The organism is Frondihabitans sp. PAMC 28766, from assembly GCF_001577365.1.
Taxonomy (GTDB): domain Bacteria; phylum Actinomycetota; class Actinomycetes; order Actinomycetales; family Microbacteriaceae; genus Frondihabitans.
In genome coordinates this window covers 2141415-2598291 of the sequence record NZ_CP014513.1, presented here as the reverse complement: position 1 = coordinate 2598291, position 456877 = coordinate 2141415, and the positions used below count along the sequence as shown (strand labels likewise).

Sequence of the window (456877 nt, the reverse complement as noted above, 5' to 3'; positions counted from 1 at the left end):
TCGCGCCCGGCCACGAAGTTCGTGACCCAACCGGTCAGGATGCGCCACTTGCGCGTGTAGGTGGGCATCGCGAGCAGGTGGTACCCGCGGTGTGCCAGCCACGCGAAGAGGTTCTTGAGGTGCACGCCCTGAATGAGCGCGGCGCCCTTGCCGATGCCGTAGCTGGCCACGGTCCCGACCGACTCGTGACGGTACTCGGCGAGCGGCTCACCGGCCATCGAGGCGAGGATGTTCTCGGCGACCGTCACGGCCTGGCGGACGGCGTTCTGAGCGTTCGGCGGGTAGTAGGCCGGCTGCTTGGCGGCGGTGAGGTCGGGCACCTGGGCGTTGTCGCCGAGGGCCCACACGCCGTCGACGCGCTTGCCGTCGTCGGTGACGACCTCGAGCTTCGCGTTCGCGTTGACGTGGCCCTTCGGGCCACGGGGGAGGCTCGTCTTGTCGAGCACGGGGTTGGGCTTCACGCCGGCCGTCCAGACGATGATCCCCGCGGGGACCGTCTCGCCGTCGCTCAGCACGCAGTCGGAGTTCTCGCACGACGGCATCGTGGTCTTCAGGCGGATGTCGATGCCGCGGGCGCGGAGAGCGCCGAGCGTCCACTTGGACAGCTCGGGGCCGACCTCGGGGGCGACGCGGTCGAGGGCCTCGACGAGCACGAATCGGAGCTCGTGGCGGGACAGCACGGGGTACTGGTCGACGGCGGCGTTGGCGGTGTCGAGCAGCTCGCCCATCGCCTCGACGCCGGTGTAGCCGCCGCCCACGAAGAGCACGGTCAGAAGCTTGGCGCGCTCGGCCGGGTCGAGGGTGTTCGACGCCTTCTCGATGTTCTCGAGCACCTTGTTGCGCACGTAGGTGGCCTCTTCGACGCTCTTGAAGCCGACGCCGTTCTCGGCGAGCCCGGGGGTCGGGAAGGTGCGGGTGACGGCACCCATGGCGACGACGAGGTGGTCGTAGCCGACCTCGGTCGTCTTGCCGTCGGCCAGGTCGACCGTGACCTTCTTGGCGTCGGTGTCGATGCCGGTCATGGCGCCCTGCACGAACTTCGAGCGGCGCAGCGTCTTGCGCAGCGGAACCGTCACGTCTTTCGGGTCGATGTGACCGCCGACGACCTCCGGAAGGAAGGGCTGGTAGGTCATGTACGGGCTCGGGTCGATCACCGTGATGCTGGCACTCTGCGGAGGCCGCTTCTTCTGCAGAGCGAGCGCCGTCTGGAGGCCCGCCGAACCACCACCCAGAATAACGATTCGTGTTGTCATGACAACGACGCTACTCCCGCCGCGGGCCTGCTTTTCACCGAACGGGCGAAATCATCCCTCAGGGCGGGCAACACGTGTCGTCGACTAGAATCCGATGGGCTCGTGCGGCACGTACGGCGCCTCCAGAGCGTCGATCTCCTCGCCGGTCAGCACGAGGTCGACCGAGGCGATGGCGTCGTCCAGGTGGAGCTGTTTGGTGGCCCCGACGATGGGGGAGGAGACCGCGTCCTGCTGGCGCACCCAGGCCAGCGCGACCTGCGCCCGCGAGACACCTCGGGCATCGGCGACGGTCGCGACCGCCTCGGCGATCCTGCGGTCCCCGTCCTCCTGCTGCCGGTAGAGGGTCTTGCCGAACGCGTCGGTCTCGGAGCGGTTCGTGGTGTCGTCCCAATCGCGGGTGAGCTTGCCGCGGGCCAGAGGCGACCACGGCAGGACGCCGACGCCCTGGTCGAGGCAGAACGGCAGCATCTCGCGCTCCTCCTCGCGCTGGATCAGGTTGTACTGGTCCTGCATCGAGATGAAACGGCTCCAGCCGCCGAGGTCGGCGGTGTATTGCATCTGGGCGAACTGCCAGGCCCACATCGACGAGGCGCCGATGTAGCGCACCTTGCCTGACTTCACGACGTCGTGGAGGGCCTCCATCGTCTCCTCGACCGGCGTGCTCGGGTCGAAGCGATGGATCTGGTAGAGGTCGATGTAGTCGGTGCCGAGACGGCGCAGGCTGTTGTCGACCTCGGTCATGACGGCGAGCCGCGAGAGACCGGCGCCGTTCGGGCCCGGGCGCATCCGGCCGTTGAGCTTGGTGGCGATGACGACCTCGTCGCGCTGGGCGAAGTCGTTCAGGGCGCGGCCGGTGAACTCCTCGCTGGAGCCTGCGCTGTAGACGTTGGCGGTGTCGAACGTGGTGATCCCGCCCTCGAGCGCCTTCTTGATGAGGGGGCGGGCCTCGTCTTCGGGCAGCGCCCACGGGTGGCCGCCGCGGGCGGCGTCGCCGTAGCTCATCATGCCGAGGGTGACGGCGGAGATCTCGAGGCCGGAGTTTCCAAGTCGCACGTAGTCCATGGGTCCGACCCTACTCAGATGACACCGGCTCGCCTCAGAAGATCCGCGCGCCGACCTCGGCGTGAGCTGCGAGCAACCCCTCGATCTCGTCGTCGAGTCGCACGAGCGTCACCGACATGCCGGCCATGTCGAGCGACGTGCAGTACTCGCCGACGTAGTTGCGACCGACCGTGAGACCCGCGGCGACGAGCTTCTTGTGCACGATCCCGTACAGCAGGTAGAGCTCGGAGATCGGAGTGCCGCCGAGCCCGTTGACCATGACGGCGACGCGGTCGCCCGATTCGAAGGGCAGATCCGGCAGGATCGCGGAGAGCACCTCGTCGACGATGTCGTCGGCCGACATCATCTTCGCGCGCCGACGCCCGGGCTCGCCGTGGATGCCGACGCCGATCTCGATCTCGTCGTCGCCGAGCTCGAAGAGCGGCTCGCCCTTCGACGGCGGCGTGCAGGCCGTGAGCGCCACGCCCATCGTGCGCGTCACGGAGTTGACCTTCTCGCCGATGCGGACGAGCTCGTCGAGGTCGACGCCGTTCTCGGCCGCAGCCCCGACCGCCTTCATCACGAAGAAGTTGCCGGCCACTCCGCGGCGGCCGACCGTGTACGTGCTGTCCTTGACCGAGACGTCGTCGTCGATGAAGAGCGTCTTGACGTTCACGCCGTCGGCCTCGGCGACCTCCTCGGCCATCTCGAACGCCATCCGATCGCCGGTGTAGTTGTTGACGAGCAGGAGGACGCCCTTCGGCGACGCGAGGCGCTTGACCGTCTCGGTGATGTAGTCGAGCGGCGGGGCGGCGAAGACGTCGCCGGGGCAGGCGGCCGAGAGCATCCCGGGCCCGACGGTCATGACGTGGGCGGGCTCGTGCCCCGAGCCGGAGCCCTGGATGATCGTGACGCGGTCGTCGCTCGGCGAATCGGCGCGATGGATCAGGTTGTACTCGGGCACGTACGTGAGGGTGTCGGGGTTCGCCAGAGCGAGACCCTCGAGCATGTCGGCCACGTAGGTCTTGGGGTCGTTCACGAACTTCTTCATTGCTGTCTCCACATCGTTGTGAGTGCTTCGGGTGACGTTCTGTCGGAAAGCTTCGGGGGCCGCGGAGCTGCGGGGGGGGCGTCAGCTGCTCGGCCAGTGGTCGGCCACGCGCTCGGCGAGGACGGCGAGGCCGACGGCCCCGGCATCCGGTGAGCCGATGGAGCGCTCGCCCGAGTAGCTGGCACGACCGCGCTTCGCCTCGAGCGAGCTGGTCGCGTCGGCGGCCTCGCGGGCGGCGGTCGCGAAGACGCGAGCCGACTCGGCCGCGGCATCGCCGGCGGCCGCGCTCTTCTCGAGGGCGTCGATCGCCGGCACGAGGGCGTCGAGCAGGGTCTTGTCGCCGAGGTCGGCCTGGCCGCGCTTCTTGATGCCCTCGACCGCTGCGCGCAGGGCGTCGGCGACGTCCTGGCCGGTGACCGCATCGAGCCCCTTCAGCCGGGCGCCGGCGCGGAGGAAACCCGTGCCCCAGATCGGCCCCGAGGTGCCGCCGATGTGACCGGTGATCATCACGGCGACGCGGCTGAGGAAGGTGCCGGCGTCGGCGCGGTCGATGGTGTCCCACTCGGCCAGCACGAACTCGAAGCCGCGGGCGAGCGAGAAGCCGAAGTCGCCGTCGCCGACGACGGCATCGAGTTCGCCGAAGTACTTCTCGTTCTCGACCGCACCCTCCGAGACGGTGCGGACGACGTAGTCGGTGAGGTCGAGCGGGTCGGTCATCGGGGCTCCTCTTCGAGCAGAGTGGGGGAGGGGGTGGGGGCGCGCAGGATCGCGAGGACGTCGTCGACGGTCACGGCGACGTCGGGCACGACGCCCACGACCGCACCGAGGATCTCGGCGGTCGGGCCGTCAGGATCGCCGAGACTCGAGACGACGAGGGACGCCCCGGTGAAGTCCTCGTCGCGGGTGTAGCCCGAGACGGTGACGATGGTGCGGAGACCGGCGGCGAGCGCCGCGCGCAGCCCGTTCGCGCTGTCCTCGACGACCACCGCGTCGTCCGGGCCGATGCCGAGAGCGGCGAGCGCCGCGAGGTAGATGTCGGGCGCCGGCTTCTTGTTCGGCACGATGTCGCCGGCGAAGACCTGGAACCGCTCTGCCAACGCGTCGCCGACCGCGTGCACGAGAACGGCGCGGACCGACGCCTCGGCCGAGGTGGAGGCGACGGCGAGTACCAGGCCCCGGGCGTCGGCCTCGGCGACGAGGCGGTGGATGCCCGGGCGGGGCGGCACCGACCCCTGTGCGATGAGCTCGGTGTAGATCGCGGTCTTGCGGCGGTGCCAGGAGGCGATGGCATCCTGCTGCCCCGCGGGGTCGCTCGGGAGACCGGCCTCCTCGACGAACGAGGGGGTGAGCAGGCTCGCGAGGCGCTCTTTGCCGCCGCCGATCAGCACCTTCTCGGCGTAGTCGGCGTCGCTCCAGTGCACGGGCAGCCCGAACTCGTCGAACGTGCGGTTGAACGCGACGAGGTGGCCACAGCGCTCGGTGTCAGCGAGCACGCCGTCGCAGTCGAAGATCAGAGCGGGCATCGGTCACCAGGCCTTGCCGGCCGAGCCGAAGGTGTCGGTGAGGCCCGTGACGAGAGCCTCGACGTCGGTCGTGACGGCGTTGAAGAGCGTGGGCGGGTCCCACTTGCCGCTTTCTTCGGCGGTCTTCAGATGTGCGAGGGACGACTGCATGTAGGTCATCTTCATCGAGGTCGAGATGTTGACCTTGGCGCAACCGCGGGCGATGAGGTCGCGGAACTGCGAATCGGTCATGCCGCTGCCGCCGTGCAGGGCGATCGGTATGGGGTGCGCCGAGACGAGGTCGCTGACCCGGTCGAAGTCGAGCTGCGGCTCGGACTCGTAGGCGCCGTGGGCGTTGCCGATCGAGGGGGCGAACACGTCGATTCCCGTCGCCTCGATGAATTCGAGCGAGCGGTCGAGCGATTGCCGTTTCGCCTCGGTGTCGCTGCCGACGCCGTCCTCCACGCCGGTGATCGCCTCGATCTCGCCTTCGACGTGGGCTCCATGCCGACGGGCCTCGGCGACGACCTCGACGGTCTGCCGCTGGTTCTCGTCGACGGGCATCTCGCTGGCGTCGAAGAGCACCGAGTTCCAGCCGAGGTCGAGGCACTCGGTGATGACGTCGCGATAGGGGCAGTGGTCGAGGTGCAGGCTCACGGGCACCTCGATCTCGTCGGTCATGCTCGTCCACATCGAGAAGAGCACCTTGGCCCCCATCGACCGGACGGTCTTGACCGAGGTCTGGACGATCACGGGCGACTTGGCACGGCCGGCGGCGGTCAGCACGGCCTGAAGGGTGAGGTCGTTGACGATGTTGATCGCCGGGACCCCGTAGCGGTCGGCGAAGGCCCGATCGACGATCTCTTTCAGCGACACGACTGGCATGCGTCGAGTCTGGCGCGGCCGGGGCGCGCGGGCCAGGAGGGAAACCCCTACCGGGGGCGGGGGAGAACACGTAGGGGCGGCGTGCCCCGGGCGCCTGTCGTCAGTGCCCTCCGGCGAGCGCCGCCAGCTCGGTGCGGTTGTGCGCACCCGTCTTGCGGAGGATCGTGCCGACGTGCTTCTCGACGGTCTTCGGCGAGATTCCGAGCTCGATCGCGATCAGCTTGTCGGGCAGACCCCGCGCCACGAGATCGCGCACCTGGCGTTCTCGGGCGGTCAGGGCGTCGCGATCCTCGGCCGGTGCGCCCAGCCGCGAGATGAGGTCGCCCGACAGCACGGCGTCACCGTCGGCGGCCGCCATCACGGCGCGGCCGAGCGACACGGCGTCGGCCCCGCGCTCGACGAATCCGCGGGCCCCGGCGAGCGCCGCCTCGCTGATCCGGGCGTCGTCGCGCGACGAGACCAAGAACACGACGCGGGCCTCAGGATCGAGGGCGGCGAGCCGGTGCATCAGCTCGGGCGCCGACACTCCCGGGAGGTCGAGGTCGGCCACGACCACATCGGGCCGGACGACGGCGATCCCCTCGAGCGCGATGGCCGCGTCGGAGAACTCGGCCACGACGCGCAGGCCCGGCTCGGCGCGACCCAGGAGCCTCACCACGCCCGCGCGAACCAGGGCGTGCTCGTGGAGGACGACGACCCGGAGGCGAGGGGTCGTCGCATCGTCGGCGGCGCGCGCGGGGAGGCGGGGCAGGTCGACCCGGATCCTGGTGCCCCACTCGGGTGTCGAGTCGATCTGCACCGTGCCGCCGATCTGGCGGGCCCGAGCCGAGAGGCCGCTCAGACCCCAGCCGGTGACGCGGCTCGTGGCGTCGAAGCCCACGCCGTCGTCTTCGACGATCACGCCGACGCCGTCGGGGGAGTGCACGAGACCCAGCCGGACCGAAGTCGCGCGAGCGTGAGCGACGACGTTGGTCAGCGCCTCCTGCACGATGCGCAGCACCTCGCGCGACACCTCCCGCTGCACCGGGCGACGCTCGCCCACCACGACGAGCTGCGTGCGGACCCCGGCGGTCGTGGCGACCCAGTCGAGCTCGTGGCCGACGGCCTCTTCGAGAGAGATGACGTCGGGGGTGTCGGGGCCGAGGCGGTCGGCGCTCCGCTCGGTCTCGGCGAGGGACTGGCGGACGGCTTCGCGCGCTTTGACGATGTCGTCGTGAGTGTCGTCGCCCTGCTCGGCTTTCCGTGCCGCGGCGTCGAGGTGCACCACGACCTCGGCCATCGTGCGGGCGACGCTGTCGTGCACGTCGCGTACGGTTCGCTCACGCTCGGCCGCCACCGCGATGGCCTGCCTCCTCTCGCCCAGAAGGGTGTGCAGGCGCGAGTTGGCGATGGCCACCGACGCGTGCGTGGCGAACAGCTCGAGCAGCTCGGCGTCGGCCCGGGTGAAGCGGCGCTCCTCGCGGTCGGCGAAGACGATGCAGGCGCCGATCACGTGGGCGTCGAGGCGGATCGGCACGCCGATCACGGGCATCCGGTACCGGTCGTCGGTGGCGTCGACGTGCCCGCCCGGCACGGCCGAGTAGTCGTCGAAGACCACCGTGCCGCCAGCCCGCACCACCGCGCCGGTGACGCCCTCGTCGAGGGGGAAGACGCTGCCCGCGTGGCATCCGACACCGAGGTCGACCTCTTTGCGGTACGTGTGCGCGAGCTCGTCGATGGTGCAGAGCGAGCCGGAGTCGCACCCCAGCAGCTGAACGGCGTTGGTCAGGATGCGGGTCAGCAGCGGCTCGAGCCGGAACTGGCCGGCGAGATCGGCGGCGAGGCTGGAAAGGATGGCGAGCTCTTCGGAGCGCGTGGTGTCGGTGCCGGGTGCGTCGGGTGTGAGCGTCATCGCGGTCCTGTCTCTTCGTCGAGGGGATGCCCCGCTATTGTGCGCCTCCAGGTGCCGGGGTCGCGACCAGGATGAACAGGGTGACCGACGCGAAGAACGGGCGCGTGCCGAGACCGTGCAGCCAGGCGTGCGCCTGAGGGCCGGACAGGTAGCCGTACTCGACGGCGCGCATGGCCACCCGGTGGAAGCCGAGGACGGCGTCGGCCTCGCGCAGGCCGCGGTACACCGCGGTGATCGGTCGGACGGTTTCGACGTGCCAGCCGGTGCTCTCGGCGACGCCCGGCAGCTGCCGCCCGACGAACGAGTTGCGCACCACGCGCTCGGTGACGAACCTCCGGTAGTCGTGGAAGGTGTCGGAGTCGGCGGAGTCGATGACGAGGGTGTCCCAGTCGGGCTCGACGAAGACCGCGCGGCCATCGTCGGCGATGACCCGTCGCGCCTCGGTGAGGACGTCGAGGAGGCTTTCGACGTGCTGCAGGACGCGGTCGGTGTGGATCCGGTCGACGCTGCGGCCGCCGAGCGGTAGGGCGTGGATGTCGCCGTGATGGAGCTCGACCTGCGCGAGCTCGGCCGTCCGCGCCGCAGCCGTCGCGAGAGCCTCGGCGTCACGGTCGATGCCGACGACTCGGCCCTCGGGCCCCACCGCCGCGGCGAACTCCGGCAGGTCGGCGCCCGGCCCGCAGCCCAGGTCGAGCACCCGCAGCCCCGGCCTCAGCCGCAGCTCCTCGAGCGCCGCCGCCTTGAAACCGCGGCCCACGTCGGAGGCCGCGACCCGCAGCATGTAGTCGTCCGGTCGCGTCGTCTCGAAGGCGGTGTCGCTCATGGCGGCACTGTACCTCTGCGCGCTCGCCTCGCGCCTCGGCGTGCGGCTCCGGGCCGGTCAGCGCTGCGCGGCCAGGTGGCGAAGCGCTGCGACCGTGCTCTCTCGTACCGCGCTGGGCGGCGCCAGCTCGCCCGTCCATGGCCGCCCGTGGCTCACCCAGACCGTGCTGAAGCCCTGCAGCCGGCCGCCCTCGATGTCGTCGACCGGGTTGTCGCCGACCAGCCACACCGGTTCGGCGGGGCGCCCACCCATCTCGGCGAAGACCCGCTCGTAGAACTCCGGTGTCGGCTTGCGGTGGCCGACGCGCTCGGAGATGAACCAACCGTCGAGCAGCGGCGCGAGACCCGCTCGGTGCAGTTTGCCCGTCTGGTTGTCCGTCTTTCCGTTCGAGACGACGAACAGGCGCCAGCCCTCGAGCCGCAGGCGTTGGAGGGCGGCCGGCACCCCGGCGAACGGCCTCGTCAGGGCCGGCATCGCGCGGCGGTAGTCGTCCCAGAGGGCGGTGCCGGGCATACCCAGATTCCAGCGCTCTGCCACCTTCTCGAAGAACACGTCGCGCCGCGGAAAGCGGGTGTCGAGATCGCCGAGCGCAGCAGAGCTCCCGACACCGAGCTCGTGTTCTGCGACCAACGCTGCCGCCCACTCGTCGAAAGCACCCCGCCGATCGACGAGAGTCTCGTCGAGATCGAGCAGCGCCAGCATGACACCACCGTCTCATACGACCGCATTGCGGCGCTGCTCCGCCAGGCGAACGCGCCCAGCCGTCGCGCTGCGCGCCGAGGCACCTCCGATCCGACGCGATCTGCGCGAGGGGAGCCCTGTTTCTGTCTGACCGGAGGTGCCTCGGCGCTGGAGGGGGGCGGGCAGCTAGAGGGAGTGGGCGGCGAGCCAGGGCATGAGGACGGCGGCGAAGCGGGCCGGGTGCTCGATGCTGGGGGAGTGGGCGCTGTCGGCGAAGCGGATGAGCGTCGCGTCCGGCATCGTCGAGACGAGGTCGTCGGCCGCAGGATGCAGGGGCGAGAGGTCGTGCTCGCCGATCGTCACCAGAGCGGGAACGGTGATCTCGCCGGTGCGGCCGAAGGCGAGCGGGGCCGCAGGCACGCGGGTGCCCGCAGCGGAGGCGTGCGGGAGGTTCTCGAGGTTGAGCGCGTACGCCCTCTCGAGAAAGACGGGATCGAGGTCGCTCAGCTCGCGGGTGGTGCCCGCGGCCCAGAGCTCGGCCTCGAGGCGGTTGACGGCGAGGTGCTCGCCCTGCGCTTCGAGCTCGTCCAGGCGATCGGACGCCGCCTGCTCGCGGGCGGTGAGCTCGGGCTCGGGAAAACCGCTGGGGCTCGAGCCGATCGTCACGAGGCCCGACACTCGTGCGGGGTGGGCGAGCGCTGCGTCGAGGGCGATCCCGCCGCCGCGGGACGCACCGACGAGCGTCGCACGCTCGACGCCGGCGGCGTCCATCACCGCCAGCAGGTCGTCGACGTCCGAGAACGAGGCGTCGCCCGCCGTGGTGCGGCCGAACTGCCGGGCGTCGTACCGGACGACGCGGCGTGCGGCGGCCAGCTCGGGCAGGAGGGGATCCCACATGCGCGCAGTCGCGATGCCCGAGTGGATCAGCACCACGCCAGGCGCGCCCTCCGGCCCCGAGGTCTCGGCCCAGAGGTGTGCTCCGTTGTGATCGACGTCCATGCGCTCGAACCTACCGAAGGCCGCCGGCTTCGCACCATGCGATCCCGATCGAGCCACGGCATCCGGTGGCGCTAAGGGGATCGCGTGGTTCGACCCCGACCGGCCGGACCCGCGTCGCCCTGCTAGCGTCGGCCGCGATGATCCTGCAGACTCCGCGCCTGAACCTCCTCCCGCTGACCCGCGCCGCCATGACGCGGCGGCTCGAGAGCGACCGCTTCGAGCTGGAGTACCAGCTCTCGGACGGCCCCGCCACCGTCGAGTTCCCGCCGAGCTGGCCGGGCGACGCGCTCGGCATGTTCCGCGGTCAACTAGACCGCCTCGACGACGACCTCGACGAGGCAGCGGGTCACTTCACGGCCATCCTGCTCGAGACGAAGGTCGCTATCGGTCAGCTCGGCACGAAGGGCGCCCCGAACGACGTCGGCGAACAGGAGATCGGCTACGGCTTCAACCGCGAGATCTGGGGCCGGGGCCTCGCCACCGAGGCGGTCGGCGCGCTCACGGCGTTCGTGCTCACCCTGCCCGGTGTCGCCGCGGTGACGGCCGAGACTGCGGTCGACAATCTCGCGAGCGCCCGCGTCCTCGCGAAGGTCGGCTTCACGCAGACCGGCACGAGCTGGGATGCCGACGACGGCGACCTGCTCACGTGGCGTTTCGTCGCACGCGACTAGCGTGGGCGGATGCGCCACCTGATCCGGCTCGACGACTGGGCCCCGGCCGGCCTCGAAGCGGTCGTCGCCCTCGCCGACGCCTATGCGCGCGGCGCGGGCCCGACGACGAACGGGTGCGCGGCGATGTTCTTCCCGCCGACGAGCCTCCGCACCCGCGTCTCGTTCGAACGCGGGGCCGAGCTGATGGGGCTCCAGCCGATCGTCTTGCCGGCCGACACCCTCGACAAGCCGGAGGCGCTCGGCGATGTCGCCGGGTACCTCGCACCCTGGGTCGACGTGCTCGTGGTGCGGCACCCCGCCATCCGCGTGCTCGACGGGCTGGCCGAGTCCGGTGTGCTGCCGGTGATCAACGCGATGACCGACGAGAACCACCCGTGCGAGGTGCTCTCCGACCTGTACACGCTGGGGCAGGATCACGAGATCCGCGGCCTCCGATTCGTCTTCGTCGGCCCCGACGGCAACCTGTCGCGCGCCTGGGCGGAGGCGGCCCGGGCCTTCGATCTCGACCTGGTGCAGTGCTGTCCCGATGAGTTGGCCATGCCAGGCTGCCGCTGGAGCGGTGACGTGCGGTCGGCGGTTCGCGACGCCGACGTGATCCTGACGGATGGCCCCGGTGCGCATGCTGAGGCGATGGCGCCGTTCACGATCACCGCCGAGCTGCTGGCCCTGGCGCCTGCAGCTGTGAAGCTCGCGCCGGTGCCGCCGTTCGCGCGCGGGCGCGAAGTCAGCGCGGAGGCCGTGGCGGGGCCGGCGTTCGTCGGCTACGGCTTCAAGGCGTCGCTGCTGCCGGTGCAGCAGGCCGTCATGGCGTACGCGCTCGGGCTCGGGTAGCCCGCCGTGCCCGCTTCACCCGAACGGCCTGTCGGCAGCGTGCCGGCCGGCGACGCCGCGCCACCCGGCGACGCCGCCGACCTTCCAGACATCTCCGACCTCCGCGGCCGCGACCGCCGACGCGCCGCAGGCGTGCTCGCCGTCTTCAGCCGCGACGACGAGCCGCTCGCCGACGGCATCGACATGACTCTCTTCGACGCGGCCGGTGCCCCTGTCGGACGCTCGTCCTTCCGCTTCGTCGAGCCGCACACGCCGGCCCTCAGCGAGGTGATGTCCGACGTCGAAGACCACCTGCTGGGCGCCGCTCGACTCGTCGTGCACCCGGCCAGCTACGCCCTCGTGCAGCGCGGTCGCGCCCTGCGGGCCCGAGTCTCGCTCGCCCCGAAGCCCGGCGCACGCGACGCCCTCGACGTCTGAGAAGAGATCAGGGGGCAGGATGCCGGGCGGTCACCGTGATCCACCGCTCGGCCGACCCTCCCGTGGTCGACTCGACCGCGCTGAGCGTCTCCCAGCCCGACTGCTCGAGCACGCCCCGCAGCTCATTTTCGTGCCAGTAGGTGAAGTGCCTCGGCGAATCGAGTTTGCGGGTCGACCATTCGTCGCCGTCACCTTTCTTGAACGACGCCGCGAGAACGCCGCCGACACGCGTGGCCTGGCGCGCTACGCGGAACACCGGCGAGCCGATCGCGATCGACATGCAGCAGCACGGCGTTGGCGAAGACCGCGTCGTACGGCTCGCTGAAGTCGGCATCGTAGAAGGCCGTGTCGTAGAAGTTCAGGAGGCGCGCCTCGAAGCCTTTCCGCCGGAAACGCTCGACGAACGCCGCCGCCCCGTCGGTGCGGTCGACTACCAGCCCGGCCCGCTCGAGATCGGCCGCGTCGCGACCGGGGCCGCTGCCCAGCTCGAGCACCCGCGATCCTGCCGCCGTCAGGTCGACCAGCTCGGCCACCAGCGTGGAGCGGCCGCCCGAAGTCCGCTCGGCGTAGCGATCGGCGTGCGCCTCGTAGGTCGCGAGAGTCTCGTCACGCACGTCGGCGGGAGGGGGTAACGCGTCGTCAGCCACGGCGTCGGCGTCGGCGAATTCCGAACGGGATGGACACGACGACGAGACCGAGCAGGATGAGACCGCCGACCAGGATCACCGTGGCCATCGGGATCCGGTACACGTCCTCGGCAAGGAGAACGACGGCCCCGACAGCGATGTACACGGCCAGACCGAACACCGCCTTGCTCGGCGACGCCGCCCAGCGCGACTCGGGCACGACGTCGTCGGCGTGCACCGGTCGCATCGGCGACAGTTCGTTCAGCGAGTCCACCCGCCGAGCCTTGCACGGCTCTCCTACCGCGTCCAGGCCCCGCGGGGGTGATCCGGGTCGGTGTTGTCGATGACGAGGTCGGCGCGCTCCCAGAGCCGGCAGCTGGCGAAGTAGAGATTCTGCCCTCGATGTAGCGCCGCATCGACGGGTGCTCCGGGTCGGGGTTCGAGCCGTCTCGGGCGGCCATGCGCTGCGCCGTCTCGCTGAAGGGGACGTCGAGGAAGACCGAGCGGCCCCACGTGCCCACCAGCTCGTCGCGGTGCAGGAACATCCCCTCGACGATGACGAGCGCGTCGTCGGCGGCCCGCTCGACCGGCCCCGGCGCCGACGAGCCGGAGAAGGCGTCGAAGGAGGACGCCCGGTACACGCCACTCCCGCCGGCCCCGAGCGGCTCGAGCACGGACGACCGAAACGCGTCGTAGTCATAGGTGTCGAGCCAGAACCCTTCGGGCGAGCCGCGGCCGCACCGGTGACGGACCGCCGACGGGTTCAGGAAGTCGTCGACGTGGATGACGACCGCGGGCCGCCTCGACACCCGGCCGGCGAGCGCTGCCGCGAACGTGCTCTTACCGCTGCCGTCGACGCCGTCGATCGCCAGCAGCACTCGCCCGTCGGTCGGAAGCCCCGCCAGCAAAGCCGTGAGCATGTCGTCCAGGTCGTCGGTCACTGCCGTCACCGATCGCCGAGGCACCACCGATCGGACAGGATCAGCGGCCTCGAAGGCACGAATCGGTCTGATCCGAGGTGCGTCGACGCACGGCGCGGCGCGCGGCCGCGGGCCGGGATCAGCCGGCGGCGAGCGCGGCGTCGACCAGGGCGACGAGGCCATCGGGGAAGACCGGGAGGGTTGTTGCGCGCAGCTCGTCGAGAGGCCACCAGGCGACACCGCTGATGCTGGCGCGCTCGAGGTCCGTCCAGCCGGACGAGTCGATCGAGGTGTCGGTCACCCGGCAGAGGTAGTACTCCTCCGACTGCTCGAGTACGTCGCCGTTGAACGGGAACTCGATCTCGCGCCGCAGCACGACGGGCCCGAGGTCGACCGAAAGGCGCACACCCGCCTCCTCGAACGCCTCGCGCCTGGCTGCCTCGGCCGTGGTCTCGCCGGGCTCGCACCCGCCGCCGATCGTGAACAGCCACTCGCCGGCCTCCGGCCTGGCCGGGTCACCGCCCCGCATCAGCAGCACCGAATCGTCGTGCAGCAAGATGACGCGGCCCGCGATTCTCTTCATTCCTCCATCCTCGCCGACCACTCGCGCCGGGCGAGGGAGAACACGTACGAGTCGCGCCAGCCGTCGCGCAGCATTAGGCTGTGACTCTCGGTGCGCTCGAGCTGCATGCCGAGACCCCTCAGCACGTGCTCGGACGCGACGTTGCGTGGGTCGCAGGTGGCGGTGATCCTGCCGACGTCGAGGTTCTCGAGCGCCCACGCGACCAGCAGCCGCCCGATGCACGTCGCGATGCCACGGCCCCAGAGGTCGATGTGCACGGCGTACGAGATCTCGGCCGCGTCGACCTCCTTGCGCTGCACCTCGCCGATGCCGACGACCGTGTCAGCGGCGGCGGCGGCCCACACCCAGCGCATCTGAGGCCCCTGCTCCCAGGCCGCGACCGCGCCGTCGACGAACACCTCCGTCTCGGCGGGCGAGTTCGGCCCCCACGGCTGAAACCGGCACGCGGTCGGCTGCGACGCCCACTCGTGGATGCGCGCCGCGTCCTCCCGCAGGAGAGGCCGAAGCCGCACGGCGCCCGCCTGCGCTCCGTCGTCGCCACCGCCCATGTCTGCGAGGCTAGCCGCCGCAGGATCCCCGCGCGCGCCGGCCTGAACCTCCAACCGGACAGGATCTGCCCCGAATCCTGTCGGTTTCGAGGTTCACGATCGCCTACGGACGAGCAGTGCCGGGGCGACCGCCGCGAGCAGCACGCAGGCGCCGACGATGAGGGCCAGCCGCGGGTCGACATGGTCGACGGCGACTCCGGCGAGCGCCGCACCCGCAGCGACGCCCACGTTGGTGGCCGTGCCGATCCACGTGCTCGCCTCGGCCCGTCTGGCGTCGGGGACGAAGTGATCCGACGCGACGTACGCGACGACGATCGCCGGCGTCATCGCCGCCCCGAGCACCACCAGAACGGCGCCGAGAGACAGCAGCGTCGGCGCGAATGCCGCCGCGAGCTCGGCAGCGGCGGCCACGGCGACGAGAACGGCGAGCTGCACACCTGCAGAAGAGCGATGCGGTAGCCGACCCCAGCCGAGACCACCGGCGGCGCCGCCCACCGACACCGCGGCGAACAGGATCCCGACGGCGTCGCCCCGCCCCGCCTCCTGACTCACGGCGGTGACGGCGACCTCGACCGGGCCCGTTCCGAGCCCGAGAGCGAGCACCGAGGCGGCCAACAGGAGAAACGCCGGCGACCCGAGCACCCCCGATCCTGCCGCCCGTGAGAGGGAGGGAGCCGGGCCGCTCGCGCTGCGGGCCGCCGTCGAGAACGCCATTCCGACCGAGCCGACGAGGTTGACGCCCGCGCTCAGCAGCAGGGCCGTCGCCGGGCTCGAGATCGCGACGACGCCGCCGACGACGAGCGGCCCGACGGCGTAGAGCGCCTCCTCGACGATGCCGTCGAGGCTGTAGGCGCGCAGTCGAGCCGCAGGATCCGGGGTCAGCTCGGCCCACATCGCCCGCATGGAAGGCCCGAGCGGGGGAGCGCACAGGCCGGCCAGAGCCGACAGGGCGAGCAGGAGGGCCCCCTGATGCAGTCCTCCTCGGGCGACTGCTGCGAGCGCGGCGAACGCGACCGCGAACCCGGATCCGAAGAGCGGCAGCATGCGTCGCCGGCCGAAGCGGTCGATGAGTCGGGCCTTCGCGGGCATGGACAGACTGGCGAGGGCGTAGACCCCGAGCGCAGTGCCGGCGTCGGCGAACGAGTGGGTGGCGCGCTGCACGGTCAGCAGGAGCGCAAGGGAGACGGTCGCGTACGAGAGGCGACCGATGAGGGCGGCGGAGAACGTGCGCAGGGCTCCGGGCAGGCGGAGGACGGCGCTGTAACTCACCGCCCGGGTGGGGCGGGTCATGAAAGGCTCCAGGGTCAGGCGCCCCGAGAAGGTCTCGATCGGGGCGGCTGCGAAAAGGGGTCGACGACGAGCGCACGCACGCGGCGCGCGCTCGTCGGCCTATCCCCGGAGTTCGGACATCGCGGCCACGCTATCGGCCACGAGCGGCTCGCGGCAACCGCCGCACCTCGCGCCCTGGGTCAGTACGCCTGAGCCAACACGAACCCTTGGCCGTCCTTCTCCGAGGGGCGCGCGGCACGATCGAGGCGGGCCAGGATGCGGAAGCCCGACCTTTCCAGCCGCGTGGCTACGGCATCCGTCTCGTGCAGGTAACTGCGGAGGAGACCGACCTCGTGGCCGTAAGCGCCGCTGCGCTCGTGCACGCCAGTCCCCGCCTGGAACCCGAGAAGCACCACTCCGCCCGACCGCAGCACACGCCGGAACTCGCTGACGACCGGGCCGAGCTCGCCCGGCTGCGTGTGAATGATCGAGTACCAGGCGAGGATCCCGTCGAACTCCCCATCAGGGAAAGGGAGAGAGGCATTCGCGGCCTCGATCATCGCTACACCCGGATGCGAGGACCGGGCCTGCGCGACCATGCCCGGCGAGAGATCGGCCCCCGTCAGCACGAGGGACGGCTCGAGGTCGGCGAGGAGCGTGAGCATCCTGCCCGCCCCGCATCCTGCGTCCAGCACCTGGGCGCCCCGTGGCAACTCCTCGACGAAATCGGCGATCATGGCGAGGTCGAGGGGAGCCTCGAACGCCACGTCGGGCAACAGCTGCGCGTAGCTCGCGGCCACCGTGTCGTAGGCGGCCCTCGTCTGCGCCAGGTCGTCGTCGCTCACGCCTCGACGCTACCGCGCCGGCAGGCAGGATCCCTCGCCCGGACGCGCCGCGGACACGCCTGACCGCGGCATCGCCGAGGCACCTTTGATCCGACGGATCCCGCGGCCATCAGGGCTCAATCCGGTCTGGTCGGAGGTGCGTCGGCGAGGGAAGGGCGCCAGACGCACACGAAGGCCCCGGCGTGAACCGGGGCCTTCGCAACTGTCTCAACCAGTGTGTCCGAGGGGGGACTTGAACCCCCACGCCCTATACGGGCACTAGCACCTCAAGCTAGCGCGTCTGCCATTTCCGCCACCCGGACGAGTGTTGTGCGGCGTAACCGCCTGGAAGACATTAGCACGACTCGAGCCCCTGCTCAGACACGGGCAGCCCCCTCGGCGGTGCCGGGGCGACACCCTCGGTCCCGGCCAAGGCCCTTGCGCCGCGGCGCTGGAAGGTCGTCCGGAACGAGGGGTGTCGCGACGCCGAACCGAGGCCCGCGACGAGAGACCCAGCACCGAGCCGGTAGCGTGGTCGACATGACCGATCTCGACGAGACAGCACGGATCGCCCAGGAGCTCATCCGGTTCGACACGACCAACTACGGGGGCGGCAAGTCGAACGGCGAGACCGACGCGGCCGAGTACGTCGCGGCGAAGCTCGAAGACCTCGGGCTCGAGCCGCTGATGTTCGAGTCGGAGCCGGGCCGCCACAGCGTGCTGGCGAAGGTCGAGGGGCGCGACCCCGACAAGGCGGGGCTCGTCGTGCACGGCCACCTCGACGTGGTGCCCGCGGATCCTGCGAACTGGACTGTCGATCCGTTCGGCGGCGAGGTCAAAGACGGCATGCTGTGGGGTCGCGGCGCCGTCGACATGAAGAACATGGACGCCATGATGCTGACCAGCGTCGGCGACATCCTGCGCGCGGGTGAGAAGCCGGCCCGCAACCTCGTGCTCGGCTTCCTCGCCGACGAGGAGGCCGGGGGAGTGCTCGGCTCGCACTACCTGGTCAAGAACCACCCCGAGCTGTTCGACGGGATGGGCGAGGCGATCAGCGAGGTCGGCGGCTACTCGACCTTCATCGACGGCAAGCGCGCCTACCTCCTGCAGACGGGCGAGAAGGCCCTCATCTGGATCAAGCTCATCGCGCGCGGCACTGCGGGCCACGGTTCGCAGATGATCACGGACAACGCGGTGACGAAGCTCGCCGAAGCCGTCGCCACGCTCGGCCGCCAGGAGTGGCCGGTCGCCCTCACCGAGACGACCACCGGCCTCCTGCGCGAGGTCGCGAAGATCCTCGAGGTCGACCCCGAGCGCACGAGCCCCGACGAGCTGGTGCTCAAGACGGGCACCGCGTCCGGCTTCATCCGCGGCAGCCTCCGCGTCACCACCAACCCCACGCAGCTGGTCGCCGGCTACAAGCACAACGTCGTGCCCGACACGGCCGAGGCGCTCGTCGACATCCGGTGCATGCCGGGTGACGAGGCGACCGTTCTCGCGCAGGTGCAGGATCTGATCGCCGACGACATCGAGATCGTCACGATGCACACCGACATCGGGCTCGAGACCGAGTTCGGCGGCCCGCTCGTCGACTCGATCAAGAGCACGCTCGACCGGCACGACCCGGGCGCGCCCGTGCTGCCCTACCTCCTGAGCGGCGGCACCGACAACAAGGCGCTGAGCCTCCTCGGCATCAAGGGGTACGGCTTCGCGCCGCTGCGCCTGCCCGAAGAGATGGACTTCCCCGCCATGTTCCACGGGGTCGACGAGCGAGTGCCGCTCGACGCGCTAACCTTCGGCAGTCGCGTGCTCCGCGACCTGTTGAGCACCTACTGAGAGGCCCTTGACGCACGTGGAACATTTCCTCCAGGCACTCCTCCTCGGCCTCGTCCAGGGTCTGACCGAGTTCCTGCCGATCTCGTCGAGCGCGCACATCCGGCTCGTCGCCCTGTTCTTCCCGCACGCCGCGGGCAAGGAGTTCGACCCGGGTGCGGCCTTCACCGCGATCATCCAGCTCGGCACCGAGCTCGCGGTGCTGATCTACTTCTGGGGCGATGTCAAGCGCATCGTCGTGCGCTGGTTCCTGGCGCTGTTCGGGCGCTTCGACCGTCGTGATCCCGACGTGCGCATGGGCTGGCTGGTGATCATCGGCACCTTCCCGATCCTCATCGTCGGCGTGCTGACGCAAGACCTGATCGCCACCGACTTCCGGTCGCTGTGGCTGCTCGCCACCGTGTTCGTCGTGTTCGGCGTGATCCTGGGGGCCACCGACATCTACGGCCGCAAGGTCGCAGGATTCGAGAAGTTGACCTGGGGGCACGGCATCCTGATCGGCATCGCCCAGGTACTGGCTCTCGTCCCCGGTGTCTCTCGCTCGGGCGCCACCACCTCCGCCGGCCTCGCCCTCGGCTACACCCGCCCGGCCGCCGCACGCTTCTCGTTCCTGCTGGCGATCCCCGCGGTGTTCGGCTCGGGGCTCTTCGAGGCCTACCAGGCGATCCACTCGCACGCGCACAACCCGTACTCGTGGGCCGACACCGGAGCGGCGACCGTCGTCGCCTTCGTCGTCGGCTTCGTCGTGATCGCGTTCTTCATGAACTACATCTCGAAGCGCTCGTTCATGCCGTTCGTCGTCTACCGCATACTGCTCGGCATCGTGCTGTTCGTCCTGCTCGGAATCGGAGTGATCGGCTGATGCGATCGTGGGCCACACCATCCGTCCCGTCTCTCCCCGGCGTCGGCGCCATCCCCACCCTGTACGACACCGCCACGGGGGACGCTCGCCCGACCGACGTGACGAACGGCGCTCAGCTCTACGTCTGCGGCATCACCCCCTACGACGCGACCCACCTCGGCCACGCCAACACCTACCTCGCGTTCGACACGCTCAACCGCGTGTGGCGCGACGCCGGAGTCGAGGTCGCCTACGCGCAGAACACCACCGACGTCGACGACCCGCTGCTCGAACGGGCCGCGGCGACGAACGTCGACTGGCGCGAGCTCGCCGAGTCGCAGACCGACCTCTTCCGCTCGGACATGCAGCACCTGCGAGTGATCCCGCCCGACCACTACATCGCCGTCACCGACATGGTGTCGCCGATCGGCGAAGCCGTCGCGGTGCTCCTCGAGGCGGGCTTCGCGTATCGCGTCGAGACCCTCGACTCCTCGGCTGGCGACGACGTCTACTTCGACGTCGATCGCGCAGCCCGCGACACGTCGTGGCACCTCGGCATCGAGAGCCGCCTGGACGCCGCCACGATGATGCACTTCTTCAGCGAGCGCGGCGGCGACCCCGACCGCATCGGCAAGCGCAACGAGCTCGACCCGCTGCTCTGGCGCTCGGCTCGCGACGGCGAGCCCTCGTGGCCTGGGGCTGCAGGATCGGGTCGCCCCGGCTGGCACATCGAGTGCACCGTCATCGCGCGCGACCACCTGACCCTGCCCCTGTCCGTTCAGGGCGGCGGCAGCGACCTCGTCTTCCCTCACCACGAGATGAGCGCCGGGCACGCGACGGCTCTCACCGGCGAACCGTTCGCCTCGCACTATGCGCACGCCGGCATGGTCGCCTACCAGGGCGAGAAGATGTCGAAGTCGCTGGGCAACCTCGTGAAGGTCTCCGAGCTCATCGCCTCCGAAATCGATCCCCGCGCCATCCGGCTCGCGCTGCTGTCGCACCACTACCGCAGCGACTGGGAGTGGTTCGACGACGACGTGTACGGGGCCATCGCTCGGCTGTCGCACTGGGCGGAGTGGGCGGCGGGTGCAGTGGCCGGCACGGCTTCGACGTCACTGCTCGACGGGCTGCGAGCAGCTCTCGCCGACGACCTCGACACGCCTGCCGCGGTCGCACTCGTCGAGACCGCGGTGCAGTCGGGCGCGACGCCGACCACGGTCGACGTCGACGCCGTCGACGCCCTCCTCGGTATCCCTCTGCGCTGACAGCCTGTGCCCCCAGGTTTTGGGACAAACCCGCCGCGGCCATAGGCTGGCCGGATGCTCGGACCGCTCGACGCCCTCCCCATCACACCCCGTCGGATCGCGATCGCGGGTGTCTCCGGGGCCGGGAAGTCGACGCTCGCGAGGCGCCTGTCTCGCATCCTTCAGCTGCCCTACACCGAGATCGACTCGCTCTACCACGGGCCGAACTGGACGGAGCGCGAGGGGTTCGCCGCCGACGTCGACGCCGCCACGAGCGGCGACCGCTGGGTGATCGAGTGGCAGTACACCTCGCAGCGCGAGCTCATCGCCGAGCGCGCCGACACCCTCGTGTGGCTCGACCTGCCGTACCGGACGACGCTGGGCCGGGTCACCGGGCGCACGATCCGCCGACGCATCCGTCGCACGCCGCTGTGGAGCGGCAACGTCGAGGGCCCGCTGAAAGACTTCTTCACCGACCCCGACCAGATCATCCGGTGGTCGATCCGCCAGCGGCACTCGCTCGACGGCCTCGGCGAGCGACTCGAACGCGACCACCCGCATCTGCAGGTGGTGCACCTGACGACACCGCGCGAGGTCGAGCAGTTCGTGTTCGGCATCGGCACGCACCGCGGCGAGTAGGCGGCGGATCTCCCGGCGGGGCGATCCGCCCGGCAGTTCTGCCTTGGGCCGTACGATCGCGCGGGCAGGCCGCGAATGGGCGGCCAGGACAAATGGCGGCCGCCACCGTTGCCCGCCAGTTCCGCCGCCGCCCGCGCGATCACGCGGGCACATCACGAACTCGAGACGAAAGCCCGAGCGGCGGAAGGCCGCCACCGCTACGCCGAGGGCGGCCGCCAGGGATCGTCGCCCGACTTGCCGTCGCGGCGGCGCAGGTAGCGCTCGAACTCCTGCGCGATGGCTTCGCCGGAGGCCTCGGGCGAGTCGACGGTGTCGCGCGCCTGCTCGAGCTGCTCGATGTAGCCGGCCATGTCTTCGTCGTCGGCGGCGAGCGAGTCGATGCCCGACTCCCAGGCCGCAGCCTCTTCGACGAGGTCGCCGCGGGGGATCTCGATTCCGGTGAGCTCTTCGACCTTCTCGAGGATCGCGAGCGACGCCTTGGGCGACGGAGCGTTGTGCACGTAGTGCGGCACCGACGCCCAGATCGACAGGGTGGGGATGCCTGCGGACTCGAGGGCCTGCGAAAGCACCGACAGGATGCCGACGGGGCCCTCGTAGGACGAGCGCTCGACGTCGTATTCAGCGCGCAGGTCGGCGTTCTCGCTGCCGACGTACATCGAGATCGGCCGGGTGTGCGGCACGTCGGCGAGCATGGCGCCGAGGAAGATCGCGCCCGTGACGTCGTGCACATCGACGAGGTCGACGATCTCGCTGGCGAAGCTGCGCCAGCTGCGCGACGGCTCGGCACCGAGCAGCACGAGCAGGCCCCCGTCGGCGGGGCCGTCGTCGGCGACGATCGAGCCGTCGACGTCGGCGACTGGTGAGGCGACGGCCGGCGTGCCGTGCAGCAGGATGCGGGGCCATTCGAGGGTCGCGTTGCCCTCGTCGTCGTGCGCTGCCTGGGGCCGGTTGAACTGGAAGTCGATGTAGGCCTCGCCGTCGAGCTCGGCGAGCGTGGTCATCTCGAGCGAGTCGACGAGCGAGCGCGCTACATTGCTGGCCGCCTCGCCCGCGTCGTTCCAGCCCTCGAACGCGACGACGAGCAGCCGACCTTCAGCAAAACGTGACTGGGGCGACAAGCTGGCATCCTCACTGCGCGAGCGGCCTTTCGGCTCGCGCTGACCCTCAACGATAGACCGTGGCAAGGCGCGTGAGAGCCGCCTGCCATAGACTCGTGCGTCGTGACCGAATCCATTCCGGCCCCCGCATCGCCTTCGGAGCCCTCTGCCGCCCTGCCGCTCCCGGCGGCGGTGCTCTGGGACATGGACGGCACTCTCGTCGACACCGAGCCCTACTGGCAGGAGTCGCAGATCCGTCTCGTGGCCGAGTTCGGCGGCGAGTGGAGCCGCGAAGACGGCGACTCGCTGATCGGTTCGGGTCTCTGGCATTCGGCCGAGGTGCTGCAGAACCACGGCGTCAAGCTCTCCGGCCAGGAGATCATCGACCGGATGACCGACGACGTGCTGAAGGGCATCCGCGCCCACCTGCCCTGGCGCCCGGGCGCGCGCGAGCTGCTGCGCGAGGTGCGCGACGCCGGCGTCAAAACGGCGCTCGTCACGATGTCGTTCCGCCGCATGGCCGAGGAGATCGCCGCGTCGACCGGCTTCGAGGCATTCGACGTCATCGTCGCCGGCGACCAGGTCGAGCACGCCAAGCCGCACCCCGAGCCCTATCTCACCGGTGCCCGCCTGCTCGGCGTCGACATCTCCGACTCGATCGCCATCGAGGACAGCCCGACGGGCGTCGCCTCGGCCGTGGCGTCGGGTGCGGTGACGATCGGGGTGGAGCACCTCACGCCGCTCGACTCCGACTCCGGCTACCTCCGCCGCGACACGCTGGTGGGTCTGTCTCTCGACGATCTCCGTGGCATCCTGCGATCCGGTCGTGAGCTCCAGGCGCTGCCGGAGGCCGCCGAGTGAGCGGCTATCGGCGCCAGAGCGGCCCCTTCCTCTACGGCGACAAGGTGCAGCTGACCGGCCCGAAGGGCCGCATGCACACGATCACGCTGCAGCCCGGCGGAGAGTTCCACACGCACCGCGGCATCATCAGGCACGACGACGTCGTCGACCAGCCGGACGGCTCGGTGCTGATCGCGTCGACCGGCGACGAGTACCTCGCGCTGCGGCCGCTGCTGGCCGACTTCGTCATGTCGATGCCTCGCGGCGCCGCGATCGTCTACCCGAAGGACGCGGCGATGATCGTCACGTTCGCCGACATCTTCCCGGGTGCCACGGTCGTCGAGGCCGGCGTCGGCTCGGGTGCGCTCTCGCTGTCGCTGCTGCGCGGCGTCGGGCCCGAAGGGCGCCTGGCGTCGTTCGAGCGCCGGCAGGAGTTCGCCGACGTCGCCATCGGCAACGTCACGAGCTTCCTCGGCGCCGAGCCCTCCAACTGGACGGTCACGGTCGGCGACCTCGTCGACGAGCTGCCGAACGTGATCCCCGCGGGCGAAGCCGACCGTGTGGTGCTCGACATGCTCGCCCCGTGGGAGTGCGTCGACGCGACCGCCGAGGCCCTGAAGCCGGGCGGGCTCGTGGTCTGCTACATCGCCACCGTCACGCAGCTCTCGCGCACAGCCGAGGCCTTCCGCGACTCGGCCCTCTTCACCGAGCCCGACTCGTCCGAGACGCTCGTGCGCTCGTGGCACGTCGAGGGCCTCGCCGTGCGCCCGGACCACCGCATGATCGCCCATACCGGCTTCCTCATGACGGCTCGGCGCCTGGCCCCGAACGCCGTGCTGCCACAGTTGAAGCGCCGCGCCTCGAAGTCCGACTTCACTGACGAAGACGTCGAGCTCTGGACCCCGGGAGCCGTCGGCGACCGCCGCGCCAGCGACAAGAAGCTGCGGAAGACCGCGAGGCAGGCGCAGGATGCAGCGGCCAAGGCCGTGCGCGGAGACGCGCGCTTCGCAGACCCCGACCCGGCCCCACCAGCCGAGGCCATCGAGACAATCGACACGACCACCACCGAACAGGACTGACACGTGCCCAGAATGAAGTTGACCAAGGCCCTCGCGGTCGCCGCCGCCGTCGGCGCTCTCGTCTCGCTCTCGCTGGCGGGCTGCTCGTCGTCGTCGAACTCGGCCGAGGGCTGCACCAGCATGTCGTCCGGCTCGGCCTCGAACTCGATCAAGGCGACCGGCGCGGTCGGCAAGGCGCCGAAGGTGACCTTCGACAAGGGCCTGTCGACCAAGACGAGCGAGAAGACCACCCTCGTCAAGGGCAAGGGCAAGCTCATCACCAAGGGCGAGCCGGTGATCTTCCAGGTCAGCCTCTACGACGGCAAGACCGGCAAGAAGGCGACCGCCACCGACTACACCGGCTCGGGCACCTACCTCGTCGCCGGCCCCTCGGCGAACCTCTCGGCGCTCAGCAAGGGTCTGACCTGCTCTCACGTCGGCGACCGGATCGCGGTCGCGGGCAGCGCGAAGGACAGCACCAACGGCAAGGGCATCTCGAGCTACAAGATCGGTGCCACCGACAGCGTCGTCTTCGTCGCCGACATCCTGAAGGCCTTCCCGGGCCGCGCCACCGGCACGACCGAGAAGCCCGTCGCGGGCCAGCCGACCGTCAAGCTCGGCAAGAACGGCGCCCCCACGATCACCGTGCCGAAGGGCGCCAAGGCCCCCACCAAGCTCGAGTCGACGACTCTGATCAAGGGCACCGGAGCGAAGGTCAAGGCCGGCGACACTCTGATGATGGAGTACACCGGGGCGCTCTACTCGAACGGCAAGGTCTTCGACTCGTCGTGGACGCGTGGCCAGCCGTTCGTCGGCAGCCTGACGCAGGGCCAACTCATCAACGGCTGGGTCGACGGCCTCGCCGGCAAGACCGCCGGCAGCCAGGTGCTGCTCGTCGTGCCGCCGGCCGAGGGCTACGGCGCCACCGCGCAGACTGGCATCCCCGCGAACTCGAGCCTGGTGTTCGTCGTGGACATCCTCGGCAAGGTCGGCTGACCCGCATCCTGCCGCGGAGGCTCCGTGGAGTCCTGCCGCCCTCCCTCCAGCCAGTAGGCTGATCGGGCTCGTTGTTGTGAAGAAAAGAGGATTCGTGCGCAAGCTCCCCGCGCTGATCGTTGTCGCCGGGCTCCTGGCGTCGCTGACCGCCTGCTCGACGAGCTCCGCCCCCGGCGCTGCCGGTTGCACGGCTCCCGCTTCGGGCGACGCGTCGAACGTCGTGACTGCCAAGGGCGAGTTCGGCAAGAAGCCCACGAAGGTCTCGATCCCCACCCCGATCAACACGAAGAAGACCGAGGTGTCGACCCTGATCCAGGGCCACGGCCAGACCCTCACCGAGGGCACGCCGACCCTGATCAAGTACACGATCTACTCGGGCGCGACCGGCAAGGCGGTCTCGGCGTCGTCGTACGGCACACCGACCACCCCGATCACCATCGGCGCCACGCAGGGCGGCCCCCTCGTCGCCGCGCTCACCTGCGCGCAGGTCGGATCGCGCCTCGCCGTCGCCGTCAAGGCCAGCGAGCTCACCTCGACGTCGGGCACCGCGCCCAAGCCGAACGGCAAGTCGGGCCCGGCCTACGTCGCCGTCATCGACGTGGTCAAGGCGTTCCTGCCGAAATCCAACGGCCGCCTCGAGCCGGGCGTCAACAACATGCCCGCCGTCGTGACCGCCGCGAGCGGCGCCCCCGGCATCAGCGTGCCCGACACCGCGGCGCCCACCAGCGAGAAGATCCAGGTCATCCGCAAGGGGTCCGGCCACACGCTGACCGCCAAGGACCAGGCCATCGTCGAGTTCACGGCGGTCGACTGGGTCGCCAAGCCGACCGTCAAGGCCTCGACCTGGACGGACGGCAAGTCGGCCACGGTCGTGCCCCTCAACTCGACGCAGATCCCCGCGTCGGTCCGCAAGGGTCTCGTCGGCCAGCCCGTGGGCTCCCAGGTCATGGTGGTCCTGCCCGCGTCGAGCGCGACCGGCGGCTCGGCCCTGATCTACGTGTTCGACGTGCTGGGCTCGCTCTGACCGGCTCCGGCACCACCCGCCCCGTAGGCGCCCTGCGCGCCTCGACGGTCCTCTAGGATCGTCGTCGTGCCCGCTGCCCGCGCCCCGCGAATCCCCGTCGAAGAGAGGCTCTTCAGCCTCGTCCTCGCGCTGCTCGCGACCGACACCGGCCTGACCAAGACCGAGATCCTCTCGACGGTGCAGGGCTACCGCCAGCGCTGGTCGCAGGGCGACAACGCCGCCCTCGAGCGCCAGTTCGAGCGCGACAAAGACGACATCCGCGAGCTCGGCGTGCCGCTGGAGACGATCGAAGAGCCCGGCGCCTCGGGCAACAACCAGAATCTCCGCTACCGCATCCCGCGCGGCGCCTACGAGCTGCCCGACGACATCGCGTTCTCGTCCGAAGAGACGGCGCTGCTCACCCTCGCCGCGATGGTCTGGCGTGAGGGCACGCTGTCGGGCGAGTCTCGCCGCGCCCTGCTCAAGCTCCGCAGCCTCGGCGGCGCCACCCCGGTGCCCGAGCTCGACTACGCCCCGCGCATCCACTCGCGCGACGCCGCGTTCGAGCCCTTGCGCACCGCCCTCGACCGATCGGCCGTCGTCACCTTCGACTACCTCAAGCCCGGCGAAGACAGGCCCCGCGCGCGCACCGTCGTGCCCTACGCCCTGGTGCAGTTCCAGGGCCGGTGGATGTGCCCCGCCATCGACCCCGACACCGGCGGCTGGCGCACCTTCCTGCTCTCGCGCATCGTCTCGCCCGTCACCATCACGAACCGCATCGTCGAGACGCCGGCCGAGGCGACAGCCGACAGGTCGCTCGCCGACCTCGAGTCGCTGTGGGAGGGGCAGACGACCCGCGTCCAGGTCGTCGCGAACTCCGACGCCGAGACGCGGTTGCTCAAGAGACGAGGCACGGTCCGCACGAGCGACACCGAGCTCGAAATCCACTGGTCCGACCGGCACCTGCTGGCCGACGAGCTGGCCTCGTTCGGGCCGGAGGTCGTCGTCACGAGCCCGCCCGAGATCGTCTCGCTGGTGAGGGCGCGTCTGGCTGCGCTGGTCGACGACCATCAGGATCCTGCGCCCCTAGCCAGCGACATCGACGAAGGCAGGTCTCGTGGCTGACCGCACCCCCGCGCCGGGCGCCCAAGACAAACTGGCGTTCCTCCTCTCGCTCGTGCCCTACCTGATGGACCGCGGCAGCGTGAGCGTCGCCGAGGCGGCCGCACACTTCGGCGTGCTCGAGAAGCAGATCCGCGGCGCGGTCGAGCTGATCGCCGTCTCGGGCATCCCCGGCGAGACCACGCAGTATCAGCACGGTGACCTGTTCGACATCGCCTGGGACGACTTCGAGCAGAACGACGTGATCGTGCTCACCAATCTGGTCGCCATCGACGACTCACCGCGGTTCTCGGCCCGCGAGGCGGCCGCCCTCATCGCCGGCCTTCAGTACCTGTCGTCGCTGCCCGAGAACGCCGACCGGCAGGCCATCGCCTCGCTGCAGTCGAAGCTGTCACGGGGCGCGTCGTCAGCGCCGAGCCAGGTCGCCGTCGAGAACTCCGAGACGAACGAGCTGCTCTCGCTCGTCCGCCGCGCCGTCGAGGAGGGCGTGCAGATCGAGTTCGACTACTCGGGCGTGCGCGGGCAGTCCGAGCGCCGCCGCGTCGACCCGCTGCGCGTCGAGTCGGTCGACGCCGACTGGTACCTGCGCGGCTACGACCACCTGCGCGAGGCGGTCCGCACCTTCCGCCTCGACCGCATCTCGGGCGCCGCCGTGAGCGACGCCGCGATCACCCACCGTGCCTCGGACGTGAGCCTGCCCGAGAAGCTCTTCGAGGGCTCGCCCGACGACGTCGTCGTCACCGTCGAGATCGACCAGGCGGCCTCGTCGCTGCTCGCCGACTACGCGCCCGACGACGTCGAGCCGGCAGGCCCGGGGCGATGCAGGATGCGACTGCGCGTCAACCAGTTCGGCTCGCTCGCCCGGCTCGTGGCGGGTCTTCCCGGCCGCGCGGTCGTCGTCGAGCCGCCCAGTGCACGGGCCGCGGTCGCCGACTGGGCGTCTCGCGCATCCCGGCTCTACTCCTGACCTCTTCGGCCTTCCGTCGAGTTACACTTGACCATTCCCGATGAGCAAGGAGGCATCGATCGTGGCCACGACCGACCTGCCCGACGCTGCCGAGGCCCGAGGCTCTCGCAAACAGCGCGACCGCGAGGGGCGCATGTCGCTCGGCGCCCACTTCATCGAGTTGCGCAAGCGCCTCTTCATCGCCGCCCTCGCGATCCTGCTGGCCAGCGTCGCCGGCTGGTTCCTCTCGACGTACGTGCTCGACGCCCTGCGGGCCCCGGTGCTCGCGATCGCCGGGGGTGAGCGGCGCGCCTCGCTCAACTACTCGAACATCACCGGCGCCTTCGACCTCAAGCTGCAGATCACCATCACCGTCGGCGTCATCATCTCGTGCCCGGTGTGGCTCTACCAGATCTGGGCCTTCATCATCCCGGCGCTCCTTCGCAAAGAGAAGATCTACGCCCTCGGCTTCTTCCTCACCGCCGTCCCGCTCTTCCTGATCGGCTGCGCCGCCGGCTACTACGTGCTGCCGCACATCGTCGAGGTGATGACGTCGTTCATCTCGCGCCAAGACTCCAGCATCATCGACGCGAAGACGTACTACAACTTCGTCTTGAAGCTGGTGCTGGCCGTCGGCGTCGCGTTCGTCCTGCCGGTCTTCCTGGTGATGTTCAACTTCATCGGCTTCATCTCGGCCGCGGCGATCATCAAGGGCTGGCGCATCGCCGTCATCTTGATCTGCCTCTTCTCGGCGATCGTCACCCCGTCGGCCGACGTCATCTCGATGCTGATCCTGGCCGTGCCCATGACGTTCCTCTACGTGGTCGCCTGCGGCGTCACCTGGCTGCACGATCGGCGCGTCGCCAAGCGTGTCGCTGCCATGGATGCCGAGCTCGACGCCGAACTCGCGGGAGAATAGCTGAGTGAGCATTAGCGAACCGTCTCCCGCCGAGCGGTTCGCCGCCTCCCGCAATCGCAGCAGGACGCCGCAGCTGCAGTCGTTCCGGTCGCGCCTGGGGTTCGCCCTCGACCCGTTCCAGATCGCGGCGTGCGAGGTCGTCGAGCAGGGCCGCAGCGTGCTGGTCGCCGCCCCCACCGGGGCCGGCAAGACGCTCGTCGCCGAGTTCGCCATCCACCTCGCGATGCAGGACGCCCGCGACAAGGTCTTCTACACGGCGCCGATGAAGGCGCTCAGCAACCAGAAGTTCCAAGAGCTCGTCGCCGAGTACGGCGCCTCCGAGGTCGGCCTCCTCACCGGCGACACGAACGTCAACTCGCGGGCGCGCATCGTCGTGATGACCACCGAGGTGCTCCGCAACATGCTCTACGCGGGTTCCGACCTGCTCGAAGACCTGCGCTACGTCGTCCTGGACGAGGTGCACTTCTTGGGCGATCGCTTCCGCGGCGCCGTCTGGGAGGAAGTGATCATCCACCTGCCCCTCGACGTGCGGATGGTGTCGCTGTCGGCGACGGTGTCGAACGCCGAGGAGTTCGGCGACTGGCTGATGGCCGTGCGCGGCGAGACCGACGTGATCGTGTCGGAAGAGCGCCCGGTGCCGCTGCAGCAGCACGTGCTCGTCGGGTCGAAGTTCCTCGACCTGTTCGACTCGAGCGGCCAGGCCGCCACCAACCGGGTCAACCCCGAGCTGGTCCGAGCCGCGTCGCTCGGGCGCCGCCCTCAGGGGCGCAGCGGCGGCGGGCGGCCCGGCGCCGGATCGCACGGCTACAAGGGCCAGCGCGGAGGGTCGCGACCCACCCCGCACGCCCAGGGCAACCCCGGCCGGATGGACCGCTGGAAGATCGTCGACATGCTCGACGGCATGCAGCTGCTGCCCGCCATCTTCTTCGTCTTCAGCCGCGTCGGCTGCGATCAGGCTGTGCGGCAGGTGCTGCGGAGCGGCATCCGCCTCACGAGCGCGGCCGACCGCGCCGAGATCCGAGAGGTCGTCGACGAGCACTGTCGCACCCTCCGCGACGAGGATCTCGCCGTGCTCGGCTACTACGAGTGGGTCGAGGGCCTCGAGCGGGGCGTCGCCGCGCACCACGCAGGCCTCCTGCCGGCGTTCAAAGAAGTCGTCGAGATCCTGTTCCAGCGGAAGCTCGTGAAGGCTGTCTTCGCCACCGAGACGCTGGCGCTCGGAATCAACATGCCCGCTCGCTCGGTCGTGCTCGAGAAGCTCGAGAAGTTCAACGGCGAAGCGCGCGTGCCGATCACGCCGGGGGAGTACACCCAACTCACCGGGCGCGCCGGCCGTCGCGGCATCGACATCGAGGGCCACTCCGTCATCCAGTGGGCGCAGGGTCTCGACCCCCAGGCCGTGGCCGCGCTCGCGTCGCGCCGCACCTACCCGCTCAACTCCAGCTTCCGGCCCACTTACAACATGGCAGTCAACCTGATCGAGCAGTTCGGCCGGTCGCGCACCCGCGAGGTGCTCGAGACGTCGTTCGCGCAGTTCCAGGCCGACCGCGCCGTCGTCGACCTCGCCCGCAAGGTGCGCACCCAGCAGCAGTCGCTCGACGGCTACGCGAAGTCGATGCAGTGCCACCTCGGCGACTTCGGCGAGTACATCGAGCTGCGGCAGCAGATCACCGACCTCGAAAAGCAAGGGGCTTCGCGCGCCGAGCTGCAGAGCCGGGGCGAGCGCGACAAACGCCAGCAGAAGATCACCTCGCTGCGCCGCCAGCTGCGCTCCCACCCCTGCAACGAGTGCCCCGAGCGCGAGCAGCACGCCCGTTGGGCCGAGCGCTGGCTGAAGCTCAAGAAGCAGACCGACCAACTGTCGGCACAGATCCGCAGCCGCACGGGCGCTGTCGCCAAGATCTTCGACCGCGTCACCGACGTGCTGCTCGATCTCGGCTACCTCGTGCCCCGCGACGGCTCGAACGCCGCCGAAGAGGCCACCTACGACTCGTCGTCGGTGTCGCGCACGGCCGAGGTCGACGTCGCGACACCCGGTCGGGCTCTCCGCCGCATCTACGGCGACCGCGACCTCCTCGTCGCCGAGTGCCTGCGCCGCGGCGTCTGGAACCAGCTCGACGTCCCGTCGTTGGCCGCCATGGCCGCGACCCTCGTCTACGAGCCGCGGCGCGACGAGGGAATGCTCGCCGAACGCTACCTGCCGCGCGGCGAGTACCGCACGGCTCTCGACCGCACGCAGACGATCTGGAGCGAGCTCGACGACCTCGAGCAGTCGCACCGCCTGCCGGGCACCCTGCAGCCGTCGCCGGGCCTCGCCCTCGCGATGCACCGCTGGGCACGCGGGGCCGACCTCGACTCCGTGCTCGACGACGCCGATCTCGCCGCCGGCGACTTCGTGCGTTGGACGAAACAGACTATCGACCTCCTCGACCAGCTCTCCGTCGTGGCCGACCCGCCCGTCGGGCCGGTCGCACGCAGAGCTCTCGACGCGGTGCGGCGCGGCATCGTCGCGTACAGCGCGGTGTGACGCTCTCCGACGCCGGTGACAGGTCGCTCGCCTACAATTCGAGCGTGCTCCGCTCTGCCGCCCGAACCGGGCTCCACTCGCCTCTCGCGGCGCCTTGGGCTGCGTCGCGGGGTCTGAGCGTCCCGATCCTGCCGGCTGTGTTGATGGCGATCGTCGGCGGGGCCCTCCTGACGCTGTCCTTCCCGTCTGCCGACGTCTGGCCCGCGGCCTTCCCCGGCATCGCAGTCACGCTGATCGCCCTGCGCGGCCGCAGCGTCGGCGGCTCGATCCTCGTCGGGCTCGCCGGCGGGCTCACTTTCTTCCTCCTCCTGATCGAGTGGGTGAGCACCTACCTCGGCCCCGTGCCGTGGATCGCTCTCGCCACGTTCGAAGCGTTCTTCTTCGCGCTCGGCAGCGTCGCCATCGCCCTGGCCTACCGCTGGATGCCGCGAGTCTGGCCCGGCACCGTCGGTCGTTTACTGCTCGTCCCGGTCGCCGTCGGCGGGCTTTGGACAGGTCGCGAGTTCTTGGCCGGCCACTACCCCTACGGCGGCTTCGCCTGGGGCAGGATCGCCGAGAGCCAGTCCCAGAGCCCCATCGCCCCGCTCGTCGCGTGGTTCGGCATCTCCGGGCTGGGCTTCGTCATCGTGGCGGCCGTCGCCCTCGTCGTGCAGCTGCTCGCCGAGCTCGGTGTAGCCCCGTTCACGCGCGTGTTCGTCGGGGGAGTGACGATCTGCGCGATCCTGCTGGTGCCGGCCTGGCCGACGCACCCCGACGGCACCTCGACGATCGCCGCCGTGCAGGGCAACAGCAAGGCCGGGTTCTTCGAGCCGCACCAGTACGGCGACCTCACGAATGCTCAGGTCGAGGCGACCTACGACCACGTGAAGCCCGGCACAAAGGTCGACATGGTCGTCTGGCCCGAGGGCGCGAGCGACCGAGACCCGACCCGCGACGCGTTCGGGCGCTACGCCTTCGACGCGATCTCGAGCACCTACAAGGCTCCGCTGGTCTCGGGAGTCATCACCCAGAAGGGATCGAAGCTCTACAACTCGTCGATCGTCTGGGACGAAGGCCACGTGACCGGCCAGTACAACAAGCGCCACCTGGTGCCGTTCGGCGAGTACGTGCCCGACCGGCCCGTCTTCATGGCGATCGCCCCCAGCCTCGTCGGGCTGCTGACCCGCGACCTGACGCCGGGCACCGACGGCAACGTGCTGAACGTGCACGGCATCGCCGCAGGCATCTCGATCTGCTTCGACATCGTCGACGATGCTCTCACCACGAAGATGGTCGACGGAGGCGCGAAAGTGATCCTCGCACAGACGAACAACGCCGACTTCGGCAAGAGCGAAGAGAATACCCAGCAGCTCGCGATATCCCGGCTTCGTGCCATCGAGACGTCGCGCCCGCTCGTCAACATCTCGACCGTGGGCTCGAGCGCCGTCATCTCCGCCACCGGCGCGACGACCGCCAGCATCCCGGCCTACAAACCGGGCGCGATCGTCACCACCGTGACCCTCGGCAGCGGCATCACGCCGGCGATCCGCTTCGGCGGCGACATCGAGGCGCTCGTCGACCTGCTCGGCCTCGGGCTGATCGTGGGTGCGGGGCTGATCGTGCGCGGTGGCGGAGGGGCCGAGGGGGGTCGAGCCAAGGGCCGGGGCCACAACGCGAAAACGCGCCGGCCGGAGCCGACGCGTTCGGAGCACGACACGAACATCGAGGCTCTGGTGTAGGCGCTATGCGCCGATCTTCTGCTGACCCTTGCGGGCACGCAGGTAGTCGAGTCGCTCTTGCAGGAGCTCCTCCAACTCAGGGCGCGTCCGGCGCTCGAGCAGCATGTCCCAGTGCGTTCGCGGCGTCTTGACGTCGCCTCGGTCGATGACGACCGGCTTGCCGTCGGCGGAGAGCAGAAGGCCCTCCTGTCCGCTCTTCGGGGACTGCCACGAGTCGGGGATCTCGGCCTCGGCCGCGAACACGACGTCGAACGTCGATCCGTCCGCCGTCTGGTAGACGGCCTTCTTCCGGGGCGAGAACTCCACGCCCTCTTCGCTCTGGAGGCTCTGGCTGCCGAGCCTCATTCCGCGCAAACTGCGATCTGCCATTGTGTGGTCTCCTCTCGCGTTGCAATCTCCCTGTATAACGACTTACCATGGGAGATTGTTTCCGATCGTGCTCTTTAACAGGCCGCTCTCAGGCGATCGTGAGCGCGTGCGCCCCGTTCGGGGGTGAGAACCAGCGAGGCGGGAGGATATTCCGGCCGCAGAACCTCCCGAAGAGCACTCAGTCCGGGCGTTTTCCTCCCACGCCGAGGAGTGCGGCCAGTTTTCCTCCCCTGCCGTCAGCGCACCCTTCCGAAACTCTCCTTCCGGCACCATTCGAGATGCCCTGACTTCCACGCGTCCGACATCGACCGTCAGCGGTCGGCGGGGGAGCGGCGCGCCAGCACCTCGACGGCGAGGTCGGCCCGGTCGGTGATCAGGCCGTCGACGCCGAGCCCGAGCAGGCGCTCCATGTCGGCGGGGGCGTTGACCGTCCAGACGTGCACCTCGACGCCGGCCTCGTGCGCCTGGCTGATCAGGGCGGGCGTCAGGATCTTCACGCCGCGAAACGTCTCGGGGATTTGAAGCGCGTCGACCTCGTGCAGCACTCGGCGGCTGAGCGGCGGCAGGTGCAGCCGCCCGGCGAGCGCCGCTGTCAGCACCCCTCGCGACCCGGGGGAGGTGGCGACGCCCGGAAGGGCGGCCACGGCTCGACGACGACGATTGTCGTCGAATGACGTGACGAGCACGCGCTCGACGGCCTTCGCGGCCGTGATGGCCCGGACGGCCGGCTCGACGACGGCTTCGGCCTTCAGGTCGATGTTGAAGAACGCGTCGGGGAAGGCGTCGAGGGCGTCGGCCAGAGTCGCGACGTCCTGCCGCTCACTCGCAGGCGTGTCGGCGCGGCCGAGGTGGACGTGGCGGAGTTCGTCGCGCGTCCGGGACGCAATAGGCGTCGAGTCACCTGAGAGGCGCCCGAAGTCGGGGTCGTGGCTGATGATCGCGACACCGTCCCGGGACGCATGCACGTCCGTCTCGAGGTGCGTCACGCCGAGGGAAATCGCCTGCACGAACGCCAGGAGTGTGTTCTCGGGAGCCTGCGTGGCGAGTCCACGGTGGGCGATGACGCGCGGCGGCGCCGCCGTGAACCAGTCGCTCACGCGGCCGGAGGAGTGGGCGCGCCCGTAGAACCACCGGCCTGTGCCGCCGCTGTCGCAGCCGCACCCGCCGCAGCCATGCCAGCGGCCGTCGCTTCGGGCTTCAGCGCCTCGCGCGCCCCGAGGAACCCGGCGCCGACGCCCTTGAGGGCCTCGGTGAACTCCGACGGGATCATCCACACCTTGCTGGCGGTGCCGTCGGCGATCTTCGGCAGGGTCTGCAGATACTGATAGGCGAGCAGCTTGGGGTCGGGGTCGCCGTCGTGGATCGCCTTGAAGACGGTCTGGATGGCCTCGGCCTCACCCTGAGCCCGCAGCACCTGCGACTTGGCGGCACCTTCGGCTTCGAGGATCGACGCCTGCCGTGAGCCCTCGGCCTGGAGGATGGCCGCCTGCTTGGTGCCCTCGGCCCGCAGGATCTGGGCGCGACGGTCTCGCTCGGCGCGCATCTGCTGCTCCATGGAGTCTTGGATCGACAGCGGCGGCTCGATGGCCTTGAGCTCGACTCGGCCGACGCGGATGCCCCACTTGCCGGTCGCCTCGTCGAGCACGATGCGCAGCTGCCCGTTGATGTTGTCGCGGCTTGTCAGGGCCTCTTCGAGGTTGAGCCCACCCACCACGTTGCGGAGCGTGGTCGTCGTCAGCTGCTCGACGGCGCCGAGGTAGTTGGCGATCTCGTACGTGGCGGCACGCGCGTCCGTCACCTGGAAGTAGACGACCGTGTCGATCGAGACGACGAGGTTGTCTTCGGTGATGACCGGCTGCGGCGGGAAGGAGACGACCTGTTCGCGCATGTCGAGCAGCGGCCGCACGCGGTCGATGAACGGCACCAGGATGTTGAGCCCCGGTGAGAGCGTCTTGTGGTATTTGCCGAGGCGCTCGACCACCCCGGCAGTCGCCTGGGGGATGATGCGGATCGCCCGGAAGAGGATCACCAGCACGAAGATGATGACGATGACCAGGAAGACGGCGAGCACGACGCCGGCTGGGCTGACGGTCATGGGGTGGTCCTTTCGGCGGGGACGACGACAGCGGTCGACCCTTCGATGGCGGTCACGACGACTGTCGTGCCCGTGACCAGCGTGCGAGTGCCGTCGGGCGCGAGCATTCGCGCCGTCCAGGTCTCGCCGTTGGTCAGCTTGACCTGCCCGAGGGCACGAGGCCCCGGATCAGGGGTGATCGGCAACAGCACTTCACCGCGCAGCCCGAGCAGGGCCTCGACGTTGCTGAGGGCCGGGTCGCCGCCTCGCTTCAAGGCGCGCAGCAGCGGCGGCCGCACGGTGAACAGCAGCAGGATCGACACGACTGCCGCCACCAGGATCTGCAGCCAGAACGGCCCGCCGAACAGGCTCGTCAGCAGGCCGCCGACGCTGCCGATGGCCAGCATGAGGAAGGTGAACTCGACGGTCGCGACCTCGACGATGATGAACAGCAGGATCAGGGCGGCCCAGATGACCCACGAGAACTCGGTGAACAACTCCATGGGGGCTCCTTCGCCAGCAACGACGACTGCCGACCGCAGGGCCTTGAGGCATCGGTCGCGGCCGTCGTATTTCTTCCGCTGTTATTCCAGTCAGGCTAGCAGTCGGCGCCGACGTTCGACCGGATCGTCGACACACTCACAGTTGGTAGCCTGGCTCGGGCAATCGCCCGCAGAACGAAATGAGACACGCAGTGGAAAACCCTCTCGCCGCCGGATCCCTCCAGGGCAAGCGCGCCCTCGTCACGGGCTCGTCCCGCGGGGTCGGTGCCGACACCGCGAAGTACCTCGCCGAGGCCGGCGCGCGCGTCGTGATCAACTACCGCAACAAAGAGAAGCGGGCAGTGCAGCTCGTCAGCACGATCGAGGAGGCGGGTGGCTCGGCCCTCAGCGTCGGCGCCGACCTCACCGACCCCGCCTCGGTCGCCGAGATGCTCGGCACCATACAGCGCGAGTTCGGCGGCCTCGACATCCTCGTGCTCAACGCCTCCGGCGGCATGGAGTCGGGCATGGCCGAGAACTACGCCCTGCTGCTCAACCGCGACGCGCAGGTCGACGTGCTCACGCAGGCTCTGCCACTCATGGCGCCCGGCTCGCGCGTCGTGTTCGTGACCAGTCACCAAGCGCACTTCATCCGCACGACGGCGACGATGCCCGAATACCTGCCGGTGGCCCTGTCGAAACGCGCCGGCGAAGACGCCCTCCGCGACCTCATCCCGGCCCTCGCCGAGAAGGGCATCGACTTCGTGGTCGTCTCCGGCGACATGATCGAGGGCACGATCACCGCGACCCTGCTCGAGCGTTCGAACCCCGGCGCCATCTCGTCCCGACGCGAGTCGGCGGGAAAGCTCTACAACGTCGCCGAGTTCGCTGCCGAGGTCGCCAGCGCGGCCGTCGATGAGATCCCGACCGACAACGAGCGCCTGGTCGGCGACGTGTCCGACTTCGCGACGGCCTGATCATCGTGATCCTGCGCGCGACTTCCCGCCTGATCGTGGTCGACGACGACCGCAGGATCCTGCTCATGCTCACCAAGGCCCCCGACACGAAGGCCCCCGCTCGCTGGATCACGCCCGGCGGCGGGGTCGACCCGGGCGAGACCCACGTCCAGGCCGCGATCCGCGAGTTGCACGAGGAGACCGGCCAGACCATCTCGGATCCTGGCCCCGTCGTCTACGTCGAAGACTTCGAGGTGCCGTGGGATTCGGCCGACCACACCCACGGGCACGCCGAGTTCTACGTCGTGCACCTGCCGCACTTCGAGATCGTCGAGGACGACTGGACGGACGACGAGCGCATCGACATCCTCGAGTCGCGCTGGTGGAGCCTGGCCGAGCTCGAGTCGACCGACGAGCCGCTCGAGCCCGCCGTGCTCGTCGACCTCGTCAAGAAGGCGCTGTCGTAAGGCTCGGCGCCTGCCTCTCATCACATGTGATGAGGGCGTCTTTGGGCCGAGTGGCCGATTCGGATGGGCGGAAACGTCCGTAGGTTTGCTTGCATGGAGCTCTCCGTCATCGTCCCCACCTTCAACGAGGCACCGAACGTCGAGGAGCTGGTGCGGCGCGTGACCGCGGCCACGGCGGGGCTGGACGCCGAGATCGTGTTCGTCGACGACTCCCGTGACAACACTCCCGACGTGATCCGCGAAGTCGCCTCGCGTGCGGGTATGCCCGTTCGACTCATCCACCGCGACGAGCCCGTCGGCGGCCTCTCCGGTGCGGTCATCGAGGGCTTCCACTCGAGCGACGCCACCTGGCAGGTCGTGATGGACGGCGACCTGCAGCACCGCCCCGAGACCATCCCGGCACTCGTCACCAAGGGCACGGTCGACGGGGTCGACGTCGTCGTCGCCTCCCGCCACGTCGACGGCGGCTCGAGCGACGGCCTCAGCAACGGCTTCCGCCGCCTCGTCTCCGGCCTCTCCATCCAGGCGACGAAGGCCCTATTCCCCAAGCGCCTCGGTGAGACCACCGACCCGATGAGCGGCTTCTTCGCCATCCGCCGGTCGTCGATCGACCTCGAGGGTCTCCGCCCGCGCGGTTTCAAGATCCTGCTCGAGATCCTCGCGCGCCAGGACCTCCAGGTCGCCGAGGTGCCCCTCGTCTTCGACGCTCGTCAGGCAGGCACCTCCAAAGCCGACATGAAGCAGGGCATCGCTCTCGGCCGTCAGCTCTTCGACATCAAGTTCGGCCGCGTCTCCGGCTTCGCCGTGATCGGCCTCCTGGGTGCGATCGCCAACCTCGTGATCCTCTGGGGCCTCCAGAAGTTCGGCGTCGGCTACCTCGCGGCCGCCTGTATCGCCGCCATCGTCACGATCGTCGGCAACTTCCTGCTGCAAGAGCGCTTCATCTTCAACGATCTGAAGGCGGGGTCGCGCGGCGTGTGGACGCGCTGGTGGCACACCTTCGCCTTCAACGGCACCGAGTCGGCCGTGCGCACCGCTCTGCTCTGGGTGATCGTCGAAACGACGCACCTGCCCAGCGTGCCTGTGCAGGCCGTCCTGATCGTGTTCGGCTTCACCCTCCGCTACCTCTACCAGTCGAAGGTCGTCTACAAGCAGCACCCCGTCGAGACGGTCACGCTCGACGAGATCGTCGACCATGAGACGCTCGGCACCCCGCTGCCCGAAGAGGCGGCCGCCTAAGCCCCGCCCGCCCTTACCTTTTCGGCACGATCAGCCCTTCTCGACAGGAAGATCGAGCCGAAAAGGTAAGTGCTAGTGGTGCGCGGGCTTCTTTTCGGGCACAGGCGCCGTGCCCGACGCGCGCTGAGCGCGGTAGTACGCGGCGGCTTCGTCTTGCCGCGCCCTCTCGGCTCCTGACGCGATGGGCGCCCGCACGTGCTCGGGCGCGAAGCCGAACGCATCGACCAGGTCGACAGCGTGCGGCCGAAGCCGCGGCAGCAGCCGGTCGTCGATGTAGTCGGTGAGCGCGGTCGCCCGCTTCGTCGAGAGTCGCCCGTGGATGAGGTACCACGCGAGGTCCTTCTCGATCAGCCCGAGCCCGAACAGGTCGCGAAGCCAGGTCAGGATGCGACGGGTCGCGTCGTCCTCCACCCCCGGCAGCGCCTCGGTGAACGCCTCCCACTGCAGCAGCTCGGCGTGTGCGCGGGCCGCGTCGATCAGCTCGCTCTGGTTCTCGTCGAACAGTCGCGCAGCCGCCACCGGCGACAGGTGCGACGCCGGCCGCAGCCGCGCGGCGATCTGCGCGATCATCGTCTCGACGCGGCCTGTCAGCAACTGCCGCTGCGACTCCTCGTCGCGCACGTGCCCGACCGACCGGCCCGTCTGCCCGAGGTCGGTGACGGCCTGCGCGAGACGCCGCAGACCGCTGCGGTCGACCGAGGCCTGACCCACCTGCGACGCGACGGCTGCTGCCATCGCGCGCGGATCCGATCCGGCGAACTTCTTGCCGAAGTCCGTCAGCAGGCGCTTTGCGACGAGCTGCAGCAGCACGGTGTTGTCGCCCTCGAAGGTGGCGTAGACGTCGAGGTCGGCGCGCAGCTGCGTGTAGCGGTTCTCGGCGAGGAAGCCCGCCCCGCCGGACGCCTCGCGGCACTCCTGCAGAATGTCGAGGGCGGCCCACGTCGACAGGGGTTTGAGGGCGGCGGCCAGCGTCTCGAGATCCTGCCGGTCGCCGTCGGTCGCGTGCTCGCCCGAGAAGACGCCGTCGAAGGTGGCGAGGAGCTTCTCGTGCGCGAACGACATCGCGTAGGTCTGGGCGAGTCGGGGGAGGAGGCGCCGCTGGTGGCGCTGGTAGTCGAGGATCACCTCTTCGCGCTGCGGGTCGGCGGCCGTGAACTGCCGGCGCTCGGAGCCGTAAGTGACGGCGATGAAGAGCGCCAGCTTCGAGGCGACGACCGCCGAGCCGTCGAGTGACACGCGGCCCTGGACGAGCGTGCCGATCATGGTGAAGAAGCGGCGGCCCGGGCTCGCGATGGGCGACGTGTAGCTGCCGTCGGGGTCGACGTGGCCGTATTTGTCGAGGAGGCTCTCGCGGGGCACCCGCACGTGATCGAAGTGGAGGCGACCGTTGTCGATGCCGTTGAGGCCGCCCTTGAGGCCGTCGTCCTCGCCTCCGACGCCCGGCAGGAATCCGTCGTCGTCGCGGATCGGCACGTAGAACGCGTGCACGCCGTGGTTCACGCCCTGCGTGATCAGCTGCGCGAAGACGACCGCCGCGATGCCGTGCACGGCTGCATTGCCGAGGTAGTCCTTCCACGCGGCGCGGAACGGCGTGTCGATCACGAACTCTTCGGTTTCAGGATCGAAGGTGGCCGTCGTGCCGATGGACGCCACGTCCGACCCGTGGCCGGTCTCGGTCATCGCGAAGGCTCCGGGCACCGAGAGGTTCATGATGCCGGGCAGAAGCGTGTCGTGATGGTGCGCGGTGCCGAGATGCAGCACGGCCGAGCCGAAGAGGCCCCATTGCACGCCGGCCTTGATCTGCAGCGACGGGTCGGCCGTGACGATCTCTTCGAAGGCGGCGATGTTGCCGCCGTGGTCGTCGAGGCCGCCGAGGTGGGTCGGGAAGGCGCGCAGGACGGCGTCGCGGTCGAGCAGCAGGTGCATCTGCTCGAAGACCCGCTCACGTTGCTCGGCGAGGCTCAGGTCGGCCTGCCGGTGGAAGGCGCTGTCCCGCATCAGCTCGCGCGAGTGCTTGCGCGCGTCGGCCCAGCGCCCGAGAAGGTACTCGCCCAGCCAGGCGGTGTCGACACGGGCAGAATCCTGCACCGCGGCCGCTGCCCCCTCGGGCTCGGGCGGAGTCGCCGGACGGGTGGAGCGGGTGTCGTCGAGACGTGTCATCAGCGTTGATTCTTTCCGTCGAGCGCGGCCCCTAGTCGGGCCGCCGACTCGACGGTAGGACGGTCTCATCCGCTCGTGAAATCGGTCGTAGCCGTCGCACGAACGCCTGTCGCCGCCGCGCCCCGCCCTTTGTCGGAAACCTCCAGTCGGACGCCGGACGGCCCGCCCCGGCGCCCGCGGAGTGCGAGGCGACAGGACGGGCCGTGTCGGTGGAGCGGTGTGGCGGTGCTGCTACTTCTTCTTCTCGAGCTTGGCGATCGCCTGGAAGAACGACGGGCCGGCCGGCGTGCCGACGCCCGTCTCGTCGTCGTAGCCTCGGGTGTCGTGCAGGGTCGACGACTGGACGTCGATGGTCTGCAGCTCGTACGACTTGCCCTGGGTGTTGTCGACACCGTTGACGTAGTTCGTGCGCACCTGGGCGACCGGCTTCTTCGGGGCTGCGATGTCATGCAGCGCCGAGGTGCCCAGCAGCTTGTAGTACAGCGGGTTCACGAAGCCGAGCTTCGTGTGCGAGTACTGCGACGCCACGGCGAGCAGACCTGCGGTCAGAGGCGACGAGAGGCTCGTGCCGCCGATGCGGTACTGGTCGTAGTAGGTGCCGTCCGGGAAGGTCTGCGTCTCGCCCACCAGCATGCCGGTGTTCGGGTCGCCCACCATCGAGACGTCGGGGATCGTCCTCATCGGGGTGGAGCCGTTGGCCTCAGAAGCCGAGGTCGGCACGACGCCCTGCTGGTACCAGGGCTGAGCGAACAGTTGGCTGGTGCCACCGGTGCCGCCCGACGAGTAGACGCCTGGAAGAGCCGGCGTCCACGACTTGCCGTCGGTGCTGAGCTCCGAGTAGTCGGACTGCCACCCGTACTCGCCCATCCAATTGTTCTTCGAGCCGATCTGCACCGAGGTGCCGCCGACGCCGACGACGTACGGAAGGTCGGCGGGGAAGCCGATCGTCTTGTTCGCCAGGGTGGTGCCGCCGTTGGTGCCGTCGCCGTTGTCACCGGTCGAGAAGGTGACGGTGATGCCGGTGAGGGCTGCTTCGGTCGAGTACTGCGTGTAGAAGTCGACGTACGACTGGCCGAGGTCGGTCAGGTCGTCGACCCCGTCTGTCCACGAGTTGGTGATGATGTCGCCGTAGTGGTTGTCGATGGCCGACGCCCACGCGTTGTCGAGGCCGGACTCGCAGTCCTGCGCACCGACGTAGACGATCTTCGCCCGGGAGCCATGGCGTGCACGGCTTCGACGTCGAGGGTCTCCTCGCCGTACCACCCGCTCGCGTCGCACTCGTCGGCGGCGGTGTCGTCATAGCCGGTCGGGCCGGGCGTGATCTGGGTGTACTGGCCCTTGGCGTAGCCGGGCTGGTGCTGCTTCGCGCTGTACGTCGCAGCGTCCTGGGCCATGGTGGGCGACGCGTACGCGTCGGTGATGGCCACGGTCGTGCCCTTGCCGGTGACGCCGGCCTTGAGCAGCGACGACTCGCCGTAGGCACCCTGCAGCTGGCTGGGCACGTAGCCGCAGACCGCGTAGGGCTGCTTCTTGCCGTAAGCCGAGGGCAGCGTGGTGGCCGTCTTCTGGCCGTAGTAGGTCGAGCAGGGCTGGACGCCGTAGCGGCCGCCGGCGGGCGGCCCGGGGAGGGTGTCGGCCGGCTCCTTCAGCGTCGAGGCCTGGTCGAGACCGACGACACCGTTCACGACGCCGAGGACGGCGGCGGGGTGGTCGTCGGCAGCGACAGCGCCGTCGTGTTGGTCTGGACCGTCTTGCCCTGGTACGTGTACTTCTCGAGCGACGTGCCGAAGGTCTTCTCGACCTGCGCTGTGCTGCCGGAGGCCGTGACGTACATGCCGCTCGGCATGGTCTGGCTGATCGCGAAGCCCTGCGAGGTGAGCCACGACTTGACGGCCGAGACGCTTGCGCCGCTCGGCGCGTAGGTGGCGTCGAACTGCTTGTTGGTGAGCCACTTGCCGTAGGTGGGGCTGGAGGGGTCGGAGAGCGCCTTCACCTGCGCGTCGGCCTGAGCGGCGTTTCGCATGTTCAGCAGGATCCCGAAACTCACCTGCGACGCAGCGGCCGGAGTCGCGACGTGCTTCGCGTGACTCAGCCAGTGCGGCGAGCTGTCGGGGATGACGTGCCGCGCGGTCACAGCGCTCGCGGGCGACGCCGCGATGCTCGACAGAGCGACGACAGTCGCCGCTGCGGCAAGCGCGGCGACGACTGGACGGATACGTGGATGGGAAACGCGCACTTATGCCCCTTTGAAGGATGTGGTGGGAATCCGCCATGAAAAACGCGGTAGCCGTAGAAAACACCCCTCGAAGTGGGCACGTCAAGTCGGCATATACCCCCACATGCACATGTCACCCGCACTCTCACCCCTGCTACTCCTGCGTCACGAGGCCGTTCTCGTAGGCGTAGATGACGAGCTGGACGCGGTCGCGAAGGTCCAATTTGCCGAGAATCCGGCTCACGTGCGACTTCACGGTGGCGTCAGAGAGGTGACGCTCGTGGGCGATCTCGTTGTTGCTGAGCCCGGCCGCGAGAAGGCCGAAGATATCCCGTTCTCGAGCGGTCAGGTCGGAAAGCGCATCGGTGTCGATGCGAGTCGACTTGCGCGCGAAGCGTTCGACGAGCCCGTTCATCACCGACGGGGCGACGACAGCGGAGCCGGCATGGATCGTGCGGAGCGACGCGAGCAAGAACTCCGGGTCGGCGTTCTTCAGCAGGAATCCGCTGGCGCCCGCGCTGATGGCCTGAAAAGTGGTGTCGGTCAGCTCGAAGGTGGTGAGCACCACGATGCGAGTCGAGGAGGCGATGCTCTCGTCGTCACCGGGGCGCAGGATCCTGCGGGTCGCCTCGACCCCGCCGACGCCCGGCATCTCGAGATCCATCAGGATGAGATCGACCGGCTTCTCGCCCTGCAGGGCGACCGCCTCCGCGCCGTCGCCGGCCTCCCAGACGACGTCGAAGTCGTCTTGCGATTCGATGATCATGCGGATTCCGGCGCGGAAGAGCGGCTGGTCGTCGGCGAGGCCGATGCGGATGGTCACTCGGAGGCTCCTTGACTTCGGGGGATTCGGGCGACGACGGCGAAGCCGTGGACACCGTCGGTGCGAGGGCGTGCGACGACGCTGCCGCCGACGAGCCGGATGCGCTCGTGCATGCCGGCGATTCCGTAGCCGGTTCGTGTCGGGGCATCGACGTCGGTGTCGCTGCCGGAGAGCTCGATGGCGGCGGTGTCTTTGGGCTCGACGAGACCGGGGCCGTCCGACTCGACCGTGCACGAGTCGACGACGACCTCCCTCGCGCGCCAGGCGATGCCGAGGTCGACGCGGGTGCCCGGTCCACCGTGCTTCAGCGCGTTCGTCAGCGACTCCTGCACCACGCGGAAGACTGCCAGGTCGCCCGCCGTGCTGAGCGCGAAGGCCTCACCTGTTTCGGTGAACTGCACGTCGAGCCCTGCCGAGCGCATGCTGTCGAGCACCCCGGCGAGGTCGGCGACCCCGAGGGTGCCCTGGTGGTCCTCCGCGCCCTTCAGCACGCTCAGCAGCTCGCTGACGTCGTCGAGGGCGTCGCGGGCCGAACGGTTGATGACTCCGAGCGCCTCGGTGGCGGCCCCGGGGTTCTTCGCGACCGCGTAGCGCGCGCCGTCCGACTGCGCGATGATCACGGCGAGAGCGTGTCCGATGGCGTCGTGCATCTCGCGGGTGATGCGCGTTCGCTCGGTCTCCTGGGCGACGCGCAGCTCGGCGCGCAGCAGCTCCTGCTCGCGTTCGAGGCGTTCGACGCGCTCGGTGACGTAGGCGCGGCGCACCCGGGCGACGGCGCCGAGCAGCCAGAACACCGCAAGGGACGCCGCGATGATGCCGGCGATGCCGACGAAGTACAGGATGCGGGAGATCGCCTCCTGCCCCCAGCTCGTCGAGTCGCGGGGCAGGAAGGCGCCCGTGATCAGCACGAGCTTGACGCTGGCGATGATGCCGCCGGCGATCGCCGAGGCCAGGCCGAGCCGCCGCACGACCGGCTGCTGGGCCAGGCTCGTGGCGAAGATGACGCCGGCGACGACCACGTTGCCGTTGATGTACGACGGCAGGATCAGCAGCTGGGTGATCGCTCCGACCCAGGCGATCGCCAGCCCGAGGCCCTGGTTACGCCGGCGGAAGCCGATCGCGATCGCGTAGAGCGCGTCGACGGGGAGGGTCGCCCAGCCGGTGCGGCTCACATCGAGCGCACCGAAGAACAGCAGCACGACGACACCCACGAGCACGTCGACGACCACCGGGCGACGCTCGAGGGATGTCCACACGCCCACAACGGTAGCGTGGCGGGCTCAGGGCGTGACGGGGACCTGGCCCAAGAGCTGGTCGGCGACGAGCTCGAAGGGGTCGAGGCTCTGCTCGGCGCGGCTCATGACCACGGCGCCCTCCGTCGAGGCGATCAGCAGGGCGGCGAACCGGTCGGCGTCGGCCGGGGCGAGCCCGGCGGCAGCGAGGAGCTCGGCGAGGCGGGCCCGCCACGCCCGGAAGACGTTCGCCGCGTGCGCCAGGAGGTCGGGGGAGTCGGAGGCGACCGTGACGGCGACCACGCTGCATCCTGCCTGGAAGTCGGAGTGGACGAGCACCGCCCGCCACATCGCGATGAAGTCTCGGACGATCTCGACGGGCGCCTTGCCTGCGGACTGCTCGATGAGGCGGATCGCATGGGCGCCGGCGAGGTCGACGGCCTCGGCCACGAGCTGGTCTTTGCCGTCGGGGAAGTGATGGTAGATCGAGCCGCGGGGGGCGCCAGTGAGCTTCAGCACCTCGGAGAACGATGTCTCTTGCAGCCCGCGCTCGGCGAGGAGGCGCGCGGCGCCGATGACCATGCTGCGGCGGGGGTCGGTCGTCATTCAGTCATCCTACCGATTGACTGTGACGCTCGTCATAGGGCAGGATCTCATCGTTATGACGACCGTCATATGCGCCCGATCGAATTGCCCCAGGAGACCACCATGCCCATGATCGACGTCTACGCCATTGCCGGAACCTTCGCCGACCCGCACCAGCTCAGCCTCGATCTGGCCGCTGCCGTGATGACGATCGAGCAGGTGCCGGACATCCCCATGTTCCGTCAGAACACTGCCGGGATCGTCCACGAGCTCGGCGACGGCGCTCTGTCGAACGTCGACGGCGACTCGAACTACGTGCGTGTCCAGGTGCTCACCAACGCCGGCGCCCTCGACCGAAACAAGCAGCTGGCCGTCGTGACGCAGCTCACCGACATCGTCGCCGCCGCCGCGGCCGATCCGACACTCGTCGACCGCACCTGGGTGCTCCTCACCGAGGCCGTCGCCGGCGGCTGGGGCCTGAAGGGCCACGCCCACACCAACGACGAGCTCGTCAGCGCGGCCCGCGCGCAGATCGCCGAACTTCAGGCGGGCGCCTGAGCGACTGTCTCAGACCACCCAGTCGCTCGCGGCCGGGGTGGCCCGAGCCGCGCCATCCGCATCGAACGTGATGACGTCGACGTCGAAGTCGTGAGTGAACCGGTCGAGATCGCGCCCGTCGCCCGCGGCGATCGCCGTCGCGAGCACGTCGGCCGTCACGATGTCGTCGGCGATCACCGTCACCTGGGTGAAGACCTCCCCGCCCCGGCGCCAGATGTGCTGGCCCCGCTCGGACGAGCCGGAGGTGGCGACGGCCCGACGGGTGCCGGCGACGTCGACCACAGCAGCGAGTCGATCGCGGGCGGCAGGATCGACGACGCCGACACCCCACGGCTCCCCACCGTGGCTGCCGCGAGCGAGCACGTCGCCGCCGACCGCGAGCAGCCAGTCACCTGCGCGCGCGTCGAGGAATGCCCCGGCCTCCGCCATGGCGAGAGCCTTGACCACGCCGGAGAGGTCGACCACGCCGTCGGGCCGGTGAGGAGTGAACGCGCCGCTTGTCCGGTTCCGCCAGTCGACGGCGAGCGCGTAGACGTCGCGCACCTCGGCGTCGGCGGAGGCGAGAGGGAGGTCGCCCCGGGCGATCCTGCTGAGCGGCGAGTCGTCGCGGTAGAGGCTGAAGACACGGTCGTATCTGCCGAAGACGGCCTCGACGGATGCGAGGTCGGTGCGGTCGAGGGCGCCGTCGTCGGCCCGGAGGCTCACGACCGTGCCCATGGTGCCGAAGACGTGGACGGTCACAGCCCGGCCTTGTCGATCGCCGACTGCAGCGAGGTGATGTAGCCCTCGCTGGTGAAGGTCGCGCCGCTGACCGACTGGATCTTCGCCGACTGCGCGCTGAGGGCCTCGGTGCGGAGCACGGGGGCCGCGTCGTTGCTGATCTCGACGGAGCGGCCGCCCTGGTCGGTCAGCTGCAGGGCTTTCACATCGGTGATCTTCCCCGAGGCGACGACGATCGACACCTGGACGGGACCGTACTGCGTCTCGGCCGTCGTGCCGTCGAACGTGCCGGAGACGGACGACTTGGCTGTGCCCGCCGACGACGAAGCGCTGGAGGACGGCGTGGCACTCGCCGAGGGCGAAGCACTGGACGACGGCGTCGTGGTGGTTCCCGTGGATCCGGTCGATGTGCCGGAGCCTGTCGCGGCCCCCGAACCTGTGACCGCCGAGCCGGTCGCCGCCGACTCTGCGGCCACATGCGCCGCTCCGATCTGCCAGCCGAGCGAGACGATGGCCGCCGAGGCGACCACGCTGCCGGCGAGTGCACGTGCTCTCATGAGCTGAACCTCTCTTGGTGGATCTGGTGTTCGGGGACACCGGCGAGCCGGGCGTCGCGGGCGACGAGGTCGGCCCAGGCCTGCGGGCCGCAGATGTACAGGTCGGACTCCATCAAGTGGGGGAAGGTCGAGGTCAGCGTGACGCCACGCCCGAAGTCCTCGGCTGACTGCCACGCGTCGAAGCCGCTCGGCCGAGGCCCCACCATCGCAAAGAGCTCGCTCTTCGTCCGGCTGGACAACTCGGCCACCTCGTCCCACAGGTAGCGCTGATCCGCGTCCGACCCACGCAGCAGGATGGTCGCCTCCCCGACCCGCAGGTCGGAGTCCTCGAGCATGGCCCGCACCGGCGTGATGCCGATGCCCGAGGCGACCATGGCGAGGTAGGGGGCGGTGCGGGCGCGCGACGTGAACAGGCCGTAGGGGCCTTCGAGGGAGACGAACGCGCCTGGCTTGATGCGGCCGAGGCGTCGGGATCCTGCGCCCAGGTCACGCACCGTGATGCGGGCCCTATCGCGGCCGGGAACCGCGGAGAACGACACGGGGTGGGCGTGCCACCAGGTGCGGGCCGTCCAGAAGCGCCAGATGCCGTATTGCCCACCTTCGACGCCGAGCCGGTCGAGGTCGCGGCCCGAGAGATGGATCGACACCACGCCCGGAGCGATCTGCTCGACGTCGATGACCCGCAGGCGATGCGTGAAGGTGACGACCAGCGGCATCGCAAACCGGTAGACGACGACAGCGGCGAGGACGACGACGTAGAGCGTGATCCAGTAGATCCGCTGCCAGGTGCCTGACACGAGCACGCTGCCCACGCTGAGCTGGTGGGGGAGCGCGACGGCGACCGCCGCGTAGCTGAGAAGGTGGATCACGTGCCACGCCTCGTAGGGCAGCTTGCGGCGCACGGCCACGAGCGACGTGACGACGACCGCGACGAAGAGCCCCAGCGACAAATATGCGAGCGGCATGTCGTGCATCGTCGTGAACAGCGAGATCGTCTCGCCGACCGGGTTAGTGCGGTCGGAGAGCCCGTAGCCGATGGTCAGCAGGAGGGCGTGCACCAGGATCAGGTAGAGCACCGGCTTGCCGAGCGACCGGTGCACGGCGATGGCCCGGTCGGCCCCGAAGACGCGGTCGACGACCGGCAGTCGGGCTGCGAGCAGGATCATGACGAGGACGAGGTCGGTCGCGAGGAGACCGGCCCCAATGCCGACGGCGGTGACGAACGAGGCCGGGCCCGTGATGTCGTGCGCGCCGGGTGAGGCGAGGAACAACGCGAGGGCGACGGCGGCGGAAGCCCAGACCAGGATGGTCAGGAGGTCGACGACCACGGCACGCCGGCGGTGCTCACGGCGCCGTCGACGGGCGTCGGCGCTCACCACCTGAGCCGGGGGCCGACGCATCGGGTGCGGCGCCTGGGGCGGGGCAGTCGTCGTCATGGGGCTCCTTCACAACGGCGGTGCGCCGTCTTTCCCCAATTGTGAGTTTCACTCCTTTGCAACAACCGTTGAATCCGGGTCGGAATCCTTCGAGGTCTCACATCTGCCGGCACGGGCCGGGTGCTCAGACGGCGGGGATCTCGACGACGGCCATCGCGCCGCCCTCGGGCCGGTTGAGGAGGGTCGCGGTTCCCCCCGCCCGCTCGGCCAGACCCCTCACCAGCGCGAGCCCGAGACCCGTTCCGCCCTGCACGCGTCGGCGCGAATCATCCGCCCTCGTGAACCGGTCGAACGCCACCGGCAAGAACTCGCCCGGGGCGCCGGGGCCGTCGTCCGAGACCGTCAGCTTCAGGCGACGATCGCTCTCATGCGGTTCCTGTCGCAGGACCACCGTCACCAGGCTCCCCTCCGGGCTGAACGTCGCCGCATTCCCGATCAGATTGTCGGCGATCCGCCCGAAGGCGGCGGGGGAGAGAGCGTAACGGGCGCCCCCGTCCGAGACCGAGTCGACGTCGAACTCGATCTCCACGTCGACGCTGTGCGGGGCGATCCGCGCGCGATCGACCGACTGGAGCAGCTCGCCCACGAGCATTTCCGCAGTCGTGGTCGGCTGGGGTTCGCCGGGGGTCACGGACTCGTCGAGCCGTGACAGCTCGAGCAGAGTGGTGGTGAGATCGGTGAGCCGGGCGACGCTCAGCTGAGCGGCCGAGATCTCGGCCTCGAGGGCTTCAGCGTCGCCGGACGACCGGTGGGCCAGTTCGAGCCGTGCGGTGAGAGCCGCGAGTGGGGTTCGCAGCTCGTGGCTGGCGTCCGACACCATCTGGCGTTCGTGGTCGGCGCTCGCGCGGAGGCGCGCGATGAAGGCGTTGAGGGTGCGCGCGAGCCTCGACAGCTCGTCACCGGCGGGGGAGACGGGCAACGGCCCGCCGCTGTCGTCTCGCCCGAGCCGCTCGGCCGACTCGACGAGCCGACGCACGGGGCGGAGCGACAGACTGCTCAAGACCCAGGCGGCGGCCGCGAATGCCAAGAGCGCCGCGACCAGACCGATGCCGAGCGAGTGGTCGAGGGCGTGGACGGTGAGGTCGCCGGACGCGGTGCTTCGAGCACCCCAGAGCGTGAACTCGCCCTTGCTCGTCGACAGGTGCTGCTCGACGACGATGTACGTGGTCGAACCGCTGCTCACCCGCCGAGTCGGCGCCTCCGAGTTCATCTCGCCGGGCGGAACCCGTGCGAACTCCGCGTCGTGGAGATCCCGGTCGTTCAGGTTCTTCTTCAACCCGGCGGGGAGCGTGTCGAGAAGGAAGGCGCCGGTCTGCGCGCGGATGGCGACGAGGACCCCGGCTGCCGGCTTGTCCGGCGTCTCATCGGGGTTGTTCTGCAGATCGGACGCGTAGGGGGCGATGTCGCTCTGCGCCAGCGTCGTCTCGCTCGACGCGGTCGTCGCTCGGATCTGGTGCGACATCAGGATCGCGACGCCGGCCAGCACGATCCCCGCGACCAGCAGGCTGCCGAGCGTGATCCGCACCCGGATGGGCGTCGACCCGATGCGCCTCACGGCTGGGTCGGCATGTCGAGGCGGTAGCCGATGCCCCGCAGCGTGGTGATCGTCACGGACGATCCGAAAGCGGCGAGCTTCTTGCGCACGTAGCTCACGTACTGGTCGACGATGGTCGGGTCGAAGTGCTCGGGCGGCCCCCACACCTCGGCCAGGATCTCGCTCCGCGACCGGGGCCCGGGCGCGGATTGAAGCAGGTACCGCAGCAGCGAGAACTCCTTGACGCTGAAGGCGACCGGCCGACCGGCGATCCGGGCGCGCAAGGCGAGCGGGTCGAGCTCGAGGTCACCGCCGAAGAGCACCGCCGTCGCCGCTGATCCGGCGGGAGCAGCCTGCCGACGCAACTGCGCGCGGATCCTGGCATTCAACTCGGCCAACGAGAACGGCTTCGTCAGATAGTCGTCGGCACCCGAGTCCAGCCCGAAGATCCGGTCGTCGACGGCGTCGCGGGCGGTCACCAGGATCACCGGAAAGAGCCGGCCGGATTCGCGGAGGCGGCGACAGATTTCGAACCCGGTCATCTCGGGCAGCATCACGTCGATGGCGGCAGCATCGAACTCGTCGCCGGCCGCCGCGATCAGGGCTGCGACGCCGTCGCCGACTGCTGTGACGTCATAGCCTTCACCGCGAAGGCTCTCGGCGACCAGACCACGCATCTCGACGTCGTCCTCGACCACCAGGATCTTCGCCACGTGACCTCTTTCTCGCGGATCCGTCAGGCGACGCCACCGGTGTGCAGGAGCATACCGATCACGAATGTGGCGGCGAGGGCGAGTGCGCCGCCGATCACGACGCGGAGCGTGGCGCGGCGCTTCGAGCCGCCCCCGATCCGGGCGCCGATCGCGCCCGTCAGAGCGAGAGCGATGAGGACGGCGGCGAACGTCACGGGAATGCGGACGGAGGCAGGGGGAAGCAGCATGGCCAGCATCGGCAGGATCGCGCCGATCGTGAACGCGAGGGCGGAGGCGGCGGCCGCATGCCACGGGCTGACGACGTCATCCTGGTCGATGTTCAGCTCCATCGCCAGGTGAGCCTTCAGAGCGTTCTTCGCCGTGAGCTCTTTCGCGACCTGACCGGCGGTGTCGCGAGACAGGCCCCGCGCCTCGTAGAGCTGTGTGAGCTCTTCGAGTTCGCCGGCCGGGTCGTGGTGCAGTTCCTGCTGCTCCTTCTCGATGAGCGCGTTCTGGCTGTCGCGCTGGCTGCTGACCGAGACGTATTCGCCGAGGGCCATCGAGATCGCGCCTCCGACGAGCCCTGCCGCGCCGGCAGTGGCGATGGCGCCGGTCGACGTCGTGGCGCCGGCGACGCCGACCACGATCGCGGCGACCGAGACGATGCCGTCATTGGCGCCGAGCACTCCGGCGCGCAGCCAGTTGAGACGCTCGGCGAGGTTTCCGGCGTGCAGTTCGCCCTCGTGGGGAGTCACATCGGTTCGAGTCATGCCAGAAGCGTGGACCTCCGAGGCGACGAATTCCAGCCTGGTTAGCCTTGCCTGCCTCGATGTCCACGCGGATCGGGTCGCGAACATGTGAGCTTTCGAAGACGACGGGGGACGTTTCGAGGCGATCACGGGGCAGTGCCACCCGTACGGTCGACCGATGACGACCTCCGCCAGCCGCCCTGTCCCCGCCCGCCCCGCAGTCACTCCTTCCGCGCGGCGTGCCTACGCGATCCTGACGGGTCTCACCGTCCTGTTCATCTTCCTGCAGTCGATCACCGCCGGGAACTTGATCGAAGACGGCATCCCCGACAGCGCCAAGCAGACGTGGACCGACATCCACGGCGCCCTCGCCTATCCGATCATGCTGTTCGCCCTGCTGTCGGCCGTCGTGGCCGTCAGGAGTCTCGCCGCAGCCTCGCGCGTGCGCGCCTTCGCCGTCATCCTCTTCGTGGCCACCGTCGTCCAGTGGCTGTCGGGCCATGCCATCTCAGGGCTCGGCATGGACTGGATAACGCCGTACCACGTCGTGCTCGCGTTCGTCATCTACGGCCTCGCCGTGTGGCTCTCCGTTCAGTCGGCGAGACTCCGCCGCGATTTCGCCTGACGGGAGCTCAGGGTCTACCGGCCCAGCGATCGAGAGCGAGTGCGAGGCTCGACGCAGCCGCCTCGTGATCCTGCAGGCCCGCCCAGACGATGACGCCGTCGGGGCGCACGAGCAGGCTCGGCCGCGAGCTGTCGGGCGCAGGATCCGACACGATCGCCATCCGAGACGCCCACGGCTTCGTCCCCGCGGCGAAGCGGCCGTCGGGGGAGCGGTCGACCAGCACGAAGCGGCCGTCGTGCGCGTGGTCGGCGAGCCTCGAGCCGCCGGTAAGGGGCTCGTCTCCCACGATGGAGCCGACGCGCCGGCCGGCCCCGGCGTCTCCGGCGTCTCGGGCGTCTCGGGCGTCTCGGGCGTCTCCGTCGCCGACGTCGTAGTGCTGCGTGATGCCCGCGGTGAGCGCGACGACCTTGTTCATCGCGCCGGGCACGGTGAAGAGCTCGTCGCCGACGACACGCCGCAGCTGCTTCGTCCATTCGTCGCCCCGCATCAGGGCGACCTGTGCACGGGTCCAGTCGAGCACCCACGCGGCGATCGGGTGCCGCTCGGCCTCGTACGTGTCGAGCAGCCCCTCGGGTGCCCGACCCCGGATCGTCGCCGCGAGCTTCCAGCCGAGGTTGACGGCGTCGCCGAGGCCGAGGTTCAGGCCCTGGCCGCTGAAGGGGGAGTGCACGTGAGCGGCGTCCCCCGCCAGCAGGATACGACCGCGCCGATAGCTGCGCGCCTGGCGGGCGTTGTCCGACCAGCGTGTCGCCCGACCGTGCAGCCCCGTGAGCGTGACGTCGAGGCCGGTCACCTCGCGCACCGCCTGCTGCAGCTCGTCGAGCGTGACCTGCGCGTTGCGGTCGGCGGGTTGCGGGCCGAAGCGGGCCACCAGGATCCTGCCGGGAATGGGGCCGTACGAGTAGACGCCGTTCGGTGTCCAGTTCCAGCCCCGCCGGAGGCCCGTCGGGTCGTCGATGTCGGCGATGGCCTGGTAGCCGACGAGCTGCGGGTCGGTACCGTCGAACTCGATGCCGAGCTGCTTGCGGACGACACTGCGGCCGCCGTCGGCGGCGACCAGCCAGCCGGCCTCGATGTCGCCGGCACTGGTCTCGACGATCACGTCGTCGTCGACGCCGACATCGTTCGAATGGGCGCTGCGGACCCCGGTGACCTCGACGCCGCGTCGGATCTCGACGCCGAGACGCGCGCAGTGCTCTGCGAGCAACTGCTCGACCTCGCGCTGGGCGACCACCACGCCGTCCGCGACGGCCGTGTGCGCGCTGAGCACCGGGTCGGTCTGATCGACGAGATCGGGGCGGAAGAACATGCCAGCGAAGTGGCCCACGACGGGGAAGCGGTGCGAGGTCAGGGCACTGCTCGCCGAAGCGCCGGCGAATGCCCCGACCGACTCCATCATGCGTCGCTGCGCCGCCTGAGCCGCCGGCAGGAGGCCACGCCGATCGAGGATCTCGGCACTCGCCACGCTGATCGACCCCGCCTTGATCGTCGTGTCGGGCTCGTCGAGCCGCTCGAGCACCGTCACCCGCACGCCCTGCAGAGCCAGCTCGGACGCCAGCAGCAGCCCTGTCGGCCCCGCGCCGACGACGATCACGTCGGCGTTGGTGTTCTCCCTCATGGTCATGACGCGTCCTTATCCTTACTCGGTAAACTTACTTGATAAGCCTACGTCGGAAAGCTACGGTTATCACATGCCGAGCAGAGGAGACCGCGGGGGAGCAGCAACCAGGGCCAGGATCGCCGACGTGGCGACGGGCATGTTCCTCGAACGCGGTTTCGAGGACGTCACGATCGCCGAGGTGGCGGCCGCTGCGGGAGTGTCGAAGGTCACCGTGTTCGCGCACTTCGACCGCAAAGAGGATCTGCTGCTCGACCGACTGCCGGGCGCCGTCGACCTCGTGCGCTCGGCCATCCGGGATCGACCCGACGGCGTCGGGCCCGTCGAGGCGATCCGCCGAATGGTGGTCCGCCTTGCCGATGAGAAGCACGTACTTTCGGGTCTCGGCGACGGCGTCGAGCCGTTCTTGCGCATGGTCGTCGCGTCGCCGGCACTCATCGCGCGCCTGCGCGTCTTCGAGCACCAGATCGAGCGGGTGCTGGCCGACGAGCTCGCCGCCGACTCGCGGTTCGACGGAGACGCTGATCTGACCGCCGCGCTGATCGTCGCCGGCTACCGCAACGCCGCCACGTCGACGATGCGTCGCCGTCTCGCCGGCGACGCCCCGGCGGCCCTCGAGGCCGCGCATGGCGCTGCGCTCACCGCGGCTTTCGCTGCGCTCGCCGATGGCCTCTAGTCGCGTGCCCGGCGACGTCGCGAGCGCCGACGAGTCTGCACGACAGCACTCGCCGAAAAGAGGCCGATCAGAACGCCGCATAAGGCGTATGCGAGACGCGCGGCCTCGGCGTTCGAATACCCGTCCCGCTGCGCCATGGCAAAAACGACAAACCAGATGACGACGGGTACGAACGACAGCACTGTTCCCCAGATGCGGTTGAGGCATGCGGCCGGCAGACCGAAGGCGAGACCCGCGGCCAGGCCCACGGCGACGAACATGAACACCTTCTAGCACTTCGGGAACGTAGGCCACCACGTGGCTAAGGCTGGCGGAAAGCCCACGATGTGCACGACGAGACATTTTCCGCCGGCGAGTTGAACCGTACTGAAGGCGGCGAAGACACCGCAACCAACGCCGACGAGGGAGGCCGGGTAGGGAGCCCTCGCGAAGAGCGCTGCGCAGCCGGCTACGGTTCCGACTGCTGCCGCGCTCTCGGACTTGTTGAGGTTGACCGTGTAGTACCCGAAGTACCTGTGGACAGTTGGGTCTGCAACGACCGGGAATGCAGTATTCGGAGTGAACTGGACATGCTGAACGAGGCGCGTTCCCTCCACCGTGTAGTAGGTCTTCAGGGCTTTCCCAGTCGCGTCGACGGCCCACGGAGCTTCGACGCCCGCCTCCAAATCTCCGCCCTCGTCGGAGACACTCACACGCCCGTCCGGCAGTACAAGCAGCTGGTGGCCGCTTCCGAGATCCCACGTCGCAGTTGATGTCTCCGGGGAAGAGAAGACTGCTGCGAGGCGCGCGGTCGATGGGTCAATCGACTCGGCCGTGTAGGCCGGGCCCGCACCTGATGACCGATTTGAAGCCGAGCCGCTGACGATTCGCAGAGACCTGCCTGCCCCGAGATAGTCGTCGCGTGCCCAACAGGAACCTCCGAGACTTCTCCTGTCGCGGACGCTGGAATTCCTCGTGACTGCTCGGCTCTTTGGACAGCCGCGACGGCCGAACGACTGTCGGCGAAGGCCGGCGGTGCCAGGGCCGTGAGGCCCAGGACCGGGACGAGAGCGACAGCAGCACTTCCAATGAGCGACCCGCGAAAGCATTTCATGATCAAACCTCTTCGTTGAGTGGACGGGGCCTTCTGGCCTCGGATCAAAAGTTATCGTTCCACGTGTAAAATTTCAACTAAGAATTAGCGCCATTGCGAGAGACCCCCTTAGGAACACGAGTTGACTGCCGTCAGCAAATGTCTTAAGGCGCGAGACCTTTTCGAGGCACGAGTTCCTGCGTGGCGTCGACGACACTTGCGCGAGACTCAGCGATCGACCGCGCTAGCGGCCACCCGTCTTCGCAAGAATCAGGCCAATGAGGATCCTCCACACCTAGGCGGACAGCGAATTCAGAACGGTAGACAAATCGTGTTTCTGAGCGCTGATAATGCACATTATGTCAAGTAGTAATCACTCTGTTGGCAGAAAATGCAATCAGAGAAGAAACCGGTGACACTCGAGCCCCCCCCCCTCCCGTCTGACCGAGACCTTCTCCCAGAGCACGCCGACTGATCGCGACTACACAGTGTCGACCGGTTGCCTGGCCGTGCAGGCGGTTCACCCATCAAGGCTCGTCTCAGGCCGTCAGACTAGACGGGCAATTAGTTGAGCGGCTGGAGTGCTGTCATTGCGGCGTCGGTCAGCGCGCCAAGGGATACCGGGTTGTCAGTGTGACGCCATTCGTCCTGCGCTACGTTGAAGCACCCGAGACCGGCCGCGGCAATGGACGAAGCGACGAAAGCGGCGTTGCGGGTTCCCTCCGGTAGGCGCGTCGTCAATGCGTCAGCGATCGACGCTTGCCAGCGCACCATCTTGTTCTGGTGACTGGCCTCGATTGCCGGGCCATCGATCATTAGGCTTCCCATGTCGCGAGTTCGCGGGTACCTCTCGGCCTGGTCGATCAGAGAATCGAATCCGCGACGGAGTGCAGTCCACGGTGACTCGCTGTCAGGTCTGCTGGCCACGGAATCAGCGATCGCTCGACCGACCTCCGCGAGCCCTTCAGCGAGCACTTCGTCCTTACTGGCGAAATAGCGGAAGTAGCTGCGGCGGGACAGCCCCGCCGCAACGGCAATGTCTTCCACCGTCGTCGCTTCGAAGCCCTTGTGGAGGAAGAGGGCCATTGCCTCGGCGACGAGTTCGGCTCGGACGGCCCGGCGCGTACGTTCGCGGAGCCTGATCGTTTGTCCATCCACACCGTTCAATCTACACCCTGCAGACGATTGTGGCACAGCTGTGCCATAATTTACTCGGCAGTGACGTCTCGCTACTCAGCGTGACCCTCCGACACAGGAAGAAGGCAGACATGCCACAACGCACCTGGTTCATCACCGGCATCAATAGCGGCTTTGGTCGTGAACTTACGGAGCAGCTGCTCCACCACGGTGACCGGGTCGCCGGAACGGTCCGCACCCTTGGCTCGACCGACGACCTGTCGGCCGAATACAGCGACCGCCTCTGGGTCGCTCACCTCGACGTCACGGACACCGACGAGATCAAGGCGGTCGTCGCTCGCGCCTTCACGGAGCTCGGGTCCATCGATGTCGTCGTGAACAATGCGGGCTACGGCCTCTTCGGTGCAGCAGAAGAAGTCAGCGACGACCAGATCGCGCACGTTATCGACACGAACCTCATCGGCTCGATCCAGGTTGCGCGTGCAGCGCTGCCCCACCTTCGGATGCAAGGGCATGGCCGCATCATCCAGATGTCCAGCGTTGCCGGTCAGACAGCAATGCCCGGCGCATCTCTCTACCAAGCCAGCAAATGGGGCATTGAGGGATTCATGGATGCGTTGGCTCAAGAAGTCGCTGCATTCGGCATCGGGGTGTCCATCATCGAACCCGGTGGCGCCCGCACGAACTTCCGGCACGGCAGCCTCCAGCTCGCGGAGCCCATGTCGGCCTACGACGGAAGCCCTGCCGCGATGGTGCGAGCAATCCAGCAACCTGAACACGAATCCAGCGGAGACCCCGTGAAGATCGCCGCCGCCGTCATCCGGACCGTGGATCAGACACCTGCCCCGCGACGCGTTGTGCTGGGCAGCGACTCGTTCGGAGCCATAAAGGCAACGCTGACCGCTCGGCTCGCAGCACACGAACTGCAACGCGACCTCGCCTCTTCGACGGACTTTTCGAGCGCGGTGAATCTGTGAGTCAATCTGCATCATCGGCGGTCAGCACCCATGCGGCCTCCGCCGCGGGCAGGTCTGATCTCTCTTCTTTGGGCGCATTCGCTCGCGAAAATCGCCGCCCTCACGACTGACCGGTTCGGGCACCTTCCCGAGGGAATGACAATCAAGCTCGGGCTTGTCGCCGCTCATCGGTGAGGGCCGATCCGTCAGGCGTTCTCGATCTTGTCGATCAGGGCGGCCTTGTTCAAGCGCGCGATGTTCGTCAGGCCCTTCGATTTCGCCAGCTCACGCAGTGCGATGACGGTCTGAGCGTGAAGATCGGCCGACACGTCCGAACCGGTCGACGGCACCGGCAGTGGTGGCGTGTAGACATCGGCTGGTGACGTCACATCAGCCCCGAGCGTGGCTGCAGCCGTGGAGCGTGCGGATTTTTTCGACGATTTGAGGGACGCTTTGACGTTCTCGAGGTCTCGTGCCAGGTCGACGGAGGCGGGGCGCTTCTTCTTCGCGACCTTGGCCGCGGCTTTCTCGGCGGTCTTCACGGCGTCTTTGGCGTGGTCGTACGCCTTCCGTGCCGTCTTCTCGAGCTTCTTCTGCTTGGCCATGGTCGTTCCTTCCTTCGCGTGCGATGTGAACACGAAGTGGACAGTGTGGCATGCCAAGGTAAACACCCCTGCGCCTCACCTGTCGCCGACCCTCCCGTGTCAGTTCTTCGGCTTGCGCTGCCGAGCCTTGGCCGTCGATTGGATTCGCACCCACAGTTCGGCGAAGGCGTGTGCCGCCGCCGTGTTCGGGGCGTACACCCCGATGGGGCGACGTTCGATGCCCATCTTCTCGATGAGCACCGTCCCGGGCACGACGATGTTGGTCATGCCGGCGACCGCGCGTGGCAGAGAGATCACCGCGTCGCGGTGGAGTGCCTTGCGCCGGTCGACCATCGACAGGAACGCGAGGAGGGGCGGTTTGCCCTCCGACGAAGCGACGAACTCGTGCACCTGATCCACAGAACGGAGACTCAAGGGCGACGGGACTATGGGGAGGACCACGAGATCGGCGGCCGACACCGCGTTCTCCGCAACCAGCGATGAACCGGGAGGGCAGTCGAGGAGGACGACGTCGTAGTCGGAGCGCACGGTGTCGAGAGCTGCCCGGACTCGGCCCGTCGAGTTCTTCGCATGGTCGAGGACCAGGTCCAGTGCGCTGTAGCTGGCGTCAGCGGGAAGCACATCGAGCCGGGCAAAGGTCGTGCGCCGAATCGCGGAGCCGAGAGAAGCCTTCTTGGCGACCAGAGCCTCCACCCCGCCCTTCACCTTCGGTTTGACGTTGAGGAGGTAGGTTGCGGCTCCTTGCGGATCCAGGTCCCAGAGCAGCACTCGGAAGTCCCGCGAGGCCTCCCAGGCGAGGTTGACCGCTGCGGTCGTCTTGCCGACGCCGCCCTTCGTGCTGTAGACCGCGATGACTTTCACGTGTTCCCTGTTTCTCCAGTGGGGATCGATGACCGCGACTGTCAGCCGACCCGGCTGAGCCGCACCATGGCGTCGTAGAGCTGTTCGTCGGTCATCGGCGGCTCGGGGATCGAGTGCGCGCGCTCGGCCCGGTAGGCGTCGAGCATGAGATAGAGGTGACGGCGCCAGGCTCCCGGCGCGGTGACACTGGTGGCGTCGATCATCCGGCCGTTCGACCAGATGAGGTTCACGATGTCGGCCAGCGTGATGTCGGTGCGGACGACGCCGGCATCCTGCGCTCGAACGAGCACATCGCCGATCTGCTGGCACATCCGGTCATGGATGCGCTCGGTCTCCGCGCTACCGGGAAAGCGGCGCGAGAGGAAGTCGTTGAAGCCGCGGTCCCCCGCTTGCACGCGGAAGAGGTTCTCGAGATACGAGACGAAACCCTCCCACGGGTCGCCGATCTCCAGGGCCCGAGCGGCATCGTCGAGGAAGGCCTGCAACCGAGGCTCGAAGGCGGCGACGAGCAGATCCAACCGGGTCGGAAAGTGGCGGTAGAGCGTGCCGATGGCGACGCCCGCGTCTCGGGCGATCTTCTCCAGTGACGCGTCGACGCCCCGGACGGCGAACTCCTCTTGGGCTGCGGCGAGGAGCTTGTCGTGATGCTCCCGGGCGTCCCGACGCCGCGGCATCCGCGTCTGGGGAAGGTCGGTGGTGCTCATTCGGTCAACTTACCTCGGAACACTCGGGAATAACAGGAGGCACCCCTCCTGTTGCAACCCATAACCGGAGGGGTGCCTCATCTTGATGCTCCACTCCCCCGGCGAACCGATCCACTCACGAAGAGGGAAGAACCGCAATGACCACCATCAGCATCATCGGCTCGGGCAACATGGCCAGCGCCATCGGCACCCGGGCGGCGAAGCACGGCCACACCGTCGAGATCCTGAGCCGAGACCCCGCCAAGGCCCAGACTCTCGCCGACCAGATCGGCCACGGAGCCACCACCGCGGCGTTCGGCGCGACACCAGCGGGCGACATCGTCATCGTCGCGATCCTGTTCGCCGACGCCGTCGGAGTCGTCGAGCAGTTCGGTGACGCGCTCGCCGGCAAGACCCTCGTCGACATCTCGAACCCGTTCAACGCCGACGCCAGTGGGGTCGTCACGACGCCGGGCGACTCGGTCGCGCACCGGATCGCCGCCGTCGCCCCCGAGAACACCCACGTCGTGAAGGCGTTCAACACGATCTTCGGCGGCGTCATCGCCCGAGACGAACCACTCGACGCGCTCTTCGCGAGCAACAGCGCCGAGGCGAAAGCCCTCTTCGCCGACTTCGTCGAAAGTCTCGGCATGACCCCTCGAGACGCCGGAGGGCTCGACATGGCCTACGCCCTCGAATGGGCCGGCATCCTCCTCGTGGGACTGGCGAACAACGGCGCCGGCTTCGACAGCGCTCTGGCGGTGAAGTGATCATGGGCAAGCTCGAGGGCAAGGTCGCCGTGATCACGGGCGCGACGAGCGGGATGGCTCTGGCTGGCGCGAAGCTGTTCGTCGACGAGGGCGCGCACGTCTTCATCCAGGGTCGGCGGCAGGATGCCCTCGACGACGCCGTCGCCCTGGTCGGCCGCAACGTCACCGGAGTGCAGGGCGACTCGGCGAACCTCGCCGACCTCGACCGCCTGTTCGAGACCGTCCGGCGCGAGAGGGGCTCGATCGACGTGCTGTGGGCCAGTGCCGGCGCAGGAGCGCAGGGCAAGCTCGGCGAGATCACCGAGGAGCAGTTCGACGCAGCCTTCTCGCTGAACGCGAAGGGCACGCTGTTCACGGTGCAAAAGGCGCTGCCGCTGCTTGTCGACGGCGGCTCGATCATCATGACCGGGTCGAACGCTTCGCTTCGGGGCTACCCCGACTGGAGCGTTTACGCCGGCAGCAAGGCCGTGCTGCCCGCCTACGCACGCGTGTGGACCTCCGAGTTGAGAGACCGGAAAATCCGCGTGAACGTGCTGACCCCGGGCCAGGTCTCGTCGCCGATGATGGCGGCGGTGATGACCCCCGAGCTGAAAGCGCAGTTCGAGTCCGTGATCCCCCGTCGGTCGATGGGCCAGCCGGAGGAGATCGCATCGGTCGCGCTCTTCCTCGCCTCCGACGACTCGAGTTACGTCAACGGCCAGGAGCTGGTCGTCGACGGCGGCACCACGGTGATCTGATCGCGCTGCGGAGCCCGGTGCGACGCGGTCACCAGGGCACCACCTGGTCGCGGTAGTCGCGGAACTGCAGCCCCGGCTCCCCCGCGTGCGCCTCGAGCATGTTGACGATGCCGGGCGTGCTGTCGGCGACGGTGAGCTGCGCGCCGGCGCCGCCGAGCTCGGTCTGCACCCAGCCCGGGTGGACGAGCAGCAGCGTCTGCGCGCCGTCCGCGCGAGCGGCGTAGCTGCGCATGAGCTGGTTCAGCGCTGACTTGCTGGCGCGGTAGACCTCGTGGCCTCCCCGCTCGTTCATGCCGATGCTGCCCTGCCGCGACGACATCACGGCGATCGTTCCGCGAGGTGTGACGAGGGCGCCGAGGGTCTCGACGACCTGCATCGGAGCCCACGCGTTCGTCAGCAGCACTCGGCTGAAGACGTCGGCGGAGACCTCGCCCACGGGGATGTCGTCGTCGGTGATGCCGGCGTTGACGAAGAGCAGATCGAACGGCGCCGACTCCGCCGACGTCAGCCGGTCGCGAAGGCCGGCGATGCACGACGGGACGGTGATGTCGACGTGCTCGACCGTGATCCTGCGGCCGTCGTCGTCGCCCCGAGATGCGAGATCGTGCAGCCCGGTGCGTGCCGAGCCGCGGACGGTGCCGACGACGTGCCAGCCGCGGGAGGACAGCTCCTCCGCGAGCCCCAGGCCGAGGTTACGGGACGCGCCGATGACGAGGGCGTGCTTGGTGGCGGTGGTGGTGTCAGTCATGGAGGCCGAAGACCTTTCGTGCGGTGGCGGAGGTGAACTTCTCGCGATCCTGGTCGCTGGCGAACTCGCCGAGGAAGGCCTGGATCTCGGAGGCGGTGGGTTGCTGGAAGGGGTAGTCGGTCGAGAAGAGCAGTTGGTCGATCGACGAGACCTCGAGCGCGTGGTGCAGCAGGGCCGGGCTGAGCATGCCCGAGCTGGTGATGAAGACGTTGGTGCGCAGCACCTCGGAGACCGTGCGATCGAGGCCGGCGATGCGCGAGAGGCTGTCGACGCGATCCTGCCAGAACAGCAGCAGCTCGCCCCAGTGGCCGAGCACGAGCTTGAGGCCGGGGTGCCGGTCGAAGGTGCCGCGGGTGATCAGGCGCAGGGCGGCGGTCGCGGCCTCGATGTGCCAGCCCCAGCCGAACGTCGACAGCCCCAGGTTCGTCAGAGGGTCGAAGCCGGAGTAGAGCGCGTCGCGCACCGACGGCGCCGGCAGTTGCGGGTGGATGAAGATCGGTTGCCCGAGGGCCGCGGCCGTCGCGAAGAGGTCGTCGTGGGCCGGGTCGTCGAGCGCCCTCTCCCCTGTGCGCCCGTAGACCATGGCGCCGACGGCCCCGTTGCCGACCGCGCGGGTGAGCTCGGCCGCGACATCGCCGGGCGACGCCATCGGCAGCGTGGCCATCGCCTTCAGACGCGTCGGATGCTCGGCGACCGCGGCCGCAGCGATGTCGTTGAGGTCGCGACTGAACGCGAGGGCGTCAGCAGGATCGAGGGGCCCGGTCGCGGGCGGCGCCACCGAGAGGATCTGCACGTCGATACCCTGCTCGTCCATCGCGGCGATCCTCCCCTCCCCCACGTCGTGCAGCCGTTCGAGGCTGTCGCCCATCTGGTTGAGGGCGAGGCTGTCGTCCTGCCGCTCGGTCGGCAGCGCCTTCAGTGCTGAGGCGAGCTCCGGTGTCGTCCAGTGCTCTTCGATGGCGATGATCGTCACGGGTGTCTCCTCGGGATTTCGCTAAACAGATGTCTAGCGAGCACGGTAGCACTTTCGCTAAACGCTTGTAGAGTGAATCCCATGCCGGGCACCACGAGAGACGCACGCAGGGCCGAGACGTCGCAGAAGATCCTGCACGCCGCCCAGCAGGAGTTCGCGCAGCACGGCTTCGACGGCGCGACGATCCGCGGCATCGCCGAACGCGCCGGGGTGCACGCCTCGCTCGTCATGCAGCACTTCGGGTCGAAGGCGCAGCTCTTCGCGAACGCCGCCCAGTTGCCCGCCGACGACTCCGCGGCCGCATCCGATCACCTCGCCGACGTGCTGAGCATGCGCCTCGGCGACCTGCCGCCCGAGACCCGCGCGCTCGTCCGGTCGATGTTCACCGTGCCCGAGGCCGCGGCGTCGATGAGGGCCTTCCTCGACGAGCGCGTCGAGAACCTCGAGAAGTCGTTCGAGGGCGACGACGCCGACGTCCGCGCCACACTCGCCGTCAGCAGCATCCTGGGATTGACGATCGCGCGACACTTCTTGAAGCTCGACGCCTTCGACCGCATCGACATCGACGCCCTCGTCGAGGCCGCGAACGAGCTTCTCTCGCGCGGAACGAAGGGCTAGACCTCCGACACCAACCCGCGCAGCAGCGTGTCGAGCACGAAATCGAACCGGTCGTGCCCGGCGCCCGCGGTCAGCTCTCGCGCGTGCTCGACGGTGTTCGGGAAGCGCTTGGCCGGCAGCGACTCGAGCCGCGCGACGACCTCGGCGCGATCGAACGCCTGCCCCTCGACGCCGTCCGTGTGATCGACGCGCAGCGACGCCTCGAGCGTGTACGCGCAGACGTAGAGGAAGATCGCGTCGATCGCCCAGGCGGCTCGACGCGGCGCCACTCCCCCGGCCAGCAGGATTCCGAGCATGCCCTCGCTGATCCGCAGGGTGTCGAGGCTGTTCGGCACCGCCGCGAGGGCGGCGCGCGAGATGCCGGGAAATCGCAGGAACTCGTCGCGGAGACGACCGCAGACGGCCCCGATCTGCTCCTGCCAGTGCGCAGGATCCGGGGCGGGCAGCGGCACGCGCGAGCTGAGCTCTCCGATCAGCAGGTCGTCGAGCTCCGCCTTGTTCTTGACGTGCGCGTAGAGGGATGCCGGCCCGGTCTCGAGGGCTGCCGCCACGCGCCGCATGGTGAGCGCGTCGAACCCCTCCGCCTCGACGAGGGCGAAAGCCGTGGCCATGATGCGCTCGACCGTGATCGGGGCCTTGCGCGGTCGTGACGGTCGGCGTTCGTGCCATTCGGTCGTCTCGGGCATGCCCCTACTGTACTTGACACGAACACCGTACTTGACAAGAACGCCGTTCGTAAGTAGAACAGTGTTCGTGACTACATCGACTCCCCCGCAGCTGGTTCCCGCTGCCTCCGCCACGGCGAAGCGCTCGCCGCGCTCCCTTCGCGAGGCGTGGATCGCCCTCGCCGGCCTGTCAGCCGTCTTCCTCTTCGAGATGCTCGACAACTCGATCCTCAACGTCGCCCTCCCCACCATCGGCCGCGACCTCGACGCGACCACGACCTCCCTCCAGTGGGTGACCGGCGCCTACTCCGTCGTCTTCGGCGGCCTGATGCTCGCGTTCGGCGCCCTCGCCGACCGCTTCGGCCGCCGACGAGTCATGCTGATCGGCCTCGTGCTGCTCGGCGTCGCCAGCCTCGCGACCGCCTTCGTCTCGACCTCGGGTGAGCTCATCGCCGTCCGCGCCCTCATGGGCGTCGCCGCGGCGATGACCACCCCCGGCTCGATCGCCCTCGCCTTCCGCCTGTTCACCACCGATGCCCTGCGCGTCCGCGCCATGACCCTCGTCTCCACCGTCGGCCTGGTCGGTCTGGCCATCGGGCCGACCGCCGGCGGCTTCGTCCTCGCCGTCGCCCCGTGGCAGGTGCTGCTGCTCGTCAACGTGCCGATCGCGGCCCTCGCGTTCGTCGGCATCCGCACGGGCATCGCCCGCGACGAGCCCGCAGAGCTGCACCGCGACCCGATCGACGTGATCGGCGCCGTGCTCGGCACGGTCACGATCGTGCTCGCCCTCGTGGCTCCCAGCCTCTTCGTGAACGAGGGCGCAGGATCCTGGGCCCCCTGGCTCGCCGTCGTGGCCGCCGTCGCCGCAGCGGTCTCGTTCGTCTCACGAGAGCGCAGCGCCCGCCACCCGCTGATCGACCTGAAGCTCATCGCGCTTCCTCTCGTCTCAAGCGGCCTGGCATACAAGGCCGCGACCGGTCTCGCGGTGGCCGGCCTCGGCTACTTCGTCACGCTGCAGCTGCAGCTCGACTGGGGCTGGCCGCCCGCGCTCGCCTCGATCGGCATGCTGCCCCAGGTGATCGTGCTGATCGGCGCCGGACCCTTCGTCAACCGATTCGTCGAGAAGGTCGGCTATGACGCCGCCGCATGGCTCAGCTCGATCGCCGTCGTCGTCGGTCTCGCGGTGTTCGCCGTGCTCGGGTCGTACGGCTACGTCTGGGTTGCGATCGCGCTGGCGCTCGTCGCCGCAGCGATCCGTGTCAACGGCGTGATCGCCGGCATGAACGTGCTGCGCGGCCTGCCCGAGAACCGCACGTCGATCGGCTCGGCGCTCGTCGACACCGCTTCGGAGGTCGCCACCGGCGTCGCGATCGCCATCGCCGGCACGGTGATCACCGGGCTGTTCGTCGGCGACTTCGCCGCGGGTCACTGGTCTACCGTGCAAACGGGGCAGTTCCACGCGGCTGTGCTCGTCGGCGGGCTCGCGCTCACCGCCATCGCCGCGACGCTGGTGGCCTGGGGCATCGTCCGTGCCCGGCGCTCTTCGCCCGCCCCCGCCCCCGCCGGAGCCGGCGCCTGACGCACCGCGAGATCGCACTTCCGCCGACAGACGCCCACCCGAAGCAGCCTAGGAGTGACACCCCGCCTTTCGGCCAAGGTCCCAGCGCCGCGGCACGGGGACCACGGCCGGAACCCGGGGTCTTGCCGGCGAGGCGCACGCCCCGCGAGAGGTGCCGCGAGGCCCGGCGGAACGTGCCGGGGGGTCAGTCGGTGCCGGAGTCGAACGCGGCACCCTCGGACGCGGCATCGGTGGCACGTTCGAGCGCCGCGTCGGCGGCCGAGCCGGGCGCGGACTCCCCGAGGATCTGCTCGGACTCGCCCGCCTGGAGCTCGCCGACCAGCTCGGCGGTCGCGCCGCCGATGAGGCCGGCGGCGGCGTATTGCTCGAGCCGTGCGCGCGAGTCGGCGATGTCGAGGTTGCGCATCGTCAGCTGGCCGATGCGGTCGCCGGGGCCGAAGGCGGCGTCGCCGACGCGCTCCATCGAGAGCTTCTCGGGTGGTAGCTGAGGGCGGGGCCGGTGGTGTCGAGGATCGTGTAGTCGTCGCCGCGACGCAGGCGGAGTGTGACCTCGCCGGTGACGGCCGAGGCGACCCAGCGCTGCAAGGACTCGCGCAGCATCAGCGACTGCGGGTCGAGCCAGCGGCCCTCGTACATCAGGCGACCGAGACGGCGACCCTCGTTGTGGTAAGCCGCGATCGTGTCTTCGTTGTGGATCGCGTTGAGCAGGCGCTCGTAGGCGATGTGCAGCAGAGCCATGCCGGGGGCCTCGTAGATACCGCGGCTCTTGGCCTCGATGATCCTGTTCTCGATCTGGTCGGATGCGCCGAGGCCGTGGCGGCCGCCGATGGCGTTGGCCTCGTAGACGAGGGCGACGGCGTCGGCGAACTCGGCGCCGTTGATCGCGACCGGGCGGCCGGCTTCGAACCGCACCGACACGACCTCGGTCGCGACCTCGACGTCGTCGCGCCAGGCGGCCACACCCATGATCGGCTCGACGATGTCGAGGCCCGAGGAGAGCTCTTCGAGGCTCTTCGCCTCGTGGGTGGCGCCCCAGATGTTGGCGTCGGTCGAGTAGGCCTTCTCGGTGGCGTCGCGGTAGGGGAAGCCGCGGGCGACGAGCCACTCGCTCATCTCTTTGCGGCCGCCGAGCTCCTCGACGAACGAAGCGTCGAGCCACGGCTTGTAGACGCGGAGGCGCGGGTTGGCCATCAGGCCGTACCGGTAGAAACGCTCGATGTCGTTGCCCTTGTAGGTCGAGCCGTCGCCCCAGATGTCGACGCCGTCGTCTTTCATCGCTCGCACGAGCATGGTGCCGGTGACGGCGCGGCCGAGGGGCGTCGTGTTGAAGTACGTCTTGCCGCCCGATCGGATGTGGAAGGCGCCGGTCTGCAGCGCGACGAGGCCCTCCTCGACGAGAGCGCTCTTGGCGTCGACCAGGCGGGCGATCTCGGCGCCGTACTGGTGGGCGCGCTCGGCCACCGAGTCGATGTCGGGCTCGTCGTACTGGCCGATGTCGGCGGTGTACGTGCAGGGCACCGCGCCCTTCTCGCGCATCCACGCGACGGCGCAGGAGGTGTCGAGCCCCCCGGAGAACGCGATGCCGACTCGCTCGCCGACGGGGAGACTGCTCAAGACCTTGGACATGCCATCAAGCGTAGAGGCTGAGACCCCTCTCGCCGGACGCTGTCGGGCCCGCTCGAAGTGGGGACCCCGCCAGCGGCGCTCTCCTCGCTAGGATTTCAGCACGGGGTGACGATCACGCCCCCCTTTTTTTGCTTGCCGAGGCCACCCATGGACACCACCGCCGCCGACCTGAACCGCCTGCTCGGCCCCCTCCGCCGCGCCGCCCTGCGCACCACCCGCGCCGAGGCCGCCTTGCCAGACCTGCCCGAGGCGCACGTCGAGATCCTGCGCGCGTTGCATGCTCACAGCCCGCAGAGCCCTGGCGAACTCGCCGACAACCTGCGACTCGCGCGCTCGACCGTCAGCAACCTCATCAAGGCGATGCTCGCCGCAGGGCTGATCACGCGCGAAACCGATACGGTCGACTCGCGCAGCACGGCGATCTCGCCGTCGCCCGAGGCGCTCGCCAACCTCGTGCGCTACGACGAGGCCGGCACACAGGTGCTGCAGCGGGCGCTCGACGAGTTCACGGCCGACGAGCGCGATGCCCTGGCCGGTGCGATGCCGCTGCTCGATCGGCTCGTCGAGATCCTGACGGCGCGCCCCGCCGCGGGCGACCGCCACCCGGAGTAGGCCGCCGCGGGCGTCGCCCTGCGCGCGAGCGACCCTCGCGCCGCCAGGGCAGGAGGCAGCGGCTCACCAGGATCGGCCGCCGCTCGGGGAGGAAGCCGGGCCACGCCGCAGAAGAAACCTGCGACACGGGAGGATGTCGCGCTCCAACCGCCGTCTCTTCCCGTCAGGACGTCGCGTCGTGTCAGTCGCGAAGCTCGAGGATCTCGCTGCGGTGGGTTCGATACGTCGCCGAGACCCGGTAGCCCGCCTTCTCGAGGTCGGCGAGACCGTACGTGTCGGTGGTCTTCCCCGTCGAGTACTCGATCAGCCACACCTCTCTGTATCCGCGGAATCGCCCGTCCGCGAGCGCCTGCGGCACCGTCAGTTCGCGGTCGTACCAGGTCGGACTCCGCGTGTACGGCACCGACAGGGTGACGTCCGTGAGGCCGCGGAAGCCCGCCGGGTAGGTGTGGAGTGCGAGGCGGGGTCGCTTCGAGGGTCGGGTGGACTCGTCGAACACCACGGCGCCCCCGGGGCTCGCATGGGCCCCGACGGCGGTGCTGATCTCGGCCCAGTCGCTCTGGTTCTTGGCGTAGAGGGTTCGCTGGGACACCCAGCTCGGCAGAGCCGCAACGGACACGCCGACGACGAGGAGAACGGCGACGAGGCCGCGCACCCGGGCCGTCCGCCACGGTAGCGCGGCCAGCGCCCGGACGCCCGCCGCCATGAGCAGACCGGCGCCCGGCGCCGACATCGAGAGATACCGGCCGGTGAAGTCGGCGAACGGGATGTTCGAGAGCAGCAGGATCACCCCTGGCACGGCCAGCCACACCAGCCCGACGAGCTCGAGGCTCGGCACGCGCGCCGACCGCGCGGCATCCGACCCGGGGGCGACGCGAGCCGCACGGCGACGCGCCCGGATCAGACCGGCTGACCAGGAGGCGACGCCCCCGACGATCAGCGCCCACGCGATCAGCGCGTACCACCACGTCCAGAACCACAGCCCGACGGCCAGGGAGGTGAAGTCGGTGGTGGTCTCGGTCGAGAGGAACGCGATCTGGCTGCGCTCGAGCACGGAGAAGACGACGACGGGGCCGGCCGCTGAAACACCGACGACGGCGGCGATCAGCCAGGATCGCCAGGTGCGCCGGGGTGCCCTGACCGCCGCGAGCAGGATCGCGTGCGCGACGAGCAGCAGCGCCGTGTACATGAAGATGTAGACGCCCACGGCGATGAGCACGCCGTAGAGCACCCACCAGCGCCGGCCGCCGCGGCGACCGCTCACGAGATCGACGAGCAGCAGCATCGCCCAGGCGACGACCGCCGCCGAGAAGGCGTACGACCGCGTCTCCTCGCCCATGTACGTGAAACGCGGCAGCAGGATGCAGATCACCCCGCCGACCAGCGCCGTGCGGGGGTCGGCGAGGCGGCGAACCAGCAGCACCACCGCCACGACGGCGAGCCCGACGGCGATCGCCGGCGGCATCCGCACCGAGAACGGCGACGCGCCGAACACGGCGATCCACCAATGCAGCCCGAAGTAGTAAGTGCCGTGCACGGCATCGACGTGCGTCAGCATGGCGAAGAGGCTGCCGATCGGCCGCGTGGCCGACAGGACGCTCGCGGCCTCGTCGCCCCAGAGGGACGGGATCCACGAGCCGAGCGACGCGACGACGCTGGCGATCAGGCCGAGGACCCATGGGGCCAGGGATGACGAGCGAGCGACGTCGGTGGTGGGTCGCCCGACCGTCGACGGTGGCGCGATCCGGATCTCGGCGGTGCTCGTCATCCCGATCAGAGAGCCCTGACCGTCGGGGCAGTGGCAGTGGCAGTGGCAGTGGCAGGCGCAAGGGCAGGCGCAGGCGTCGACCGCGCGGCGACGGGAAGCCGCAACGCCTCGAGGAAGCTGGCGACAGCCCGCTCGTTGTAGGCGGTGCTGTCGAGGTGAGACCGCTCGACACGCCCGTCGAGGAAGGCGATCATGCCCTCGGCGAGCGCCTCGGCATCCTGCTCGACGATGTGGATGGTGTCTTCCGGCAGGGCGTCTTCAACTGTCGCGAATCGGGTCGAGACGATGGGCATGTCGAGGACCGAGGCTTCGAGCAGCACCATCGGCTGCCCCTCGTAGTCGCTCGAGAGCACGAAGCAGTCGGCGCGGCTCATCACCGAGAACGGGTTGGACAGCGCCCCGGTGATGTGCGCGACCGTGACGAGGCCGAGGCGCACGATCAGCCGGGCGAGCGACTCCTGAAGGGGCCCGTGGCCGACGATCAGCAGGCGCGCCTCCGGGTGCCGACGGTGGACGGAGGCGAACGCGGTGATGAGGCGCTCGTGGTTCTTCTCGTTGGTGTAGCGGCCGACCGTGACGAACCACTTCGGCGCGGGCGCTGTCGACGTCGGTGCGACCAGGTCGCGCACCCATTCGGGAGTGATCCGCTCGCTCTCGGGTCGGCGAGGTGCGGCGACTCCCCCGCGTACGGCTCGGCCGCGGCGAGGGTCTGGATGCGGTGCGCGTCGACGACGTTCGCGACCGGGTGGATGCGACGGCCTGTGACGACGGAGTCGGGAAGGCTCTTCTCGTTGATTCGGGCGAGGCGCGGCGAGACGGCGGCGAGGTCGTCATAGCTCGGGTAGGTGCCGAAGATGGCCGGCAGGCTGAGCTCGAGAGGGTGCTTGCCGTGCACCTCGCGGTGCACCTCGGCGGCCATGTCGTTGTGCAGCCAGATGGCGCGGGGTGCCTCGGGCGAGTGCAGCAGCAGCTGCGCCCAGAGCGGGCTGTAGCCGCTGAAGTCGACGATGCGGTCGAAGGTCACGTCGCCGAAGCAACGCGCCCACTCGTCGTCCCACAGCCGACGCTGGTCGGGGTCGAGGCGGTGTGCGTCGGGGCGACGGCCGCGGTAGGCCTGGTGACGCCGCAGCTGCTGCCATTTCGTCCCGTTCATACCGCCGATGCGTGGGAACTGCCGGACGTGCGCCGGCACGTGCTCGCTGTTGACGAGCTGCTGGGCGGCTTGCGACCGGGTGTAGGCGATCGACACGTCGAAGCGCTCGGGCGGCAGGGCTCGCAGCAGGCTGAGCAGCGAGGCCGTGATGCCGTTGGAGGCGAGGTTGCCGGCGTGGATCAGGATCGACGTGCGGTCGTCGTGTGTGACCCGGTGCACGTCGTAGCCGCGGGTGCGCTGCCGGAAGACGATGTCGACCACGCGGCGAGCGCTCTGCCCCGCGCCGTCGCTCGTGAAGCGCTGCTGCCAAGCGTCCCGCGTGCTCTCGCGCAGGAGAGGGTCGCCGGGGGCCGCCGTGAGGGCGTCCTCCACCTGGTCGACGCTCTCGCAGACCACCCCGGGCAGCTCGTCGTCGGTGAAGTAGCGGCCTCGGGCCGCATCGTACGAGTCGCGGTCGGGGTGAAGAAGACGATGCGGCGCCCGGTGGCGAGGAAGTCGAAGAAGATCGACGAGAAGTCGGTGATCAGGCTGTCGGCGACACCAAGAACGACGTTGGTCGGCATCGAGCCGGGCACCAGAATGCGAGCGAGGTCCGGTCGCCCACCGACGAATCGCTCGACGATCTGATGAGTCTTCAGCAGCACGACGTACTCGTCGCCGAGGCGCTGCTGCAGATCGGCGACCGTTCGCACGAGGGTTTCGACGTCGTCGGACGGATTGCCGAAGGAGTCGCCGCGCCAGGTCGGCGCGTACAACACGATGCGGCGGCTGCCGAGGCCCAGGCCGCGGGCGTCGAGAGCATCGCGCGTTCGCAGGACGTCGTCGGGCGCGAGCCGCTGGCGGTCGACCCGCGGTAACCCTCGCGGATCACGGTGCCGCGAAAGACGCCGTCGAGCTTGTAGGCCCGGCCGTACATCTGCTCGGCCATGAAGGCGTTCTGCGCCAGCAGGTAGTCGGCCTGCACGAAGTTGCGGATGGTGTTCGCCGACTCGCGGGCGCCGTCGGGCATGTCGTAGCCCATCGCCTTGAGGGGTGTGCCGTGCCACGTGTTGAGGTAGACCTGGCCGGGCCGCTTGCCGAACTGCACGGGGAACGTGGCGTTGTTGACCAGGGTTCCGCTGGTCGAGAGCGCCTTCCAGTAGTCGGCGCTCTCGCGCTCGACGAACCGCACGCGGCGGTCGCTCTGGAACTCGCGGCGCACGGCGTCGTGGGCGCTCGACTTGTCGAGGGCCCAGACGTGACGCAGGTGGGCGAGATCGGGCGACGCCAGGATCTCGCGGAAGATCGCCTCGGGATTGTCGAGCACCCCGCTGCCGGCGAACGACTCGTAGAGCACCGTGTCGGCCTCGACGGGCAGCCGCCGAGCTCGTGCGATCTGCTCGAACCGCAACGCCGTGCGCGCCCTCTTCATGGTTCTCTTCGCCTTCGATGCTGCGCTCATGCCACCTCTGCCTTCCGGAGTCGTCCGCGAACGCCAGTTCACGTGGCAACTCGCAGAAAGCTCTAAGAAAGGGTGACGGGCCCGGGTGTCGCAGAGGTGACCGAGACGGCACGGGCGAGTGGCGCCCAGAAGTCGGGGCTGCCCGAGAGGTCGACCACGCGGGTGAAACGGGCGCTGCCGAACAGCCTTGTCACCTCGGCCGACCACAGACCGGTGTGGCGGCCGAGGCCGAGGCGGCGCGCGATCTGGGCCACGGTCGATCCTGCGATCTCGCCCTGCCGCACCATGATGCGCACGCGGCTGTCGAGATCGACCTGCCAGGCCAGAAAGGCGGGTCGGCGGTCGTCGGAGACGATGACGCTCACGTCGACCTCGTCGAGGTCGATGCGGGCGAGCTCGGCCTCGACGCGGGTCGCCCTGTCGCCTGCCGGGAAGCCGCCGACCACCAGCAGGACGGCCGGTTGGCCCGGGGCAGTCAGTGTGAAGCCCTGGTCGCCGATGCCGCCGAAGACGGAGTCGACGACGCGCCGCGCCGCCCCGCCGTCGTCGTGCGGCACGAAGCGCCCGCGGGCGGCCGACGTGTCGACGACTTCTCCGTGCGCGATGACCTCGGCGACGCTCGCGACATCCGTCGACACGGAGCCCGGCCAGTCACTCGGCTCGATGTAGAGGCCGCGATACTGCGAGTAGTCGGCGAGGTCGGGCACAAGGAAGTGGATGCACCGGCCGCTGACGAGGTAGTCGAAGAAGATGCTCGAATAGTCGGTGACCAACCGGTCGGCGACGGCGAGCACCCGGTTGGTCGGTAGGTCGTTCGGCACCAGGACGCCCTCGAACTCGCCTCGCCCCCGGGCGAACGCGTGCACGACCTGGTGCGTCTTCACAAGCACCCGGTAGCGCTCGCCGAGCCGCCGCTGCAGCTCGTTCACCGTGGCGAGCAGTGCCGCCGCGTCGTCGTCGGGCTTCGAGAAGTTCGTGCCCCTCCACGTCGGCGCGTAGAGCACGAGCTCGCGCCCGTCGAGGTCGACACCGGCCTCTCGCAGGGCGGCGCGCGTCGCCTCGACGTCGGGGGCGGAGGCGAACTGGTGGTCGATGCGCGGATACCCGGTCTCGAGCACCCGAGCACCCGCGATCCTGCCGAGCTTGTGCGCGTCGCGGTAGAGCCGGTCGGTCATGTACGGGCCGGTCGAGAGCAGCACGTCGGCGTGGAGGAAGGTGCGCAGCACGTTCGCGACGCGTGACGCCGGGTCGCCGATGTCGAAGCCCATCGCCTTGAGCGGCACGCCGTGCCAGGTGCTGAGGTACGTCTGGCCGGGCCGCTTCGAGAACCAGCGGGGGAAGGTGGCGTTGCCGACAAGCCATCCGCTCGTCGAGAGGGCCGTGACCCAGGCTCGGGTGCCGCGGGTCACGAAGGTCACCCGCGAGTCGGCGGCGAACTCGGCGCGGATCCGGTCGGACTCGTGCCCGGGTTCGAGCGACCACACGTGCCGCAACCGCCGGTACCGGGGGTCGCTGACGAGCAGCCGGAAGATCGCCTCGGGGTTGCAGAGCGCGCCGTTGCCGTCGAACGACTCGTAGAAGACGGTGTCGGGGCGGATCCGCCGCCGACGCGCCCGGGCCATGCTCTCGCGCCGAGCCGTTCGAGCGAGACGTTCGGCGATGGTCGGCATGGCTCGCCGATCCTATCGGGCGCGCCTCTGGGTCGTTTCTGAGACTCGGGGCAGGAGACTGACGGCATGTCATGGATGAAAGACAGTGCCCCGGCCGGCGACCGAGTCGACGTCGCGCCCCACCTGCCCGGCATCCTGCATGTCGTGCGCCGGCAGTCCGACGCGATCTCGTTCGGGGCCGCAGCCCTGGTGATCGTCATCGTGTTCGGGTTCGTGCTGTCGCACACCTACGCAGTGACCCACGCCGACCTGTCCGTCGACAAGGCCTTCAGCCACGCTCACCGGCAGGTGCTGACAACGATCACGCACGCGGTCTACACGATCATCAGCCCGGCACCCGCGATCGTCATCACGGCGATTCTGACGGCGATCATCTGGGCGCGCACCCGCAACCTGCGCGCCGCCGTCACGTTCGCCGTGCTCGTGGCCGTCAGCTGGGTGCCCAGCGACATCGTCAAGATCCTGGTGCACCGGCACCGCCCCGACCCGACCGCACTCGCGCACCCCTTCCTGCCCACGCCGCCCGACCCGTCGTACCCGAGCGGCCATGTCGTCTTCGCTGCCAGCCTGGCGATGGCGTTCATCTTCCTGGCCCGGGGCACGCGCTTCCAGGGGCTCGCGATCACGCTCGGCATCGTCGGGGCGGCAGTCGTGGGCCTCAGTGTGATCTACCTCGGCGTGCACTATCCGACCGACGTCATCGCATCGCTGCTCTGGTCGGTGGCGGCCACCACGATCATCTTGACGCTGTGGAACCGCTATGTGATACCGCGGACGTATCGAGCGCTGGCGGCCGTCGATACTGCGCGGCGGTAGCGCCCCATCGGGTGAGGTAACCTCTCTCGACGGGCAGCAGAGCCGAAGCCCGAGCAGCCCGAGGAGCACGCATGATCGACGTCGATCCTGTCCCCGCTGACCATTCGTCGGCTGACGGCCCCCTCGCCGGCCTCACAGTCGCCGACTTCAGCCGGGTCCTCGCCGGCCCCTTCGCCACGATGACCCTTGCCGACCTCGGGGCCGACGTGATCAAGATCGAACGGCCGGGCACTGGCGACGAGACCCGCCACTGGGGCCCGCCCTGGTCGCCGAGCGGCACCAGCTCGTACTTCGACTCGGTCAACCGCGGCAAGCGCAGCATCGCCCTCGATCTCGCCGACCCCGACGACCGCCGCACGGCGCGCGCCATCGCCCTCCGGGCCGACGTCGTCGTCGAGAACTTCCGCCCCGGCCTCATGGACTCGTTCGGGCTCGGCCACGCTGCGCTCTCGGCCGCGAACCGGGGCGTCGTCGTGTGCTCGATCTCCGGCTTCGGGTCGGGGGCAGGGTCCGAGATCCCCGGCTACGACTTCGTGGTGCAGGCCGTCGGAGGGCTGATGAGCATCACCGGCGAACCGGGGGCCGCGCCCATGAAAGCCGGCGTCGCCCTCGTCGACGTGCTCACCGGCAAGGACGCCGTCATCGGCATCCTGGCGGCCCTCCGCGAACGCGAGACCTCCGGCCGCGGCCAGCACGTCGAGGTGAACCTGCTCTCGAGCCTGCTCGGCTCGCTCGTCAACCAGGCCGGCGGCTACCTCGCTACCGGCACCCCGCCCGGGCGGCTCGGCAACCGGCACCCCTCGATCGCACCGTACGAGACGCTGGAGTGCGCCGACGGCCCCCTCGCGGTCGCGGTCGGCAACGACGAGCAGTTCGGGCGGTTCGCCGTCGCGCTCGGCCTGCCGTCGCTCGCCGTCGACACGCGCTTCGCGACGAACGCCCTGCGGGTCGCGAATCGCGACGCGCTCGCCGCCGCCGCGGAGGAGATCCTGCGCACCGAGCCCGCCGCCGTGTGGCAGGCGCGCCTGCAGAGCGCGCGGATCGCCGCCGGGGCTGTGGGCACGATCGCCGACGCGTTCGCACTCGCTGACAGGCTCGGGCTCGACCCGACCTGGAGCCCGGGCGACGGCGAGCTGAGGCAGGTCCGCAACCCGGTGCGGCTCTCCCGCACTCCGGCCCGGCAGCCCGGCCCTCCCCCGCGGCTCGGCAACACCAGCGCCGCCGACCTGCTCGACGCCGCGACATCCTCTTCCCCCCGAAAGGCCTGAGTCATGACCACCACGTTCGACAGCACCACCGACCTCCTGGGCATCGACGGGCTGCTCTCGGCCGACGAGCTCGCCCTGCGCGCCTCGGTTCGCTCGTTCGTCGACGACGCCATCCGACCGCACGTCGCCGAGTGGTTCGAGACCGCCACCTTCCCTGCGTCGATCATGGCCGAGCTCGGCTCGCGAGGCCTTCTGGGCATGCACCTGGTGGGGTACGGCTGCCCCGGCCGCTCGGCCGTCGAGTACGGGCTTGCCGCAATGGAGCTCGAGGCCGGCGACTCCGGGCTCCGCACCGCGGTGAGCGTGCAGGGGTCGCTCGCGATGTCGGCGATCCACAAGCACGGCTCGGAAGAGCAGAAGCAGCACTACCTGCCCCTGATGGCTCAGGGGTCGCTGATCGGGTGCTTCGGGCTGACAGAGCCGACGGCAGGATCCGACCCGGCCACGATGGCGACCTTCGCCCGCCGCGACGGCGACGACTGGGTGATCTCAGGGTCGAAGCGCTGGATCGGTCTCGCCTCCATCGCCGACGTCGCCGTGATCTGGGCGCAGACCGACGACGGCATCCGCGGTTTCCTCGTGCCCACCTCGACACCGGGCTTCGCTGCCACACCCATCACCGGCAAGCTCTCGATGCGCGCCTCGATCCAGTGCGACATCGAGCTCGACTCGGTGCGAGTGCCGGCCGATGCGATCCTGCCGGGCGCCCGCGGTCTGCGCGGGCCGTTCGAGTGCCTCAACGAGGCCCGCTACGGCATCGTCTGGGGTGTGCTGGGCGCTGCGCGCGACAGCTACGAGGCAGCTCTCGCCTACGCGTCCGAACGCCTGCAGTTCGGCAAGCCGCTCACCTCGTATCAGCTCACCCAGCAGAAGCTCGTCGACATGCTGCTCGAGTTGCAGAAGGGGCAGCTGCTCGCCCTGCACCTCGGGCGCCTGAAAGACGCCGGATCGTTGGCGCCCCATCAGATCTCGATGGGCAAGCTCAACAACGTGCGGCAGGCCATCGCGATCTGCCGCCAGGCACGCACGATCTTCGGCGGCAACGGAATCACGCTCGAGCACGCGCCGTTCCGCCACGCCGACAACCTCGAGAGCGTCCGCACCTACGAGGGGACCGACGAGGTGCATACGCTTGTGATCGGGCAGGCGATCACGGGCGTCGCCGCCTTCCGATGACCCGACCTGCTAGAGCTTGGCGCGCTTGACCTTCGGCACCTTGGGCACGGAGACCTGACCCGGCTTCTGATGCGCAGCGTGCTCGACCGAGTGCAGGCGCCTTTCGAACTTGGCGTGCTTCTTCGCCTCGGAGGCCGAACGCCTCGACGACACGACGGCAGCGATGCTCGCCAGAGCAGCGACGATGAGCACGATGATCCGCATGGGTCGAGGCTACTCGCGATCACGATGCGAGAATCGCAGGATGCCATCTGCTCCTTCGCGCTCCTTCCCCACCATCGGCGACGGAGACCGCTGCCCGTGTCTGAGCGGCGAGACCTACGGCTCGTGCTGCGGGCCGCTGCACCGCGGGTCGCAGACGGCGCCCACCGCTACGCGGCTGATGAGATCGCGCTACTCGGCGTTCGTGGTGGGCGACGCGGCGTACCTGCTGGCCACGTGGGATCCTGCGACCCGGCCGGCCGGCCTCGAGCTCGACCCGGCCGTGAGGTGGTTCCGCCTCGAGATCCTCGGGGCGACCCGCGGCGGGCTGCTGGACACGACCGGCACGGTCGAGTTCGCGGCGCACTACCGCGCTGGCGGCTCTGCCGCGCAGCAGCGCGAGACCAGCCGCTTCGCGAAGCGCTCGGGCCGCTGGCTCTACGTCGACGCCCTCTGACCCGCGCGGGGCTGCCCTGCCACTTGATCTTCCGCTCAGCGCGCCTCGCGGTCGAGAATCCTCCCTGCCGCACAGGATGCCCCGGGAGGCACTTTATCGGGGAGGAAATCGCGACCTGCACTCCTCCGCGCGGCGTGGCGAGGCTAGGTTTTCCTCCCTAGCCGGCGGTCTCGGCCGACCTTCCTCCGCGGCCGTGACTAGTTCCTCCCGCGTGTGGAGATCCTCCCGAAACCGCGGCCGTTCGCGGGGTGCCGCGCATTGGCGAGGAAGCCGTGCCGGGCCATCCTCCCCGCACGTCTCGCCGGAACCGACTTTCCTCCCCGAAGCGCGCAAGTCGAGGGTTCCTCCTCCGTTGCGGACAATACTTCCTCGCGAACGAACGCCACCGCTGCGCCAGCGGCGGCCAGCCTCCTAGATCTCGCCGAAACCGCTCTCGACGAGACCGACGAGCTCGTCGACGGCCTTGTTCGCATCCGGCCCGGTCGCGACGATGCTGACCGTTGAGCTCTGAGCGAGCCCGAGCCCCATGATTCGCAACAGGCTCTTCGCGTCGACGCCGTTGATCTGCACGGTCGAGTCGAAGGTCGAGGCGTGCTTGACGAACTCGGCGGCCGGGCGCGCGTGGAGGCCCGACGGATTGACCAGCGTGGCCGAGCGTTCGACGGCGCCTGACACGTCCGCGTGCGAGAGCGTGTGCTCGTCGGCGTGCGGGTCGGCGACGCCGGTGGCGGTGCGCGCAGCTGCGACGACGTCGGCGAGGCTCCCACCCGTCTCGGAGGCGACGGCCGCGGCGACCGTGCCCTCGACGACCGGCGCGTCGGCGATGACCACGAGCGCTTTGTCAGCGTCGTCGAGGAAGTCGACCGCGGTCTCGGCGGTCAGGATGGCCGAGCCGAGATCGCACAGGATCACGACGCCCGTGCCCGACTGCGCCCGCGTGATGCCTTGAGAGATGCGGTCGAAGCTCGTGCCGATCCCGTCATCGTCGGTGCCGCCGGCGGCCACGATCGTGACGGTCGGGGCCATCTGCTTCGCGAGCTCGAGCGTGCCTTCGGCGATCTTCGCGCTGTGCGAGACGACCAGGATTCCTACGGTCTGGGCCATGGTCATTTCTCCGTTGCTGCAGCGGCGTCGGCCGCCGCTCTGATGATGAGGGAAGAGGATTCCGCCCCCGGGTCGCGGTGGCCGATGGCCCGGTCGCCGAGATAGCTGGCGCGGCCCTTGTGGGCGACGAGCGGCTCGGTCGACACGGCGCCCGCGGCGGCGGCGTCGGCGGCCGCCGCGAGCACCTCGCTGCAGGTCTTGCCGTCGGCCGCAGCGGCAGCCGCTGCATCCACCGCGGGGCTCCACGCGTCGATCATGGTCTTGTCCCCGACCACGGCCTTGCCGCGCATCACGACACCGTCGCGGGCCGCGGTCAAGAACGCCACGATCGCCTCAGGATCCAACTCGGTCGCGTCGCCCAGGGCCTGCGAGCCCTTGAGATACGCCGTCCCCAGCAGCGGGCCGGACGCACCGCCGACGGTGGAGATCAGCGTGGTCGCCACCAGCTTGAGCGCAGAGCCCGGGGTCGAGCCCTCCGGCAGCGCCTCGAACTTCGCCTTGACGGCCTGGAAGCCGCGGTCGAGGTTCTCGCCGTGGTCGCCGTCGCCGATCTCGCGGTCGAGGGCGATCAGGCGTATGCGGTTGTCGGCGACGACGTTCACGGTGTCGTCGATCCAGGCGGTCACCCAGGGCAGGCCGAGACTCATGGTGCGGTGTTCCTTTCGTGGCGGGCGGGGCGACGAGCGTGGGATTCGGCGAGGATCAGCGACCCCAGCGCAGGGCCGCAGTCTGAACGGGGGCGTCCCACAGCCCGGTCAGTTCGTCGTCGAGCTTCGTCACCGTGATGGAGACGCCTTGCATCTCGAGGCTGGTGACGAAGTTGCCCACGAGCGTACGCGTGACCTCGATGCCCTTCTCGGCGAGCACTCGGGCGGCGTGACGGAAGACGATGTACTGCTCGACGAGCGGCGTGCCGCCCATGCCGTTGACGAACAGCAGCACCTTGTCACCGCTGGTGAAGGGCAGGTCCTCCAAGATCGGGCCCAGCATCCGGTCGACGATCGCGTCGGCCGGCTCGAGCGTGATGCGCTCGCGCCCGGGCTCGCCGTGGATGCCGATGCCGATCTCGATCTCGTCCTCGGGCAGCACGAAACTCGGCTCGCCCGCGTGAGGCACGATGCCGGCAGTGAGGGCGACGCCCATCGTGCGGGTGTTCTGGTTGACCTTCGTCGCGACTGCCGCCACGGCGTCGAGGTCGTCGCCGCGCTCGGCGGCCGCGCCGGCGCACTTCTCGACGACGACGGTGCCGGCCACGCCGCGGCGGCCGGCCGTGTAGAGGCTGTCCTTCACCGCGACGTCGTCGTCGACGACGACCGACACCACGCGGATGCCCTCTGCGTCGGCCAGATCGGCCGCAGTCTCGAAGTTGAGCACGTCGCCGGTGTAGTTCTTGACGATGTGCAGCACCCCGGCGCCGCCGTCGCTCGCTACGGTCGCCGCGACGATCGGGTCAGGCGTCGGCGAGGTGAACACGGGGCCGGGGACGGCGGCCGACAGCATGCCGTAGCCGACGAATCCTGCGTGCAGGGGCTCGTGTCCCGAGCCGCCGCCCGAGACGATGCCCACCCGGCCCTGCGTCGCTCCACCGGCACGCGCGACGAAGAGGGGGTCGGGCGAGACTGTGACGAGGTCGGGATGCGCGAGGCCGAAGCCCTCCACGGATTCGTCGACGACGTCCTTCGGATCGTTGATGAGCTTCTTCATCGAAGTCCTCCCGTATGAGCGCTTCTGTCAACCTGACAGCACGTTTCTGACAACAAGGTAGCGCGTCCAGAACGGACACACATAGACACAAAACAAAGTCTGCCTCTGTTGGTATCGCAAAGTCCGACGCGGCGCTAATCTGATCCCGACATGACACCCGGGCAATGGTGCCCGGGTGGCACCTGCTGTGTGCAGGACGTGTCAGCGCACACCGGTTCCACCCCGCACCATCAACGACGAAGGAGCACCAACCGTGAGCGACGACTACATTCTCGCCATCGATCAGGGCACGACATCCAGCCGGGCCATCGTCTTCGACCACTCCGGGTCGATCGTCTCGACGGGCCAGCTCGAGCACGAGCAGATCTTCCCCCGCGCCGGCTGGGTCGAACACAACCCGAAGGAGATCTGGGAGAACACGCGCGAGGTGATCGGCCAGGCCCTCTCGCGCGCCAACATCACCCGGCACGACATCAAGGCGATCGGCATCACCAACCAGCGCGAGACTGCCGTGGTCTGGGACAAGAACACCGGTGAGCCCGTCTACAACGCCATCGTCTGGCAGGACACCCGCACGCAGGAGATCGTCGATCGGTTCGCGGCCGACGGCGGTGTCGAGCGCTTCAAGGACATCGTCGGCCTGCCGCTCAGCACCTACTTCGCAGGCACGAAGATCGTCTGGATCCTCGAGAACGTCGAGGGGGCGCGCGAGAAGGCCGAGGCCGGCGATCTGATCTTCGGCACGACCGACACCTGGGTGCTCTGGAACCTCACCGGCGGCGTCGACGGCGGCGTGCACGTCACCGACGTGACGAACGCCTCCCGCACCCTCTTCCTCGACCTCGAGACCCTCGAGTGGCGCCAGGACATCCTCGATGTGTTCGGCGTGCCGGCGTCGATGCTGCCCGAGGTCAAGTCGTCCAGCGAGATCTACGGCTACGCGTCGTCGTCCTCGCTGCTGCGAGAAGTGCCCATCGCGGGCATCCTGGGCGATCAGCAGGCCGCGACGTTCGGTCAGGCCGCGTTCGACAAGGGCGAGTCGAAGAACACCTACGGCACCGGCAACTTCCTGATCTTCAACACCGGCGAAGAGAAGGTGAAGAGCGAGAACGGCCTGCTCACGACCATCGGCTACAAGCTCGGCGACGGGCCGATCCACTACGCTCTCGAGGGGTCGATCGCCGTCACGGGTTCGCTGATCCAATGGCTTCGTGACAACCTCGGCATCATCAACTCGGCCCCCGAGGTCGAAGCTCTCGCGACGACCGTCGACGACAACGGCGGCGTGTACTTCGTGCCCGCGTTCTCCGGCCTGTTCGCGCCGTACTGGCGCTCCGACGCCCGCGGCGCCCTGGTGGGCATGACCCGCTACGTCAACAAGGGGCACATCGCCCGCGCCGCTCTCGAGGCGACCGCCTTCCAGACCCGCGAGGTGCTCGATGCCGTCAATGCCGACTCCGGCGTCGACCTCACCGAGTTGAAGGTCGACGGCGGCATGACCGGCAACGACGCGCTCATGCAGTTCCAGGCCGACATCCTGAACGTGCCCGTCGTCCGCCCGGTCGTCGCCGAGACCACCGCTCTCGGTGCCGCCTACGCCGCCGGTCTCGCCGTCGGCTTCTGGGCGAACCTCGACGACCTCCGCGCCAACTGGCAGCAGTCGAAGCGCTGGGAGCCGAACATGGACGAGAAGGAGCGCGAACGCCAGCTGCGCCTCTGGAAGAAAGCCGTCACCAAGACGTTCGACTGGGTCGACGACGACGTCCTCTAACCACCACCGTCATTTCTTTCAGAGTCGATAGGAACACATCATGGCAATCCTCCCCTTCCCCGCCGCCCCGAGGCGGGGCCTGGCCGCACAGCGCACCGCGCAGACCAACCGCGGCTTCTGGACCCTCCGCCGGGCCCACGAGACCAACGACCTCGCCGGCTCGGCCAACCCGCCGACGGGCACCACCCCCACCCTCCTCGGCGAGATGGTGGTCGAAGTGCTCGGCTCGATGATGATCGCCGTCTTCGGCTTCGGCGTGGTCGCCCAGGTGACCGTCGGCGCCGGCGCTCTCGGCGGCCACGACTCGATCGCCTGGTCGTGGGGCCTCGGCGTCACGTTCGGCATCTTCGTGGCAGGCACAGTGTCCGGCGCTCACCTGAACCCGGCCGTCACTCTCGCGGTCGCCACCTACAAGGGCTTCCCCTGGAAGAAGGTCGGGCCGTACATCCTGGCCCAGGTGATCGGCTTCTTCCTCGGGGCGCTGTTCATCTTCTTGAACTACATGTACTCGATCAACAAGATCGACCCGGGCCACACCATCAAGACGCAGGGCATCTTCTCGACGCTGCCCGGCAACGGCAACAACGCCTACGACGTCCACATCCCCCAGGCGTTCATGGACCAGGTGCTCGGCACGGCGATCCTGGTGTTCCTGATCTTCGCCATCACCGACGCGCTGGGCGCGAACCCCACCCCCGCGGTGTCGGCCATCGCCGTCGGCCTGGTGGTCGTGGGCATCGGCTTCGCGCTCGGCACGAACGACGGCTACGCGATCAACCCGGCTCGTGACTTCGGGCCGCGCCTCATGGAGTACATCGTCGGCTACCACAGCGCCTGGCAGGACCAGAGGGGCAACGTGTTCTTCTGGGTGCCGATCGTCGGCCCGATCGTCGGCGGTCTCGTCGGCGGCGGGGTCTACCAGGTAACGGTCGCCCGGGCGCTTCCCGCGGCTCTGGTCGGAACCGACACGACCGAGAAGTAGTCTCGGCGAACCATCGATGGCCCGGCAGGATCCCTTCCTGCCGGGCCTCTCGACGCCCGCCCGGTCAGCGCTGCGTCGCCTCCACCCACTGCTGGAGCTTCGCCGAGGCGCGCCCGTCGTCGACTGCTTCGGCCGCGACGGCCAGCTGCTCGCGGAACCGCGTGACGATCGGGCGGCCCTGTTCGGTGGGATCCTGCGCCAGGCGGTACGAGACGAGGCCGGCGGCCGCGTTGAGCAGCACGATGTCGCGCACGGCGCCGGTCTCACCGGCAAGCGTTCGCCGTGCGACCTCGGCGTTGTGCGCGCCGTCGCCGCCGAGCAGGGCGTCGATCGACACGCGGGGCAGACCGAGCTCGAGCGGGTCGAGGTCGTGCTCGGTGACCGAGCCGCCGGTGACCTCCCAGATGTGGCTGTGACCGGTGGTGGTCAGTTCGTCGAGGCCGTCGTCGCCGCGGAAGACGAGGGCGGTCGCGCCGCGCGTCTGGAACACGCCGACGATCAAGCCGACCTTCGAGGCGTTCGCCACGCCGACGGCACTGGCCTCGGGGCGAGCCGGGTTGGTGAGCGGGCCGAGGAAGTTGAATACGGTCGGCACGCCGATCTCGGCGCGGGTGGCAGCGGCGTGGCGGAAACCGGGGTGGAAGGCCGCTGCATACGCGAAGGTGATGCCCACCTCGCCGAGGATCTCGGCGACACGCCCAGGGTCCCGGGTCAGATCCACCCCGAGTGCTGCCAGAACGTCGGACGAGCCTGAGGCCGAACTGGCAGCGCGGTTGCCGTGCTTGATCACGGGAACCCCGGCGCTCGCGACCACGATCGAGGCCATCGTCGAGATGTTGACGGTGCCGAACCGGTCGCCGCCGGTGCCCACGATGTCGACGCCCATGCTGTCGACGGGCAGGGGAAGGGCGTGGGCCAGGATCGCGTCGCGGAAGCCCACGATCTCGTCGACCGTCTCGCCCTTCGACCGCAGTGCGACCAAGAACGCGGCCAGCTGGGCCGGGCTGCTCTCCCCCACCATCACGCGCTCCATCGCCCACGTGGCCTCGGCGATGGACAGGTCGGTGCCGTCCAGCAGGGAGTCGATGATTCGGGGCCAGGTGAGCTCGGCGTTCATGCTTCTCAGCCTACTAAGCACCTTCTTTCAGATATCTCGATGACGAGACTGGCAAGCTGTCAAGGCGAATCACTCGACGGTTTTTCGGCCATAATGGCTTTTGTGACAAGTACCCCTCTCTCGAGAACCTCAGGTGCTCCGGTCGTCAACCGGCCGAGCACCGCTGCCGTGGGCACCATCGTCTGGCTGGGCAGCGAGGTGATGTTCTTCGCCGGCCTGTTCGCGATCTACTTCACTCTTCGCAGCACGTCACCCGAGCTGTGGGCTTCGCAGTCGAGCAAACTCGACGTGCCCTTCGCCGCCTTCAACACCATCACCCTGGTGCTGTCGAGTGTCACCTGCCAGTTCGGCGTCTTCGCTGCCGAGCGGCTGCAGGGCAAGCGCACCGGCAAGCTCTTCCAGGTCTCCAAGTGGGGTCTCGTCGAGTGGTTCTTCCTGACCTATGCGATGGGCGCGACCTTCGTCTCGCTCCAGATGTACGAATACACGAACCTCGTTGCCGACCACGTGACGCTGCAGTCGAGTGCCTACGGCTCCGCCTTCTACCTCACGACCGGCTTCCACGCCGCCCACGTGACGGGTGGTCTCATCTGCTTCCTGTTCATCATCGGCCGCGCCTATGCGGCCAAGAACTTCGGGCACCGTGAGGCGACAAGCGCAATCGTCATCTCGTACTACTGGCACTTCGTCGACGTCGTGTGGATCGGCCTGTTCCTGGTCATCTACATCCTCAAATAGGCATTGGACTCCAATCACCACATGTTCTCTTCACAGAAATCCGGCTCCTCGGCCCAGGGGAAGAAGAAGCGCGGGCGTCGTTCGCCGCTTGCCACCTTCTCGCTCATCGTCGTCGGTCTCCTGACGACCGGCGGCGCGTACGCCCTGTTCACGTCGACGGCCAGCGCCGATTCAGGCACCACGGCGACCGCGACCGCCGCGACCTCGCAGTCGCAGGTCAACGAGGGCCAGAAGCTCTTCAACGCCAACTGCGCCAGCTGCCACAACATGGAGGGCTCGGGTACCAAGGCCGGCCCCAGCCTCATCGGCGTCGGTGCCGCGGCGGTCGACTTCCAGGTCGGCACGGGCCGTATGCCTGCCGCCGCCAACGGGCCTCAGGCGCTCCAGAAGCCCGTGCAGTTCAGCAACACCCAGATCCAGGCCATGGCCGCCTACGTGGCCTCGCTGGGCACCGGCCCCGCCGAGCCCTCGTCGAAGTACCTGCAGGCCAACGGCAATGCCGCCAAGGGCGCTGAGCTCTTCCGCGTCAACTGCGCCATGTGCCACAACGTCGCCGGCGCCGGCGGCGCCCTGACGGACGGCAAGTTCGCTCCCCCGCTCAAAGGCGTCACGTCCAAGCACATCTACGAGGCCATGCTGACCGGCCCGCAGAACATGCCCGTCTTCAACGACTTGAACATCAAGCCGCAGGAGAAGGCCGACATCATCACCTACCTGAAGTACCTCGAGAAGAACCCGTCCCCGGGCGGATTCGAGTTGGGCAACCTCGGACCCGTGTCGGAGGGTCTGTTCATCTGGATCTTCGGCCTCGGCGCGATCGTCGCCATCACCGTGTGGCTGACAGCCAAGTCGAACTGATCCGGTAACGCCGACCCCGCACTCTCTTCTCGCGAGTCACGAACTCCCGAGTCCTGCACTCACCGAAAGGCAGCATCATGGCAGATCACGACGACGAGACCCCCGCACCGGGGTCGGCTGTCGCTCAGAATGAGCCTCGTCCGATCTCGTCCGGCACCGCGGTCATCCCGACCGAGGCGTTCGAGAACCCCGGCGAGCCGCCGCACCGGCTTCGCGTCACCGACAAAGACCCTCGAGAAGAAAAGCTCGCCGAGCGCCAGGTCTCGGCTCTCTTCTTCCTGTCGGTCATCTTCAGCTGCCTCGCGGTCGCGGCTTACATCGCCTTCCCGATCAAGCCCGGCGACACGCACTCGATCCGCCTGAACAACCTTTTCCTCGGCCTGGGCATCGCCCTCGGTCTGCTCTCCATCGGCGTCGGCGCGGTCCACTGGTCCAAGACGCTTATGCCCGCCCGTGAGATCACCGAGATGCGGCACCTCACGAAGGGCTCCGCCCCGACGCGTGAGAAGGCCGCCGAGGTCTTCGCCCTCGGCAACAAGGAGTCCGGCTTCGGCCGACGCGCCCTGATCCGCAACAGCCTCTTCGGCGCCCTGGTCGCCTTCATCCTTCCGGGCGTCGTGATCTTCCGCGATCTCGCTCCGAGCGTCGACCCGAACGTGGTCCTGAAGCAGACCCTCTGGAAAAAGGGCATGCACCTGACGCTCGACCCCACGGGCACGCGCATCAAGGCAACCGACGTGACGATCGGCTCGGTGTTCCATGTGATCCCCGAGAACCTTCTCACCAGCGACGACATGCTCGAAGAGAAAGCCAAAGCCGCCGTTCTCCTCATGAGGTTGAACCCCGACGACCTGCACGAACCTGCAGGCCGCGAGAACTGGCAGTACAACGGAATCGTTGCCTATTCCAAGATCTGCACGCATGTCGGGTGCCCCGTGGCCCTCTACGAGCAGCAGACGCACCACCTTCTCTGCCCCTGCCACCAGTCGACGTTCGACGTCACCCAGAACTGCGCGGTCATCTTCGGGCCTGCGAGCCGGCCGCTGCCTCAGCTGCCGATCGAGGTCGACGCGGATGGCTACCTCGTAGCTCAGAGTGACTTCCACGAACCTGTGGGCCCGAGCTTCTGGGAGCGCGACAAATGATCACGACAACCCCCTCCACCAACGACGAGACGCACGAGTTCTCGTACGCAGAGCAGGGCAACCTGCCCCTCCGCCCCGCCAAGGGCATGAAGTTCATGGGCGCCGCGGCCAACTACGTCGACGAGCGCACATCGATCTCCGGCCTGGTCAAAGAGGTGGGTCGCAAGATCTTCCCCGACCACTGGTCGTTCATGCTCGGTGAGGTCGCGCTCTACTCGTTCGTCGTGATCCTGCTCTCGGGCACGTTCCTGACGTTCTTCTTCCAGCCGTCCATGGCCGAGGTGACCTACCAGGGCACGTACGTGCCCCTCAAGGGCATCAACATGTCGGCCGCGCTTCAGTCGACGCTGAACATCTCGTTCGACGTGCGCGGTGGCCTGCTGTTCCGTCAGATCCACCACTGGGCGGCCCTGCTCTTCATCGCGGCCATCGGCCTGCACATGCTGCGCATCTACTTCACCGGCGCCTTCCGCAAGCCTCGCGAGCTGAACTGGTTCATCGGCTTCGTCCTCTTCGTGCTGGCCCTCGCCGAGGGGTTCACCGGCTACTCGCTGCCCGACGACCTCCTGTCGGGCAACGGTCTGCGAATCATCGCCGGCATGGTCGAGGCGATACCGGTGGTCGGCGTCTGGATCTCGTATCTGCTCTTCGGCGGAGAGTTCCCGGGCACGGCGATCGTGGGCAGGTTGTTCTCGCTGCACATCATGCTCCTGCCGGCTCTCCTCATAGCCATGCTCGGCGCGCACTTGTTGCTGCTCGTCATCAACAAGCACACGCAGTGGGCAGGCCCGGGCAAGACGAACGACAATGTCGTGGGCGTGCCGGTCATGCCGGTGTTCGCCGCGAAGGCCGGTGGATTCTTCTTCATCGTCTTCGGTGTCATCGTCCTCATCGCGTCGCTGTTCACGATCAACCCGGTCTGGACGTACGGCCCCTACGACCCCTCACCGATCTCGGCGGGTACGCAGCCGGACTGGTACATCGGCTTTGCCGACGGAGCGCTTCGCCTCGTACCACCGCACTGGGAAGTCAGCTGGGGCGGCTATCTCGTCTCCTTCAACATCCTGGTTCCGATCGTCGTTCTGGTCGGCCTGCTCGGGACAGTTGCGCTGTACCCGTTCATCGAAGGTTGGGTCACGGGCGACAAGCGCGAGCACCACATCCTTGACCGACCGCGCAACGCTCCGACGCGCACCGGCTTCGGTGCGGCGTTCATGGTTCTCTACGCGGCACTCTGGGGTGCTGCCTCGTCCGACCTGATGGCGACGCACTTCAAGCTGTCGGTCGAGCAGGTCATCCACGTGATGCAGTTCTTCGCAGTGATCGGGCCGTTCATCGCCTTCTGGGTGACGAAGCGCGTCTGCCTCGCACTCCAGAAGAAAGACCGCGAGGTCGCCCTGCACGGGCACGAGTCGGGTCGCATCGTGCGTCTCCCCGGCGGCGAGTTCATCGAGGTGCACCAGCCTCTCGACGCGTACGAGCTGTGGAGCCTCACGAGCTTCAACGAGTACGAGCCGCTCATGGCACGCCCCAACGACAAGGGTGTCATCACCCCGATCGAGCGTGCGCGGGCCGCGATCTCCGGCTTCTTCTTCGAAGACCGCATCGCGCCCGTTACCCCGTCCGAACTCGAGGCCGCACACGCCCACTCCGAGCACGGCGAGATCGAGTCGGGCTCGCAGCACTAGGCTCCACTCCCCCGCGCCAGAAGGCCCGCCCACGATCGCGTGGGCGGGCCTTCTGCTTGTCGTCTGTCCCGGCGGTCAGGCCACGGTGTCGACGAGACCGTCGAGAGTCCCGAGATCGTCGCCGCTGATCTCGAAGTCGACATCGGCATTCTCGGCCATCCGCGACGGGGTCGTCGTCTTCGGCAAGGGCAGCACGTTGTTCTCGAGGAGATAGCGGATGCAGATCTGCGCCACCGAGCGGTGATACTTGTCGGCAATGCGGGTCACATCCGGGTTGTGGAGGATTGCCCCTGTCGCCAACGGCGAATACCCCTCCACGAGGATGCCATTGGCCTTGCAATACGCAGTGGTGTCGTGCTGCGTGTTGCCGATGAACCAGCGGATCTGGTTGGCGTGCGGCACGACGTCCGTGCTTTCGATCAGAGATTCGAGGTCGGCCACGTCGAAGTTGGACACGCCGATGGATCGTGAACGCCCCGCCTGGTAGATCTCTTCCATGGCCTTCCACGCCGCGACGTTGCCGTCCCGATGATCGGAACCCATGTCAGACCACGGCCACGGCGCGTGGATCAGGTAGAGGTCGACGCGGTCCAGCTCGAGGAGCGACATCGTCGTCTCGAAGCTGGCTTTGGCCTCGTCGTAGTCCTTGACCTCGGCCGGCAGCTTCGTGGTGATGAAGATGTCATCACGAGGGATGCCGCTGTCGCGGACGGCGCGGCCGACACTGGCCTCATTGCCATAGGCGCGGGCCGTGTCGATGTGCCGGTAGCCGATTTTCAGGGCCTCGGCCACAGACTCGTAGGCGGGCGCCCCGTCGGGGATCTGCCAGGTGCCGAACCCGATCTTCGGGATCTCGACACCGTTGGAAAGAGTGAACTTATCGGTCAGTGCAGTCATACTCCGAACGCTACTCGACCGCGTGGCTGGCAGAACAAAGCGGGGCGGCACCCGTAGGTGACGCCCCGCTCGGCAGAACGACAACAGCAGTCAGTGTTGGTGAATGCCCCGGTAGTTCTCGAAGACCCATCCGACGAGGGTGACCGCGACGATCGCCCCGCCGAAGAAGCAGATCCAGGTGCCGATGGCCAGACCGAGGAAGCACAGCGTCGCGCCAGCGGCCAGGGCGATGGGCCACCAGCTCCACGGGTTGAAGAAGCCGATCTCAGGGTCGCCGTCGTCGATGTTGGCGTCGAGGCGGTCTTCGGGCAACTCACCGCTCTGGGCGAAGTGCGACCGGTTCATGTAGAACCCGAGGAAGATCGCCATGACAGCGGCCAGGCCGATGCCGACCGTGCCCGTCCACTCGACCTTGTGGAACTCGGCGGAGATCAGGCTCCAGATCGTGTAGGCCGCGTCGGAAACGATGAAGAAGCCGGCGAGGACCCAGAAAATATTGGATTGAGCTCTCATGGCTGGCTATTTCACACTCTCTGACGATGCGTCGTAGGTTGGGGCGTCCGGCGCGTCTTTCAACGGCCCGATGCCGACGGGCAGGCCCGCCTCGGGGTGGTTGAGGTCGAACGCCGGTGACTCCGAACGGATACGTGGGATCGACGTGAAGTTGTGGCGCGGCGGCGGGCAGGATGTCGCCCACTCGAGCGAGCGGCCGTAACCCCAGGGGTCGTTCACCGCGACCTTCGGCGCGAGCCGAGCCGTGATGTAGACGTTGTAGACGAAGGGCAGCATCGAGACACCGAGCAGCATGGCCCCGGTGGTCGACAGCTGGTTCATCCACGTGAACCCGTCGCTCGGCTGGTAGGTCGCGTACCGACGCGGCATACCGAGCACACCCAGCCAGTGCTGGATCAGGAAGGTCGTGTGGAAGCCGATGAACAGCAACCAGAAGTGCACCTTGCCCAGACGCTCGTTGAGCATCTTGCCCGTCCACTTCGGCCACCAGAAGTAGAACCCGGAGAACATCGCGAAGACGACGGTGCCGAAGACCACGTAGTGGAAGTGCGCCACGACGAAGTACGAGTCGGAGACGTGGAAATCGAGCGGCGGCGAAGCCAGGATCACGCCGGTCAGGCCACCGAAGGTGAACGTGATGAGGAAGCCGATCGCCCACAGCATGGGCGTCTCGAAGGTGATCGAGCCCCGCCACATGGTGCCGACCCAGTTGAAGATCTTCACACCCGTCGGCACGGCGATGAGCATCGTCATCAGAGAGAAGAACGGCAGCAGCACTGATCCAGTCACGTACATGTGGTGAGCCCACACGGTGACCGAGAGGGCGGCAATGGCGATGGTCGCATAGATCAGCGTCTTGTAGCCGAAGATCGGCTTACGGCTGAAGACCGGGAACACCTCGGAGACGATGCCGAAGAACGGCAGCGCGATGATGTACACCTCGGGGTGCCCGAAGAACCAGAACAGATGCTGCCAGAGGATCGCCCCACCGTTCGCCGGATTGAAGACGTTGGCATCGAATACTCGGTCGAACCCTAAACCGAACAGTGCCGCAGCGAGCACCGGGAAGGCCATGATCACGAGGATCGAGGTGACGAGCGTGTTCCAAGTGAAGATCGGCATCCGGAACATCGTCATGCCGGGCGCACGCATGGTGATGATCGTGGTGATGAAGTTGACTGCACCGAGGATCGTCGAGAAGCCTGTCAGCGCCAGCCCGAAGACCCAGAGGTTTCCGCCTAACCCTGGAGTGAACGTCGTGTCTGACAGAGGCGCGTACGCGAACCATCCGAACGAGGCCGCACCCTGCGGGGTGAGGAAGCCGGCCATGACGACGAGCGCGCCGAAGAAGTAGAGCCAGAAGGCGAAGGCGTTCAGTCGCGGGAACGCGACGTCGGGCGCGCCGATCTGCAGCGGCATCACCGCGTTCGCGAACCCCGAGAACAACGGTGTCGCGAACAGCAGCAGCATGATCGTGCCGTGCATCGTGAACAGCTGGTTGTACTGCTCTTTCGTGGCCACGACCGACAGGCCCGGCTCGAAGAGCTGAGCGCGGATGACCAGGGCCATCACACCGCCCACGAGGAAGTACATGAACGACGTGATCAGGTAGAGGTAGCCGAGCACCTTGTGGTCGGTCGACGTGACCCACCTGACGACGACGTTGCCCTTGCGCCCGACACGTGTCGTGGTGAAGTTCTGACCGGAAGATTGCCCCCCTGTGGCGGGGCGGGTTGCGGTGGCTGAGCTCATCGAACGCTGCCTTACTTACTCGAGGTGCTCGTGGCGCCGGCGGCGACGGGAGCGGTGTTGGTGGGGTTGTTCGTGCCTTGGTCGTACGAGTTGCCGATGTCGCCGACGTTTCCGTCTTGGCGGAGCGTCGCGAGGTAGTCCTGGTACGCGGACGGCGAGACGACCTTCACGTTGAAGAGCATGAGCGAGTGGTACTCGCCGCACAGCTCGGCGCACTTGCCGGCGTACGTGCCCTCCTTCATCGGAGTGAAGTACTCGTAGTTGGTCTTGCCGGGAATCATGTCCTTCTTGTAGAGGAAGTCGATGACCCAGAAGTCGTGGATGACGTCGCGCGACTTGAGCTCGATCTCGACGCTCTTGCCCTTGGGCAGGTAGAGCACCGGCAGCTTCGACTCGTCGACGTTGCCGTTGCCGAGCTCTTGAGCCTGGATGCCCTGGGTGTAGACGCTGTTCTTGATGTCGGCGGTGTCGTTGTACTGGAAGTCCCACGCCCAGCGCTTGCCGTAGACCGTGATCTTCGCGTAGGGGTGAGCCGTCGGCTTCTCGATGTTGGCCTGGTCGCGGGCGGTGAAGAAGAAGAAGCCGAGGACGAGGAACAGCGGAACGATCGTGTAGAAGATCTCGATCGGCATGTTGTAGCGCAGCTGCACGGGGAGGCCGGTCTGGTTCTTCCGGCGGCGGTAGACGACGACGGCCCAGATGATGAGGGCCCAGGTGATCAGACCGACAGCGAGGAGAACGATCCAGGAAGTGACCCACAGGCCGATGGTGGCGCTGGTGTGGTTCGTCACATTGTCGGAGGTTCCGGGCAGCCAGCCGCGGAGCTCCTGCTGCGAACAGCCCGACAAGGCCAGGATCAGGCCGGCGGCCGCGGGAAGGGCTGCCAGACGAAGACGACGTTTTGAGCGCACTGTTACCTCTCGGATGACGCGAGTGTGGGGCGTGTCCAGGCTCCCAGAAAGAGACGGAACATGCTTAGCCTACTCGCAGGCAGGTGGTGCTTTTGTCGCAGGGCCGGGCGGGTCTGTCGACTCCGAGACGAAAAAACCGACACGCGGCTCGAGAATGCACGAAGGGGAACCACCCGCCTGGATGGTTCCCCTTCGATGGCTGAAAGCCGCCTCACGACGAGCCCCGTTTGCCCTTGAAAGCCTCTGAATCAGTGGAAGCTGTCGCCGCAGGCGCAGCTGCCCTGAGCGTTCGGGTTGTCGATGGTGAAGCCCTGCTTCTCGATGGTGTCTTCGAAGTCGATCGAGGCACCGTCGAGATAGGGAACGCTCATCTTGTCGACGACGACCTCGACGCCGTCGAAGTCGCGCGTCGCATCGTTCTCGAGCAGACGCTCGTCGAAGTAGAGCTGGTAGATGAGGCCCGAGCAGCCACCCGGCTGCACGGCGACACGCAGTCGGAGGTCGTCGCGACCCTCCTGCGTGAGAAGGCTCTTGACCTTGTCGGCGGCGGCGGCGCTGAGGCCGACCCCGTGGGTGGGGAGCTCGTCGAGCTTCGCGGCGTCGACAGGAGCGGTTGCGATGTCTGTCATGGTGCCTCCTTCGTGCGGGGTGCGCGAACGAGCGCACCATTCGAGTCTAAGCGGGTCGCCTGGGCGAGTCGAGCCCTCAGGCTCCGAAGCCCTCTCGCGTGTCGAGACGAGCCAGAAGGATGGCCTCACTCAGGATCGAGCGGTGTAGGACGCCCAGGTGCTGCGACTCGTTCGGGCTGTGGGCTCGCGTGTCGGGGTCCTCGACGCCGGTGACGAGGATCTGCGCCTCGGGGAACACCTCGGCGAGGTCCGAGATGAACGGGATCGAGCCGCCGATCCCGGTCTCGACCGGCGTGGTACCCCAGCCCTCCTCGAGCGCGGTCATGCCCTCGGCGAAGCCCCAGCCGGTCGTGTCGACGACGAACGGGTCGCCGCGGTCGACGTCCGAGATCTCGATCGTGGCGCCGAACGGAGCGTGCTCGACGAGGTGGGCGCGCAGCGCCTCGAACGCCTCGTCGGCGGTCTGGCCGGGGGCGACGCGAGCGCTGATGCGCACCGAAGTCGACGGGCTCAGCGTGTTCGACGCGTTCGCGACGGTCGGCGCGTCGATGCCGGTCACCGTGATCGACGGCTTCGACCAGAGGCGGCTGAGCACGTGCCCCGTGCCGATCGGCGTGACGCCCTCGAGCAGCGCAGCCTCGGCACGGAGCTTCGCCTCCGGGTAGTCGGGGTAGTCGTTGTCCTGCCCCGTCATGCCGGCGACCGCCACGGATCCTGCGTCGTCGTGGAGGGTGGCCAGCAGCTTGATCATGGCCATCATGCCGTCGGGCACCGCCCCACCGTACATACCCGAGTGCGAGGCGTGCTCGAGGGTCTTGACCGTGAGGCGGAAGGTCACGTTGCCGCGGAGGCCCACCGTGAGGGCCGGAACGTCGATGCTCCAGTTGTCCGCGTCGGCCACGATGATGAGGTCGGAGGCGAGCTCTGACCGGTGCTGCGCGAGGAAGTTCGTGAACGAGCGCGAGCCGAACTCCTCCTCGCCCTCGATGAAGACGACGATGCCGACCTGCAGGTCGTCGCCGATGACCTCGGCGGCGGCGCGGAGGGCGCCCACGTGCGTCATGACGCCGGCCTTGTCGTCAGAGGCGCCGCGGCCGTAGAGGCGGTCACCGCGCACGGTGGGCTCGAACGGCGGAGTCTCCCACAGGTCGTGGTCGCCCTCGGGCTGCACGTCGTGGTGCGCGTACAGGAGCACGGTCGGGCGGCCGTTCTTCGCCGTACGGGTAGCGAGGACGGCGGGATGCCCGAGCACGTCGCCCTCGATCGGCGCCCGGCTCGTCTTCACGGAGTCGAACAGGCCCGTGCTCTCGACCAGGGCCGCCACGGCGTCGGCACTGGCGGAGACGGTCGACGGGTCGAAGGCATCCCACGAGACCGACGGGATCCTGACCAGAGCGGACAGATCGGCGATCGCTTTCGGCAGGCCGCCCTGGACGGCTTCGCGCAGCTTGTCTGCGAGTTCGGGGTCGGTCGGCTCGACGGGGTGTGAGGTCACGGTCATGACAGGTAATCTTAGGTACTCCGACTCACACCAAGGATCTCCTCGTGGCCAAGGCACCCATCATCTCCCCGACAACTCGACCGACGACTCGGGCTCCCAGGTCGTCGGCAAGGGCCGCCCGACGCCGAGCAGGCGTGAGCGCGAGAAGGCGAACCTCCGGCCGCTGGTCGCGACGGGCAAGGAAGCGCAGAAGGCCCAGCGTGACCGCGTCGCCGAGCAGCGCAACCGCGCCCGCATCGGAATGGCGAACGGCGAAGAGAAGTTCATGCCGGCCCGCGACAAGGGGCCGCAGCGCCGCTTCGTGCGCGACTACGTCGACGCGCGGTACAGCGTCGGCGAGCTGCTGATCCCGATGATGGTGCTCATCCTCATCCTGACGGCGGTGCCCGCGGTCTCGCGCTACTCGACCTACATCATCTGGGCCTACCTCGTCATTGCGATCGTCGACTGCCTGCTCGCCGGGCAGCGCATCAACAAGAAGCTCGCCGAGAAGTTCGGGGCTGACAACGTCGAGCGCGGTCTGCGGCTGTACGTCGGCATGCGTGCCTGCCAGCTGCGCGTCATGCGTCAGCCCAAGCCGCAGGTGAAGCGCGGGCAGCACCCCGCTCTGTAGCGCGTCAACTGGTCGTGGTGACGGTTCTGCTCAGCCGCGACGCAGGGCGAGCAGGCCGCGGTTGATCGCGCGGGCCCACAGCGGCCCGAGATACAGGAATCCCGTGTAACCCTGCACCAGTGTGGCCCCGGCTTCGAGGCGCTCGTGCACGTCGGCCGCGGTGAACACTCCCCCGACCGAGATCACGCACAGCCCGGCCGGCGCCGAGTCGCGGATGATGCGCAGCACGTCGAGCGATCGCGGCGCCAACGGCGCCCCGGAGAGCCCCCCGGCGCCGGCCGTCTCGACGTCGCGCTTCGACGAGGCGAGGCCCGCCCGAGAGAGCGTGGTGTTCGTGGCGATGATGCCCGCCAGGCCGAGCTCGACGACCAGGTCGGTCACGCGGCGGATCGCGTCGTCGTCGAGATCCGGCGCGATCTTGACGAGCACCGGCGTGCGGCCTGCGGCGTCGCGCACCGCGGTCAGGAGGGGTGCCAGCTTGTCGATCTCCTGAAGGCCGCGAAGGCCCGGAGTGTTGGGCGACGACACGTTGACGGCGAGATAGTCGGCGAGCGGGGCCAGCAGCCGAGTCGAGATCAGGTAGTCGTCGACCGCGTCGTCGACGTCGACGACGCGGCTCTTGCCGATGTTGACGCCGATCACGGGACGGTGACGAATGTGACGCGCTCGCCCGACCTCGCCGGCCGCTTTGACGGCGCCCCCGTTGTTGAATCCCATGCGGTTCACCACCGCGTGATCGGCCGCCAGGCGGAACAGGCGCGGGCGGTCGTTGCCGGGCTGGGGTTTCGCCGTGATGGTGCCCACCTCGACGTGCCCGAAGCCGAGCACACCGAGGCCGGCGATCCCGCGGGCGTCTTTGTCGAATCCTGCCGCCACGCCGAAGGGCGACGGGAAGGTGAGACCCAACGTGTCGACGCGCAGCGACCGGTGCGGCTTGGTGAAGCGCCGCACGATGCCGCCGAGGTGCAACCGCGGGACGGCGCGGATGAATGAGAACGCGAAGTGATGCGCCCACTCGGGGTCCGTGCGCACGAAGAACTTCGCGAAGATGAAGTGGTAGAGGCCCTTGTCGCCGACGCCGGGCTCGGAGGTCATTCGGCGGCCGCCGACGCCTCGCGCGCAGGTTTGCCGGCGTGCTCGGCACGCAGCTGGCGGATCGAGTCTTCGAAGTCGTCGAGCGACTCGAACGCCTGATAGACGCTCGCGAATCGCAGGTAGGCCACCTCGTCGAGCTCACGGAGGGGCGGCAGGATCGCGAGCCCCACCTCGTTCGCATCGATCTGAGACGCGCCGCTGGCCCGGACGGCCTCCTCGACCTTCTGCGCCAGCACCGCCAGGTCGCCGTCGGTGACCGGTCGGCCCTGGCACGCCTTGCGCACGCCCGAGATGATCTTCTCGCGGCTGAAGGGCTCGAGCACGCCGTTGCGCTTGATCACCGCGAGGCTCGCGGTCTCGGTCGTCGAGAAGCGGCGACCGCAGTTCGGGCACTGCCTCCGGCGGCGGATCGAGGTGCCGTCGTCGCTGGTGCGGGAGTCGACTACGCGGGAATCGGGGTGACGGCAGAAGGGGCAGAACATCGTGCACCAAGGTTACCGCGAGGAGTCGGGCCCCAGGATGCCACGGGGCCGCGAGTCAGGGTCGTTCGAGGCGCGCCGAGACGGCCTCGCCGTGCGCCGGCAAGAGCTCGGCCTGCGACAGGGCGACGAGGCGTTCGGCCACCTCGGCCAGCGGCTCGGCCGTGTAGCGGACGATCTGCTGCGGGCGCAGGAAGGTGTAGGCGCCCAGCCCCGACGAGAACCGGGCCTGCCCGCCTGTCGGCAGCACGTGGTTCGACCCGGCGAGGTAGTCGCCGAGGCTCACCGGCGTGCTCGGCCCGACGAAGATCGCGCCGGCATTCAGGATCAGCGCGAGGACGGCCTCATCGTCGGCCGTCTGGATCTCGAGGTGCTCGGGCCCGTAGGCATTGCTGAAGGTTGCGGCAGTCGCCAGGTCGTCGACCAGCACGAGGGCCGACTGCGGCCCGGTCAGCGCAGTCGTCACGCGCTCGGCACTCCGGGTGCGCGGGGTCAGCCGGGCGACCTCGGCGTCGACGCGCTCGGCCAGGGCGGCCGAGTCGGTGACCAGCAGGGAAGAAGCCTGCTCGTCGTGTTCGGCCTGGCTGATGAGATCGACGGCGATGAGCGTGGCATCGGCCGATGCATCGGCGATGACCAGGATCTCGGTCGCCCCGGCCTCCGCGTCGATCCCGACTCGGCCCCGGACGAGGCGCTTCGCGGCCGCGACGAAGTTGTTGCCCGGGCCGGTGATCACCTGGACGGGCTCGAGCCCGAGGTCGTCGACACCGTAGGCGAGCGCGCCGATCGCCCCGGCACCGCCCATGGCGTAGACCTCGTCGATACCGAGCAGGCCGGCCGCGCCGAGGATCGCCGGGTGCACCGACCCGCCGAACTCGGCCTGCGCTGGAGACGCGAGAGCGATCGACTTGACGCCGGCGACCTGGGCGGGGACGACGTTCATCACGACGCTCGACGGGTAGACGGCCTTGCCGCCGGGTACGTAGAGGCCGGCGCGGGCGACGGGCTGCCACCGCTGCACGATGGTGGCGCCGGCTGCGGGGTGAGTGGTCTTCGACTCGGGCACTTGCGCGCGGCTCGACTCGGTCACGCGGGCGATCGACTCGGTGAGCGCGGCGCGGACGAGAGGGTCGAGCCCGGCGACGGCATCGGCGATGGCCGCGGCCGGTACACGAAGGGCGGCGGGGCGCACGCGGTCGAAGCGCTCGGCCTGTTCGAGCAGGGCAGCGGACCCGTGCTGGCGCACGTCGTCGATCAGAGTCGCGGCGGCCGCGGTCGCGTCGTTCACGTTGCCCGTGGCGCGGGGCACGATCGCAAGCAGCTGCGCCGAACTGAGGGTCTGACCGCGGAGGTCTGTGAGCGTCATCATGGCCCACCCAGCCTACCGGCCGCCCTCCGGCCTGACTCTGGCCGGCTGACTCACGCCCGCAGCCCTCACTACCGCCGCGAGATGGCCCGTCCGACGGATCAGAGCTCGCCGCGCGGTCGGACAGGCCATTTGACACCGTGCCGCGATGCGATCCCGGCCGCGACATCGCGACCACGGTCGCCCCTGGGCTCCGCGAGCGACGAACGTGGCGATTTCACGCAGACGCGAGCGCTGGCCGCGGCCGCCCGTCACTGGCAGTGGCCCCGGATCGCATCAGAGCAGACGCTAGAGCAGACAGCCGGGCCCGAGCAGGCTCTTGAGCTCGCCGTAGAGGTCGGCGGTGATGTCGACCGGCAGCGGGATCTCGAAGGTGCGGGCGTTGTCGCCCTTGAGCAGCCGCAGCCGCACCTCGGTGTCGCCGGCGTGGCGGCCGAGGACAGCGCCGAGCTCGGCGACGACGTCGGTGGTCGCCCGGAACTCGGGCATGCTCAGCACGAGTGGACCGTTGCTGGCGGCGACGCCGAGGTCGGGCATGAAGATGGTCACGGCGTGGAGGTTCTTGCCGTCGTCGCGCACACCGACCCGGCCCTTGAGCACGACCACCGAGTCACCCACGAGCGTCGGCCCGAACTCTTGATAGGTCTTGCCGAGGAACATGACGGAGATCTCGCCCGAGAAGTCTTCGACGGTGATGATGCCGTAGGGGTTGCCCGAATTGCGGGCGACGCGGTGCTGCACGCTCGTGATGAGGCCTGCGACCGTGACGGTCTCGCCGTCGATGGAGTCGTCGGCGGCCGTGATCGTCGAGATCGTCGTCGACGCGTGCTTGGCCAGCGCCAACTCGAGCCCGGCCAGCGGGTGGTCGGAGACGTAGAGGCCGAGCATGTCGCGCTCGAACGCCAACTTGTCGCGCTTCGACCACTCGGGCCGCGGCGGGACCTGCTGCACCTGGGCCGGTTCGTCCCACAGCGAGTCGAAGTCGAAGCCGACCTGGCCGTTGGCCTCGGCTCGTTTCTCGCTGACGGCCGCTTCGACGGCGCCCTCGTGGATCTCGACGAGGGCACGCCTCGTGTCGCCCATCGAGTCGAACGCGCCGGCCTTGACCAGCGACTCGACCGTGCGCTTGTTGGCGACGGGGATCGGCACCTTGCGCAGGAAGTCGTGGAAGGAGGTGAACGCGCTCTCTTTCTGACGGGCGGCGATGATGTGGTCGACGACGTTGAAGCCCACGTTGCGGATCGCGCCCATGCCGAAGCGGATGTCTTCGCCGACGGCGGCGAAGAAGCCGATCGACTCGTTGACGTCGGGCGGCAGCACCTTGATGCCCATGCGGCGGCACTCGTTGAGGTAGAGGCCGAGTTTGTCGCGCGAGTCGCCGACGCTCGTCAGCAGCGCTGCCATGTACTCGGCGGGGTAGTGCGCCTTGAGGTAGGCCGTCCAGTAGGAGACGACGCCGTAGGCGGCCGAGTGCGCCTTGTTGAAGGCGTAGTCGGAGAAGGGCAGCAGGATGTCCCAGATCTTCTGCACGGCGTCGGCCGAGTAGCCGTTGTCGAGCATGCCCTGCTGGAACCCGGCGAACTGCTTGTCGAGCTCGCTCTTCTTCTTCTTGCCCATGGCGCGGCGGAGGATGTCGGCCTGGCCGAGCGAGAAGCCGGCCAGCTTCTGTGCGACGCTCATCACCTGCTCTTGGTAGATGATCAGGCCGTAGGTGCCGCCGAGCACCTCGCGCAGCGGCTCTTCGAGCTCGGGGTGGATCGGCGTGATCTCTTGCAGGCCGTTCTTGCGCAGCGCGTAGTTCGTGTGCGAGTTCGCGCCCATGGGACCCGGGCGATACAGGGCGATGACGGCTGAAATGTCTTCGAAGTTGTCGGGCTTCATCAACCGGAGGAGCCCGCGCATGGGGCCGCCGTCGAGCTGGAAGACGCCCAGCGTGTCGCCGGAGGAGAGCAGATCGTACGCGCCCTTGTCGTCGAGCTCGAGGTCTTCGAGCACGAGGTCGAAGTCGCGGTTCGACTTGATGTTGTCGAGGGCGTCGTTGATGATCGTGAGGTTGCGGAGCCCCAGGAAGTCCATCTTGATCAGGCCGAGCGCCTCGCTGGCCGGATAGTCGAACTGGGTGACGATCTGGCCGTCCTGCTCGCGCTTCATGATCGGGATGATGTCGATCAGCGGGTCGCTCGACATGATCACGCCAGCGGCGTGCACGCCCCACTGGCGTTTCAGGCCTTCGAGCCCGAGCGCCGTGTCGAAGACGGTCTTCGCCTCGGGGTCGCCCTCGACGACGGCCCGGATGTCGCCGGCCTCTTTGTAGCGGGAGTGCTCGCGGTCGAAGATGCCGGTGAGCGGGATGTCCTTGCCCATGATCGCCGGCGGCATCGCCTTGGTCAGCTTCTCACCCATGCCGAACGGGAAGCCGAGCACGCGGGAGGAGTCTTTGAGCGCCTGCTTCGCCTTGATCGTGCCGTAGGTGACGATCTGGGCGACGCGCTCGGAGCCGTACTTGTCGGTCACGTAGTTGATGACCTCGGTGCGGCGGCGGTCGTCGAAGTCGACGTCGAAGTCGGGCATCGAGACGCGGTCGGGGTTGAGGAAGCGCTCGAAGATCAGCCCGTGGCGCAGCGGGTCGAGGTCGGTGATTCGCATGGCGTAGGCGGCCATCGACCCGGCGCCCGAGCCACGGCCCGGCCCCACGCGGATGCCGTTGTCTTTCGACCAGTTGATGAAGTCGGCGACCACCAGGAAGTAGCCGGGGAAGCCCATCTGGCGGATGACGCCGACCTCGTAATCGGCACGCTCGCGCACCTCGTTCGGGATGCCGTCGGGGTAGCGGTAGTCGAGGCCCTTCTCGACCTCTTTGACGAACCAGGTGTCTTCGGTCTCGCCCTCGGGCACGGGATACCGGGGCATGTAGTTGGCCTCGGTGTCGAACTTGACCTCGCAGCGCTCGGCGATCAGGAGCGTGTTGTCGCAGGCCTCGGGGTGGTCGCGGAAGAGATGGCGCATCTGCGCAGCCGTCTTGAGGTAGAACTCGTCGGCGTCGAACTTGAAGCGGTTGGGGTCGGACAGGGTGGAGCCCGACTGGACGCAGAGGAGGGCCGCGTGGCTCGTCGCGTCGTGCTCGTGCGTGTAGTGGAGGTCGTTCGTGGCGACGAGAGGCAGGTCGAGCTGCTTGGCGAGCTTCAGGAGGTCGCCCATGATGCGCTTCTCGATGCCGAGCCCGTGGTCCATGATCTCGGCGAAATAGTTCTCTTTGCCGAAGATGTCGCGGAAGTCGGAAGCCGCCTTCAGCGCCTCGTCGTACTGCCCGAGACGGAGGCGTGTCTGCACCTCGCCGCTGGGGCAACCGGTGGTGGCGATGAGGCCGGAGGAGTATTCGGAGAGCAGCTCGCGGTCCATGCGGGGCTTGAAGTAGTAGCCCTCGAGCGAGGCCTTCGACGACAGGCGGAAGAGGTTGTGCATGCCCTCGGTCGTCTCGGACAGGAGGGTCATGTGCGTGTACGAACCGGCGCCCGACACGTCGTCACGGCCTCCGTCGCCCCACTTGACGCGGGTCTTGTCGGAGCGGTGCGTGCCCGGCGTGATGTAGGCCTCGGTGCCGATGATCGGCTTGAGGCCGGCGGCGGTCGCGGTCTTGTAGAAGTCGAACGCGCCGAACATGTTGCCGTGGTCGGTGACCGCCACGGCGGGCATGCCCTGCTTGACGGCCTCGTCGACCATGGGCGCCACGCGGGCCGCGCCGTCGAGCATCGAGTATTCGCTGTGGACGTGCAGGTGCACGAAGGAATCGGTGCTTGTCGGCAACGGCTCTCCTGTGAAAATCGACCGCTCGAGTAGTGGACTTCTTAGAGACTAACGGCGACCGCCGACACGGCTCGGCGTGTCGCGCGGGTCGGTCGGGTCAGGCGGCCCGAAGCACTTCAAGTGCGAGTTGAAGGTCTGCGGGATACTCCGAGCGGAACGACACCCACTCTCCCGTCGCCGGGTGGTCGAAGCCGAGCTGGACGGCGTGCAGCCACTGCCTCGTGAGGCCGAGACGCGCCGACAGCGTCGGGTCGGCGCCGTACAGCGTGTCGCCGACGCAGGGGTGCCGCTGCGCGGCCATGTGCACCCGGATCTGATGGGTGCGGCCGGTCTCGAGGTGCACCTCGAGCAGAGACGCGGCACGGAACGCCTCGACGGTCTCGTAGTGCGTCACCGAGGGCTTCCCGTCGACCACGACGGCGAACTTCCACGACGACGAGGGGTGTCGGCCGAGGGGTGCGTCGATCGTGCCGACGAGCGGATCGGGGTGGCCCTGCACGACGGCGTTGTAGATCTTCTCGACCGTCCGCTCGCGGAAGGCCTGCTTGAGGATCGTGTAGGCGCGCTCGCTCTTGGCGACGACCATGAGGCCCGACGTGCCGACGTCGAGCCGGTGCACGATGCCGGCGCGCTCGGCGGCGCCGCTGGTGGCGATGGTGAAGCCCGCGGCGGCGAGTCCTCCGAGCACGGTGGGGCCCGTCCAGCCCACCGACGGGTGCGCGGCGACACCGACGGGCTTGTCGACGACCACGAGGTCGTCGTCGTCGTAGACGATGCCCATGCCCGGCACGTCGACCGCCACGACGGTCGGCCCCTGCTTGGGCTCCCAGGTGACCTCGAGCCAGGATCCGGCATCCAGGCGATCCGATTTGCCGACGGCCTTCTGGTCGACGGTCACACCGCCTGACGACGCCACTTCGGCGGCGAAGGTGCGACTGAACCCGAGCAGTTTGGCGAGGGCGGCGTCGACGCGTTCGCCGGCCAGCCCGTCGGGGACGGGCAGCGACCTGGTCTCGCTCACGAGGGCGACTCGGTTGGCCGGTCGGCGGCGGGCTCCGTCGGCTGCGAGACAGCGCGGTCGTCCGCGAGATCGGCCTCGATCGCTTCGACTTCGAGGGCCCGGTCTTCGGCGGCCTGCGCCTGCGCCACGGCGCCGTCGGCGTCGGCCGTCGTCGGTCGCTTGGACGCGCGGCGCCCGTCGAGCCCGACCCCGAGCAGAGTGAGCAGCAGCAGCAGGCCCATGCTCGAGACGATGAACGTGTCGGCGATGTTGAAGATGGCCGGCAGGATCCAGGGGAGGTAGATGAAGTCGACGACGTGGCCGACACCGAACCCCGGCTCGCGCAAGAGGCGGTCGGTGAGGTTGCCACAGGTGCCGCCGAGCAGCATGCCGAGCATGAGGGCCCAGCGGGTCGACTGGATGCGGCGGATCAGCACGACGATGGCCGCGACGACAGCTGCGGCGACGAGCGAGAAGATCCAGGTCTGGCCCGTGGCGAACGAGAAAGCGGCGCCCGGGTTCTTGACGAAGTGCAGGTGCAGAAGACCACCGAACAGCGATCTGTCTTGGCCCACCGTCATGCTCGAGACGATGAGGTGCTTCGTGCCCTGGTCGAGCAGATAGACGACGACAGCGACGAAGGCCAGTGTCAGCAGAACGCGGACACTGGCCTTCGGGGCTGCGGAGGTGCTCGACCGAGGGGACGAGCTAGTTGCTGCCAAAGCCCTGAGCGGACACGGGCTCGGGCGTCGACGAGGCGTCGCCCTCGAACTCGCGCAGTTGGCCCTCGATGTACGACTTGAGCTTCGAACGGTAGTCGCGCTCGAACGTGCGCAGGTCGTCGATGCGGTGCTCGAGGCCGATGCGCTCGTTATCGAGGCGCTCGACCTGGGCGCGCTGCTCGGTCTCGATCTTCTGCTGGCGGGCGGCGAAGTCGGCCTCGAAGGCGTCGTTCTTGGCCTTCTGCTCGGCCTCGACCTGGGCGACCTGGGCGCGGTGCTCGTTCTCGAACTGCTCGACCTGCGCCTTCTGCGCGGTCTCGGCCTCGGAGACGATCCGAGCGGCGGTGGCGTGACCCTCGGCAATGAGCGCGTCGCGCTTCTCGATGCCTTCGCGCACGTGCTCTTCATGCAGGCGGCGAGCGAGCTGCAGGAGGTTGTTGGTGCTGGTGGTCTCGTCGACGGACGGGGCGACGTAGGCCGGCGCCGCGGCGACAGCAGCCGGGGCGGCGGGCTCGGGCGCGGCGACCGGCTCGGGCGCGGCAGCGACGGGCTCGGGTTCGACGACCGGCTCGGGCTCGGGTGCCGGCGTGGCGGCAACGGGTGCCTCGACCGGCGCGGGCGCAGCCGAAGCGGTGCGCTGCATCTCTTCGGCCTTCGAATCGCTCGTCGCGAGGCGCTGCCGCAGGTCTTCGTTCTCTTGGCCGAGTCGGCGGAGTTCGACGACCACTTCGTCGAGGAAGTCGTCGACCTCGTCTTGGTCGTACCCCTCACGGAACTTGGTCGGCTGGAACCGCTTGTTGACTACGTCTTCAGGCGTCAAAGCCATTGCCGTCACCTCGTGAATCTTCTGGATCATGGTCTGGGTGATGCCCCGGATTGCCCGCCGGGTGAACGGCAGGGCGCACGCAGAGCACCGTGCGTTGACAGCCTACAACGACAACAGTCGACCTGACCTGAAGGCTGAAGGTCGTGCCGCGCGGAATGTCGCGAAGGGCATGGCGTCAATCACGACGCGCAGGGAGCCGGTCAGTACGAGTGGCTGAGGCTTGACGCGACGCTCATCAGGATCACGACGATCAGCATCACGATGCTCCAGCCGAAGTCGAGCGCCACCGAACCCAGGCGAATGGGCGGGAGGACACGCCGCAGGGCTTTGATGGGCGGGTCGGTCACCGTGTAGGTGACCTCGGCGAGGATGAGGAGCACCCCGCGGGGCCGATACGACCGGGCCACCGACCGCGTCAGATCGTAGATGAACCGCGCCCACATCAGCAGGAAGAAGATCAGAAGGGCGACGTAGACGATGGACGCGATCAGGTGGACGATCATGGGTGGGCCATCAACTCGCACGGCTCAGGCGCAGGGTGCCCTGCGGGGGTAGGACTCAGGAAAGGGGTGTCACGACTGGGCGAAGAACGACGCCTCGATGTCGGACTCTACCTCAGCCTGATCCCCGCTCACTGCGATGTGCGACGGCGAGAGCAGGAACACCTTATTGGTGACGCGCTCGATCTTGCCGTAGAGCCCCTGCGACAGACCGCTGGCGAAGTCGACCAGGCGGCGCGCGTCGCTCTCGCTCATCTGCGACAGGTTGATGATGACGGGGATCCCGTCGCGGAAGCTGGCGGCGATCGACTGCGCGTCCTTGTACTCGCGCGGGTGGACCGTAAGGATTTCGTTCATCTCGGTGGGGGCCGCAATCTTTGTCGACGTGGGGCGACGCAGAGGCGTCACGGGTGCGCGGGTGGGCGTGGGGGCGGCTGCGGCCTGCGCGGGCGAGGCCGGTGCGCGCTTCTGCGAGGCGCGGGCGGTGGCCGGGGCGTGCGACGACGAGGCGTGCGGCGCGGGAGCCTGCTGGGGCACGGGCTGCACGACGGGCTGCGGCACGGTCTCCTGCGCGTCGGCCGCGGCGCGGTCGTGCTGGTCGTCGTACTCGAGCTCTTCGTCGGCGAGGCCGAGGTAGATCAGGCTCTTCTTCAGCGGGTTCGCCATGGTGTCCTCCGTCTAGCAGTCCCGAACAAATCGTGTGCGGCCAGATTAACGAGCGTCCGGGCGGTTTCCCGTGATTGCCGTTCCGATTCGCAGGTGTGTCGCGCCTTCCGCGATCGCCTCGGCGAAGTCGTGCGACATCCCGGCGGAGATGGCGGTCGCCGCACGGTCGAGCGAGATCACGCGTTCGCTCATCCCCCGCAGCCGGGCGAAGGCCCGGCCGGGCTCCTCGTCGAGGGGCGCCACGGCCATCACACCGCGCAGCACGATGCCGGGGGCCTCGAGCACGCGCAAAGCCGCCTTCTCGAGATCCTGCTCTCGCACCCCGCCCCGCGCCGGGTCGTCGGTGAGGTTGACCTGCACGAACCCGTCGATCACCGAGCCGTCGTCCGAGGCGAGCGCGTCGATGACCGAGTCGCGGTCGAGCGAGTGCACGGACGACGCGTAGGCGCGCGCCTGTCGGGCCTTCTTCGACTGCAGCTGGCCGACGAAGTGCCAGCGGAGCCCGGAGAGGTCGGCGGTCTCGAGAGCCTTCGCCTGGGCCTCCTGGTGGCGGTTCTCGCCGACGTCGCGGAGCCCCAAAGCGTGGAGCTCGCGGACGAGCGACGCCGGGTGGAACTTCGTCACCACGATCGTCGTGAGCTCGGCGGGGTCGCGGGACGCCGAACGGGCCGCGTCGGCGATACGCCCGAAGACGTCGTCGACACGGCCCGCGAGTTCAGAGCTGTCAGCCGTGATACGACCCTCTATTTCAGGAAGTCGGGGACGTCGAGGTCGTCGTCACCGTCGTCGAACACCGGGTCGGGGCTCTGCGTCGCAGGCTCTTCGGCGCGCTGGTACGAGGGCACCGAGCCGCTGTCGGCGATCGCGCTGACGCCGGCGACCGTGGTGGTGGCGGGGCCGTCGGTCGCGACGAAGCTCTCGCGGCGCTCTTTCGACTTGGTAGTCGGCTCGCCGTTGTCGAAGCCGGCGGCGATCACTGTGACGCGGACCTCGTCGCCGAGGGTGTCGTCGATCACGGCGCCGAAGATGATGTTGGCCTCGGGGTGGACGGCCTCCTGCACCAGGCGGGCGGCGTCGTTGATCTCGAAGATGCCGAGGTTCGAGCCGCCCTGGATGGAGAGCAGCACTCCGTGGGCGCCGTCGATGGACGCCTCCAGCAGAGGCGATGCGACTGCCAGCTCGGCGGCCTTGATCGCGCGGTCGGCCCCGCGGGACGAGCCGATGCCCATCAGCGCGGATCCTGCGCCCTGCATCACGCTTTTGACGTCGGCGAAGTCGAGGTTGATGAGCCCCGGGGTCGTGATGAGGTCGGTGATGCCCTGCACACCGGCAAGCAGCACCTGGTCGGCCGTGCCGAAGGCCTCGACCATCGAGATGCCGCGCTCGGAGATCTCGAGGAGGCGGTCGTTCGGCACCACGATGAGGGTGTCGACCTCTTCTTTGAGCTGTGCCACGCCGGCCTCGGCCTGAGCCTGGCGGCGACGGCCCTCGAAGCCGAACGGCTTCGTGACGACACCGATCGTCAAGGCGCCGATCGACTTGGCGATTCGAGCCACGACCGGAGCACCGCCCGTGCCGGTGCCACCGCCCTCGCCCGCGGTGACGAAGACCATGTCGGCCCCGGCGAGGGCCTCCTCGATCTCTTCGGCGTGGTCTTCGGCGGCGCGACGGCCCACCTCGGGGTCGGCGCCGGCGCCGAGACCGCGGGTGAGCTCGCGGCCGACGTCGAGCTTGACGTCGGCGTCGCTGAGCAGCAGCGCCTGGGCATCGGTGTTGATGGCGATGAACTCGACTCCGCGGAGACCGAGTTCGATCATGCGGTTGACGGCGTTGACGCCACCGCCGCCGACACCGACGACCTTGATCACGGCGAGGTAGTTATGGTTCGTTGTCACGTCCGGCCTCCGGCTGAAAATACGGGAAAATCACAAGAGCTGACTCGCGCCTAACCCTAAACATCTACTTGAGGGTTAAAGTTATGCGGAGTATGCATATCGTGCAGTCACAAGGTAGGTGCGCGAACTGGCCCCCGCCTCGATGTGTTCCGCGTGTCGCGAAACACCGCGGCGAATCGGTCTCACTTGGTGCGGATGATGCCGTTGTCGGGCGCCGAGACGTCGTACTCGACCGACTGGTTCGGGTTCGTGGCCTTGTGGCTCTTGATCAGGCCGGTCAGCAGCTGAGCCTTCTGCGTCGACGAGTCGGCGCCGCCCCAGACGACCTGTTCGCCCGTCGTGAGCCCCAGCGTGACGTCGTTGGGAGTCGATGCCGAGACCGTCTTCACGGTCGCCCGGAGCTGGGCCGGCAGCGACAGCAGCACCTCGGCCGCTGCCCGATAGACGGTGCCGTCGACCGTCGCGCCCTTGATGTCGACCAGCGGCACGCCGGCCGGCTGCTTCGGAGACGTCGAGATGACGATGCCCGCCGGGTCGACGAGCTCGAAGGTCGTGCCGACTTTCACCGACGCGATCGGCTCGCGCTCGGTGATCCTGATCACCAGGGTGTGGGGCGGTCGGGTCTCGGTGACGTACGACTCGATCAGCGGGAAGTTCGACAGGTCGTGCTTGACGGTGGTGAAGTCGACGGTCGCGAGGGGCTTGCCGATCTGGCCGTCGAGCGACTTGAGCACGGCGGTGCGATCGACCCGGCTCGTGCCCTCGACGTCGATGTGCTGCAGCGACAGCAGCGGCGAGAAGACGCTGATCGTGACCGACCCCACGAGCACGACCGCGACGGCGCCCGCCGTGATCCAGGTGGCGCGCCGATGTCGGCTGCGGCGGGTGAAGCGGCGCACCTCGGCGCGCTCGACAGCGCGGCGGGCCGCGCGGGCTCGGCGCGCGAGGCGACGCGCGGCGACGGAGCGCTGGCGCGCCTCGGCCTTCGACGTGTCACGAGCGGGGAGGAACGCAGGATCGGCGGGCTCGGCTTCACGTGTCGGCCCCGGCGCCTCGGTCGGCCGCGCCTTCTCGGCGGGCCGTGTGGCGGTCGTGGTGCTGGTCGCGGTGCTGGTTGCGGCCCTGGTCTTCGAGCGCTCCGCCTGCGCCTGGTCTCCTGCCGCTGCACGTGTCGGCTCGGCCGTCGCCGACTCGGGCGACGCCTCCGCCTTCGGCCGCGGCGGCGGAACCCGGTCGAACCCCTCGGGACGCTTCATCGGGCCTCGGTCACTCCCCGCGCCCGGCGACGCGGCGGCCGCGACTTCGGTGCGCTCGAGGCTGCCGAGCAGCTGCGGCACGATGCGGTAGACGTCGCCGCAGCCGAGGGTGATCACGAAGTCGCCGTCGCGGGCGACCTCGGCGACGCGGTCGGCGGCCGCCTGCCAGTCGGGCACGTAGTCGACCTTCGACGCGTCGTGGAAGCGCTCGGAGACGAGAGCCCCGGTGACACCGGGCACCGGGTCTTCGCGCGCGCCGTAGACGTCGAGCACGACCGTGTGGTCGGCGAGGGTCTCGTAGGCGTCGGCGAACTCCCCCGCCATCATCTGCGTGCGGCTGTAGAGGTGCGGCTGGTGCACGGCGATGAGACGGCCGCCGCCGACGACCGAGCGCGCGGCCTGCAGGGCCGCCTGCACCTCGGTCGGGTGGTGCGCGTAGTCGTCGTAGACGCTGACGCCGCGCACGGTGCCGTGCAGTTCGAAGCGGCGCTGAGTGCCGCCGAAGATCTCGAGCCCCGAGATCGCCTCCTCGGGGGTGAGGCCGACGCCGACGAGCACGGCGTAGGCGCCGGCCGCGTTGAGGGCGTTGTGGTGCCCGGGCACGGCGAGCTGCACGCGCCGGTCGACGCCCTCGTGCGAGAGCGTGAAGGCGACGGGGCCGGAGGAGGTGACGTCGGAGACCTTCACGTCGGCATCCTGCGCCCGGCCGAACGTGACGACTCGCGAGGCATCGAGCGACTTCGTGACCTCGACGGCCCCGGTGTCGTCGCTCGAGATGACGACGAACTCGGCCGCAGCCGAGGCGAACTCGACGAACGCCTGGTCGAAGGCCTCGCGCGAGCCGTAGTGATCGAGGTGGTCGGCGTCGACGTTGGTGATGAGGGCGATCGAGGTGTCGTAGAGCAAGAAGGAGCCGTCCGACTCGTCGGCCTCGATCACGAAGAGGTCGTCGCCGCCGCCGCGTGCGCTGACGCCGAGCGACTGGATCACGCCGCCGTTGACGAAGTTCGGGTCGCGGCCGGCCTCGAGCAGCGCCGTGATGACCATGCCGGTCGACGTCGTCTTGCCGTGGGCGCCGGCGACCGAGACGAGACGGTGGCCGCCGATCAGCCAGGCGAGCGCCTGCGAGCGGTGCAGCACCGGGATGTCGTGGGCGAGGGCGTACTGGTATTCGGGGTTGTCCTGCCAGAGGGCACCGGTGACGACCAGCGTGTCGGCGTCGCCGACGTTGGCGGCGTCGTGCCCGACGGCGATCGTCGCGCCGAGGTCGCGGAGGGCCTGGACGTTGGCGCTCTCGCGCGAGTCGGAGCCGGTCACCCGGTGCCCCTGGGCGAGGAAGACGCGGGCGATGCCGCTCATGCCCGAGCCACCGACACCGACGAAGTGGACGCTGCCGATGGTCTCGGGCAGGGGTTGGTCGAGGTCGGGCTTGATCATCGCCCCTCCGATCGGGTCGCAGCAGCGGGGGGAACGTGAGGCGCCGGCGCAGAGCTCTGTGCTGACCGCGGCGTCGCCTCGAGCACGAGGTCGACCATTCGATCGGCGCCGTCGCGAACGCCGACGGACGCGGCGCGCGCCGCCATGTCGGCGATCCGGGCCCGATCGAGCAGAGTCGGCACCAGCTCTTTGCGCACCCACGCCGGAGTGAACTGCTCGTCGGCGACGATCTCGGCTCCGCCGGCGGCGACGACGTCAGTGGCGTTGAACCTCTGCTCGCCGTTGCCGACGGGGTACGGCACCAGGATCGAGGGCAGGCCGAGGGCGGTCAGTTCGCTGACCGTCGCCGAGCCCGAGCGCGAGACGACGAAGTCGGCGGCCGACAGTGCCAGGTCCATCCGGTCGCAGTACCTCAGCAGGTGGTAGTCGGCGAGCGAGGTCGACGTCAGATCGGACTTCTCGCCGGTGATGTGCAGGATCTGCCACCCGGCGCCGAGGATCGCCTCGGCCGAGCGCGAGATCGTGTCGTTGAGACGCCGAGCCCCGGTCGAGCCGCCGGTGACGAGCACGGTGGGCTTGGCGGGGTCGAGCCCGAAGTACTGCTGCGCCTCGGAGTGCGTCGCACGGCGGTCGAGCGTCTCGATCTCGTCGCGGAGAGGCATGCCGACCTGGCGCGAGTGGCGCAGCTTCGTCGAGGCGAAGACCACGCCGACGTGCGTGGTGACGTACGACCCGAGCACGTTCGCGATGCCGGGCTTGGCGTTGGCCTCGTGCACGACGATAGGCACCTTCGACCGCCACGCTGCGAGGTAGGCGGGGGCGGCCGCGTAGCCGCCGAACCCGACGACGACGTCGACGTGGTGCTCGCGCAGCAGACGTCGAACCCCCGCGATGGACGAGACGATGCGCTTCGGGAACCGCAGGGCTGCGCCGTTGAGACGGCGAGGGAAGGGCAGACGCGGCACTGTGAGCAGCTCGTAACCACGAGCGGGCACGAGGCGCGACTCGAGGCCCTCGGCCGTGCCGAGCACCAGGATCGTCGCATCGGCTTCGCGCCGCCGCAGCCGATCGGCCGTGGCGAGAAGCGGATTCACGTGGCCGGCAGTGCCGCCGCCGGCAAGCAGGTACGTCGTCACCGGAGAGACCCTACCGTCTCGCGCGCCGGGGCTGCTGGGATGCTGCTGGTCGGCGACTGCCGCACGAACGAGAGCACGACGCCGATCGCGAGCAGTGCGAAGATGAGCGATGATCCTCCCGCGGATATCAGGGGTAACGGGACGCCGAGGACGGGCAGGAGGCCGAGCACCACAGCGACGTTGACGAACGCCTGGCCGATCAGCCACATCATGATGGCGCCGGTCGTGATGCGGACGAAGGCGTCGTCCGAGCGGCGCACGACCTTGAAGAACGACACGGCGAGCACGATGAACAGGCCGAGCACGACGCACGCGCCGATCAACCCGAGCTCCTCGCCGATGATGGCGAAGATGAAGTCGTTGTCGGCCTCGGGCAGCCACGACCACTTGGCCTTGGAGTTGCCGAGCCCGACACCGAAGACGCCACCGGAGGCGAGGGCCCAGATGCCGTGGGTCGTCTGCCAGCAGGTCGACTGGTAGGCCTCGGCGGTGGAGCAGCCAGAGAGCCAGGCCGAGATGCGGCTGGTGCGCGAATTGCCGCCCAGCGTGACGACGGGGATCATCACCAGGATCGCGATCAGCGGCACGACGAGGAAGCGCAGGGGCACACCGGCCAGGAAGACCGCGACGCCGACCTCCATGAGGATGATGAGCGTCGTGCCCAGGTCGCCGCCGCGCATGACGAGGGCCACGGCGATCAGCACGACCGGCACCAGTGGCACGGCCACCTGCTTCCAGTCGGCTAGCTTGTTCTGCTTTCGCACCAGGATCGCCCCGATCCAGATGGCCAGGGCGAGCTTCAAGAACTCCGACGGCTGCGCGCTGAACGAACCGATATGGATCCAGTTGCGGTTGCCCTGGATGTCGACGCCGAGGGGCGTGAAGACGAGCAACTGCAAAAAGAGCGCCAGGCCGAGGAAGTGCCACGAGTACTTCTGCCAGAACGACACCGGGGCCCGCGTGGCGATCAGCATGAGCGGCACGCCGATCGCGGCGAAGATGCCCTGGCGCACAAAAGCGCCGAAGAAGTCGTGCGTGGCGACGTACTGCTCGACACTCGACGACGACAGCACCATGACCAGGCCGAAGACCGTGAGGAAGAGCGCGGTGCCGAGCACGACGAAGAACGTCGACCCCTCGGCGGCGAAGATCTTCTTGACCCGGACGACGGCCGCGCCGTTCGCGCTGAAAAGCGATGACTCGGCGAGTGTCGGATCCGCGGCCGGCGAAGCCCTAGGGGTTCGGCGTCGCGGGAGGCTCGATGGCGTGTCGGCCATCGGCGTCACCTCCCAGGTGTTCGTGGACTGCCCGGGCGAACGCGTCGCCGCGGGCGCCGTAGTCGGCGAATTGATCGAACGATGCCGCTGCCGGCGCGAGCAGGACGGTGTCTCCCGGCTCGGCGACCGACGCCGCGAAAGCCACGGCCCGCGTCATCACGAGTTCAGTGTCGGTCTCGTCGACCTCGAACAGCGGTATGCCGGGCGCGTGTCGCTCGAAGGCTTCCCTGAGTATCTGCCGGTCGGTGCCGATCAGCACGGCCGCCTTGACCCGGTCGGCGATGTCTTCGACCAGGGGCGCGACGTCGACGCCCTTGAACAGGCCGCCGACGATCCAGATCGGCGACTTCGCTGCGCGGAGCGACGCCGAGGCCGCGTGCGGGTTCGTCGCCTTCGAGTCGTCGATCCAGTCGATGCCGTCGCTGGCCGCGACGGGCTCGGACCGGTGGTGGTCGGCGTGGAAGACGCTGACCGCGAGCTGGATCGAGTCGGGCGCCACGTCGATCGCCCGGACGAGGGCGGCGGCGGCGAGCACGTCGGCGACCAGGTGGTCGGCGCCGAGCCCCGACGAACGCAGGGTCTCGAGCGTGGTGAGCTCGAGTGCCTTGTTCTGGCGGTCGGGCAGGAAGGCGCGGTCGACGAGCAGGTCTTCGGCGATGCCGAAGTCGCTGACGGGAGGGAGGTCGAGACCGAAGCCGACGGCGCGGCAGCCTTCTTCAACGTCGGCATCCTGCACCAGGCGCATCGTGGTCGCGTCGGCCCGGTTGTAGACGCAGGCGACGCGGGTGTTCGCGTAGACGCGACCCTTGGCCGCGCGGTAGGCGTCGGCACCGCCGTGCCACTCGAGGTGGTCGTCTTCGACGTTGAGGCAGACGCTGGCAGCAGGATGCAGGGCACCCGGGCCCTGGAGCGGCAGGTAGTGCAGTTGGTGGCTGGAGAGCTCGACCGCCAGCACGTCGAACCCGTTGGGCTCTCGCACGGCGTCGAGCACGGGCAGGCCGATGTTGCCGCAGGCGGCGACGCTCTTGCCGTCGGCTGCGACCATGGCCGCGACGAGCTGGGTGGTCGTCGTCTTGCCGTTCGTGCCGGTGACGAGCAGCCAGTCGGCCACGGGCGTGAACTTGTCGCGCACGCGCCAGGCGAGCTCGACGTCGCCCCAGACCGCGGCCGGTGACGCCGCCGCCCACAGCACGATCGGGTGGTGCGGTGCGAGGCCCGGGCTCACGACGACGACCTCGGGGTCGAACCCGACCAGCTCGGCGGGGGCCGCCTCGAGGTCGGAGGGCACGAAGCCGACGCCGATCACGCTCAGAAGGTCGGCCCTCTCGGCCGCGGGGCCCTCCTGGGCCTGCGGCGCGACCACGAGCACCTCGGCGCCCAGCTCGGCGAGAGTGTCGGCCGACGAGAAGCCGCTGACGCCGAGGCCGAGCACGGCGACGCGCAGACCCGTCCAGTCGGCGTGCCAGCTGACGAGCGTGTCGAGTCGGCGCTGCTCTGGAGTGCCGTCGCTCACGACTTGCTGATCCACTCGAGGTAGAACACGCCGATTCCGGCCGCGACGAAGAGCCCCGCGATGATCCAGAAGCGCACCACGACCGTCACCTCGGCCCAGCCCTTGAGCTCGAAGTGGTGATGCAAGGGGCTCATCAGGAAGATGCGCTTGCCGTGCGTCAGCTTGAAGTAGATCCGCTGCAGGATCACCGAGCCGGTCACGACGAGGAAGAGGCCGCCGATCAGCACGAGCAGCAGCTCGGTGCGGCTGAGGATCGCGAGGGCCGCCAGGGCACCGCCCAGGCCGAGCGAGCCGGTGTCGCCGAGGAAGATCTGCGCCGGCGACGTGTTCCACCACAGGAAACCGATCAGGCCGCCCGAGATGCAGGCCGCGACCACAGCGAGATCGAGCGGGTTCGTCGTGTTGTAGCAGGCGGCGTGCACGGCCCTGAGGCTGAAGCACGACTGGTTGGACTGCCAGAAGCCGATGAAGATGTACGAGCCGAGGGCCAGGATCGACGCACCGGTCGCGAGGCCGTCGAGCCCGTCGGCGACGTTGACGCCGTTCGAGGCCGACACCGTGATCAGCGTCACCCAGATCGCGAAGGCGATGCCGCCGACGATCGGCCCGAAGACGAACAGGTTGAGCCACGGGATGTCGCGCACGCCCGAGATGAAGTGCGAGGCCGCGCTCATCGCGTGCGGGCCGTTGTGGATCGACAGCGCGAGGGCCGCGAAGACGACGGCGACGATGACCTGGCCGAGGATCTTGGCCCAGCCGGTGAGCCCGAGGCTCCGCTGTCGGCGCACCTTGGTGAAATCGTCGAGGAAGCCGACGAAGCCGAGGCCCACCATCATGAGCAGCACGAGCATGCCCGAGAGGGTCAGCGGGTCGCCGCCGACGATGTGCCCCACGAAGTAGCCGAGCACCGTGCCGAGGATCAGCACCGTGCCCCCCATCGTGGCCGTGCCGCGCTTGGTGTGGTGCGACTGCGGGCCGTCGCTGCGGATGAACTGGCCCCAGCCGAGCCGGTGGAACAGCTTGATGAACAGCGGCGTCAGCAGCAGCGTGAAGACGAGCGACACGCCGCCGCCGATGAGGAGCGCGATCACGCGGTCACCCCGCCGAGGCGGTCGCCGAGGAACCGGAGCCCTGCCGACTTGGACGACTTCACGAGCACGACGTCTCCTTCACGCAGGTCGGGGTGCAGCGCCTCGTAGGCGGCCTCGATGTCGGGCACGAGCATCGACTCGCCGTCCCACGACCCTTCGAGGCCGGCCGCCATGTGGATGTGCCGGGCGCCGTCGCCGACGACCACGAGCTTCTGGATGTTGAGGCGCACGATGAGCCGGCCGATGCGGTCGTGCTCTTCGAGCGCGTACTCGCCGAGCTCGGCCATTTCGCCGAGCACCGCGATGGAGCGCTGCTCGGGGCCGACGATCGTGGCGAGGGTCTTGAGGGCCGCGGCGACCGAGTCGGGGCTGGCGTTGTACGCGTCGTTGATCACGGTGACGCCGCCCTCGACGGGCAGCACCTCCATGCGCCAGCGCTCGGCGCGCGTGACGCCCTCGAGCACGGTGGCGGCGCGATCGACGTCGAGACCCCACTCCCCCGTGACCGTCAACGCGGCGAGGGCGTTCATGACATGATGCTCGCCCAGGATGCGGAGTGCGACGCGGCGGGTGGCGCCGGGCGCGTGCAACGTGAACGAGGTGCCGTCGGCGGTCACGTCGATGTCGCTCGCGCGATAGGTCGCCTCGTCGCCGAGACCGAAGCCGACGACGCGGGCTCTGGTGATCTCGGCCATGCTCGCGACGCGGAAGTCGTCGACGTTCAGGATCGCGGTCGCCGTCTCGGGCAGATCGGTCACCATCTCCGACTTCGCCTTCTTGGTGGCCTCGATGCCGCCGAACTCGCCCGCGTGGGCGAGTCCGACCTTGAGCACGACGCCTGTGTCGGGCTGTGCGATCGACACCAGTCGAGCGATCTCGCCCGAGCCGGAGGCGCCCATCTCGACCACGAGGTACTTCGTGCCCTCGTCGATGCGGAGCATCGAGATCGGGGCTCCTACGTGGTTGTTGAACGACCCCTCGGGCGCGACGGTCGGGCCGAGGTCGGACAGGATCGCGCGGAGCATGTTCTTGGTGCTCGTCTTGCCGTTGGAGCCGGTGATGCCGACCACTCGCATCCTGCTGTCGTCGTCGGCCGCTGACTCGCGGACGCGGGCGACGACCTCACGGGCCAGGTCGGCGAGGGCTGTGACGCCGTTCTCGACGACGATCACCGGGGCGATCGTCGAGGCGGCGCTCTCGGCGACGATCAGGGCGGCGCCCTGCTCGACAGCCGCAGGCACGAACAGGATTCCGTCGGTCACCTCGCCGGGCAGCGCGAAGAAGATCGAACCAGGCGTGACGAGACGCGAGTCGGTCTCGACCGAGCCGTCGACCCGATCGGTGTCGACCGCGGGGGCGGCAAGGACGAGCCGGCCGCCGACGATCGAGGCGATCTCGGCGAGCGTGAGCGCGATCACTCGGCCCACCCGGCCTCGCGCAGCGCGGCGCGAGCCTCTTCGCGAGCGGAGTAGGGCGTGCGGATGCCGCGGATGTCGCGGTAGTCCTGATGCCCGGGGCCGGCCCACAGGATCGAGTCGCCCTCGTCGGCCAGCGAAACGGCCTTGCGGATGGCCGCCTCGGGCGGGCTCACCTCGTAGATCTCGTGATCCGGGTAGGCCTCGCGGGCGGCGTCGACCAGTGCCTTGCGGATCGAGTCGGGGTCTTCGAAGCGGGGGTGGTGGTCGGTGACGACCAGGATGTCGGACCCCGCTGCCCCGACTCGCGCCATCTCGGGGCGTTTCGTGGTGTCGCGGTCGCCATCGGCGCCGAACAGCATGATGACCTTGCCCGGCGTGAAGCGACGCACGGCCTTCAGCGTGTTGAGGAAGGCGTCGGGACTGTGGCCGAAATCGACGAACACGCTCGGCCCGCGCTCGCCCGAGACGCGCTCGGTGCGGCCGGGCAGGTAGGCGACGATGCCTCCGTCTTCGTCGAGCGCCTGACCGATCGCCTCGAGCTCGAAGCCGCCCTCGACCATCATCACGATGGCGAGAGCCGCATCGGCGGCCATGTGCCAGCCGATCATCGGCACGCGGGTGACGAGCGAGCGCCCCTCGGGGCCGGAGAGCCGGAACTCGGTGTAGGCCGCCTTCTCGTCGAGCAGCTCGACCTTCCAGTCGGGCTCGCTCTGACCCTCGGCGAGCGGAGGCACCATTGCGATCGTGGTGACCGGGATCCTGGAGGCCTCGACCACTCGCTGGCCGTAGGGCGAGTCGAGGGACACGACTGCGCGTTTCGCCCGGTCGGGCTGGAAGAGGGGCAGCTTCGCCTGGAAGTACTCCTCCATGTCGGCGTAGTCGTCGAGGTGGTCGTGGCTCAGGTTCGTGAAGCCTGCGACGTCGAAGACGAGGCCGTCGACGCGGTTGCGGCTGAGGGCCTGGGCGCTGACCTCGACAGCGACGGCGCGCACCTCGGACTCGCGCATGCGGGCGAGGAGGGCGTGCATCTCGCTGGCCTCGGGCGTGGTGAGGCGCGAGACGACGGTGAGGTCGCCGATGTGTCGCTCGGCCGTCGATGACAGGCCGGTGACGAGACCGAGCTGCTTCAAGACGCCCTCGAGAAGGTAGGACGTGGACGTCTTGCCGTTCGTGCCGGTGACGGCGAACAGCAGCGGGGCGTGCTCGTTCGTGCGATACACCCAGGCCGAGACGTCGCCGAGGGCCGCGCGCGGCGAGTCGACGAGCACGACGGGCAGGCCGCTGTCTTTCGCCAGTTCGGCGCCTTTCGCGTCGGTCAGGATCGCGACGGCGCCGCCGTCACGCGCCTCGGCGGCGAACTCGGCGCCGTGCCGGTGCGCGCCGGGCATGCCGACGTACAGGTCGCCGGGGTGCAGGTCGCCGGTCGAGAGAGTCACGCCGGTGATCTCGATGCCGTCGAGCGACGAGATGTGCTCGAGTCCGAATTCGCTGGCCAGCTGGCCGAGCGACCTCGCCGAGGGATGTTCCGGTCGCAGGACCGGGGGGATCCGGGCACTCAAAGAATCCTCATTTCTTGCCAGGCTGGCTGACGGAGCGGGACGCGTCACCACGTGTCGGGAAGGTCTGTCGCCGGGACGGTCGACGGCTTCACGCGGTACGTCTCCAGGACCTGGGACATTATCTCGCGGAAGGCGGGTGCCGCCGCGAACGAAGTCTTCAGCGTAGTCGGCTTCGTGAACGTCACGAGCACGACGTACTGCGGGTTCTCGCTCGGAGCGATGCCGGCGACCGAGATCACGAAGTCGTCGCCGTAGCCGCCGCCGTTGGGTAGAGCGATCTGCGCGGTGCCCGTCTTGGCCGAGACGTTGTAGCCTGAGATCGGCACCATGCCCTTGAGGGTGCCCTCGGGGATGGTGTTCTCGAGCATCTGGACGACATCGGTCGCGGCCTTCTGCGAGACGACTCGTGTGCCCGTCTCGCTCGGCGTGTCGATCACCGTGCCGTTGCTCAGCTTGCAGCCCTTGACGAGCTTGACCGGCATCCGGACGCCGCCGTTCGCGAGGGTCTGGAAGATGCTGGCCACCTGGATCGCGGTCGCCGAGACGCCTTGGCCGAACATCGAGTTGTAGTTGGTCTGTTTGTCCCACGACTTCGGGTTGCCGAGATAGCCCGATACCTCCTGCGGGAAGTTCACCTCGGACTTCTTGCCGAGGCCGAACTTGAGCATGTAGTCGTACCGCTCTTGAGCGGACATCTTCTCACCGAGGTACGAGATGCCGACGTTCGACGAGTCGGCCAGGATGCCGGCGAGGGTCAGGTGCTCGACCGGGTGCGACTCGGCGTCGCCGATGACGCCGCCCCACGAGAACGTGCGCCGATCGGCCACGATGGCCTGGCTGGCCGGGCTCGCGACCCCCGCGTCGATGAGCGAGGCGGCGGTCATCGCCTTGAACACCGACCCGGGCTCGTACTGCGCCTGGAAGGTCGGGGCTCCGGTCGACTTGCTGGCGCCGGGGTCGTTCGGGTCGACCGAGTCGGAGTCGGCGTCGGCGAGGATCGAGCCGTCCGACGACTTCAGCACGATGACCGACCCGGACGTCGCCCCGAGGGCCTTGACCTGCTCGTTGAGGTCTTGCTGCATCTGGTATTGCAGGTCTTCGTCGATCGTCGTCATCAGTGTGCCGCCATCGACGGCCTTCTTGGTGGTGACGGTGCTGCCGGGCAGCTTGACGCCGTCGAGCCCGCGCTCGTACGTCTCGGAGCCGTCCGACCCGGCGAGGCACTCGTTGTACTCGTACTCGAGACCGGCCTGGGCGCCCGAGCTGTTCAAGAACCCGGTGAGGTTGCCGGCCACTGCGCCGTTCGGATACGTGCGGGCGGTCTGGCGCACCGGGTAGAGCCACGAGATGCCGAGCTTCTCGATGGCGTCGTAGCCGTTGACGTCGACGCCCGGCTGCAGGTTCGCGTAGAGGCTGTCCTTGTTCGCGGTGAGTGCCTTGAGCATGGCGGCGGCATTGCCCCCGGTGGCCTTCGCGATCTGCTGAACGGCCTGGTCGATGGTGTAGTCGACGGTCTTGCCGGAGGCGTCGGTGGTCGAGTAGCCGTTCTGCGCGAACTTCGGCGCGGCCGTGATGTCGTAGCGGAGCACCGTGTCGGCAAGGACCTTGCCATTGGTGTCGACGATTTTGCCGCGGTCGCCGTAAACGGGTGTGGTGATCGATCGCTTGCCGACGGCGTCGGTGTTGAGCGCGTCCGCCTGCACGACCTGGATGTCGACGAGCCGCACGACGAACACGGCCACCACGACGAGGAGGGCGGCCGCGACGAACGAGACGCGACGCCGACGACTGCGCGTCGACGGTGCCAGGCCAGGCGTCCGTTGGCCGGTGCTTCTCACGAGAGGTTCCTCACCGCGGGCGACTGGTCAGCGTGCCCGCACTCGGCCGACGGACGTGAGCCCACCGGCTGTCGGAGCTAGCGGGTCTGAGGTGCGGTCAGCTGATTCGCGGACGACGCTACAGAAGAGCTGCCCGAATTCGCGGTTGCCGCGCCCGTGGCGCTCTTCGAGTCGGCTGTGGATGCCGCGGGAGTCGTCGCCTTCGGCGTGGCCTTCTTCGTCACCACGGGGACGCCCTTCAGCAGGCTGTTGGCCACCAGGTTGCCGCTCGCCGCCGCGTCTTTCGAGGCCGCGGTGGGCGTACCGTAGACGGCCTCGGTCTGCAGGTCGAGGTAGACGGGATCCTGGTTGCGCACCATTCCGAGAGCCGTGGCGTTGTTCGCGATGTTCTGCGGCGACGACAGCACCCCGAGCTTCTCGGTGTACTTCTGCTGCGACCGGCTGAGCACCGTCTGCTCGTTCTGCAGAGCGGAGACCTGGTAGGCGCCGTTGCTCAGCGCGATGCTGATCCCGAGCTGCGTGAGCAGCAGCACGAACAGCGCGGCGGTCGCGATGAGGGCGTAGACCATCCGGGGCCGCGCCGTCCGCTGTGCGCGGCTCGTGACGATCTCGATCGGGCTGCGACGACGCGTCGGTGCCTCGACGAAATCGTCGAAGGTGTCGTCGGGCTCGGCAAAGCTCGTGGCAAGGGCGTGGTCGGTGCTCATGCTGATCTCCGGATTCGCTCGGCGGCACGCAGGCGTACCGGCTTCGCACGGGGGTTGAGGTCTTTCTCGTCGTCGCTCGCGAGCTCGGCGCCGCGGACGAGCAGGCGGAACTCGGGGCGGTGCTCAGGCAGCTCGACCGGCAGGCCCGCGGGCGCCGTCGAGGTCGACCGGGCGGCGAACTCCCGCTTGACGAGTCGGTCTTCGAGCGACTGGTAAGCGAGCACGACGATGCGGCCGCCGATGGCGATCCGCTCGAGGGCCGCCGGCAGCGCGGCCTCGAGCGACGCGAGCTCGGCGTTCACCTCGATGCGGAGGGCCTGGAAGACACGCTTAGCGGGGTGGCCGGCTCGCGAGAGGGCTGCCGGGGTGGCCTCGCTCAGCAGGTCGACCAGCTGGCCGCTGCGCACGAGCGGAGTCGCGTCGCGGCGCTCGACGATGCGTCGGGCGTAGCGGGGCGCGAGCTTCTCTTCACCGTACTGGTAGAAGATGCGCCGCAGCTCGGCCTCCGAGTAGGTGGCGAGCACGGTCTCGGCGGTGATGCCGCGAGTCGTGTCCATCCGCATGTCGAGGGGTGCGTCTTTGGAGTACGAGAAGCCGCGCTCGACGCGGTCGAGCTGCAGCGACGAGACGCCGAGATCGAACAGGATGCCGTCGACCTCGTCGATGCCCCGCGAGTCGAGAGCGTCGGCAATGCCGGCGTACTCGGTGTGCACCAGCTTCACGCGGTCGCCGAACGAAGCGAGTCTCGCCCCGGCGATCTCGAGGGCCTCGGTGTCGCGGTCGAGCCCCACGAGCGACAGCTCGGGAAACCGCGCGAGCATCGCAATCGAGTGGCCGCCCATGCCGAGGGTCGCGTCGACGACGACCGCACCCGGCTTCTCGAGGGCCGGGGCGAGGAGGTCGAGCGAGCGCTCGAGCAGGACGGGGACATGGATCTCGTTGTCGTCGGTCATGATGACGGGGCCGGAGCCGCTGGCCCTGATCCCCATCCATCCCACCTGGCACCGGGGAAGGTGCGCCAGGGGTGGACGGCTGGGAGTCAGGGCCGACGGGTCAGAACAGGCCCGGGATCACCTCCTCCGTCGTCTCGGAGAAGTGCTCTTCCTGCTCGGAGTAGTAGGTGTTCCACGCCGCGGTGTCCCAGATCTCGGCCCGGTTGCCTGCGCCGATCACCGTGAGGTCGCGGCCGAGTCCGGCGTACTCGCGGAGGTTCGCCGGGATCGTGACGCGGTGCTGCTTGTCGGGCACCTCGTCGGAGGCACCGGAGAGGAACAGGCGCAGGTAGTCGCGCGCCTGCTTGTTGCTGACGGGCGCCTGGCGGATGCGACCGTGCAGGTCTTCGAACTCCCGCTGGCTGAAGACGTAGACGCAGCGCTCCTGCCCGCGCGTCATCACCAAGCCGCCGGCCAGTTCGTCGCGGTACTTCGCAGGAAGGATGATGCGGCCTTTCTCGTCGAGCCGAGGCGCGTAGGTACCGAGGAACACTGCACGTCACCCCCACTCGCCTGCTGTTTCCTCCACTTTACTCCACAGACAGCCACCAAACCGAGTAAAAGCCCCGAAAGGGGGGCTTTGGGGAATAAAAAACCCCGCCATCACAGGGATGAGCGGGGTGGAGGACTGTGGAGAGGATTTGACGGAAAAGAGGCAAAAAAGAAGGCCGCCCCAATGGGCGACCTTCTCAGAAGTGCATTGTGGTCAGCGACCGTCGCCGCCCTGACGGCGCTCCCAGCGCTCGTTGAGGCGATCCATCATGCTGCCCTTCGACTTCGACCGCGGGTGACGACCCGAGGTGGAGCCGTGGGGAGGGACGGGGGCCGGGCCGAGGAGACCCTTGCGGCGACGGGGCGGAGCGATCGCGAAGAGCGCACCCCCGAGAAGGACGATGAACCCGGCGACACCGATGAGCGGCTGGCGGAAGGCGACGCCGGCGACGACGATCGCGACGCCGATCAGAGCAGCGACGATACCGAGAACGACCATCGCATAGCTCGGTCGGCCTCGACGCGAGCCCATGGTGGTGACGAAATCGGAGTCGTTGTTGTAGAGGCTGCGCTCCATCTCTTCGAGCAGCCGCTGCTCCTGTTCGGAAAGTGGCATTTCAGTTCCCTTCAGGGACGACCGACCGGCGCTTGATCGTGCGCGGTCATTGGCTCTCAATTGTACGACCGCTCGGCAACGTTAGGCTAGCGGCGTGGCTGAGAGTACGCGGTTAGTAGACGTCGTTCAAGACCGGATCGACACCTTTCTGCGAGGCCAGCGCCCGCACCTCGACACCATCGCGGGCGACCTCGATCCTTTCGGCCGTTTCGCAGCCGACCTGCTGCACGGCGGCAAGCGCTTCCGAGCCCTGTTCTGCTATTGGGGCTGGCAGTCCGTCGCGGGCCTCGAAGCCGCGTCGGACCCCCTGGCGTCGGGCCCCTCACCCGAGAGCCTCGCCGGCGTCATCACCGCGGCCAGCGGGCTCGAGTTCTTCCACGCCGCGGCCCTCGTGCACGACGACATCATGGACAACTCCGACACCCGCCGCGGCTTGCCGGCGGCGCACCGCCGGTTCGAGGCGCTGCACACCGACGGAGCGTGGCTCGGCTCGGCCGAGTCGTTCGGCACCTCGGGCGGCCTCCTCTTCGGCGACCTGCTTCTCTCGTGGAGCGACGAGCTGATCTCGGAGGCCCTGGACGAGCTCACCGACCGTGACGCCGCCCGGGCTGCGCGGCGCGAGTTCAACCGGATGCGCACCGAGGTCACCGTCGGCCAGTATCTCGACATCCTGGAGGAGAGCGCCTGGCGCACCGTCGAGCCCGACGAGCAGCTGACCCGAGCGCAGCGCGTCATCGTCTTCAAGTCGGCGAAGTACTCGGTCGAGGCCCCGCTGACGATCGGCGCCGCGATGGCCGGCGGCACCCCCGAGCAGCTCGAGGCGCTGCGCCGCTTCGGCCTGCCCCTCGGCATCGCCTACCAGCTGCGCGACGACCTGCTCGGTGTGTTCGGCGACCCGTCTGTCACTGGCAAGCCGGCCGGTGACGACCTGCGCGAGGGCAAGCGCACCGTGCTGATCGCGACCGCCCGAGCGAACCTGCCGTCGACGGCGGTCAGCCTGCTCGACGAGCTGCTGGGCGATCCCGACCTCGACGACGATCAGGTGGCCATGCTTCAGGCGACGATTCGCGAGTCGGGTGCCGTCGAGGCGATGGAGGAGTCGATCGCCGACCAGGTGGGTCGCGCGACCGCCGCCGTCGAGGCGGCGCCGCTGGCTTCGGGGGCGAAGGCTCAGCTGTCGCAGCTGGCCGACACAGTCACGCGGCGCACGGCCTGACGCGGAAGGCGAGTAGGTCAGGCCAGCGACTGCGCCACGCGGCGCACTTCGGCCTTGCGGCCCGCGAGCAGCGCCGTGATCGGCGTCGTGCCGAGCGACTCCTCGTCAGAGAGAAGCCAGTCGAGCGCCTCGTCGTCGGTGAAGGCGTTGTCGTGCAGCACCGTCAGCGTGCCCCGCAGCTCGTGCATCGGCTCGCCGTCGACGATGAAGAGGGCGGGGATCTTGCGGACACCATCGATGTGCGTGGCAACCAGCATCCGCTCGTCGAGGAGGCGACGAACCCGGCTCGCCGTGGTGCCGAGGCGATCTGCAGCGTCGGGCAGCGTCAGCCAGTCGATGTCGCCGAACCAGGGCCGTGTAGAGAGGTCAGTCACCCGTCAACTGTGCCACGCATGACGGGGTCACCGCCTCACCCCCACTTCTGGGTGGCGAATCACACCAGTCACATGCGCCTCGTTAATTGACTTGCCTATACATCTGTGTCAGCGTGGACGAAGACGACACGCCGCACCTCACTGGTCGGCTAGCACGCACACGATCACCGCTGGGGACGCTCCATGAACGATTCGGATCAGCACGCGACGCAGGCCGACGAGCCTTCCGCCTCGCCGACACGCAGCACGGCCTACCGCATCGGCCGCGGCATGCTCGGCACGATGCCGATCGTGCTGGCGGGCACGATGGCCGTCACGATGAACACGACGGGCCCCCTGTTCGCCGCCGACCACGCGCAGCCTCAGCCGCACCGGCCCGGGGTCAGCCCCGAGACGCCGACGACGACCATCGACATCTCGGCCGCCTACCGCAACCGCACGACGGTGACCCTGACGAGCGACGTGACGAGCGACGCCGTCATCGAGACCGCTGCGGCGCCCACGACCTACAAGGTGAAGGCCGGCGACACCGTCGCCAGCATCGCCGAGCGCTACGGCCTCTCGACGGCCTCGGTGCTGGCGCTCAACGGCCTGAGCTGGAAGTCGACGATCTACCCCGACCAGACCCTGCACCTGACCAGCGCGCGGGTCACCGCCGCCGCTCCGACCCCCTCGGCGCCCGCGGCCACAAGCGCCTCGGTCTACACGATCGTGCGCGGCGACACGCTCTCGTCGATCGCCGCCACGCACCACGTCAGCACGCAGGCCCTCCTCGGCGCGAACGGGCTCGGCTGGTCGAGCATCATCTACCCGGGCCAGAAGCTGCGTATCCCCGGGGTTGCGACGGCTGCTCCGTCGGCTCCTGCCGCACCCGCGCACGCGACCTCAGCACCTGTGGCCACCAGCAACTCCGGCACCTACGTGATCCGCGCCGGCGACACCCTGTCGTCGATCGCGAAGGCGCACTCGACCACCGTCGAGAAGCTGCTCGCGGCGAACCACCTCAGCTGGTCGAGCGTCATCTACGCCGGCAAGAAGCTCACGATCCCCTCGGCCGCCGCGCCCGCCGCCACCACGACGACGACCGCGGCGTCGACCGGCTCGACCACGGCGCTCGGCAGCGTGCCGCTCTCCGCGACTCAGCGCGCCAACGCGCTGACCATCATCCGGGTCGGCCACTCCCTCGGCGTCAGCGACTACGGCATCGTCATCGCCCTCTCTGCCGCGGCCCAGGAGTCGGGCCTCCAGAACCTCACCTCGGGCGACCGCGACTCGGTCGGGCTCTTCCAGCAGCGCCCGAGCCAGGGCTGGGGCGCCCGGGGCGAGCTGCTCAACACGTCTTATGCGGCACAGCTCTTCTTCGGAGGCAGCAGCAACCCGAACGCCGGCAAGACGCGCGGCCTCCTCGACGTCCGAGGATGGTCGCGGATGACGGTGACGCAGGCCGCCCAGGCCGTGCAGAACTCCGCCTACCCGACCGCCTATGCGAAGTGGGAGCGCCCGGCGCGCGTCTGGCTCGCCACACTGTGATCCGGAAGCCGCGTGCTGCACCCCGATCGAGGTAACGGTTTGGGTGCCCGCGGTGAGTTGAGGCTTCCTTCAGCCACCCCTTCCGTAAAATCCGTGAGGTGAGTGCCAGCCAGAGCGACCCGATGATCGGTCGCCTCATCGACGGCCGGTACCAGGTGCGCTCACGCATCGCCCGCGGCGGCATGGCGACGGTCTACCTCGCCAGCGACCTCCGGCTCGAGCGGCCCGTCGCCGTCAAGATCATGCACGGCCACCTCGCCGACGACGAGAACTTCAAAGAGCGCTTCATCCAGGAGGCCCGCTCGGCCGCCCGCCTCGCGCACCCCAACGTCGTCAACGTCTTCGACCAGGGGCAGGACGACGAGTCGGCCTACCTGGTGATGGAGTACCTGCCCGGCATCACACTGCGCGAACTGCTGCAGGATCACAAGATGCTCACCCCGGAGCAGGCGACCGACATCCTCGAGGCGGTGCTGGCCGGGCTCGCGGCGGCGCACAAGTCGGGTATCGTGCACCGCGACCTGAAGCCCGAGAACGTGCTGCTCGCCGACGACGGCCGCATCAAGATCGGCGACTTCGGGCTCGCGCGCGCGGCCAGCGCGAACACGGCGACCGGCGCCGCCCTGCTCGGCACCATCGCCTACCTCTCTCCCGAGCTCGTCACCCGCGGCATCGCCGACACCCGCAGCGACATCTATGCGCTCGGCATCATGCTCTACGAGATGCTCACCGGCGAGCAGCCCTACAAGGGCGAGCAGCCGATGCAGATCGCCTACCAGCACGCGAACGACACCGTGCCGATGCCCTCGGCGGTGAATCCGCGCGTGCCGCCCGAGCTCGACGAGCTCGTGCTGTGGGCGACGGCACGCGACCCCGACCAGCGCCCTCGCGACGCCCGGGCCATGCTCGAGCACCTCTTCGAGCTGCAGCGCGGCGGCTCCGGCGGGTCGCCGCTCAACAAGACGATGGTGCTGCCACCCGCGATGGCCCCCGTGCCGCCGCTCCAGCGCTCTACCGGCCCCACCGGCCCCGTCGCCTCCGGAGGCACCGGCGACACGATGGTGCTGCAGAAGGCCCGCCACCGCACGGGCCCCGTCGCACCCGCCCTGTCGACCAACGCCGAGGCCTTGTCGCGCAAAGCCGGCTCGCGTCGCCGTCGCGGCTTGGTCTGGTTGATCGTCCTGATCGTGCTCGCCCTCCTGGCCGCGGGCACCGGCTGGTGGTTCAACGCCGGCCCGGGCGCCAACGCGACCGTGCCGCGCATCGCGAGCACGAGCATTCCGGATGCCACGGCTCGCCTGAAGTCGGCGGGCTTCACGGTCGCCGCGGCCCAGACCGGCGTGTACAGCGTGCAGATCCCGAGCGGGCAGGTGGCCGGCACGCGCCCCGCCGGCGGTGCGACGGTGCACAAGGGGTCGAGCGTGACGCTGATCGTATCGAAGGGCCCGCAGATCCTGCCGCTCCCGACCACTCTGGGGCAGCAGGAGACCGCGGCGAAGGCCCTGCTCAAGAACTTCACGGTCGAGGCGTCGCAGTACCAGTTCGGCACCCAAGCGTCGGGCGTCGTCATCGGCGTGACCGGCAAGGACTCGTCGGGTAAGGCCGTCGACATCGGCCAGGCGAAGACCTACCCCGACAAGCAGCCCGTCACGCTGACCGTGTCGCTCGGCCCGGTGCCCAACGTCGTCGGCCAGTCGCTGTCGAACGCGCAGGCGACGCTGTCGAACGTCAACCTCACCGGGGCCGACACGAGCGACGTGTTCAGCGACACAGTCGCCTCGGGCGTCGTCATCAGTCAGGCGCAGGCGAAGGCCGGGAGCGTGCACAAGGGCGACACGATCAACCTGACGGTGTCGAAGGGCCCGGCGCCGATCACCGTGCCCGACGAGACGGGCAAGAAGGTCTCAGCGGCCGAGGCGGCGCTCACGGCCCTCGGACTGAAGGTCACCTACGCCAACTGCACGACGGCGGAGTGCATCACGGCGAACGCCCTGGGATTCGACTGGCGCAAGCTCGTCAAGGTGTCGTCGCAGTCGCCCGCCGGCTCGGCGATCGCGCACAAAGGCGACACGATCACCCTGCAGTACGACGGTTCCAAGGTCAGCATCGGCTAGCCTCCTCCGCGGCAGAACACTGACGACCGGCGTGTGATCCAGCCCGCGGGCAGGATCAGACGCCGGTCGTCGGTGTGGAGCGGCTAGCTCTGAGCGCTGCTGAGCTCTTCTGCCACGAGGAACGCGAGCTCGAGCGACTGCATGTGGTTCAGTCGCGGGTCGCAGAGGCTCTCGTAGCGCGTCGCGAGGGTGGCCTCGTCGATGTGCTCCGAGCCGCCGAGGCACTCGGTGACGTCGTCGCCGGTCAGCTCGATGTGGATGCCGCCCGGGTGCGTGCCGGCGTCGCGGTGCGCCTCGAAGAAGCCCTTGACCTCGTCGACGATCTCTTCGAATCGACGCGTCTTGTAACCGGAGGGCGTCGTCATGCCGTTGCCGTGCATGGGGTCGGACACCCACAGCGGGGTCGCGTCGGCGCCCTTGATGGCCTCCAGCAGAGGCGGCAGGGCGTCGCGGATCTTGCCGGAGCCCATGCGCGTGATGAAGGTCAGGCGACCGGGCTCACGCTCGGGGTCGAGCTTGTCGATCAGCCGCAGCATGTCGTCGGGGCTCGTCGTCGGGCCGAGCTTCACGCCGATCGGGTTGCGGACACGCGACAGGAAGTCGACGTGCGCGCCATCGAGATCGCGGGTGCGCTCACCGATCCAGACGAAGTGCGACGACAGCGCGTACGGGGTGCCCGTCCGCGAGTCGATGCGCGTCATGGGGCGCTCGTAGTCCATCAGGAGCGCCTCGTGGCAGGTGTAGAACTCGGCGCGCTTCATCTCGTCGAAGTCGGCGCCCGCCGCCTCCATGAAGCGCACCGCCTTGTCGATCTCCTTGGCGAGATGCTCGTACATGACGTTCGCCGGGTTGGACGCGAACCCCTTGTTCCAGGAGTGCACCTGCCGAAGATCGGCGAAGCCGCCCTGCGTGAAGGCGCGAATCAGGTTCAGCGTCGATGCAGAGGTGTGGTAACCGCGTACCAGACGGGCAGGATCCGGCTGCCGCGACTCGGGCGTGAAGTCGTACCCGTTGATGATGTCGCCGCGGTAGGCCGGCAGGGTCACGCCGTCGCGGGTCTCCATGTCGCTCGAGCGCGGCTTGGCGAACTGGCCCGCCATGCGCCCCATCTTGATGACGGGCACGCTGGCGCCGTAGGTCAGCACGACGGCCATCTGGAGGATCGTCTTGACCCGGTTGCGGATGTTCTCGGCGGTGGCGTCGGCAAAGGTCTCGGCGCAGTCGCCGCCCTGCAGGAGGAACGCGTTGCCGGAGGCAGCCGTCGCGAGGCGCTCGCGCAGCGTGTCGACCTCGCCGGCGAACACCAGCGGAGGATACGTGGCGATCTCGGCCGAGGCGGCCGCGACGGCCGTCGGGTCGGGCCACTCGGGCTGCTGCTTGATGGGGAGCGTGCGCCAATAGTCCAGCCCGGCGATCACATCGGGATCGGCAGAGATGACTGGGAAATCGGTCTGGAGCACGTGTTCCTCATAGCGATTGCTGGCGAACAGGCGCCCGATCGGGCGCCACGATCAGCGAGCTTATCGCGAAAGAACCGCTCGCCTCTCCTTGACCGAAGACGCGTAGACGTCCGCATATTCCTGCCCGCCGAGCTTGTTGAGTTCGTGCATGATCTCGTCGGTGATCGAGCGGAGAATGAACCGGTCGCCCTCCAGGCCCTCGAAACGACTGAAGTCGAGGGGCTCGCCGAAGACGACTCCGATGCGGTGCAGGTGCGGCCTCTTCGACCCGGTGACCATCACCTTCTGAGTGTCGATCATGGCGACCGGCACGACGGGCACACGACCTTCGAGCACCATCCGGGCGATGCCGGTACGGCCGCGATAGAGCTTGCCGTCGGGGCTGCGTGTGCCCTCGGGGTAGATGCCGAGCTGCTCGCCGCGCGCGAGCACCGCAAGCCCGGTCAAGAGGGACGCTTCCGAGGCCTTGCCGCCCGAGCGGTCGATGGGCAGCTGGCCGGTGGCGTTGAAGAAGACGCGTGTCGCCCAGCCCTTGATGCCGCGGCCAGTGAAGTAGTCGCTCTTGGCGAGGAAGGAGAGCCGGCGCTCGAGTACGAGCGGCAGAAAGACGGAGTCGACGAACGAGAGGTGATTGCTGGCGAAGATCACGGCCCCGGTGTCGGGCACGTTCTGCTTGCCGATCACCCACGGTCGGAAGATCGACAGCAGGATCGGGCGGAACAGGAACGTCTTCATGATCCAGTAGAACAACGGCGTCTCCTTGGGTCAGCGCTCGGGAAGTCTAACCCGGGCTGCTACGACTACAGGGCGGCGACGTGGATGCGCGCCAGGTCGGCCGCGCCGACGACGCCGGCGTCGTTGACGAGCTCGGCGATGACGAAATCGGGCTCGGGGTGGAAGCCGCGCGCCGGGAGGTGCGTGAGGTACGCCTCGCGGATCGGCGCCAGCAGCAGCTCGCCCGACTGGGCGACGCCGCCGCCGAAGACGAACAGCTGCGGGTCGAGCACGACGCTGAGCGATGCGCAGGCCTCGCCGAGCCAGGTGCCGAGCTCGCGGAGGGCCTCGAGAGCACCCGGGTCGCCCGCGGCCATCAGCCCCGCGACATCCTGCCCGGTGAGCGTGCCCGCCTTGGCGCGGATGTCGGCGAGGGCCCTGCCGGTCGCGCCGCCGCGGTCGGCGACCTCGCCGGCCATGCGCAACAGGGCGCGGCCCGAACCGTACTGCTCGATGCAACCGCGGGCGCCGCAGCCGCAGGGGATTCCGTCGGGCACCAGTCGCACGTGACCGAGCTCTCCGCCGGTGCCGAAGCCGCCGCGCAGGAGCCGATCCTGCGCCACGATCGCGCCGCCGACGCCCGTGCCGATCGTGAGCATCGTCATGTCGCTGACGAGGCGGCCCGCGCCGAAGCGGAACTCGGCCCACCCGGCCGCGTTGGCGTCGTTGTCGATGGTGATGTGGAGGTCGAGCTTCTCGTTGAGGCGCGCTCGGAGGGGCTCGTTGCGCCACGGGATGTTCGGCGTGTAGTAGACGGTCGACTGTGCGGCGTCGATGAAGCCGGGGGCCGCGACGCCCGCGGCGACCACGTCGCCGCCAGAACTCGGCGCGTCGGCCTGGAGGTCGCGGATCATGTCGACGACCGCATCGACGATGGCCTCCGAGTCGCCGGCCGGGGTGGGGACGCGTCTTTCAGCGACGATCTCCCCGAGTTCGGTGACCACGCCGCCCGCGATCTTCGTTCCGCCGATGTCGATTCCGATGGCCTGCACGAGCATCCATCCTACTGCGACGCCGCGGCCGGCCCAGCGCCACGGGCGGCGCCCCGCACCGGGGCGCGACCCCGCACCTGGGTACAGTGGAGGGCATGGCCGACATGTCGACGACCGCCCTCCTCGAAGAGCGCGTGGCGCAGGATCCTGCGGGTCGGCTGATCGCGATCCCCGATTCGTTCGGCGGCTGGTTCGACCTCACCGCCCAGGAGTTCCTCGACCGCGTGCGCGGGCTCGCCAAAGGCCTCCTCAGCGCCGGCCTGCACACCGGCGACCGTATCGGAGTGCTCTGCTCGAACCGTTTCGAGGCGACCCTGGTCGACTTCGCCGCCGGCATGATCGGCGTCGCGACCGTGCCGGTCCGACGCGAGGCCGGGCAGTCCGAGATCCTGGCGGTGCTCGACGATTCCGGCGTCTCGGCGATGATCGTCGAGTCGGCCGGAGACTTCGCGCGCTTCGACGAGCTGCACGGCGACCTCCCCGGAGTCTTACACGTCTGGCAGATCGGCCTCAGCGACCTCGACAAGCTAGCCGACGCCGGCCGCGACGTGTCCGACGCCGACCTCGACGCTCGCGCAGCCGGCGTTCAGGCGTCGACGATGGCAGGGCTGCTCTACTCGGTCGGCTCGGACGGCGAGCCGATGCACGTCGTCGTCACCCACGGGTCCGTGACCGCCCGGGCCCGCGACCTGGCGGCAGCCCTCGGAGACGCGGTCGGCGTCGAGCGGTCGATCGTGCAGATCCTGCCAGCCGTCGACGTCAACGCCCGATTGATCGTGCTCGTCGCGGTACTGACGGGGACGCGGCTCGGGCATCTGCACGAGCGAGACGACCTGATCGAGATCCTGCGCTCGTTCCGCCCCACGCTGCTCGTGGGTGTTCCCGAGACGTTCGCCGCGATCGACGAGGCCGGCACGGCTCGGTCGGAGGCCTCCGGCCGAGGCACCGCCTTCCGGCAGGCGCACGACGTCGCCCTCGAGTACGCCACGGCTCTCGGGCGCGGACCGGTGCCGATGGGGGTGCGCACGCGCTTCGCCGTGGCCGACACGCTCGTGCTGCGGGGTCTCCGCAAATCGGTCGGCGGCCAGGTCTCGCACATCGTGAGCATCGCCGAATCGACGACGCTGCCCGATCGCCTCCGTCTGCTCATGCGGGCCCTCGACGTTCGGCCAGTGGAGGGCTACGGCGTCGCGTCGACCGGCGGGCTCGCCGTCATCGAGCGGCAGGGCGACCCGTTCGAGCTGCCGCTCGGCACGGTCGGCTCGCCCCTGCCCGGCATCGAGGTCGCCATCGAGCGCGACGACGAGGTCTCGCTGCGCGGCCCCGGCATCAGCGCTGACACTGCGGACGGCTGGCTGCGCACGGGCCTGTTCGGCCAGCTCGACGACGGTCGCCTGACGCTCTTCGACCGGGACCTCACGAGGTGCCCGCCAGGATCGCCACCGCCGACCTCTGACCGGCCACCCCACCCTTACCTTTTCGGCTCGTCCTCACCCTCAAGACGATGAGGGTGAGCCGAAAAGGTAAGGGTTCGGCGCGGGAGTGGGGTCAGAACCAGGTGGACTCGCGGATCTGTCTCATCGCGTCGCGCTTGATCTCGGGGTCGAGGCCCATCACGTAGAGGGTGCCGTCGAGGTGGTCGGTCTCGTGCTGCAGGGCTTGCGCCATGAGGCCGTCGCCCTCGAGCTCGACACGGTCGCCGTTGAGGTCGACGCCGACGACCCGCGCGAACGGATAGCGCCGGCGGGGGAAGTAGAAGCCGGGCACCGAGAGGCACCCCTCGTCGACCAGTTCGGGCTCGCCGCCGAGCCCGACGATTTCGGGGTTCAGCACGTAGCCGATGTCTCCGTCGACGTTGTAGCTGAAGGCACGCAGGCCCACGCCGATCTGGCACGCCGCGACGCCGGCGCGACCCGGCTGCGAGACGGTGTCGAGGAGATCCTGCACCAGGCCTTCGAGGCCGGGGTCGTCGAGCTTCACCGGGTCGGATTTCGAACGGAGGATCGGATCGCCGAAGAGGCGGATGGGGCGGTCGGTCACGATGCGGGTGCTCCTGGTGGGTGTGCGTGGGCTACTTGACGACGACGATGAGGTCGCCGGCGTCGACCTGCTGCGTGACGGGGATCGCGAGGCGCTCGACGGTGCCGTCGACGGGGCTGGTGATCGCAGCCTCCATCTTCATCGCCTCGATGGTCGCCACGGGGTCGCCGGCCGAGACACGATCGCCGACGGCGACCTTGACCGTGACGACACCCGAGAACGGCGCGGCGATCTCGCCGGGCACGGTGCGGTCGGCCTTCTCGGCGGACTTCTGTGACACCTCGATCGAGCGGTCGCGGATGAACACGGGGCGCAGCTGGCCGTTGAGCGTCGTCATGACGGTGCGCACCCCCTTCTCGTCGGCCTCGCCGATGGCCTCGAGCCCGATGTAGAGGTTGACGCCGCGCGACACCGGCACGGTGTGCTCGACGCCGGGCTTCAGGCCGTACAGGTAGTCGGGCGTGGCGACGACCGAGAGGTCGCCGTACGTCTCGACGACCTGCTCGTACTGCGTGGTCGGCCCGGCGAACAGCAGGCGGTTGAGCAGCTGCTGCCGCTCGCGGCCCGGCTTCTCGAGCTCTCGGGCGTCGGCAGGATCCAGAGGCGTCACCCCGATCTTCACGTCGCGCCCCGCAAGCACCTTGGTGCGGAACGGCTCGGGCCAGCCGCCGGGCAGGTCGCCGAGCTCGCCGGCCATGAAACCGATCACGCTGTCGGGGATGTCGAACTTCTGCGGGTTCGCCTCGAACTCGGCGGGGTCGGCGTCGGCTGCGGCGAGCTGCAGGGCGAGGTCGCCGACGACCTTCGACGACGGGGTGACCTTCGGCGGGCGGCCCAGGATCTGGTTCGCTGCGGCATACCAGTCCTCGACCTTCTCGAACCGGTCGCCGAGCCCGAGCGCGATGGCCTGCTGGCGCAGGTTGGAGAGCTGCCCCCCGGGGATCTCGTGCTTGTAGACGCGGCCGGTGGGGCCGGGCAGGCCCGACTCGAACGGCTTGTAGACGCGGCGCACGGCTTCCCAGTAGGGCTCGAGGTCGCTGACCGCGGTGAGCGAGAGGCCGGTGTCGCGCTCGGTGTGCGCGAGGGCGGCGACGAGAGCGGAGGCGGAGGGCTGCGACGTGGTGCCCGCCATCGGGGCGCTGGCGACGTCGACGGCATCGGCTCCTGCTCGGCTGGCCGCGAGGAGGGTGGCGAGCTGGCCGCCGGCCGTGTCATGGGTGTGCACGTGCACGGGCAGGTCGAAGCGTTCGCGCAGCGCCGTGACGAGCTTCTCGGCGGCGCCGGCGCGCAGGAGACCGGCCATGTCCTTGATGCCGATCACGTGGGCTCCCGCCTCGACGATCTGCTCCGCAAGCTTCAGGTAGTAGTCGAGGGTATAGAGCCGTTCGGCCGGGTCGAGCAGGTCGGCCGTGTAGCAGAGCGCCACTTCGGCGACGGTCGTGCCGGTGGCGAGAACGGCGTCGATCGCCGGGCGCATCTGCGAGACGTCGTTGAGGGCGTCGAAGATCCGGAAGATGTCGACGCCGGTGGCCGCGGCCTCCTCGACGAACGCCTGCGTGACCTCGCTCGGATACGGCGTGTAGCCGACCGTGTTGCGGCCGCGCAGCAGCATCTGGATCGCGACGTTGGGCAGCGCCTCGCGAAGGCTCGCCAGCCGTTGCCACGGGTCTTCGCCGAGGAAGCGCAGGGCGACGTCGTAGGTCGCGCCGCCCCAGGCCTCCATGCTCAGCAGCTCGGGGGTGAGACGGGCGACGTAGGGCGCCACCGCGAGGAGGTCTTTGCTGCGTACGCGGGTGGCGAGCAGCGACTGGTGCGCGTCACGCATCGTGGTCTCGGTGACCGCCAGGGCGGTCTGGGCGCGGAGGGCCTGGGCGAAACCGGCCGGGCCGAGCTCGAGAAGTCGTTGCCTTGATCCTGCAACCGGCTCGGTCGACAGATCGACCTTCGGCAGCTTGAGTGCCGGATCGATGGCCTGCTCGCCCGGGCCGTTCGGCTGGTTGACGGTGACGTCGGCCAGCCAGGTCAGGATCTTGGTGCCCCGGTCTTTCGAGACGTGGCCCTCGAACAGCTGCGGACGCTCTTCGATGAAGGCGGTGCTGAGATCCCCCGCCGCGAAGGCCGGGTCTTCGAGCACGGCCTGAAGGAACGGGATGTTGGTGGAGACGCCACGGATGCGGAACTCGGCGAGGCCGCGCTTGGCCCGCGTGACAGCGGCCGTGAAGTTGCGACCTCGCGCCGTCATCTTGACCAGCATCGAGTCGAAGTGCGGGCTGATCTGAGTGCCCGGGTTGATGGTGCCGCCGTCGAGGCGGATGCCCGAGCCGCCCGGCGAGCGGTAAGTGGTGATGCGGCCGGTATCGGGCCGGAACCCGGCGTTCGGGTCTTCGGTGGTGATGCGGGTCTGGAGGGCGGCGCCGTGCAGGTGGATGTCGCTCTGCTCGAGGTGCAGCTCGGCGAGCGTCATCCCGCTCGCGATGCGCATCTGCGAGAGCACGAGGTCGACGTCGGTGACTTCTTCGGTGACCGTGTGCTCGACCTGGATGCGGGGGTTCATCTCGATGAAGACGTGCTGGCCCTTTCGCTCGCCGGCCGTGTCGAGCAGGAACTCGACGGTGCCGGCGTTCACGTAGCCGATCGACTTCGCGAACGCGATCGCGTCGCGGTACATGGCCTGCCGGACGCCCTCGTCGAGGTTCGGGGCCGGAGCGATCTCGACCACCTTCTGGTGGCGACGCTGCACCGAGCAGTCGCGCTCGAACAGGTGCACGGTGTCGCCGGTGGCGTCGGCCAGGATCTGCACCTCGATGTGCCGGGGCCTGACCACCGCCTGCTCGATGAACATGGTCGGGTCGCCGAACGCGCTGTCGGCCTCGCGCATCGCGGCCTCGAGGGCCGAGCGGAGGTCGGCGGGGTCGTCGACGCGCCTCATGCCGCGACCGCCGCCACCCGCGACGGCTTTGGCGAAGACGGGGAAGCCGACGGCGTCGGCTCCTGCCATCAACTCGTCGATGTCGCGACTGGCCGGCGTCGACTTGAGCACCGGGACACCTGCCGCGATGGCGTGCTCTTTCGCCGTGACCTTGTTGCCGGCCATCTCGAGCACGTGCTGGCCCGGGCCGATGAAGGTGATGCCGGCACTCGCCGCGGCCTCGGCCAACTCGGGGTTCTCGGAGAGGAAGCCGTAGCCGGGGTAGATGGCGTCGGCCCCGGATTCGACCGCGACCCTGATGATCTCCTGCACATCGAGGTAGGCCCGGACGGGGTGCCCGACCTCGCCGATCTGGTACGCCTCGTCGGCCTTGAGGCGGTGCATCGAGTTGCGGTCTTCCCACGGGTACACCGCGACGGTGCGGGCCCCCAGCTCGAAAGCGGCCCGGAACGCCCGGATGGCGATCTCTCCGCGGTTGGCGACGAGGATCTTAGAGAACACGGCGGAGGCCTTTCTTCGGGCCCCTGCTGTTCAGGTGCCTTTAGGTGCTTTAACAGTAGTGAAGGTATCGTCTTCTTCGTGCATGTACTCAGCGTCAGCTCTCTCAAAGGCGGCGTCGGCAAGACGACCGTGACGCTCGGACTCACGTCGGCTGCCTTCGCCAAGGGTCTCCGCACGCTCGTGGTCGATCTCGACCCGCAGTCCGACGTCTCCACCGGCCTCGACATCACCGTCGCGGGCCATCTCAACGTCGCCGACGTGCTCGCCTCCCCGAAAGAGAAGACGGTGCGCGCCGCCATCGCTCCATCGGGCTGGACGAAGGGCCGCACCGGCAAGATCGACGTGATGATCGGCAGCCCGTCGGCCATCAACTTCGACGGCCCACACCCGTCCATCCGCGACATCTGGAAGTTGGAGGAGGCGCTCGCCACCGTCGAGGCCGACTACGACCTCGTGCTGATCGACTGCGCCCCCTCGCTCAACGCCCTCACGCGCACCGCGTGGGCCGCCTCCGACCGCGTCACCGTCGTCACCGAACCCGGTCTCTTCTCGGTCGCCGCCGCCGACCGCGCCCTACGTGCCATCGAAGAGATCCGTCGCGGGCTCTCGCCCCGCCTCCAGCCGCTCGGCATCATCGTCAACCGGGCTCGCGTGCAGTCGCTCGAGCACCAGTTCCGAATCAAAGAGCTGCGCGACATGTTCGGGCCGCTCGTGCTCTCGCCGCAGCTGCCCGAGCGCACCTCACTGCAGCAGGCCCAGGGCGCGGCCAAACCGCTGCACGTCTGGCCGGGCGAGAGCGCCCAGGAGATGGCGCGCAACTTCGATCAGCTGCTCGAGCGCATCATGCGCACCGCGAAGATCGGCGACTACGCCGAGCCCGCCGTCGGCTCGCGCTGACCCTGCCCCGGCCTTCATAGCTGGCCACCGCTCCCGTAACCGGCAGAAGCTCTAGTCCGCGGACTAGAGCTTCTGCCGGTTACGGGAGTTTTGCGAAAGTCAGGAGGCGCGGTTGGAGCGGCGGTTCGCCAGCTCGTCCGCAGGATCCTGCGCGGGGGTGGCGTCGAGCTCGACGAGGCTCGACTCGACCTCGCGCAGCACCTTGCCGACGGCGATGCCGAAAACGCCTTGCCCGCGCGAGACGAGGTCGATTACCTCGTCGTTGGACGTGCAGAGGTAGACGGAGGCTCCGTCGCTCATGAGCGTGGTCTGGGCCAGGTCGTTGACGCCCGACTCACGAAGTTGATTGACGGCGGTGCGGATCTGCTGCAGCGAGATGCCGGTGTCGAGCAGGCGCTTGACGAGCTTGAGCACCAGGATGTCGCGGAATCCGTAGAGACGCTGGGTGCCCGACCCTGACGCACCGCGCACCGTGGGCTCGACGAGACCCGTGCGGGCCCAGTAGTCGAGCTGGCGGTAGCTGATGCCGGCGGCGCGAGCGGCGGCGGTGCCGCGGTAGCCGTGGTCGTCTTCGAGCTCGATCATGCCGTCGGTGAAGAGGAGCCCCTCGCCGAAAGCCGGCGTCGCGGCCGGTGCCGGGGTTGCGCGAAGGCCGTCATCGCTGGACCCCTGAGGGGAGCCTGACTCGTTCATCGATTGCCTTCCGCGCTGTGAACCACGAATCACCGGGCCGACTCTCGAAAGCCTAACTTTCAAGAGGAGGTTGAGTGTTGTACCGAGGTCAACGGTACCCATAACGGGAGGGCTGACGAGCGACATTCGACTTTCGCCGTGCGGCGTGTCTCGAGATCACCCGAAGCCTTCCCGAGTCTAGGTGCAGGGGTCGTCCAACGCGAGGTCGCGGGAGAGCCGCACGGCCTCACCGGGATGCGTCGAGCCGGCCGAGGGCCGAGCGGATGAGGCTCGCGCGCACGACCTCGAGCTGCTCGGCGACCTCGCGCGCCAACTCGGCGGCACGGGCGCGACCCGCGGCGTCGCGGCGACGAACGACGGGGGCGACGGCGTTCTCGATGAGGCCCAACTCACGCTCGGCGGCAGCCCGGAGGGTGCGGAGGTGACGGGGCTCGATACCGGTCTTCTTGAGCTCGACGAGCGCCATCAGCACCTTGAGAGACTCGTCGCCGTAGAGTTCGGCGGCGGGAACCAGCGACGAGCCGATGGCGTCGTCGAGAAGTGGCGCGCTCGCGCCCGATTCGGCGAGCAGCTCGTCGCGGTTGAAGCGGCGGGCCCCGGTCAGCATCGAGGTGGGGGCCGCGCCGGTCGGAAGCGTCGAGGGGCGCCCGGCGTCGAGATCGTCGAGGTGCTGACGGATCACCTTGAGCGGCAGGTAGTGGTCGCGCTGGAGACCCAGGATGAAGCGGAGTCGCTCGACGTCGGCGGGCGAGAACTTGCGGTAGCCCGACTCGGTGCGAACGGGAGTCACGAGCTGGCGCTCTTCGAGGAACCGCAGCTTGGAGTTCGACAGATCGGGGAACTCGGGCTTCAGCCGAGCGAGCACCTGCCCGATGGTCAGCAGATCGGAGGAACCCGGGACATGTTCAGCCCGGGCCAGTGCGCGCGGCACTACTTGATCGCCAGGTTCGCGAGATCGACTCGTGACGCATAGAAGGTGAGACGGAACTTGCCCACCTGAACCTCGGCGCCATCGCTGAGAAGGGCTTCGTCGATGCGCACACCGTCGAAGTAGGTGCCGTTGAGCGAACCGAGGTCTTTGACACTGAACGTCGTGCCGTGCCGGCGGAACTCGGCGTGTTTGCGGCTGACGGTGACGTCGTCGAGGAAGATGCCCGCGTCTGGGTGGCGACCCGCGACGGTCACGTCGGCGTCGAGGAGGAATCGGGCACCGATGTTCGGCCCACGGCGCACGACGAGCAGCGCCGAACCGGAGGGGAGTGCGGAGACGGCCTCGCGCTCGTCGTTGGACACGCCGCCTTCGAGAGCGGCGAGCTGGGCCTGGAACTCCTCGTTGAAGCTGAGGGTCGTGTCGACCTCGTGACGGGCATCGTCTGCGCCGTTCGATGGGGTGGCTGGCTCTGCCATCGTGGACCTCCTGTGGCCCCAAGCGTAGCGGAATCGTTACCGTCCTCGAGGACGGATTTCGTCGTCCCGAAGGTGCAGGATCCTCACTCTCGGGTCTCGAGACCGGTCGCGTCCCCCGGTCGGGGGCCATCGCATCCTGCCCCCGTCATGCCAAGGCGCTTATTGTCGACTTCACCACAGCCGCTCAGAGTCGTCATAGGGATTTCCATGGGAAGCCGCTTTGGATGGTCTCAGTCACCAAGCAGCCCCAGGAAGGCAATCATGAACGACAGCAGCAACACTGACGGTGCCGCCGCCACCCCCGAGCACGACGGCTCGGCCGAGGAGCGCACGACGCCCACCTCTGCGGCGACGAACTCCGACGCTGCGACTTCGTCGAGCGACGGCGCCTCCGACGACACCAAGGCCTACGGCACAGGCGAGATCCGGGCGGCCTCCGACGGCCGCAACCAGGACGAGCAGCCGACCACCGAGCTTCCGACGGCGCACACGCTCCCCCACCGCACGGGCCCCACGCCCGCGCACTACGTGAACGCGGCCGACGACACCTACCAGGCCTACGACCCGGCGGCTGCCGCCGCAGCACAGCAGGCAGCGGCTCAACAGGTCGCTGCCGCTCAGGCCGCCGCCGCGCAGCAGGCTGCGGGCCAGCCGGCCTACGGCCAGCAGGTCGCGGGCCAGCCGACGTACGACCAGCGTCAGTACGCACAGCAGGCCGGCTACTACGGCCAGCAGGCGCCCGGCTACGGCCAGAACGGCTACGGCCAGTACCCCTACGCCGGCGGCCAGCCGCCCTACGGCTACGGCCAGGTGCCGCCCGCCTTCGCGCAGCCGAAGCGCCGCCCGAAGCGCTGGATGACCATCGCGGGCATCGCAGCGGCGGGCGTCATAATCGCCGGCGCCGCGGGCGGTGGGGCGTACGCGCTCGGCCACCAGACGGGCGAGAACGCGGCCAGCGCCGCCGGTCAGAACCAGACTCTGCAGATCCCCAACGGGTCGAGCGGGTCGTCGGGCTCGAGCGGCAACGACTACAACTCCCCCTTCGGCGGCGCCCAGGGCGGCTCGTCCTCCGGCGGCTCCTCGTCGCAGGGCAGCGGCACGGCGCCGAGCGACGCCACCGCAGCGACCGCCACCGAGAAGCAGGGCCTCGTCACGATCGTGTCGACCCTCGACTACGACGAGTCGTCGAAGTCGGCCGGCACGGGCATGATCATGACCGCGAGCGGCGAGATCCTGACCAACAACCACGTGGTGCAGGGTGCGACCAGCATCCAGGTCACCGTCGTGTCGACGGGTCAGACCTACACGGCCAACGTGGTCGGCACCGACGCGACGCACGACGTCGCCGTGCTCAAGCTCGAGGGGGCCTCCGGTCTCACGCCGGTGTCGTTCGGCAAGAACGCCACCGTCACGACAGGCGACGCCATCCACTCCACGGGCAACGCGGAGGGCACGGGCAGCCTGGTGACCGCCAAAGGCACCGTCGCGGCGACGAACCAGTCGATCACCGTGCAGAGCGAGTCCGGCTCGGGCACCGAGTCGCTGTCGAGCCTCATCGAGATCTCGGCCGACGTCGTCTCGGGCGACTCCGGCGGTCCCCTCCGCAACGCGAACGGCCAGGTGATCGGCATCGTCACCGCGGCCTCGTCGGGCACGACCGACGTGACCGGCTACGCCATCCCGATCAAGAACGCGCTCACCGTCGCTGACAACATCCTCGCCGGCAAGTCGAGCCAGTACATCACGATCGGCCTGCCCGCCTTCCTCGGCGCCCAGATCTCGAGCACGAACACGGGCGACGGCACCGGCACAGGCAGCGGCACCGGCACGACCGGGGCAGGCGTCACCATCGCCGGCACGGTCACCGGCAGCGCGGCCGCCAAGGCGGGCCTCGTCGCCGGCGACACCATCACGGCGGTCGCCGGCACGGCGGTCACCGACTCCACCTCGCTCACCGACGCGATCACGTCGCACAAGGTCGGCGACAGCGTCACCGTCACGTACACCGACACCGCGGGGGCCAGCCACACGGTGACCGTCACCCTCGGGTCGGGCCCGGCCGCGTAGCATCCTGCGACCCGCTCGTCGAACGGCCGCTCTCCTTCGGGAGGGCGGCCGTTCTGCGTGCCCGAGCGGGCCGGGCTAGGGCAGGAGGTCGAGGAGGGCGGCCGGGCCGATGGTGGCGGCACCGGCGGCCTCGACGCGCGACCTCAGCTCACGGTCGGCGGTCACCACGACGACGCGGGCCGACCCGACGAGCGAGACGACCTCGTCGACGACGGCCGAGTCGCCGTCCGCCGCGGCACGCACCAGGCGGACTCGAGAGAAGGCATCAGGATCTTGCGCGCCCGTCGCCCGGCCCTCGACCACGAGGCTGATCTCAGGCCACCACGTGTCGAGCCCCGCGTCGGGATCGGCCGCGACGGCTGCAGCCGGGACCCCGGCGAGCGCCAGAGCCTCGAGGCCGCTTCGGAGGCGGTCGGTGGCGCCGGCCCGGTCGCGCCACCAGCCGTCGGGGCGGGAGCCGACCACATTGGCCGAGTCGACCACGAGGTGCAGAGGCTGCCCGATGAGAGGCCGCAGCTTCGCCCACGACGACGCGAAGCCCGGGTGCAGGGGCAGCTCGTCGACCCCGTCGACGAGCACCCATTCGAGCGCCTCGCTCTCGCGGTCGGAGATCACGGGCTCGAACGGCGTCGTCGCACGCGCGACGACGGTGGTGTACGACCAGACGCCGAGGTCGACCACCGAGGTGAAGAGCAGGCGCAGCGCGTCGCGGGGCACAGCCGCCTCTTCGGCGCTCTCGCGGAGGGCGCCCTCGACGGCGGACTCGTCGAACTGGCGGGCCCCGCCGGGGATGCCCCAGGTGCCGCCGAAGTGGCTCCACTCGACGCGGTGCTGCAGCAGGATGCGCGACGAGGCGTCGACGACCAGCAAACCTGCGGCCCCGGCCTTGCCCCAGAACTTGCGGCCGTCGGGCAGGGCGACCCAGCCGTCGGCGGGTCCGTGGATGGTCACGTGTCGAGCTTGCCACGTTCGAGGCGTCGCGAACGACGTGTGTCGCCGGAGTCGAGCGAACGCGAGGGCGTCGCGGCGACGACCAGGTCAGCGGTGGAAGAGCGGCACGATGAACAGCCCGTAGCTGTACTGCGCGACGCCGAAGACCGCGAACCAGAAGGCCCAGATGGTGCGCCGCCGACCCCACGGCTGCTTGCCACGCTGCCGCAGCTCGCCCGCGCGCCGCCACGCGAAGAAGCACAGCACGAACGCCGCGACGCTCGCGATGTAGAACGTGCTGAGAAACAGCGCCACGATGCCGGCGACGAGGGCCCAGACGGCATAGCGGTTGGTGAGCTCGGGGTCGCGGGCCACCGGAGCCTTCGAGAGACCAGGATGCGACGCATCGACCTTCGCCCCCGCCGCCTTCGCCATCCTCAGGCGAAGCCGCTCGGCGCGCAGCGACATCGAGGTCACCGGCGCGGTCGCTCGCTCTTCGCTCTGCCCGTCGTCGCTCTGCCGGTCGTCGCTCACGCCGACAAGAGTAACGAACTGCGCGGTGAGCAGGATTAAGCTCGACAGCCCGAGTGTGCCGGGCCGCCCGAGTCAGCTGGACAGCACCGACAGGATGTTGCCCGACGGGTCGAGGAACCACGCGATGTCGGGCCCCATCCCCTTCGCCTTGCCGCGCATCACGCCCTTCTCGTCGGCGTAGCCGCCGTAGTTCTCGAGCGAGACGCCGTTTTCCGCCAGCTCGCCGACCGCGACGTCGATGTCGTCGACCTCGAGGTTGAGCACCGTGAACGCCGCGGGCACGTGGTCGTCCTTGGGGTAGAGGATCACGTGGCTGCCGCCCGGCAGGGCCACGTCGAGGATTCCCATGGCGTTGACTTCGGCGTGCAGCCCGAGCACCCCCTCGTAGAACTCCTTCGACGCCTCGACGTCTCGAACGCTGAACCCGCTGAACGCGTGGCCGGTGGTGAGCATTTCGGTCTCCTTGGATCGGTGTTGCGCCATCCTCTCACCGGTGCTTACATGTGCGAGCCCTCCTTTCTGCTGAAACGGGAACCACCATGATCCTCGACGACGTCGTCGCAGCCCCGCCCGCCCTCCAGCACGCGTTGGCGTCGGCGACGGTCGGCGGTGAACTGTGCACCTGGGTCTATCTGACCGTGCAGGGTGACCGGGCGAAGTCCGACCACTGGCTCGACGACCGACGCGAGAAGCTGCGATCGAGCCTGTGGGCCGTGGGCGCACCCGAGGCCGACGTGCTGGCCATCGACGACGCGCTGGCTCGGCCCCTCGACGCCGTCGGGCGCATCAACGTGTACCTGCTGGCTCGGCACGGCGTTGTCGTGCTGGACGAGGTGCTGCCCGGGGCGCGCCACGGTCGCGAGCGGCAGGGCACCGGCTTCGTCGCCGACGTCGTACCGGTGCTGCAGCACCTCGCGGTGACTCCCGGCCGTGGCGACGTGGCGCCGCGCGACGATCGGCCCTTCGCTGAGAGCGGAGTGCAGGCCGCGGTCGCCGCTCTGCGCACGGGCCGAATGTCGACGCTGGTGCTCGACCCCGACGGCTTCGGCGAGCAGTCGCTCTCGTGCCTTGCGGGGGCGCCCTGGGTGGCGCTCAGCGGCACGAACGCCGAGCCTCGGGATGCGACACCCGTCGTCACGGCCGCTGCCACCGCGTCGGCGCTGGTGCGAGCCGCTCTGCAGACCGGCGTCGAGGTCGCCTTCGCGCCGGCTGCCGCGCTACCCGGCGGCAGCCCTGTCGCTTACCTCACGACGTAACGCGTCGCTCAGACGAATGAGGCGGTCTGCTGGATTCGGGCGCGGATCTCGAAGACGTCGACCGACGCCGTCTGCCCTCCCCCGTTGAGGCCGCCGCGCAGCACGTGCGCGAGCACGGAGCGCCGCACGACGAACGCGGAGTTGCGGTGCCCCCGGCCGATCGGCACCACGGCCTCGTCGAGGGCGTCGTCGGGCACGACCATGAGCTCGGCGGTGAACGGCACGCGGCTGATCTTCTGGAAGGCGCGGGCGCTCCGCGCGAGAGTGCGCGCCGGCTGCTCGCCGTCGCGAAGTCCCTCCCCGACCACCTCGCCCTTCACGAGGCGGACGGGCGCACCCCAGTCTTCGGAGTTGATCGCGTAGAGGCCGGCCGGGCCGAGCACGATGTGGTCGAGCTCGGGTTCGCGGCCCGAGGCGACGTTGCTCCAGATCGTGTAGGCGATGCCGAGCTCCGACACGATCTTCACGGTCGACTCCTCGGCGACGGCCTTGGCCAGGATCCGACGGATCTCCGGTGGCGCCGACCGCACGAGGCTCGGCTCGTAGAGGTCGTCGACCTCCTCGCCCCGGCCGACCCACTCGCGGATCAGGTCGAGGAACAGCACGCGCTCTTGACCACCGGGGTGGCCGTAGGCGCGGGCGCGCGGCTTCGACTCGGGGCGGGCTCTCGGCGGGGTCGGAGCCCAGGCGTGGCCTGACGCCGCGCGGTCTGCGGAGCCGGAGGCGCTGGATCCTGAGGCCTGCGAGCGCGCCCCGCCGTCATAGCGGGAGCGGTCTGCAGGGGTGCCGATGCGCTCCCAGGCGAGCTGTACCTGACGGAACCGCTCGGGGGTGCCGCCGAGGTCGGGGTGGGTCTCGCGCGCGAGTCGCCGGTAGGCACGGCGGAGCTCGTCGTGGCTGGCGGTGGCGCTGACCCCGAGGATCTCGTAGGGGGTGGCGGCAAGAGGGCTGTCGGACATGTGTCCCGCGAGAATAGCGGCAGCCTGCTGGAAAGAGGTGGGGGCATTCCGATGAAGTCTCTCGACATCCGAGAAGCACCTCCTCGACATTCCATGCACGCGAATACAGTCGGGTGATGAGTACACCCATCAGAACAGTGATCAGCCCCGGCCGCTACGTGCAGGGCAAAGGCGCAATGACGCACCTCGGCGGTTACGTCAAGCAGATCGGCACCACCGCCCTCCTCGTCGCCGACGACTTCGTCTGGGGCGTGGTCGGCGACCAGATCACCACCGACTTCGGCGACAACGGCATCTCGTTCGAACGCGTCGGCTTCGGCCGGTTCGCCACCCCCGCCGCCGTCGACTCGCTCGTCGAGAAGATCCAGGCCGACGGCGTCGACGTGATCATCGGCCTCGGTGGCGGCAGCGCGATCGACGCCGCGAAGTCGGCGGGCCACCTGGCGGGGATCCGGTGGGTCAGCGTGCCGACGGTCGCCTCGACCGATGCTCCGACGTCAGCCCTTGCCGTGATCTACACGGAGGAGGGCGAGTTCATCGAGTACCGCTTCTTCCCCCACAACCCCGACCTGGTGCTGATCGACACGCAGCTCGTCGCCAATGCACCGGTCGCATTCCTCGTGGCCGGCATCGGCGACGCCCTCGCCACCTGGCTGGAGGCCCGCGCAACCTCGCGCTCGAACTCGCTCACCATGGCCGGCGGGCAGCCCACACAGACGGGCACCGCGCTGGCGAAGCTGTCGTGGGACATCATCCACGAGAACGCCTTCTCGGCTCTCGATGCCGTCCGTGACAACCTCGTCACCCCGGCTCTCGAGAACATCGTCGAGGCGAACACCCTCCTCTCGGGCCTGGGTTTCGAGTCGGGCGGCCTCGCTGCGGCCCACGCGATCCACAACGGTCTGACCGCCGCACCCCAGGCCCACGGCCTCGCCCACGGCCAGAAGGTCAACATCGGGTCGATCGCGCAGCTCGTGCTCGAAGGGGCGCCGCGCGAGGAGATCGAGGACTTCGTCGAGTTCACCACCCGCGTGGGCCTGCCCAACACGCTCACCGAGATCGGCCTGACCGTCGACGACGAGGACGAGCTGAAGGCCGTCGCCGAGGCCGCGTGCCTGCCGAGCGACACCATCCACAGCATGCCGTTCGAGGTCACGCCCGAATCGGTGGTCGACGCGCTCAAGGCGATCGAGAGGCTCTCGCGGTCGATCCGCGCCGAGAAGGGGCTGCCGGAGCCGGTGCTCTATCAGGCGCCTCACTGATCGCGGCCCCGATGACGAGCGCAGGATCGTGACTGCTCAGGATCCTGCGCCCGTTCCGTTCGTTACGCTCGGAGCGTGACTGACGACGATCTCACTCCCCGGCCAAGCGCAACGTCAAGGCGCTGACCGCCTTTCTCGCGGACCTCGAAGCCGACGACGCGGTCGTGGCGACGTTCACGACCGAGCGCTACGGCGTGTTCGCGGTCCGCGGCAAGGCGGTGCAATCGGCGATCCTCGGGGCTTTCACTCTCGGCAGCCACCCGCTCGACTCGAACAAGAAGCCGGCGAAGGCGCTGCAGCTGCTCCGCACCTTCCACTCGGCCGAGCGTTCAGAGGCGGAAGCCGATCTGCCTGCCGAGCCGCCGGCCGTGAGCGAGGCCGTGGCCCACGGGGCCCTGGTGCGCGTGTCGTTCGCCGAGGAGGCGTACGGCGAGTTCGACGTGGCAGGCGTGGCCGTCCACTCTGCTGTCGACGACAGTATCCTGGTCGGCTCGTGGATGGTGTCGACCGACGGTCTGGTGTCACCGCGCGTGCGCGCGGTCGAGGTGCTGGCACCCGCGGGCGGCCACGACCTCGCCGTGCCCCGCGAGATCTCCAGCTGGGGCAACGAGTCGGCGGCCGACGTCTAGCCAGGCGCTCCTAGCGCGGGGCGGAAGCGGACCGCTGCGCCCGGGCGGCAGCCCGACGCTGGCGCCGACGCTGGAACCACGCGACGACGGCCCGGAACTTCCCTTGCACCCACATGTTGAACCGGTGGGCGGCCGGGAACTCGGTGCCGAGGATCGCCAGCCCGATGAACACCACGAGCCAGCCGGGGCCGGGCAGCGGAATCAGGATGATGCCCGCGATCACGACCGCGATGCCGACCACCCCCAACACGATCTTGTAGGCCGTGCGTAGCCGAGGGTAGAGATTCAGCCGGGCGCGGAAGAGGCGCGCTCGCTTGGCGAACTTCGTGTTGCGCAGGCGATGGTGCAGAACGGAGTGATCGCCCGCCCCGGCATCCTGCGTCTCCGACATGCGTCGAGCCTACGCACGCTGCATCCACGACGACACGGAGCCGGGTGCCAACCTCCTGAGCGCGGACCGTGTACCGGACACGGATCGACCCTCAGGTGAGCGCTCACCCCAGGAAGGGGCTAGGCAGGAAGTCATGGAATATACACACTTGGGACGCACAGGGTTGTCCGTATCGCGCGCCATTCTCGGCACGATGAACTTCGGCCCCGAAACCAGCGAGGACGACTCGCACGCCATCATGGACAAGGCCCACGAATCGGGCGTCAACTTCTTCGACACTGCGAACGTCTACGGCCGGGCGATCGCCTATGGCACCACCGAGTCGATCATCGGTCGCTGGTTCGCCAAGGGCGGCGACCGCCGCGAGAAGACGGTGCTCGCCACGAAGCTGTACGGCGACATGGGCGAGTGGCCGAACTCGGGCAAGCTCTCGGCCTACAACATCCGCCACGCGATCGACGCGAGCCTCGAGCGGCTGCAGACCGACCACATCGACCTCATCCAGTTCCACCACATCGACCGCGCCACCCCGTGGGACGAGATCTGGGGTGCCATCGAGGTCGCCGTCACGCAGGGCAAGATCCTCTACGTCGGCTCGTCGAATTTCGCCGGCTGGCACATCGCCGAGGCGCAGGAGGCCGCAAAAGCGCGCCACTTCCTGGGCCTCGTCTCCGAGCAGTCGATCTACAACCTCATCAAGCGCGAGATCGAGCTCGAGGTGCTGCCGGCGGCGCAGAAATACGGTCTCGGCGTCATCCCGTGGTCGCCGCTCAACGGTGGCCTGCTCGGCGGCATCATCGGCAAGGAGCAGGAGGGCAAGCGCCGCCTCGAGGGCCGTTCGGCCGAGTACGTGAAGGATCACCGCGAGCAGCTCGAGGCGTTCGAGAACCTCGCGAAAGAGATCGGCCACGCTCCCGGCGAAGTCGCACTCGCGTGGCTCCTCCACCAGCCGGGTGTCACCGGCCCCATCACCGGGCCCCGCACCATGGCGCAGTTCGACTCCGCCGTGGCCGCCGTCGACGTCACGCTCGACGCCGACGCCCTCGCTAAGCTCGACGCGATCTTCCCCGGCCACAAGCCGGCTCCCGAGGACTACGCGTGGTGAGCACGATGGCCGTGACGCCGCGCGCCCTCTTCTAGAACAGGACCCCCATGAAGACACGAACAATCGGCGACGTCACCGTCTCGGCGATCGGCCTGGGCGCCATGCCCATGTCACTCGAAGGACGGCCCGACGAGAAGCGCTCGATCGCCACCATCCACGCCGCCCTCGAGGCCGGCATCACCTTCATCGACACTGCCGACGCCTACAGCCAGGCGGGCAAGCCCGACGACGAGGGCCACAACGAGATCCTCATCGCGAAGGCCCTGCGCGAGTGGCACGGCAACACCGACGAGGTGCTGGTCGCGACCAAGGGCGGGCACACGCGCGCCCACGCTCAGGCACCGGACGGCTGGGACCAGGACGGCTCGCCCTCGCACCTCAAGGAGGCGGCTCGTGCGTCGGCGAAGCGCCTCGGTGTCGAGGCCATCGGGCTCTACCAGTTCCACCGCCCCGACCCCCGCGTTCCCTACGCCGACTCGATCGGCGCCGTCAAAGAGCTGCTCGACGAGGGCGTGATCCGCATGGCCGGGATCTCGAACGCCTCGATCGCGCAGATCACCGAGGCGAACGACATCCTCGACGACCGCCTGGTGAGCGTGCAGAACCAGTTCTCGCCGGCATTCCTGTCATCGACGGCCGAGCTCGAGTTCTGCGACGACCAGAGCATCGCCTTCCTGCCGTGGAGCCCGCTCGGCGGCATCTCGAACGCAGGAGACCTCGGCAAGAACCACGCCGTCTTCGCCGAGATCGCGAACGCTCGTCGGCTCTCGCCACAGGTGGTCTGCCTCGCGTGGGAGCTTGCGAAATCGTCGGTCGTCGTCCCCATCCCCGGGGCGTCGCGACCGCAGTCGATCATGGACTCGGCGACGGCCGCGTCGATCAAGCTGAGCCCCGACGAGTTCGCTCGTCTCGAGGCGGCGACGCAGGCCCCGGCCGCGTAACCCGCCCCAGCTGCCGGCCCCTCCCTCTCGGCTGATCTCCCCCGTCTTGTCGGGGCGATCAGGCGGGAAAGGAGGGGCTGCGGTCGTTTCAGGGCATCGCGGTGGGAGGCGGCAGCGGCGCGGGCAGCGGGTAGCGCCACGACGTGCGCTCTGCTGAACCGGGGCCGACGGCCCAGCCGATCGTGATCGCGCTGTCGGCGGTCGACGGCAGGATGCGGGCTTCGAACGTCATCGAGGAGCCCGCGGCCACGCTCGGCGCACCGACCGCATCCCGGCCGCCGTCGACCGGGCGCGGGCCGTCGAGCGTGGCCGACCCGCTGACCGACACGTCGTGCGCGTCGGCCGTGCCGGTGTTGGCGAGGCGGTAGACGTCATCGTGGTCATGGGTCAGGCGCCAGGCCGGTGCGGAGGGCTCGGCGGTCTCAGCGGGCTCGGCGGTCTCAGCGGGCTCACCGGTCTCGGGGCGGACGCTCGGGGCCGCAGGGGTGCCGCCCGGCGCACCCGGGGCCGCGTGAGAGCCCTGCCGCGACAGCGACTCGACCCCGTCGGCGATCCTGGTCAGCTGGTCGATGGTCAGGGCCGCGGACGCGGCCGCGCGCTGGGCGGCGGCCTGCGCCTGCTTGTTCGACTCGGCAGCCGACACCGCAGCGGCCTGGGCCTGCTGGCGCTGCAGGATCTGCCCGCGCCACGAGAACCAGAACGACACCCCGAGACCGACGAGCGCGATCAGGGTGGCGATCGCCTCGATGAGGTTGGCGACGGTTTCAGCGGACATGGGACTCAGCGGTCATGTGTCGGATCCTGCCATGCGGTGATCGTGCCAGTGGCCTCCGACACCCGCGCTAGCGTGGACGCATGGAGCCGATCGTCGAGACCATCACCGCCCGCTTCGAGCTGACCCTGGCGGCTCCGTTCGACCTGCCCGGGGTCGAGGGCGGCTGGGTGCAGGGCCTCTCCATGCACAAGACCTTCACGGCGGGGCTCGTCGGGCAGAGCGACCTCGTCTTCCTGACCAGCGGCGAGGAGGAGACGGGGCGAGGCTACGTCGCCGTCGAGAGGATCGTCGGCACGCTCGACGACGGGCGCCGCGGGGCGATCACCGTGCACCACGGCGCGATGCAGACGCCGAGCGACTCCGGGCAGTTCGGCAACATCGTGCCCGGGTCGGGCGCGGGCGACTTCGTGCACTTCACCGGCAGCGCCGCGATCCAGCACGACAACGAGGGCCCCTTCTTCGTGCTCTCGCTGATGACGCACTGACGATCAGGCCCGAACGAACCACGCGATCCGGTTCGCACCACCGCATCGGGTGGCGCAAACCGGATCGCGTGGTTCGATCGAGGGGCCGACCGGGCGCTAGGCCTCGCGGCCGGCGGGCATCTGCGTCTTCGACGGGTCGGTCTCGGCGAGACCCTCGAAGACCTGCTCGATGCGCGCGACCACGTCGGCCTCGAGCTTCACGCCGGACGCGACCGCGTTCGAGGTGACCTGCTCGGGGCGGCTCGCTCCGATGATCGCCGACGCGACGTTGTCGTTGTTGAGCACCCACGCGAGCGAGAGCTGGGCCTGCGTGAGGCCGAGGTCGTTCGCGATGGGCTCGAGCGCGGCGACGGCCTCGAGCACGTCGTCCTTCAGCCAGCGCGAGATCATGCCCGCGCCGCCCTTCTCGTCGGTGGCCCGGGAGCCTTCCGGCAGATCCTGCCCCTTCTTGTACTTGCCGGTGAGCACGCCCTGCGCGATAGGCGACCAGACGATCTGCGAGATGCCGAGCTCTTTCGAGGCGGGCACCACCTCGCCTTCGATGACGCGCCAGAGGAGGGAGTATTCGGGCTGGTTCGAGACGAGCTGGATCTTCAACTCTTTCGCGAGCGCCGACGCTTCGCGGAGCTGCTGGGCGTTCCACTCGCTCACGCCGATGTAGAGCACCTTGCCCTGGCGGACCAGGTCGGCGAACGTCTGCATCGTCTCTTCGAGCGGTGTCTCGACGTCGTAACGGTGCGCCTGGTAGAGGTCGACGTAGTCGGTCTGGAGGCGCTTCAGCGAGCCGTTGATCGACTCGGTGATGTGCTTGCGGCTGAGGCCTGTGTCGTTGTGCTGCTTCGGGCCGGTCGGGCCGTAAACCTTCGTGAAGATCTCGAGCGACTCGCGGCGCTCGCCCTTCAGCGCCTCGCCGAGAACGGTCTCGGCCTGGGTGTTCGCGTAGACGTCGGCGGTGTCGAACGTCGAGATGCCGACGTCGAGGGCTGCGCGGACGCACTGCGTGGCGGTGTCGTTCTCGACCTGGCTGCCGTGGGTGAGCCAGTTGCCGAAGGTGAGCTCGGAGATCTTGAGCCCGGAGTTGCCGAGGTACCTGAATTCCATTGAGGGATTCTCCTTGTCGTGGGGCGGCTGCGGTGCCGCGCCGCTCAGCAGGCTACTCGCTCGGGTGAGCGCTCACACGGGGGTTGACGACAGAGCTCGGCGGCCATGCCGCTCCTGTCAGCCCAGCCCGGCGACCAGGTTGATCAGGGTCGCCAGGATCACGGTGCCGAAGAGATACGACAGCAGGCAGTGCCGCGTCACCAGATGCCGGATGTCGCGCGACGTGATCGTGGTGTCGCTCACCTGGTACGTCATGCCCAGATCGAAGGCGAGGTAGGCGAAGTCGTGGTAGTCGGGCGTCTCCTTCTGGTTGAAGTCGATGCCGCCCTCCTCGCCCGAGAAGTACAGCACGGCGTAACGCAGCATGTAGAGCGTGTGGATGAGGAACCACGACAGCGCCACACTCGCCACCGCGAGACTCGCGAGCACGACGGCACGGGATCCCTGTGCCTTACTCGCCTCGACCACGGTGAACGCCACGATCCCGAGACTCGCGAGGGCCGCCAGGGTCAGCAGGATCTCCATCGTGCTGTGGGCGGGATCCTCGGCCTGCGCGTGCGTCCGAGTCTCGTCGCCGGTGAAGCGGTAGACGACCACCCACACCCACACCAGGTAGATCAGGCAGGCGACGATCCAGCCGATCACGAGGGCCGTGCCCGCGAGCCCCAGGAGTGCCGCGACGCCCCCCGCCACGATGCCGCCCGCGACCATCACGATCAGCCGCAGCCGGGAGGCGGTGCGGCGGGCGTCGGCCTTCATCATGCTCATGCTCTGATGGTCGGGGCCCGCGCGCTGTGCCGCCCTCCGACACGCCGGGGTGTGCTCTGCGGTCTGCGGTCGGCGGTCTGCGGTCTGGGGTCTGCGGTCTTCTCGCGAGATGGCCTGTCCTACGGGCTCGGGCACCGTCAACCGTCGGACGGGCCATCTCGCGACCTCAGGCCGGGCCGGGGCCGGGGGCGACGCGCGTGCGAGCCCCGGCCTCGCCGCGGGAGAGGGCGCGGCGAAGGCGTCCGACGAAGGCCGCCCAGTGCTCGCCCGTCAGATCGTCGTCGGAGAGGTAGAGCGCGTGCCACCCGGCGTCGGCAAGCGCCTCACGTCGACGCTTGTCGTCTCGGTAGGTCTTGCGGTCGGTGCGGTGCTGATCGCCGTCGTACTCGACGACGACGTGCTCGCGCCCGAAGATGATGTCGGGGCGGGCCACGAAACGATCCTGCTCGTCGTGGATCTCGCAGTTCAGCAGCGGGAGACGGAAACCCTCGCGAAGCAACTGCAGGCGCAGGCGCGTCTCACGCGGCGACTCCGACCCGACTGCGACCAGCGAGAGCGCCTCGCGAAGGAGGCGGGTGCCCCGCAGGCCACACCGCCCCGCCACGACCCCAGCCAACTCGTCGATCGCATGGCGGCACTTCTTGCCGACCAGGAAGTCTCCGGCAATGACGAGCTGCTCGAGCGACAGCAACGTCGAGCACTCGGCCCAGCTCTGCACGCGATCGGAGACAGGGATGCCCCGGAGCAGCGTGACGCGCGCACGATCCGCCGAAATGCGGTGGCCGACGAAGCCCGGGCGTCGAGTCACTGTACCCTCGCCGACCGTCGTCGTATGGATCACGGACGTCGGCGGTACCGGTAATCCCCAAAGGCTTGCAGCCGTCAGATGGCTGAAGTGCTGGTGTCTGCCGAGCACGGGGACGAGGTCGTCGGGAACGACGCCGTTGTTGCGCCGGCATTCGACGCGCAGCCCACGGGCGAGCAACGCGACGTCTCGTCGACGAAGTCGCGAGTAGGGGACCAGATCGAGGGCATCCCGCACGAGGAAGGCCTCGCTGACGAGCAGCGGCGGAAGAGATTCGGAATTCATGCCGACAGGATCGCCGAGGAGCCGGATCCTGCGCAGAATCTCTCCACAGGGGTGGTGCCAGGCGCCGTCGGGCACGTGATGTGATGCCGCGAGATGGCCCGTCGTACGGTCTGAAAGGGGTCAACCCGTCGGACAGGCCATCTCGCGGCGGGCCGGGCGCGCGGGCCGGGCAGGCGGGCCGGGCAGGCGGGCCGGCGCGCGGGCCGGGCAGGCGGGCCGGCGCGCGGGCCGGGCAGGCGGGCCGGCGCGCGGGCCGGGCAGGCGGGCCGGCGCGCGGGCCGGGCAGGCGGGCCGGCGCGCGGGCCGGGCAGGCGGGCCGGGCGCGGGCCGGGCAGGCGGGCCGGGCGGGCCGGGCGGCGGCTACGGGAGGAAGGGAGCGAGGGTGGCGGCGAAGGCCTGGGGGGCCTCATAGGGCGGCGAGTGGCCGCAGTCGAGGAGCGTGAGCGCGGGGCGCGGCGGGGCGGCGGGTGAGCCCGCGACGGGAGGGCCCGCGGGGGCGCCCGCGGCAGTGAGCGCGGGGGCGGCGGCGGCGGCGAGAGCGGCTGCGAAGGCGGAGGCCTGGGCGACGGTGCGGACGGGGTCGAGGAGGCCGTGCACCACGGCGACGGGGCACTCGAGCGCCGCCAGCCGCGGCAGGAAGTCGAGGGCGCGCTGCGACGTCAGCACGTCGAGCGCCGCCCGCCGCGAGACCCCACGCGCGTAATCGAGGAACGAGGCGCGCACGTCGCCGGGCAACGGCGAGGCGAACGAGCGATCGAGGATCCCGGCCCAGAGCGGCTCGCCCCAGGCGTCGCGGATGGTGCGCAGGATGCCGTCGACATCGCCGTGGTCGTGCATGTTCGGCCCGGTGTCGACCAGCACCAGCCCCGAGACGAGGTCGGGCGCCGAGAGCGCGAGCTCGAGCGCGATGGCGCCGCCGGTCGAGTGACCGACGACGAGCGCCGGCCCCGCACCGCCGGCCGCACCGCCGGGCGCACCGTCGGCCGCACCGCCGGCAGAAGCGGCGCGCAGCGACGAGGCCAGCCGCGCGGCGACCGACGGGATGTCCCACGGCCCCAGCCCATCCATCCACGAGACGCCTCGGGCGGCGACATCAGGATGCGACGCATTGAGCGCCTGCCACGTCGGCTCGAACAGCGCCGGAGAACAGAGGGTGCCGGGGATTCCGAGCACCGTGGCCGCGATCACTCCCCCACCGTAGCGAAAGCCCCGCGATTCTCACGCCGTGAGAAGGCACCTGGAGCACCGAGCAGCCCGCGAGCACGATGGTCACACACGCACGAACCTCGATGAGGAGGACGAAGTGAAGGCAGTCCGACTGCACGAATACGACCAGACGCCCACGCTGGACAGCGTGGCCGAACCCACGGTGACGGGCCCCTGGGACGTCATCGTAAATGTGGGAGCCGCGGGCCTGTGCCGCACGGATCTGCACATCATCGAAGGCCAGTGGGAGGCGATCCAGCACCCGCAGCTGCCGTACATCCTCGGCCATGAGAACGCCGGCTGGGTGCGCGAGGTCGGCAGTGCGGTGACCAACGTCGCGGTGGGCGACACGGTGATCATGCATCCGCTCACGAGCTGCGGCCTCTGCCCGGCCTGCCGGGTCGGCCAGGACTCGCACTGCGAGAACGCCACCTTCCCCGGCCTGAACGTCGACGGCGGCATGGCCGAGCTCTTGAAGACCAACGCCCGGGCCGTCGTGAAGCTCGACAAGGGCCTCGAGCCGAAGGACGTCGCAGCGCTCGCGGACGCCGGCCTCACCGCCTACCACGCGGTGCGGAAGGCGGCGCCACAGCTGTTCCCGGGTCGCACGCGGTGGTTCAGGGCGCGGGCGGCCTCGGGCACATCGGCATCCAGTCGCTCGCGGCCATCACGAGCGCCGAGATCACGGTGGTCGACCGCAGCGAGAAGGCCCTCGCCCTCGCGAGGGAGCTCGGCGCGCACCACACGGTGCTCGCCACGAGCGACTCCGACAGCGACGAGCGCGTCGAACGCGAGGTGCTCGACATCACCTCGGGCGGCGCGCAGATCGCGTTCGACTTCGTCGGCGAGAAGGGGGCCGAGAAGCTCGCCCCGAAGCTGATCCACAACGGCGGGTCGCACTACGTGATCGGCTACGGCGGCCGGGTCGAGCTCGACACGATCGAGATCATCTCGCGCGAGATCAGTGTGGTCGGCAACCTCGTCGGCACCTACAACGACCTCGTCGAGCTCATGGCGCTGACGGCGCAGGGCCGCGTGAAGCTGCACACGCAGACCTACCCGCTCGACGCCTTCGACGACGCGATCGCCGACCTCGACGCCGGTCATCTCATCGGCCGCGGCATCCTGCTCCCCTGAGCCTCGCAACCGATCGACACCCGATGCGTCGCATCCTGGAACGGCAGGATCCGACATCATTCCGAGCAAAGGAGCTCACCATGGCGTTCCCCGCCAAATACCCGCAACTGAACGACACCGAGCTGACCGACGAGGCCCGCTCGACCCTGATCCGCGTGATCCGTGTCGCTTTCCCCCACGACTCGTTCCCGGACGGCCCGTACGAGCGCACGGCCGACACGATCCTCGCGGCCGCCGCGGAGTCGACCTGGTTCCGCGTCGCCCTGACGCAGGGCCTCCTGACCCTCGCGCACCTCGCCGGCGGCGACTTCCGCGATCTCGACGAGGAGGCCGCCACCAGCGTCCTCCGCCGCATCGAGACGACGGAGTTCTTCGGCTTCATCCGCCGCACCACCGTGCTGAACCTCTACGACGACCCCGAGGTGTGGGAGGCCGTGGGCTTCGAGGGCCCCTCCTTCGACAAAGGCGGCTACGTCAACCGCGGCTTCAACGACCTCGACTGGCTGCCCGACCCTCGCATCGAGACGTACGAGGGCGAGCCGCTGAAAGAGATCGCCGACTCGGTGCCGCTGGCGCCGCACCACTCGGCCACGCACGGCGTCAGCCAGAGCGCCGCCTCGACGACGGCCGACTCCAACACCCAGCCCGGCTCGACCGACGCCCGGCAGGGCGGCCTGCAGCACGCGGAGGCCTCGAAATGACGAACCTCGGCAACCAGGGCAAAGCGATCGCGCAGGACGAAGAGGCGGTCGTCATCGTCGGGTCGGGCGCCGGCGGCGGCACCCTCGCCTACGAGCTCACGAAGAAGGGCATCCCGTGCGTGGTGCTCGAGGCGGGGGCCTACCTCGTCAATGAGGACTACGTGAACAACGAGTGGGAGGCGTTCAACCAGATGGCCTGGCTCGACCCCCGCACCACCTCGGGATCCTGGCGCATCGCCCGCGACTTCCCCAACCTCCCGACCTGGATCGTGAAGGCGGTCGGCGGCACGACGACACACTGGTCGGGCGCGACCCCGCGGTTCAAGGCCCACGAGTTCGCCATCCGGTCGACCTACGGCCGCCTCGAGGGCGCGAACCTGATCGACTGGCCGATCACCCTCGCCGAGCTCGAGCCGTTCTACGACAAGGCCGAGATCGCGATGGGGTCCACTCACGTGCACGGCCGGAAGCCGCTGCCGGCGAACAACAATTACAAGGTGTTCGCGAACGGCGCCGAGCGGGTCGGCTACAAGCACTACTCGACGGGGCCGTACGCGACCAACGCCGAGGAGTACGACGGCCGCCCGGCGTCCATCCAGGACGGCTTCAACTTCCAGGGCGACAAGAACAAGTCGAAGTGGTCGACGCTGGTGCGCGAGCTCCCACGCGCGCTCGAGACCGGGCTGCTCGACCTGCGCCCGGATTCGCATGTGGTGCAGATCACGCACGACGCATCCGGGCGGGTCGACGCGGTGCTCTACCTCGACGCCGACGGCAACCTCCAGCGGCAGGCCGCCAGGCTCGTCGCAGTCGCCGGCAACTCGATCGAGACACCGCGCCTTCTCCTCCAGAGCGCCTCTCCGATGTTCCCCGACGGCCTCGCGAACTCCTCCGGCCAGGTCGGCCGAAACTACATGCGCCACACGACGGGCAGCGTCTACGCGCAGTTCGAGAACCCCGTGCGCATGTACCGGGGCGAGACCATGGCGGGCGTCATCGCCGACGAGTCGCGTCACGATCCTGACCGCGGGTTCGCCGGCGGCTACTACCTCGAGACCATCTCGCTGGGCCCGGCCTTCCTCGCCAGCTTCGCCGAGCCGGGATCCTGGGGGCGTGAGTTCACGAAGCTCATCGACGGGTATCTGCGCACCGCGGGCCTCTGGGTGGTTGGCGAGGACCTCCCGCAGGAGAGCAACCGGGTCACGCTGAACACGTCGGTGACCGACAAGAACGGCCTGCCGGTGCCCAATGTGCACTTCGACGACCACCCCAACGACATCGCGATGCGGAACCACGGCTACCAGCAGGCCGAGCTCCTCTACGACGCCGTCGGCGCGCAGTCGTCGCACCGCACGCCTCCCTACCCCTCGACGCACAACCTGGGCACCTCGCGGATGAGCGAGAAACCCGAAGACGGCGTCGTCGACAAGTGGGGTCGCGCCCACGACGTGCCGAACCTGTTCGTCTCGGACGGCTCGGTGTTCACCTCGTCGGCTGCGGCGAACCCGACGCTGACGATCGTGGCGCTGGCGATCCGGCAGGCGGAGTACATCGCCTCGCAGCTCGCGAGCGGCGACATCTGAACACTCGCATCTGAACCCCTCGTCTGCACCACACGTGTAGAACGAAACCGAACCTCGATCGAAGGAGACCCTCCATGAGCGACACCAAGACCACCAGCCCGTACGACGCCATCGCCGACGTGCCGACGTTCACCCTGACCTCGACCGACGTCACCGACGGCCAGGAGTTGCCGACACCCCAGGTATCCGGCATCTTCGGTGCCGGCGGCGACGACGTCAGCCCGCAGCTGACCTGGTCGGGCTTCCCGTCCGGCACGAAGAGCTTCGCCGTCACTGTGTACGACCCCGACGCCCCCACCGGCGCCGGTTTCTGGCACTGGGCCGTCGCCGACATCCCCGCCACGACGACCTCGCTGGCCACCGGCGCGGGCGATGCGGCTGGATCCGGGCTGCCCGCGGGCGCCTTCCAGCTGAAGAACGACGGAAGCCTCGCCCACTACCTCGGCGCTGCTCCCCCGGCGGGTCACGGCAAGCACACCTACTACGTCGCCGTGCACGCCCTCGACGTCGACTCGCTCGGCATCGACTCCGGCGCGACGCCCGCCTTCCTCGGCTTCACCATGTCGGGCCACACCCTCGCGCGCGCGGTCATCGCTCCGTGGTTCGAGGTGAAGTAGCGCAGGCTCCGGTCTTTCGCCCTGCCCCGCCCCTCTTTTCCGGCTCGATCCCCCCTTCCTGTCGAGGTGATCCTGCCGAAAAGGAGGGGCTTCGGCATGCAGCCGGCATCGACGGGTCGAGGCGCGCGTGCGATCCTGCGGATCGGTGCCTGCGAACACGGTGCAAGAGATTCGTGACGGGCGAGATTCTGCGGCAGCAACTCCTGCGATGGCTCTACGCGCAGAACTCGGTGGGGAACGAGCCCGACGTGGCGCAGCCGCTCACGAGCGCTACTGGTTCGAAGAGGAGCACTTTCTTGACGACGACACCGGACCCCGTCGCCGGTCCCGCCGCGAAGAAGCCTCGCGGCAAGCGGAGGCACTCGTCGAGACAGTGGATCTTGTGGCCGCAACCGAGCTCTGGCGCCGAGCGGACTACCCGGAGACTCCCCCGACCCCGACCCCGGCGGCGGCGGCTCAGCGGCGCGCTCGAGGGAGGCTGCCGCGTCGACGGAGGTCGGCGCGGTGAGTGGGCGGAAACGCACGGCCGACGGTCGACGGCGGTGTTTCTGCGCCCTCTCGGCGATCGGGAGGGAGCTAGAGGGTGGCGGTGGAGGCGCGACGGAGTTGGCCCGAGCGGTAGTAGCGCGAGACCTGGTTCGCGGCGTCGCGGAGGTTGCGCTCGATCACGTGGCGGCGGGGGCCGGTGAGCTCGGGCGAGGGGGCGCTGATGGCGACGGAGCCGACGATCATCCCGGCGCCGTTGCGCACGCCGACGGCGGCGCAGGTCATGCCGGGCACGAACTCCTCGTTCTCCCACGCGACGCCGGAGTTGCCGACGTCGACGAGCTCGGCGTAGAGCGCGTGCCGGTCGGTGGCGGTGGTCGCCGTGAGCTGACCGAGGCCGTGGACGTCGAGATACTGGTCTCGCTGTTCGCTCGACATGCCCGAGAGCATGATCTTGCCGAAGGCGGTGGCGTGGGCCGCCTCGTGGAAGCCGAAGTTGAGCGGCGTGAGGCGAGGGTGAGCCGGCGAGTCGACCACGTAGGCGACGACGACGTCGGCCCCGCGGTAGACGGCGAAGTAGGCGGCGGTGTCGCTCAGTTGGTGCAGGCGCGTGATCTCGCCGCGAACGATCGACGGGATGCCGATCTGCCGGTGCAGCGAGACCCCGAGACGGTCGAGCTTGTAGCCGAGCTCGAAACGGTGCTCGCCGATCAAGTGCACGAGGTAGTCGCTCTGCACGAGCGCCTGCAACAGGCGGTAGACCGTGGGCAGCGGGTAGCCGAGAGCGTCGGAGACCTCTCGAGCCGTCGCGCCGCCGCGTTCGGCGACGGCCTCGAGGATGGCCAGGGTCTTCTCGACGGTGGCGACGCCGCTCTCGCGCGCAGGCGCGATGGCCGGAGGAGGGGTCAGTTCGAGTGTCGAAGCGTCATCGATTCGCATGGTGCCATTGTGCTCGCGTCGGCCGCATCCGGCCGGCGTCGTCTCTCACAGGATGAGAACACGACACCTGTCGATTCTCTTACAGGCGTCCATGGCGACCTCCGCTCGCCCACCCCCATCGTGCTCGGCCGGCGCCACCCGCTTCGGCGGCAGCGTCGGCCTCGTGGGCGTGGGCAAGCCCGAGCCCTCGGTCACGATCAACGCGCTGGCCGGCCGCACCTTCTCCGGCCTGGTCGAGGGCGACACCGTGCCGCAGACGTTCATCCCGCAGCTGATCGCCTTGAACGCCAAGGGCGACTTCCCCTTCGACAGGCTGATCACGAAGTAGACACCAAGTCGGGCGCCGCCATCAAGGCCGTGCTGGTGATGGACCAGCAGTAAGAGCCAGCTCGCCCGCCCAGCTCGCGAGCAGGGGCAGCATTCGTGCGGTCGGCGAATCGACCTGCACCGTGTAGACGATGAGGCGCTGATCCGGCTCTCGGGTGCCCGAGACGATCTCGATGTCGAAGTCGAGATCGCCCGCCACCGGGTGCCGGATCCGTTTCGCGACGCTCGCGTAGTCGCGGACGCCCTGGTCGTCCCACCAGCGGGCGATGTCGGGGTCGGAGTGCCGCACCTCGTCGACGAGCCGCTCGAGCGTGCGGTCGTCAGGGCGCCGGGCCGACTCGCGCCGCAGGGCCCCGACCGAGGCCTGGGCGAAGACCTCCCAGTTGGCGATCCGCTCGCGCGCGAGAGGGTCGAGGAACAGCCAGCGCATGAGCGACGATCCCGGTTCGAGGCTCGCACCGAGCACCACGGGCAGCAGCGCGTTGCGCGCCAGGATCTCGCCCCGCCGGCCGATCAGCAGCACCGGCAGGTGGCCCATCGCGTCCATGATGCGAACGAGGCCGGGGTCGGGTCGCTGCGGAGCCTCGTGCCCGGTGACGCGCCGCACCAGGGGCCTCTGGGCGGCAGGATCCGCGAGGTCGTGCAGGTGCGCCGTCTCGACCTCGTCGAGGCGCAGCGCCCGTGCGAGGGCGCCCAGCACCTCGCGCGAGACGTGCGCCTGCCGGCCCTGCTCGACGCGGCTGTAGTAGTCGGCGCTCAGACCCGCGAGCATCGCGAGCTCCTCCTTGCGGAGGCCCGGCACCCGGCGCGGCCCGGGAAAGGCGTCCATCCCGGCACGGGCCGGGGTCAGGCGGTCGCGCCGAGAGCGGAGGAACGCGCCCAGCGCCGCGCGATCCTGCCCGCTGCTCGTGGTGGCCATGACCTCATCGTACGAGCGCGAGGCGCCGTCGCGACAGGTCACGGCATGCCTTGGTCTGCTCTCATCCGGCAGTGCCATGGCCACGATCGGCAGTGCCCGGGCGCATCCGTAGAACTCGGGGTTTACTCAGATCTGGTGCACGGTCGCATGACGGTGCATCCGCACGATCACCGCCCGGCTTCCCACGAGCCGGCCCGACCAGGAGGAACCCGAATGTCCACCTCGAACACCCTTACTCCGCCGCGATTCGTGAACATCGCCTTCTGGCTGTTCATGCTCACCGCCCTCGTCCATGTGGTCAGCCTCATCGTGAGCGCCGCCACGTACAACTCGAACACGAGCTCGGTCAAGGGTCAGCTGACCAAGCACGGCTCGGGCGTCTCCAGCTCGCAGGCCGACGCCTTCCTCGGCGCGGGACTGGTGACCTCGATCGTCATCGGCATCCTCTTCATCGTCGCGTTGGTGCTGTTTGCGGTCTTCATGAGGAGGGGCGCGAACTGGGCCAGGATCGTGCTGCTCATCCTCACGATCCTGTCGCTCACCGGCGTCGCGGGCCTCTACGGCCTCGGGGCGCTGGGCGTGGTCGCCGGCGTGGTGGCCACCATCCTGATGTTCCTGCGGCCCTCGAGCGAGTACTTCCGCGCTCGCAAGGCGGCGAAGCTGGGGCAGGCGCCCGGCGCGTACCCGCCGCCCGCGGCCTAGGGACACAGTCCGCCGGCGGTCTGAACCATTACAGGTCGCCCAGGATCCGGCGCTCGGATGCGTTCTCGCATCCTGCGCCCCGTAGCCTTTTCAGCGGGAGCCGACGACGGTCGGCCCCGCTGAAAGGTGCGTCGAGTGGTCACCCTGATCTTCCTGGGGCTGGTGGGCGGGCTCATCACGGGCATCAGCCCGTGCATCCTGCCGGTGCTGCCGGTGATCTTCCTGTCGGGCGGTGCGCAGAGCGTCCGCGCCTCCGACGGCAGTGTGGCGCCCCGCACCAGCGCGCGGCCGTTCCTGGTCGTGCTCGGTCTGGCGATCAGCTTCAGCGTCTTCACCCTGCTCGGCACCCTCGTGCTCTCGGCGCTGCCCGTGCCCGAAGACATCATCCGCTGGATCGGCCTCGTGCTCTTGGTGCTGCTCGGCATCGGCATGATCGTGCCGCGCTTCCAGCACCTCCTCGAAAAGCCGTTCTCGCGCATCCCCCAGCGCCAGGTCGGCACCGACCGCGGCGGCTTCGCGTTGGGCCTCATTCTCGGCACCGTCTACGTGCCGTGCGCGGGCCCTGTGCTCGCGGCCATCACGGTCGCCGGGGCCACCGGCAAGATCGGCGCCTCGACGATCGTGCTCACGATCGCCTTCGCCATCGGCACCGCCGCCCCGCTGTTGTTCTTCGCTCTCGCCGGGCGAGGCGTGGCCGAGCGGGTGCGCGCCTTCCGCACGCGCCAGCAGGCCATCCGGGTGGGCGCCGGCGTCGTCGTCCTCGGGCTCGCCGTGGCTCTCGCCTTCAACGCGACAGACGCGATCCAGCGCGCGATCCCCGACTACACCGCGTCGCTCAACCACGCGCTCGAGAACGCAGGATCCGACGCGGCCCTCGGCTCGGCGGCCGGCGGGGGGTCCTCGGCCTCGCAGTCCCTCGCCTCCTGCGAGCAGGAGGCGTCGTTCACCGTGGTGAAGACGCTCCGGTCGTGCGGAAAGGCGCCCGCCCTCGCCGGTATCCAGCAGTGGTTCAACACCTCCGACGACAAGCCCGTCACCCTCGCCTCGCTGAAGGGCAAGGTCGTGCTCGTCGACTTCTGGGCGTACTCGTGCATCAACTGCCAGCGGGCCATCGCGCACGTCGAGCAGTGGTACAAGACGTATTCGCCCGATGGCCTCGTCGTGGTCGGCGTGCACACCCCGGAGTACGCGTTCGAGCACGTTCCCGCCGACGTGAAGGCCGGCGCCGCACGGCTGGGCGTCACGTACCCGGTCGCTCTCGACAACGACTACAAGACCTGGAACGCCTACGGCAACACGTCGTGGCCGGCCGACTACCTGATCGACGCGAAGGGCGACATCCGCAACGTCTCGATCGGCGAGGGCGACTACTCGGGACTCGAGGGCATGATCCGGTCGTTGATCACCGCCGCCTCCCCCTCGGTCTCGCTGCCGGCGACGACGAAGGTCACCGACACGACGCCGACCGACGAGAACCAGACGCCCGAGACCTACCTCGGCGTCAAACGCGCGACGGCCGACCGGTCGACGCCCGCGCTGGTGTCGGGCACGCGCACCTACGCCCCGCAGTCGTCCGTCGCCCCGAACTCGTTCTCGCTCGGGGGGACGTGGAAGGGCTCTGCCGAAGCGATCTCCAGCGTCGCGGGTTCGTCGCCGTCGACCCTGTCGCTGGCGTACACCGCGAGCAAGGTCTATCTCGACGTCGCCGGCACGGGCACGATCACGGCGAAGGTCGGCGGCACGACGACGACCCTGAAGGTCTCGGGGGCGCCGAACATCTACACGGTGGCGTCGTCGTCCGGGGTGCGCACCGGCACCGTCACAGTGACTCTGTCACCGGGGCTCAGCGCGTACTCGTTCACCTTCGGGTAGGGCCGACGACCCGTGTAGCCGTGCCTGTCCTTACCTTTTCGGCGTGTCCTGAACTTTCGATCGGGCAGAGTGGGCCGAAAAGGTAAGGGTCGGTGGCCGGATCGCGGGCTAGAGCATCTCGAGCGGGGTACGACGGGTCGGCGCGGGGAAGGCTCCGTCGAGGGCGTTCAGCTCGCCGGCCGTGAAGCGGATGTCACGGGACGCAGCGTTCTCTGCGACATGCTCAGGCGTCGAGGCCTTCACTGCGACGAGGCCGTCCGGCAGCTGGTGCAGCACCCACGCGAGGGCGAGCTGAGCCGGTGTGACGCCCTTCGTCTCGGCGATCTCGTCGAGAGTGGTGTCGTCGAGCAGCTCGCCGTGGTCGACGGGCGAGTAGGCCATGAGCGGGACGCCGGCCGCGCGCTGCTGCGGCAGCAGGTCGAACTCGGGGCCGCGCCGGGCGAGGTTGTAGAGCACCTGGTTGACCTGCACGTGAGCGCCGGCTGACAGCGTGGCCAGCTCGTGGAGATCTTCGGTGTCGAAGTTACTGACGCCCCACCCACCGATGTCGCCCTGCTGGGCGAGCTCCTCGAACCCGGCGACCGTCTCGGCCAGGGGGTGGCCGCCGCGCCAGTGCAGCAGGTACAGGTCGATCCGCTCGACGCCGAGCCGCTTCAGGCTGGCGCGGCACGCGTCGACGACGCCCTGCCGCGAGGCGTGGCTCGGCAGCACCTTGTCGACGACGAGTACCTCGTCGCGCCGCCCCCGGATGGCCTCGCCGACCAGCAGCTCCGACCCCTCGCCGTACATCTCCGCGGTGTCGATCATCGTCAACCCCAGGTCGAGACCGCGTTGCAGGGCCTCGAGCTCGGTGTCGTGCCTCGCTGCGTCCTGGCCCAGCATCCACGTGCCCTGCCCCAGCCGGGCAGACGCGCTACCGTTCGGCAGCGTCACCGTCGCCGTGCTCGTGATGCCGGTCGGGTCGGCGCCGGTCGGGCCGGCGCCCGTCGAGTCGGCGCCCGTCTGGTCGGCGCCGGGTGCATCCTGGCTCATGCCCCGCATGGTAGTCGCGCCGTCCACCCGGCCGCCGGAAGTCGCTCGCACGACGACCGGGACCCGCCGGCACCGGCTTCGGCCGCCGCTGTTTCGGCCGCGGGCGCGGGCGCGGGCGGGCGTCGGGCCTCGGGGAAGGGATATCCCAGTTTTGGACTTACAGGTCCGCCTGAATTCAGAGCCCAGTCGCGTTCGCACCGCCGCCCCTGAATTCAGGCAGATCGTCCGCACCGCCGCCGCCACCTCGACTGAATTCAGGCAGAGCTGTACATGCAAAAAAGCAACATCGTCTCGGCGGACGTCACGCGCGGATGTCGGCGCGGGCCGTTCAGGCCGCGGGCTCGACGGTGATGCGCAGGATCATGACACGGTCGGGGAAGGACGCGGGCGCCTGCAGCCCCACCTCGGCGAGCGCGCGGCCCGACAGCACGACGCCGGGCGCAGCGCTGCCGGCAGCGCCGGCAGCGCCGGCAGCGCCGGCAGCGCCGGCAGCCCAGGCGGGCCACCCGAGCCCGGGCTCGGGCTCCGCCGCGACCACGACGGGGGTGACGCGGTAGAGCGCTGAGGGCGCGAGCCCCGGCAGAGTGAAGCGGCCCCGGGGCGAGACCTCGGCTCGGCCGGTGAACGCGAGGAAGAAGAGCGCGTCCGCCCGATCCTGCGCCACCGAGCCGTAGACGTGCAGCGAGTCGTCGACGGAATCCGCTCGCACGACGTCGCCCGTGTGCAGCAGGTGCCTGACGGAGCGGTAGAGCGCGACCCACGAGGCGAGGTCGCGCAGCTCGGCGTCGGTGGCACCGGCGAGGTCCCACTCGATGCCGAGATGCCCGAAGAGGGCCGTGCCGGCGCGGAACGACAGCGCGTGCGAGCGGCCGGTGGTGTGGTTGACGCCGGAGGCGATGTGGGCGCCGAGCAACTCGGGCGGCAGCAGCTGGGTCGTCCAGCGGACCATCTCCTGGCGCTCGAGCGGGTCGATGCAGTCGGACACCCAGACGCGGTCGGTGTGCTCGATCACGCCGAGGTCGACCCGGGCACCGCCGGACGCGCACGCCTCGATCTCGAGCCCGGGGAAGCGCTCTTTCAGGGTGGCCATCAGCCGGTAGGCGGCGAGAGTCTGTGCGTGGACCCCGGCGGCCCCGGTCGGCCAGGTGTCGGCGTCGACGAGGTCGCGGTTGTGATCCCACTTGATGTAGGCGATGTCGTACTCGTCGAGGATCGCGGTCATGCGCTCGAGCACGTAGTCGAAAGCCTCGGGCAGGCCGAGGTTCAGCACCTGCTGATGGCGGGCGCTCACGGGCAGGCGGCCGCCCGTCTGCAGGATCCACTCGGGGTGGGCCCGGGCGAGATCGCTGTCTTCGTTGACCATCTCGGGCTCGAACCACAGGCCGAACTCCATGCCGAGATCCGTCACCCGGTCGACCAAAGGGCCGAGACCCGAGGGCCAGACGTCTTCGTCGACGTACCAGTCGCCGAGGCCGGCTCGGGCGCCCCGGCGGTGGCGGAACCAGCCGTCGTCGAGCACGTACCGCTCGACTCCCACCGCTGCGGCGTGCTCGGCGAGGTCGACGAGGCGGGCAGGATCATGGTCGAAGTAGACGGCCTCCCACACGTTGAGCGTGACGGGCCGGGGGCGCACGGGGTGCCGGTCACGCCCGCGGAGATAGCGGTGGAAGCGGGCCGCCTGCTCGTCGAGCCCGTCGCCGTACGCGCCGTACAGCCACGGCGACGTGTAGCTCTCGCCCGCGTCGAGGCGAACCTCGCCCGGCAGCAGCAGCTCGCCGCCGCCGAGCACCTGCGCCCCGGTGAAGAGCCGCTCGGCGTAGTGCCGGTGATTGCCGCTCCACGCCACGTGCACGCCCCACACTTCGCCGCGACGGAAGCCGAACCCCGGCTCGCCCACGCTGAGAACGGTCGCGGCATCGGCGCCGGTGCGGCCCTTGCGGCCCTCCCGCTCGTGGATGCCGACACCGAGGGGGCGACGCTGCGGCGTCCGCTCCTTGCCCCAGCGGCCGGCGAAGTCCAGGATCTCCCGGGCGCGGCCAGGGGTGGGCAGAGCGAGTGCCAGGTCGGACACGTCGTAGAGGGCAGCGCCCGCACCCGCGGTGCTGGTCACGGTCGCGCGAGTGCGGACGAGTCCGCTCGCCAGCAGCTCGACCTCGAGGGTGAGGGCCAGCTGCGCCGTCGGATCCTGCGCCCGTGTCGTCAGGACGCCGGGGCCCGTCTCGACGAACGGGCCGGCGACAGGCACCCCATCGAACTCGAGGGAGACCACCTCGAACTTCGGCGACCAGTCGGCCCCGGCACGGTGCCCCGCAAGACCGGGCTTGCCCGACCATCCCGTGTGAGGCTCAGGCAGGATCGCGAGACGCACCGGCTCGTCCATCGTGTTCGGCACCGCAGGCGGCACGTCGGCCACCGCCAGAGCCCGCGCCTCGCGCTCGGTCAGCGCGCCGAGTGCCGCACCCCAGTGGATGACTGCGGGCAGTCGCCCCTCGGTGACGTCGAGCAGCAGGCTGACCCCCGCGGCACTCAGGTGGACGAAAGCGGAAGGAGGAAGCGGCGTCATCGAGGCTCCAGGGTCGAGGGTCTCCCCCACCCTAGAGCCGCGTCGCGGGGCGGCGCGGGGCGGCGTCGGACAATGGCCGCCGCGAACCACGCTTCGGGCGTCGAACCACGTTCAGACGCGGTTCGACGGCGGAAACGTGGTTCGGCCGGGCCGCTGCGTGGTTCGACGGCCGGATCGTGGCGCGGTGCCCGGATCGTGGGGCCGGGGTCTGGCCAGCGGCCGACCGCACGCTGATGCCCGCGGATCGGACGCCGAGCCGCGCTGCGGCACGGCGGCGAGTCCGACGCGCGGGCGAACGACGCGCGCCGGTGCAGCGGGGCGAGCGAGCGGGCCAATGCGGCGAGCCGAACCGGCGGGTCGGCCCGCGTCAGGCGCGGCGAGCGCGGAGCGCCGCGACCACGAGGGGGATCTGCAGCGGCAGCCGGGCCACCGCGATGGCCTTGCGTGGCGTCGACGCCTTCGAGCTCGCGACGGCGTCGCGCGCCATCTTGACGTTCGCGGGGAAGACGGCGACGAATAGCAGGGCTGCCAGGGTTCCGCCGAGACGGCGCGTCTTCGGCAGGGCCAGAGCCGCCGCGCACGCCAGCTCGGCAGCGCCCGAGACGTACGTCCACGTGCGCGCCTCGCCGGGCATCGCATCGGGCACGATGCCGTCGAACGTCTGCGGGCGGGCCAGGTGGAGCACCCCCGACGTGGCGAGTAGAGCGGTGAGTCGAGGTCGGGTGAGGATGCGAGGTGCCATGCGTTGCATCCTGCACCCCTCGTCTGAAGAGAAGGAGTCACTCGGCGCGGCTGACACCCCGCGACAGGATCGCCGAGGTGAGGGCCTCGACGGGCTCGCGCGCGGCCCCGGGGTTGGCGACCAGCACGTAGTCGACGTCGCCGAGGCCGGGCAGCGAGAACCGCTGGGAGACCTTCACGAGGTCGGCGGGGATCAGCGAGTACGGGAAGGCGGCGATGCCGATACCGGCGCGAACCGCCGCCAGGATGCCGTTGACGTCGCGGGTGTTGCAGGTGATCCGCCAGGTGCGCCCGGCCGCCTCCAGGGCGTCGATCGCCATCTGCCGCGACAGCGACGGCGCCTGGTAGGTGATGAGCGGCACGGGCTGGTCGGGGTCGAGCTGCAGCCGCTCCTGCGCCATCCAGACCATGGGATCGCCGGCGACGCGGGTGCCGTCTTCGTACTCGCCCGCGTTCTGCTTCACGAAGATGAGGTCGAGCTGCCCGGAGGCGAGTCGGCGGCGCAGAGGCATCGACTGATTGACGGTCAGCTCGAGGTTGATCTGGGGGTAGAGCTGGCGAAAGTGCCGCAGGATCCGCGGGAGCTGCGTGATCGCGAGGTCGTCGGCCGCCCCGAAGCGCAGCCGCCCCCGCATGGCCGATCCCGAGAAATAGCTCTCGGCGCTCGCGTGCGCGGCCAGGATCGTGCGCGCGAAGCCGGCCATCGCGTCGCCGTTGTCGGTGAGCGCAACCTCGCGGGTGTCGCGGGCGACGAGGGTGCGGCCGGCGGCCTTCTCGAGCTTCGAGACGTGCTGGCTGACGGTCGGCTGGCTGATGCCGAGGCGCATGGCCGCCTGCGTGAAGCTGTGCGTCTCGGCGACGACGAGGAAGGTGCGGAGCAGTGCGGGGTCGTACATGCGGACAGCCTCTCATTACAGAACCCAATGACCCTGATTATGTCCATGCGGGATCGAAATGACAACGATGACCGTACCGTTGAGGAAGCTTCTTTCTCGCCTTCGAACTCTGGACACTGTTTGACCACGTCGACGCCGACTGCTCCCATCCCCGTCTCTCTCACCGACCAATACCCCGCCACCGAGCCCATCTCCGTCGTCTCGGAGCGGCCGCCGTGGCGCCACACTTTCATCGCCCTCGCGGTGCCCAACTTCCGCATCTGGACGTCAGGCAACCTGATCGCGATGACGGCCACCTGGATGCAGAAGATCGCCCAGGACTGGCTCGTTCTCGAGCTCACGGGCAGCGCCACCCAGGTCGGGATCACCGTCGCGTGCCAGTTCGCGCCCATGCTGATCTTCGGACTGCTCGGCGGTGTGATCGTCGACCGCTTCTCGAAGCGCAAACTGATGATGATCACCCAGTCGCTCTTCGCGATCCTGTCGCTCGGCCTCGCCGTGCTGACCCTGACCGGCAACGTCGAAGCGTGGATGGTGTGGGGCATCGCCTTCGTAACGGGCCTGGTCACAGTGATCGACAATCCTGCCCGCCAGGTGATCGTCACCGAGCTGGTCGGCCAGAAGAACCTTCGCAACGCGATCAGCATCAACTCGTCGGTGTTTCAGCTCGGCGGCATGATCGGCCCGGCGATCGCCGGTGCGCTGCTGCTCGCCGTCGGCGCGGGCTGGGCCTTCGTCGTCAACGGCCTGGCCTGCCTGCTGGTGGTGTTCATGCTCACGCGGCTCAACAAGGCGACGATGACCCGCAACCCTCCGTCGCCCCGCGAGAAAGGCCAGCTCAAGGCGGGCCTCCGCTACGCGACCGGCAAGCCGACCATCATCTGGCCCGTCTTCCTCGTTGCGGTCTTCGCCGTCTTCGGCCTCACGATGCCCGTCCTTCTCGCCTCCTACGCCGACCACGTCTTCAAGGTCGGCGCCGCCGGCTACGGCCTCTTCAATTCGATGATCGCCGTGGGCGCGCTGACCGGGGCGCTGCTGTCGACCAGGCGTGCCAACATCCGGCTGCGCACTGTCGTGATCGGGGTCGGGATCACCGGCATCCTGCAGGCCACGACCGGCCTGATGCCCGGGATCGCACCGTTCGCCCTGCTGCTGATCACGGTCGGCATGTCGTCGCTGCTCTTCCAGACAGCCTCGAACTCGCTCGTGCAGATGTCGTCGAACCTCGCTGTGCGCGGGCGAGTGATGTCGCTCTACGTGCTCGTTCTGCTCGGCGGCCAGGCGATCGGCGGCCCGCTGATGGGCTGGATCGTGTCGACTTTCGGCGTGCACACCGGCATGCTCGTCTCGGGCGGGATGCCGGCCCTCGCGGCCCTGTTCGCCGGCGTGGTGCTCGCGCGCCGCGGCCAGCTCACGCTGCACGTGCGGATGCTGCACCACGTCCCGCTGCCGCACATCGAGCACCGCGTGGCCTGAACCCGACTCGGGTCTGAACCCGCTGCGGGTCGGTGAGGAGGTCGTGAGGCCCTGCAACCCGGCCAGCGGTGTTTCGGGGAGGAAGTCCAGCGCCCCGGGGAGGAAGAAACGCTGTCTGCATTCGCCGGGGAGGACAAACTGCCTGCCAGCACACGGACGGGAGGATGAGCTCCTGCGTTTCCCTCCCGTACGCCGCGATCCTCCCGGCGACGCGCAAGTCGGGGAGGAATCCAGAGTGACCCCCTGTCCACGGGGGGGAAATGACCGCCGGCCCCACTGCCGAAGCGACCTCGAGAGCGGCGGGCAGGTCGGGCTACTCCGAGGCGCCGGGCGACACGGCGGGCCCGCCAGCCGCGGCAGCTGCGGCCTCGCCAGTCGCATCGGGGGTGGCGCGGTGAGCGTGGTGCAGCTGACCGTCCTCCTCGGCGACCGTGCGGATCACTGAGGTGCGCACGTGAGACTCGGGAGGGCGGTTTCCGGCGCCGCCATCGCGGGGTGACGCGTCGACTCCTGCGCCGATCGCACTGTTCGCGGCCTCTTCGGTCGCCTTGCGGCCGGCCGCGATGGCCATTCCCTGTGCGACGGCCATCATCGTCGGGCGTTTGCCGACGATCGCGGCGTGACGCATCCGGCGGACGAACAGCGCCCGCCCGAACCCGGTCAGGATCGCCCCGGCGCCGATGTAGCAGACGAGCAGCAGCAGGGGTTGCCACACGGCTGGCCCCACGCCGTACTCCGCCTGCCGCAAGAGCTCGATCGTGCCGGTGCCGGCGACGTACGGGTGGATCCAGAGGAAGAACTTCGGCACGAGTTCGATTGGGATCGCACCGCCCGACGACGGCACCATCAAGAAGACGAAGAGCAGCAGGGCGCCTCCGGCGATGAACCGCCCGAGGAAGTACGACAGCCCGTTCGTGACGACGCCGACCGCGATCACGGTGACGAAGCCAATCCCCAGAGCTCGAAGAAGTTGGCCAGCACGGCGCCGAGCACCACATGCGTCAGGATCGTGACGATCAGCGGGATGATGACGGCCACGCCGGCGATGATGCCGAGTCGCACGCGATGCCGCAGCGGGCCGCCCATGAGGCCGACGAACATGCCGGTCATGTAGCCCCCGATCATGAAGACGAGGGTCACGTAGAACAGCGTCGTTCCGAACGAGTCGCTCGCCGGCAGCGGCGCCACGTCGTCGACGGCCAGGGTGCTGCCCGAGGCGGTCGCGGCGGCGGTGAACACGGACTTCGATATCGTCGCGAGCTGATACTGGGCCCCGCTGGCGATCACGAGGGTCGATGTCTTCGCGCCGGGCAGGTAGGCCGCGGCGAGGTCGCCGCTCTTCACATCGGCACGCGCCTGCGCCAGTGTCGGGACGGTCGAGACCGCGAACTCGCCTTTCGTCTGCGTGGCGAGGCCGTCGGCCACCCGCGTCGTCTGGCTCGACGAGCCGATCACCGCGACCGGCACGTCTTTCGGAGCCGGCGCGTGGAAGGCCAGCACGTAGCAGAAGCAGAACGCGATGACGAAGAAGAACGGCAGCCACAGCTGCAGGCCGATCAGCTGGACCCCGGGCGGCAGCTTCTCGTAGGTGTCGCGGAAGCGGGAATACGCCCCGGCGCGAGGGGCCGCGTGGCGGTGCTCGTGCTCGCCCTGCGGGGCGTCCGGGCCACCGATCGTCGAGCTGTCAGCGGTCGTCGTCATCGGCTGCGGGCCACCTCTCGTCTGCTCGTGTCGGCTGGCCGACTCGAGCATCCTATCGACGACGAGTGTCGGATAGAGCGTCGGTGGCCTCGGGGCCAGTCAACACCGGAGACACGGCCTCTGCATCCCTTTCACGCTGCGACCTCGCGGTGTGCCGCCTGTACTCGACGTAGGTGAGCACGATGATGACGACGTCGAAGAGCGAGAGCACGAACAGGCCCGTCGACCACGACAGCGTCAGCTCGACCACCTGGTAGATCACGAAGGCGACCAGCACCCCGATCATCCACGGGTAGAGCCGGTAGCGCTGCCTCGCGACTGCCCACCAGAGCACGAGCTTGACCAGGCCGTGCACGAGCAGATACCCGCCGGCGAAGAGGGTCGACCCCGTCGACAGGTGCGACAGGCTGAGCTGGGCCGACTGGGCGAGCTGGTTGTCGGAGTCGATCTCCAGCACCTTCGTCGCAAGCTCCGTGCCCCAGGATCCGAGCACGGTCGGCCCGATGATCCACAGAGCGGCCCCGGCGATGAGCTCTGCCGCCCCGTCGATCCCCTTGATCACGACGATCCAGAGGAAGACCCGGTCGAGCAGGGGCCTGCGTGCGGACGTCATGCGTTGAGTCTCGTCCGCGTCGACTCAGAAACGCCCCAGAAGCCGAGACCGATCAGATCCGCGGGGCGCGGCGGCCCCCGAAGGCGAGCGAGACCTCGATCTGCAGCGGCCGGCCGCCGGGCAGCGTCGCTTCGCCGACGAAACGGAGGCGGTCGCCGGCGTGGTGGGTGAGGCGGCCGTCGGCATCGACGCGCGAACCCGCGTGAAGCTGGATGCCGGGGTCGGAGGTCGGGGCGTCGTCGAGGTCGGACGCCGTCGGATCCTGCCCGGTCGCATCCTCGTCGGTTGCATCGTGGTCGTCGCTGAGCGCGTCGACGAACAGCTGATCGCGCACCTCGGCGTCGACCACCGCGCCGAACAGCTCGCCGTCGAAGCGGAGAGGGATGCGCGCGATGACGAGAGCCGGGGGCGGGCCCGCGGCGCCGTCGAGGGCCCGACCGGCGCGGATCGTGCCGGATGCGACGCCCGCGGCGTCGACCACGGCGAACGAGCGCCGCCGGTCGACGCCGAGCTCGACGCCGGCGATGCGGAAGCGATCGTCCATGCCGTCACGCTAGCGGGAAGCAGAGCCCGACCGGAGCCCGACCGGAGCCCGCTCGCTCAGCGGACGATGCCGAAGCCGCCGGTCTTCGACGAAAGGCCGCGGCACTTTAGTTGTAGCGACAACCTTGTGCGAGAATCGCTCCATGACGTCGCAGACTTCTCCCCAACCTCGGTGGCTGAGCGACGACGAGCGCACGGCCTGGGTGCGGTTCGCCGCGGTGCTCGAGCTGCTGCCCGGCGTGCTCGACCAGCAGCTCGAACGCGACGAGGCGCTCACTCACTTCGAGTACTTCGTGCTGGCCATGCTCTCCGAGGCGCCGGCCCGCACCCTGCGGATGACGGGGCTCGCCGCCCGCACCAACGCCACGCTCCCCCGCCTCTCGCGCGTCGCCTCGCGCCTGGAGGCGCGGGGCCTAGTCGAACGGAGCCCCTGCGCCGAAGACCGCCGCGCGACCAACGCGACCCTCACCGAGGGCGGCTGGCAGAGGGTCGTCCACGCGGCCCCGGGGCACGTCGAGAACGTGCGGCGCTCGGTGATCGACGCGCTCACCCCGCAGCAGGTGGCTCAGCTCTCCGAGATCAGCGCGGCACTGCTGACCCGGCTCGACCCGGACAGCAGGATGTTCGCTTCGGAGCGCTGACCGGCTCGCCCCCCTGCCTCTCGGTGCGTTCGCAGTGCACCACTCGCCGCTCACTTTTGCCGTCGGCCGTCATTTGTGCACTCTCAATGGCCCGATCGGAATCCCTGCCGGAGGCGGGGAGTTGGATCGAGACATGAAGTCGATCCGCTACACGCACACCGGTTCTCCTGACGTCCTCCAGTTGGTCGATCGCGACGTGCCCGACCCCGGCCCCGGCGAGGTGCGCGTGCGCGTCGTGGTGTCGGCCGTCAACCCGACCGACTGGAAGTCGCGCTCGCAGGGTGAGCTCGCCTTCCCCGAGGTCACCCCGAACCAGGACGGCGCAGGCGTCGTCGACGCTGTCGGCGACGGCGTGACGACGCTCGACGTCGGCGACCGGGTGTGGCTCTACCTCGCCGCCCGCGACCGGCCGACCGGCACCGCGCAGGAGTTCACTGTCGTCCCCGCCGAGCGCGCCGTGAAGCTGCCCGTCGGAACCAGCTTCGACATCGGCGCCACCATGGGCGTGCCCGCGCTCACCGCCCACCGCGCGCTCACCGTTCTCGAGGGCGGCCCGTCCCGCCTCGCACCCGGCTCTCTCGGCGGCAGAGTCGTGCTCGTCGCCGGCGGAGCCGGGGCCGTCGGCCACGCCGCGATCCAGCTCGCCCGCTGGGCGGGGGCCACCGTCATCACCACCATCTCGAGCGACGAGAAGGCAGCCCTCGCCACTGCCGCCGGCGCCCACCACGTCGTCAACTACCGCACCGAAGACACCGCGGCGGTCGTGAAGCAGATCGCGCCCGACGGCGTCGACATCGTGGTCGAGGTCTCGATCGTGCAGAACGCTTCGCTGGACGCCGACGTCGTCGGCGACCGAGCGGTGATCTCGATGTACGCCGACGACGCGGGCGCCACCGCCGAGCTCGCCGTCCGCCCGAACATGGCCAAGAACACGCGCTACCAGTTCGTCCTGCTCTACACGATCGGCGACGTCGCCATGAAGGCCGGCGTCGAAGACGTCACGGAGGCCCTGATCGCGGGCGCACTGCCGGTGGGGCAGGATGCGGGTCTCCCGGTGGTCCGCTTCGCCCTCGCCGACACCGCGGCGGCACACCAGGCCGTGCAGGACAACGTCGTGGGCAAGGTGCTCATCGACGTCCCGATGGTGGAGCGAGGAGAGGGAGAGTCCAGAGGGGCTATTTAGCTCTGGTGCTATAGTGCACACATGGCCGATTCCACCAGCGACGTGTTCACCGCTCTTGCGCACCCCACGCGACGGCAGATCCTGCAAGACCTCAAGGGCGGCGAGGTCGCCGCGGGTGACATCGCCTCGCGCTTCGACGCGTCGGGGCCGACGATCTCCCGCCACCTCGGCGTCCTGCGCGCTGCAGGTCTGGTCACCGAGCGTCGCGACGCCAATCGCATCCTGTACTCGCTCGTCGGCGACACCCTCGCGCTCTCGGTCGGCGACTTCCTCTCGAGCGTGTGCCCCGAGCAGATCGTGATGCGCACCGTGCGCGAGGTGAAGGCCAAGAATGGCTCCGCTGCGAAGAAGGCCGCCGCGAAGGACGCCGCGAAGGGCACGTCGGGCAAAGCCGGCGCGAAGACGGCCCGCGCGTGAGCGTCGCGATCACCGGAGGCACCGGATTCGTCGGCCGGCATATGTCCGCTCGTCTCGACGCGGCGGGTGTTGCGACGGTCCAGGTCTCGCGCCGAACCGGCGTCGAGATCGACGACGTCGAGGCCCTCACCCGAGCCTTTGCCGGGTGCGACACGGTGGTGCACTGCGCCGGCATCAACCGCGAGATCGGCGACCAGACGTATCAGCGGGTGCACATCGAGGGCACGGCTGGCGTGCTGGCCGCAGCGACGCGCGCCGGCGTGACGAAGATCGTCATGCTGAGCTTCCTCCGGGCCCGCCCCGATTGCGGCTCGGCCTATCACGAGTCGAAGTGGGCCGCCGAAGAGTTGATCCGCTCCTCAGGCCTCGACTACACGATCCTCAAGGCCGGCATGATCTACGGCCACGGCGACCACCTCGTCGACCACCTGAGCCGCACCGTTCAGACGATTCCGCTGTTCGCGACGGTGGGCTTTGTCGAGCGGCCGATCCGGCCCATCCCCGTCGACGACCTGACCCGCATCCTGCAGGCCGCGACCGACGGCAGGATGCCACGCCAGACGGTGGCCGTGACAGGTGCCGAAGAGCTGCTGCTGAGCGATGCGGTGCGTCGTGTCGCTCGGGTCGTGGAGCGGCGGGTCGTGGTGGTTCCGGCCCCGGTCTGGGCGCTGCGGGCCCTCGGCCGGCTCACCGAGTGGACGATGCGAGTGCCTCTCGTCGCACTGGCCCAGGTGCGCATGCTCGCCGAGGGCGTCAGCACGGCAGCGCCGTGGGCGGACGAGCTGCCCGCCGATCTGCGGCCGACGATACCGTTCAGCGACGAGTCGATCCGCCGCGCCCTGCCGCCGAAGGGCGGCTTCACTCCGCGCGACCTGCGCTGCGCCCGGCTGTCGTCGTCGGTATGAGTCCGATTTCAGGTAAAACGCTCGGACTAGGCGTGGCGATTTGCGTGAAATCCGGCTCATTCTCGTGGCGGCGGGAGTGAGGGCAGCGGCACCGGCCCACGACTAGGTTGTCGCTGGCCCGCACCATGGCGGATCCTGCGCCCACCGTCGACTGGGTCGAGACGCGCCGCATGGCTCGCCGCGCGCTACTTCGAGGCGCAGGGCATCGAGGCGCAGGATCCGACGTGGTACGTCACGCTCGCCGCGTGGAAGCTCGCGGTGCTCTACGAGTACAGCCAGCCTCGCCTGACCCGCGCGCCGCAAGACCCCGGATTCCGGCCGACCTCCCAGCGCCGCGGCGCTGGCACCTCGGCCGAAAGACGGGGCGTCACCTCGTCACTAGCCCGAGGTGCCGCGCCTACTACTGCTGCTGCTGCTGCTGCTGCTGCTGCCGCGCCTTCGTCGCGGCGGCGGCGGCCTTGCCCCGCTCGCGGATGGCAGCCCAGTCGTCGACAGTGAGCGCCGTGAGCCCGGCGAACGTCGACGGGCCGGCCAGGTGCTGCCCGCCGTCCATCGCGACCGTCTCGCCGGTGAGGTAGTCGCAGGCGTCCGACAGCAGGAACATGACCAGGTTGGCCACCTCGGCGGGCGTGCCGTGCCGCCCGGCCGGGATGCCCCGCACGTCGGTCGCGCCGATCACGTCAGGAGCCCCGGCGGCCGCGCCCGGGTCGAGCACTTCCCACGCGAAGTCCGTGGGGATCGGCCCCGGCGCCACCGCGTTCAGGCGGATGCCGTAACGCGCCCATTCGACCGCGAGCGACATGGTCATGGCGTTGACGGCCGCCTTGGCCATCGCCGAGGGCACCACGAACGCCGAGCCGGTATCGACCCACGTCGTCAACAGCGACACGACGGATCCTGACGCCGCTTGCGCGATCCAGCGCTTGCCGAGGGCGTGCGTGGTGAAGAACGAGCCGTCCATCACCGTCGAGGCGACGGCCCGGTAGGCGCGCGGCGACAACGACTCGGTGGGGGCGATGAAGTTGGCCGCGGCACTGTTGACGAGCCCGGTCAGCGGCGCGTCGTCGAAAGCTCGCTCGGCTGCCGCGTCGACGGCTTCAGGATCGCGGACGTCCACGACGTCGAAGGCGGCCTGCGCCCCGATCCCGGAGGCAGCCTCCTCGAGCACCGCCGGCCGACGCCCCCAGAGCAGCACACGCGCCCCGTGCCCGGCGAGAGCCGTCGCGATGGCGAGGCCCAGCCCCGACCCGCCCCCGGTCACGAGGACTCGTTGACCGTCGAGGAGATGAGGAGTGAACGGGTCTCGACGCGAAGATGACGACACGCTGGTAATTTAACACTCAGTGAAGATGTGCCGGGCTCTCAGCAGCCCGATCACCCCGGTCTCGAGGCGCCCGACCTTCTCCCCTCCCAGACCCTGAGGACGTGGAGCACCATGACGCAGTCGACGGCCACCGAAACCGCCACCATCGAACCGTTCGGCCCCTACACGGCCGGCGACATCGCCGCCTACTACGACTCCGGCGACTGGCAGGATCGGGTGCTCTATCAACTCGTCGCCGAGAAGGCCGCCGAACGCCCCGACCAGGTCTTCGTCTCGGACGGCGACATCTCGCTCACCTACTCGCAGATGTACGAGGGTGGCGTGCGTCTCGCCGCGGGCCTTGCCGACCTGGGGGTCGGCCACGGCGATCGTGTCGCCGTGCAGCTGCCCAACTGGGCCGAGTTCACCGAGGTCGTCGTCGCGCTATCGCGACTCGGCGCCATCCTGCTGCCCATCATGCCGATCTTCCGCCACGACGAAGTCGGCTTCGACCTGGCCGACTCGGGCGCGAAGGTGCTGATCGGGCCCGACTTCTTCCACAAGTTCAGCCATCGCGAGCTGTACCTCGATCTGCTCGACGAGATCCCGACGCTCGAGCACGTCGTCGTCGTGCGGCCCGACGAGGGCAGCGACCTCGGCGCGGCCCACGCGCTGCCCGACCTCGTGAAGAGCGGCGACCTCGACGACCTCGAAGAGGAGCTCGGAGACGGCGTCGGCCCGGACGAGGGCTTCGTGATCGTCTACACCTCGGGCACGACATCGAGGCCCAAGGGCTGCTATCACACGTTCAACACGTACTACGCGGGCTCGAAGGCCCTGGTCGACCGGCTGCACGTCACCGAAGACGACATCTTCTTCAACCCGTCGCCCGTGAGCCACACCACCGGCCTCGTGACCGGCTTCATCGTGCCGCTGCTGGTCGGCGGCGGGACGCACTTCATGGCCTCCTGGAACCCCGACGAGGGCATGGCCCGCATCCGCGACAACAGGTGCACGATGACGTTCACGTCGACCACCTTCCTCGCGACGGTGATGCAGAGCTACCACCCCGGCGACCACGACATGTCCGGCATGAAGTACTGGGTCTGCGCGGGGTCGCCGATCCCCGGCTCGATCGTGCAGGGCGCTCGCACGATGTTCAGCGGTCTGAGCGTGCTGAGCCTCTACGGCCGGTCCGAGAACCTCACGACGGCGATGTGTGCACCGGAGGACGCCCCCGAGAAGTCCGTGCTGTCGGACGGTCGCGCCCTGCCCGGCGCGACGATCATGGTCGTCGACCCGACCTCGGGCCTCGAGTTGCCCCGCGGCGAGGAGGGAGACGTGACGTATCGCGGCCCGTCGCACATGGTCGCGTACTTCCACAACGAGGCGCAGACCGAGGAGCTCTACACCCCCGAGCGCTACTCGCGGTCCGGCGACCTCGGCTACATGGACGCCGACGGCTTCGTGCGCATCACCGGCCGGACCAAGGACATCATCATCCGCGGAGGCGTCAACATCGGCTCGCGCGAAGTCGAAGACCTGCTGATCACGCATCCCGACATCCGCGACGTGGCCGTGGTCGCGATGCCCGACCCGCGCCTCGGCGAGCGCGCGTGCGCCTTCGTCGTCGTCGAGCCGGGCCACGAGGCGCCGACGCTCGCCACGACGCAGGAGTTCCTCCGCACGAAGAAGATCGCCGTGCAGAAGATGCCCGAGCGCGTTGAGGTCACCGACGGGCTGCCGATGACGCCGACCGGGAAGGTGCAGAAGCAGCTGCTGCGCGAGCGGATCGCTGCGATCCTCGCCGACGGCGCCCCCTCCGCTGGCGGCTGATCCCCCGCCCCGCCCCCCTCCGTTTCCCCCTCCGTTCTACCTATAGGCAAGCATTTGCCCCATAGATGTTTCTGTGCGGCAACCACTTACCTATAGGTAGAACGGGAGACGAGACGGCAGGATCCGAGGGCTAGGGCCGCACCTCGACCACGACCTTGCCGAAGGTCGAGCGCTGCTCCAGGGCGTGCAGGGCGTCGTCCGCCTGCGCCATCGGGTAGGTCGCGCCGACGATCGGGTGGATCCGGCCCTCGTCGAGCAGTGCCTGCACGCTGTCGCGCACGAGTCGAAGGGTGCCGGGGTACTCGGCGTCCATGGTGTCCATCGAGATGCCCGTGACACGGAGGTTGCGGAGCAGCAGCCGATTGACCTTCACCGTCGGGATCAACCCGCCGACGAACCCGATCACCACGAGGGTGCCGCCGGTGCGGAGGGCCCGCAGCGAGTCGGTGAATCGGTCGCCGCCGACCGGGTCGAACACGACGTCGACGCCGTGGCCGCCGGTGAGTTCCTTGACCTCGGCGAGCCAGTCCCCGTCGCTGCGAACGACCTCGGCGGCTCCGGCGCGCCGAGCGATCGCCTCTTTCTCGTCGGTGGAGACGACTGCGATCGCGCGGGCGCCGAACGCGGCGGCGAGGTCGAGGACGGCCGAGCCGACTCCTCCGGCGGCGCCCTGCACGAGGACCGTCTGGCCGGGTTCGACGCCCGCTCGGTGGTACGCGAACCAGGCCGTCGAGTAGTTGAGGTAGACCGCGGCGCCGTCGGCGAAGCTCATACTCGGGGGCAAACGCACCGCATACTCGGGCGCGATCAGACACTCGTCGGCGACCCCGCCCCAGAAGACGATCCCACCGACGCGGTCGCCGACTGCGAACTCGCTCGACTCGGACGACGTGACCACACCGGCCACCTCGCTGCCGAGCACGTAGGGCACCGCTGTGCCGTACTGGTACTGCCCGCGCGCCTGCAGGTTGTCGATCACGCTGAGCCCTGCCGCGTGCACCTCGACGACAACTCGCTCGCCCTTCGCGCGCTCGTGGCTGCCTTCCGGCGCCGGGAACTCGGTCAGTCGGGCCGCGTCGGGCCCTTCCAGGGTCTCGATGACGACGGCTCTCACGCCCTTCAGGCTATCCCCCCTCCGTTCTACCTATAGGTGGGCCGTTCCCGCACAGAAATTTCCTGTCGGGAGGGACGCACCTATAGGTAAAACGGAAGGTCTATGTGCGGACAAAGGCAGGGGTGCGGCAGGATGTCGGTATGGCCACCCCGAGATCCTGCCCGTGTTCACCCTCGACGACATCGACGCCCAGCTGGACGAGCTCCAGTTCGAGACGTTCGATCAGGAGGCCGCGTACGCGCTCGGCACCCTCGCCGCCGAGATCGTCCGCGAGCGCGAGCTCGCCCTCGCCGTGCAGATCGTGATCGGCGACCACATCGTCTACAAGGCGGCGCTCGGCGGGGTCGAAGAGCAGACGACGTCGTGGCTGCGCCGCAAGTCGAACGTCGCGAAGCGCGAGAAGACGGCGTCGCTCGCCGTGCGCCTCCGCGAAGAGGCCGCCGGCAACGAGCTCGAGATCAACGACGAGTTCGCGGTGTCGGGCGGGTCGTTCCCGCTCATCGTCGGTGGCGAGATCATCGGCACGATCACCGGCTCGGGCGAACCCGACGTCGTCGACCACGACGTCGTCACCAGCGCGCTGCGCAGCTACCTCGCGAACTAGCCGGACGCGCCGCCGCTGCAGCCCGGCTGTCCGGGAGTATTTTCGAGCCGCTCAGACCCTTGCGAGCCCATCAGCTCGCACCTTCTCCTCCCGAGCTGCCGAGCGCGTCAGACACGCCGCGTCACACAGCGGCGGACGACCGCGCGGCGACCTCGATCGCGGCAGGACGGCGCTGGACGGCGGCGATCCGCTCGATGTCGAACTTGTCGCTGCGATCGAAGTCGTAGACGCCGTTCTGCTCTTGGAAGACGGCGGTCAGTTGCGTGTAGCAGTAGCCGAACATGTGCTCGTTGTCGAGCAGCGCCGTGACGAGCCCCTCGAAGCGCTCGTAGAACTCCTCGATGGTGTGCACCCGCTCGCCGTAGCCCCACGACGTCGTGCCCGACTGGGCCGGCGCGTCGGCGGCAGCCGAAGCGACAGCCGAAGCGACCGCCGCGTTCCACCAGATCCCGCCGAACTCGCTGCAGAAGTACGGCTGCGCGTTGTACGGCAGGCTCCACTGCCGCAGATCGGGCCGCGGCATACCGTCGTCGTCTTCGGTGCTGATGTACGCCGTGCGCGCGACAGGGTCGAGCAGGTCCATCGTGGCGCCGAACGACACGGGATCCTGGTCGTAGCTGTGGTTGTCGTAGACGTCGGTCTCGTAGACGCGGTGCGCGTAGCCCGAGGCGTCGAGCACCGGGCGCGTGGTGTCCATCGCCTTCGTCGCGAGGAACATCGCCCGGGTGACGTCGTCGAGCACGGTGATCCGGTCGGACAGGTGTTGGCGGGTCTCGTTGAGAGGGCACCAGCCGACGATCGCAGGATGCGAGTAGTCGCGCTCCAGTGCCTCCAGCCACTCTGCGACGAATGAGGCGTCGGGCTGCTGCCGGTCGTCGGAGGGCCCGGTGGTCTTGGCGCCCCAGTCGCCGAACTCGCCCCAGACGAGGTAGCCGAGGCGATCGGCGTGATACAGGAACCGCTCTTCGAAGACCTTCTGGTGCAGGCGCGCCCCGTTGAACCCGGCGCGCATCGACAGCTCGATGTCGCGGACCAGGTCGGCGTCGCTCGGTGCCGTCAGCAGCCCGTCAGAGTAAAGGCCCTGGTCGAGCACGAGCCGCTGGAAGACCCGCTCGCCGTTGATGAGGATCGCTTGACCGTCGATCGCGATGCTGCGGAGGCCCGCGTAGCTGCCGACGGTGTCGACGACGTCGCCGTGGGCCGACAGCAGCTCGATGCGGAGCCCGTAGAGGTACGGGTCGCCGATCGACCAGGGCCGCACGCGGGCGTCGGGGATCTCGATGGTGAGGCGAGGCGTCAGGGTCAGATCGGCCCTGGCATCCTGCGACTCGATCTCGCCCTCGTCGTCGCTCACGGTGACGCGCACGCGGCCACCGCGCAGCCCGTTCGCGTGCCCGGCGCCGATCGGCACCTCGACCGTGAACGTGCCGCTCTCGAGGTCGGGCGTGATGCGGGGGCGCAGGATCGCGACGGTCGGCACCGGCTCGAGCCAGACCGTCTGCCAGATGCCCGTGGTGCGCGTGTAGTCGGCGTCGTGGTTGGCGTATTCGGTGGACTGCTTGCCGCGAGCCTGCGGCGCGTCCTTCGAGTCGCGGGCGCGCACGATCAGGTCGATCGTGTCGCCGGCCTCGACGCCTGCCCTCGCGGTGAGGTCGAAGGTGAAGCTGGTGAAGCCGCCACGGTGGCGGCCGACCTCCTGCGCCTCCTGGCCCTCTGCCAGCATCCACACGGTGGTGTCGTGGTCGACCGCCCCGAAATGCACCAGGATGCGATCATCCGCCCAGTCGGCTGGCACCGTCACGCTCCGGCGATACCAGACCGCGGGGTGGAAGTCGACGTCGCCGATTCCGCTCAGCTCGCTCTCCGGTGCGAACGGCACCGTGATCTGCCTCTGCAGCTCGCGGTCGCCCTGCAGCAGCCCGCGCTCGAGCCCGGAATCGCCCGGATCGAACTCGAACCCCCACTGCCCGTTGAGGTTCAGCCACCGTTCGCGGGTGAACTGGGGGCGGGGATAGTCGGCGCGCGGGGTCGCGGTGCTGTCGGTCATGACGTCGTCCTTGAGGTCGTTGTGGTCGTGGCTCGTACCACGCTACAACGTTGTAACGTCTCGTCGCCACCGCCCCCTCCTCGAGAGTGCGCAACTCGCGGCTCATCTTCGAACATGAGCCGCGAGTTGCGCACTCGCGGGACGCCGGGGTGAGTTCAGGTGGCCGCCGGCACGTACAGCGTTAACGTGTCGACGACGAGAGCCGGCTTGTCCGAGCCGTCGATCTCGACGGTGAGGCGGTAGCCCAGCTTGACCCCGCCGGATCCTGCGTCTGCCGAGGTGATCTCGCCGACCGCGCGCACCCGGCTGCCGACGCGGACCGGCTGCACGAACCGCAACCGATCGGCGCCGTAGTTGATCGCCGCCGCGACACCCTGCACGTCGAGCAGGTCGGCCGTCATCAGCGGCAGCAGCGACAGGGTGAGATAGCCGTGGGCGATCGTGGCGCCGAACGGGCCGGTGGCTGCCCTGGCGGGGTCGGTGTGGATCCACTGCTGGTCGCCGGTGGCGTCGGCGAACGCCTGAACACGTGGCTGGTCGATCGCGATCCACGACGACGGGCCGAGCGATGTGCCGACGGCGTCGACGAGGGCGGCGGGAGATGCAACCGTGAAAACACTCAATCGAGCGGCCCTCCCGCCACATACAGCACCTGGCCCGACACGAACCCGGCGCCCTCCGACGCGAAGAACGACGCGACCGCCGCGATGTCGTCAGGCTGGCCGACGCGTCGGACCGGGATCCCCTTCGACGCCTCCGCCAGGAAGTCGTCGAACGGCATCTTGAGCCGCGCCGCGGTCGTCTCCGTCATCGCCGTCTGGATCAGGCCGGGTGCGATCGCGTTCGCCGTCACTCCGAACGGCCCGAGCTCGATCGCGAGGGTCTTGGTGAAGCCCTGCATGCCGGCTTTCGCCGCCGCATAGTTCACCTGGCCGCGGTTGCCGAGCGCCGACGACGACGAGAGGTTGACGATCCTGCCCCACTTCGCCTCGACCATGTGCTTCTGCACCTCGCGGCTCATGAGGAACGCTCCGCGGAGGTGCACGCCGAGCACCATGTCCCAGTCGTCGACGCTCATCTTGAAGAGCAGGTTGTCGCGCAGGATGCCGGCGTTGTTCACCAGCACGGTGGGCGCGCCGAGCTGCTCGGTGACGGCGGCGACGGCCGACGCGACACTCTGCTCGTCGGCGACGTCCACCTTCAGGCCGATGGCCTTGCCGCCCGCCTCCGTGATCGAGGCGGCGGTGGAGGTCGCGTCGTCGTCGTTGAGGTCGAGCAGGGCGACGGCGAGGCCGTCGGCGGCGAGACGCTTGCCGATCGCGGCTCCGATGCCGCGGCCTCCGCCGGTCACGATTGCTGTCTTCTGGTCAGCCATGGTGGTTCCTTTCGTTGAAGTTCGGGTTCGCCACCCCTTCCCTATTCGGCACGTCCTCACCGTTCAGACGGGGAGGGTGAGCCGAAAAGGTAAGGGTGGGGAGTGGTTCAGTCGAAGACGATGAGCTGCCGGAGGGCTTCGCCCGAGGCCAGCGCGTCCATCGCCTCGTTCAGGTCGCCGAGCCCGACCCGTGCCGAGACGAGCTTCTCGACCGGCAGCAGCCCCTGGCGCCAGAGCTCGACGTAGCGCGGGATGTCCCGCGCGGGCACGGACGAGCCGAGGTAGCTGCCCACGACGGTGCGCGCCTCCGACGTCAGAGTGAGGGGCGCGATCGACGAGCGCGCGTCGGGCCGCGGCAGCCCCACCGTCACGGTCGTGCCGCCCGGTGCGGTCAGCGCGAACGCCGTCTCGAAGGCGGCAGGATGCCCAGCAGCTTCGATCACGACCGGCGCACGCACGCCTGCCGCGATGGCATCGGCCGGTGAGTACACATCGGACGCCCCGAGATCACGGGCGAGCGTCAGCTTCGACGGCAGCGCGTCGACGCCGATGACCCGATGGCCGGTCGCCTTCGCCACGAGCACCGCGGCCATGCCGACGCCGCCGAGGCCGACCACGAGCACGTCCTGCCCAGAACCGGGCCGGCCGGCGTTCAGCACTGCTCCCCCGCCGGTCAGCACCGCGCAGCCGAGCAGCGCGGCGACCTCCGCCGGCACGTCGGGGTCGACGCGCACGACAGAGGTGGCCGAGACGACTGCATACGTGGCAAATCCGGAGACTCCCAGATGGTGCGCAACCGGCACGCCGTCGCGGTGCAGGCGATCGCCGCCACCCACGAGCGTCCCGGCGTTGTTCGCCGCGCTTCCGACGCGGCACGGCAGCCGCCCGTCCGTCTGGCACTCGGGGCACTCGCCGCAGCGGGGGAGGAAGGTCATGACGACACGGTCGCCGACGACGAGCGCCGGATCGGGCCCGGAGCCGACCGCCTCGACTATGCCCGCGGCCTCGTGCCCGAGCAGCATCGGCGTCGGCCGCACGCGGTTGCCGTCGACCACCGAGAGGTCGCTGTGGCAGACCCCCGCCGCTTCGATGCGGACCAGGATCTCGCCGGGGCCGGGCTCGTCGAGCGAGAGCTCGGACAGCGTCAGCGGCCGCGAGTCGGCGAAAGGCCGCTGCGCGTCCGTCCGCTCCAACACCGCTCCACGGATCAGCACGTCCTGCCTCCGAACCGTTGCCTTTCCGGCAGGGCCGCCCCGCCTCGACGGTCAGGATGAGCCGAAAAGGTAAGGGTGGGGGCCCCACCTCGGCCGAGGCGGGTCACGAGAGCCGCTCGATCACCATCGCCATGCCCTGGCCTCCGCCGACGCACATGGTCTCGAGCCCGAACTGGGCGTCGCGCGTCTTCAAGCCATTGATGAGAGTTCCGGTGATGCGCGCGCCGGTCATGCCGAACGGGTGACCGACGGCGATCGCGCCGCCGTGCACGTTGAGCTTGTCGTACGACACGCCGAGCTCGCGAGCCGACGGGATCACCTGGGCAGCGAACGCCTCGTTGATCTCGACGAGGTCGATGTCGTCGATGGTGAGCCCCGCCCTCGACAGAGCCTGCCGCGACGCCTCGACCGGGCCGAGACCCATGATCTCGGGAGACAGACCGGTGACGCCGGTCGACACGATCCGCGCGAGCGGCGTCAACCCGAGCTCACGCGCTCGCGCGTCGCTCATGATCACGAGCGCCGCAGCGCCGTCGTTGAGCGGGCACGCATTGCCTGCGGTGACCGTGCCGTCTGGCCGGAACACCGGCTTCAAACCACTCAGAGCCGAAACGGTCGTGCCCGCACGAGGCCCGTCGTCGACGGACATGACCGAGCCGTCCGGCAGAGTGACCGGCGTGATCTCCCTCGCCCAGAACCCGTCGGCGATCGCCTGCTCGGCTCGGTTCTGCGACAGCGCGGCGAACTCGTCCTGCTCGTCGCGCGACACGCTCATCAGCGACGCGACGTTCTCGGCCGTCTGGCCCATCGCGATGTACGCGTCGGGCAGCTCGCCGTCTTCGCGCGGATCGCGCCACGGCGTCGACCCGGCCTCGGCTCGCGACGCCGTCCGCGACACCGCCGGCGCGAAGAGCGGGTTCTCGACGTTCTCGCCCGGGATGTAGTCCGCCGAGCCTCGAGCCGATCGCGACACCGACTCGACGCCGGCGCTCAGGAAGACAGAGCCTTCGCCGGCCTTGATCGCGTGGAACGCCATCCGCGAGGTCTGCAGGCTCGACGAACAGTACCGATTGACGGTGGTGCCGGGCAGGTGGTCGTAGCCGAGCGCCACCGCGACGATCCGGGCGATGTTCATGCCCTGCTCGCCGCCGGGCATGCCGCAGCCCATCATCAGGTCGTCGATGGTTTCAGGATCGAGGGCGGGCACTTTCGAGAGCACGTCGCGCACGATCATGGTCGCCAGGTCGTCGGCCCGCACGTCGCGCAGGGAGCCCTTGAACGCTCGCCCGATCGGGGTGCGCGAGGCCGCGACGATTACTGCTTCTGTCATGAGAGGTCTTTCTGAGCTGGTCGGTGGGACTAGGAGACGAACGCGCTCTTGCCGGTGATGGCGCGGCCGACGATCAGCGAGTTCATCTCACGCGTGCCCTCGAACGAGTAGATCGCCTCAGCGTCGGCGAACCGACGGGCGACTCCGTAGTCGAGCACGATGCCGTTGCCACCCATGACCTCGCGGCACCAGCCGACGGTCTCGCGCATGCGGGAGGTCGCCCACTGCTTGGCCATCGATGCGTGTGCGTCGGTCTGGCGGCCCTGGTCGAGGAGGTCGGAGGTCTGCATGCACAGCGCGATCGACGACGAGATGTTGCCGAGGGCTCGCGAGAGCAGGTCTTGCACGAGCTGGAACGACGACAGCGTCTTGCCGAACTGTTCGCGCTCCTTCACGTAGGCGACGGCGGCCTCGTACGCGCCGATCGAGTTGCCGATGGCCTGCCAGGCGACGTCGGCGCGAGTGAGCAGCAGCACCTTCGCGGTGTCCTTGAAGGAGTTGACCAGCTGCAGGCGACGCTCTTCGGGCACCTTCACGTCGGTGAGGGTGATGTCGGCGTTCTGCACCATGCGGAGGCTCTGCTTGCGCTCGATCTTCGTGGCTGTGAAGCCGGGGCTGTCGCTCGTGACGAGGAAGCCCTTGACCTGGTTGTCCGCGGTGTCGCGTGCCCAGATGACGATGACGTCGGCGAACGTGGCGTTGCCGATCCAGCGCTTCGCGCCGTTGAGGGTCCAAGAGTCTCCGTGGCGGGTGGCCGTCGTGCGGAGGCCGCCGGCCGAGTCGGATCCTGAAAGGGGTTCGGTCAGCCCGAAGGCGCCGACCAGCTCGCCGGTGGCGAGCTTCGGCAGCCACTCGGCGCGCTGCTCGGGGCTGCCGCCGACGCCGATCGAGCCCATGGCGAGGCCCGAGGTGACGCCGATGAACGTCGAGACCGACGCGTCGACGCGGCCCGACTCCAGGGCGGCCCAGCCGCGATACTTCGCCGAATTCTCGAACTGCCGCGACTCCTCCCACAGAGCGCCGTAGGCACCGATGTCGGCGAGCGGCTTGATGAGGTGCATCGGGAATTCGGCGCGCTCCCAGTAGTCGTCGGCGATGGGCGCGACTTCTGCCTCGAGGAACGAGCGCAGCTCGTGGATGGACTCGTTCTCGCGGGCGGTGAGGGCGTCCTGAGCGAAGTAGAAGTCGCTCGAGAGATACGAGATGGTGGGCGTGGTGAGTGTCATGTGATGAGCTCCGTTGATCGACATCTGACTACCGATGAGAACATCCTGCATCATTTTCGAGAATGTTGCGCGCCCTTGCGGGAAACGCCTAGAGTGCAACACATGTCGATGCAGACCACGAGCGCTCCCGTCGCGTGGGCACCCGTGGCGACGCAGCGGGTGCCGAGCGATCTCGCCCGGCGTCTCGAGGCCGGCAGCCACACCGACACGGTTCGCGCGTACGTGCTGGCTCGACGCACCTTCCTGGCCGGCGAACGCGTCGACATGAACGTGCTGGCCGCCGCTCTGGGCGTCGACCGCACCTCCCTCTTCCGCTGGCTCGGCAACCGCGACGCCCTGCTCAGCGAAGTGCTGTGGTCACTCGCCGAGCCGACGCTGACCCGCATCGAGCGCTCGACCGACACCCTCGGCAGCGCCCGGCTGACCACGGTGCTCGGCGACTTCGTGGCCACTCTGATCGAGGCGCCCTCCTTTCAGGGCTTCCTCAAGCGGGAGCCGGCGCGAGCGCTCAAGATCCTGACGACCAAGGAGAGCCAGGTGCAGCAGCGCTACCTCGCCGTCGTCGAGGCGATGCTCGAGGCCGAGACGGCCGCAGGGCGCATGCACTTCTCGCTGAGCGTGCACGACCTCGCCTACCTGCTGGTGCGCATCTCGGAGTCGTTCACCTATGCCGACCTGATCACCGGCGAGCAGCCGAGCGCCGAGCGCGCCCGGGCCGCCTTCGAGTATGTGCTGAGGGAGCCATGATTTCAGAGAGCACGGCGCCTAACCTCTTCACCCTCGTCGTCCCCACCCGCTGGAACGACAACGACATGTACGGCCACCTCAACAACACCGTCTACTACGCCGCGATGGACACCACCATCAACACCTGGATGATCCGCGTGGCCGGCCTCGACCCGCTGAACGCCGACTACAGCGGCTACTGCGTCGCCTCGTCGTGCGAGTTCAAGGCCTCGGCGGCCTTCCCCGACGAGATCGCCGTCGAGCTGGCCGTCTCGCGAATCGGCACGTCCAGCGTCACCTGGGCCCCCAGGATCCTGAAGGCGCAGGATTCGACGCTCCTCGCCGACGGCACCTTCACCACCGTCTTCGTCGACCGGCAGTCCCGCCGGCCGACGCCCATCCCCACCGCCATCCGGCACGCCATCGAGGCTGCCTTCGCGGTGCCGACCCCGTAGCCCCTTCTCTGAAAGGACCGAACAATGACGTTCACTTCAACCGACCTGGATGGAACCCAGGCCCTGCTCGACGGGCCCGGCCTCGGCACGCTGTCGATCGCCGCGATCCTGTCGGAGAGCGCGACGCGGCACCGCGACCGGCCGGCGCTGCACTTCATGGGTCAGACCACGACCTACGGGCAGCTCTGGGACGAGACGCGCGCCTACGCCGGAGCGCTTCGCGCGCGCGGCGTCGGCCGGGGCGACCGCGTCGCGCTGATCATCCCGAACGTGCCGGACTTCTGCCGCGCCTACTACGCGGTGCTCTCGCTCGGCGCCATCGTCGTGCCGATCCACCTGCTGTTCAAGTCGGAGGAGATCGAGTACGTGCTGCGCGACTCCGGGGCTCGGCTCGCGATCGTGGCGGCGCCCCAGCTCGGCGAGGCGATCCCGGCGGCCGGGCGTGCCGGCGTCCCGATCCTGTCGGTCCTGCTGCCGTTGGGCGCGGAGACCCCTGTGCCGATCGACCGTCTCGAGGTCGAGGCCGCCGCGGCCACCCCGATCGACCGCTACGAGTCGGTGAACCCCCTCGCCGCGGCCACCATCCTGTACACCTCGGGCACCACCGGGCACCCCAAGGGCGCCGTCGGATCGCACCTCGCCATGGTCGAGCAGGTCTCGGCCGAGCTGCTCGACTGCACCGACATGACCGTCGACGACGTGGTCTTCGGCGGGCTTCCGTTCTTCCACGCGTTCGGGCAGACCTCGGTGATGAACACCGTCTTCCGCCGCGGTGCGTCGATCGTGCTGCTGCCGAAGTTCGACCCGGCGGAGGCGCTTCAGCTGATGGTTGCGACTCGCACGACTATTTTCACGGCGGTCCCGACGATGTACATCGGGCTGCTCGGCGCGGCGTCCGCCGCGGGCTATGCGGCACCCAAGCCGCCGCTCCGCTACTGCGTCTCGGGTGGCTCCGCGCTGCCCGTGTCGGTGCTCGAGCGGTTCCAGGACACCTTCGGCGCCGTCGTGCAAGAGGGCTACGGCCTCACCGAGACCAGCCCTGTCGCGACCGTGAACGACATCAGCGACCCGCGACCCGGCACGATCGGCAAGCCGATCTGGGGTGTCGACGTCGAGATCGCGCAGCAGGATGTCGACGACCGGGTTTCGTTCGTGGCACCCGGCGAGCTCGGCGAGATCGTCATCCGCGGGCACAACCTCATGAAGGGCTACCTCGGCAACCCCGAAGCGACGAAGGCCGTGATGATCGACGGCTGGTTCCACACCGGCGACCTCGGCACGAAGTCGGACGAGGGCATCGTCACGATCGTCGACCGCAAGAAGGACATGATCGTGCGCAACGGCTACAACGTCTACCCGTCCGAGGTCGAGGACATCATCATGCGGCACCCCGGCGTCGCGAACGCCGCCGTCTTCGGCGTGCCCGACGAGGTACACGGCCAGGAGGTCCACGCAGCCGTCATCGCCCGCCCCGGCGCGCACCTCGACTGCGACGAAATCGTCACCTTCGTCAAGGACCACCTCGCCGCCTACAAGTTCCCGCGCCAGGTGCACGTGCTCGACGCCTTCCCCATCGGCGCCAGCGGCAAGGTGCTGAAGCGCGAGCTCGTCGCCCAGTTCTCGGAGCCCGCGCGCGCCTAGGCGCCGCGCCGCGCCGCCGCGCGCCGCGCGCCGCGCCGCCGCGCGCCGCGCGCCGCGCGCCGCGCCACCGCGGCGTTGCCGAGGCACCACCGATCAGACGCAAAACGAGCCCGATCGGCTCGATTCCTGTCGGATCAGTGGTGCCTCGACGCCGCTTATCGCCGCTGGGTCAGACCCGACCCGTGCAGGATGCGAGAGAGCACGCGCGGGTTTCGGGCCGCCGCGTACTTCCACCGCACCAGGTTTCGCACCTCCGGGCGCGCGAGGATGTCGTCGGCCCTCCGCTTCTCGTCGAGCATCACCTGCTCGATCGTGCGGCCGCTGCGCATCGCCTCGTCGAGGTACTTCTGGTCGCCATCGAACTCCCCCACGATGCCGAAGTCCTCCCACCAGAAGTCGACGAAGTACTCTCCGCCCCACGGGTTCGGGAAGCTCTTCTGCTGCTCGGCGAGGGGGAACCCGAGCTCGAACGCCACGCCTTTGCTGATCGACTCGCCGGCTGATCCCGATCCCGGGCCCGCGATCGCAAGTGCCTGCCGAGCGGCTCGGATGCCTCGGGCGGATCCCCGACGCATGAGGGCTGCCTCGACCTCTTCGTGCGAGAACAGTCCCCGCCGGAGGCCGTGATCGAAGCACAGGAGGCCGCTGAGGAACCCGTCCAGCAGGGCGACATCGACCGCCGTCCGGGTCGCCGAAGTGCAACGAAGACCGTGCCGTCGTGCCACGTCATCATCTCGGAGGGCGCCCTGCCCCGGATGCCGCACCAGAGTGGAGGATCGCTGGCCGACGCTCCGCGAGCGATCGATCACGTGCACGATGGCCGGCCACGAGTCGAGCACGGGAAATCCCCAGAGCGCTGCCGCGGAAGCGTGGCTGGTCACGACATGCGGCTGGAGGCGCTCGAGCGCGGCGGTCACGAGGGCGATGTGCCGCCAGCGGGCGTCGAGCCCCTCCCAGCAGCTCGAGTCCAGGAAGACGCCGGACCGCACACGGACGAGCTCGCCCGCGTCGGCCGCTCGGCACTGGGCGCGGTCAGGAGTAGGGGCGGTGGTTCGCAGGAATCGGCCGTTCATGTCGGCCGATCGTGCCAGGCGTGAAGCATCCGCAGGGCGGCGCGAACCGATCTGTGGAGAACTGCGCGGCTGTGGACAACTCGGCCCGGCCATCACAGGCCGCCGAGGCACCACGGATCAGACCGTTTCAGCCCTGAATGAGAGCCCATCCTGTCTGATCGGAGGTGCCTCGGCGGCGCGCGGGGGGCTACTTGCAGTAGCTCCCGATCTTCGTGAAGTCGGACTCGAGGGTCGGCAGCAGCTTCTGCACGGCGGCGGCACCGGTGATCGGGTGGTTGACGGCGTTCTGCACGTCGGAGATCAGGGTCTGCAGGTCGCCCTCGGCCTTCGTGGCGAGGGCGGTGGCACCGGGTTCGGTGACCTTCGCGACGCTCGACTGGAACGTGGCCGACACCTTCTGCAGCGCGGTGACCGCCGCCTTGGGGTCGGTGGCGTACTTCGAATAGGCCGACTGCAGGCTGTTCGACAGGTCTTGAAGGGACGAGCCCAGGATCGTGCAGGCGGTCGCCTTGGTCTGCGACGACGCCGTCCCCGAGGCGGCCGGCGCCGCAGGGGCCGCCGCAGTGGCCGGCGCAGCCGCCGACGACGACGCCCCGGCCTCCGGGCCGACCGCGGTGCAGCCGCTCACGGCGAGCAGGGACGCGCCGACGACGACGAGCGGCAGGAGACGAGCGAACCGGGTGGAAGACGACATGGCCGACACTCTAAACGACACCACCCGGGATCCTGAGGTGAACCGAACCAGGGCGCGAATAAGCTCCACCCATGACCGATGCCTCCACCGCTTCCTCCCGCCGCGCCGTCGTCCTCGGAGGCGGTGGTATCGCCGGCATCGCCTGGCACCTCGGGGTGCTCGCCGAGCTGCTCGCGCAGGGCGTCGACCTCGGCGCGGCCGACCTCGTCGTCGGCACGAGCGCCGGCAGTGTCGCGGGCACGATCCTCCGCTTCGGCCAGGTGCCGCTCGTCTACTCGCTGCAGGCCGCCGCCCCCGGTGCCGTCCCCGCCGAAGACGCCGAAGACGAGAACGCCCCGGGCATCACGGCGGGCGACGCCGACATCGCCGTCCTCTGGGAGCGGCTGCAGAGCATCCTCGCGGGCGCCACGGGCGAGCAGGATGCGAGGGCCCGGCTGGGCCGCGCGGCCGTCGAGCATTCGAACGGTGCCGAGTCGCCCCTCCTGGCGACGATCGGCGCGCAGTTCCCGGCCGCGTTCGGCTGGCCCGCCGGTGCCCTCGGCATCACGGTGGTCGAGGCCGAGACAGGTGAGTTCCGTGTGCTCGACTCGTCGTCGGGGGTGTCGCTCACGCAGGCCGTCGCCGCCAGCTGCTCGGTGCCGCTGGTCTTCCCGCCCGTCGAGATCGACGGCTCGTATTACGTCGACGGCGGTGTGCGCTCGGGGACGAACGCCGATGTCGCGAGCGGCTACGACAGCATCCTGGTGCTCGCCTGCGGCCCCGAAGACCCGCGGAGCCCGATGGGCCCGCAGCTCGACGCCGCCGTCGCGACGCTGCGCGGCGAAGGTTCGAGCGTGCACGTGATCGTCGCCGACGACGAGAGCCTCGCCGCCTTCGGCACCAACTCGCTCTCGGACGCGTCGCGGGTGCCCTCGGCTCTCGCCGGCCGCCGACAGGGCGCCCTGGTCGCCGACGCCGTCGCGGGGTTCTGGGGCTGATGCCCTCCGACGCCCCGGCCGGAGGCGACGACGACGCCCCGGCCCGCCTCCGCGAGCTGCTGCTGGCCACTGCCGGAGAGCTGGCGGCGTCCGGCATCGCCGACGAAGCGCTCGGGGTCCGCAAAGACGGCCGCGGGCTCGGCCCGTTCAAGTCGGCCGCGTCGATGACCCCGGTCGGCCGGGCCTGGCGCCTCGGGGTGCTCCTGCTCGACCGTGACGGCAACCTCGCCGCCACCGGCAAGCTCACCCGCGCCGTGACGCCGACCCGCCCGCAGAACCTCAACTCGGGGGTCGAGGTGCGGCGCGCCGACCGTCTCGCGGCCAGCCGCGGGCACTTCGTCGAGGGCGAGGTCGTCAACTTCGACTACAGCGAGGTGCCGCACGGTGCGACGGCCCTCACGGCGGGCACCGGCCTGATCTCGGTCGACGCGACGACCGGCACCCTGCTCGTGCGCTGGGGCGGCCCCGGCGAGCGCCGCCCGTTGGCCGACTACCTCCGCGACCGCATCGAGATGCTGCAGCAGGGCTGGTAGCAGCGGGGCTGCAAGCACCAGCCCCGGGGCGCTGCCAGGCGCCCGAGCTACTCTTTGCGGGCCCGGCTCGGCTGCACGCGCGGCGGCTCGCCCGGCATCTTCGGGAAGTCGGGCGGGAAGGGCAGCTCGCCCAACCCGTTCGAGACGTCCGTCTCCCACTGCGCGAGCAGCGAGTCCAGCGGGGCGGCGTCGCCCGAGTGCAGGCCCTCCCACGGGTCGCCCGTCGTCTTCAGCCGGCCCGGGACCGTAAGCACCGTGAACGCGGCAGGATCGACGCCCGGCAACTCCTCCCACGACACCGGCGTCGAGACGGTCGCCCCGGCGAGCGCCCGAGGGCTGTAGGCACCGGCCATGGTGCGGTCGCGGTTGGCCTGGTTGAAGTCGACGAAGATGCGCTCTCCGCGCTCCTCCTTCCACCAGTGCGTGGTGACCTGCTCGGGCATCCTGCGCTCCAACTCGCGGGCGGCTGCGATGACCGCGTGCCGCACCTCGAGGAACTCCCACGACGGCTCGATCGGCGCGAACACGTGCAGCCCGCGGTTGCCCGAGGTCTTGACGAAGGCGGTCAGCCCGAAGTCGGCGAGCACGGTGCGCAGGGCGAGCGCCGCGGTGATGGCGTCGCCGAAGTCGGTGCCGGGCTGCGGGTCGAGGTCGATGCGCAGCTCGTCGGGGAAGTCGGGGGCCGACGCCCGCGACGCCCAGGGGTGGAAGACGACGGTGTTCATCTGCGCGCCCCAGACGGCGGCGGCGGGCTCGTCGATGACGAGCTGCGGGTGCACGCGCTTGCTCGGGTAGGTCACGTCGACCGCGCGGACGTAGTCGGGTGCCCCGCGCGGAGGGTTCTTCGAGAAGAACTGCTCGCCGTCGACGCCGTCGGGGAAGCGCTGCAGCGAGACCGGCCGATCGCCGTTGGCCCGCACGAAGGCGGCGCCGACGTCGACGAGGTAGTTCGCGAGGTCGAGCTTGGTGACCCCCAGGGACGGCCACAGGATGCGCGAGGGCGACGAGATGCGCACCTCTTGGTCGCCGGAGGGGCCCGGAACGGTCAGAACCACTGCGTCGCTAGCCATGCGCCGAGCGTAGGCCTGTCCGCGCGCAAAGGAGCAGACTCGGCCCATGATCCCGAGTGCCGCCAACCCGATCTCGCCGATGCTCGCCAAGGCGGTGCCGACGGTGCCCGACCCCGACAGTGTCGAGGGCGGCCTCGTCTACGAGCCGAAGTGGGACGGCTTCCGCGGCCTCGTCTACGTCTCGGACGGCGAGGTCGAGATCGGCAGTCGGGGGTCGAAGATGCTGACCCGGTACTTTCCCGAGCTGGTCGAATCTCTGAAACGCGTGACGAGTGGATCCTGCGTCCTCGACGGTGAAATCGTGCTGCGCCAGGGCACGCCAGGAGGCGAGCGGGTCGACTGGGAGGCCCTCTCGGCCCGCATCCACCCCGCCGCCTCGCGCATCGCGAAGCTCAGCGCCGAGACCCCCGCCTCGTTCGTCGCCTTCGACCTGCTGGCCTCGGACGACCTCGACCTCACCCCGCTGCCGTTCTCCGAGCGCCGGGCTGCGCTCGAAGAGATGGCTGCGTCGTTCGACGCCCCCGTGCACCTCAGCCGCACCACCGCCGATGTCGACGAGGCGAGACGCTGGCTCGTGGAGTTCGAAGGCGCGGGCCTCGACGGCGTCGTCGCGAAATCTCTCGCAGCCCCCTACGACGAGGGCAAGCGCAGGATGCTGAAGATCAAGCACCACCGGACGGCCGACGTCATCGCGCTCGGCTACTGCATCCACACGAGCGGCTCGGGCGTCGGCTCGCTGCTCGTCGGCCTCTACGACGCCGACGGCGAGTTGACGAACGTCGGCGGCGTCTCGGCCTTCACCGACAAACGCCGTCAGGAGCTCGTCGACGAGCTCGAGCCACTCGTCACCCGGGACGCGTCGGGTGCAGCGGAGAAGGGCGAGACGGAGCGCAGCCGCTTCTCGTCGGGGAAGGACGTCTCGTTCGTCAAGCTCGAGCCGACCCGGGTGCTCGAGGTGCGCTACGACCAGATGGAGGGCGATCGCTTCAGGCACACCGTGCAGTTCGAGCGGTGGCGGCCCGACCGGGAGGCACGCTCGTGCACCTACGAGCAGCTCGAGATCCCGGCGGCCTACGACCTCGAGAGGGTGTTGGACTGACGCAGAAGCATGCCTGGGTATAGAACTGATTCATGAGCCTCGGGACAACCCTTCTTCGCGTCACTGTCGGCGGCTTCTTCGTGGGCCACGGCCTGCAGAAGCTCAACGGATCGTTCGGCGGCCCCGGCCTCGACGGTGTGGAGGGGATGATGAAGAGCCTCGACATGCATCCCGCTCGTCGGAACGCGTTCCTCGCCGCAGCCACCGAGACGTTCGGCGGTGCGGCCGTCGCCGCGGGCGCCCTCACCCCGCTGGCTGCGGCGGGTCTCATCGGCACGATGGTCACCGCGATCCGCAAGGTGCACCTGGCCAACGGGCCGTGGAACAGCAACGGCGGCTATGAGTACAACGCCGTGCTCATCGCCGCTCTCGGCGTCATCGCCGCAGGGCCCGGCAAGCTCTCGTTCGACGCGATCATCAAGCGCAAGAAGTGGGGCGTCGGCGGCACGGTCTTCGCACTGCTCGGCGGTTTCGCGGCCTCGGCTGCGGTGATCGAGCTGGGGCAGCGCAACGCCCCCGCCGATCCGGTGAACCCGGACGCCCCGGCGGCCTGAGCCGCGACACCGCGCGCGGCGTCACCAGCCGAGCGTGCCCGGCGCGCCCTTGAACGGGCCGACGACGCGAGACGTGATCCAGCCGCCGTAGAAGTCGCCCTCCTGGGCCGTGACGGTCTCACCGTCGACGGTGCACGAGTCCATCGCGCCCGGGTACAGCGCGACGTGGTCGGCGAGCACCTCGAATCCTGCCCACGGCGTGCGATAGAACCACGCGGCGGCGGCGGCGACGACTCCCCCGGCCGACACGTCGGCGTAGGCCGCCTGCCCCTTGAACTCGCAGAGGCTCGCACCGGGCGCAGGATGCAGCGCCCCCGCCGCGAACGACGACCGCGGCAGGTAGTACACCGGCGGGTGGCTCGTCTCGAGCACCCTCAGCGCATGGCTCGTCTCGGCGACAACGGCCCCGCCGAGCGTGACGACGACGTGCTCGCCGGTCTCTTCGACGCGCGGCGGCCGCGGGTAGTCCCAGACGGACTCCTGGCCGGGGCCCGGCTCGATGCGGGCCGTCGAGGGTGTCTTCGGCGTGTGGCTTCGGCTCATCGCACGATCCTCCTCCCGGCGGAGGGGAATTCCCTCCGAGTGACGAGGCATCGCAAAAGGGTTCGCCTAGTCTCGTACGGTGCCATCCAGTTCTCGTCGGCGTGCGCCCTCGCGCCGCAGGTCTCGTCGCCCCGCCCGACGGGCCCCGGGGATGCCGTCGCGCGTGCTCGGCTTCGCCATCGCCCTGGGCGGCGCAGGCCTCATCGCGCTCGTCGTTGCGATCGCGGTCGCAGCCTCCAGCGGGGCGATCGGCAAGAGCCTCACCGCGCTGACGGGGTCGTCGGGGTCGAGTTCGGTCGGCACGAGCGTGACGTGCCCGAAGGCTGCGCCTCTGCAGGTCGGCACCGTGCTGGTGCCTGAGGGGCCGGTCGACGGCTACTGCCAGGATCGCCTCGTCAACGCCGCGCACATCATCAACGCCGCCCGCGCGCTCGGTATCGGCACGCGCACGCAGGAGGTCGGCGTGATGACGGCCATGGGCGAGTCGAGCCTCGTCAACATCGACCACGGCGATGCCGCCGGGCCCGACAGCCGCGGCCTCTTCCAGCAGCGCGACAACGGCGCCTGGGGCACCTACAGCGACCGCATGACGCCGTACGTCGCGGCGACCCACTTCTTCGACAAGCTCGTGAGGGTGCCGGGCTGGCAGACGATGCAGCCGACGCTGCTGGCGCACACGGTGCAGGTCAACTCCGACCCGTACCACTACGCGTCCTACTGGCCGCAGGCAGTCGCCGTCGTGCAGGCGCTCACCGGCACCTCGGTGGCCCAGCCTTAGCGGCCCGGCCTTAGCGGCCCACACTTAGCGGCCCGGCCAGAGCGGTCCGGCCCCAGCGGCCCGGCCTCGACCGCCAGGCGCCGGGGCCTCAGCCGAAGACGGGCGAGGGCGCGGCGACCGGCGACGGCACCTTGATCGGCGGGGCGAAGGCCTTCTTGACGCCCTTCCAGATCTTCTTCATGCGCCCGTTGAACCAGTCGTCGTCGTCCTTGTGGTTCTTGATCTCCTGGTAGCTGAGGTAGACCGCGAAGACGAGGCTGAGCAGCGAGAGCGGCTGGCCGATCACGAGGCCGACGATGCCCTGCGCCGCGAAGCCGATGTTGACGATCCAGCTGAGGATGCGGCGCTGGGTCAGAGCTACGTAGCGCTCGCGCGATCCGCGCACGGCTCGCCGAGCTCGGAGGCTCACGAACGTCTCGACCAAGATCACGCCGAACAGCGTCATCGACACCGTGTAGCTGAGCGTTTCCATCTCTCCTCGACCCTGCCGCCGACAAGCGGCACACCCCATTGTCGTCCTCCTGGGCGCTCGGCGGCAGAAGTGAAGCTGTGCAACGTCTCTGGAGTCACCGTGGGGCGGCAGCGCGCTCTCGGAAGGCGAGTGTGTTCATCCGGTTGCCGCAGCGCACGCTGCAGAACCGCTTCGACCCGTTCCGCGACAGGTCGGCCAAGACGCCCTCGCAGTCGGAGGCCTCGCACACCCGCAGCCGGCCCCATTCGGCGGTGCGCAGCACGTCGACGAACGCCAGGCCGACCTCGACGCGGATGCGCTCGTCCAGCGGGGCATCGGGGCTCGTCGCATGCAGGTGCCAGTCGTACGCGTCGTGACGGACGAGCTGGGGCAGGGCCTTGGCATCCTGCAGCATCCGGTTCGTGGCGTCGACGGCGTCGTCGCGCGCCATCGTCCAGATCGAGCGCAGGAGGGCCCGGGTCGAGAGCACGGCGGCGAGCTCGGCGGCGTCTTCGTCGAAGCGGCCGGTGTAGCGGAAGCGGCGCAAGAGGTCGGTGAGGGCGGCAGGATCCGGCAGCTCGTCACCGCCCGATCGGCTCGCCTCGGGCACGGTGTTGGCCAGCGCGACGACGAACTCGAGCGACTCTTCACTGTCAGGGGCAAAATGCAATTTGACTCCTTACTGAAGACGACTCTATCGTCAGAGCAAGGCTCATCTCAAGGGTTTCAGGAGGCATTGTGAACACCGTCGCACAGCGTTCGTCGACCACCACCGGTCTGGTCATCGCGGTGATCGCGGCGGCGACGTTCGGCTCGTCGGGCGCGATCGTCAAGCCGATGCTCGACGCCGGCTGGAGCCCCGCCGCGGCGGTCACCGCTCGCGCCCTCGTCGGCGGCGTGCTGCTCGCCCCGGTCGCCGCGCACAGCCTCCGGGGCCGGTGGCGCGCCCTGTGGACGAGCCGCTGGCGCATCCTCGCCATGGGCGTGATCGGTGTCGCAGGATGCCAGCTCGCGTACTTCGCCGCCATCGAACGCCTGCCGGTGGGCACCGCCATCCTGCTCGAGTACATGGCCCCGCTGCTGCTCGTCGGTTTTGCGTGGGCTCGGTCGCGGCGGGTGCCCCAGGCGGTGGTGCTCGTCGGTAGCCTGATCGCCCTCGCCGGGCTCGTGCTCGTCGTGGCGCCGACCGCGGGCAGCGCCGGGCTCGACGGCCTCGGCCTGCTGTTCGGTGTGGCGGCGATGGTCGGCTGCGCGATCTACTACGTCGTCGCAGCCCAGCCGTCGGGCGACCTGCCGCCCGTCGCCCTCGCCGGCTCGGGCCTGCTGCTCGGCGGCATCGCGCTCGGGCTGGTCGGGCTGACGGGGCTCGTGCCGTTCACGATGTCGGTCTCGCCCCTGCCGATGTTCGGCGGAACGGTCGCCTGGTGGGTGCCGGTGCTGGCGGTCGGCCTCGTCTCGACGGCGATCGCCTACACCGCCAACATCACGGCGTCAGAGCTGCTCGGCTCGCGCCTCGCCTCCTTCGCAGGTCTCCTCGAGGTCGTGGCCGCCACCGTCTACGCCTGGATCCTGCTCGGCCAGGACCTCACCTGGCTGAAGCTCGTCGGCGGCGTGCTGATCCTCGCCGGCATCGCCTTCGTGCGCAGCGAGCGGGCGCCAGTGCTCCCGCCAGCTGTGGCCGCCGGCGCCGGCGCCGGTGCCGGTGCCGGTGCCGGTGCCGCACCCGCGTCCGCGGAGCCCGAGCCGGCGCCGGCGCCGGCGCCGCTCGGCTGAAGTCGGCGATCGGCCGACGAGGTGATCCGCGGGCCACCTCGGCGGCCGTTCCCACCTCGTTCGTGTCGCCAGCCTCCGTCGCCCAGCACTTTCTCCCCCGGCCGCTCAACTACGTAGTTGAGCCACCCCAGCTCGAGACGTTCGTTCGACGGGACGCCGCTCAACTACGTAGTTGAGCGGCCCCAGCAGAAAGTGCTTCTCTCGGGGACAGGTCCAGGGCAGCACCGGGCCGGGGCTGTCCCGTCGGGAGGAGAAACCGACCCGTCAGGGCGCCGCACGAGCTAACGCGCTCGTTTCTCCTCCCGAACGAACGGCGGCCGAGCCCGCCCGGTCAGGCGAGGGCGGCGGGCAGGAAGCGCAGCAGCGCGTGCAAGAGCGCGCGCCGCGACTCGAGCCGGCGGTACTCGTGACCCTCGCCAGCGAGCTCCAGATAGTCGACGACGCCACCGCGAGACGACAGCGCCGCCACGATCTGCTGCGCCTCGCCGATCGGCACGTTCGTGTCGAGCTCGCCGTGCACGACGAGCAGCGGCGCGGTGATGTCCTCGGCGCGGCCCAGCGGCGACAGCGCCTCGAGCAGCACGGCGTCTTCGTCGGGGTGGCCGTACTTCGTGACGGCGGCGGCCGCGATCCACGGCTCGGTGTCGCGATAGAACGTGCCGAAGTCGCTCATTCCGCAGATGTCGACCCCGGCGGCGAACACGTCGGGCGTGAACGCCAGCGAGGCCAATGTCGCATACCCGCCGTACGACCGGCCGGTGACGCCGATGCGAGCGGGGTCGGCAACCCCGGACGACCCCAAGAACGCAGCACTGTCGACCACATCGGCCAGCGCGTTCCACCGCAGCTCGCGGTCGTCGGCGTGCACGAATGCGGTGCCGAAGCCGGACGATCCCCGGATGTTCGGCGCGAACACTGTGATGCCCGCGGCGACAAGCGCCTGGTGCTGGGCCGAGAACGTGGGCCGCTCCTGCGATTCGGGCCCGCCGTGCAGGTGCACCATCGCGGGGCCGGGAGAGGGGCGGCGCTCTCATCCGACGAGGTCGAAGCTCCCGCGCCGACCGCAGCCGGCACTCGGGGCGCCGCATCCGAAGCAGCCAGGTACAGCCACCCGGTGATCTCCAGCCCGTCCCTCGCGGCGAACCGTTCGAGCGTCGGCTCGACCAGCCCGCCCGGAAGCGCCGGCCCCGACGTCACCTGCGACCAGGTGTGCCGCGCCGTGTCGAGCCGCCAGAGCTCTCGCGGCCGAGTCGGCCCCTCGACGCTGAGGATCACACTGCGGCCGTCCCGCGACAGCACCGGGTCGGTCACGACCGCGCCGGGCAGACCCGGCACCGGGGTGCGCGCCCCCGAGGCGGTGTCGAGCAGCTCCAGCTCGCTGCGGCCGGCCACGTTCCAGACGAGGAGGAGAACGCGCCCGGCGTCGTCGGCGTCGAGGTGCTCGAGCTCGCCGGCGGGGTGCGACGCGAGCACCTGCGAGGTGCCGCGCCACCCGTGCGGGCCGACGGGCATCGCGACGAGCTGCCGCCGGGGCAGGCCGGCCTCGGTCGAGAGGTAGGCGATCAGCGGGCTGGACTCGCTCTCGGGTGACGGGCGGATGAACGCCGTTTCAGCGGATCCTGCCCAGGGCTCGATCAAGAGCGGGTGATCGTCGTCGGTCAGCCGGTCGACGACGACCACGAACTCGTGGCCGCGCTGGCCGTCGCGCAAGACGACGAGGCGCTCTTCGACCGAGAGGTCGAGGATGTGGATCAGCTCGCCGACCGCGAGGTCGTCGCGCGCGCCGGTCTCGGGGTCGACGAGGTACGACCGGGCCGGCTGCTCGGGCTCGACACTGGGCAGGGTGACGACGACACGGTGCCCCGACCGCGACCAGGGGCCGAGCTCGGCGTGCTGGTCCTTCGATCCTGCGATCCTCTGCGCCTCGGAGCCGTCGGGCCGCACCACCCAGACCTGCTGCCGCACGCCGCCGTCGGTGGCGAGGGCGACGGCGAGCCAGGCGCTGTCGGCCGACCACGAGACGGCCACGACCGGGTCCTCTCCGACCTCGATCAGGACGGGCGCCGGCAGCGGGCCGTCGACGACGACGTCTTGCACGAAGACCTGCGGCGTGCCGAACCGGTCGCTCACGAAGGCGACGCGGCGGGCGTTGCGGGTCATCGTGGGCCCCCAGGATCCCCACGCCTCGACCAGGCGGTCGGCCAGATTCAGAGCATGGTCAGTTGCAGAAGGCACCGAAGAAGTCTGCACTACGAGACGCCGTTCGCCTGCAGCCACATCTCGATGAGGGCGAGCTGCCACAGCGCGTTCGACCCGAGCGTCGTGCGGGCCGTGTTGGGGTCGGCGAGCAGCGACTCGACGGCGGCCGGATGGAAGAGGCCTCGGTCGCGGGCGGCAGGATCGAGCAGGGCTTCGCGCACGCGGGCGAGGTACGGCCCCTCGAGCTGGCGGATCGCCGGCACCGGGAAGTATCCCTTGGTGCGGTCGATGACGGCGTCGGGCACGATGCCGCGGGCCGCCCGCTTGAGCACGCCCTTGCCGCCGTCCTGCAGCTTGAGCGCCGGCGGAATGCTGCCCGCCAGCTCGACGAACTCGTGATCGAGGAACGGCACGCGCGCTTCGAGCCCCCACGCCATCGTCATGTTGTCGACGCGCTTGACGGGGTCGTCGACGAGCATCACCGTGGTGTCCATCCGAAGGGCTGCGTCGACGCTCGTCTCGGCGCCGGGCCGCGCGAAGTGCTCGTCGACGAAGAGCGACGGCGAGTCGATCTCGGGCATCCACTCGGGCCGCAGCAGTTTCGACAGGTCGCGCCAGCGGCGGTCGAAGAACACCGACGCGTAAGCCTCAGAGGCGCGAGCCCGAGGCACGCCGTTCAGCGGCGGGTACCAGTCGTAGCCGGCGAGGATCTCGTCGGCGCCCTGCCCCGACTGCACCACCTTGATCGTCTTCGAGACCTCTTCGGCCAACAGGTAGAACGCCACGCAGTCGTGGCTCACCATCGGCTCGCTCATCGCCTCGATGGTGCCGTCGATGCCGGGCAGCAGCTTGTCGCTGGAGATCGGGATCCGATGGTGGTTCGTGCCGAACGCTTTCGCGACGATCGACGAGTACTCGAACTCGTCGCCCGACTCGCCGCCGGCCGACTCGAAGCCGATGCTGTAGGTCGCGAGGTCCTTCTGGCCGGCCTCGGCGAGCAGCGCCACGACGAGGCTGGAGTCGATGCCTCCCGAGAGCAGCACGCCGACCGGCACGTCGGAGACCATGCGTCGCTCGACCGCGGTGCGGAGCGAGTCGATGACCGCGTCCTCCCAGTCCTTCTCGGTCCAGTCGGCACGCGAGCCGTCGCGCGTGAACGACGGCTCCCAGTACACGACGTCGCGTGATTCGCCCGAGGGCTCGATCACGCGCACGGTCGCCGGCGGCAGCTTCTTGACCCCGGAAAGGATCGTGCGGGGTGCGGGCACGACCGAGTGGAACGTCATGTAGGCGGCCAGCGCGTCGAGGTCGAGCGAGGTGTCGACCCCGCCGCCCTTCAGCAGCGCGGGCAGCGTCGACGCGAACCGGACGCGCTCGGGCGTGGTGTCGACGTAGAGCGGCTTGATGCCGAGACGATCGCGGGCGAGCACGAGACGGCCGGTGCGGTGCTCCCAGATGGCGATGGCGAACATGCCCAAGAAGTGCTCGACGAACGACGTGCCCCACTCGGAGTACGCCTTGACGATCACCTCCGTGTCGGAGGTCGAGAAGAAGTGGTGCCCCTTGTGCCTCAGCTCGTCTCGCAGCGACTCGTAGTTGTAGATCATCCCGTTGTAGGCGATGGTGAGGCCGAGTTCGGCGTCGACCATCGGCTGCGCGCCGGCGCTCGTGAGGTCGATGATGGACAGGCGCCGATGGGCGAGGCCGACCGGCCCGCGCGTCCAGAGCCCGTCACCGTCGGGGCCGCGGTGCACCTGGCACAGCGACATCCGCGCGATGTCGCCCGGGTCGGCCGCGCGCCCGTCGAACCGGAGTTCTCCAGCGAGTCCGCACATGCGTCAGCCCTACCCTTCCGGCCCGATGATCCAGGTGTCTTTCGCGCCGCCGCCCTGCGACGAGTTGACGACCATGCTGCCCTCGGGCGCGACCCGCGTCAGCGCGAAGTCGGCCAGGCGGCTCTCGAACGGCCCGGTGCCCGTCAGGTAGACGAACGCCCGCAGGTCGACGTGTCGCGGCTCGAGGCCGTGCTCGGTCATGGTCGGGTGGAGCGACAGGGTGACGACCTCCTGGGCGACCCAGTGGTCGGGATCCTGCGCGATGGCGGCCCGCCGATCGGCCACCGACGCGGCGTTGGCACTCGGCCCGATCAACACCCCGTGGCCTCCTTCCCCGTCGACCGGCTTCGTGACGAGCTCGCCCACTCGGTCGAGCACGGCGAGGCGCTCGGCCTCGTCGCGCAGGCGGTAGGTCGGCACGGATTCGAGCGTCGGCTTCTCGCCGAGGTAGTACTCGATGAGGTCGGGCACGGCCACGTACATCGCCTTGTCGTCGGCCAGGCCGTTGCCCGGCGCGTTGGCGAGGAAGACGTCGCCGGTGGCCGCGACGTCCATGATGCGAACGCCGAGGTCGGGGCTGTCGTCGGTCGCCACGTCGAGCAGCTCGTCGTCGAGACGCAGGTAGAGGGCGTCGATGACGCGGCCCGTGGTTTTCTCGACCACGCGGTGACCGTGCACGGCGAGATCGCCGGCGGTGACCAGCAGGAGGCCCGCGCCCTCGGCCAGCGACCGGTGCTCGAACCACGCGCCGCTCTCGGGGCCGCCCGAGAAGACGGCCGCCGTGCCCTCGCCTTTGGCGTGGGCCAGCAGAGTGTCGCGCAGCAGGGGCAGAACCGTCGCAGGATCCAGCAGCCCACCGGGGCGCGGAATCTCGGGCACGACCTCGTCGAGCAGTCGGCGGACGGCGACTGCGTAGGCCGCACCGGAGGGCGAGCGCACGTTGTCTTCGAGCACCCGCCAGCCGCCGAACTCGTTGCGGATCAGATCGAAGCCCTGGATCGGAGCCCGCACCGTGCCCGGCGGGAGGAGCGCCGCTTCGGCCCGCCAGCCCATCGCGTCGACGACGTCCTCTTCGCGCAGGATGCCGTCCGTCACGATCCTGCGCTCGCCGTAGGCGTCTTCCAGAAAACATTCGATCGCTCGCGCGCGCTGCGTGAGACCTTTCGCGAGCTGCTTCCACTCGTGCTGCGTGACAATGCGGGGCACGAGGTCGACGTCGAAGCCGCGCTTCTCGTCGCCGACCACGAAGCTGAGGCCGGCCGTCCTCGACCAGATGTCGCGGCGCTCGGTGCGGCTCATCGACTCGGTGGCGCTCAGGGTGTGGAAGAACGGCGCGATGTCGACGTACGACGGGCGCGGGTGGAGGCCCGGCCCGATCGCCTCGTCGCCGGCGCGGAAGCGATAGCCGGTGAGGACGGGCAGCGTGGCGACGGCGCCGCCCGCGGGGCCGTGGGTCTCTTTGACGACCAGGTCGACGACGTCGTCGAGCTCGCCGCGTTCGGCGTAGGCCGCACGCTGACGGTCGGCGGAGTTGCCGCGGGCGAGGGTCTGCTCGACAAGGAAGGAGACGTCGGCCCAGTCGCCGAGCTCCTCCAGCTGCGGACGGAGGCGGCTGACGAGCTGGCGGATCGCCATCGGCGCGGGCAGCCGCACGGGGTGCGCCTCGAGGTCGAGCAGCTCACCCGTGAGCCCCGCGCGGGCCGCCTGCCACATCGCGGCACGGTGCAGCGGGGCGGCGCGGGTCTCGACGAAGCGGTCCTCCTCGATGCTCTGCTCTGCGGCCCGAACAGCGGCGCGGAAGAGGCCGGCGATCAGCACGGCATCGTCGACGAGCGGGCACGCGTCGCAGGTGCGCAGCTCGAGAGTCGGAGCGTGGGAGGACGGGCGCACGTCGAAGTACGCCATCTTCGCGTCGGCGATGACGCCCGAGCCGATGAGATCCTGCACCATGCGGTCGTATTCGGCAGCGCTCGACATGGGGCCCGTCGCGCCGGCGCTCGGCCAGCGCTGCCAGATGATCGAGCGGATGCTCGCGTAGCCGGTGTCCTGCCCGTTCCAGTACGGGCTGCTCGCGCTCAGGGCGAGGAGGGCCGGCAGCACCGGCGCGACGCGGCCGGCGATCTTCACGGCGAGGTCGCGGTCGCTCACCCCGACGTGGATCTGCAGCCCGCAGATCAGCTGCTCGTCGACGAGCATGCGGTACTGCTCTTGCATGCGGCCGTAGCGGCCCGTGGTGGTCAGCTCGAAGTCGGCGAACTCGCTGCGCGGTGCGGTTCCCGCCGCTGCGATGGCGAGGCGCTCGCCGCTGGTGACGTCGATCAGGTCTTTGCGAAGCGCCAGGATCTCACGGCGCAGATCGGTCAGATTCGTCACGACCGGCACGTTGGTCTCGACCGTCGTGCGCTGCAGCTCGGCGCCGTAGCGGTCGCCCGGCAGCTTGGAGAGCAGCTGCGGCGCCTTCGCCGACAGACGCTTCGTCTCGAGGTCGATGAGGTGGAGCTCTTCTTCTGCGCCCAGCGTGAGCTCTGCCGTCATCTGTGCACCCTATTGCGTTCGCCGCGCCACCGGGCAGGTTCGGGTGACATCGCTTGGCAAAGCCACAGGTGTCGGTGTGGGGTGTGGCCCGGCCGGCTCGGGCTGCGGCTCTCCCGTCATGCGCGGCGGCTCGCCCGGCTCCGGCAGTTCGGGCGTGGGCCGCGCACATGCGCGGTCCTCGTGAATTGTGCCGGGCACCACTACGGCGGGGGCCTGGCCCGGTGGCCACACGCTTGCAGCCTGCCCGCCTGATCGCGCGGGCCCCGTGTCATCCGGCGGGCGCCTCGGCGCGAACCCGCGCCGACAGGCGGACACTCACGCCATGCCCGCACATCTGGGCGGACCCGGCGCGAACTGCCGGGGCTCGCTACCGGCGCGCTGACTGCTGGGCGTCACACCGGCGGCCGCACGCCAGTAGGCTCGCGAGATGCTGACCGTCGTGCTGCCGTGGCGCCCCCAGCCGTCGCGGGTGGCGGCCTTCGACGAGGTGCACGCCTGGTACACGGCCAATCTGCCCGAGGCCGAGATCGTCACCGTCGACTCCGGCGACGAGCCGTTTAACTTGGCGCGGTGCCGCAACCTCGGCGTGGCCCAGGCCGCCGAGCGTTCCGAAACCGAACGCGTCGGGGTCGGGAGCCGCTCGGCCGGCCGCGCCGATGCTGATCCTGGCGCCGACGTCGTCGTCATCGGCGACGCCGACACAATGCCGCAGCAGGGCCCCCTGCGCGAGGCGATCGTCGCCGCGCGTACCTCCGGCCGAGTGCACCTGCCCTACACGGAGTACCACTGGCTTGGCCGCACCGGCACCGCCGAGTTCCGGGCCGGCACTGCGCTCGAGGCGTGCGACTTCGAGCTGATCGCCGGAGCATGCTCGGGCGTGTACGTCACGACGCCCGAGACCTGGTGGCGGCACGGCGGCCAGGACGAGCGCTTCCGTGGCTGGGGCTTCGAAGACGCCGCCTGGTATGTGGCCCACGAGACCCTCCTCGGCGCTCCCCCGCAGCGCCACGACGGCTCGGTGTTCGCTCTGCACCACGAGACACAGCTGCGCGAAGGCCCTCAGTACGACCTCAACGCCGCCCTCATGCAGCGCTACCGCGATGCGGCCGCGTCACCCGACGCGATGCGCGCCCTCGTCGCCCCGCGCTGACGCCCCGGCGCCGCCCTGGACGCCGGCCCTGGCAGGCCGGCCCTGACCGCTCTGCGGGCATGAGTCCGTTTTCACGCAACCCACGGCGACTAGTTCGGACTTCTTGCGTAAAACCGGACTCATGCGTCCGGACGGAGGGCAGCACTCCGGCGGAGTCCGGGGAGGCCGCGCGCAGCCGACGGGTCGGCGAGCCGTGCGCCCGGCACGGAGGCGGCCTCCGCGGCCGTGGCTCAGCCGATCCGCGCGGGCGGCACGGCCGGCTCGGCGAGCGCCGCCCAGGCCCGCTCCCGGCCGGGCACGGCCTGCAGTGAATCAGCGAGCGCGGCGAGCCGCACCGCTGCCGACGAACCGGAGTCGCGGAGGGACAGAGCCCACGCGAGCGCAGCCGACACCTCGTCGACCGTGGCGGTGTTCGGGGGCAGCACCACGCCGGATCCTGCCGCCTCGATCGCGGCTGCACCGGCGAACTGGTCGGTCGAGAACGGCAGCACGACCAACGGCACACCGAACGTCATCGCCTCGGTCACGCTGTTGTTGCCACCGTGCGTGACTGCGGCTGCAGCGTCGCGCAGCAGCCGCACCTGCGGTAAGAACTCGCGTACCAGCCATGACGAAGGCAGCGGCCCGCCCACAGCCGCCGTGAGTTCGTCGAGCGACGCCGAGCCGAGAGCGATGGCGGCGCGGAGGCCGGGGCGCGAGCGTAAGAGCGAGGTCAGCGCGGCCGCCACCCGACCCAGCACGTCGGAGCGCACCGACAGGAAGCTTCCGAAACTCACGTAGACGAACGGCTCGGGCGATGCGAGCCAGGCCTCCACGTCGGGATCCTGCACCTCGTCGCGCGCCGCCGACCCGACGAACGCGTGCGGCGGCAGCTCTCGATCGGATGCTGCGAGCTCGCCCGGATAGTTGTAGAGCAGCAGGTCGCCGTGCTCCTCGAACGCCGAGGCGGACGGCTCGGCCCCGGGGTCGAGCGACAGCAGGGCGGCGTTCCACTCGGCCGTGAACGAGGCGCTGACCCGATCGCACAGGTCGCGGAGGGACGCGAGGGCGGCAGGATCCGACGTGAATGCTTCGGGCCACGCCGGAGGGAACCCGTAGAGCTCGCCGGCGACCGGCAGCGCCGAAGGGTGCCCGAGCACGACGTCGGCATGCGGCACCCGGCCGGCGGTCAAAGCGAGGCGCGCGCTGAACGCGAGGTGGTCGACCATGATCTGGTCAGGCCGGACGGCCTCGACGACTTCGAGCACCCGGCGGGCTGTCTCGACGGGCTGCCACATGAGGTCGGTCAGGCGTTCGCGAGCCTGGTACGCCAGCGTCTCGACCATGCCCTCGCGGGTGGCGTCGAAGAAGCCGCGCAGCGAGTCGTCTTCGCCCTCGGGCTGATCGTCGGCGCGGATCACGCCGCCGTTCGAGCCCCGTGCCAGCGACAGTTCGACCCGTTCGAACCCGAAGCTTTCAACGATCGCCGCGGTCGCGGGGCCGGTGGCGACGACGACGCGCTCGCCCCGGTCGCGCCACGCCGTGCCGAAGGTCGCCAGCGGCAGAAGGTGCGAGGCGTAGTCGGGGCTGATGATCAGAAGGGTCATCGCAGGGCGGCCGTCCACGCTCGGGTCTCGGCCTCGTCGCGCGCGACGTCGGCATAGACGCCGGTGAGCTTGCGAGCCATGGCCTGGATCGTGAAGCTGCGCTCGACGGTCGTGCGCGACAGTGCGGAGCGAGCGTCGCCGGCCTCTGCCGCTATTTCGGCGGCGACGAGGTCGAGGGCGGACCCGATGCCGAGGCGCAGCTGGTCGACATCCCAGGTGCGCGTCAGGATCCCGGTCACCCCGTTCTCGACGTACGTCGCCGGCCCCCCGCCGTCGGGCGCCACCACCATGAGGCCTGCGCCCATGGCCTCGAGCAGCGCGATGCCGAACTCCTCTTTCAGGCTGCCGCAGACGTACACGCCGCCCGGCGCGGCGAGGCCGGGCACACCAAAGCGCGCGGCGGCGACCCAGCGGGCCACGACGTCGTTGGGGCGGTGGCCCGGCAGCAGCAGGCCGCTCTCGACCTCCAGCGGACGCGACACGACGGCGGCGATCGCGTCGAGCTGCTGGCGCTCGTCGGCCGAGGGGTTTTCGAGGTCGCCACCGATCAGCAGGAGGTTCGCGCGGTCGCGAAGCGCTGTGCCGTCGGGCCCGGGCGGCGCGGCCCACGCCTCGACGATCGATGCCATGCCCTTCACTCGGTGGAAGCGGCCGACGCTGATCAGCAGCGGCAGCCCGCGGCGCTCGGCCGGGAGTGTCGCAAGCAGGTCGCGCAGCTCGGCGAGGCCCACGCCCGCCGGGGAGGGGGTGCTCAGCCTCACCTTTTCGGCAGAATCAGACTCCCCCGCCGACCCGGCCGAGCCGAAAAGGTGAGGCCCCGCCGCAGCGCCCGCCGCAGCGAAGGCCGCCGCATCCGCGACCGCACGATCGACCACCTCGAGATCGATGCCCTCGGGCACCACGGTGTGCCGCTCGGGGTGCGCCGTCAGGTCGATTCCGACGAGCGACTTCATCGACTCGGCGAGCTTCGGCCGAGGGAAGAGCACCGTGTGCGACGCGTTCGCGGCCAGCTGCTGCACGAGCCGGGTGCGGAACCAGTAGTGCTCGACCGCGTCGGCCTCGCCGAAGTTCTCGCGGGTGAGGCGGCCCGAGAGGTCGAGCGAGTCGATGACCGCGTGCGGGTCGGGCGCGACCGTGAACACCACGGGGATGTCCAGCTCGCGGGCGACGTCGGCGGCGGCGAGGCTGCCCACGTCGGCCATCCGCAGGTGCAACACGTCTACGTGCCCGGCCGCCCGGAGGATCCGCCGGATGCCCCGCCGGGCAGCCACCCGCAGCGGCCACGCGTTGGCCGACTGCACGGGTTCGCTCAGCAGTGGCACACGCCCGTACGTGTGGCCGGTCTCGCGGCCGGCGATCTCGGCGACGCTCTCGACGGCACCGGAGATCGACCCCCTCGAGAGCGTGATGACTCGATCGACGCGGGCGCCGGCTCCTGCGCCCGTCGTGCCGTCGGGCACGATCGCGAGCTGGTCGCCGAGCCTCACGAGCAGTGTCGCGATGCCGCCGTTGTCGCCACTGCCCGCCTGCGTGAGGTCGGCGTCGATGTCGGCGTGGAGGAAGAGCTGGGCGACGGTGAGGCCCGCGCCCTCGACGGGCTCGCGAGACGCTTCGCCGGCCGACAGGTCGACGATTGCCAGGCGTGCCGCGTCGGCCACGAAACCCTCACCGCCCGACAGCTCTTCGAGGAAGGGCACGATGCCCGGCTCGCCGCGCCGCTGGCCCAGGGCTGCGACGGCCGCGATGCGCACCCGCGGCGCCTCGGTTTCGTTGCCGGCGATCGAGAGGAGCGGGCGCCTCGCGATCCTGCCGCGCACGAGGCCCAGCGTCTCGACGAGGCGGTAGCGGGCGTCGGTCTCGCGCGTGCTCACCAGCGCGCCCTCGACCCCGATGCCCACGTGGTCGGGGATCTGCGGGGCCCACTGCTCGAGCACTCGCTGCGCGACCATGCCGGCGAACCCACCCTGGGCGATCAATCCGATCAATCGGCCGATCGTGTCGAATCGCGGGAGCCGAGAGCTGAGCGCCAGAGCGGCATGCTCACGCAGGAACCCCCTGTCGCTCGACAGCAGCCCCGACAGCACTACGTCCGCCTGCTCGTCGAACACCTGAGCCAGAGCATGTGTCGCGGCGATCGCCGTCAACTGGTCGCCGTCGGCCGCCCCGATCGCGCCGCTCAGAATGCGGATCGTGCGGACGCCGCCGGTTCGGGCGGCCTCGAACGCGAGGTCGTCGGCGAGACGCAGCGCGTCGGCGAGGCGTTCGGCCTTCTGAACGGCGTCGAGTGCTGTCTGGATGCCCATGGGCGGCTTCTTTCACGATCGGGGTACACGGTCGCTGAAGCGGGTCCGCGCGTGAACTGTAGACGTCTCGGGTGTCCGCCGTCCGAAGCGCTCATCGGTAACATCGAGCGACCATCCGCCCCCACAGTTCGGAGCCCTCGTGAGAATCGTCGCCATCGGAGACATCGGCGTCGTCGACGACATGATCCACATCGGAGACGAGGCCATGTTCGAGGAGTTCGCGACGCAGGTCTCGCGGCGCGGGGTCGCGGGAATCACCGCCCTCTCGGTGAACCCTCGGGAGACGCAGGCGCGCTACGGTGTCGCCGCCCTGCAGAACCTCGGCTTCTCGCCCGCGGCCGTCGGCGACCGCGCCGGCATGGTGTCGCGATTCGACCGGGTGCTGCGGACCGCCGGCGGCGCGACCGGGCTGCTGTCGGCCGACGACTCGGCGCACGTCGTGATCGCCGCGGTGCGCGACGCCGACGGTGTCGCCATCACCGGCGGCGGCAACATGGCCTCGATCTGGCCGATGCACGTCTTCGAGCGGGCCTGCCTCGGGCGCCTCGCGGCGCTGTTCGGCAAGCCCCTCGTGGTCAGCGGGCAGACGATCGGGCCCGAGCTCGACGGCGACGACCGCTCGCTCGTGGGTTCGCTTCTCTCGTCGGCGCGGCTCGTCGGGCTGCGCGAGAGCGCGTCCGCGCGCCTGGTGCAGGATCTCGGGGTGCCGGCCGGTATCACGCAGGGCACGATCGACGATGCGAGCTTCGTCGGGGCGGGCGCGCCCGCGTCCGGAGCGGTCGGCGGCGGCCCCGCGTCCGGAGCGGTTGGCGTGCCCGCGTCGGGCCCGGTGGGCGACGGCGGGGCTCCCGAGGCGATGCGGCCGTACCTTCTCGTCACGCTCGCTCGGCACCTCAACGGAGTCGACCCAGCCGCTTTTGCGACGTCACTGGCCGCCCTGCTCGACCGCGTCGCATCCCCGGCCGGGCTGGAGATCGTCTTTCTCGCGCACTTCGCCTCCCTCGTCGCCGGTGACGAGCGCGGCGACTCGGTCGAGCACCGCCGCGTGATCGACGCCCTCGTCGCGCTCGGCTCGGACGTGCCGTGGCGCATCGAGCCCACGACGACCTCGACCGCCGCCGCTTCGGTGGCGCGTGAGGCTTCGCTCGTCATCACGAGCCGCTACCACCCCGCGGTCTTCGCCGTGGCAGCAGGCGTACCGACCGTCGGCATCGCCGTCGACGACTACACCACCGTGAAGCTGACCGGGGCACTCGGCAATTTCGGCCAGGATGCCGTCGTCACGGCGACCGGGATCGTCGACGGCTCGGCCGCGACAACGGTGCTCGACGCGTGGGGTGCCCGGGTTGCGATCCAGTCGTCGTGGGAGTCTCGCATCGACGCCGCACGCACGGCCTCCGATGCCTGGTGGGATCGCGTGGCGGCGGCTCTCGCCCGCTGAGGGCTGCTCGCCCGGGGCGGGCCGCTTCGTCGGCGCTCCAGCGTGGCCCGGCAGCTTCATCCGTGCCCGCACGTTCGCGCGGCCCGCCCGCGAACTGCCGGGCACACCCGTGCCCTCCCGGCGCCTGCCCCGCGATTCGCTTCGCGCCCGCACGTTCGCGCGGCCCGCCCGCGAACTGCCGGGCACACCCGTGCCCTCCCGGCGCCCGCCCCGCGATTCGCTTCCCGCCCGCACGTTCGCGCGGCCCGCCCGCGAACTGCCGGGCACACCCGTGCCCTCCTGGCGCCCGCCCCGCGATTCGCTTCGCGCCCGCACGTTCGCGCGGCCCGCCCGCGAACTGCCGGGCACACCCGTGCCCTCCCGGCGCCCGCCCCGCGATTCGCTTCGCGCCCGCACGTTCGCGCGGCCCGCCCGCGAACTGCCGGGCACACCCGTGCCCTCCCGGCGCCCGCCCCGCGATTCGCTTCGCGCCCGCACGTTCGCGCGGCCCGCCCGCGACCGAGCAGCCCGCACTCTGCGTCCCGGCCCACCCTCGGCCTCGCCAGGAGCATGGAACAAAAGGAGGTCCTTCGGCGTTTAGTTCGAACGAGAAAGGGAGACCGGAATGAGCGTGACTGAGGCTGGAAAGCGAACGAGACGGCCCCGGATCCTGACACGACGGACAGCCCTCGATCAGATGCCCCTGGCTCAGCCCCGCACCCCGACCGACTCCCGCATCGCCCCGGAGCTCGTCTCCCCCGACCTCATCGCGGAGGTGACCGGCGGTTCGATCCGCGGTCTGCGCGAGGGCGTGTTGCGGTCGTGGCGCGGAGTTCCGTACGCGGCGGCGCCCGTCGGCTCGCTGCGGTTCCGTGCGCCCGCCCCGGTCGTGCCGTGGGAGGATCTTCGCGACGCCACCGATTTCGGCCCGATCGCCCCGCAGTCTGTGCGTCGACGCGTGCAGGCCGGCCCAGCCTTCACCCCGATCGACGAGGACTGCCTCACCCTCAACGTCCAGACCCCGCTCTCGGCGTCAGAGGTCGCCGCGGGCACGACCCTGCCGGTCATGATCTTCATCCACGGCGGCGGCTACATGGCCGGGTCGTCGCGCGACTTCTCGGGCCAGGGCGAGAGCTTCACGCTCACGGGACGCACGGTCTACGTGAGCTTCAACTACCGGCTCGGGCCGTTGGGCTACCTCGACTTCACCCGCTATGCCACCGACGAGCACCCGATCGACTCGAACCTCGGCCTGCGCGACCAGGTCGCCGTGCTCGACTGGGTGCGGCAGAACATCGCGCAGTTCGGCGGCGACCCGGCGAATGTGACCATCTTCGGCGAGTCGGCGGGCGGCAACGCCGTCACGACGCTGCTCGGGGTGCCGGCAGCGCGGGGCCTGTTCGCCCGGGCCATCGCCCAGTCGTCGCCCCCGTCGGCGGTGTTCCCGGCGAGGCTCGCCGCCGAGTGGGCCGGCGAGTACCTGGACTTGTTGCGAGAGCACGTCGCCACAGTTCCCTCCCGTTCCCCTTCCTCCTCCTCGTCTTCCTCCTCCCAATTGCGAGGAGATTCTGCCGCCGCGCCCTCTTCTGGCGCATCAGACCGCGGCTCGAGCGACGATGTCCTCGATGCTGCACCGGAAGCGCCCCGGGATCCTGCCGACCTGCTCTTCGCAGCGGATGTCGCCGAGCTGCTCGCCGCGTCGCACGGCCTGCAGCGCACCGTGCCCGACCTGTACCCCGGCACGTTCTGCCTGGCGCCGACGGTCGACGGCGACTTCCTCCCCGAGCACCCGATGCGCGCCGTGCGGGAGGGCCGGGGGGCGAAGGTGCCGCTCATCGTCGGCACGAACGCTCGGGAGGGCGCCGTCTTCCGGGGCCCGCTCGACATCCTGCCCACCACCGCGCCCCGCATCGGCGGGATGTTCGGCCGAGCCCCGTCGCGTTCGAAGCGCCCGATGCACGACGTGTATCCCGGCCTGCCGAAGCGCCACGACTCGCTCGACTTCGGCGGCGACTACGCGTTCTGGTATCCGAGCACGCTGCTCGCCGACTGGCACTCCCGCCATGCCCCGACCCACGCCTATCGCTTCGATTTCGCGCCGCGGCTGCTCAAGCTGACGGGCATCGACGCCACCCACGGGGTCGAGCTCTTCACCCTCTTCGACGCGTTCGACCTGCCACTCGTCCGAGCCATGACCGCCCTCGGCGGCCGCGAGGTCTATGCCGCCGCCGGCCAGCGCATGCGCTCTGCCTGGCTGCAGTTCGCCAGCGACGGCTCGCTGCCGTCGCGCTGGCCGGCCTACGACGAGTCGGCCCGGGCGACCCTCATCATCGACGAGCACGACCGCGTCGAGCAGGATCCCCGCCGCGAGCGTCGCCTCGCCTGGAAAGCCTTCCTGCCGATCTTCGAGAACCTCTGGTGAGCCCGGCGCGGTGACCTTTCGCGCCCTTGGCTGTGCCCGGCGGCGCGGCCGGGTGCGGGGCAGGCGGCCGGGTGCGGGGCAGGCGGCCGGGTGCGGCGCCGACTCGCGGCATCTCGTCTTGCCCTGGGGTCGCTCAACTTCGTAGTTGAGCGGCCCCAGCAAAAAGTGCTCCCCTCGGCGCCGCGCCCAGAACCACTTCCGCCCGATCGCACCATGGGTTCCCGTGGTTCGAACGGAACCGCGTGTTGCCACCTACCGCTCAGCCCGCCAGCACCTGCTCCATCTGCGCGTAAAACGCCGCCGGGTCGCCGGCGAGCGACGCCTTGACCATGGCCGTCCAGTCGTCGACGATGACCTCGATCGATCCGATCGCCAGCCCGTCGAGCACCTTCCGCGGCACGTCGCGCGGGTCGATCTTCGGCCCGTCGTAGCCGGCCGCGATGTCGGTGTCCGCCGCGCCCAGCAGCACGCCCTGCACCAGAGTGCCCTGCGAGGCGAGTTCAAGGCGGACGCCGTTCGTCATGTTCCACTCGGCCGCTTTCGCCGCCGAGTAGCCGCCGCTGCCGTTGGCCGCGAACCACGAGAGCGCCGACAGCACGTTCACGATCGCCCCGCCACCGTTCGCCGCGAGCACGGGCGCGAACTCACGGATCACGTCGAGCGTGCCCCAGAAATGCGTGTCCATCTCGCGCCGGATGGCGCCGAGGTCGCCGGTCACCAGACCCGCGCCCGTCGAGATCCCGGCGTTGTTGACCAGGATCGTGACATCCTGCGCCGATTTCGCGACCGCCACGACCGACGCGTGATCGGTGAGGTCGAGCTGCACGGGCACGACTCGCGCGTCGTCGAATTCGAGGGTCTCGGGCCGGCGGGCCGCCGCGTAGACCTTGTCGACGCCGCGCTCGAGCAGTTCGAGCACGAACTGGCGGCCGATGCCGCGATTGGCACCGGTGACGAGGGCCGTCTGGGTCGTGAGGTCGGTGATTGCAGAGGAGGTCATCAGGATCCTGATTTCTTAAGTCGATTCAGTCGGCCCGGTTCGGGCCCGACCTGAACTACGCTAAGAGTTGACGTTGACGTCAGGGTCAAGTGTTTTTTCGAGAGAGGTCAGCAATGCGAATCGGCGATGTCGCGCACCGTGCCGGGGTCAGCGCCCGCGCTCTGCGGTATTACGAGGAGCAGGGGCTGCTGACCTCGGAGCGCACCGCCTCGGGCCAACGCACGTATGCCGAGTCGGCTGTCGAGAAGGTGCAGCTGATCCAGCAATTCTTCGCCGCCGGCCTTGCCAGTCGCACCATTGCGCAGCTGCTGCCGTGCGTCGACACCGGCACATCGTCGCCCGAGGTCTTCGACCTGCTCGGGCAGAACGCGCCCGGATCACCGAGACGATGGCGTCGCTGGCCGCCGCGCGCGACGCCCTCGATCGAATGATCGACATCGCGCACCACCCGAACGCCGAGTATTGCCCCGCGCTGCGTGACCCGGCGTGGGCGCCGGTCGGCGCCGCTGCTGCCCCTGCCGTCTGACCCAGCCGTCTGACCCGGCGGCCTGGCGCGGCGGCCGCCCGCATGCCGGCCTGCCATTCGCGGTGCGATGTCAGCGTCTGACATCGCCACGCTACTCCCCTGCACTCCGGGCGCCCTGTCCCGGATCATTTACGAGAATGAACGTCGCGAAAGCGATCGCGAGCACCAGTCCCGCGACGGGTAACAGAATCACGGCGGGCTCGGCCACCGACGATTGCGCGGCGAACCCGACGGCGCCCACCCATGTCATGGCGCTGTCGATGCGCACGCCGGGCTCTCGGGGAAGTGCGAACTCATCAGCGCAGCCCACCCCGCGATCGTGCAGGCCATCATGGCCCACCACGCTCCGGTCGTGAGCGGCACGTGATTCTCGTCGACGGCCACCCGACTGACACAACAGACCACCACGAGCACGATGAAGCCGACGAGACGCAGCCGTCGATACGTCATACCCGGTCGGTGCGTCACGCAAGGTCGAATCGACGCCCGGCGAGCACGGGGCGCCGACACGTCCACGCGATCAGCACGATCCAGCCGTAGACGGGCACCAAACCGATCAGGATCCAGGCACCGCTGCGGTTCACATCGTGCAACCGCCGCCAGGTGAGAGCGAGTTGGGGCACCAGCACGGCCAGACCGAAGATCGAGCTCAGCAGGTTGATCGCGTCGCCGGGGCCTTGGAAGCCGCCGACATGCTGCCAGGCGGTCGACGTGTCATAGCCGAAAGCCTCGGTGACGATCGATAACACGAGCTGGACGACGCCCGTCGCGAGCACCCACCACCAGAACTCGCTGCGACTGGCGCGGCCCGAGAAGGTCGCGTACTTGCGGAATCCACGCTTCACGGCAGCCGCGAAGGGAGCGTCGTAGAAAGGCCGATCGAGGGGCGGCTCAGGTTTCTCGGCAGGCAGAGCGGGTGCAGATGGAAACGACATTCCAACATCGTACAGACATTTCGGGCTACTCGTCGAGACCCAGAACAGCTTCCACCACGGGTTCGTGTCGGCGGGCGAAGGCCTCGTCCCAGCGCCCGGCCAGGTGCTGCGTTGCGATGCGGTAGGCGAGCGCCCGCACCAGCAGCTGGCGCCACTCGGCGACCCCGCGACTCTCGGCGAGCGCCACGGTCGGCAGACCATGCCAGCAGGCTGCATCGGCGACCGCGACCGCCGCGCCGAACCCGGTCGGCCTCCAGTAGGGAGCCCAATCGATCACGGCCGGCGGTCGCCCCGGGGCGAACAGCACGTTGCCGAGCAGGTCGCCGTGGATGACCTGCGCCGGCGACGCGACCGGGCGGGTCGTGGCCATCAACGCCACAAGCAGCGGGTCGCCGAACAGAGCCCCGTCGCTCGGCCGCGTCTCACCCCACGCCATCCGGTCGGCGATGCTCCACCGGTCGGTCGATGCCGCGATGAAATCGGGTCGAGGCAGGTGCGCGATCGCGCGATGAAAAGCCTGCCCGGCCCGGACGACATCGTCGACGCGCGACTGGTCGGCGGCGCCCGGCACCCACTCGAGCGCTTCCCACTCGTCGAGCACCCACTCGCCGCCGGACGCACGGAGAGGTCTGGGCACTGTGAATCCGTCGTGCGGGCCCGACGAGAGCAGCTCGCCCAGCGCCTCGGATTTCCACGCCGCCTCGCGCGGGTCGCCGGCGGGCCGCAGCACCACCCGACCCGCGCGCCAGGTGAGACCGCGCCCGCCGGCCAGCCGCTCTGCATCCTGCGACGCCCCGAAAGCGGTGAGCACGGCGGGGCTCGGTGTACCCACGTCGTCTGAGGCGACCACTGCTCAGCCGACGTGCTCTGCGACGGCCGCTTGCGCGAGCTCGGCGAGACGGTGCTCGCCCGACTCTTCGTGAGCCGTGACGGTGATGACGGCGTCACGCCCCTGGTCGACGACGACGTACTGGCCGTAGCGGCCGTCGAGTCGCCAGGCGTCTCCGGGGCCGCCCCAGACGGCGAGCCCGTAGCGCGCGGAGTCTCCGGTGCCGCGGGTGGCGACGGTGGCCTCGTGCATCTGGTCGATCCAGGCGCCGTCGACGAGCGCCTGCCCATTCCACTGCCCCCGGTCGCGCAGCAGCCGCCCGATGCGGGCGAGCTCTTCGGTGCGCAGTTCGAGCCCGGTGCCGCCCATGATGGAGCCGAGCGGGCATCGGTGCCACTGCGGGTTGTCGATGCCGAGCGGCTCGAACAGCCGCGGGATGAGCCAGTCGCGGACGTCGCCGACGACCGTCTCGAGCATGCGCATGGCCACGTACGGGCTGGAGTCGGTGTAGAGGAACGCCGTGCCCGCCCCGTTGCTCGGCAGCCCGAGCATCACCTGGGCGAGATCGGGGGTGGAGGCCGGGCGCTCGGCGGTGGCGGCCCCGGGCACGGGCTGATCGCCGAACCATTGGAACTTGATGCCGCTCGTCATCGTCAGCAGGTGCCGCAGGGTGATGCCGTCCACGCCGGCACCGAGCTGCATCGAGGGGAAGAACTCCCCCACGGTCGAATCGAGCCCGATCAGCCCGTCGCCGACGGCGATCCCCGCCGCGAGCGCACACACGCCTTTGCTCACCGAGTAGACGTTCTCGCGGTCGTCGCTGCGCCACCGATGCTCGGCGACGTCGTCACCGATCAGCACGTGCACGCCGTACGCACCCAGCCCCTCGGCATCGACGTTGCGAACGAACTGGTCGAGCACCCTCTGCGCTGAAGTCATGCCTCGAGTCTGGCACCGGCCGGCCTCACAACGAGCCCCTTCCAGCGGCCGGGTCTACCGTGCACTCCATGACTGTCTTCCTGCCGGAGCCCGCCCGCGTCGACGACCACACCATCGTGATCACGGGGGCCAGCTCGGGCGTCGGCCGTGCGGCCGCCCGCGCCCTGTCGCGGTTGGGCGCCACCGTCGCGGTCGTGGGCCGCAACCCCGAGCGGACGAGAGCGGTCGCGTCGGAGATCGGCGCGAAACCGTACATCGCCGACTTCACCGACCTCGGCGCCGTCCGCTCGCTCGCCGACGAGCTCCTCACCGACCTGCCGAAGATTCACGTTCTCGCCAACAACGCCGGCGGCACGTTCACGACCCGCACACCCACGAAGGACGGCTACGACGTCACCTTCCAGAGCAACCATCTCTCTCCCTTCCTGCTGACCACGCTCTTGCTGCCTCGCCTCCTCGAAACGGCGCAGGATGCCACGCCCGGCACGGTGCGCATCATCCAGACCTCGAGTGGTGCCAACGCCTTCGGCAAGGTCGTGCTCGACGACCTCGACAACCACCGCGGCCCGTGGGTGAACGGTTTTCGCGCCTACTGCGCGAGCAAGCTCGAGAACGTCCTCTTCACCCGTGAACTGGCGCGCCGACTCCGCGGCACGAACGTCAGCGCCTATGCCTTCCACCCGGGCTTCGTCGCCTCCGCTTTCGGCGGCGGCAGCGCCTTCGTCGAGCTCGGCCAGAAGCTCGCCGCCATCACGCCCGAGGAGGGTGCCGAGCCGCTGGTGCGCCTCGCCGCGGCCACGACCGTCCCGGCGCCGAGCGGCAACTACTTCGACCGTCTGAAGGCACCGGGCCGCGTCGCCCGGCAGGCGAACGACGGCCGGCTCGCCGCCGAGCTGTGGGCGGGCAGTGAGTTGCGCGCCGGGGTCCGCAGCCCCGTCTGAGCTCTCCGCGCCGAACGTCACCGCACTTCGCGACGGAGTTGGCGCCACCAGCCGACGGCGAGCGGCACGATGATCCACAAGACGAGTGACGACGCGGCCTGACCGATCCCCGGCACACCGTCGGGAAGTGCCTCCCATCCCCAGTTCGGTTGGCTGAGCCAGGTCGTGAACGCCAGACTCGAGACCCACGGGGCCACGCTCGGCGCGTTCAACCCGAGAACGATGTCGTAGGTGATCGGCACGACCAGAGTCACGGCGATCGCGGCGGGCGTGTTCAACAGCAGCGACCCGATCGCCGCGCCTGAGAGTGCAGCGCACAGCGCGAGCGCCGTGACACCCCAGAGATTTCGGCCGACGAGCCCGGGGTCGGCGTGGGCGATGGCGCCGGGGTGGAGGATCAGCGACGACAGGGCACCGAGGGCCGCGACGACGAAAGCCGTGACGAGCACCAGGGCGACACACGCGATCAAGCGAGCCATCAGGATCCTGCGGCGTCGCGGCACCAGGGCGAACGTCGTGAGGGCCACGCGCTGGGTCCAGTCTCCGGTCACCGCGAGGACGGCGACGATGGGAAGCAGCGCGGTGAGAGGCAGCAGGGGCGCGCTGATCGACTCGGCGAAGCTGGGCTCGTCTCGGGCGGTCAGGAGCGCCGCACCGAGCCCGAGTGCGACGATGATCGCGAAGACTGCGCGCGCGGCTCGGGTGTCCGTCGCCTTGCGAAGTTCGACGATGACAAGCGTGCGGAGGGGAATCATCACGGCACCTCCGGTGCTTTCGACAGGGCCATGAGGTCGTCGTGACGCCCCTGGAATTCGCCGCTCGTGGTGTCGAGGAAGTACTGCTGGAGACTCGGTGCGATGCGGGCCAGCGATGTCAGAGCGACGCCGGTTTCGACGGACAGGCGGCCGAGCACCTCGGGCTCGACATCCGCGACGACTCCCCCGCCGGCCGCCGCCTCGACGGGAATGCCGCGTTCGGCCGCAGCAGCGAGCAGGGCCTCGTCGTTGACGGAGCTCGCCCGGCATCCTCTGGTGTCATTCGCCCCGCCAAAGTCGCGTGCCGGCCCCGCGTACTTCGCCTGACCTCGGTCGAGCACGACCAGATCGTCGGCGATTGCTTCGATCTCGGCGAGGTGGTGGCTGGAGACCAGGACGGTCCCCCCGGCACGAGCGAACCTCGAGAGGAACTCGTTGAGCCAGGCCAGCCCTTCGGGGTCGAGGCCGTTGCCCGGCTCGTCGAGCAGGAGGATCTTCGGCGCGCCGAGCAGGGCTATCGCCAGCCCGAGCCGCTGCCGCATGCCCAACGACAGAGCACCCACTTTGCGACTCGACACGTCGGCGAGCCCGACGGTGGCCAGACATTGCCGCACCCGCTGTCTCGATGCGCCGCACATCAAGCCGGCAAGCTCGACGCTCTCTCGGACACTGCGACCGGTGTGCTGAGCGCTGGCATCGAGCAGGATCCCGACGTCGGCCGCGGGGTTCACCAACTCGTCGTAGGTCGAACTGCCGAAGAGCACCTCCCCGCTGTCGGCCCGCGCCAGCCCCAGCATGAGTCGCATCGTCGTCGACTTACCCGAGCCGTTGGGCCCCAGCAGGGCCGTCACGGCGCCCGGCCTGGCGGTGAAGGACACATCGTCGACCGCAGCGTGTGCGCCGTACGTCTTGGTGAGCCGCCGAACTGTGATCGCCGCCTCGGGAGCTGCGGTCATCTCCACTCCAGTACGGCGAGTGACACGGCGGTCGCAAGGAGGAGCGACGTGAGCGCCATTCGAGGTTCGCGCCGGTGCGGCGCCAGCCACCCCGTCACCGCGGCGACAACGATTCCCGGGCCCAACGGGGCGAACCGAAGAGGGCTGTCGAAGAATAGAAAGACGACGGTGAGAACGAGGCAGACTGTCGCGAACAGTGACGAGATGGTGATGGCATCGGCGGTTCTGGTGGGTGTCTCGTCGGTGGTGATGATCGAGCCTTTCGTGGTGGAGCGGTGGGCGAGGAGAGCGTGCGAGGGTGCGACGGGTCGTGCCCGGCCCGTCGCACCGGCTGCGATCAGTGGAAGTAGTTCCAGATGTCCAGGGCACTCACGAGCGTGCCGATACCTCCGAGCACGGCCTTGATGCCGTTCCATAGCGGTGTGAACGCCGCGTAGGCCTTCTTCACCGCCGCGCTGAACGTCGCCCAGAGGCCAGGGATCTTCTTGATCGCACTCACGACCGTGGCGACGCTCACGCGAGCCGAGGCTGGGCCGCCCGCGCGATCCGGAGCCACCTCGGCAGACGACGTGCCGCTCGCCGCCAGGGTGGTGGCCGGCGAGGCGGACGTCATCGTCGTCGATCCGGCCACAGGCGCCGACACGGACGCCGTTGCGTTCGCTGTCGCGCCCGCATGAGCCGGAACGGCTGCGTTGGCGGCCCCTCCCACGCCCACGATCGCCGGTGCGGTCAGAGCGATGATTGCGACGGTCTTCCGCCAGGTCAGCCAGCGCTTGTCAGATTTCATGGAGTACGGTCCGATCTGCTTCTCGACGAGGGCGTTTCCCTTGTCGTGAGGTCTCTGGCACCGCTGCAACGGTGCCGGAGAGAGCCGGGGTGAACCCTTCTGTTCATCTCGGCTCTGCCACCTTGCCCGACCTCGCCTCACCATGTCAAATTAATCACGTGACATTCCATGGCGTTAGGATCTCTGTCACGCACCTAATCCGGTGCGCAGCAGGATCGAGCGATCGGATGGCGAATGAGTCTCCTCAGGTGGAACCTCCTTGTTGCGCTGCCTCCCCTTCTCGGTGCCGCCGCGGTCATGCTCGGCACGTACTGGATCCGGCGAAGGGTCCGCGCCGATCCCGACTCGCGCGCACCGCTGGTCGGCCGCAACATCCTGTTGGCGACTCTCGGTGCCGCGGTCCTGCTTCCGCTGCTCGTGGTCGTCGGGCTGGTCGGCCTGACCGCTGTCGTCTGGTCGACCCACCTGCCCGTGTCGGTGCCCCTGCTCATCGAAACGACCCACCTGACCGACGAGCCAGGTGGCGGTGTCGACATTCAGGCAGGCCCTCTCTTCGCCGTCCTCGCGGCCGTGCTCTTCGTCGGCTTGGCACTCGGCCTCTACTTCGTGCTGAATCGACAGCCCCTCGTGCAGAAAACAAGCACGCCGCGATCTCGACCCCGAGGACGGACGCGGATATGACCACACTGGAACGCGCAGCTTGCCCACGTCGAGCTCGGGTGGTCCGCCCTCTGGGTGGTCGCGGCCGTCCCGATCGGTGCGATGCAACTTGCGTTGACGCATGCCCCACATGGGAGAAGTTCGCGAACAGCTTGATTGGCTCCAGAGCCAATCGACGCCTCCGCGAACACAGTTCTGCGAGCACCTGCACGAAACTCGCCTCACACACGCACGCCTGACCCGCAATTGCGCACCACCGCGTAAATTGTTCCCGTGCCCACCTACCGCGACTCGCATCACAAGACGCTCGCCGACTACCCGCGCCCCTCGGTCGCGGTCGACACGGCCGTGCTGACGGTCACGCCCGAGCGACAGCTCGCCGTCCTGCTGGTCGAGGCGGGCGCGACCGCCGGGGCGGGCACCACAGCCAGCTCGAGCGCCGGCCCGGGCACAAGCGCCGGCCCGGCGAAGAGCCCGACGAGCCGTCGTCTGCCCGGCACATTCCTCCACGAGGGCGAGCGCCTCGCCGACGCCGTCCTCCGCTCGCTTCGCGACAAGGCGGGCATCGAGGGGCTCGCGCCGCGCCAATTGCACGTGTTCGACGAGCCCGAACGCGACGATCGTGGCTGGGTCTTGTCGGTAGCGCATCTGGTCGCGGTCCCGTTCGATCGGGTGTCGCAGGATCGGGCGAAAGCCGCGTTCGTGCCGGTGTCCGAGGTCGAGCCCCTGCCCTACGGCCACAACGAGATCGTGGCTCGGGCTGTCGCGACGCTCCGCGCGGACTATGCCGAGCACCCGGATCCTGCCGCCCTTGTCGCGGGGCCGTTCACGTTGACGCAGCTGCGGCAGACGCACGAGGTGCTGGCGGGCGAGGCGTTGCAGCGCGACGCCTTCCGTCGGGCGATGGAGCCGCAGCTGCGCAAGGTCGACGCGCGCAGCGAGGGCTCGGTCGGCAAGCCCGCGCAGCTCTACACGCGCGCCTGACCGTCGCGCGGGCCCCCAACCCCGGGGCCCGCGCCCAGCGCCGCGCCTGGCTAGATCGCAGCCTCGGCCAACTCGACGAGGTCACCGAACCGCAGCCCTGGCCACCCGTGCACGATCTCGCGCCACTCCGGTGGCACGGCACTCGCGCCGTAGAACGCCCCGGCCAGGCCGCCCGCGATCGCAGCGACCGTGTCGGTGTCGTTGCCGCCGCGCACTGCGCGCTCGAGCATGTCGACGAGCGTCGTGCCGTGCGTGATCGCCGACCAGGCTCCCTGCACCGCTTCGACAACCCATCCGTTGCTCGTGAAGTCGCGCGGCTGCGACGCCTCGGCGACGTCGAGGAGGTCGTGCCACCGCTGCCGCCGGTCGGAGGGCAGCGCGTCGATGCCACTGCGCACGTCGAGCTCGCCGTCGACGATCGCCCTCCGGATCGCGAGGCACCAGATCACGCAGGCATCCCCCGCATCCTCGTCGAAGTGCGTCAGGTCGCTCACCCGCCGAGCCGTTGCAACGAGGCCCTCGGGGTCGGACAGGTGGCCGAGCGCGACCGGCGCCGTCCGCATCAGCGACCCGTTGCCTCCTGACTGCCCGTATCGCTCGTGCTCGGCTCGCGCGGCGACTCGGGCGCTCGCCTCCGTCGCATCCTGCAGCTGCCCCAGCACGGCCCGCGTCTGGTTGCCGACGTCGGGCGCCGTGTCGGCCCAGGTCGCCCACTCACTGACGACACGGTCGAGGGTTTCGGCATCGTCGAGCCGATCCCCGCGCGCCAGCGCCTGGGCAAGGGGGATGGCCATCGAGGTGTCGTCCGTCCACTCGCCGGGCTCCCACATGAAGCCGCCGCCGCCCTTCATGCGCACGACGCGGTCGTCGGGCAGCGCCGGGCCGAACTCGTAGCCGGCGCCGAGGGCGTCGCCGCAGGCCATGCCGACCAGGGCGCCGGTGGCGCGGTCCGTTGTGCTCATGAGACCCTCACTTCGTCGATTCGTTTGCGCATTTCTGCGTAAACCCATCTTACGACAAGCTGCCGACATTTGCGCGTATCCGCGCTAAGCGGTGCCTACGCGTCGGCGACAACCGGAGCTGGCTCGTCACGCCCCTCGATCAGCGTCAAGTAGCGACTGAGCAGCCGCAGCTCACCGACCGATTGCGGCAGCCCAAGCGCGAGCCCCGGCGACGCCACGAGGAAGGCCGCCCACTGCGCCCGCGAGATGGCCACGTTGAGCCGGTTCGGCATCAGCAAGAACTCGAGCCCGCGGGGGATGTCGGCGGCCGAGGAGGCCGCGAGCGAGATGATCGCGACAGCGGCCTCCCGCCCCTGGAACATGTCGACGGTGCCGACCTGCGTGCCGGCCAGACCGGCCGCATCCAGAGCGTCGCGCAGCAGCCCGACCTGCGCGTTGTACGGCGCGACCACGATGATGTCCGTGTCGGCGAGCGGCTCGCCGGCCTTGGCGGGGTCGGACACCCACGTGCGCCCAAGGAGCCCCACCGCGAGAGAGACGACCCGGTCGACCTCTTCGGGCGACGACGTCGTGTTGCGCCGGTGCGTCACGGGCACCACGTGCAGCCCCGGATCCACCCCGTCGAGCGACCGAGGCGGCGCGATCGAGGTGAGCTCGCCCGCATACGACAGCTCGGACACGGGAGCACACACCTCGGGCGCCATCCGCCGCGTGTGCGCGAGGAAGTAGCCGAACCGTGCCGGCAGCACGTCATTGCCCTGGGCCAGCCAGCCGAGCGCCGACTGGTCGACGGGCTCGGGGTGAATGCCCTGGCTGACCTGCGGCAACTGTTGCGGGTCTCCGAGCAGCAGGATCCGGCGCGCGGCCACCGACGCGGCGATCGTCGGCGCGAGCGAGAACTGCCCTGCTTCCTCCACGACCAGCAGGTCGAGTGAGCGCCGCCCCACCTTGTTCGCCCCCGCGAACGTCCACGCTGTCCCGCCGACCACGAACCCGCCGTCCCGGCTCGCGAAGTCAGCCGTCTTGCCCTTCTTCACGGCCGTCCACGCCACATCGTCCGTGACGCCGTCTTTCCGCTCCTTGCCGACGAGCTCGGGTGCGAGCCCGGCCTCGACGACCGCGGTGAGCACGTTCTCGACCGCCGCGTGCGACTGCGCGACGACGCCGATTTTCCAGCCGTGTTCCACGACCAGCCGCGCGATGACGCGGCTGCCGACGTACGTCTTGCCTGTGCCGGGCGGCCCCTGGATCGCGAGCGCCGACTGGTCCATGCCGAGCAGTGTCGTCACGACTGGCGTGACGGCATCCTCGTCGTCGACGATCGGCGCGATGGGTCCGCGTGGCGGCAGCCGCCGCAGCAGGTCGAGGGCCGGGTCGGCCGGGAGGTCGTCGATGTGGTCGAGCACGTGGCCGCCCCACTCCGAGATCGCGGCTGGCTGTGGCGCAGCGCGCGGCGGGGCCGCCGGCCCGAGCACGACGGGCAGAGCGTCGTAGGCGTCGGCCTCGGTGGCAGCACGTTCGACGACGACGGCTTCGAGCCCGTCGGGCGTGGCCTGCACCGAGGCCAGGGCGACGCTCTGGGTGTAGCCGCGTGATCCCGATCCTGCGTCGCGAAGCCCCAGAGGGTGGGGGAAGTCGTAGAGCAGCGGGCCGATGGGCGAGCCCTCGCGCAGCTTGCTGCCCGGCGCCGGGCGCAGCGACAGACGCAGCTCGCGCGACCAGCTCTTGCCGCGGCCGACGGGCGGCGCCCAGTCGCGGTAGACCGAGGCACGTTCGACGACGAACACGTCGCGGGTGTCGGCGAACTCGTCGATGGGGTCGCGGAGGCGGGCGAAGTGCTCTTGCCAGTAGGTCTTCTCTTCGCGGCGGTGGTAGTCGATCGCGGCCGCAGCGAGCGCGATGGCGGTCTGGTCGGGGGTGCGGTCGAGCGGGTCGACTCCGTCGAGGTGCGCCATGAGGCCGAGGTAGACGGGGTCTGGCTCGCGGACGATGCGCTCGAGCTCGCTCTCGACGTCGTCGAGCGGCGCCTGGCCGAACGGCGCCCCGGCACCGGCGCCCTCCGCAGTGGCCGAAGCAGCGGCGGCAGTGGCAAGCCCCAGCAGCCAATCGCGCAGCTTCAGCGTCGACACGCAGTCGTATTCGTTGTAGGCGCCGACCTGGTCGAGCATCCGCTGGCCGGTCACGGTGTTGGTGCGCATGACCTCCATCGCGTCGACGTACGCCTGGATGCTGTCGGCCGCGTTGGTGACGTCGTAGTCCGAGCGGTCGCCCGGCATGTAGAGCGGTTCGAGCTTCTTGAGCGAGTAGCTGTGCGACCCGACCACGAGCGCCTGCCGCACCACCGGGTAGAGGTCGACGAGCACGTTGTCGCGCAGGAGGTCGTCGACCTGCTGCTCGCCCACCCCGTGCCGGGCGGCCAGCGACAGCAGGTGCGTCCGCTCGTACGAGGCGTAGTGGTAGATGTGCATGTTCGGGTAGGCCGCCCGCCGCTCGGCGACGTACTCGAGAAACGCGACCAGTGCTGCACGCTCGTCGGCGAACGTGTGCGCCCAGAACGGCACGAACCGCTCGTCGGCTTCGACCAGCCCGAAGAGGTAGTCGAGCCCCCACACGTCGTTGTCTTCGCTGTAGAGCGGGTCGCCTTCGAAGTCGAAGAAGATGTCACCGGCATCAGGATCAGGAATGGCTGCGAACGCGCGCGCGTCCAGCACCTCCACCTGCGGCACCCCGTCGCTGGCGACCTGTGCGGCGGCCTGCCGTCGCAGCTTGGCCAGCACCTTCGCCGAGAGCCCGTCGACCGGCCCCGTCGACGTCGCGAGGTCGTCGATCGTCGTGATGCCGGCATCCTGCAGCCTGCTGCGCTGGTCGAGGCGCATGCCCGCGACGAGGACAAGGTCGCGGTGCGCTTCGACCTCGGTCTCGCAGGCGCTGCATCGCCCGCAGGCTGCGTAGAGAGGGTCGCCCCACTCGACTGCTGCCTCGGCGAGAAACCGCTCCGCAAGCGTCGCCCGGAGTCGCGCAAGCTGCACCCTGTAGACCGGCAGCAGGTCGGCGAGCTCGTGCGAGCTGACGGAGTTGTCGCCCAGAACGAGGCGAACGCGATCGCCCACGGGCAGACCGAGCGCTGCGATCTGCTCGGCGTAACCGGCGAGCTGCAGCAGTGCCGTGATCTTCGCGTGGCGGGCGAGCTTGGTGTCGTAGACCTCGTAGGCCCCGGCATCGTTCAGGATGAGGAAGTCGGAGAACCCCAGGAACCACCCGTCGAAAAACGTTGCCTGGTAGAGCACCTTCGCGCCCGCGGCCATCGCGGCTCGCGCTGCCTCTGCGGCACTCGCGTACTCGGCCGGGGCAGGCCTGTCGGCGAACTCGACGACGTTCTCGGCCCCGTGCTCGGTGCGGAGCCGCTCGAGGTAGCGCTCTTCGTGCTCGATGCCGAGCGTCGCCGTGCGCTCGAGCATCGCGTCGGCCTTGTCTTCGGCCTTGTCGATGCGCCCCAGCTTCGCGTCGAGCCGCCGCAAGAAGGCCCACTCGCACGCCGCCCACGTGCTCAGGTCGGACGGGCTGGTGACGACGTGGTCTCCGTCTACGTACATGCGGTGCTCCCCCGGTGGCGGTCGATCGGTGTGAGTCGACTGTAGGGGTGGCCGCCGACATTCCTCATGCCGATGGGATTGCTTCAGGCCGATGCGGCGAAGAAGCGCAGCGCGCTCGCCAGCTCTGGCACGGCGGTCTCTCCGATGGCGGCCTCGATCATGAGCTCGTAAGCCGCATCCACATCGAAGTCGACGCGAAGACTCACGCCATTGCATCCCAAGAAAACCCAGGCGGCGGCCCACGCGGTGCGCTTGTTCCCATCGACCAAAGCGTGATTGCGAGCGATCGAATGAAGCAGCGCGGCTGCCTTCTGCCACACGTCTGGGTACGCGTCTAGCCCGAAGACCGAGCTCTGAGGCCGAGCCACCGCCGCATCGAGCAGGCCGAAGTCTCGGACCGCGAGAGCAGAGCCGAACGCCGCGCTCCCCGCAATCAGCACATCCTCGCGGTCGAGGAAGTAAGTGCTCACGCCAGCCGAGCGTTGAGTTCAGCGGACGTTTCCGCGATCTGTCGGGCGAGTTGTGCCACCAGGTCTTTTCGCGAGCGCGCGGACGCGAGCGCCGCGTCATGAACGTACGACTTCAGAGAGAGGTCGGTCGCTGCGTTACGAATCTCATTGAGCTCGTCGTCCGAGAAGCTGATGTTGAGCGAGGGCATGGTCAAAGAATAAGGCATTAGCACCAGAACTGGTACCACAACTGGCACTCATCCTACGCCGGTCCGACTCGAGGGATGGAACGGCATGACAGGGGTCTGCGAAGACATTCGTCGCCAGAAGATCTCGTGACAGGCTGAACTGCATCTAGAGACAGTCGGGCTTGTTCGACAGGAGAAATCTCTAAGCGGCGAACGGAACCGGCGGCGCGTACGTCGGCACGCTGACGCGTGCGTTGATGCGAGCCTGCACGATGGCCTGACCGAGCTGGCCCAGCAGCAGAAGGAGTGCATAGTCGCCACCAGTGCCGAGCCCCGTGACGGCGTCGATTCCCTTCGCGAGCGACCAGAAATACCAGAAGAAGCCGAACGGGCAGAGGATCCACCACGTCGTCATGGCGTGAGCACCACTGCGGTTGACCTCGCCCCGCGTCTTGGCCAGCCACACGATCGAGTAGATCCCGAACGTGATTATCGGCAGGAAGAACACGGCCACGGCGGACCGCTGCTGAAGCTGAAGATCAATCGTCATTGACGAACCGTAGCGTTCGGTGGAACTGCCGCTGACACCCCAGTTCGGGTGGTCGCGTGCCCCCACGCCTGGGGATGGCGGCAGGGTCGTCTCCTCGTCCACGATGGACACAGGGGTCCGACCGTCGCGGCCGGGGGAGGATTGATCCATGGCATTGGCAGGTAGAGGGCCTCGCGACTGGACACCGATTTCGGGAGGCCGAAAATCCAGAGACGTTGACTCAGTGCACCGGGTTGGCAACGGAACCGCGGGGCCGATCCCCCCGCCGCCGGCGCCTTACGGTCACCCGCCGGTGACGTCGTATAGCTCTGGGCCGGGCTTCAGCGCATCGGCGTCGGCCTCGCTCAGCGTGAACTTCGCTCCACGACCGGTGACGAACGGCCTCGCCGTCGCGGCCCTCGCCCTCGGAATCGTGAGCGCAGCGTTGGCCCTCATCCCGTTCGCCGGCCCGTTCCTCTGCTGGTTGCCGGCTCTGCTCGCCATCATCTTCGGCATCATCGGCATCGGCACGGCCAGCAGGATCGGCGGCTACCGCAAGACGACGGCGATCTGGGGCCTGATCTGTGGGCTCATCCCGATCCCGATCATTCTCATCGAGGTCTTCACCGTCCTCGGGGTCGCCTCGTCGAGCTCTGGCCACTGACTCGAATAACCGATGATGGTCTCAACGACATCAGCACGCCAGACCCGGGGGAAGCCATGAGCCACGAGATCGAGATCATCCGCGACGACAAGGGGATCGCTGTCATCGGCGATCCTGACACCGTCGAGCGGTTCCTGACGAAGCAGGGCGTCACAAAATCTCGGGACCTCCGTCTGAGCCGCCTCGCCTCGGCTTTCAGCGTCGGCGCCGCTGCCACGCAGTCAGGCGCCGAAATCGCCTCGATGTCCGGCCGATGGATCCTACTTACCCAGTCCTCCGCTGCGGCCCTCAGCGCCGGCATAACCATGACCGGATCCACCGCCGGCGTCGCCCGCGCAATCGTCACGCACAACGGCAAGATCAGCAACATCCTCGAGTACGTCCGCGGGCCGGGCGCGGTACTCGCCAACCCCGCGATCCTGGCAGGCGCCGCCGGAATCATGGCGCAGCTCGCGATGAAGCAGTCGATGGACGAGATCACCGACTACCTCGCCACGATCGACGCCAAGGTCGACGATGTGCTTCGCGCCCAGAAGGACGAGGCCGTGGCGGGCATGATCGGGGCCGAGCTCGAGATCGACGAGGCGATGATCCTGCGCGACGAGGTCGGCCATGTGTCGGAGGTGACCTGGTCGAAGGTTCAGGGCTCGTCGTCGACGCTCAAGACGACCCAGGCCTACGCCCTGCGTCAGCTCGATGCGCTGGCCGACAAGATGGAGAAGAACGCGCGGGTCGGCGATCTGGCCGAAACCTTCGACGATGCCGAGGGCACCGTCGAGGAGTGGCTCGCCGTCATCGCTCGATGCTTCCAGCTGCAGGATGCCCTCGCAGTGATCGAGCTCGATCGCGTGCTCGACTCTGCGCCTGATGACCTCGACGCCCACCGCCGCGGCATCGCGATCGCCCGTCAGAAGCGCCTCGACGTGATCAGCCAGACGACCCGTGGGCTCCTGAGCCGCATGGACGGCGCTGCCACCTCGGCGAATGCGAAGGTGCTGTTTCATCCGTTCGCTCCTGGTGCCATCGTGCATTCGAGCAACGATGTCGCGACGGACGTCGTGATGTTCCACCAGCGGCTTGGCATCGACGGCGAGCGCGAGTCGATCGAGGCTCGGCGGTGGACCGAGGCCGCCACGGACGCCAAAGACAAGGCACTCGAGAAGGGCACAGAGGGCGTCGAGGCTGCAAGCCACCTCGGTGCCGAGGGCGTGAAGGTTGCCAGCCGCCTCGGCGCTGAGGGCGCGAGGGTCGCCGGCAAGTTCGGGGCTGCTGCCCTGACCCGGGGGCTGTCGCTGCGCGAGAAGCTCGCGGAGGCGAAAGGCAGGAAGTCGCTCGGTCAGGGCCGCGAGCGCCGGGAGCTCGAGGAGAGCTAGCGATTCGTCGATCGTACCTGTCACGTACGAGGTGCTAATTCCTCAGGCGTAGTTCCTGACCGACTGTCGGATCGCCTCGGAGTGCTGATAGATCTCGTCGAGCGACTCGAGGGCGTGACGAGTCTCGTTCTTCGCCTCGTCGAAGAGACCGAGGTATTTCGTCGACTTGCCGTTGAAATGCAGGCGTGCGATCGGCTTGCGATTGTTGTCGTCGAGCAGGATCGCGAAGTACGACTTGGAATCGCGCTGAGCGACGCGCTCGGGCTTGACCTCGCTGCATGCGATGGCCTTGACGATCTGGTAGCCCATGAGCTCCTCGGCCGTCGTGACGATCTCGGTGTCACGATCGAGATCTTCGGCGACGACGTCTTGGCTGTTGACCGACTTGGGCTCGACCTCGCTGGTCATAGACGCGAATCCGGGTGTGCCCAATGCCGTCTTGAGTCGGTCGTTGACCTGGTCGTTGAGGAACTGCTTCGCGGCCTTCGTGACCAGACCGGTGAACTGCTCGCGCACCTTCTGCGTGATCGAGCCTTCGTAGACGCGAGTGGTGAACAGCTTGATGAAGTCGTCGGCCGGCTCGCGGAACTCGGTTGCGATGGCTCGCTTGATAGAGCCCACGTACTTGAGCTCTTCAGCCTCGTTGATTACCGAGTCGAGATCGAAGACCTCTTTGCTCAACTTGATCAACGACGGGATGAGTGACTCATCGATGTCACCGAGGTCGAGGACGAGGAACGGCTTCGCGTCCATCCGGTTGGGGGCGTCGAGGTCTGTGTAGAACTGGTAGATCTCGCCGTTGGTCAGGACCGCGATGCGCGCGTTCGTCACGGCGAAGTAGCGGAAGAGCTGCGAGGCGTGCTCGATTTTGAGCCCCTCTGCCGACTTCTTGCATTCGATCAGCATCTGGACTTCGCCCCCGCGCATGATCGCGTAATCGATCTTCTCGCCCTTCTTCACGCCGACGTCGGCAGTGAACTCAGGCACGACCTCGAGGGGGTTGAACACGTCGTATCCGAGGATGGTCGAAATGAACGGCATGATGAATGCGTTCTTCGTGGCCTCTTCGGTCTGGATTGCCTCACGTTGGTTGCGGACCTTCGTGGCCAACGCGTTCAGTCGTTCTTCGAACTCCATTGTTTCCCCCGTAGTGGTCGTGGTTTTCTCAAGTTAGTGGGCGAACGAGACAGTTCGCCAGGCCTATTCCGGGGGCCCTGACGGGACTCGCAGAGTTGACCCCATTACAGAATGTCAATACTTTCTATCCATGCTAGTCAATTCCATCGGCGATGCCGTATCTTGCCTTTGTTCGATCGGGGCTCTAGGTGCCGCAATCTGGGCGGGCACCGTCGCCAAGCGCTGCTATGACCTCGAGACCTGCCGCGACCGTGAGCGGCGCGCCGAAGAAGCCCGGAGCCAAGCCGTCGGCATAAGCGCTTGGATCGGTCTGGCCAATGGGCTCTGGCAGCGTCCTGGCGTCGTCATCCGCAACGGCTCCCGAGAACCGATCTACGCCGTCACCGCGATGGTCTCTGGTTTCGAGGGCAAGACCGAAATCGATGCCCAGGTCTTCATTCCGCCAGGGCAGTTCTTCATTGAATGGAAGCCAGACCCCAAAGAGAAAGGCGACGAGAAGAAGACATTCGTCTGGGACTTCGCCAAACCCGTCTCGGATGTGGAGGGCGGAGTCCGCGCGGCAGCCCAGGCAAAGAGGTGGACCCTCGGGTCCATCCAGTTCCGCGACTGTCGCGGAGCCTATTGGCGTCGAGACGCCTCCGGACTCCTGATGAAAGCGGACAAACGCGAGCAAGGGATCGCAGCCCGGTCTCGCGAGACGTCACCGGTCCGTTGACTGGTCACTCTGATGGGGAACTGTCGCTCGTGTCATCCGGACGGTCATGGCGCTTCTTGCGAGCGAATCGATCAGCGATGCCCTTCGCCGCGCCCACTACGCCGCCTGCGGCTTTGCCGGTGACTCCAGAGATCGCGTGACCAGTTGCGGCGGCCGCACTCTCGAGGCCCGCCACCGCGCGGCTGGCGCTTGAATCGGGGCCCTTGCCGACGACCTGAATTCCCTCGCGCAGCGCGAGGTGAGCCGGGAACTCCCTTGGCGCCGCCGCGAAAGCAACACGCGACGACTGGATGACATCACGCCCGAACACGAAACGTGCTACACCCCCGGTCAAAGCCCCCACCCCGTAGTCGACGGCTGCCTGCTTCTTGGTGCCGAGGTTCGTGCGCACGGCGTTCAGCTGGCCGGTCTCGATCGTCCGGACGAAACTCTGTGCGGCACCTGCGGGGAGCCCGTCGGCGAGGGTGTTCGCCCAGTGAGACCAGTCAGTGCGGCCTTCGGCGATCCTGTGGCCGACGCCGACGACACCCTCGGCGGAGGAGTTCGCGACATCCTGCGCCATGGTCGCGATCTTCTGCTGGCTGACGCGCTCGTTCGTCAGCCCGTAGACGAGCGCTTGTGCTTGGTCTTTGTCGAGGTTCATCCCGTGGATGTCGGCGATCGCCAGCCCGAAGATCGCCGTGAGCTCGAACTGCAGTTGCTTGTCGCCCGCGGGCAGCAGCTTCACGGCCCGCTGGGCGCCGTTCTTGGCAGCACTGCGGGCGACGACTTTGGCAGCGCCCTTCGCAGCTTCTTTGCCGACCTGCTTCACTGCGGCCCGGCCCGCGCTCTTCGCGCCGCCCGCAGCCGCTCCGCCGCCGGGGATGAACCCGATGCCGATGTCGGCCGCGATGGCGCCTACTGAGACGAGGGCCCCGGCTGCGCTGATCGCGGTGCCGTAATGCCGCTCCAGCATGTGGATCAGTTCGGCGGGCGTCGCATCAGGATGCCGGCGTCGGAGCCGCATGACGTACTTCCGCGCGACCGAGTGGCGGGCGCTGACCGCCTTCGCGATCTCCCGCTGCGCGTCAGTCTCGGCGAGCTCTGCTTCGAGCGTGACGTCGTCGTCGGACATGTCTACCTCCGGTCCTAGCAGGCGCTGACGCCCGCGAGATGGACGGTACCCGCGGCTGCCGTGCGCTCTCCTTACACAGAGGCCGAGCTCGGTGTTTGAGATCTCTTGCTCTCCACATCCATCAAGGTGAGGAAAATGACGGTATCTAGCCGCTCGACGGGACGTGGGCTCAAAGGCTCGCTTGATGGAGAAGACTCAAGATACGCTTGCCCCTTTTCGCCTATTGCACGGCCCACAAAGTACCTGGAGATTGTCGACGGTCGTCGCTCCGCCATAGGCGACCGGAATGATGTGGTCCAACTGTAATTCTGTATTGCTGCCACACGAACGGCACTTCCCACCATCTCGTTTCCAAACGAGCTGACGCACGTCAGCCTCGGCGGGCCGCCGGCGGCTAGAGACGGGGACCTGATCCATTGCAACCATCGTTTCCGCTCGGGAGATCGTTGCTTCCTGGCGTTGTGCGCGCGTGACTAACAGAGCATGAACCTGTTCGGGCTTCAGCCCGTCGTTCTCCCAATGCCACCTGCCATTAAACAGCCAGTAAGCCCGCCCTTTGGCGTGCCCAAAACAAATTGGGTACCCATTCGACGCTTCCACCCATTTCGCGAACGCCTCCTTCGGGAGCTTGGGTACCGTAATAAATCCCTGGGTCCCGATTCGAAGCGTCACGGGGCCTCTGCCCGTGAAGATTCCCGGCTTGTGACTCACCCTGACGTTGTCAACTCGCCGCAACATGTCGAGCCTTTCCTCAATTTCAGCTAACTCAAAGCTAGGGGCCGGGCCGCGCATCCTCTAGAGCCCCATTCGCGGGTCGTATGGCGTCCGACGTGAGTCATGGATCTAAAACGGATCAGTTTTTCCGAGCTTCCTAAGCACTCCTCTCATTACGCCCGTAGCCTCCTTGCCCGAGCCAACTGTTTGTAACTCGGAATCATAATCTGAATTTTTCTCGTTTTATGATGTCGGCGGCTGGGACTACCTCGTGCAAACGCCCGGAAACCTTACTTTCGAGCTAGGCCTTCAGACGTTTGTGTGACAAATGCGCGTATTGCCAGCCAGAGGTCACGTCCCGCTGTGTGGTGGAGTTTCTCGACACCGTGCGGTCGGTTCGGTTTGATTATGCAGCGTTGAGTTCGGGGAGAGCAACCACCTCCTCGATGACGCTGCTGTCGGCCGGTTCGACGGCGTAGAGGGCGGCCATGGAGGTCTCGGAGAGGTAGCGGCGGTCGCCGGCTTCCCACTCGTCGTGCTGCTCGACGAGGACCGCGCCAGCGAGCCGCAAAAGGGCTGCCGGGTTCGGGAACACGCCGACGACATCGGTGCGCCGTTTGATCTCTTTGTTCACTCGTTCCATCGGGTTCGTGGACCAGATCTGCCGCCAATGCTTCACCGGGAACCCCGCGAAGGCGAGGATGTCGACTCGGGCGTCGTCGAGCATGACGGCGACTTTCGGATGGGACTGCTGCAGCGTTCGGGTGACCTCGTCGAACTGGGTGTTCACATGCTCCCGGTCGGGCTGGGCAAAGATCGTGCGGATGATCGACGCGACGACTTCACCGGAGGCCTTCGGGACAATCGCGAGGACATTGCGCATGAAATGGACCCGGCAGCGCTGCCACGACGCACCCTGGAACACGGTCCCGATCGCTTTCTTCAACCCCGAGTGGGCGTCGGAGATGACGAGCTTCACCCCGGCAAGGCCCCGCGCCTTCAGGCCACGGAGGAACCCGGTCCAGAAGACCTCGTTCTCGCTGTCTCCGACGTCGAACCCGAGCACTTCCCGGCGCCCGTCGGCCGCGACGCCAAACGCGACGACGACAGCCTGGGACACCACTCGGTGCCCGACCCGGGCTTTGCAGTAGGTCGCGTCAAGGAAGACGTAGGGGTATTCGAGATCGGCCAAGGATCGGTCCCGGAACGCACCGACTTCCTGGTCGAGGTCCGCGCAGATCCGGGACACCTCCGATTTCGAGATGCCGCTGTCGGCGCCGAGGCTCTTCACGAGATCGTCGACCTTCCTCGTTGATACCCCATGGAGGTAGGCCTCCATCACGACCGCATACAGGGCCTGATCGACGCGGCGGCGGCGCTCGAGCAGGGCGGGGAAGAACGATCCCTGCCGCAGCTTCGGGATCTCCAACTGCAGATCCCCAGCCGTTGTCGTGAGCACTCTCGGGCGGGTCCCGTTGCGGTGGGTGGTGCGGGTGTCGACGCGTTCGAACGGGGCGGCGCCGATGAACGCGGCCGCCTCCGCATCGATGAGCTGCTGATACAGCTGTTCCGTCGCGGATCGGATCCTGTCGGACACGTCGGTGAGTTTCAATTGGGCGAGGAGTTCGAGCAGGGCAGACTGGTCAAGAGCCATCGTGTGATGTCCTTCTGTGTGAATTTTGAACGGTTCTCACCGACCATCACACGGTGGCTTCCCACGTCGCGGCAGCAACGCTCACCACGCCTCAAAATCCCACCACCCCACGGGACGTGACCGGCTAAGCGTCCAGGGGCCGAGCGTTGCACCCTCAGGTGGTGATGACCACCTCAACTTCCGTCCAGGATGAGGCGTCTTCGGGCGCAAGACATCATTATTCGTTCCGTTATGCCTCCGGGCCAGATTGGGTTGCTACAAGGGTCGGTCCGACTTCGGCACCGAATAAAAACGTGCGTTTTCAGCTTGCTCACCTGACTGCAAAAATCCTCGGAGCGAGCCCTGCTGGGAAAAGCGGCGCGCTTTCCGGCGACTCACGAGCCACACGCTAAGTAGCCCCTGCAGTCCGCTTACGAGTTGAACTTTCTCTAGATCGCGAGTCTCTGCTATCTCATTGACGGTGCTTCTCACGCGATCCCAAATAACTCGGTCACGAGCTCGACAGACCAGAATCAGGCGGTTGGCCTGAGTTGCCACGTCAAGCTGTGTTTGACCGCGAACTCGACCTATGTGTGGCTTTAACTCGTCCGACATGATTCGGTCCAAACTGCCCATGAGACGCGTTACTGCAGGGCTGCGACGCTCGGACGCCATGCTCGCCGCGCGGATTACTTGCCCCGCGATGAACGTCGCGGCAGCGGCAAAAGCCGGAATGCCCGCTGCGAGCATCGCAAGCTGAGAAGAATCCATGCGGGCAGGTCATCTGAGATTCGCTACCCAACGCGGCGCTTCGAGTGGCCTCCTCAATCGCCGATTATCTGTTCCGTTCGCGGTGCCAAGCGAAGAAGGGCGCGGAAGCCTCGGAGAAAGCCGTACACAGGAGGCCTGTTCGTTCCCTCACTGCGGCGGCGAGGTCGGGTCCGGCTCCGGAAGCTGCCTTACCCGGCTCAATTCTACCGACATGATTTACAGTCAGGAAGCCTCGCTCGTATAGGTCATCGCAGCCGAGAGCGCAGGCCCTCATGGCGATGCTGCGATCTAATTTTTCATCGTCACTGGCGTGCGATCTTCTTTTAATGTGCGCCAGAACCAGAAGGGAGATGGGCAATTGTCGGCCGCAGAGATCGCATCGGTGTTCTTTGCGCCCCTCAAACACAATCCGATGAAGCTGAGCATGTTCGCCGCGAGTAACAACGACCGCCTCCCCATCTTGTTTGTAGGCGATTGCGAATTCACTTCCCGGCTCGCCGCTGTTGCCAATCTCTACATCGTCGTCATCCAGCGCAGCCGCAAGCCCGAGACGAGACACGATATCGCGGTGGACTACTGATTCGAGTTCAAAGAGGTACCCCTGCTTAACCTGGCCCCGGCGATCAAATGGGGAGGTTGAGTACTGGAGAGACCACCGCTGTCTCAATAGCAGTGGAATCGAACTCAGCAGAATGGGAGGGTCCAGTTCGTGGATATCGAGAGCGACTTCACGGCCCATATCCGACCAGGCATTCTGAGCACCCCGCTGAATTGACACAGTTGCTGGCCGTGCTGGGGATCTGACTACGCTAACTGCCCGAATCTTGTTGACCGAGTAGTGCATCACGACATCGCCGGGCCGCACGTCATCCATTCGACGCCAGTGCTCCTGATCACGACCTGTTTTATCAGAGCTGTAGGGCGCCCAGAGCGTCCTCTGATCCGCCGCACGGCGGTAGCTATCACCCTGATTCACCCACCAAAATCGGGCCGTCATACGCGCCGCTCCCAGCCCTCCCCTGGGTTTTGGGTTCAGGAGGGGCATACGTCACGAGCACCCTAGGCTCGCGCAGACCTAGCCTCACTCAAAATATGACAGCGCCGTCAGCCCCCGTTCGGGCCACGCCACAAACGAGACGTCCCAACCGTTGCTTAATCGCTAAAGAACAAATCGGCGCAGAAAGTCGTCTCCGCGCTGCTCCGCCTACGTCGGACGGAACCGTTATGGCAACGACGTGAGTGGCCCATCCTCCGGCCCCGGCAACAGATCGATCCGCTCCTCCCCCGTCTGCAGCATCCGCAGGATGACCGCGGCGACGTACGAAGCGCTGTGCGGCTTCCCGCCCGCCACCTGCACGTCCGGGCCCTGGAACATGCCGCCGCCGAACTCCGTCGCCGTGATGAACGGCACGAGCAGTGACACGTCGATGCCGTCGTCGGCGAGCTCGGCGCGGGAGGCGAGGGTGAGCATGTTGAGCGCGGACTTCGTCGACGCGTAGGGCGAGAGGCCCACGGCGACGCGGCGAGTTGTGCCCGAGCTCACGTTGACGATGGTGCCGTGACCGGCAGCGCGCATGCTCGGCACGACAGCCTGCGTGAGGGCGACGGGTGCCACGACGTTGAGCTCGAGCACCCCGCGGAACTCGTCGAGGTCGACGTCGGCCACGGTGCCCGAGAGGGAGGCTCCTGCGTTGTTGACCAGCCCGTCGATCCTGCCGTAATGAGCCAGCGTGCCGTCGACCAGGCGCGAGACATGGCCGGGATGCGTCACGTCCATCGCGAAAGAGAGGGCGTCGCCGAGCTCGGCCGAGAGGGCCTCGAGGCGGTCGGCGCGGCGGGCGGCGAGGACGGGGTGGGCTCCGGCGGCGTGGAGGGCGCGGGCCGTCGCCTCGCCCATGCCGGAGGAGGCGCCGGTGACGATGACGACGGAGTCGTGGAGGTTCGGGAGGGCCATGTAGCGATCTTGCTCCCGCGAGCTGAGGAAGCGTGAAGTGGCGGTGACCCCCGAACTAGCGGTTTCGGATCTCGAGCCACCCTGTTGTACTAACTGATACCTGCTCACCTTGATCAAACGTGCTGTCAGTGCCCCGGGGGCGCCGCTGACGAGCGCGAAGGCGAGCCGACTTCTTGCGCGCTCTCGCATTCACGAATCCGAACCCGAATCGAGAAATCACATGGCCGACACCGCCTACCAAGCACCCCAGGCGCCGTACCCTCCCCTTCCCCCGTACGCGCCGCCGGTCGGCGTCTCGAACAAGTCGTTCACGGCGACCTGGTTGCTCGCGTTGTTCCTCGGCGGCATCGGGGTCGACCGATTCTATCTCGGGAAGGTGGGCACCGGCATCCTGAAGCTCATCACGCTCGGTGGGTTCGGCGTCTGGGCCCTGATCGACTTGATCCTCGTGCTCACCGGCGTCACCCGCGACAAGCAGGGCCGCCCACTGGCCGGACGCGAGCAGACCAAGAAGGTGGCCTGGATCGTCACCGGCGTGCTGCTGGCACTGTCGATCGTGCTGGGCGCCGTGGACGGAGCCAACACGAGTTCACAGTCCGTGTCGCAGTCGTTCAACGAAGGCGTCAACAGTGCGCAGAATCAGAGCGCCGCCGCACCGGCCAAGGTCGCTGCTCCCGCCAAGAAAGCTGCCGCACCGGCCGCACCGAAGAAGTCGACCGCTCCGGTCAACACCGGCGGCACGTGGGCCGCGAAGACCTACGGAACGTTCTCCCCGATCACCAAGAGCGGCACCGGAGACGACGTGATCACGCTGCCTGCCGGCATCAAGGCCGGGCTGGTCACGGCGAAGTACACCGGCACCGGCAACTTCTCGATGTCGGTGCTCGACGCTTCGAACCAGTCGACCGGCGAGCTGCTCGTCGATACCATCGGCAGCTACAGCGGCGTGACCGGCTGGGGCTTCTCGACGCTCGGCAAGGACACCACGATCCAGGTCAGCGCCGACGCAGCCTGGTCGGTCACTCTCACCCCGGTGTCGTCGGCGCCGAAGCTCACGACATCCGGAGCAGGCGACGGGGTCTTTCTCTACTCCGGCGGCTCGGGCACGCTGACCGCGACCCACGCCGGCACGAGCAACTTCACAGTCGAGGAGAACACCAACGCGGCCTTCTCCGACCCGCTGCTCATCGACACGATCGGCACCTACAGCGGCACAGTCCCGCTGACCGCGGGCCCCGCCGTGATCGTCATCGGCGCTGACGGCACCTGGACGATGCTGACGAAGTAGCAGTCCCAGCGCAGCCTGCGTTGCGTCGCTTCGCGGCGGCCGCCGCATCCGACATGGATGCGGCGGCCGTTGTTTTTATCGATGGAATTTCTCGCTATCTCGCATTGTGCGGGCTGACGCTTTCTCAGTTGGTGAGGCCGGACCGAAAGGTCTATGTTTAACCCAGAATTTCAGAGAAAGGATTCTGGATGAGCACTTACCGCATGGACTACGACGAGGTCGCGGGTGCGGCGAACCAGCTCAGTTCGGCAGCGGATTCCGGCCCGGCGAGTGAGGTGCCGACAGTCTCGAGCTGCGGTAGCAGGGCGGCGGAATCGCTCTTGAGCGACGACGGGCACACCTTCAAGCGGGCATGGCACGCGGCCTGCGACGGCACCCAGCAACTCGCCACCGACGCCATCACGGCGGCTGACACGTACAGGGCGACCGAAGCGGCCGTCTCGGCAGCAGCTCAGTCGGCAGCCGCCACAGCCGAAGTCATCGCCGAGAGCATCCCGAGCCATGGCTGACTGGTCTCACGCCGATCCGGGAGCCGGAGAGACCGACGAACTCGAGCATCGTCTGATCACGATGCTCGAGCTCCAAGAGCACGCCGCCGACATGCAACAGCTCGTCGCACATCGTGCGGATCAGGTGGCCGAATCCTGGTCAGGGACGGCCCACACCGCCTGGTCTCGCAATGCGGCCGAAGTCGTCGTCGCCTGGGCCCGTCTCCACACGTGGGCCGACAACGAGCGCGACGCCCTCCGGCGATACGTCGATGCCATCCAGTCGATCAAAGAACGTGCTCGGCGTCAGCAGATGCTGATGACCGCCGCGCACGAGGCCGCCTCGCAGCCCCTCGACTTCCTCGACCCTGAAACGCTGACAAGGCGACGGCAGGATCTCGACGACGACCTGCTTGCCACAACGGCCTCAACGACCGCTGCATTGAATGCCCTGGCCCTCGAACGACAGCAGGCCGAGGACGACCTCGCCCGAAGCCTGCACTCCGTCCACCTCGAGCTCGACCGATCCGGTCACGCGATCCTGCCCGCCGGCATGTCGCTCGCCAAGCTCGCGTCGCTCGACACGGCCTCGCTGCTCGGCGTGATGGGATCGCTGTCGGCCACCGAACTGGACGAACTCGTCTCAGCTGACCCCAGCCTCACGCAGGACTTCTGGAACGACCCGCCTCCGGCTGACGATGTCGCCGCATGGTGGGCGTCGCTGAGCGAGCAGCAGCAGGCCGAACTCATCACGGGCGCCCCGGCGATCATCGGCAACCTCGGTGGCGTTCCTTTCTCCACTCGGATCGATGCGAACCGGCAGCAGCTGGATGTGGCTGGTCTGCGGGACGACTTGACGAAGGAGCAGCGCGCGACTGTCGATGAGGCGATGCGCGCCGTCGCCAGTGCCGACGGGCCCGCAGGGCGAGGGCTTCTAGACCTCAACCTCGAAAATGCGCCGCCGTTGGCAGCGGTCGCCATCGGCAACATGGACACCGCCCAGAAGGTCACGTGGGCGGTACCCGGGATGAATACGTGGGCAAGCAGCCTGAGCGGCTGGCTAGGGCCCTGCGCGGCCCTTTACAACGAGCAGATTAAGATTGACCCGTCGACGCACGCCGTTGTTGCCTGGATCGGATACGCAACGCCCGATCTAACTGCCTCCGAGCAGCACCCGACCTCATCCAGCAGCGTTCTGATGAACACTCGCGCGATCAACGGTGCCGAACGACTTGCCAGCGAACTGGATGGTATCCGGTTCACGCGTAGAGCTTCGCCGCCCGATGTAAGTGTCGTGGCGCATTCGTACGGCACCACGACGGCCGCATATGCACTGACGAGAACACGCTTCGACGTCAAAACGGTGACGCTGGTGGCATCGGCGGGAATCGATGCCTCGGCTGTGCCGAATGCGCGCGCGCTGCATGTCGATGTCGAACACGGTCAGCCGCAAGTCTTCTCGACGCAGGCCAAGCGAGATTTCATCGCAACGATCGGCCGGACGGTTCGACCCGACGTCATCGACGATGTCGTCAGCTACCTGTCCAAGAAACAGCCCACGGTCGCTCCCAACCACCGCATCGCACCCGATAATCATTTCGGAGCCCTTCCGTTCAGCGTCGAAGGCGGGCCTGAGGGAAGCGAGAGCTCCATCGCTACGGCGGGTCACGACGCTTTTGGATCCGGTGGGCTGCCGATCGTGTCCGCTCCTACCGGCCAGGGGTATTTCGATTCGGGCACTCAATCCCTCCACAACATCGCCGCAACGAGCACGGGCACGAGGCCGCTCATTGCTTCACCAGTTCGACCGTTCGTCTGGCCCATCGGATGAAATCCCACGGAGAACAATTCTCGCCGGTCGGGTCACCGCCTCCCTCACACGTCTCTGCCCGACGCCTCTCATACCTCGTTCTCTTCCTGATTGGACTCTTCTTGACGTCGTGCACACACACACCTGCGGAGCCCCTCGAAAAGCAGCGGCAGCAGTTGATTCACGAGCTCGAAACGACTCTGGCGGGCCTACAGGGCGCGTGGACCTTCGAAGACGGAACGACGCCCTGGTCGAGCGACATTGCGCAGCGCTACCCCACTACCCCGTGCGACGACGTCACCACTCTCAGCCGAGGCGGCCAAGAACGAGTCGACATCTCGCTTTTCGGGCCCCCGTTCGCGGACCTCGATTCGGCAGTGGAAAACGTGGGCGGCAACTGGCATGCCCGGGGTTTCACGGTAAAAGTCGTCATTCCCATTGAGAGCGGCCACCCCGAAATCACGACCAACACGCCGGACGGAATTTCGTTGGCGTTCACTGCGAATGCGAGCGGCTCAAGTCTCTCCGCCAAGACCGGATGCGCCGATCCTGCGACCGCGTGATGCCGTTCAGGATTCACCCACTGGTACCGGCAGACCGTAGTGAGAGGTCGTGATGTCGGTCGCGACGGCACTTCCGACCTCGGTAGGTGACCTCGACGGGGCGTTCGACCGATCAACTACGAAAGAGCACGATGCTCCCGGCCTTAGTGGAGAGCTAGTACGAGACCCGATCGATCTCAATCTTGTGAACAGACCTCCGCCTTCCGTCATGTGGCTCCGCCCGTGAACCCGAACGAGTCCGGGCACTCAGTCGGCATCCGTCTCGCTAGGGGACGAACGCGCTGGCGATTCCTCCCGCACGTCCTTCTCGTCATCGTCGTCATCATGATCATCACTGGAGTGGCCCTGAGCGCATCCCAACGCACTTCCCCCGTCTCGCCGCAACTCCAGCGCGTCCAGCTTCTTCGCGATATCAGCGCAACCCTGGATATGACGGACGGATCTTGGAAGTTTTCCGGAGACGCGACGCCATGGGCTGTCGAGGTCGCTGAGCGGCAAAGTGCGGAGCTTTGCGTCGACGGTGTCTCCTTCACCTCGGAGGGCTCCGAACGTTACGAAGTCGCTCTCCTCGGGCCGACGGTCGGCAGCCTCGAGTCGGCAATCGACGCCGTGCGAGATGCTTGGCGAGAGCGCGGCTATGAGGTTCGTGACGCCATTCCGCTAAGCAGCGGCTACCCCGAGATCGTCGCGCAGACCCCCGAAGGAATCACTCTGGCCTACAGCGCTAACTCCAGCGGGACCAGCCTCTCGGGTCGCACACAGTGCTTCATAGCCAGCGACGAGTGAGGCTCGGCGCGAACCCCGCGCCCGGCAAACGACCAGGGCGAAACTGTCGCCCGAAACCCCTTCTAAACGAGCAGCCCGGCGGGGTCGGCCAGCAGTCGCGAGCGGCCCTGAAGTCAGTCGACACGTCGGCTTAAGGAAAGGTACGTGATGGTGCTGAAGCGATCGAGCCTCCGCCGCGGTAAGCCGTTGCCGCTCCTCGCAGTCGTCGTCTGCGCAGCAATCGTGGCCGTCGTCATAACCAAAGGAGCCCTGAGAATGACCCGGTCAGATCATTCAGTCTCGAACTCTCCAAACCAGCAGAAGAGCGAAGTCGTGACGGAGGTCGACCGGCTCGTTGAGGCTGATCCCGGGGCGTGGATGTTCGGCGACAGGGCGACTCCGTGGTCCGCAGATGTCGCCCGACGTCAGGATCCAGTCATCTGTACAGGGTCGGCCGATCGAGTCCAATTCTCAGAAGTGCTCTACGCATCCGGTGTCGACCGCGTTGGTGACTCGATTGCGGCCGTGCTCAAGGAGTGGCATTCAGCGGGCTATTCAACTCAGGTCGTCGTACCGAGTGATCAATCGAATGATGACTTCACCGAGGTCGCGGCGACGACAGAGCTGGGGACTGTTCTGACGTACTCGGCTTCGCGAACTATTCGGTCGATCACCGCAGATAGTTCGTGCTTCCCAGCACCCGATCATGAGCAGTGACAATGCAGCCGAGCGACATCGCCTCATAGGGCCTCCGAACCCTGCACGATCGTCGCATCCCCGGCAGCCGCGCCAACATCGACCATCTCGCCGTGACCGGCGCCGGGGTATGGGTGATCGACGCCAAGCGCTACAAAGACCAGCGGCCGTCGCTCGTCGTCGAGGGCGGCTTCATTCGGCCGCGTGTCGAGAAACTGATAGTCGGGCGGCGTGAGCAGACGAAGCTCGTCGACGGGATGCTGCGGCAGATCGACATCGTGCAGCAGGTCGTGCCAGAGGTCGAGGTGCGCGGGGTGCTCTGCTTCATCAAAGCGGACCTTCCGCTGTTCGGAGGCTGGTTCGAGGTGCGGAGGGGGCGGGTGTGCTGGCCGAAGCGACTCGCGGCGAAGATCAGCACGGCATCCTCTGGACGCCTCATCGATGTCGACACGACTGTTCGAGCCCTGGAGGAGCGTCTTTTCTCCGCCTGACAACACCCCGGCCGGTCGAAAGGGTGACCGACACGACACCGACCAGAATCCCACGACCCCCTACACTTCAATCACCCGCCAGCCGGGCGGGCTGATCACACCCATTCCTTCCCGAAAAGGAACCGCATGTCTCGCACCATGTCGTCGCCCGCGCGCGCCGCAAAGCCTCTCTCCTCCAGGCGCACCGTCGCCCTGGTCGTATCCCTCGCCTTGGCCACCGCCTCGCTCGTCGCCGTCGACGCCGCGAGCGCCCGGGCCGACACCGACCCGGTGACCATCTCGGATCCTGCGCTCGCCGCTTGCACCGACCAAGCGCTCGGGCTCGCCGCTACGCAGACTTTCACCGCCGACCAACTCGCTTCGATCAGCTCACTGACGTGCCCCGACGTCGGCGACATCTCGTCGCTGGGGTCGTTCACAGGGCTCACGACCCTGAACCTCGACGGTGGCCAGATCGGCGAGATCAACCCGCTGAGCAGCCTCACCAGCCTCTCGTCGGTCAGCGTCGACAACAACCGCATCACCGACCTCTCACCCCTCGGCGGCCTCACGGCGACGATCTCTGCGGTCGGCGAGAAGGTCTCTCAGACTGGGCAGGTCGTCGGCGTGCCGTTCGCCCTGCCTGTCGTCACCGGACTCGACGGGGCCACGATCGCCCCCTCGTCCCTCACGAACCTCACGCCGAGCGGCGACGGCGCAACCGTGACGGCCACCGCCGTGTCGGGCACGGCCGATTGGGGAGACCCCCAGACCAGCGGCTTCACCGTTGTCGACGCTGTCACCGCCGCGCTAGGCACTATCAGCCCGGCTCCGGCGGCGACCTACAGCGCCGACAGAGCACAGGTCGGCGTGCCGGTGTCCGCACTCCCCGGGGCCTGGGGCGACGGCGTCGAGCTGAGCTACCAGTGGTACAGCGGAAATGCAGCCATCGCCGGCGCAACGCTTGCCACCTACACGCCGACGGCGCACGACTTCGGTAGCCCGCTCACCGTGAAGACCACCGGATCTGAGACCGGTTACCTTTCCGCCACCGTGGCGAGCCCTGCTCTCGTGATCGCTCCCGGCGATCTGACCTCCGCGGCCCCCACCGTGTCGGGCACCCCGACCGTCTTTCAGACCCTCAGGGCTGCACCCGGCAACTGGCTCCCCGCGGGCGTCACCTTCGGATACCAGTGGCTGCGCAACGGGTCGGCGATCTCCAAGGCCACGGCATCGAGCTACACCCTCACTGCGGCGGACGCCGGCAAGTCGATCAGTGTGACCGTGACCGGCCGTCTGAGCGCGTACGCGACGGCGACGCGAACCTCCTCAGCCGAAACTGTGCACCTGGCGTCGATCACGACGGCACCCACTCCGAAGATCTCCGGCTCGGCCCAGCTCGGCGGCAGGCTCACGGCGACCGCCGGCACTTGGAAGCCGGCGGGCATCACGCTCGCCTACCAGTGGTACCGCGGCAGCAGCGCCATCGGCGGCGCGAGCCACTCGACCTACACCGTCTCGGCGTCTGACGTGGGCAAAAGCGTCTCGGTGCACGTCATCGGGTCGAAGTCGGGTTACGCCACGGCTGCGAAAGCCAGCTCATCGGTCATCCCTCGCCCCGGCACGCTGCCCAAGGTCGGCACCCCGTCGATCCGCGGTACCGCCAAGGCTGGGGCCACCCTGACCGTGAACGTCGGCTCGTGGACCTCGGGCACCGTCGTCAGCGTGCAGTGGCGCCGCAACGGTGTCGCCATTTCCGGCAAAACGGGGCCTACGTATGTGGTTCGCACCACGGACGTCGGCGCGGGCATCACCGTTGTCGCGACTGGCCGCAAAGCCGGATATACGCCCGCCGGCCACAGCTCGGCGATCAAGTCGGTGCCCGTCGTGGTCTATCAGAACTGCAAAGCGTTGAACGCCGTCTACCCCCACGGTGTTGCTCGCGACGGCACCAAGTACGACCTCGTCTCGGGGCGCCACGAGACAGTCGCTTCCGGCACCTACTTCAACACGCCGCTGTACAACGCGAACCCTAAGCGTGACGCCGACAAAGACGGGATCGCCTGCGAGGTGCGGTAGTTCCGCACCATGTGCGGCCGGCCGGTCTCACTCGTCGGTTTTATTGCCCGCTCAGTGGCGGCCTGTGAAACCGCAACACCGGCCGCTCCGCGTCACGGTCCACCTGCCGCACCGGCCGGGCAGAGCGCTGGGCGAGGAGGGCCGCCAGCGAATCGCGGGTGGAGTCGGTGCCGAGCTGGTCGGGCGCGAGCTGAAGTTTGACGGCGACGTCCATTGGCGCTGCCCCTGGCGGTCTCCCCCGAAACGGAAGTGATCCTTCCGTTTCGGCTATGCTGAGCGGAATCACCCATTCCGCTTCGCAAGCCCCGCCCCGCACCGCCCACCCCGCCCCTCCCCGCAGGAGACACGCTTGAAAATCATCGTCTACGGAGCCGGCGTCATCGGCACCGTCCTCGCCGCCCGCCTGCATGAGGCCAGGCACGACGTGACGCTCGTCGCGCGGGGTGGGCGGCTGGCCGCGCTGCAGCAGCACGGCATCATGCTCGCCGAGGGCGACAACGGGGCCGTCCGCAGCGTGGCCGTGCCGGTGGTCGAGCACCCCGCGGGCCACTTCGACCTGATCGTCGTCGCGGTGCGAACGCACCAGGTCGACTCCGTGCTCGAATCGATCGCGCGACTCGAGGCCGAGGGCGAGGTGCTGTTCCTCCTGAATTGGGCGGCAGGATCCGAGGCGCCCGGCACCGCCATCGGCCGCGAGCGGGTGCTGCTCGGCTTCCCGACCATCGGAGGTGTCATGGACGGCGACGTGGTCCGCTACCGCTCCGAGTCGGCGCTGACGCGGCTCGTCACGATGCCGATCGGGGAAGTCGACGGCACGGTCACGGGGCGGGTGCGGCGCACCGTGCAGGTGTTCCGCTCGGCAGGCGTCACCGCGAAGCCAGAGGCCCACATGCTCGCCTGGCTGGCCACGCATGCCGCGTTCGAGGTACCGCTCGGGCTCGCGGTGCACGCGGCGGGTGGGCCCACTTCTCTGGCGTCCAACCCGGGTGCGATCCGCGAGATGCTGGTGCGGATGCGCGCGAATCTCGGCGCTCTGCCGGGCAAGCCGGTGCCGCGGGCGTTCGGTGCGTTGCGGATCGTGCCGATCCCGATCCTGGTGACGGTGTTGCGGTTGTTCCTTCGGAGTGATGCGGCGGGGCCGCTGCGGACGGACTCCCCCGCGGTGCAGGGCGAGCTCGAGTTCTTGGACGCGCAGTTGCAGGCCGAACGGGCACGGTCGTGAGCCCGGCCGCCGGCCCCGCGCGGCCCAAGCGCCGCGACGCCGCTGCCAATGCCGACCGCCTCGTGCAAGCGGCTCGCGAGGTGTTCGCGCAGCGCGGCCTGTCGGCGACGCTGGAGGACATCGCCCAGCACGCCGGAGTCGGCGTGGGCACGGTCTACCGCAACTTCGCCAGCAAACGCGAGATCGTCGCGCGCCTCTACGACGACACTCTGCGCGACGTGATGGCAGAGGTACGGCCGGCCCTGCAGATCGACGACCCGTGGCTCGCGCTCGTGACGTTCTTCGAGATCGCGGCGACGCATCAGGCGCAGGATCGAGGGTTGTGCGAGACGCTCCTCGGCCAGAACGACCTCGGAGGCCCGGCCGGCATCCACCCCGAGGCCGCCACCGCCCTCCTCGCCGAGCTGACCCCGCTGTTCGACCGCGCCCGCGGCGCCGGCGTGCTGCGCGATGGGGTGACCGCCACCGACGTCGGCCCGATCTTCATGATGCTCGAGCCGCTGTATCGGCTCGGAGCCGGGCGGTCGGAGCTGTGGCGGCGGTACCTCGCGGTGGTGCTCGACGGGTTGCGGGCTGAGGGGCGTCGGGCGCTGCCCGTGGCCGGGCTCGATGCGGAGGGGTTTGCGGCGGTTGTGAGCGGCGAGGGCGCGCCTTAACTGCGCCGAACGCAGCGGTGGCCATGGCCGAAAGTTGACGTCACGACCAACGGACAAGTCTGAACCTCAACGAGGTGAATCCCAGGCGTCTCCGACCCGGCCGTTGCCCACGAGGCACTTCTGAAGGCCCGAGTTTCTCGGGGCTGGAGCAGGCGCCCACTATTGCAACCACAGCGGGCAGAGCAACGATTGGCAGACCGAGCCGGAGTCGACCCGGCATCACTCTTCGCCTGTGCCATAACGGGCCTCGTCGACGGCGCAGCGCGTCCGACTGTCCACGGTGCTTCCCGTCGTCGCGACCATGAGTTCGAGGTAGATCTCGTCGTGATCACGACCCACGTTTGAGTAGTGAAGCCTCGTTACCTGGACACCCCTGATAACGGGAAGGACGGTCCGCACAGGCCGGTGGCCGTGTCGACCCCATTCTTCCGCGACCCTGTCGAGGAGTGCGGATTGGTCTGCTGCTGGTACACCTGGCCCGAGACGCCCTGCTGCTTGCATGGTTCCGGTTTTGCCGGAGGGCAGCGCGCAGCCCTGTGCGCCGAGATCGATCTTCTCCCAGTCACCTCCAATGGCGTGCTCCGCGAATTCGATCAGGGGGAGCGTTTCGGATAGGGCCTGTTCTTTAGACATTCTCGGATCTCTCGTGGTTCGGGGATGAGAGCAACCTGCCACGAGACAACTCAAGGCGAGGACGACGGCTAGAAGCCCATGGCCCGGTGGGATGCGGAAATGACGAGTGCATAACGACATGAAGTAGATCAGCCCCTAATCGGTGGCTCAGGTGCTGGCTCGTTTCGTTCATCCTCAGCAGCATCGTCGTCAGCGGTATCGACAACACAACGCGTTCGCGAGTCGACCGACGTGGCCGTGTCGGCGATCTGAAACTCGAGATAGACATCGTCATCTTCCTGAGCGCCGCCGGGGTATCGCAGCCGAGTCACTTCGACGCCTCGGATGACGGGCAACTTCGAGCGGATGGGTGGGCGGCCGGCTCGCGTCCAATCTTTCGCGATCGACTCAAGAATGGCTTCCTGGTCGGCTTTCGGAACGCCCGGCCCGAGACGCGTCGCTGCCTGCATGGAGCCGACAGCGCCGGAGGGGAGCGTGCAAGATTGAGAACCGAGATCGAGGTTCTGCCATTTGCCGCCAACGGTGCGTTGAGCGAATTCGAGTCGCGGCAGTGTTTCGATCAACGCTTCGTCCTGAGAGATTCGCGGATCATCGGGGACAATCGCGCGACTGCAACCAGGGAGGAGAAGCATGACGGCACTAACCACGCCGAACGCGGCGCGGACGCCGACTGAGCGCCCATGTCGCGACCGAATCACGGACCCTCTTCGCCGTCAGGCTGCTTGGCTCGCGCTATACAGCTGGCAACGGATTCGAGGGTTGAGCCCGTCGTCGCCACCTGCACCTCAAGATAAAGCCCGTCCGGCCCTCGGCCAGCCGCTGGGTATCGGAGCTGGGTCACCTCGACTCCGTTGATCACCGGAAGGGTGCCGATGCCCGGTTCATAGCCAGCCTCGCTCCAGGCGGCCCTGATCTTCTCCAGGGCCGTCGTCTGCCCTTCCTTCGGCAGGCCCGGGCCCAAACGAAGAGCAGCCCATGAATCTCCGACCCGACCGTCGTCCATGAAGCACTCCTGAAGTCCCGTGTCCTCAGTGCGCCAGTCACCCCCAATGATGTTTTGGGCGGCCTCCAAGAGCGGAGCGGTCTTCATCAGCGGTTTTCCAGAAGGCACTGTTGGATCTTTCTCAGGCGTAGAGCAGGCGGATAGGCACAGCAGCAAGCTCGCCATGAGGACGAACGCCCGACGGCGGCCACGGGCAACAACGGCTGTCATTGCCTGACCACATGACCGCTGTGGCCGAGCCCAAGACTGGTCAGGCTCGTATTGAAAAGGGGCGTCGTGCCTGCATCGAGGTAGCCGTGTTCGGATGTTGTCTTGCCGCTCAGTGCTGCATCGACCTGAGGCGTCGCTGAGTGGCCGTCGGACCGAAAGAGGGTCTGCCCTGCGATCGTGGCTTCTTCAGAGCTAAAGGTGTTTGCGCCGAAGCCAGGGTCTCAGGATCTATCTTGTGCATTGAAGGCAACCGGAAGAATGGAACATGCCCCCAGGTGGGCTGCCCCCGACCGACGTTGGCGACTTGATCACCCCACGCTTGAGTCGCCCAGACGTTCGCGGAATCGACTTTGAGATCTTTCACCGAGGTCGCCTCGAGCCCGGCTGACGCCAGCATCGTGAAGCTCTCGACTCTTGTGCTCTCGAGAGCCGAAGCTGCCGTCGTGGTTCCGTAGGAATGCGCCACCACCGAGAGGTTCTCGCCGTCCTTCCAGCCTCGCGCGGCCGAGACGCCGTCGAGAAATCGCGACAGCCGCATGCCACCCTCACGGGCCTTCTGGTTGCCCAAGACTTGTGCGCTCGGCGGCATGTTGGGAGCGTCGTAACCTATCCAGGCGACTGCAGCAAGGCCAGATTCTCTTCCGCCATTGAAGAGAAGATTTGCCTTCTTCTGCGACCGCTGCAGGTTGGCCGCCGCGGTCGTCCACGACTCCATCGAGCCGCCCACCGTCGTCCCCATTCCCGGCACGGTGACCGTGACTTGCGAGGCCGTGTCCGGATTCCCGACGGCGACCGCAGCCTTCGGCCGACCGGTCAGATCGAGCGTGACGACGAAGCGATTCTGGTTGTCGGGGCCGGGCCGCGCCGCCCTGCCGACGGCCTGGAGCGCCCGCACCTGCTCACGCAGCACGTCGGTATCCCACCGGTAGGTCGGGGCCACGTGCTCGTTGTGCTCCTCCGCCGCCGTCAGATCCGCCTTGGTTCGCACCAGCTCGGAAGCCAGCGACAAGCGATTGGCCTGGTCGCGAGCGGCGAAGGCGACGCCGTCGATGTTGCCGATCAACGCCGGTGCCGCCTCGATCAGGTCTTCCTGCTTGGTGGGCGACAGGCTTTCCCACCAGGATGCGACTGCTGCGGGTTGCGCCCCCTCCAGACGAGTCACGAGGTCGGGATGCTCGTTCAGGACAGCCTCGAGCTGCGCCTCGTTCAGACGAGAGAACTGTTTCAGCAAGGCTTCGGGCGCCAGCGACTTCAGTGCGGAGCCATTGAACGCTGAGACCGGTGCAGATCGCCGAACGGCGTCTGAAGCCGAGCGGAGACGACTGCAGAGAACGTGATCGGCGTCGCGCCGCTCGTCGGCGAGGCAGGCGAGAGCGCGCTGGGCCGCGCTGGCATCGTCGGCGGCGGCGTCGAGTTGGGGCTGCAGTTGGGGCGATGGCTCGTCTTGCTGTCTCGTCAGCTTGGCCGTGGCATCCTGCGCCTCGACGAGACGGCTGCGCGCCGAAGCGACCCGGCGTTTGATGCCCTGGAGCGTGTCGACGTAGACGAGCACCGCTGAGCACGTGGATTCGGCGACCTCGTTGAGCTGAGAGTAGGCGCGGAGGTCGTCGCGGATGCGGTCGGCCCACTCATCGGCCGCGTCACCGGACCAGTACTCGGCCATCCCCATGCCGGAGCGACTGAGCATCGCGACCATCTCGGCCGCGTGCTCCTCTCGCTCGCGCATTTGTCGCCCGAGGTGCTCGAGGCCGTCGACTTCGCCGAGCCCGGGATCATCGCCTGTCCACTGCACGCCCTCACCGCCTCTGTCGCATCGCGCCCTGGTAGACGCGGTTCTCGCTCTCCTGGTAACCCATAGCGGCCTCGACGGCGCCCGCGACTCGGCTGTCGAGGCCTTCGAAAGCTGAGCTCCAATTGCGTTCGAATTCAGCGTTGGCTGCGTCGACAGCGGTCTCGACGTCGAGGCTGCCGCAGGCGTGCGCGGATGCGAGGTGGCCGTCGGGCGCGTAGTCGGAACTCAGGCGAAGGTTCTTCGCGACGTGTTCGACGCCTTCGGGGTCAACGGCGTACTTGGGCATGATCGATTCGACTCGAACGTGACATGTCAAGTAAGGTACAGACGTTTTCGTGTGTTGCCAAGTCGACAGCGAACGAGAGGAATCAGACGACCGTGACCTTGCTTCAAGCCCTCGTAGCCCCGGTGCTGAGCATCGTCATCGTGCTGTGGGTGGCTCAGCATCTGACCTCTCCGCAACCGAGGCGCACAGTAGTGGGCCTCGTGCTGCGAAAGAGGGCGCTGCGCCCCCCTAACCGATTGCCCCTCGACCTGCGCTACGGCCCGGGCACGACCCTCGGGGTCGTAGCCATGACGGTGAGCGCTGCCTACTTCTTCGTGTGGCTCTTGTCCGTCGTCGAGACGCCGCGCCCCGGCCCGGCGGCTGACGCCGACTCCTGGTTGCTCGTCATGCTCGCCATGACCGTCGCATGGGTGCCTCCGGCCATCGCCCTCAACATCCTCGCGGGCACACGCGGGCCAGGTGGATGGCTGTTCGGCGCCTTCGGCGGGCTCCTCCTGCTGTTGCCTCTGATACTCACGCTGAGCGGGGTCGGTGCGAGCCGCTTCTCACTGGCCTTCTGATCCCCTTCCGACCACTTGATCGAGAGCGAGCTGCCCGCGACATGACCCTGATGGCCACTGTCATTCTCTTTGTTCCCGCAGCACTCGGAGCCGCAGCCGTGTCGCTCCTCACCATCGCGTGCGGTCGAGTTCGACTTCGGTCACGCAATACCCGCCGACTGACGAACCTGATTCCTAGCCCACGCCAGAACAGGCCCGTCCGCCAGCTCGATTCGCTCCTCGGCTCGGGAGCCGGATCGGGTGCTGTGGCCGTCGGGCTCGGCATCGCGACGGTCCTGGTCGGGGTGCTCGTCGACCTGCCTGCGCTGAGCCTGACTGACTCCGAGCCCACGCCCGTGGCCACTGGGGGGCACATCGTCACTCTCTTCGCCTATCCCTTTCTGGTGCCGGTCACCCTTGCCGGAGCTGTTATCGCGTCTTTGCGAGGCTTTTACGGGCGCATATTCGGGCTCGTCGCCGGGCTGCTGACGGCGGCATCGTTTGTTATGTGACACCGACGAGCAGCTACGTGCGAAGCGATACCGGTCGAGAGATGTGAAGTCGTCAGGCGGAGCCGATGTAGCCCCTCGGCCTAGCCGAGTCGCGCGCGCCGGACCTCTTCGAGCAGCCGCGGTCGCCGGGCGTACCGCTCACAGAGCTCGGCCACGAAAGCAAGGCCAACCTCGCTGACACCGATTGAGGCGCAAAGCGTGCAGTAGTCAGTGAGCATGGCGACTGCCCCGCGATAGCGCGCGCTGTCGGCGACCCGAAGCTCCGACTCGATGAGCCGCCGAACCACGGGCAGCACGTCCATAGGCCGCGCCGTTCGATGCGCACGCACCAGCCGCGCCCAGAGACGCTCGGAGACTTGGACGCCGCGGGCCTCGAGATCCTGTGCCTCGGACCACGCTCGGGTCGAGTCTCCGAGGGTGTCGAGAACGAACGGAAGGATTTCACGGGGAGACTCCCGCAGACGGCCGAGCACTTCCCTCTCCAGTTGGCTCCAGCCGTCACCGGCCACACCGTGGAGCACTGTCGCGTTTTTCGCCGTCGGCCAGGCCTCGAACACCTCGCGAGCAACCGCTGTGGCTTCGGAGGGCCGGAATCGTGCAATGAGGTCACGCCAGAGACGGCCCGACGACTCCGCTTGGTGACCCTTTTCGACCAGGGCACCACGATGCGCGTACTCGATCGCGAGGCCGAGTTCGTCGATCTCCGCCAGCGCCTTCGCTGCCATCTCGAAGCGGTACGACCGCTCGCTCGAACCCACGTGCGTGCGAATGACAGCCTGAGCGTCGCGATCGATCACCGCCAGGCGCTGCTGGTTGCGCACGAGAATCGGACGTTCGCCGAGGAAGTCGAGGGGCTCCGTCTCCGCACTCTCCGCGAGTTGCTCGCGATACCGGCGCAGCCCGGCGCCACCGAGCGCCGTCGCATACTGGACGATGTCGAGCGCGAAATAGCCGCCGCTCTCGCCGAACTGCCAGGCGAGCAGCCAGTCGACGAGAGACTTCGCCGGCGGCGGATCAGCCGCGCAGAGTTCTGGGTGCAGGTCGAGCAGCTCATCGACGACACCCTGGATCTCGCCATTGGAGTCGTCGGCCTTCATCAACGTGCGAAAGAGCGTGTCGGACGCACGCTGCACGACCGGGACCACGGGCGCCGCCCCGAGACGAGAGGAAGCTGCCCGCAGCAGATCGACGCCGTGCGCGGCGTCGCGACTGAACTGAGTCACTGTCCGCCAGTCCAACAGTTCGCGCCGGGTGCGGAACAGCGGCAATACCTGCGCCCGCAGTTCGCTGACAGACTCCACACGCTCATTTTCCCTCCCGTCACACGACTGAGTGGCAACTTTCTGCGGAAAAAGGGCTGTTTTTCCGCACGAAGTTGCCACTCAGCGACCGGGGCGGGGCAGGGCGGGGCGGGGCGGGGCAGGGCAGGCGGGGCGGGGCGGGGCAGGCGGGCGGGGCAGGGCAGGGCAGGCGGGGCGGGCGGGGCGGGGCGAGCTACGCCCCGAGCAGACCCCGCCCATCGGGCACGGTGAAAGCGAGGCCGGGCAGCCACTCGGCGGGGGCAGCCCAGCCGGGGCCGGTCGGCAGCTGGCGTAGGAGCTTGCGCACCGAGCCGGCGGCGGCGGGCTGAGGCAGCACGCGACGCGGGGCGCGTGACGCGACGGCCCCGAACCACCAGTGCCGCCAAGTCGGGTCGAGCGACTCCGGCTCGAGCACGACGTAGTAGTCGGGCATTACACGCTCGCCGGCAGCGAAGGCCGCGAGCGCGGTCGACACCTCGAGGTCGAGGGTGCCGCCGGTCGAGCGATCGTCGAAGAACTCCACCCAGGCGTGCGCCACGTGGCCGAGCGGGTCGGCGTCGTGCACCACGTAGGGAGCCTGCGACGCGCTGATGCGGCGGGTGCTGTCGGCATCGGGCTCGCCGATCTGCAGGGCGTCGACACCTCGGAGGAGCGACAAGCCCTCGATGACTTCGGTTGCGCCATAACCCACGACAGCGACGATGGTTGCGTTCGATGCGGCCATGATCCACTCTAAGTCGCCGTGGCATCCTGCGGTCCGTCAAGAAAGATGGCGCGCCGGGCAATCCGATCGGACAGAAGCTCCGAATCACCTGTGAAACTACGGCGACACCAGGTTCAGGACCGAGAGACCGAGGCACCCCATGAGCACCGCAACCGCAGCCACACCCGGCTTCACCACCGTCGCGGCGCCCATCGACCTGCCCGAGTCGTTCGAGGCCGGCCTGCAGCGCAGCCGTCGTCTCGCGATCGCCACCGAGCGCCGTCGTCAGCGACTCACCACCGCTGTGTCGACGACGCTCGTCGGCGTCGGCGGCGCTGGCATGCTGGCCTTCGCCGCGCTGATGGTGACGTTGCACTGATGGTGACGTTGCACTGAGGCGTCAGCGCGCGATGAACTCCGACGCCAGCGCGCCCCACTCCCGCAGCTGAGCCGGTGTCTCGGCGACGCGCATCTCGGCGTCCTGCAGATATTCGGCCAGAAGCGCCGCCGTGCTGACGGGGTGCCCGGGGTCGCCGGCCCAGGCGAGGATCAGCGTCGGCACCTCGATCGAGCGCAGGGCGTCCGGCGACGGCAGATCGGACTTCGCTGCCCCGCGGAAGACGATGGGCATCGACTCGTCGGTCAGCCCGATCGTCATCTCGTCGCTCAACTCGGCGAACACGGGAGGCTGCGCGGGCGCATCGACCATCATCGCCTGGAACGCCACCACGCCCTGTTGTTCGACGAGCCCGGCGATCTGCTCGTACATCGCCGACTGGGCGGCCCTGGTCTGCCAGGCGGTGGGCGGGCTGGTCAGCACGAGCTTCGAGAAGCGCGCAGGATCCAGCGCGGCGGCATATAACAGCGTGGCCGTCCCCATCGACGAGCCGATTCCGACCACGGGCTCACCGGGCGCCACCTGGTCGAGCAGCGCGAGCAGATCCTGCCCCAGGTTCGCCCACGCGTAGTCGCCAGGCTCGGGAGTGGCGTTCGAGTCGCCGTGGCCGCGAGCGTCGTAGCGGATGAGGCGGTGCCTCTCGGCGATCGGAGCCCAGTCGAACATGCCGCTCTCCTCCTGGGCGTCGCGGGTGCTGCTGAGGCCGTGCGCCCAGATGGCGGTCGGCGGCTGCCCGGCGGCGGCCGCGGCCGGGCCGGTCGGGCCCTCCTCCGTCCAGGCGAGGGTGGCCCCACGCACGTCGGCATGGCGGACGGGGAGCTCGGCGCGGGTCATGCGTGCCACGGTAGCCCGGGAGTGCTGGGCGGGAGTAGTGGCGGTGCGACATTCTGCCCCGACGCCGGCGTGGCGTGGCGGGGCGGGGCAGGGCGGCGGCATGGCGGGGCGGCAGGGCGGCGGGGCGAGGCCCTGGGAAAGCGCGGAGAGAAGGCGCAGGTCAGCGCACGGTGACGCTGACCGAGTCCCAGCCCTCGGCGCCGTTCGGGGCGGGTGCGACGTAGGTGGAGGGCTGCGTCTTGCCCTTCTTGTCGGTGGCCCGCACCTCGATCTTGTGGGTGCCGGCGGGGGCGTCCCAGCGGTAGACCCATTGGCGCCAGGTGTCGTCCGAGACGGAGTCGGCCAGTGTCGCCTCGAGCCAGGGCCCGCCGTCGATGCGGACGTGCACCGCGGAGATGCCGGTGTGCGGCTCCCACGCCACTCCGGCGACAGGCACGGTGCCGACGGAGACCGACGACGAGTTCGAGGGAGCGTCGATCCGCGACTCCACTTTGACGGGGCCGCGGGCGGAGTAGCCGCGGGTGGTCCAGTAGGCCTTCTCGTCGGCGAAGCGCGTCACGTGCAGCGACGTGACCCACTTCGTGGCCGAGACGTACCCGTAGAGGCCGGGCACCACCATCCTGACCGGGAAGCCGTGCTCGAGTGGCAGGGGCTGACCGTTCATGCCGATGGCGAGAAGCGCCTGGGTGCCGGGATCCTGCAGCACCGACAGCGGTGTGCCGGCCGTGAAGCCGTCGATGCTGCGCGAGAGAACCATGTCGGCGTCGGCGTGCGGGGCGGCCTGCGCGAGGAGGTCGCGCAGCGGGTAGCCGAGCCAGAGGGCCGTGCCGATGAGGTTGCCGCCGACGTCGTTCGAGACGCAGCTGAGGGTGGCGAGGTGTTCGACGAGGGGCTTGTCGAGCAGCTGCTGCCACGACAGCGTGACGGGGTGGTCGACGAGACCGGTGATCTCCAGCTTCCAGGTGGTCGGATCGACCTGCGGCACGCTCAAAGCCGTGTCGATGCGGTAGAAGTCGGCGTTCGACGTGACGTACGGGGTGAGGCCGGTGACCTTCAGGTCGGAGCCGGCCGGGATCGGCGGGGCCTTCACGGCAGCGCGCGGCAGATGCACCTTGGCGCGGAGGGCCGCGGCATTCACGGCCCCGGCGTTGATCACCCGGGCGCCCGCGCCGACCACGATGCTCGCGGCAGCCGTGACGGCAGCGAACCGCAGGAATGCGCGGCGCTCGATGGGTGCCGTGCGAAGTCCGGGTGAGAGCTGCGGCTTCGACTCCAGGGCGCCGGAGTCGTAGGCCGAGGCCGCCTCCCAGCGGAACCGCCCGGTCGACAGCCGTGCCAGCACGAGGAGAGCGACAATCGTGCCGACCGCGGCCGGGACGACGTCGAAGTCGCTGGCATCGGCTCTCGTCCGAACGGCGATGACGGCGAGGATGCCGCCGACGGCGAAGATCACTCGGCCCCATGGGATCCTGGGGCGCCGTGCCATGCCGGCCCGTTCGGCGATGCCGGCGAGAGCGGTGATGATCACGAGCAGGATCGCCATCAGGGCGAGCAACGCGGCTTTGTCTCCGGTGCCGAACAACCCGACCATGATCTGCTTCGCCCCCGGCGGGGCGAGATCGATGACCGCAGAACCCACTCCGACGAGCGGGCTCGACTGAGCGCCGATCACGACGGCCACGGCCTCCGCGCTGGCGAGGAAGGCGGCGAGCGCGATGACGCCCGACAGCGCCGACCAGCCGAGGCTGCGACGGCCCGGGGTCGTGCCGGCCGGGCGAGTGCGCGTGTCGTCGCCGCGGGGCGGAGCTTCGCGGACGGCCATGGTGCGAACGCTATGCCTTCAGGCCTCGGATCTGCTGGAGAGCGCTGCGCGTCGGCAGGCAGGGCACGATGGTCGCATGACCCCCACGTTCGACCAGCCCTTCTGGGACGACCTCTATTCCGCCTCCGACCGCATCTGGTCGGGGCGCCCCAACCCGCACCTGGTCACGGAGGCGTCGGCGCTGACGCCGGGCACCGCCCTCGACATCGGCAGCGGCGAGGGCGGCGACGCAGTCTGGCTCGCGTCGCACGGGTGGCAGGTGACCGCGGTCGACCTCTCGGAGGTCGCTCTCGCGCGGGCCGATGCTCACTGGCAGCAGGGGCTCACGGCGCAGGATGCCACGGGCACAGGATCCGAGACACCGAGCCGGGTCTCGTGGCAGCACCGCGACATCCTTCAGTGGTCGCCGCTGGCCGGTGCCTTCGACCTGGTGTCGTCGCAGTACTCGCACTTCCCCACCGCCGTGATGCACGAGCTCGTGGGGCGGCTGGCCGCGGCGGTCGCGCCCGGTGGCACGCTGCTCGTGGTCGGGCACGAGGACCACGGCCACCGGCACGCCGACGACTCCTCGCACGCCGAGCATGCTCACACCGAGGGCGCTGAGGCCGCTCAGCCGAAGGCCGAGCCCTTCGGCCCGGAGTTCTTCTACACGCCGGACGAGCTCGCGGGGCTGTTGGCGCCTGCGGAGTGGGAAATCCTCGTCCGAGAGTTCCGCCCGCACCCTGCGCGCGAGGGCCGCGACGCGGTGCTCCGCGCCCGCCGCCGCCCCTGACCGCGAGTTCGCACGATGGCCGCGTGATCGCGCGGCCCTCCCGCGAGCTGCCGGGCACGCGCCGCCCCTGCCCCGCCGCCGACCGGGAGCTCGCACGATGCCCGCGTGATCGCGCGGCCCTCCCGCGAGCTGCCGGGCACGCGCCGCCCCTGCCCCGCCGCCGACCGGGAGCTCGCACGATGCCCGCGTGATCGCGCGGCCCTCCCGTGAGCTGCCGGGCACGCGGCAGGCCACACAAAGCCGACGGGCCCCGGGCAACGAGTGTCGGAGGCGCGTGAGAGGCTGGACGCATGCCTGAGGCGGTTCCCCTGGTCGACGCCACCGACATCCTGCGGCTCGTCGGCCCGGCGGCGTTCGAGCGCGCCAAAGAATACGTGCGGCGCCTCCGCGTCGTCGACACGGAGTGGGACGCCGACCGGCACATGATGCTGGGCCACGTGCTCGGCAGCGACACGGTGCCCTACGAGTCGACGGCTCGTCTGACGCAGTCGCACGGGCAGTACTCCCGCCCGGGGCTCTCGACGTGCACCTGCCCGGTCGCGACCGACTGCAAGCACGTGGCCGCGATGCTGCTCGCGGCCAATGCTGCGAGCGCCCGCGAGCAGCTCGTGCAGGCGGGCCTCGCCGGGCCGCTCGGTGCGGCAGGCCAGGCCGGCTCGGGCGGGTCGGACGATGCCGGCGGCACGATGGCTTTCGGCAGCGACGACGACGGATGGGCCGATGGTTCCGAGCCGGGAGACGACGAAAGCGCGGCTGCCCCGACGGGCCGCGGCGCTGCGAGCCGCGGCGCTGCGGGCCGCGGCGCTGCGGGCCGCGGCGCTGCGAGCCGCGGCCGGAGCACGGCAGGGCCGTCGGCGAGCGCCGCCGCGGCCCTCCCGGCGTGGAAGGCCGCGCTCTCCGGCTTTGCAGCACCGCCGGTCGCAGCGCCGCCGCAGCTCACCCCGATGGGGCTGCACTTCGAGCTGCGTGAGCGCACCCGCGCGCAGAGCGGCCGCTGGGGCGCCCCGAAGAGCCGCACGGCCACCGCGAGCACGGCCGCCCGCGCTGAGGCCGCCGCCCAGCGCAGCGGCAGCAACGCCGGCGGCAGCAACGCTGGCGGCAGCAACGTCGGCGGCAGCAACAACGGCGGCGGCAACGTCGGCGCCAGCTCCGGCACTGGCACAGGCACCGGCTCGACGACTCCCCCGTTCCGCCTCGCCGTCCGCCCCGTCACGCAGAGCTCCACGGGCAACTGGGTGCGCGGCAGCCTGACCTGGACGTCGCTCCCCTACTCGCTGAACCGCCTCGCGGTCAGCCCCGAGCAGCACCGCTGGTTCGGCCAGTTCGCGGCCCTCCACCGCTCCGCTCGTGATGTCTACGTGCCGGGCGAAGCCGACTGGCTCTTCCTCGACGACTTCGCGAGCCCTCTGCTCTGGCCTCTGCTCGACGAGGGGCGACGGCTCGGCATCGCGTTCGTCACCGGCAAGGTCGAGCACGGCATCCAGGTCGAGGCGACCGCTCGGCTCGAGGTGGGCGCCACCCGCGACGACGCGGGGCTGCGACTCGACGTGACCGGCGTTGTCGGCGAGACCTCGCATCCTGCGTTCCACACCGGAGTGATCGCCGACCACGGGCTGTACGCGTGGGAGTTCGCGCCCGCGCTGCAGGTCACCCTGGGGCCGGCGCGCCTGAGCGACGACGAGCGGCGCCTCCTCACCGAGACGCCTGTCATCGAGGTGCCGGGCGACGAGGCCGACGAGTTCTTGAGCGACTTCTACCCGCGACTGGCCGGCGCCGTCGAGGTGGTGAGCCGTGATGAGAAGCTCGTGCTGCCCGCGATCCTGCCGCCCGTGCTGCGCCTGACCGCGACGTTCGACGAAGAGAACGGCGACGAGCTGAAGCTGGTCTGGTCGTGGGACGACAACGGGCACTGGCTGCCGCTCGACGCCTACCCCGCCCCCGACGACGTCCAGGTGGTCAACGCAACGCTGAAGGGCCTGGGGGCTGCGCAGTTCGCGGCCGAGGTGCTGCCACTGCTCGAAGAACGCGACGACCTGCGCGTGGTGATCGTCGGCGCCCGGCCCGACTACCGCGAGCTGAAAGAGGCGCCGCAGCTGACCGTCACCACGGTCGAGACCGAGAAGCGCGACTGGTTCGACCTCGGCGTGATGGTCACCGTCGAGGGGCGCGCAATCCCGTTCGCGCCGCTGTTCACAGCCCTGAGCAAGCGGCAAGACAAGATGCTGCTGCTCGACAAGACCTACCTCTCACTCAAGCAGCCGGTGTTCGACGAGCTGCGGCGGCTGATCTCGGAGGCCGAAGAGCTCGACGAGTGGGACACGACCGGCCCCGGCGAGCTGCACATCAACCGGCTGCAGATGTCGCTCTGGGCCGAGCTCGAAGAGCTCGCCGACCACACCGAGCAGGACGCCCGCTGGAAGGAGACCGTGGGCGGCCTCATGGCGCTCGACGGGGTGCCATCGACCCCCGTGCCCGCCGCGGTCGAGGCGACGCTGCGGCCCTACCAGGCCGAGGGGTTCTCGTGGCTGGCCTTCCTCTACGAGCACGAGCTCGGCGGGGTGCTCGCCGACGACATGGGGCTCGGCAAGACGCTGCAGACGTTGGCCCTCGTCGCGCACACGCGGTCCAGTTCGACCTCGCCACGGCCCTTCCTCGTCGTCGCCCCGACCTCGGTCGTGGGCAACTGGGTCGCCGAAGCCGCGAAGTTCACGCCGTCCCTGCGCGTGAAAGAGATCACGGCGACCGCCCAGAAGAGCCGCCTCGACCTCGCCGCTCTCGTCGGCGAAAGAGACGGCGTCGACATCGTCGTCACCTCGTATGCCCTCTTCCGCCTCGACTTCGCTCACTATCAGAAGGTGCAGTGGGCAGGGCTCATCCTCGACGAAGCGCAGATGATCAAGAACCGCACCTCGAAGGGCCACCGGGCCGCGGTCGAGCTGAACGCCCCGTTCAAGCTGGCGATCACGGGCACTCCGATGGAGAACGACCTGATGGACATCTGGTCGCTCTTCCACGTCACCGCCCCGGGCTTGCTGATGACGGGGCTTCGCTTCACCGAGGAGTACCTCAAGCCCGTCTCCCTCGGCGACGGCCCCGACCTGCTTGCGAGGCTGCGGCGGCGCATCAAGCCCCTGATGCTCAGGCGCACCAAAGAGCTCGTCGCCCCCGACCTGCCCGAAAAGCAAGAGCAGCTGCTGCGAGTCGACCTCGCCCCCGCCCACCGCAAGCTCTACGAGCTGTTCCTCCAGCGCGAGCGCCAGAAGCTGCTCGGGCTCGTCGACGACCTCGACAAGAACCGCTTCATCGTCTTCCGGTCGCTCACGCTGCTGCGGATGCTCGCGCTCGATGCCAGCCTCGTCGATCCTGACGCCTACGCAGACATGCCGTCGTCGAAGCTCGACGTGCTGCTCGACGAGCTGCGCGACGTCATCGCGGGCGGCCACCGAGCGCTGGTGTTCAGCCAGTTCACCTCGTACCTGTCGGTCGTCGCGCGCCGGCTCGGCAAAGAGCAGATCGACTTCGAATACCTCGACGGGGCGACGACCAAGCGCTCCGATGTGGTGGCGCGCTTCCGCGAGGGCACCGCCCCCGTCTTCCTCATCAGCCTCAAAGCGGGTGGGTTCGGGCTCAACCTCACCGAGGCCGACTACGTCTTCCTCCTCGACCCGTGGTGGAATCCCGCCTCCGAGGCGCAGGCCGTCGACCGCACCCACCGCATCGGCCAGACCAACAACGTCATGGTCTACCGGCTCATCGCCAACGGCACCATCGAAGAGAAGGTGATGGCGCTCAAAGAACAGAAGGCCAAGCTGTTCGACGCCGTCATGCACGACAACGACGCGGCGTTCGGTGCGGCACTCACCGCCGACGACATCAGGGGTCTGCTCGCGCCATAGTCGTTGCCACGCAGGTCTGCCGCATCGAGCGCTCTGCTCCGGCGACACCCTCGTCACCCGGCCCCGCGGTCTCGGCCCCCGTCCCACGACGCCAGACTTCCCCCGCGATCGCGTGCGCGAACCCTGCCAGCTGAGTCGGTTCGAGCGACCCGACGTCCCGCGCCGACGGATCGAACACGCACAGCACCCCGATGCGGTGCCCCGACGGGCTCTCCACCGCCTGGCCCGCGAAGAATCCGACCCCGGGATCCTGACCGTCTCCCGGCTGAGCGCCAAAGCGCGCGTCGCTCGCGACGTCGGCGATGACGAGCACGCTGCCCTGCTGCACGGTCAGCACGCACAGGTCGTCGACCCGATGGCCCTCGGTGCCGTCGAAGCCGACGCGGCTCTTGATCCACTGCCGGTCGTGGTCGATCAGGGTGAAGGCCGCGAATCGCGTGCCGAAAGCCGCGCGCGCGGCGCCCACGATGTCGTCGAGGCTTGTCTCAGGGGTCGTGTCGAGGAGGCGGAGGGCGTCGAGCGCGGCCTGCCTCTCGTCCTCCTGCTGCGGCCCTTCGCGGCGCACGCGGGCGGTCTCGGGGGCCAGGCGCGACATCACGGTCATGTCGACGAGGTCGTCCGCCCGGTCGACGGGGGCGGTGCCGCGCGGGCCGTCCGCACCCACCGTCTTGTCGAGGAGCGGGTCGGCGCGGGCCATGTCGCGCGCCAGCGGTGCAGCGAGGAGGCCGGCCCACGCGAGGTAGTCGTCGGCCGTCCGGTAGCGGTGAGAACCGGGACGCTGGGCGGGCAGCGCCACGAACGTCGCCTCACCCCTCGCGCAGGCCTCCTCGCTCGAGGCGTCGAGGCGCATCGCCTGCCGGTCGCCCAGGCGGCCGACCACTCGGCCGAACCCCGCGACGCCGGCCAGCGGGGGATGCCCGCGACGACGAGCGAGGTGGCCGACGAGCTCTCGAGCCGCAGCACCTCGAGCAGCATGGCGAGTTCGCGTCGCCAGACCGCGACGGCCGTGTACAGCAGCGCGTCGGCGCCGCCGAGCACGACGACGATCGCGTCATAGCGCCACAGCGAGAGCCCGACCGCCGCCGGGACGGCGGTCTCGACGGTGAGCGCCGAGGTGGCATGAACGTCGACGTCGACCCCGCGGCCGGTGTGCCGCGACAGCTCACGGGCGAGTTGCCCGGGCAGACCGAGATCGAAGCTCAACACCCCTGCGGCGATCGTCGCCGAGGTGCCGAAAACCAGGATGCGATCGGTGTCGGCGCCCGGAGCGTGACACGTCGGCGCGTCGGTCGGGACGGGCACGTTCGACGAGGCCCGCGCGCTGTGGCGGAACATGGCGCGCATGACGGGCCGGACGATTGGCGAGACGACATCGAACACGGGGCCCCTGACGGTGGGGGGGCGTGGCGGCGATCGCGGTGTCGAGCGTCGTCCAGGCCTCCGCCGACGGGGTCCGGGTCTGCGAATCCTGTCTAGCCCTCGGGGCCGGGCGGCGTCAAACACGCCGCCTGTGGAGGGGCCCGAGTTATCCACAGATCGGGGGTCGGACGGCCGGAAGGTCGGCGGCTCCTGCGATCATTGCGGGGATGTCAGACACCCCCGCCTCCCTCGCTCACGGCGACGCCGCCCCTCCTGCCCTCGACCTCGACCTCGACCTCGAGGCGACCGAGCTGCTGCGCGCGCTCACCGGCCGCCCTGACGCCGTGTTTCACGACGGCCAGCTCGAGGCCATCCGAGCCCTCGTCAGCGATGACCGCCGCGCGCTGGTCGTGCAGCGCACGGGCTGGGGAAAGTCCGCCGTCTACTTCATCGCGACCCTTCTGCTGCGCCGCCGCGGCTCCGGCCCCACGTTGCTCGTCTCCCCGCTGCTCGCCCTCATGCGCGACCAGGTCGCGGCCGCCGCCCGAGCCGGGGTCCGCGCCGTCGCGGTCAACTCGGCCAACGCCCACGAGTGGGGCGACGTGCGGGAGGCCCTCGCCCGCGACGAGATCGACGTGCTGCTCGTCAGCCCCGAGCGCCTCAACAACCCGCGCTTCCGCGATGAGCAGCTGCCACTGCTGCTCGACCGGCTCGGCCTCCTCGTGGTTGACGAGGCGCACTGCATCTCCGACTGGGGCCACGACTTCCGCCCCGACTATCGCCGCCTCGCCGAGCTGATCCGCACACTCCCTCCGGGCGTGCCCGTGCTGGCGACGACGGCGACCGCCAACGCCCGCGTCGTGCGCGATGTCGAAGAGCAGCTCGCCTCCGGCACCGACGTGCTCACGATCCGCGGCTCGCTGGCCCGCGCGTCGCTGCGTCTCGGTGTCCTCCAGCTGCCGTCGAGCCGCGACCGGCTCGCCTGGCTCGTCGCGCATCTGGCCGAGCTGCCCGGCTCGGGCATCATCTACACGCTCACGATCTCGGCCGCCGACGACACCGCGCGTCTCTTGCGCGACGCCGGCTTCGACGTGCAGTCTTACTCGGGCCGCACCGACCCCGACGAGCGCGAGCGCCTCGAGCAGCGCCTCAAGACGAACGACCTCAAGGCCCTCGTCGCGACGAGTGCTCTAGGCATGGGCTTCGACAAACCCGACCTCGGCTTCGTCGTGCACCTCGGCGCCCCCTCGTCGCCGGTGGCCTACTACCAGCAGATCGGTCGCGCCGGGCGCGCCACCGACAACGCCGACGTGCTGCTCTTGCCCGGCACCGAAGACGCCGACATCTGGCAGTACTTCGCCACCGCCTCGATGCCGTCCCAGTCGCGAGCTTCCGCAGTTCTCGCCGAGCTCTCGACCACGCCGCTGTCGACGCCCGCCCTCGAGGCCCGCGTCGACGTGAAACGCTCCCCGCTCGAGCTCATGCTGAAGGTGCTCGACGTCGACGGCGCCGTCCAACGCGTGCAGGGCGGGTGGGTGACGACCGGCCTCCCGTGGACATACGACGGCGAACGCTATGACCGCATCGCGGCCGCCCGCCAACACGAGCAGCAGTCGATGATCCGCTACGAGCAGGCCACCACCTGTCGGATGCAGCTGCTGCAGAACGACCTCGACGACCCCTCCGCCGAGCCCTGCGGGCGCTGTGACGTCTGCGCCGGCGTGTGGTTCCCCACCTCCGTGCCCTCTTCGGCCACCGAGTCGTCGGCGGCCGCGCTCGACCGCGTCGGCGTCGAGATCGAGCCTCGGGCGCAGTGGCCCACCGGCGCCGATCGGGTGGGAGTCAACCTCAAAGGCAAGATCAGCCCGGACGAGCGTGCAGAGCCAGGGCGCGCCCTCGCGAGGCTGACCGACCTCGGGTGGGGCGGCATCCTGCGCTCCGTCTTCGCCGCAGGCACCCCCGACGCCCCGCTGACGAAGGCGCTGCTCGACGGATGCGTGCGGGTGCTCGCCGACTGGCCGTGGGCGGCGCGCCCGACGGCGATCGTCGCCATGCCGTCGCGCTCGCACCCCGCCCTCGTCGGTTCGTTGGCCGCCGCGCTGAGCGACGTGGGGCGGCTGCCGGTGCTGGGCTCGCTCTCCGGGCCGGGCGGCGGCCCCGTCGAGCGCTCGGGCAACAGCGTCTATCGGCTGGCCGAGCTGCACGGGGCCCTGACCGTGGGGCCCGAGCTCGCGGCGGTACTCGCTGCGCACCAGGGACCCGTTCTGCTCGTCGACGACTTTGTCGACAGCCGCTGGTCGATGACCGTCGCCGCGCGCGAACTCCGCCGTGCCGGTGCTGCCGCCGTGCTGCCGTTCGCCCTCGCCGTCGTCGCGTAAGGCGCCTCGCGGCGCGGGCGTGCGGCTTGGCGGTTCCTCCCGCGGCGTGGCTGACCAGAGCTTTGCCCTCCCCGGGGGCTGCGGTCGCCCGATGCCTGGGGAGAGAGCTGTATTCCAGGAGGAATTCCCGAGGGGCGATCCTCCCTGGGGCGCGAGGAGAGACCGTTTTCCCTCCGGGACAAGCCCAGTAGCAGGCTTTCCCTCCCCGGAGCGCAAGACATCCTCCCTGGCATCACATCCTCCCGAGCCGCAGCCTGCCGCGACCGCCACTTCCTCCCGGCGGCGCGACGCCGGCCGCCAGTCCTCCCTGCCCCGCGACCCGCCCGCACCCAGCGCTGAGAACATCCTCGCGAACGAGGCGATCCCACGGCGCCCCAGTGAACAGCTGGCCCCGCCACCGCAGTTCCCGCAGCAGCCCCGCGCCGCCCCACCCCGGCAGCGCCGCGCCCGGCTGAGCAGCTAGCGCACGCTCCCACCGCCGCGCCGCGCCCGCCGTCGCAGCTGCGCGATCGGCCCGGTGCGCGGGTCGCGCGCAGCCGGCACCTCGACCTCGGCCTCGTAGTGCGCCGCGAGCTCGTCGAGCAACACGGCGCGCTCGGCCGCGCGGTACGCCCGTTTCTCGCGGGTCAACGCGATGACCGTCGACCAGCACATCAGGATGATCACCACACTGAACGGCAGAGCCGTCGTGATCGCGGCGGTCTTGAGCGCGGTGAGGCCGCCCGACAGCAGCAGTGCGATCGCGACCAGGGCGGTGATCACGGCGAAGAAGATCCGGATCAGCTTGCGCGGCTCGAGCTGCCCGCCGGTGGCGATCATCGCCATCACCAGCGCACCCGAGTCGGCCGAGGTCACGAAGAACACCGCGATCAGCAGGATCGCCCCGGCGATGAGCACCGTTCCCGCGGGCAGAGAGCCGAGCAGCTGGAAGAGCGCGCCCTCGACGTCGACGTGGCCGCCCGGGCCGACGAGGGTGCCACCCCGATAGAGCTGCTCGTAGAGGGCCGCGCCGCCGAGCACGGCGAACCACAGGAAGGTCAGGAGCGTCGGCACGAGCATCACGCCGAAGACGAACTGCCGCACCGTGCGCCCCTTCGAGATGCGCGCGATGAAGATGCCGACGAACGGCGCCCACGACATCCACCAGCCCCAGTAGAACGTCGTCCAGGCGCCCTGCCACTTCTCACCGGCCGTGCCGCTGAACGCGCTGACGTTGAGCGAGAGCCCGACGAAGTTCTGAAGGTAGTCGCCGATCGTCTGCACGAACTCCCGCAGCAAGAACTGGGTCGGCCCCACGCACAGGACGAACAGAAGCAGAAGGGCGGCGAGCAGGAGGTTGAAGTTCGACAGGATCTTCATCCCCTTGCCGACCCCGGTCACGAGCGACACGATCGCGATGCCGGTCACGATCACGATCAGCACGATTTCGACGAGGCGCGAGCTCTGCAGCAGCCCGATCGCGTCAAGACCCGAGCTGATCTGCAGGACGCCGAGGCCCAGCGAGGTCGCGACCCCGAAGAGGGTTCCGACCAGCGCGATCACGTCGATGAGGTTGCCCCAGCCCCCGCGCACGCGCCGGCCGAGCAGCGGCTCCAACGCCCACCGGATCGAGACGGGGCGGCCGCGGCGGTGGATGGCGTAGGCGAGGGCGAGGCCGACGACCACGTAGATGCCCCACGCGTGCAGCCCCCAGTGCAGGAAGGTCTGCGTCAGCGCCTGCTGCGCCAGCACGGCGGGGCCGCCGGTCACCCCGGGGCGCGGCGAGGCGAAGTGGCTGAGCGGCTCGGAGACGCCGTAGAAGACGAGGCCGATGCCCATCCCGGCGGCGAACAGCAGGGCGAACCACGAGACGGTCGAGAACTCCGGCTTGTCGGCGTCCTTGCCCAGCACGATGTCGCCGAACCCACTGAACCCGATGAAGATCGCGAAGCCGACGAACGCGGCGGCGACGAGCACGTAATACCAGCTGAAGTCGCGCACGATGCCGCTCTGCAGGGCGGCGAACGCGTGCTCAGTCGCAGACGGAGCCACGAGCGCCAGCACGACGAACGCGACAACGATCACCGCCGCCGGCCAGAACACCCACGGCGCCACGATGCCTCGAGCCACCCCCGGCTTTGTCGATTCGCTCATCTGATCCCGCCCACCCGCGACTGGTCGTGTCGCCGAAATGGAGTATACGACGAGCCCGGTGATCTCGCCGTCGTCACGGTCGGTTCAGTGTCATGCCCACCGCGTCCGGCCCCACCCAGCGGAAGCCGAGCTTCTCGTACAGTGGCTGCCCGGGCGGGTCGGCAATGAGGTTGACCAGCGCCCCCGCCGGCGCCCGCTCGTCGACCTGCGCCAGCAGCCACTCCAGCACGCGTCGGCCGAGACCGCGCCTCTGATGATCGGGCAGCGTCGCCATGTCGGCGACGTGGAAGTACCAGCCGCCGTCGCCGATGATCCTGCCCATGGCCGCGACCTCGCCGGAGGTCGACACCACGTGGCAGAACGCCCAGCTGTTCTCGAGTGCGGGCCCCGCCTGCTCGGGCGACCTGACCGACAGCCCGGCGGCGCGGCGCAGACGCAAATAGTCGACGAGAGGAGGCGCTGTGGGGACGAGCAGGTAGGCGTCTGTCATGCGACGATCCTGCCGGGAACCCCTGACATCCTGTATCGGTCCGTGGGTGACCCCCAGAGCGACTAGCCTTCTCTGCATGACTGCCGACACGACCGCCCCGATCGAGGCAGACACTGCTGACGACGCTCCCGCTATCACGTTCGCCGATCTCGGCTTGAGCGACGCCGTCCTGAAGGCGGTCCGAGACATCGGCTACGAGACGCCTTCGGCCATTCAGGCGGCGACGATCCCGACCCTGCTCGCCGGGCGCGACGTCGTCGGGCTCGCGCAGACGGGCACCGGCAAGACGGCGGCCTTCGCGCTCCCGATCCTGAGCCGCCTCGACGTCAGCGCGAAGACCCCGCAGGCCCTCGTGCTCTCCCCCACGCGCGAGCTCGCGCTGCAGGTGTGCGAGGCGTTCGAGCAGTTCGCCTCGGGCATGCGCGGCGTGCACGTGCTGCCGGTCTACGGCGGCCAGGCGTACGGCGTGCAGCTGAGCGCGCTCCGCCGCGGTGTGCACGTCGTCGTCGGCACGCCGGGCCGCATCATGGACCACCTCGCCAAGGGCACTCTCGACCTGTCGCAGCTCAAATACCTGGTGCTCGACGAGGCCGACGAGATGCTCAAGATGGGCTTCGCCGAAGACGTCGAGACGATCCTCGCCGACACTCCCGACGACAAGCAGGTCGCGCTCTTCTCGGCGACGATGCCGTCGCAGATCCGTCGCATCTCCAAGCAGTACCTCAACGACGCCGAAGAGATCACGGTCAAGCAGAAGACCACCACGTCGGTCAACACGACGCAGCGCTATCTGATGGTGTCGTACCCGCAGAAGGTCGACGCTCTCACCCGCATCCTCGAGGTCGAGAACTTCGAGGGCATGATCGTCTTCGTCCGCACCAAGAGCGAGACCGAGACGCTCGCCGAGAAGCTGCGCGCCCGCGGATACTCGGCCGCGGCCATCTCGGGCGACGTCGCTCAGGCCCAGCGCGAGCGCACCGTCAACCAGCTGAAGTCGGGCAAGCTCGACATCCTGGTCGCCACCGACGTCGCCGCCCGCGGCCTCGACGTCGACAGGATCTCGCACGTCGTCAACTACGACATCCCGATCGACACCGAGTCGTATGTCCACCGCATCGGGCGCACCGGCCGCGCCGGCCGCTCGGGTGCCGCCATCAGCTTCGTCACGCCGCGCGAGCGCCGCCTCCTCGGCGCCATCGAGAAGGCCACCCGCCAGCCGCTCACCGAGATGCAGCTGCCCAGCGTCGAAGACGTCAACAGCACCCGCCTCACCCGCTTCGACGACGCCATCACGGCGGCCCTCGACCAGCAGGATCGGATCGCCGCGTTCCGCGACATCGTGGGCCACTACGTCGAGCATCACGATGTCCCCGAGGCCGATGTGGCTGCGGCTCTCGCCGTCGTCGCCCAGGGCGACGACCCGCTGCTGCTCGACCCCGCCGCCGAGCGCGCGCGACGCCCCGTCCGCGAAGAGCGTTCGGTGCGCGAGATGCGCGACGGCGACCGCAGCGACCGCTTCTCGCGCGACGACCGCGGCGAGCGCCCCGAGCGCCGCCCCCGTGCGACGGGCCCGATGACGGCCTACAGGATCGAGGTGGGGCGCCGACAGCGCGTCGAGCCTCGTCAGATCGTCGGGGCCCTGGCGAACGAGGGCGGTCTCAGCCGCGAAGACTTCGGGGCGATCCAGATCCGCCCCGACTTCTCGATCGTCGAGCTCTCGGCCGCCGTCGGCGACGATGTGCTCGACAAGCTCGCCGACACGCGCATCAGCGGCAAGCTGATCGAGATCCGCCCGGATCGTCGCAGCGGCGGAGCGCCCACGCGTGCTCCGCGCGGCGACCGCGACCGCTCGGCCGACGACCGCCCGCCACGCAAGCCGCGCTCGCACTAGAAGTCGCTCGTCGGTCGTCGAGCTGGTCTGCAGACCACCTCGACGGCCGCTTGCCTGCTCGTGTGCGCCGCGGCTCAGCCGGCGGTAACCGCCTCGTTCTGCTCGACGAGCCGATCGCGCAGTGAATCGAACGCGGCAAGCGCCTCGGGCTCGTCGAGCCGCCCGGCGTCGACGTCGCTTGAGGCGTTCAACAGCTCGAGGTGCAGGCGAGCCCGCTCGGCGGCGGGAAGGTGAGTGGCTCGGCCGAGCTGGGTGTCGGCGGCGAGACGGGCGGCGAGGACAGACCTCGTCCAGAGGGTGGTGAGCATGGTGCCTTCTTGGTTCTGCGGCGGCGTCGTTGCGGCCACCTGCACAGACTAGGTCAGCGCACCTGAATTCTCCCGGAGCACCGCCGCCGAGCGCAGCCGGAGGAGCCCTCGCGACACGACGTCGTCGACGTCGAGCACCTGGTACCCCTCGCTCTCGAAGAAGATGGTCACCCGCCCGTGCTCCGTGCTCATGACCATGCGGGCTTGTCGATGCCCATGCCGAAGGCGCTCGTGACGACGACGACGCGTTGCTTCTCAGCGGCCTCCTCGTGCCGCACGACCTCGAGCCGCAGCCCCGGCCGATCGAACCCGTGGCTCAGGAGGAGCGGCTGGTCGAGACGCAGGCGCTCGACGATCTCGTCGCGGATGGGGCCGGATCCTGTCGCCGTCAGCGCCAGCACCGGAGGCCGACCGAGCCTCTCGACGACGAACAGCGACGGCCGCCGGCGCCTCGGGTCGACCCACCAAGCCTGTCACCGGGTCGGCCTGCAGATCGATCAGCGGCGACACCACGACGGTGATGCCGGCGCGCACTGCGCCGGCCGGCTGGTAGATCGCCGACTTGCCGAAGCCGATGGGCATGATCGCCAGCACGTCGCGGCCCGAAACGGGGGCCTCGATGGCTTCGAGCTGGGCAGGATGCAGGTCGCTCCAGCCGAGCGCGTCGGCTGCGGTCTGGCGGATCCGGGTTGTGGGGCTGGTCACGATGTCCTTCGTTCGGACGGGTCGATCTGCTGTTCAATCACGCCTGACGCGACACGCGCACGTCGCCGCCTCGGCCCGCAGAGTAGAGGCACGGATGTCCCCCGATCGGCATGAATCCGGGGTATACGCCTCGTCGCGGAGGATCGTCAACCCCCTGTCGAACGGCTACGACCGTTCGGAGCGCAGCCGCTTTGCGAGGCGTACGGTCCGGTCCATGCCGAAGGACGACCGCTCCGATGCCCGCCACGAATGCGACGACGCCGTGAACATGACGGCGTCGGAGATCGAGAAGTGGCTCGACACCGGCGAGTCGAAAGAAGTCGCTCAGAAGACCGACGGCCGCGAGTCGGTCGGCCACCGGAGCGGGCGCCACATCGTCCGCATCCTGCAGAAGAAGCCGGCCGACGTCACCGACGCCGACTACGTTCACAGGCGAAAGGTCGTCGGATACGTGGCGCGGCCCTCGAAGCAGCGCCCCTCCGGTGACATCACCGACACGCCCTGGCGCTGGTCGCTGATGAACTGGGGCCACGACCCTGGGATGAACGGCTAGCCCGTGGATGCCGAGAAAGCGTCGTCGCCGGTGAAGCGCGAGGACGACCACTGGCTCGTGATCAGTGGCCGCCGGTGGCGGAAGACCGACCCGTCGCTACCCCCGGACGTCGTCGCAAAGTTGCAACGCTCTCTGGGTCGAGCGCGCTCGGAGGTCGGCCGAGCCAAGCGCCAGGGCGACACCGATGCCGAAGGAGCTGCCCGCCAGCGCGTCGACCTGGCCAAGCACGGTCTCGGCGAACGAGGGGCCTACTGGTGGGACGAGCCCATCGAGGCGAGGATCGCTCGGGCCCGCGAGAAGCTGAACCGGTTGCGCGAGCTGGAGTGACGGCGCAGGGACTCGCAACCGCGACCACGCCGCCGACAGGCCAGGCAACCCGAATGCCCGAACGGGCGGCGGCGGAGTCCGGGCCTCCCCGAGTCCTGATCCAGCCTTGGGTGGTCTGACCTGAGGCGCGTATCAGCCCAGCGCCCAGTGACAGCGACGAATCGTGACCGTGACCTTCGGCTTGAGTCCGGGAGTGAGCCCGCGCCGGTCGATCATTCGACGTGATGAGCCGGTCTTCTGGTCGGGCTGACAGGATTTGAACCTGCGACCCCTTGACCCCCAGTCAAGTGCGCTACCAAGCTGCGCCACAGCCCGTCAGCGCTAGCCAGGCTTCGCGCTGAGGTCGTTGCCCCGACCGAGGCAACCTGAACAGCATACCCGAAGCCGACCCCTTCCCCGAACCACTCCTCACCCGGTGAGTGGCAAATCTGCGCGGAAATCCGGCCTGATTGCCGCGCGGATTTGCCACTCACCATCCGAGAGAGCGGCGCCCTTAGTTGCAACGCGCAAGTTAGACTCCCCAGTATGACGGCAGCTCAGCAGACCGGCGAGCACCACCACCACGCGGCTCCGCGCCGCCGAGTGCCGCTCAGCTGGTTCGGCGTGCCCCTCGGAATCACGGGTCTCGCCGGTGGCTGGGCGGCGGCGCAGGCAGACCTCCAGGCTCCGCAGTGGCCGGCCGAGGTGCTGTATGGCATCGCGACCGCCATCTGGGTGGTGCTCAGCGTGGCGTACGTGGTGACCGGCCTGCGGGGCGAGAGGCGCGCGTTCCGCGGTGACCGCGAGCATCCCGTGACCGGGCCGTTCTCGGCGTACATCCCGTTGATCGCGATCCTGCTGGCCGGCCACTACTCGATGGACTTTGCGACCGCGAACAACACCGCAGGAGCCGACGCCTCGCGCTGGGTCACCGCCGCCGCCGTCCTCGCGCTGGGCATAGTCGCGAGCCAGCTGGTGGCGCACTGGCTCACCGGCGGGGTGGCGATCTCCGACATCCACCTCGGCTATTTCGTGCCCGTGGTCGCCGGCGCCAACGTCGCGAGCATCGGCCTCTCGCAGATCGGCCAGCACGACCCGGCGATGGGCGCGTTCGCCGTCGGGCTCTTCTTCTGGCTGGTGATCGGCACTGCGGCGATCATCCGGCTGACGTCCAACGGCCCTGACGGCAACCGCAGGCCGCTGCCCGAGCCCCTCAAACCGGCTCTGTCCGCCTTCCTCGCGGCCTCGGCGACGTCGAGCCTGGCGTGGATCATCTCGCACCCGGGGCCGATCGGCGACGTGCAGTCCGGGCTGACCGGCATCCTGGTTCTGATGCTGCTGGTGCAGTTCGCGCTGCTGCCGACGTACGCGAAGCTGCGACCCGGCTTCTCGTTCTGGATCTTCACCTTCCCCGTCGCATCGACCACGAACTACGCCGTGCGCTTCTTCAGCACGACGCAGCTTGCCGGCTGGCGCTCGTGGGCGTGGGGCGTATTGGCGTTCGGCACAGCGTTCCTCATGTTCGTCGCGCTGGCGAGCATCCCGAGACGGCGGCAGGATCCGACGGCCACGTCGAGCGCTCCGGCGACAGCCCCGGACGGTGAGACTGCGACGCGGAGCTAGGCTTGCCCCGAGAAGAAAGCCGCCCTGTGACCACACGCCTCACCCTCGTCCGCTCTGCCGCCGCAGCCGGTGTCGCCCTCGCCGCGACCTTTGCGCTCAGTGGCTGCTCGGCGCAGTTCCCGAACATCGCCGGTGTCTGGAAAACCTCCGACGGCACCCCGACCAAGACGATCAGCGACGACGGCAACTGTACGAACCTGCTCTACTCGAAGGGCGCCGACGGCCAGATGTACGGTACCGACGACCCGGGGATGTGCCACATCATCCGCACCTCACCGGGTGGCAAGTACGTCTTCCAGGTGCATCAGGCGTCGTATTGGCGCAACTACGTCGCGTCGTTCTCGAAGAAGGACACCGTCATCTCGCTGAGCTACCACGGCAAGCACTTCACGACCCTGACGCGCGAGCCCGGCTCGCACTGAGCGCGCACTGAGCGCGCCTGGGGGCGCCCTGGAGGCGCGACGTCCGGCGTTGTCGTCGCCGGCCATAGTCCGCTAGAGGGCGGCTTCTCCGCCCTGCATCTCACGCCTCCAGGTCGAGCTCTCGAGCGGTCAGTGCGAATGTGCCTCGTGCGCGCCGGCTGCATCCTCCCCGTGGTGGGAACAGTGATCGCCCATCGGCTCGGGCGGCAGATCGAGCATGGGGTTGCCGTCGAAGAAGCCGACCGGCTTCAGGTGGAAGCCCGCCCGTGCGACCGGCATCACCGGCCAGTCTTCGGGCCGCACGATGTGGTGCACGCCGACGGTGTACCAGCAGACGACGTCTTCGTCGACGAGCGGCCGATCGGCCTTCACGTACTGCGAGAGCCCCTGGTCGACGGGCTGCTGGGCGATGTAGTCGCCGGCGGCGTAGCGCTCGCGCGGTGCGAACTTGGTCACCCAGAGCTGCTTCGTCGCGAAGGCCCCTCGCTCGCGCTGCTGCGACCCGGGCATGGCGAAGAACGGTGCCGCTGCCCCCGGGTCGATGAGATAGCCGGGGCGCCCGCCGACGCCGTTGACGGTGTCGCTCGAGGTGACGAGCCACGAGCGCGCGGTCTGCGGTGACGCCTCGCGGGCACCCTCGGCCTCCGAGGTCAGTCGCGTGCGCTGCACCTGCCACGCGCTCCCCCACGGGTTGTCGGGCCCCGCCGGCACCGCAGCCGAGTTGAGTTCGTCGACGTTGTTGCGCTGCCCGTCGACCTGCATGTCGAGTCGTACCGAGAAGAAGTGCTGGTGGTGCGGGCCGTAGAGCTGCGGCGCGACGAGCGTGCCGAAGCCGGGCTCGTCGCCGGGGGCGATCGCACCGGGCATCAGAGCGCCGGTCGAGATGATGCCTGTCAGCTTCACCTCGAGCTCGATCGAGCCGTCGAGGTGCAGGTGCCAGTAGAAGCCGTAGTCGTAGTTGCCGACGGTCACGAAGAACGAGATCACGAGGCGGCGGTTGCGCCGCACCTCGCCGCGGCCGTCGCGGTACTCGGTGTGCTTCCAACCGATGCCCGCGTCTTCTTCGTGGATGCAGATACCGTTCGGGATGGTGACCGCATGGCCGTCCTGGTCGTTGACGACCGCGTCGAGATACAGGATCTCACCCACGCAGTCGCACCCGAGCTCGAGCGAGTTGGCCAGCACGCCGAGGCCGTACTCGCCCTCGTCGAAGACGTTCTTGTTCCAGTGAGTTGCAGCCGGGTCGCCGTACGGCACGTACATCTCGGCGACGGAGCCGCGGTAGAGGATCGGGCGGAGCCGCCCGCGGTCGAGGTATCGGACATCCTGCAGCACCACGCCCTCACGCGGCGTATAGCCCACCTGGAGATGCCACGGACCCCAGGTGAGCGAGTGCCCGTCGAGCTCGACGCTGGAGCCCTTGGGCTGCGAGATCTCGATCGGCTTCATCGGCTCGCGCTGCTTCTCGACGAAGGGGTAGGCGTCGAGTGTGGAGTTGAGCGGGAACTCGTAGTTGCCGTTCGTCGGCGGCAGCGGGACGACCCCGTGGTCTGTGACCTCGAGCACCTCCCACGTGTCCATGTCGATCGTGACGATGAGGCCCTCGACCGGGTGCGCGTAGGCGTTGTCGTAGGCGGCCAACTCGCCCGAGCCGCGCTTCACGAACGTCAGCAGCCGCGCCAGTCGCCGCGTGGCGACGTCGCCGGGGCCGGTGTAGCCCGACGACCACTTGTCGACCATGGCGTCGTCGAAGTCCTCGACGCCGCGCTTCCGCATCGCCTCCTGCCAGCGAGGGTCGGCCCGCACGAGCTCCTCCGACTTGTCGAACTCCTCGACCGAGATCGGCGGTTGCACGTCGGGTACGACCTCGTACGACACGACGCGGTCGTCGGTCAACGACACGACGCCCTCGTAGGTCGCGTGCTCGGCGACCTCGCGGATCACGACAGAGCCGTGCCTCTCGAAGGGCTCGCCCGGCTGCCACGCTGTCACCACACTCTTCGGCGGCTCGAGCAGCTCGACGAACACGAAGCGCGCGGTGGGCGCGAGCGCCTTGTCGCGGGCCAGGATCGACGAGAACTGAGCGATCTCGGCGGCGGACAGGGGCTCGAGGGGGTGCGGTGACATGTGGCTCTCCTAGCGGGGCTGTCACCCGACCGTACCGACTGCCGCCGACATCCGCGTAGTGCCACAACGGCGTGCTTGACTGCCTTTATGTCACCTACGATCCAGCTCGAGAACGACGGCCCCTTCGACGTCTACACCGCGACCCCTCCCGACGGCACACCGATCAAGGGAGGCCTCATCGTGATCCACGAGATCTGGGGGCTCGTCGCACACATCCGCGACGTCGCCGACCGTTTCGCCGCCGAGGGCTGGGTCGTGGCCGCACCCGACATCCTGAGCCGCGGCGGAATCACGCCCGCGCTCGGCGAAGAGCTGCTGGCGATCCGTGCGGGCGACGACGAGGAGGCGAAGAACGCCGCGCAGACCCGCATGCGTGAGGCCTCCGCCCCGCGCAACTCTCCCGAGTACGCCGGCTGGGCCGTCGCCTCACTGACGAAGGTGCTCGACTGGCTGGACGAGCAGCCCGGATGCACGGGCCACCTCGCCGTCACCGGCTTCTGCTTCGGCGGCACGTACAGCTTCGCGCTGGCCGCTGCCGACTCGCGCGTCCGGGCCGCCGTACCCTTCTACGGCGCTCCGCCGGAGGCCACCCAGCTCGTCGCGATCGAGGCGCCCATCCTGGCCTTCTACGGCGATGAGGACGAGCGCCTCATCACCGGCCTGCCCGAGGTGACGAAGAACATGGCCGACGCGGGTGTCGACTTCTCGGCCACGGTCTTCCAGGGCACCGGCCACGCATTCTTCAACGACCGCAACCCGCACTCCTACAACGCCGCCTATGCCGCTCAGGCGTGGTCGTCGGCGTTGCGCTTCCTGGGCGAGCACGCCGCAGCCTGACGAAAGCGTCGGGCCGCCGGGTGCAACGCGACGGGCGTCAGGATCCGGCGCCCTCCGCCACGAGACTCGTCGCGGCCCGTCGCGGCCGAGCCAGCAGTACGACGAAGATCAGCGCCAGGAGGGCCAGCCCGACTATCACCGGCGCCCCCAGGTCGACCGCGTGCACGAGCCCGCCGGTCGTCGCCTCTTCGCCGAGCCACAGTGCGACCGAGCCCTGCACGAGATACGCGACCAGGTAGCCGGCCGACAGCGTGCCGGCCCGGTGGTGAGCCGGCGCGAACTTGCCGATGATCTGCAGCCCCGCGGCGAACAGCAGGCTGTAGCCGACGCCGCCGAGCACGCAGAACGCGAGGAAGAGCCCCAGCGACTGCGTGGCCGAGGCCGCTATGAGCGCGGCGAAGCCGAGGGCCGTCGCGACCAGGGCGATCGGCGTCGCGACGACGAGCGGAATGCGGCGAGACGCGAGGGCGACCGCCCCGATGACGACCATTGACACGGCGATGATGGCGCCGATCAGGAAGGCGTTGTCGGTGTGGACCAGTTGCTTGCCGATCGACGCGCCGAGCGAGAGGATGACCGCGCCCACGGCATACGACGCACTGAGGCACACGGCTGCCGCGGCCACCGCACCCCAGAGCGATCGGGGCACGTGGATGCCGCGCGGGCGCCACCGGCCGGAACTCGCATCACGGTCGCGGTCGAGCCGCCAGACCAGGCCGAACACGATGACCTCGACGGCGAGGAGCACCCAGTAGGTGAGATGCAGCGGGAACGGTGCGTACTGGACGAGCGCGCCGCCCAGCAGGCTCGCGAAGACCAGGCCGACGGCGGTGGATGCCGTGCTGATCGCTCCCGTCCGAGCCGAGTTCGCCGAGCCGGCGACGTCGATCATCTTCGCTGTCGCAGGGCTGAGCGAAAGGCCGACGCCGATGCCCATGAACACGCGGCCGACGAGCAGCCAGCCGACGTCGGGAGCCACGGCGAACAGCAGCACGCCGACCATCGACGACACGACACCGAGCAGGATGCTGGCGCGGCGCCCGATCGTGTCGCTCAGGTCACCGAAGACCAGCAGCACCACCACGAGGACTAGCGGGTAGATGGCGAAGATGCTCGTGGTGAGAATGGGCGTGAGGTGCCAGTCGGCTTCGTAGAGCGGGTAGATCGGCGTCGCCGCACCGCTTGTCCACAGCGCGAGGGCCAGGACGGCGGCACACGTCCAGAACGAGAGGCGGTTCGAGGAAGGCATGCGGCGACCATAGCAGGCTGGATACGAAAAGCCAATCGAGGTACACTGGAGGCATGCCACCTCGTACATTGCCCGACCCCACCTGCGGCATCGCCCGCAGTCTCGAGGTCCTCGGCGAGCGCTGGGCGCTGTTGATCGTGCGCGATGCGTTCTACGGCGTCACTCGCTTCTCCGAATTCCGCTCATCGCTCGGGGTCTCCCCCGACATCCTGACGGCGCGCCTGACCACGCTCGTCGAGGCAGGGGTGCTCGCGCGCCACACGTATCGCGAAGCCGGTTCGCGCGAGCGGGAAGAGTACCTCCTCACCGAAGCCGGCCGCGATCTGATGCCCGTGCTGGCGGCCCTCGGCCGCTGGGGTGCAGATCATCGGCCGGCCGCGCAGGTGCTCGGCGGGCGATACACCGAAGCCTCAAGTGGTGAGCGGCTGAGTATCGCCTTCGTCACCGGCGACGGGCGCGTCGTCGACACGCCAGACGTGTCGATGAGCCGCTCTCCCCGCTAAACCGAGCGACGTGGCGGCCGAGGGAAGACCGCGCGCAGGTGAGCGGTCGACAGCAGCACGGCGATCACGACCATGAGGCCGGAGAAGATCAGCTGCTCGACTACCATCCACTCGGGGTAGAGCCCCGGGATGAGCGCGATCACCACGGTCACGACCGGGAAGATGCGGCTGAACAGCTTCATCCGCGAATACGCCCAGTAGTAGCCGAGTTGGGCCCGCCACGCGAAGACGTAGATCGACAACGTGATCATCAGCACGACCGTCGCTCGAAACCAGACGGCCCAGCCGACGGTGACGCCGTGTGCGGTGAGGCTGACGGCGATGACGATCGCCGTGACGCCGACGAGCGTCTCGAGCAGCAGCAGCCAGCGGAGCGTCTTGAAGGCGCGAACCGTCATCGGGTGTCGACGCATGTCTTCTCTCACGATGTAGGCGCGCTGCCGACCACCAGCCAGGCGGTCGATCCGGAGGGTGCGCCACAGGCCGTCGGCGCGCGCCTCGATGCGGTGCGCCAGCGCAAAGCCGCCGGTCGGCGACGGGGTGGCCATGATCGGTCGTCCTCCATCAGAAAAGTGCTGACACCATCGTGCCTCATCGTGTCGGGAAAAAAGTTCTCCACAGCCTGGGAGATCGGGTTGTGTGACATTCCTCATGCCGATACGGTGGCCGCAGGATCCGCAGACGGGTTCGTTCATTGCACAGCAAGGGGTTTCCCATGGCACCGTTCCACCTCTCATCCGATGGTCAGCAGGCCACCATCCCCGGCGCCCTCCGCGCCTGACCCGACATGTCCGACTTTCGCGCGGCCGATACACGCGCGATCAACGACCGATTCGATTCGGAAGCCATTCTCGCTCTCGCTTTCGCTCTGGGCGGGCTCGCCCACTCGGGCCCGCCTGGCCGCCTCCGCCATGTCGACGGGTGCGGGCACCCCCGCGTGGCAGAGGCTCTCAGCGCCGACTCGACGGCCTTCTCCTCGCGGTGGGCGCACGCCGAGTTCGCTCTGGAAGCCCTCGGCGCAGCTGCCGCTCGGGCAGCCGACCGGTGACCGGCTGGACGCCTGCCGATCCGGGCGCGGGCGACCTCGACGGCCTGCTCGACCGCATGGCCACACTCGCCGGTGTGCGCGACCACGCAGAGGCCATTTATCTGACGGTCCGCCACACCACCATGCAGGTGCCAGACGTCTGGACGGGCGACGACGCTGACGCGTGGCGTGGCGACACCGACGCAGCGGCCGCTTCGTGGAGTTCGCTGCACACCTGGGCAGCCTGCGAGTTCCGGGCTCTCGGCGACTACGTCACAGCCGTCGAGAGCATTGCCGAACGAGCACGTCGGCCCCAGACGCTCTTCCTCGAGGCCACGGCACAGCTCTCCGGCCACGCAGAAGGCTCCGACGGTGCCCGGCCGTACCGTGAACTGCTCCGGGCGTCCGATGCGGCATCGAGGGATCTCGCGACCCTGGCTGCCGAGCGGCACGTCGCCGACGAACGCCTGATGGCGACGCTCCGGCGCTTCCACGACGAGGTGTAGAGGGTGCCGATCGAAACCGGAAGTGCGTTACGAGCGCTTGCGCTTCTCCCGCACTCGCATGTTGACATTGATCGGGGTGCCCTCGAAGCCGAAGATCTCGCGCAGACGCCGCGTGATGAATCGGCGGTACTGCGGGTCCAAAAAGCCTGTGGTGAAGAGCACGAACGTCGGCGGGCGGTTGGCCGCCTGGGTGCCGAAGAGGATGCGGGGCTGCTTGCCACCGCGCACCGGGTGCGGGTGCTCCTGCGTGAGCTCGGCAAGCAGCGCGTTGAACTTGCCCGTGGGGATGCGGGTGTCCCACGATTCGAGCGCGAGCTCGAGGGCCGGCACGAGGCGTTCGAGGTGCCGACCGGTCTTCGCCGAGATGTTGACGCGCGGGGCCCACGAGACGTGGTCGAGATCCTGCTCGATCTCGCGCTCGAGATAACGTCGACGGTCGTCGTCGAGGAGATCCCACTTGTTGAACGCGAGCACGAGCGCGCGGCCCGACTCGAGCACGAGGTCGATGATGCGCAGGTCCTGCGTCGAGATCGGCTCGGTGACGTCGAGCACGACGACCGCGACCTCGGCCTTCTCGAGCGCGGCCGAGGTGCGGAGAGACGCGTAGAAGTCGGCACCCTGCTGGAGGTGCACGCGCTTGCGGATCCCCGCGGTGTCGACGAACGTCCAGATGCGGCCGCCGATCTCGACCTGCTCGTCGACGGGGTCACGAGTCGTGCCGGCGAGCTCGTTGACGACGACACGCTCTTCGCCCGCTGCCCGGTTGAGCAGCGACGACTTGCCGACGTTCGGACGACCGAGAATGGCGACGCGGCGGGGCCCGCCGATCTCCTCCTTGGCCACGTTCGAGACAGCCGGCAGGGTGTTCATCGCCTTGTCGAGAAGGTCGGCGACGCCGCGGCCGTGCAGCGCCGAGACCGGGAAGGGCTCGCCGAGGCCGAGGCTCCACAGCTCCGAGGCCTCGATCGCCTTGCGGTCGTCGTCCGTCTTGTTCGCGACAAGAATGACCGGCTTGTGAGTCGCGCGAAGCATCTTCACCACGTGCTCGTCGGTCGAGGTCGCACCGACGTTGACGTCGACCACGAAGAGCACGGCGTCGGCGAGGTCGACGGCGACCTCGGCCTGCATGGCTACCGACGCGTCGATGCCGAGCGCGTCGGGCTCCCACCCGCCGGTGTCGACGAGGGTGAAGCGGCGGCCGGCCCATTCGGCCTTGTACGAGACGCGGTCGCGGGTCACGCCCGGCTTGTCTTCGACGACGGCCTCACGACGGCCGAGGATGCGGTTGACGAGTTGCGACTTGCCGACGTTCGGCCGGCCGACTATGGCCAGGACCGGCAGCGCCGGGGCGTAGGTGATCGCGTTCGGGTCCCAGTCGCCGGCCTCGAGCACATCGAGGTCTTCTTCGTCGAGCTCGTAGTCGGACAGCCCCTGTCGGAGAGCGGAGGCTCGTTGCTCGGCATCGGCCTCGTCGATGGTCTGCAGACGCTCGACCATCGAGTCGTCGAGCTCGGGCCCCTCGTCGGAGGTGAAATCAGTGTCTGCCATCGAGGGCTCCTTGAAGTATTGGTGCCGGACGGGCCCGGTTCAGCCCTGCTGGCTGGCCCCGGCCCGTACGAGCTCGACCACAGCCGAGACGGTCTGGTCGAAGTCGAGATCGGTGGAGTCGAGGGTCGTGACGCCGTCGGCGGCTGTCATGAAGTCGACTACCTTGCTGTCCTGCCGGTCGCGCGTGGCGAGCTGCCTGGCTGTCTCTTCGGCACTCTGCCCCGTGACCTCTGCGGAACGCCTCGCCATTCTAGCCTCTTCGCTGGCCGTCAGCAGGATCCGCACCGGCGCATCAGGCGCCACCACCGTCGTGATGTCCCTCCCCTCCGTGACGATGCCGGGCTTCGCGGTCGCCTGGATCACGCGACGGAACAGCTCGACCAAGAACGCCCGCACCTCGGGGATCTTCGAGACGTTCGCCACCGACGCGGTGACGCGGGGCGTCCGGATCGCGTCGGTCACGTCACGGTCACCGACTCTCACGAAGTAGTCGTCGGGGTCGGTACCGATCTCGTATTCGAACGAGTCGATCGACCCGATCACAGCGGTGGCGTCGGTCAGATCGACGCCCGACTCGACGGCGTGAAGTGCGAACGCCCGGTACGCGGCCCCGGTGTCCTGATAGTCGAAACCGAGCGCCCGCGCGGCGGCCCTGCTCACACTCGACTTCCCGCTGCCCGCCGGTCCGTCGACGGCGACGACGACGGGTCGAAATTCGGTCGAGCCGTAGAGCGACGACGACCGGAAGCGGTCGTACAGGTCGCCCTTCCACTCGCCGAGACCCTCCGAGGTGTTCGGGGCGTCGGGCAGGCTCGGGTCGGTGGGGCTCATGCGGTAAAGCTTTCTCTCGGTGGTGGTTCAGCGCCCGGCGACGGTCCAGCCACGCTTGGCCAAGTCGTCGATCAGGCGTTCTTCGTGCTCGGGCACCACGCTCACCTCGGCGAGGCCGAACTGAGCGCCGGGCGAGTGCTCGAGGCGCAGGTCTTCGAGGTTGACGTCGATCTCGCCCATCTCGGTGAAGAGTCGGCCGAGCTCGCCGGGCTTGTCGTCGACCATCACGACGACCTGGGTGAAGACGGTCGACTGCCCGTGCTTTCCCGGCAGACGGGCGACACCGGCGTTGCCAGAGCCGATGGTCTCGGCGATGGTCTTCAGCGCACCAGGATCCGACGGGGCCGCCAGCGCGTCGATCACGTCGTCGAGGTCGTCGCGCAGCTCGCGCAGCACCTCTTCGACTCGCTGCGAGTTCGCCCCCAGGATCTGCACCCACAGGGCGGGGTCGGAGGCGGCGATCCTGGTGACGTCGCGGACTCCCTGGCCCGCCAGGCCGAGCGACGCGTCCGACGCGTCGCGCAGACGCGCGGCCATCAGCGACGAGACCACCTGCGGGGCGTGCGAGACGACGGCGACCCCGGCGTCGTGCTCCTCCGGGGTCATCTCGATCGGAGTCGCACCAAGGTCGAGGATAAGGTCTTCGAGTGGCGCTGCCGCCCGATACGTGATGCCGTCGTGTCCGGCGACGACCCAGGGTCGCCCGACGAAGAGGTCGGCGCGAGCCGAGATCGGGCCGCCGCGCTCGCGGCCGGCCATCGGATGCGAACCGATGTACCTCGAGACGTCGGCGCCGCCCGCCACCAGGTCGCGCAGCGGGGCGACCTTCACGCTCGCGACGTCGGTGACAAGCGCCTCCGGGTACGCGACGAGTTCGCGAGCGACGATCTCGGCGGTGACGTCGGGCGGCACGCAGACGACGATCAGCACGGGTGCGTCACCGTCGCGAGCTGCACGCCCGGCGCCGTAGTCGATGGCGAGGTTGCGAGCGGCAGGCGACGCGTCATCGAGCACAACGTCGACGCCCTGCTGAGTCAGGCCGAGGCCGATGCTGGCGCCCAGCAGGCCGCTGCCGACGACGCGCACCGTGCCCTCGAGCCGGCGAGGCTCGGTCATCGCACGCTCCCGCCACCCCTGCGGCGGCGGTCCTGCTCGCGGCGGACTTCCGCGCGCCGGCTGGGCGCACCGCCGTGAGACGCACCGCCCCGGCGGGGGCACGACCACCGGTGACGTCACCGTTCACCGCTCGTCGGCGGTTGCCGTCGCTGTCGTACTGCTTCTTGGGCACTCTCCGCTCGGCGCCGGCACCTGCCGAGCCCGCAACCCCGACCCCGGCACCGGCACCGCGACGACGGCTCGCGTCGCGCGCATCCGTCTCGGGCTCGTACTCGTCGTCGTCTTCGTCGTAGTACTCCTTCTCCGACTCCGCGGCGTCGTCCTCGACGTCGGCGACGAGGTGCACCCCGGAGGCGTCGTCGGCCTCGGCCAGCGCCTCGGCCGCCACGGCGCTCGCAGATGAGACAGAGACAGAGTCAGAGGAGGCGGCATCGACCGACGCGGGAGCGACACCCGAGTCGCGCGCGATCGTCAAGATCTCGCCGAGCTCGTCGCGGGTGAGGTCGCGCACCTCGCCGACCCGCAGGCCACCGAGGTGCAACGGCCCGAATTGCCGTCGCACGAGGTCGACGACCGGATGGCCGACGGCGTCGAGCATCCGCCGCACGATGCGGTTGCGACCCGAGTGCAGCGTGATCTCGACGATGCTCGTGCCGCCCGCCTGGCCGGTGCCGCGATCGACGATTCGCGCCGAGTCGGCGGCGATCGGGCCGTCCTCCAGATCGATGCCGGCGATGAGCTTCTTCGCGGTCGCTGGGGTGATCGACCCCTGCACCTTCGCGATGTAGGTCTTCAGCACGCCGAACGACGGGTGCGCCAGGATGTGCGCGAGCTCGCCGTCGTTCGTCAGGATGAGGAGGCCGCTGGTCTCGGCGTCGAGCCGGCCGACGTTGAAGAGGCGCTCAGGGTAGTGCTTCGTGAAGTGTGTGAGGTCGGGGCGGCCCCGCTCGTCACGCAGCGACGACACGACTCCGACCGGCTTGTTCAGCATGAGATAGCGCCGCGAGGCGTCGAGCTGCACGGCCTGCCCGTCGACGACGACCTTGTCGACGGCGGCGTCGACTCGGCGCCCGGGCTCGGTGACGACCACTCCGTTGACGGTGACGCGCCCCGCGGCGATGAGGTCTTCGGAGACCCGACGGCTGGCGATGCCTGCGGCGGCCATGACCTTCTGCAGGCGCTCGCCCTGGCTGTCAGACGCCATCGTCGAACCCTCCCTGGCCGTCTGCGAGCAGAGGGGAGATGAGGGGCAGATCGTCGATCGAGTTGATGCCCAGGTGGGTCAACAGCAGCTCCGTCGTCTCGTAGTTGATCGCGCCGGTCTCGGCGTCGGTGAACGACTCGGTGATGAGCCCGCGGCCGAGCAGCGTGCGCACGACGGAGTCGACGTTGACGGCCCGGATCTGCGCGATCGCGCCGCGGGTGATCGGCTGCTTGTAGGCGATCACGGCGAGCGTCTCGAGAGCGGCCTGCGAGAGGCGGGTCGGGTTCTGGGTGAGCACGAAGTCGCGCACGATCGGGTCGAATTCTTCGCGCACGTAGAAGCGCCAGCCGCCACCCACCTCGCGCAGCTCGAAGCCGCGGCGCTGGGTCGGGGCACCGTCGGGGCCTGCGACCCCGTCGAAATCGGCGACGAGGGTCTCGATGGCCTGCCGCACAGCGGGGACCGGCGCACCAACAGCGGTGGCCAGCGCGACGAGGCTCTGCGGCTCGTCGGCCACCATCAGGATCGCTTCGAGCGTGCGCGCAATCGGGACACCGGGGGCTGGCATCGCGACGTCGGCGGCATCCGAAGAGGGGGTGGTCTCATCCGTCATAGTCGGCCCCCAGGTTGGCGAGGTTCTCTTCGGTCCAGTGCTCGGCCGTCCAGCGGATGGTGAGCTCACCCAGCGGTTCGACCTGCTCGAAGGTCAGCGACGCGTTGCGATACAGCTCGAGGATCGCGAGAAAACGGGCGATCACGACGCCCTTCACATCGATGCCGTCGATCAGTTCACGAAAGCTCATCACAGCACCGCGACGGAGCATCGACACGACGATCGCGGCCTGCTCGCGAATGCTCACGAGGGGCGCATGCAGGTGGTCGAGCCCCACGGTCGGGACCTCGCGAGGCATCAGCGCCATTGCGGCGAGCGCTGCGAAGTCGTCGGCCGAGAGCGTCCAGACGAGCTCGGGAGTCGAGACCCTGAACTTCTGCTCGAGTCGCACGCTGCGCGCGTGGCGCGACCCCTCGGTCTCGCCGCGGGTCGCGAACCACTCGGCGGCCTGCTTGAAGGCGCGGTATTGCAGCAGTCGCGCGAACAGCAGGTCGCGGGCTTCTAACAGGGCGACGTCTTCGGCATCGACGAGCTCGCCCTGCGGCAGCAGGCCGGCGACCTTGAGGTCGAGCAGAGTGGCGGCGACGACGAGGAACTCGCTCGCCTTGTCGAGCTCTTCATCGGAATCGAGCCCCTTGAGATACGACAGGAACTCGTCGGTGACGGCACTGAGAGCGATCTCGGTGATGTCCATCTCGCGCTTCGTGATCAGCGAGAGCAGCAGGTCGAAGGGGCCCGAGAAGTTGGACAGGCTGACCGCGAACGAGGTGTCCGTCGACGCCTCGACGTCGGCCGAGACGTCGCCCGAAAAATCGGTGGAGACGGCGATCTCAGGCGGCTGCGCCACGGGCGATCAACTCTCTCGCCAACTGGCGGTACGCCTCGGCGGCCGGGTGCGACGGCGCGAACTGGTTGATCGGCGAGGCCGCCACCGACGCGTCGGGGAACTTCACGGTGCGCGAGATGACGGTCTCGAGCACGCTGTCGCCGAAGGCGTCGACGACACGCTCGAGCACTTCGCGGCTGTGCAGGGTGCGGAGTCGTACATCGTGGCGAGGATGCCGTCGAGCTCGATGTCTTCGTTGAGGCGGTCGCGCACCTTGTCGATCGTCTCGACGAGCAGGGCGACGCCGCGCAGCGCGAAGAACTCGCATTCGAGCGGGATGAGCACCCCGTGCGCCGCGGTCAGCGCGTTGACGGTCAGGATGCCGAGCGACGGCTGGCAGTCGATCAGGATCACGTCGTAGTCGGCCTGCACCTTCCGCAACACTCGCGACAGGATCTGCTCGCGCGCCACCTCGTTGACCAGGTGCACTTCGGCAGCCGACAGGTCGATGTTCGCGGGGATCACGTCGAGGCCGGGCACGCCGGTCGACTGGATCACCTCGCGAGGGTCTTTGACGGTGCCGATCAGCAGGTCGTAGATGGTCGGCACGTCGTGGGTCTGCACCCCGAGACCGGCGCTCAAGGCGCCCTGCGGGTCGAAGTCGACGGCCAGCACGCGGCGACCGTATTCGGCGAGCGAGGCCCCCAGGTTGATGCTGGTCGTCGTCTTGCCGACCCCGCCCTTCTGGTTGCAGAGCGAGATGATGCGGGCCGGGCCGTGGCTCGACAACGGTGCGGGCACAGCGAACTCGGTGCGCGGGCGCCCGGTCGGGCCGATGCCCTCGCCGACTGCGGGGACGGCGCTTCCGCGCGGGGCACTCGCTGACGCCGCTGTGCCGGTCGACGCGGTCACGGCGGCGTCGATCACACCGGATCGGTCGTCAGAGCTCGGGTTCGGCGTCGTACTCACGCCCCCGATCTTACCGGCGTGCCGCCGCGGGCCCCGTCGCCGACACCGTGTTCGGCCGAAGGCACCGGGCAACCCCCGAGTCAGGCGCCGATACCGGTCTCGGCTTGCCTGGCATCCTGCTCGCGCGCCTCGCGCTCGCCCGGGCGCCAGCGCGCCCGCGGGTGCGCCTGCCCGTAGACGTCGCGCAGGGCGTCGGCCGTGACGAGCGTGTAGATCTGCGTGGTCGCGACCGAGGCGTGCCCCAGCAGCTCCTGCACGACTCGCACGTCCGCCCCGCCCTCGAGCAGATGCGTTGCGAACGAGTGCCGCAGCGTGTGCGGCGAGACCTCCACCCCGAGCTGCGCCCGCTCTGCCGCTGCCTTGATGATCAGCCAGGCGTTCTGCCGCGAGACCCGCGCGCCCCGCACGCCGAGGAAGAGTGCAGGCGTCGCGCTCCCCCGCACTGAGAACAACGGCCGCGCCCGCACGAGGTAGGCGTCGAGCGCCCGCCGCGCGTAGCTCCCGACCGGCACGATCCGCTGCTTGCCGCCCTTGCCGAAGAGGCGCACCACGTCGCCGTCAGCGACCTCGACGTCATCGGCGTCCACGCCCGAGCCCCCGAGCGAGATCACGTCGTCGACGTTGAGCGACACCGCCTCCGACACGCGCGCGCCGGTCGCGTACATCAGCTCGAGCAGCGCCTTGTCGCGCAACCGCGTCGGTTCGTCGCCGTCGGTCGCCGCGAGCAGCGCCTCCATCTGCGCCACCGTGATCGCCTTCGGCAGGCGGGCCGGCAGCTTGGGCGGCCGCGTCGTCGTGGTGACGTCGTCGGCGACGATGCCCTCGGCGGCGATGAACCGATGAAAGCCTTTCACCGACGACACCACGCGGGCGATGGACGACGCTCCGAGCGGCAGGGCGCGAGTGGCCAGGGCGGCAGGGAACTCGGCGACGTCCGTGCTCGACACGAGCGCAGGATCCTGCACCCCCCGTTCGTCGAGAAAAGTCTGGTAGAGCGCCAGGTCGCGCCGATACGCCGCCACCGTGTTCGGCGACAGGCCCCGCTCGACGGTCACGTGCCGCAGATAGCGGCTGCGGGCGTCGTCGAAGGGGCTCATGCCGAGAAGGATAAGCGTGCCCAGAGGGATGGGCGTACTCGTGCGGCTAGCGGCCCTGCTTCGCGTGGAGCGCGAGCGCCGCGATCGAGAGGATCGAGTTGTGCAGACGGCCCGCGAGCACACCGTCGACGATGTCGGAGAGCTCGACCCAGCGCTTCTCGATGTCGGCCTCTTCGGCCTCGCGATCGAACGCCGCGTCGGTCGCCGAGGCTCCGGTCGCGTGGAAGACGAACAGGCGCTCGTCGCTGCCGCCGGGTGTCGTGTTGAACGTCACGAGGGGCTGCCACGAGGATGCTTGGAGGTCGGCCTCCTCGGCCAGCTCGCGCTTCGCCGCCACCAGCGGCTCTTCGCCGGGGATGTCGAGGAGGCCGGCTGGCAGCTCCCAGTCGCGTGAGCGCACGGGGTGGCGGTACTGCTTGATGATCAGCACGCGCCCCTCGTCGTCCTGCACGAGGACGGCGACCGCGCCGGTGTGCTCGACGTACTCGCGCTTGATGGTGGCCCCGTTGTAGTCGAAGGCGTCGCGGCGGATGTTCCAGACCGCGCCGACGAACGGCGTCTCGGTGGCCGTGATCGTGACGTCGAAGTGGTCATCCTGCAAGAGGCCGTCGGCGGCACCGGTCGCAGCGGCCACGGCATCACTGGGCACTGTCGGCCACCTCGAACAGTCGCGACGAGTTCTGACGCTCGAGCGACGCCGCCACGAGCCCGGCGAACAGCGGGTGCGCGTGGTTCGGGCGCGACCGCAGCTCGGGGTGGGCCTGCGTGCCGATGTAGTACGGGTGCTCCGAGCGGTCGAGCTCGACGTATTCGACGAGGTGGCCGTCGGGCGAAGTGCCCGAGAAGACGAGACCGGCGTCGGCGATCTGCTCGCGGTAGTGGTTGTTGACCTCGTAACGGTGGCGGTGGCGTTCGGAGGCGGTGTCGGCGCCGTACAGGTCGGCCGCGAGCGAACCCGGCAGGAGGGCCGCGGGGTAGAGCCCCAGGCGCATGGTGCCGCCGAGGTCTCCGTCGGCGATGATGTCGACCTGCTCGGCCATTGTCGCGATGACGGGGTACTGGGTGTCGGGGTCGAACTCCGACGACGAGGCGTTCGCCAGGCCCGCCTTGTTGCGGGCGTACTCGATGACCATGCACTGGAGGCCGAGGCACAAGCCGAGGGCGGGGATCGCGTTCTCGCGGGCGAAGCGCAGAGCGCCGAGCTTGCCCTCGATGCCGCGGATTCCGAAGCCGCCCGGCACACAGATGCCGTCGACCTCGTTCAAGGCCTTCGCTGCGCCGTCGGGCGTCTCGCAGTCGTCGGAGGGTATCCAGCGCAGGTTGACCTTGGTCTGGTGCGCGAACCCGCCGGCCTTGAGAGCCTCGGTGACGCTGAGGTAGGCGTCGGGCAGGTCGATGTACTTGCCGACCAGGCCGATGGTGACCTCGTGCTTGGGGTCGTGGACACTGGTCAGGATCGACTGCCACCCGCTCCAGTCGACCTCGCCGGCCTTCGATCCGAGGCCGAGGTGTTCGATGATGTAGCCGTCGAGCCCCTGCTCGTTGAGCATCTCGGGGATCTCGTAGATGCTCGGCACGTCGCGGGCGTTGACGACGGCCTGCTCGTCGACATCGCACATCAGCGCGATCTTGCGGCGGTTCGACTCGGTCACGGGGCGGTCGCTCCGCAGCACGAGGGCGTCGGGCTGGATGCCGATGGCGCGGAGCGCTGCGACGGAGTGCTGGGTGGGCTTGGTCTTCTGTTCGCCGGAGGCGCCCATGAACGGCACCAGCGACACGTGCACGAAGAAGACGTTCTGGCGGCCGAGCTCGTGGCGCACCTGGCGGGCCGACTCGAGGAAGGGCTGGCTCTCGATGTCGCCGACGGTGCCACCGACCTCGGTGATGATGACGTCGGGCTGCGGTTCGTCGCTCGCCTGCAGGCGCATGCGGCGCTTGATCTCGTCGGTGATGTGCGGGATCACCTGGACGGTGTCGCCGAGGTATTCGCCGCGGCGCTCTTTTGCGATGACGGTGGAGTAGATCTGGCCCGTCGTGACGTTGGCGCCCTGGTTGAGGTTGATGTCGAGGAAGCGCTCGTAGTGGCCGATGTCGAGGTCGGTCTCGGCACCGTCGTCGGTGACGAACACCTCGCCGTGCTGGAACGGGTTCATCGTGCCGGGGTCGACGTTCAAGTAGGGGTCGAGCTTCTGCATGACGACGCGGAGGCCGCGAGACGTGAGCAGATTGCCGAGACTGGCAGCCGTCAGGCCCTTGCCCAGGGAGGAGACGACGCCCCCTGTGACGAAGATGTGCTTCGTCGTTTTCGTACCGACCGAGTCCGAGTTCTGATTGACCACCACGGGCTTCCATCCTACGTCACTCATCGTTCACCGCCGAGCGTGTCACGTTACAAGCGTGTATCGGCCGAGCGACCGCTACTCTCGGCTCAGGCCGTCGACGGCGGCCGGCATCCGTCGGATCGAGGGCCGGTGACAGAAACACATTCCGCCCGGAGCGGCGAGTCGGGCCGTGCCCCGACGATCTACGACGTCGCCCGCGTCGCGGGCGTGTCGCACCAGACGGTGTCGCGTCACATCAAGGGTCACCACATCTCCGATCGCAGTCGCGAACTCGTCGAGAAGGCCATCGTCGACCTCGACTACCAGCCGAACTCGGCGGCCCGCGAGCTCGCGACGCGGCGCAGCATGCGCATCGGCGCGCTCGCGTACGAAATGACCCAGTACGGCCCCGTGACCACCCTGAGCGCTGCTGCGGCCGCCGCCCGCGAGGCGGGTTTCGTGCTCGACATCGTGACGATGGACCCTCTCGATCCGCGGTCGGCACGAGCCGCGATCGACCTCGTGAACCAGCGCGATCTCGCCGGCGTCATCGCCTTCACCCCGAACGACGACCTCCGGCTCGCGCTCGACCGCACACGCTTCCGCGTACCGGTCTACATCGAGAACGAGGGCGCCGAGGCGGTCGGCCCGGGCAACGCCAACTTCGAGTCCGGGGCGCTCACCGCGAAGCACCTGATCGAACTCGGCCACCGGTCGTTCGCGCACATCTCGGGTCCGTCCGACTGGCCGGCAGCGCGACTGAGGGCGGCCGGGTTCATCCGCGCCGTCGAGGCCGCAGGCCTCGCGCAGCCGACGACGGTGGCGGGCGATTGGGGGCCCGCCAGCGGGTTCGAGGCGATGAATCGGATCCTGCGCACAACTCCCGGCGTCACCGGCGTGTTCGCCGCGAACGACCTGATGGCGATCGGGGCCCTGTCGGCTCTGCACGGCGCAGGTCTCCGGGTGCCCGACGACGTCAGTCTGGCGGGCGTCGACGACCAGGCCGAGGCGGCCTTCCAGCAGCCGCCGCTGACGACGGTTCCGATGCACTTCGCCGAGCAGGGGCGGCTCGTCTTCGCCGGTCTTCTCGCCCGGATCAACGGCGAGACCCCTCTCGGCAACGAGCACGCCGTGCCCACCGAGATCCTTGTGCGCTCGTCGACCGGCCCGGCGCCGATTTCCGAATAGCGCTTGCAACACCCCTCCGAGCCGTGTATCTTCACTCAGCAGTTACCGGTAACAGCACATCTGTCGCCGATTGTTACCGCTAACGAATCCCACTCGACAATGGAGTCCCGCTGCAATGACGCACCCCGAAAACCCCGGCACGACGCCCGAGCGCTTCCTCTTCGGAGCCGCCTACTACCCGGAGTACCGCACCGAGCGGGACCCGGCCGACGACCTCGACCTGATGCAGCAGGCCGGCTTCACCGTGATCCGCGTCGGCGAGTCGGTCTGGTCGACCTGGGAGCCGAAAGACGGCGAGTTCGACCTCGAGTGGCTGCGCCCGACCCTCGACGCGGCACACGAGCGCGGCATCTCGGTGATCCTCGGAACCCCGACCTACGCCATTCCGCCGTGGCTGCAGACCCTGCACCCCGACCTGGCAGCCCACACGGCGACCGGTGTGCCGATGGGCTGGGGCGCGCGGCAGGAGATCGACTACGTCTCGCCCGTCTTCCGGCACTACGCCGAGCGGGTCATCCGCAAGGTCGTCGAGACGTACGCCTCGCATCCTGCCGTCGTCGGCTACCAGGTCGACAACGAGCCGGGTCTCGTGCTCTTCCACAACGACCACGTCTTCCACGGCTTCACAGATCGCCTGCGCGAGAAGTTCGGCACGCCCGAGGCGCTCACCGAGGAGTGGGGCCTGACCTACTGGTCGCACCGGCTCACCTCGTTCGACGACCTCTGGCGGCCCGACAACAATTCCTTCCCGCAGTACGACCTCGAATGGCGCCGCTACCAGGCCGACCTCACGAACGACTTCATCCACTGGCAGGCCGGGATCGTCCGCGAATACTCGACCCCCGACCAGTTCGTCACCACCTGCATCGCCTACCCGCGCCCCGCGCAGGACGACGTCAGCCTCGTCCGCGAGCTCGACGTCGTCGCCGGCAACCCGTACTACGACATGCAGGACGGCCTCGACCTGCTCGCCCCCGAGGTGGCACCGATCGGCTTCGCGGTCTCCGGCGTCGGCCGCTTCTTCCGTCAGGCCGACCGGATGTGGTCGGGCAAGCACGAGCGCTTCCTCGTCACCGAGACCGACGCGCAGTCGATCGGCGGTCACGCCTACAACCTGCCGCCCTACCCGGGGCAGCTCAAGCAGGCAGGGTTCGGCTTCGCCGCGCGCGGCGCGAAGATGGTCGAGTACTGGCACTGGCAGACGCTCAACCACGGCTTCGAGACGTACTGGGGTGGGGTGCTCCCCCACAGCGGCAAGCCCGGCCGCGTCTACGACGAGCTCAGCGGCCTCGGCCACGCCCTCGCCGCGGTGGGCCCGAGCCTTGCCGGCTACGTGCCCGACGCCGACGTCGCGCTGCTCTTCTCGAACGCCAGCAAGTGGGCGCTCGAGTACTTCCCTCCTCTCGCGTCGCCCGACGGCCACGGCGACCCGGCGTCGTACCAGCGCATCTTCGACGCCTTCCACTCCGGCGTCGTCGAGTCCGACCGCCAGTCCGTCATCGTCAACGACACCCAGCTCGGCGAGCTCGACCCCGCCGACTACGCCCGGCTGCACCCGGTGCTCGTCGTGCCGGCGCTCTACGTCTCGGAGGATGCGACGCTCGATTGGCTGCGCGACTACGTCGAATCGGGCGGCCACCTCGTGCTCGGCATCCGCTCGGCCTACGCCGACGAAAAGGCACGCGCGCGCAAAGAGGTCGCGCCGCCGCAGTTCACCGACCTCGCCGGCGTCTCCTACGCGGAATACACGAACCTCCGCACCCCACTGGCACTCGTCGGCGGCGCCGCAGGCTTCACGCTCTCGCCCGACGCCCACGCGACCGAGTGGGCCGACGGCCTGATCGTCGACGACGCCGAGGTGCTCGCCATCTACGACCACCCCGAGATCGGCCGTTTCCCGGCAATCACGACGAAGGCCTCAGGATCGGGACGCGTAACGTACGTGGGCACCGTGCCCAACGCCACCCTGGCCCGAGACCTGGCCGAGTGGCTCGTCCCCGACCCGAAGTCGGCCACCTGGGTCACGCACCCGGCCGGCCGTGTCACGACGGTCTCCGGTCTCGCCGACCGCGGCCGCATCCGGTTCGTCTTCAACTGGTCGCGCGACGAGGTGTCACTGACTGTCCCGACCGATGTGGTCGACCTCGAGTCGGGCGACGACGTCGCCGCCGGCACCGCCCTGACGCTCGGCGCACGCGACGTGCGCGTCTTCGCCGAGGCCCTCTGATCCTGCGATCCGCCCTTTCCGCTCCACCACCAACAGAAGGAAGTGAAATGCGTTCCACCACAGCAAGGCGCATCATGACGGCCGGCGCTGCTGCCGCCGCCATGTCGCTGCTCGTCGCGGGCTGCTCGTCGTCGTCGACGGGCGGCACGACCAGCACGAAGCCAGTGTCGGCTTCAGACGTCTCGAAGGCCATGAACACCCCCACCACCCTGAACTTCTGGACGTGGCTGCCGAACGTCACCACCGAAGTGGCGATGTTCGAGAAGAAGTACCCGAAGATCAAGGTCAACGTGAACAACGTCGGCCAGGGCGCCGCCCAGTACACGAAGCTCACCAATGCGATCTCGGCCGGCAAGGGCCAGCCGGACGTCGCCCAGGTCGAGTACCAGTACCTGCCGCAGTTCGAGCTCACGAAGAGCCTCCTCGACCTGTCGCCCTACGGCGCCTCGAAGCTGAAGTCGTCGTTCTCGCCGTCGACCTGGAACCAGGTCACGCAGGGCTCGGCCGTCTACGGCATCCCGCAGGACTCGGGCCCGATGGGCGACCTGTACCGCGCCGACATCCTGAAGAAGGCCGGCATCACGACCCCGCCCGCCACCTGGGACGACTTCGCGAAGGATGCCGTGACGGTCAAGGCCAAGACGGGCAGCTATCTCACCGACCTGCCGCCGAACGACGCCGGCGCCTACATCGGCCTCCTCTGGCAGGCCGGCGTCAAGCCGTTCGAGTACTCCGGCGGCAAGAACGTCACGGTGAACCTCGACACCGCCACCGCCCAGAAGGTCGGCACCTACTGGAACGACCTGCTGCAGAAGGACCTCGTCGCGGTCGACCCGAACTTCACCACGCAGTGGTACCAGGGCCTCGACAAAGGCACCTACGCGTCGTGGCTCACGGCCGCATGGGGCCCCGTCTTCCTCCAGGGCGAGGCGAAGGACACCGCGGGTCTCTGGAAGGCCGCGCCGTTGCCGCAGTACAGCACCACCTCGAACGTCTCGGCCAACCTCGGCGGCTCGACCGACGCGGTGCTGAACTCGACGAAGAACCCGATCGCCGCCTACGAGCTGGCCAAGTTCATCAACACCGATCAGCAGAGCATCGAGACGCTCAACACCAAGCAGTCGCTCTACCCGCCGCAGACGAGCCTCTTGAACAGCGCCTCGTTCAAGGCCCAGGCGGCCCCGTTCTACGGCGGCCAGAAGGTCAACGCCCTGTTCGCCGACATCACGAACACCGTCGACCCGAACTTCGAGTGGCCGCCCTTCATGGCCTACGTCTACTCGAGCTTCAACAACACGCTCGGCAAGGCCATCGCCGACAAGACCGACCTGAACGCCGGGCTCTCGGCCTGGCAGAAGTCGATCGTGTCGTACGCCAAGGGCCAGGGCTTCACCGTCAAGCAGTAGCGACCTCGGGCAGGAGGCCGCGCGCCGGCCTCCTGCCCACCCCTTCTTCTCCGTCACCTCACGAAAGGCCCCATCGTGACGACTCCAGCGACCACCGTCGCAGCCTCTCGACCGGCCCGGTCGGCCCGCCTCGGCCGGCCCACGCGCCGACCCTCGAGCGACAAGCGTCGGCAGCACATCGCCGCCTACGTGCTCATCGCCCCCTTCTTCGTCGTCTTCGCGGCGATGCTCGTCGTGCCGCTGTTCTATTCGGGCTACCTCAGCCTCTTCCAGACCAAGCTCGTCGGCGGCACCTCGTTCGTCGGCATCGCCAACTACGTCCGCGCCTTCACCGACAGCCAGTTCCTCGGCGGTCTCGGGCGGATGGGGCTCTTCCTCGTCATCCAGGTGCCGGTCATGGTGTGCCTCGCGCTCTTCGTGGCCCTCGCCATCGACTCGGGTCGCGCTCGAGCCTCCACGGGTGCCCGCCTGCTGATCTTCATCCCGTACGCCGTGCCGGGCGTCGTCGCGACGCTCCTCTGGGGCTACATCTACGGCGCCGACTTCGGGCCGATCACGCAGCTCTTCCAGTTCTTCCACATCCATGCGCCCAACCTGTTGAGCAACGCGAACGTGCTGGGCTCGCTGATGAACATCGTCACGTGGGAGTTCGTCGGCTACAACATGATCATCATGTACTCGGCCCTCCGGTCGATCCCGACCGAGCTCTACGAGGCCGCCGAGATCGACGGCGCCGGCCAGTTCCGGATCGCCTGGAGCATCAAGATCCCGTCCATCCGTCCGGCGATCATGCTGACCGTGATCTTCTCGATCATCGGCACCTTCCAGCTGTTCAACGAGCCGCAGTTGCTCTCGTCGATCGCCCCCAACGCGATCTCGTCGTCCTACACGCCGAACCTCTACGCCTACACGCTGGCGTTCGTCAACCACGACGTGAACTACGCCGCCACCATCGCCTTCGCCTTGGGATTCGTCATCATGATCATCTCGTTCATCGTCCAGATCGCGCAGCAGCGCCAGCAGCGCCGAGGAGCCTCCGAATGAGCGCCACCGCAACCGACCATCCTGTCGTCTCGACCCCGAGGGCCGCGCGACCGTCGCTGCGCCGCCACAGCAAGGGCCGGGCAGGATCCCAGCGCAGCAAGCTCCTCACCGTCATCCTCTGGGTGATCGCGGCCTACTTCCTGCTCCCCCTGATCTGGCTCGTCATCTCGGCGACGAAAGACAACAGCGACCTGTTCTCGACCTTCGGGTACTGGTTCGGCCACTTCAACCTGATCGCCAACGTCGAGTCGCTGTCGACCTACCAGGGCGGCATCTTCTGGCACTGGATGCTCAACACACTATTCTACGCGATCGTGAGCGCGGTGCTGGCGGCCTTCTTCGCGACGGCAGCCGGTTACGCCTTCGCGAAGTACGCCTTCCCCGGGTCACGGGCGCTCTTCTACAGCGTGCTCGGCGCCATCATGATCCCGACGACCGCTCTGGCGATCCCGACGTTCCTGCTCTTCTCTCGGGCCGGCCTGACCGACACCCCGCTCGCGGTGATCCTGCCGTCGCTCGTCAGCCCCTTCGGCGTCTTTCTGATGAGCGTCTACGCGGCCGACGCCGTCGACACGAGCCTGATGGAGGCTGCCAGGATCGACGGTGCGGGCGAGTTCCGGATCTTCTTCCAAGTCGCCCTGCGACTGCTCGGCCCCGGCATCGTCACCGTTCTGCTGTTCGCCCTGGTCGCGACGTGGAACAACTACTTCCTGCCGCTGATCATGCTGAACACGCAGACGCTGTTCCCGCTGACGGTCGGGCTCTCGCAGTGGGAGGCGGCGTCGTCGTCGGGTGGCGGCGGCTCGCAGGCGCTGTTCTCGAGCGTCATCACCGGGTCGCTGATCTCGATCCTGCCGCTCGTCATCGCCTTCCTCTACCTGCAGCGCTTCTGGCAGAGCGGCCTGTCGACCGGCGGCGTCAAGGGCTGAGCACTGCGGGTATATCGCGGCGCGGCGTCGGGCTCAGGCTCGGGCCGCGCCGCCGCCATGTCGAGCAGCTCGCGCGCGTGCTCGAGCCCGCTCTCGCTGTCGGGCAGGCCGGAGAGCAGCCGTGCCATCTCGGCGACGCGCTCGTCGCCCTGCAGCTGCTGGACGCTCGACGCGGTGACCGCGCCCGAAGCGTCTTTGACCACGCGGAGGTGGTTCGTCGCGAAGGCGGCGACCTGCGCGAGGTGCGTCACCACGATCACCTGAGCGCGCTCGGCCAGCAAGGCGAGGCGCCGCCCGATTTCGATCGCGGCCGAGCCGCCGACTCCCGCGTCGACCTCGTCGAAGACGAACGTGGGAACGTCGCTCGAGGCGGCCATGACGACCTCGATCGCGAGCATCACGCGCGAGAGCTCACCGCCCGAGGCACCGCGACCGAGGGGCCGGGGCTCGCTGCCGGAGTGCGGCCGCAGCAACAGCTCGACGCGGTCGGCCCCCGACGTGCCGAGCTCGTCGCGCGGCGTCACCTCGACGACGAGCTCGGCGCCCGACATCGCGAGAGCGGTCAGCTCGTCGCTCACGCGCCGGGACAGGTCGGCCCCGGATGCCACGCGCAGCTCGGTCACGGCCGCTGCGGCCCGAATCGCCTGGGCCTCGTGCTCGCCGACCTCGCGTTCGAGCTGCTCGACCCGGTCGTCGTCGCCGTCCAGTTCCATCAGGCGGCGTGAACCGTCGTCGAGCAGCCGCACGGCGTCGTCGAGCGTCGGCCCGTACTTGCGGACGAGTGCGCCGAGATCGGCGCGGCGGGCCTGGACGGCCTCGAGCTCGCGCGACGAGTCGGCGTCCAGCGACCCGAGATAGCTCGACAGGCGGGACGAGGTCTCGGAGACCTGCGCGCTGACCTCTGCCAGCAGGTCGGCGATGGCCCGCAGCTCGGGGTCGTGCTGCGAGACGTGCTCGACCTGGCGGCGGGCCTCTTCGACCATCGTCAGCACGTCGGGCGCGCCCTCGAGGGCCTCGCTCGACAGCACCTCGTGGGCGAGGCCGGCGGCCAGCCGGAGGTCTTCGGCGTTGCTCAGCCGCTCGGCCGAGGCGTCGAGCTCGACGTCTTCGGCGGGCTGCGGGGCGACGGCCTCGATCTCGTCGATGGCGGCCCGGAGGGTCGCCGCCTCGGCCAACCGCGCGTCGCGGTCACCGGTGATCTCGTCGAGCTCGGCCTGCGCGGCCTTCCAGGCGTCGAACGCCGCCCGGTAGGCGGCAAGCGCCGCGGCCAGAGGCACTCCGCCGTGCGCATCGACCGCCGAACGCTGCGCCGACTGTGACTTCAGGCGGATCTGCTCGGACTGCCCGTGCACCACGACGAGGTGGTCGGCGAGGTCGCCCAGCACGCCGACCGGGGCGCTCCGGCCCCCGACGACGGCGCGGCTTCGGCCTTCGCTCGACACGATGCGGCTGAGGAAGAGCTCACCGTCGTCGACGTCGCCGCCGGCATCGCGCACGCGCTCGGCGACCGGCCCGTCGTCTGGGATGCTCCAGCGCCCGTCGACGACGGCCTGCGGGCTGCCCGAGCGCACGGCGCCGCCGTCGGCACGTTGGCCGAGCAGCAGACCCAGCGCCGACACGACCATGGTCTTGCCTGCGCCCGTCTCGCCGGTGACGGCCGTGAAGCCGGGGCCGAGGGGCAGCGACGCCTGGCCGATCACGCCGAGGTCTCGGATGGAGATGTCTTCGATCATGCGGCGACCTGCGTCATAGGCCGTCCGTCCGCGGGCTCTGCGGGCCGCGCCAGCCGGTGACGGGCAGGTGGAACTTCGCGACGAGCCGGTCGGTGAACGGCGCACGCCGCAAACGCGCGAGACGCACGGGCTTCTTCGAGCGGCGGGCGACGACACGAGCGCCGGGCTCGAGCGTGTGAGCCCGGCGGCCGTCGCACCAGAGCACACCCGAGCCGTCGGTGCGGCTGAGCACCTCGACGGCGAACGACGACTCGGGGCCGACCACGAGCGGCCGCGCGAAGAGCGCGTGCGCGCTCAGCGGCACCAGGATCATCGCATCGACCTCAGGCCACACGACCGGGCCACCGGCCGAGAAGTTGTAAGCCGTCGACCCGGTCGGCGTCGACATGACCACGCCGTCGCAGCCGAACGACGACAGCGGCCGGCCGTCGACCTCGATCACGACCTCGAGCATCCGCTCGCGGGCGGCCTTCTCGACGGTGGCCTCGTTGAGGGCCCACGTGCTGAAGACCCGCTTGCCGTCGACCAGTACGTCGACGTCGAGCGCGAAACGCTCCTCGACCTCGTAGTCGAAGACCAGCACGCGCTGCACCGTGTCGTGAAGGTCTTCGCGCTCGCTCTCGGCGAGGAACCCCACGTGCCCGAGGTTGACGCCGACGATCGGCGCCCGCGTGCCGCGGACGAGTTCGGCTGCCCGCAGGATGGTGCCGTCGCCGCCCAGCACGATCACCGATTCGATGTCGTCGATCGACACGTCTTCCGACAGGATCTCGACGCCGTCGAACTCGGGCTCGGCCGCACGGATGTCGTCGTACTCGTCACGGGGCAGCACGGGTGCAACCGCGACGGCCGACAGGAGGGCGCATACCTCGAGGGCGGCGTCGATGGAGTCGCGCCGGCCGGTGTGGGACACGATCAGGATGTGCCGCTGCTTGCTGGTGGTGATGGCTCACCCTCCTGTCATGTCGTCGACCCGTGTGATCCATTCTGTCGGATTCACGCCCCGCCCGGCCGCGAGATGGATGCTGTACTCGCGGTTGCCGTTCGTACCGACGATCGGCGACGGCGAGACCCCGAGGGTGCCGAGCCCCAAGTCGTGCGCCGCCCAGAGCACACCGGTGACCGCGTCGGCCCGCAGCCGCTGGTCGTGCACGATGCCCTCGCGGATGCCCTGGCGACCCACCTCGAACTGCGGCTTGACGAGCAGCACGAAGTCGGCGCCGGCCGGCACGCTCGCGACCAGCGCCGGAAGCACCAGGGGCAGCGAGATGAACGAGAGGTCGCCGACGACCAGATCGATGTCGGCTCGGGCCGGCGCGAGCGAGGTGAGCTGCTCGGCCGTGAGATAGCGGGCGTTGACGCCTTCGACAGTCGTCACCCGCGAGTCGCTGCGGATCGCGGGGGCGAGCTGCGCGTGGCCCACGTCGAGGGCCACGACCGACGAGGCGCCGCGCTCGAGCAGCACCTGCGTGAAGCCGCCGGTCGAGGCGCCCACGTCGAGAGCGGCCCGGCCGCGCGGGTCGACCCCGAACTCGTCGAGCGCGCCCACGAGCTTATGGGCCGCGCGGCTGACGTAGTGGTCGAGCCCCGCGACCTCGATGGTCTGCGACGCGCGCGTCGGCGACGAGGCCTTGAGCACGGGCCGGCCGTCGACCGTCACGAGGCCGTCGGCCAGGATGCGATGGGCGTGGGTTCGCGATCGGGCCAGACCTCGCGAGGTGAGCGCGACGTCGAGCCGCTCTGCGCCACCGGCCGCCGGAGAGTCAGAACTCAACGCGCGGTGGACCCGGGGTCGTCGAGAGCGGCACGCAGCTCGTCGTGGATCTGCGCGAACGCGGTCGCACGCTGATCGAGCGGCTGCCCGTCGATGACGTTCAGCCGCGAGATCAGCCCGTCGACCGTGTCGTTGTCTTCTGCCATGATCAAGCCACACTAACGGAGGCCGCCGACAGCGGCGGTCGACTCTCCACAGGCTCGCGAGCCGACCTCCCTCGCGTGCAGCCCTACTTCTCGTACAGGCCCGAGTCGACGTCGAGCCCCCAGATCATCAGACCGCTCCCCCACACGGCAGCCGCCCCCGCTCGCAGCAGGTCGGTCGGCGAGGTGCCCGCCTCGACGATCACCACGCGGTTGCCACGCAGTGCGACGCTGGAGGCGCCGACCGTGAACACACGAGCGCCCTGTGATCCTGCGCTCTCGGTCGTCGCGGGGTACTCCTCGTGGAGCTGACGCAGGTCTTCCAGGACGAAGTCGGGTCGGCTGCCTTCGGGGGCCGCGAGCACCTGCTTGGCCTTGTCGATGCCCGTCAGCACGAGCACGGAGGGGATGCCGGCCTTGTTTGCTCCGACGACGTCGGTGTCGAGACGGTCGCCGATGAAGATCGGGTGCTTCGCACCGAAGCGCTCGACCGCGGCGTCGAAGATCGCCTTCTCGGGCTTGCCGGCGACGGTCGGCAGCTTGCCGACGGCAGTGTGCACGGCCGAGACCAGCGTGCCGTTGCCGGGGGCGATGCCGCGCTCCTGCGGGATCGTCCAGTCCTGGTTCGTCGCCACCCACGGGATGTCTTCGGCGAGGGCGAACGAGGCCTCCGCGAGGTCCTTCCAGCCGACCTCGGGTGCGAATCCCTGCACGACGGCGGCCGGCTTGTCGTCGGCCGACCGCACCACTTCGAATCCTGCCGACTCGACAACGCTCGTCAGCCCGTCGCCGCCGACCACGAGGATCGACGAGCCCTTCGGTACCAGGTCGACGAGAAGGCGGATCGCCGCCTGCGGAGACGTGACGACGTCGTCGCCCGAGACCGTCAGCCCGAAGCCGCTCAGCTGCGCGGCGACGGTCTCGGCCGTGCGCGAGGCGTTGTTGGTGATGTAGCCGATGCGGATGTGCTCGGCCGCCTGATTGAGGCTCTCGACGGCGTGCGGGACGGCGTTGCGCCCTGTGTAGACCACACCGTCCAGATCCGTCAAGATGACGTCGACGCCATCGAGCAGGCGGCGCGACTCACTCGCGGGGCTCGTCGCCTTCGTCGGACTCTTCGGGTTCTCCGGGCGCTGCGGGCTCGTCGGGCTCGTCGGGCTCGTCGGGCTCATCGCCGAGCTCGGCTGCGGGCTCGCCGTCTCCGCTGAGCTCGTCGTCGAGGGCGACGTCGTCTCCGTCGAACCCTTCGAGCTCTTCTTCCACGATCTCGACAGTTTCACGGTCCTCCTCGATGTCCAGGGTGTTCAGTGCCGCACGGGCCCGGCGGGCCAGGGCGAACCAGTCGGCCGCCTCGTCGGCGCGCTCGAGCTCTTCGAGCACGGTGCCGTAGGCGTCGAAGAGGTCGGGGCTGTAACCGTAGGCGCGGGTGCGATCCAGCTGCGGAATCTCGAGCTCGCGGAGAGCGACGTCCGTCTGGCCGAGGTCGAGCCGCGCACCCGACATGGCGATCGCGAGCGACACCCGCACCGGCACCTCGAGCGTCTCGATGTCGACCGAGCGGCCGAGCTCGAGAGCACGATCCGGGCGCTCGAGACCACGCTCACTGTCGACCATGAGAGGCAGTTGGTCGTTGCGGCCCGAGATGCGGCGGTAGGTGCGCAGTTCGCGCAGCGTCAACGCGTAGTCCTCGAGGGCGTAGGCAGTGATGGCTATCGTCTCGCGGACGACGGCGATGCGGCCGGCGCGACGACCGGCAGCCTGGGCGTGCTGGTGAGCGAGCGCAGGATCCTCGTCGATCACCTGCCCTGCCATCACGAGGTGACGCGCCACGAAGTCGGCGTTCTCTTTGCTCAGTGTCTTCAGCTCGGCGCGGGCCACCTTGTCGAGCTGCCGCGGTTCGATCTCGTCGGGCAGGTGCGGCTCGAACTGCCGGGGTCGGACGGAGCGCAGGCCCAGCGGGTCACGGTCCTCCCACTGCCCTCCGCCGTCGCGAGAGTCACGGCCCGAACGCGAGCCGCGATCGGAGCCGGGCCGGTCCGAGCCGGGCCGTTCGGAGCGGGGGCCGCCTGAGCGCGGGGAGCCGCTTCGCGGACGGTCGTAGCCGGGACGGTCGTAGCCGGGGCGGTCGCCGTCAGAGCGACCCGTCCCAGGGCGGTCGCCGTTGGGGCGGCCCGTTGAAGGTCGACCTGTGCCGGGGCGACTCGTCGGCGGACGCCCGCCGCTCGCGCGGTCGTCACGGGGACGGCTGCCAGACGGACGATCGGAAGCCGGCCGGCCGCGCTGCGGTCGACCCTCCTCGGGACGGTCACGGTAGCCACCGCGTGGCGCGCCCGAGGGGCCGTCTCCGCGGGGAGGGCGTGACGATGCCGGGCGGTCGCCGGAGGGACGGCCGTTGGCGGGGCGATCCTGCCACGGGCGCGCAGGTCGGTCGGACCCTCCCCTGGGCGGCCGAGGGCTCCATGTGCGCTCCCCCCCTCGGTCGTTGCGGTCGCCCGGGCGCCGGTCGTCGCCACCGCGGTTGTCGCCACCGCGGTTGTCGCCACCGCGGTTGTAGGGCGGTCGGCTGCCGCGTGCCGGCGAACCGTCGCGGCCGGGTCGACCACCGTCTGGTCTCTCACCACGGCCACGTGCGGGCCCGCTGTCACCCCTATTGCTGTCGGATCCGCCGTCGCGGTCGCGCGGACGCTTCTCGTTGTCGTCATCGCGATCGCTCACGGGGTGCTCCTCAAAATCTGTGGGCGCACGGTCGGCCGTGCGTCGATGTCTGCCGGGGTGCCGATGGTCGTCGGCGGGGCCTGCTGTGGTGTTGTCCCCACAGACTAACAGGCCGTCTCAACGGCGCTTAAACGCAGAAAAGGCCACCCGTGTGGGGTGGCCTTTGCTGGTGCTGCACCAGTTGGTGGAGCGAAGGTGAGTCCGGCGGTGTCCTACTCTCCCACAAGGTCCCCCTTGCAGTACCATCGGCGCTGAGAGTCTTAGCTTCCGGGTTCGGAATGTGACCGGGCGTTTCCCTCTCGCTATGGCCGCCGAAACACTAGGTCGTAACGTGCGCGGTGCGCCGGTACGAAGTCTGTGTTCCAGGCTGCGTCGTTCACACGACACATAGCTCTGTCTTCTGTTGTATTTTCTGATTCTGTTGTGTTTTCTGTTCCGTGCAACGGTCGGTCCGACCGTTTTCCGGGAACCACATAGTGGACGCGAACATCACCGCCCAACCCGCAGAACGAAGGGGTTGGGGTGTTGTCAAGTTATCGGCTTATTAGTACCGGTCAGCTCCACGAGTCGTTAGTCCTCGCTTCCACATCCGGCCTATCAACCCAGTAGTCTAGCTGGGAGCCTCTCCCCCCGAAGGGGATGGAAATCTCATCTCGAAGCCGGCTTCCCGCTTAGATGCTTTCAGCGGTTATCCGTTCCGAACGTAGCTAATCAGCGGTGCTCTTGGCAGAACAACTGACACACCAGAGGTTCGTCCATCCCGGTCCTCTCGTACTAGGGATAGATCTTCTCAAATTTCCTACGCGCGCAGCGGATAGGGACCGAACTGTCTCACGACGTTCTAAACCCAGCTCGCGTACCGCTTTAATGGGCGAACAGCCCAACCCTTGGGACCTACTCCAGCCCCAGGATGCGACGAGCCGACATCGAGGTGCCAAACCATGCCGTCGATATGGACTCTTGGGCAAGATCAGCCTGTTATCCCCGAGGTACCTTTTATCCGTTGAGCGACAGCGCTTCCACAAGCCACTGCCGGATCACTAGTCCCGACTTTCGTCCCTGCTCGACTTGTCAGTCTCACAGTCAAGCTCCCTTGTGCACTTACACTCGACACCTGATTGCCAACCAGGTTGAGGGAACCTTTGGGCGCCTCCGTTACTTTTTAGGAGGCAACCGCCCCAGTTAAACTACCCACCAGGCACTGTCCCAGAACCGGATCACGGTTCGTAGTTAGATATCCAAAGTGACCAGAGTGGTATTTCAACAATGACTCCACCCGAACTAGCGTCCGAGCTTCACCGTCTCCCACCTATCCTACACAAGCCACTCCGAACACCAATACCAAGCTGTAGTAAAGGTCACGGGGTCTTTCCGTCCTGCTGCGCGTAACGAGCATCTTTACTCGTAGTGCAATTTCGCCGAGTTCGCGGTTGAGACAGCTGGGAAGTCGTTACGCCATTCGTGCAGGTCGGAACTTACCCGACAAGGAATTTCGCTACCTTAGGATGGTTATAGTTACCACCGCCGTTTACTGGGGCTTAAATTCTCAGCTTCGCCTTGCGGCTAACCGTTCCTCTTAACCTTCCAGCACCGGGCAGGCGTCAGTCCGTATACATCGTCTTGCGACTTGGCACGGACCTGTGTTTTTAGTAAACAGTCGCTTCCCACTGGTCTCTGCGGCCTTTCCCGCTCCCGGAGTAAATCCGTTCACGGTTCCGGCCCCCCTTCTCCCGAAGTTACGGGGGCATTTTGCCGAGTTCCTTAACCACGATTCTCTCGATCTCCTTGGTATTCTCTACCTGACCACCTGAGTCGGTTTGGGGTACGGGCAGCTAGAACCTCGCGTCGATGCTTTTCTCGGCAGCATAGGATCACTGAATTCCCCCAATCGGGGTACGCATCGGATCTCAAGCATCATTGACGACGGATTTGCCTATCGTCAGCCCTACATCCTTACACCAGGTTCACCTTACGGATACCATCGCCTGGCTCAGCTACCTTCCTGCGTCACACCTGTTAATACGCTAAACGCACCAGCATGGGGTCGAGCGTTAGACCGGCCGGCATCACCCCGAAGGGATCCACTCAGCCGGGTTAGGACTCTTAGCACCACTGGATTATCTTGGGCGGTTCTTCGCCGGTACGGGAATATCAACCCGTTGTCCATCGACTACGCCTGTCGGCCTCGCCTTAGGTCCCGACTTACCCAGGGCGGATTAGCCTGGCCCTGGAACCCTTGGTCTTTCGGAGGACGGGTTTCTCACCCGTCTTTCGCTACTCATGCCTGCATTCTCACTCGTGTAGCGTCCACGGCTGGTTTCCACCGCCGCTTCACTCGCCACACGACGCTCTCCTACCACTCCGTACGACTGGACCACGAAGGCCTGTCAAAAATACGAAATCTACAACTTCGGTGGTGTGCTTGAGCCCCGTTACATTGTCGGCGCGGAATCACTTGACCAGTGAGCTATTACGCACTCTTTCAAGGGTGGCTGCTTCTAAGCCAACCTCCTGGTTGTCTCTGCAACTCCACATCCTTTCCCACTTAGCACACGCTTAGGGACCTTAGTTGGTAGTCTGGGTTGTTTCCCTCTCGACGATGAAGCTTATCCCCACCGTCTCACTGCTGCGCTCTCACTTACCGGCATTCGGAGTTTGGCTGACGTCAGTAAGCTTTTGGGCCCCATCGGCCATCCAGTAGCTCTACCTCCGGCAAGAAACACGCAACGCTGCACCTAAATGCATTTCGGAGAGAACCAGCTATCACGAAGTTTGATTGGCCTTTCACCCCTATCCACAGCTCATCCCCTCCATTTTCAACTGAAGTGGGTTCGGTCCTCCACGACGTCTTACCGTCGCTTCAACCTGGCCATGGATAGATCACTTCGCTTCGGGTCTAGGACATGCGACTGAATCGCCCTATTCAGACTCGCTTTCGCTACGGCTACCCCTCACGGGTTAACCTCGCCACATATCGCTAACTCGCAGGCTCATTCTTCAAAAGGCACGCTGTCACCCCTACTAAGGAGGCTCCAACGGTTTGTAAGCAAACGGTTTCAGGTACTATTTCACTCCCCTCCCGGGGTACTTTTCACCTTTCCCTCACGGTACTTGTCCGCTATCGGTCATCTGGGAGTATTTAGGCTTATCAGGTGGTCCTGACAGATTCACACGGGATTTCTCGGGCCCCGTGCTACTTGGGATCCACGTCCAGCCAGCAACACCATTTCGGCTACGGGGTTGGCACCCTCTATGACCCGGCTTTCAATCCGGTTCGCCTATAATGCGCTGTAACTGCTCCTGTCCGGCAGAACAGGACGACATGTCCCACAACCCCGACCATGCAACGACCGCCGTCTATCACACATGACCGGTTTAGCCTCTTCCGATTTCGCTCGCCACTACTCACGGAATCACTGTTGTTTTCTCTTCCTGTGGGTACTGAGATGTTTCACTTCCCCACGTTCCCTCTACCCGCCCTATATATTCAGGCGGGAGTCACCAGGTACGCACGCGCCCTAGCGGGGTTTCCCCATTCGGAGACCCTCGGATCACAGCTCGATTATCAGCTCCCCGAGGCTTATCGCAGATTTCTACGTCCTTCTTCGGCTCCAGATGCCAAGGCATCCACCGTTTGCTCTTAAAAACTTGACCACAAAGAACCACGCCACAACGCACCCCCGAAGAGGCCCGACATGACGCGGTAAATCAGTGTTATCTCGTTACCCCAACAGACACGCTGCTGGGGAAGAAATTGCACTCACATACTCACCTCACTCCAGACCCGAAAGCCTGTCGCCGGCAAGCACATAAGATGCTCGCGTCCACTGTGTAGTTCTCAAAAAACCGGCGGACCCAGGAACAACCGGCAATAAATGCCCTCGAACCTGGTCCGTCAGAGGAGTTCAACCAAACAACTGCTCTACGCAGCCGGCTGGTTCGGTCCCTCAGGACCCAACAACGTGCACGCCCCCAAACACCCAGCCTCACACCGTTCCAAACCCCCGAAGAAGCCGTACTAAGCACAAGACCTTCGCTTCGAAGGCCACTGTCAATGTTCCACCCATGAGCGCCACCCACAGACATTCGCTGCAGTGTGACTTGACCAGTTGATCCCCGTGACTGGATGTACGCAAAGTACAGTCCGCGGGGCTGGTGCATGCTCCTTAGAAAGGAGGTGATCCAGCCGCACCTTCCGGTACGGCTACCTTGTTACGACTTAGTCCTAATCACCGATCCCACCTTCGACAGCTCCCTCCCACAAGGGGTTGGGCCACCGGCTTCGGGTGTTACCGACTTTCATGACTTGACGGGCGGTGTGTACAAGGCCCGGGAACGTATTCACCGCAGCGTTGCTGATCTGCGATTACTAGCGACTCCGACTTCATGAGGTCGAGTTGCAGACCTCAATCCGAACTGAGACCGACTTTTTGGGATTCGCTCCACCTTACGGTATTGCAGCCCTTTGTATCGGCCATTGTAGCATGCGTGAAGCCCAAGACATAAGGGGCATGATGATTTGACGTCATCCCCACCTTCCTCCGAGTTGACCCCGGCAGTCTCCTATGAGTTCCCACCATAACGTGCTGGCAACATAGAACGAGGGTTGCGCTCGTTGCGGGACTTAACCCAACATCTCACGACACGAGCTGACGACAACCATGCACCACCTGTATACCGACCTTGCGGGGCGACCATCTCTGGACGTTTCCGGTATATGTCAAGCCTTGGTAAGGTTCTTCGCGTTGCATCGAATTAATCCGCATGCTCCGCCGCTTGTGCGGGCCCCCGTCAATTCCTTTGAGTTTTAGCCTTGCGGCCGTACTCCCCAGGCGGGGAACTTAATGCGTTAGCTGCGACACAGAAACCGTGGAATGGCCCCTACATCTAGTTCCCAACGTTTACGGCATGGACTACCAGGGTATCTAATCCTGTTCGCTCCCCATGCTTTCGCTCCTCAGCGTCAGTTACGGCCCAGAGATCTGCCTTCGCCATCGGTGTTCCTCCTGATATCTGCGCATTCCACCGCTACACCAGGAATTCCAATCTCCCCTACCGCACTCTAGTCTGCCCGTACCCACTGCAGGCTGGGGGTTGAGCCCCCAGATTTCACAGCAGACGCGACAAACCGCCTACGAGCTCTTTACGCCCAATAATTCCGGACAACGCTTGCACCCTACGTATTACCGCGGCTGCTGGCACGTAGTTAGCCGGTGCTTTTTCTGCAGGTACCGTCACTCAGAATAAATTCATTCGCTTCTTCCCTACTAAAAGAGGTTTACAACCCGAAGGCCGTCATCCCTCACGCGGCGTTGCTGCATCAGGCTTTCGCCCATTGTGCAATATTCCCCACTGCTGCCTCCCGTAGGAGTCTGGGCCGTGTCTCAGTCCCAGTGTGGCCGGTCACCCTCTCAGGCCGGCTACCCGTCGTCGGCTTGGTGAGCCATTACCTCACCAACTACCTGATAGGCCGCGAGTCCATCCTTGACCAAAAAATCTTTCCACCCCCAACCGATGCCGGTAGGGGTCATATCCGGTATTAGACGTCGTTTCCAACGCTTATCCCAGAGTCAAGGGCAGGTTACTCACGTGTTACTCACCCGTTCGCCACTAATCCCCCCAGCAAGCTGGGGATCATCGTTCGACTTGCATGTGTTAAGCACGCCGCCAGCGTTCGTCCTGAGCCAGGATCAAACTCTCCGTAAAAGAAAAACACCACCACCCACCCAAAAGCAGATGGCAGCAAGTTTGATGCTGACCAAAAGAACAAAACAATCTGACGATTGTTGTCCATTCAATCTCAAAGAAACCCAACACCCAGACACCACAACTCCAAAGGAGAAACAGTAAACCCAGATGCCGAGGTATAAATTGGCATTTGACAATGTGCACGCTGTTGAGTTCTCAAGGACCAAACGCACCCCAAACCCACCCTGACCAGCAGGACTTCGTCGGAGGCAACTTTGAAACCTTATCCACCCTGTCGGGCCCTGTCAAACCGTGTGAAACACGATGTCCGACTAGACTTCCGCTGGCCCAAAGGCCGTCAGCATCTGGTGTGAACCAGAGGGTGAAGACTTGCAATCCTACTCACAACCCCTTCGACTCACAAGTGAGGAAGAAGGGAGAGGATGTCCCCGCTTGAGGCCCGGGCTTGCCGTTCCTTTGGGGTGACAGGTAGAAACAATACGGGCGGCCCGGGGTCGGGGCAAATCCTGCTCGCATCCCGGGCGTGTCGCATCCTGACCGCCCGGAATCGCGCGGGTCAGGGGGCGAGGGTGACGCCGGCCAGGGTCTTCTTGCCTCGCCGCAGCACTGCGTGCCCACCACCGAGAACGAGACTAGAGATCGGAGTCGCCTCGTCAGATACTCGCTCGTTGTTGACGTAGACGCCGCCCTCGGCGGCGGCACGGCGAGCTGCGCCCAGGGACGCGACCAACCCCGTGGCCACCAGGGCCTGCGACACCGTCGTCGTCGCATCGATCGATGCGTGCGGCAACTCGGCGATCGCCGCTTCGAGCACGTCGACCGGCAGCACGGCGAGGTCGCCCTGCCCGAACAGCGCAGCCGAGGCATCGATGGCAGCCTGCGCCGCCTCGGCTCCGTGCACCAGTGCGGTCACCTCGAGGGCGAGTCGCTTCTGGGCTTCACGCGCGAACGGTCGTGACTCCACCGCCGAGGCGAGCTCGTCGATCTCGGCACGGCTCAAGAACGTGAAGATCTTGAGCCGCTCGATCACATCGGCATCGTCGGAGTTGAGCCAGAACTGGTAGAACGCGTACGGCGATGTCATCGACGGGTCGAGCCAGATGGCGTTGCCTTCGCTCTTGCCGAACTTCGTGCCGTCGGAGTTGGTGATCAGCGGCGTTCCGATGGCATGCACGGACACCCCCTCGGACCGCCGGATCAGCTCGGTGCCACTCGTGAGGTTGCCCCACTGGTCGCTGCCCCCGGTCTGCAGCACGCAGTCGTAGGCGCGGTAGAGCTCTCGGTAGTCGAGCCCCTGCAGGATCTGGTAGCTGAACTCGGTGTAGCTGATGCCCGCGTCCGAGTTCAGCCGCGCACTGACGGCGTCTTTCTTGATCATGGTGTTCACACGGAAGTTCTTGCCGATGTCACGTAAGAACTCGATGGCGCTGAGCGGTTCGGTCCAGTCGAGGTTGTTGACCACCCGGAGGCCGTTGTGGCCCGACGGTTCGAGGAACTTCGTCACGTGCACCCGGATGCGCTCGACCCATTCGGCCGTCTGCTCGCGAGTCTTCAACGTGCGCTCTGCCGTGGGCCGCGGATCGCCGATGAGGCCGGTCGAGCCGCCGACGAGACCCAACGGTTTGTGGCCGGCGAGTTGCAGGCGCCGCATCAGGAGCAGCTGCACGAGGTTGCCGAGGTGCAGGCTCGGCGCTGTCGGGTCGAATCCGCAGTAGAACGTGATCGGGTCGCCGCCGAGCAGCTCGCGCAGAGCCTCCGCATCGGTCGAGACGTGCACCAGCCCGCGATACACGATCTCGTCCCAGACGTTGTCGAAGGTCGGATCGTTCGCTTGGGAGGCCAGGATGTCGGCCGTCGTCTGACTCGTCACACCGTGAGTTTACCGGGGGCGACGGCGAACGGTGGCCGGGCGGTAGGGCGAGACCGTCGGGTCGTCGAGGAAGAATCGCCAGGAGTACGCGTCGGTGCCCGCGTGACCGGACACACCGACTCGCGGCCCTGTCAGAATCCTGTCGCTGGGACGCGTCGGGAACAGCAGCGAGAACGGGGGCGTCGACACCGACGAGCCGTCGTCGCCGAGCGAGACGCCGAGCACGGTGCCCAGGCGGCCGGGGCCCCGGGCCAGGTCGACGTCGCCGCGGGAGGCGGGCCGGCGCGAGCGCGCGACCTCCAGCCCGTCGACGACCTCGCCGGCTCGGAGCAGAACGCCAGAGGGCGAACCGACCGGCCCGCAGACGATGTTGACGCAGCGGTGGATGCCGTACGACAGGTAGACGTAGAGCGTGCCGGGAGGGCCCCACATGCTGCGCGTGCGCGGGGTCGGGCCTCGGTGCGCGTGCGACCCGGGATCCTGCCCCTCGCCCGCGTACGCCTCGACCTCGGTGAGCCGGATCGCGACCGGGCCCGCCCGGAAGACCGCCCCGAGCAGCGACGGGGCTGCCTCGGGGGCCGGGCGGGCCAGCGGGTCGATCATGAAGCTGCGGCTCTAGAAGAACTTCTGGCCGGTCGCGACCGTGTAGATGATCGCGCCGACCACCACGACGATGGCGACCACCAGGATCGTCCAGAACAGCCACGGGCGGTGCTGCGACTGCCGGCGCTCGCGAGCCATCAGCGCACCGCCTGCGGGTCGAGGGCGCTCACCAGGTCGCGCACTCGCGCCGTGAGAGCGGCCAGCTGCTCGGCGACTCGCACCGGCGCAGTGCCTCCGACACCGTCGCGGCTCGCCACGGCACCCTCGATCGTCAGGACCGCGCGGACACCCGGTGTCAGGTGCGGCGAGACCGACAGGTACTGGTCGTCGGTCGGCTCGTCGAGGTCGAGGTCGTTCTGCTCGCAGAACTGAACCAGCGACCCGCTGATCTCGTGGGCGTCCCGGAAGGGCACGCCCTGCTTGACCAGCCACTCGGCCACGTCTGTCGCGAGCGAGAAGCCCTGCGGGGCCAGCGCCGCCATGCGATCGACGTCGAACTCGAGGGTCGCCACCATGCCGGCGAAGGCGGGCAGCAGCACCTCGAGTTGCGTGACCGTGTCGAACACCGGCTCTTTGTCTTCTTGGAGATCCCGGTTGTACGCCAACGGCAACCCCTTGAAGGTGGCCAGGAGGCCGGTCAGGTTGCCGATGAGACGCCCCGACTTGCCGCGCGCGAGCTCGGCGATGTCGGGGTTCTTCTTCTGCGGCATGATCGACGACCCGGTCGAGAAACCGTCGTGCAACCGCACGAAGCCGAACTCGCGAGTGTTCCAGAGGATGATCTCTTCGGCCAGGCGCGACAGGTCGATGCCGATCGACGCGGTGACGAAGGCGAACTCGGCGACGACGTCGCGACTCGCGGTGGCGTCGATGGAGTTCTCGGTCGTGCGGGCGAAGCCGAGCTCGCGGGCGACGAGCGCAGGATCCAGACCCAGCGACGATCCGGCCAGCGCACCCGAGCCGTACGGCGAGGCGGCCGCGCGAGCCTGCCAGTCGCGCAGGCGCTCGAGGTCGCGCACCAGGGGCCAGGCGTGGGCTAGGAGGTGATGCGCCAGGAGGACCGGCTGGGCGTGCTGCAGGTGGGTGCGGCCGGGCATGATCGCGCGATCGTGTGTCGTCGCCTGGCTCACGATCGCGTCGATGACGCCGACGACGAGGTGCGCGATCACTCGGCCGTGATCGCGCAGATACATGCGCACGAGCGTGGCGATCTGGTCGTTACGGCTACGGCCGGCGCGGAGCTTGCCGCCGAGCTCGGGCCCGGCGATCGTGACCAGGTGCCGCTCGAGTGCCGAGTGCACGTCTTCGTCGGACTCGGCGGCGGAAATGCTGCCGTCGAGGACGCCCTGCTCGAGCGAGTCGAGCGCGGCGAGCATGCCCGCGAGCTCGTCGTCGGTCAGATAGCCGGCGGAGGCCAGGGCCTTCGCGTGGGCTCGGGAGCCCGCGATGTCGTAGGGCGCCAGCTGCCAGTCGAACTGCGTCGACTTCGAGAGGGCCTGCAGCTCGAGGCTGGGGCCGGAGGCGAACCGGCCGCCCCACAGGGCGCCAGCCTCGGCCGCGCGGGACGGAGTGTTGTCGGCCATGGCGCTACTGCTCGAGGATCCAGGCGAGGAGGGCCTTCTGGGCGTGCAGACGATTCTCGGCCTCGTCCCAGATGACGCTGCGCGGGCCGTCGATCACGTCGGCGTCGACCTCGTAGCCGCGGTCGGCCGGAAGGCAGTGCATGAAGATGGCGTCGGCGTCGGCCTGGTCCATCAGCGCCTGGTCGACCTTGTACGAGCCGAAGGTCGCGACGCGGTGCTCCTTCTCGCTCTCTTTGCCCATCGAGACCCACGTGTCGGTGACGACGACGTCGGCACCGGCGACTGCCTCGGCAGCAGACGTGAGCACGGTGATCGAGCCGCCGGTCGCGCTCGCCCTCGCCGTGGCATCCTGCACCACCTGGCTGTCGGGGGCGAACTCGGCGGGAGCTCCGATGCGGACGTGCATGCCCGCCGTCGCGCCGGCCAGTAGGTACGACTGCGCCATGTTGCATCGACCGTCGCCGACGAACGCGACGGTGAGGCCCTGGAGGGCACCCTTCGCCTCGCGGATCGTCAGCAGATCGGCGAGCAGCTGGCACGGGTGGAAGTCGTCGCTCAGCGCATTGACGACAGGCACCATGGCGCCGTTGGCCATCTCTTCGAGGCCGGCCTGCGCGTAGGTTCGCCAGACGATCGCGGCGACCTGACGCTCGAGCACGCGCGCCGTGTCGTTCGGAGTCTCTTTGCCGCCGAGCTGGCTCGACGCCGTCTCGAGGATCAGCGGCTGGCCGCCGAGATCGGCGATGCCGACGGCGAACGAGACACGTGTGCGGGTCGATGATTTGTCGAAGATGACGGCGACCGTCTGCGGCCCCGCGAGGGGGCGTTCGCTCCAGCGATCCGCCTTGAGCACGGCTGCGCGATCGAGGATCGCCGTCTGCTCGGCCTGGCTCAAATCGTCGTCGCGGAGGAAGTGCCGGGTCATTCGAGACCTTTCAGAACGGAGGCGAAGATCTCGGCGAACTCGGCGATCTCGTCGTCGCCGACGATCAGCGGCGGCGCGATGCGGATGCTGGAGTCGTTGGCGGCATTGATGATGAGGCCGGCTGCGAGAGCCGCGTCGGAGACCTCGTGAGCGATGGCTTCGTGCAGGCCCACGCCGATCAGGAGGCCCCGGCCGCGGATCTCCTTCACGTGCGGAGAGTCGATCGCGGCGATGGCGGCGCGGATCTGCTCGCCGCGCACCTTCGCGTTCTCGATGAGGCCGGCGCCCTCGATCTCGCCGAGCACCGCGTTGGCCGCAGTCGTCGCGAACGGGTTGCCGCCGAAGGTCGAGCCGTGCTGACCCGCCTCGAACAGGTCGGACGTGTCGCCGAAGGTCACCAGGGCGCCGATGGGCACGCCGCCGGCGATCCCCTTCGCGATGGTGATGGCATCCGGAACGATTCCGAGCTGCTGGAAGGTGAACCAGGTGCCCGTGCGGCCGACACCGGTCTGGATCTCGTCGAGGATCAGAAGCGAGCCGTGCTTGGCGGTGAGCTCGCGGGCTTTCTCGATGAAGCCCTCGGGGAGGTCGACGACGCCGGCCTCGCCCTTGATCGGCTCGATGATGATGCCGGCGACATGGTCGTCGAACGCGTGCTCGAGAGCCTCGATGGACGTCTCGATGTGCTCGACGCCCGGCACCATCGGCTCGAATGCCTCGCGGAGGGCCGGCTTGCCCGTGAGCGCCAGGGATCCCATGGTGCGACCGTGGAAGGCGTTCTGGAGCGCCAGGATGCGCGTCTTCTGGCCGTTGCCCTTGTTGAGGCGCAGGAGTTTGAAGGCCGCCTCGTTGGCCTCGGCGCCGGAGTTGCCGTAGTAGACCCGGCCGCGCTCGCCCGCACCGGTGATGCGCTTGAGGCGCTCGGCCAGCTCGACCTGCGACGGCGTGGCGAAGTAGTTGGAGACGTGGATCAGCGTCGCGGCCTGCTTCGACAGAGCCTCGACGACGACCGGGTGGGCGTGGCCGAGCGAGTTGACGGCGATGCCGGCGAGGAAGTCGAGGTACTTCTTGCCGTCGACGTCCCAGACGTAGCAGCCGTCGCCGCGCTCCAGCATGATCTTCGGAGTCGACAGGGACTTCATGATGCTGTCACCGAAACGGCGCTGCCACGTTCCTTCGATGGTCGGGGTGGTGGTGGTCATGACTGTCCCTTCTTCTGATCGTGCTGGATGGCAACGGGATTCTTGGGCTTCCCGTTGGGGATGACCTCGGTGCCCGCACCGCGCTGGGTGAAGATCTCGAGGAGGATGGAGTGCGGGATGCGACCGTCGATGATGGTGGCCCCGCCGACGCCCGCGACGACGGCGTCGAGGCAGGCGGTCATCTTGGGGATCATGCCGCTCTCGAGGCTCGGCAGCATCTCGGTGAGCTCGTCGACCGAGATCAGCGCGACGAGCGAGTCGCGGTTCGGCCAGTCGGCGTAAAGGCCGGGGACGTCGGTCAGCATGATGAGCTTCGACGCCTGCAGCGCGATGGCGAGGGCCGCGGCCGCCGCATCGGCGTTGACGTTGAGAGCGGAAGCAGGATCGGCGTCGTCCACGGCTATCGAGGAGACGACGGGGATGCGCCCCGCCTCGATCTCGGCGAGGACGCGGGTCGGGTCGACACGGGTGATGTCGCCGGCGTGACCGAGGTCGAAGAGCTCGCCGTCGACCTCGACGCCGCGGACGTGGCCTTCGAAGAGCCGCTTGCCGTCGGTGCCGTCGCTGAAGACGCCGCGCGCGAGGTCGCCGTGCTCGTTCATCATGTCGACGATCTCGGCGTTGACCTCGCCGGCGAGGACGTCCCGCACGACCGAGATCGCCTCGGTCGTCGTGACCCGGTAGCCGCCGCGGAACTCGCTCTCGATCCCGGCCCTCTTGAGAGCGGCCGAGATCTGCGGGCCGCCGCCGTGCACGACGACGGGGTGCAGACCCACGGTGCGCAGGTAGACCATGTCTTCGGCGAAGGCGCGCTTGAGGTCGTCGTTGATCATGGCGTTGCCGCCGAACTTCACGACGACGACCCGGTCGCGGTAGTTGAGAAGCCACGGTAGCGACTCGATGAGGGTGGCGGCTTTGACCGCGGCCAAACCTTGCTGTGGGCTCAGGGCCTGCTCGGTGTCCATCACGCCCCTCAGCTCGAGTACGCGCTGTTCTCATGCACGTAGTCGTGCGTGAGATCGTTGGTCAGGACGGTCGCGGTGGCATCGCCCGCGTGCAGGTCGAGCAGGATGTGGAGTGCTCGCGGAGTCATGTCGACCTCGGTCACGGGGCGATCGGGCGCACCCTTCGCGCAGAGCCGCACGCCGTTGAACGAGACGTCGACGTCGTAAGGGTCGAACTCGACCTGGGTCGTACCGATCGCCGCGAGCACCCGACCCCAGTTGGGGTCGTTGCCGAACACGGCGGCCATGAGCAGATTGCTCCGGGCCAGCGACCGGCCCACCTCGACGGCCCCGTCTTCGCTGACGGCGTTCACGACCTCGATCGTGATGTCGTGCGAAGCGCCCTCGGCGTCGCGCTGGAGCTGCTTCGCGAGGTTCGCGCAGAGGTCGGTGACGGCGGCGGCGAGCTCGTCGTGCGAGGGAGTGATGCCGGACTCGCCGCTCGCGAGGAGCACGACGGTGTCGTTGGTCGACATGCAGCCGTCGGAGTCGAGGCGGTCGAACGTGACGTGCGTCGCCTGGCGCAGCGCCGCGTCGAGATCCTGCGCCGTCGAGTCGGCGTCGGTCGTGAGAACGACCAGCATCGTGGCGAGGCCCGGTGCGAGCATGCCCGCGCCCTTGGCCATGCCGCCGACCTTCCAGCCGGCGCCCTCGACGACCGCCTCTTTGGGGTGGGTGTCGGTGGTCATGATCGCGGTTGCCGCGTCGATGCCGCCGGTCGGGCTGAGCTTGGCGGCCGCCTCGCGGGAGCCCGAAAGCACCTTGTCGCGGAACCCTTGGTCGCCCACGCCGATGAGGCCGGTCGAGCAGACGACGACGTCGCCGGCGCCGATTTCGAGTGCCTCGGCCACTGCCTCGGCGGTCTGGTGCGTGGTCTGGAAGCCGAATGCCCCCGTGAAGCAGTTCGCCCCGCCGGAATTCAGGATCACGGCGCGGGCAGTGCCGTCGGCGACCACCTGCTGCGACCACAGCACCGGGTTCGCCTTGGCGCGGTTGCTCGTGAAGACGGCGGCCACGGCGCTCGAGCGGCCCCGGTTCACGACGAGGGCGACGTCGGGCTTGCCAGTCGACTTGAGGCCGGCGACGACCCCGGCGGCCTCGAACCCTGCGGCTGCAGTGACGCTCACGGGGCGACTCCGTTCGCGGTCAGGCCGAGGCCCTCAGGGAGGCCGAGGGCGATGTTGGCGGATTGGACGGCCGCCCCGGCTGTGCCCTTGACGAGGTTGTCGAGGGCGCTGATCGCGACCAGGCGACCGGCGGCCTCGTCGACCGCGAGGCCGATCACGCAGGTGTTGGCGCCGAGGGTGTCGGCCACCCGCGGGTACTCCCCGCGGGCAGGACGTGCACGAAGGCTTCGTCGCCGTAGGCCCGCTCGTAGGCGCTGCGAATGTCGGCCTCGGACACGCCCGGGGCGAGCTTCGCCGTGGTGGTGGCCAGGATGCCGCGCGACATCGGCACGAGGACGGGCGTGAACGAGAGCTTCACGCCGGTGCCGCCGGCGATGTGGAGGTTCTGCTGAGTCTCGGGGATGTGCCGATGAGTGCCGCCGACGCTGTACGCGGATGCGGAACCCATGAGCTCGGAGGCCAGAAGGTGCGGCTTGAGCGACTTGCCGGCGCCCGAAGGGCCGACGGCGAGGACGGCGACGATATCGTCGACCTCGACCAGGCCCGCCGCGACTGCCGGGGCGAGACCGAGGGTCATCGCGGTGACGTTGCAGCCGGGGACGGCGATGCGCTTGGTGCTCTGGAGTTCGACCCGGTGCTTCGTGTCGTCGGCGTGCACGAGCTCGGGCATACCGTACGTCCAGGCCCCGTAGAACTCGCCGCCGTAGAACGCGGCCCAGTCTTTTTCGTCGGTCAGGCGGTGGTCGGCGCCACAGTCGACGACGAGCGTGCCCTCGGGCAGCTGCGCGGTGATCTCACCCGATTTACCGTGCGGAAGGGCGAGGAAGACGACGTCGTGACCGACGAGCTTCTCGGGGGTGGTCTCGACGAGAGTGAGGTGCGCGAGAGAGCGCAGGTGCGGCTGAGCCGCGATGAGTTCTTGCCCGGCATTCTTGAATGCCGTGACGGTCGTCACCTCGAATTCGGGATGCGCAGCGAGGAGCCTCAGGAGCTCCCCGCCGGCATAACCGCTGGCGCCTGCGACGGCGACGGATAAAGGCATGCTTCTAACCCTAATGTTCGGCTGGACGGGAACGGGGCGGCGGCGCGTCGCGACGGTCAGTCGCGGAGCGTCGCCCCGAATCGCTCGCCCGCAAGGCGCACAGCGCCCTGCTTGGCCTCGGACGCCTCGGCGGCCGTGAGGGTGCGGTCGGACGCGCGGAAGCGCAGTGCGAAGGTCAGAGACTTCGCCCCCTGCTCGAGCCCAGCGCCGCGGTAGTCGTCCACAAGGCGAGCATACTCGAGAAGCTCACCCGAGCCTTCCACCACGGTCTGCAGCACCTCACCGGCCGGGGCGTCGGCCCCGACGACCAGCGAGAGGTCTTGAGTCGCGACCGGGTAGCCCGAGATCGGAGCCGGGGTCGGGTCGGGTCGACCGAGCGCCATGAGGCGGTCGAGGTCGATCTCGGCGAGCACCACCTGGCGCGGCAGGTCGAGCTCGAGGGCGATCGCCGGCAGCAGCTCGCCGGCGAAGCCGACGACCTCGTCGCCGACCAGCACGTCGGCCGTGCGACCGGGATGCAGCGACGGGTGCGCGCTCTGCCGCACGGTGATCTCGGCCGCCACGGCGCGAGCGGCGACGCGGAGGTCGTCGAGCACGTCGGCGAGGTCGGTCGGCCGAGCGCCCACGCCGGGCTGACGGTCGACCGCGTTGCCGAGCGACAGGATCGCGAGGTGCCGCGGTTGCGCGGGCAAGCTCGCGTTGAGAGCGGCCAGGGTCTCGTCGCCGGGGTGAGCGGCGCCGACCGGGATGAAGTCGGTGCCCGGGTCGTCGCCTTCCGCCCGCCCCAAGTACACCGACCCCGTCTCGAACAGGTCGAGGTCGACGAGGCCGCGCGACAGGTTGCGGCGAGCGGTGTCGAGGAGGCCCGGGATCAGCGACATGCGCATCTCGGGCGCCGCCACATCGAGCGGGTTCGCCAAGGTGACCGGCCTCGTGCCGAGCGGTGCGAAGGCCGCATTGCGGGCGGGAGAGACGAACGGGTACGCGTAGACCTCGGTCAGACCGGCTGACGCGAGGCCGGAGGCGACCCCACGGCGGAGCGACTGCTCGCGCGTGAGGCCTCGGCCTGGAGGTGCGACCGGGAGGACCGACGGGATCCTGTCGTAGCCGGTGATGCGAGCGACCTCCTCGACGAGGTCGGCGTCGTGGCGGAGGTCGGTGCGCCAGGTCGGCGGCGTGACGAGCCAGCCACCGTCGGCGTTGGTGACGTCGGCGCCGATGGCGATGAGGCTTTCCTCGACCTCGTCGCGGGTGTAGTCGACGCCGATGAGGCTGCTCGCGCGGCCCTCGGGGAGGAAGACCGCGGCCGGAGCGACGGACACGTCGTAGACCGAGCCGAGGGTGTCGGCCGTGCCGCCGGCGAGCGCGACGAGCAGCTCGACGATGCGCTCGGCCGCAGCCCGGCTGACCGCCGGGTCCACGCCGCGCTCGAAGCGCCGGGACGCCTCGCTCGGCAGCTTGTGGCGGCGCGCCGAACGCGCGATCGAGACGGGCTCGAACGTTGCGGCCTCGATGACGACGTCGGTGGTCGACGCGCTGACCTCGGTGCGGGCGCCGCCCATCACGCCGGCGAGGCCGATCGGGCCGTCGTCGTCGGTGATCAGCAGGTCTTCCGGGTCGAGGGCACGGTCGACGTCGTCGAGTGTCGTGAGGTGCTCGCCCGGCTTCGCGCGACGGACGGTGATGCCGCCCGCGAGCGCGCCGAGGTCGTAGGCGTGGGTGGGCTGGCCGAACTCGAGCATCACGTAGTTGGTGATGTCGACGGGCAGAGAGATCGAGCGCATGCCGGCGAGACGCAGGCGCGACTGGATGTGCGGCGGCGTCGGCTTCGCGACGTCGATGCCCCGCACGACCGCGGTGATGAACGTGCTGACGCCGGCGCGATCGCGGATCGGCGCGTCGTCGGCGACGGTGAGGCGGAAGCCCTCCCGGGCGACCGGAGTGACCGAGGCGGCGGGGTCGCGGAAGGCGGCCCCGGTGGCGTGCGAGTATTCGCGAGCCACCCCGCGGATGCTGAACGCGTAGCCGCGGTCGGGCGTCACGTTGATTTCGACGGCTGCGTCGTCGAGGCCGAGCAGGCTGACGGCATCGGCACCGACGGGCGCGTCGTCGAGCCCGAGGTCTTTGAGCAGCAGGATGCCGTCGTGCTCGTCGCCGAGCCCGAGCTCACGTGTCGACGCCATCATGCCGTCCGACACGTGGCCGTACGTCTTGCGGGCCGCGATCGGGAACGGGCCGGGAAGGACAGCCCCGGGCAGCGTGACGACGACCTTGTCGCCGACCGCGAAGTTGTGCGCACCGCAGACGATGCCGCGCACGTCGAGCGGGTCGGTCTCGACGCTGTCGTCGACAGCGGTCGGCCCGACAGCGATCTGGCACCAGTTGATCGTCTTGCCGTTGGTCTGCGGCTCGGGCGTGAACTCGAGCACCTGGCCGACGACGAGCGGGCCGGTGACCTCGCTCGTGTGGACGTCTTCCTCTTCGAAGCCGACGCTCACCAGGGCGGCGTGAACATGCTCGAGGGTGACGTCTTCGGGCAGGTCGACCCATTCGCCGAGCCAACTGAGAGGAACCCGCATCAGACCACCATTCCGAACTGCTCGCTGAACCGCACGTCGCCCTCGACCATGTCCCGCATGTCGTTGAGGTCGTTGCGGAACTGCAGCGTGCGCTCGACGCCCATGCCGAAGGCGAAGCCCTGGTACTCGGCCGGGTCGATGCCCGCCGCCCGGAGGACGTTCGGGTTGACCATGCCGCAGCCGCCCCACTCGATCCAGCGCGCGCCGCCCTTGGCGTGAGGCTGCCAGACGTCCATCTCGGCGCTGGGTTCGGTGAACGGGAAGTAGTTGGGGCGCAGACGGATCTGCGCCTCGGCACCGAACATCTGGCGGGCGAGGTGCTCGAGCGTGCCGCGCAGGTGCGCCATCGTCAGGCCGCGGTCGATCGCAATGGCCTCGATCTGCGTGAAGACCGGGGTGTGCGTCGCATCGAGCTCGTCGGTGCGGAAGACGCGCCCGAGGGCGACGTTGTAGACCGGCAGCTCTTTCGAGAGCAGCGTGCGCACCTGCACGGGCGACGTGTGCGTGCGCAGCAGCAGGTGACGCTCGACCGGATCGACGAAGAAGGTGTCCTGCATAGCCCGCGCGGGGTGATCGGCGTCGAAGTTCAGGGCGTCGAAGTTGAACCACTCGTGCTCGAGCTCGGGGCCCTCAGAGAGCTCCCACCCCATGCCGATGAAGATGTCGGCCATCTTCTCTTGCAGGAGGCTGAGCGGATGGCGCGAGCCCTGGCGGCGGCGTGTCGGCAGAGCCGTGACGTCGATTCGCTCGTCGTCGAGGCGGGCCGCCTCTTCGGCAACGGCCAGTTCGCCCTCGCGCGCGGCGACAGCCTGGTTCACGCGGCCGCGGCCGGCGCCCATGAGCTTGCCAGCCGACGCCTTCTGATCGTTCGGTAGCGAGCGGAGGCCGGCGTTCATGCGAGCGAGCGTCGACGTCTCGCCGGTGTGCTCGCTTCGCACCGCCTTCAGCTCGGCGACGGTGGCGGCTGCCGCGACGGCCGCGAGGGCGGCCTCGACGGCGCTGGCGACCGATTCTTCGGTGATGGCTGGCGTGTCTGACACGGTAGTCAAGCCTACCGAACGTGGGGCCTCTCCCCTGCCCCCCTCCCTTCCCTCTCTCGAGAGTGCGCAACTCGCGGCTCATCTTCGCCGAAGGCCGCCATCTGAGCACTCACCTCTGTGGCCTCCGCTGCTCGAGCAATCGGCCCAAGCGCGCGAGGAACGAGTCGGCCCTGCGATGAAGGTCGTCGCCGCTCGCTCGGACCATCCTCCAGCCCGCATCCTCGAATCCCTCGCGCCGACGAAGGTCTCGTCGCCACTGCTCGGCATCGACGCGGTGATGGTCGCTCTCGTACTCGATGACGATGCGGTGATCCCAATAGACGAAGTCCCCTCGGCCGAGGTAGAGACCCGTAGCTGAGTAGACCTTCTCATTGAGAGAGGGCTCCGGAAGACCATGGCGCAGGATCGACAATCGAAGCAGGGTCTCTGCCGGAGAAGCAGATCCGACACGAACGAGAGCGAGGGCCTCCCGTGCACGCGCCAGTCCACGAACGCCAGGCGCCTTCGCCACTGCCGCGGCGAGCTCTTCGACGGTGCCGAGCGGACCGTCGTCTCGCCGATTCGAGACGATTGCATCGCCGAGGACTATCGACTCGTCGAGCGTCAAGGTCGACGCAAGGTCGAGCCACGTGCGGACGGGGCCCGTGACTCGCAAGCCGCAAACGTGGTGAAGGTGTGACAGCCTCTGGGTCCGGTGCCCTACCACACCCACTCCTCGCGACGAGCGCTGTCTTCCCGGCGTCGTGACGTGAATCTCTGTCGACTCCAGGCGTCGAGGCAGCGGCAACGACCAGAGCTCCACTGCGGTCTGGTGGCTGAAGAACTGGTCGGGTTTCATCCACGTCGCGAACGCTCGGGCCAAGTCGGCCACGGTGGTCGTATCTCGAACCGAGCGCACCCCGAAGAAGGGCCGGTTGAGATCCTGCGCTCGAAGCCGCGAGCCGGACACCTCGAGCCGAAGAGCGGCAGAGACGGCGAAAGGCGCCTGGCGCAAGGGGTCGGGGAGTTCTCGAGGCCTGGAACCGGGCATGCGTCGAGAATGCAGCTCGGTCAAACGCCCCGAGCGATGAATTCGTTATCTGTGGAGAACTGGCTCCCGTGGGGGCCCTGTGGAGGAGAGGACGCGTGATCGAGAGTGCACACTTTGCGGCATTCGCCGAAGGTGAGCCGCGAGTTGCGCACTCTCAGCACCGGGGGGCGGGGGCGGGGGCGGGCGGGGGGCGGGCCGGGTCAGGGGCGCTGGGCGAAGGCCGACTCGTAGAGGCAGACGCTGGCGGCGGTGGCGAGGTTCATGCTCTCGGCGTGGCCGTAGATGGGCACGACGACGGCGCGGTCGGCGAGGGCGAGGTTCTCGTCGGTGAGGCCGCGGGCCTCGTTGCCGAAGAGCCAGGCCGTGGGGGCCGCCAGGATGCCCTCGCGGCGGGCGTCGAGCAGGTCGCCGCCCTTGACGTCGGCGGCGAGCACCTGCACCCCCGCCTCGGAGCAGCGGCGGAGCACCGTGGCGAGTTCGATGCCCACGGCTACGGGCACGTGGAAGAGGGAGCCCGTGGTGGCCCGGACCACCTTGGGGTTGTACAGGTCGACACTGCGGCCGGTCATGACGACGGCATCGGCGCCGGCGGCGTCGGCCGCGCGGATGATGGTGCCGGCGTTGCCCGGGTCGCGCACCTCTTCGAGGATGGCGATCAGGCGAGGCCCCCCTCCGACGCGTCGGAGGAACCGAAGATGTCCTTCACGCTCGTCGGGAACTGGCGGCACACCGCGACGAGGCCCTGGGGCGTGACCGTGTCGGCCATCGCCGCAAGGACGTCTTCACTGACGAACTCGATATCGACGCCCGCGTCGACCGCCGCCTGGGCCAGCTCGGTGTAGCGCTCGAGGGCGGTGGGCGTAGCGAAGAGCTCGACGACCAGTTCGGGCCGGAAAGTGAGGGCCTCGGAGACCGACTGCGGGCCTTCCAACAGAAAGAGCCCGGTCTGCGACCGGGCGTCTCTCTTGGCCAGCTTGGCCACCGCGCGCACACGAGGCGAGCGCGGGTTGTCGATCATCTGGTTGCTGGGCACAGGACCATCATGCCGTCAGCGCTCAGAAGAACTACGCAGCTTCGACCTTCGGGGCCGACGTGTCGGCGGGAAGGGCGGCCTTCGCAGTGGCGACGAGGCCGGCAAAGGTGGCGGGCTCGTTGACCGCGAGGTCGGCGAGCAGACGGCGGTCGACCTCGACGCCGGCCAGGGCGAGACCCTGGATGAGCCGGTTGTAGGTCAGGCCGTTGGCACGCGAGGCGGCGTTGATGCGCTGGATCCAGAGGCGACGGAACTCGCCCTTCTTGGCGCGGCGGTCACGGTACGAATAGACGAAAGAGTGGATGCCCTGCTCTTTGGCCTTGCGGTACAGACGCGAACGCTGGCCGCGGTAGCCCTCGGCACGCTCGAGGATCACACGACGCTTCTTGGCGGCGTTGACCGCCCTTTTGACTCTTGCCATTTTTCTAGTTCCTTAAGGTGTCAGGGCTCAGCGGCCGAGAAGCTTCTTGATGACTTTGCTGTCGGCCTTGGACAGCACCTGGTCGGTGTTCAGGCGTGCCTTGCGCTTGGAAGACTTGACCTCGAGGTTGTGGCGCATGCCGGCCTGCTGCTTCATGATCTTGCCGGTGCCAGTGACCTTGAACCGCTTCTTCGAGCCGGAGTGGGTCTTCATCTTGGGCATAGTGTGTGCTTTCTTCTTCTGGCCGCCGCAGGAGTGCGGGGCCCGTGGGCGCAAGGCGCGGGCGGAGTTATTCGGCCGCGGCCTCGGTGGGCTGCGCCTCGGAGACGGGGGCCTCCGAGGCCGTGGGGTGCTTCGGCGGCTTGTTGGCCGCCTTGCGAGCTTCTGTTTCGGCTTTCGCCTCGGCCTTGTTCTTCAGCGGGCCGATGACCATGACCATGTTGCGGCCGTCGATCGTGGGGTTGTTCTCGACAGTGCCCCACTCGGCGACGTCTTCGGCGAAGCGCTGGAGGAGGCGTACGCCCTGCTCGGGGCGCGACTGCTCGCGGCCTCGGAACAGGATCATGGCCTTGACCTTGTCGCCCGACTGGAGGAAGCCCTCAGCACGCTTGAGCTTGGTCTGGTAGTCGTGGGTGTCGATCTTCAGGCGGAAACGGACCTCTTTGAGGATCGTGTTCGCCTGGTTGCGCCGGGCCTCTTTGGCCTTTTGCGCAGCCTCGTACTTGAACTTGCCGTAGTCCATGATCTTTGCGACGGGCGGCTTCGAGTTCGGTGCAACTTCGACCAGATCCAGGTCGGCCTCCTGCGCGAGACGCAGGGCCATGGCGATGGGGACGACGCCCACCTGTTCGCCGGCGGGCCCGACGAGTCGGACCTCAGGGACACGGATGCGGTCGTTGGTACGGGGATCGCTGATGCGGGGCTCCTCTTGGATTTACAGCAAACGCTGTTGTTGTCAACGCCAGGCGGGTGGCCTGGCGGGCTGAAAGAGGAGTTCACGCGCAAACGCGTTGCACGACACCCTTGATGCTGTCGATCGTGGCTGCGAGAGACACGGCTGACGGGGTGTGAACGACCCGGTAACCTGAGGTTGCGGGTGGGAGAGACTCCACTTTGCATGGGCGCGGACGCCCATAGCCATAGAGAACCTTAGCAGAAAGCCCGACGATGAGCGAGACAAGCCCCTACGACACCACCGGCGACGGGATCGACGAGGTCGGCGCGTCGCGCGACATCGCCGACGTGCCCGCTGTCGAGGTCATCAACACGGTGGCGGTGCACCTCCTCAGCGCGAGCGCCGTCAAGGTCGGGCTCGCCGACTCCCCCGAGACCCAGCTCGACCTCGACGAGGCGCGCAAGCTGATCACGGCCCTGGCAGGGCTGGTCACTGCTGCGGCCCCCGAGGTCGGCGACGTGCACGCTCGCGCGCTCCGCGACGGGCTGCGCAGCTTGCAGCTCGCCTTCCGCGAGGCCTCCCCCATCCCCGACGCCATCGGCCAGGGCCCGGGCGAGAAGTACACCGGGCCGGTCAACTGACACCGGGCCCGTCAACCAAGACCGGGCCCGTCGACTGACACCGGGCCCGTCAACTACGACCGGGCCCGTCGACTATCACTGGGCCCGTCAACCAGCGAGGCGGCCAGCCCGCCTCAAGTCGCCGCGACGACCTTGACGGTCATGCTGTCGACGCGCGTGGCGACGACTTCGCTGGCGGCCCAGCGCTGCTGCACGCGCTCGAGCAGGGCCGTGAGGGCCGAGCGATCGAGCCCCGGGCGCAGTGCGAGCTGCACGACGATCTCGGGCCCGTCCAGGCGCGCCGTCGTGGAGCCGGCCGCGATGCCCACCGAGGCGACCGACGGCTCGTCCTGCGCGCCGGCGAGGAAGGCGGCGCCCACCTCGTCGTCGGCGTACGACGGGACCCAGTCGTGATCCTGCGCCAATGCCCAGAGGGCCGGTCGGCGGAGGCCGAACTCGGTCGGCGACCCGGGGTCGAGCACCAGCAGCTCGGTCTGCTCGGAAGCTGCGGCGATCGCGATGCGGCGCGCGTCGGCGGGCACCGGGCGGGCGGCAGGATCCCAGGCGCGCAGCGTGTCGACGGACGAGAACGCGGGCAGCACGGCGCGGCCTCCGGGACCTGCGACTGTGACGATCGCGAGTTCCTGCGTCTTGTCGACGCGCACCCCGTGCTCGTTCAGACCCTCGTCGCCGGCGTGGGCCATGAGCGGGATCAGGAGGCGGGTGCCGCGGAGCGCGTCGACGACGGCGTCCGCCCCGACCTGAGCGTCGTGGAAGGCGGTCAGCGCAAAGACGAGGCCTGCGTCGGCCGAGCCGTCGTCGCCGGCGTAGGCGGTGTCGTGCGCCTGGAAGGTGCGGCCGGCCCAGGGGCGGCCGGCGCTGTCCACCGCCGGAGCGCCCGGCGGCGGTGTGTGCGCCGAGGCGTGCGAATGCTCGTCGTGGGCGTGCTGGTCGGCCATCAGCGGCCGGCGACGCCAAGCGCCTCGGGCAGCGTGAACGCGCCCGCGTAGAGCGCCTTGCCGACGATCGCCCCTTCGAGCCCGAGCGGTACCAGCTCGCGCAGCGCGACGAGGTCGTCGAGGCTCGAGATGCCGCCGGAGGCGACGACGGGTCGGTCGGTGCGCTCCATCACCTGTCGCAGCAGGTCGATGTTCGGGCCCTTGAGCGTGCCGTCTTTGGTGACGTCGGTGACGACGTAGCGCGAGCAGCCGGCCTCCTCGAGGCGGGCGAGCACCTCCCAGAGGTCGCCGCCCTCCTTCGTCCAGCCGCGAGCGGCGAGGGTGGTGCCGCGCACGTCGAGGCCGACGGCGATCGCCTCGCCGTGCTGCGAGATGACCTCTGCGGCCCATTCGGGGTTCTCGAGCGCGGCCGTGCCGAGATTGATGCGGGTGACGCCGGCGCCGAGCGCCTCGCCGAGCGAGGCGTCGTCGCGGATGCCGCCCGACAGCTCGATCTTCAGCCCGTCGACCTGGTCGATGACGCGCCGGATGACCTCGCGATTGCTGCCCCGCCCGAACGCGGCGTCGAGGTCGACGAGGTGCAGCCACTCGGCGCCCTGGTGCTGCCAGTCGAGGGCGGCGTCGACAGGATCGCCGTAGTCGGACTCGGTGCCCGCCTCGCCCTGGGTCAGGCGCACGGCCTTGCCGTCGGCGACGTCGACCGCGGGCAGAAGGGTGAGGGCGGGGAGAGTGGTGTTGTCGCTCATGTGGCTTTCTCGTTGCAATGGGGCGGAGAGCGGGCTACAGCGTCTGCAGCCAGTTGGTCAGCAGGCGGATGCCGGGCTGCCCGGACTTCTCGGGGTGGAACTGTGTCGCCCAGAGGGGGCCGTTCTCGACGGCGGCGACGAACGGGCCGCCGTGGTTCGCCCACGTGACTCGAGGCGGGCGGTGCCGACCCGTGACCTCGAGCGTCCACTCCTGCGCGGCGTATGAGTGCACGAAGTAGAACCGCTCGTCGCGAACGCCTTCGAACAGGACGCTGTCGGAAGGCGCCTCGACGGTGTTCCAGCCCATGTGCGGCAGCACGTCGGCCTTCAGCTCGTCGACGGTGCCGGGCCACTCGCCAAGCCCCTCCATCGTGGCGCCGCGTTCGACACCGCGATCGAACATGACCTGCATGCCGACGCAGATGCCCAGCACGGGGCGGCCTCCGGCCAGCCGACGGTCGATCTTCTCGGCGCCGCGGACGGACTGCAGCTGGGTCATCACCGCGGAGAAGGCGCCGACGCCCGGCACGAAGAGGCCGTCGGCCGCCTTCACCCGGTCGGGGTCGGCAGTCAGCTCGACGTCGGCGCCGGCCAGCTCGAGCGCCTTCAGCGCCGAGTGGACGTTGCCCGAGCCATAGTCGAGCACGACGACGTCGGGTCGTGCTGCTGTCACAGCGCGCCCTTCGTCGACGGGATACCGGTGACGCGAGGGTCGGGCTCGACGGCGGCACGCAGCGCGCGGGCGAACGCCTTGAACTCCGCCTCGGCGATGTGGTGCGGGTCGCGGCCGCCCTGGACGGTGACGTGGACCGTCAGCCCGGCGTTGAAGGTGATGGCCTCGAAGACGTGCCGCACCATCGACCCGGTGAAGTGGCCGCCGATGAGGTGGAACTCGAAGCCCGCGGGCTCGCCCGTGTGCACGAGATACGGGCGCCCCGACACGTCGACGACCGCCTGCACCAGCGCCTCGTCGAGCGGCACGAGCGCGTCGCCGTAGCGGCGGATGCCCGCCTTGTCGCCGAGCGCCTGCTTGAGAGCGGCCCCGAATGCGATTCCGATGTCTTCAACCGTGTGGTGGACGTCGATGTCGGTGTCGCCCGTCGCCTTGACAGTCAGGTCGATGAGCGAGTGCTTCGACAGCGCCGTCAGCAGGTGGTCGTAGAACGGTACCGACGAGTCGACGGACGATGAGCCCGTGCCGTCGAGGTCGATGGACAGTTCGATGCTCGACTCGCTTGTCGTGCGGCTGACGGCGGCGGTGCGGTGCGTGAGCGCTGCGCGACCGGTCGTCCCGCCGGCGATCGTCTCAGAAGCGATCGTCTGGGGGGCGATCGTGTCTGACGTGGTGCTCTGCTCGCTCATGCCCCGAGCCTAATGTCGCGCAAGGCGTCGAGGAACGCGCCGGTCTCGGCCTCGGTGCCCGCGCTCACGCGCAGGTGCCCCGGGATCGACAGGTCGCGCACGATGATGCCGCGCTCGAGCAGCTGCTCGAACACCGCGTGCGGGTCGTCGACCCCGCCGAAGAGCACGAAGTTCGACCACGTCTCGTACGGCTCGTAGCCGAGCTCAGTCAGCACGTGCACGATGCGATCGCGCTGGCCCTTGATGTCGTCGACCATTGCCAGCATCTCCGGCGCGTGACGGAGGGCTGCCACGGCGGCGGCCTGCGTCAGCGACGACAGGTGATACGGCAGACGGACGAGGCGCAGTGCGTCGATGACGGCCGGGTCGGCGGCGAGGTAGCCCACCCGGGCCCCCGCGAAGGCGAACGCCTTGCTCATCGTGCGCGAGACGAGCAGGCGCGGGCGCCCCTCGAGGAGCGTGAGCGCGGTCGGCTTGTCGGCCGGCATGAACTCGGCGTAGGCCTCGTCCACGAGCACGATGCCCCGGGCCGCGTTGTAGGCGGCCTCGATGGTCGCCAGCTCGAGCGGCGTGCCCGTCGGATTGTTGGGCCCGCACAGGATCACGATGTCGGGGTCGGCGCGCTCGATCTCTCGCACCACGGTCGCGGGCGAGATCTCGAAGTTCGCGTCGCGCTGCCCCGAGACCCACTCGGTGCCCGTGCCGCTCGCGATGATCGTGTGCATCGAGTAGGTGGGAGGGAAACCGAGGATCGTGCGCCCGGGGCCGCCGAAGGCCTGCAGGATCTGCTGGATCACCTCGTTCGACCCGTTCGCCGCCCAGACACCGGCGGCCTCGATGCCGTGGCCGAGGTAGCGGGCCAGTGACTCGCGCAGCTCGGTGAACTCGCGGTCGGGGTAGCGGTTGACCTCGAGCACGGCCTTGGCGACCGATTCGACAATGTCGCGGGCGACGTCTTCCGGGATCGGATGCGTGTTCTCGTTGACGTTCAGCGCGACGGGCACCTTGTCGGTCGGTGCGCCGTAGGGCGACCGACCACGGAGGTCGTCGCGAATGGGCAGGTCGTCGAGTGAGATAGCCACGCTCACATTTTATGGGGCGCAGGATGCGGGTTACTCCCCCGGTCGCGCTCGCGGCGTGCACCGCCGCCCGCAGTCCGCACCGCACGCCGCGTTTCCGGACCGCACCGCCCTTCGGCGGCGACACGGGCAGGCGCAGCCGGCGCGAAAAGGCCCGCACCACCCCCGAGGGTGGTGCGGGCCGCCGCGCGGGAGGACCGAGCCGGGCTCAGTGCTCGTACTGCGTGGGGATCGCGATGCTCTGGCCCGCCATGACCTCGGTGCTCGGCAGGTCGTTCAGCTGGACGATGTCGGCGATGACGTCGCGCGGGTCGGACTTCGGGGCGACCTGCTCGGCGACCTGCCAGAGCGTCTCGCCCGACGCGATCGTCACGTGCTCGAAGTGGATGTGCCCGGCTGATCCGGAGGCCGCTGCACCCCCGCCGCTGAGCATGAACACGGCGAGCACCGCGAAGAGCGGCACGGCGACGACGGTGCCGAGCACCGCGCGGCCGCGGCGCGTGATGTGGAGGCGCATGCGCGCCGGTCGCGTACCGGCACCGGTGCGGGCCTGCGTCTCGCGCACGACGGCGCCGATCTCAGCGGAGCGGTAGCCGGCGCGGTCCGACGTGCCGGAAGCACCGAAGGACGGGAAAGCGGTGATCGTTGCGCTCATGAGGGAATCCTTTCAACAAGGGAAGTGGTCGGGCTTCGCGAGAAGGCCTCTCGGCCGGGAGGGGCCTCTCACGAAGACCTGTTCCGAACATATCTTCGAATAGACACGATTTCAACCCCTCCTAGCCGAAAATCGTCAGAAAAACACGCGACACACTCGAACATGTGTTTGTTCTGCGACATTCGACCGGATACAGTTTCGATCGATGGCGTCAGTACACCAGGGGCCACCGACATTCGAAGAAGGAGACGCATGAGCGACGCCACGAAGGCCCAGACGGAGCCCGCCGACGTCCGAGCACGGCAGAACCTTCGAGAGAAAAAGCCGCTAACGGCCAAGCAGTCGCTCATCCTCGCGGCCATCCGCGACTCCATCGCCAGCCGCGGCTACCCGCCGAGCATGCGTGAGATCGGCGACGCCGTCGGCCTCGCCTCGCTGTCGAGTGTCACGCACCAGCTGAACCAGCTCGAGCTGGCCGGCGCCATTCGCCGCGACCCCAACCGGCCCCGCGCCCTCGAGGTGCTGCTCGCCGACCCGGCCACTCCCGATCCTGAGCCCCGCATCGTGCGGTACGACGACGATGACGACAACGTCACGGCCCACGTGCCGCTGGTCGGCCGCATCGCAGCGGGCATCCCCATCACAGCCGAGCAGCAGGTCGAAGACGTCATGCCGCTGCCGCGCACCCTGGTCGGCAAGGGCGAGCTGTTCATGCTGAAGGTCGTCGGCGAGTCGATGATCGACGCCGCGATCTGCGACGGCGACTGGGTGGTCGTGCGCCAGCAGGGCGACGCCGAGAACGGCGAGATCGTCGCGGCGATGCTCGACGACGAGGCGACGGTCAAGGTGTTCCGTCAGCGCGACGGCCACACCTGGCTGCTACCCCGCAACTCGAACTTCGAGCCGATCGTGGGCGACCACGCGCAGATCCTCGGCAAGGTCGTCGCGGTACTGCGCTCCATCTAGCAAGCTCGCGAAAGGCGAAGCCCACAAGGGGCGGACGTCGGTCGACATCCGCCCCTTCGATCAGAGAACGATTCCGGGTGGCATCGACAGGAGCAACTCGACGTTGCGATCGAGAGGGCCGCCCCGGAGGCCGTCGACGAGGCGGGCGTCGCGCATCGACTCCTGCGGATCGTTGGCAGCCAGCTCGCGCGACAGCGAGGCGAGGTCGAGCGGATCGCCGATGCGGCCGTTCCACTTCATCGGCGCCAGGCTGTCGACTACGGTCGCGAAGATCGAGAGGGTGCCGTCGCCGTTGTCGGCGAGCTCGACGGTGCGCACCTGCTGCGGCCAGTCGATGTGCGAAGCCGTGGTGACCTCCCAGAACCCGCCGCCGCGAGGGCCCTCGAGCGGCCGGATGATGTTCTCGTGCGTGTGGCCGTTCAGCCACAGCACTACCTGCGGGCGCCTGTGGAGCGCGGCCACCAGGCGGTCACCTGTCACTCGCCCACGGAACCCGTGACGCACGAACTGGGCCGGCGTCTGGATCCTGTTCTTCATCGTCGTCGCGGTGTGATGGCTCACCACCATCGTGAGACGCGTCGGCTCTGCGTCGAGAGTCGTCAGCAGCCACGCGAACTGGGCCGCGTCGAGGGAGCCGTTGGCCTCGCCGTTCTCGTTGACGGTGTCGAGCACGATCATGCGAAGCGGCGCCACCCCCTCGGCGGAGGGGACGTCGGCGACGTAGTAGGCGGTCTTCCGTCGCCGGTTGTCGTCGGTGTAGCCGTGGCCGATGGGCAGGCCGTGGCTCGCGAAATGCTCTTGCACGATCTCTTCACGATTCACGAGCCTCCGGCCCGGGTCGGAAGTCACCGTGCGGGCGAGCAGCGGGTGTTCGACGGGTCGTCGCAGGGCGATTCGCAGCCCGCGATAGATCAGCTGCCGGAAGCCGGGCAGCGCCACGCGCTTACGCCCACCGACCGCCGCTCGACGGAGGAACCGCCACCGAGGAAAGTTGCCCGCAGAGAGCAGATCGTGGTTGCCGTGAGCGGTGTACCAGGGCAGTTTCAGCCCGACGGCGACGAAGGGCGCGATGGCGGCCTCGAGCAGCCCGGGCACGACGGGAAAGCCCTGGGCACGCCGGTAGACGTCGTCACCGCCCACTGCGCCCTTCGGGGTGCCGTCAGGATGCCAGTAGTTCGGGTCGTATCGCGCCGGATCCTGGTCGGAGACCCCCTCGTACACGCCGATGCGCCCGCTGTCCGGCCGAACCTCGCCCCCGTCGAGCAGGTCGATCGCCCAGCGCAGCTCGTTGAGCTGCGAGTTGTCGGTCGCGTCGCCGGTTGACACCGCGAAGGCCAGAGGCTCGCCCGTGGCGGGCCCGACGGCCAGCGCGTTGATCGCGCGGACCGTGGCCTCGGCGACCTGCACGGACAGGATCTCGTGCGGTCGATACGCCGCCCGGAAGGGCGTCGACGGCAGCACGTCGAGGAACCGGTCGAGGTACTCGACCCTCTCGGGTGACTGGCTGTCCTGGATGTGGATGTCGGTGAAATGCGCGAACGAAGCGATCGGCCGCCGTGTCGACTCGCGATCGGCGCTCGGTGAGCCGCCCAGATCGGAGCGCAGGATGAAGGGCTCTCCGTCCGCGCGAACGTGCTTCCGGAAGCCCTTCGATCCCGTGCCGACACGGAGGAAGGTCGCGGTGAGGGTGGTTCCGGCGGGGTGAACGGGCCTCGCAGCCGGCTCACCCTCGCCGGAATCAGCTGACGAACTGCTGGAGACCACTGGCGTCCTGCGGGTAGACCCGCGCGGTGACGCGCGTTCCCTCGGGCAGGTACTCGACGTCGACGACGCGACCGATCTCGTGGATCCGGGCGATCACCTCGCCTCGGTCGTAGGGCACGAGCAGGTCGAGCTCGACCTCGGGCCGCGGCAGCAGCTCGGCGATGCGGGCCCGCAGCTCGTCGATTCCTTCGCCGGTGCGAGCCGACACGAAGATCGCATCCGGCACCATGCCCTGCAGCACGAGACGCTGGCTGTCGTCGACGAGGTCGCTCTTGTTGAACACGACGACCTCGGGGATGTCTCGCCCGTCGACCTCGGTGATCACGTCGCGCACCGTCGCGAGCTGAGCAGCCGGGTCGGGGTGCGAGCCGTCGACCACGTGCACGATGATGTCGGAGTCTTCGACCTCCTCCAGCGTCGAGCGGAACGCCTCGACCAGCTGGTGCGGCAGGTTGCGCACGAATCCGACGGTGTCGGAATAGGTGAACGGCCGGCCGTCGTCGGTCATGCTCTTGCGCACGGTTGCGTCGAGAGTCGCGAACAGGGCGTTCTCGACCAGCACGCCGGCCCGGGTGAGCCGGTTGAGCAGGCTCGACTTGCCCGCGTTGGTGTAGCCGGCGATCGCAACGCTCGGAACCGTGTTGCGCACGCGATTGGCGCGCTTCGCGACACGAGCCGGCTTCATCTCTTTGATCTTCTTGCGCAGGATCGCCATGCGGGTGTGGATGCGGCGACGGTCGAGTTCGATCTTCGTCTCACCGGGGCCGCGCGAGCCCATGCCGGCGCCCGCACCACCGACCTGGCCACCGGCCTGGCGGGACATCGACTCACCCCAGCCGCGAAGGCGAGGAAGAAGGTATTCGAGCTGCGCGAGTTCGACCTGAGCTTTGCCCTCCCGGCTCTTGGCGTGCTGGCTGAAGATGTCGAGGATCACGGCCGTGCGGTCGATCACCTTGACCTTCACCACGTCTTCGAGCGCGCGTCGCTGGCTCGGGGCCAGCTCGGTGTCGGCGATCACCGTGTCGGCGCCGAGCGCCATCACTGTCTGCTTGAGCTCGAGCGCCTTGCCCGAGCCGAGATAGGTGCTCGGGTCGGGGTGCGGACGACGCTGGAGGAGCCCGTCGAGCACCACGGCGCCGGCCGTCTCGGCAAGCGCGGCGAGCTCTCGAAGAGAGTTCTCGGCATCCTGCAGCGTGCCTTGCGAGTAGACGCCGATGAGCACGACGTTCTCGAGTCGAAGCTGCCGGTATTCGACCTCCGTGACGTCTTCGAGCTCGGTCGAGAGACCGGCGACGCGTCGCAGCGCCTGGCGGTCTTCGCGGTCGAACTGGTCGCCGTCGTCGCCGGGGGTGCCCTGGTAGTCGACGGGGCGTGTCAGCCCCTGGGTCTGGATCGCCTGGGCGGGCGAGAAGACGGACAGCCCGGCACGGGCCTCGGATCCGCGCAGGATGCGGTCGACGACGTCGTCCTGCTGCTCGCGCTCCGTGCTCGTGGTGCCGTCCTCTGTCATTGCAGTCACATTAGACCTTTCAGGTTCGATAATCTGTGGGGATGGCCAGCGAGCACTACTTCTCGTCGAAGCCCTCCAGCGAGCTGAAACCGCGTGAGATCACGGTCGAGCTCGCGGGGCGGACACTCTCTCTGGCGACCGCCGCGGGCGTCTTCTCGCCCGGGCGGATCGACCCGGGCACGCACGTGCTCCTGGCCGAGATGCCGCAACCACCGCGCGACGGCATCTTCTTGGATGTGGGTTGTGGATGGGGGCCGATCGCCCTGACCCTGGCTCTCCGATCGCCTGACGCCACCGTGTGGGCCGTCGACGTCAACGAGCGAGTGCTCGACCTGCTTCGCGAGAACGCTGCGCGGGCCGGCATCACCAACATCAATGCCGTGACACCCGACGGTGTTCCTGACGATGTGGTGTTCGACGGAATCTGGTCGAACCCGCCCATCAGGGTCGGCAAGACGGTGCTCCACGAGATCCTGCAACAGTGGCTGCCCCGGCTCGGCATCGACATGGAGGCGTACCTCGTGGTCGCGAAGAACCTGGGTGCCGACTCGCTGCAGAAGTGGCTAAACGAAGCACTGACCGGCGTGATCGAAGTCGAGCGAACGACGACTTCGAAGGGCTATCGAGTGCTCAGGGCGGCTCGACTGTAGGTGGGGTCTCAGATCTTCATAGTGCTGCCAGTTTAGCCGCGCGACGGCGCGACCGCCAGACCCCGCCTCAGATCACCAGGTCGCCGGTGAAGACGAGCTCGGCCGGGCCGCTGAGCGACACGTGCTCGCCGTCTTGGGTCGCGAACATCCGCACGTGCACAGTGCCGCCGGGCACGTCGACGCGCCACTGATCGGGCGCACCCTGGCCGGCCCAGTATCGCGTCGCCAGGGCCGCCGCCGCCGCGCCGGTGCCGCACGACAGGGTCTCGCCGCTGCCTCGCTCGTGCACGCGCATGCGGATCCGACCTACGCCATCGGCCACGAGGGGCTCTTCGGGCACGACGAACTCGACGTTGGCCCCGTCGACCGGCACGGGCTCGACGACCGGCGCGACGCCGAGGTCGATGCCGTCGAGCTCGTCGGCACCGGCCAGGGCCACGACGACGTGCGGGTTGCCGATGCTGAGCGCGAGACCCGGTCGGGCGACCGGCAGACTCCGCGCCGTCACCTCGGGTTCGCCCCCGGTCAGCGACCACCGGCCCAGGTCGACGAGGTAACCGCCGCGACTGAGCTGCACGTCTCGCACGCCGGCCCGAGTGCCGATGGCGAGGGTCTCGCCGGGCTCGAGCGTGGTCAGCCCCTGCTCGATCAGGTACTTCGTGAAGACGCGGATGCCGTTACCGCACATCTCGGCCACACTGCCGTCGGCGTTGTGATAATCCATGAACCACTCCGCGGCCTCGTCCTCGGCCAGAGCCGCAGCCCCTTCGGGGTGCTTCTCGCTGCGAACGGCTCGGATCACGCCGTCGCCGCCCACGCCGAAACGGCGATCGGCGAGGGCGCGGATGCGCTCGGGGGTGAGGTCGAACGAGGCGTCGGGGTCGGAGAACAGCACGAAGTCGTTGCCCGTGCCCTGGCCCTTGGTGAAGCGGACGGTGGTGGTCACCCGACGAGTGTATCGGCGGCCGCCCGCACGGCCTCGGGCTGGCCGGCGTGCGCCCACGTCACGCGCGGGTAACGGTGGAACCAGCTGACCTGCCGACGTGCGTAGCGTCTCGTGAGTGCCTTCGTGGCATCCTGCGCCTCGGTCGCGCTCAGCTCGCCGCGCACCTCGGCGATGGCCTGCGCGTAGCCGATCGCACGGCTCGCAGTCACGCCCTGCTCGAGACCCTTCGGCAGCAGAGCCTCGACCTCGGCGACGAGGCCGTCGTGCCACATGGTGTCGACGCGCTCGTCGAGTCGCTCGACGAGGATCGCCCGCTCTTCGGCGAGGCCGACCACCTGCGGGCTGCGCCAGGTGAGGGCGTCTTCGGGCAGGCCGACTGCGAACGGCTCGCCCGTGATCTCGCCGACCTCGAGCGCGCGCACCATGCGGCGGCCGTTGAAGGAGCCGATCGCCGCGGCGGCGGCAGGATCACGATCGCGGAGCAGCCGGTGCACGGCGCCGACGCCCTCCTCGGTGAGCATCGTCTCGTACCTCTCGCGCACATCCGCGTCGGTGCCCGGGAAGCGGAAGTCGAAGATCGCGCCCGACACGTACAGACCTGACCCGCCGACCAGGATCGGGACGCTCCCGTTCGCGAGGATCGCCGCCATCACCTCACGGGCACGACGCTGATACCACTCGACACTGGCCTCGTCGGTGACGTCGAGCTCGTCGAGGAGGTGGTGAGCCATCCCCCGACGTTCGGCGACCGGCAGCTTGGCCGTGCCGATGTCCATGCCGCGGTAGAGCTGCATGGCGTCGGCGTTCACGACCTCGGCCGCCCTGCCGCGTCGAGCGAGCTCGTCGGCGAGATCGAGGGCGAAGGCCGACTTGCCGGTGCCGGTGGCACCGACCACGACGGCATACCGGTCGCTGCCCGGGTGGCCCGGGTCGGGAGCCTCGCCGATGCTCGGGCCGGGCTCGCTCAGCGTTGACCGTCCGTCGGGTCGTAGATCGGGGTGGTGGCGACGCTCGGGCTCGTCTCCACGCGCACCGTGGGCAGCCCCAGCGAGACGCGGGCGGGCTGACCTCCTGCATCGGCGCTGCTCCCGTGAGCGGGGACAGCGCAGGATGCCGCCTCCGCGCGGTCCCACGCGTCGCCCGCCCGGGTGCGGCGCACCGTGAACGGCGTCGACTCGGTCTCGTCGGCGATGAGGTAGAACGGCTTGGCGTCGGTGATCTCGACAGTGACCACGTCGCCCGGCCTCGGCGCCTCGGCCCCCTCGGGCACGGCGAAGTGCACCAGGCGGCTGTCTTCGGCGCGACCCGAGAGACGGTGGGTCGCGCTGTCTTTGCGGCCTTCCCCGGTGGCGACGAGCAGCTCGACGCGACGGCCGACCTGCTTCTGGTTCTCTTCGAACGAGATGCGGTCTTGCAGCGCCATGAGGCGCTCGTAGCGCTCTTGCACCACCTCTTTGGCGATCTGGTCAGGGAGATCGGCCGCCGGCGTGCCGGGGCGGATCGAGTACTGGAAGGTGAAGGCGCTCGCGAAACGGGCGGCCTCGACCACTCGGAGAGTCTCTTGAAAGTCCTCTTCGGTCTCGCCGGGGAAGCCGACGATGATGTCGGTCGAGATGGCCGCGTTCGGCATCTTGGCGCGGACGCGGTCCAGGATGCCGAGGAACTTCTCGCTGCGGTAGCTGCGACGCATCGCCTTCAGGATGCGATCCGAGCCCGACTGCAGCGGCATGTGCAGCTGCGGCATGACGTTGGCCGTCTCGGCCATGGCGTCGATCACGTCGTCGGTGAAGGCAGCCGGGTGGGGGCTCGTGAACCGCACGCGTTCGAGGCCCTCGATGTCGCCGGCAGCCCGGAGGAGCTTCGCGAAGGCGCCGCGGTCGCCGAACTCGACGCCGTACGAGTTGACGTTCTGGCCAAGCAGCGTGACCTCGATGGCGCCGTCGTCGACGATCGCGTGGATCTCCGACAGGATCTCGCCGGGGCGACGATCTTTCTCCTTGCCGCGCAGAGACGGCACGATGCAGAACGTGCAGGTGTTGTTGCAGCCGACCGAGATCGACACCCAGCCGCTGTAGGTCGAGTCGCGCTTGGTCGGCAGAGTCGACGGGAAGACGTCGAGCGACTCGAGGATCTCGAGCTGCGCCTCATCGTTGTGCCGCGCCCGCTCGAGGAGCGTCGGCAGCGAGCCCATGTTGTGAGTGCCGAACACGACGTCGACCCAAGGGGCCTTGTCGAGGATGACGGATTTGTCCTTCTGGGCGAGGCAGCCGCCGACGGCGATCTGCATGCCCTCGTGGGTGCGCTTCGTCGACGCGAGGTGGCCGAGGGTGCCGTACAGCTTGTTGTCGGCGTTCTCTCGCACGGCGCAGGTGTTGATCACGACGATGTCGGCCTCGGCGCCGTCGGCGGGAACGTAGCCGGCGGCCTCGAGCGAGCCGCTGAGGCGCTCGGAGTCGTGGACGTTCATCTGGCACCCGAAAGTGCGCACCTCGTAGGTGCGCGGGGCACCGGTCGCGCCGACTCGCGGCTGGGCGTTCTCGAGAACGGTCGTCATGAGGCTCAAGTGTAAATCGTCGGCTCGCCGCTGCCGAACCCGACCGGAGACCTCGCACCCGCGGCCGGACTGCGACTCCGCGCCTAGGAGAGGTGCGACAGCCGGTCAGAGGTGCGACACGCGAAGCGGTGCTCGCTACTCGAAGCGCACGCCGCCTCCGCGCGAGCCGCCGCGCGGCAGAGCGCTCTCGACGGCGCGACGGATGACCTCGGAGCGATAGCCCCGCCGCATGAGGAAGGCGTTGAGGCGCCGCTCGGCGGTCGCCTGGTCGAGGCCGCGCAGCTGGCCGGCTCGCTTGTGCGCCCATTCGTCGGCACGCGCCTGCTCGTCGTCGTCGTCGATTTCGGCCACAGCGGCGTCGATCGCCTCCTGCGCGAGGCCGCGCTGACGCAGCTCCGAGCTGATCGCGCTCTTGCCGAGCCCTTTGCGAGACTGCTTGGTCTGCACGAGGTTCTCGGCCAACTCGGCATCGTTCAGGAGGCCGACGCGCTCGAGGCGCTCAATCTCGTGCTCGACGACCTCGTCGGGGAGGTCGCGCGAGCGCAGGGTCTTGGCCATCTCGGCCGACGAGACGCCGCGGCGCGAGAGCGCGTGCAGGCTGATGTTCTCGGCGCGAGTGCGTGCTGCCTCGACAGTCTCTTCCGGGCCTGCGCCGGGGCCGTCGTCGTCGTCGACCGCGCCGGTCGAGAAACCGTCGCGCCGAGCCACGGCCGCCTTCATTGCCGACAGGGGCTTCTTCGCTCGGGGTAGGCGGGCTGCCGCCTCGGGCTCGCTCTTCGCGGCGAACGCGGCATAGGTGGGCAGCGCCGCGACGGGAGCGGGCTCGCCGGCAGCGGGTTCGTGGGCACCGGACTCGCCCGCAGCGGGTTCGTCGGCACCGGGCTCGTCGGCGCCAGGCAGCGCCTCATCGGCCTCAGCCCATCCCTCGGCGCCGGACGCCGATCGCAGACCCGAGCGACGACCGCTCGCCCCAGCCCCGCGGCCTCGGCCGGCCGGGTGCGACGGTGATGCCGCAGGCTGCTGGCCGAAGAGAGGTGTGACGGGGGCGAGGCGGTCGTCGTCGCTGGTCATGCGCCCTTGCGCTCCGCCAGCTTGCGCTGGATGGGCTCGACCGGCGCTGCGTCTTTGGCGCCGGAAGCCGGAGCCGCCGCAGTGGCCGGGGCATCGTCGGCCGCGGCCGTAGCGCCACCGACACCCAGCTTGGCCAGGATCTTCTGCTCGATCTCGTCCGCGACGGCCGCGTTGGTGATGAGGAAGTTACGCGAGTTCTCTTTGCCCTGGCCGAGCTGGTCGCCCTCGTAGGTGTACCAGGCACCCGACTTGCGCACGATGCCGTGCTCGACACCGAAGTCGATCAGGCTGCCCTCGCGGGAGATGCCGACGCCGTAGAGGATGTCGAACTCGGCCTGCTTGAAGGGCGGCGCCATCTTGTTCTTGACGACCTTGACGCGGGTGCGGTTGCCTACCGCGTCGGTGCCGTCCTTCAGGGTCTCGATGCGGCGGATGTCGAGGCGCACCGACGCGTAGAACTTGAGTGCCTTGCCGCCGGCGGTCGTCTCGGGGCTGCCGAAGAACACACCGATCTTCTCGCGCAACTGATTGATGAAGATCATCGTGGTGCCGGTCTGGCTGAGACCACCAGTCAGCTTGCGAAGGGCCTGAGACATGAGGCGGGCCTGAAGGCCGACGTGCGAGTCGCCCATCTCGCCCTCGATCTCGGCGCGGGGCACGAGCGCCGCCACGGAGTCGATCACGACGAGGTCGATCGACCCGGAACGCACCAGCATGTCGGCGATTTCGAGGGCCTGCTCGCCGGTGTCGGGCTGCGAGACGAGCAGGGCGTCGATGTCGACGCCGAGCTTGCGGGCGTACTCGGGGTCGAGGGCGTGCTCGGCGTCGATGAAGGCGGCGATGCCGCCGGCGGCCTGCGCGTTGGCGATGGCGTGAAGCGTGAGGGTCGTCTTGCCCGACGACTCGGGGCCGTAGATCTCGACGATGCGGCCGCGGGGTAGCCCGCCGATGCCGAGCGCGACGTCGAGGGCGATCGAGCCGGTGGGGATCACGGCGACCGGTGCGCGCTCGTCGCTGCCGAGGCGCATGACGGCGCCCTTGCCGAACTGACGATCGATCTGGGCGAGGGCGGTCTCGAGGGCCTTCTCGCGGTCTGCAACTGAGGGCATGGTGTCTCCTTGGGGGATCGTCACCTCGACGAGGTGGGCTCGGTGCGCCTATAGGCTGTCGCGTTCCTTCGGGCCGATGGAGCAAGGCAGAAACAAGTACCGAAGGCTGACGACAAGGCTGAGAGAAGCGCTGTTGACCGGAACACTACGGAGGGCCACCGACACTGTGGGGCGTCGGCAGACATCTGTGGAGAACCGGAGCCCAGCGACTCCCTGTGGAGGAGAGGCTAGCACCGAACCGAACACATGTTCGAGTGACGAAAGGGGCGTGTCGCGCCCTGTCGACCCGTCGGATCCTGCGCCCCGGAAACCACGTCGGGCGGCGACGCTGCTAGCGGCGGGGCTTCGGCAGGCCGACGCCGTAGCGGCGCTCGGGCGGCACGTTCTCGACGTCGCAGAGGGCCAGCCAGACGTCGCGCGGGTCGTCGCCGCGGGTGATCGCGTCGTCGGCGGTGACGTTGCCGAGGGCGGGCAGGACGACGTCGCGGGTCACGACGCGACCGTAGCCCTCGCCGAACTCGTCGACGACCGCTCGGGCGAACTCACTCTTGCGCACCTGTCGAGAATAGCCACAGCCACCGACGATGGAGCGCCCGGACGCACGAACGCCCCGTCCACACCGGACGGGGCGTTCGCCTCTCGGCGGAGTCGAAGAGCTGCTGCCGCTTAGCGGACAGCGAGGTCGTCGAACTCGGCGACGAGGTCGTCGGGGAGCGTGTCGGGAACGGGGCTGAGCCCCTCAAGGACCGCCATGCGGTCCCCTACCTCACGCATGATGGTTGAGATGGGCGTCTCGAGAGCGTCCGCCACGGACGCGAGGATCTCGCTGCTGGCCTCTTTCTGGCCACGCTCGACCTCACTGAGGTAACCGAGCGCGACGCTGGCCTTGGAAGCGACCTGACGAAGCGTGCGGCCCTTTTGCAGGCGGAAGTCACGAAGGACGTCACCGATTTCTTGACGTACGAGAACCATAGGACCCTCCTCCTGAGGACGACCCACCGCGGCCGGAATGCCTGGGTGGGTGGTAACACTAGCTGACCCGCTGCCCCACTGCGAACAGTGGAGACTTCACTGTAGCCAGGGGATCGTGGGTGGAGCTTGTGAAGCTACGAGATGTAACGAGACCGAAACGCCCGCTATTCCCTCGGGCTGCTGAGCATCCGCTGGACTGCGGAGAGTGATTCGACGACCGTAGCCGATCGGATTGCCGCTCGGTCACCCTCCAGTAGGAGGGGCAGGACTTCCACATCTTCGCCCCAGGTGATTCCCACGTAGACGGTACCGACGGGCTGGCCGTCCTGCGGATCGGGCCCGGCGACCCCCGTCGTCGCGAGCCCGATGTCGGCCGGCGCGCCATCGAGGGTGAGCCGCTCGCGCACGCCGAGGGCCATCTCGACGGCGACGTCGGGGTACACCGCGCCGTGCGCGGCCAGGAGATCGGCCGAGACGCCGAGCAGCGAGTGCTTGAGCTCTGTCTGGTAGGCGACGACTCCCCCGGCCACGACAGCCGAGGCGCCGGGCACGGCGACGAGCGACGCCACGACCAGACCCCCAGTCAGCGACTCGGCGATTGCGATGGTGAGGCCTCGGTCTTTCAGGGCGGCGACGACATCCTGCGCCAGGGCGGTGGGACGAGCGGAGTCACTCACGCGTGCTCGGTGCCGCGCGACCCACGGAAGGCCACGCGCATGTAGTCGAGCCCCGAGAGCACGGTCGCGATGAACGCCAACGACATGACCACGATGTTGACGTAGTCGAACCAGTCGCCCAGCCAGTGAACGAACGGGAAGAGCGCGAGCGTCAGCGCGATCGCCTGCAGCACCGTCTTGAGCTTGCCGCCGCGCGAGGCCGCGATGACGCGGTTGCGGAGCGCGGCGAACCGGTAGACCGTGATACCGACCTCGCGAATCAGGATGATGACGGTCACCCACCAGGGCAGCTCGCCCAGCACGCTCAGCACGATGAACGCGCCGCCAGTGAGCACCTTGTCGGCCAGAGGGTCGACGATCTTGCCGAAATCGGAGACGAGGTTCTGACGCCTGGCCAGGAACCCGTCGAGGCTGTCGGTGAGGATCGCGACGACGAAGATGGCCGCGGCCCATACTCGCAGCGTCCCGTCGTGACCGTCGTCGACGCAGAGCAGCACGAAGAACAGCGGCGCCATGAGGATGCGCACGACCGTGATGATGTTCGCGATATTGGCCGTGTTCGCCGGGCCGTCGCCGCGGCTGACGATGCGCCCCGTGAACGGGAAGGTCTTGGCCGCGGGCGCGGGCGATGCAGCGCCGTCGGATCCGGTGGGTGTCGTCATGGACTCAGTCTCGTCCTGTCAGGCCCCAGGCGTCCTCCGAGTCGTCGGCAGAGCCGACCTCGTCATAGCCGCGGGTCATGTCGGCGACCGGGTCGGCGCTGTACGAGCCGCCGCCGGTCTGGCCGTTGGCCGCGACCTCGGGGCTGTACCGGCCGTCGTCGACCGTGGGTCGAGCGGGGGCCGCACCCGTCGGGCCCTGCTGGCCGCGGATATTCGCCAGCACTCCCGGCAGCTGCTCGACGGTGACGAGCACGTCGCGAGCCTTCGACCCCTCGGAGGGGCCGACGATGTCGCGCGACTCCATGAGGTCCATCAGGCGACCGGCCTTGGCGAACCCGACTCGCAGTTTGCGCTGCAGCATCGAGGTCGAGCCGAACTGCGACGAGACGACCAGCTCGGCCGCCGCGAGCAGAAGCTCGAGGTCGTCGCCGATGTCGCCGTCGATCTCTTTCTTCTCGGCCACGGCGGCCACGTCGGCGCGGTACTCGGGGCGAGCCTGCTCGGTGACGTGCTTGACGACCGCGTTGATCTCGCTCTCCTGCACCCAGGCGCCCTGGACGCGCATCGCCTTCGAGGCGCCCATCGGCAGGAAGAGGCCGTCGCCCTGGCCGATCAGTTTGTCGGCGCCCGGCTGGTCGAGGATGACGCGCGAGTCGGTGACGCTCGTCACGGCGAACGCGAGCCGTGACGGCACGTTGGCCTTGATGAGGCCTGTCACGACGTCGACCGAAGGGCGCTGGGTCGCGAGCACCAGGTGGATGCCCGACGCGCGGGCGAGCTGAGTGATCCGCACGATCGAGTCTTCGACGTCGCGCGGCGCGACCATCATGAGGTCGGCGAGCTCGTCGACGACGACCAGGAGGTAGGGGTAGGGCTTGAGCGATCGCTCGCTGCCCTGTGGCAGCACGATCTCGTTGTTCACCACGGCCTTGTTGAAGTCGTCGATGTGACGGAAGCCGAACGACGCGAGGTCGTCGTAGCGCATGTCCATCTCCTTGACGACCCACTGGAGCGCCTCGGCCGCCTTCTTGGCGTTCGTGATGATGGGCGTGATGAGGTGCGGCACACCCGCGTAGATCGAGAGCTCGACGCGCTTCGGGTCGATGAGCACCATGCGCACGTCGCTGGGTTTCGCACGCATCAGCAGCGAGGTGATCATGGAGTTGACGAAGCTCGACTTGCCCGACCCCGTTGATCCTGCGACCAAGAGGTGAGGCATCTTCGCGAGGTTGGCCACGACGTAGCCGCCCTCGACGTCTTTGCCGACGCCGATCGTCATCGGGTGCGTGCTCTTGGTGGCCGCCGACGAGCGCAGCACGTCGCCGAGCGACACGATCTCGCGGTCGGTGTTGGGGATCTCGACGCCGATCGCGCTCTTGCCGGGGATCGGCGACAGGATGCGCACTTCGTTCGACGCGACCGCGTAGCTGAGGTTCTTCGAGAGCTGGGTGACCTTCTCGACCTTCACGCCCGGGCCGAGCTCGATCTCGTAGCGGGTGACCGTCGGGCCGCGGCTGAAGCCGATGACGCGGGCGTCGACGTTGAACTGCGTCAGCACCTCGGTGATGGCCGCGACGATCGTGTCGTTGGCCTCGCTGCGCGTCTTGGCGGGGTCGCCGGGGCTCAGTGTCGAGACCGCCGGCAGGCGGTAGGGGGTGTCGGACGAGTGGTCGTCGGCCATAGCGAAGCTCGGCGTGGCGTCGGCCTCGTCGGGCTCGAAGAAGTCGGCCGCGGCGTCGGACGGCCCGAGCGCGACCGCGGGCGTGACGACAGGAAGCGACGGAGTCGGGATGACGGTCGTGGGGGCCGTACCGCCTTGATGAGCCAGCGCGTCTTCGGCGAAACCGAGTTCGTCGAGCAGACCGGTGCCGAACTCGTTCTCGTTCGCGTCTCCTTCGATGATGTCGGTGAACGACGGGGCCTCGCTCTTGCGCCCGCGACGCTTCTTCTTCGAGTCGAGAGCCTCGGTCGGCGCTGTCTCGGCGACCACCGGAGAGTCGTAGGCGGGGTCTTCTTCGCGGCCGCTCTTGTTGCGGCGCCACCAGGGCAGCTCGGCCTCGTCTTCGGCGTCGTCGCGCTCGGCCTGGTCAGCAACTGACACCTTCGCCGCGCTGCGCTCGGCCGCTTCGTCGGCGGCAGGGCCGGCGGTGCCGAACAGGTAGGCGTAGAGCTCGTGCACCCGACGCGCGATGTGGTTCGGCGGCGTCTTGGTGATGATCAGGATCGACAGCGCCAAGACGATGCAGACGATGGGCACGGCCACCCACACCGTGAGCAGATTGACCATCCAGGAGGCGACGACCCAGCCCAGGATCCCGCCCCCCGCGGCGAGCCCGGACATTCCGTCGGCGGCGACGGGGCGGCCTCCGAAGATGTGGCAGAGCCCCGAGATCGAGACCACGCCGAGGCCGACCCCGATGCCGATGCGTGTGTTGTCGTGCACGCTCGACGGGTGGCGGAAGAGCCAGCCGGCGAAGACCACCATGATGACCGGCAGCGCGTAGGCGACGCGGCCGAAGAGCCCGCCGAACGTGTAGTGGTCGAGAGCCGTGGCGATCGGATCGCCGGGGTTCAGCCACTCGACGACGGCACCCGCGATGGCCAGGAGGACGAGGAAGAACGGGACGCCGTCGCGACGCTCGGTCGCGTCCAGCGTCTCGCGCCCGAAGACACGGAAGGCGCCGCCGACGAGGTGCGCGAGCCCCAGCCAGGCACGAGTGCCGAGGTCGGGGCCGTGGTCGACGACGACGGTCTGCTTGGCCGCGGGCAGCCGCTTGGTGGGCGCCGTGCGCGCCGCACCACCGCGCGGGGCGCGGCCACCGGACTTCGGGGCGGCCGCGCGCGTTCGCGACGAAGGCTTCGTGCTCGTAGGCATGCCGTAAAGCTACCGTCTACGGCCGACACGCCCCCTGTATTTGAGGGCGTGTCAGTCACATGAGTAACAGCAGCAACACGCCCCGCTACGCCGAGATGACCACCGGCACGATCATCGGGCGGCGGCGGTGGTTCGAGTTCACCCAGCGCCCGACGGTGCGCCGCACGACCTGACTGAAGCCGTGCGTGTCGCGCATGCCGTTCTCGGCGGCCTCGGTGAGCGCCGCCAGGATCTTCGGCCGCACATCGTCGAACACCTTCTCGTCTTCGGCGAAGCCGCGCGACTGGATCTCCGGCCCGACGACGACACGACCGGTGGCGGGGTCCATCGCGATGAAGACGCTGATGAAGCCCTCCTCGGCGAGCACGCGGCGATCCTTGAGGTCGGCGTCGGTGATCTCGCCGACGCTCGATCCGTCGACGTACACGAAGCCGAGGTCGAGCTGGCCGACGACTGTCGCGACGCCGTCTTTGAGGTCGACCACGATGCCGTCCTGCCCCGTGATGATGTTCTTCGCGGGCACACCGGTTCGCTCTGCGAGCGCGGCGCTCGCGTAGAGGTGGCGGTGCTCGCCGTGCACCGGCAGCACGTTCTTGGGGCGCAGGATGTTGTAGCAGTACAGCAGCTCGCCGGCCGAGGCGTGCCCCGAGACGTGCACCTTCGCGTTGCCCTTGTGCACCACGTGCGCCCCGAGCTTGGTGAGCCCGTCGATCACGCGGTAGACAGCGTTCTCGTTGCCGGGGATCAGGCTCGAGGCGAGAATGACGGTGTCGCCCTCGCCGATCTCGATCTGGTGCTCGAGGTTGGCCATGCGTGCGAGCACCGCCATCGGCTCGCCCTGCGACCCGGTCGACATGTAGACGATGCGGTCGTCGGGAAGGTCTTTGGCCTTCTTCGAGTCGATGAGGACGTTCTCGGGCACCCGGAGGTAGCCGAGGTCGGCGGCGATCGTCATATTGCGGATCATCGACCGGCCCATGAAGGCGACGCGGCGCCCGTTGGCGTGCGCGGCGTCGAGCACCTGCTGCACGCGGTGCACGTGGCTCGAGAAGCTGGCGACGACGACGCGGCGCGGCGCGCGAGCGATGATGTCGTCGAGCACCGGCCCGATGTCGCGCTCGAGCGCGGTGAAGCCCGGCACGTCGGCGTTGGTCGAGTCGGGCAGGAAGAGATCGACGCCCTCTTCGCCGAGACGGGCGAAGGCGCGGAGGTCGGTGATGCGGTCGTCGAGCGGCAGCTGGTCCATCTTGAAGTCGCCGGTGTGCAGCACGAGACCCGCGGTGGTGCGGATCGCGACGGCCAGGGCGTCGGGGATGGAATGGTTGACGGCGACGAACTCGAGCTCGAACGGGCCGAGCTTCTCGATCTGGCCCTCTTTGACGGCCAGCGAATACGGCTGGATCCGGTGCTCTTTGAGCTTGGCCTCGACGAGGGCGAGGGTCAGCGTCGAGCCGAGCAGAGGGATGTCCTTGCGGAGGCGCAGGAGGTAGGGCACCGCGCCGATGTGGTCTTCGTGGCCGTGCGTGAGCACGACGCCGAGGATGTCGTCGAGGCGGTCCTTGATGGGCGAGAAGTCCGGCAGGATCAGGTCGACCCCGGGCTGGTGCTCTTCGGGGAAGAGCACGCCGGCGTCGACGATGAGCAGCTTGCCGTCGAGTTCGTAGACGGTCATGTTGCGGCCGATCTCGCCGAGGCCGCCGATCGGGATGACGCGGAGCGTGCCCTTTTCGAGCGCGCGCGGAGTGTGGATTGTCGTGGGCATCTGTTCCTTGGTGTGTTCAGTGTGAGGTCGTGAGCCTCCGGTGTAGGTCTGTGTGCCGGTCGACCACCCGCAGAGTGGTGCGGGCGGTGCACCTGTCAGCGCGTGGTGCCGTGCACCTTGGGCAGGGCGCCGCCGGCGGCCGCGTTGCGGTCGGGGCGGAACTTCGAGAAGTCGACGCCGGGGATCTGTCCCAGTCCGCCTACTTGGCCGACATGCGACAGCTCGTCTTCGATCAGAGCAGCCTCGGCGTCTTCGGGCCCGACGAGGGGCAGCCGGACGCGAGGGCTCGAGATGCGGCCGAGGCCGTGGAGGATGTATTTCGCGGCGACCGTGCCGGGCACGTGCGTCATGACGGCTCGCACCAGCGGCTCGAGCTGCTTGTGGGCGGCTGTCGCCGTGTGGAGGTCGCCCGCGTTCACGGCGTCGACGATGGTGCGGTAGGGTGCCGCGGCGATGTTCGCGGTGACCCCGATGAGGCCGGTGGCGCCGATCGCCAGGTGCGGCAGCACGTTGGTGTCGTCGCCCGAGAAGTAGAGCAGGTCGGTCTGGTTGAGCACGCGGCTGACCTCGGCGAAGTCGCCCTTGGCGTCTTTCACGCCGACGATGTTGGGGTGCTTCGCAGCCCGGAGGATCGTCTCGTACTTGATCGGGATTCCGGTGCGGCCGGGGATGTCGTAGAGCAGGACCGGGAGGTCGGTCGCGTCGGCGATCATGCGGAAGTGCGTGAGGACGCCGGCCTGGGTGGGCTTGTTGTAATAGGGCGTGACGATCATGACGCCGTCGGCCCCGGCCTTCTCGCTGGCCTTGTAGAGCTGGATCGCGTGTGCGGTCTCGTTCGAGCCGCCGCCGGTGATGATCTTGGCGCGGCCCGCGGCGACCGACTTGCCGACTTCGACGAGACGCAACTTCTCGGGGTCGGTGAGGGTCGAGGTCTCACCCGTCGTGCCGGTCACGACGATGCCGTCGGCACCCGCCGTGATGCAGTCGTCGATGTGCTTCTCGACCCCGGCCCAGTCGACTTCGCCGTCGGCGGTGAAGGGGGTGACCAGGGCCACGAGGACCTGCCCGAAGGGGTTTTCGATGTTCGACACCCTGACAGAGTATCGGCACCTGCCCGTCCCGAGCGACGGGTGCTAGGGGGCGACGCGGCCGTTCTTGCCGAAGGCCGCGTAAGTGAGCGGCATGAGCCCGGCCCAGCTGTCTTCCATCTTCTCGGCGCACATCTCGATCTCGCGCTGCGGGAAGGAGGGGAACTGCGAGCCCTCGCGCTTGGTGCGGAGGCTGAGGAAGTTCATCAGCGATCGAGCGTTCACGGTGACGTACATGGACGAGTAGATGTTGAGTGGCAGGACGATGCGTGCCACCTCGCGGGCGACACCGGCCTCGAGCATCTTCGTGTAGGCCTCGTAGGCGAGCGTGGTCGTCGCCTTCGTGGCTTCGACGACGAGCTCGTACTGCTCGGGGCTGCCGGGGATGAAGTCGTAGGCGCCGGGCTTGCCGACCTGCACGAGGTTGCGCTGCTCGCCGGGCACGTAGAAGACGGGATTGAGCTCGCGGTAGCGCCCGCTCTCTTCGTTGTACGAAGCCATGCGATGCCGCATGAACTCGCGGAACACGAAGATCGGCGCCTGCACGTAGAAGGTCATCGAGTTGTGCTCGAACGGCGAACCGTGTCGATCGCGCATCAGGTAGTTGATGAGACCGGCACCCTTGGTGGCCTGGTCGCCCTCCGCATCGGCCTGCGCGCCGGCCAGGGTCTGCTCGCCCATCGTCGACACGCGAGCGGCGAACAGCACGTCGGAGTCGTGAGCACTGGAGCGCACCAGCTCGACGGTGACGTCGGAGCGGAATTCGATCTGCGGGCGTGGGTTCTCAGCGGAGTCTTCAGGCACGACCCCGACCTTAGCGGGCCGCACCGACAATCCCGTGGCCGCCGTCCCGGTCGTGTCCCAGCGCTCGCGCCTACTGTGAGAGCCCGACGAAGGGGAAGGCACGAGACATGGCACAGACCGTACTGATCGCAGGAGCCTCGGGGCTGATCGGCACGGAGGTGACGACGCAGCTGCGCAAGGCGGGGCACGAGGTGCTGAGCCTCGTGCGCCGGCCGACGACCAACGCGAGCGAGTTCACCTGGTCGCCGCAGGCCGGCATCCTCGACTACAACCTCCTCGATCGGGCCGACGCCGTGATCAACCTCTCGGGCGCATCGCTCTCGAAGCTGCCGTGGACGTCGTCCTACAAGCACGAGATCCACGATTCGCGAGTCGACGCGACCCGCACCCTGGCGCAGGCGATGCACCACGCGGCCAATGCGCCCGCGACCTTCCTCAGCGGCTCGGCGGTCGGTTTCTACGGCGACCGCCCGTTCGACACGCTCACCGAAGAGTCCGCCAAGGGCGAGGGCTTCCTCGTCGACGTCGTGGTCGACTGGGAGGCCGAGGCGAACAAGGCTCCGGAGGCCACGCGCGTCGTCACCTTCCGCACCGGCGTCGTGATCGGCCCGGGGGGTGCCATGAAGCCGCTGCTCGCGCTCACCAAGGCCTTCCTCGGCTCGAGACTCGGTACCGGCGCGCAGATCTGGCCCTGGATCAGCCTCCACGACGAGGCCGCCGCGATCGTGCACCTTTTGACGAGCGACCTCGACGGGCCGGTCAATCTCGCCGGGCCCGTGGCCGCCACGAGCGACCGCCTCACAGCCCTCACGGCGAAAGATCTGCACCGCCCTTACAAGCTGGCCGTGCCCGAGTTCGCGATCCGCGCGCTGCTCGGCGACGCCGGCCAGGAGATGCTGCTCTCGAGCCAGCACGTCGTGCCCGCCAAGCTCGTGGCCGACGGCTTCGAGTTCAGAGACGACACCGTCGAGAAGGCTCTAGGCGCGCTGCTCGGCTCGTGACACGCGGCGCAGCCTGAACGAGCGCCGGATCGCGCCTCGCGCTCGGCGCCGGTCGCCGCACGCGTCGTAGGCGAGACCCAGCCGAAACCACGCGCGCCAGTCGTCGGGAGCCTCTTCGACGGCGTGCGCGTAGCCCGGGAAGGCCGCGTCGGCGTCTTCGCGCTGGTAGCGGCCGCTCGGGCGACGAGCCACGTCGTCCACCGGCAGCTCGTCCTCGCGCTCGAGCTGTCTGACGATCGTCTCGGTCAGGATGCCGAAGCGGATCTCGAAGAGGAGGGCGGCGACTCCGATGATCGGCAGCACGATCAGGGCGATGCCGAGCACGACGGCGATCGGCACGCCGGTCAGCACGAACTGCACGGCCCGAGTGCCCGTCAGCACGAGGTAGAGCGCGAGCAGAGCGCACATCACGATCGCGGCGATGCGACCCTTCACGAGGCGGCCCCCGTCATCGCGACGTCCCCAGAGGCAGCACCTGGTCGAGCCCCACGACGACGCCCGAGATGGTCGGCGCCGCGGCCAGCGCGACACGGATGCCCTGCTCGTAGGCGGTCTGCGAGGTGGTGTCGTGCGTGAGGGTGAGCGTCTCGCCCGAGCCGCCGAAGACGACCTCCTGGCGCGCCTCGATGCCCGGCAGCCGCAGGCTGTGCACGAGCACGCTCGCGACCTGCTGGCCGCGGGCCCGCTGGTCGGCGTGCGGGGCGATCACGGGCCCGAGGTCTCGCCGTGCGTCGGCGATGAGCTCGGCCGTGCGGATGGCGGTGCCCGAGGGCGAGTCGACCTTGCCGGGGTGGTGCGTCTCGATGATCTCGACCGACTCGTAGAAGCGCGCGGCCATCGTGGCGAAGGTGGTGGCCAGCACCGAGCCGATCGAGAAGTTGGGGACGACCAGGACGCCGGGGCCGTCGACCTCGGCGACGACGCGGCGAAGGCTCGCGAGGCGCGGCTCCGACCAGCCGGACGTGCCGACGAGCACGGGGATGCCGGCCCGCACCGCCTTCTCGACGATTCCGGGGCTGACCGCGGGCACGGTGACGTCGACGGCGAGGTCTGCGCCGACGACGCCCTCGAGGTCGTCACGGCTGCCGAGAGCGGCGTAGAGCTCGAGGTCGGGGCCCTCGTCGATCAGCCGGAGGAAGAGCTGCCCCATCCGACCGGTGGCTCCGACGACGGCGACGCGAGTTGACATGCGTCAAACCTACCGGCTCGCTACGATCGGATGCCGTGGTGCACTTCCGAGAGATCGCCGTCGACGAGCCCGAGGCGCACGCGCTTCTCGAGGCGTACTTCGCCGAGCGGATCGCGACCTTCCCCGATCCTGCGGGTTACACGACGACGTCCCCCTCTCCCGAGGCATTCGTGCCGCCCGCCGGAGTGTTCGTCGTGGTCGACCTCGACACCGGTGAGACCGGCGTCGCATGCGGCGGGATCCGACGCCTGACGCCGGGCCCGTCGGGCGGGCTCCGCTATGAGGTCAAGCACCTCTTCGTCGCGCCGGCCGGGCGCGGTCGCGGCCTCGGACGGAAGCTGCTCGCCGAGCTCGAACGGCGCGCGAAGGCGTTCGGCGCCGACGTCGCCGTGCTCGACACGAACGACAGCCTAACGGCCGCCGGCGGCCTGTACCGCACGTCGGGCTACGAGACGATCGAGCCGTACAACGACAACCCGAACGCGACCACCTGGTACGCGAAGGCGCTCTAGATCGGCTGCTCGACCGGCAGCCCCGTGCGCAACTCGACCGGCAGATGGCCGAGGTCGTTGTGGGTCACGAGTTCTGGCGGCTTCGCCGAGCGCACTCGGATGATGGTCAGGCCGCAGTTGGCCTGATTCACCCCCATCCAACGCCATGCCGGGGCGCCGAACACCTCGCGCACGAACCAGCCGATCACGAAGTTGTGGGTGATCAGCAGATCGTGACGGTCTTCGCGAGCCGGGGTGAGGTATTCGGCGACGGCGTCGGACATCTGGGCCTCGCCGGCCTCGATCTCCTGCTCGGTGATGCCACCGAAGAACGGCTTGAACGCGCTCGGCATGTCGGGTGTCGGCCCGGACGGGATGCAGTCGAACAGCAGAGTAGAGGGCCGCGGCGTCAGCGCGGGCATCATCTCGGTCATGATCGCCGCCGTCTCGGTGGCGCGCTCGAGCGGCGAGTGCCAGGCGGCGTCGAACGGCACGCCGCCGAGACGCTGGGCGATGGCCTTGGCCTGCCGCTTGCCGCGCTCTGAGAGGGGGCCGTCGGGCAGGCCGTACTCGGCGTCCTGCTGCTCGCCGTGACGGATGAGATAGAGGTAGTGCGACACTGTCGCCTCCTGATTCATTGCTACGCCGGAGGCGTCGTTGCGACCGGCTCGGCGACAACGGCATCGAACAGGGCAGGCTCGACGTCGCCGACGACCACAGTGGACAGTACTCTCGAGCGAAGTTCGCGGGCGAGCTCTTGCACACCCTCACTGGTGACTCGGGCCAGGCGCGCCAGCGACTCGTCGAGGTCGACGAACTCTCCGGTCGAGATCTCGGCTCGGCCGAGGCGGTTCATGCGCGTGTCGCTGTCTTCGAGGGCCAGCGCGGCGGCCCCGCCGAGCATGCCGAGCGACCGCTCGAACTCGTGCTCGGTGATGCCGTCGTCGGCCAGTCGGTCGAACTCGTCGAGCATGAGCTTCGACACCTCGACGGCGTTGCGCGGGGCACTGCCGGCGTACAGCCCGAAGAGCCCGGCGTCGGAGTAGCTCGGCGTGAACGAGTAGACCGAGTAGGCGAGTCCCCTCTTCTCGCGGATCTCCTGGAAGAGGCGCGACGACATCCCTCCCCCGAGAACGGCGTTCAGGATGCTGAGGGTCGGCCGCCGCGGGTCGGTCAGCGCGAGCCCCGGCACGGCCAGCATGACGGTGGCCTGTTCGAGCGGCCGCGGGATCACCACGGCCGGTGCGCCCTGCGAGAGCTCTGCGGTCGCCGTGGGGCGCCGGGGCACGGGGGTCGCTTCGGTGTCGGGCCAGCCCGCCGAGCGGAGCGCGGCCGTGATCCGACCGACGAGCGCCTCGTGGTCGACGGCGCCCGCGACCGTGACGACGAGGTCTTGCGGCCGATAGTTCTCGCGATAGTGCCGCACGACGTCGTCGCGACGGGCGGCGCGGATGCTGTCGGGCGAACCGCCGATCGGCCTGCCGAGCGGGTGGTCGCCGAGCACCGACTCGAAGAGACGCTCGCTGCCCACGTCGCCGGCGTCGTCGTCGGCCATGGCCAACTCGTCGAGGATCACGCCGCGCTCGACCTCGAACTCGTCGGGGTCGATCACCGACGAGGTCACCATGTCGGCCAGCACGTCGACGGCCATGTCGACGTCGACGTCACGCACCTTGGCGTAATAGCAGGTGTACTCCTTGGCCGTGGCGGCATTGTGCTCGCCGCCGACCGACTCGAAGCTCACCGAGATGTCGAACGCGCTGCGTGTCGGCGTGCCCTTGAAGAGCAGGTGCTCGAGGAAGTGCGTCGACCCGCGTTCGGCAGCCGTCTCGTCGCGCGAGCCCACCGCGACCCAGAAGCCGACGGTGGCGCTGCGGGCCCCGGCCATGCGCTCGGTGAGGATGCGGATGCCCGACGGAAGCACGCTGCGTCGCACCAGTTCGTCGCCGGACACGCGGAAGCTGAGCTCGAGGTCGTCGAGGGGAAGCGGGACAGGTCCGTTCATCGCCATCGAGCCTACGGGATGCGTGACACCCGAACTGGGGTACGACCGATGTGGACAGACGAACCCGTCTGTTTGTCCTCCTCTGTGATACACTGATTTCACCGGCCGGATCTGCGCCTAGCTTGATTCGGTCGGCGGCTAGCTCGGACGTTCGATGTCTGAACCCTCATTTCCCCTGATGACGGGTCCCCAGCCGAATCAGTCCCAAGGAGCCACGCTGTGACGGTCGAATTCCCCCCAACGGCCGTCCAGCGTTCCCTTGGAGGGGCCTCCTCAGAGGGTCGACGGGTCTTGCAACCGGGCCCAGGCGCGAAGAACCGCGTGCTCGTCACGGCCGATCGTCTCTTCTACGACGAAGGCATCCGCACCGTCGGCGTCGACCGGCTGATCGCCGAGTCGTCGGTCACCAAGGCCACGTTCTACAAGCACTTCGGCGCCAAAGACAATCTCGTCCTCGAGTACATCGGGCGGCGTCGCGACGAGGCCAAGGCACTCGCCGACTCGATCAGCGCTGCTGCCGACGGTTCTCTCGAGACGCTTCGCGGCATCCGCGACTCCATCGTCGACGACATCCAGAGCGACGGATTCCGCGGCTGCCCCTTCATCAACGCGGCCGCCGAGTTCGCCGACGCGGCCCACCCCGTTCGCCGCATCGTCGTACAGCACCGCGACTGGTACACCGAAACCATGGTCGAGCTGTTCCGCGGCGCCAAGCACCCGATGTCGGGTGACGCAGCCGACGAGTTCCTCCTCGCCCGCGACGGAGCCATGGTCGGCGGCTACGAGGGCGACGCCATCGCTGCCACGGCCGCCCTCATCCGGGTGACCGACCGGCTGTTCGCCGACTGCAAGTAGCAGTCGTCACGTCGAAGTCCGCTAGGCGCTGACGCGGTCCAGCTCGGCCATCTCGTGCCGGGTCAACTGCACGCGAGTGGCCTCGGCCAGCTCCAGAACCTGGTGCGGCGACGTCGCACTCGCGACCGGCGCCACCACGTTCGGCTTGGCGAGCAGCCACGCGAGCGCGACGGCAGCCACCGGGGCGGCGTGCAGCGAGGCGATGCGGTCGAGCTCGCTCACGATCCTGAGGTTGCGTTTCGTCAGCAGCTTCGCCACCTCGCTGCCGCGGCGATGCCCCTTGATGTCGGCCTTCGTGCGGTACTTGCCCGTCAAGAACCCGCTCGCCAGCGCGAAACGCGGCATGACCGCCAAGCGCTGCTGCGCCGCGACCTTCGCGAGATCACGTTCGTATTCGGTGCGGCGGACGAGGCTGTACTGGTTCTGAAGGGCCACCATCGGCGCGACACCGAGCATGCCGGCGGCGATCCTGGCTTCGTAGAGCCGGTTGCCCGAATGGTCGGAGCCCCCGAAGTACCGCACCTTGCCTGCTCGAATCAGGCGGTCGACGCCCAGAAGGGTCCGTTCGAAGGCCACCTCGCTGTCGTCGATGTGCAGATAGAGCAGGTCGATGCGGTCGGTGCCGAGACGAGCGAGCGAGGCGTCGACGGCTCGCTCCATGGCGCGGGGGGTGAGGCCCGGATTGTCTTCGCTCTTACCCACCTTCGTCGCGAGCACGATGTCGTCGCGGGCGACGCGCGACGCGAGCCACGAGCCGATCAGGGTCTCGCTGAGCCCATTCGTATACGAGTCGGCGGTGTCGATGAAGTTGCCGCCGACCTGGAGGTAGGTGTCGAGCACATCGAAGGTCTGCTGCTCGTCGGCGGTCCACCCGAAGACGTTGCCGCTGAGCGCCACCGGGAACACCCGCAGGTCGGAGACACCGAGGCGACGACGCGGCTGGATGATGCCGAGGTCGACCGGAACCGTCTTGATCGGGGCGAGCGGGTTCGTGTGACGGCCGTGGGCTCGAGGTTCGGACACGACTGGTGCGGCTTTCGGGAGGGTGCTGTGTGCAGGCAACGGTGCCGATTCGACTCGTGGGGTCGGTTCGGTCACTGGCCGCCTCCTGATCCTTGCTCTGAATTCGAGATTACGTCCGCTTTAAGCGGCGAGGCGGCGCAGCGAGTCCGAGTTTCCACAATCGTTACAAATCCGTTGCCAGGAGGAGCATAGGCGCCGCTCAGCAGACCCGAGGGCACAGCAAGTGCTGCGCACAGAGGGCGTCCGTAATGTCTGTCGTGTGCGGTTCCTGGGAGGGTTCCGGGGCAGCGTTCTCAGTGGTGGGGAGCGGTGCCGCCACATCAGCCGGCGGGTTCGCCGGTGTCAGAAGGGCCGTAGCGGTAGGGATCGCTCCGGCCCTTCGCCAAGTCTGCAGCCGAACGCGACGACGCCCGCCCTGCGTGAGCAGGACGGGCGCCGGGGTGCAGCAGGTGAGGCTAGACCTCGACGGAGGCGTCTTCCGAGACCTCGGTCGCGCCGGACGAGTCGGTGTCGGCCTCGTCGGCGATCACCGGGGCGAGCGAGAGCTTGCCGCGGTCGTCGATCTTGGTGATCTCGACCAGGATCTTCTGGCCCACACCGAGCACGTCTTCGACGTTTTCGACGCGCTTGCCACCGGCGAGCTTGCGCACCTCGCTGATGTGCAGGAGGCCGTCCTTGCCGGGGAGCAGCGAGACGAAGGCACCGAAGGTCGCGATCTTGACGACCGTGCCCAAGAACTGCTCGCCGATCTCGGGGTTGGTCGGGTTGGCGATGGCGTTGACCTGCGCCCGCGCAGCCTCGGCCGAGGGGCCGTCGACGGCGCCGATGTACACGGTGCCGTCTTCCTCGATCGAGATGTCGGCACCGGTCTCGTCCTGGATCGCGTTGATCGTCTTGCCCTTCGGGCCGATCAGCTCGCCGATCTTGTCCTGCGGGATCTGGACGCTGATGACGCGAGGAGCCGTGGGCGCCATCTCGTCGGGGGCGTCGATCGCGCTGTTCAGCACGTTCAGGATGGCCGTGCGGGCCTCCTTCGCCTGCTTGAGGGCGGCGTCGAGCACGGCCGACGGGATGCCGTCGAGCTTCGTGTCGAGCTGGATCGCGGTGACGAACTCCGACGTGCCGGCGACCTTGAAGTCCATGTCGCCGAGCGCGTCTTCGGCGCCCAGGATGTCGGTCAGGGCGGCGTAGCGCGTCTGGCCGTCGACCTCGTCGGAGACGAGACCCATGGCAATACCGGCGACGGGGGCCTTCAGCGGAACACCGGCGTTGAGGAGGGAGAGCGTCGAGGCGCAGACCGAACCCATCGAGGTGGAGCCGTTGGAGGACAGCGCCTCGGAGACCTGACGGATCGCGTAGGGGAACTCTTCACGCGACGGCAGGACCGGGACGAGGGCGCGCTCGGCCAGGAAGCCGTGGCCGATCTCGCGGCGCTTCGGCGAACCCACTCGGCCGGTCTCACCGGTCGAGTAGGGCGGGAAGTTGTAGTGGTGCAGGTAGCGTTTCTTGGTGATCGGGCTCAGCGAGTCGATCTGCTGCTCCATCTTGAGCATGTTGAGCGTGGTGACACCCAGGATCTGGGTCTCGCCGCGCTGGAAGATGGCGGAGCCGTGCACGCGCGGGATGACCTGCACTTCGGCGTCGAGCGGGCGGATGTCGGCGAGGCCGCGGCCGTCCATGCGGATCTGCTCGGTCAGGATGCGCGAGCGGACGACCTTCTTGGTGACCGACTTGTAGGCGCCCGAGACCTGGCCGGTGGCCGTGGCAGGCAACGTGCCGGCCTCGACCTGCTCGGCGATGGCGGCCTTGACGCGGCTCTTCAGGGCGTCGTCGGCATCCTGACGCTCGACCTTGGCGGCGATCTGATAGACGGCCTTGAGCTCTTCCTCCGCGACAGCGGCGACGGCCGAGTAGACCTCGTCGGTGTAGGGCGGGAAGACCGGGTAGTCGGCGATGGCCTTGGCGGACTGCGCCGCGAGCTTGGCCTGCGCCTCGACGAGCACCTTGAGGAACGGCTTGGCCGCCTCGAGGCCCTGTGCGACGACGGCCTCGTCGGGCTTGGTGTCGCCGCCCTGGATGAGGCCCCAGGCGTGCTCGGTGGCCTCGGCCTCGACCATCATGATCGCGACGTCTTCGTTGCCCGAGGCATCCGTGACGACGCGGCCGGCGACCGTCAGATCGAAGACGGCGTCGGCGAGCTGCGAGGCCTTCGGGAAGGCGACCCACTGGCCCCTGATGAGCGCGAGGCGCACACCGGCGACAGGGCCGGAGAAGGGTAGACCCGAGATCTGGGTCGAGGCGCTGGCCGCGTTGATGGCCAGAGCGTCGTAGAACTCGTCAGGAGCGATGCTGAGCACCGTGATGACGATCTGCACCTCGTTGCGGAGGCCCTCGACGAACGAGGGGCGCAGGGGCCGGTCGATCAGACGGCAGACCAGGATCGCCTCGGTCGAGGGGCGGCCCTCGCGGCGGAAGAACGAGCCGGGGATCTTGCCCGCGGCGTACGAGCGCTCTTCGACGTCGACGGTCAGCGGGAAGAAGTCGAAGTTGTCCTTCGGATTCTTCGAAGCGGAGGTGGCGGAGAGAAGCATGGTCTCTTCGTCGAGGTACGCGGCGACGGCTCCCTGAGCCTGCTGCGCGAGACGGCCGGTCTCGAACCGGACCGTCCTGGTGCCGAACTTGCCGTTGTCGATGACGGCTTCGGCGAATTTGATTTCTGGACCCTCCATATGGGGGTTTTCTCCTCTTTGTTTTGTATCGTCCGTCCCGTCTGGAGGGCGATGTCTTGCAGCAGGAGAAGTGGCCTTCAGGCACGTCAATGCGCCTACGAACGCGCGGCGCCATCGTGGCGCCTCCGCTGGGCGTATGCCTGGTCAACAGTAGAAACGGTCGAGACGCGTCACGCCTCGCACATCACCACCGGTGACCAGCTGCTGCCAGCCTGCTCCTGGGGCCCCAGGGTAGCACCCGGGGGTGACGGAGCCCCTCCGGGGTCGCACGGGGCGCGCCGCCCGTTACGCGTGTTACTGGTGTTACTCGTGAGATTGGCGTTAGAGTCGAGTTCATGCCTTCTGTCGCCCGACGCTCCCCCGTGCGCCGAAACGCTGTCATCGCCCTCTCGGGTGCCGCGGCAGTGGCTCTCGTCGTGGCCGGCGCAGTGCTCGCACCCCAGTCGGCCTCCGCCTATCCGTCGTGGAGCGACGTGCAGGCGGCCAAGGGCAACGCCCAGGCCACCAAGACCCAGGTCGACGCGATCACCTCGGCCCTGACCTCCCTCCGCACCGAAGCGGCCGCGAAGAGCACCGCCGCCATCAAGGCCGATGCCGCCAACGCGCAGGCGCAGGATCAGCTCGCTGCGGCCTCCAGCGCCGCCAGCGCTCTCGAGGCGCAGGTCGCCGCCCAGAAGAAGAAGGCCGACGAGGCCCACCAGGAGGCCGGTCAGCTCGCGGCCCACCTCTACCGCATCGGCAGCTCGTCACAGCTCGACAGCCAGCTGTTCGACGGCAAGACGGCCGACTCGACCCTCTACAAGCTCGGAGCCCTGTCGCAGCTCAGCACCCAGTGGAAGACGGTGCTCGACCAGGCCACCGTCGCCAGCAAGGCGGTGTCGTCGCTGAGCGCGCAAGCCACCGTCGCCGAGAAGCAGCGCAACCTTCTGGCCGGCAAAGCCAAGGTCACTCTCGCGGCAGCCCAGTCGGCCCAGGCCACCGCAGACGGCGCCGTCTCGAGCGCCACGACGCACCAGGCCACCCTCGACGCGCAGCTCGCCACCCTCGACAAGACGGCGGCGGTCGAGCTCGCGGGCTACAACCATGGCGTCGTGCTCGCCCGGGCCGCTGCGCTGGCTCAAGAGAAGGCTCGCGCGGCAGCCGCGGCCAAGCTCTTGGCAGAGCAGAAGGCGGCGACGCCTCCCCCCAGCGACAGCGGCGCCTCGATCCCGTCCAGCGGCTCCGGCGGCTCGCCGAGCGGCTCCGGCGGCTCGACCTCGACCGGCTCCGGCGGCAATCTCGGCACGGGCGTCGTCGACGACCCGGCCGGCGCGCAGTCCTACGCCTCGAGCCAGCTCGGAAGCCACGGCTGGGCGTCGTCGCAGATGTCGTGCCTCGTGTCGCTCTGGAACCAGGAGTCCGGCTGGCGCACCGACGCACTCAACGTCTCGAGCGGCGCCTACGGCATCCCGCAGTCGCTCCCTGCCAACAAGATGGCCGGCTACGGCCTGGACTGGCAGACGAACTACCGCACACAGATCAACTGGGGCCTCGCCTACATCGCCAGCGCCTACGGCAGCCCCTGCGGCGCCTGGGCCCACGAGGTCTCGCACAACTGGTACTGAGCCGGGCAGTCTCGTCCATAGGCGAGTCATAGCAGGCGCGCCTACGCTGATGGCCATGGATTCCCTGGCCTCGCTGATCGCAGCCCGCTCGAGCGATTCGCCGACGGCTCCCTATCTCGAAGACGCCCGCTCCGACCGCGTCGTCACGTTCGGCGACCTCGAAGCGCGTGCAGCGGAGTGGGCCGAGGCCTTCGCCGCGGGCGCGGTCTCCCCCGGCGCCACCGTCGTCATCGACGTGACCGACCCACTGAGCTTCGCCGTGGCCCATCTGTCGGTCGTCGCCTCCGGTCGCCGCAGCGTGCCCGTCAACCCGCAGGGCACCTGGGCCGAGACGCTCAAGTCGGCGGCCCTCGGCTCGTCGGAGGCGATCGTGACCGACCGGGCCGAGCCCGGAGAGACGGACGTGCAGGTCTTCCGCCCCGAGAGCGCGACCGGTGCCCCGCAGGCCGGTGAGCACCAGGATCCTGCGGCCCGCATCATCGAAGCGGCGTCGGCCGGCTCCGTGATCCTCTTCACCTCCGGGTCGACCGGGCAGCCGAAAGGGGTCGAGATCACCGAGGCGCAGCTGCTCTACGTCGCCCGGGCGATCGCCGACCACAACGCGCTGACCAGCGCCGACCGCGGTTTCAACTCGCTGCCGCTCTTCCATGTCAACGCCGAGGTCGTCGGCCTGCTGTCGACGCTCGTCGCCGGGGCCACGCTGGTGCTCGACAGGGGATTCCACAAGACCGGCTTCTGGGAGCTGCTCGCCGAACGCCGCATCACCTGGCTGAACGCGGTGCCGGCGATCCTGGCCGTGCTCGCCAAGTCGGGGCCGGCCGTGCCGCCCGAGAGCCTCCGCTTCGTGCGCAGCGCCTCGTCGGCTCTGCCCGAGGCCGTCCGCACGACCTTCCGCGGCATCCCGATGATCATCAGCTACGGCATGACCGAGGGCGCGAGCCAGATCACAGCCACTCCCCTGGGTCAGGATCCGCGCCCGGGCTCCGTCGGCCTCCCGGTCGGCGACGAGATCGAGCCGCGGGACACCGACGGCAATGCTCTGCCGGTCGGCGAGATCGGCGAGCTCTGGATCCGCGGGCCCGGAGTCGTCACCCATTACTTCCAGGGGCGCGCCGCCGACAGGTTCGACGCCGAGGGCTGGCTGCGCACCGGTGACCTCGGGCACCTCGACGCCGACGGCTGGGTGTATCTCGCGGGCCGCACCGACGACGTCATCAATCGCGGCGGCGAGAAGGTCTATCCCGCCGAGGTCGAGGACGTCCTGCTCGAGGACGCTCGCGTGCGCGAGGCGGTCGTCGTGGCCCGGCCCGACGCGATCCTGGGCTCCGTGCCCGTCGCCTACGTGATCCCCGCCGACCTCGACTCGCCCGCCGACGCCCGCGCCGCGCTGGCCGCCGACCTGACGGCTCGCTGCGAAGCCGAGCTGCCCCGATTCAAGCGGCCCCTCGACGTCACCGTCGTCGACGACCTCCCCCGGACGCCCACCGGCAAGGTGCAGCGCAACCGCACGCGCGACATGGTGGCGGAGGCGTCGAAGGCGTGAGCACGACGGCAAGCCGCGAAGGCGATCTCCCCGAGCAGATCGTCGAGGGCGACCCGAGCGCGTCGGTCGCCCCTCGACGCAAGCACCTCTACGAGGTCGACATCCTGCGGATCCTGACCTTCGCCTGCGTCATCGCGGTGCACGCGGTCAGCCATGCCGCAGGTCCCGACGACGTCGTGCAGAACGGGTTCCTGGTGCTGGTGCACTTCACCCGCGAGGTGTTCTTCGCGCTGACGGCGTTCGTGCTGGTCTACAGCTTCCAGATGAAGCCGCGGCCGCTCAAGGAGTTCTGGCCCCGGCGCTTCCTCCTGGTCGGTGTGCCCTACATTTCGTGGTCGGCGATCTACGTCTTCTCGAACTGGGTGCACGATTCGACGCGAATTGACGGCCTGCAGCTGCTCGACACCTTCTGGTACGACCTGTACACCGGCACCGCCTGGTACCACCTCTACTTCTTGCTCGTGACGATGCAGGTGTACCTGCTGCTGCCGGTGCTCGTCTGGCTCGTGGCGAAGACGCGTCGATTCCACGTGCTGGTCGTGGTCGTGGCGTTCGTGTTCCAGCTGCTCGTCACGGCGAGTTACTTGTACGACCGCTCGTTCACGGCGCCCTGGAACAAATACCAGAACATCGAGTTCTGGAGCTACCTGTTCATGATCGTGGTCGGCGCCGTCGCCGCCGACCACCGGGTGCAGCTGCTCTCGTGGGTGCGCGCGCACCGCATCCGCATCGCCTGGATCGCTCTGGCCGGCGCCGTCCTGTCGATCGGCGTCTACGCGTTCAATCTCTCGCTCGGGTACGGGCCCTCGAAGGCGGCGACGGCGCTGCAGCCGGTCACGATCGTCTGGAGCGTGCCCGTCATCCTGGGGTTCCTCGCTCTCGGCACGAAATGGGCGGATCAGAGAGTCGCCGGGTCGCGGATGGCTCGCCTGGTCGACACTGCCTCCGACCGCTCGTTCGGCATCTTCCTCGCCCATCCGTACATGATCTGGCTGCTGCTGGCCGGCGGCGGCTGGCTCGCGAAGACGATCCCGTCGCCGTGGCTGAGCCCGGTGCTCTACGTCCTGGTCGTCGTCACGACAGTCGCTCTGATCGAGATCGTGCGCCGGACGCCGCTCAGCCTGGCGCTGACGGGTCGCCCCTACCGCTCGCGGAAGACCAAGGCCGCGGCTGTCGAGGCCGCCGCCGCGAAGGCCCGCGCCTGACGCTTCCATGGCGCACTGGTGCGGCTTCGGCTGAACCACGGCCCGGCCATCCGCGTCTTCCGCACTAGTTTCGGCGCACCGCCCGGCATCGACCTTTTCCGCACCGGTGCTGCGGCGGCCAGGAGCCTAGGGCAAAGAAGGGGCCGGCGCGAGGCCGTCGGCGGAGGTGATGCGGCGCGGGTTCATGCGCCAGGCGACGACGGCCGCCACGAGCAGCAGCACGATCGACGCGAAGAACGGCCACTGCCATCCGGTGGCCGAGAGGACAGCAGCGAAGACGATGGGCGACAGGATGCCGGCAATGCCGAACCCGGTGTTCATCATCCCGCTCGCCGTGCCCGCCCACTCGGGCGCCGTGTCCATCGGGATCGCCCAGAGGGTGGCGTTGCAGAGCTCGAGGAAGAAGAACGAGATGGTCAGCGAGACGATCGCGACGACGAGATTGTGGATCGCGAAGACCGGCACGAGCCAGGCGGCCGAGCCGATGAGCCCGATCACGAGCGTGTTGCGCCGGGACTTCCGCATGTCGCGGGTGCGCCGGTAGAACGCGTCGCTGACCATGCCGCCGACGGTGTCGCCGAACACCCCGCCGATCAGCACCACCGAGGTGAAACCCGCGTACGACAGCAGCTTCAGCCCGTAGCTGTCGCCGAGGAAGGACGGCAGCCAGGTGAGGAAGACCCAGAGCGTCCAGCCGTAGCCGAAGTCGACGAAGGCGACCGGGACCATGCTCGGGATGAGACGACGCCACGGCACGGGCGGGCGCGCGGCGCTCTTCGGCCGGTCGGGCATCTCGTCGAGCTCGACCTGGGTGACACGCTTGTGCTCGTCGGGGCGGTTGCGGAAGTACGCGAACCAGATCACGCCCCAGACGATGCTGACGACGCCCAGCACGAGGAACGAGACGCGCCAGCCGGCCCACACGATCAGCCAGGCCACGACGAGGGGCGCGGCCGCGTTGCCGAGGCGCGACGCCGAGTGCACGACGCCCTGCACGAACCCGTTGCGGTCAGAAGGCACCCAGCGCGTCATCGCGCTCGTCGCCGTCGGGAAGGCAGCCGCCTCGGTGAGTCCGAGCAGCACGCGCGCACCGAACAGGGTCCAGAAGCCGATCGAGAGGCCGGTGGCGAGGGTGGCGACACCCCAGAGCAGGGCGATCCAGAACAGGGCCTTGCGCGCACCGAACCGCTCGCCGATGTTGCCGCCGAAGACCTGCAGCAGGGCGTACGGGATGGAGAACGCCGAGACGACCCAGCCGAGCTCGTTCGTCGTCAGGTGCAGGCTCGCCTGGATGGTCGGCAGCGCGGTGGAGATGTTGGTGCGGTCGATGTACGAGATCGCGTACATGACACAGAGGATGATCACGACGTTGCCGCGGACCCGCCCGCGCATCGGTGTCGCCGTGACGGCAGCAGTGGGCTTGTCTTCGAGCAGACTCATGGGTCGGGCGCCTTCGGGGTTGGTTCAGTCAGTTCTACGCTTTTGTATCGACTCTGGCCCTGCGGCCTATGCGCCCCCTATGGACAAACGAAGAACGGCCCGTCCTCCGTGGGGAGGACGAGCCGTTCAGTGAAGTACCGAGTGTCGTTATCGACGCAGTCCCAGGCGCTCGATGAGCGTGCGGTAGCGGTTGATGTCGACATCGCTGAGGTAGCCCAGCAGGCGACGACGCTGGCCAACGAGCAGAAGGAGGCCACGACGCGAGTGGTGGTCGTGCTTGTGCTCTTTGAGGTGCTCGGTCAGGTCTTTGATGCGCTGGGTCATGACGGCCACCTGGACTTCGGGGGATCCCGTGTCGCCCGGGTGGGTCGCGTACTCTTCGATGATCGCAGTCTTCACTTCGGGTGCAAGTGCCATAACTGGAACCCCTCTCTGTCGTTGCGCGGTGCTCGACGCCTGATGCGTGAGCTCTCTTTGTCCGCGGCCGTTGGACGGCAACCTGGCAACCCTACCAGGACTGCGAGGCGCGGGCGACCCGACGCCGGCCACGAGGGCCGCGCGGGGCAGCCAGCATGCGCAGGGCCGTCGCGATCAGCGCCCCGACGAGGCCGCCGAGGCCGTTGTGGACGACGTCGCCCATGTCTTCGACCCGGGTCGGCAGGTACGCGCCCTGATAGCTCTCGATACCGTACGAGGCGAGGACGCAGAGGAGGGCGGCCAGGATCCAGAGACGGCGGGGGAAGAACAACGCGAGGAAGAACCCGAGGGGCACGAACATCGCGACGTTGGCGAGGCTCTCGACCCTGTCGAACGTGAGCCAGCTCGTCGCCTGGTGCGCTGAGAAGGCGTGCAGCGCCCGAGAGAGCAGGCTCGCGGTGGCGCCGTCGTAGACGGACGTGCGCAGGGTCATCCACGCGATGAACCCCACGTAGAGGGCGGTGACGACGAGGAGCCAGGGGCGAAAGCGCATATTTCAATGCTGGCAGACGAGGCGGTGCACGCGCCCCACACAGCCTTGGGGTCAGCTGGGGAGCTGCTGGACAACCATCGGGGCGATGGCCGCCGCAGCGACGAGGACACCGCCCACCGAGGTCACCCAGGCGATTCGCACCCGGCGAGCGCGCTGCACCTCGGTGCGGAGCTTCGCGAACCAGAAGCCCAGCTCGGAAGCGGTGGGGTGGGCCCCGGATCCTGCGCCCTGCGTCGCGACGACGAGCGCGGACCGCCAGGTGCGCGGGTGAAGGGCCGTGCGGGTGATCTCGCGGACCTCGTCGACCGAGAGGACCGGCGGCAGAGCGCTGAGGTGACGCACCATGCGGTCGACGCCGACGACATCGGTGCCGGTCGCGGCGGCCGGGCGACGGGCGGGGTCGACGGCGATCACGATCGAGCGGACCACCACGTGGCGCCCGAGGGCTCGTGACAGCAGTTCGGAGGTTCGCGCCGCCTCGGCCTCGGGGCGGCGAGCCGCGACGTCGGGGGGCCTCTCGTCGCGCGACGCGGTGGAGAGCGCGACGACTCCCCCGGGCCCGATGACGAGGTGGTCGACCTCGGGCTCTCCGGGCAGCGCGGGGATCGCGTGCACAACGCGCCACGTCTCGCCCGAAGTGCTCAGGGTGCGGAGCCGCTCGGCCACGAGCACCTCGCCGAGTGCCGGCGCGAACCAGGCGCGGGCGTCTTTCGCCACTGGCGTGCGGCCCAGGATCCGAGACGCCAGGCCGCGCGGATCACCCGTGCCCTGCCGCTGCCAGAGTGCCTCGACGGCGGTGGGAGCAGTGACGCCGATAGCGGGTGCGGCGAGGATCGACGACGTGTCGTCGGATGGTGCGGGGAGCGTCAACTGCGGGCCTTTCACGTGGTCCTCGAACGGTACGCAGCGAACCCGACGGGCGGAATCGCCCGATCGGGGGTGAAAACCCGAACGGGGGTCGATGGCCCGGCGCGGGGTTGCTGTCAGACGCACTCCCTAGGCTTCGGTCGTGGATCTCGTCATGTCGCTCTGGTCGCGCGTCACCCAGACCTCCGAGCCCCTCGGCGTCCCCCTGCTGCTCGGGTCGCTGGCGCTCGGCGTGCTGCTCGTCGTGTTGCCCGGCACCTGGCACACCGTGCGGCACGCCGTCACGGTCGTGCACGAAGGTGGCCACGGTCTCGCCGCCGTGCTGACCGGGCGACGCCTGACGGGGATCCGCCTGCACTCCGACACCTCGGGGCTGACCGTCTCGAAAGGTCCGCGGACTGGCCTCGGCATGGTGATCACCCTGCTCGCCGGCTACACGGCGCCCGCACTCGCGGCGCTCGGCGCGTCGTGGATGCTCAGCCGCGGCTATTCCGCCGGCCTGCTCTGGGCGCTGCTGCTCGTGCTGGCGCTCATGCTGATCCAGATCCGCAATTGGTTCGGCCTCTGGGTGATCCTCGTCGGGGCTGCCGTGGTCGTCGCCGTCACCTGGCTCGCGGCACCCGAGTGGCAACTCGTCTTCGGCCATGTGCTCACCGTGGTGCTGGCGCTCGGCGCCCTGCGAGCGAGCCTCGAACTGCAGACGAGTCGGCGTCGCGCCCGTTCGGGGCAGTCGGACGCCGACCAGCTCGCCCGCTTGAGCCACGTGCCGGGGCTCTTCTGGGTCTTCGTCTTCGTTCTCGTGGCGCTCGCCTGCGCCATCGCCGACGCGTGGATGGTCGTGCCGCAGGGCCTCCTGACCCGGTGACCCTCCCTTTTGCCCCCTCCGTTTTACCTATAGGCGCGACTTTCCCGCACAGACGTTTCCTGTCGGGAGCGCTGCACCTATAGGTAAAACGGAGGGGAGGGGGTCAGGCGGGGGCGGAGCCGAGAGCGTGCACGGGCACGCGGGGGGCGATGCGGTCGCGGCCTCCGAGGCCGTCGAGCTCGAGCAGGACGGCGAGGCCGACCACCTCGTATCCTGCCCGCTCGAGCAGCGTGATCGAGGCGTCGGCGGTGCCTCCGGTCGCGAGGACGTCGTCGGCGACGAGCACGCGCGACCCCTTCGGCAGCTGACCCGGGCGCAGCTCGATCGAGGCTTCGCCGTATTCGAGCGAGTAGCTCTCGCTCAGCACCTCGCCGGGCAGCTTGCCGGCCTTCCGCACCGTGAGCACGCCGGTGCCGGTCTGGGCGGCGATCCCTCCGGCGAGCGCGAAGCCGCGCGCCTCGATGCCCGCGACGGCGACGAACGCGCCCTCGAACGGCTCGGCGAGCCCCGCGCACACCGCGCCGAAGGCCTCGGCGTCGGCGAAGACCGGAGTCACGTCACGGAAGAGGATGCCGGGCTTCGGGAAGTCGGGCACGACCGCGGTGAGGCGGTCGACGAGGTCTGCGGCATCCGAGGTGGTCATGCGGTCCACGCTACCGGCTCCGCTGTGCCCACCTCTGGGGTCGGGGTGGCCCCCCGACGGGTGCTTCTGCCCGGGGCCCCGACCTGGTGGGCTTGAGGCACGGTCGACGACGGGTGCACGGGGCGCCCCGAGACCGCACACTCAGGGGTTCGACCGCGCGCATGGCACGTCACCGCACCACCCTCATCGCCCGCACCGTCATCGTCGCGCTCGCCGCCTCGGTGATCGCCGCCGGCATCGTGCAGGGCCAGGTCTCCGACGCGGGCGCCGTGACGGCTGTGCCGAGCGCCGCCTCGATCCAGCGGGCCACACCGGCCGAGCTCTACTCCGGCGGCCTCGCCGTGCAGCCGGGCTCACAGCCGGCCATCGAGGTCGCGGCCCTGATGAAGCGGCACCAGACCGCCGAGGCGAAGTCGATCGAGCAGATCGCCTCGCAGCCCGTCGCGATCTGGCTCGGCGACTGGTACGGCCAGGCGCAGGTCGCCCGCGTGGTCGCCGCCCAGCTCTCCGTGGCGAAGAAGGCCCACCGGACGGCCACGTTCGTGACCTACGCGATCCCCGACCGCGACTGCGGTGGCTACTCGGCGGGCGGGCTCACCGCCTCGCAGTATCTCGCCTGGAACAAGACCATCGCGACGGCCCTCCGCGGTCAGCGAGCCGTCGTGCTCGTCGAGCCCGACTCGCTCGCCATGATCTCGAACTGCACGTCGGTGGCCGCGCAGCGGCTGCCGCTGATCAAGTCGGCGGTGCAGACCCTTGCGGCCAACGGCGCAACCGTCTACCTCGACGCCGGCAATTCGCACTGGGTCGACCCCGCCACCATGGCGTCACGCCTGAAAGCCGCCGGGATCGAGTCGGCCCGCGGGTTCTTCACGAACGTCTCGAACTTCTACCCCGTCGCCGACGAGGAGGCCTATGCGAACAAGGTCTCGGCCCTCACCGGCGGCTCCCACTACGTGATCGACACATCGCGCGACGGCCAGGGCTGGAAGGGCACCTGGTGCAACCCGATCGGTGCCGGCCTCGGCAAGAACCCCGCGGTGTCGAACGGCCGCACGAAGCTCGACGCGACCCTCTGGGTGAAGACGCCGGGCGCGAGCGACGGCACCTGCGACGGCGGGCCGACCGCGGGCACGTGGTGGGAGAAGTACGCGGTGGCCCTGGTCAAGAACCGGACGAAGTAGCACCGGTCTGGTGAGGCTGCGGGCTAGGTGATGACCAGCGACTTCACGAGGTCGCCCTCGACCGTGAAGGTCATCGTGCCGATGCCGTTGTAGCCCTCGCCGGTCACGTCCATCGTGACGACGTACTGCCCGTCGGCCGTGCCCGCGGCCACCTCGACGACGTCGAAGCGCGAGTGTTTGCCGATATTGTCGGTCTGGTTCCAGCTGGCGATGCCGTCGGGGCCGGTGAAGACGCGACCCCAGTCGTCGAGGGTCGCGTCGGGCGTGAACGAGGCGAGGAAGGCCTCGATGTCCTCTTCGTTGGTGGCATCGATGAAGGTGCGGATGGCGGCAGGGGTCTCGACGGGCATGCCTCATCGAACCACACGCCCGTGAGCGAGCGGCTAGGCCCTGTCTCTCAATTCACCACGGCCTAGGAGACGCTGACGACGGTGAGGCGCTGCGTGGGACGGGTCATGGCGACGTAGAGGCTCGCGTTGCCCCGCGACGACAGGCGCAGGATGCCGTCGGGGTCGACCACCACCACCGCATCGAACTCCAGGCCCTTCGCCGCCGCCGTGCTGAGCACGCTGATCGGCGTCGTCAGCGAGGCGGTACCGGGTGACACCGCACCGGGGAACACGTCGGCGAGTGCGCGCACGAGGGGCGCGACCAGGGCCTCGGGGGCGATGACGGCCAGCGTGCCGCCGGAGTCGATGGCGCGATCGAACGCGACCGCGTCGACGACGCTCGCGATCGCATCCTGCCCCGCCGACGGCGCCACCTCGCGCACCCGCCACTCGCTCGACCGCACCGAGCGGCTGGGCGTGATCTCGAGCCCGTTGCGCTTCGCGGTCGCCTCGGCGTAGTCGACGATCTGGCTGGGGGTGCGGTAGTTGACTGTGAGCTCTTCGAGGCGCCACGAGCCGCCGGGGCCCTCGGCACCGCGGCGGCGGGGCAGGAGGCCCTGCAGCGCGCGGTCCCAGGAGGTCGCGGAAGCGGGCGACGACGCCTGGGCGATGTCGCCGACCACGGTGAACGACCGCAGCGGGCAGCGCCGGGCGAGGAGGCGCCACTGCATCGGCGAGAGCTCTTGCGCCTCGTCGACGACCACGTGGCCGAAGGCCCAGGTGCGATCGCCGGCGGCGCGCTCGGCGGTGGTCATGCTGGCGGCGCGCTCGGCGAAGTTGCCGGCGATGTCGCCGGCCGAGACGAGCCCTTCGACCTGCATGTTCTCGATGGCGCGCTCGGCGTTCTCGATGTCGCGCTTCTGCTGCTGCTTGCGGGCCCGCCGGTCGGCGTCGACGGCGGTGTCGAACTCGCCGAGCAACTCGGCCGCCTCGTCGAGCAGGGGCACGTCGCTGATCGTGAACGCCTCGCCGCGGCCTCGGCGGAGCAGAGCGCGCTGCTCAGGTGACCAGCGCTGCGTGATCGACGCAAGCCAGTTGGGGCGCGCGTAGAGGTCTTCGAGGAGCTTCTGCGGGGTGAGCGGTATCCACGCCGTGTTGAGCAGCACGCGCACGTCGTACGACTGCCGCACGTCTTCGCGCAGCACGAGCTCGTCGGCGTCGTCGATGGTGGTGCCGCGGTCGCGCAATTGGCCGATGAGCTGCCGGGTGAGGGCCGAAAGGGCGTAGCGGTTGAAGAGCACGCGCCCGTCGTTGTGCGGCTTTCCGCGTTCTTGCGCGCGCCGGAGCGCGTCGGCGACGAGCTGCGGCTGCACCGCCATGCGCTCACCGTCGATGTCGACGACCGAGTCGGCCGCCGGGGCGACCTGGCGCGAGCGCACGGCGCGCTTCAGCAGGTCGGCCATCTGGCCGGACCCCTTGAGTGCGGCCACCTCGGGAGCGTCGTCGGTCGTCGCCTCGACGTCGGGGTAGAGCCCGCCGAGGCTCGAGAGCACCACGCCCGACTCGCCGAGCGACGGCAGCACCTGCTCGATGTACCGGAGGAATGACCGGCTCGGGCCGACGACCAGCACGCCCGACCCGCGCAGGCGCTCACGGTGCGAATAGAGCAGGTAGGCGGCACGGTGCAGTGCCACGGCCGTCTTGCCGGTGCCGGGGCCGCCCTGGACGACCAGGATGCCGTCGAGCTGAGACCGGATGATCCGGTCTTGCTCGGCCTGGATGGTCGCCACGATGTCGGACATGCGCCCGGTGCGCTGGGCGGTCAGGGCGGCCATGAGCGCGCCCTCGCCCTGCAGCTGTGCGTCACCGCGGTCGAGGAGGGTCGGGTCGAAGACCTCGTCTTCGATGCGGGTGACCGTGCGGCCCTCGAGCGTGAGATGCCGGCGCGCGCGGGCGCCCATCGGTGTCGCGGCGGTCGCCTGGTAGAAGGCGCTGGCGCCGGGCACACGCCAGTCGAGGAGGATCGGATGGTGGTCTCGGTCGCGGAGGCCGATGCGGCCGATATAGCGGTACGCGCCAGAATCAGGCACAGCGCGGTGGATCCCGTCGCCGCGCTGCGGGCTCGTGGTGTCGTCGGGCTCTTCGAGTTCGAGTCGGCCGAACGCGAGTCGGTCGTCGACCTCGCCGAGCTGCGCCAGCGTGTCCTCGTAGAGACGCGCGTAGGCATCGCGTTCGCTGCGGCTCTGATGGTTGCCGCCGACGGTCTCGCGGCGGGTGGCGGTCAGTCGCTCTCGTGCTTCGGCTTTCAGCTCGTCGAGGCGCTCGTAGAGCGTCGACACGTAATCGCGCTCGCGATCGAGTTCAGATGGCAACGGGTGGGGCCCCCTCGGGAAAGTCGGCTCACAATTCTAATCACTTCGTGCGATGTCGAAACTGCGAGCGAGCCCGAGGGGGCGTGGTGCTCGGAAGGGTCAGATGCAAGGCGGAGGAGGAGAGCCATGGCGGAGCCATTGCCGACGACGACAACGCCGCAGGTGGCCCTGCCGAGCGCCGCGCCTAGAACTCTTCGTGAGAGTTGGGGTCGGCGCCCCAGATACGGCCGCGCTCGAGCCCCGAGATGCGGGCCACCTCGTCGTCGCTCAGCTCGAAGCCGAAGACGTCGAGGTTCTCGCGCTGACGCCCGGCATCCTGCGATTTGGGTACAGGCACCGAGCCGATCTGCACGTGCCAGCGGATGACGACCTGGGTGGGCGTCACGCCGTGCGCGCTCGCGATCTCGGCGATGAGCCCTTCGGTGAGCAGCTCGCTCTTCTTGCCGATCGGGCTCCACGCCTCGGTGGCGATGCCGTGCGCCGCGTGGAAGGCGCGCAGCTCACCCTGCGGGAAGTACGGGTGCAGCTCGACCTGGTTGACGGCGGGGGTGACGCCGACCTCGTCGATCACCCGGGTGAGGTGTTCGATCGTGAAGTTCGAGACGCCGATCGAGGTGACCAGCCCGTCGTCCTGCAGCTTCGTGAAGGCTCTGAAGGATTCGACGTACTGGTCGATCCGCGGCAGCGGCCAGTGGATCAGGTAGAGATCGACGTGGTCGAGGCCCAGATTCTTCCGGGTCTCTTCGAAGCTCGCGAGCGCCTCGGCGTAGCCGTGGTGGCGGCCCGGCAGCTTCGACGTGACGATGATGTCGTCGCGGGGCACGTCGGTCTCGCGCACGGCACGCCCGACGGCGTCTTCGTTGCCGTAGTTGAGGGCGGTGTCGAGGATGCGATAGCCGGTCTCGAGTGCCGTCGTGACCGCTGCCGTGCCCTCGTCGCCGTTCAGGCCGTACGTGCCGAGACCGACGACCGGGAAGGCGGTGCCGTCGTTCAGCGGGCGGGTCGGAACCGTGATGGCGTCGAGCGCCATCAGCTCACGCCGAGGAGGTCGATCACGAAGATCAGGGTCTTGCCGCTGAGCGGGTGACCGGAGCCGGCGGGGCCGTAGGCGAGCTGCGGCGGCACGACGAGGGTGCGGCGACCGCCGACCCTCATGCCGGGGATGCCCTCCTGCCAGCCGCGCACCAGGGCTGCGAGCGGGAAGTTGATAGCCTCGCCGCGACCCCAGGACGAGTCGAACTCTTCGCCGGAGTCGTACTCGACACCGACGTAGTGGACGTTGACGGTGGAGCCGGCGACGGCCTCGGCACCGTCGCCGACGGTGATGTCGGTGGTCTGGAGGTCGGCCGGGGCCGGGCCCTCGGGGGCGTCGATTTCGGGCTTGGTCGAAGGATCGTGAGTCATGCGTCCCAGCGTAGACGTGACGATGGACCGACCGCTCGCGTCCTCCCTGCAGAGGAATCGAGTGGCCGGCCCATCGTCTGTTCGCGCCGAGAGATACGTCATCGATACGAACGTATGGAGGCTACGCCTGACACGTGTCGCTCTGCAAACCGGCAGAATGGAACCTTGACCTCACACCACGATCAGAAGCCGCGCCGCCGCGGCCTCCTCGTCGATCTCTCCCCCGCCCGCCAGAGCCCGGCCTTCGCGAGACTCTGGATCGGCTCGTCGATCTCGGGCATCGGCGCCCAGCTCACGCTCGTCGCCGTCGGCCTCGAGATCTACGACATCACCAAGTCGACCTTCGCCGTGGCGCTCGTCGGGGTGGTGTCGCTCGTGCCGATCATCGCCGCCGGCCTCTACGGCGGCATGCTGGCCGACGCCTTCGACCGCCGGCTGGTCGCCATCATCGCCGCGATCGTCGCGTGGGGCACCACCGCGTGCATCGCGCTGCACGCCTACCTCGGCCTCGACAACGTCGGGCTGCTCTACGGGCTCACGGCGCTCGACGCCGTCGCCTCGACGATCATCAACACGTCGCGCTCGGCCATCATCCCTCGCCTCCTGCCACCCGAGCTGCTGCCCGCGGCGAGCGCCCTCAACGGCATCGGCACGGGAGTGCAGTTGACGGTGGGGCCCGCCCTGGCCGGCATCCTCGTGGCCGTCGTCGGCTTCCCCGCCACGTACACGGTCGACGTGGTGCTCTTCACTGCGGCCTTCCTCGGCATCTTCTCGCTGCCGGCGATCCGGCCCGAGGGCGAGACGCAGCGGCCGGGGCTCGCGTCGCTGATGTTCGGCGTCCGCTTCCTGCGGCGCTCCCCCAACATCAGGATGACGTTCGTGGTCGACATCATCGCGATGACGTTCGGCCAGCCGCGAGTGCTCTACCCGGTGGTCGGCGCCGTGCTGATCGGAGGGGGCGCGATCACGGTGGGCGTGCTCACGGCGTCGTACGCGATCGGAGCGCTGCTGTGCAGCCTCTTCTCGGGGCGTCTCGGCAGCGTGCGAAAGCAGGGTGCGGCCGTCAACTGGGCGGTGTCGGCGTACGGCCTGTGCATCCTCGCCTTCGGCCTCGTCCTTCTGCTCGCACAGCTGCGCGGGCCCGGCGGAGTCGGCAGCCTGACGGCGGGTCTGGCGTCAGCCGACCTCCCGGCCCTTGCCGGTGCTGCCGTCACCCTGGCCGCAGCGGGCGCCGCCGACAACGTGTCGTCGATCTTCCGCAACACGATCCTCCAGGCGGCCGCCCCCGACGCCATGCGCGGCCGACTCCAGGGCATCTTCATCGTCGTCGTGACCGGCGGGCCGCGAGTGGGAGACCTGTTCGTCGGCCTCCTCGCCGCCGCCGGCACGGTGTGGCCGCCGCTCCTCGGCGGGGCACTGATCATCGCGCTCGTGGGGCTGCTGGCGCGACTGCAGCCGTCGTTCCGCAAGTACGACCGACTCAACCCCACGCCGTAGCCGGCCTCGGCCTCGGCCGGACCGGCGACCTACGTGGGCACCGGGGCGACGGGAGCCGCGGCGAGCGCGGCACGCGCAGCGGCGACCGAGGCGAGCAACTCCTGCTCGTCGGCCTCGGCAGCGGCGCGTGCCGCGGCCACGCCCCGATTCGACAGGATCTTCTGCCGGGTCGAGGCCAACCGCGTCGAATCCGACACGAAGGTGCGCATGAGCGGCTCCACCCCGTTGTGCCGGGCCCAGCGCAGGGCGCGCTGCCGCGAGCGGCCGTTCGACAGCATGCGCACCTCGTCGGCGTCGAACCATCCGGCCTCGGCGTAGTCGCCGAGCCGCAGCCGTGTAACGCGCCGCTCGAGCCGTCGCAGCACGAAGACGCCGACGACGCACGCCGCGAAGATCGGCACCTGCACGGCGGCGTAGTAGGCGACGAACGACCCGCCGACCACCACCAGGGCGCCGTTCCACAGGGCGTGGAGGGCGATCGCCGGGATGAGCCCCACCACGAAGTAGCCGATCGCGCCCAGGGCCCCGGTGCGCCGCGCGGCCAGGCCCAGCGCGAACCCGGTGCACGACGTGTAGATGATGTGCCCGAACGGCGCCATCAGGGCGCGCACGAGGAAGACGCCGGTGAGGTCTCCGCCGAAGCCTGTGGCCTCGCGCGCCGCCTGCACCGAGAAGTACTGCACGTTCTCGACGAAGGCGAAGCCGGCCGCGACGGTCGCGGCGTAGACGATGCCGTCGATCGGCCCGTCGAAGCTCTTGCGGAAGATCCAGAGCACGAGCAGCACGCCGAACCCCTTCGCGATCTCCTCGACGATCGGCGCCTGCACGACCGCGGCCAGCACATCGTCCCCGTCGCTGTGCCCGTGCCCGAGGGCGCTCTGCACCGTCTGCACGGCGAAGTCGAACGCGAGGGCCGCCCCGACCGAGACGGCTGCACCCCACAGGAAGGCGAACACCAGGATCAGACGCGGCTCCGGCTCCCACCGGTCGACGAGGTGAATCCCGACGAGCACGATCACCAGCGGCACGACCGCCAGCAGCACCCCGGCCAACAGCACATCGGGCGACAGGACGTCGAGGAAGTAGACGACGACGGCGACCGCGAAGCAGGCGATCACGACGAGAGACGTCGCGACGGCCGCGAACTGCCGGGCCGCCGGATCCTCGGGGCGTCGTCTCGGCATGAACCGAGCGTACCGGGGGCCGGTAGTCTCGGAGCATGACCGGCCGAGCTCTCGCCCTGCAGCGAGTCGGGGAGATCATCACGCCGACCGGGCATTTCTTCGTGCGGCTCGTGCAGCCGGCGTGGGCCGTGATCCTCGTGATCTGGCGGCCGATGTGGGTGTTCTTCCGTGCCGTGGCGAGCGTGGCCACGCGGCTGTTCTGGCCGACGTTCACGTTCGTCGGGCTGCTGGTCGCGTCACCGTTCGTGGCCGCCTGGAACAGGTGGCTCGTCGTCGGCAGCGCTGACCCCATCCCCTGGCGATACGCCCTGCGCCGCACGTACCACGGCTTCTACCGGCACAAGACGATCGACTCCGCCGCCGCCCTGGCGTTCTTCTCGACGCTCGCCGTCTTCCCCGGCGCGCTGAGCGTCATCTCGGCAGTCGCACTCGGCCAGAGCGACGGCGACGCGGTCGACGACATCCTGAACATCGCGACCATCGCCATCGGCCCGAGCGCGGCGCAGGCGGTGCGCACCCCGCTCGTGCAGCTGCTCAGCCTCTCGAGCCCCGGCGTCACGCTCGGGGCCGGCCTCGCGCTGACGCTCTGGTCGATGTCGGGCTACACGTCGGCGTTCGGTCGCGCCATGAACGTGATCTACGACGTGCAGGAGGGTCGCCGCTTCGTGCGCTTCCGCTCGTCGATGCTGCTGCTCGCCCTCGTGATCATGGTGCTGTTCGCAGCCATGGCGGCGATCCTGCTGATCACGCCGTCGATCGCCACGGCCATCGGCGACCAATTCCGGTTCGGCCAGCTCTTCGTGGTGCTCTGGAACGTGCTGAAGTGGCCGGTGCTCGTGGGTCTCGTCGTGCTGGCGATCGCGCTGCTCTACTACTTCACCCCGACGATCCAGCACCCGCAGGTGCGCTGGGTGTCGTACGGCGCGCTCTTCGCCATCGGCGGCTGGGGGCTTGCCACCGTCGGGTTCGCGATCTACGTGACGGAGTTCTCGCACTACGACCACGTCTACGGGTTCTTGGGCGGGGCGGTGGTGCTGCTCGTCTACGCCTACATCTCGAACTTCGTGCTGGTGCTCGGCGGCGAGCTCGACTCGCAGATCATCCGGGTGCGCTATCTGCAGTCGGGTGTCGAAGCCGAGGGCATGATCCCGCTGCCGCTGCGCTCGTCGAAGCGCAACCTCGCCCTCGCCCGTCACGCGTCGCTCGACATGGTCGACGGGCGCACGATGCGCCTCAAGGCGGTCAGGATCTACGGCGAGCCCGTGCTCGACGAGCACGGCCGGCCCGAGATCAGGCCGCGCTTCCAGACCATGTCGGGGCGCGAGAAGAAGAACGTGCCCGAGGGCGACTGAGCTGGCCTGTCCACAGAGCATGGCCTCGGAGGATCGGCGCAGCCGCCTCGCTCCGCGAGCCAGGAGGCGCTCTCCGCGCCTCCTGGCTCGCGGAGCGAGTATGAATTCAGCCGGTCGTCTCGTCGGCGTGCGCGGCGTCGAGCGACGCCAGGTGCGCCGTGATCTGCTCGGCCGTGACGACGGGGATCGACGAGGTGATCGCCTCGAGCCCCGAGAGGCGCGCGGGCGAGAGCACGTGCTCGACCTGCTCTTCGCTCATGAGACCCGCGGCGACTACCAGGGTGGCGATCGAGGTCTCCGTGGCGAGGGCCGTGTGCGCGATCGACGCCGCCGCAGCGTAGCCGATGTACGGCGTGAGGGCGGTCACGACGCCGATGTTCGTCTCGACCTGCTGCGCGAGGCGGGCGGTGTTGGCCTGGATGCCGTCGACGCAGTTGACGCGCAGGGTCTCGCAGGATCGCGTGAGCCACTGGATGCTCTGCAGCACTGAGTTCGCGATCACCGGCTCGAACGCGTTGAGCTGCAGCTGGCCCGCCTCGGCGGCCATGGTGACCGTCACGTCGGCGCCGGCGATTGCGAAGGCGACCTGGTTGACGACCTCGGGGATGACCGGGTTGACCTTGCCCGGCATGATCGACGAGCCGGCCTGCCGCGGCGGCAGCGTGATCTCGCCGAAGCCGGCCTGCGGGCCCGACGAGAGCAGCCGCAGATCGTTGCAGATCTTCGAGAGCTTGATGGCGCTGCGCTTGAGCGCACCCGACACGGTCATGTAGACGCCGGCGTCGCTGGTGGCCTCGATGAGGTCGGGTGCGGTGACCATCTCAATGCCCGACAGGTCGCTGAGGTGCCGCCTCACGGCCTCGGCGTACTTCGGGTCGGCCGTGATGCCGGTGCCGATGGCGGTCGCGCCGAGGTTGATCTCGGCGAGCAGCGGCAGGGTGTCGCGGAGGCGCTGCTGGTCTTCGCCGAGGGTGTGGGCGAAACCGGTGAACTCCTGGCCCAGGGTCATGGGCACGGCGTCCTGCAGCTGGGTGCGGCCCACCTTCAGCACGTCGCGGAACTCGAGGCCCTTGACCCCGAAGGCGTCGGCCAGGCGTCCCAGCTCGTCGACGAGCCGGGCCAGCGCGAGCGACATCGCGAGCTTGATGGCCGTCGGGTAGGTGTCGTTGGTCGACTGGCTGCGATTGACGTCGTCGATGGGGTGCAGGAACTCGTACTGCCCGCGCTCGTGGCCCAGGATCTCGAGAGCCCGGTTGGCGATGACCTCGTTGCTGTTCATGTTGGTGCTGGTGCCCGCACCGCCCTGCATCACCCCGACGCGGAACTCGTCGTGGAGCGCCCCGCCGCGGATCTCTTCGCAGGAGGCCTCGATGGCGTGAGCCTTGCGGGGGTCGAGCACGCCGATCTCGACGTTGGCCCGAGCCGCCGCCTGCTTGACCACGGCGAGCGCGATGACCAGGTCGGAGTAGACCGAGATGGGCCGGTTGGCGATCGGGAAGTTCTCGATCGCCCTCAGCGTGTGGATGCCCCAGTAGGCGTCGGATGGCACGTCGCGGGAGCCGAGCGAGTCGGTCTCCCGTCTCGTCGCCGGTCGGTCTGCGGTCGGGGTGACTGACGGGATCGCCGTCGTCTCTTCTGCCACGTGGGCCTCCTTGCTCGGTGTGGCACCGAGCATAGCGAGGGCCGGCACCGAGCTCGCCCAGCGCTGGTCTCGACGCATGTCTCCGCCCTCGGGAGCAGTGTCGCTCACCACCGATCGCCTCACCCTCGAGCCGTTGACGGCGGTCGACATTCCGGCGTTCGTCGCGGACCGGCAGGATGCCGAGGCGGCCCGCTGCCAGTCATGGTCCGCCGGCTACTCGACGGACGATGCCGAGCGGCTGCTCGCCGCGCAGGCCGACGGCCGTCTCCCCTCCCCCGGCGCGTGGCCGCAGCTGGCCCTGCACGAGACCAGCGCGGGTGACTCCACGGGCGCGCTCGTCGGCGTCGTGGCGCTGCACCGCCTCGACGACCAGCCGGACACCTTCGAGGTCGGCGTGACGCGGATACGCGCTGCTGTCTCGCGAACGGATGCACCCCACCGGTTAGAGTGAGGTCGAACCGGGCGGCCCCACCAGCCGCTCCGGTCACCACATCGCGATCAGGAGACTGGCGTGTCGGATCAGGAGACGACGCCGCACGGCACCGGAAGGCGCCCAGCGGGTTTTCGGCGAGCCCGTGGCCTCCTGCGACCCCGCTCCGTCCGGCTACCGGTCGGTCGGCGACGCGCCGCCTGGATCAGCGGCATCCTGCTGCTCGCCGCCATCGTCGTGACGGCTGCGGTCACGCCGGGAACCTCATCGGGTTTCAGCGCCGTGATCTCGAACAGCACGGACAAGGCGTCGACCGCGCCCAATTTCAGCCCGTCGCGCGGGTGCTGCCGTTCGACGACTCGTGGGCCGGCAGCGACCTCGGCTGGAACGACTACGGCGGCACCTGGACGACTGCTGCGGCCGCCTCGGGGGCGACGTACACCGAGTCGGCCGGCGGCGGCACCGGCAACAAGGCCGTCTCGGGGCAGACGAGCTGGACTGACTACACCCTGCAGGGCGACGTCAAGATCACGTCGGGCACGCAGGCCGGTCTCGTCTTCCGAGCGCAGAACCCCGGCGTCGGCGCCGACACGCTGAACGGCTACTACCTCGGCCTCTACACGTCGGGCACCTTGACTCTCGGCCGCGAGAACAACGGCTATGCGGCGCTGAAGAGCGCGACGTACCTGCCGGCGACGAACACCTGGTACCACCTCACCGTGCAGGTCGTGGGCTGCGTCATCACGGCGTCGGTCACCCAGGTCGGCGGCTTGATCACGACGACCCCGACCACACTGACCTACACCGACACCGGCTGCCCCACCTCGGGCGCCATCGGCGTGCGCGACTACGGGTCGACGGCGAGTTTCCGCAACGTCACCGCGACGGCCGGCGGCACGACGTCGACGGCCGTCGCGACCTACCTCGCGCCGTTCGCGAACATCGCGACGCCGACGAGCGGGCAGACCGTCTACGGCGGCACCTGGTCGGCCAACTCGACCAACGAGACCTACTCCGACACGACCGGCGGGCAGGGCGAGAAGTCGGTGATGGGGCTGTCGACCTGGGGCAACTATTCGCTGACCGGCGACGTCGAGCTGAACTCGTCGGCGACCACGACGACGAGCGCAGGCTTCATGGTGCGGGTCGCCAACCCGGCGACCGGTCTCAACGCAGGCACGGGCTATTACGCCGGGCTCTCGTCGACGACTCTGAGCCTCGTCGACATCAGCGGCGGCACGGCGAACGTCCTGGCCACGGCGCCGCTGCCCGCGACGCTCGACACGAACACCTGGTACCACCTCACGGTCGAGGCCGTCGGGTGCACGATCACCGCGACGGCCCAGCTGAAGACCGGCTCGACCCTGACGATCGCCTCGGGCACCGACACGACGTCCTGCCAGACGACCGGGGCCGTCGCCGCGCGCACTGTCGGCACCACTGCGACGTGGCGGGACATCGCGGTGACGCCGCGGTAGCTGTGCTGCAGGCTTCGAAGACCTAGGTGACGACCCTGCGCCCATCGCTCGTCACGTCGTGACCCTGCGCCCATCGCTCGTCACGTCGTGACCCTGCGCCCATCGCTCGTCACGTCGTGACCCTGCGCCCATCGCTCGTCACGTCGTGACGACGAGCTTGCCTGCCCCGCCCCCGTCGATCATGGCATCCTGCGCCGCATCGATCTCGTCGAGGGTGAAGACCTTCTGGATCGGCACCGCGGCACGGCCCGCGGCCACGGCGTCGAGGAAGCCCTGCAGCACGTCGGCCGGCAGGTCACTGGCGTCGCCCGCGTAGCCGGCGAGCCGCACTCCGCGCGGCAGGTAGCCGTTCGGGTAGAAGTCGGGGATCGTCCACTCGTTCGAGAGCATGCCGGTGAAGCAGACCGTGCCGTGATAGCCGGTGGCCCGCAGAGTGTCGGGCAGCGTGGGCGTGCCGATCAGCTCGAGGGCGCTTCCGACGCCGTCGGGCAGGATCCGGCGCACCTGCGAGGCCACGTCGCCGTCGTCGACGAGCACGTGGTCGACGCCGATCGCGGTGAGCGAGTCGGCCTTGGCGGGGTTGCGGGTCGTCGAGAACACCGTCATCCCCTGCTGTTTCGCGAGCACAGCCGCCGCCATGCCGATGCTCGACGTGCCTCCGCGGACGAGGATCGACGACCTGGGCTGCGCGTCCATCCCCACCGTGAGCGAACCGTAGGCCGTCTGCAGCATCTCGCCGACCGCCCCGAGCGTCGACCACGGCAGGTCGCTCGTGAAGGGGATCACCTGGCTCACCGGCACGGAGGTGTACTCGGCGTAGCCGCCGTCGTAGGTGCGACCCATGCCGCCCATCATCGCCACGACCTGCTGGCCCGGCTCGAACTCGCCGCCGGGAGCCTCGACGACCTCGCCCGTGGCCTCGATGCCCAGGATGCGAGGGAACGTCACGCCGTCGGCGAGCCCCATGCGCGTGTGCAGCTCGGAGCGGTTGAGCCCGAATGCGCGCACGCGGATCAGCACGCGCCCTCGTTCGGCATCCGGGACGGGCACGTCGCGCAGGGTGAGAGCCCCGGGTGCGTCTTCGGTGCCGGGGGCGTCGAGCACGGCGGCTCGCATGGTGTTCGTGGGCATGGTGTTCCTTTCGAGTTGGAGCGGGTCGTGCGGGGCGACCCTCGCGATCGGACACCGCGGTGGTCCTGGGTCCGTTGCGGTGTCGGGAGGCGAGGTCTAGCGCACGGACGGCGAGCGCAGGATGCGGAGCGCTCGCGCCAGCTGAGCGAGGGTGGCGGCGTCGAGGCGGTCGCCCAGTCGGCGCTGCAGGGCGTCGTCGAAAGCGCTTCCCGCCCGCACCAGCTCGGCGCGGCCCGCTTCGGTCAGTTCGACGAGAGACGAGCGCCGGTCGTCGGGATTAGCCCGGCGCGCGACGAGCCCGGCCGACTCGAGGCGGTCGACGATCTTGCTCGCGCCGCCGACCGTGATCACGAGGTCGGCCGCGATGTCGTTGACGCGGCACGTGCCGGCAACGCCGACGCCGGCAACGCCGACGCCGGCAGCGCCGGCACCGGCGCGGGCGCGCAGTCGCGTCTCGATGGCGCGCAGCGACTCGACGCTGGCGAGCGAGAGCCCCGCCCTCTCGCGGAGGTCGGCATCGATGCCGTTCCACAGCTCGATCTGCGCCCGCACGAGGTCGCTGAACACGGCCGGCAGATCGCCCTCATCGTTTTGCATTCCACAAATGTCTCTTCCACGGAATCTATTTGCAAACTCTGTGCAGGCGGGAGAAACCTTTGTCATGGAGTCGACTTCAGTTCTGCCTGAATTCAGGCGCACCTGAAGTCGAGCTCTCAGAAGAAACTCCCCCCTCGGCCCGGCAGGATGGGCGCATGCGCTACGTCGAGCCCGAGCCGCGAGCCGCCGAGACGCCGCTACTCGGCGGGGACGTCACGGAGGGGCTCGTGAGGCGCGGCGACACGGTGCGGCGGCCGCACGGCCCCGCCTCGGCCGGGGTCGAGCGACTGCTGCGACACCTCGCGGCGCAGGGGTTCGACGGCGCGCCGCGGCACCTCGGCATCGACGACGACGGGCGGGACGTGCTCACCTTCGTGCCGGGCGAGGTGGCCATCCGCCCCTGGCCGGCGTGGGTGGCCGATGACGAGCGGGCGGCGAGCGTGGCGCGACTCGTGCGGCGGTACGACGACGCCGTCGCGGGTCTCGGGGTGCCGGGCTGGGCCCACGAACTGACGCCGCAGGATCCTGCGGGTCAACCTCCCCGCACAGCCGGAGCCCCCGAGCTGGTGGGGCACCTCGACGTGACGCCCGAGAACGTCGTCTTCCGAGATGGCCGGGCCGCGTCGCTCATCGACTTCGATCTCGCGCGCCCCGCCACCCGGGCCGAAGAGGTCTCGAACGTGTTGCTCTGGTGGGCGCCGTGGATGCCGCCGGGCGATCGCGAGGAGGCGCTGCGCGATGCCGACCCCTGCGCCCGGGGCGCTCTGATCGTCGATGCCTACGGGCTTTACGCCGCGTCGCGAAGCCGGCTCGTGGGCACCTCGCAGAACATCGCCGACCGCTCATGGTGGTCGATGCGCCACCGCGCCGACACCCTCGGCGGCGGCTGGCGGCGGATGTGGGACGAGGGCGTCGGCGACAAGATCCTGCGCCGGCAGTGCTGGCTGGCCGAGAACGCCGACGAGCTGCACCGCGCCGTCACCCGACCTCCGCGCTAGATCGAGCGGGCGTACCCCGAATCGTGTCCGCACTTGTGCCGACACCCCCGTTGGGGACTGTGCCGTGTACCCCCGACGTGGAACTCTTGATGCTGAGGGAAGCACGCAGCGAGGCCTCCAGGGTGTTCGGGTCACCCCGGGAGCCTCACTGCACAAACGGGAAGAAGCAGTCACCGGAACCACCGATTCGGACGCCGCAAGGCGACGGTGGACACGGCAGACGTCGGCACGACGTCGGGGCGTTGCCCCTGCCATCCGGTGACCGCTTCTGCCTTCGCGTCCCTCGTGACGATCCACCTCTCGGGGAGGTGGACGCAGCTTGAGGGAGCACTAGTGAACGTCTCATTCCGTTCGACCGCAGCGGTCGTCGCCATCATCGCCGGGCTCGTCGTGGCCGGCCAGGCCGGGCCTGCCTCCGCGGCGCCCGCCCGCAGCGCGACGACCCATAGCATCCAGCTGACCGCGGCCCACCCGACTGCCGCGCAGGTCAAGGCCGCGGCTGCCGCTCGTGCTCGCGCCGCTGCCGCAGCGAAGGCCAAAGCCGTTGCCGCCGCGAAGGCCAAAGCCGCCGCCCAGGCCCGCGCCAAAGCCGCAGCGGCCGCCAAAGCGAAGGCCGCGGCCGCGGCGAAGGCCAAGGCCGAGGCAGCGGCCAAAGCAGCGGCCGCCGCGAAGGCGAAGGCCGCGGCCGCCGCAGCCGCGAAGGCGAAAGCCGCAGCGGCCGCGGCAGCAGCCGCCAAAGCCGCCGCCGAGAAGACAGCCGCCGCCAAGCAGGTCACGCCCGTCTCGGCCACGAACCTCCTCACCCCGACCACCCCTGACGCTGCGATGCCGGTCGGCGACGTCGTCTCCAACGGCCGTACATGGCACCAGACCTACGCGCAAAACTTCGACACCGACGCGCCTCTCGGCACCTTCACGCAGAAGTACCCGACCATGGCCACCTACAGTGGGTTCAAGGACACCTCCGGCCAGGGCCTCTACGCCCCCGACAAGGTGCTCAGCGTCTCGAACGGCAACCTCGACTTCTACCTGCACTCCGAGAACGACCAGCCGCTGGTGGCCGCCGTCATGCCCGACGACTACGCCCCGCACGTGACGGGCCGCGTCTCGATCCGGTTCAAGGCCGACTCGACCCTCGGCTACAAGTTCGTCGGCATGTTCTGGCCGGAGGACGACAACTGGAACGAGGGCGAGATCGACTGGCCCGAGGCCGACCTCGGCGCGACCCCGCGCCCGGCCTCGGCGATGCCCGGCACCTTCGCGAACGGCAGCATGCACTTCATGCCCGCCACCGAGATGTTCGCCGACAGCAACACCACCGGCTACCACGTCGCCACCACGGAGTGGGACAAGAACGCGGTGCGCTTCTACTGGGACGGCCAGCTCGTCTCGACCGTCACCAACGCGGTGCCCACGACGGCGATGCGCGTGACGCTGCAGGCCGAGACCTTCATCGGCGAGGGCACCGTGCCGAAGAACACCTCCGGCCACCTCGACATCGACTGGATCAGTATCTGGGACTAGCCGGTCAGACGGCAGGATCCCGACGCGTCCGCAGCGTCGGCAGCCGCCGCCGCGCGGTCAGCCAGGCGCCGCCCGCGATGAGCAGCGGCATGGCGACGGCGGTCAGGCCGAGCTGCAGCCACGGCGGAGCGAACGGGATGAAGCCGCTCGTCATGCCTGCGGTCTTCAGCCCGAGGGCGAACGCCGGGACCAGCCCCAGCACCACCCCGATGACAGCGCCGACGCCGGCGATCACGACGCCCTGCCAGAACCCGAACGCGCGCTGCACGCGGGGGGCCGCGCCGACCGCGACGAGCACGTCGCTGTCGCGCCGGCCGTCGGCCCGCGCCAGCGCCAGCGCGATGCTGGAGGCGCCGAGGGCGATGACGGTCGTCAGCACGAGGAGCGCCCACGACCACTGGGCGGCGAAGAGCGGCGGGCCATCTTCGAACGACAGATAGAGGTTCTGGTTCACGGCGAGGAGGTCGTTGGTCGCCGCGTCGAGCTGCGCCGTGGTCGGTGCCGCCGCAGGGGTCGCGATGACGGCGGACGGCACGACGTGGATACCGAGGCGCGCAGCGGTCGCCGGCAGCACGAACACGCCGTAGCTGAACGGATGCGCCGGCTTCTGCACGACGGCGACGACGGACGCCGTGCGGATCGGCTTGCCGGCGACGCCGCCGTTCTGCAGCGTCTTCTGCGAGATCGACTTGACAGTGTCGAACGTCACGCGGCCGTGGTCGACGTAGTCGGGGTAGAGAGAGACTGCTCCCCCGCGTGCGAGCGTGGCCTGCGACACGGGCGAGACCGACTCACCCAGGATCGCCCGCAGGTCGTCGAGCGACCCCACGGTGATGTGGTCCGAGCCCCCGCTGTCGTCGACGAATGTGCCGTACGCCACGCGGGCGGTCGCGCTGGCCGTCTTCTTCGCCACCCGCGGCGCCGTGTAGGTCGGCACTGCGTCGCCGAGCACGCCGAAGTCGGGGCTGCCGGAGAGCACGCGCGTGCGCGATCGCGGGAGGTCGCGGCCGATCGCTGCGACGACGCCCGTCGCCGGCACGAGCGTCGCAGTGCCGTCGGTCTGCTGATCGTAGAGGCTCACCGTAGCCGTGTGCAGCGGCGCCTGCCAGGCGTACTCGCGGATGCTCTGCTGTTGACCGCCCGAGACGAGGCACATCGCGAAAGCGGAAACGAAGACGCAGCTCATGATGGCGGCGAGCGCGGGCACTGCCCGGCCGGGGTTCCGCGAGGCGTCCCTCGACCCGAGGCGGGCCCCGGTGCCCCACCGTGACAGGATCGCGCTCGACCAGCGCAGCAGCAGCGGTGCGATCAGCACCATGCCGATCTGCATGATCACCGGCCCCGCGACCAAGAGCACGATGCCGCCGGTCGTCACGCTCGGGCGAGTGTTCGGCGACTGGTGCGCCGCCACCGTGACGATGCCGCCCAGCAGAGCGACAATCGACCCGAACGCGGCGACGAACACGCCGATCATCGGCCGGCGGATACTCGGCCGCGGCGGCCGGCGCGCGCCTCGGAGCGCGGAGACCACATCGACCCGAGACGCCGACCGTGCCGGCACCGCAGCGGCTGCCCAACCGGAGACTGCCGAGCCGAGGACGATCAGGGCCAGCGCACGGGGGTCGACGTGGAAGCCGGGGTAGGCCGCCCTCGACCCCTGCGCGAGGATCGGCTCGGCGATGCGGGCCGCGACGATGCCGAGGCCCGTGCCCAGGATGCCGCCGACGAGGCCCAGCAGGATGCCCTCGATCGACATCACCGCGAAGATCATGCGTCGTGTCGCGCCCACACTCGACAGGATGGCCAGGCCCCGCTGCCGGTGCCGCGCACCGACGGCGAAAGCCGCCCCGGCCAGCAGGCACACCTCGAAGAGACCGAAGGCGCCGAGGAGCGCGACGAAGAGCACGTCGAAGGAGGTGCTCTGCCCGGAGTCGATGCGGGAGCGACGGCGGCAGAGGGCGGGTCGAGCAGCACCGAGCGGGACAGCACCGTCATGCCCTGGTGGTTGAGGCGCTGCACCACGGGCCAGGGCAGCGCGAGGTCGGGCACGTAGTACTCGACGCTGCTCGCGTCGGCGCTGGCGTCCGTCGTGTCGGTCGGTGCCGGGGCGAAGGCGTGCGTCGCACCGTAGAGAGCGTCATCGGAGACGCGCGAGTGCGCGTCGTGCAGGGTGCCGACGACGGTGAAGGTGCGCTTGCCGGGCTGGAGCTCGGTGACGGTCCCGCCGAGGCCGATGCCCAGCCGGATGAGAGCGTGCGGTGACACGAGGATCTCGCCGGCCCTCTGCGGGCGACGCCCTGACTCGAGGTCGAACGCTCCGGCCAGCGACCTGTCCCACACCTCGCCTTCGATGGTGGTCAGCGATCCCACCCCGGTGGCGGTGCGGACGACCGCCGTCGACGGGAACGTCGGCAGGATGCGGGTGCCCGCGGGGAGCACCTCGGCCGGGGTGCGGAGCGCGTCGGTCGCAGTGCCGCCAGAGCCGGAGCCGCTGTCGTAGAAGAGGCGATTGAATGGATCCTGCCGCAGCTTCGGATCGGGCGGCGACACCACCTGCACGATGGCCTGCGTGTGCCCGAGCTCGATGGTCGCGGTCTCGATGGGCGTCGCGACATGGCTCGCCTCGATCGTGTCCATGCCCGCGAGCCCGAGGATCGGGATCGCGATCAGCACGACCACGAGGGCGCTGCGGCCCGCCGACTGCAGCGCCATCCGCCGCGCCATGCGCCACGCAAGCGACACTGCGCCGACCGCCCGCATCCGCGAAGCACCGCGGACCCCTCCGTCGCCGGTGGCTCGCCCAGTGGCGTTCATCGAGCCGCCCCCTCCCAGAGCGTCGAGACCGGGGCCGAGGCCGCCTGGTCGACGATTCGGCCGTCGCGGAGGAAGACGATGCGGTCGGCCCACGCGGCGTGCCGCGCATCGTGAGTCACCAGGATCCCGCCCGCCCCCGCGTCGATCCTGGTGCGGAGCATGCGCAGGACGATCTCTCCGGTCGTCGAGTCGAGCGCCCCGGTCGGTTCGTCGGCGAGGATGAGGGCGCGGCCGCCGACGACGGCTCGGGCAATAGCGACCCTCTGCTGCTGACCGCCCGACAGATCGGCCGGGAACCTCTCGGCACGATCGGCCAGTTCGACAGCGGCCAGTGCGTCGAGAGCCGGGCGGCGAGCGCGGCGCGACGGCAGGCCGTCGAGTTCGAGCGGCAGAGCCACGTTCTCGAGCGCGGTCAGCGACGGGATGAGGTTGAAGTCCTGGAAGACGAAGCCGAGGCTTCGACGGCGCAGCGCGGCGATGGCCGTGGCGCCCATCTGGCTCAGCCAGTGCCCCTCGACGATCACCTCACCGCTGGTGGGCTCGGTGAGGCCGCCGGCGACGGTCAGCAGAGTGGACTTGCCGGATCCGGACGCCCCCATCACCGCGACCAGCTCGCCTCGCGAGACGGTCAGGTCGACTCCCGACAGGGCGGTCACGCTCGTCTCGCCGCGGCCGTAATGCATCGACACCCCGTCGAGGCGCAGCAGCTCGTCGCGGGGGGTCTCGACGGCGGTCACGAGCGGGCTTCCTCGCCGTGCCCGGCTCGGGCCGGCCGACCACGGCGCACCGGTGCGTCGTCGAGGGGCAACGGGGCCGCAAAGCCGTCGGCCGCCGCACGCACGAGCCTCGTCTCGGAGTGGTCGAGCCAGCGGACCTCGGCCTCGGCCTGGAAGATGAGCGAGTCGACGACGAGTTGCCAGGCGAGGTCGTCGGCGCTGGTGGCCTCGCCGCTCAGGTGCTTCGACCGGGTGAGCTCTTGCAGCACGCGAAAGGTAGCGCTGCGCTGCGTCTGGATGAGCGCGACGATGTCGACGCCCGGCAGCGTCACGGCGATCGCCAACTTCATCGCCAGCTCGTCGCGGGGCGCGGTTGTCGTGCGCTCGACCGGCGACGACAGCCAGGCCGTCACCTCGGCGTGGCCGCCGGGCGTGATGCGGTAGTAGATGTGCTCGCCGTCGTCGCTGCGCTCGGGGTCGCGCTCGACGAGCCGATCGCGTTCGAGCCGGTCGAGCGTGGTGTAGATCTGGCCGATGTTGAGCGGCCAGGTGGCACCGGTGCGGCGTTCGAACTCGGCCCGCAGCTGGTAGCCGTAGCAGGCGCCCTGATCGAGGATGGCCAGAAAACTCTGACGGATGGACACGGTGGAACCCCCTTGTTCGGTGCCGTCGGGTGATCTCCGACGACGCTCGGCGTGAACCCCACCAGTATTACATACCCGGTACTGTCAAGCCCAACATGAACAAAAAAGGCCCCCGAACAGGGCATTTCGGATCGATGCATTTGCATGGGTGCACAGATGGTTCTGGCAGGAAGTTCGGTGGACCTGCCCAGAATGGCCCTGCATACTCGCCACTTCGCCTCCGTGCGGCCAGGCAGAGCCTCGGTCCGGAGTGCGGGAGGCCGACGATGCCTCCGATGTTCCGCCACCGACCCGGTGCTTGCCGCAGGTGTCGCAGCCCGAGCCCCCGCTCGTGCGGCGCCGCGGCACGGCTCGGCGCGCCTGCCACCCCGAGGAGGCGCGCGCGTGAGCTCGGCGTTGCCCTGACCTCGCCGAAGCGCCGACCAGCCGGTCGACCCATTGGACCGATTTGCCCTTCTCCACCACCGTCACAACGAACACCGGCACACGCCGCTCGATCACGGCGACCCGTCGTCGCCGCCGTCGCGTCCGTGCCATCTCGATCTCAGGCGTCGCCGTCGCGGCGATCGCCGCCGGCACCGCCTTCGCCGTGAACAGCGCGGCAGGATCCCCTCCCCTCGACACCGCCGTGCTCGGCACCTCCCTGGGTCTCCCGAGCGCCGCGCCCACCGTCCATGCCACGGTGAGCCACCAGCCCGGCGGCCGCCTGTCGGTGCACGCCGGCTCGGCCGTGACCCGCGCCGACGCGAACTCGGAGGCGGCGATGATGCTGTCGACCGGCCACCTCGTTGCGCAGAACGCCGCAGGCAAGGTGAACGCCGCGCCCCTCACCACCGCCATCGCGTCGCTCGCCGACTACCAGCACCTGAGCACCGACACCGTCATGCAGCGAGTGGCGACCACGCAGGACGTCGCCGAGACCGTCGGCGCCGCGACCACCGTGGCCGACCAGCGCCTCGCCGTGGTTCACGCCGCAGCCGTCGCGAAGGCGAAGGCCGCGGCTCAGGCAGAGGCCGACGCAGCCCGGCAAGCGGCCGAGAACACGCCCGCCGCAGCCCAAGCCACCGCCAAGGCCCTGATGGCGTCGCAGTACGGCTGGGACGCCGACCAGGACTCGTGCCTCGTCTCGCTCTGGAGCAAGGAGTCGGGCTGGAACTACAAGGCGTACAACCCGTCGGGCGCCACGGGCATCCCGCAGGCGCTGCCCGGCTCGAAGATGGCCTCGGTCGCCAGCGACTGGTCGACCAACGCCACCACGCAGATCATCTGGGCCTCCGCTACATCTCCGGCTCGTACGGCACCCCGTGCGCCGCCTGGGCGCACTCCGAGGCGAACAACTGGTACTGATCCAGGCCTGCACGGCTTCCCAGCGCTGCACGGCTTTCTAGGGCTGCACGGCTTTCTAGGGCTGCACGGTGTGCAGGAGCGGCGCGAATACCCGCAGTGCTCCGGGCACGAGCTCCACGTCGATCGGCAGCGGCCCCAGCCGTTCGCCGTCGCCGTAGGCGATGACGCCCTCGGCCGCGATCGACACCCGCGTCGCCCGCGACAGCCGCACTCGGGAGTCCGTCCCGTGCGTGCCCTTCGCCACCCGCGGGAAGAGCCGCAGGAAGGTGCGCCGCGACAGTCGATCGACCACGAGCAGGTCGAGCTCGCCGTCGTCGACCACGGCGTCGGGCAGCAGCGCGATACCACCGCCGACCGAGCGGGCGTTGCCGACCGAGACGAGGGTGCCGGCGACGCGGCTCGGCTCGCCGTCGACCACGAGGTCGTAGTCGACCTGCCGCAGACGCACCAGCTCGAGGGCCAGCGCGAGGTCGTAGCGGAGCCGGCCCCGTGGCCTCCTGAGGGCGTTGGCGCGCTCGTTGACGAAAGCGTCGAAACCGGCTGACACCGTGCCGGCAACCCAGGTGGTGCCACCGTCGGCACGGTGCACGCGCAGGGCGTCGATGACGCGAGCAGGATGCCGCAGCGCTTCGACGAGCTGGGCCGTCGCCGCGGCCGGGTCGTCGCGCGGGAGGCCGAGCGCCCGCGCCATGTCGTTGCCCGTGCCCGTCGGCACGATGCCAAGCGGCACCCCGGTCTCGGCCACGAGGTTCGCCCCGAGGCTGACCATGCCGTCGCCGCCGACCACGATCAGCGCGTCGACGCCGCCCTCGGCGAGCGCGGCCGATGCGGCGGCCAGAAGGTCGGCGTGCGACGACCGCGTCAACGACCGCACCTCGTGCCCGGCGGCTTCGAGAGCCGTCACGACGGCGCGCCCCGCGGGGCGACCCCGGCCGAAGGACGCCGACGGGTTGATGGCGACCGCGAGTCGCTGTGGCTTCGTCGTCGTCATGCGCCGATCCTGCCAGACCGGAGGTCACCGCGTCGGTCGGCCGCGCATCGCGGCCGGCTGTGCGCGTGTCCGTCGCAGGTCGCACATCGAGAGAGCTCCGAGCGACCTCCGACCGAATCAACACCATCAGCCGTCGTCCTCGGTGTCGAGATCCGGCCGTCGCCGTCGAATCGGGATCCCGCTGTTCGTAGGCTCGCCGCATGATCGACGACACCACTGCAGCAGGCCAGAGGGCTGAGGCTGCCGACACGACCGAGACGACCGACCGCGAATCCTCGTTCACCGCATGGGTGACGCACTTCCGCGACAACGTCGAACGTCAGCACCGGATCGAGCGCGAGGTCGACTGGTCGGCTCCCTGCGCTCTCACGCCCGGAGCGCGTCGTGCGTTCGCTCACTCGTTCCAGCGCTTCGAACTCGGCGAGGACGGCGATGGCGCGCACCTGCTGGCGCTGGCGCGAAAAGCCGGCGACCCCGTCTACACCGAGGCGCTCGCACTGCTCGTGGCAGAGGAGCAGCGGCACTCGAAGCTCTTCCGCCGTGGGCTCCTGCACCTCGGGGCGCCCTCCCTCTCGAGGCACTGGACGGACGTCGTCTTCACTCGCCTCCGGCGACTGCTCGGTCTCCGCACCGAGCTGGCCCTGTTCCTCATCGCCGAGACGGTCTCACTCGGATGGTTCGAGGCACTGGCGTCTCAGGCACCCGACCCCGTCCTCCGCGGCGTCGGGCGTCGCATCCTGACCGACGAGGTCGATCACGTGCGATTCCAGTGCGACCGTCTCGGCCTGGGCTTTCGCGCGACCCCGCTGCCCGCCCGGATCGTCGTCGGCGCCGGCTGGTCGGTCGTCGCCGTCGGCGCCACGGCAGTGTTGCTGATCGACCACCGAGCCGCGCTGGCCGCGTGCGGGCTGCATCCTGTCTCGTACGGATGCCGCGCGTTCACCGAGTTCGCGCGGGCGGCCTGGTCGGTGCTCGGTCGTCCTTCACCGGACCGCGATCAGAGCGAAACCCTCGATTCCGGCCGAGGTCCCAGCGCCGCGGCACCGGGAGGTCGGCCGAATCACGGGGTGTCACCGCAACAGGGACAGTTCAGCCGCCGTGGAACTGCGGAATGACCAGGTAGATGCCGTAGAGCGCGCCGAGCGCGCACACCACGAAGCAGGCGTACGCGCCGACCGTCGCCACCGCCGGGCGGGCGTCGATGGCGAGCAGCCGCAGGCCGAAGGCGAAGATGACGACGACCGCGGCAGCCGAGATCAGCGAGACCAGGGCGACGATGACGAAGGCGAGCCAGTCGATCATCGCGGAGCCCCGTCGACCTCGGCGCCGAGCTCGAAGAGCGACGACTCGTCGCTCAGGCGGCGGCGCGCCTCGAGCATCTCGTCGCTGCGCTTCTTGAGCAGGGCGCGGCGCTCTCTGCGGGTGAGCACGGAGTTCATGGCGACGTCGACCTCCAGGGCGTTCGACTGCTCGGCGGGCTTGCGCCGCGATGCGACGAAGATGCCCACGATGACGGCGGCGCCGAGCAGGGCGTCGATGACGAGGCCGATCACGCCGAGGCGCGCGATCAGCTCGCAGACGGCGCCGACGGCACCCGAGGCGGGAAGGGTGATGAACCAGGCGATGACGATCTTGCCGGCGGTGCCCCACTGGATCTTCGACCCGCGGCGGCCGAGCCCCGCGCCGATGATCGAGCCCGACGACACCTGAGTCGTCGAGAGCGCGAAGCCGAGGTGGCTGGAGGCGAGGACCGTCGCGGCGGTCGACGCCTCGGCCGAGAAGCCCTGTGTCGCCTTCACGTCGGTGAGACCGCCGCCGAGCGTCTGGATGATGCGCCAGCCGCCGGTGTACGTGCCCATCGCGATGGCGAAGGCGCAGACGATGATCACCCAGATGGGCGGCGACGCGTTCGACGACAGGAACCCGCCCGCGATCAAGGTCAGCGTGATCACGCCCATGGTCTTCTGCGCGTCGTTGGTGCCGTGCGCGAGCGCCACCATCGACGAGGTGAAGATCTGCCCGACGCGGAATCCGCCGCGCTGGTTCTTCGCGTTGGGGCGGCGGGTGATGAAGTAGGCGAGCCGCGTGCACGTGAAGGCGACGAGGCCGGCGACGAGCGGTGCGAGAACGGCCGGCAGCACGACCTTCGACAGGACGACGCCGAAGTCGACCGAGTCGAGGCCGGCGCCGACGACGGCGGCGCCGATGAGACCGCCGAAGAGAGCATGGGACGACGACGACGGCAGGCCGCGCAGCCAGGTGATCATGTTCCAGATCACGGCGCCGACGAGCCCGGCGAAGATCATGGTCGGCGTGATGTCGACGCCGCCCGGGCCCTCGCGGATGATGCCGCCCGAGATCGTCTTCGCGACCTCGGTCGAGAGGAACGCGCCGACGAGGTTGAGGCACGCGGCCACCGTCACCGCGACCCGTGGCCTCATCGCACCGGTGGCGATCGGTGTCGCCATCGCGTTGGCCGTGTCGTGGAAGCCGTTCGTGAAGTCGAAGAAGACGGCCAACACGATGACCAGGACGACGATGACTGTGAGATTCACTGCGGTCACTCTTCCAGCCCGAGTGAACGAGAGTCAACCTGAGCGTGAATGCAGTGTGAACGAGGGCTCGACGGCCGGCTCGTCAGAGATGCGGCACGAAGCTCTGCCAGACGCGCCGCCGCTCGCCCCTCGGGTCGAACTCGACCCGGTCGACGGTGTCGATGATGAGGGTGCGGCGACGGAAGGGGTCGTACGACGGCCAGTCCGCGATCGCCCCCGTGCGGACGAACTCCAGCCAGCGCCGCTGCATCCTGCCCGCCGTCCGGAGGAAGGCCCGTCGGCCGCCCAGCAGGCTCATCGTCCTCCCGAACGCGCCGTCCATCCGGTCGAACAGCGCGTAGAGGTCCAGCCCGTGGAAAGCGTCGACGCCGGCGACCCGCAGGATGCGAGGCGCGGCGTCGAACCGGTAGAAGTACACCTTCGCGAAGCGCGCGTGGCGCTCGGCGACCTTGACCGTCGGGAACCAGAACGAGAAGTCTCCGCCGAAGTCGAGGGCGGGGCGGCGGGCGGGGAGCCCCGGATACTGCGCTGTGATCGCCTTGCGCGCCTTCTTCTTGGTGTTGGCGAAGATCGACCGGATGCGCAGGGGCGTGGTCGCGAGGATGTCGCGGCGCCCGGTGAAGACGGAGCCCTCGCGGTCGTTGGTGCCGATGATGAGCGGCACGGGGTGCGCCCGCCCGGCCTTGAACGCGTCGAGCGGGCGTTCGGGCAGGAAGTCGCCGTCGATCACCGGTGACAAGAAGATCGAGCCGGGCTGGTCGTCGGGCGTGCGGTGGAAGAGTGCGGCTGTCGCCTTCACCATCGCGTGCGTCGAGGCAGCCCGCAGAAGGGAGCCGCCACCGTCGTGCGACGTCGACTCGAGGTCGGAGTCTCGGACGACACGGCTCAGGATCTCGAGGAAGTCGCCCGCCCAGCGCTCGGTCACCTCCGGCGGGTAGATCGCGTTCGCGGGCGACGACTGGGCGATCGCGCGGGCGAAGAGCCCGTTCGCCCGGGGCACCGCCATCAGCGTCGTCACCGCGTTGGCGCCGGAGCTCTCGCCGCAGATGGTGACCCGGTCAGGATCACCGCCGAACGAGGCGACGTTGTCGCGTACCCACTCGAGGGCGGCCACCTGGTCGCGGAGGCCTAGGTTCGACTCGATCGGCGCCTGGGCGGTGGACCAGGCGCTGAAGTCGACGTAGCCGAAGCCGCCGAGCCGATAGTTGAAGCTGACGTAGACGATGCCCCCGTCGCGGACGAAGTTCTCGCCCTGGCGCGGGAACTCGCGCGACGAACCCACCGCGTATGCGCCGCCGTGGATGTAGACCATGACCGGCCTCCGATCCTCGGCGGTCGATCCCTCCGGCGCGATGACGTTGATCGTCAGGCAGTCCTCGCTCTGCGGCGTCGTGGCGTCGATGCCGACGAACTGCGTGCGATCCTGCGGGGCGGCGGGGCCGAAGTGGGCGGCGTCGCGGACACCCGTCCAGGCCGGCGCAGGCGCGGGCGCACGAAAGCGGAGGTCGCCGATCGGGGCCGCAGCGTAGGGGATGCCCCGCCACGTCAGGATCCTGCGCTCGGAGACACCGCGGACGTCGCCGCCCGTGGTCGCCCTGATCGTCGCGCTGCCCGCCGTCGTGCTCGTCACGCGGGCGATGCTAGAGGCCGGGGGTGAACACCGCACTCAGGGCGAGCGTCGGCGGCACCTGACACAATGGGTACCCTGACCGCGACGGACGGATCCGCCATGGAACTTCTCGAACTGCTCCTTCTGCTTGCAGGGTCTCTCGCCGTGACGGCGTTCGCCCGCTGGCGGGGTCTGCCTGCACCGCTGCTGGTCGTGGCGGTGGCCCTGTTGGTGTCGTTCATCCCCGGGGTGCCGCCCATCCACATCGACTCCGAGGTCATCCTGACGGTGATCCTGCCGCCGCTGCTCTACTCGGCGTCGCTCGACGTGTCGTTCCAGAACTTCCGGCAGAGTCTCGTGCCGATCCGGCGCCTGGGCATCTTCCTCGTGCTCGTCACCGCTCTCGTCGTCGGGTTCGTCGCCTACAACCTCATCCCCGATATGACCCTGCCGGCCGCCATCCTGGTCGGGGCCGTCGTCGCACCGCCCGACGCCGTGTCGGCCGCGGCGATCGGCCGCAAACTCGGGCTGCCCCGCAAGGTGATGGCCGTGATCTCGGGCGAGAGCCTCATCAACGACGCCGCCTCGCTGACGCTTGTGAAGGTGTTCCTGTTGATCATCGGTGGCGCCGCGCTCTCGATCGGGCAGGATCTCGGCATCTTCGCCCTGGCGATCGGCGTCGGCGTGGGCGTCGGGCTGGTGCTCGGTGTCGTGGCGCACTTCATCCGCATGCGCGTCAAAGACCCGGTCGTCGAGACGGTGATCGGGCTGATCCTGCCCTTCCTCGCCTACATCGTGGCCGAGCAGCTCGAGGGTTCGGGTGTGCTCGCCGTCGTCGCAGCCGGGCTGTACGTCGGCTACAACTCGCCGAAGTCCGGCTACGCGGCGCGGCTGCAGGAGCGCCCCATCTGGGCGGCGGCCGACGTCACCCTCGAGGGGTTCGTGTTCGCGCTGATCGGGCTGCAGCTGAAGACCGTCGTCTCCGATGTCGGGGCGAGCGGCCGCAGCATCGGCGAGAGCGTCGGGGTCGCGTTCGTCGTGCTCGGGGTCGTGATCCTCGTCAGACCGGCGTTCATCTTCGCCACCTACTACTGGTCGAGGGTGATGCGGCGGTTCGTGTACTCGCGCCTGCGGCGGTTCCGAAGAGCCCGGGTGACCAGGATGATCTGGGGTCGGGCCGACCCCAAGCTGACCTGGCAGCAGCTCACGGTGATCTCGTGGACGGGCATGCGCGGCGTGGTCACGCTGGCGGCCGCGGTCTCCATCCCCGAGTCCGTCAAGGGGCATGTCGTCTCGGCGCGCGACACGATGTTCCTCATCGCGTTCGTCGTGACGACCGGCACGCTGCTGCTGCAAGGCCTGACGCTGCCCTCCGTGATCCGAAAGCTCAAGGTGCAAGACCTCCAGCAGGCCGAGCGCGACGTGCAGGCCGAGCTGCGGCTCGTCTCGAACAGCACGCAGGAGGCCGTCGGCTATCTCGACAAGCGCCGTGACGCGTGGGCGAAGGAGTGGGGCGACGAGCCGATCGACCGCGGCATCGTGATCCTGAAGGAGCGCCTGCAGCGCCAGGACGCCGCCTTCCGGCAGGGCATGCGCGAGGACCGCGACGAGGCCGAAGAGGTCGAGGCCGAGCAGGCGTCGGGCTCTTCGGAAGGCAGTGTCGGGGCCGAGGGGCGGTCGGGTGAGACGTCTCCTGGCGGCGAGGGGTCGGCTTCTGGCGGCGCCGAGTCGGCGGCCGAGGCAGAGTCGTCGGCCGCCGCTGAGTCGGAAGCCGAGGCGGTGGAGATGCCGTCGCTCGAGCGCGGCTCGGACCTCCGCAGCACCCCGCACGTGGCTGTGGCCGACATCACCCCCGACCCGACTCTCGTCAAGCCGTCGCGCAACAACGCGCGGGCGCTGGCCAGCATCCGGCGCGAGCTGCTGCAGAAGCGCCGCGAGGTCGTCCTCCGCGAGCGCGACGCCGGCAACCTCGACGAGGAGGTCATGCGCCGCGTGCTGCTCGGCCTCGACGCGGAGGAGCTCGCGATGGACACTTCGGCGGTTGCGCGGACGCGGTCGTAGGGAGTGAACTGCGGCTGCGGCGGCGCCGCGGCTCCGGGCCGCGCCTCAGTCGACCGGTGGCGTGGGCGACGGGCTCGCGCTTGCCGCCCGCTCGCGGTTCTGCACGACTTTCTCGTGCAGAGCTTCCTCGTCTCCGGCCGCGCATGCCGATTCAAGACTCAGTGACGCCCCCTCCTGACTCACCGTGTACTGAGCATCGACGGAGGAACTGATACCGTTCGCGATCATCATCGAATTCTTCGGATTGGACGGAACGGCTGCCTGCGACGTGAGTCCGACACTCTTCCAGAACGACGCGATGAACTTCGCAGCGGCTAACGGTTCGGCCTGACCTGGTCCCAGAAGAACAATCGAATATCGAACGCCACGGGAGCCGTCGGCAAGAACGCAGGGCTCTGGTATTTGGCCATCGACGTTGCCGTCCTCCGGAGCAGGATCCCAACCGTCCTGCTCGAGATGCGCGACTGTCTTCGCATAGAGCTCGTACATGCCGTCGATGGCCTGCGCGGGTGTCATGGTCGTCTCTCCTTTGGGTTGTCGAGCCGTCGGTTCCTTGACGCATGACGCGAGTCCAGCGGACAACAGTAAACACACGGCTATCGTTAAAATGCGTTGGCTCCATCGCTCCGGCGACCTCATGGCGTGCCAACGATGATTGGGTTTCGCAGTCTCTCCTGCAGAAGCGTCAGCGGTGGCGGCACGTAGGCCGAGACACGCGAACTTTGACCGGTCGACGCAAGGGCGGTGTTGTTCAACGCCTCGGTGCGATTATCGAAGTAGCCGTACCCAGACGCTGGGTCCGCCGTGTTGTGGACCAGCTGGTCGTGGGCGGTTACGCCGTGTAGTTCTTCATTGCCGAGTACGCCACTGGAGTTCGCGCGCTGAGCATCGAAAGACTCGCTGATCGGATTTCCGCGGCCGCTGCCGAGACGCCCGACGGCGGCCCACTCGTCCCCCTTGCCAGCCTCGAGCCCCGGTAGGACTTCGACCATCGACGTTGCCGTCCGACGGGGTTCTCGGCCAATCCTTCTCGCCGATTGCATTTGTCGTCTTGGCATAGAACGCAGAGATCGAATCGACCGCCTCGGCCAGCGTGCCGTCACTTGTCGCGGCGCGCGGTCACGCCGATCCGCCTTGAGCGCAACTGACAAGGCAGAGCGCACTGGCGACGAGAACGATGAACGCGGCTGCAACGCGAATGGGAGGCATGCATCACTCCGAGGGAGGAAGCGGGCTTGCGGATCGGTTCTGCACGACTTTCTCGTGGAGGCGCTTTTCGTCGCCGGCAACACAGGTCGTGATGAGTGTCATCGATGCGCGCACGCCGTCCACCATGTATTCCACGCCGATCGCATCGCTGTCTCCCTCTGCGATCATGAGGATTCTCCCGAACTTTCACTTCAGCTTTGTAGCCCATAGCCGACCAAATGGACTGCACTCGGCGAGCTGCTTCAAGCGGACTGGCTTGCCCGGGGCCGCCCAGCAGGATCGTGTATTTGACACCCGGGGAGCCGTCGGTCAGGCGGCATCCCTCGGGGATCTGTCCGTCGACATTCCCGTCGCTCGACCGCGATTGCCAACCGGCCTCTCCAAGGCTTTTGACCGTCTCTTCATAAAACGCGTAGGTCGATTCGACCGCCGCCGCCGGGGTGCTTTGGCCGGTCACGGTGCGCCGCTGCGGCGATTCGGATCGACAGCAACCCACGAGGAGGAGGGCCGCAACGGCGGACACAGCGACAGCTGAGGAGCGTGCGACGCGCATTGGAGGCATCGATCACTCCGAGGGCGGCGTCGGACGAGCCGATCTCTCGCGGTTCTGCACGACCTTGTCGTGGAGCGCTTTCTCGCTCCCCTTTGCGCAGCCCGAGACAAAACTCAAGGAAGCGCCCTCCTTCCTCACCATGTACTGCGCGTTGATCGATGAATTCACACCGTTGGCGATCATTCGGGGATTCTTCGGGTTGGCGGGAACGAGTGCCTCTGCCTTCAGCCCCAGGCCTTCCCAGTACGTTGCAAGCGCCTTGGCCGCTTCCAATGGATCCGCTTGGCCCGGCCCCAAGAATCCCGCCGAATACCGCACACCTTCCGAACCATCATCGAGTGCGCATGGTTCGGGGATTTGCCCCTCAACATTGCCGTCGGAAGGGATGGGTTCCCACCCGTCTTGTGCCAAATGCGCCACTGTCGCGTTATAAAACCGGTACATGCCGTCGACAGCCTGCTCTGGCGTCATAGTCCTCATCATCTCTCCGGTATCCCTGGGCGCCGCTTCGGTGCACGAGCCAAGACCGACCATAAGGAAGGCACAAACCACGACTCGCGTCCATGTGCAATCCTTTTTTTCTAGACGCCATCACAGGAGGCGCGCCGCGCGGCCGACTCCATGCGTGAGCGTCATCCTGCCGGGGATGAAACAGACGGGCTGGGATGTGCTCGCCGCTCGCGATTTTCGACGATCTTCCGGTGGAGTACCTCTTCGCTACCCGGCACGCACGCTGAAAGTATCTGAAGGGAAGATCCCGTGGCGTCCGCCGTGTACTGAGCGACGACCCACTCGTTGGACCCGCGCGTCTCTACCTGCGGATCCTCCCGGCCAACGGGAACCCTGTCGACAACAACGAGCCCGCGCTCTCGCCAAATCTCGGCCACGCGGTGGGCCGCCGCCTCGGCGTCAATGTGACCCGGGCCATCAAGCCACGTCGTGTAGCGCACCCCTTGCGAACCGTCGGACAATCGACACGGGTCTGGAATCTGTCCGTCGACGTTGCCGTCTGAGGGCGGATCTTGCCAGCCGTCTTCCCCGAGGGCCCTCACCGTCTCCGCGTAAAAGGCATAGAGCTCGTCGACCGCCTGCCTGGGTGTTTTGCCCATTGTATGAATCCCTTCGTTCAATGATGGGCCTGCCGAATTGGGCGCGGCCGGAAACGCCGAACACGCCGACAGGGACGCACTCAGCACGAACGCAATGACCATGGAAGTTGCACGCACTCTGGCCTGCGAGAAGACACTCACTTGCCGGCCCCTCCACCGGTTACTGGGTCGAGCAGCTCAATAACTGGATCCCTCTGCTGCGGGGCCAAGAAGGGAGGGGCCCGTGATCCTTGCCCGGTAGTAGCCAGGGCGACGTTCTTCAACGACTCCGTCATGTTGTCGAAATATCCATAGCCAGAACTCGAGTCGAGATCGTCATGAACGAGCTGATCGTGGGCAGTGATGCCGCGAAGCGACTCATCGCCGAGGACGCCGTTGACGTCCATTCGTACGGCACCAAACCCAGGATCCATGGGATTGTCCCGACGGCCGCCGGCTCGGCCAACCCACGCCCACTGATCGCCCTTGCCGTCCTCAAGAAGAGGCAGCGAGTCTCGAGCCTGCTCGGCGAAGACGTGTGAGGCATGAATGTCACTGGCCGTGCCTATAGACCGGTCGATTCCTGCGGACGCCACTGAGACGAACGAGTCAACGTGCAGACGATGCTGAGCAAGCGCCAGAGACGCGGTCGTCGTCCCGTAAGAATGGCCTACGACGTTCAGAGAGACTGTCGACCCACGTCTGGTCGCATTGAGACCCGACAGGTCGTCGGCCAATCGGTTAGCACCCTCTTGGGCTTTGCGACTCGAAAGAACACCAAGATCCGGATTGTCCGGTGACGGCTGTGCGGGGCTCTTATATCCGACCCAGGCGACGACAGCAAGATTGAGAATGCTGGTCGCGTGGAACTGCTGGTCGTAGAGGTTCTGCGAAGCCCGCGCCCAGCCCGTGATCTCGCGCGTCGACGAGCCCATGCCCGGAACCATGTAGGTGACGCTGGCGGCACGGTCGAGGTCACCGATCGAAACGGCAGCGAGAGGGGGCTCGTCGGACGTGAGCGAGACGAGCTGTCGTCGAGCGGCGCTTCCCCTGGGCGAGTCGAGGCTGTCCTGGATGTTCTCCAGCGATTCGAGGCGCCTCTGCAGGACCCCGAGATGGGTGTCGTACTCGTTCCGGAACCAGGGGACGATCGGCGCGCCCGACTCCTTCATGGCGGCGATCTCGGCTTCAGTCGAGGCGATCGACTTCGCGAGCACGGCGCGATTGGCAGAGTCGCGCGCCCCGTAGGCGACGCCGTTCAGGTTGCCGAGGGCCGAGGGCACAGCGGCGACGAGAGCCCGCTGCGGTGCCGAGCGGCTGAGGCCGGCAGCGGCTGAGCCGGGGTCGTCGAGGCCGCGCCACCACGCCGCGACGACGTTCGAGTCGACGTGGGTGAGGGCGGAGGCGAGGGCCGGATGCGATTCGAGCAGCGACAGGACGCGCTCGGGCGGGACGTCGCCGCGCTCGGCGAAGACGAGGAGGGCGGTGGCCTGCTCGGCCGAGACGGAGTTCGAGTCGCGCTGAAGACGGTGGACATAGTCGTCGACGAGACGGTCGATGTCACGGACGCTGACCCGGTCGGGGTGGGAGACACCGAGCGTCGCGAAGGCTGCCTTCTCGGCAGGCCAGGTCGCCGGGAGGACCGACCGGAGCGCCGAGACGAAGGTCGCATCGGCCTTCTCTCGCTGAGCCACCAGCCCGGAGAGCGCCTTCGCAGCGTACGCGGCGTCGTCGGCCGCATCGTCGCGCAGACGTTGCCGGCGCCGCACCTCGTCGTCATCGGGCAGAGCCGCGGGATCGTCGGCGTACGTGCGCCCGAGCGCGAGCCGAGCCTCCCCCAGCGCGGCGATCTGCACCCGGGCGAGGCGGGCGATGTCTTCGACCTCCGACGCGTACCGGCGCGCAGCGCGAGACGCCGACTCGCCCGCGTTCGACAGCAGAACCAGGTCGGCCTTCTGCCGACCCGCGGTGCGTGACCAGGTCTCGGCCCCGGATCCTGACCAGAACGACGGCACGGCCCCGAGCGCCCCCGCGAGCACCGACGAGATACCCGCAGCCGAGTGCTCGTCGTCGGCCAGTCGAGATGCGAGCAACTCGATCGCGGCCATGTCGCCGGCTCCAGGATCGTCGTCAGACCAGTCGGCCATCAGCCCACGCCCCCGCCGGCCCCGGCGCCCACACTCACGCCGGCAGACGCCGCAGCTCGCGAGACGCCCGAGTCGGTCGCCTCGTAGAGGTTCGCGGCCTCGGTCGCCCCTGAGCAGAGATCGCTCAGCGACGCCTCGGCCTGCTTCCACGTGACTCGGCGCCACACCCCCATCTCGTCGACCGCCCCCGCCACCTTCCGGCTGCCGCAGCCCTCGACATCCCCCAGGGCACCGAGCGGCACCGAGTCGATGCAGAGCCCGACGGCGTGCGCCATCGACCGCAGTGCATCGGGATCGACCGAATACGTGCTCACTTCCACTCCCCTCGCCGCCTCTGTCGGTTTCGAGAAAAATTAGCACATCACACGTCATCCAGGAGTATCGGACTATCTCGCTGTGGAGAGAGCGCGGCCTGACGACCGGTTCGCTGCGCGTAGCATCGCGGAGTGACTCGACTCGCGCTCCACCGACTGTTCATCGTCATCGTCGTTCTGTTCATCGTGGCGGCGCTCGTGATGTACGTGCTCTCGATCGCGCTCGCCTCGCACGGCGGTGACACGGCACGCCGGTTCGACAGCTACGCGGTCTTCGCCTTCATGGGCGCAGTGCTCTTCGGCATCATCGACTTCTTCATCCGCCCCGTGATGCGCGCGACGGCCGACGGCTCGCGCGACGTCGAGCACCCGCTCAACGGCTGAGCCGGGCGCAAAAGGAATCGACAGCGGAAACACGAACGCACCGCCCGGCAGGGTCCGGGGCGGTGCGTGCGTCGTGTCGGGATGGTAGTGCCGCCGAAGCGGCGGAGGTCACTCGCCGAAGCGAGCGGTGCCGGCCGGAGCCTGCGCGGCGAGGGTGTCGCGCTCGAGGCGCGACCCGGGGGCGTTGTCGATGACGGCGCCTGCGACACGCACGTTGCGGGCCATCAGCTTGACGCCCTGACGGAGGAACATGCCGAGCACGCCGACGACGCCGACCCAGAACAGCAGGCGCCCTTCGGAGCCGAGAAGCGAACCGGCGACGACAGCGGTCCACACGGCAGGCCAGACCAGAGCGGCGACCCAGCCGACCCGGTTGACGGACGAGTTCGGGGTACGGGCGACGTCCGCCACAAGGCGGTCACTGCCGCTCATACGGCTGTCGAAGACGGTCATGATGCTCCCTAGGCACTGCATCTTGTCACCCGGCGGGTGGCTGTAGATCGAATGTACCGAGTGGTGCACTTTCTCTGCGCCCCCCTCTCGTGGTGCCACCCGTTCGGGGGAGATCTGCGCAGCACCGGGGATCGGCGGGTCAGACCGGCCGATCGGACGACACAGTAGACAGGTCGGGCGCGAAAGTGAACTCGTGCGAGACGTGTCCCCCGATCAGAACACCGGGCAGCCAGTGCTTCGCGTCGTCCCACATCTCGTCGAGCGGCAGCGCTTCGACGTCGAACCAGACCGGGTCGAGCTCGTCGCTGGGGCGCGGCTCGCCGAGCCACGAGGTGACCACGAAGACGGTGGAACGCTGACTCCAGGCAGGGCGGTCGGGGAACAGGTAGTAGAGGTCGCCGCGGCGGTCGAGCGCGTCGCGGGAGACCGTGAGACCCGACTCTTCGTCGATCTCGCGCACCGTGGCATCCTGCGCGGTCTCGCCCTGTTCGAACTTGCCGCCGAGGCCGACGAAGAGACCCTCGCCGAGGCCCCGTTTCTTTCGGCCGAGCAGCACCTGCGTGCGTCCGTCGTGCTCGCGCAGGAGGTAGGCGACGCAGACGCGGCGGAGGGCGGCCTGCTGGCCGTGGGGCTCGTCTGACATGCGGTGCGCCTTCCCGTCGGGTTGCTCTGGCACCAAGCTTGCCAGGCGTAGCATCCTGCGAATGGACAACACCAGCCGCCCGGAGTTCCGCGGGGCCGGTCGCAGCCTGGAGGTGCTGCGGGCCGAAGCCCACGACGAGCTGCGCACCCTGATCGAGCTGCGGTGCCGCGCCGGTGAAGACCCCTGGGACGTCATCCCCGAGCTGCCCACCGTCGACGAACACGTCGTCATCAGCCTGCGAGCCGACAGTTTCGGGCACGCGGCCGCAGGATCATCGAGCGGGCTGGGCCTCGACGACGAGCTGGAGTTCTTGCGCGGCATCGCCCTCTGGCACCCCGAGTTGTCGCGTGCCGTCTGGTCGCTGATGGGGCGTCTCGAAGACGTCGGCCGTCGACCCTAGCGATGGGCTCTCGAGTGTCGGCGGCACTCCGTAGCCTGCTGGCATGACCCTCTGGACGACGCTCATCACCGTCGCCGTCGGCGCGTTCCTCGGCTCGGGGGCGGCGTTCGCGGCGAACCTCATCGCAGAGCGCATCAGCGACCGGCGGCGCGAGGCCGCGGCGCTCGACGAGCTCGTGCACGAGATCCACTTCCGTCGGGCGCTGCGGCGCATCGAGCCGCGGCTGAGCCCCCGAGCCGACGTGCTCGACCCCGAGTACGAGAAGGCGCGGCACTCCGCGGCGACGCTGCGGGGCGAGATCCGGCGGGCGCGGCGCCGACTCGGCACCGGGTCGAAGGCGATGCACGATCTCGACGTGATGACGATGGCCTGCAACACCTTCCTCGACGCCGCCGAGAGCGACCCCGCGGGCTACGAGCTGCAGCTGATGCAGCTGCAGTGGCGCCTCGCCGGGGCCGTGCACTCGATCGCCGCACGGTCGCCCCGCATTGGCGACCTCGAGCCGGGCGAAGCCGGGCTCTCCCCACCGCAGGCTACCGCCCGATGCCCGCGACCCTCGCCGATCCCGACCTGTAGCGCCCGGCCGGGAGGGCGCGGCCGGCCGGGCCCGTCCAGTAGCCTCAGGGCATGACGGAGCGCGACGAGACCGCCGCCGAGAAGCGGGCCAAGGGCAAGGACGTCGACGGGCTGAAGACGCTGCCCGGCGTGCACTCGGCCACGGGCGACGAGAAGGCCGGCACCGGCGACGACGAGACCGAGGGCGACGACCCGGCCGACGCGCACGTGGCGAGCGAGACGTACCCGTCGCATCCTGCGCCCGGCGGCCCGCCGAACCGGCACCACTGACGCCGCAGGCAGGCAGGGGCCTGACGGAGGGCGTCAGTAGGGTGGTGGCATGGCTCTCTCCGACGCACCGCACGCCCCAAGAAGCCCCTCGTCCGCTCGCACCACGGCCGGGACTTCGTCGACGACTACGAGTGGCTGCGCGAGAAGGAGAGCCCCGAGGTGCTCGCACACCTCGAAGCCGAGAACGCCTACGCCGAGCTGACGAACCGCCACCTCGAGGGCCTCCGCGAGACGGTCTTCGAGGAGATCAAGGGGCGGGTGCAAGAGACGGATCTCGGTGTGCCGACGCGCGAGGGCGGCTACTGGTACTACTCGCGCACGGCCGAGGGCAAGCAGTACGGCATCCAGTGCCGTCTGCCGATTACGGGGCCCGACGACTGGACTCCCCCGACCATCGAGGCCGGTCAGACCGCCGCGGGCGAGGAGGTGATCTTCGACGGCAACGTCGAGGCCGAGGGGCACGACTTCTTCTCGCTGGGCAGCTTCGACGTCACAGCCGACGGCACCCTGCTGGCCTATGCGGTCGACGTCGAGGGCGACGAGCGCTACACGCTGCGCATCCGCGACCTCCGCACCGGCGAGAACCTCCCTGACGAGATCGCCGAGACGGCACCGGGCGCGACCTTCGACGCCTCCGGCCACTACCTCTTCTACCCGACGGTCGACGAGGCCTGGCGCCCCGACACCATCTGGCGGCACGAGGTCGGCAGCCCGACCACTGGCTCCAGCGCCGCGCCGGACGTGAAGATCTTCGACGAGCCCGACGACCGCTTCTGGATCGGCGTCGGTCTGACGCGCAGTCGCCAATACCTGGTGATCGAGGCCGGATCGAAGATCACGAGCGAGGCGTGGCTGCTCGACGCGAACGACCCGACGGGCGAATTCCGCGTCGTCTGGCCGCGCGAGGAAGGCGTCGAGTACGACATCGACCACGCGATCGTCGACGGCAGCGACCGCCTGCTCATCACTCACAATGCAGGGGCCGAGAACTTCGAGCTGGTCGACGTCCCCGCCGACGACCCCACCTCGACGACCGACCGCCGCGTCGTCATCGCCCACAACGAGGCGCGCCGGCTCGAGTCGGTCGAGGCGTTCGCGGGGCACCTGCTCGTCGACTACCGCTCGGAGGGGCTGTCGCGCATCGCCCTGATCGCACTGCCGGGCGGCGGCGCCGGCTTCGGCGAGCTGACGACCCTCGAGTTCGACGAAGAGCTCTTCACGGCGGGCTGGAGCAGCAACCCCGAGTTCACCCAGGCCACCGCCCGCTTCGGCTACACGTCGTTCGTCACGCCGTCGACGGTGCTCGACCTCGACGTGGTCTCGGGCGAGCGCCGTCTGCTCAAGCAGCAGGTCGTGCTCGGCGACTACAGCGCGGCCGACTACGACGAGAGCCGCGAGTGGGCGACCGCCGACGACGGCACCCGCATCCCGATCTCCCTGGTGTGGCGCCGCGACGTGGTCGTCGAAGGGCGCCCGGCACCGTTGCACCTCTACGGCTACGGCTCGTACGAGCACAGCATCGATCCCGCATTCAGCGTCGCGCGGCTCAGCCTGCTCGACCGCGGTGTGGTCTTCGCCGTGGCTCACGTGCGCGGCGGCGGTGAGATGGGCCGGTCCTGGTACGAGAACGGCAAGACGCTCACCAAGCGCAACACGTTCACCGACTTCGCGGCTGTCGCCGACCACCTCATCGCCGAAGGCCGCACGACGCCGCAGACCCTCGTCGCCGAAGGCGGCAGCGCCGGGGGCCTGCTCATGGGCGCGATCGCCAACCTCGCCCCCGACCGCTTCGCCGGGGTGCTGGCAGCCGTGCCGTTCGTCGACGCGCTGACCAGCATCCTCGACCCCGACCTGCCGCTGACCGTGATCGAGTGGGACGAGTGGGGCGACCCCCTGCACGACCCGGAGGTCTACGACTACATGGCGTCGTACACCCCGTACGAGAACGTGCCGGCCGATGCGAGCGGCTACCCGAAGATCCTGGCGGTGACGAGTCTCAACGACACCCGGGTGCTCTACGTCGAGCCGGCGAAGTGGGTGGCGAAGCTGCGCGAGGCCGGCGCCCCTGTCACGATGAAGATCGAGATGCAGGCCGGGCACGGTGGTGTGAGCGGCCGCTACGAGTCGTGGCGCGAGCGGGCGTTCGAGATCGCGTGGATCCTCGACGTGCTCGGGCTCGCCGGCTAGGACGCGGTCGTGGGCGACTGGGTGGCGCTGCTGCGCGGCATCAACGTGGGCCGGGCCAAGAGGGTGCCCATGGCCGATCTGCGGGCGATCTATGCGGGTCTCGGCTTCACCGACGTCGCGACGATCCTGAACAGCGGCAACGCGGTCTTCGGGCACGACGAGACGACGGGCCCGGCCCCCGACGCGGCCATTCTGCGCAAGGCGGTGCAGGATGCCACGGGCGTCGACTCCGAGACGATCGTGCTGCCCGCAGACCGGTTCCGTCGCATCGCGGAGGCGAACCCGCTGCGACAGGGCGAGCGCGACCCGAGGCGCCTCGGGGTGTCGTTCGCGGCCGGCCCTCTCGACCCCGCCGCCGCCGACGTGCCCACCGGCATCGAGCCCGAAGAGCTGGTCGTGACGGCCGACGCCGTCTACCAGTGGCTGCCGAACGGCGTGCTCGCGAGCCCCGTGCCGCCAGGCTTCTGGAAGCGGCTCGGCAGCACGGTCACGTCCCGCAACGACGCCACGGTGCAGAAGGTGATCGCCCTCCTCGACGCGCGCCGCTGAGACCTCACAGAAGACCGATCCGAGGCGACGAACCCCGTCGATCCTGAAGTCTCGACTCAGAGGCGCTTCGAGAGACGCCTCAGATCGCGCAGCGAGTCCCGACGGTCGGCCGCCGCGACCATCGCGAGCACGCCGTAGCCGAACGTGTCCTCCTCGGCCCAGCGAGCAGTCTCGGTCGAGGCGACGATCCAGGCGCGGAAGTCGTCGGCGTCGAGAGCATCGCCGAGCGCGTCCTGCAGCGCGTGCGCGGTCTTCCGTGCATCGCCTGTCCCCTTCACCCCGGCGGCTTTCGCGGCCTCGAGGCCGTAGCGCAGGCGTCGTGCCGCCTTCCGGGCCGAGTGCAGGGTCTCGCGACGGGACGCGGACGCCTCCTCGTCGGTCGTCGGGACACCGGGACCCGTCGACGAACCCGGATCCGTCGACGAGCCCTGAACCATCGACGAACCCTGAACCATCGACGAACCCAGACCCGTCGACGAACCCAGACGGGTCGCCGCCCGAACGCGCCGCCGCGCCCGCTTCGCCTCTCGCATCAGGCTCTCCCGCACGAAGTCGTCCCGGTCGTCGTCGGCGTCGTCGCCGAGCGGCTCCGCCGTCGGCAGGGTCTCGAGCCGGTCGAGCAGCTCGAAGTAGGTCGGGTCGTCGAGGGCGCGCTCGAGGTCGCGCGCCGCATCGCGGGCCGATTCGCCGAGCGAGGCGCGCAGGCGCCCCAGGGTCTCGTGGGCGACGAAGCCCGCGGGGGCGGCGTCGGCGTAGTGGTCGAGCAATTCGCTCCGCACCTCGAGGTCGCGGCTCGCACCGGCGGCACGCCCGATCGACCTCAGTGCGTCGTCGAGCCAGCCCGCGTCGTCGTCGGCGACGACCCCGCGGTAGACGCGCAGCACGCTGCGCAAGCGGCGGATGGTGGTACGGAATCCGTGCACTGCATCCTGGTGACCCGATCGGGTCGCAGGATCGAGGGCCACCAGTTCGCGCGCAAGTCGCGTCACGGCCTCGACGACGAACGCTGCGGCCGAGTGCTTGCCCAGCGAGACCGGTTCGAGCGCCGTGGGCGCGGGCACCGACGAGCCGAGGCCGCGGGCGAGTTTCGACTTCGACGCCGACACCTCGGCACCCGACCTTTCGAGAGCGTCGGCGACAGCCTCCTGCAGGGCCTCGCCGTCGGTGCGGGCGATGCCGTCGGCGAGTTCGACCTCCCACTCGCGCCAGCTGCGCACGTCGGCGGTGTCGGGGTGGGCCGCGGTGACCTCGTCGTCGGCGAGCTCGGCCAGCTGCGCGCCGTCGGAGTCGAGCAAGCGCGTGACGGTGCGGATCGTCGTGAGCACCAGCACGGGGTGCACCGGGCGGCCTCGCAGCACGACCTCGATGACCCGGCGGAGCTCGGCGGGCAGGGGCTCGTCGGCATCCTGCCCCAGCGGCACGTGGATCTCGCGGCGAGAGCCCGCGTCGCTGCCCGGGAGCTTGGCGTGCCAGCCTGAGTCGTGGCCGCCTTCGCGGCGCCGCAGCGTGATGCGGCCTGCCAGCAGCAGGTGCTCGGCGGTGTCGAAGTACACGGCGCGCAGCGTGAACGGCTCGTCGACCTCGACCCGATCGACGGGGCCGACACCGGTGAGATCCGGCACTCTCACGAGGTCGCCCACGTCGTATTTGCGTTCGATCTCGAGCGATTCGGCTGTGGTCATCCCTCTGTTGTAGCGGGGTGCGGCAGGCGCCGATGGTTCGCAGGGCAAACGAGGGGACAATCGTCAGGCGGCGGGGTACGCGGCGGGCGTAGCCTGCGGGGATGAGCACCGTTGCCCCTTCCCTTCCCGGCTGGATGGCGCGTCAGCGCTGGTACGCGAGCAAGGGTCGGGCTCCGGTGCTGAGGGTGGTCGGCAGCATGGAGGCCGCCATCGACGACGGCCTCGTCATGACGCTGCTGATGATCGACGAGGCTCCGACCGTGCCGGTGCTCTACCAGGTGCCGCTCGTCGCCCGCACGACTCCGCTGCCCGGCGGCGACGCGGCTTTCATCGGCTCGAGCGACGGCCTGTACCTCTACGACGGCCCGCACGACCCGGTCTACGCCGCGGGCCTGCTCGACACTCTCGCGCGCCAGCGGCACGTCGACGGCTCCGACGTGGTCGCCGACGGGCACCTCGTGTCGGACCCGGGGCGTGTCGTGCGCTCGAAGGTGCTCGAGGGCGAGCAGTCGAACACCTCGATCATCTACGACGTCGTCGACTCCGATGGCGTCTCGTCGAAGGTGATCACGAAGGTCTTCCGGGTGCTGCACCACGGCGACAACCCCGACGTCACCTCGCAGGCGGCGCTGACGCAGGGCGGCTCGACTCGCGTGCCCGAGTCGTTCGGCTATCTCACGGCGTCGTGGCCCGACCCGGGCCGCTCCGAGGGGCAGGCTCACGGGCACCTCGCCTTCGCCCAGGAGTTTCTGGCCGGCAGCGAAGACGCCTGGCGGGTCGCCCTCGACGCCGCCCGCCACGGCATCGACTTCACGGCCGCCGCCCGCGACCTCGGCACCGCCACCGCCGAGGTGCACGCCACCCTCGCGGCCGAGCTCGGTACGGTCGAGGCCGGCCCCGACGAGATCGACTCGGCGCTCGAGAGCATGCGGCGCAGGATCACGACGGCCTCGCGCGAGGTGCCCGAGATCGCCGCGTTCGCCGACGCGGTGTCGCGGGTTTACGACGCCGCAGCCCTGGCGTCCTGGCCTCGCCTCCAGCGCATCCACGGCGACCTGCACCTCGGGCAGGCTCTCCAGTCGCCCGAACGCGGCTGGGTTCTGCTCGACTTCGAGGGCGAGCCGCTTCGGCCCATGCCCGAGCGGTCGCGGCCCGACGTCACCCTGCGCGACGTGGCGGGCATGCTGCGGTCGTTCGACTACGTCGCCGGGTCGCTGGCACAGGAGCGCCCGGCGGTCGACGCGGCGGCGTGGGCGCACGAAGCCCGGCGCGCCTTCGTCGACGGTTACGTCGCGTCGTCCGGTGTCGATGTGCGAGCCCAGCGGGCGCTGCTCGATGCGTTCGAGATCGACAAGGCGGTCTACGAGGCCATCTACGAGTCGCGCAACCGGCCCTCATGGGTGGGCATCCCGCTCGCCGCCGTCGGCCGTCTCGTCACCCGCTCGGCCGCCACCGCCTGACGCTCGCCGACCGTCCTGCGCCGTCGGGCAGGCCTAGGGGCGCGGCACGTTCCGCAGGTTCGACCGCGCCATGGCCACGGCCTCGCCTGCCCCGCCGTTCATCACGACCTTCGACATCGCGAGCGCGAAGCCCTTCACCTGCGCCCCGGTGATCGTCGGCGGCAGCGACAGCGCCCGCGGGTCGGTCGCGATGTCGAGCAGCGCCGGCCCGTCGTGCCCGAGCACCGACTGCATCGCGGCCTCCAGCTCGGCCGGGTCGTCGACGTGCACCGCGTGGATCCCGAGCGCCCGGGCCACGGCCGCATATTCGGTGTTCGGCACATCCACCCCGAAGTCGGGGAACCCGGCCACGAGCATCTCGACCTTCACGAGCCCGAGCGTCGAGTTGTTGAACACGATGATCTTCACGGGCACCTTGTACGTCGCCACCGTTATGAGTTCGCCGAGCAGCATCGACAGCCCGCCGTCGCCCGACATCGACACGATCTGCCGGCCGGGGTAGGCGAAGGCCGCACCGACAGCCTGCGGCAGGGCGTTCGCCATCGACCCGTGCAGATACGAGCCGATGATCCTGCGCCTGCCGTTCGGGGTGATGTAGCGGGCGCTCCACACGTTCGACATGCCGGTGTCGGCCGTGAACACCGCGTCGTCTGAGGCGTACTGGTCGAGCAGCGACGCCGCGTACTCCGGGTGGATCGGCCGGATCTTCGTGGCGTCCTTCGTGTACGACCCGACGACGCCGTTCATCAGCTTGTCGTGCTTCTTGAGGAGGCCGTCGAGAAAGCGCGTGCTCTTCTTCGGCTTCACCAGCGGCAGCAACGCTTCGATCGTGGCGGCCACGTCGCCGTGCACCGGCACGTGCACGTCGGCCCGCCGACCGATGTTCGCGGCGTTCGCGTCGATCTGCGCGATGACGACCTTCTTGCCGTCGGGCAAGAACTGGTCGTAGGGGAAGTCGGTGCCCACCATCAGCATGAGGTCGGCGTCGTGGATGCCGGCGTGGGCGGCGCCGTAGCCGAGCAGCCCGGTCATGCCGACGTCGAACGGATTGTCGTACTGGACGATGTCCTTGCCGCGCATCGAGTGCCCGACCGGGGCCTTCAGCGCCTCCGCCAGCGAGATCACGAGGTCGTGCGACCCGATCGCCCCGGCGCCGACGAACATCGCCACCGCCTTCGCCTGGTTCAGGGCGTCCGCGAGAGCCTCCAGGTCGTGAGGATCCGGCACCAGACGGGCCGGGCGCGTCGCCACGTACGCCGGAACATGCCCGCCCGCCTCGAACTCCGCGATGTCGCCGGGCAGCGTGATCACGCTCACCCCGTTGCCCGCGAGTGTGTGCCGGATGGCGCTCGCGACCACGCGAGGCGCCTGCTCGGCGGTCGAGATCATCTCGGAGTAGCCCGAGCACTCGGTGAAGAGCCGGTCGGGGTGCGTCTCTTGGAAGTACGACATGCCGATCTGCGACGCGGGGATGTGGCTGGCGATGGCGAGCACCGGCCCGCCCGAGCGGTGCGCGTCGTACAGGCCGTTGATCAGGTGGAGGTTGCCCGGCCCGCAGGATCCTGCGCACACCGCGAGCTCGCCCGTCAGCTGCGCGTCGGCGGAGGCCATGAACGCCGCTGCCTCCTCGTGCCGCACGTGGATCCAGTCGATGCCGCCCTTGGCGGAGCCCCCGGTACGTCGCACCGCGTCGACGACGGGGTTGAGGCTGTCGCCGACGATGCCGTAGATGCGCTTCACCCCCGCGGCCACGAGCTGGGCGATGAGCTGGTCGGCGATGGTCTCTGCCATGGGTGGGCCTTTCGGTCGGGCGGTCTGCGTGTCTTCCTCCTAGTGAACTCCGCATCTCGACGCGTACTCTGGAGTCATGCCTGCTCCCACTGAATACGTCCCCGCCGCCGGGACCATCACGATGTTCTCGACCGGCTGGTGCGGCTACTGCGCCCGCCTCAAGCAGCAGCTGACCAAAGACGGCATCGACTTCACCGAGGTCAACATCGAAGAGGTGCCCGGCACGGCCGAGATCGTCGAGAGCGTCAACGGCGGCAACCAGACGGTGCCGACCGTGATCTTCCCCGATGGCTCGAGCGCGACGAATCCGTCGCTCGCCGATGTGAAGGCCAAGCTCGCGGCGTAACCCGTTTGAGGGCTGCTACGTGTAGTCGTCCGGGTGATCCGTCCCCAGGATGCGACGCGGCTGAGACTTCCGACGGCCGTCGGCCTCGAGATGGTCGGGCACGTCGGGCGCCGTCTCGATTGCGGCTGTCGTGCGCCCGAGCGCCGCGAGCAGAGTGAACGGCGTCACGACGGTGGTGATCGCGCCGAACGCACCGGCGAAGACGCCGAGGTGAGGCAGCAGCGCGATGGCGGCCAGAACGAACGGCACGAACCACGTCGCCCCGGCGAGGGTGCCCACGATCGTCCGCGGCGCGATCGCCCGGTAGATCCGTGCGCGGTCCGCCGCGGCCAGTCGCTTGGCGATGGGCGTCTGCGGCTCGCGCCCCTCGGCCCACGCGCGACGGATCTCGTCGTCCGAGAAGTCGCCCGGCATGGATCCTGCGCCTTTCACGCGTTCGACCTCGCCGACAGGCGGTCGCCAGAGGCGCAGCAGCACCCATGAGACGATCTGAGCGGCGAAGACCCCGGTCGCCAAGGCCAGCAGGATGGCGCCCGCCTCGTTCGCGACATCCGTCCGGGCGTAGAGCAGGTGCGACGCCGCCGATACGACCACCCCCACCGCCGATGCGGAGCCGAGCAGAGCCCGTCGGCGGCGCGACGTCAGCACCTCGTCGGCGAACGGCCGGAAGAGACGCCAACCCTCCGCGATGTCGGCCCGTTTCGTGATCCTGCGCGGCTTCGTCGCCCCCTTCACGGTCATGGCCGCGACGCTAGCAGAGCTTCGATCGAGGCGGTATCGCCCGCGGGTCAGTCAGCGGATGGGCCGATGAACTCGACCGCGTTGCCGTCGGGGTCCTTGATGTTGAGCACCGTGCCGTAGGGAGCGTCCGTGAGGTCGCCGGCGATTCCCGCGGCCTCGAGCCGCTGTTGCAGCGCGAGGACCCCGACCCGGCTGGGCACCGTGAAGCTCACGTGGTCGAGGCCCGGCAGCAGGTAGTCGAAGCGACCCGGCTTCTTCTCGCCGTACTCGGTCACACCGAAGACCTGCCCGCCGCCGACGGCGAAGATCTTGCGGACGAAGCCGTCGGTGACGAGCTCGGTGACGGGGCTCGCCTCGAAAACCGTCTCGTAAAAGGGCACGCTCTGCGCGTGATCGGTGACGGTGAGCGCGACGTGGGCGTATCCGGTGAATTCGGGCATGCCTCGAGTGAACTCGCGTCGGCCTGGCGTTGTCCCCAAAAGCGCGTTTGCCGGACTTCTCTCCACAGGGCGCCTCTCGCGGCACCGCGCGTCGCTCGGGCACCGGGCAGGGTCGCAGGATGCCATCGCCTGCTCCCACCCCCGACCCCTCGCTGCTCGTGCGCTCGACGTTCGACGACACCACCGTGCGCCGCGCGCACCTCCGCGGCGACCTCGTCCGCTTGACGGCGGGGCGCTATCTGCGCCGCTCCGACTGGGACTCCTTCGACCCCGCCTCTCGCCACGCCATGACGGCGATCGCCGCCGTTTCGTGCCTGCGCTCCTCCCCTGTCGTCGTGTCCCACGCCTCGGCCGCGGCCTTCTGGGGCTTCCCGCGGCTCGGCCCCTGGCCCGCTCGCACCCACGTCCTCGACCCGGCCCTTTCGACCGGCAAGGTGGGCAGATATGTACAGCGTCACGCAGGCGCGCTCCCCGACGGGGACGTCGTCGAACGGTACGGCGTGCTCGTCACGTCACCAGAGCGGACGGCTCTCGATCTGGCGGTCTCCGCTACGTTCCGGCAGGCGGTCGTCTCACTCGACCACGCCTACCGCACGGGTTTGGCGTCGCCCGACGCCCTGCAGGACCGACTGGCTCGCCGGACGTCGACCCGTGGCCGAGCAAAGGCGGCGACCGCCATCGAGTTCGCTTCAGCGAAGGCGAACCGCCCCGGCGAATCCCTCAGCCGTGTCGTCATGCACGAGACGGGCGTCGCTGTTCCTTGTCTGCAGCGGTCGTTTCGTGGGCCTCTCGGGCAGAAGGCCGATGTCGATTTCTATTGGGACGACGTCCGCGTCGTGGGCGAGTTCGACGGGAACACGAAGTACCGCGACTCCGAGAGGTGGTCCGGGTTGCCGCCGGAGGAAGTCGTCATCCGAGAGAAGGACCGCGAGAACTGGCTCAGGGCCCACCCGGAAGTCGACGGGTTCGTGCGCTGGACGTGGCGTGACGTCGTCACGCCAGGAGCCCTGCCCAGCCTGCTCCGCCAGCACGGCGTGCCTGTGCGAGCATGAATCCGATCTCATGCAGAACACCGTGACTAGTTCGGGCATTTTGCGTGAAAGCGGATTCCTGCCCTGCGGGGCGGGGCGGGGCGGGCGGGGCGCGGGGCGGGGCGGGGCGGCGAGACGCGGGGCTAGCGGCGGCGCTGGGGGGCGGCGCGGCGCGCCGACGGCGACGCCTCGAGCGCCTCGGTGAGGAGGGCGACGAGCGCGCCCAGCTGCACGTCCGCCGAACTCGTGATCTCTTCGTCCGACCCGTCGAGGGCCCTTGCGGCGAGCCCGGCCTTCGAGTCGATCAGCTCGGCGATCTTCATGTCGATGGTCTGCGCGGCGATGACGCGCCACGCGGTCACGGGCTCCTCCTGGCCGATGCGGTGCACGCGGTCGATGGCCTGTGTCTGCTCGGCGTCCGTCCACGAGAGCTCGGCGAGCACCACGTTGGAGGCGACCTGCAGGTTGAGGCCGACGCCGGCGGCCGTCAGCGAGCAGACGACGACCTCGACCGAGGGGTCGTTCACGAAGGCGTCGATGTTTTTCTGGCGCACGGTCGGGGTCTGGTCGCCGCGGATCGACGCGTAGGAGATGCCGCGCTTCGCGAACACCTCTGAGGCTGTGTCCATGACGTCGATGTGCTTCGCGAAGAAGACGACCTTGCCGACGTTGCGAGCCAGTTGCGCGGTGTAGTCGGCTGCGAGACCGGCCTTGGCCTGGCCGATCCTGCGCACCATGCTGAACACGTTCTCGCCGGTCTTGGCGGTGTCGCCGTCTTCGAGCTCCCACTTGGCGACCTGGCGCACCAGGTCGTGGTCGATGCCCTCGACGCGGACACCCGAGGTGCGCGTGGCGAGCGCCTGCTGGTAGCGGGCCACGAGCTTCTTCGAGAGCTCGCGCTCGGCCTCGCGGATCGAGCGGCCGGCCTCGTCGTCGAGCTCGACGGGAAGATCGGCGATGCGGCGGGCGGGGATGTCTGCTGCGACGTCGACCTTGCGGCGGCGAACGATGCCGAGGTCGATGACGCTGGCGCGGGCGGAGGCGAAGAAGCCGGGCTCGGCCGGGGTGAGGCCGGTCTCTTCGAGGGCCTCCATGAGCGCAGGCCCGGGCTTCTTGTCGTCGATCCAGCCGAGGAACTGCCAGATGGCCCGGAAGTCTTCGATGTCGTTGATGAGCGGGGTGCCGGTGAGCGCCATGAGCAGCGGGTTCGCCAGGCGAGCCCGGATCTTCGCGGAGAGCGCCAGGACGTTGCGCGAACGCTGCGACTCTTTGTTCTTGATGAAGTGCGCCTCGTCGACGACCATGCCGCGGAAACCGAGGTCGCCGAGCCAGCCGACGTGGCGGTCGAGCACCTCGTAGTTGACGATGACGATGTCGGCGAAGCCGTCGATGTTGTGGCCGTCGCCGTGGATCACGGTGGCGGTGCGGGAGGGCGTCCACAGCCCGACCTCGCGGGCCCAGTTCGTCTTGACGACGTTGGGCACGACCACGAGAAGCGGGTAGGCGTCGGCGGCCTGAGCGGCGAGCAGCGACTGGGCGGTCTTGCCGAGGCCGGGCTCGTCGGCGAGGAGGAAGGTGCGGTGGCCCTCGCGGGCGGACTCGACGACCTGGGCCTGGTGGCGCATCAGCTGGACGCCGCCGGGGGCGCGGAGGGACGTGGGCTCGGGCAGGGCCATGCAGGCCGAGACGCCGCCGGCGCCGTATTCGAACGACTTGAAGAGGGGCCCGAAGAGCTCCCAGTTGGCGAGGCGTCGCGGGTGCGCCTCGCGGTGCTCGGCCAGCGAGAAGTCGGGGGCGAGGAAGGGGTTCGCGAGCTGGCGCGAGACGACCGACTGCGGCACGACCTGGCGCTCGGTGGCGACCGGGACGGGCGCGGCCTCGGTCGTGATGATGAGGTCGTCGGGGGTCAACTCGGCGCCTGCGGCCATGAGCATGTCGCGCTTCAGCGACTTCGCCGTGTCGGAGACGACGGCCTCTTCGGCCAGCAGGGCGATGAGCGAAGTATCGCGGGCGGCGGCCTTGGCGAGGATCGTCGCGACGCCGTCGAGGCGCTTCAGCTGCTCGGCGCGATCGGCGTCGGTGATGGTCTTGTCCGCTTTGACGCGGGCGCGCTCTTCGCGCATCAACAGCGCGACGACCTGGAACTTCGTGCGACCGGAGGGCTTGACCGGGCCGCGCTGGGCACCGGCCTCGACCTCTCGCACGGCCTTCGCGAGGACGGGGATGATGCCGTCGTTGTCGAGGTCGCGCACGCGGCGGTGGTTGCCGGAGCGGGTGGCGGTTCGAGTACCGCCGGACTGGCGCTGGCCTGGTCGAGCCAAGGCTCCTCCTCAGTGTTGCCTGGGATCAGGATCACGGCGACTCGCCTGCGAACCCGCGCCCGAAGCCGGGAATGACCGTGCCGGGCCGTGGGGCGACCGGGCACTCAGAGTGATGCAACTGGAAGACGCCAGCGATGGCGGCCCCAGGATGCGACGTGTCGGGATTCGATGACCCCGCCGCGCTCACGGCGACTGTCGCGAGAGCGGAATCCGCATGACACCCCACTCGAGACGAGCCTGTGAAAGGTGTGTCGGGTGATGGTGCTGTCAGCAGTTTACGCCCCTGCCCACCCCCGGCGCCACCACCCGAACGGGCGCGTCGCCCTCAGGAGTCGAGGCCGCGGAGGCCTCGCTTGGCGGGGCCCTCGAGGACGGCGCCGTCGGGCGCGAAGCGGCTGCCGTGCAGCGGGCAGTCCCAGGTGCGCTCGAGGTCGTTCCAGGTGACCACGCCGGCGAGGTGAGGGCACGCGCCGCTGACGGCGCAGGTGGCTCCGTCGACGGTCGAGCGCGCCACGGGGCGGAAGCCCTCGCTGCCGACGCGGCCGCGCCCTTCGGACGGAGTCTCGCCAGGCAGCAGCGGGTTCGTGAGGGCCTTGGCCCAGCCTTTGGCGAACCACCAGGCCACCGCGGCGTTCTCACCGAGCCCGGCTGCGATCGCGGGAGGGAGGGTCGCACGGTGGTGGATGGCCGTCATCCAGTCGGAGTTGTCGCCCATCACGTCGGAGACGAGCATGCGGGCGGCCGACACGGCGTTCGTCATGCCCCACGAGTCGTAGCCGGTGGCGAGGAAGATACGGCCGCGGCCACGGGGCAGATAGCCGACGAAGGGCACGCCGTGCGGCGTCGCGTAGTCCTGACCGCTCCAGGTGCGGCGGGCGCGGGCGTTCGGCCAGTGCGACTCCGTCCACTGGGCGAGGTCGTCGGCCAGCGCGCTCTCGGAGGCGGCTCGCCCGGTGCCGTGCGTGTTTCCTCCCACCACGAGCTGGTCGCGATAGCGGCGCACCGACCGACTGGGCTCGTCGACCGACTGGTACATCGCGCTCGGCAGGTTGGTCTCGTCGACGTCGGCGAACGCGATGCCGAAGCTGCGGCGCGGCGCGATCTTGGCGAAGTAGAGGCCCCGGTCGAGGATGGGTGCGCCGGTGGTGAGGTGAACGCGTTCGGAGCGGACGTCGCCGAGCGAAGTGTGCGTGACGGCCGGGTCGCCCGCGTCGACGCCCGTGACGTGGGCGTTCTCGACGATGACGCCGCCGAGGGCGCGTACGTCGGCGGCCAGCGCGGCCACGAGCTCGACCGGGTCGACCTGCGCCTGGTCAGCCAGCCGGACGGCGCCGATGGTGGCGAACGGCACGTCGACGTCGACGGTCTTGGCGAGGTCGAGGCCCGCGGCCCGGCCGATCTGATACTCGGCGTCGATGCGAGCGAGGCCGCGTCGCCCGACGGCGTAGCTGTAGGCGTCGCGGCGTTCGACGTCGACGCCGGCCGTCTCGGCGTAGTCGATCAGCCAGTCGAAGGCCTCGCGGTTGCCCTGCACGTAGGCGTCGACGATGCCCTGGTAGGTGCGGCGGCGGATCTTCTGCAGCTGCGCGCCCTGCAGGAGGCTCACCATCGCCGACGACGACGCGGTCGCGAGCCCGCCGACGTTCTGCGCCTCGAGCACGGCGACAGTGTGGCCGCGCCGGGCGAAGAGGAGGGCGGTGACGAGCCCGGTGAGACCGGCGCCGACGATCACGTCGTCGTAGGTCGCGAGCGGCTCGAACTCGTCGGTGGGGATCGTACGGGGCCTGTCCAGCCAGAGCGACGTCATTGCTCCACGCTAGGCCCGGGGGCTGAAACCTGACCGGGCGCGGAGGCCTGACCGGGCGCCGAGGCCTGACCGGGCGCCGAGGCCTGACCCGCCACCCGCGGCCACAGCGTGCCCTCGGCGGCGTCGATCAGCTGGTGCGCCTTCGCCCGGCCGATGTCGGTGCCGAGCGTCGCCTGCCCGCCGGCGTGGGCGAGCAGCTGCGAGGCGATGGTGGTCGGCAGCCGGTCGGCGATTGCGGGCAGGCGAGTCATCCACGAATCGACGACGTCGTCGGCGATGCGCTCACAGGCCCGAGCCGCAGCGGTCTCGCCGTTGCCGCGGTGCCACTGCGCCGTCACGACGAGGTGGGCGACGAGGGCCCCCGCGTCGCGTGCCGGGTGCCCCCAGCCGGCCGTGTCGATGTCGAGCAGCCCGGTCACCCGCGTGGGGTCGTCGGCGTCGACGAAGAGCTGCTCGAGGTGCAGGTCGCCGTGCACGACTTGGCGTTCGTCGGGCGACCAGGTCGCTCGGCGAGCCTCGATCTCGTCATAGAGGCGCAGGATGCGGGGCTGGTCGCCCGGCAGCGACGTCGCGAGCGATCGGCGGTGCCACGCCCCGTTGTCGAGGGCGTCGGCCTGGGCCCGCTGGGTCAGGTGCACCGACGCGACCGCCTGGCCCAGTTCGACGAGGTGTTCGACGAAGCCGGGGCGCTCGGCGATCTCGACGACGTGGAGGCCCGCGGGCACCCCGTGCACGCGCTCGAGCACGAGCAGCCCGTCGGGCCGGACTGCCAGCACGCCGGGCACGGGCAGCCCCTGCGCCGCGAACGCGGCGTGCTGCGCGGCGATGGGCTCGGCGCGCGACGGCCGCACGACCTTGACGAAGAGGGTCCGCTCGCGGGCGTCGACCCGGATGACGGCGCGTTTGCCGGGCCGGTAGGCGGCGACGGTCAGCTCGGGCTCCGAGACGGCGATGCCGACCTGGGCGAGCAACTCGACGACGCGCTCGGGGTAGGTGACGGCGGCGAGCGCGGGCAGCGCAGGATCCGACGGGTAGGACCACACGCGCACCGGCAGCCCGGTCGCCGGGTCGGTCACGACCGCTCCCCCGTCGGTCGGCCCGGGCGCGCCGTCGCGCACGCACGCCTCGACGGAGGCCTGGTCGGTGTCGACGTAGGTCAGGAGGGTGGAGGCGAGGCCGTCGGCGTCGAGCGTGTCGACCTCGTAGCCGAAGAGGTAGCCCCCGCCGGACGGCTCCACCGAGTGCGGTCGGAAGGCCACGACGGTGAGCCCGTCGTCGGCGAACGCCGCGGGGAGGATCTCGCCGGAGTCAGGCCACACACCTGCAGTCAACCCGAACCTCGACGATTCGTCACGATTGGCCGGGCGACTCGCCGGGGTGCCGACGCCCCCGGGGTCGCTACCCTCGTGAGGTGGCTGTTCCTCCCGCCGTCAATCCGGCACGTCTCGTGTCGCGACTGCGCCAGCCCAATCGGCTTCCCTTTCTCCAGGTGATCAAGACCTCGATCGCGGTCTGCGCGGCCTGGGCTCTCTCGTTCCTCGTCCTCCATCAGTCGCTGCCGACGTTCGCGGCCATCGCCGCCCTGCTGGTGGTGCAACCGAGCATCAACCAGTCGTTCGGTCGGGGTCTCGAGCGCAGCGCCGGGGTGGTCATGGGCGTCGCCCTCGCCTACGTGGTCGGGCTCGTGCTGGGCCACCGCTTCACCTGGATCGTGCTGGTCGCCATCGTGCTGGCGCTCCTGCTGGCCTGGGTCTTCCGGCTGACACCGACGTCGTCGACCCAGGTGCCGATCTCGGCGATGCTCGTGCTCGTCGTCGGCACCGTCACGCCCGGCTACGCGTTCGACCGGATCATCGAGACGATCATCGGCGCGGCGACGGCGCTCGCCGTGAACGCTCTCATCGTGCCGCCGGTGCTGGTCGCGCCGGCGCATCTGGCCCTGGGCCGCCTCGCCCGCGACACGGCGACCTCGCTCGACGACCTCGCCGGCGCCCTCGAGAGGCCCACCGAGGGCCCGAACCTCGACGCCATGCTGCTGCGGGCGCGCGAGCTGCGCACGCTTCAGGCGCGGGCGACCGCCGCCGTGAAGACCGGCGAGGAGAGCCTGACGCTCAATCCCCGCGCAACGCAGCAGCGTCGCATCCTGGAGGCCGACCGGGTGCAGCTCGGCGCGCTGTCGAATCTCGTGCACCGGGTCGTCGCGATGACTCGCACCCTTCGCGACAACTACGACCCCGAGCTGATCGACGACCCCGTCGTCGAGGGCATCGCCGACGAGCTGCGGCGAGCAGCGCACGACGTGAGGCTGCTGGTGCGCGAGCGCGAGGTGGAGGCGTCGCACGGCGAGCGGGTGAACCCCGCCCCGGTCGAGTTGCCGGCCCTCACCGCACCTCTCTCGGTGATGCGGCCGCCCGAGAACTGGATCCTGGTCGGGTCGCTGCTCGAAGACCTGCGCCGGGTGCGCGAAGAGCTCATCGACGAGTCGGAGTAGCCGGGGCGCTCGAGTCGGCACCGCGCAGAGCCGCCACGATCAGGGCGCGCCCCACCGGGTGCCCCAGCGGCCGGAAGTGCCCGTCGAGCGGCACCTGCACATTCGCCGCCCCCTCGAGGTGGCTGCCGTCGGGCACGTGGCCGTCGAAATCGGCGTGCACCGAGGTGATGCGGGCGTTGACGTCGACGAGCGAGCCCAGGCGGGTCAAGTGCGGATCGTCGGGTCGGAACACCCGGAAACCACGGGTGGGGACGTAACGCGCCATGCGCGACCCCTGGAACGGGCTGTTGACGGCGACCATCCTCGTGATCCTGCCGCCCGTGTCGGTGTCGAGCATCATGGTCTTGCCGACGACGCCGCCCTTCGAGTGCGCCAGGATCACGACGTCACGCAGGTCGTGGGCGTCGAGGATCGCCTGGGCCAGCTCGGCCGTCTCGGCGAACGGCCGGCGGTTGTGCGCCATCCCCGGCACCACGACGATCGGGTGGCCCTCGGCGTTCATGCGGTCGGCGAACCACCGGAGGCTCGTCCAGCGTTCGTAGACACCGGGAAGCAGGAGGATCGGGAAGCCGTCCCCCTCGCGATACGCCGCGGGCACCGAGCTGCCGAGCAGGCTGCGGGCGTGGATGCGCAGCGCGTACTGGTAGTCGAACGGCAGCATCCGGGCATAGTGCAGGACTCCACCGCGACGCATGCTTCGAGACTAGGCCGCGCGGGGCCGACGACTCTCAGTCGGTGACGACGACCGCGCCACGCGCCGCGTCGAGCAGCGTCGTCCAGTACTCGCCCCTGTAGTCGGCCCAGCGCGGGGGCCGGTCTTCGGCGGCGGCGATCACGTGCAGCGCCCAGTCGGCGTGTCCTTCGCGCGCGGCCGCGCTCGCGGCGTCGGTGACCATCCCCAGGACGTCATCGAAGACGCGCACCTTGTGCTCGAGGCTGAGGCCTTTCACCGCGTCTGCGGCGTGAAACGCACTCGTGAAGCCGCACTCGAGCCTCTTGATCGAGGTGGGCACCCGATCGTCGAATTCGACCTGCCCCGCCGCCCCGTCGCTCTGGATCGTCGGTCGTGCCATGGTCCGCCCCCCTCAAGGCCAGTGTGCGAGAACACTACACCGCCAGGGGTACATCCGCAGAGCGGTGATGGAGGGCACGCGCGTAGCGTCCGAGTCACGTCGGCGGCGAGAGTTCGCCCCGGCCCCCGATCGCAAAGGAGAAGCCATGTTCCAAGGCTCCGGAAAACTTCACGACAGCATGCAGGCCGTGCTCGTCGACCTCATCGAACTGCACATCCAGGGCAAGCAGGCGCACTGGAACCTGCTGGGCTCGAACTTCCGTGACCTGCACCTGCAGCTCGACGAGATAGTCGACGCCGCGCGCGGGTTCTCGGACGAGGTCGCCGAACGCATGCGCGCCGTCTATCTCGTGCCCGACGGCCGGTCCTCGACCGTGACCAAGCAGACCAGCCTCCCCGAGTTCCCCGAGGGTCCGGTGGAGACGACCGCGGTCGTCGACCTCATAGTCGAGCGGATGTACTCGGCCACCGACACGATGCGCAAGGTGCACGACGACGTCGACGACGAAGACCCGACCACCGCCGACGTGCTGCACTCCATCCTCGAGCGCCTCGAGCAGCTCGCCTGGATGACGGGCGCCGAGAACCGCCACCCCGAGAAGGACGCGAAGACTAAGGCGACCCGCGAGCGCGACGAGAAGGCCGACGAGGTCGGGCTCGACCGAGTCGGTGCGGTCGCGAACAGCTAGAGAGGATCCGTCATGGCAGAGAGCTACGAGTACGTCATCGTCGGTGGCGGCATGGTCGCCGACTCCGCGGCGAAAGGCATTCGCGAGAAAGACCCGGCAGGATCCATCGTGATCCTGAGCGAGGACGTCGACCAGCCCTACACCCGCCCGGCGCTCTCGAAGAAGCTGTGGACCGACCCCGACTACTCCCCCACTGACAACGACCTCGGGACCGCCGAGGCGACCGGTGCGGAGATCCGCTTGGAGACGACCGTGACCGGGATCGATCGGACGGCGCGCACCGTTTCGACATCGACCGGCGACACGATCGGCTACGGTCGGCTGTTGCTCGCCACCGGCGGGCGCCCGAAGACGCTCGACCTGCCGGACAGCGACCGTGTCATCTTCTTCCGCACGGCCGCCGACTATCGGCACCTGCGGGCGCTCTCGGGCTCGGGCAGGCACGTCGCCGTGATCGGGGGCGGCTACATCGGCTCGGAGATCGCGGCAGCCCTCGCACAGAACGACACGAAGGTCAGCATCGTCTTCCCCGACGCCGACCTCGGCGCCTCGACCTTCCCCGAGAAGGTCGACGAGAGGTTCGAGGCGCGCTTCCGTGAGCACGGCGTCGAGTTCTTCGCCGGGCGGCGGCTCGACAAGGGCGTGGCCCAGGGAGACGGCTTCCTGCTGACCCTCGACGACGGCTCCACGCTCGAGGCCGACGGCGTCGTCGTCGGCCTCGGCATCGCGCCGAACACCGACCTGGCCGAGGCTGCGGGCCTCACCGTCGACGACGGCATCGTGGTGGACTCGCGCCTGGCGACGATCGACCCGTTCGTCTACTCCGCGGGCGATGTCGCGAACTACCCCGACCCGATCCTGGGCCGTCGTCGCGTCGAGCACGTCGACAACGCGAACGAACAGGGCGCTGCCGTCGGCCGCATCATGGCGGGCTCCGACGAGAAGTACACGCACACGCCGATGTACTACTCCGACGTCTTCGACCTCGGCTACGAGGCGGTCGGCAAGCTGGATGCGTCGCTCGACACGGTCGAGGACTGGAAGGACGACGACTCGGTCGTCGTCTATTACCTCGACGAGGGTGTGCCTGTCGGCGTCCTGCTCTGGAACGTGTGGGACTCGACCGACAAGGCCCGTCAGGTGCTGGCCGAGGGGTCGGCCGTCACCGCTGACAACCTCGTCGGCCTCATCTAGTCGGCGAGCAAGTCGTCGGCGAGCAGGTCGTCGGCGAGCAAGTCGTCGGCGAGCAGGTCGTCGGCGAGCAAGTCGTCGGCGAGCAGGTCGTCGGCGCTCAGCCGAAGAAGCGTTGCGCCAGCCCCGGGCGGTCGAGTTCGTACGCGAACACGCCGCCCGAGGTGGGAGCCGCGTTCAGTTGATCCTCGGTGAGGTTCTCGCGGGCCGTGCCGATGAAGAGCGTGGTGAGGTCGGCGCCACCAATGGTGATGCCGGTGACGTTCGGCACGGGCACATCGATGTTCTCGATCAGCTGGCCGTCGGCCGACAGGTGCAGCACATGGCCCGAGCCGTAGTCGGCACCCCAGAACTCGCCGAGCGAGTCGCGCACGAGACCGTCGTGGCGGTGACCTGTCGACCAGGGCACCAGCTCGCCGAGCGGCCCGTCGGGGCCGTACGACGCTCGGTAGATCGTGCGTACGCGCGTGTCGGTCACCCACATCGTCGTGCCCTCGTCGTCGAACTCGATGCCGTTGACGGTGCCGAAGCCGCCACCGAGTTCGGTCACGTCGCCGTTCGGGCTCACTCGATAGAGCCCTGCGTCGGGCCCGTCCGCGTCTCTGTCCATGGCGCCGACGACGAAGTTGCCGAACGGGTCGCACTTGCCTTCGTTGAACCGGGTGCCGGGGTGCGCGTGCTCGACCCGGGCGACCGTGTCGAGGCTGCCGCCCTCGTCGTCGATCACCACGACGCGATCCTGCAGCGCGGCGACGAACCCGCCGCCCCGGCGCCGCTGGATCGACGCGAGCGGGGGCCCGACGGGCGTCGTGCGATCGGCGTCGCCGGTGGCCGAGGTGCGGTGCAGGATGCCCGGGGTGATGTCGGCCCAGACCAGCTCGCCCAGGTCGGCGTCCCAGACGGGGCTCTCGGCCAGGATGGCGCGGGCGTCGACGAACAGGCGGGCTTCGGGCATGGTGCTCACTTCGGTGGAGTCGAACGGGTGACGCTCTCAGCCTAAGAGGAGCACCGTGGACGGGTGACAGACACCGCTGAGGCTTTCACCGTGACCACGAACTTCCGGCCGCCGAGCGCGCGCGTGGACGGCTACGTGCCGCTGCGGTCGTACGCCGTGATCGGCGACGGGCGCACGGTCGCGCTCATCGCCGAAGACGGCCAGATCGACTGGCTGCCGATGCCCGAGATGTACACCGAGCCCGTCATCGCCGGCATCGTCGATGCGGGGCACGGCGGCCGGTTCGAACTGCGGCCCGTCGACGACGACTTCGAGGTCGACCGCTCGTACGTCGCAGGCAGCAACGTGCTCACCACCCGATTCCGCACGGCGACCGGCTCGGTCGAGATCACGGACGCGCTGGTCACCGGTGTCGCCGGCCGGCTCCCGTGGTCGGAGCTGGTGCGCCGGATCGACGGGCTCGAGGGGTCGGTCAAGCTCGCCTGGGCCGTCATCCCGGGCAACACCTTCGGCACGACGCCGATCCAGCGCATCGACACGGTTCACGGGCCGCTGTTGCGCGCCGGCGACATCAACCTGATCCTGATCGGCTCCGACCACGGTCGCACCGATCCGACCGAGGAGGGCGACGGCGAGGTCGTCGGCCCGCTGGAGTTCCGCGGAGCCTTCACGACGAGCCCCGGGTCGCACCACATCCTGTGCCTCTGCGGCACCGATGACGAGCCGATCCACATCCCGAACGCCCCGGTCGTCGATCAGGGCATCGACCGCACGATCGACAACTGGGCGCTGTGGTCGAAGAACTTCTCGTGGGACGGCCCCTGGGGTGAGGCGGTCACACGGTCCACGCTCGCCCTCAAGCTGCTCATCTACAGCCCGACGGGTGCTATCGCCGCCGCGCCGACCACGGGGCTGCCCGAGAACCTCGACGGCGGCAAGAACTGGGACTACCGGTTCTCCTGGGTGCGCGACCTCGCCTACACCGTGCAGGCGCTGCTGAACTTCGGGCTGCGGGAGGAGCCGCATGCCGCCGTGTCGTGGATCCTGAAGTCGTTGAAACAGAACGGCCGCGAGATGCACATCTTCTTCCGGCTCGACGGCAGCCTGCCCGACGGAGTGCACGAGACGCACTCGGAGGGGTGGCGCGGCATCGGCCCGGTCTATGCGGGCAACCCGGCGTCGGATCAGCTGCAGCTCGGCGTCTACGCCGACATCCTCGCGATCATGAGCCAGTACGCGTCGGGCGGCAACATCATCGACGCGTCGACCGACGACCTGCTCTGCGCCTTCGCCGACGACGCCTGCCGCAAGTGGCAGGAGAAGGACTCGGGCATGTGGGAGCTGGAAGACCTGCAGCACTACGTCTCGAGCAAGATGGGCTGCTGGCAGGCCATCGACGCGGCCTGCCACCTCGCCGACATCGGCCAGCTGCACCCCGACCCTGACGACCTCGCGCACTGGAAGAAGAACGCCGAAGCCATCAAGGAGTGGGTGGCTTCGAACGGCTGGAACGAGGAGCTCGGCGCCTACGTGATGTACCCGGGCAGCGACAAGCTCGACGCGTCGGTGCTGCTGCACGCCCCCACGGGCTTCGATCGGGGCACCAGGATGTCACGCACGATCGACGCGATCCGAGCCTCCCTCGGGCGCGGGCCCCTGCTCTACCGCTACACCGGCATGGACGCGGAGGAGGGCACGTTCGTCGCGTGCGCCTTCTGGGCCGCTGCTGCTCTCGCCTGCGTCGGTCGCCTCGACGAGGCGACCGCCCTGATGGACCAGCTCGTCGAGCAGGTCAACGACGTCGGCATGCTCGCCGAGATGATCGACGAGGACGGCGCCTTCATGGGCAACCTGCCCCAGGGCCTCTCGCATCTCGCCCTCGTCAACGCCGCCATCACGATCGACACCCTCACGCGCGCCGCCGCCGAGCGCTCGTCGTCGGACACCGGCGCCTCCGCCGACGCCGACGAGCTCGGCGCCTGACCCGGCTCCGGCTCCGGCTCCGGCTCCGGCTCCGGGCAAGGGGTACTGCTTCTCGCGGGGAGACGGACTTCCCGATGAAACCGGGTGATCCGAACCGCCTTCCAGCGGGCGATGCACAGCCACCGCGAGACGAGGCCGTACCCCGGCGAGTGACTGGGGCGTAGCTTCGCGGGATGGCGGCGAAAGCATCGAAAGCAGAAAAAGCGAACCCGAGCCTTAAGGATCCCGGCCTCTATGCCGAACTACGGCAGGAGGGCAACTCCGAGACGAAGTCGGCGCGCATCTCGAATGCGGTCGCAGCCCGCGGCAGCAAGAGCGTGAGCCACAAGGGCGGCGAGAGCGGCTCGTACGACGACTGGACCGTGGCCGACCTCAAGAAGCGGGCGAAAGAGCTCGGCCTCACGGGCTACTCGTCGAAGAAGAAGGCGGAACTCGTGAAGGCCCTGCGGAACAGCTAGCCGGCCTTCTTCTTCGCAGCCGGCTTCTTCGCGGCCGGCTTCTTCGCGGCGGGCACCGACGACGTCTTGCGCGTCGGCTTCTTGGCCGTCGAAGCACGGTTCTTCTCGACCGAGGCCCGCAGCGCGTCCATGAGGTCGATGACCTCGCCCGACCCCGACCCCGACCCCGAGCCGTCGTCGCCCTCCGACGAGGATTCGCCGAACGTCGCCTCGGTGTCGAGCGCCTCGCCCTCCTTCAGTTTCGCGTCGATCAGCTGCTGCAGCTCGCGCTGGTAGTCGTCGCTGAAGTCGGCGGGCTCGAAGTCGTCGGCCAGGCTGTCGACGAGGCTGGCCGACATGTCGAGCTCTTTGTCGGAGATCCTGGTGCTCTTCGAAAGCGACGGGAAGTCGGCCTCGCGCACCTCGTCGTCCCAGAGCAGCGACTGCAGCATCAGCACCTTGCCGCGCACGCGGAGGGCTCCGAGGCGCGTCTTCTGCCGCAGTGAGAAGTGCACGATCGCGGTGCGGTCGGTCTCTTCGAGGGTGCGGCGCAAGAGGACGTAGGCCTTGGGCGACGTGCCGTCGGGCTCTAAAAAGTACGAGCGGTCGAACATGATGGGGTCGAGCTGGTCGCTCGGCACGAACTCGAGCACGTCGATCTCGCGGCTCTTCTCCTCCGGCAGCGACTTGAGGTCGTCGTCGGTGAGCACCACGGTCTTGTCGCCGTCGTCGTAGGCCTTGTCGATGTGCTCGTAGTCGACGACCTTGCCGCACACCTCGCAGCGCCGCTGGTAGCGGATCCGGCCGCCGTCCTTGTCGTGCACCTGGTGCAGGGAGATGTCGTGGTCTTCGGTCGCCGAATACACCTTGACCGGCACGTTGACCAGGCCGAACGTGATTGCTCCTCGCCAGATGGATCGCATGCGGCCAGTGTCCACCCCGGCGCCGGGCACCGACCGGCGCGGGGTACAACCTGCTCCCTCGCCTCCTGCCCTCGGCGTTGCGTTGCCCCCATGAGCCAGCTCGACAAGAAAGACCCGATCAGCCTCTACCCGGCACCGCCGTACCCGACGCAGGACCAGTCGCTGCCGGGGCTCGCGAGCGCGATGGACCCGAAGCCCGACCACGGCGAGCAGAGCTACGTCGGCTCTGGCCGCCTGAAGGGCTTCCGGGGCATCGTGACCGGCGCCGACTCCGGCATCGGCCGGGCGGCGGCGATCGCCCTCTCGAGAGAGGGAGCCGATCTCGTGCTCAACTACCTTCCCGACGAGCAGCCGGACGCCGAGGAGGTGCGCGACCTGCTCGAGGGCGAGGGGCGCCGCGCGATCCTGGTGCCCGGCGACATCTCGAGCGAGCAGTTCTGCCACGACCTCGTCGAGCGGGCCGTCGCCGAGCTCGGCGGCCTGGACACCCTCGTGATGGTGGCCGCACACCAGGAAGTGCATCAGGACATCCTCGAGATGACCACAGAAAGCATCGACGAGACGTTCAAGACCAACGTCTACTCGCTGTTCTGGCTGTCTCAGGCGGTCATCCCGCACCTCGAGCCGGGCTCGTCAATCGTGACGACCGGGTCGATCCAGGGCAACACGCCCTCCCCCGACAAGCTCGACTACGCCACGTCGAAGGGCGCCATCGGCACCTTCACGGCGGGGCTCGCGCAGCAGCTCGCGAAGAAGGGCATCCGCGTGAACTCGATCGCGCCCGGCCCGATCTGGACCCCGCTGCAGCCCGCCTCGAGCGACCCGGAGACGGTGTCGCATTTCGGCGAAGACTCGCCGTACGGCCGCCCGGGCCAGCCTGCCGAGCTCGGCGCGGCGTACGTCCACCTCGTGAGCCCCGAGTCGAGCTACACGAGCGGCACCACCATCACCATCGCGGGCGCGACGCCCAACTACTGAGTTCGACGAGGAGCGCAGCATGGCGACGAAAGGGCGAGGCGAGCGCGTCAGCGTGGGCGGGCACACCCTCCAGCTGACGAACCTCGACAAGGTGCTCTACCAGGCGACCGGAACCACCAAGGGCGACGTCATCGCCTACTACGCGGCCGTCGCCGAGTGGATGCTGCCCCACACCGAGGATCGCCCGGCGACCCGCAAGCGCTGGGTCAACGGTGTCGACGGCGAGGTCTTCTTCGAGAAGAATCTGCCCGACTCCGCACCCGACTGGGTCGCCAGCCACACCATCGAGCACTCCGACCACTCGAACGTCTACCCGCTCGTCAACGACCTCGCCACGCTCACCTGGCTGGGGCAGGTCGCAGCGCTCGAGATCCACGTGCCGCAGTGGCGGTTCGGGCCGCGGGGCGCCCAGCGCAACCCCGATCGCCTGGTCTTGGACCTCGATCCTGGTGAGGGTGTCGGCCTGCCCGAGTGCGTCGCCGTCGCCCAAGAGCTCAAGAAGATCGTCGATGGCATGGGCCTCGGCCTCATGCCGGTGACCAGCGGCAGCAAGGGCATCCACCTCTATGCCGCGCTCGACGGCAAGCAGAGCCCGCAGCAGGTCAGCGACATCGCCCACGAGCTCGCCAAGGCCATGGAGGCCGACCACCCCGACCTCGTGCTGTCGACGATGGGCAAGCAGGATCGCCGCGGCAAGGTGTTCTTGGACTGGTCGCAGAACAACGGCAACAAGACGACCATCGCGCCGTACTCGCTGCGCGGGCGTGAGCACCCCACCGTGGCCATGCCGCGCACGTGGCGCGAGCTGGCGTCGAGGACGCTGCGGCAGATGGAATACCCCGACGTGCTGAAGGCGCTGAAGCGCCGCGGCGACCCGCTAGCCGACCTGTCGTCGGGCACGCCCGTGCCTCCTGGCGAGCTCGATCGCGAGACGATGCACAACAGCGAGACGCCCGTCTCGGCCCGTGAGGATCGCCTCGCGAAGTACCGCTCGATGCGCGACCCCTCGAAGACCCGCGAGCCCGTCCCGGCCGAGGCGCCCGAGCCGAGCGACAACCAGACCTTCGTGATCCAAGAGCACCACGCGACCCGTCTGCACTGGGACTTCCGCCTCGAGCACGACGGCGTGCTCGTCAGCTGGGCCCTGCCGAAGGGCGAGCCGCAGGATGTCAAGCAGAACCACCTCGCTGTCCAGACCGAAGACCACCCGCTCGAATACGGCACCTTCGAGGGCACGATCGCCAAGGGCGAGTACGGCGCGGGCGAGGTCACCATCTGGGACTCCGGAACGTACGACCTCGAGAAGTGGCGCGACGGCAAAGAGGTCATCGTCGTGCTGCACGGCGAGCAGCGCGGTTCGCGGCGCATCGCGCTCATCCACACGGGGCACGGCGGCGGCGCCGGTTCGTCGACCGCCAAGCAGGAGCACAACTGGCTGATCCACCGGATGAAAGACGACGACGCCGACGACGCGGGCTCTGGAGGGAAGGCCTCGCGACCCTCCTCGAAGGGCGGGCACCAGGATCCTGCGCCCCGCCCTCAAACGAAGCGCACGACCCGCAAGCGGCCGGTCGGCGACCCCGTGCAGCCGATGCTCGCGAGCCCGGGCGACGCCGCCGCCATCGGCGACGCCAGCGACTGGGCGTACGAGATGAAGTGGGACGGCGTGCGCGCGGTCGTCACCGTGCACGACGGCGCCGTCACGCTGACGAGCCGCAATGGTCACGACATGTCCGCGTCGTACCCGGAGTTCGACGGTCTGCCCGACCGCCTCGGCGACGTCGGCGACGCTGTGCTCGACGGCGAGATCGTTGCGGTCGACCGCAACGGCCGGCCTGACTTCGGGCTGCTGCAGACCCGGATGAAGCTGACCCGCCCGCGCGACGTTGAGCGTGTGCGCGAGACGGCCCCCGTGCGGCTGCTGCTCTTCGACGTGATGTCGCTCGACGGGCAGTCGCTCGAAGACGACGACTACGACACGCGCCGCGCGGCCCTCCAGAAGGCCGTCGAGCTGAAGCCCCGCGACAAGACGATCGACGTGCCGCCCGCGTTCGAGGGCTCGCTCGCCGAGGCGATGTCGTTCTCGAAGCGGTTGAAGCTCGAGGGCGTCGTGGCCAAGCGCCGCGACAGTGGCTATTCGGCCGGCCGCCGCAGCCGCGCCTGGATCAAGCTCAAGCACCACGCGACGCAGGAGGTCGTGATCGCCGGCTGGCGCCCCGGGGCCGGGCGTCGCGCGAACGGCGTCGGCTCGCTGCTGATGGGCCTGCCGACCGACGAGGGCCTGAAGTACGTCGGCCGCGTGGGCACCGGCTTCAGCGACAAGGAGCTCGACGAGTTGCTGCCGACCTTCGGGCGCGAGGCGCGCAAGACCTCGCCACTCGTCGACGTGCCGACGGCGGACGCCCGTGACGCGCACTGGATCACGGCGTCGCGCGTCGGTGAGGTCGAGTTCGCCGAGTGGACGTCGACCGGGCGCCTCCGCCAGCCGTCGTGGCGCGGCTGGCGCCCCGACAAAGACGTCGACCAGGTCGTCCGCGAGTCAGGAGACCCCTCGCGCGCATCGTAGGGTGAGGCCATGACCGACGCCGAGACTCCCCCGGGCGCGCGGCTCGTCCTGGTCGTCGCGATCCTGGCGTCCTTCGTGTCCTTCCTCGACGGCTCGATCGTCACCGTGGCTCTGCCCGCAATCGCCCGCGACCTCGGCGGCGGCGTCACACTGCAGCAGTGGGTCGTCGACGGCTACCTGCTCACCCTCGGCTCGCTGATGCTGGTGGCGGGCTCTCTCTCGGACATATTCGGCCGCGTCAGGATCCTGCGGGTCGGCCTGATCGCGTTCGCCCTGACCTCGCTGCTGGCCGCGTTCGCCCCCGACGCGGGCCTCCTCATCGCGGCGCGCGCCCTGCAGGGCGTCGCGGGGGCCCTGCTCGTGCCGTCGAGCCTCGCGCTCATCACCGCCACGTTCACCGGGCCGGCGATGGGGCGCGCGATCGGCACGTGGACGGCGTGGACCGGCGTCGCCTTCTTGATCGGGCCGCTGACCGGCGGCGGGCTCGTCGACACGCTCGGCTGGCGGTGGGTGTTCGGGCTCGTCGTGCTGCCGGTCGTCGTGACTCTGGTGATGATGGTCAAGCTGCCCGGGGATGCTCACCGCGGTGGTGCGCCCGCCGGCTCGGCGCCAGGGGCGGACGGAAGCGCGCACATCGACGTCGTGGGCGCCGTGCTGGCCGCGGTCGGCCTCGCCGGGCCCGTCTTCGCGCTGATCGAGGGCCAACGGATCGGGTTCGGCGACCCGTTCGTGATCGCGTCGCTCGTCGTCGGCGTGGCCTGCCTCGTCGCCTTCGTGCTCTGGGAGCGCCGCGCCGCGCACCCGATGATGCCGCTGCGCCTGTTCTCGGTGCGGTCGTTCTCGGTGGGCAACCTCGCCACGATCGGAATCTACGCGGCGACGAGCCTCGGCACCCTGCTCATTCCGCTGGTGGTGCAGGAGGTGGGGCATCTGCCGGCCACGGTCTCGGGGCTGATCACCCTGCCGACGACCGTGGTGTCGCTCGTGCTGTCGCGCTTCGTCGGCGGGCTCGCGGGGCGGTTCGGCCCGCGACCGTTCATGACGGTCGGGCCGCTGATCACAGCCTCCGGCTTCGCCTGGATGCTGCTGACGCGAGACCCTCTCGACGTGTGGTGGCAGATCCTGCCCGGCGTCGTGCTCTTCGGCCTCGGCATGACGATCACGGTGACGCCGCTGACCTCGACGGTGCTGTCGCAGGTGCGCCCCGACGAGGCCGGCATCGCCTCCGCCGTCAACAATGCGATCTCGCGCGTGGCGGGGCTCGTCGCCGTGGCGTTCGTCGGCGTGATCACGGGCGGGGTACTCGACATCGGCGGTTTCCACCGAGTGCTCGTCGTGACCGCCGCGCTGCTCGTGATCAGCGGCGGCGTGTCGTTCGCCGGGCTGCGCGGGGTGCCTGCCGTCAGGGCGCCGTCGGTCAGGGCGCCGTCAAGCAGGTCACCGGAGTGAGTGAGACCGTGCGGCGGTCAGTAGGGGGTGACCGCCGCACGGCGTCCGGGTGAGGCAGAAGCGGTCAGTCGTTGCCCATCAGGCGCACGTTCTCTTCGAGCCAGCCGTCGCTGACGAACACGGTGCCGAAGAATCGGGTGTCTCCGGCCTGTTCGAGCTGGCTGGTGCTGGTCTGATTGCGAAGCGGGTCGACGTCCATGGCTTCACCTCCTGAGGCGAAGCTATTCGAGCCGGGGCGGGCGCCACGAGTCCACCTTCGGGGCGCGCTCGAACGGGGCGCACCCGTGCGGGGGCCGCACCGCGCAGCGCGGCGCCGCCTAGCGCAACGTGATAGCGAGGGTCACGGTCGGGCGGCCGAAGAGCGGGTGGGCGAACTCCTCCCCCACGGGTGTCCAGCCGCGCGACAGGTACAGGCGCATCGCCGCGGTGTTGTCGGGGAGCGCGTGCAGCACGGCCGCGGGGTGCCCGGCCGCGCGGGCGTCGCCCAGAAGGGCGTTCAGCAGCGCCGAACCCCGGCCCGAGCCCTGCGCCGCGGGTGCGACGGCCAGCAGCGAAAGGTAGGCGGCGTCGGCCGGATCCTGCGGCCTGCCTGTGCCCGGCCCCGTGACCAGGCCGAAGCCCTGCACCTCGCCGTCGTCGCCCCGCAGCACGCGCCACGAGACGATCGGCAGCTCGAACTTGCCCCGGCAGCGGTCGGCGGTGCCGTCGGACGGAGCGAAGCCGTCGCGGGCCTCGAGGGCGACGAGCCAGAGCCCGACACACGCCTCGAGGTCGGCGGGCGCGCCGCGGTCGATGCTCAGGTCGGCGGGCAAAGCATCAGGCATGCGTCCACGCTAGCGCGGACCGCCAACACCCCGGGTTTCGGCCGACATCGCCACGCCGCGGCGCTGGGACCACGGCCGAAAGCCGGGGTGTCGCCGAGCGGGGAGTGGGCGCTAGGAGGCCGCGTCGAACTCGCGCTCGAGCTCGAGCTCGGTCGCGACGGACCCTCGGCCGAGGCCCACGGCCGGCAGCACGACGCCGTCGATGATCGAGATGAGGAACTCGCGGTCGACCGGCCGCTTCTGCACGAGAGTGCGGTACGCCACCATCGACGGGCTGATCATCGACAGGGTGTCGACGTCGCAGTCGCGCGAGATCTCGCCGCGCTCGATGGCTCGCTGGAGGAACTTGCGGTTGAGGGCTGCGCGAGGCTCGATGACGGTCGCGTTGACGGCGTCGGCGAGCTCGGGATTGCGCGAGATCAGCGACAGCAGGCCGCCCATCACGCGCACCTTCTTGTCGTTGTCTTCGATGGAGTGCGGGCGGATCAGCGCGACCAGATCGCCCCGCAGGGTGCCGGTGTCGGGGATGGTCATGCCCTCGAGATCGTTGCGCTTCATGCACGCCACGGCGTCGATGACGAGCTCTTCTTTGGAGGCCCAGCGGCGGTAGAGCGTCGCCTTGCCGGCCTTGGCGCGGGTGGCGACCATCTCGATGGTCATGCCCTCGTAGCCGACCTCGGCGAGCACGTCGACGGCGCACTGCAGGATCTCGGGGTCGCGGGTGTGATCGCGCTTGCGGCCGAGTTTGGGGGCAGGTTCGACGAGCGACATTGCCACGCCTCCCTTTTCTGATCGGAACGACCCGATTCTAGCTCGGCAACTTCTGAAACTCAACAGTTCCGAAACTCGCGAGAACCGGATATGCTCGTTCTCATGTCTCAGACCTCATCTCTCTCGGGCGCCGCTGGCACCCAAGCGTCGGGCACCCCCGCCCCCGACCCGCGGCGCTGGCTCACGCTCGCCGTCGTGGCGCTCGCGCAGCTCATGGTCGTCCTCGACGCGACCGTGGTGAACATCGCCCTTCCTGCCGCGCAGAAAGACCTCGGCTTCACCAACGGCGAGCGCCAGTGGATCGTCACGGCCTACTCGCTGGCCTTCGGCAGCCTGCTGCTGCTCGGTGGGCGCATGTCCGACCTGATCGGCCGCAAGCGCGCCTTCATCATCGGCCTCATCGGCTTCGCCGCCGCCTCCGCCCTCGGTGGTGCGGCCGGCAGCTTCGGCATGCTGGTCGGCGCCCGTGCCCTGCAGGGTGCCTTCGGCGCGCTGCTCGCCCCGACCGCCCTCTCCGTCCTGACGACGACGTTCACCATCGCCAAAGAGCGCGCTCGCGCCTTCGGCGTCTTCGGCGCGATCGCCGGTGCCGGCGGTGCGATCGGCCTCCTGCTCGGCGGGTTCTTGACGCAAGATCTGTCGTGGCGCTGGAACCTCTACATCAACGTCGTCATCGCGGTCGTCGCGGTCATCGGTGCGATCGTCTTCGTCCACACCCCGGTGCGCCAGGGCGCTCGCCCGAAGCTCGACGTTCCCGGCACCATCCTGGTGTCCGCCGCCCTCTTCTCGCTGGTCTACGGCTTCTCGAACGCCGAGACCGACGGCTGGAACAGCCCGCTCACGTGGGGCTTCCTCGCCGCGGCCGGCGTGCTGATCGTCGTCTTCGTGCTCTGGCAGCGTCGCGCCAGCCACCCGCTGCTGCCACTGCACATCGTGCTCGACCGCAACCGCGGCGCGGCGTACAGCTCGGTGACGATCGCCGGTGCCGGCATGTTCGGCATCTTCCTCTTCCTCACGTACTACCTCGAAGAGATCCTGCGCTTCGACCCGATCAAGACCGGTGTCTCGTTCCTGCCGATGATCGCGATGCTGGTGCTCGCGGCGCAGCTGTCGACGAACATCTTCGTGCCGCGCTTCGGGCCGAAGATCATGGTGCCGTTCGGCATGATCCTGGCCACGATCGGCATGTTCCTGCTCACCCGCCTCGGCGTCGACAGCCACTACGCCGGCAACATCCTGCCCGCGCTGCTCGTGATGGGCTTCGGCATGGGCTCGATCATGCCCGCGTCGATCCAGACGGCCACGCTCGGCGTCGACCGCGAGCACGCCGGTGTCGCCAGCGCCATGGTCAACACCAGCCAGCAGGTCGGCGGCTCGATCGGCACGGCGCTGCTCAACACGATCGCCGCCACGGCGGTCACGAGCTACCTCGCCGCCCACAAGCCGACCGGCACCAGCGCCGCGGCCATCGCGCAGCTGACGGCGAACGCGGCCGTGCACAGCTACACCACGGCGTACTGGTACGGCGCGGCGTTCTTCGCCTTCGGCGCGATCCTGTCGGCTCTGCTCTTCCGCCGTCGCGGTCACGGCGGGTCGCACACCGCGGCTCCCGGCGAGATCCAGCACGCGCACTCGGCCAAGACCCCTGTCGAGCCCGCCGAGCCGGTCATCGCGCACTAGCGGCACGAGTGCCACGAGTGCTCTGAGCAGAACCACCGCCCCAGCCTCACCTTGTCGGCCCAGCCGCCCCGCCCGTGCGGGAAGGCCCCGCCGACAAGGTGAAGCTGGGGTGTTTCTACGCCCCGACGGGCTCGTAGATCTCGCTCATCACCCGATCGGCGAGGCCGAGGCCGGTGGTCATGCCGATGCCGGTCGTGACCGAGACGACGTGCACGCCCTCGATCGGCTCGTCGATCAAGAAATCTTGCGGGGCGGTGGCATAGACGCCCTGCCAGCGCTCGACGACGCGGATCGCGCCGCGCGGCACCCCGAAGAACACCGCCGCCTCGGCGAGCATCTCGTCGAACGCGTTCTCCTGCTGGAAGGGCGTGACCACGTCGTCCTTGTAGTGCGTGTCCCCGACAATGACCGTGCCGTCGGGCAGCTGCGTGTACATCTGGTTGAGGTCGAGTGCGGCGAGCCCCGGATGCGAGGCGTGCAACCGGTCGCGCACGCCGGCGAGCGACGGCGCCGTCGCGAACCCCGAGTAGCGCAGCATCGACCACCCGGTCAGCACCGGCCCGGCCAGGGGCGCGCGGAGGCCGTCGATCGCGACGCGGGTCATGTCGAGCCCACAGCGCCGCACCTCGTAGTCGGCACCGAGGTCGGGGAAGAGCTGGTCGACGTCGTAATTGACGGCCACGACGATCCGGTCGGCGCCGATGCGGCCGCGCGTGGTGTGCAGGCGGCCTTCGCGGATGGTGCGGACGGCAGTGGAGAACTGGAACTCGACGCCGCGCGACCGGAGGTACTCCGTGACCTGGAAGAGGGCCTCGCGGGGGTTCACCTGCAGGTCGTCGAGGAGGTGGGCACCGCCGACCACGTGCGCCGGGTCGGCTCCTGAGGCGGCCGCGGTCTCGGCCGCGTCGAGGACGCGGGCCTGCAGCGGGCGGCGAGCGGCGAACTCGCCGAGCGCGGCCAGCTCGTCGTCGGCGCGGGCCACGACGTAGCCGCCCTCGCGCAGCCAGAGGCCGGCCTCGTCGCGCAGCCGCAACCAGAGCTGGCGCGAGCGGTCGGCGTGCACCTGGGCTGCGCCCGACTGCACCGAGATGCAGGCGTGCCCGAAGTTGCGGATCGACGAGCCGATCTGACGGCTGCCCCGGTCGATGACCACGACACTCAGCCCGCGATCGACGGCTGCGAGGGCGTGCCCCAGCCCGACGATCCCTGCCCCGACGATCGCCACGTCGACGATCTGGTCCACCTTCTTTGCCATCCGGCCACCGTAGGGGCGCCAGGCGAACGGGTGGTGAACGCCGCGGGCGGTGAACGCCGCGGCCGAGGCGCCCAGCAGCGACTTATAGGCTCGGGGGATGCCGCTGACCCCGCCCTCCTCGTCGTCGACCCCCAGCATCCTGCCGGCCTTCGTGCAGCGGCTCGACCGCCGGGTGGGGCGCAGGATCAACGCGTGGCCGGCCACGCCCCACATCGACACGGTGCTGCTGCGCCTGTCGACCGCCGCGAACAACGGCGTGCTCTGGTATTCGGTGGCCGCCGGGCTGGCTCTGACCGGGCCGCGCGGGCGCCGGGCCGCCGCACGGGGCCTCGTCTCGCTGGGCCTGTCGAGCGCCTTCGCCAATCTCGTCGCCAAGCCGGTGTTCGGCGGCGCCCGCCCACTCGCCGAAGACGTGCCCGTGGCGCGGCAGCTCGCGAAATTCCCGGCCTCGGCGTCGTTCCCGTCGGGTCACACGGCGAGCGCTGTCGCCTTCGCGACTGGCGCCGGGCTCGAGAGCCCGCTGGCCGCTGCGGTCGCGCTCCCCCTCGCCGCGGGTGTCGCCTACTCGCGCCTGCACGTCGGCGCGCACTGGCTCTCGGATGTGGCGGGCGGCGCGATCATCGGCGCCGGCATGGGCCTCGCGAGCGCCGGCGTGCTGCGGCTGATCCCGGGGCTGCGCCGGCCCCGCCGCTGACTCGCGGCGCGCCGCGCGCGACGCACCTCGCGTCTCGCACCTCGCGCCTCGCGGCGCGCCTGGCAGACTGGGCCGGTGCCTCACTACCTCGAAGACCTCGAAGCCGGCCAGACGTTCGTCACCCCCGGCCGCACCATCACCGAAGCCGATGTCATGTCGTTCGCGGCGTGGACGAACGACAACAACCAAGTGCACACCGACGTCGAGTTCGCGTCGCAGACGCGCTACGGCCAGCGCATCGTGCACGGCATGCTCGGTGCGTCGCTCTGCCTCGGCCTCATCGCCCGCACCGGCGTCTTCGAAGGCTCGGCGGTCGCGCTGCTCGGCATCGACGCATGGCGCTTTCCGCTGCCGACCTTCATCGGCGACACCGTGACCTGCACCGTCCGGATCCTGTCGACCCGGCTCACTTCACAGGGCACGACCGGCATCGTCGAGCGCGAGGTGACGCTGCGCAATCAGCGCGGCGAGATCGTGCAGCAGGGGCGCATGGACCTCATGGTGCTGACGAAGGCCGCGGCGCTGGCCTGAGCCGGTGGCCCGAGCCCATGGCCCGGGCCCGTGCCCCGAGGCGCCGCCGATCGGGAAGCACGGCAGGATCCGACGGGTTGACCACAGCGCACGAGCTCCCGTGCGCATTCGAAGGGAACCCCATGTCCATCATCGTCACCGCCGCCACCGGCCAGCTCGGCTCGCTCGTCGTCGAGAAGCTGCTCGAGCGCGGCGCCGCCCCCGAGACCGTCACAGCCACCGCCCGCGACGAGTCGCGATTGAAGGTGTTCGCCGACCGCGGTGTGAAGACAGCCACTCTCGACTACACGAAGCCGGACACGATCGCCAGCGCGATCCACCCGGGCGACGTCGTGATCCTGATCTCGGGCGATGCCGTCGGCCAGCGCGTGCCGCAGCACCAGGCCGTCATCGACGCCGCTGCCGCCGCCGGCGCCGCGCGCATCGTCTACACCAGCGCCCCGGCCGCGACCGACACGACGTTGATCCTCGCGCCCGAGCACAAGGCCACCGAAGAGCTCATCGCAGCCTCCGGGGTGCCGAGTGTGATCCTCCGCAACGGCTGGTACACCGAGAACTACGTGGCCGCCCTCGAGTCGGGCCGCGACCGCGGCGAGATCGTCGAGAGCGTCGGCGACGGCCGCGTGGCGAGCGCCAGCCGGGTCGACTACGCCGAGGCCGCGGCGGTGGCCGCCCTCGACGAGTCGCTCGCCGGGCAGGTGCTCGAGCTGTCGGGCGACTACGCCTGGAACTTCGACGAGCTCGCGGCCACAGTGGCCGGCATCGTCGGCAAGCGCGTCGTGTACCGGTCGGTGACGCCCGACGAGCACCTCGAGATCCTGAAGTCGGCGGGCCTCGACGAGGGCACAGCAGGCTTCCTCGTCGCGCTCGACGGCAACATCCGCGAGGGTCTGCTCGCCGTGACGACGGGCGACCTCGCGCGCATCATCGGCCGCCCGACGACGCCGCTGGCCGAGGGGCTTGCGGCTGCCGTCGCGTAACGGAGTCCCCGCCGGGGCCGGGCGCGCTACGCGCTGAGCGGCAGAGCGGTGATGGCGCGGATCTCGTCGAAGCGGGCCGTAGCGGCGTCCGGGTCGATGCGGCCCTCTTCGACGGCGCTCATCACGCGCAGCAGTTCGATACGGCGCTCGGCGCGCTCGCGGAGGGTCGAGACGGTGTCGTGGTCGATGGCCTCGGAAGCGGCCAGACGAGCGATGACGGCGTTCCTGGTCCAACGGTTGGTGACGGTGCTCATGTCGTGCCCCTTTCGTGCGAATCGTTACCTTTCCGCAACAGTAGGCATGTCTGGTGCACCGGCGCTCACCCCCGAACGGGTATTCGTGTGAACATCGTGTAACACGCTGGGATCCGCATGAATACGCGGATCTTCCGCTGACCCTCTGCCGGGGGTAGCGTGCACTCATCGACAAGGGAGACGACGATGCCTCGCTACTTCATCGGGATGTACCAGCCGCAGGGCGTAGTGCCCGGCCCTGAGATCCTGGAGCCGGTCATGCGACAGATGGGCGCCCTCATGAGCGAGCTCGACGGCGCCGGGCAACTCGTCTTCTCGAACGGCTTCGACCAGTCGACGCCACCCACGGTGGTCACGTCCGACGGAACCGCCATCGGCATGACGCCTGGCGCCTACCTCGCGTCCGAAGAGCAGCTGGGCGGCTTCACCGTCGCCGACCTGCCCGACGAGGCAAGTGCGCACGCGATCGCGACCCGGATGGCCGAGATCACCCGACTGCCGATCGAGGTCCGGCTGTTCGCCGAGCGGTCGTGACCGGTGACCGCCGCAGCGCTCGTCGTGGTCGACGCCCAGCGCAACATGCTCGAGGGCCCCGACGCCCTGCCGAACGCCGAGATCATGATCACGAGGCTGCGCTCGGCGATCGACGGTGCCCGGCATGACGGCCGCCTGATCGTCTTCGTGCAGAACGACGGCGACCCCGGCGACGTCGACGAGCCGCTCACCGTGGGCTGGGAGCTGTTCTTCGACCCGCGGCCGGACGACTGGATCGTGACGAAGCAGACGTTCGACGTCTTCGAGTCGAACCCCGCGCTCGCCGCCGAACTCGCCGCGACCGGCGTCGAGCGGCTCGTGTTCGTGGGCATGCAGTCGGAATACTGCCTGCAGGAGTCCTGCCTCGGCGCGGCCGACGCCGGCTTCGACGTGCAGGTGCCGTCGGCGCTGCACGCGACCTATGACGACGGTCGCCGGGCGGCCGAGATCGCGGCCGACGTCGAGCTGGTGCTGACGGCCGCGGGCGTCACGATCACGTGAGGCGCTGGGCTGTGAAGGGGCAGCGCCCTGAGGCGGTCAGGATCCTGACGGCGCAGGATCCCGACGCCCCGTTTGTCGGCGACGAGTCGCGCTAGCGACGCCCCGTCAGCGCCCCGCCGGCCGAGCGGTCCAGGCGCGCGGCCGGCACGAGCGACACGAGCAGGATGAGGGCAAGCACGGCGAACGCGAAGTCATAGCCGAAGGTGACCGACGCGTGGTGAGCCGACGCCACCGCGAGGCCGGCGGAGATCGCGACGGCGCCGAGCGCGATGCCCGAGCCGATGGCGATCTGCTGCACGGTCGAGTCGAGCACGTTCGCGCCGGTCATGCTGGGGGCGTCGATGTCGGCGTAGGTGATCGTGTTGTACGCCGTGAAGCCGGTCGAGCGCGCGGCGCCTGAGATGATCAGCACGACGACCATCAGCACGAAGGGCGTGTCGGCGCGGAAGAACCCCATGCCGACGAGGCAGGCGACCCCGACGAGGTGCGCCGTGACGAGCAGCCGCTTGAAGCCGAACGTCTTGAGCATCCACGTGGTGGCCGGCTTGACGCCGAGGTTGCCCGCGAAGAGGAAGAGCACGGCACTGCCGGCCTGCACCGGGGTCCAGCCGAAGGCGCGCTGGTAGAGCAGCGGCAGGACGAACGGGATGGCGCTGATCACGAACCGGTAGACCGAACCGCCGCCGAGGGCCACCCCGTAGGTGTGGACACGCAGCAGGCGCAGATCGACGAAAGGCTTCGATGTCGTCAGGAGGTGCCGTACGGCGAGCACGACCAGCACGATGCCGACGACGCCCGAGACGATCGCCTGCATCACGTCGATCGGCGTGATGGTCAGCAGCGTCGTCGCCCACACCAGCGCGGCGATGCCCGCGGAGGTCAGCGAGAGGCCGAGCCAGTCGGGCGGAGTGGGCCGGAACGCGGGTTGCCCCGTGGCCGCTGCCGCCTCGGCCACGGCCGCGGGCCCGGGCACGATGCGCATGGCGGCGATGAACCCGATCAGGCCGAGGGGCAGGTTGACCAGGAAGATCCAGTGCCACGAGAGGTAGGTGGTCAGCAGGCCGCCGACGAAGGGCGCCAGGATCGGGGCGACCAGCGCCGGCCAGGTGAGCACGGCAACCGCACGGATCAGGTTCTCTTTCGATGTGGCCCGCAGCACCGTCATCCGGCCGACGGGCACCATCATGGCGCCCCCGATGCCCTGCACGATGCGCGCGATCACGAGCACCGACAGCGACGGGCTGAGCGCACACGCGAGCGACGAGAGCGTGAACAGCGCGATGGCGACGAGCAGGATGCGACGGCTGCCGAACCGATCGGCCAGCCAGCCGCTCACCGGGATCAGGATCGCCACCGTCATCACGTACGCCGTGATGGCCACTCCCACGCTGGCTGCGTCGACGCCGAGGTCGCGGGCGATGCTCGGCACCGCGGTCGTCACGATCGTGGAGTCGAGGTTCTCCATGAAGAAGCACCCGGCCACGAGAAGGGCCAGTGCTTGCGAGCGGATGCCCGCCGCAGCGCGGAAGGAGGGCTGCGTCGTCATCCCCTCCAGTATGGCCCGCTGCCTGCCCCCGCCGCGCCCGGCCCGCCCCGGGATGCGGCTCCGGCTCCGGCTCCGGCTCCGGCTCCGGGGCACGGGTAGTGGTCACGGGGCACGGGTCGTGGTCCCGGGGCAGGGGTATTGCTTTTCGGCTTGTACAGGTTCGCCTGAATTCAGCGCCCTGCCGCGTACTCGCGCACGCGCCCCTGAATTCAGGCAGACCTGTAAGTCAGAAAAAGGGATACCCCTTCCCGGGCCCAGTGTCGATCGGGCCGCGCTCGGCCGCGCCTTGGCCGGCAGTTCGGCGCGAGGCCGCGCATCTGCGCGGGCACCCAGCAATGCCGAGGCCCGCCAATCCCTCGGTTTCGTTCGCACCGCGGCGCGCCCGGCAGTTCGGCGCGAGGCCGCGCATCTGCGCGGGCACCCAGCAATCCCGAGGCCCGGCAGGTTGCGCCGCGGCCTGGCCGGTGCGCCGATGCCTGGCCGGCTGTGGGTCGCGTGGCCACCAGCGTCCGCGGACACAGTGCCGTCCGGGGCTCGGGAGCGCTCGCGGAGACAAGCAGGGACGCGTGGTGGCTCCGACAGGGGTACCGGCGCCGGTTACGCGGGCACCAGGCAGCGCTGGGGCGAGGCGGGTGAGGGACGGGGCGCGGCAGGCGCAGGCCAGGCGGGGCGCGGCAGGCGCGGGCCAGGCCGGGCGCGGCAGGCGCGGGCCAGGCCGGGCGCGGCAGGCGCGGGCCAGGCCGGGCGCGGCAGGCGCGGGCCAGGCCGGGCGCGGCAGGCGCGGGGGCAACGCCGAGCGGCAGGACCGTGGCAAGGCCGGGCGCGGCGGGGCGGGGGCTACTCGGTGGCGCGGCCCGTGGGGTCGTCGGCGAGGTCGTCTTCGAGGGCGACGCCGCCCACGGGGTCGCGCAGCCACTCGACGAGGCGCCAGCGCCGCCCCGAGCCGGAGCCGGAGCCCGCCGCAACGCCGGCCCCGGCCGCGGCGGCCGCGGCGCCGGCCGGGACGCCGGCGCCGCCACGAGCCGCGGGGCCAGCGCCAGCCGCGCCAGCCGCGCCAGCAGCGCCCTCGTCGACGCTCTCGAGGTGCGCGAGACCGGTGTTGAGCAGCTGGTGCGTGCCGGCGAAGCCGCCCTCGACGTCGATGCAGCGGCCGGTCACCCAGGTGCGGATGGCGGCGCCGTGGCTGATCACGACCACGGGCCGGGCGGCCGCCACAGCCGCCGAGATCGCGGCGTCGTAGCGGGCGAAGAACTCGTGGCCGTTCTCGGCGCCTGGCATGCGCACGTCGAGGTCGCCTTCGGCCCAGGCGAAGCAGGTGGCGTTGTACTCGCCCTGCGACTTGCGGTCCGACAGCATCTCGAGCGAGCCGGCCTGGATCTCCTTCAGCCCGTCGAGCACCGTCGGGGTCAACCCGTGAGAGGCGGCGAGCGGCGCGGCGGTCTCCTGCGTGCGCACCAGCGTCGAGACGAACAGCGACCCGACCTCGTCGAGCCCGCGCTCGGCGAGACCCGCCGGGACGGCGGCAGCCTGGCGACGCCCGAGCGGGCTGAGCGGCAGCCCGGGCACCGCCGTGTCGAGCTGGCCTTTGATGTTCGCGGGGGTCTGGCCGTGGCGGATCAGCAGAAGTCGCAAGGTCGTGCTCTCAATCGATGGCGGCGGTCGGCGCGGCCAGGTGCTCCCAGTCGTGCTCGAAGATCTCGTCGAAATAGTGTGCCGCAGCGGTCGACTCGAGTACGACGCCGGCGTCACGATTCGTCGTCACACCGGCCGACGACCAGTTCTGGCTCGACACCAGCACTCGCGCCCCGTCGACCACGACGCCCTTGTTGTGCACGTTGTTCTGGATCTTCACGCTGGTCGTGACGGCGAGGCCGGCGGCCTGCAGCTTCTCGAGGAAGCCTGCCGTCTCGTACTCGCTCATGATGATCTTGACGTCGACGCCCGCCTTCTGGCGCGCCACGATCGCGGCCACGAGGGCTTCGAGGGGCGCCGACGCAACCGACGACACCTTGGGTAGCTCGATGTACTGGAACTGCATGTGCAGCGTCGACGTCGCGCTCTCGATGAGAGAGGTGACGGCACCGACGTAGACCCCGGCATCCGGTGTCAGCACCGGTGTCACGCGCGTGGTGTCGGTGACGACCGTCGACGCGAAGAACTGCGCGAACGGCGGCGTCTCGGCCAGCGGCAGCAGGGCGGGCTCGTCGATGAACTCCGAGACAGGGCCCGAGGTCGCATCGGCGTGCGCCGCGCCGGCCACGTCATGCGCCGACGCCACCGCGAGGTCGTTCAGCAGGAACGCCTCGAAGGTCGCCGCCAGCCCCGCATCGTCGATGACCACGTGCCAGTCGCGATCGCCCGAGCGGGCCGCTGTCGCGTCGCCGGGGGTCGTCACCGGGTCGATGTCAGGCTGGTTCGAGTTGTTCCAGTTGCCGCTCGACACCCAGACCGACGACGAATCCCGCACGGCGACCTTGATGTGGTACGCCGTGGGGAAGATCCATGCAGCGGCCTCAGGGTCCATCCGCTCGAGCGCCCACGCCTGCGACAGGTCGTCGCCGAACGCCGTCACGAGCGAGGCGACGGTCTGCTCGTCGGTCTGGTCGGCAGTGGGGTTCTTCGACGGGTGGTCGAGCACCATCGTGACCGTCTTGCCGACGAGCACCTTCTCGACGGTCTGCAGCACGTGCGCCGAGGTAAAGTCGTACATGCCGACGGTGAGCGACGTCTTCGTGTCCGTCAGGAAGGCCGAGAGCGTCGGCCACCCGGAGTCGGGGCTCGCGCTGAGCGTGATCGACGTCGACGGGGTCAACGTGACGGGTGCGAGCGAGGCGCCGGCGGGCGCCGTGTAGTCGAGCTCGGGCTTGGCGGCGAGGGGGCGGGCAATCGTCTGCAGGGGCACGAACCGGGCCACGGCACCTCGGTCGACGCGCCACTCGTCAGCGAACTCGGGCACTGCCCCGTAATCGGGAGCCGGGCCGACCTGGCGGGCGTACGCCGCTGGATCCTGCACCTGAAGCGTCTTGCGCGGCGACGCGACCCGCACGTCGACCGGCACGCCCTCGATCTCGTCAGGAAGACCGGAAACCGTGGTCGTGACGGTGACGACCACCGCGGGCGTGTCGGTGATCCACCCCTCGTGGAAGGCGTAACCGGGTCGGACGCTCAGCACCCCCGGCAGCGCCAGCTCGGTCTGGTGCGCGCGGATGAGATCGCTGATCGAAGAGAAGTCGGCTGCCATGGCCCCACGCTAGGCCCGGCCACCGACAGCCGGGCTGAACCCAGGGTGGACCGAGTAGGACGGAGAGGTGAAGAAGCCCCTCGCCGTCCTGTTCGACATCGATGAGACCCTCGTCCACACCGGCGGCGCCGGAGGCCGCTCGTGGACGGACGCCTTCGACGAGATCTACGGGGTGAAGGCCGACATCGGCCAGCACTCCTCTGCCGGCGAGACCGACCCGCAGGTCGGCCGCGCCACCTTCAAGGGCTACCTCGACCGCGACCCGAGCGACGAAGAGATGGCGCATCTCTACGCTCGCTACCTCTGGCACCTCGCCGACGAGATCCAGGGCCCCGGCTACAAGGTCTTCGACGGCGTCGACGACACGCTGAAGACCCTTCAGGATGCGGGCGTGGTCGTCGGCATCATCTCGGGCGCCATGGAGGGCGCGGCCCGCACCAAGCTGGAGCGCGGCCGCCTCGGCCGCTACTTCGTCTTCGGCGGCTATGGCAGCGACTCGCCCGACCGCGACGAGGCCACCCGCATCGCGATCCGCAAGGCGGCGCAGCTCGTCGGCCACGACCTCGCCCCCGACGAGGTCTTCGTCGTCGGCGACACCCCGCACGACATCACCTCGGCTCACGCGGCCGGGGCGACGGGTATCGGCTGCGCCACCGGCCACTACAGCGTGCAAGAGCTGCAGGACGCCGGGGCCGACGCTGTGCTCGCGAGCCTCACCGAACCGTTCCCGGGCGTCTAGCCCGCACGGCCCGCACTCCCCCACCCAGGGGATGAAATCCGGTGGGCCGCACGGACGAGCTTGGCCGGATCCGCCCCGTTACTCAGGTATCGTTCGGGTTCGCCACTGTTTCCGATGATTGGGTTCCGGAATGTCCGAAACGACCCGCAGCCGGCTCCGTGTGCGCCCGCGGCACGTGATCCGGTACGTGGCGATCGTGGTCGTGCTCGTGCTTCTCGCGG

431 protein-coding genes, 2 tRNA genes, 3 rRNA genes and 10 pseudogenes (2 of these 446 only partly in view) are annotated in these 456877 nt (G+C 69.1%); 162 read left to right on the top strand and 284 right to left on the bottom strand.

The window, feature by feature from the left end:
- From AX769_RS12520 to AX769_RS12475, 10 genes are all read right to left on the bottom strand, one after another.
- Positions 1–1253, bottom strand: the 5' portion of a protein-coding gene (locus tag AX769_RS12520; protein WP_066279803.1) for an NAD(P)/FAD-dependent oxidoreductase. 73 nt of this gene lie to the left of the window's left edge; 1253 of the gene's 1326 nt are visible here — the first part of the coding sequence; it begins with the start codon at positions 1251–1253; its stop codon lies off the left edge, out of view.
- An 84-nt stretch (positions 1254–1337) separates the two neighbouring features.
- Positions 1338–2315, bottom strand: a complete 978-nt coding sequence (locus tag AX769_RS12515; protein WP_066279801.1) for an aldo/keto reductase — start codon at positions 2313–2315, stop codon at positions 1338–1340.
- A 34-nt stretch (positions 2316–2349) separates the two neighbouring features.
- Positions 2350–3345, bottom strand: a complete 996-nt coding sequence (gene dhaK / locus AX769_RS12510) for a dihydroxyacetone kinase subunit DhaK (RefSeq protein ID WP_066279798.1) — start codon at positions 3343–3345, stop codon at positions 2350–2352.
- Between the two features lie 81 nt (positions 3346–3426).
- Positions 3427–4062, bottom strand: coding sequence for a dihydroxyacetone kinase subunit DhaL (gene dhaL, locus AX769_RS12505; RefSeq protein ID WP_066279794.1), 636 nt, complete (start codon positions 4060–4062; stop codon positions 3427–3429).
- Positions 4059–4868, bottom strand: coding sequence for an HAD-IA family hydrolase (locus AX769_RS12500; RefSeq protein WP_066279792.1), 810 nt, complete (start codon positions 4866–4868; stop codon positions 4059–4061). Before AX769_RS12500 ends, dhaL (AX769_RS12505) begins: the two co-directional genes overlap by 4 nt.
- Positions 4869–4871: 3 nt before the next feature.
- Positions 4872–5732, bottom strand: coding sequence for a class II fructose-bisphosphate aldolase (locus tag AX769_RS12495; RefSeq protein WP_066279787.1), 861 nt, complete (start codon positions 5730–5732; stop codon positions 4872–4874).
- 100 nt (positions 5733–5832) lie between these two features.
- On the bottom strand, positions 5833–7623 hold the full coding sequence (locus AX769_RS12490) for a LuxR C-terminal-related transcriptional regulator (RefSeq protein ID WP_066279783.1): 1791 nt from the start codon (positions 7621–7623) through the stop codon (positions 5833–5835).
- A 34-nt stretch (positions 7624–7657) separates the two neighbouring features.
- Positions 7658–8446 carry a methyltransferase domain-containing protein gene (locus AX769_RS12485; RefSeq protein WP_066279778.1) on the bottom strand — a complete coding sequence of 263 codons (789 nt, stop codon included), beginning with the start codon at positions 8444–8446 and terminating at the stop codon, positions 7658–7660.
- A 57-nt stretch (positions 8447–8503) separates the two neighbouring features.
- The gene (locus AX769_RS12480) at positions 8504–9148 is read right to left on the bottom strand and encodes an HAD family hydrolase (RefSeq protein WP_066279777.1); all 645 of its coding nucleotides are present in this window, start codon (positions 9146–9148) and stop codon (positions 8504–8506) included.
- A gap of 165 nt (positions 9149–9313) precedes the next feature.
- Positions 9314–10126 (bottom strand): alpha/beta fold hydrolase, encoded by an 813-nt coding sequence (locus AX769_RS12475; protein WP_066279775.1) that lies wholly within the window; start codon positions 10124–10126, stop codon positions 9314–9316.
- Between the two features lie 137 nt (positions 10127–10263).
- Here AX769_RS12475 and AX769_RS12470 point away from each other — a divergent pair, with 137 nt between their 5' ends.
- Genes AX769_RS12470 through AX769_RS12460 form a run of 3 tightly spaced genes read left to right on the top strand, consistent with a single transcriptional unit; the run spans position 10264 to position 12045 of the window.
- The gene (locus AX769_RS12470) at positions 10264–10797 is read left to right on the top strand and encodes a GNAT family N-acetyltransferase (protein WP_066279772.1); all 534 of its coding nucleotides are present in this window, start codon (positions 10264–10266) and stop codon (positions 10795–10797) included.
- Positions 10798–10806: 9 nt separating this feature from the next.
- The gene (locus tag AX769_RS12465) at positions 10807–11628 is read left to right on the top strand and encodes an ornithine carbamoyltransferase (RefSeq protein ID WP_066279771.1); all 822 of its coding nucleotides are present in this window, start codon (positions 10807–10809) and stop codon (positions 11626–11628) included.
- Positions 11629–11634: 6 nt separating this feature from the next.
- Positions 11635–12045, top strand: a complete 411-nt coding sequence (locus tag AX769_RS12460; protein ID WP_157887610.1) for a hypothetical protein — start codon at positions 11635–11637, stop codon at positions 12043–12045.
- Between the two features lie 188 nt (positions 12046–12233).
- Here the strand turns inward: AX769_RS12460 and AX769_RS12455 are convergent, their stop codons facing one another.
- Together AX769_RS12455 and AX769_RS12450 are read right to left on the bottom strand one after the other, a co-directional pair.
- A complete protein-coding gene (locus tag AX769_RS12455) occupies positions 12234–12692 on the bottom strand; it encodes a bifunctional 2-polyprenyl-6-hydroxyphenol methylase/3-demethylubiquinol 3-O-methyltransferase UbiG (protein ID WP_082763793.1) in 459 nt (152 codons plus the stop codon).
- The gene (locus AX769_RS12450; protein WP_066279763.1) at positions 12685–12945 is read right to left on the bottom strand and encodes a hypothetical protein; all 261 of its coding nucleotides are present in this window, start codon (positions 12943–12945) and stop codon (positions 12685–12687) included. The genes AX769_RS12455 and AX769_RS12450 overlap by 8 nt, the downstream gene beginning before the upstream one ends.
- Positions 12946–13184: 239 nt before the next feature.
- Here AX769_RS12450 and AX769_RS24010 point away from each other — a divergent pair, with 239 nt between their 5' ends.
- Positions 13185–13367: a hypothetical protein gene (locus AX769_RS24010; protein WP_157887609.1), complete on the top strand. Its 183-nt coding sequence runs from the start codon at positions 13185–13187 to the stop codon at positions 13365–13367.
- Positions 13368–13730: 363 nt separating this feature from the next.
- On the opposite strand, the gene AX769_RS12440 is transcribed toward AX769_RS24010, so the two are convergent.
- From AX769_RS12440 to AX769_RS12420, 5 genes are all read right to left on the bottom strand, one after another.
- Positions 13731–14174, bottom strand: coding sequence for an NUDIX hydrolase (locus tag AX769_RS12440; RefSeq protein ID WP_066279759.1), 444 nt, complete (start codon positions 14172–14174; stop codon positions 13731–13733).
- Positions 14171–14722, bottom strand: a complete 552-nt coding sequence (locus AX769_RS12435) for a GNAT family N-acetyltransferase (protein ID WP_204249211.1) — start codon at positions 14720–14722, stop codon at positions 14171–14173. Before AX769_RS12435 ends, AX769_RS12440 begins: the two co-directional genes overlap by 4 nt.
- A gap of 93 nt (positions 14723–14815) precedes the next feature.
- Complete coding sequence (locus AX769_RS12430) at positions 14816–16012, bottom strand: MFS transporter (protein ID WP_066279757.1); 1197 nt, start codon at positions 16010–16012, stop codon at positions 14816–14818.
- Between the two features lie 179 nt (positions 16013–16191).
- Positions 16192–16836 carry a class I SAM-dependent methyltransferase gene (locus AX769_RS12425; RefSeq protein ID WP_204249210.1) on the bottom strand — a complete coding sequence of 215 codons (645 nt, stop codon included), beginning with the start codon at positions 16834–16836 and terminating at the stop codon, positions 16192–16194.
- A 217-nt stretch (positions 16837–17053) separates the two neighbouring features.
- A tRNA-Leu gene (locus tag AX769_RS12420) sits at positions 17054–17138 on the bottom strand.
- A 217-nt stretch (positions 17139–17355) separates the two neighbouring features.
- Between AX769_RS12420 and AX769_RS12415 the strand changes: the two genes are divergently transcribed.
- The 4 genes from AX769_RS12415 to AX769_RS12400 are packed head-to-tail and all read left to right on the top strand — an operon-like array spanning position 17356 to position 21372.
- Positions 17356–18651 (top strand): M20/M25/M40 family metallo-hydrolase, encoded by a 1296-nt coding sequence (locus tag AX769_RS12415; protein ID WP_066283627.1) that lies wholly within the window; start codon positions 17356–17358, stop codon positions 18649–18651.
- Positions 18652–18667: 16 nt separating this feature from the next.
- Complete coding sequence (locus AX769_RS12410; RefSeq protein WP_066279751.1) at positions 18668–19510, top strand: undecaprenyl-diphosphate phosphatase; 843 nt, start codon at positions 18668–18670, stop codon at positions 19508–19510.
- On the top strand, positions 19510–20754 hold the full coding sequence (mshC, locus tag AX769_RS12405; protein ID WP_066279748.1) for a cysteine--1-D-myo-inosityl 2-amino-2-deoxy-alpha-D-glucopyranoside ligase: 1245 nt from the start codon (positions 19510–19512) through the stop codon (positions 20752–20754). The genes AX769_RS12410 and mshC overlap by 1 nt, the downstream gene beginning before the upstream one ends.
- A gap of 54 nt (positions 20755–20808) precedes the next feature.
- Positions 20809–21372 carry a (d)CMP kinase gene (locus tag AX769_RS12400; protein ID WP_066279745.1) on the top strand — a complete coding sequence of 188 codons (564 nt, stop codon included), beginning with the start codon at positions 20809–20811 and terminating at the stop codon, positions 21370–21372.
- A 197-nt stretch (positions 21373–21569) separates the two neighbouring features.
- On the opposite strand, the gene AX769_RS12395 is transcribed toward AX769_RS12400, so the two are convergent.
- Positions 21570–22490 (bottom strand): proteasome assembly chaperone family protein, encoded by a 921-nt coding sequence (locus AX769_RS12395; RefSeq protein ID WP_066279743.1) that lies wholly within the window; start codon positions 22488–22490, stop codon positions 21570–21572.
- Between the two features lie 102 nt (positions 22491–22592).
- Here AX769_RS12395 and AX769_RS12390 point away from each other — a divergent pair, with 102 nt between their 5' ends.
- The 9 genes from AX769_RS12390 to lnt all read left to right on the top strand — a co-directional run bounded on the left by AX769_RS12390 (position 22593) and on the right by lnt (position 33598).
- Positions 22593–23330 (top strand): HAD family phosphatase, encoded by a 738-nt coding sequence (locus AX769_RS12390; protein WP_066279741.1) that lies wholly within the window; start codon positions 22593–22595, stop codon positions 23328–23330.
- Positions 23327–24388, top strand: a complete 1062-nt coding sequence (locus tag AX769_RS12385) for a tRNA (adenine-N1)-methyltransferase (protein WP_066279738.1) — start codon at positions 23327–23329, stop codon at positions 24386–24388. The genes AX769_RS12390 and AX769_RS12385 overlap by 4 nt, the downstream gene beginning before the upstream one ends.
- Positions 24389–24400: 12 nt before the next feature.
- Positions 24401–25363 (top strand): FKBP-type peptidyl-prolyl cis-trans isomerase, encoded by a 963-nt coding sequence (locus AX769_RS12380; protein ID WP_066279736.1) that lies wholly within the window; start codon positions 24401–24403, stop codon positions 25361–25363.
- Between the two features lie 94 nt (positions 25364–25457).
- A complete protein-coding gene (locus AX769_RS12375) occupies positions 25458–26387 on the top strand; it encodes an FKBP-type peptidyl-prolyl cis-trans isomerase (RefSeq protein WP_066279731.1) in 930 nt (309 codons plus the stop codon).
- Between the two features lie 66 nt (positions 26388–26453).
- Complete coding sequence (locus AX769_RS12370) at positions 26454–27491, top strand: YafY family protein (protein ID WP_066279728.1); 1038 nt, start codon at positions 26454–26456, stop codon at positions 27489–27491.
- On the top strand, positions 27484–28455 hold the full coding sequence (locus tag AX769_RS12365; RefSeq protein ID WP_066279725.1) for a YafY family protein: 972 nt from the start codon (positions 27484–27486) through the stop codon (positions 28453–28455). The genes AX769_RS12370 and AX769_RS12365 overlap by 8 nt, the downstream gene beginning before the upstream one ends.
- Before the next feature lie 133 nt (positions 28456–28588).
- Positions 28589–29353, top strand: coding sequence for a twin-arginine translocase subunit TatC (tatC, locus tag AX769_RS12360; RefSeq protein ID WP_066283625.1), 765 nt, complete (start codon positions 28589–28591; stop codon positions 29351–29353).
- 10 nt (positions 29354–29363) lie between these two features.
- Complete coding sequence (locus tag AX769_RS12355; RefSeq protein WP_066283622.1) at positions 29364–31880, top strand: RNA helicase; 2517 nt, start codon at positions 29364–29366, stop codon at positions 31878–31880.
- Positions 31881–31924: 44 nt separating this feature from the next.
- Entirely contained in the window at positions 31925–33598 is a 1674-nt protein-coding gene (lnt, locus tag AX769_RS12350; protein WP_239451776.1) for an apolipoprotein N-acyltransferase, read from the top strand.
- 3 nt (positions 33599–33601) lie between these two features.
- Here the strand turns inward: lnt and AX769_RS12345 are convergent, their stop codons facing one another.
- The 4 genes from AX769_RS12345 to AX769_RS12330 form a co-directional block, all read right to left on the bottom strand.
- Positions 33602–33967 (bottom strand): RNA polymerase-binding protein RbpA, encoded by a 366-nt coding sequence (locus tag AX769_RS12345; protein WP_066279722.1) that lies wholly within the window; start codon positions 33965–33967, stop codon positions 33602–33604.
- 311 nt (positions 33968–34278) lie between these two features.
- Positions 34279–35064 carry a glycerophosphodiester phosphodiesterase gene (locus AX769_RS12340; protein WP_066279719.1) on the bottom strand — a complete coding sequence of 262 codons (786 nt, stop codon included), beginning with the start codon at positions 35062–35064 and terminating at the stop codon, positions 34279–34281.
- Positions 35061–36062 carry an SPFH domain-containing protein gene (locus AX769_RS12335; protein WP_066279712.1) on the bottom strand — a complete coding sequence of 334 codons (1002 nt, stop codon included), beginning with the start codon at positions 36060–36062 and terminating at the stop codon, positions 35061–35063. Before AX769_RS12335 ends, AX769_RS12340 begins: the two co-directional genes overlap by 4 nt.
- A complete protein-coding gene (locus tag AX769_RS12330; RefSeq protein WP_066279709.1) occupies positions 36059–36544 on the bottom strand; it encodes an NfeD family protein in 486 nt (161 codons plus the stop codon). Before AX769_RS12330 ends, AX769_RS12335 begins: the two co-directional genes overlap by 4 nt.
- 191 nt (positions 36545–36735) lie before the next feature.
- Between AX769_RS12330 and AX769_RS12325 the strand changes: the two genes are divergently transcribed.
- The 3 genes from AX769_RS12325 to AX769_RS12315 all read left to right on the top strand — a co-directional run bounded on the left by AX769_RS12325 (position 36736) and on the right by AX769_RS12315 (position 39185).
- Positions 36736–37500: an SDR family oxidoreductase gene (locus AX769_RS12325; protein ID WP_066279708.1), complete on the top strand. Its 765-nt coding sequence runs from the start codon at positions 36736–36738 to the stop codon at positions 37498–37500.
- Positions 37501–37505: 5 nt separating this feature from the next.
- Positions 37506–37946 (top strand): NUDIX hydrolase, encoded by a 441-nt coding sequence (locus tag AX769_RS12320; RefSeq protein ID WP_239451775.1) that lies wholly within the window; start codon positions 37506–37508, stop codon positions 37944–37946.
- Positions 37947–38039: 93 nt separating this feature from the next.
- Positions 38040–39185: a glycosyltransferase gene (locus tag AX769_RS12315; RefSeq protein ID WP_239451774.1), complete on the top strand. Its 1146-nt coding sequence runs from the start codon at positions 38040–38042 to the stop codon at positions 39183–39185.
- A gap of 72 nt (positions 39186–39257) precedes the next feature.
- On the opposite strand, the gene AX769_RS12310 is transcribed toward AX769_RS12315, so the two are convergent.
- From AX769_RS12310 to AX769_RS12285, 6 genes are all read right to left on the bottom strand, one after another.
- The gene (locus AX769_RS12310) at positions 39258–41345 is read right to left on the bottom strand and encodes an acyl-CoA dehydrogenase (protein ID WP_066279704.1); all 2088 of its coding nucleotides are present in this window, start codon (positions 41343–41345) and stop codon (positions 39258–39260) included.
- A gap of 231 nt (positions 41346–41576) precedes the next feature.
- On the bottom strand, positions 41577–42608 hold the full coding sequence (locus AX769_RS24725) for a S8 family serine peptidase (protein WP_066279702.1): 1032 nt from the start codon (positions 42606–42608) through the stop codon (positions 41577–41579).
- A 418-nt stretch (positions 42609–43026) separates the two neighbouring features.
- Entirely contained in the window at positions 43027–43581 is a 555-nt protein-coding gene (locus AX769_RS24720) for a protease pro-enzyme activation domain-containing protein (RefSeq protein ID WP_204249209.1), read from the bottom strand.
- Positions 43582–43714: 133 nt separating this feature from the next.
- Positions 43715–44383 carry a response regulator transcription factor gene (locus AX769_RS12295; protein WP_066279698.1) on the bottom strand — a complete coding sequence of 223 codons (669 nt, stop codon included), beginning with the start codon at positions 44381–44383 and terminating at the stop codon, positions 43715–43717.
- Positions 44380–45639, bottom strand: coding sequence for a sensor histidine kinase (locus tag AX769_RS12290; protein ID WP_157887607.1), 1260 nt, complete (start codon positions 45637–45639; stop codon positions 44380–44382). The genes AX769_RS12295 and AX769_RS12290 overlap by 4 nt, the downstream gene beginning before the upstream one ends.
- A gap of 24 nt (positions 45640–45663) precedes the next feature.
- Positions 45664–46221: a TetR/AcrR family transcriptional regulator gene (locus AX769_RS12285; RefSeq protein ID WP_066279693.1), complete on the bottom strand. Its 558-nt coding sequence runs from the start codon at positions 46219–46221 to the stop codon at positions 45664–45666.
- A gap of 102 nt (positions 46222–46323) precedes the next feature.
- On the opposite strand from AX769_RS12285, the gene AX769_RS12280 reads away from it, so the two are divergent.
- Positions 46324–46758 carry a hypothetical protein gene (locus tag AX769_RS12280; RefSeq protein ID WP_157887606.1) on the top strand — a complete coding sequence of 145 codons (435 nt, stop codon included), beginning with the start codon at positions 46324–46326 and terminating at the stop codon, positions 46756–46758.
- A gap of 9 nt (positions 46759–46767) precedes the next feature.
- Here AX769_RS12280 and AX769_RS12275 read toward each other — a convergent pair whose 3' ends face one another.
- The 6 genes from AX769_RS12275 to AX769_RS12250 all read right to left on the bottom strand — a co-directional run bounded on the left by AX769_RS12275 (position 46768) and on the right by AX769_RS12250 (position 52467).
- Entirely contained in the window at positions 46768–47499 is a 732-nt protein-coding gene (locus tag AX769_RS12275; protein ID WP_239451772.1) for an FAD:protein FMN transferase, read from the bottom strand.
- On the bottom strand, positions 47496–48035 hold the full coding sequence (locus AX769_RS12270) for an FMN-binding protein (protein WP_066279690.1): 540 nt from the start codon (positions 48033–48035) through the stop codon (positions 47496–47498). The genes AX769_RS12275 and AX769_RS12270 overlap by 4 nt, the downstream gene beginning before the upstream one ends.
- Positions 48032–49471, bottom strand: coding sequence for a ferric reductase-like transmembrane domain-containing protein (locus AX769_RS12265; protein ID WP_066279688.1), 1440 nt, complete (start codon positions 49469–49471; stop codon positions 48032–48034). The genes AX769_RS12270 and AX769_RS12265 overlap by 4 nt, the downstream gene beginning before the upstream one ends.
- A gap of 124 nt (positions 49472–49595) precedes the next feature.
- On the bottom strand, positions 49596–51026 hold the full coding sequence (locus AX769_RS12260; protein WP_066279686.1) for a HAMP domain-containing sensor histidine kinase: 1431 nt from the start codon (positions 51024–51026) through the stop codon (positions 49596–49598).
- Positions 51023–51718 (bottom strand): response regulator transcription factor, encoded by a 696-nt coding sequence (locus tag AX769_RS12255; RefSeq protein ID WP_157887605.1) that lies wholly within the window; start codon positions 51716–51718, stop codon positions 51023–51025. The genes AX769_RS12260 and AX769_RS12255 overlap by 4 nt, the downstream gene beginning before the upstream one ends.
- Positions 51719–51741: 23 nt before the next feature.
- Positions 51742–52467, bottom strand: coding sequence for a VIT family protein (locus AX769_RS12250; protein WP_066279684.1), 726 nt, complete (start codon positions 52465–52467; stop codon positions 51742–51744).
- Positions 52468–52624: 157 nt separating this feature from the next.
- Between AX769_RS12250 and AX769_RS12245 the strand changes: the two genes are divergently transcribed.
- Positions 52625–53071, top strand: coding sequence for a hypothetical protein (locus AX769_RS12245; protein WP_066279682.1), 447 nt, complete (start codon positions 52625–52627; stop codon positions 53069–53071).
- 7 nt (positions 53072–53078) lie between these two features.
- Here the strand turns inward: AX769_RS12245 and AX769_RS12240 are convergent, their stop codons facing one another.
- Positions 53079–54695 carry an FAD-dependent oxidoreductase gene (locus AX769_RS12240; protein WP_066279680.1) on the bottom strand — a complete coding sequence of 539 codons (1617 nt, stop codon included), beginning with the start codon at positions 54693–54695 and terminating at the stop codon, positions 53079–53081.
- 67 nt (positions 54696–54762) lie between these two features.
- Between AX769_RS12240 and AX769_RS12235 the strand changes: the two genes are divergently transcribed.
- A complete protein-coding gene (locus AX769_RS12235) occupies positions 54763–55365 on the top strand; it encodes a TetR/AcrR family transcriptional regulator (protein WP_066279677.1) in 603 nt (200 codons plus the stop codon).
- Here AX769_RS12235 and AX769_RS12230 read toward each other — a convergent pair.
- The 3 genes from AX769_RS12230 to AX769_RS12220 all read right to left on the bottom strand — a co-directional run bounded on the left by AX769_RS12230 (position 55362) and on the right by AX769_RS12220 (position 57595).
- Entirely contained in the window at positions 55362–55625 is a 264-nt protein-coding gene (locus AX769_RS12230) for a hypothetical protein (RefSeq protein ID WP_157887604.1), read from the bottom strand. The two genes, AX769_RS12235 and AX769_RS12230, sit on opposite strands and share 4 nt — an antisense overlap.
- Positions 55626–55634: 9 nt before the next feature.
- A complete protein-coding gene (locus AX769_RS12225; RefSeq protein WP_066279673.1) occupies positions 55635–56057 on the bottom strand; it encodes a hypothetical protein in 423 nt (140 codons plus the stop codon).
- Positions 56058–57001: 944 nt separating this feature from the next.
- On the bottom strand, positions 57002–57595 hold the full coding sequence (locus tag AX769_RS12220) for a TetR/AcrR family transcriptional regulator (RefSeq protein ID WP_157887603.1): 594 nt from the start codon (positions 57593–57595) through the stop codon (positions 57002–57004).
- A gap of 110 nt (positions 57596–57705) precedes the next feature.
- Between AX769_RS12220 and AX769_RS12215 the strand changes: the two genes are divergently transcribed.
- A complete protein-coding gene (locus tag AX769_RS12215; protein ID WP_066279668.1) occupies positions 57706–58551 on the top strand; it encodes an SDR family oxidoreductase in 846 nt (281 codons plus the stop codon).
- A 185-nt stretch (positions 58552–58736) separates the two neighbouring features.
- On the opposite strand, the gene AX769_RS12210 is transcribed toward AX769_RS12215, so the two are convergent.
- From AX769_RS12210 to AX769_RS12200, 3 genes are all read right to left on the bottom strand, one after another.
- Entirely contained in the window at positions 58737–59135 is a 399-nt protein-coding gene (locus tag AX769_RS12210) for a Rho termination factor N-terminal domain-containing protein (protein ID WP_066279666.1), read from the bottom strand.
- Positions 59136–59234: 99 nt separating this feature from the next.
- The gene (locus tag AX769_RS12205; RefSeq protein WP_066279663.1) at positions 59235–59996 is read right to left on the bottom strand and encodes a ParA family protein; all 762 of its coding nucleotides are present in this window, start codon (positions 59994–59996) and stop codon (positions 59235–59237) included.
- A 41-nt stretch (positions 59997–60037) separates the two neighbouring features.
- Positions 60038–60700, bottom strand: a complete 663-nt coding sequence (locus AX769_RS12200; RefSeq protein ID WP_066279661.1) for a TetR/AcrR family transcriptional regulator — start codon at positions 60698–60700, stop codon at positions 60038–60040.
- Positions 60701–60837: 137 nt separating this feature from the next.
- Between AX769_RS12200 and AX769_RS12195 the strand changes: the two genes are divergently transcribed.
- Together AX769_RS12195 and AX769_RS12190 are read left to right on the top strand one after the other, a co-directional pair.
- Positions 60838–61449 carry an NADPH-dependent F420 reductase gene (locus AX769_RS12195; protein ID WP_066279659.1) on the top strand — a complete coding sequence of 204 codons (612 nt, stop codon included), beginning with the start codon at positions 60838–60840 and terminating at the stop codon, positions 61447–61449.
- A 2-nt stretch (positions 61450–61451) separates the two neighbouring features.
- Positions 61452–62186 (top strand): SDR family NAD(P)-dependent oxidoreductase, encoded by a 735-nt coding sequence (locus AX769_RS12190; protein ID WP_066279657.1) that lies wholly within the window; start codon positions 61452–61454, stop codon positions 62184–62186.
- A gap of 28 nt (positions 62187–62214) precedes the next feature.
- Here AX769_RS12190 and AX769_RS12185 read toward each other — a convergent pair whose 3' ends face one another.
- Both AX769_RS12185 and AX769_RS12180 read right to left on the bottom strand, forming a co-directional pair.
- Positions 62215–62934, bottom strand: a complete 720-nt coding sequence (locus AX769_RS12185; protein ID WP_066279656.1) for an SDR family NAD(P)-dependent oxidoreductase — start codon at positions 62932–62934, stop codon at positions 62215–62217.
- Positions 62927–63907 carry an amidohydrolase family protein gene (locus AX769_RS12180; protein ID WP_066279655.1) on the bottom strand — a complete coding sequence of 327 codons (981 nt, stop codon included), beginning with the start codon at positions 63905–63907 and terminating at the stop codon, positions 62927–62929. Before AX769_RS12180 ends, AX769_RS12185 begins: the two co-directional genes overlap by 8 nt.
- 81 nt (positions 63908–63988) lie before the next feature.
- Between AX769_RS12180 and AX769_RS12175 the strand changes: the two genes are divergently transcribed.
- Positions 63989–64525 (top strand): TetR/AcrR family transcriptional regulator, encoded by a 537-nt coding sequence (locus AX769_RS12175; RefSeq protein WP_066279649.1) that lies wholly within the window; start codon positions 63989–63991, stop codon positions 64523–64525.
- On the opposite strand, the gene AX769_RS12170 is transcribed toward AX769_RS12175, so the two are convergent.
- On the bottom strand, positions 64522–65211 hold the full coding sequence (locus AX769_RS12170; RefSeq protein WP_066279646.1) for a TetR/AcrR family transcriptional regulator: 690 nt from the start codon (positions 65209–65211) through the stop codon (positions 64522–64524). The genes AX769_RS12175 and AX769_RS12170 overlap by 4 nt on opposite strands.
- 67 nt (positions 65212–65278) lie before the next feature.
- On the opposite strand from AX769_RS12170, the gene AX769_RS12165 reads away from it, so the two are divergent.
- Positions 65279–66769 carry an MFS transporter gene (locus tag AX769_RS12165; RefSeq protein ID WP_369824026.1) on the top strand — a complete coding sequence of 497 codons (1491 nt, stop codon included), beginning with the start codon at positions 65279–65281 and terminating at the stop codon, positions 66767–66769.
- A 184-nt stretch (positions 66770–66953) separates the two neighbouring features.
- Here AX769_RS12165 and argG read toward each other — a convergent pair.
- A pseudogene (gene argG / locus AX769_RS12160) lies at positions 66954–68395 on the bottom strand (argininosuccinate synthase).
- A gap of 147 nt (positions 68396–68542) precedes the next feature.
- On the opposite strand from argG, the gene AX769_RS12155 reads away from it, so the two are divergent.
- Positions 68543–69007, top strand: coding sequence for a MarR family winged helix-turn-helix transcriptional regulator (locus tag AX769_RS12155; RefSeq protein WP_066279643.1), 465 nt, complete (start codon positions 68543–68545; stop codon positions 69005–69007).
- Between the two features lie 181 nt (positions 69008–69188).
- Here AX769_RS12155 and AX769_RS12150 read toward each other — a convergent pair whose 3' ends face one another.
- The 5 genes and pseudogenes from AX769_RS12150 to AX769_RS12140 all read right to left on the bottom strand — a co-directional run bounded on the left by AX769_RS12150 (position 69189) and on the right by AX769_RS12140 (position 75039).
- Complete coding sequence (locus tag AX769_RS12150) at positions 69189–70775, bottom strand: glycosyltransferase family 39 protein (protein WP_066279640.1); 1587 nt, start codon at positions 70773–70775, stop codon at positions 69189–69191.
- A 5-nt stretch (positions 70776–70780) separates the two neighbouring features.
- The gene (locus AX769_RS25240; protein WP_239451771.1) at positions 70781–71404 is read right to left on the bottom strand and encodes a glycosyltransferase; all 624 of its coding nucleotides are present in this window, start codon (positions 71402–71404) and stop codon (positions 70781–70783) included.
- Positions 71405–72231: 827 nt separating this feature from the next.
- Positions 72232–72974: pseudogene (locus AX769_RS25235) on the bottom strand (CDP-glycerol glycerophosphotransferase family protein); the annotation flags it as partial.
- Positions 72878–73339 (bottom strand): annotated as a pseudogene (locus AX769_RS25715) (CDP-glycerol glycerophosphotransferase family protein); the annotation flags it as partial. The pseudogenes AX769_RS25715 and AX769_RS25235, both read right to left, overlap by 97 nt.
- A 92-nt stretch (positions 73340–73431) precedes the next feature.
- Positions 73432–75039, bottom strand: coding sequence for a CDP-glycerol glycerophosphotransferase family protein (locus AX769_RS12140; protein WP_066279638.1), 1608 nt, complete (start codon positions 75037–75039; stop codon positions 73432–73434).
- A 66-nt stretch (positions 75040–75105) separates the two neighbouring features.
- On the opposite strand from AX769_RS12140, the gene AX769_RS12135 reads away from it, so the two are divergent.
- The 3 genes from AX769_RS12135 (at position 75106) to AX769_RS12125 (ending at position 78299) form a co-directional block, all read left to right on the top strand.
- Positions 75106–75855: a phosphatase PAP2 family protein gene (locus AX769_RS12135; protein WP_082763790.1), complete on the top strand. Its 750-nt coding sequence runs from the start codon at positions 75106–75108 to the stop codon at positions 75853–75855.
- Positions 75856–75926: 71 nt separating this feature from the next.
- Positions 75927–77123 carry a CaiB/BaiF CoA-transferase family protein gene (locus AX769_RS12130; RefSeq protein WP_066279631.1) on the top strand — a complete coding sequence of 399 codons (1197 nt, stop codon included), beginning with the start codon at positions 75927–75929 and terminating at the stop codon, positions 77121–77123.
- Positions 77124–77126: 3 nt separating this feature from the next.
- Complete coding sequence (locus AX769_RS12125) at positions 77127–78299, top strand: acyl-CoA dehydrogenase family protein (RefSeq protein ID WP_066279628.1); 1173 nt, start codon at positions 77127–77129, stop codon at positions 78297–78299.
- Between the two features lie 9 nt (positions 78300–78308).
- Here AX769_RS12125 and AX769_RS12120 read toward each other — a convergent pair whose 3' ends face one another.
- The gene (locus AX769_RS12120; protein ID WP_066279626.1) at positions 78309–78503 is read right to left on the bottom strand and encodes a hypothetical protein; all 195 of its coding nucleotides are present in this window, start codon (positions 78501–78503) and stop codon (positions 78309–78311) included.
- A gap of 40 nt (positions 78504–78543) precedes the next feature.
- Here AX769_RS12120 and AX769_RS12115 point away from each other — a divergent pair, with 40 nt between their 5' ends.
- Positions 78544–78957: a YchJ family protein gene (locus AX769_RS12115; RefSeq protein ID WP_066279624.1), complete on the top strand. Its 414-nt coding sequence runs from the start codon at positions 78544–78546 to the stop codon at positions 78955–78957.
- Between the two features lie 411 nt (positions 78958–79368).
- Here AX769_RS12115 and dhaM read toward each other — a convergent pair whose 3' ends face one another.
- Genes dhaM through dhaK (AX769_RS12100) form a run of 3 tightly spaced genes read right to left on the bottom strand, consistent with a single transcriptional unit; the run spans position 79369 to position 81765 of the window.
- Positions 79369–80061 carry a dihydroxyacetone kinase phosphoryl donor subunit DhaM gene (gene dhaM / locus AX769_RS12110; RefSeq protein WP_066279622.1) on the bottom strand — a complete coding sequence of 231 codons (693 nt, stop codon included), beginning with the start codon at positions 80059–80061 and terminating at the stop codon, positions 79369–79371.
- A gap of 2 nt (positions 80062–80063) precedes the next feature.
- Positions 80064–80708, bottom strand: a complete 645-nt coding sequence (dhaL, locus tag AX769_RS12105; RefSeq protein WP_066279620.1) for a dihydroxyacetone kinase subunit DhaL — start codon at positions 80706–80708, stop codon at positions 80064–80066.
- Positions 80709–80763: 55 nt separating this feature from the next.
- A complete protein-coding gene (gene dhaK, locus AX769_RS12100; protein ID WP_066279618.1) occupies positions 80764–81765 on the bottom strand; it encodes a dihydroxyacetone kinase subunit DhaK in 1002 nt (333 codons plus the stop codon).
- Positions 81766–82018: 253 nt separating this feature from the next.
- Here dhaK (AX769_RS12100) and glpK point away from each other — a divergent pair, with 253 nt between their 5' ends.
- Positions 82019–83536 (top strand): glycerol kinase GlpK, encoded by a 1518-nt coding sequence (gene glpK, locus AX769_RS12095; protein WP_066279616.1) that lies wholly within the window; start codon positions 82019–82021, stop codon positions 83534–83536.
- A gap of 40 nt (positions 83537–83576) precedes the next feature.
- Positions 83577–84518, top strand: a complete 942-nt coding sequence (locus AX769_RS12090) for an MIP/aquaporin family protein (RefSeq protein WP_082763788.1) — start codon at positions 83577–83579, stop codon at positions 84516–84518.
- 64 nt (positions 84519–84582) lie between these two features.
- Here AX769_RS12090 and trpD read toward each other — a convergent pair whose 3' ends face one another.
- A complete protein-coding gene (gene trpD / locus AX769_RS12085; protein ID WP_066279614.1) occupies positions 84583–85635 on the bottom strand; it encodes an anthranilate phosphoribosyltransferase in 1053 nt (350 codons plus the stop codon).
- A 93-nt stretch (positions 85636–85728) separates the two neighbouring features.
- On the opposite strand from trpD, the gene AX769_RS12080 reads away from it, so the two are divergent.
- The 4 genes from AX769_RS12080 (at position 85729) to AX769_RS12065 (ending at position 90064) form a co-directional block, all read left to right on the top strand.
- Positions 85729–86373 carry a heme-copper oxidase subunit III gene (locus tag AX769_RS12080; RefSeq protein WP_066279612.1) on the top strand — a complete coding sequence of 215 codons (645 nt, stop codon included), beginning with the start codon at positions 85729–85731 and terminating at the stop codon, positions 86371–86373.
- A gap of 21 nt (positions 86374–86394) precedes the next feature.
- Positions 86395–87231: a c-type cytochrome gene (locus AX769_RS12075; protein WP_066279610.1), complete on the top strand. Its 837-nt coding sequence runs from the start codon at positions 86395–86397 to the stop codon at positions 87229–87231.
- A 77-nt stretch (positions 87232–87308) separates the two neighbouring features.
- Complete coding sequence (locus AX769_RS12070; protein WP_066279608.1) at positions 87309–88376, top strand: ubiquinol-cytochrome c reductase iron-sulfur subunit; 1068 nt, start codon at positions 87309–87311, stop codon at positions 88374–88376.
- A gap of 86 nt (positions 88377–88462) precedes the next feature.
- Complete coding sequence (locus AX769_RS12065) at positions 88463–90064, top strand: cytochrome bc complex cytochrome b subunit (protein ID WP_066283607.1); 1602 nt, start codon at positions 88463–88465, stop codon at positions 90062–90064.
- A 75-nt stretch (positions 90065–90139) separates the two neighbouring features.
- Here AX769_RS12065 and AX769_RS12060 read toward each other — a convergent pair whose 3' ends face one another.
- The 6 genes from AX769_RS12060 to AX769_RS12035 form a co-directional block, all read right to left on the bottom strand.
- Complete coding sequence (locus AX769_RS12060; RefSeq protein WP_066279606.1) at positions 90140–90961, bottom strand: aldo/keto reductase; 822 nt, start codon at positions 90959–90961, stop codon at positions 90140–90142.
- 90 nt (positions 90962–91051) lie between these two features.
- Positions 91052–91474 carry a cytochrome c oxidase subunit 4 gene (locus AX769_RS12055; RefSeq protein ID WP_066279604.1) on the bottom strand — a complete coding sequence of 141 codons (423 nt, stop codon included), beginning with the start codon at positions 91472–91474 and terminating at the stop codon, positions 91052–91054.
- A 6-nt stretch (positions 91475–91480) separates the two neighbouring features.
- Positions 91481–93226, bottom strand: a complete 1746-nt coding sequence (gene ctaD / locus AX769_RS12050) for a cytochrome c oxidase subunit I (RefSeq protein WP_082763786.1) — start codon at positions 93224–93226, stop codon at positions 91481–91483.
- Positions 93227–93237: 11 nt separating this feature from the next.
- Positions 93238–94137: a cytochrome c oxidase subunit II gene (coxB, locus tag AX769_RS12045; RefSeq protein WP_066279599.1), complete on the bottom strand. Its 900-nt coding sequence runs from the start codon at positions 94135–94137 to the stop codon at positions 93238–93240.
- 248 nt (positions 94138–94385) lie between these two features.
- Complete coding sequence (locus AX769_RS12040) at positions 94386–94766, bottom strand: iron-sulfur cluster assembly accessory protein (protein ID WP_066279597.1); 381 nt, start codon at positions 94764–94766, stop codon at positions 94386–94388.
- 76 nt (positions 94767–94842) lie between these two features.
- On the bottom strand, positions 94843–96267 hold the full coding sequence (locus AX769_RS12035) for a dipeptidase (protein WP_066279594.1): 1425 nt from the start codon (positions 96265–96267) through the stop codon (positions 94843–94845).
- Here AX769_RS12035 and AX769_RS12030 point away from each other — a divergent pair.
- On the top strand, positions 96266–96880 hold the full coding sequence (locus tag AX769_RS12030) for a DUF3043 domain-containing protein (RefSeq protein ID WP_082763785.1): 615 nt from the start codon (positions 96266–96268) through the stop codon (positions 96878–96880). The two genes, AX769_RS12035 and AX769_RS12030, sit on opposite strands and share 2 nt — an antisense overlap.
- 30 nt (positions 96881–96910) lie before the next feature.
- On the opposite strand, the gene AX769_RS12025 is transcribed toward AX769_RS12030, so the two are convergent.
- The 24 genes and pseudogenes from AX769_RS12025 to AX769_RS11915 form a co-directional block, all read right to left on the bottom strand.
- Positions 96911–97975 carry a quinone-dependent dihydroorotate dehydrogenase gene (locus AX769_RS12025; protein WP_082763783.1) on the bottom strand — a complete coding sequence of 355 codons (1065 nt, stop codon included), beginning with the start codon at positions 97973–97975 and terminating at the stop codon, positions 96911–96913.
- The gene (nrdR, locus tag AX769_RS12020; RefSeq protein ID WP_066279591.1) at positions 97972–98457 is read right to left on the bottom strand and encodes a transcriptional regulator NrdR; all 486 of its coding nucleotides are present in this window, start codon (positions 98455–98457) and stop codon (positions 97972–97974) included. Before nrdR ends, AX769_RS12025 begins: the two co-directional genes overlap by 4 nt.
- 55 nt (positions 98458–98512) lie before the next feature.
- Positions 98513–99823 carry a histidinol dehydrogenase gene (hisD, locus tag AX769_RS12015; protein ID WP_082763781.1) on the bottom strand — a complete coding sequence of 437 codons (1311 nt, stop codon included), beginning with the start codon at positions 99821–99823 and terminating at the stop codon, positions 98513–98515.
- 285 nt (positions 99824–100108) lie between these two features.
- Positions 100109–103570 carry a DNA polymerase III subunit alpha gene (gene dnaE, locus AX769_RS12010; protein WP_066283601.1) on the bottom strand — a complete coding sequence of 1154 codons (3462 nt, stop codon included), beginning with the start codon at positions 103568–103570 and terminating at the stop codon, positions 100109–100111.
- A 151-nt stretch (positions 103571–103721) separates the two neighbouring features.
- Complete coding sequence (locus tag AX769_RS12005) at positions 103722–104645, bottom strand: RluA family pseudouridine synthase (protein WP_066279588.1); 924 nt, start codon at positions 104643–104645, stop codon at positions 103722–103724.
- Positions 104642–105346 (bottom strand): signal peptidase II, encoded by a 705-nt coding sequence (gene lspA, locus AX769_RS24005; RefSeq protein WP_239451770.1) that lies wholly within the window; start codon positions 105344–105346, stop codon positions 104642–104644. The genes AX769_RS12005 and lspA overlap by 4 nt, the downstream gene beginning before the upstream one ends.
- Complete coding sequence (locus AX769_RS24000; RefSeq protein ID WP_066279586.1) at positions 105333–106172, bottom strand: DivIVA domain-containing protein; 840 nt, start codon at positions 106170–106172, stop codon at positions 105333–105335. Before AX769_RS24000 ends, lspA begins: the two co-directional genes overlap by 14 nt.
- Positions 106173–106372: 200 nt before the next feature.
- Positions 106373–106675, bottom strand: coding sequence for a YggT family protein (locus tag AX769_RS11990; RefSeq protein ID WP_066279583.1), 303 nt, complete (start codon positions 106673–106675; stop codon positions 106373–106375).
- Between the two features lie 69 nt (positions 106676–106744).
- Positions 106745–107338: a cell division protein SepF gene (locus AX769_RS11985; RefSeq protein ID WP_066279580.1), complete on the bottom strand. Its 594-nt coding sequence runs from the start codon at positions 107336–107338 to the stop codon at positions 106745–106747.
- Positions 107339–107383: 45 nt separating this feature from the next.
- The gene (locus tag AX769_RS11980) at positions 107384–108073 is read right to left on the bottom strand and encodes a YggS family pyridoxal phosphate-dependent enzyme (RefSeq protein WP_066279575.1); all 690 of its coding nucleotides are present in this window, start codon (positions 108071–108073) and stop codon (positions 107384–107386) included.
- An 8-nt stretch (positions 108074–108081) separates the two neighbouring features.
- On the bottom strand, positions 108082–109233 hold the full coding sequence (ftsZ, locus tag AX769_RS11975) for a cell division protein FtsZ (RefSeq protein ID WP_066279573.1): 1152 nt from the start codon (positions 109231–109233) through the stop codon (positions 108082–108084).
- 182 nt (positions 109234–109415) lie between these two features.
- Positions 109416–110489, bottom strand: a complete 1074-nt coding sequence (locus AX769_RS25230; RefSeq protein WP_239452034.1) for an FtsQ-type POTRA domain-containing protein — start codon at positions 110487–110489, stop codon at positions 109416–109418.
- Positions 110490–110501: 12 nt separating this feature from the next.
- Positions 110502–111926, bottom strand: a pseudogene (gene murC / locus AX769_RS25225) (UDP-N-acetylmuramate--L-alanine ligase); the annotation flags it as partial.
- A complete protein-coding gene (locus tag AX769_RS11965; protein ID WP_066279572.1) occupies positions 111923–113062 on the bottom strand; it encodes a glycosyltransferase in 1140 nt (379 codons plus the stop codon). The gene AX769_RS11965 and the pseudogene murC, both read right to left, overlap by 4 nt.
- Positions 113059–114339 carry a putative lipid II flippase FtsW gene (gene ftsW, locus AX769_RS11960; RefSeq protein ID WP_066283598.1) on the bottom strand — a complete coding sequence of 427 codons (1281 nt, stop codon included), beginning with the start codon at positions 114337–114339 and terminating at the stop codon, positions 113059–113061. The genes AX769_RS11965 and ftsW overlap by 4 nt, the downstream gene beginning before the upstream one ends.
- Positions 114296–115852: a UDP-N-acetylmuramoyl-L-alanine--D-glutamate ligase gene (murD, locus tag AX769_RS11955; RefSeq protein ID WP_066279569.1), complete on the bottom strand. Its 1557-nt coding sequence runs from the start codon at positions 115850–115852 to the stop codon at positions 114296–114298. The genes ftsW and murD overlap by 44 nt, the downstream gene beginning before the upstream one ends.
- Positions 115849–116943 carry a phospho-N-acetylmuramoyl-pentapeptide-transferase gene (gene mraY / locus AX769_RS11950; protein WP_066279565.1) on the bottom strand — a complete coding sequence of 365 codons (1095 nt, stop codon included), beginning with the start codon at positions 116941–116943 and terminating at the stop codon, positions 115849–115851. Before mraY ends, murD begins: the two co-directional genes overlap by 4 nt.
- The gene (gene murF / locus AX769_RS11945) at positions 116940–118361 is read right to left on the bottom strand and encodes a UDP-N-acetylmuramoyl-tripeptide--D-alanyl-D-alanine ligase (protein WP_066283597.1); all 1422 of its coding nucleotides are present in this window, start codon (positions 118359–118361) and stop codon (positions 116940–116942) included. The genes mraY and murF overlap by 4 nt, the downstream gene beginning before the upstream one ends.
- Complete coding sequence (locus AX769_RS11940) at positions 118358–119920, bottom strand: Mur ligase family protein (RefSeq protein ID WP_066279562.1); 1563 nt, start codon at positions 119918–119920, stop codon at positions 118358–118360. Before AX769_RS11940 ends, murF begins: the two co-directional genes overlap by 4 nt.
- Positions 119921–119964: 44 nt before the next feature.
- Positions 119965–121758, bottom strand: coding sequence for a penicillin-binding protein 2 (locus tag AX769_RS11935; RefSeq protein WP_066279559.1), 1794 nt, complete (start codon positions 121756–121758; stop codon positions 119965–119967).
- Positions 121759–121835: 77 nt separating this feature from the next.
- The gene (locus AX769_RS11930) at positions 121836–122465 is read right to left on the bottom strand and encodes a hypothetical protein (protein ID WP_066279553.1); all 630 of its coding nucleotides are present in this window, start codon (positions 122463–122465) and stop codon (positions 121836–121838) included.
- A complete protein-coding gene (gene rsmH, locus AX769_RS11925; RefSeq protein WP_066279550.1) occupies positions 122462–123454 on the bottom strand; it encodes a 16S rRNA (cytosine(1402)-N(4))-methyltransferase RsmH in 993 nt (330 codons plus the stop codon). The genes AX769_RS11930 and rsmH overlap by 4 nt, the downstream gene beginning before the upstream one ends.
- Positions 123455–123518: 64 nt before the next feature.
- The gene (gene mraZ / locus AX769_RS11920) at positions 123519–123950 is read right to left on the bottom strand and encodes a division/cell wall cluster transcriptional repressor MraZ (protein WP_066279549.1); all 432 of its coding nucleotides are present in this window, start codon (positions 123948–123950) and stop codon (positions 123519–123521) included.
- A 213-nt stretch (positions 123951–124163) separates the two neighbouring features.
- Positions 124164–124565 carry a DUF3040 domain-containing protein gene (locus AX769_RS11915; protein ID WP_066279546.1) on the bottom strand — a complete coding sequence of 134 codons (402 nt, stop codon included), beginning with the start codon at positions 124563–124565 and terminating at the stop codon, positions 124164–124166.
- Between the two features lie 94 nt (positions 124566–124659).
- Between AX769_RS11915 and AX769_RS11910 the strand changes: the two genes are divergently transcribed.
- Entirely contained in the window at positions 124660–125781 is a 1122-nt protein-coding gene (locus AX769_RS11910; RefSeq protein WP_066279540.1) for a polyprenyl synthetase family protein, read from the top strand.
- 17 nt (positions 125782–125798) lie between these two features.
- Here AX769_RS11910 and AX769_RS11905 read toward each other — a convergent pair whose 3' ends face one another.
- A complete protein-coding gene (locus AX769_RS11905) occupies positions 125799–126155 on the bottom strand; it encodes an Rv2175c family DNA-binding protein (RefSeq protein WP_082763775.1) in 357 nt (118 codons plus the stop codon).
- Between the two features lie 183 nt (positions 126156–126338).
- On the opposite strand from AX769_RS11905, the gene AX769_RS11900 reads away from it, so the two are divergent.
- On the top strand, positions 126339–127685 hold the full coding sequence (locus AX769_RS11900; protein ID WP_066279538.1) for a LysM peptidoglycan-binding domain-containing protein: 1347 nt from the start codon (positions 126339–126341) through the stop codon (positions 127683–127685).
- 122 nt (positions 127686–127807) lie between these two features.
- Positions 127808–129799: a Stk1 family PASTA domain-containing Ser/Thr kinase gene (pknB, locus tag AX769_RS11895; RefSeq protein ID WP_369824099.1), complete on the top strand. Its 1992-nt coding sequence runs from the start codon at positions 127808–127810 to the stop codon at positions 129797–129799.
- Between the two features lie 83 nt (positions 129800–129882).
- On the opposite strand, the gene AX769_RS11890 is transcribed toward pknB, so the two are convergent.
- The 3 genes from AX769_RS11890 to AX769_RS11880 all read right to left on the bottom strand — a co-directional run bounded on the left by AX769_RS11890 (position 129883) and on the right by AX769_RS11880 (position 133025).
- Positions 129883–131217 carry a class II 3-deoxy-7-phosphoheptulonate synthase gene (locus tag AX769_RS11890; RefSeq protein ID WP_066283594.1) on the bottom strand — a complete coding sequence of 445 codons (1335 nt, stop codon included), beginning with the start codon at positions 131215–131217 and terminating at the stop codon, positions 129883–129885.
- A 102-nt stretch (positions 131218–131319) separates the two neighbouring features.
- The gene (locus AX769_RS11885) at positions 131320–132009 is read right to left on the bottom strand and encodes a 1-acyl-sn-glycerol-3-phosphate acyltransferase (RefSeq protein WP_066279532.1); all 690 of its coding nucleotides are present in this window, start codon (positions 132007–132009) and stop codon (positions 131320–131322) included.
- 50 nt (positions 132010–132059) lie between these two features.
- Positions 132060–133025, bottom strand: a complete 966-nt coding sequence (locus AX769_RS11880; RefSeq protein WP_066283592.1) for an ROK family glucokinase — start codon at positions 133023–133025, stop codon at positions 132060–132062.
- Between the two features lie 95 nt (positions 133026–133120).
- Between AX769_RS11880 and AX769_RS11875 the strand changes: the two genes are divergently transcribed.
- A complete protein-coding gene (locus AX769_RS11875; RefSeq protein WP_066279530.1) occupies positions 133121–134533 on the top strand; it encodes an AMP-binding protein in 1413 nt (470 codons plus the stop codon).
- A gap of 40 nt (positions 134534–134573) precedes the next feature.
- Here the strand turns inward: AX769_RS11875 and AX769_RS11870 are convergent, their stop codons facing one another.
- Positions 134574–135065, bottom strand: coding sequence for a peptide deformylase (locus AX769_RS11870; RefSeq protein ID WP_066279527.1), 492 nt, complete (start codon positions 135063–135065; stop codon positions 134574–134576).
- Between the two features lie 31 nt (positions 135066–135096).
- The gene (locus AX769_RS11865) at positions 135097–138495 is read right to left on the bottom strand and encodes a pyruvate carboxylase (protein WP_066279525.1); all 3399 of its coding nucleotides are present in this window, start codon (positions 138493–138495) and stop codon (positions 135097–135099) included.
- Between the two features lie 78 nt (positions 138496–138573).
- On the opposite strand from AX769_RS11865, the gene AX769_RS11860 reads away from it, so the two are divergent.
- The gene (locus tag AX769_RS11860; RefSeq protein ID WP_066279522.1) at positions 138574–139392 is read left to right on the top strand and encodes a ParA family protein; all 819 of its coding nucleotides are present in this window, start codon (positions 138574–138576) and stop codon (positions 139390–139392) included.
- A 99-nt stretch (positions 139393–139491) separates the two neighbouring features.
- Here the strand turns inward: AX769_RS11860 and AX769_RS11855 are convergent, their stop codons facing one another.
- The 3 genes from AX769_RS11855 to AX769_RS11845 all read right to left on the bottom strand — a co-directional run bounded on the left by AX769_RS11855 (position 139492) and on the right by AX769_RS11845 (position 141492).
- On the bottom strand, positions 139492–139977 hold the full coding sequence (locus AX769_RS11855) for a MerR family transcriptional regulator (RefSeq protein WP_066283590.1): 486 nt from the start codon (positions 139975–139977) through the stop codon (positions 139492–139494).
- A gap of 334 nt (positions 139978–140311) precedes the next feature.
- Positions 140312–141016 carry a MerR family transcriptional regulator gene (locus tag AX769_RS11850; protein ID WP_066279521.1) on the bottom strand — a complete coding sequence of 235 codons (705 nt, stop codon included), beginning with the start codon at positions 141014–141016 and terminating at the stop codon, positions 140312–140314.
- Positions 141016–141492, bottom strand: a complete 477-nt coding sequence (locus tag AX769_RS11845) for an FHA domain-containing protein (protein ID WP_066279520.1) — start codon at positions 141490–141492, stop codon at positions 141016–141018. The genes AX769_RS11850 and AX769_RS11845 overlap by 1 nt, the downstream gene beginning before the upstream one ends.
- A 261-nt stretch (positions 141493–141753) precedes the next feature.
- Here AX769_RS11845 and AX769_RS11840 point away from each other — a divergent pair, with 261 nt between their 5' ends.
- Positions 141754–143559 carry a trypsin-like peptidase domain-containing protein gene (locus tag AX769_RS11840; RefSeq protein WP_066279519.1) on the top strand — a complete coding sequence of 602 codons (1806 nt, stop codon included), beginning with the start codon at positions 141754–141756 and terminating at the stop codon, positions 143557–143559.
- Positions 143560–143634: 75 nt separating this feature from the next.
- On the opposite strand, the gene AX769_RS11835 is transcribed toward AX769_RS11840, so the two are convergent.
- From AX769_RS11835 to AX769_RS11825, 3 genes are all read right to left on the bottom strand, one after another.
- Positions 143635–144510: an NUDIX domain-containing protein gene (locus AX769_RS11835; RefSeq protein ID WP_066279517.1), complete on the bottom strand. Its 876-nt coding sequence runs from the start codon at positions 144508–144510 to the stop codon at positions 143635–143637.
- Between the two features lie 87 nt (positions 144511–144597).
- Entirely contained in the window at positions 144598–145023 is a 426-nt protein-coding gene (locus tag AX769_RS11830; protein ID WP_066279514.1) for a hypothetical protein, read from the bottom strand.
- Between the two features lie 72 nt (positions 145024–145095).
- Positions 145096–145476 carry a VOC family protein gene (locus AX769_RS11825; protein ID WP_066279513.1) on the bottom strand — a complete coding sequence of 127 codons (381 nt, stop codon included), beginning with the start codon at positions 145474–145476 and terminating at the stop codon, positions 145096–145098.
- A gap of 86 nt (positions 145477–145562) precedes the next feature.
- Here AX769_RS11825 and AX769_RS11820 point away from each other — a divergent pair, with 86 nt between their 5' ends.
- Positions 145563–146279 (top strand): hypothetical protein, encoded by a 717-nt coding sequence (locus AX769_RS11820; protein WP_066279511.1) that lies wholly within the window; start codon positions 145563–145565, stop codon positions 146277–146279.
- 8 nt (positions 146280–146287) lie between these two features.
- Here the strand turns inward: AX769_RS11820 and AX769_RS11815 are convergent, their stop codons facing one another.
- Positions 146288–147238: a J domain-containing protein gene (locus AX769_RS11815; protein ID WP_066279508.1), complete on the bottom strand. Its 951-nt coding sequence runs from the start codon at positions 147236–147238 to the stop codon at positions 146288–146290.
- 116 nt (positions 147239–147354) lie between these two features.
- On the opposite strand from AX769_RS11815, the gene AX769_RS11810 reads away from it, so the two are divergent.
- Both AX769_RS11810 and AX769_RS11805 read left to right on the top strand, forming a co-directional pair.
- Complete coding sequence (locus AX769_RS11810; protein ID WP_066279506.1) at positions 147355–148500, top strand: glycerol dehydrogenase; 1146 nt, start codon at positions 147355–147357, stop codon at positions 148498–148500.
- A 164-nt stretch (positions 148501–148664) separates the two neighbouring features.
- The gene (locus tag AX769_RS11805; RefSeq protein WP_066279500.1) at positions 148665–149129 is read left to right on the top strand and encodes a hypothetical protein; all 465 of its coding nucleotides are present in this window, start codon (positions 148665–148667) and stop codon (positions 149127–149129) included.
- Positions 149130–149139: 10 nt separating this feature from the next.
- On the opposite strand, the gene AX769_RS11800 is transcribed toward AX769_RS11805, so the two are convergent.
- Positions 149140–149520, bottom strand: coding sequence for a TIGR02611 family protein (locus AX769_RS11800; RefSeq protein WP_066279499.1), 381 nt, complete (start codon positions 149518–149520; stop codon positions 149140–149142).
- Positions 149521–149653: 133 nt separating this feature from the next.
- Here AX769_RS11800 and AX769_RS11795 point away from each other — a divergent pair, with 133 nt between their 5' ends.
- Positions 149654–150625, top strand: coding sequence for an aldo/keto reductase (locus tag AX769_RS11795; RefSeq protein ID WP_066279497.1), 972 nt, complete (start codon positions 149654–149656; stop codon positions 150623–150625).
- Between the two features lie 47 nt (positions 150626–150672).
- The gene (locus AX769_RS11790; RefSeq protein WP_066279491.1) at positions 150673–151566 is read left to right on the top strand and encodes an aldo/keto reductase; all 894 of its coding nucleotides are present in this window, start codon (positions 150673–150675) and stop codon (positions 151564–151566) included.
- A gap of 88 nt (positions 151567–151654) precedes the next feature.
- Here AX769_RS11790 and AX769_RS11785 read toward each other — a convergent pair whose 3' ends face one another.
- Positions 151655–152341, bottom strand: a complete 687-nt coding sequence (locus tag AX769_RS11785; RefSeq protein ID WP_066279489.1) for a hypothetical protein — start codon at positions 152339–152341, stop codon at positions 151655–151657.
- An 80-nt stretch (positions 152342–152421) separates the two neighbouring features.
- On the opposite strand from AX769_RS11785, the gene AX769_RS11780 reads away from it, so the two are divergent.
- On the top strand, positions 152422–152826 hold the full coding sequence (locus tag AX769_RS11780; RefSeq protein WP_066279487.1) for a DUF3224 domain-containing protein: 405 nt from the start codon (positions 152422–152424) through the stop codon (positions 152824–152826).
- Positions 152827–152922: 96 nt separating this feature from the next.
- On the opposite strand, the gene AX769_RS11775 is transcribed toward AX769_RS11780, so the two are convergent.
- The 4 genes from AX769_RS11775 to AX769_RS11755 form a co-directional block, all read right to left on the bottom strand.
- Complete coding sequence (locus AX769_RS11775) at positions 152923–153927, bottom strand: aldo/keto reductase family protein (protein WP_066279485.1); 1005 nt, start codon at positions 153925–153927, stop codon at positions 152923–152925.
- Positions 153928–154044: 117 nt separating this feature from the next.
- A complete protein-coding gene (locus AX769_RS11770) occupies positions 154045–154695 on the bottom strand; it encodes a DUF1345 domain-containing protein (protein ID WP_239451769.1) in 651 nt (216 codons plus the stop codon).
- A gap of 166 nt (positions 154696–154861) precedes the next feature.
- A complete protein-coding gene (locus AX769_RS11765; RefSeq protein WP_157887602.1) occupies positions 154862–155785 on the bottom strand; it encodes a hypothetical protein in 924 nt (307 codons plus the stop codon).
- Between the two features lie 360 nt (positions 155786–156145).
- The gene (locus tag AX769_RS11755) at positions 156146–156973 is read right to left on the bottom strand and encodes an alpha/beta fold hydrolase (RefSeq protein WP_066279476.1); all 828 of its coding nucleotides are present in this window, start codon (positions 156971–156973) and stop codon (positions 156146–156148) included.
- 37 nt (positions 156974–157010) lie between these two features.
- Here AX769_RS11755 and AX769_RS26025 point away from each other — a divergent pair.
- The 5 genes and pseudogenes from AX769_RS26025 to AX769_RS11735 all read left to right on the top strand — a co-directional run.
- Positions 157011–157436 (top strand): annotated as a pseudogene (locus tag AX769_RS26025) (alcohol dehydrogenase catalytic domain-containing protein); the annotation flags it as partial.
- Between the two features lie 167 nt (positions 157437–157603).
- On the top strand, positions 157604–158128 hold the full coding sequence (locus AX769_RS25215; RefSeq protein WP_239451768.1) for a zinc-binding dehydrogenase: 525 nt from the start codon (positions 157604–157606) through the stop codon (positions 158126–158128).
- An 80-nt stretch (positions 158129–158208) separates the two neighbouring features.
- Complete coding sequence (locus tag AX769_RS11745; RefSeq protein ID WP_204249208.1) at positions 158209–158829, top strand: hypothetical protein; 621 nt, start codon at positions 158209–158211, stop codon at positions 158827–158829.
- Entirely contained in the window at positions 158826–160412 is a 1587-nt protein-coding gene (locus AX769_RS11740; protein WP_066279473.1) for a GMC family oxidoreductase, read from the top strand. Before AX769_RS11745 ends, AX769_RS11740 begins: the two co-directional genes overlap by 4 nt.
- A gap of 74 nt (positions 160413–160486) precedes the next feature.
- Positions 160487–161029 (top strand): YbhB/YbcL family Raf kinase inhibitor-like protein, encoded by a 543-nt coding sequence (locus tag AX769_RS11735; RefSeq protein ID WP_066279470.1) that lies wholly within the window; start codon positions 160487–160489, stop codon positions 161027–161029.
- A gap of 576 nt (positions 161030–161605) precedes the next feature.
- Here the strand turns inward: AX769_RS11735 and AX769_RS11730 are convergent.
- On the bottom strand, positions 161606–162454 hold the full coding sequence (locus AX769_RS11730) for an IclR family transcriptional regulator (protein WP_066279467.1): 849 nt from the start codon (positions 162452–162454) through the stop codon (positions 161606–161608).
- A gap of 91 nt (positions 162455–162545) precedes the next feature.
- On the opposite strand from AX769_RS11730, the gene AX769_RS11725 reads away from it, so the two are divergent.
- Complete coding sequence (locus AX769_RS11725; protein ID WP_066279464.1) at positions 162546–162782, top strand: hypothetical protein; 237 nt, start codon at positions 162546–162548, stop codon at positions 162780–162782.
- Positions 162783–162803: 21 nt separating this feature from the next.
- Here the strand turns inward: AX769_RS11725 and AX769_RS11720 are convergent, their stop codons facing one another.
- Positions 162804–163700, bottom strand: coding sequence for a helix-turn-helix transcriptional regulator (locus AX769_RS11720; RefSeq protein ID WP_066283585.1), 897 nt, complete (start codon positions 163698–163700; stop codon positions 162804–162806).
- A gap of 213 nt (positions 163701–163913) precedes the next feature.
- On the opposite strand from AX769_RS11720, the gene AX769_RS11715 reads away from it, so the two are divergent.
- On the top strand, positions 163914–164402 hold the full coding sequence (locus AX769_RS11715) for a hypothetical protein (RefSeq protein WP_157887601.1): 489 nt from the start codon (positions 163914–163916) through the stop codon (positions 164400–164402).
- Between the two features lie 135 nt (positions 164403–164537).
- Positions 164538–166274 (top strand): cytochrome c biogenesis protein DipZ, encoded by a 1737-nt coding sequence (locus AX769_RS11710; protein WP_066279460.1) that lies wholly within the window; start codon positions 164538–164540, stop codon positions 166272–166274.
- A 108-nt stretch (positions 166275–166382) separates the two neighbouring features.
- On the opposite strand, the gene AX769_RS11705 is transcribed toward AX769_RS11710, so the two are convergent.
- The 4 genes from AX769_RS11705 to AX769_RS11690 all read right to left on the bottom strand — a co-directional run bounded on the left by AX769_RS11705 (position 166383) and on the right by AX769_RS11690 (position 171506).
- A complete protein-coding gene (locus tag AX769_RS11705) occupies positions 166383–167306 on the bottom strand; it encodes an aldo/keto reductase (protein WP_082763771.1) in 924 nt (307 codons plus the stop codon).
- 328 nt (positions 167307–167634) lie between these two features.
- Entirely contained in the window at positions 167635–169869 is a 2235-nt protein-coding gene (locus AX769_RS11700; RefSeq protein ID WP_066279458.1) for an alpha-galactosidase, read from the bottom strand.
- A gap of 367 nt (positions 169870–170236) precedes the next feature.
- Complete coding sequence (locus AX769_RS11695; protein WP_204249207.1) at positions 170237–170611, bottom strand: MauE/DoxX family redox-associated membrane protein; 375 nt, start codon at positions 170609–170611, stop codon at positions 170237–170239.
- Between the two features lie 37 nt (positions 170612–170648).
- Positions 170649–171506, bottom strand: a complete 858-nt coding sequence (locus tag AX769_RS11690) for a LysR substrate-binding domain-containing protein (protein ID WP_066279454.1) — start codon at positions 171504–171506, stop codon at positions 170649–170651.
- 189 nt (positions 171507–171695) lie between these two features.
- On the opposite strand from AX769_RS11690, the gene AX769_RS11685 reads away from it, so the two are divergent.
- Positions 171696–172982, top strand: a complete 1287-nt coding sequence (locus AX769_RS11685) for an MFS transporter (RefSeq protein WP_369824098.1) — start codon at positions 171696–171698, stop codon at positions 172980–172982.
- A gap of 313 nt (positions 172983–173295) precedes the next feature.
- Here AX769_RS11685 and AX769_RS11680 read toward each other — a convergent pair whose 3' ends face one another.
- Genes AX769_RS11680 through AX769_RS11665 form a run of 4 tightly spaced genes read right to left on the bottom strand, consistent with a single transcriptional unit; the run spans position 173296 to position 175840 of the window.
- Positions 173296–173919, bottom strand: coding sequence for a hypothetical protein (locus tag AX769_RS11680; protein WP_066279450.1), 624 nt, complete (start codon positions 173917–173919; stop codon positions 173296–173298).
- Entirely contained in the window at positions 173916–174683 is a 768-nt protein-coding gene (locus tag AX769_RS11675) for an ABC transporter permease (protein WP_157887600.1), read from the bottom strand. Before AX769_RS11675 ends, AX769_RS11680 begins: the two co-directional genes overlap by 4 nt.
- A gap of 52 nt (positions 174684–174735) precedes the next feature.
- Positions 174736–175296: a DUF2127 domain-containing protein gene (locus AX769_RS11670; RefSeq protein WP_066279439.1), complete on the bottom strand. Its 561-nt coding sequence runs from the start codon at positions 175294–175296 to the stop codon at positions 174736–174738.
- Positions 175297–175348: 52 nt separating this feature from the next.
- The gene (locus AX769_RS11665; protein ID WP_066279435.1) at positions 175349–175840 is read right to left on the bottom strand and encodes a hypothetical protein; all 492 of its coding nucleotides are present in this window, start codon (positions 175838–175840) and stop codon (positions 175349–175351) included.
- 142 nt (positions 175841–175982) lie between these two features.
- Between AX769_RS11665 and AX769_RS11660 the strand changes: the two genes are divergently transcribed.
- The 4 genes from AX769_RS11660 to AX769_RS11645 all read left to right on the top strand — a co-directional run bounded on the left by AX769_RS11660 (position 175983) and on the right by AX769_RS11645 (position 178985).
- A complete protein-coding gene (locus tag AX769_RS11660) occupies positions 175983–176480 on the top strand; it encodes a MarR family winged helix-turn-helix transcriptional regulator (protein ID WP_066279432.1) in 498 nt (165 codons plus the stop codon).
- A gap of 133 nt (positions 176481–176613) precedes the next feature.
- Positions 176614–177663: an NADPH:quinone reductase gene (locus AX769_RS11655; RefSeq protein WP_066279430.1), complete on the top strand. Its 1050-nt coding sequence runs from the start codon at positions 176614–176616 to the stop codon at positions 177661–177663.
- A 21-nt stretch (positions 177664–177684) separates the two neighbouring features.
- Positions 177685–178080 (top strand): metalloregulator ArsR/SmtB family transcription factor, encoded by a 396-nt coding sequence (locus AX769_RS11650; RefSeq protein WP_082763769.1) that lies wholly within the window; start codon positions 177685–177687, stop codon positions 178078–178080.
- On the top strand, positions 178077–178985 hold the full coding sequence (locus tag AX769_RS11645; RefSeq protein ID WP_066279428.1) for an SDR family oxidoreductase: 909 nt from the start codon (positions 178077–178079) through the stop codon (positions 178983–178985). Before AX769_RS11650 ends, AX769_RS11645 begins: the two co-directional genes overlap by 4 nt.
- 400 nt (positions 178986–179385) lie before the next feature.
- Here AX769_RS11645 and AX769_RS11640 read toward each other — a convergent pair whose 3' ends face one another.
- Positions 179386–180246: an SDR family oxidoreductase gene (locus AX769_RS11640; RefSeq protein ID WP_204249206.1), complete on the bottom strand. Its 861-nt coding sequence runs from the start codon at positions 180244–180246 to the stop codon at positions 179386–179388.
- 174 nt (positions 180247–180420) lie between these two features.
- Here AX769_RS11640 and AX769_RS11635 point away from each other — a divergent pair, with 174 nt between their 5' ends.
- Positions 180421–182124 (top strand): AMP-binding protein, encoded by a 1704-nt coding sequence (locus AX769_RS11635; protein WP_066283579.1) that lies wholly within the window; start codon positions 180421–180423, stop codon positions 182122–182124.
- 130 nt (positions 182125–182254) lie between these two features.
- Here AX769_RS11635 and AX769_RS11630 read toward each other — a convergent pair whose 3' ends face one another.
- Positions 182255–183238, bottom strand: a complete 984-nt coding sequence (locus tag AX769_RS11630; protein WP_066279414.1) for an NADPH:quinone oxidoreductase family protein — start codon at positions 183236–183238, stop codon at positions 182255–182257.
- A 163-nt stretch (positions 183239–183401) separates the two neighbouring features.
- Here AX769_RS11630 and AX769_RS11625 point away from each other — a divergent pair, with 163 nt between their 5' ends.
- Positions 183402–183842 carry a heme-binding protein gene (locus tag AX769_RS11625; protein ID WP_066279412.1) on the top strand — a complete coding sequence of 147 codons (441 nt, stop codon included), beginning with the start codon at positions 183402–183404 and terminating at the stop codon, positions 183840–183842.
- A 121-nt stretch (positions 183843–183963) separates the two neighbouring features.
- On the opposite strand, the gene AX769_RS11620 is transcribed toward AX769_RS11625, so the two are convergent.
- From AX769_RS11620 to AX769_RS11595, 6 genes are all read right to left on the bottom strand, one after another.
- Positions 183964–185889 (bottom strand): glycoside hydrolase family 2 protein, encoded by a 1926-nt coding sequence (locus tag AX769_RS11620; protein WP_066279410.1) that lies wholly within the window; start codon positions 185887–185889, stop codon positions 183964–183966.
- A 155-nt stretch (positions 185890–186044) separates the two neighbouring features.
- Positions 186045–186512 (bottom strand): MaoC family dehydratase, encoded by a 468-nt coding sequence (locus AX769_RS11615; RefSeq protein WP_066279408.1) that lies wholly within the window; start codon positions 186510–186512, stop codon positions 186045–186047.
- The gene (locus AX769_RS11610; RefSeq protein WP_066279406.1) at positions 186509–187264 is read right to left on the bottom strand and encodes an SDR family NAD(P)-dependent oxidoreductase; all 756 of its coding nucleotides are present in this window, start codon (positions 187262–187264) and stop codon (positions 186509–186511) included. Before AX769_RS11610 ends, AX769_RS11615 begins: the two co-directional genes overlap by 4 nt.
- Before the next feature lie 107 nt (positions 187265–187371).
- Positions 187372–188478: a zinc-binding dehydrogenase gene (locus AX769_RS11605; protein ID WP_066279403.1), complete on the bottom strand. Its 1107-nt coding sequence runs from the start codon at positions 188476–188478 to the stop codon at positions 187372–187374.
- Between the two features lie 103 nt (positions 188479–188581).
- A complete protein-coding gene (locus AX769_RS11600; RefSeq protein ID WP_066279401.1) occupies positions 188582–189808 on the bottom strand; it encodes an acetyl-CoA C-acetyltransferase in 1227 nt (408 codons plus the stop codon).
- 29 nt (positions 189809–189837) lie between these two features.
- Positions 189838–191034 carry an acyl-CoA dehydrogenase family protein gene (locus tag AX769_RS11595; RefSeq protein ID WP_066283577.1) on the bottom strand — a complete coding sequence of 399 codons (1197 nt, stop codon included), beginning with the start codon at positions 191032–191034 and terminating at the stop codon, positions 189838–189840.
- A gap of 102 nt (positions 191035–191136) precedes the next feature.
- On the opposite strand from AX769_RS11595, the gene AX769_RS11590 reads away from it, so the two are divergent.
- From AX769_RS11590 to AX769_RS11580, 3 genes are read left to right on the top strand one after another with little or no spacing between them, the layout of a single operon-like run.
- Complete coding sequence (locus AX769_RS11590) at positions 191137–191781, top strand: QsdR family transcriptional regulator (RefSeq protein ID WP_239451767.1); 645 nt, start codon at positions 191137–191139, stop codon at positions 191779–191781.
- Positions 191778–192215 carry a thioesterase family protein gene (locus AX769_RS11585; RefSeq protein WP_066279399.1) on the top strand — a complete coding sequence of 146 codons (438 nt, stop codon included), beginning with the start codon at positions 191778–191780 and terminating at the stop codon, positions 192213–192215. The genes AX769_RS11590 and AX769_RS11585 overlap by 4 nt, the downstream gene beginning before the upstream one ends.
- Before the next feature lie 24 nt (positions 192216–192239).
- On the top strand, positions 192240–193856 hold the full coding sequence (locus tag AX769_RS11580; protein WP_082763766.1) for a long-chain fatty acid--CoA ligase: 1617 nt from the start codon (positions 192240–192242) through the stop codon (positions 193854–193856).
- Between the two features lie 155 nt (positions 193857–194011).
- On the opposite strand, the gene AX769_RS11575 is transcribed toward AX769_RS11580, so the two are convergent.
- Positions 194012–194929 carry a hypothetical protein gene (locus tag AX769_RS11575; protein WP_066279396.1) on the bottom strand — a complete coding sequence of 306 codons (918 nt, stop codon included), beginning with the start codon at positions 194927–194929 and terminating at the stop codon, positions 194012–194014.
- A gap of 187 nt (positions 194930–195116) precedes the next feature.
- Complete coding sequence (locus tag AX769_RS11570; RefSeq protein ID WP_066279391.1) at positions 195117–195623, bottom strand: hypothetical protein; 507 nt, start codon at positions 195621–195623, stop codon at positions 195117–195119.
- A 71-nt stretch (positions 195624–195694) separates the two neighbouring features.
- Between AX769_RS11570 and AX769_RS11565 the strand changes: the two genes are divergently transcribed.
- Positions 195695–196600, top strand: a complete 906-nt coding sequence (locus AX769_RS11565; protein ID WP_066279390.1) for a patatin-like phospholipase family protein — start codon at positions 195695–195697, stop codon at positions 196598–196600.
- Positions 196600–197133, top strand: a complete 534-nt coding sequence (locus AX769_RS11560; RefSeq protein ID WP_066279389.1) for a hypothetical protein — start codon at positions 196600–196602, stop codon at positions 197131–197133. Before AX769_RS11565 ends, AX769_RS11560 begins: the two co-directional genes overlap by 1 nt.
- Before the next feature lie 47 nt (positions 197134–197180).
- On the opposite strand, the gene ligD is transcribed toward AX769_RS11560, so the two are convergent.
- Positions 197181–198203, bottom strand: a complete 1023-nt coding sequence (gene ligD, locus AX769_RS11555) for a non-homologous end-joining DNA ligase (RefSeq protein WP_204249205.1) — start codon at positions 198201–198203, stop codon at positions 197181–197183.
- Positions 198204–198249: 46 nt separating this feature from the next.
- On the opposite strand from ligD, the gene AX769_RS11550 reads away from it, so the two are divergent.
- Positions 198250–199302: an ATP-dependent DNA ligase gene (locus tag AX769_RS11550; RefSeq protein WP_066279388.1), complete on the top strand. Its 1053-nt coding sequence runs from the start codon at positions 198250–198252 to the stop codon at positions 199300–199302.
- A 32-nt stretch (positions 199303–199334) separates the two neighbouring features.
- The gene (locus AX769_RS11545; RefSeq protein WP_082763765.1) at positions 199335–199856 is read left to right on the top strand and encodes a DoxX family protein; all 522 of its coding nucleotides are present in this window, start codon (positions 199335–199337) and stop codon (positions 199854–199856) included.
- A gap of 21 nt (positions 199857–199877) precedes the next feature.
- On the opposite strand, the gene AX769_RS11540 is transcribed toward AX769_RS11545, so the two are convergent.
- Positions 199878–200399, bottom strand: a complete 522-nt coding sequence (locus AX769_RS11540; RefSeq protein ID WP_066279379.1) for a DUF427 domain-containing protein — start codon at positions 200397–200399, stop codon at positions 199878–199880.
- A gap of 151 nt (positions 200400–200550) precedes the next feature.
- Between AX769_RS11540 and AX769_RS11535 the strand changes: the two genes are divergently transcribed.
- Complete coding sequence (locus AX769_RS11535; RefSeq protein ID WP_066279377.1) at positions 200551–201177, top strand: hypothetical protein; 627 nt, start codon at positions 200551–200553, stop codon at positions 201175–201177.
- An 88-nt stretch (positions 201178–201265) separates the two neighbouring features.
- Here AX769_RS11535 and AX769_RS11530 read toward each other — a convergent pair whose 3' ends face one another.
- Complete coding sequence (locus tag AX769_RS11530) at positions 201266–201649, bottom strand: hypothetical protein (protein ID WP_066279373.1); 384 nt, start codon at positions 201647–201649, stop codon at positions 201266–201268.
- A 94-nt stretch (positions 201650–201743) separates the two neighbouring features.
- Positions 201744–202298 carry a CGNR zinc finger domain-containing protein gene (locus tag AX769_RS11525; protein WP_082763763.1) on the bottom strand — a complete coding sequence of 185 codons (555 nt, stop codon included), beginning with the start codon at positions 202296–202298 and terminating at the stop codon, positions 201744–201746.
- Positions 202299–202366: 68 nt separating this feature from the next.
- On the opposite strand from AX769_RS11525, the gene AX769_RS11520 reads away from it, so the two are divergent.
- Entirely contained in the window at positions 202367–203401 is a 1035-nt protein-coding gene (locus AX769_RS11520; RefSeq protein WP_066279371.1) for a DMT family transporter, read from the top strand.
- Between the two features lie 331 nt (positions 203402–203732).
- On the opposite strand, the gene AX769_RS24715 is transcribed toward AX769_RS11520, so the two are convergent.
- The gene (locus AX769_RS24715; RefSeq protein WP_204249204.1) at positions 203733–204404 is read right to left on the bottom strand and encodes a S9 family peptidase; all 672 of its coding nucleotides are present in this window, start codon (positions 204402–204404) and stop codon (positions 203733–203735) included.
- Between the two features lie 206 nt (positions 204405–204610).
- On the opposite strand from AX769_RS24715, the gene AX769_RS24710 reads away from it, so the two are divergent.
- Positions 204611–204991: a hypothetical protein gene (locus AX769_RS24710; protein ID WP_204249203.1), complete on the top strand. Its 381-nt coding sequence runs from the start codon at positions 204611–204613 to the stop codon at positions 204989–204991.
- A 659-nt stretch (positions 204992–205650) separates the two neighbouring features.
- Here AX769_RS24710 and AX769_RS11510 read toward each other — a convergent pair.
- Both AX769_RS11510 and AX769_RS11505 read right to left on the bottom strand, forming a co-directional pair.
- Positions 205651–207435: an N-acetylglutaminylglutamine amidotransferase gene (locus AX769_RS11510; RefSeq protein ID WP_066279369.1), complete on the bottom strand. Its 1785-nt coding sequence runs from the start codon at positions 207433–207435 to the stop codon at positions 205651–205653.
- Positions 207436–207444: 9 nt separating this feature from the next.
- A complete protein-coding gene (locus AX769_RS11505; RefSeq protein WP_066279367.1) occupies positions 207445–209970 on the bottom strand; it encodes a carboxylate--amine ligase/circularly permuted type 2 ATP-grasp protein in 2526 nt (841 codons plus the stop codon).
- A 427-nt stretch (positions 209971–210397) separates the two neighbouring features.
- Here AX769_RS11505 and AX769_RS11500 point away from each other — a divergent pair, with 427 nt between their 5' ends.
- Positions 210398–211120: a hypothetical protein gene (locus AX769_RS11500; protein ID WP_066279364.1), complete on the top strand. Its 723-nt coding sequence runs from the start codon at positions 210398–210400 to the stop codon at positions 211118–211120.
- A gap of 230 nt (positions 211121–211350) precedes the next feature.
- On the opposite strand, the gene AX769_RS11495 is transcribed toward AX769_RS11500, so the two are convergent.
- Both AX769_RS11495 and AX769_RS11490 read right to left on the bottom strand, forming a co-directional pair.
- On the bottom strand, positions 211351–212706 hold the full coding sequence (locus AX769_RS11495; RefSeq protein WP_066283562.1) for a glycosyltransferase: 1356 nt from the start codon (positions 212704–212706) through the stop codon (positions 211351–211353).
- The gene (locus AX769_RS11490) at positions 212703–215009 is read right to left on the bottom strand and encodes a glycosyltransferase (RefSeq protein WP_066279360.1); all 2307 of its coding nucleotides are present in this window, start codon (positions 215007–215009) and stop codon (positions 212703–212705) included. Before AX769_RS11490 ends, AX769_RS11495 begins: the two co-directional genes overlap by 4 nt.
- 139 nt (positions 215010–215148) lie before the next feature.
- Here AX769_RS11490 and AX769_RS11485 point away from each other — a divergent pair, with 139 nt between their 5' ends.
- Together AX769_RS11485 and AX769_RS23995 are read left to right on the top strand one after the other, a co-directional pair.
- Positions 215149–216450 carry a polysaccharide pyruvyl transferase family protein gene (locus tag AX769_RS11485; protein ID WP_066279358.1) on the top strand — a complete coding sequence of 434 codons (1302 nt, stop codon included), beginning with the start codon at positions 215149–215151 and terminating at the stop codon, positions 216448–216450.
- 676 nt (positions 216451–217126) lie between these two features.
- Positions 217127–218851: a carboxylesterase/lipase family protein gene (locus AX769_RS23995; protein ID WP_066279356.1), complete on the top strand. Its 1725-nt coding sequence runs from the start codon at positions 217127–217129 to the stop codon at positions 218849–218851.
- 259 nt (positions 218852–219110) lie between these two features.
- Here the strand turns inward: AX769_RS23995 and AX769_RS11475 are convergent, their stop codons facing one another.
- Complete coding sequence (locus tag AX769_RS11475; RefSeq protein WP_066279354.1) at positions 219111–219851, bottom strand: SDR family oxidoreductase; 741 nt, start codon at positions 219849–219851, stop codon at positions 219111–219113.
- A gap of 113 nt (positions 219852–219964) precedes the next feature.
- On the opposite strand from AX769_RS11475, the gene AX769_RS11470 reads away from it, so the two are divergent.
- The gene (locus tag AX769_RS11470) at positions 219965–220282 is read left to right on the top strand and encodes a MerR family transcriptional regulator (RefSeq protein ID WP_239451766.1); all 318 of its coding nucleotides are present in this window, start codon (positions 219965–219967) and stop codon (positions 220280–220282) included.
- A gap of 186 nt (positions 220283–220468) precedes the next feature.
- Here the strand turns inward: AX769_RS11470 and AX769_RS23990 are convergent, their stop codons facing one another.
- From AX769_RS23990 to AX769_RS11450, 5 genes are read right to left on the bottom strand one after another with little or no spacing between them, the layout of a single operon-like run.
- Positions 220469–220645 (bottom strand): hypothetical protein, encoded by a 177-nt coding sequence (locus AX769_RS23990; protein WP_157887599.1) that lies wholly within the window; start codon positions 220643–220645, stop codon positions 220469–220471.
- Complete coding sequence (locus AX769_RS11465; RefSeq protein WP_066279352.1) at positions 220624–220827, bottom strand: hypothetical protein; 204 nt, start codon at positions 220825–220827, stop codon at positions 220624–220626. Before AX769_RS11465 ends, AX769_RS23990 begins: the two co-directional genes overlap by 22 nt.
- 14 nt (positions 220828–220841) lie before the next feature.
- Positions 220842–221312 carry a DUF805 domain-containing protein gene (locus AX769_RS11460; protein WP_066279350.1) on the bottom strand — a complete coding sequence of 157 codons (471 nt, stop codon included), beginning with the start codon at positions 221310–221312 and terminating at the stop codon, positions 220842–220844.
- Between the two features lie 25 nt (positions 221313–221337).
- The gene (locus AX769_RS11455; RefSeq protein ID WP_066283560.1) at positions 221338–222144 is read right to left on the bottom strand and encodes a hypothetical protein; all 807 of its coding nucleotides are present in this window, start codon (positions 222142–222144) and stop codon (positions 221338–221340) included.
- A 21-nt stretch (positions 222145–222165) separates the two neighbouring features.
- Complete coding sequence (locus tag AX769_RS11450) at positions 222166–223080, bottom strand: serine hydrolase (protein ID WP_066279347.1); 915 nt, start codon at positions 223078–223080, stop codon at positions 222166–222168.
- A 68-nt stretch (positions 223081–223148) separates the two neighbouring features.
- Between AX769_RS11450 and AX769_RS11445 the strand changes: the two genes are divergently transcribed.
- Entirely contained in the window at positions 223149–224021 is an 873-nt protein-coding gene (locus AX769_RS11445) for an SDR family NAD(P)-dependent oxidoreductase (RefSeq protein WP_066279345.1), read from the top strand.
- Positions 224022–224038: 17 nt separating this feature from the next.
- Here the strand turns inward: AX769_RS11445 and AX769_RS11440 are convergent, their stop codons facing one another.
- The 3 genes from AX769_RS11440 to AX769_RS11430 form a co-directional block, all read right to left on the bottom strand.
- On the bottom strand, positions 224039–224779 hold the full coding sequence (locus AX769_RS11440; RefSeq protein ID WP_157887598.1) for a hypothetical protein: 741 nt from the start codon (positions 224777–224779) through the stop codon (positions 224039–224041).
- The gene (locus AX769_RS11435; RefSeq protein WP_082764057.1) at positions 224776–225732 is read right to left on the bottom strand and encodes an ABC transporter ATP-binding protein; all 957 of its coding nucleotides are present in this window, start codon (positions 225730–225732) and stop codon (positions 224776–224778) included. The genes AX769_RS11440 and AX769_RS11435 overlap by 4 nt, the downstream gene beginning before the upstream one ends.
- Before the next feature lie 337 nt (positions 225733–226069).
- On the bottom strand, positions 226070–226519 hold the full coding sequence (locus AX769_RS11430; protein WP_066279337.1) for a hypothetical protein: 450 nt from the start codon (positions 226517–226519) through the stop codon (positions 226070–226072).
- A 234-nt stretch (positions 226520–226753) separates the two neighbouring features.
- On the opposite strand from AX769_RS11430, the gene AX769_RS11425 reads away from it, so the two are divergent.
- A complete protein-coding gene (locus AX769_RS11425; RefSeq protein ID WP_066279334.1) occupies positions 226754–227200 on the top strand; it encodes a hypothetical protein in 447 nt (148 codons plus the stop codon).
- Between the two features lie 252 nt (positions 227201–227452).
- On the top strand, positions 227453–228163 hold the full coding sequence (locus AX769_RS11420) for an NUDIX hydrolase (RefSeq protein ID WP_066279332.1): 711 nt from the start codon (positions 227453–227455) through the stop codon (positions 228161–228163).
- A gap of 50 nt (positions 228164–228213) precedes the next feature.
- Here the strand turns inward: AX769_RS11420 and AX769_RS11415 are convergent, their stop codons facing one another.
- The 5 genes from AX769_RS11415 to AX769_RS11395 all read right to left on the bottom strand — a co-directional run bounded on the left by AX769_RS11415 (position 228214) and on the right by AX769_RS11395 (position 233905).
- Positions 228214–229125 (bottom strand): ADP-ribosylglycohydrolase family protein, encoded by a 912-nt coding sequence (locus tag AX769_RS11415; RefSeq protein ID WP_204249202.1) that lies wholly within the window; start codon positions 229123–229125, stop codon positions 228214–228216.
- Between the two features lie 95 nt (positions 229126–229220).
- Entirely contained in the window at positions 229221–232718 is a 3498-nt protein-coding gene (locus tag AX769_RS11410) for a bifunctional RecB family nuclease/DEAD/DEAH box helicase (protein WP_066279327.1), read from the bottom strand.
- An 83-nt stretch (positions 232719–232801) separates the two neighbouring features.
- Complete coding sequence (locus tag AX769_RS11405) at positions 232802–233188, bottom strand: type II toxin-antitoxin system death-on-curing family toxin (protein WP_066279324.1); 387 nt, start codon at positions 233186–233188, stop codon at positions 232802–232804.
- Positions 233185–233376: a hypothetical protein gene (locus AX769_RS11400; RefSeq protein WP_082763762.1), complete on the bottom strand. Its 192-nt coding sequence runs from the start codon at positions 233374–233376 to the stop codon at positions 233185–233187. The genes AX769_RS11405 and AX769_RS11400 overlap by 4 nt, the downstream gene beginning before the upstream one ends.
- Positions 233377–233557: 181 nt before the next feature.
- A complete protein-coding gene (locus AX769_RS11395) occupies positions 233558–233905 on the bottom strand; it encodes a DUF4234 domain-containing protein (protein WP_066279319.1) in 348 nt (115 codons plus the stop codon).
- 292 nt (positions 233906–234197) lie between these two features.
- Between AX769_RS11395 and AX769_RS11390 the strand changes: the two genes are divergently transcribed.
- A complete protein-coding gene (locus AX769_RS11390) occupies positions 234198–234548 on the top strand; it encodes a hypothetical protein (protein ID WP_157887597.1) in 351 nt (116 codons plus the stop codon).
- Between the two features lie 56 nt (positions 234549–234604).
- Positions 234605–235921 (top strand): hypothetical protein, encoded by a 1317-nt coding sequence (locus tag AX769_RS11385; RefSeq protein WP_066279315.1) that lies wholly within the window; start codon positions 234605–234607, stop codon positions 235919–235921.
- A 42-nt stretch (positions 235922–235963) separates the two neighbouring features.
- On the opposite strand, the gene AX769_RS11380 is transcribed toward AX769_RS11385, so the two are convergent.
- Positions 235964–237058, bottom strand: a complete 1095-nt coding sequence (locus AX769_RS11380) for a type I restriction endonuclease (RefSeq protein ID WP_066279312.1) — start codon at positions 237056–237058, stop codon at positions 235964–235966.
- Positions 237059–237188: 130 nt separating this feature from the next.
- On the opposite strand from AX769_RS11380, the gene AX769_RS11375 reads away from it, so the two are divergent.
- Positions 237189–237773, top strand: a complete 585-nt coding sequence (locus tag AX769_RS11375) for a hypothetical protein (RefSeq protein WP_066279311.1) — start codon at positions 237189–237191, stop codon at positions 237771–237773.
- A gap of 4 nt (positions 237774–237777) precedes the next feature.
- On the opposite strand, the gene AX769_RS11370 is transcribed toward AX769_RS11375, so the two are convergent.
- From AX769_RS11370 to AX769_RS11365, 3 genes are all read right to left on the bottom strand, one after another.
- Positions 237778–238887, bottom strand: coding sequence for a hypothetical protein (locus AX769_RS11370; protein WP_066279308.1), 1110 nt, complete (start codon positions 238885–238887; stop codon positions 237778–237780).
- A gap of 195 nt (positions 238888–239082) precedes the next feature.
- A complete protein-coding gene (locus AX769_RS26020) occupies positions 239083–239304 on the bottom strand; it encodes an HNH endonuclease signature motif containing protein (RefSeq protein WP_082764056.1) in 222 nt (73 codons plus the stop codon).
- 703 nt (positions 239305–240007) lie between these two features.
- The gene (locus AX769_RS11365; RefSeq protein WP_066277940.1) at positions 240008–241255 is read right to left on the bottom strand and encodes an IS256 family transposase; all 1248 of its coding nucleotides are present in this window, start codon (positions 241253–241255) and stop codon (positions 240008–240010) included.
- 1078 nt (positions 241256–242333) lie between these two features.
- Between AX769_RS11365 and AX769_RS11360 the strand changes: the two genes are divergently transcribed.
- Positions 242334–242585 carry a hypothetical protein gene (locus AX769_RS11360; RefSeq protein WP_066279307.1) on the top strand — a complete coding sequence of 84 codons (252 nt, stop codon included), beginning with the start codon at positions 242334–242336 and terminating at the stop codon, positions 242583–242585.
- Between the two features lie 642 nt (positions 242586–243227).
- On the opposite strand, the gene AX769_RS11355 is transcribed toward AX769_RS11360, so the two are convergent.
- Positions 243228–243959, bottom strand: a complete 732-nt coding sequence (locus tag AX769_RS11355; protein WP_066279304.1) for an SDR family oxidoreductase — start codon at positions 243957–243959, stop codon at positions 243228–243230.
- Positions 243960–244179: 220 nt separating this feature from the next.
- On the opposite strand from AX769_RS11355, the gene AX769_RS24700 reads away from it, so the two are divergent.
- From AX769_RS24700 to AX769_RS11320, 8 genes are all read left to right on the top strand, one after another.
- Positions 244180–245247: a TM2 domain-containing protein gene (locus AX769_RS24700; protein ID WP_082763758.1), complete on the top strand. Its 1068-nt coding sequence runs from the start codon at positions 244180–244182 to the stop codon at positions 245245–245247.
- A gap of 188 nt (positions 245248–245435) precedes the next feature.
- Positions 245436–245756, top strand: coding sequence for a hypothetical protein (locus AX769_RS11345; protein ID WP_157887596.1), 321 nt, complete (start codon positions 245436–245438; stop codon positions 245754–245756).
- 91 nt (positions 245757–245847) lie between these two features.
- Positions 245848–247566, top strand: a complete 1719-nt coding sequence (locus tag AX769_RS11340) for an alpha/beta hydrolase (RefSeq protein ID WP_157887595.1) — start codon at positions 245848–245850, stop codon at positions 247564–247566.
- Positions 247567–247721: 155 nt separating this feature from the next.
- Positions 247722–248108, top strand: a complete 387-nt coding sequence (locus AX769_RS11335; RefSeq protein WP_157887594.1) for a hypothetical protein — start codon at positions 247722–247724, stop codon at positions 248106–248108.
- 324 nt (positions 248109–248432) lie between these two features.
- The gene (locus tag AX769_RS11330) at positions 248433–248894 is read left to right on the top strand and encodes a hypothetical protein (RefSeq protein ID WP_157887593.1); all 462 of its coding nucleotides are present in this window, start codon (positions 248433–248435) and stop codon (positions 248892–248894) included.
- Positions 248895–249038: 144 nt separating this feature from the next.
- Positions 249039–249590, top strand: coding sequence for a hypothetical protein (locus AX769_RS23980; protein WP_157887592.1), 552 nt, complete (start codon positions 249039–249041; stop codon positions 249588–249590).
- 92 nt (positions 249591–249682) lie between these two features.
- Positions 249683–250060: a hypothetical protein gene (locus AX769_RS11325; protein ID WP_239451765.1), complete on the top strand. Its 378-nt coding sequence runs from the start codon at positions 249683–249685 to the stop codon at positions 250058–250060.
- Between the two features lie 126 nt (positions 250061–250186).
- The gene (locus AX769_RS11320) at positions 250187–252118 is read left to right on the top strand and encodes an excalibur calcium-binding domain-containing protein (protein ID WP_082763755.1); all 1932 of its coding nucleotides are present in this window, start codon (positions 250187–250189) and stop codon (positions 252116–252118) included.
- A 40-nt stretch (positions 252119–252158) separates the two neighbouring features.
- Here AX769_RS11320 and AX769_RS23975 read toward each other — a convergent pair whose 3' ends face one another.
- Entirely contained in the window at positions 252159–252332 is a 174-nt protein-coding gene (locus tag AX769_RS23975; protein ID WP_157887591.1) for a hypothetical protein, read from the bottom strand.
- A 135-nt stretch (positions 252333–252467) separates the two neighbouring features.
- On the opposite strand from AX769_RS23975, the gene AX769_RS11315 reads away from it, so the two are divergent.
- Positions 252468–253340 (top strand): ketopantoate reductase family protein, encoded by an 873-nt coding sequence (locus tag AX769_RS11315; protein ID WP_066279286.1) that lies wholly within the window; start codon positions 252468–252470, stop codon positions 253338–253340.
- Positions 253337–253996, top strand: a complete 660-nt coding sequence (locus AX769_RS11310; RefSeq protein WP_066279284.1) for a TetR/AcrR family transcriptional regulator — start codon at positions 253337–253339, stop codon at positions 253994–253996. The genes AX769_RS11315 and AX769_RS11310 overlap by 4 nt, the downstream gene beginning before the upstream one ends.
- 219 nt (positions 253997–254215) lie before the next feature.
- Here AX769_RS11310 and AX769_RS23970 read toward each other — a convergent pair whose 3' ends face one another.
- The 5 genes from AX769_RS23970 to AX769_RS11285 form a co-directional block, all read right to left on the bottom strand.
- Positions 254216–254629, bottom strand: a complete 414-nt coding sequence (locus AX769_RS23970) for a hypothetical protein (RefSeq protein ID WP_157887590.1) — start codon at positions 254627–254629, stop codon at positions 254216–254218.
- A 128-nt stretch (positions 254630–254757) separates the two neighbouring features.
- Positions 254758–255261, bottom strand: coding sequence for a hypothetical protein (locus AX769_RS23965; RefSeq protein WP_157887589.1), 504 nt, complete (start codon positions 255259–255261; stop codon positions 254758–254760).
- Positions 255262–255323: 62 nt separating this feature from the next.
- Positions 255324–255740 (bottom strand): hypothetical protein, encoded by a 417-nt coding sequence (locus tag AX769_RS11295; protein ID WP_157887588.1) that lies wholly within the window; start codon positions 255738–255740, stop codon positions 255324–255326.
- Positions 255741–255951: 211 nt separating this feature from the next.
- Entirely contained in the window at positions 255952–257634 is a 1683-nt protein-coding gene (locus AX769_RS11290) for an alpha/beta hydrolase (RefSeq protein ID WP_157887587.1), read from the bottom strand.
- Between the two features lie 4 nt (positions 257635–257638).
- Positions 257639–257920: a hypothetical protein gene (locus AX769_RS11285; protein ID WP_066279271.1), complete on the bottom strand. Its 282-nt coding sequence runs from the start codon at positions 257918–257920 to the stop codon at positions 257639–257641.
- Positions 257921–258012: 92 nt separating this feature from the next.
- Here AX769_RS11285 and AX769_RS11280 point away from each other — a divergent pair, with 92 nt between their 5' ends.
- Positions 258013–258480 (top strand): hypothetical protein, encoded by a 468-nt coding sequence (locus AX769_RS11280; protein WP_066279269.1) that lies wholly within the window; start codon positions 258013–258015, stop codon positions 258478–258480.
- 41 nt (positions 258481–258521) lie between these two features.
- Complete coding sequence (locus AX769_RS23960; RefSeq protein WP_157887586.1) at positions 258522–258971, top strand: hypothetical protein; 450 nt, start codon at positions 258522–258524, stop codon at positions 258969–258971.
- Positions 258972–259051: 80 nt separating this feature from the next.
- Here the strand turns inward: AX769_RS23960 and AX769_RS11270 are convergent, their stop codons facing one another.
- The gene (locus AX769_RS11270) at positions 259052–260272 is read right to left on the bottom strand and encodes a hypothetical protein (RefSeq protein WP_157887585.1); all 1221 of its coding nucleotides are present in this window, start codon (positions 260270–260272) and stop codon (positions 259052–259054) included.
- Between the two features lie 193 nt (positions 260273–260465).
- Complete coding sequence (locus AX769_RS11265; RefSeq protein WP_066279264.1) at positions 260466–260996, bottom strand: hypothetical protein; 531 nt, start codon at positions 260994–260996, stop codon at positions 260466–260468.
- Between the two features lie 139 nt (positions 260997–261135).
- On the opposite strand from AX769_RS11265, the gene AX769_RS11260 reads away from it, so the two are divergent.
- Positions 261136–261354 (top strand): hypothetical protein, encoded by a 219-nt coding sequence (locus tag AX769_RS11260; RefSeq protein WP_066279263.1) that lies wholly within the window; start codon positions 261136–261138, stop codon positions 261352–261354.
- A 21-nt stretch (positions 261355–261375) separates the two neighbouring features.
- Here the strand turns inward: AX769_RS11260 and AX769_RS11255 are convergent, their stop codons facing one another.
- Both AX769_RS11255 and AX769_RS11250 read right to left on the bottom strand, forming a co-directional pair.
- The gene (locus tag AX769_RS11255) at positions 261376–262206 is read right to left on the bottom strand and encodes an alpha/beta fold hydrolase (protein WP_066279261.1); all 831 of its coding nucleotides are present in this window, start codon (positions 262204–262206) and stop codon (positions 261376–261378) included.
- 160 nt (positions 262207–262366) lie between these two features.
- Positions 262367–264028 (bottom strand): molybdopterin-dependent oxidoreductase, encoded by a 1662-nt coding sequence (locus AX769_RS11250; RefSeq protein WP_082763753.1) that lies wholly within the window; start codon positions 264026–264028, stop codon positions 262367–262369.
- 76 nt (positions 264029–264104) lie between these two features.
- On the opposite strand from AX769_RS11250, the gene AX769_RS11245 reads away from it, so the two are divergent.
- Complete coding sequence (locus AX769_RS11245) at positions 264105–264800, top strand: bifunctional 2-polyprenyl-6-hydroxyphenol methylase/3-demethylubiquinol 3-O-methyltransferase UbiG (protein ID WP_066279257.1); 696 nt, start codon at positions 264105–264107, stop codon at positions 264798–264800.
- Positions 264801–265090: 290 nt separating this feature from the next.
- A complete protein-coding gene (locus AX769_RS11240) occupies positions 265091–268696 on the top strand; it encodes a DEAD/DEAH box helicase (protein WP_066279254.1) in 3606 nt (1201 codons plus the stop codon).
- On the opposite strand, the gene AX769_RS11235 is transcribed toward AX769_RS11240, so the two are convergent.
- Positions 268674–269492 carry a GAF domain-containing protein gene (locus AX769_RS11235; protein WP_157887584.1) on the bottom strand — a complete coding sequence of 273 codons (819 nt, stop codon included), beginning with the start codon at positions 269490–269492 and terminating at the stop codon, positions 268674–268676. The two genes, AX769_RS11240 and AX769_RS11235, sit on opposite strands and share 23 nt — an antisense overlap.
- A 790-nt stretch (positions 269493–270282) precedes the next feature.
- Here AX769_RS11235 and AX769_RS11225 point away from each other — a divergent pair.
- Positions 270283–272433: an ATP-dependent DNA helicase RecQ gene (locus AX769_RS11225; protein WP_082763752.1), complete on the top strand. Its 2151-nt coding sequence runs from the start codon at positions 270283–270285 to the stop codon at positions 272431–272433.
- Between the two features lie 459 nt (positions 272434–272892).
- Here AX769_RS11225 and AX769_RS11220 read toward each other — a convergent pair whose 3' ends face one another.
- Both AX769_RS11220 and AX769_RS11215 read right to left on the bottom strand, forming a co-directional pair.
- The gene (locus AX769_RS11220; RefSeq protein WP_082763750.1) at positions 272893–274566 is read right to left on the bottom strand and encodes a BCCT family transporter; all 1674 of its coding nucleotides are present in this window, start codon (positions 274564–274566) and stop codon (positions 272893–272895) included.
- A gap of 73 nt (positions 274567–274639) precedes the next feature.
- Positions 274640–275056, bottom strand: a complete 417-nt coding sequence (locus tag AX769_RS11215; RefSeq protein ID WP_066279250.1) for a GNAT family N-acetyltransferase — start codon at positions 275054–275056, stop codon at positions 274640–274642.
- Between the two features lie 76 nt (positions 275057–275132).
- Here AX769_RS11215 and AX769_RS11210 point away from each other — a divergent pair, with 76 nt between their 5' ends.
- The gene (locus AX769_RS11210; RefSeq protein ID WP_066279247.1) at positions 275133–276947 is read left to right on the top strand and encodes a DEAD/DEAH box helicase; all 1815 of its coding nucleotides are present in this window, start codon (positions 275133–275135) and stop codon (positions 276945–276947) included.
- A 74-nt stretch (positions 276948–277021) separates the two neighbouring features.
- Here AX769_RS11210 and AX769_RS11205 read toward each other — a convergent pair whose 3' ends face one another.
- From AX769_RS11205 to AX769_RS11200, 3 genes are read right to left on the bottom strand one after another with little or no spacing between them, the layout of a single operon-like run.
- Complete coding sequence (locus AX769_RS11205) at positions 277022–277294, bottom strand: hypothetical protein (RefSeq protein WP_157887583.1); 273 nt, start codon at positions 277292–277294, stop codon at positions 277022–277024.
- 9 nt (positions 277295–277303) lie between these two features.
- Complete coding sequence (locus AX769_RS23955) at positions 277304–277453, bottom strand: hypothetical protein (protein WP_157887582.1); 150 nt, start codon at positions 277451–277453, stop codon at positions 277304–277306.
- Complete coding sequence (locus AX769_RS11200) at positions 277444–277656, bottom strand: hypothetical protein (protein ID WP_066279240.1); 213 nt, start codon at positions 277654–277656, stop codon at positions 277444–277446. Before AX769_RS11200 ends, AX769_RS23955 begins: the two co-directional genes overlap by 10 nt.
- A gap of 518 nt (positions 277657–278174) precedes the next feature.
- Here AX769_RS11200 and AX769_RS11195 point away from each other — a divergent pair.
- Positions 278175–278513: a DUF3140 domain-containing protein gene (locus AX769_RS11195; protein ID WP_066279239.1), complete on the top strand. Its 339-nt coding sequence runs from the start codon at positions 278175–278177 to the stop codon at positions 278511–278513.
- A 3-nt stretch (positions 278514–278516) separates the two neighbouring features.
- The gene (locus AX769_RS11190; protein WP_239451764.1) at positions 278517–278840 is read left to right on the top strand and encodes a biopolymer transporter Tol; all 324 of its coding nucleotides are present in this window, start codon (positions 278517–278519) and stop codon (positions 278838–278840) included.
- Positions 278841–279078: 238 nt separating this feature from the next.
- Here the strand turns inward: AX769_RS11190 and AX769_RS11185 are convergent.
- Positions 279079–279155: transfer RNA gene (locus tag AX769_RS11185), tRNA-Pro, on the bottom strand.
- 210 nt (positions 279156–279365) lie between these two features.
- Between AX769_RS11185 and AX769_RS11180 the strand changes: the two genes are divergently transcribed.
- Both AX769_RS11180 and AX769_RS11175 read left to right on the top strand, forming a co-directional pair.
- The gene (locus tag AX769_RS11180; protein ID WP_082763748.1) at positions 279366–280442 is read left to right on the top strand and encodes a hypothetical protein; all 1077 of its coding nucleotides are present in this window, start codon (positions 279366–279368) and stop codon (positions 280440–280442) included.
- 26 nt (positions 280443–280468) lie between these two features.
- Entirely contained in the window at positions 280469–280864 is a 396-nt protein-coding gene (locus AX769_RS11175; RefSeq protein ID WP_066279237.1) for a hypothetical protein, read from the top strand.
- Between the two features lie 129 nt (positions 280865–280993).
- On the opposite strand, the gene AX769_RS11170 is transcribed toward AX769_RS11175, so the two are convergent.
- Complete coding sequence (locus AX769_RS11170) at positions 280994–282991, bottom strand: primary-amine oxidase (protein WP_066279235.1); 1998 nt, start codon at positions 282989–282991, stop codon at positions 280994–280996.
- An 87-nt stretch (positions 282992–283078) separates the two neighbouring features.
- Here AX769_RS11170 and AX769_RS11165 point away from each other — a divergent pair, with 87 nt between their 5' ends.
- Complete coding sequence (locus AX769_RS11165) at positions 283079–283828, top strand: dienelactone hydrolase family protein (RefSeq protein ID WP_066279230.1); 750 nt, start codon at positions 283079–283081, stop codon at positions 283826–283828.
- A gap of 37 nt (positions 283829–283865) precedes the next feature.
- On the opposite strand, the gene AX769_RS11160 is transcribed toward AX769_RS11165, so the two are convergent.
- Entirely contained in the window at positions 283866–285077 is a 1212-nt protein-coding gene (locus AX769_RS11160) for an MFS transporter (RefSeq protein WP_066279228.1), read from the bottom strand.
- 68 nt (positions 285078–285145) lie between these two features.
- Between AX769_RS11160 and AX769_RS11155 the strand changes: the two genes are divergently transcribed.
- On the top strand, positions 285146–285580 hold the full coding sequence (locus AX769_RS11155) for a helix-turn-helix domain-containing protein (RefSeq protein ID WP_239451763.1): 435 nt from the start codon (positions 285146–285148) through the stop codon (positions 285578–285580).
- Here AX769_RS11155 and AX769_RS11150 read toward each other — a convergent pair.
- Positions 285577–286128: a hypothetical protein gene (locus AX769_RS11150; protein WP_066279223.1), complete on the bottom strand. Its 552-nt coding sequence runs from the start codon at positions 286126–286128 to the stop codon at positions 285577–285579. The genes AX769_RS11155 and AX769_RS11150 overlap by 4 nt on opposite strands.
- A 239-nt stretch (positions 286129–286367) precedes the next feature.
- On the opposite strand from AX769_RS11150, the gene AX769_RS11145 reads away from it, so the two are divergent.
- Together AX769_RS11145 and AX769_RS11140 are read left to right on the top strand one after the other, a co-directional pair.
- Positions 286368–286628, top strand: a complete 261-nt coding sequence (locus AX769_RS11145; RefSeq protein WP_066279220.1) for a hypothetical protein — start codon at positions 286368–286370, stop codon at positions 286626–286628.
- Positions 286625–287113, top strand: a complete 489-nt coding sequence (locus AX769_RS11140) for a hypothetical protein (protein ID WP_066279218.1) — start codon at positions 286625–286627, stop codon at positions 287111–287113. Before AX769_RS11145 ends, AX769_RS11140 begins: the two co-directional genes overlap by 4 nt.
- A gap of 27 nt (positions 287114–287140) precedes the next feature.
- Here the strand turns inward: AX769_RS11140 and der are convergent, their stop codons facing one another.
- From der to AX769_RS11090, 10 genes and pseudogenes are all read right to left on the bottom strand, one after another.
- Positions 287141–288661: a ribosome biogenesis GTPase Der gene (gene der / locus AX769_RS11135; protein WP_066279215.1), complete on the bottom strand. Its 1521-nt coding sequence runs from the start codon at positions 288659–288661 to the stop codon at positions 287141–287143.
- Between the two features lie 39 nt (positions 288662–288700).
- On the bottom strand, positions 288701–289492 hold the full coding sequence (gene cmk / locus AX769_RS11130) for a (d)CMP kinase (RefSeq protein WP_082763746.1): 792 nt from the start codon (positions 289490–289492) through the stop codon (positions 288701–288703).
- A 27-nt stretch (positions 289493–289519) separates the two neighbouring features.
- Entirely contained in the window at positions 289520–290608 is a 1089-nt protein-coding gene (locus AX769_RS11125; protein WP_066279212.1) for a prephenate dehydrogenase, read from the bottom strand.
- A 442-nt stretch (positions 290609–291050) separates the two neighbouring features.
- A pseudogene (locus AX769_RS25210) lies at positions 291051–291812 on the bottom strand (pseudouridine synthase); the annotation flags it as partial.
- On the bottom strand, positions 291802–292425 hold the full coding sequence (locus AX769_RS11115; protein WP_066279210.1) for an SMC-Scp complex subunit ScpB: 624 nt from the start codon (positions 292423–292425) through the stop codon (positions 291802–291804). The pseudogene AX769_RS25210 and the gene AX769_RS11115, both read right to left, overlap by 11 nt.
- The gene (locus tag AX769_RS11110) at positions 292415–293272 is read right to left on the bottom strand and encodes a ScpA family protein (protein ID WP_082763744.1); all 858 of its coding nucleotides are present in this window, start codon (positions 293270–293272) and stop codon (positions 292415–292417) included. Before AX769_RS11110 ends, AX769_RS11115 begins: the two co-directional genes overlap by 11 nt.
- Positions 293256–294088 (bottom strand): annotated as a pseudogene (locus AX769_RS11105) (ParA family protein). Before AX769_RS11105 ends, AX769_RS11110 begins: the two are co-directional and overlap by 17 nt.
- A 212-nt stretch (positions 294089–294300) precedes the next feature.
- Positions 294301–295317 (bottom strand): site-specific tyrosine recombinase XerD, encoded by a 1017-nt coding sequence (gene xerD, locus AX769_RS11100; RefSeq protein WP_066279208.1) that lies wholly within the window; start codon positions 295315–295317, stop codon positions 294301–294303.
- Positions 295318–295363: 46 nt separating this feature from the next.
- Entirely contained in the window at positions 295364–295966 is a 603-nt protein-coding gene (locus tag AX769_RS11095) for an NUDIX hydrolase (protein ID WP_239451762.1), read from the bottom strand.
- Positions 295956–297683 (bottom strand): CTP synthase, encoded by a 1728-nt coding sequence (locus tag AX769_RS11090; protein WP_066279202.1) that lies wholly within the window; start codon positions 297681–297683, stop codon positions 295956–295958. Before AX769_RS11090 ends, AX769_RS11095 begins: the two co-directional genes overlap by 11 nt.
- A gap of 105 nt (positions 297684–297788) precedes the next feature.
- Here AX769_RS11090 and AX769_RS23945 point away from each other — a divergent pair, with 105 nt between their 5' ends.
- The 5 genes from AX769_RS23945 (at position 297789) to AX769_RS11065 (ending at position 304432) form a co-directional block, all read left to right on the top strand.
- Entirely contained in the window at positions 297789–298826 is a 1038-nt protein-coding gene (locus AX769_RS23945; protein WP_066279201.1) for a substrate-binding domain-containing protein, read from the top strand.
- Positions 298827–298941: 115 nt separating this feature from the next.
- Positions 298942–301053, top strand: coding sequence for a beta-galactosidase (locus AX769_RS11080; protein WP_066279199.1), 2112 nt, complete (start codon positions 298942–298944; stop codon positions 301051–301053).
- Positions 301054–301100: 47 nt separating this feature from the next.
- A complete protein-coding gene (locus AX769_RS11075; protein WP_239451761.1) occupies positions 301101–302459 on the top strand; it encodes an extracellular solute-binding protein in 1359 nt (452 codons plus the stop codon).
- 75 nt (positions 302460–302534) lie between these two features.
- Complete coding sequence (locus AX769_RS11070; protein WP_066279196.1) at positions 302535–303503, top strand: carbohydrate ABC transporter permease; 969 nt, start codon at positions 302535–302537, stop codon at positions 303501–303503.
- A complete protein-coding gene (locus tag AX769_RS11065; protein ID WP_066279194.1) occupies positions 303500–304432 on the top strand; it encodes a carbohydrate ABC transporter permease in 933 nt (310 codons plus the stop codon). The genes AX769_RS11070 and AX769_RS11065 overlap by 4 nt, the downstream gene beginning before the upstream one ends.
- On the opposite strand, the gene recN is transcribed toward AX769_RS11065, so the two are convergent.
- From recN to infC, 25 genes and pseudogenes are all read right to left on the bottom strand, one after another.
- Positions 304378–306165 carry a DNA repair protein RecN gene (recN, locus tag AX769_RS11060; protein WP_082763743.1) on the bottom strand — a complete coding sequence of 596 codons (1788 nt, stop codon included), beginning with the start codon at positions 306163–306165 and terminating at the stop codon, positions 304378–304380. The genes AX769_RS11065 and recN overlap by 55 nt on opposite strands.
- Before the next feature lie 13 nt (positions 306166–306178).
- Entirely contained in the window at positions 306179–307078 is a 900-nt protein-coding gene (locus tag AX769_RS11055; protein WP_239451760.1) for an NAD kinase, read from the bottom strand.
- Positions 307079–307114: 36 nt separating this feature from the next.
- Positions 307115–307939, bottom strand: a complete 825-nt coding sequence (locus tag AX769_RS11050; protein ID WP_066279185.1) for a TlyA family RNA methyltransferase — start codon at positions 307937–307939, stop codon at positions 307115–307117.
- Complete coding sequence (locus tag AX769_RS24695; RefSeq protein WP_204249200.1) at positions 307936–308085, bottom strand: hypothetical protein; 150 nt, start codon at positions 308083–308085, stop codon at positions 307936–307938. Before AX769_RS24695 ends, AX769_RS11050 begins: the two co-directional genes overlap by 4 nt.
- 83 nt (positions 308086–308168) lie before the next feature.
- On the bottom strand, positions 308169–309254 hold the full coding sequence (locus AX769_RS11045) for an HAD-IIA family hydrolase (RefSeq protein ID WP_082763742.1): 1086 nt from the start codon (positions 309252–309254) through the stop codon (positions 308169–308171).
- Positions 309166–309960, bottom strand: coding sequence for a hypothetical protein (locus tag AX769_RS23940; protein WP_157887579.1), 795 nt, complete (start codon positions 309958–309960; stop codon positions 309166–309168). Before AX769_RS23940 ends, AX769_RS11045 begins: the two co-directional genes overlap by 89 nt.
- Before the next feature lie 1036 nt (positions 309961–310996).
- Positions 310997–311113: ribosomal RNA gene (gene rrf, locus AX769_RS11035) — 5S ribosomal RNA — on the bottom strand.
- A gap of 208 nt (positions 311114–311321) precedes the next feature.
- Positions 311322–314451 (bottom strand): 23S ribosomal RNA (locus tag AX769_RS11030).
- Between the two features lie 516 nt (positions 314452–314967).
- Positions 314968–316503 (bottom strand): 16S ribosomal RNA (locus tag AX769_RS11025).
- The 16S, 23S and 5S rRNA genes sit together here, the layout of an rRNA operon.
- 559 nt (positions 316504–317062) lie before the next feature.
- On the bottom strand, positions 317063–318376 hold the full coding sequence (gene tyrS, locus AX769_RS11020; RefSeq protein WP_066279182.1) for a tyrosine--tRNA ligase: 1314 nt from the start codon (positions 318374–318376) through the stop codon (positions 317063–317065).
- A 9-nt stretch (positions 318377–318385) separates the two neighbouring features.
- Positions 318386–318979 (bottom strand): DNA-3-methyladenine glycosylase, encoded by a 594-nt coding sequence (locus tag AX769_RS11015; protein WP_066279178.1) that lies wholly within the window; start codon positions 318977–318979, stop codon positions 318386–318388.
- A gap of 12 nt (positions 318980–318991) precedes the next feature.
- The gene (locus tag AX769_RS25710) at positions 318992–319117 is read right to left on the bottom strand and encodes a hypothetical protein (RefSeq protein WP_255359394.1); all 126 of its coding nucleotides are present in this window, start codon (positions 319115–319117) and stop codon (positions 318992–318994) included.
- Positions 319117–320562, bottom strand: coding sequence for an argininosuccinate lyase (argH, locus tag AX769_RS11010; protein ID WP_066279176.1), 1446 nt, complete (start codon positions 320560–320562; stop codon positions 319117–319119). The genes AX769_RS25710 and argH overlap by 1 nt, the downstream gene beginning before the upstream one ends.
- A 4-nt stretch (positions 320563–320566) precedes the next feature.
- The gene (argF, locus tag AX769_RS11005; RefSeq protein WP_066279175.1) at positions 320567–321487 is read right to left on the bottom strand and encodes an ornithine carbamoyltransferase; all 921 of its coding nucleotides are present in this window, start codon (positions 321485–321487) and stop codon (positions 320567–320569) included.
- Positions 321484–322689 carry an acetylornithine transaminase gene (locus tag AX769_RS11000; RefSeq protein WP_066279173.1) on the bottom strand — a complete coding sequence of 402 codons (1206 nt, stop codon included), beginning with the start codon at positions 322687–322689 and terminating at the stop codon, positions 321484–321486. The genes argF and AX769_RS11000 overlap by 4 nt, the downstream gene beginning before the upstream one ends.
- A complete protein-coding gene (gene argB / locus AX769_RS10995) occupies positions 322686–323654 on the bottom strand; it encodes an acetylglutamate kinase (protein ID WP_066279170.1) in 969 nt (322 codons plus the stop codon). The genes AX769_RS11000 and argB overlap by 4 nt, the downstream gene beginning before the upstream one ends.
- 8 nt (positions 323655–323662) lie before the next feature.
- The gene (gene argJ / locus AX769_RS10990) at positions 323663–324820 is read right to left on the bottom strand and encodes a bifunctional glutamate N-acetyltransferase/amino-acid acetyltransferase ArgJ (protein ID WP_066279167.1); all 1158 of its coding nucleotides are present in this window, start codon (positions 324818–324820) and stop codon (positions 323663–323665) included.
- A pseudogene (gene argC, locus AX769_RS10985) lies at positions 324817–325862 on the bottom strand (N-acetyl-gamma-glutamyl-phosphate reductase). The gene argJ and the pseudogene argC overlap by 4 nt, the downstream one beginning before the upstream one ends.
- 56 nt (positions 325863–325918) lie before the next feature.
- Complete coding sequence (gene pheT, locus AX769_RS10980) at positions 325919–328441, bottom strand: phenylalanine--tRNA ligase subunit beta (RefSeq protein WP_066279165.1); 2523 nt, start codon at positions 328439–328441, stop codon at positions 325919–325921.
- Positions 328441–329481, bottom strand: coding sequence for a phenylalanine--tRNA ligase subunit alpha (gene pheS / locus AX769_RS10975; RefSeq protein WP_066279161.1), 1041 nt, complete (start codon positions 329479–329481; stop codon positions 328441–328443). Before pheS ends, pheT begins: the two co-directional genes overlap by 1 nt.
- 109 nt (positions 329482–329590) lie before the next feature.
- Positions 329591–330352 (bottom strand): hypothetical protein, encoded by a 762-nt coding sequence (locus AX769_RS10970; RefSeq protein ID WP_157887578.1) that lies wholly within the window; start codon positions 330350–330352, stop codon positions 329591–329593.
- A 359-nt stretch (positions 330353–330711) separates the two neighbouring features.
- Positions 330712–331529 (bottom strand): annotated as a pseudogene (locus tag AX769_RS10965) (TrmH family RNA methyltransferase).
- Positions 331530–331575: 46 nt separating this feature from the next.
- The gene (gene rplT, locus AX769_RS10960) at positions 331576–331965 is read right to left on the bottom strand and encodes a 50S ribosomal protein L20 (protein ID WP_066279156.1); all 390 of its coding nucleotides are present in this window, start codon (positions 331963–331965) and stop codon (positions 331576–331578) included.
- A gap of 27 nt (positions 331966–331992) precedes the next feature.
- Positions 331993–332187: a 50S ribosomal protein L35 gene (gene rpmI, locus AX769_RS10955; protein ID WP_066279155.1), complete on the bottom strand. Its 195-nt coding sequence runs from the start codon at positions 332185–332187 to the stop codon at positions 331993–331995.
- 67 nt (positions 332188–332254) lie between these two features.
- The gene (infC, locus tag AX769_RS10950; protein WP_082763740.1) at positions 332255–332881 is read right to left on the bottom strand and encodes a translation initiation factor IF-3; all 627 of its coding nucleotides are present in this window, start codon (positions 332879–332881) and stop codon (positions 332255–332257) included.
- Positions 332882–333132: 251 nt separating this feature from the next.
- Between infC and AX769_RS10945 the strand changes: the two genes are divergently transcribed.
- Entirely contained in the window at positions 333133–333501 is a 369-nt protein-coding gene (locus AX769_RS10945; protein WP_066279154.1) for a DUF1844 domain-containing protein, read from the top strand.
- A gap of 113 nt (positions 333502–333614) precedes the next feature.
- Here the strand turns inward: AX769_RS10945 and AX769_RS10940 are convergent, their stop codons facing one another.
- The 6 genes from AX769_RS10940 to AX769_RS10915 all read right to left on the bottom strand — a co-directional run bounded on the left by AX769_RS10940 (position 333615) and on the right by AX769_RS10915 (position 338281).
- The gene (locus AX769_RS10940) at positions 333615–334439 is read right to left on the bottom strand and encodes an SseB family protein (RefSeq protein ID WP_082763739.1); all 825 of its coding nucleotides are present in this window, start codon (positions 334437–334439) and stop codon (positions 333615–333617) included.
- Positions 334439–335185 carry a bifunctional 1-(5-phosphoribosyl)-5-((5-phosphoribosylamino)methylideneamino)imidazole-4-carboxamide isomerase/phosphoribosylanthranilate isomerase PriA gene (gene priA, locus AX769_RS10935; protein ID WP_066279152.1) on the bottom strand — a complete coding sequence of 249 codons (747 nt, stop codon included), beginning with the start codon at positions 335183–335185 and terminating at the stop codon, positions 334439–334441. The genes AX769_RS10940 and priA overlap by 1 nt, the downstream gene beginning before the upstream one ends.
- Before the next feature lie 34 nt (positions 335186–335219).
- Positions 335220–335858 carry an imidazole glycerol phosphate synthase subunit HisH gene (hisH, locus tag AX769_RS10930; RefSeq protein ID WP_066279149.1) on the bottom strand — a complete coding sequence of 213 codons (639 nt, stop codon included), beginning with the start codon at positions 335856–335858 and terminating at the stop codon, positions 335220–335222.
- Positions 335855–336547, bottom strand: a complete 693-nt coding sequence (hisB, locus tag AX769_RS10925) for an imidazoleglycerol-phosphate dehydratase HisB (protein ID WP_082763737.1) — start codon at positions 336545–336547, stop codon at positions 335855–335857. Before hisB ends, hisH begins: the two co-directional genes overlap by 4 nt.
- The gene (locus AX769_RS10920; protein ID WP_066283531.1) at positions 336544–337629 is read right to left on the bottom strand and encodes a histidinol-phosphate transaminase; all 1086 of its coding nucleotides are present in this window, start codon (positions 337627–337629) and stop codon (positions 336544–336546) included. The genes hisB and AX769_RS10920 overlap by 4 nt, the downstream gene beginning before the upstream one ends.
- Positions 337630–337834: 205 nt before the next feature.
- Positions 337835–338281 carry a LysM peptidoglycan-binding domain-containing protein gene (locus AX769_RS10915; protein WP_157887577.1) on the bottom strand — a complete coding sequence of 149 codons (447 nt, stop codon included), beginning with the start codon at positions 338279–338281 and terminating at the stop codon, positions 337835–337837.
- Positions 338282–338533: 252 nt separating this feature from the next.
- On the opposite strand from AX769_RS10915, the gene lexA reads away from it, so the two are divergent.
- Positions 338534–339247: a transcriptional repressor LexA gene (gene lexA, locus AX769_RS10910; RefSeq protein WP_066279143.1), complete on the top strand. Its 714-nt coding sequence runs from the start codon at positions 338534–338536 to the stop codon at positions 339245–339247.
- A 60-nt stretch (positions 339248–339307) separates the two neighbouring features.
- Here the strand turns inward: lexA and AX769_RS10905 are convergent, their stop codons facing one another.
- The gene (locus AX769_RS10905) at positions 339308–341011 is read right to left on the bottom strand and encodes a TIGR03767 family metallophosphoesterase (protein ID WP_066279140.1); all 1704 of its coding nucleotides are present in this window, start codon (positions 341009–341011) and stop codon (positions 339308–339310) included.
- On the bottom strand, positions 340986–342521 hold the full coding sequence (gene hflX / locus AX769_RS10900; RefSeq protein ID WP_066279137.1) for a GTPase HflX: 1536 nt from the start codon (positions 342519–342521) through the stop codon (positions 340986–340988). The genes AX769_RS10905 and hflX overlap by 26 nt, the downstream gene beginning before the upstream one ends.
- 41 nt (positions 342522–342562) lie before the next feature.
- Between hflX and AX769_RS10895 the strand changes: the two genes are divergently transcribed.
- A complete protein-coding gene (locus tag AX769_RS10895; RefSeq protein ID WP_066279135.1) occupies positions 342563–343171 on the top strand; it encodes a class I SAM-dependent methyltransferase in 609 nt (202 codons plus the stop codon).
- A 67-nt stretch (positions 343172–343238) separates the two neighbouring features.
- Here the strand turns inward: AX769_RS10895 and dapF are convergent, their stop codons facing one another.
- The 13 genes from dapF to thyX form a co-directional block, all read right to left on the bottom strand.
- Entirely contained in the window at positions 343239–344117 is an 879-nt protein-coding gene (gene dapF / locus AX769_RS10890) for a diaminopimelate epimerase (RefSeq protein WP_066279133.1), read from the bottom strand.
- A complete protein-coding gene (miaA, locus tag AX769_RS10885; protein WP_239451759.1) occupies positions 344114–345013 on the bottom strand; it encodes a tRNA (adenosine(37)-N6)-dimethylallyltransferase MiaA in 900 nt (299 codons plus the stop codon). Before miaA ends, dapF begins: the two co-directional genes overlap by 4 nt.
- 68 nt (positions 345014–345081) lie before the next feature.
- The gene (gene miaB, locus AX769_RS10880; RefSeq protein WP_157887576.1) at positions 345082–346671 is read right to left on the bottom strand and encodes a tRNA (N6-isopentenyl adenosine(37)-C2)-methylthiotransferase MiaB; all 1590 of its coding nucleotides are present in this window, start codon (positions 346669–346671) and stop codon (positions 345082–345084) included.
- A gap of 135 nt (positions 346672–346806) precedes the next feature.
- Complete coding sequence (locus AX769_RS10875) at positions 346807–347742, bottom strand: regulatory protein RecX (RefSeq protein ID WP_066279127.1); 936 nt, start codon at positions 347740–347742, stop codon at positions 346807–346809.
- A complete protein-coding gene (gene recA, locus AX769_RS10870; protein WP_082763736.1) occupies positions 347739–348851 on the bottom strand; it encodes a recombinase RecA in 1113 nt (370 codons plus the stop codon). The genes AX769_RS10875 and recA overlap by 4 nt, the downstream gene beginning before the upstream one ends.
- Before the next feature lie 331 nt (positions 348852–349182).
- On the bottom strand, positions 349183–349407 hold the full coding sequence (locus tag AX769_RS10865) for a DUF3046 domain-containing protein (RefSeq protein ID WP_066279124.1): 225 nt from the start codon (positions 349405–349407) through the stop codon (positions 349183–349185).
- Between the two features lie 110 nt (positions 349408–349517).
- The gene (locus AX769_RS10860) at positions 349518–349823 is read right to left on the bottom strand and encodes a helix-turn-helix domain-containing protein (RefSeq protein WP_066279119.1); all 306 of its coding nucleotides are present in this window, start codon (positions 349821–349823) and stop codon (positions 349518–349520) included.
- A gap of 164 nt (positions 349824–349987) precedes the next feature.
- Positions 349988–350500, bottom strand: a complete 513-nt coding sequence (locus AX769_RS25205; RefSeq protein ID WP_066279118.1) for a CinA family protein — start codon at positions 350498–350500, stop codon at positions 349988–349990.
- Entirely contained in the window at positions 350497–351162 is a 666-nt protein-coding gene (gene pgsA, locus AX769_RS25200) for a CDP-diacylglycerol--glycerol-3-phosphate 3-phosphatidyltransferase (protein WP_066279112.1), read from the bottom strand. The genes AX769_RS25205 and pgsA overlap by 4 nt, the downstream gene beginning before the upstream one ends.
- 4 nt (positions 351163–351166) lie before the next feature.
- Positions 351167–354037 (bottom strand): DNA translocase FtsK, encoded by a 2871-nt coding sequence (locus AX769_RS10845; protein ID WP_066279105.1) that lies wholly within the window; start codon positions 354035–354037, stop codon positions 351167–351169.
- A gap of 85 nt (positions 354038–354122) precedes the next feature.
- Entirely contained in the window at positions 354123–355799 is a 1677-nt protein-coding gene (locus tag AX769_RS10840; RefSeq protein ID WP_066279103.1) for a ribonuclease J, read from the bottom strand.
- A gap of 95 nt (positions 355800–355894) precedes the next feature.
- Positions 355895–356890 (bottom strand): 4-hydroxy-tetrahydrodipicolinate synthase, encoded by a 996-nt coding sequence (dapA, locus tag AX769_RS10835; protein ID WP_066279101.1) that lies wholly within the window; start codon positions 356888–356890, stop codon positions 355895–355897.
- 42 nt (positions 356891–356932) lie between these two features.
- Positions 356933–357691 carry an FAD-dependent thymidylate synthase gene (gene thyX, locus AX769_RS10830; protein ID WP_066283523.1) on the bottom strand — a complete coding sequence of 253 codons (759 nt, stop codon included), beginning with the start codon at positions 357689–357691 and terminating at the stop codon, positions 356933–356935.
- 107 nt (positions 357692–357798) lie between these two features.
- Between thyX and AX769_RS10825 the strand changes: the two genes are divergently transcribed.
- A complete protein-coding gene (locus AX769_RS10825) occupies positions 357799–358692 on the top strand; it encodes a TIGR01777 family oxidoreductase (protein ID WP_066279099.1) in 894 nt (297 codons plus the stop codon).
- On the opposite strand, the gene AX769_RS23935 is transcribed toward AX769_RS10825, so the two are convergent.
- Complete coding sequence (locus tag AX769_RS23935; protein ID WP_369824025.1) at positions 358669–359127, bottom strand: hypothetical protein; 459 nt, start codon at positions 359125–359127, stop codon at positions 358669–358671. The two genes, AX769_RS10825 and AX769_RS23935, sit on opposite strands and share 24 nt — an antisense overlap.
- Before the next feature lie 13 nt (positions 359128–359140).
- The gene (gene dapB, locus AX769_RS23930) at positions 359141–359881 is read right to left on the bottom strand and encodes a 4-hydroxy-tetrahydrodipicolinate reductase (RefSeq protein ID WP_066279098.1); all 741 of its coding nucleotides are present in this window, start codon (positions 359879–359881) and stop codon (positions 359141–359143) included.
- A 35-nt stretch (positions 359882–359916) separates the two neighbouring features.
- On the opposite strand from dapB, the gene AX769_RS10810 reads away from it, so the two are divergent.
- Positions 359917–360393, top strand: coding sequence for a GNAT family N-acetyltransferase (locus AX769_RS10810; RefSeq protein ID WP_066279095.1), 477 nt, complete (start codon positions 359917–359919; stop codon positions 360391–360393).
- Here AX769_RS10810 and AX769_RS10805 read toward each other — a convergent pair.
- Both AX769_RS10805 and AX769_RS10800 read right to left on the bottom strand, forming a co-directional pair.
- Complete coding sequence (locus AX769_RS10805) at positions 360390–360992, bottom strand: histidine phosphatase family protein (RefSeq protein WP_066283518.1); 603 nt, start codon at positions 360990–360992, stop codon at positions 360390–360392. The two genes, AX769_RS10810 and AX769_RS10805, sit on opposite strands and share 4 nt — an antisense overlap.
- A gap of 20 nt (positions 360993–361012) precedes the next feature.
- Positions 361013–362377, bottom strand: a complete 1365-nt coding sequence (locus AX769_RS10800; protein ID WP_066279094.1) for a pitrilysin family protein — start codon at positions 362375–362377, stop codon at positions 361013–361015.
- A gap of 291 nt (positions 362378–362668) precedes the next feature.
- Here AX769_RS10800 and AX769_RS10795 point away from each other — a divergent pair, with 291 nt between their 5' ends.
- Positions 362669–363232: a TetR/AcrR family transcriptional regulator gene (locus AX769_RS10795; RefSeq protein WP_066279092.1), complete on the top strand. Its 564-nt coding sequence runs from the start codon at positions 362669–362671 to the stop codon at positions 363230–363232.
- Positions 363233–363253: 21 nt separating this feature from the next.
- Here the strand turns inward: AX769_RS10795 and AX769_RS10790 are convergent, their stop codons facing one another.
- Together AX769_RS10790 and AX769_RS10785 are read right to left on the bottom strand one after the other, a co-directional pair.
- Positions 363254–364255 carry an aldo/keto reductase gene (locus AX769_RS10790; protein ID WP_239451758.1) on the bottom strand — a complete coding sequence of 334 codons (1002 nt, stop codon included), beginning with the start codon at positions 364253–364255 and terminating at the stop codon, positions 363254–363256.
- Positions 364256–364710: 455 nt separating this feature from the next.
- Positions 364711–366984: a polyribonucleotide nucleotidyltransferase gene (locus AX769_RS10785; protein ID WP_066279091.1), complete on the bottom strand. Its 2274-nt coding sequence runs from the start codon at positions 366982–366984 to the stop codon at positions 364711–364713.
- Positions 366985–367319: 335 nt separating this feature from the next.
- Between AX769_RS10785 and AX769_RS23925 the strand changes: the two genes are divergently transcribed.
- Genes AX769_RS23925 through AX769_RS10770 form a run of 3 tightly spaced genes read left to right on the top strand, consistent with a single transcriptional unit; the run spans position 367320 to position 371336 of the window.
- Positions 367320–368588: a hypothetical protein gene (locus AX769_RS23925; protein WP_157887575.1), complete on the top strand. Its 1269-nt coding sequence runs from the start codon at positions 367320–367322 to the stop codon at positions 368586–368588.
- A gap of 55 nt (positions 368589–368643) precedes the next feature.
- Complete coding sequence (locus AX769_RS10775; protein ID WP_162269016.1) at positions 368644–370131, top strand: class I adenylate-forming enzyme family protein; 1488 nt, start codon at positions 368644–368646, stop codon at positions 370129–370131.
- Positions 370128–371336: an acyltransferase gene (locus tag AX769_RS10770; RefSeq protein ID WP_066279084.1), complete on the top strand. Its 1209-nt coding sequence runs from the start codon at positions 370128–370130 to the stop codon at positions 371334–371336. Before AX769_RS10775 ends, AX769_RS10770 begins: the two co-directional genes overlap by 4 nt.
- A 126-nt stretch (positions 371337–371462) precedes the next feature.
- On the opposite strand, the gene AX769_RS10765 is transcribed toward AX769_RS10770, so the two are convergent.
- The 4 genes from AX769_RS10765 to AX769_RS10750 all read right to left on the bottom strand — a co-directional run bounded on the left by AX769_RS10765 (position 371463) and on the right by AX769_RS10750 (position 374616).
- On the bottom strand, positions 371463–372776 hold the full coding sequence (locus AX769_RS10765; RefSeq protein ID WP_204249199.1) for an MFS transporter: 1314 nt from the start codon (positions 372774–372776) through the stop codon (positions 371463–371465).
- Positions 372777–372923: 147 nt separating this feature from the next.
- The gene (rpsO, locus tag AX769_RS10760) at positions 372924–373193 is read right to left on the bottom strand and encodes a 30S ribosomal protein S15 (RefSeq protein WP_066279082.1); all 270 of its coding nucleotides are present in this window, start codon (positions 373191–373193) and stop codon (positions 372924–372926) included.
- Between the two features lie 91 nt (positions 373194–373284).
- Positions 373285–373746: a VanZ family protein gene (locus tag AX769_RS10755; protein ID WP_066279080.1), complete on the bottom strand. Its 462-nt coding sequence runs from the start codon at positions 373744–373746 to the stop codon at positions 373285–373287.
- Between the two features lie 51 nt (positions 373747–373797).
- On the bottom strand, positions 373798–374616 hold the full coding sequence (locus tag AX769_RS10750; RefSeq protein ID WP_157887574.1) for a nuclease-related domain-containing protein: 819 nt from the start codon (positions 374614–374616) through the stop codon (positions 373798–373800).
- Positions 374617–374755: 139 nt separating this feature from the next.
- Between AX769_RS10750 and AX769_RS10745 the strand changes: the two genes are divergently transcribed.
- Entirely contained in the window at positions 374756–375478 is a 723-nt protein-coding gene (locus AX769_RS10745; protein ID WP_066279070.1) for a M50 family metallopeptidase, read from the top strand.
- A 103-nt stretch (positions 375479–375581) separates the two neighbouring features.
- Here the strand turns inward: AX769_RS10745 and AX769_RS10740 are convergent, their stop codons facing one another.
- Complete coding sequence (locus AX769_RS10740; RefSeq protein WP_066283509.1) at positions 375582–376121, bottom strand: adenine phosphoribosyltransferase; 540 nt, start codon at positions 376119–376121, stop codon at positions 375582–375584.
- A 161-nt stretch (positions 376122–376282) separates the two neighbouring features.
- Here AX769_RS10740 and AX769_RS10735 point away from each other — a divergent pair, with 161 nt between their 5' ends.
- Positions 376283–377305 carry a glycoside hydrolase family 6 protein gene (locus AX769_RS10735; RefSeq protein ID WP_066279067.1) on the top strand — a complete coding sequence of 341 codons (1023 nt, stop codon included), beginning with the start codon at positions 376283–376285 and terminating at the stop codon, positions 377303–377305.
- A gap of 23 nt (positions 377306–377328) precedes the next feature.
- Here the strand turns inward: AX769_RS10735 and AX769_RS10730 are convergent, their stop codons facing one another.
- The 4 genes from AX769_RS10730 to AX769_RS10715 form a co-directional block, all read right to left on the bottom strand.
- Positions 377329–377655, bottom strand: coding sequence for a nuclear transport factor 2 family protein (locus AX769_RS10730; RefSeq protein WP_066279061.1), 327 nt, complete (start codon positions 377653–377655; stop codon positions 377329–377331).
- Positions 377656–377717: 62 nt separating this feature from the next.
- On the bottom strand, positions 377718–380006 hold the full coding sequence (locus AX769_RS10725; protein WP_066279054.1) for a UvrD-helicase domain-containing protein: 2289 nt from the start codon (positions 380004–380006) through the stop codon (positions 377718–377720).
- A 184-nt stretch (positions 380007–380190) separates the two neighbouring features.
- Positions 380191–381036: an aldo/keto reductase gene (locus tag AX769_RS10720; RefSeq protein ID WP_066279051.1), complete on the bottom strand. Its 846-nt coding sequence runs from the start codon at positions 381034–381036 to the stop codon at positions 380191–380193.
- Positions 381036–381410: an FKBP-type peptidyl-prolyl cis-trans isomerase gene (locus tag AX769_RS10715; RefSeq protein ID WP_066279049.1), complete on the bottom strand. Its 375-nt coding sequence runs from the start codon at positions 381408–381410 to the stop codon at positions 381036–381038. The genes AX769_RS10720 and AX769_RS10715 overlap by 1 nt, the downstream gene beginning before the upstream one ends.
- A gap of 165 nt (positions 381411–381575) precedes the next feature.
- Here AX769_RS10715 and AX769_RS10710 point away from each other — a divergent pair, with 165 nt between their 5' ends.
- Positions 381576–382907 (top strand): MFS transporter, encoded by a 1332-nt coding sequence (locus AX769_RS10710; protein ID WP_239451757.1) that lies wholly within the window; start codon positions 381576–381578, stop codon positions 382905–382907.
- A gap of 29 nt (positions 382908–382936) precedes the next feature.
- Here the strand turns inward: AX769_RS10710 and AX769_RS10705 are convergent, their stop codons facing one another.
- Positions 382937–384091: a PrsW family intramembrane metalloprotease gene (locus tag AX769_RS10705; protein WP_066279047.1), complete on the bottom strand. Its 1155-nt coding sequence runs from the start codon at positions 384089–384091 to the stop codon at positions 382937–382939.
- A 35-nt stretch (positions 384092–384126) separates the two neighbouring features.
- Here AX769_RS10705 and AX769_RS10700 point away from each other — a divergent pair, with 35 nt between their 5' ends.
- A complete protein-coding gene (locus tag AX769_RS10700) occupies positions 384127–385443 on the top strand; it encodes a YihY/virulence factor BrkB family protein (RefSeq protein ID WP_157887573.1) in 1317 nt (438 codons plus the stop codon).
- A gap of 106 nt (positions 385444–385549) precedes the next feature.
- Here AX769_RS10700 and AX769_RS10695 read toward each other — a convergent pair whose 3' ends face one another.
- Entirely contained in the window at positions 385550–387118 is a 1569-nt protein-coding gene (locus AX769_RS10695) for an aspartate ammonia-lyase (protein WP_082764051.1), read from the bottom strand.
- Positions 387119–387161: 43 nt separating this feature from the next.
- Between AX769_RS10695 and AX769_RS10690 the strand changes: the two genes are divergently transcribed.
- On the top strand, positions 387162–387536 hold the full coding sequence (locus AX769_RS10690; RefSeq protein ID WP_162269002.1) for a GNAT family N-acetyltransferase: 375 nt from the start codon (positions 387162–387164) through the stop codon (positions 387534–387536).
- A 320-nt stretch (positions 387537–387856) separates the two neighbouring features.
- Positions 387857–388993 (top strand): family 16 glycoside hydrolase, encoded by a 1137-nt coding sequence (locus AX769_RS10685; RefSeq protein WP_066279043.1) that lies wholly within the window; start codon positions 387857–387859, stop codon positions 388991–388993.
- Positions 388994–389131: 138 nt separating this feature from the next.
- On the opposite strand, the gene AX769_RS10680 is transcribed toward AX769_RS10685, so the two are convergent.
- Positions 389132–390124 (bottom strand): zinc-binding dehydrogenase, encoded by a 993-nt coding sequence (locus tag AX769_RS10680; RefSeq protein ID WP_204249198.1) that lies wholly within the window; start codon positions 390122–390124, stop codon positions 389132–389134.
- A gap of 96 nt (positions 390125–390220) precedes the next feature.
- The gene (locus AX769_RS10675; protein WP_066279041.1) at positions 390221–390721 is read right to left on the bottom strand and encodes a MarR family winged helix-turn-helix transcriptional regulator; all 501 of its coding nucleotides are present in this window, start codon (positions 390719–390721) and stop codon (positions 390221–390223) included.
- Positions 390722–390876: 155 nt separating this feature from the next.
- Here AX769_RS10675 and AX769_RS10670 point away from each other — a divergent pair, with 155 nt between their 5' ends.
- Together AX769_RS10670 and AX769_RS10665 are read left to right on the top strand one after the other, a co-directional pair.
- Positions 390877–391719, top strand: a complete 843-nt coding sequence (locus tag AX769_RS10670) for a phosphotransferase (protein WP_066279038.1) — start codon at positions 390877–390879, stop codon at positions 391717–391719.
- Positions 391720–392052: 333 nt separating this feature from the next.
- Positions 392053–393243 (top strand): glycoside hydrolase family 16 protein, encoded by a 1191-nt coding sequence (locus AX769_RS10665; RefSeq protein WP_066279035.1) that lies wholly within the window; start codon positions 392053–392055, stop codon positions 393241–393243.
- Positions 393244–393247: 4 nt separating this feature from the next.
- Here the strand turns inward: AX769_RS10665 and AX769_RS10660 are convergent, their stop codons facing one another.
- The 6 genes from AX769_RS10660 to AX769_RS10640 form a co-directional block, all read right to left on the bottom strand.
- A complete protein-coding gene (locus AX769_RS10660) occupies positions 393248–395032 on the bottom strand; it encodes an FtsX-like permease family protein (RefSeq protein ID WP_369824097.1) in 1785 nt (594 codons plus the stop codon).
- Entirely contained in the window at positions 395011–396057 is a 1047-nt protein-coding gene (locus AX769_RS25195; RefSeq protein ID WP_239451755.1) for a hypothetical protein, read from the bottom strand. Before AX769_RS25195 ends, AX769_RS10660 begins: the two co-directional genes overlap by 22 nt.
- Positions 396054–396740: an ABC transporter ATP-binding protein gene (locus AX769_RS10655; RefSeq protein ID WP_066283499.1), complete on the bottom strand. Its 687-nt coding sequence runs from the start codon at positions 396738–396740 to the stop codon at positions 396054–396056. The genes AX769_RS25195 and AX769_RS10655 overlap by 4 nt, the downstream gene beginning before the upstream one ends.
- Positions 396741–396790: 50 nt before the next feature.
- Positions 396791–397417, bottom strand: coding sequence for a PadR family transcriptional regulator (locus AX769_RS10650; protein WP_066279031.1), 627 nt, complete (start codon positions 397415–397417; stop codon positions 396791–396793).
- A 544-nt stretch (positions 397418–397961) separates the two neighbouring features.
- On the bottom strand, positions 397962–398387 hold the full coding sequence (locus AX769_RS10645; RefSeq protein WP_157887572.1) for a hypothetical protein: 426 nt from the start codon (positions 398385–398387) through the stop codon (positions 397962–397964).
- Positions 398388–398819: 432 nt separating this feature from the next.
- A complete protein-coding gene (locus AX769_RS10640; RefSeq protein ID WP_066279025.1) occupies positions 398820–399755 on the bottom strand; it encodes a diacylglycerol kinase family protein in 936 nt (311 codons plus the stop codon).
- A 200-nt stretch (positions 399756–399955) separates the two neighbouring features.
- Here AX769_RS10640 and AX769_RS10635 point away from each other — a divergent pair, with 200 nt between their 5' ends.
- Entirely contained in the window at positions 399956–400870 is a 915-nt protein-coding gene (locus AX769_RS10635) for a ferritin-like domain-containing protein (RefSeq protein WP_157887571.1), read from the top strand.
- Here the strand turns inward: AX769_RS10635 and AX769_RS10630 are convergent.
- From AX769_RS10630 to AX769_RS10620, 3 genes are all read right to left on the bottom strand, one after another.
- The gene (locus tag AX769_RS10630) at positions 400845–401057 is read right to left on the bottom strand and encodes a hypothetical protein (protein ID WP_066279023.1); all 213 of its coding nucleotides are present in this window, start codon (positions 401055–401057) and stop codon (positions 400845–400847) included. The genes AX769_RS10635 and AX769_RS10630 overlap by 26 nt on opposite strands.
- Positions 401054–402310, bottom strand: a complete 1257-nt coding sequence (locus AX769_RS10625) for an inorganic phosphate transporter (protein WP_082763722.1) — start codon at positions 402308–402310, stop codon at positions 401054–401056. Before AX769_RS10625 ends, AX769_RS10630 begins: the two co-directional genes overlap by 4 nt.
- An 82-nt stretch (positions 402311–402392) precedes the next feature.
- Positions 402393–403940, bottom strand: coding sequence for a carboxylesterase/lipase family protein (locus AX769_RS10620; RefSeq protein ID WP_066279021.1), 1548 nt, complete (start codon positions 403938–403940; stop codon positions 402393–402395).
- A 99-nt stretch (positions 403941–404039) separates the two neighbouring features.
- On the opposite strand from AX769_RS10620, the gene AX769_RS10615 reads away from it, so the two are divergent.
- Positions 404040–405980, top strand: coding sequence for a sodium:proton antiporter (locus tag AX769_RS10615; RefSeq protein ID WP_082764050.1), 1941 nt, complete (start codon positions 404040–404042; stop codon positions 405978–405980).
- A gap of 45 nt (positions 405981–406025) precedes the next feature.
- On the opposite strand, the gene AX769_RS10610 is transcribed toward AX769_RS10615, so the two are convergent.
- The 7 genes from AX769_RS10610 to AX769_RS23915 all read right to left on the bottom strand — a co-directional run bounded on the left by AX769_RS10610 (position 406026) and on the right by AX769_RS23915 (position 411291).
- Positions 406026–406496 (bottom strand): hypothetical protein, encoded by a 471-nt coding sequence (locus AX769_RS10610; protein WP_066279016.1) that lies wholly within the window; start codon positions 406494–406496, stop codon positions 406026–406028.
- Between the two features lie 119 nt (positions 406497–406615).
- Positions 406616–406972 (bottom strand): hypothetical protein, encoded by a 357-nt coding sequence (locus AX769_RS10605; RefSeq protein ID WP_066279015.1) that lies wholly within the window; start codon positions 406970–406972, stop codon positions 406616–406618.
- Between the two features lie 220 nt (positions 406973–407192).
- Positions 407193–407357 carry a hypothetical protein gene (locus AX769_RS23920; RefSeq protein WP_157887570.1) on the bottom strand — a complete coding sequence of 55 codons (165 nt, stop codon included), beginning with the start codon at positions 407355–407357 and terminating at the stop codon, positions 407193–407195.
- A gap of 397 nt (positions 407358–407754) precedes the next feature.
- A complete protein-coding gene (locus AX769_RS10600) occupies positions 407755–408213 on the bottom strand; it encodes a hypothetical protein (protein WP_157887569.1) in 459 nt (152 codons plus the stop codon).
- A gap of 161 nt (positions 408214–408374) precedes the next feature.
- Positions 408375–408851, bottom strand: coding sequence for a hypothetical protein (locus AX769_RS10595; RefSeq protein WP_066279011.1), 477 nt, complete (start codon positions 408849–408851; stop codon positions 408375–408377).
- 137 nt (positions 408852–408988) lie between these two features.
- On the bottom strand, positions 408989–410977 hold the full coding sequence (locus tag AX769_RS10590) for an alpha/beta fold hydrolase (protein ID WP_066279007.1): 1989 nt from the start codon (positions 410975–410977) through the stop codon (positions 408989–408991).
- Entirely contained in the window at positions 410977–411291 is a 315-nt protein-coding gene (locus AX769_RS23915) for a hypothetical protein (protein ID WP_157887568.1), read from the bottom strand. Before AX769_RS23915 ends, AX769_RS10590 begins: the two co-directional genes overlap by 1 nt.
- A gap of 132 nt (positions 411292–411423) precedes the next feature.
- Here AX769_RS23915 and AX769_RS10580 point away from each other — a divergent pair, with 132 nt between their 5' ends.
- Entirely contained in the window at positions 411424–411675 is a 252-nt protein-coding gene (locus tag AX769_RS10580) for a hypothetical protein (RefSeq protein WP_066279001.1), read from the top strand.
- A gap of 108 nt (positions 411676–411783) precedes the next feature.
- Here the strand turns inward: AX769_RS10580 and AX769_RS10575 are convergent, their stop codons facing one another.
- Complete coding sequence (locus AX769_RS10575; RefSeq protein ID WP_157887567.1) at positions 411784–412128, bottom strand: hypothetical protein; 345 nt, start codon at positions 412126–412128, stop codon at positions 411784–411786.
- Positions 412129–412267: 139 nt separating this feature from the next.
- Positions 412268–412771 carry an 8-oxo-dGTP diphosphatase gene (locus tag AX769_RS10570; RefSeq protein ID WP_066278997.1) on the bottom strand — a complete coding sequence of 168 codons (504 nt, stop codon included), beginning with the start codon at positions 412769–412771 and terminating at the stop codon, positions 412268–412270.
- 61 nt (positions 412772–412832) lie between these two features.
- On the opposite strand from AX769_RS10570, the gene AX769_RS10565 reads away from it, so the two are divergent.
- The 5 genes and pseudogenes from AX769_RS10565 (at position 412833) to AX769_RS10545 (ending at position 416753) form a co-directional block, all read left to right on the top strand.
- Entirely contained in the window at positions 412833–413171 is a 339-nt protein-coding gene (locus AX769_RS10565) for a hypothetical protein (RefSeq protein WP_066278994.1), read from the top strand.
- 43 nt (positions 413172–413214) lie between these two features.
- Positions 413215–413802, top strand: a complete 588-nt coding sequence (locus AX769_RS10560; RefSeq protein ID WP_066278992.1) for a hypothetical protein — start codon at positions 413215–413217, stop codon at positions 413800–413802.
- Positions 413799–414017 carry a hypothetical protein gene (locus AX769_RS10555; RefSeq protein ID WP_066278990.1) on the top strand — a complete coding sequence of 73 codons (219 nt, stop codon included), beginning with the start codon at positions 413799–413801 and terminating at the stop codon, positions 414015–414017. The genes AX769_RS10560 and AX769_RS10555 overlap by 4 nt, the downstream gene beginning before the upstream one ends.
- Positions 414018–414095: 78 nt before the next feature.
- Positions 414096–416204: pseudogene (locus tag AX769_RS10550) on the top strand (S9 family peptidase); the annotation flags it as partial.
- A 9-nt stretch (positions 416205–416213) separates the two neighbouring features.
- Positions 416214–416753: a DUF1697 domain-containing protein gene (locus tag AX769_RS10545; RefSeq protein WP_082763717.1), complete on the top strand. Its 540-nt coding sequence runs from the start codon at positions 416214–416216 to the stop codon at positions 416751–416753.
- 56 nt (positions 416754–416809) lie between these two features.
- On the opposite strand, the gene AX769_RS10540 is transcribed toward AX769_RS10545, so the two are convergent.
- The gene (locus AX769_RS10540) at positions 416810–418435 is read right to left on the bottom strand and encodes a CYTH and CHAD domain-containing protein (RefSeq protein WP_066278985.1); all 1626 of its coding nucleotides are present in this window, start codon (positions 418433–418435) and stop codon (positions 416810–416812) included.
- Positions 418436–418536: 101 nt separating this feature from the next.
- On the opposite strand from AX769_RS10540, the gene AX769_RS10535 reads away from it, so the two are divergent.
- Positions 418537–419895, top strand: coding sequence for a phosphotransferase (locus AX769_RS10535; RefSeq protein ID WP_066278982.1), 1359 nt, complete (start codon positions 418537–418539; stop codon positions 419893–419895).
- Between the two features lie 33 nt (positions 419896–419928).
- Here the strand turns inward: AX769_RS10535 and AX769_RS10530 are convergent, their stop codons facing one another.
- A complete protein-coding gene (locus AX769_RS10530) occupies positions 419929–421686 on the bottom strand; it encodes a pyruvate dehydrogenase (protein WP_066278980.1) in 1758 nt (585 codons plus the stop codon).
- A gap of 76 nt (positions 421687–421762) precedes the next feature.
- On the opposite strand from AX769_RS10530, the gene AX769_RS10525 reads away from it, so the two are divergent.
- Entirely contained in the window at positions 421763–422032 is a 270-nt protein-coding gene (locus AX769_RS10525) for a mycoredoxin (protein WP_066278977.1), read from the top strand.
- A 15-nt stretch (positions 422033–422047) separates the two neighbouring features.
- Here the strand turns inward: AX769_RS10525 and AX769_RS10520 are convergent, their stop codons facing one another.
- Positions 422048–422773 (bottom strand): hypothetical protein, encoded by a 726-nt coding sequence (locus AX769_RS10520; RefSeq protein WP_066278976.1) that lies wholly within the window; start codon positions 422771–422773, stop codon positions 422048–422050.
- A gap of 47 nt (positions 422774–422820) precedes the next feature.
- A complete protein-coding gene (locus AX769_RS10515) occupies positions 422821–423213 on the bottom strand; it encodes a VOC family protein (RefSeq protein WP_066278973.1) in 393 nt (130 codons plus the stop codon).
- A gap of 119 nt (positions 423214–423332) precedes the next feature.
- Between AX769_RS10515 and AX769_RS10510 the strand changes: the two genes are divergently transcribed.
- Positions 423333–424265: a hypothetical protein gene (locus AX769_RS10510; RefSeq protein ID WP_066278970.1), complete on the top strand. Its 933-nt coding sequence runs from the start codon at positions 423333–423335 to the stop codon at positions 424263–424265.
- 122 nt (positions 424266–424387) lie between these two features.
- Here AX769_RS10510 and AX769_RS10505 read toward each other — a convergent pair whose 3' ends face one another.
- The 3 genes from AX769_RS10505 to AX769_RS10495 all read right to left on the bottom strand — a co-directional run bounded on the left by AX769_RS10505 (position 424388) and on the right by AX769_RS10495 (position 429691).
- A complete protein-coding gene (locus AX769_RS10505) occupies positions 424388–426565 on the bottom strand; it encodes a DEAD/DEAH box helicase (RefSeq protein WP_066278968.1) in 2178 nt (725 codons plus the stop codon).
- Positions 426566–426890: 325 nt separating this feature from the next.
- The gene (locus tag AX769_RS10500) at positions 426891–428372 is read right to left on the bottom strand and encodes an FAD-dependent oxidoreductase (RefSeq protein ID WP_066278967.1); all 1482 of its coding nucleotides are present in this window, start codon (positions 428370–428372) and stop codon (positions 426891–426893) included.
- Entirely contained in the window at positions 428369–429691 is a 1323-nt protein-coding gene (locus AX769_RS10495; RefSeq protein WP_066278965.1) for a phosphotransferase family protein, read from the bottom strand. Before AX769_RS10495 ends, AX769_RS10500 begins: the two co-directional genes overlap by 4 nt.
- Before the next feature lie 92 nt (positions 429692–429783).
- Here AX769_RS10495 and AX769_RS10490 point away from each other — a divergent pair, with 92 nt between their 5' ends.
- Entirely contained in the window at positions 429784–430863 is a 1080-nt protein-coding gene (locus tag AX769_RS10490; RefSeq protein ID WP_066278962.1) for an aromatic acid exporter family protein, read from the top strand.
- Here AX769_RS10490 and AX769_RS10485 read toward each other — a convergent pair.
- Positions 430844–431557 (bottom strand): triacylglycerol lipase, encoded by a 714-nt coding sequence (locus AX769_RS10485; RefSeq protein ID WP_157887566.1) that lies wholly within the window; start codon positions 431555–431557, stop codon positions 430844–430846. The two genes, AX769_RS10490 and AX769_RS10485, sit on opposite strands and share 20 nt — an antisense overlap.
- Before the next feature lie 34 nt (positions 431558–431591).
- Entirely contained in the window at positions 431592–431936 is a 345-nt protein-coding gene (locus tag AX769_RS10480; RefSeq protein WP_066278954.1) for a hypothetical protein, read from the bottom strand.
- A gap of 145 nt (positions 431937–432081) precedes the next feature.
- Between AX769_RS10480 and AX769_RS10475 the strand changes: the two genes are divergently transcribed.
- On the top strand, positions 432082–432624 hold the full coding sequence (locus AX769_RS10475; protein WP_239452008.1) for a Dps family protein: 543 nt from the start codon (positions 432082–432084) through the stop codon (positions 432622–432624).
- Positions 432625–432636: 12 nt separating this feature from the next.
- Positions 432637–433818 carry an NAD(P)/FAD-dependent oxidoreductase gene (locus tag AX769_RS10470; protein WP_066278951.1) on the top strand — a complete coding sequence of 394 codons (1182 nt, stop codon included), beginning with the start codon at positions 432637–432639 and terminating at the stop codon, positions 433816–433818.
- A gap of 97 nt (positions 433819–433915) precedes the next feature.
- Here AX769_RS10470 and AX769_RS10465 read toward each other — a convergent pair whose 3' ends face one another.
- Positions 433916–434770 (bottom strand): SMP-30/gluconolactonase/LRE family protein, encoded by an 855-nt coding sequence (locus AX769_RS10465; RefSeq protein ID WP_066283492.1) that lies wholly within the window; start codon positions 434768–434770, stop codon positions 433916–433918.
- Between the two features lie 63 nt (positions 434771–434833).
- On the opposite strand from AX769_RS10465, the gene AX769_RS10460 reads away from it, so the two are divergent.
- Complete coding sequence (locus AX769_RS10460; RefSeq protein ID WP_239452007.1) at positions 434834–436753, top strand: glycoside hydrolase family 15 protein; 1920 nt, start codon at positions 434834–434836, stop codon at positions 436751–436753.
- A gap of 173 nt (positions 436754–436926) precedes the next feature.
- On the top strand, positions 436927–437211 hold the full coding sequence (locus AX769_RS10455; RefSeq protein ID WP_066278947.1) for a Rho termination factor N-terminal domain-containing protein: 285 nt from the start codon (positions 436927–436929) through the stop codon (positions 437209–437211).
- Here AX769_RS10455 and AX769_RS10450 read toward each other — a convergent pair.
- Positions 437208–438113 (bottom strand): Ku protein, encoded by a 906-nt coding sequence (locus tag AX769_RS10450; RefSeq protein ID WP_066278946.1) that lies wholly within the window; start codon positions 438111–438113, stop codon positions 437208–437210. The two genes, AX769_RS10455 and AX769_RS10450, sit on opposite strands and share 4 nt — an antisense overlap.
- Before the next feature lie 90 nt (positions 438114–438203).
- Here AX769_RS10450 and AX769_RS10445 point away from each other — a divergent pair, with 90 nt between their 5' ends.
- Genes AX769_RS10445 through AX769_RS10435 form a run of 3 tightly spaced genes read left to right on the top strand, consistent with a single transcriptional unit; the run spans position 438204 to position 443106 of the window.
- A complete protein-coding gene (locus AX769_RS10445) occupies positions 438204–439091 on the top strand; it encodes an SDR family oxidoreductase (RefSeq protein WP_066278942.1) in 888 nt (295 codons plus the stop codon).
- A 19-nt stretch (positions 439092–439110) separates the two neighbouring features.
- Positions 439111–441657: an ATP-dependent DNA ligase gene (locus AX769_RS10440; RefSeq protein WP_066278940.1), complete on the top strand. Its 2547-nt coding sequence runs from the start codon at positions 439111–439113 to the stop codon at positions 441655–441657.
- Between the two features lie 9 nt (positions 441658–441666).
- The gene (locus tag AX769_RS10435) at positions 441667–443106 is read left to right on the top strand and encodes an MFS transporter (RefSeq protein WP_066278938.1); all 1440 of its coding nucleotides are present in this window, start codon (positions 441667–441669) and stop codon (positions 443104–443106) included.
- A gap of 64 nt (positions 443107–443170) precedes the next feature.
- Here the strand turns inward: AX769_RS10435 and AX769_RS25705 are convergent, their stop codons facing one another.
- From AX769_RS25705 to AX769_RS10425, 3 genes are all read right to left on the bottom strand, one after another.
- Positions 443171–443305 (bottom strand): hypothetical protein, encoded by a 135-nt coding sequence (locus AX769_RS25705; RefSeq protein ID WP_255359432.1) that lies wholly within the window; start codon positions 443303–443305, stop codon positions 443171–443173.
- Positions 443306–443423: 118 nt separating this feature from the next.
- Entirely contained in the window at positions 443424–443930 is a 507-nt protein-coding gene (locus AX769_RS10430) for an N-acetyltransferase (protein WP_082763710.1), read from the bottom strand.
- A 111-nt stretch (positions 443931–444041) separates the two neighbouring features.
- The gene (locus AX769_RS10425; protein WP_066278932.1) at positions 444042–444701 is read right to left on the bottom strand and encodes a TetR/AcrR family transcriptional regulator; all 660 of its coding nucleotides are present in this window, start codon (positions 444699–444701) and stop codon (positions 444042–444044) included.
- Between the two features lie 102 nt (positions 444702–444803).
- Between AX769_RS10425 and AX769_RS10420 the strand changes: the two genes are divergently transcribed.
- Positions 444804–446381, top strand: coding sequence for an MFS transporter (locus AX769_RS10420; RefSeq protein ID WP_239452006.1), 1578 nt, complete (start codon positions 444804–444806; stop codon positions 446379–446381).
- 115 nt (positions 446382–446496) lie between these two features.
- On the opposite strand, the gene AX769_RS10415 is transcribed toward AX769_RS10420, so the two are convergent.
- Complete coding sequence (locus AX769_RS10415) at positions 446497–447774, bottom strand: TIGR03364 family FAD-dependent oxidoreductase (protein WP_239452005.1); 1278 nt, start codon at positions 447772–447774, stop codon at positions 446497–446499.
- On the opposite strand from AX769_RS10415, the gene AX769_RS10410 reads away from it, so the two are divergent.
- The 3 genes from AX769_RS10410 to AX769_RS10400 all read left to right on the top strand — a co-directional run bounded on the left by AX769_RS10410 (position 447734) and on the right by AX769_RS10400 (position 449841).
- Positions 447734–448330, top strand: coding sequence for a phosphatase PAP2 family protein (locus tag AX769_RS10410; protein WP_082763707.1), 597 nt, complete (start codon positions 447734–447736; stop codon positions 448328–448330). The genes AX769_RS10415 and AX769_RS10410 overlap by 41 nt on opposite strands.
- A gap of 75 nt (positions 448331–448405) precedes the next feature.
- Positions 448406–448861, top strand: coding sequence for a MaoC/PaaZ C-terminal domain-containing protein (locus tag AX769_RS10405; protein ID WP_066278923.1), 456 nt, complete (start codon positions 448406–448408; stop codon positions 448859–448861).
- Positions 448862–448983: 122 nt separating this feature from the next.
- Complete coding sequence (locus tag AX769_RS10400) at positions 448984–449841, top strand: NAD(P)H-binding protein (RefSeq protein WP_066278921.1); 858 nt, start codon at positions 448984–448986, stop codon at positions 449839–449841.
- A 26-nt stretch (positions 449842–449867) separates the two neighbouring features.
- Here the strand turns inward: AX769_RS10400 and AX769_RS10395 are convergent, their stop codons facing one another.
- A complete protein-coding gene (locus AX769_RS10395) occupies positions 449868–450095 on the bottom strand; it encodes a hypothetical protein (protein WP_066278919.1) in 228 nt (75 codons plus the stop codon).
- A gap of 186 nt (positions 450096–450281) precedes the next feature.
- Between AX769_RS10395 and AX769_RS10390 the strand changes: the two genes are divergently transcribed.
- Positions 450282–450629 carry a YciI family protein gene (locus AX769_RS10390; protein WP_066278916.1) on the top strand — a complete coding sequence of 116 codons (348 nt, stop codon included), beginning with the start codon at positions 450282–450284 and terminating at the stop codon, positions 450627–450629.
- Between the two features lie 3 nt (positions 450630–450632).
- Positions 450633–451130, top strand: coding sequence for an isochorismatase family protein (locus AX769_RS10385; RefSeq protein WP_082763706.1), 498 nt, complete (start codon positions 450633–450635; stop codon positions 451128–451130).
- Between the two features lie 91 nt (positions 451131–451221).
- Here the strand turns inward: AX769_RS10385 and AX769_RS10380 are convergent, their stop codons facing one another.
- From AX769_RS10380 to AX769_RS10370, 3 genes are all read right to left on the bottom strand, one after another.
- The gene (locus AX769_RS10380; protein ID WP_066278915.1) at positions 451222–452676 is read right to left on the bottom strand and encodes an MFS transporter; all 1455 of its coding nucleotides are present in this window, start codon (positions 452674–452676) and stop codon (positions 451222–451224) included.
- 837 nt (positions 452677–453513) lie between these two features.
- Positions 453514–454308 (bottom strand): histidine phosphatase family protein, encoded by a 795-nt coding sequence (locus tag AX769_RS10375; RefSeq protein WP_066278914.1) that lies wholly within the window; start codon positions 454306–454308, stop codon positions 453514–453516.
- A gap of 10 nt (positions 454309–454318) precedes the next feature.
- Entirely contained in the window at positions 454319–455917 is a 1599-nt protein-coding gene (locus AX769_RS10370; RefSeq protein ID WP_066278911.1) for a phospholipase D-like domain-containing protein, read from the bottom strand.
- A 67-nt stretch (positions 455918–455984) separates the two neighbouring features.
- Here AX769_RS10370 and AX769_RS10365 point away from each other — a divergent pair, with 67 nt between their 5' ends.
- Both AX769_RS10365 and AX769_RS10360 read left to right on the top strand, forming a co-directional pair.
- A complete protein-coding gene (locus AX769_RS10365; RefSeq protein WP_066278908.1) occupies positions 455985–456656 on the top strand; it encodes an HAD family hydrolase in 672 nt (223 codons plus the stop codon).
- A 130-nt stretch (positions 456657–456786) separates the two neighbouring features.
- Positions 456787–456877, top strand: the 5' end (the start) of a protein-coding gene (locus AX769_RS10360; RefSeq protein ID WP_066278906.1) for an LCP family protein. The gene runs 1373 nt beyond the window's last position; only the first 91 of its 1464 coding nucleotides appear in the window; its start codon is at positions 456787–456789; its stop codon lies beyond the right edge, outside the window.

Bases quoted from the DNA above. Each gene is read 5' to 3' on its own strand.
- AX769_RS10380 (WP_066278915.1), bottom strand. From the start codon at position 452,676: ATGACGACGCAGCCCTCCTTCCGCGCTGCGGCGGGCATCCGCTCGCAA.
- AX769_RS11875 (WP_066279530.1), top strand. From the start codon at position 133,121: ATGGCCGACATGTCGACGACCGCCCTCCTCGAAGAGCGCGTGGCGCAG.
- AX769_RS10440 (WP_066278940.1), top strand. From the start codon at position 439,111: ATGGCGACGAAAGGGCGAGGCGAGCGCGTCAGCGTGGGCGGGCACACC.
- priA (WP_066279152.1), bottom strand. From the start codon at position 335,185: ATGAGCGACAACACCACTCTCCCCGCCCTCACCCTTCTGCCCGCGGTC.
- AX769_RS12435 (WP_204249211.1), bottom strand. From the start codon at position 14,722: ATGGGCGGTGGCGACGACGGAGCGCAGGCGGGCGCCGTGCGGCTTCGG.
- AX769_RS23960 (WP_157887586.1), top strand. From the start codon at position 258,522: ATGACCCTGATGGCCACTGTCATTCTCTTTGTTCCCGCAGCACTCGGA.
- AX769_RS11745 (WP_204249208.1), top strand. From the start codon at position 158,209: ATGGCGTTCCCCGCCAAATACCCGCAACTGAACGACACCGAGCTGACC.
- AX769_RS10860 (WP_066279119.1), bottom strand. From the start codon at position 349,823: ATGGTTCTCGTACGTCAAGAAATCGGTGACGTCCTTCGTGACTTCCGC.
- AX769_RS11415 (WP_204249202.1), bottom strand. From the start codon at position 229,125: ATGAGCACAACGGACCGCGCCACCGGCGCCCTGGTCGGCATGGCCTGC.
- AX769_RS11845 (WP_066279520.1), bottom strand. From the start codon at position 141,492: ATGGCAGAGCCAGCCACCCCATCGAACGGCGCAGACGATGCCCGTCAC.
- AX769_RS11675 (WP_157887600.1), bottom strand. From the start codon at position 174,683: ATGACGACGACCGCTGACAGCTCGACGATCGGTGGCCCGGACGCCCCG.
- AX769_RS10480 (WP_066278954.1), bottom strand. From the start codon at position 431,936: ATGGCACGACCGACGATCCAGAGCGACGGGGCGGCGGGGCAGGTCGAA.
- dhaM (WP_066279622.1), bottom strand. From the start codon at position 80,061: ATGGCCCAGACCGTAGGAATCCTGGTCGTCTCGCACAGCGCGAAGATC.
- pknB (WP_369824099.1), top strand. From the start codon at position 127,808: ATGATCGGTCGCCTCATCGACGGCCGGTACCAGGTGCGCTCACGCATC.
- AX769_RS11145 (WP_066279220.1), top strand. From the start codon at position 286,368: ATGTCCGACTTTCGCGCGGCCGATACACGCGCGATCAACGACCGATTC.
- AX769_RS10415 (WP_239452005.1), bottom strand. From the start codon at position 447,774: ATGCTGGGGGTCGACGACGAGGAGGGCGGGGTCAGCGGCATCCCCCGA.
- AX769_RS11735 (WP_066279470.1), top strand. From the start codon at position 160,487: ATGAGCGACACCAAGACCACCAGCCCGTACGACGCCATCGCCGACGTG.
- AX769_RS11650 (WP_082763769.1), top strand. From the start codon at position 177,685: ATGGCCGATTCCACCAGCGACGTGTTCACCGCTCTTGCGCACCCCACG.
- AX769_RS11475 (WP_066279354.1), bottom strand. From the start codon at position 219,851: ATGACCTCCTCTGCAATCACCGACCTCACGACCCAGACGGCCCTCGTC.
- dhaL (WP_066279794.1), bottom strand. From the start codon at position 4,062: ATGACCGACCCGCTCGACCTCACCGACTACGTCGTCCGCACCGTCTCG.
- AX769_RS11400 (WP_082763762.1), bottom strand. From the start codon at position 233,376: ATGCCCTCGCTCAACATCAGCTTCTCGGACGACGAGCTCAATGAGATT.
- AX769_RS10520 (WP_066278976.1), bottom strand. From the start codon at position 422,773: ATGACCGTGAAGGGGGCGACGAAGCCGCGCAGGATCACGAAACGGGCC.
- AX769_RS10610 (WP_066279016.1), bottom strand. From the start codon at position 406,496: ATGACACCCGCGCAGGCCATCGACGGCATGTACGAGCTCTATGCGAAG.
- AX769_RS10450 (WP_066278946.1), bottom strand. From the start codon at position 438,113: ATGCGATCCATCTGGCGAGGAGCAATCACGTTCGGCCTGGTCAACGTG.
- AX769_RS25705 (WP_255359432.1), bottom strand. From the start codon at position 443,305: ATGGACGTCGACCCGCTTCGCAATCAGACCAGCACCAGCCAGCTCGAA.
- AX769_RS12250 (WP_066279684.1), bottom strand. From the start codon at position 52,467: ATGACTCGAACCGATGTGACTCCCCACGAGGGCGAACTGCACGCCGGA.
- AX769_RS11355 (WP_066279304.1), bottom strand. From the start codon at position 243,959: ATGGCCCTCCCGAACCTCCACGACTCCGTCGTCATCGTCACCGGCGCC.
- AX769_RS10695 (WP_082764051.1), bottom strand. From the start codon at position 387,118: ATGCTCGGTGCCACACCGAGCAAGGAGGCCCACGTGGCAGAAGAGACG.
- AX769_RS23925 (WP_157887575.1), top strand. From the start codon at position 367,320: ATGCCTTCTGTCGCCCGACGCTCCCCCGTGCGCCGAAACGCTGTCATC.
- AX769_RS11815 (WP_066279508.1), bottom strand. From the start codon at position 147,238: ATGTCCGACAGCCCTCTTGCCGCCACCCCCTACGAGATCCTCGGGGTC.
- AX769_RS11210 (WP_066279247.1), top strand. From the start codon at position 275,133: ATGACTGCCGACACGACCGCCCCGATCGAGGCAGACACTGCTGACGAC.
- AX769_RS10715 (WP_066279049.1), bottom strand. From the start codon at position 381,410: ATGACTCACGATCCTTCGACCAAGCCCGAAATCGACGCCCCCGAGGGC.
- pgsA (WP_066279112.1), bottom strand. From the start codon at position 351,162: ATGACGACACCCACCGGATCCGACGGCGCTGCATCGCCCGCGCCCGCG.
- AX769_RS11345 (WP_157887596.1), top strand. From the start codon at position 245,436: ATGAGCACTTACCGCATGGACTACGACGAGGTCGCGGGTGCGGCGAAC.
- AX769_RS11260 (WP_066279263.1), top strand. From the start codon at position 261,136: ATGAGCACCGCAACCGCAGCCACACCCGGCTTCACCACCGTCGCGGCG.
- hisD (WP_082763781.1), bottom strand. From the start codon at position 99,823: ATGATGACGCTCACAGACCTCCGCGGTCAGACCCTCAGTTCGGCGCAG.
- AX769_RS10370 (WP_066278911.1), bottom strand. From the start codon at position 455,917: ATGGCAGCCGACTTCTCTTCGATCAGCGATCTCATCCGCGCGCACCAG.
- AX769_RS10800 (WP_066279094.1), bottom strand. From the start codon at position 362,377: ATGAACGGACCTGTCCCGCTTCCCCTCGACGACCTCGAGCTCAGCTTC.
- AX769_RS11495 (WP_066283562.1), bottom strand. From the start codon at position 212,706: ATGACCCTTCTGATCATCAGCCCCGACTACGCCTCGCACCTTCTGCCG.
- AX769_RS12345 (WP_066279722.1), bottom strand. From the start codon at position 33,967: ATGGCAGATCGCAGTTTGCGCGGAATGAGGCTCGGCAGCCAGAGCCTC.
- AX769_RS11465 (WP_066279352.1), bottom strand. From the start codon at position 220,827: ATGACGTATCGACGGCTGCGTCTCGTCGGCTTCATCGTGCTCGTGGTG.
- AX769_RS12040 (WP_066279597.1), bottom strand. From the start codon at position 94,766: ATGACAGACATCGCAACCGCTCCTGTCGACGCCGCGAAGCTCGACGAG.
- AX769_RS11575 (WP_066279396.1), bottom strand. From the start codon at position 194,929: ATGAACGGCCGATTCCTGCGAACCACCGCCCCTACTCCTGACCGCGCC.
- AX769_RS11170 (WP_066279235.1), bottom strand. From the start codon at position 282,991: ATGTCACCGCACCCCCTCGAGCCCCTGTCCGCCGCCGAGATCGCTCAG.
- AX769_RS10640 (WP_066279025.1), bottom strand. From the start codon at position 399,755: ATGACGACGACGAAGCCACAGCGACTCGCGGTCGCCATCAACCCGTCG.
- AX769_RS11820 (WP_066279511.1), top strand. From the start codon at position 145,563: ATGATCCTCGACGACGTCGTCGCAGCCCCGCCCGCCCTCCAGCACGCG.
- AX769_RS10635 (WP_157887571.1), top strand. From the start codon at position 399,956: ATGATCGACGACACCACTGCAGCAGGCCAGAGGGCTGAGGCTGCCGAC.
- AX769_RS11660 (WP_066279432.1), top strand. From the start codon at position 175,983: ATGACGTCGCAGACTTCTCCCCAACCTCGGTGGCTGAGCGACGACGAG.
- dnaE (WP_066283601.1), bottom strand. From the start codon at position 103,570: ATGCTCGACGGCGCGGCCCGCGTGGCGCCCATGGTCGACGAGGCCGTC.
- AX769_RS25230 (WP_239452034.1), bottom strand. From the start codon at position 110,489: ATGAAGCGTCCCGAGGGGTTCGACCGGGTTCCGCCGCCGCGGCCGAAG.
- AX769_RS10390 (WP_066278916.1), top strand. From the start codon at position 450,282: ATGCCTCGCTACTTCATCGGGATGTACCAGCCGCAGGGCGTAGTGCCC.
- xerD (WP_066279208.1), bottom strand. From the start codon at position 295,317: ATGAGCCCCTTCGACGACGCCCGCAGCCGCTATCTGCGGCACGTGACC.
- AX769_RS11550 (WP_066279388.1), top strand. From the start codon at position 198,250: ATGATCCCGAGTGCCGCCAACCCGATCTCGCCGATGCTCGCCAAGGCG.
- AX769_RS12075 (WP_066279610.1), top strand. From the start codon at position 86,395: ATGTTCTCTTCACAGAAATCCGGCTCCTCGGCCCAGGGGAAGAAGAAG.
- AX769_RS12210 (WP_066279666.1), bottom strand. From the start codon at position 59,135: ATGGCCAAGCAGAAGAAGCTCGAGAAGACGGCACGGAAGGCGTACGAC.
- AX769_RS12310 (WP_066279704.1), bottom strand. From the start codon at position 41,345: ATGACACGTCTCGACGACACCCGCTCCACCCGTCCGGCGACTCCGCCC.
- AX769_RS11255 (WP_066279261.1), bottom strand. From the start codon at position 262,206: ATGACCCGCGCCGAGCTCCCCGTCCGCCATGCCGACGTGCGTGGGGCC.
- AX769_RS23975 (WP_157887591.1), bottom strand. From the start codon at position 252,332: ATGGACGTCGCCGTCAAACTTCAGCTCGCGCCCGACCAGCTCGGCACC.
- AX769_RS12485 (WP_066279778.1), bottom strand. From the start codon at position 8,446: ATGAGCGACACCGCCTTCGAGACGACGCGACCGGACGACTACATGCTG.
- AX769_RS11340 (WP_157887595.1), top strand. From the start codon at position 245,848: ATGCAACAGCTCGTCGCACATCGTGCGGATCAGGTGGCCGAATCCTGG.
- AX769_RS11245 (WP_066279257.1), top strand. From the start codon at position 264,105: ATGACCCCCACGTTCGACCAGCCCTTCTGGGACGACCTCTATTCCGCC.
- ligD (WP_204249205.1), bottom strand. From the start codon at position 198,203: ATGGCTAGCGACGCAGTGGTTCTGACCGTTCCGGGCCCCTCCGGCGAC.
- AX769_RS11720 (WP_066283585.1), bottom strand. From the start codon at position 163,700: ATGGCCACCACGAGCAGCGGGCAGGATCGCGCGGCGCTGGGCGCGTTC.
- cmk (WP_082763746.1), bottom strand. From the start codon at position 289,492: ATGAGCCCCACCGACCCGAGCCTGCCCGACGCCCCGAACACCTCGGAG.
- AX769_RS10455 (WP_066278947.1), top strand. From the start codon at position 436,927: ATGGCGGCGAAAGCATCGAAAGCAGAAAAAGCGAACCCGAGCCTTAAG.
- AX769_RS11505 (WP_066279367.1), bottom strand. From the start codon at position 209,970: ATGACGGCAGAGCTCACGCTGGGCGCAGAAGAAGAGCTCCACCTCATC.
- trpD (WP_066279614.1), bottom strand. From the start codon at position 85,635: ATGAACGCCGAGCTCACCTGGCCCCGAATCATCGACTCCCTGCTGGAC.
- AX769_RS10395 (WP_066278919.1), bottom strand. From the start codon at position 450,095: ATGAGCACCGTCACCAACCGTTGGACCAGGAACGCCGTCATCGCTCGT.
- AX769_RS11160 (WP_066279228.1), bottom strand. From the start codon at position 285,077: ATGCCTTCCTCGAACCGCCTCTCGTTCTGGACGTGTGCCGCCGTCCTG.
- AX769_RS11790 (WP_066279491.1), top strand. From the start codon at position 150,673: ATGAAGACACGAACAATCGGCGACGTCACCGTCTCGGCGATCGGCCTG.
- argH (WP_066279176.1), bottom strand. From the start codon at position 320,562: ATGGCCGACAACACTCCGTCCCGCGCGGCCGAGGCTGGCGCCCTGTGG.
- AX769_RS11470 (WP_239451766.1), top strand. From the start codon at position 219,965: ATGCGAATCGGCGATGTCGCGCACCGTGCCGGGGTCAGCGCCCGCGCT.
- nrdR (WP_066279591.1), bottom strand. From the start codon at position 98,457: ATGTTCTGCCCCTTCTGCCGTCACCCCGATTCCCGCGTAGTCGACTCC.
- AX769_RS11715 (WP_157887601.1), top strand. From the start codon at position 163,914: ATGTCCACCTCGAACACCCTTACTCCGCCGCGATTCGTGAACATCGCC.
- AX769_RS11560 (WP_066279389.1), top strand. From the start codon at position 196,600: ATGCCCTCCGACGCCCCGGCCGGAGGCGACGACGACGCCCCGGCCCGC.
- AX769_RS10570 (WP_066278997.1), bottom strand. From the start codon at position 412,771: ATGTCAGACGAGCCCCACGGCCAGCAGGCCGCCCTCCGCCGCGTCTGC.
- AX769_RS10430 (WP_082763710.1), bottom strand. From the start codon at position 443,930: ATGCCTGATGCTTTGCCCGCCGACCTGAGCATCGACCGCGGCGCGCCC.
- AX769_RS11435 (WP_082764057.1), bottom strand. From the start codon at position 225,732: ATGACCGCAGCTCCCGAGGCGGCGATCACAGTTCGGCGGCTCACCAAG.
- AX769_RS12060 (WP_066279606.1), bottom strand. From the start codon at position 90,961: ATGACTGCACTGACCGATAAGTTCACTCTTTCCAACGGTGTCGAGATC.
- AX769_RS10755 (WP_066279080.1), bottom strand. From the start codon at position 373,746: ATGCGCTTTCGCCCCTGGCTCCTCGTCGTCACCGCCCTCTACGTGGGG.
- AX769_RS12090 (WP_082763788.1), top strand. From the start codon at position 83,577: ATGGCAATCCTCCCCTTCCCCGCCGCCCCGAGGCGGGGCCTGGCCGCA.
- AX769_RS10525 (WP_066278977.1), top strand. From the start codon at position 421,763: ATGCCTGCTCCCACTGAATACGTCCCCGCCGCCGGGACCATCACGATG.
- ftsW (WP_066283598.1), bottom strand. From the start codon at position 114,339: ATGGCCGACACGCCATCGAGCCTCCCGCGACGCCGAACCCCTAGGGCT.
- AX769_RS11000 (WP_066279173.1), bottom strand. From the start codon at position 322,689: ATGACCACCACCACCCCGACCATCGAAGGAACGTGGCAGCGCCGTTTC.
- AX769_RS12170 (WP_066279646.1), bottom strand. From the start codon at position 65,211: ATGCCCGAGACGACCGAATGGCACGAACGCCGACCGTCACGACCGCGC.
- AX769_RS10420 (WP_239452006.1), top strand. From the start codon at position 444,804: ATGTCTCAGACCTCATCTCTCTCGGGCGCCGCTGGCACCCAAGCGTCG.
- rpmI (WP_066279155.1), bottom strand. From the start codon at position 332,187: ATGCCCAAGATGAAGACCCACTCCGGCTCGAAGAAGCGGTTCAAGGTC.
- AX769_RS11395 (WP_066279319.1), bottom strand. From the start codon at position 233,905: ATGACGATTGATCTTCAGCTTCAGCAGCGGTCCGCCGTGGCCGTGTTC.
- AX769_RS11015 (WP_066279178.1), bottom strand. From the start codon at position 318,979: ATGATCGACCCGCTGGCCCGCCCGGCCCCCGAGGCAGCCCCGTCGCTG.
- AX769_RS11045 (WP_082763742.1), bottom strand. From the start codon at position 309,254: ATGAGCCCGACGAGCCCGACGAGCCCGACGAGCCCGCAGCGCCCGGAG.
- argB (WP_066279170.1), bottom strand. From the start codon at position 323,654: ATGGACACCGAGCAGGCCCTGAGCCCACAGCAAGGTTTGGCCGCGGTC.
- AX769_RS23965 (WP_157887589.1), bottom strand. From the start codon at position 255,261: ATGCTTCTCCTCCCTGGTTGCAGTCGCGCGATTGTCCCCGATGATCCG.
- AX769_RS10720 (WP_066279051.1), bottom strand. From the start codon at position 381,036: ATGGCGCTCGACGCCATCACGGTTCCGACCCGCCCGCTGAACGACGGC.
- AX769_RS10595 (WP_066279011.1), bottom strand. From the start codon at position 408,851: ATGGGCAAAACACCCAGGCAGGCGGTCGACGAGCTCTATGCCTTTTAC.
- AX769_RS11635 (WP_066283579.1), top strand. From the start codon at position 180,421: ATGACGCAGTCGACGGCCACCGAAACCGCCACCATCGAACCGTTCGGC.
- AX769_RS11990 (WP_066279583.1), bottom strand. From the start codon at position 106,675: ATGATCGTCCACCTGATCGCGTCCATCGTCTACGTCGCCCTTCTGATC.
- AX769_RS11450 (WP_066279347.1), bottom strand. From the start codon at position 223,080: ATGACTTCAGCGCAGAGGGTGCTCGACCAGTTCGTTCGCAACGTCGAT.
- AX769_RS11810 (WP_066279506.1), top strand. From the start codon at position 147,355: ATGAGTACACCCATCAGAACAGTGATCAGCCCCGGCCGCTACGTGCAG.
- AX769_RS12440 (WP_066279759.1), bottom strand. From the start codon at position 14,174: ATGAAGAGAATCGCGGGCCGCGTCATCTTGCTGCACGACGATTCGGTG.
- AX769_RS12185 (WP_066279656.1), bottom strand. From the start codon at position 62,934: ATGACTGACACCACCACCGCCACCAAGCACGCCCTCGTCATCGGCGCG.
- AX769_RS12150 (WP_066279640.1), bottom strand. From the start codon at position 70,775: ATGACGAGCACCGCCGAGATCCGGATCGCGCCACCGTCGACGGTCGGG.
- AX769_RS11780 (WP_066279487.1), top strand. From the start codon at position 152,422: ATGGAGCCGATCGTCGAGACCATCACCGCCCGCTTCGAGCTGACCCTG.
- AX769_RS10765 (WP_204249199.1), bottom strand. From the start codon at position 372,776: ATGAGTCTGCTCGAAGACAAGCCCACTGCTGCCGTCACGGCGACACCG.
- AX769_RS10400 (WP_066278921.1), top strand. From the start codon at position 448,984: ATGTCCATCATCGTCACCGCCGCCACCGGCCAGCTCGGCTCGCTCGTC.
- AX769_RS11430 (WP_066279337.1), bottom strand. From the start codon at position 226,519: ATGAAATCTGACAAGCGCTGGCTGACCTGGCGGAAGACCGTCGCAATC.
- AX769_RS10560 (WP_066278992.1), top strand. From the start codon at position 413,215: ATGACCCTCTGGACGACGCTCATCACCGTCGCCGTCGGCGCGTTCCTC.
- AX769_RS10675 (WP_066279041.1), bottom strand. From the start codon at position 390,721: ATGCAAAACGATGAGGGCGATCTGCCGGCCGTGTTCAGCGACCTCGTG.
- AX769_RS11595 (WP_066283577.1), bottom strand. From the start codon at position 191,034: ATGACACTCACCACGCCCACCATCTCGTATCTCTCGAGCGACTTCTAC.
- AX769_RS10895 (WP_066279135.1), top strand. From the start codon at position 342,563: ATGGCCAGCGAGCACTACTTCTCGTCGAAGCCCTCCAGCGAGCTGAAA.
- AX769_RS11115 (WP_066279210.1), bottom strand. From the start codon at position 292,425: ATGACGGATGAGACCACCCCCTCTTCGGATGCCGCCGACGTCGCGATG.
- AX769_RS24715 (WP_204249204.1), bottom strand. From the start codon at position 204,404: ATGGTGCACCTGCACGGCGGGCCCGAATCGCAGGAGCGGCCCACGTTC.
- AX769_RS11125 (WP_066279212.1), bottom strand. From the start codon at position 290,608: ATGACCGAGCCTCGCCGGCTCGAGGGCACGGTGCGCGTCGTCGGCAGC.
- AX769_RS10435 (WP_066278938.1), top strand. From the start codon at position 441,667: ATGACCGACGCCGAGACTCCCCCGGGCGCGCGGCTCGTCCTGGTCGTC.
- AX769_RS10530 (WP_066278980.1), bottom strand. From the start codon at position 421,686: ATGGCAGAGACCATCGCCGACCAGCTCATCGCCCAGCTCGTGGCCGCG.
- AX769_RS12270 (WP_066279690.1), bottom strand. From the start codon at position 48,035: ATGAGAGCACGTGCACTCGCCGGCAGCGTGGTCGCCTCGGCGGCCATC.
- AX769_RS12515 (WP_066279801.1), bottom strand. From the start codon at position 2,315: ATGGACTACGTGCGACTTGGAAACTCCGGCCTCGAGATCTCCGCCGTC.
- AX769_RS11730 (WP_066279467.1), bottom strand. From the start codon at position 162,454: ATGCGAATCGATGACGCTTCGACACTCGAACTGACCCCTCCTCCGGCC.
- AX769_RS12495 (WP_066279787.1), bottom strand. From the start codon at position 5,732: ATGCCAGTCGTGTCGCTGAAAGAGATCGTCGATCGGGCCTTCGCCGAC.
- AX769_RS12175 (WP_066279649.1), top strand. From the start codon at position 63,989: ATGCCGGGCACCACGAGAGACGCACGCAGGGCCGAGACGTCGCAGAAG.
- AX769_RS10475 (WP_239452008.1), top strand. From the start codon at position 432,082: ATGTTCCAAGGCTCCGGAAAACTTCACGACAGCATGCAGGCCGTGCTC.
- AX769_RS11610 (WP_066279406.1), bottom strand. From the start codon at position 187,264: ATGGCTGACCAGAAGACAGCAATCGTGACCGGCGGAGGCCGCGGCATC.
- lexA (WP_066279143.1), top strand. From the start codon at position 338,534: ATGAGCGACGCCACGAAGGCCCAGACGGAGCCCGCCGACGTCCGAGCA.
- AX769_RS12240 (WP_066279680.1), bottom strand. From the start codon at position 54,695: ATGACCATGAGGGAGAACACCAACGCCGACGTGATCGTCGTCGGCGCG.
- AX769_RS12480 (WP_066279777.1), bottom strand. From the start codon at position 9,148: ATGCTGGCGCTGCTCGATCTCGACGAGACTCTCGTCGATCGGCGGGGT.
- AX769_RS12140 (WP_066279638.1), bottom strand. From the start codon at position 75,039: ATGCCGACCATCGCCGAACGTCTCGCTCGAACGGCTCGGCGCGAGAGC.
- AX769_RS11215 (WP_066279250.1), bottom strand. From the start codon at position 275,056: ATGACAGACGCCTACCTGCTCGTCCCCACAGCGCCTCCTCTCGTCGAC.
- AX769_RS10845 (WP_066279105.1), bottom strand. From the start codon at position 354,037: ATGCCTACGAGCACGAAGCCTTCGTCGCGAACGCGCGCGGCCGCCCCG.
- AX769_RS11775 (WP_066279485.1), bottom strand. From the start codon at position 153,927: ATGGAATTCAGGTACCTCGGCAACTCCGGGCTCAAGATCTCCGAGCTC.
- AX769_RS11985 (WP_066279580.1), bottom strand. From the start codon at position 107,338: ATGGCGAACCCGCTGAAGAAGAGCCTGATCTACCTCGGCCTCGCCGAC.
- AX769_RS12430 (WP_066279757.1), bottom strand. From the start codon at position 16,012: ATGACCCGCCCCACCCGGGCGGTGAGTTACAGCGCCGTCCTCCGCCTG.
- AX769_RS12415 (WP_066283627.1), top strand. From the start codon at position 17,356: ATGACCGATCTCGACGAGACAGCACGGATCGCCCAGGAGCTCATCCGG.
- AX769_RS24700 (WP_082763758.1), top strand. From the start codon at position 244,180: ATGGCCGACACCGCCTACCAAGCACCCCAGGCGCCGTACCCTCCCCTT.
- AX769_RS11320 (WP_082763755.1), top strand. From the start codon at position 250,187: ATGTCTCGCACCATGTCGTCGCCCGCGCGCGCCGCAAAGCCTCTCTCC.
- AX769_RS10600 (WP_157887569.1), bottom strand. From the start codon at position 408,213: ATGACGCCAGAGCAGGCTGTCGACGGCATGTACCGGTTTTATAACGCG.
- AX769_RS11365 (WP_066277940.1), bottom strand. From the start codon at position 241,255: ATGGCTCTTGACCAGTCTGCCCTGCTCGAACTCCTCGCCCAATTGAAA.
- AX769_RS12475 (WP_066279775.1), bottom strand. From the start codon at position 10,126: ATGGACGTCGATCACAACGGAGCACACCTCTGGGCCGAGACCTCGGGG.
- AX769_RS10705 (WP_066279047.1), bottom strand. From the start codon at position 384,091: ATGCCGAGACGACGCCCCGAGGATCCGGCGGCCCGGCAGTTCGCGGCC.
- AX769_RS12265 (WP_066279688.1), bottom strand. From the start codon at position 49,471: ATGACGACGACTGCCCCGCCCCAGGCGCCGCACCCGATGCGTCGGCCC.
- AX769_RS11165 (WP_066279230.1), top strand. From the start codon at position 283,079: ATGTCACCTACGATCCAGCTCGAGAACGACGGCCCCTTCGACGTCTAC.
- AX769_RS25710 (WP_255359394.1), bottom strand. From the start codon at position 319,117: ATGGCTCGCGAGCGCCGGCAGTCGCAGCACCGCCCGTGGCTGTTCTGG.
- AX769_RS11670 (WP_066279439.1), bottom strand. From the start codon at position 175,296: ATGACGTCCGCACGCAGGCCCCTGCTCGACCGGGTCTTCCTCTGGATC.
- der (WP_066279215.1), bottom strand. From the start codon at position 288,661: ATGGCAGACACTGATTTCACCTCCGACGAGGGGCCCGAGCTCGACGAC.
- AX769_RS10630 (WP_066279023.1), bottom strand. From the start codon at position 401,057: ATGATCGACTGGCTCGCCTTCGTCATCGTCGCCCTGGTCTCGCTGATC.
- rpsO (WP_066279082.1), bottom strand. From the start codon at position 373,193: ATGGCACTTGCACCCGAAGTGAAGACTGCGATCATCGAAGAGTACGCG.
- AX769_RS11330 (WP_157887593.1), top strand. From the start codon at position 248,433: ATGATCATCACTGGAGTGGCCCTGAGCGCATCCCAACGCACTTCCCCC.
- AX769_RS11375 (WP_066279311.1), top strand. From the start codon at position 237,189: ATGCTAGTCAATTCCATCGGCGATGCCGTATCTTGCCTTTGTTCGATC.
- AX769_RS11500 (WP_066279364.1), top strand. From the start codon at position 210,398: ATGCTGACCGTCGTGCTGCCGTGGCGCCCCCAGCCGTCGCGGGTGGCG.
- AX769_RS11900 (WP_066279538.1), top strand. From the start codon at position 126,339: ATGAACGATTCGGATCAGCACGCGACGCAGGCCGACGAGCCTTCCGCC.
- pheT (WP_066279165.1), bottom strand. From the start codon at position 328,441: ATGCGGGTTCCTCTCAGTTGGCTCGGCGAATGGGTCGACCTGCCCGAA.
- AX769_RS11855 (WP_066283590.1), bottom strand. From the start codon at position 139,977: ATGATCGAGCTCGAAGACGACCACGGCTACCGCGGCACCGCCGCCGCT.
- AX769_RS12200 (WP_066279661.1), bottom strand. From the start codon at position 60,700: ATGAGCACCACCGACCTTCCCCAGACGCGGATGCCGCGGCGTCGGGAC.
- AX769_RS11090 (WP_066279202.1), bottom strand. From the start codon at position 297,683: ATGAGTGACGTAGGATGGAAGCCCGTGGTGGTCAATCAGAACTCGGAC.
- tatC (WP_066283625.1), top strand. From the start codon at position 28,589: ATGTCGCTCGGCGCCCACTTCATCGAGTTGCGCAAGCGCCTCTTCATC.
- AX769_RS12190 (WP_066279657.1), top strand. From the start codon at position 61,452: ATGGGCAAGCTCGAGGGCAAGGTCGCCGTGATCACGGGCGCGACGAGC.
- AX769_RS11225 (WP_082763752.1), top strand. From the start codon at position 270,283: ATGTCAGACACCCCCGCCTCCCTCGCTCACGGCGACGCCGCCCCTCCT.
- AX769_RS11590 (WP_239451767.1), top strand. From the start codon at position 191,137: ATGTCGATGCAGACCACGAGCGCTCCCGTCGCGTGGGCACCCGTGGCG.
- ctaD (WP_082763786.1), bottom strand. From the start codon at position 93,226: ATGAGCTCAGCCACCGCAACCCGCCCCGCCACAGGGGGGCAATCTTCC.
- recN (WP_082763743.1), bottom strand. From the start codon at position 306,165: ATGATCGAAGACATCTCCATCCGAGACCTCGGCGTGATCGGCCAGGCG.
- AX769_RS10465 (WP_066283492.1), bottom strand. From the start codon at position 434,770: ATGCCCGAAGCCCGCCTGTTCGTCGACGCCCGCGCCATCCTGGCCGAG.
- AX769_RS10775 (WP_162269016.1), top strand. From the start codon at position 368,644: ATGGATTCCCTGGCCTCGCTGATCGCAGCCCGCTCGAGCGATTCGCCG.
- AX769_RS11565 (WP_066279390.1), top strand. From the start codon at position 195,695: ATGACCGATGCCTCCACCGCTTCCTCCCGCCGCGCCGTCGTCCTCGGA.
- AX769_RS12285 (WP_066279693.1), bottom strand. From the start codon at position 46,221: ATGACGACCGACCCCCGCCGCAGCATGGTCATCGGCGCCGCGCGCCTC.
- AX769_RS11770 (WP_239451769.1), bottom strand. From the start codon at position 154,695: ATGAGCATGATGAAGGCCGACGCCCGCCGCACCGCCTCCCGGCTGCGG.
- AX769_RS12490 (WP_066279783.1), bottom strand. From the start codon at position 7,623: ATGACGCTCACACCCGACGCACCCGGCACCGACACCACGCGCTCCGAA.
- dapB (WP_066279098.1), bottom strand. From the start codon at position 359,881: ATGTCAACTCGCGTCGCCGTCGTCGGAGCCACCGGTCGGATGGGGCAG.
- AX769_RS10915 (WP_157887577.1), bottom strand. From the start codon at position 338,281: ATGAGCGCAACGATCACCGCTTTCCCGTCCTTCGGTGCTTCCGGCACG.
- AX769_RS11380 (WP_066279312.1), bottom strand. From the start codon at position 237,058: ATGGAGTTCGAAGAACGACTGAACGCGTTGGCCACGAAGGTCCGCAAC.
- AX769_RS12280 (WP_157887606.1), top strand. From the start codon at position 46,324: ATGCCCATGATCGACGTCTACGCCATTGCCGGAACCTTCGCCGACCCG.
- AX769_RS11545 (WP_082763765.1), top strand. From the start codon at position 199,335: ATGAGCCTCGGGACAACCCTTCTTCGCGTCACTGTCGGCGGCTTCTTC.
- AX769_RS23920 (WP_157887570.1), bottom strand. From the start codon at position 407,357: ATGATCGCAGAGGGAGACAGCGATGCGATCGGCGTGGAATACATGGTG.
- AX769_RS12115 (WP_066279624.1), top strand. From the start codon at position 78,544: ATGCCATCTGCTCCTTCGCGCTCCTTCCCCACCATCGGCGACGGAGAC.
- AX769_RS24695 (WP_204249200.1), bottom strand. From the start codon at position 308,085: ATGGCAGAAGACAACGACACGGTCGACGGGCTGATCTCGCGGCTGAAC.
- AX769_RS12120 (WP_066279626.1), bottom strand. From the start codon at position 78,503: ATGCGGATCATCGTGCTCATCGTCGCTGCTCTGGCGAGCATCGCTGCC.
- AX769_RS10425 (WP_066278932.1), bottom strand. From the start codon at position 444,701: ATGTCGCTCGTCGAACCTGCCCCCAAACTCGGCCGCAAGCGCGATCAC.
- AX769_RS12230 (WP_157887604.1), bottom strand. From the start codon at position 55,625: ATGTTCGTCGCCGTGGGCCTGGCCGCGGGTCTCGCCTTCGGTCTGCCG.
- recA (WP_082763736.1), bottom strand. From the start codon at position 348,851: ATGCCCTCAGTTGCAGACCGCGAGAAGGCCCTCGAGACCGCCCTCGCC.
- AX769_RS10825 (WP_066279099.1), top strand. From the start codon at position 357,799: ATGGCACAGACCGTACTGATCGCAGGAGCCTCGGGGCTGATCGGCACG.
- AX769_RS12235 (WP_066279677.1), top strand. From the start codon at position 54,763: ATGCCGAGCAGAGGAGACCGCGGGGGAGCAGCAACCAGGGCCAGGATC.
- AX769_RS11795 (WP_066279497.1), top strand. From the start codon at position 149,654: ATGGAATATACACACTTGGGACGCACAGGGTTGTCCGTATCGCGCGCC.
- AX769_RS11620 (WP_066279410.1), bottom strand. From the start codon at position 185,889: ATGACCGACAGCACCGCGACCCCGCGCGCCGACTATCCCCGCCCCCAG.
- AX769_RS11535 (WP_066279377.1), top strand. From the start codon at position 200,551: ATGCCGTCGCGCGTGCTCGGCTTCGCCATCGCCCTGGGCGGCGCAGGC.
- AX769_RS12080 (WP_066279612.1), top strand. From the start codon at position 85,729: ATGGCTTTTGTGACAAGTACCCCTCTCTCGAGAACCTCAGGTGCTCCG.
- AX769_RS23955 (WP_157887582.1), bottom strand. From the start codon at position 277,453: ATGGTCATGAGCACGGAGCACGGGCGGGTGACCATCTTCTTCGAGAGC.
- AX769_RS23970 (WP_157887590.1), bottom strand. From the start codon at position 254,629: ATGTCTAAAGAACAGGCCCTATCCGAAACGCTCCCCCTGATCGAATTC.
- AX769_RS11695 (WP_204249207.1), bottom strand. From the start codon at position 170,611: ATGGCACCTCGCATCCTCACCCGACCTCGACTCACCGCTCTACTCGCC.
- AX769_RS11915 (WP_066279546.1), bottom strand. From the start codon at position 124,565: ATGCCACTTTCCGAACAGGAGCAGCGGCTGCTCGAAGAGATGGAGCGC.
- AX769_RS11370 (WP_066279308.1), bottom strand. From the start codon at position 238,887: ATGTCCGACGACGACGTCACGCTCGAAGCAGAGCTCGCCGAGACTGAC.
- AX769_RS10690 (WP_162269002.1), top strand. From the start codon at position 387,162: ATGTCTCCGCCCTCGGGAGCAGTGTCGCTCACCACCGATCGCCTCACC.
- AX769_RS10540 (WP_066278985.1), bottom strand. From the start codon at position 418,435: ATGACCACAGCCGAATCGCTCGAGATCGAACGCAAATACGACGTGGGC.
- AX769_RS11740 (WP_066279473.1), top strand. From the start codon at position 158,826: ATGACGAACCTCGGCAACCAGGGCAAAGCGATCGCGCAGGACGAAGAG.
- AX769_RS11530 (WP_066279373.1), bottom strand. From the start codon at position 201,649: ATGGAAACGCTCAGCTACACGGTGTCGATGACGCTGTTCGGCGTGATC.
- AX769_RS11075 (WP_239451761.1), top strand. From the start codon at position 301,101: ATGCGTTCCACCACAGCAAGGCGCATCATGACGGCCGGCGCTGCTGCC.
- AX769_RS10575 (WP_157887567.1), bottom strand. From the start codon at position 412,128: ATGACCGTCTTCGACAGCCGTATGAGCGGCAGTGACCGCCTTGTGGCG.
- AX769_RS12155 (WP_066279643.1), top strand. From the start codon at position 68,543: ATGGACACCACCGCCGCCGACCTGAACCGCCTGCTCGGCCCCCTCCGC.
- dhaK (WP_066279618.1), bottom strand. From the start codon at position 81,765: ATGAAGAAGCTCATCAACGATCCGAAGGACGTCGTCGACGAATCCGTG.
- AX769_RS11240 (WP_066279254.1), top strand. From the start codon at position 265,091: ATGCCTGAGGCGGTTCCCCTGGTCGACGCCACCGACATCCTGCGGCTC.
- AX769_RS10840 (WP_066279103.1), bottom strand. From the start codon at position 355,799: ATGCCCACGACAATCCACACTCCGCGCGCGCTCGAAAAGGGCACGCTC.
- AX769_RS11540 (WP_066279379.1), bottom strand. From the start codon at position 200,399: ATGAGCCGAAGCCACACGCCGAAGACACCCTCGACGGCCCGCATCGAG.
- AX769_RS11445 (WP_066279345.1), top strand. From the start codon at position 223,149: ATGACTGTCTTCCTGCCGGAGCCCGCCCGCGTCGACGACCACACCATC.
- AX769_RS12030 (WP_082763785.1), top strand. From the start codon at position 96,266: ATGACAGGTAATCTTAGGTACTCCGACTCACACCAAGGATCTCCTCGT.
- AX769_RS11725 (WP_066279464.1), top strand. From the start codon at position 162,546: ATGGCGACCTCCGCTCGCCCACCCCCATCGTGCTCGGCCGGCGCCACC.
- AX769_RS10565 (WP_066278994.1), top strand. From the start codon at position 412,833: ATGGACAACACCAGCCGCCCGGAGTTCCGCGGGGCCGGTCGCAGCCTG.
- AX769_RS11510 (WP_066279369.1), bottom strand. From the start codon at position 207,435: ATGTGCGGACTCGCTGGAGAACTCCGGTTCGACGGGCGCGCGGCCGAC.
- AX769_RS11655 (WP_066279430.1), top strand. From the start codon at position 176,614: ATGAAGTCGATCCGCTACACGCACACCGGTTCTCCTGACGTCCTCCAG.
- AX769_RS11570 (WP_066279391.1), bottom strand. From the start codon at position 195,623: ATGTCGTCTTCCACCCGGTTCGCTCGTCTCCTGCCGCTCGTCGTCGTC.
- AX769_RS11700 (WP_066279458.1), bottom strand. From the start codon at position 169,869: ATGACGCCGCTTCCTCCTTCCGCTTTCGTCCACCTGAGTGCCGCGGGG.
- AX769_RS11460 (WP_066279350.1), bottom strand. From the start codon at position 221,312: ATGTCGTTTCCATCTGCACCCGCTCTGCCTGCCGAGAAACCTGAGCCG.
- AX769_RS12245 (WP_066279682.1), top strand. From the start codon at position 52,625: ATGACGACCTCCGCCAGCCGCCCTGTCCCCGCCCGCCCCGCAGTCACT.
- AX769_RS10670 (WP_066279038.1), top strand. From the start codon at position 390,877: ATGCGCTACGTCGAGCCCGAGCCGCGAGCCGCCGAGACGCCGCTACTC.
- mshC (WP_066279748.1), top strand. From the start codon at position 19,510: ATGCGATCGTGGGCCACACCATCCGTCCCGTCTCTCCCCGGCGTCGGC.
- miaB (WP_157887576.1), bottom strand. From the start codon at position 346,671: ATGACGACCGTTCTCGAGAACGCCCAGCCGCGAGTCGGCGCGACCGGT.
- AX769_RS10940 (WP_082763739.1), bottom strand. From the start codon at position 334,439: ATGGCCGACCAGCACGCCCACGACGAGCATTCGCACGCCTCGGCGCAC.
- AX769_RS11410 (WP_066279327.1), bottom strand. From the start codon at position 232,718: ATGTACGTAGACGGAGACCACGTCGTCACCAGCCCGTCCGACCTGAGC.
- AX769_RS12035 (WP_066279594.1), bottom strand. From the start codon at position 96,267: ATGACCGTGACCTCACACCCCGTCGAGCCGACCGACCCCGAACTCGCA.
- AX769_RS12215 (WP_066279668.1), top strand. From the start codon at position 57,706: ATGCCACAACGCACCTGGTTCATCACCGGCATCAATAGCGGCTTTGGT.
- AX769_RS12465 (WP_066279771.1), top strand. From the start codon at position 10,807: ATGCGCCACCTGATCCGGCTCGACGACTGGGCCCCGGCCGGCCTCGAA.
- AX769_RS11765 (WP_157887602.1), bottom strand. From the start codon at position 155,785: ATGAATTCCGAATCTCTTCCGCCGCTGCTCGTCAGCGAGGCCTTCCTC.
- AX769_RS11150 (WP_066279223.1), bottom strand. From the start codon at position 286,128: ATGGCCACCCCGTCGCCGACCGGCGGCTTTGCGCTGGCGCACCGCATC.
- AX769_RS11800 (WP_066279499.1), bottom strand. From the start codon at position 149,520: ATGTCGGAGACGCAGGATGCCGGGGCGGGCGATCACTCCGTTCTGCAC.
- hflX (WP_066279137.1), bottom strand. From the start codon at position 342,521: ATGACAGAGGACGGCACCACGAGCACGGAGCGCGAGCAGCAGGACGAC.
- AX769_RS12135 (WP_082763790.1), top strand. From the start codon at position 75,106: ATGTCATGGATGAAAGACAGTGCCCCGGCCGGCGACCGAGTCGACGTC.
- AX769_RS12330 (WP_066279709.1), bottom strand. From the start codon at position 36,544: ATGGAGTTGTTCACCGAGTTCTCGTGGGTCATCTGGGCCGCCCTGATC.
- AX769_RS12380 (WP_066279736.1), top strand. From the start codon at position 24,401: ATGAAGTTGACCAAGGCCCTCGCGGTCGCCGCCGCCGTCGGCGCTCTC.
- AX769_RS11585 (WP_066279399.1), top strand. From the start codon at position 191,778: ATGATTTCAGAGAGCACGGCGCCTAACCTCTTCACCCTCGTCGTCCCC.
- AX769_RS10605 (WP_066279015.1), bottom strand. From the start codon at position 406,972: ATGGTCGAAGTCCTACCGGGGCTCGAGGCTGGCAAGGGGGACGAGTGG.
- rplT (WP_066279156.1), bottom strand. From the start codon at position 331,965: ATGGCAAGAGTCAAAAGGGCGGTCAACGCCGCCAAGAAGCGTCGTGTG.
- AX769_RS11840 (WP_066279519.1), top strand. From the start codon at position 141,754: ATGAACGACAGCAGCAACACTGACGGTGCCGCCGCCACCCCCGAGCAC.
- AX769_RS11265 (WP_066279264.1), bottom strand. From the start codon at position 260,996: ATGGCCGCATCGAACGCAACCATCGTCGCTGTCGTGGGTTATGGCGCA.
- AX769_RS12335 (WP_066279712.1), bottom strand. From the start codon at position 36,062: ATGACCGTCAGCCCAGCCGGCGTCGTGCTCGCCGTCTTCCTGGTCATC.
- AX769_RS11080 (WP_066279199.1), top strand. From the start codon at position 298,942: ATGACGCACCCCGAAAACCCCGGCACGACGCCCGAGCGCTTCCTCTTC.
- AX769_RS11385 (WP_066279315.1), top strand. From the start codon at position 234,605: ATGAGCCACGAGATCGAGATCATCCGCGACGACAAGGGGATCGCTGTC.
- AX769_RS10470 (WP_066278951.1), top strand. From the start codon at position 432,637: ATGGCAGAGAGCTACGAGTACGTCATCGTCGGTGGCGGCATGGTCGCC.
- AX769_RS10500 (WP_066278967.1), bottom strand. From the start codon at position 428,372: ATGACGTCGCTCTGGCTGGACAGGCCCCGTACGATCCCCACCGACGAG.
- AX769_RS10740 (WP_066283509.1), bottom strand. From the start codon at position 376,121: ATGACCACCTCGGATGCCGCAGACCTCGTCGACCGCCTCACCGCGGTC.
- AX769_RS11285 (WP_066279271.1), bottom strand. From the start codon at position 257,920: ATGCCCAAGTACGCCGTTGACCCCGAAGGCGTCGAACACGTCGCGAAG.
- AX769_RS11220 (WP_082763750.1), bottom strand. From the start codon at position 274,566: ATGAGCGAATCGACAAAGCCGGGGGTGGCTCGAGGCATCGTGGCGCCG.
- AX769_RS11580 (WP_082763766.1), top strand. From the start codon at position 192,240: ATGACGTTCACTTCAACCGACCTGGATGGAACCCAGGCCCTGCTCGAC.
- AX769_RS12195 (WP_066279659.1), top strand. From the start codon at position 60,838: ATGACCACCATCAGCATCATCGGCTCGGGCAACATGGCCAGCGCCATC.
- AX769_RS11195 (WP_066279239.1), top strand. From the start codon at position 278,175: ATGCCGAAGGACGACCGCTCCGATGCCCGCCACGAATGCGACGACGCC.
- AX769_RS10945 (WP_066279154.1), top strand. From the start codon at position 333,133: ATGAGCGAGACAAGCCCCTACGACACCACCGGCGACGGGATCGACGAG.
- AX769_RS10875 (WP_066279127.1), bottom strand. From the start codon at position 347,742: ATGACCAGCGACGACGACCGCCTCGCCCCCGTCACACCTCTCTTCGGC.
- AX769_RS11690 (WP_066279454.1), bottom strand. From the start codon at position 171,506: ATGTACGACCCCGCACTGCTCCGCACCTTCCTCGTCGTCGCCGAGACG.
- dhaL (WP_066279620.1), bottom strand. From the start codon at position 80,708: ATGAGTCTCGGCCTGCCCTGGGTGACCGCCTGGATCGACGACACCGTG.
- hisB (WP_082763737.1), bottom strand. From the start codon at position 336,547: ATGAGCGAGCAGAGCACCACGTCAGACACGATCGCCCCCCAGACGATC.
- AX769_RS11065 (WP_066279194.1), top strand. From the start codon at position 303,500: ATGAGCGCCACCGCAACCGACCATCCTGTCGTCTCGACCCCGAGGGCC.
- AX769_RS12055 (WP_066279604.1), bottom strand. From the start codon at position 91,474: ATGAGAGCTCAATCCAATATTTTCTGGGTCCTCGCCGGCTTCTTCATC.
- AX769_RS11930 (WP_066279553.1), bottom strand. From the start codon at position 122,465: ATGAGCACCGACCACGCCCTTGCCACGAGCTTTGCCGAGCCCGACGAC.
- AX769_RS10445 (WP_066278942.1), top strand. From the start codon at position 438,204: ATGAGCCAGCTCGACAAGAAAGACCCGATCAGCCTCTACCCGGCACCG.
- AX769_RS10535 (WP_066278982.1), top strand. From the start codon at position 418,537: ATGAGCACCGTTGCCCCTTCCCTTCCCGGCTGGATGGCGCGTCAGCGC.
- AX769_RS10555 (WP_066278990.1), top strand. From the start codon at position 413,799: ATGACGGAGCGCGACGAGACCGCCGCCGAGAAGCGGGCCAAGGGCAAG.
- AX769_RS10485 (WP_157887566.1), bottom strand. From the start codon at position 431,557: ATGCGTCGCGGTGGAGTCCTGCACTATGCCCGGATGCTGCCGTTCGAC.
- AX769_RS10515 (WP_066278973.1), bottom strand. From the start codon at position 423,213: ATGCCCGAATTCACCGGATACGCCCACGTCGCGCTCACCGTCACCGAT.
- AX769_RS11425 (WP_066279334.1), top strand. From the start codon at position 226,754: ATGAGTCTCCTCAGGTGGAACCTCCTTGTTGCGCTGCCTCCCCTTCTC.
- AX769_RS10730 (WP_066279061.1), bottom strand. From the start codon at position 377,655: ATGCCCGTCGAGACCCCTGCCGCCATCCGCACCTTCATCGATGCCACC.
- AX769_RS11250 (WP_082763753.1), bottom strand. From the start codon at position 264,028: ATGGCCGTCCGCGAAGCTCCGCCCCGCGGCGACGACACGCGCACTCGC.
- AX769_RS12130 (WP_066279631.1), top strand. From the start codon at position 75,927: ATGATCGACGTCGATCCTGTCCCCGCTGACCATTCGTCGGCTGACGGC.
- AX769_RS24000 (WP_066279586.1), bottom strand. From the start codon at position 106,172: ATGGCTTTGACGCCTGAAGACGTAGTCAACAAGCGGTTCCAGCCGACC.
- AX769_RS12065 (WP_066283607.1), top strand. From the start codon at position 88,463: ATGAAGTTCATGGGCGCCGCGGCCAACTACGTCGACGAGCGCACATCG.
- AX769_RS12070 (WP_066279608.1), top strand. From the start codon at position 87,309: ATGGCAGATCACGACGACGAGACCCCCGCACCGGGGTCGGCTGTCGCT.
- AX769_RS10735 (WP_066279067.1), top strand. From the start codon at position 376,283: ATGGCACGTCACCGCACCACCCTCATCGCCCGCACCGTCATCGTCGCG.
- AX769_RS23995 (WP_066279356.1), top strand. From the start codon at position 217,127: ATGCCCCTGGCTCAGCCCCGCACCCCGACCGACTCCCGCATCGCCCCG.
- AX769_RS12400 (WP_066279745.1), top strand. From the start codon at position 20,809: ATGCTCGGACCGCTCGACGCCCTCCCCATCACACCCCGTCGGATCGCG.
- AX769_RS10680 (WP_204249198.1), bottom strand. From the start codon at position 390,124: ATGCCCACGAACACCATGCGAGCCGCCGTGCTCGACGCCCCCGGCACC.
- argF (WP_066279175.1), bottom strand. From the start codon at position 321,487: ATGACCCGGCACTTCCTCCGCGACGACGATTTGAGCCAGGCCGAGCAG.
- AX769_RS12025 (WP_082763783.1), bottom strand. From the start codon at position 97,975: ATGACCTCCGAGCCCGGCGTCGGCGACAAGGGCCTCTACCACTTCATC.
- dhaK (WP_066279798.1), bottom strand. From the start codon at position 3,345: ATGAAGAAGTTCGTGAACGACCCCAAGACCTACGTGGCCGACATGCTC.
- AX769_RS12500 (WP_066279792.1), bottom strand. From the start codon at position 4,868: ATGCCCGCTCTGATCTTCGACTGCGACGGCGTGCTCGCTGACACCGAG.
- AX769_RS10410 (WP_082763707.1), top strand. From the start codon at position 447,734: ATGCCGCTGACCCCGCCCTCCTCGTCGTCGACCCCCAGCATCCTGCCG.
- AX769_RS26020 (WP_082764056.1), bottom strand. From the start codon at position 239,304: ATGGATCAGGTCCCCGTCTCTAGCCGCCGGCGGCCCGCCGAGGCTGAC.
- AX769_RS11705 (WP_082763771.1), bottom strand. From the start codon at position 167,306: ATGAGCCAGGATGCACCCGGCGCCGACCAGACGGGCGCCGACTCGACG.
- AX769_RS10655 (WP_066283499.1), bottom strand. From the start codon at position 396,740: ATGCATTACGGCCGCGGCGAGACGAGCGTGACCGCCCTGTCGGGAGTC.
- AX769_RS10785 (WP_066279091.1), bottom strand. From the start codon at position 366,984: ATGGAGGGTCCAGAAATCAAATTCGCCGAAGCCGTCATCGACAACGGC.
- AX769_RS12470 (WP_066279772.1), top strand. From the start codon at position 10,264: ATGATCCTGCAGACTCCGCGCCTGAACCTCCTCCCGCTGACCCGCGCC.
- AX769_RS10700 (WP_157887573.1), top strand. From the start codon at position 384,127: ATGACCGGCCGAGCTCTCGCCCTGCAGCGAGTCGGGGAGATCATCACG.
- AX769_RS12315 (WP_239451774.1), top strand. From the start codon at position 38,040: ATGGAGCTCTCCGTCATCGTCCCCACCTTCAACGAGGCACCGAACGTC.
- AX769_RS11600 (WP_066279401.1), bottom strand. From the start codon at position 189,808: ATGACAGAAGCAGTAATCGTCGCGGCCTCGCGCACCCCGATCGGGCGA.
- AX769_RS10510 (WP_066278970.1), top strand. From the start codon at position 423,333: ATGCCATCGCCTGCTCCCACCCCCGACCCCTCGCTGCTCGTGCGCTCG.
- AX769_RS12125 (WP_066279628.1), top strand. From the start codon at position 77,127: ATGACCACCACGTTCGACAGCACCACCGACCTCCTGGGCATCGACGGG.
- AX769_RS25195 (WP_239451755.1), bottom strand. From the start codon at position 396,057: ATGAACGCCACTGGGCGAGCCACCGGCGACGGAGGGGTCCGCGGTGCT.
- AX769_RS11665 (WP_066279435.1), bottom strand. From the start codon at position 175,840: ATGGACGATCGCTTCCGCATCGCCGGCGTCGAGCTCGGCGTCGACCGG.
- AX769_RS11490 (WP_066279360.1), bottom strand. From the start codon at position 215,009: ATGGGCATCCAGACAGCACTCGACGCCGTTCAGAAGGCCGAACGCCTC.
- AX769_RS10615 (WP_082764050.1), top strand. From the start codon at position 404,040: ATGGAACTTCTCGAACTGCTCCTTCTGCTTGCAGGGTCTCTCGCCGTG.
- rsmH (WP_066279550.1), bottom strand. From the start codon at position 123,454: ATGGGGATCAGGGCCAGCGGCTCCGGCCCCGTCATCATGACCGACGAC.
- AX769_RS11825 (WP_066279513.1), bottom strand. From the start codon at position 145,476: ATGCTCACCACCGGCCACGCGTTCAGCGGGTTCAGCGTTCGAGACGTC.
- AX769_RS11785 (WP_066279489.1), bottom strand. From the start codon at position 152,341: ATGTCCGCTGAAACCGTCGCCAACCTCATCGAGGCGATCGCCACCCTG.
- AX769_RS11180 (WP_082763748.1), top strand. From the start codon at position 279,366: ATGACGGCAGCTCAGCAGACCGGCGAGCACCACCACCACGCGGCTCCG.
- AX769_RS10590 (WP_066279007.1), bottom strand. From the start codon at position 410,977: ATGGCCGACTGGTCTGACGACGATCCTGGAGCCGGCGACATGGCCGCG.